The organism is Undibacterium sp. Ji22W (assembly GCF_049340305.1).
Taxonomy (GTDB): Bacteria; Pseudomonadota; Gammaproteobacteria; order Burkholderiales; family Burkholderiaceae_D; genus Undibacterium.
This window is the reverse complement of record NZ_JBMPOU010000001.1, coordinates 1-461,373: the sequence shown is the minus strand read 5'-3', so window position 1 is coordinate 461,373 and position 461,373 is coordinate 1. Positions and strand designations below refer to the sequence as shown.

At 46.0% G+C, this 461,373-nt stretch carries 363 protein-coding genes, 3 tRNA genes and 5 pseudogenes (1 of these 371 only partly in view); 150 read left to right on the top strand and 221 right to left on the bottom strand.

Annotation, left to right across the window (positions count from 1 at the left end; genetic code table 11):
- Nucleotides 1-1,115, bottom strand: the 5' portion of a protein-coding gene (locus ACO0KW_RS01855; protein WP_423050070.1) for a sensor histidine kinase. The gene continues 22 nt to the left of window position 1, outside the view; the window shows 1,115 of its 1,137 coding nt (coding positions 1-1,115); the start codon lies at nucleotides 1,113-1,115; the stop codon falls past the left edge of the window.
- Nucleotides 1,116-1,528: 413 nt separating this feature from the next.
- Here ACO0KW_RS01855 and waaA point away from each other — a divergent pair, with 413 nt between their 5' ends.
- The 3 genes from waaA (at nucleotide 1,529) to ACO0KW_RS01840 (ending at nucleotide 6,075) form a co-directional block, all read left to right on the top strand.
- On the top strand, nucleotides 1,529-2,830 hold the full coding sequence (gene waaA, locus ACO0KW_RS01850) for a lipid IV(A) 3-deoxy-D-manno-octulosonic acid transferase (RefSeq protein WP_423050068.1): 1,302 nt from the start codon (nucleotides 1,529-1,531) through the stop codon (nucleotides 2,828-2,830).
- Between the two features lie 54 nt (nucleotides 2,831-2,884).
- The gene (locus ACO0KW_RS01845) at nucleotides 2,885-3,781 is read left to right on the top strand and encodes a DUF2785 domain-containing protein (RefSeq protein ID WP_423050066.1); all 897 of its coding nucleotides are present in this window, start codon (nucleotides 2,885-2,887) and stop codon (nucleotides 3,779-3,781) included.
- 98 nt (nucleotides 3,782-3,879) lie between these two features.
- Entirely contained in the window at nucleotides 3,880-6,075 is a 2,196-nt protein-coding gene (locus ACO0KW_RS01840; RefSeq protein ID WP_423050064.1) for a DPP IV N-terminal domain-containing protein, read from the top strand.
- 133 nt (nucleotides 6,076-6,208) lie between these two features.
- On the opposite strand, the gene ACO0KW_RS01835 is transcribed toward ACO0KW_RS01840, so the two are convergent.
- The 4 genes from ACO0KW_RS01835 to ACO0KW_RS01820 all read right to left on the bottom strand — a co-directional run bounded on the left by ACO0KW_RS01835 (nucleotide 6,209) and on the right by ACO0KW_RS01820 (nucleotide 11,792).
- Nucleotides 6,209-7,942: an MFS transporter gene (locus ACO0KW_RS01835; RefSeq protein WP_423050062.1), complete on the bottom strand. Its 1,734-nt coding sequence runs from the start codon at nucleotides 7,940-7,942 to the stop codon at nucleotides 6,209-6,211.
- 673 nt (nucleotides 7,943-8,615) lie between these two features.
- Nucleotides 8,616-9,557, bottom strand: a complete 942-nt coding sequence (locus ACO0KW_RS01830; RefSeq protein ID WP_423050061.1) for an ornithine cyclodeaminase family protein — start codon at nucleotides 9,555-9,557, stop codon at nucleotides 8,616-8,618.
- Between the two features lie 7 nt (nucleotides 9,558-9,564).
- Complete coding sequence (locus tag ACO0KW_RS01825) at nucleotides 9,565-10,746, bottom strand: M24 family metallopeptidase (RefSeq protein ID WP_423050059.1); 1,182 nt, start codon at nucleotides 10,744-10,746, stop codon at nucleotides 9,565-9,567.
- Nucleotides 10,743-11,792: a proline racemase family protein gene (locus ACO0KW_RS01820; protein WP_423050057.1), complete on the bottom strand. Its 1,050-nt coding sequence runs from the start codon at nucleotides 11,790-11,792 to the stop codon at nucleotides 10,743-10,745. Before ACO0KW_RS01820 ends, ACO0KW_RS01825 begins: the two co-directional genes overlap by 4 nt.
- A gap of 301 nt (nucleotides 11,793-12,093) precedes the next feature.
- Here ACO0KW_RS01820 and ACO0KW_RS01815 point away from each other — a divergent pair, with 301 nt between their 5' ends.
- Nucleotides 12,094-12,990, top strand: coding sequence for a collagenase (locus tag ACO0KW_RS01815; RefSeq protein ID WP_423050055.1), 897 nt, complete (start codon nucleotides 12,094-12,096; stop codon nucleotides 12,988-12,990).
- Between the two features lie 107 nt (nucleotides 12,991-13,097).
- Here the strand turns inward: ACO0KW_RS01815 and ACO0KW_RS01810 are convergent, their stop codons facing one another.
- The 7 genes from ACO0KW_RS01810 to ACO0KW_RS01780 all read right to left on the bottom strand — a co-directional run bounded on the left by ACO0KW_RS01810 (nucleotide 13,098) and on the right by ACO0KW_RS01780 (nucleotide 18,019).
- Nucleotides 13,098-13,451, bottom strand: coding sequence for a YggL family protein (locus tag ACO0KW_RS01810; RefSeq protein ID WP_423050053.1), 354 nt, complete (start codon nucleotides 13,449-13,451; stop codon nucleotides 13,098-13,100).
- Between the two features lie 129 nt (nucleotides 13,452-13,580).
- Nucleotides 13,581-14,543: a prolyl aminopeptidase gene (gene pip / locus ACO0KW_RS01805; protein WP_423050051.1), complete on the bottom strand. Its 963-nt coding sequence runs from the start codon at nucleotides 14,541-14,543 to the stop codon at nucleotides 13,581-13,583.
- Nucleotides 14,544-14,577: 34 nt separating this feature from the next.
- On the bottom strand, nucleotides 14,578-14,964 hold the full coding sequence (gene crcB / locus ACO0KW_RS01800) for a fluoride efflux transporter CrcB (RefSeq protein WP_423050049.1): 387 nt from the start codon (nucleotides 14,962-14,964) through the stop codon (nucleotides 14,578-14,580).
- 6 nt (nucleotides 14,965-14,970) lie between these two features.
- Nucleotides 14,971-15,462 (bottom strand): molybdopterin synthase catalytic subunit MoaE, encoded by a 492-nt coding sequence (moaE, locus tag ACO0KW_RS01795; protein ID WP_423050047.1) that lies wholly within the window; start codon nucleotides 15,460-15,462, stop codon nucleotides 14,971-14,973.
- 8 nt (nucleotides 15,463-15,470) lie between these two features.
- A complete protein-coding gene (gene moaD, locus ACO0KW_RS01790; protein WP_423050045.1) occupies nucleotides 15,471-15,728 on the bottom strand; it encodes a molybdopterin converting factor subunit 1 in 258 nt (85 codons plus the stop codon).
- A 58-nt stretch (nucleotides 15,729-15,786) separates the two neighbouring features.
- A complete protein-coding gene (gene glp / locus ACO0KW_RS01785; protein WP_423050043.1) occupies nucleotides 15,787-17,052 on the bottom strand; it encodes a gephyrin-like molybdotransferase Glp in 1,266 nt (421 codons plus the stop codon).
- Nucleotides 17,053-17,134: 82 nt separating this feature from the next.
- Nucleotides 17,135-18,019, bottom strand: a complete 885-nt coding sequence (locus ACO0KW_RS01780) for a PhzF family phenazine biosynthesis protein (protein ID WP_423051937.1) — start codon at nucleotides 18,017-18,019, stop codon at nucleotides 17,135-17,137.
- Between the two features lie 98 nt (nucleotides 18,020-18,117).
- Here ACO0KW_RS01780 and ACO0KW_RS01775 point away from each other — a divergent pair, with 98 nt between their 5' ends.
- Nucleotides 18,118-18,324 (top strand): hypothetical protein, encoded by a 207-nt coding sequence (locus ACO0KW_RS01775; RefSeq protein ID WP_423050041.1) that lies wholly within the window; start codon nucleotides 18,118-18,120, stop codon nucleotides 18,322-18,324.
- A gap of 90 nt (nucleotides 18,325-18,414) precedes the next feature.
- A complete protein-coding gene (locus ACO0KW_RS01770; RefSeq protein ID WP_423050039.1) occupies nucleotides 18,415-19,767 on the top strand; it encodes a M24 family metallopeptidase in 1,353 nt (450 codons plus the stop codon).
- 116 nt (nucleotides 19,768-19,883) lie between these two features.
- Here the strand turns inward: ACO0KW_RS01770 and ACO0KW_RS01765 are convergent, their stop codons facing one another.
- Nucleotides 19,884-20,237, bottom strand: a complete 354-nt coding sequence (locus ACO0KW_RS01765) for a hypothetical protein (protein ID WP_423050037.1) — start codon at nucleotides 20,235-20,237, stop codon at nucleotides 19,884-19,886.
- A gap of 441 nt (nucleotides 20,238-20,678) precedes the next feature.
- Here ACO0KW_RS01765 and ACO0KW_RS01760 point away from each other — a divergent pair, with 441 nt between their 5' ends.
- The gene (locus ACO0KW_RS01760) at nucleotides 20,679-20,981 is read left to right on the top strand and encodes a hypothetical protein (protein WP_423050035.1); all 303 of its coding nucleotides are present in this window, start codon (nucleotides 20,679-20,681) and stop codon (nucleotides 20,979-20,981) included.
- 94 nt (nucleotides 20,982-21,075) lie between these two features.
- Here the strand turns inward: ACO0KW_RS01760 and ACO0KW_RS01755 are convergent, their stop codons facing one another.
- Complete coding sequence (locus tag ACO0KW_RS01755) at nucleotides 21,076-21,522, bottom strand: Lrp/AsnC family transcriptional regulator (protein WP_423050033.1); 447 nt, start codon at nucleotides 21,520-21,522, stop codon at nucleotides 21,076-21,078.
- Between the two features lie 164 nt (nucleotides 21,523-21,686).
- Between ACO0KW_RS01755 and ACO0KW_RS01750 the strand changes: the two genes are divergently transcribed.
- Together ACO0KW_RS01750 and ACO0KW_RS01745 are read left to right on the top strand one after the other, a co-directional pair.
- Complete coding sequence (locus tag ACO0KW_RS01750; protein WP_423050031.1) at nucleotides 21,687-22,778, top strand: saccharopine dehydrogenase family protein; 1,092 nt, start codon at nucleotides 21,687-21,689, stop codon at nucleotides 22,776-22,778.
- Nucleotides 22,779-23,075: 297 nt separating this feature from the next.
- The gene (locus ACO0KW_RS01745; protein WP_423050029.1) at nucleotides 23,076-23,954 is read left to right on the top strand and encodes a hypothetical protein; all 879 of its coding nucleotides are present in this window, start codon (nucleotides 23,076-23,078) and stop codon (nucleotides 23,952-23,954) included.
- 83 nt (nucleotides 23,955-24,037) lie between these two features.
- Here ACO0KW_RS01745 and ACO0KW_RS01740 read toward each other — a convergent pair whose 3' ends face one another.
- Nucleotides 24,038-25,096, bottom strand: a complete 1,059-nt coding sequence (locus ACO0KW_RS01740; RefSeq protein WP_423050027.1) for a phosphatidylserine decarboxylase — start codon at nucleotides 25,094-25,096, stop codon at nucleotides 24,038-24,040.
- A gap of 468 nt (nucleotides 25,097-25,564) precedes the next feature.
- On the opposite strand from ACO0KW_RS01740, the gene ACO0KW_RS01735 reads away from it, so the two are divergent.
- Complete coding sequence (locus ACO0KW_RS01735) at nucleotides 25,565-29,506, top strand: PAS domain S-box protein (RefSeq protein ID WP_423050025.1); 3,942 nt, start codon at nucleotides 25,565-25,567, stop codon at nucleotides 29,504-29,506.
- Nucleotides 29,507-29,585: 79 nt separating this feature from the next.
- Nucleotides 29,586-30,722, top strand: coding sequence for a magnesium transporter (locus ACO0KW_RS01730; RefSeq protein WP_423050023.1), 1,137 nt, complete (start codon nucleotides 29,586-29,588; stop codon nucleotides 30,720-30,722).
- Nucleotides 30,723-31,525: 803 nt separating this feature from the next.
- Here the strand turns inward: ACO0KW_RS01730 and ACO0KW_RS01725 are convergent.
- From ACO0KW_RS01725 to ACO0KW_RS01715, 3 genes are all read right to left on the bottom strand, one after another.
- Nucleotides 31,526-32,824 (bottom strand): replication-associated recombination protein A, encoded by a 1,299-nt coding sequence (locus ACO0KW_RS01725; RefSeq protein WP_423050021.1) that lies wholly within the window; start codon nucleotides 32,822-32,824, stop codon nucleotides 31,526-31,528.
- On the bottom strand, nucleotides 32,821-33,465 hold the full coding sequence (gene lolA, locus ACO0KW_RS01720; protein ID WP_423050019.1) for an outer membrane lipoprotein chaperone LolA: 645 nt from the start codon (nucleotides 33,463-33,465) through the stop codon (nucleotides 32,821-32,823). The genes ACO0KW_RS01725 and lolA overlap by 4 nt, the downstream gene beginning before the upstream one ends.
- 135 nt (nucleotides 33,466-33,600) lie before the next feature.
- Nucleotides 33,601-35,922: a DNA translocase FtsK gene (locus ACO0KW_RS01715; protein WP_423050017.1), complete on the bottom strand. Its 2,322-nt coding sequence runs from the start codon at nucleotides 35,920-35,922 to the stop codon at nucleotides 33,601-33,603.
- A gap of 462 nt (nucleotides 35,923-36,384) precedes the next feature.
- Between ACO0KW_RS01715 and ACO0KW_RS01710 the strand changes: the two genes are divergently transcribed.
- From ACO0KW_RS01710 to ACO0KW_RS01695, 4 genes are all read left to right on the top strand, one after another.
- Nucleotides 36,385-38,163, top strand: coding sequence for a pre-peptidase C-terminal domain-containing protein (locus ACO0KW_RS01710; protein WP_423050015.1), 1,779 nt, complete (start codon nucleotides 36,385-36,387; stop codon nucleotides 38,161-38,163).
- A gap of 244 nt (nucleotides 38,164-38,407) precedes the next feature.
- The gene (locus ACO0KW_RS01705) at nucleotides 38,408-40,075 is read left to right on the top strand and encodes an alpha-amylase family glycosyl hydrolase (protein ID WP_423050013.1); all 1,668 of its coding nucleotides are present in this window, start codon (nucleotides 38,408-38,410) and stop codon (nucleotides 40,073-40,075) included.
- 252 nt (nucleotides 40,076-40,327) lie between these two features.
- Nucleotides 40,328-41,281 carry a thioredoxin-disulfide reductase gene (gene trxB / locus ACO0KW_RS01700; RefSeq protein WP_423050011.1) on the top strand — a complete coding sequence of 318 codons (954 nt, stop codon included), beginning with the start codon at nucleotides 40,328-40,330 and terminating at the stop codon, nucleotides 41,279-41,281.
- A gap of 111 nt (nucleotides 41,282-41,392) precedes the next feature.
- Nucleotides 41,393-42,034, top strand: coding sequence for a Smr/MutS family protein (locus tag ACO0KW_RS01695; RefSeq protein WP_423050009.1), 642 nt, complete (start codon nucleotides 41,393-41,395; stop codon nucleotides 42,032-42,034).
- 86 nt (nucleotides 42,035-42,120) lie between these two features.
- Here the strand turns inward: ACO0KW_RS01695 and ACO0KW_RS01690 are convergent, their stop codons facing one another.
- Entirely contained in the window at nucleotides 42,121-42,459 is a 339-nt protein-coding gene (locus ACO0KW_RS01690; protein ID WP_186942768.1) for a P-II family nitrogen regulator, read from the bottom strand.
- A gap of 37 nt (nucleotides 42,460-42,496) precedes the next feature.
- A complete protein-coding gene (locus ACO0KW_RS01685) occupies nucleotides 42,497-44,110 on the bottom strand; it encodes an NAD+ synthase (RefSeq protein ID WP_423050007.1) in 1,614 nt (537 codons plus the stop codon).
- Nucleotides 44,111-44,128: 18 nt separating this feature from the next.
- On the opposite strand from ACO0KW_RS01685, the gene ACO0KW_RS01680 reads away from it, so the two are divergent.
- A complete protein-coding gene (locus ACO0KW_RS01680) occupies nucleotides 44,129-45,286 on the top strand; it encodes a GNAT family N-acetyltransferase (RefSeq protein WP_423050005.1) in 1,158 nt (385 codons plus the stop codon).
- 208 nt (nucleotides 45,287-45,494) lie between these two features.
- Nucleotides 45,495-46,535: a serine/threonine protein kinase gene (locus tag ACO0KW_RS01675; protein WP_423050002.1), complete on the top strand. Its 1,041-nt coding sequence runs from the start codon at nucleotides 45,495-45,497 to the stop codon at nucleotides 46,533-46,535.
- 91 nt (nucleotides 46,536-46,626) lie between these two features.
- On the opposite strand, the gene ppa is transcribed toward ACO0KW_RS01675, so the two are convergent.
- From ppa to hemC, 5 genes are all read right to left on the bottom strand, one after another.
- Complete coding sequence (gene ppa, locus ACO0KW_RS01670; protein WP_423050000.1) at nucleotides 46,627-47,163, bottom strand: inorganic diphosphatase; 537 nt, start codon at nucleotides 47,161-47,163, stop codon at nucleotides 46,627-46,629.
- A 129-nt stretch (nucleotides 47,164-47,292) separates the two neighbouring features.
- The gene (locus ACO0KW_RS01665; RefSeq protein ID WP_423049998.1) at nucleotides 47,293-48,489 is read right to left on the bottom strand and encodes a heme biosynthesis protein HemY; all 1,197 of its coding nucleotides are present in this window, start codon (nucleotides 48,487-48,489) and stop codon (nucleotides 47,293-47,295) included.
- A gap of 15 nt (nucleotides 48,490-48,504) precedes the next feature.
- Nucleotides 48,505-49,704, bottom strand: coding sequence for a uroporphyrinogen-III C-methyltransferase (locus ACO0KW_RS01660; RefSeq protein WP_423049997.1), 1,200 nt, complete (start codon nucleotides 49,702-49,704; stop codon nucleotides 48,505-48,507).
- Nucleotides 49,701-50,495: a uroporphyrinogen-III synthase gene (locus tag ACO0KW_RS01655; protein ID WP_423049995.1), complete on the bottom strand. Its 795-nt coding sequence runs from the start codon at nucleotides 50,493-50,495 to the stop codon at nucleotides 49,701-49,703. Before ACO0KW_RS01655 ends, ACO0KW_RS01660 begins: the two co-directional genes overlap by 4 nt.
- Nucleotides 50,496-50,586: 91 nt before the next feature.
- Nucleotides 50,587-51,477, bottom strand: a complete 891-nt coding sequence (hemC, locus tag ACO0KW_RS01650; protein WP_423051935.1) for a hydroxymethylbilane synthase — start codon at nucleotides 51,475-51,477, stop codon at nucleotides 50,587-50,589.
- A 360-nt stretch (nucleotides 51,478-51,837) separates the two neighbouring features.
- Here hemC and trpS point away from each other — a divergent pair, with 360 nt between their 5' ends.
- Both trpS and ACO0KW_RS01640 read left to right on the top strand, forming a co-directional pair.
- The gene (trpS, locus tag ACO0KW_RS01645; protein ID WP_423049993.1) at nucleotides 51,838-52,908 is read left to right on the top strand and encodes a tryptophan--tRNA ligase; all 1,071 of its coding nucleotides are present in this window, start codon (nucleotides 51,838-51,840) and stop codon (nucleotides 52,906-52,908) included.
- An 18-nt stretch (nucleotides 52,909-52,926) separates the two neighbouring features.
- Entirely contained in the window at nucleotides 52,927-54,141 is a 1,215-nt protein-coding gene (locus ACO0KW_RS01640; RefSeq protein WP_423049991.1) for a winged helix-turn-helix domain-containing protein, read from the top strand.
- A 91-nt stretch (nucleotides 54,142-54,232) separates the two neighbouring features.
- On the opposite strand, the gene ispH is transcribed toward ACO0KW_RS01640, so the two are convergent.
- Together ispH and ACO0KW_RS01630 are read right to left on the bottom strand one after the other, a co-directional pair.
- Nucleotides 54,233-55,207 (bottom strand): 4-hydroxy-3-methylbut-2-enyl diphosphate reductase, encoded by a 975-nt coding sequence (gene ispH, locus ACO0KW_RS01635; protein WP_423049989.1) that lies wholly within the window; start codon nucleotides 55,205-55,207, stop codon nucleotides 54,233-54,235.
- A 39-nt stretch (nucleotides 55,208-55,246) separates the two neighbouring features.
- Nucleotides 55,247-55,702, bottom strand: coding sequence for an FKBP-type peptidyl-prolyl cis-trans isomerase (locus tag ACO0KW_RS01630; RefSeq protein ID WP_423049987.1), 456 nt, complete (start codon nucleotides 55,700-55,702; stop codon nucleotides 55,247-55,249).
- A gap of 98 nt (nucleotides 55,703-55,800) precedes the next feature.
- On the opposite strand from ACO0KW_RS01630, the gene radC reads away from it, so the two are divergent.
- From radC to rpmG, 3 genes are all read left to right on the top strand, one after another.
- On the top strand, nucleotides 55,801-56,475 hold the full coding sequence (gene radC, locus ACO0KW_RS01625) for a RadC family protein (protein ID WP_423051933.1): 675 nt from the start codon (nucleotides 55,801-55,803) through the stop codon (nucleotides 56,473-56,475).
- 152 nt (nucleotides 56,476-56,627) lie between these two features.
- The gene (rpmB, locus tag ACO0KW_RS01620; RefSeq protein ID WP_186890252.1) at nucleotides 56,628-56,864 is read left to right on the top strand and encodes a 50S ribosomal protein L28; all 237 of its coding nucleotides are present in this window, start codon (nucleotides 56,628-56,630) and stop codon (nucleotides 56,862-56,864) included.
- Between the two features lie 26 nt (nucleotides 56,865-56,890).
- Complete coding sequence (gene rpmG, locus ACO0KW_RS01615) at nucleotides 56,891-57,058, top strand: 50S ribosomal protein L33 (RefSeq protein WP_110257750.1); 168 nt, start codon at nucleotides 56,891-56,893, stop codon at nucleotides 57,056-57,058.
- A gap of 253 nt (nucleotides 57,059-57,311) precedes the next feature.
- Here rpmG and ACO0KW_RS01610 read toward each other — a convergent pair whose 3' ends face one another.
- The 15 genes and pseudogenes from ACO0KW_RS01610 to ACO0KW_RS01540 all read right to left on the bottom strand — a co-directional run bounded on the left by ACO0KW_RS01610 (nucleotide 57,312) and on the right by ACO0KW_RS01540 (nucleotide 71,773).
- A complete protein-coding gene (locus ACO0KW_RS01610; RefSeq protein WP_423049985.1) occupies nucleotides 57,312-58,514 on the bottom strand; it encodes a DesA family fatty acid desaturase in 1,203 nt (400 codons plus the stop codon).
- An 85-nt stretch (nucleotides 58,515-58,599) separates the two neighbouring features.
- Complete coding sequence (locus tag ACO0KW_RS01605; RefSeq protein WP_423049983.1) at nucleotides 58,600-59,901, bottom strand: mechanosensitive ion channel family protein; 1,302 nt, start codon at nucleotides 59,899-59,901, stop codon at nucleotides 58,600-58,602.
- Between the two features lie 98 nt (nucleotides 59,902-59,999).
- Nucleotides 60,000-61,316 carry an RsmB/NOP family class I SAM-dependent RNA methyltransferase gene (locus ACO0KW_RS01600; RefSeq protein ID WP_423049981.1) on the bottom strand — a complete coding sequence of 439 codons (1,317 nt, stop codon included), beginning with the start codon at nucleotides 61,314-61,316 and terminating at the stop codon, nucleotides 60,000-60,002.
- Between the two features lie 21 nt (nucleotides 61,317-61,337).
- Nucleotides 61,338-61,967 (bottom strand): phosphoribosylglycinamide formyltransferase, encoded by a 630-nt coding sequence (purN, locus tag ACO0KW_RS01595; protein ID WP_423049979.1) that lies wholly within the window; start codon nucleotides 61,965-61,967, stop codon nucleotides 61,338-61,340.
- An 88-nt stretch (nucleotides 61,968-62,055) separates the two neighbouring features.
- A pseudogene (locus tag ACO0KW_RS01590) lies at nucleotides 62,056-62,463 on the bottom strand (barstar family protein); the annotation flags it as partial.
- 47 nt (nucleotides 62,464-62,510) lie between these two features.
- Nucleotides 62,511-62,876 (bottom strand): ribonuclease domain-containing protein, encoded by a 366-nt coding sequence (locus tag ACO0KW_RS01585; RefSeq protein WP_423049977.1) that lies wholly within the window; start codon nucleotides 62,874-62,876, stop codon nucleotides 62,511-62,513.
- Between the two features lie 72 nt (nucleotides 62,877-62,948).
- Entirely contained in the window at nucleotides 62,949-64,166 is a 1,218-nt protein-coding gene (locus tag ACO0KW_RS01580; RefSeq protein ID WP_423049975.1) for a patatin-like phospholipase family protein, read from the bottom strand.
- 113 nt (nucleotides 64,167-64,279) lie between these two features.
- On the bottom strand, nucleotides 64,280-65,035 hold the full coding sequence (locus tag ACO0KW_RS01575) for a 3-hydroxyacyl-CoA dehydrogenase (RefSeq protein ID WP_423049973.1): 756 nt from the start codon (nucleotides 65,033-65,035) through the stop codon (nucleotides 64,280-64,282).
- Nucleotides 65,036-65,269: 234 nt separating this feature from the next.
- The gene (locus ACO0KW_RS01570) at nucleotides 65,270-67,444 is read right to left on the bottom strand and encodes a sodium-translocating pyrophosphatase (protein WP_423049971.1); all 2,175 of its coding nucleotides are present in this window, start codon (nucleotides 67,442-67,444) and stop codon (nucleotides 65,270-65,272) included.
- 295 nt (nucleotides 67,445-67,739) lie between these two features.
- Nucleotides 67,740-68,396, bottom strand: a complete 657-nt coding sequence (gene adk, locus ACO0KW_RS01565) for an adenylate kinase (protein ID WP_423049970.1) — start codon at nucleotides 68,394-68,396, stop codon at nucleotides 67,740-67,742.
- A 206-nt stretch (nucleotides 68,397-68,602) separates the two neighbouring features.
- Complete coding sequence (kdsB, locus tag ACO0KW_RS01560) at nucleotides 68,603-69,349, bottom strand: 3-deoxy-manno-octulosonate cytidylyltransferase (RefSeq protein ID WP_423049968.1); 747 nt, start codon at nucleotides 69,347-69,349, stop codon at nucleotides 68,603-68,605.
- Nucleotides 69,350-69,372: 23 nt separating this feature from the next.
- On the bottom strand, nucleotides 69,373-69,549 hold the full coding sequence (locus ACO0KW_RS01555) for a Trm112 family protein (RefSeq protein WP_423049966.1): 177 nt from the start codon (nucleotides 69,547-69,549) through the stop codon (nucleotides 69,373-69,375).
- Nucleotides 69,530-70,573, bottom strand: coding sequence for a tetraacyldisaccharide 4'-kinase (lpxK, locus tag ACO0KW_RS01550; RefSeq protein WP_423049964.1), 1,044 nt, complete (start codon nucleotides 70,571-70,573; stop codon nucleotides 69,530-69,532). Before lpxK ends, ACO0KW_RS01555 begins: the two co-directional genes overlap by 20 nt.
- A gap of 143 nt (nucleotides 70,574-70,716) precedes the next feature.
- Nucleotides 70,717-71,163: an ExbD/TolR family protein gene (locus tag ACO0KW_RS01545; RefSeq protein WP_423049962.1), complete on the bottom strand. Its 447-nt coding sequence runs from the start codon at nucleotides 71,161-71,163 to the stop codon at nucleotides 70,717-70,719.
- 4 nt (nucleotides 71,164-71,167) lie between these two features.
- Nucleotides 71,168-71,773, bottom strand: coding sequence for a MotA/TolQ/ExbB proton channel family protein (locus tag ACO0KW_RS01540; protein ID WP_423049960.1), 606 nt, complete (start codon nucleotides 71,771-71,773; stop codon nucleotides 71,168-71,170).
- Nucleotides 71,774-72,707: 934 nt separating this feature from the next.
- Here ACO0KW_RS01540 and xseA point away from each other — a divergent pair.
- From xseA to ACO0KW_RS01525, 3 genes are all read left to right on the top strand, one after another.
- Entirely contained in the window at nucleotides 72,708-74,066 is a 1,359-nt protein-coding gene (gene xseA, locus ACO0KW_RS01535; RefSeq protein ID WP_423049958.1) for an exodeoxyribonuclease VII large subunit, read from the top strand.
- Nucleotides 74,067-74,250: 184 nt separating this feature from the next.
- Nucleotides 74,251-74,829, top strand: a complete 579-nt coding sequence (sodB, locus tag ACO0KW_RS01530) for a superoxide dismutase [Fe] (protein WP_423049956.1) — start codon at nucleotides 74,251-74,253, stop codon at nucleotides 74,827-74,829.
- 273 nt (nucleotides 74,830-75,102) lie between these two features.
- The gene (locus ACO0KW_RS01525; protein ID WP_423049954.1) at nucleotides 75,103-76,020 is read left to right on the top strand and encodes a M28 family peptidase; all 918 of its coding nucleotides are present in this window, start codon (nucleotides 75,103-75,105) and stop codon (nucleotides 76,018-76,020) included.
- Between the two features lie 79 nt (nucleotides 76,021-76,099).
- Here ACO0KW_RS01525 and ACO0KW_RS01520 read toward each other — a convergent pair whose 3' ends face one another.
- The 3 genes from ACO0KW_RS01520 to ACO0KW_RS01510 form a co-directional block, all read right to left on the bottom strand.
- Nucleotides 76,100-77,272 carry an ABC transporter permease gene (locus tag ACO0KW_RS01520; RefSeq protein WP_423049952.1) on the bottom strand — a complete coding sequence of 391 codons (1,173 nt, stop codon included), beginning with the start codon at nucleotides 77,270-77,272 and terminating at the stop codon, nucleotides 76,100-76,102.
- Complete coding sequence (locus tag ACO0KW_RS01515) at nucleotides 77,269-78,267, bottom strand: ABC transporter ATP-binding protein (protein ID WP_423049950.1); 999 nt, start codon at nucleotides 78,265-78,267, stop codon at nucleotides 77,269-77,271. The genes ACO0KW_RS01520 and ACO0KW_RS01515 overlap by 4 nt, the downstream gene beginning before the upstream one ends.
- 275 nt (nucleotides 78,268-78,542) lie before the next feature.
- The gene (locus ACO0KW_RS01510; RefSeq protein WP_423049948.1) at nucleotides 78,543-79,487 is read right to left on the bottom strand and encodes a DUF808 domain-containing protein; all 945 of its coding nucleotides are present in this window, start codon (nucleotides 79,485-79,487) and stop codon (nucleotides 78,543-78,545) included.
- A 268-nt stretch (nucleotides 79,488-79,755) separates the two neighbouring features.
- On the opposite strand from ACO0KW_RS01510, the gene ACO0KW_RS01505 reads away from it, so the two are divergent.
- Together ACO0KW_RS01505 and ACO0KW_RS01500 are read left to right on the top strand one after the other, a co-directional pair.
- The gene (locus ACO0KW_RS01505) at nucleotides 79,756-82,473 is read left to right on the top strand and encodes a prolyl oligopeptidase family serine peptidase (RefSeq protein ID WP_423049946.1); all 2,718 of its coding nucleotides are present in this window, start codon (nucleotides 79,756-79,758) and stop codon (nucleotides 82,471-82,473) included.
- 308 nt (nucleotides 82,474-82,781) lie between these two features.
- Nucleotides 82,782-84,611, top strand: a complete 1,830-nt coding sequence (locus ACO0KW_RS01500; RefSeq protein ID WP_423049944.1) for an ABC transporter transmembrane domain-containing protein — start codon at nucleotides 82,782-82,784, stop codon at nucleotides 84,609-84,611.
- Nucleotides 84,612-84,887: 276 nt separating this feature from the next.
- On the opposite strand, the gene ACO0KW_RS01495 is transcribed toward ACO0KW_RS01500, so the two are convergent.
- Entirely contained in the window at nucleotides 84,888-86,570 is a 1,683-nt protein-coding gene (locus ACO0KW_RS01495) for an amidohydrolase (protein ID WP_423049942.1), read from the bottom strand.
- A 305-nt stretch (nucleotides 86,571-86,875) separates the two neighbouring features.
- Here ACO0KW_RS01495 and ACO0KW_RS01490 point away from each other — a divergent pair, with 305 nt between their 5' ends.
- The 5 genes from ACO0KW_RS01490 (at nucleotide 86,876) to ACO0KW_RS01470 (ending at nucleotide 95,110) form a co-directional block, all read left to right on the top strand.
- Nucleotides 86,876-88,426 carry a transglycosylase SLT domain-containing protein gene (locus ACO0KW_RS01490; RefSeq protein ID WP_423049940.1) on the top strand — a complete coding sequence of 517 codons (1,551 nt, stop codon included), beginning with the start codon at nucleotides 86,876-86,878 and terminating at the stop codon, nucleotides 88,424-88,426.
- A gap of 285 nt (nucleotides 88,427-88,711) precedes the next feature.
- Nucleotides 88,712-89,515: a translesion DNA synthesis-associated protein ImuA gene (gene imuA, locus ACO0KW_RS01485; RefSeq protein WP_423049938.1), complete on the top strand. Its 804-nt coding sequence runs from the start codon at nucleotides 88,712-88,714 to the stop codon at nucleotides 89,513-89,515.
- Nucleotides 89,430-91,055, top strand: coding sequence for a Y-family DNA polymerase (locus ACO0KW_RS01480; RefSeq protein WP_423049936.1), 1,626 nt, complete (start codon nucleotides 89,430-89,432; stop codon nucleotides 91,053-91,055). Before imuA ends, ACO0KW_RS01480 begins: the two co-directional genes overlap by 86 nt.
- Nucleotides 91,056-91,222: 167 nt before the next feature.
- Nucleotides 91,223-94,381 carry an error-prone DNA polymerase gene (locus ACO0KW_RS01475; RefSeq protein WP_423049934.1) on the top strand — a complete coding sequence of 1,053 codons (3,159 nt, stop codon included), beginning with the start codon at nucleotides 91,223-91,225 and terminating at the stop codon, nucleotides 94,379-94,381.
- A 213-nt stretch (nucleotides 94,382-94,594) separates the two neighbouring features.
- On the top strand, nucleotides 94,595-95,110 hold the full coding sequence (locus ACO0KW_RS01470) for a hypothetical protein (RefSeq protein ID WP_423049932.1): 516 nt from the start codon (nucleotides 94,595-94,597) through the stop codon (nucleotides 95,108-95,110).
- Nucleotides 95,111-95,881: 771 nt separating this feature from the next.
- Here the strand turns inward: ACO0KW_RS01470 and ACO0KW_RS01465 are convergent.
- Together ACO0KW_RS01465 and ACO0KW_RS01460 are read right to left on the bottom strand one after the other, a co-directional pair.
- A complete protein-coding gene (locus tag ACO0KW_RS01465) occupies nucleotides 95,882-97,894 on the bottom strand; it encodes a hypothetical protein (RefSeq protein ID WP_423049930.1) in 2,013 nt (670 codons plus the stop codon).
- 41 nt (nucleotides 97,895-97,935) lie between these two features.
- Nucleotides 97,936-99,663: an alpha-keto acid decarboxylase family protein gene (locus tag ACO0KW_RS01460; protein ID WP_423049928.1), complete on the bottom strand. Its 1,728-nt coding sequence runs from the start codon at nucleotides 99,661-99,663 to the stop codon at nucleotides 97,936-97,938.
- Between the two features lie 452 nt (nucleotides 99,664-100,115).
- Between ACO0KW_RS01460 and ACO0KW_RS01455 the strand changes: the two genes are divergently transcribed.
- Nucleotides 100,116-101,084, top strand: a complete 969-nt coding sequence (locus tag ACO0KW_RS01455; RefSeq protein ID WP_423049926.1) for a hypothetical protein — start codon at nucleotides 100,116-100,118, stop codon at nucleotides 101,082-101,084.
- A gap of 131 nt (nucleotides 101,085-101,215) precedes the next feature.
- A complete protein-coding gene (locus ACO0KW_RS01450; RefSeq protein WP_423049924.1) occupies nucleotides 101,216-102,658 on the top strand; it encodes a M28 family metallopeptidase in 1,443 nt (480 codons plus the stop codon).
- Nucleotides 102,659-102,856: 198 nt separating this feature from the next.
- On the opposite strand, the gene ACO0KW_RS01445 is transcribed toward ACO0KW_RS01450, so the two are convergent.
- The 4 genes from ACO0KW_RS01445 to ACO0KW_RS01430 all read right to left on the bottom strand — a co-directional run bounded on the left by ACO0KW_RS01445 (nucleotide 102,857) and on the right by ACO0KW_RS01430 (nucleotide 109,480).
- Nucleotides 102,857-104,416 (bottom strand): response regulator, encoded by a 1,560-nt coding sequence (locus ACO0KW_RS01445; protein ID WP_423049922.1) that lies wholly within the window; start codon nucleotides 104,414-104,416, stop codon nucleotides 102,857-102,859.
- Between the two features lie 44 nt (nucleotides 104,417-104,460).
- Entirely contained in the window at nucleotides 104,461-105,624 is a 1,164-nt protein-coding gene (locus ACO0KW_RS01440; protein WP_423049920.1) for a response regulator, read from the bottom strand.
- Between the two features lie 11 nt (nucleotides 105,625-105,635).
- Complete coding sequence (locus ACO0KW_RS01435; RefSeq protein WP_423049918.1) at nucleotides 105,636-108,674, bottom strand: response regulator; 3,039 nt, start codon at nucleotides 108,672-108,674, stop codon at nucleotides 105,636-105,638.
- Nucleotides 108,675-108,832: 158 nt separating this feature from the next.
- Nucleotides 108,833-109,480, bottom strand: coding sequence for a hypothetical protein (locus ACO0KW_RS01430; RefSeq protein ID WP_423049916.1), 648 nt, complete (start codon nucleotides 109,478-109,480; stop codon nucleotides 108,833-108,835).
- Nucleotides 109,481-109,598: 118 nt separating this feature from the next.
- Here ACO0KW_RS01430 and ACO0KW_RS01425 point away from each other — a divergent pair, with 118 nt between their 5' ends.
- Together ACO0KW_RS01425 and ACO0KW_RS01420 are read left to right on the top strand one after the other, a co-directional pair.
- Nucleotides 109,599-109,865 (top strand): hypothetical protein, encoded by a 267-nt coding sequence (locus ACO0KW_RS01425; RefSeq protein WP_423049914.1) that lies wholly within the window; start codon nucleotides 109,599-109,601, stop codon nucleotides 109,863-109,865.
- Between the two features lie 39 nt (nucleotides 109,866-109,904).
- On the top strand, nucleotides 109,905-110,129 hold the full coding sequence (locus tag ACO0KW_RS01420; RefSeq protein ID WP_423049912.1) for a hypothetical protein: 225 nt from the start codon (nucleotides 109,905-109,907) through the stop codon (nucleotides 110,127-110,129).
- A gap of 291 nt (nucleotides 110,130-110,420) precedes the next feature.
- Here the strand turns inward: ACO0KW_RS01420 and ACO0KW_RS01415 are convergent, their stop codons facing one another.
- From ACO0KW_RS01415 to pepN, 3 genes are all read right to left on the bottom strand, one after another.
- Complete coding sequence (locus tag ACO0KW_RS01415; RefSeq protein ID WP_423051931.1) at nucleotides 110,421-111,335, bottom strand: glutaminase; 915 nt, start codon at nucleotides 111,333-111,335, stop codon at nucleotides 110,421-110,423.
- A 157-nt stretch (nucleotides 111,336-111,492) separates the two neighbouring features.
- Entirely contained in the window at nucleotides 111,493-112,506 is a 1,014-nt protein-coding gene (locus ACO0KW_RS01410; RefSeq protein ID WP_423049910.1) for a class 1 fructose-bisphosphatase, read from the bottom strand.
- A gap of 50 nt (nucleotides 112,507-112,556) precedes the next feature.
- A complete protein-coding gene (pepN, locus tag ACO0KW_RS01405; RefSeq protein ID WP_423051929.1) occupies nucleotides 112,557-115,226 on the bottom strand; it encodes an aminopeptidase N in 2,670 nt (889 codons plus the stop codon).
- Nucleotides 115,227-115,587: 361 nt separating this feature from the next.
- Here pepN and ACO0KW_RS01400 point away from each other — a divergent pair, with 361 nt between their 5' ends.
- Nucleotides 115,588-116,307 carry a DUF4136 domain-containing protein gene (locus ACO0KW_RS01400; RefSeq protein ID WP_423049908.1) on the top strand — a complete coding sequence of 240 codons (720 nt, stop codon included), beginning with the start codon at nucleotides 115,588-115,590 and terminating at the stop codon, nucleotides 116,305-116,307.
- Between the two features lie 133 nt (nucleotides 116,308-116,440).
- On the opposite strand, the gene ACO0KW_RS01395 is transcribed toward ACO0KW_RS01400, so the two are convergent.
- The 4 genes from ACO0KW_RS01395 to ACO0KW_RS01380 form a co-directional block, all read right to left on the bottom strand.
- Nucleotides 116,441-118,666, bottom strand: a complete 2,226-nt coding sequence (locus ACO0KW_RS01395; RefSeq protein WP_423049906.1) for a DUF1631 family protein — start codon at nucleotides 118,664-118,666, stop codon at nucleotides 116,441-116,443.
- A 56-nt stretch (nucleotides 118,667-118,722) separates the two neighbouring features.
- On the bottom strand, nucleotides 118,723-118,872 hold the full coding sequence (locus ACO0KW_RS01390) for a hypothetical protein (protein ID WP_423049904.1): 150 nt from the start codon (nucleotides 118,870-118,872) through the stop codon (nucleotides 118,723-118,725).
- Nucleotides 118,873-119,063: 191 nt separating this feature from the next.
- Entirely contained in the window at nucleotides 119,064-119,954 is an 891-nt protein-coding gene (locus ACO0KW_RS01385) for a DMT family transporter (RefSeq protein WP_423049902.1), read from the bottom strand.
- 178 nt (nucleotides 119,955-120,132) lie between these two features.
- Nucleotides 120,133-121,470: an ATP-binding protein gene (locus ACO0KW_RS01380; RefSeq protein ID WP_423049900.1), complete on the bottom strand. Its 1,338-nt coding sequence runs from the start codon at nucleotides 121,468-121,470 to the stop codon at nucleotides 120,133-120,135.
- 297 nt (nucleotides 121,471-121,767) lie between these two features.
- Between ACO0KW_RS01380 and ACO0KW_RS01375 the strand changes: the two genes are divergently transcribed.
- From ACO0KW_RS01375 to ACO0KW_RS01365, 3 genes are all read left to right on the top strand, one after another.
- A complete protein-coding gene (locus ACO0KW_RS01375; protein WP_423049898.1) occupies nucleotides 121,768-123,012 on the top strand; it encodes a hypothetical protein in 1,245 nt (414 codons plus the stop codon).
- A 221-nt stretch (nucleotides 123,013-123,233) separates the two neighbouring features.
- Nucleotides 123,234-124,097, top strand: a complete 864-nt coding sequence (locus tag ACO0KW_RS01370) for a MipA/OmpV family protein (protein WP_423049896.1) — start codon at nucleotides 123,234-123,236, stop codon at nucleotides 124,095-124,097.
- A gap of 64 nt (nucleotides 124,098-124,161) precedes the next feature.
- On the top strand, nucleotides 124,162-124,917 hold the full coding sequence (locus ACO0KW_RS01365) for a hypothetical protein (protein WP_423049894.1): 756 nt from the start codon (nucleotides 124,162-124,164) through the stop codon (nucleotides 124,915-124,917).
- A 101-nt stretch (nucleotides 124,918-125,018) separates the two neighbouring features.
- Here ACO0KW_RS01365 and ACO0KW_RS01360 read toward each other — a convergent pair whose 3' ends face one another.
- The 8 genes from ACO0KW_RS01360 to pstS form a co-directional block, all read right to left on the bottom strand.
- Nucleotides 125,019-125,717, bottom strand: coding sequence for a response regulator (locus tag ACO0KW_RS01360; RefSeq protein WP_423049892.1), 699 nt, complete (start codon nucleotides 125,715-125,717; stop codon nucleotides 125,019-125,021).
- A 166-nt stretch (nucleotides 125,718-125,883) separates the two neighbouring features.
- Nucleotides 125,884-127,182, bottom strand: coding sequence for a phosphate regulon sensor histidine kinase PhoR (gene phoR / locus ACO0KW_RS01355; protein WP_423049890.1), 1,299 nt, complete (start codon nucleotides 127,180-127,182; stop codon nucleotides 125,884-125,886).
- A gap of 209 nt (nucleotides 127,183-127,391) precedes the next feature.
- Nucleotides 127,392-128,081, bottom strand: a complete 690-nt coding sequence (gene phoB / locus ACO0KW_RS01350; protein WP_423049888.1) for a phosphate regulon transcriptional regulator PhoB — start codon at nucleotides 128,079-128,081, stop codon at nucleotides 127,392-127,394.
- Between the two features lie 75 nt (nucleotides 128,082-128,156).
- Complete coding sequence (gene phoU, locus ACO0KW_RS01345) at nucleotides 128,157-128,876, bottom strand: phosphate signaling complex protein PhoU (RefSeq protein ID WP_423049886.1); 720 nt, start codon at nucleotides 128,874-128,876, stop codon at nucleotides 128,157-128,159.
- A gap of 82 nt (nucleotides 128,877-128,958) precedes the next feature.
- Complete coding sequence (gene pstB, locus ACO0KW_RS01340) at nucleotides 128,959-129,744, bottom strand: phosphate ABC transporter ATP-binding protein PstB (RefSeq protein WP_423051927.1); 786 nt, start codon at nucleotides 129,742-129,744, stop codon at nucleotides 128,959-128,961.
- Nucleotides 129,745-129,760: 16 nt separating this feature from the next.
- Nucleotides 129,761-130,639, bottom strand: coding sequence for a phosphate ABC transporter permease PstA (gene pstA, locus ACO0KW_RS01335; protein WP_423049884.1), 879 nt, complete (start codon nucleotides 130,637-130,639; stop codon nucleotides 129,761-129,763).
- Nucleotides 130,636-131,613, bottom strand: coding sequence for a phosphate ABC transporter permease subunit PstC (gene pstC / locus ACO0KW_RS01330; RefSeq protein ID WP_423049882.1), 978 nt, complete (start codon nucleotides 131,611-131,613; stop codon nucleotides 130,636-130,638). Before pstC ends, pstA begins: the two co-directional genes overlap by 4 nt.
- A 171-nt stretch (nucleotides 131,614-131,784) precedes the next feature.
- A complete protein-coding gene (pstS, locus tag ACO0KW_RS01325) occupies nucleotides 131,785-132,828 on the bottom strand; it encodes a phosphate ABC transporter substrate-binding protein PstS (protein WP_423049880.1) in 1,044 nt (347 codons plus the stop codon).
- Between the two features lie 409 nt (nucleotides 132,829-133,237).
- Here pstS and ppk1 point away from each other — a divergent pair, with 409 nt between their 5' ends.
- Both ppk1 and ACO0KW_RS01315 read left to right on the top strand, forming a co-directional pair.
- Complete coding sequence (gene ppk1, locus ACO0KW_RS01320) at nucleotides 133,238-135,319, top strand: polyphosphate kinase 1 (RefSeq protein ID WP_423051925.1); 2,082 nt, start codon at nucleotides 133,238-133,240, stop codon at nucleotides 135,317-135,319.
- A 17-nt stretch (nucleotides 135,320-135,336) separates the two neighbouring features.
- Complete coding sequence (locus ACO0KW_RS01315) at nucleotides 135,337-135,816, top strand: SixA phosphatase family protein (protein WP_423049878.1); 480 nt, start codon at nucleotides 135,337-135,339, stop codon at nucleotides 135,814-135,816.
- Between the two features lie 39 nt (nucleotides 135,817-135,855).
- On the opposite strand, the gene ACO0KW_RS01310 is transcribed toward ACO0KW_RS01315, so the two are convergent.
- Together ACO0KW_RS01310 and ACO0KW_RS01305 are read right to left on the bottom strand one after the other, a co-directional pair.
- Nucleotides 135,856-136,686 carry a UDP-2,3-diacylglucosamine diphosphatase gene (locus ACO0KW_RS01310; RefSeq protein WP_423051923.1) on the bottom strand — a complete coding sequence of 277 codons (831 nt, stop codon included), beginning with the start codon at nucleotides 136,684-136,686 and terminating at the stop codon, nucleotides 135,856-135,858.
- Nucleotides 136,687-136,715: 29 nt separating this feature from the next.
- Nucleotides 136,716-137,483 carry a GNAT family N-acetyltransferase gene (locus ACO0KW_RS01305; protein ID WP_423049876.1) on the bottom strand — a complete coding sequence of 256 codons (768 nt, stop codon included), beginning with the start codon at nucleotides 137,481-137,483 and terminating at the stop codon, nucleotides 136,716-136,718.
- A gap of 261 nt (nucleotides 137,484-137,744) precedes the next feature.
- On the opposite strand from ACO0KW_RS01305, the gene ACO0KW_RS01300 reads away from it, so the two are divergent.
- Nucleotides 137,745-138,425, top strand: coding sequence for a MarC family protein (locus ACO0KW_RS01300; RefSeq protein WP_423049874.1), 681 nt, complete (start codon nucleotides 137,745-137,747; stop codon nucleotides 138,423-138,425).
- Nucleotides 138,426-138,599: 174 nt separating this feature from the next.
- Here ACO0KW_RS01300 and ACO0KW_RS01295 read toward each other — a convergent pair whose 3' ends face one another.
- Complete coding sequence (locus ACO0KW_RS01295; protein WP_423049872.1) at nucleotides 138,600-138,914, bottom strand: hypothetical protein; 315 nt, start codon at nucleotides 138,912-138,914, stop codon at nucleotides 138,600-138,602.
- Nucleotides 138,915-139,153: 239 nt separating this feature from the next.
- Here ACO0KW_RS01295 and ACO0KW_RS01290 point away from each other — a divergent pair, with 239 nt between their 5' ends.
- Complete coding sequence (locus tag ACO0KW_RS01290) at nucleotides 139,154-141,274, top strand: EAL domain-containing protein (RefSeq protein WP_423049870.1); 2,121 nt, start codon at nucleotides 139,154-139,156, stop codon at nucleotides 141,272-141,274.
- Nucleotides 141,275-141,402: 128 nt separating this feature from the next.
- A complete protein-coding gene (gene tsaD, locus ACO0KW_RS01285; RefSeq protein ID WP_423049868.1) occupies nucleotides 141,403-142,440 on the top strand; it encodes a tRNA (adenosine(37)-N6)-threonylcarbamoyltransferase complex transferase subunit TsaD in 1,038 nt (345 codons plus the stop codon).
- Between the two features lie 157 nt (nucleotides 142,441-142,597).
- Here tsaD and plsY read toward each other — a convergent pair whose 3' ends face one another.
- From plsY to ACO0KW_RS01250, 7 genes are all read right to left on the bottom strand, one after another.
- A complete protein-coding gene (plsY, locus tag ACO0KW_RS01280; RefSeq protein ID WP_423049866.1) occupies nucleotides 142,598-143,203 on the bottom strand; it encodes a glycerol-3-phosphate 1-O-acyltransferase PlsY in 606 nt (201 codons plus the stop codon).
- Nucleotides 143,204-143,359: 156 nt separating this feature from the next.
- Nucleotides 143,360-143,848, bottom strand: a complete 489-nt coding sequence (locus tag ACO0KW_RS01275; RefSeq protein ID WP_423051921.1) for an aminoacyl-tRNA deacylase — start codon at nucleotides 143,846-143,848, stop codon at nucleotides 143,360-143,362.
- 89 nt (nucleotides 143,849-143,937) lie between these two features.
- Complete coding sequence (gene xerD / locus ACO0KW_RS01270) at nucleotides 143,938-144,897, bottom strand: site-specific tyrosine recombinase XerD (protein ID WP_423049864.1); 960 nt, start codon at nucleotides 144,895-144,897, stop codon at nucleotides 143,938-143,940.
- On the bottom strand, nucleotides 144,891-145,436 hold the full coding sequence (locus tag ACO0KW_RS01265; protein ID WP_423049862.1) for a methylated-DNA--[protein]-cysteine S-methyltransferase: 546 nt from the start codon (nucleotides 145,434-145,436) through the stop codon (nucleotides 144,891-144,893). The genes xerD and ACO0KW_RS01265 overlap by 7 nt, the downstream gene beginning before the upstream one ends.
- A 600-nt stretch (nucleotides 145,437-146,036) precedes the next feature.
- Complete coding sequence (locus tag ACO0KW_RS01260; RefSeq protein WP_423049860.1) at nucleotides 146,037-147,317, bottom strand: TRAP transporter large permease; 1,281 nt, start codon at nucleotides 147,315-147,317, stop codon at nucleotides 146,037-146,039.
- Nucleotides 147,314-147,865, bottom strand: coding sequence for a TRAP transporter small permease (locus ACO0KW_RS01255; protein WP_423049858.1), 552 nt, complete (start codon nucleotides 147,863-147,865; stop codon nucleotides 147,314-147,316). Before ACO0KW_RS01255 ends, ACO0KW_RS01260 begins: the two co-directional genes overlap by 4 nt.
- Nucleotides 147,866-147,978: 113 nt before the next feature.
- Nucleotides 147,979-149,034: a TRAP transporter substrate-binding protein gene (locus ACO0KW_RS01250; RefSeq protein WP_423049856.1), complete on the bottom strand. Its 1,056-nt coding sequence runs from the start codon at nucleotides 149,032-149,034 to the stop codon at nucleotides 147,979-147,981.
- Nucleotides 149,035-149,205: 171 nt separating this feature from the next.
- On the opposite strand from ACO0KW_RS01250, the gene ACO0KW_RS01245 reads away from it, so the two are divergent.
- Nucleotides 149,206-151,203, top strand: a complete 1,998-nt coding sequence (locus ACO0KW_RS01245) for a two-component system sensor histidine kinase NtrB (protein ID WP_423049854.1) — start codon at nucleotides 149,206-149,208, stop codon at nucleotides 151,201-151,203.
- Between the two features lie 30 nt (nucleotides 151,204-151,233).
- Nucleotides 151,234-151,824 carry a response regulator transcription factor gene (locus ACO0KW_RS01240; RefSeq protein ID WP_423049852.1) on the top strand — a complete coding sequence of 197 codons (591 nt, stop codon included), beginning with the start codon at nucleotides 151,234-151,236 and terminating at the stop codon, nucleotides 151,822-151,824.
- 5 nt (nucleotides 151,825-151,829) lie between these two features.
- Here ACO0KW_RS01240 and queG read toward each other — a convergent pair whose 3' ends face one another.
- Nucleotides 151,830-152,900, bottom strand: coding sequence for a tRNA epoxyqueuosine(34) reductase QueG (queG, locus tag ACO0KW_RS01235; protein WP_423049850.1), 1,071 nt, complete (start codon nucleotides 152,898-152,900; stop codon nucleotides 151,830-151,832).
- 55 nt (nucleotides 152,901-152,955) lie between these two features.
- Here queG and tsaE point away from each other — a divergent pair, with 55 nt between their 5' ends.
- Nucleotides 152,956-153,441: a tRNA (adenosine(37)-N6)-threonylcarbamoyltransferase complex ATPase subunit type 1 TsaE gene (gene tsaE, locus ACO0KW_RS01230; RefSeq protein ID WP_423049849.1), complete on the top strand. Its 486-nt coding sequence runs from the start codon at nucleotides 152,956-152,958 to the stop codon at nucleotides 153,439-153,441.
- A 16-nt stretch (nucleotides 153,442-153,457) separates the two neighbouring features.
- Entirely contained in the window at nucleotides 153,458-154,789 is a 1,332-nt protein-coding gene (locus ACO0KW_RS01225) for an N-acetylmuramoyl-L-alanine amidase (RefSeq protein WP_423051919.1), read from the top strand.
- Between the two features lie 97 nt (nucleotides 154,790-154,886).
- On the opposite strand, the gene ACO0KW_RS01220 is transcribed toward ACO0KW_RS01225, so the two are convergent.
- From ACO0KW_RS01220 to ACO0KW_RS01200, 5 genes are all read right to left on the bottom strand, one after another.
- On the bottom strand, nucleotides 154,887-155,708 hold the full coding sequence (locus ACO0KW_RS01220) for a MetQ/NlpA family ABC transporter substrate-binding protein (RefSeq protein ID WP_423049848.1): 822 nt from the start codon (nucleotides 155,706-155,708) through the stop codon (nucleotides 154,887-154,889).
- A gap of 22 nt (nucleotides 155,709-155,730) precedes the next feature.
- Nucleotides 155,731-156,390: a methionine ABC transporter permease gene (locus ACO0KW_RS01215; protein WP_423049846.1), complete on the bottom strand. Its 660-nt coding sequence runs from the start codon at nucleotides 156,388-156,390 to the stop codon at nucleotides 155,731-155,733.
- 1 nt (nucleotide 156,391) lies between these two features.
- Nucleotides 156,392-157,471, bottom strand: coding sequence for a methionine ABC transporter ATP-binding protein (locus ACO0KW_RS01210; protein WP_423049844.1), 1,080 nt, complete (start codon nucleotides 157,469-157,471; stop codon nucleotides 156,392-156,394).
- Nucleotides 157,472-157,639: 168 nt separating this feature from the next.
- Nucleotides 157,640-157,987 carry a hypothetical protein gene (locus tag ACO0KW_RS01205; protein WP_423049842.1) on the bottom strand — a complete coding sequence of 116 codons (348 nt, stop codon included), beginning with the start codon at nucleotides 157,985-157,987 and terminating at the stop codon, nucleotides 157,640-157,642.
- A gap of 21 nt (nucleotides 157,988-158,008) precedes the next feature.
- Entirely contained in the window at nucleotides 158,009-158,659 is a 651-nt protein-coding gene (locus ACO0KW_RS01200) for a VTT domain-containing protein (RefSeq protein WP_423049840.1), read from the bottom strand.
- Between the two features lie 193 nt (nucleotides 158,660-158,852).
- Here ACO0KW_RS01200 and mutL point away from each other — a divergent pair, with 193 nt between their 5' ends.
- The 8 genes and pseudogenes from mutL to ACO0KW_RS01160 form a co-directional block, all read left to right on the top strand.
- Nucleotides 158,853-160,757, top strand: a complete 1,905-nt coding sequence (gene mutL / locus ACO0KW_RS01195; protein ID WP_423049838.1) for a DNA mismatch repair endonuclease MutL — start codon at nucleotides 158,853-158,855, stop codon at nucleotides 160,755-160,757.
- Nucleotides 160,758-160,903: 146 nt separating this feature from the next.
- A complete protein-coding gene (gene miaA, locus ACO0KW_RS01190) occupies nucleotides 160,904-161,836 on the top strand; it encodes a tRNA (adenosine(37)-N6)-dimethylallyltransferase MiaA (RefSeq protein ID WP_423049836.1) in 933 nt (310 codons plus the stop codon).
- A gap of 107 nt (nucleotides 161,837-161,943) precedes the next feature.
- Nucleotides 161,944-162,020: transfer RNA gene (locus ACO0KW_RS01185), tRNA-Met, on the top strand.
- A 310-nt stretch (nucleotides 162,021-162,330) separates the two neighbouring features.
- The gene (locus tag ACO0KW_RS01180) at nucleotides 162,331-163,590 is read left to right on the top strand and encodes a tyrosine-type recombinase/integrase (protein ID WP_423049834.1); all 1,260 of its coding nucleotides are present in this window, start codon (nucleotides 162,331-162,333) and stop codon (nucleotides 163,588-163,590) included.
- Between the two features lie 369 nt (nucleotides 163,591-163,959).
- Nucleotides 163,960-164,775, top strand: a complete 816-nt coding sequence (locus ACO0KW_RS01175) for a dsDNA nuclease domain-containing protein (RefSeq protein ID WP_423049832.1) — start codon at nucleotides 163,960-163,962, stop codon at nucleotides 164,773-164,775.
- A pseudogene (locus ACO0KW_RS01170) lies at nucleotides 164,733-165,473 on the top strand (DUF932 domain-containing protein); the annotation flags it as partial. The gene ACO0KW_RS01175 and the pseudogene ACO0KW_RS01170, both read left to right, overlap by 43 nt.
- Nucleotides 165,474-165,614: 141 nt before the next feature.
- Nucleotides 165,615-166,625 (top strand): YqaJ viral recombinase family protein, encoded by a 1,011-nt coding sequence (locus ACO0KW_RS01165; protein WP_423049830.1) that lies wholly within the window; start codon nucleotides 165,615-165,617, stop codon nucleotides 166,623-166,625.
- Between the two features lie 88 nt (nucleotides 166,626-166,713).
- Nucleotides 166,714-166,803 (top strand): annotated as a pseudogene (locus ACO0KW_RS01160) (hydrolase or metal-binding protein); the annotation flags it as partial.
- On the opposite strand, the pseudogene ACO0KW_RS01155 reads toward ACO0KW_RS01160, so the two are convergent.
- From ACO0KW_RS01155 to ACO0KW_RS01090, 14 genes and pseudogenes are all read right to left on the bottom strand, one after another.
- A pseudogene (locus tag ACO0KW_RS01155) lies at nucleotides 166,796-167,332 on the bottom strand (hydrolase or metal-binding protein); the annotation flags it as partial. The pseudogenes ACO0KW_RS01160 and ACO0KW_RS01155 sit on opposite strands and share 8 nt — an antisense overlap.
- A 107-nt stretch (nucleotides 167,333-167,439) precedes the next feature.
- Nucleotides 167,440-167,752 (bottom strand): annotated as a pseudogene (locus tag ACO0KW_RS01150) (GspE/PulE family protein); the annotation flags it as partial.
- Entirely contained in the window at nucleotides 167,733-168,212 is a 480-nt protein-coding gene (locus tag ACO0KW_RS01145; protein WP_423049828.1) for a hypothetical protein, read from the bottom strand. The pseudogene ACO0KW_RS01150 and the gene ACO0KW_RS01145, both read right to left, overlap by 20 nt.
- Entirely contained in the window at nucleotides 168,212-168,592 is a 381-nt protein-coding gene (pilO, locus tag ACO0KW_RS01140) for a type 4a pilus biogenesis protein PilO (RefSeq protein WP_423049826.1), read from the bottom strand. The genes ACO0KW_RS01145 and pilO overlap by 1 nt, the downstream gene beginning before the upstream one ends.
- A 412-nt stretch (nucleotides 168,593-169,004) precedes the next feature.
- The gene (locus tag ACO0KW_RS01135; protein WP_423049824.1) at nucleotides 169,005-169,613 is read right to left on the bottom strand and encodes a hypothetical protein; all 609 of its coding nucleotides are present in this window, start codon (nucleotides 169,611-169,613) and stop codon (nucleotides 169,005-169,007) included.
- 20 nt (nucleotides 169,614-169,633) lie between these two features.
- Nucleotides 169,634-172,903 (bottom strand): RHS repeat domain-containing protein, encoded by a 3,270-nt coding sequence (locus ACO0KW_RS01130; RefSeq protein WP_423049822.1) that lies wholly within the window; start codon nucleotides 172,901-172,903, stop codon nucleotides 169,634-169,636.
- A gap of 145 nt (nucleotides 172,904-173,048) precedes the next feature.
- The gene (locus ACO0KW_RS01125; RefSeq protein ID WP_423049820.1) at nucleotides 173,049-175,814 is read right to left on the bottom strand and encodes an FG-GAP-like repeat-containing protein; all 2,766 of its coding nucleotides are present in this window, start codon (nucleotides 175,812-175,814) and stop codon (nucleotides 173,049-173,051) included.
- 857 nt (nucleotides 175,815-176,671) lie between these two features.
- Complete coding sequence (locus ACO0KW_RS01120; RefSeq protein WP_423049818.1) at nucleotides 176,672-177,328, bottom strand: inovirus Gp2 family protein; 657 nt, start codon at nucleotides 177,326-177,328, stop codon at nucleotides 176,672-176,674.
- Between the two features lie 637 nt (nucleotides 177,329-177,965).
- Complete coding sequence (locus ACO0KW_RS01115; RefSeq protein WP_423049816.1) at nucleotides 177,966-178,253, bottom strand: hypothetical protein; 288 nt, start codon at nucleotides 178,251-178,253, stop codon at nucleotides 177,966-177,968.
- 73 nt (nucleotides 178,254-178,326) lie between these two features.
- On the bottom strand, nucleotides 178,327-179,331 hold the full coding sequence (locus tag ACO0KW_RS01110; protein WP_423049814.1) for a hypothetical protein: 1,005 nt from the start codon (nucleotides 179,329-179,331) through the stop codon (nucleotides 178,327-178,329).
- A gap of 120 nt (nucleotides 179,332-179,451) precedes the next feature.
- Nucleotides 179,452-180,603 carry a hypothetical protein gene (locus tag ACO0KW_RS01105; protein WP_423049812.1) on the bottom strand — a complete coding sequence of 384 codons (1,152 nt, stop codon included), beginning with the start codon at nucleotides 180,601-180,603 and terminating at the stop codon, nucleotides 179,452-179,454.
- Between the two features lie 218 nt (nucleotides 180,604-180,821).
- Nucleotides 180,822-182,093, bottom strand: a complete 1,272-nt coding sequence (locus ACO0KW_RS01100; protein WP_423049810.1) for a DUF3987 domain-containing protein — start codon at nucleotides 182,091-182,093, stop codon at nucleotides 180,822-180,824.
- Nucleotides 182,093-182,335, bottom strand: coding sequence for a helix-turn-helix transcriptional regulator (locus tag ACO0KW_RS01095; RefSeq protein ID WP_423049808.1), 243 nt, complete (start codon nucleotides 182,333-182,335; stop codon nucleotides 182,093-182,095). Before ACO0KW_RS01095 ends, ACO0KW_RS01100 begins: the two co-directional genes overlap by 1 nt.
- Nucleotides 182,336-182,478: 143 nt before the next feature.
- Nucleotides 182,479-183,327 (bottom strand): hypothetical protein, encoded by an 849-nt coding sequence (locus ACO0KW_RS01090; protein WP_423049806.1) that lies wholly within the window; start codon nucleotides 183,325-183,327, stop codon nucleotides 182,479-182,481.
- Between the two features lie 1,107 nt (nucleotides 183,328-184,434).
- On the opposite strand from ACO0KW_RS01090, the gene ACO0KW_RS01085 reads away from it, so the two are divergent.
- From ACO0KW_RS01085 to ACO0KW_RS01075, 3 genes are all read left to right on the top strand, one after another.
- Entirely contained in the window at nucleotides 184,435-186,108 is a 1,674-nt protein-coding gene (locus ACO0KW_RS01085; RefSeq protein ID WP_423049804.1) for a ShlB/FhaC/HecB family hemolysin secretion/activation protein, read from the top strand.
- A 128-nt stretch (nucleotides 186,109-186,236) separates the two neighbouring features.
- Nucleotides 186,237-193,502: an MBG domain-containing protein gene (locus ACO0KW_RS01080; protein ID WP_423049802.1), complete on the top strand. Its 7,266-nt coding sequence runs from the start codon at nucleotides 186,237-186,239 to the stop codon at nucleotides 193,500-193,502.
- A gap of 183 nt (nucleotides 193,503-193,685) precedes the next feature.
- A complete protein-coding gene (locus ACO0KW_RS01075) occupies nucleotides 193,686-194,366 on the top strand; it encodes a L,D-transpeptidase family protein (RefSeq protein ID WP_423049800.1) in 681 nt (226 codons plus the stop codon).
- Between the two features lie 119 nt (nucleotides 194,367-194,485).
- On the opposite strand, the gene ACO0KW_RS01070 is transcribed toward ACO0KW_RS01075, so the two are convergent.
- Together ACO0KW_RS01070 and ACO0KW_RS01065 are read right to left on the bottom strand one after the other, a co-directional pair.
- Complete coding sequence (locus ACO0KW_RS01070; protein WP_423049798.1) at nucleotides 194,486-194,797, bottom strand: BON domain-containing protein; 312 nt, start codon at nucleotides 194,795-194,797, stop codon at nucleotides 194,486-194,488.
- Between the two features lie 146 nt (nucleotides 194,798-194,943).
- Nucleotides 194,944-195,492 carry a hypothetical protein gene (locus tag ACO0KW_RS01065; RefSeq protein WP_423049796.1) on the bottom strand — a complete coding sequence of 183 codons (549 nt, stop codon included), beginning with the start codon at nucleotides 195,490-195,492 and terminating at the stop codon, nucleotides 194,944-194,946.
- 226 nt (nucleotides 195,493-195,718) lie between these two features.
- Here ACO0KW_RS01065 and ACO0KW_RS01060 point away from each other — a divergent pair, with 226 nt between their 5' ends.
- The 5 genes from ACO0KW_RS01060 to ACO0KW_RS01040 all read left to right on the top strand — a co-directional run bounded on the left by ACO0KW_RS01060 (nucleotide 195,719) and on the right by ACO0KW_RS01040 (nucleotide 197,239).
- On the top strand, nucleotides 195,719-196,159 hold the full coding sequence (locus ACO0KW_RS01060; protein ID WP_423049794.1) for a glycine zipper 2TM domain-containing protein: 441 nt from the start codon (nucleotides 195,719-195,721) through the stop codon (nucleotides 196,157-196,159).
- 84 nt (nucleotides 196,160-196,243) lie between these two features.
- Entirely contained in the window at nucleotides 196,244-196,393 is a 150-nt protein-coding gene (locus ACO0KW_RS01055; RefSeq protein ID WP_423049793.1) for a lmo0937 family membrane protein, read from the top strand.
- Nucleotides 196,394-196,504: 111 nt separating this feature from the next.
- Nucleotides 196,505-196,789, top strand: coding sequence for a hypothetical protein (locus tag ACO0KW_RS01050; RefSeq protein WP_423049791.1), 285 nt, complete (start codon nucleotides 196,505-196,507; stop codon nucleotides 196,787-196,789).
- Nucleotides 196,790-196,812: 23 nt separating this feature from the next.
- On the top strand, nucleotides 196,813-196,965 hold the full coding sequence (locus ACO0KW_RS01045; protein ID WP_423049789.1) for a DUF3309 domain-containing protein: 153 nt from the start codon (nucleotides 196,813-196,815) through the stop codon (nucleotides 196,963-196,965).
- Between the two features lie 70 nt (nucleotides 196,966-197,035).
- Complete coding sequence (locus ACO0KW_RS01040; RefSeq protein ID WP_423049787.1) at nucleotides 197,036-197,239, top strand: CsbD family protein; 204 nt, start codon at nucleotides 197,036-197,038, stop codon at nucleotides 197,237-197,239.
- Between the two features lie 230 nt (nucleotides 197,240-197,469).
- Here the strand turns inward: ACO0KW_RS01040 and ACO0KW_RS01035 are convergent, their stop codons facing one another.
- Both ACO0KW_RS01035 and ACO0KW_RS01030 read right to left on the bottom strand, forming a co-directional pair.
- Nucleotides 197,470-197,871, bottom strand: coding sequence for a PRC-barrel domain-containing protein (locus ACO0KW_RS01035; protein WP_423049785.1), 402 nt, complete (start codon nucleotides 197,869-197,871; stop codon nucleotides 197,470-197,472).
- Between the two features lie 114 nt (nucleotides 197,872-197,985).
- A complete protein-coding gene (locus tag ACO0KW_RS01030; protein WP_423049783.1) occupies nucleotides 197,986-199,068 on the bottom strand; it encodes a UTP--glucose-1-phosphate uridylyltransferase in 1,083 nt (360 codons plus the stop codon).
- 511 nt (nucleotides 199,069-199,579) lie between these two features.
- On the opposite strand from ACO0KW_RS01030, the gene ACO0KW_RS01025 reads away from it, so the two are divergent.
- The 3 genes from ACO0KW_RS01025 (at nucleotide 199,580) to cls (ending at nucleotide 203,372) form a co-directional block, all read left to right on the top strand.
- Nucleotides 199,580-200,734 carry a glycine zipper 2TM domain-containing protein gene (locus ACO0KW_RS01025; RefSeq protein WP_423049781.1) on the top strand — a complete coding sequence of 385 codons (1,155 nt, stop codon included), beginning with the start codon at nucleotides 199,580-199,582 and terminating at the stop codon, nucleotides 200,732-200,734.
- 96 nt (nucleotides 200,735-200,830) lie between these two features.
- A complete protein-coding gene (locus tag ACO0KW_RS01020) occupies nucleotides 200,831-201,682 on the top strand; it encodes a Crp/Fnr family transcriptional regulator (protein WP_423049779.1) in 852 nt (283 codons plus the stop codon).
- Between the two features lie 73 nt (nucleotides 201,683-201,755).
- The gene (gene cls / locus ACO0KW_RS01015; protein WP_423049777.1) at nucleotides 201,756-203,372 is read left to right on the top strand and encodes a cardiolipin synthase; all 1,617 of its coding nucleotides are present in this window, start codon (nucleotides 201,756-201,758) and stop codon (nucleotides 203,370-203,372) included.
- Nucleotides 203,373-203,637: 265 nt separating this feature from the next.
- Here the strand turns inward: cls and ACO0KW_RS01010 are convergent, their stop codons facing one another.
- The 11 genes from ACO0KW_RS01010 to ACO0KW_RS00960 all read right to left on the bottom strand — a co-directional run bounded on the left by ACO0KW_RS01010 (nucleotide 203,638) and on the right by ACO0KW_RS00960 (nucleotide 224,039).
- Nucleotides 203,638-204,246 carry a BON domain-containing protein gene (locus ACO0KW_RS01010; RefSeq protein WP_423049775.1) on the bottom strand — a complete coding sequence of 203 codons (609 nt, stop codon included), beginning with the start codon at nucleotides 204,244-204,246 and terminating at the stop codon, nucleotides 203,638-203,640.
- A gap of 65 nt (nucleotides 204,247-204,311) precedes the next feature.
- Nucleotides 204,312-204,629 carry a DUF883 family protein gene (locus tag ACO0KW_RS01005; RefSeq protein ID WP_423049773.1) on the bottom strand — a complete coding sequence of 106 codons (318 nt, stop codon included), beginning with the start codon at nucleotides 204,627-204,629 and terminating at the stop codon, nucleotides 204,312-204,314.
- Between the two features lie 41 nt (nucleotides 204,630-204,670).
- Nucleotides 204,671-205,612 carry an OmpA family protein gene (locus tag ACO0KW_RS01000; protein WP_423049771.1) on the bottom strand — a complete coding sequence of 314 codons (942 nt, stop codon included), beginning with the start codon at nucleotides 205,610-205,612 and terminating at the stop codon, nucleotides 204,671-204,673.
- A gap of 72 nt (nucleotides 205,613-205,684) precedes the next feature.
- Nucleotides 205,685-206,071, bottom strand: a complete 387-nt coding sequence (locus ACO0KW_RS00995; RefSeq protein ID WP_423049769.1) for a DUF4398 domain-containing protein — start codon at nucleotides 206,069-206,071, stop codon at nucleotides 205,685-205,687.
- A 129-nt stretch (nucleotides 206,072-206,200) separates the two neighbouring features.
- A complete protein-coding gene (locus ACO0KW_RS00990) occupies nucleotides 206,201-215,491 on the bottom strand; it encodes a GH36-type glycosyl hydrolase domain-containing protein (RefSeq protein WP_423049767.1) in 9,291 nt (3,096 codons plus the stop codon).
- A 238-nt stretch (nucleotides 215,492-215,729) separates the two neighbouring features.
- Nucleotides 215,730-217,205, bottom strand: coding sequence for an RAD55 family ATPase (locus tag ACO0KW_RS00985; protein ID WP_423049765.1), 1,476 nt, complete (start codon nucleotides 217,203-217,205; stop codon nucleotides 215,730-215,732).
- Nucleotides 217,206-217,291: 86 nt separating this feature from the next.
- Nucleotides 217,292-217,771 carry a hypothetical protein gene (locus ACO0KW_RS00980; RefSeq protein ID WP_423049763.1) on the bottom strand — a complete coding sequence of 160 codons (480 nt, stop codon included), beginning with the start codon at nucleotides 217,769-217,771 and terminating at the stop codon, nucleotides 217,292-217,294.
- 21 nt (nucleotides 217,772-217,792) lie between these two features.
- Nucleotides 217,793-219,265, bottom strand: coding sequence for a hybrid sensor histidine kinase/response regulator (locus ACO0KW_RS00975; RefSeq protein WP_423049761.1), 1,473 nt, complete (start codon nucleotides 219,263-219,265; stop codon nucleotides 217,793-217,795).
- A 4-nt stretch (nucleotides 219,266-219,269) separates the two neighbouring features.
- Nucleotides 219,270-220,535, bottom strand: a complete 1,266-nt coding sequence (locus ACO0KW_RS00970; protein ID WP_423049759.1) for a response regulator — start codon at nucleotides 220,533-220,535, stop codon at nucleotides 219,270-219,272.
- 9 nt (nucleotides 220,536-220,544) lie between these two features.
- Complete coding sequence (locus ACO0KW_RS00965; protein WP_423049757.1) at nucleotides 220,545-223,280, bottom strand: PAS domain S-box protein; 2,736 nt, start codon at nucleotides 223,278-223,280, stop codon at nucleotides 220,545-220,547.
- Between the two features lie 42 nt (nucleotides 223,281-223,322).
- Nucleotides 223,323-224,039: a Crp/Fnr family transcriptional regulator gene (locus ACO0KW_RS00960; protein ID WP_423051917.1), complete on the bottom strand. Its 717-nt coding sequence runs from the start codon at nucleotides 224,037-224,039 to the stop codon at nucleotides 223,323-223,325.
- 637 nt (nucleotides 224,040-224,676) lie between these two features.
- Between ACO0KW_RS00960 and ACO0KW_RS00955 the strand changes: the two genes are divergently transcribed.
- The 5 genes from ACO0KW_RS00955 (at nucleotide 224,677) to ACO0KW_RS00935 (ending at nucleotide 233,952) form a co-directional block, all read left to right on the top strand.
- Nucleotides 224,677-227,034 carry an Ig-like domain-containing protein gene (locus ACO0KW_RS00955; protein ID WP_423049755.1) on the top strand — a complete coding sequence of 786 codons (2,358 nt, stop codon included), beginning with the start codon at nucleotides 224,677-224,679 and terminating at the stop codon, nucleotides 227,032-227,034.
- An 86-nt stretch (nucleotides 227,035-227,120) separates the two neighbouring features.
- Nucleotides 227,121-228,290 carry an OmpA family protein gene (locus ACO0KW_RS00950; protein WP_423049753.1) on the top strand — a complete coding sequence of 390 codons (1,170 nt, stop codon included), beginning with the start codon at nucleotides 227,121-227,123 and terminating at the stop codon, nucleotides 228,288-228,290.
- Nucleotides 228,291-228,365: 75 nt separating this feature from the next.
- The gene (locus ACO0KW_RS00945; RefSeq protein WP_423049751.1) at nucleotides 228,366-228,755 is read left to right on the top strand and encodes a YXWGXW repeat-containing protein; all 390 of its coding nucleotides are present in this window, start codon (nucleotides 228,366-228,368) and stop codon (nucleotides 228,753-228,755) included.
- 582 nt (nucleotides 228,756-229,337) lie between these two features.
- Nucleotides 229,338-232,457 carry an EAL domain-containing protein gene (locus tag ACO0KW_RS00940; protein ID WP_423049749.1) on the top strand — a complete coding sequence of 1,040 codons (3,120 nt, stop codon included), beginning with the start codon at nucleotides 229,338-229,340 and terminating at the stop codon, nucleotides 232,455-232,457.
- Between the two features lie 187 nt (nucleotides 232,458-232,644).
- Nucleotides 232,645-233,952 (top strand): NAD(P)/FAD-dependent oxidoreductase, encoded by a 1,308-nt coding sequence (locus ACO0KW_RS00935; protein WP_423049747.1) that lies wholly within the window; start codon nucleotides 232,645-232,647, stop codon nucleotides 233,950-233,952.
- 144 nt (nucleotides 233,953-234,096) lie between these two features.
- Here the strand turns inward: ACO0KW_RS00935 and ACO0KW_RS00930 are convergent, their stop codons facing one another.
- Nucleotides 234,097-234,369 (bottom strand): hypothetical protein, encoded by a 273-nt coding sequence (locus ACO0KW_RS00930; protein ID WP_423049745.1) that lies wholly within the window; start codon nucleotides 234,367-234,369, stop codon nucleotides 234,097-234,099.
- Nucleotides 234,370-234,730: 361 nt separating this feature from the next.
- On the opposite strand from ACO0KW_RS00930, the gene ACO0KW_RS00925 reads away from it, so the two are divergent.
- On the top strand, nucleotides 234,731-236,482 hold the full coding sequence (locus ACO0KW_RS00925) for a GspE/PulE family protein (protein ID WP_423049743.1): 1,752 nt from the start codon (nucleotides 234,731-234,733) through the stop codon (nucleotides 236,480-236,482).
- A 65-nt stretch (nucleotides 236,483-236,547) separates the two neighbouring features.
- Here the strand turns inward: ACO0KW_RS00925 and ACO0KW_RS00920 are convergent, their stop codons facing one another.
- Nucleotides 236,548-236,820: a hypothetical protein gene (locus ACO0KW_RS00920; RefSeq protein WP_423049741.1), complete on the bottom strand. Its 273-nt coding sequence runs from the start codon at nucleotides 236,818-236,820 to the stop codon at nucleotides 236,548-236,550.
- 413 nt (nucleotides 236,821-237,233) lie between these two features.
- Between ACO0KW_RS00920 and ACO0KW_RS00915 the strand changes: the two genes are divergently transcribed.
- Nucleotides 237,234-238,124, top strand: coding sequence for a hypothetical protein (locus tag ACO0KW_RS00915; protein WP_423049739.1), 891 nt, complete (start codon nucleotides 237,234-237,236; stop codon nucleotides 238,122-238,124).
- A 250-nt stretch (nucleotides 238,125-238,374) separates the two neighbouring features.
- On the opposite strand, the gene ACO0KW_RS00910 is transcribed toward ACO0KW_RS00915, so the two are convergent.
- The 3 genes from ACO0KW_RS00910 to ACO0KW_RS00900 form a co-directional block, all read right to left on the bottom strand.
- Nucleotides 238,375-238,638 carry a hypothetical protein gene (locus ACO0KW_RS00910; RefSeq protein ID WP_186943473.1) on the bottom strand — a complete coding sequence of 88 codons (264 nt, stop codon included), beginning with the start codon at nucleotides 238,636-238,638 and terminating at the stop codon, nucleotides 238,375-238,377.
- A 326-nt stretch (nucleotides 238,639-238,964) separates the two neighbouring features.
- Nucleotides 238,965-239,669, bottom strand: a complete 705-nt coding sequence (locus ACO0KW_RS00905; RefSeq protein ID WP_423051915.1) for a response regulator — start codon at nucleotides 239,667-239,669, stop codon at nucleotides 238,965-238,967.
- Nucleotides 239,669-241,213, bottom strand: coding sequence for an ATP-binding protein (locus ACO0KW_RS00900; RefSeq protein WP_423049736.1), 1,545 nt, complete (start codon nucleotides 241,211-241,213; stop codon nucleotides 239,669-239,671). The genes ACO0KW_RS00905 and ACO0KW_RS00900 overlap by 1 nt, the downstream gene beginning before the upstream one ends.
- Before the next feature lie 315 nt (nucleotides 241,214-241,528).
- On the opposite strand from ACO0KW_RS00900, the gene ACO0KW_RS00895 reads away from it, so the two are divergent.
- A complete protein-coding gene (locus ACO0KW_RS00895) occupies nucleotides 241,529-242,890 on the top strand; it encodes a cytochrome-c peroxidase (RefSeq protein ID WP_423049734.1) in 1,362 nt (453 codons plus the stop codon).
- Nucleotides 242,891-243,022: 132 nt separating this feature from the next.
- Here the strand turns inward: ACO0KW_RS00895 and ACO0KW_RS00890 are convergent, their stop codons facing one another.
- Nucleotides 243,023-244,969: a glucokinase gene (locus tag ACO0KW_RS00890; RefSeq protein WP_423049732.1), complete on the bottom strand. Its 1,947-nt coding sequence runs from the start codon at nucleotides 244,967-244,969 to the stop codon at nucleotides 243,023-243,025.
- A 609-nt stretch (nucleotides 244,970-245,578) separates the two neighbouring features.
- On the opposite strand from ACO0KW_RS00890, the gene glk reads away from it, so the two are divergent.
- The 4 genes from glk to ACO0KW_RS00870 all read left to right on the top strand — a co-directional run bounded on the left by glk (nucleotide 245,579) and on the right by ACO0KW_RS00870 (nucleotide 250,917).
- A complete protein-coding gene (glk, locus tag ACO0KW_RS00885) occupies nucleotides 245,579-246,655 on the top strand; it encodes a glucokinase (RefSeq protein ID WP_423049730.1) in 1,077 nt (358 codons plus the stop codon).
- 62 nt (nucleotides 246,656-246,717) lie between these two features.
- On the top strand, nucleotides 246,718-248,595 hold the full coding sequence (locus ACO0KW_RS00880) for a glycoside hydrolase family 13 protein (RefSeq protein WP_423049728.1): 1,878 nt from the start codon (nucleotides 246,718-246,720) through the stop codon (nucleotides 248,593-248,595).
- Nucleotides 248,596-248,636: 41 nt separating this feature from the next.
- Nucleotides 248,637-249,983 (top strand): alpha-amylase family glycosyl hydrolase, encoded by a 1,347-nt coding sequence (locus ACO0KW_RS00875; RefSeq protein WP_423049726.1) that lies wholly within the window; start codon nucleotides 248,637-248,639, stop codon nucleotides 249,981-249,983.
- A 322-nt stretch (nucleotides 249,984-250,305) separates the two neighbouring features.
- The gene (locus tag ACO0KW_RS00870) at nucleotides 250,306-250,917 is read left to right on the top strand and encodes an OmpW/AlkL family protein (RefSeq protein WP_423049724.1); all 612 of its coding nucleotides are present in this window, start codon (nucleotides 250,306-250,308) and stop codon (nucleotides 250,915-250,917) included.
- Between the two features lie 156 nt (nucleotides 250,918-251,073).
- Here ACO0KW_RS00870 and glcF read toward each other — a convergent pair whose 3' ends face one another.
- The 9 genes from glcF to rplM all read right to left on the bottom strand — a co-directional run bounded on the left by glcF (nucleotide 251,074) and on the right by rplM (nucleotide 259,295).
- Entirely contained in the window at nucleotides 251,074-252,618 is a 1,545-nt protein-coding gene (glcF, locus tag ACO0KW_RS00865; RefSeq protein ID WP_423049722.1) for a glycolate oxidase subunit GlcF, read from the bottom strand.
- A gap of 44 nt (nucleotides 252,619-252,662) precedes the next feature.
- Entirely contained in the window at nucleotides 252,663-253,727 is a 1,065-nt protein-coding gene (glcE, locus tag ACO0KW_RS00860; protein ID WP_423049720.1) for a glycolate oxidase subunit GlcE, read from the bottom strand.
- 10 nt (nucleotides 253,728-253,737) lie between these two features.
- Nucleotides 253,738-255,192: an FAD-linked oxidase C-terminal domain-containing protein gene (locus ACO0KW_RS00855; RefSeq protein ID WP_423049718.1), complete on the bottom strand. Its 1,455-nt coding sequence runs from the start codon at nucleotides 255,190-255,192 to the stop codon at nucleotides 253,738-253,740.
- 207 nt (nucleotides 255,193-255,399) lie between these two features.
- Entirely contained in the window at nucleotides 255,400-255,750 is a 351-nt protein-coding gene (erpA, locus tag ACO0KW_RS00850; RefSeq protein WP_423049716.1) for an iron-sulfur cluster insertion protein ErpA, read from the bottom strand.
- A 68-nt stretch (nucleotides 255,751-255,818) separates the two neighbouring features.
- The gene (locus ACO0KW_RS00845) at nucleotides 255,819-256,205 is read right to left on the bottom strand and encodes a bactofilin family protein (RefSeq protein WP_423049714.1); all 387 of its coding nucleotides are present in this window, start codon (nucleotides 256,203-256,205) and stop codon (nucleotides 255,819-255,821) included.
- A 99-nt stretch (nucleotides 256,206-256,304) separates the two neighbouring features.
- Nucleotides 256,305-257,030, bottom strand: coding sequence for a DUF6776 family protein (locus ACO0KW_RS00840; protein WP_423049712.1), 726 nt, complete (start codon nucleotides 257,028-257,030; stop codon nucleotides 256,305-256,307).
- A gap of 18 nt (nucleotides 257,031-257,048) precedes the next feature.
- Nucleotides 257,049-258,086, bottom strand: a complete 1,038-nt coding sequence (gene argC / locus ACO0KW_RS00835; RefSeq protein ID WP_423049710.1) for an N-acetyl-gamma-glutamyl-phosphate reductase — start codon at nucleotides 258,084-258,086, stop codon at nucleotides 257,049-257,051.
- A gap of 378 nt (nucleotides 258,087-258,464) precedes the next feature.
- Complete coding sequence (rpsI, locus tag ACO0KW_RS00830; RefSeq protein ID WP_186890750.1) at nucleotides 258,465-258,857, bottom strand: 30S ribosomal protein S9; 393 nt, start codon at nucleotides 258,855-258,857, stop codon at nucleotides 258,465-258,467.
- 9 nt (nucleotides 258,858-258,866) lie between these two features.
- Entirely contained in the window at nucleotides 258,867-259,295 is a 429-nt protein-coding gene (gene rplM / locus ACO0KW_RS00825) for a 50S ribosomal protein L13 (RefSeq protein WP_186890749.1), read from the bottom strand.
- A 641-nt stretch (nucleotides 259,296-259,936) separates the two neighbouring features.
- On the opposite strand from rplM, the gene ACO0KW_RS00820 reads away from it, so the two are divergent.
- Nucleotides 259,937-260,401: an OsmC family protein gene (locus ACO0KW_RS00820; protein WP_423049708.1), complete on the top strand. Its 465-nt coding sequence runs from the start codon at nucleotides 259,937-259,939 to the stop codon at nucleotides 260,399-260,401.
- Nucleotides 260,402-260,477: 76 nt separating this feature from the next.
- Here ACO0KW_RS00820 and ACO0KW_RS00815 read toward each other — a convergent pair whose 3' ends face one another.
- The 4 genes from ACO0KW_RS00815 to ACO0KW_RS00800 all read right to left on the bottom strand — a co-directional run bounded on the left by ACO0KW_RS00815 (nucleotide 260,478) and on the right by ACO0KW_RS00800 (nucleotide 263,656).
- Nucleotides 260,478-261,221: a BPSS1780 family membrane protein gene (locus ACO0KW_RS00815; protein ID WP_423049706.1), complete on the bottom strand. Its 744-nt coding sequence runs from the start codon at nucleotides 261,219-261,221 to the stop codon at nucleotides 260,478-260,480.
- A gap of 4 nt (nucleotides 261,222-261,225) precedes the next feature.
- Nucleotides 261,226-262,194 carry a homoserine kinase gene (locus ACO0KW_RS00810; RefSeq protein WP_423049704.1) on the bottom strand — a complete coding sequence of 323 codons (969 nt, stop codon included), beginning with the start codon at nucleotides 262,192-262,194 and terminating at the stop codon, nucleotides 261,226-261,228.
- Between the two features lie 24 nt (nucleotides 262,195-262,218).
- Nucleotides 262,219-262,731, bottom strand: coding sequence for a hypothetical protein (locus ACO0KW_RS00805; protein WP_423049702.1), 513 nt, complete (start codon nucleotides 262,729-262,731; stop codon nucleotides 262,219-262,221).
- A 187-nt stretch (nucleotides 262,732-262,918) separates the two neighbouring features.
- Nucleotides 262,919-263,656, bottom strand: coding sequence for a TIGR00730 family Rossman fold protein (locus ACO0KW_RS00800; RefSeq protein WP_423049700.1), 738 nt, complete (start codon nucleotides 263,654-263,656; stop codon nucleotides 262,919-262,921).
- A 13-nt stretch (nucleotides 263,657-263,669) separates the two neighbouring features.
- Between ACO0KW_RS00800 and polA the strand changes: the two genes are divergently transcribed.
- The 3 genes from polA (at nucleotide 263,670) to ACO0KW_RS00785 (ending at nucleotide 268,336) form a co-directional block, all read left to right on the top strand.
- Nucleotides 263,670-266,480 carry a DNA polymerase I gene (gene polA, locus ACO0KW_RS00795; RefSeq protein WP_423049698.1) on the top strand — a complete coding sequence of 937 codons (2,811 nt, stop codon included), beginning with the start codon at nucleotides 263,670-263,672 and terminating at the stop codon, nucleotides 266,478-266,480.
- A 43-nt stretch (nucleotides 266,481-266,523) separates the two neighbouring features.
- Complete coding sequence (locus ACO0KW_RS00790) at nucleotides 266,524-267,081, top strand: hypothetical protein (RefSeq protein WP_423049696.1); 558 nt, start codon at nucleotides 266,524-266,526, stop codon at nucleotides 267,079-267,081.
- 187 nt (nucleotides 267,082-267,268) lie between these two features.
- Nucleotides 267,269-268,336, top strand: coding sequence for a hypothetical protein (locus tag ACO0KW_RS00785; protein WP_423049694.1), 1,068 nt, complete (start codon nucleotides 267,269-267,271; stop codon nucleotides 268,334-268,336).
- Nucleotides 268,337-268,528: 192 nt separating this feature from the next.
- Here the strand turns inward: ACO0KW_RS00785 and ACO0KW_RS00780 are convergent, their stop codons facing one another.
- Nucleotides 268,529-270,334: a S10 family peptidase gene (locus ACO0KW_RS00780; RefSeq protein WP_423049692.1), complete on the bottom strand. Its 1,806-nt coding sequence runs from the start codon at nucleotides 270,332-270,334 to the stop codon at nucleotides 268,529-268,531.
- Nucleotides 270,335-270,591: 257 nt separating this feature from the next.
- On the opposite strand from ACO0KW_RS00780, the gene bla reads away from it, so the two are divergent.
- On the top strand, nucleotides 270,592-271,527 hold the full coding sequence (gene bla, locus ACO0KW_RS00775; protein WP_423049690.1) for a subclass B3 metallo-beta-lactamase: 936 nt from the start codon (nucleotides 270,592-270,594) through the stop codon (nucleotides 271,525-271,527).
- Nucleotides 271,528-271,714: 187 nt separating this feature from the next.
- On the opposite strand, the gene ACO0KW_RS00770 is transcribed toward bla, so the two are convergent.
- On the bottom strand, nucleotides 271,715-272,143 hold the full coding sequence (locus ACO0KW_RS00770; protein ID WP_423049688.1) for a hypothetical protein: 429 nt from the start codon (nucleotides 272,141-272,143) through the stop codon (nucleotides 271,715-271,717).
- Between the two features lie 693 nt (nucleotides 272,144-272,836).
- Between ACO0KW_RS00770 and ACO0KW_RS00765 the strand changes: the two genes are divergently transcribed.
- The 3 genes from ACO0KW_RS00765 to ACO0KW_RS00755 all read left to right on the top strand — a co-directional run bounded on the left by ACO0KW_RS00765 (nucleotide 272,837) and on the right by ACO0KW_RS00755 (nucleotide 274,774).
- Complete coding sequence (locus ACO0KW_RS00765) at nucleotides 272,837-273,421, top strand: HD domain-containing protein (protein ID WP_423049686.1); 585 nt, start codon at nucleotides 272,837-272,839, stop codon at nucleotides 273,419-273,421.
- A gap of 234 nt (nucleotides 273,422-273,655) precedes the next feature.
- Nucleotides 273,656-274,168, top strand: a complete 513-nt coding sequence (locus tag ACO0KW_RS00760) for a hypothetical protein (protein WP_423049684.1) — start codon at nucleotides 273,656-273,658, stop codon at nucleotides 274,166-274,168.
- Between the two features lie 120 nt (nucleotides 274,169-274,288).
- Entirely contained in the window at nucleotides 274,289-274,774 is a 486-nt protein-coding gene (locus tag ACO0KW_RS00755) for a hypothetical protein (RefSeq protein WP_423049682.1), read from the top strand.
- 169 nt (nucleotides 274,775-274,943) lie between these two features.
- Here ACO0KW_RS00755 and ACO0KW_RS00750 read toward each other — a convergent pair whose 3' ends face one another.
- On the bottom strand, nucleotides 274,944-275,300 hold the full coding sequence (locus tag ACO0KW_RS00750) for a hypothetical protein (protein ID WP_423049680.1): 357 nt from the start codon (nucleotides 275,298-275,300) through the stop codon (nucleotides 274,944-274,946).
- A 384-nt stretch (nucleotides 275,301-275,684) separates the two neighbouring features.
- On the opposite strand from ACO0KW_RS00750, the gene ACO0KW_RS00745 reads away from it, so the two are divergent.
- The 5 genes from ACO0KW_RS00745 (at nucleotide 275,685) to ACO0KW_RS00725 (ending at nucleotide 281,821) form a co-directional block, all read left to right on the top strand.
- Nucleotides 275,685-277,457, top strand: a complete 1,773-nt coding sequence (locus tag ACO0KW_RS00745; RefSeq protein ID WP_423049678.1) for a M28 family peptidase — start codon at nucleotides 275,685-275,687, stop codon at nucleotides 277,455-277,457.
- Between the two features lie 179 nt (nucleotides 277,458-277,636).
- Entirely contained in the window at nucleotides 277,637-278,197 is a 561-nt protein-coding gene (locus ACO0KW_RS00740; protein WP_423049676.1) for a hypothetical protein, read from the top strand.
- 206 nt (nucleotides 278,198-278,403) lie between these two features.
- Nucleotides 278,404-279,735 (top strand): M28 family peptidase, encoded by a 1,332-nt coding sequence (locus ACO0KW_RS00735; protein ID WP_423049674.1) that lies wholly within the window; start codon nucleotides 278,404-278,406, stop codon nucleotides 279,733-279,735.
- Nucleotides 279,736-279,974: 239 nt separating this feature from the next.
- A complete protein-coding gene (locus ACO0KW_RS00730; protein WP_423049672.1) occupies nucleotides 279,975-280,391 on the top strand; it encodes a hypothetical protein in 417 nt (138 codons plus the stop codon).
- Between the two features lie 122 nt (nucleotides 280,392-280,513).
- On the top strand, nucleotides 280,514-281,821 hold the full coding sequence (locus tag ACO0KW_RS00725; RefSeq protein WP_423049670.1) for a hemolysin family protein: 1,308 nt from the start codon (nucleotides 280,514-280,516) through the stop codon (nucleotides 281,819-281,821).
- 160 nt (nucleotides 281,822-281,981) lie between these two features.
- Here ACO0KW_RS00725 and ACO0KW_RS00720 read toward each other — a convergent pair whose 3' ends face one another.
- Nucleotides 281,982-283,697, bottom strand: coding sequence for a serine hydrolase (locus ACO0KW_RS00720; RefSeq protein ID WP_423049668.1), 1,716 nt, complete (start codon nucleotides 283,695-283,697; stop codon nucleotides 281,982-281,984).
- Between the two features lie 353 nt (nucleotides 283,698-284,050).
- On the opposite strand from ACO0KW_RS00720, the gene ACO0KW_RS00715 reads away from it, so the two are divergent.
- Nucleotides 284,051-284,581: a DUF3455 domain-containing protein gene (locus ACO0KW_RS00715; protein ID WP_423049666.1), complete on the top strand. Its 531-nt coding sequence runs from the start codon at nucleotides 284,051-284,053 to the stop codon at nucleotides 284,579-284,581.
- A 200-nt stretch (nucleotides 284,582-284,781) separates the two neighbouring features.
- A complete protein-coding gene (locus ACO0KW_RS00710; protein ID WP_423049664.1) occupies nucleotides 284,782-285,444 on the top strand; it encodes a glutathione S-transferase family protein in 663 nt (220 codons plus the stop codon).
- Nucleotides 285,445-285,502: 58 nt separating this feature from the next.
- On the opposite strand, the gene ACO0KW_RS00705 is transcribed toward ACO0KW_RS00710, so the two are convergent.
- On the bottom strand, nucleotides 285,503-286,948 hold the full coding sequence (locus tag ACO0KW_RS00705) for a M20/M25/M40 family metallo-hydrolase (RefSeq protein ID WP_423049662.1): 1,446 nt from the start codon (nucleotides 286,946-286,948) through the stop codon (nucleotides 285,503-285,505).
- 506 nt (nucleotides 286,949-287,454) lie between these two features.
- Here ACO0KW_RS00705 and ACO0KW_RS00700 point away from each other — a divergent pair.
- Nucleotides 287,455-288,342, top strand: a complete 888-nt coding sequence (locus ACO0KW_RS00700) for a hypothetical protein (RefSeq protein ID WP_423049660.1) — start codon at nucleotides 287,455-287,457, stop codon at nucleotides 288,340-288,342.
- Between the two features lie 116 nt (nucleotides 288,343-288,458).
- Nucleotides 288,459-289,709 carry a choice-of-anchor X domain-containing protein gene (locus ACO0KW_RS00695; protein WP_423049658.1) on the top strand — a complete coding sequence of 417 codons (1,251 nt, stop codon included), beginning with the start codon at nucleotides 288,459-288,461 and terminating at the stop codon, nucleotides 289,707-289,709.
- Between the two features lie 115 nt (nucleotides 289,710-289,824).
- Here ACO0KW_RS00695 and ACO0KW_RS00690 read toward each other — a convergent pair whose 3' ends face one another.
- The 11 genes from ACO0KW_RS00690 to ACO0KW_RS00640 form a co-directional block, all read right to left on the bottom strand.
- The gene (locus ACO0KW_RS00690; protein WP_423049656.1) at nucleotides 289,825-290,763 is read right to left on the bottom strand and encodes an exopolyphosphatase; all 939 of its coding nucleotides are present in this window, start codon (nucleotides 290,761-290,763) and stop codon (nucleotides 289,825-289,827) included.
- 266 nt (nucleotides 290,764-291,029) lie between these two features.
- Nucleotides 291,030-292,484 (bottom strand): DUF4139 domain-containing protein, encoded by a 1,455-nt coding sequence (locus ACO0KW_RS00685; RefSeq protein WP_423049654.1) that lies wholly within the window; start codon nucleotides 292,482-292,484, stop codon nucleotides 291,030-291,032.
- A gap of 53 nt (nucleotides 292,485-292,537) precedes the next feature.
- The gene (locus tag ACO0KW_RS00680; protein WP_423049652.1) at nucleotides 292,538-293,092 is read right to left on the bottom strand and encodes a YggT family protein; all 555 of its coding nucleotides are present in this window, start codon (nucleotides 293,090-293,092) and stop codon (nucleotides 292,538-292,540) included.
- Between the two features lie 88 nt (nucleotides 293,093-293,180).
- Entirely contained in the window at nucleotides 293,181-294,086 is a 906-nt protein-coding gene (locus ACO0KW_RS00675) for a transcriptional regulator (protein WP_423049650.1), read from the bottom strand.
- 538 nt (nucleotides 294,087-294,624) lie between these two features.
- Nucleotides 294,625-295,833, bottom strand: a complete 1,209-nt coding sequence (locus ACO0KW_RS00670) for a ribonucleotide-diphosphate reductase subunit beta (RefSeq protein ID WP_423051913.1) — start codon at nucleotides 295,831-295,833, stop codon at nucleotides 294,625-294,627.
- Between the two features lie 160 nt (nucleotides 295,834-295,993).
- Nucleotides 295,994-298,918, bottom strand: a complete 2,925-nt coding sequence (locus tag ACO0KW_RS00665; RefSeq protein WP_423049648.1) for a ribonucleoside-diphosphate reductase subunit alpha — start codon at nucleotides 298,916-298,918, stop codon at nucleotides 295,994-295,996.
- Nucleotides 298,919-299,570: 652 nt separating this feature from the next.
- The gene (ampD, locus tag ACO0KW_RS00660) at nucleotides 299,571-300,128 is read right to left on the bottom strand and encodes a 1,6-anhydro-N-acetylmuramyl-L-alanine amidase AmpD (RefSeq protein ID WP_423051911.1); all 558 of its coding nucleotides are present in this window, start codon (nucleotides 300,126-300,128) and stop codon (nucleotides 299,571-299,573) included.
- 40 nt (nucleotides 300,129-300,168) lie between these two features.
- Nucleotides 300,169-301,725, bottom strand: a complete 1,557-nt coding sequence (locus ACO0KW_RS00655) for a sigma-54-dependent transcriptional regulator (RefSeq protein ID WP_423049646.1) — start codon at nucleotides 301,723-301,725, stop codon at nucleotides 300,169-300,171.
- A complete protein-coding gene (locus ACO0KW_RS00650; protein ID WP_423049644.1) occupies nucleotides 301,722-303,461 on the bottom strand; it encodes a two-component system sensor histidine kinase NtrB in 1,740 nt (579 codons plus the stop codon). Before ACO0KW_RS00650 ends, ACO0KW_RS00655 begins: the two co-directional genes overlap by 4 nt.
- A gap of 15 nt (nucleotides 303,462-303,476) precedes the next feature.
- Nucleotides 303,477-303,752 (bottom strand): PP0621 family protein, encoded by a 276-nt coding sequence (locus ACO0KW_RS00645; protein ID WP_423049642.1) that lies wholly within the window; start codon nucleotides 303,750-303,752, stop codon nucleotides 303,477-303,479.
- On the bottom strand, nucleotides 303,749-304,558 hold the full coding sequence (locus tag ACO0KW_RS00640; RefSeq protein ID WP_423049640.1) for a cytochrome C assembly family protein: 810 nt from the start codon (nucleotides 304,556-304,558) through the stop codon (nucleotides 303,749-303,751). Before ACO0KW_RS00640 ends, ACO0KW_RS00645 begins: the two co-directional genes overlap by 4 nt.
- Before the next feature lie 324 nt (nucleotides 304,559-304,882).
- Between ACO0KW_RS00640 and ACO0KW_RS00635 the strand changes: the two genes are divergently transcribed.
- From ACO0KW_RS00635 to rlmF, 5 genes are all read left to right on the top strand, one after another.
- Nucleotides 304,883-307,045 carry a S46 family peptidase gene (locus ACO0KW_RS00635; RefSeq protein WP_423049638.1) on the top strand — a complete coding sequence of 721 codons (2,163 nt, stop codon included), beginning with the start codon at nucleotides 304,883-304,885 and terminating at the stop codon, nucleotides 307,043-307,045.
- A gap of 367 nt (nucleotides 307,046-307,412) precedes the next feature.
- Nucleotides 307,413-308,162, top strand: a complete 750-nt coding sequence (locus tag ACO0KW_RS00630; RefSeq protein WP_423049636.1) for a hypothetical protein — start codon at nucleotides 307,413-307,415, stop codon at nucleotides 308,160-308,162.
- A gap of 346 nt (nucleotides 308,163-308,508) precedes the next feature.
- Entirely contained in the window at nucleotides 308,509-309,867 is a 1,359-nt protein-coding gene (gene ffh, locus ACO0KW_RS00625; RefSeq protein ID WP_423049634.1) for a signal recognition particle protein, read from the top strand.
- Nucleotides 309,868-310,420: 553 nt separating this feature from the next.
- Nucleotides 310,421-310,849 carry an SWIB/MDM2 domain-containing protein gene (locus ACO0KW_RS00620; RefSeq protein WP_423049632.1) on the top strand — a complete coding sequence of 143 codons (429 nt, stop codon included), beginning with the start codon at nucleotides 310,421-310,423 and terminating at the stop codon, nucleotides 310,847-310,849.
- Nucleotides 310,850-311,036: 187 nt separating this feature from the next.
- On the top strand, nucleotides 311,037-312,023 hold the full coding sequence (gene rlmF / locus ACO0KW_RS00615; protein ID WP_423049630.1) for a 23S rRNA (adenine(1618)-N(6))-methyltransferase RlmF: 987 nt from the start codon (nucleotides 311,037-311,039) through the stop codon (nucleotides 312,021-312,023).
- Between the two features lie 115 nt (nucleotides 312,024-312,138).
- Here rlmF and ACO0KW_RS00610 read toward each other — a convergent pair whose 3' ends face one another.
- Both ACO0KW_RS00610 and ACO0KW_RS00605 read right to left on the bottom strand, forming a co-directional pair.
- The gene (locus ACO0KW_RS00610) at nucleotides 312,139-313,122 is read right to left on the bottom strand and encodes a hypothetical protein (protein WP_423049628.1); all 984 of its coding nucleotides are present in this window, start codon (nucleotides 313,120-313,122) and stop codon (nucleotides 312,139-312,141) included.
- A 5-nt stretch (nucleotides 313,123-313,127) separates the two neighbouring features.
- The gene (locus ACO0KW_RS00605) at nucleotides 313,128-313,667 is read right to left on the bottom strand and encodes a hypothetical protein (protein ID WP_423049626.1); all 540 of its coding nucleotides are present in this window, start codon (nucleotides 313,665-313,667) and stop codon (nucleotides 313,128-313,130) included.
- A gap of 655 nt (nucleotides 313,668-314,322) precedes the next feature.
- On the opposite strand from ACO0KW_RS00605, the gene ACO0KW_RS00600 reads away from it, so the two are divergent.
- The 9 genes from ACO0KW_RS00600 (at nucleotide 314,323) to ACO0KW_RS00560 (ending at nucleotide 323,653) form a co-directional block, all read left to right on the top strand.
- Nucleotides 314,323-314,748, top strand: coding sequence for a c-type cytochrome (locus ACO0KW_RS00600; protein ID WP_423049624.1), 426 nt, complete (start codon nucleotides 314,323-314,325; stop codon nucleotides 314,746-314,748).
- A 36-nt stretch (nucleotides 314,749-314,784) separates the two neighbouring features.
- Nucleotides 314,785-316,173: a cbb3-type cytochrome c oxidase subunit I gene (locus tag ACO0KW_RS00595; protein WP_423049622.1), complete on the top strand. Its 1,389-nt coding sequence runs from the start codon at nucleotides 314,785-314,787 to the stop codon at nucleotides 316,171-316,173.
- 79 nt (nucleotides 316,174-316,252) lie between these two features.
- A complete protein-coding gene (locus ACO0KW_RS00590; RefSeq protein ID WP_423049620.1) occupies nucleotides 316,253-317,116 on the top strand; it encodes a CbbQ/NirQ/NorQ/GpvN family protein in 864 nt (287 codons plus the stop codon).
- Nucleotides 317,113-317,511, top strand: a complete 399-nt coding sequence (locus tag ACO0KW_RS00585) for a hypothetical protein (protein WP_423049618.1) — start codon at nucleotides 317,113-317,115, stop codon at nucleotides 317,509-317,511. The genes ACO0KW_RS00590 and ACO0KW_RS00585 overlap by 4 nt, the downstream gene beginning before the upstream one ends.
- 12 nt (nucleotides 317,512-317,523) lie before the next feature.
- Entirely contained in the window at nucleotides 317,524-318,564 is a 1,041-nt protein-coding gene (locus tag ACO0KW_RS00580) for a 4Fe-4S binding protein (RefSeq protein ID WP_423049616.1), read from the top strand.
- Between the two features lie 140 nt (nucleotides 318,565-318,704).
- Nucleotides 318,705-320,579: a nitric oxide reductase activation protein NorD gene (locus tag ACO0KW_RS00575; RefSeq protein WP_423049614.1), complete on the top strand. Its 1,875-nt coding sequence runs from the start codon at nucleotides 318,705-318,707 to the stop codon at nucleotides 320,577-320,579.
- A 398-nt stretch (nucleotides 320,580-320,977) separates the two neighbouring features.
- Nucleotides 320,978-322,549, top strand: coding sequence for a cytochrome D1 domain-containing protein (locus ACO0KW_RS00570; RefSeq protein ID WP_423051909.1), 1,572 nt, complete (start codon nucleotides 320,978-320,980; stop codon nucleotides 322,547-322,549).
- Nucleotides 322,550-322,616: 67 nt separating this feature from the next.
- Entirely contained in the window at nucleotides 322,617-322,886 is a 270-nt protein-coding gene (locus tag ACO0KW_RS00565) for a c-type cytochrome (protein WP_423051907.1), read from the top strand.
- A gap of 83 nt (nucleotides 322,887-322,969) precedes the next feature.
- A complete protein-coding gene (locus ACO0KW_RS00560) occupies nucleotides 322,970-323,653 on the top strand; it encodes a hypothetical protein (protein WP_423049612.1) in 684 nt (227 codons plus the stop codon).
- Between the two features lie 186 nt (nucleotides 323,654-323,839).
- Here the strand turns inward: ACO0KW_RS00560 and ACO0KW_RS00555 are convergent, their stop codons facing one another.
- From ACO0KW_RS00555 to ACO0KW_RS00535, 5 genes are all read right to left on the bottom strand, one after another.
- Nucleotides 323,840-326,179, bottom strand: a complete 2,340-nt coding sequence (locus ACO0KW_RS00555; RefSeq protein WP_423049610.1) for a TonB-dependent hemoglobin/transferrin/lactoferrin family receptor — start codon at nucleotides 326,177-326,179, stop codon at nucleotides 323,840-323,842.
- A gap of 271 nt (nucleotides 326,180-326,450) precedes the next feature.
- Nucleotides 326,451-326,795 (bottom strand): cupin domain-containing protein, encoded by a 345-nt coding sequence (locus ACO0KW_RS00550; protein WP_423049608.1) that lies wholly within the window; start codon nucleotides 326,793-326,795, stop codon nucleotides 326,451-326,453.
- 219 nt (nucleotides 326,796-327,014) lie between these two features.
- Nucleotides 327,015-327,761: a hypothetical protein gene (locus ACO0KW_RS00545; protein WP_423049606.1), complete on the bottom strand. Its 747-nt coding sequence runs from the start codon at nucleotides 327,759-327,761 to the stop codon at nucleotides 327,015-327,017.
- Nucleotides 327,762-327,859: 98 nt separating this feature from the next.
- Nucleotides 327,860-328,435, bottom strand: coding sequence for a lytic transglycosylase domain-containing protein (locus tag ACO0KW_RS00540; protein WP_423051905.1), 576 nt, complete (start codon nucleotides 328,433-328,435; stop codon nucleotides 327,860-327,862).
- 89 nt (nucleotides 328,436-328,524) lie between these two features.
- Complete coding sequence (locus tag ACO0KW_RS00535) at nucleotides 328,525-330,261, bottom strand: proline--tRNA ligase (protein ID WP_423049604.1); 1,737 nt, start codon at nucleotides 330,259-330,261, stop codon at nucleotides 328,525-328,527.
- 507 nt (nucleotides 330,262-330,768) lie between these two features.
- On the opposite strand from ACO0KW_RS00535, the gene ACO0KW_RS00530 reads away from it, so the two are divergent.
- Together ACO0KW_RS00530 and ACO0KW_RS00525 are read left to right on the top strand one after the other, a co-directional pair.
- Nucleotides 330,769-331,464, top strand: a complete 696-nt coding sequence (locus tag ACO0KW_RS00530) for an RNA pyrophosphohydrolase (RefSeq protein WP_423049602.1) — start codon at nucleotides 330,769-330,771, stop codon at nucleotides 331,462-331,464.
- Between the two features lie 2 nt (nucleotides 331,465-331,466).
- Nucleotides 331,467-332,018, top strand: coding sequence for a CNP1-like family protein (locus tag ACO0KW_RS00525; RefSeq protein WP_423049600.1), 552 nt, complete (start codon nucleotides 331,467-331,469; stop codon nucleotides 332,016-332,018).
- A 152-nt stretch (nucleotides 332,019-332,170) separates the two neighbouring features.
- Here ACO0KW_RS00525 and ACO0KW_RS00520 read toward each other — a convergent pair whose 3' ends face one another.
- A complete protein-coding gene (locus ACO0KW_RS00520) occupies nucleotides 332,171-334,996 on the bottom strand; it encodes a TonB-dependent receptor plug domain-containing protein (RefSeq protein WP_423049598.1) in 2,826 nt (941 codons plus the stop codon).
- A 469-nt stretch (nucleotides 334,997-335,465) separates the two neighbouring features.
- Between ACO0KW_RS00520 and ACO0KW_RS00515 the strand changes: the two genes are divergently transcribed.
- The gene (locus ACO0KW_RS00515) at nucleotides 335,466-335,882 is read left to right on the top strand and encodes an SRPBCC family protein (RefSeq protein ID WP_423049596.1); all 417 of its coding nucleotides are present in this window, start codon (nucleotides 335,466-335,468) and stop codon (nucleotides 335,880-335,882) included.
- A gap of 115 nt (nucleotides 335,883-335,997) precedes the next feature.
- Nucleotides 335,998-336,519, top strand: coding sequence for an NADPH-dependent FMN reductase (locus ACO0KW_RS00510; protein WP_423049594.1), 522 nt, complete (start codon nucleotides 335,998-336,000; stop codon nucleotides 336,517-336,519).
- A 4-nt stretch (nucleotides 336,520-336,523) separates the two neighbouring features.
- Here ACO0KW_RS00510 and ACO0KW_RS00505 read toward each other — a convergent pair whose 3' ends face one another.
- Nucleotides 336,524-337,123: a YceI family protein gene (locus ACO0KW_RS00505; protein WP_423049592.1), complete on the bottom strand. Its 600-nt coding sequence runs from the start codon at nucleotides 337,121-337,123 to the stop codon at nucleotides 336,524-336,526.
- A 250-nt stretch (nucleotides 337,124-337,373) separates the two neighbouring features.
- Here ACO0KW_RS00505 and ACO0KW_RS00500 point away from each other — a divergent pair, with 250 nt between their 5' ends.
- From ACO0KW_RS00500 to ACO0KW_RS00460, 9 genes are all read left to right on the top strand, one after another.
- On the top strand, nucleotides 337,374-337,766 hold the full coding sequence (locus tag ACO0KW_RS00500) for a hypothetical protein (RefSeq protein ID WP_423049590.1): 393 nt from the start codon (nucleotides 337,374-337,376) through the stop codon (nucleotides 337,764-337,766).
- 76 nt (nucleotides 337,767-337,842) lie between these two features.
- On the top strand, nucleotides 337,843-338,214 hold the full coding sequence (locus ACO0KW_RS00495) for a DUF5329 family protein (RefSeq protein ID WP_423049588.1): 372 nt from the start codon (nucleotides 337,843-337,845) through the stop codon (nucleotides 338,212-338,214).
- 149 nt (nucleotides 338,215-338,363) lie between these two features.
- Nucleotides 338,364-339,176, top strand: coding sequence for an alpha/beta hydrolase (locus ACO0KW_RS00490; RefSeq protein WP_423049586.1), 813 nt, complete (start codon nucleotides 338,364-338,366; stop codon nucleotides 339,174-339,176).
- Between the two features lie 354 nt (nucleotides 339,177-339,530).
- Nucleotides 339,531-339,938 carry a hypothetical protein gene (locus ACO0KW_RS00485; protein WP_423049584.1) on the top strand — a complete coding sequence of 136 codons (408 nt, stop codon included), beginning with the start codon at nucleotides 339,531-339,533 and terminating at the stop codon, nucleotides 339,936-339,938.
- A gap of 158 nt (nucleotides 339,939-340,096) precedes the next feature.
- The gene (locus ACO0KW_RS00480) at nucleotides 340,097-340,834 is read left to right on the top strand and encodes a DUF4386 domain-containing protein (RefSeq protein ID WP_423049582.1); all 738 of its coding nucleotides are present in this window, start codon (nucleotides 340,097-340,099) and stop codon (nucleotides 340,832-340,834) included.
- A 15-nt stretch (nucleotides 340,835-340,849) separates the two neighbouring features.
- Nucleotides 340,850-341,866, top strand: a complete 1,017-nt coding sequence (locus tag ACO0KW_RS00475) for an alpha/beta hydrolase family esterase (RefSeq protein ID WP_423049580.1) — start codon at nucleotides 340,850-340,852, stop codon at nucleotides 341,864-341,866.
- 153 nt (nucleotides 341,867-342,019) lie between these two features.
- On the top strand, nucleotides 342,020-343,033 hold the full coding sequence (locus tag ACO0KW_RS00470) for a sensor histidine kinase (RefSeq protein WP_423049578.1): 1,014 nt from the start codon (nucleotides 342,020-342,022) through the stop codon (nucleotides 343,031-343,033).
- A gap of 16 nt (nucleotides 343,034-343,049) precedes the next feature.
- Complete coding sequence (locus ACO0KW_RS00465) at nucleotides 343,050-343,832, top strand: LytR/AlgR family response regulator transcription factor (RefSeq protein WP_423049576.1); 783 nt, start codon at nucleotides 343,050-343,052, stop codon at nucleotides 343,830-343,832.
- A 451-nt stretch (nucleotides 343,833-344,283) separates the two neighbouring features.
- Entirely contained in the window at nucleotides 344,284-344,607 is a 324-nt protein-coding gene (locus ACO0KW_RS00460; RefSeq protein WP_423049574.1) for a low molecular weight protein tyrosine phosphatase family protein, read from the top strand.
- A gap of 1,172 nt (nucleotides 344,608-345,779) precedes the next feature.
- On the opposite strand, the gene ACO0KW_RS00455 is transcribed toward ACO0KW_RS00460, so the two are convergent.
- The 4 genes from ACO0KW_RS00455 to ACO0KW_RS00440 form a co-directional block, all read right to left on the bottom strand.
- Entirely contained in the window at nucleotides 345,780-347,225 is a 1,446-nt protein-coding gene (locus ACO0KW_RS00455) for an NAD(P)(+) transhydrogenase (Re/Si-specific) subunit beta (RefSeq protein WP_423049572.1), read from the bottom strand.
- Nucleotides 347,225-347,560 (bottom strand): NAD(P) transhydrogenase subunit alpha, encoded by a 336-nt coding sequence (locus ACO0KW_RS00450; RefSeq protein ID WP_423049570.1) that lies wholly within the window; start codon nucleotides 347,558-347,560, stop codon nucleotides 347,225-347,227. The genes ACO0KW_RS00455 and ACO0KW_RS00450 overlap by 1 nt, the downstream gene beginning before the upstream one ends.
- 68 nt (nucleotides 347,561-347,628) lie before the next feature.
- Complete coding sequence (gene panD, locus ACO0KW_RS00445) at nucleotides 347,629-347,991, bottom strand: aspartate 1-decarboxylase (RefSeq protein ID WP_423049568.1); 363 nt, start codon at nucleotides 347,989-347,991, stop codon at nucleotides 347,629-347,631.
- 99 nt (nucleotides 347,992-348,090) lie between these two features.
- Nucleotides 348,091-349,206 carry a Re/Si-specific NAD(P)(+) transhydrogenase subunit alpha gene (locus tag ACO0KW_RS00440; protein WP_423049566.1) on the bottom strand — a complete coding sequence of 372 codons (1,116 nt, stop codon included), beginning with the start codon at nucleotides 349,204-349,206 and terminating at the stop codon, nucleotides 348,091-348,093.
- Nucleotides 349,207-349,761: 555 nt separating this feature from the next.
- Here ACO0KW_RS00440 and ACO0KW_RS00435 point away from each other — a divergent pair.
- A complete protein-coding gene (locus ACO0KW_RS00435) occupies nucleotides 349,762-350,250 on the top strand; it encodes an NUDIX hydrolase (protein WP_423051903.1) in 489 nt (162 codons plus the stop codon).
- 81 nt (nucleotides 350,251-350,331) lie between these two features.
- Entirely contained in the window at nucleotides 350,332-351,429 is a 1,098-nt protein-coding gene (gene mnmA / locus ACO0KW_RS00430) for a tRNA 2-thiouridine(34) synthase MnmA (RefSeq protein WP_423049564.1), read from the top strand.
- A 67-nt stretch (nucleotides 351,430-351,496) separates the two neighbouring features.
- Here mnmA and ACO0KW_RS00425 read toward each other — a convergent pair whose 3' ends face one another.
- From ACO0KW_RS00425 to ACO0KW_RS00395, 7 genes are all read right to left on the bottom strand, one after another.
- Nucleotides 351,497-354,100 (bottom strand): M14 metallopeptidase family protein, encoded by a 2,604-nt coding sequence (locus tag ACO0KW_RS00425; RefSeq protein ID WP_423049562.1) that lies wholly within the window; start codon nucleotides 354,098-354,100, stop codon nucleotides 351,497-351,499.
- Nucleotides 354,101-354,451: 351 nt separating this feature from the next.
- Nucleotides 354,452-354,964 (bottom strand): DUF1269 domain-containing protein, encoded by a 513-nt coding sequence (locus ACO0KW_RS00420; protein ID WP_423049560.1) that lies wholly within the window; start codon nucleotides 354,962-354,964, stop codon nucleotides 354,452-354,454.
- A gap of 263 nt (nucleotides 354,965-355,227) precedes the next feature.
- A complete protein-coding gene (locus ACO0KW_RS00415) occupies nucleotides 355,228-356,502 on the bottom strand; it encodes an NAD(P)/FAD-dependent oxidoreductase (RefSeq protein WP_423049558.1) in 1,275 nt (424 codons plus the stop codon).
- A 64-nt stretch (nucleotides 356,503-356,566) separates the two neighbouring features.
- Entirely contained in the window at nucleotides 356,567-356,986 is a 420-nt protein-coding gene (trxC, locus tag ACO0KW_RS00410; RefSeq protein WP_423049556.1) for a thioredoxin TrxC, read from the bottom strand.
- A 133-nt stretch (nucleotides 356,987-357,119) separates the two neighbouring features.
- Nucleotides 357,120-357,329 (bottom strand): YgaP family membrane protein, encoded by a 210-nt coding sequence (locus ACO0KW_RS00405; RefSeq protein ID WP_423049554.1) that lies wholly within the window; start codon nucleotides 357,327-357,329, stop codon nucleotides 357,120-357,122.
- A 57-nt stretch (nucleotides 357,330-357,386) separates the two neighbouring features.
- On the bottom strand, nucleotides 357,387-360,596 hold the full coding sequence (locus ACO0KW_RS00400; protein WP_423049552.1) for an efflux RND transporter permease subunit: 3,210 nt from the start codon (nucleotides 360,594-360,596) through the stop codon (nucleotides 357,387-357,389).
- Nucleotides 360,597-360,605: 9 nt separating this feature from the next.
- Entirely contained in the window at nucleotides 360,606-361,775 is a 1,170-nt protein-coding gene (locus tag ACO0KW_RS00395) for an efflux RND transporter periplasmic adaptor subunit (protein ID WP_423049550.1), read from the bottom strand.
- A 198-nt stretch (nucleotides 361,776-361,973) separates the two neighbouring features.
- Between ACO0KW_RS00395 and ACO0KW_RS00390 the strand changes: the two genes are divergently transcribed.
- A complete protein-coding gene (locus tag ACO0KW_RS00390) occupies nucleotides 361,974-362,315 on the top strand; it encodes an ArsR/SmtB family transcription factor (protein ID WP_423049548.1) in 342 nt (113 codons plus the stop codon).
- Nucleotides 362,316-362,366: 51 nt separating this feature from the next.
- Here ACO0KW_RS00390 and ACO0KW_RS00385 read toward each other — a convergent pair whose 3' ends face one another.
- From ACO0KW_RS00385 to ACO0KW_RS00365, 5 genes are all read right to left on the bottom strand, one after another.
- Nucleotides 362,367-363,503 carry a hypothetical protein gene (locus ACO0KW_RS00385; RefSeq protein ID WP_423049546.1) on the bottom strand — a complete coding sequence of 379 codons (1,137 nt, stop codon included), beginning with the start codon at nucleotides 363,501-363,503 and terminating at the stop codon, nucleotides 362,367-362,369.
- Nucleotides 363,504-363,628: 125 nt separating this feature from the next.
- Nucleotides 363,629-364,138: a YybH family protein gene (locus ACO0KW_RS00380; protein ID WP_423049544.1), complete on the bottom strand. Its 510-nt coding sequence runs from the start codon at nucleotides 364,136-364,138 to the stop codon at nucleotides 363,629-363,631.
- 74 nt (nucleotides 364,139-364,212) lie between these two features.
- A complete protein-coding gene (locus ACO0KW_RS00375) occupies nucleotides 364,213-366,783 on the bottom strand; it encodes a putative bifunctional diguanylate cyclase/phosphodiesterase (RefSeq protein ID WP_423049542.1) in 2,571 nt (856 codons plus the stop codon).
- A gap of 99 nt (nucleotides 366,784-366,882) precedes the next feature.
- Nucleotides 366,883-367,782, bottom strand: coding sequence for a hypothetical protein (locus ACO0KW_RS00370; RefSeq protein ID WP_423049540.1), 900 nt, complete (start codon nucleotides 367,780-367,782; stop codon nucleotides 366,883-366,885).
- A 57-nt stretch (nucleotides 367,783-367,839) separates the two neighbouring features.
- Entirely contained in the window at nucleotides 367,840-368,649 is an 810-nt protein-coding gene (locus ACO0KW_RS00365) for a sulfite exporter TauE/SafE family protein (RefSeq protein WP_423049538.1), read from the bottom strand.
- Nucleotides 368,650-368,823: 174 nt separating this feature from the next.
- Here ACO0KW_RS00365 and ACO0KW_RS00360 point away from each other — a divergent pair, with 174 nt between their 5' ends.
- The 3 genes from ACO0KW_RS00360 (at nucleotide 368,824) to ACO0KW_RS00350 (ending at nucleotide 371,199) form a co-directional block, all read left to right on the top strand.
- Nucleotides 368,824-369,684, top strand: a complete 861-nt coding sequence (locus tag ACO0KW_RS00360) for an MBL fold metallo-hydrolase (RefSeq protein WP_423049536.1) — start codon at nucleotides 368,824-368,826, stop codon at nucleotides 369,682-369,684.
- 154 nt (nucleotides 369,685-369,838) lie between these two features.
- Nucleotides 369,839-370,027 carry a YgaP family membrane protein gene (locus ACO0KW_RS00355; protein ID WP_423049534.1) on the top strand — a complete coding sequence of 63 codons (189 nt, stop codon included), beginning with the start codon at nucleotides 369,839-369,841 and terminating at the stop codon, nucleotides 370,025-370,027.
- 23 nt (nucleotides 370,028-370,050) lie between these two features.
- Complete coding sequence (locus ACO0KW_RS00350) at nucleotides 370,051-371,199, top strand: 6-phosphofructokinase (protein ID WP_423049532.1); 1,149 nt, start codon at nucleotides 370,051-370,053, stop codon at nucleotides 371,197-371,199.
- Nucleotides 371,200-371,232: 33 nt separating this feature from the next.
- Here ACO0KW_RS00350 and ACO0KW_RS00345 read toward each other — a convergent pair whose 3' ends face one another.
- Nucleotides 371,233-374,877: a sensor domain-containing phosphodiesterase gene (locus ACO0KW_RS00345; protein ID WP_423049530.1), complete on the bottom strand. Its 3,645-nt coding sequence runs from the start codon at nucleotides 374,875-374,877 to the stop codon at nucleotides 371,233-371,235.
- Nucleotides 374,878-375,182: 305 nt separating this feature from the next.
- On the bottom strand, nucleotides 375,183-376,502 hold the full coding sequence (locus ACO0KW_RS00340) for a hemolysin family protein (protein WP_423049528.1): 1,320 nt from the start codon (nucleotides 376,500-376,502) through the stop codon (nucleotides 375,183-375,185).
- A 379-nt stretch (nucleotides 376,503-376,881) separates the two neighbouring features.
- Here ACO0KW_RS00340 and ACO0KW_RS00335 point away from each other — a divergent pair, with 379 nt between their 5' ends.
- The 3 genes from ACO0KW_RS00335 to ACO0KW_RS00325 all read left to right on the top strand — a co-directional run bounded on the left by ACO0KW_RS00335 (nucleotide 376,882) and on the right by ACO0KW_RS00325 (nucleotide 380,017).
- Nucleotides 376,882-377,868 carry a tetratricopeptide repeat protein gene (locus tag ACO0KW_RS00335; protein WP_423049526.1) on the top strand — a complete coding sequence of 329 codons (987 nt, stop codon included), beginning with the start codon at nucleotides 376,882-376,884 and terminating at the stop codon, nucleotides 377,866-377,868.
- Between the two features lie 228 nt (nucleotides 377,869-378,096).
- Entirely contained in the window at nucleotides 378,097-378,717 is a 621-nt protein-coding gene (locus tag ACO0KW_RS00330) for a YitT family protein (protein WP_423049524.1), read from the top strand.
- Between the two features lie 175 nt (nucleotides 378,718-378,892).
- Nucleotides 378,893-380,017 (top strand): beta-ketoacyl-ACP synthase III, encoded by a 1,125-nt coding sequence (locus ACO0KW_RS00325; RefSeq protein ID WP_423049522.1) that lies wholly within the window; start codon nucleotides 378,893-378,895, stop codon nucleotides 380,015-380,017.
- 97 nt (nucleotides 380,018-380,114) lie between these two features.
- Here ACO0KW_RS00325 and ACO0KW_RS00320 read toward each other — a convergent pair whose 3' ends face one another.
- From ACO0KW_RS00320 to pgmB, 4 genes are all read right to left on the bottom strand, one after another.
- Nucleotides 380,115-380,858 (bottom strand): thiol:disulfide interchange protein DsbA/DsbL, encoded by a 744-nt coding sequence (locus ACO0KW_RS00320; RefSeq protein ID WP_423049520.1) that lies wholly within the window; start codon nucleotides 380,856-380,858, stop codon nucleotides 380,115-380,117.
- An 88-nt stretch (nucleotides 380,859-380,946) separates the two neighbouring features.
- Nucleotides 380,947-382,581, bottom strand: coding sequence for an alpha-amylase family glycosyl hydrolase (locus ACO0KW_RS00315; RefSeq protein WP_423049518.1), 1,635 nt, complete (start codon nucleotides 382,579-382,581; stop codon nucleotides 380,947-380,949).
- A 363-nt stretch (nucleotides 382,582-382,944) separates the two neighbouring features.
- Nucleotides 382,945-385,257 carry a family 65 glycosyl hydrolase domain-containing protein gene (locus ACO0KW_RS00310; RefSeq protein WP_423049516.1) on the bottom strand — a complete coding sequence of 771 codons (2,313 nt, stop codon included), beginning with the start codon at nucleotides 385,255-385,257 and terminating at the stop codon, nucleotides 382,945-382,947.
- 80 nt (nucleotides 385,258-385,337) lie between these two features.
- Nucleotides 385,338-385,988: a beta-phosphoglucomutase gene (gene pgmB / locus ACO0KW_RS00305; RefSeq protein ID WP_423049514.1), complete on the bottom strand. Its 651-nt coding sequence runs from the start codon at nucleotides 385,986-385,988 to the stop codon at nucleotides 385,338-385,340.
- 589 nt (nucleotides 385,989-386,577) lie between these two features.
- On the opposite strand from pgmB, the gene ACO0KW_RS00300 reads away from it, so the two are divergent.
- The 3 genes from ACO0KW_RS00300 to ACO0KW_RS00290 all read left to right on the top strand — a co-directional run bounded on the left by ACO0KW_RS00300 (nucleotide 386,578) and on the right by ACO0KW_RS00290 (nucleotide 388,561).
- Entirely contained in the window at nucleotides 386,578-387,201 is a 624-nt protein-coding gene (locus ACO0KW_RS00300) for a DUF3885 domain-containing protein (RefSeq protein WP_423049512.1), read from the top strand.
- Nucleotides 387,202-387,340: 139 nt separating this feature from the next.
- On the top strand, nucleotides 387,341-387,595 hold the full coding sequence (locus tag ACO0KW_RS00295) for a hypothetical protein (protein WP_423049510.1): 255 nt from the start codon (nucleotides 387,341-387,343) through the stop codon (nucleotides 387,593-387,595).
- Between the two features lie 240 nt (nucleotides 387,596-387,835).
- Nucleotides 387,836-388,561, top strand: coding sequence for a dienelactone hydrolase family protein (locus tag ACO0KW_RS00290; protein WP_423049508.1), 726 nt, complete (start codon nucleotides 387,836-387,838; stop codon nucleotides 388,559-388,561).
- Nucleotides 388,562-388,628: 67 nt separating this feature from the next.
- Here the strand turns inward: ACO0KW_RS00290 and ACO0KW_RS00285 are convergent, their stop codons facing one another.
- Together ACO0KW_RS00285 and ACO0KW_RS00280 are read right to left on the bottom strand one after the other, a co-directional pair.
- A complete protein-coding gene (locus tag ACO0KW_RS00285) occupies nucleotides 388,629-388,994 on the bottom strand; it encodes a four-helix bundle copper-binding protein (protein WP_423049506.1) in 366 nt (121 codons plus the stop codon).
- 313 nt (nucleotides 388,995-389,307) lie between these two features.
- A complete protein-coding gene (locus tag ACO0KW_RS00280) occupies nucleotides 389,308-390,129 on the bottom strand; it encodes an alpha/beta fold hydrolase (protein WP_423049504.1) in 822 nt (273 codons plus the stop codon).
- Between the two features lie 258 nt (nucleotides 390,130-390,387).
- Here ACO0KW_RS00280 and ACO0KW_RS00275 point away from each other — a divergent pair, with 258 nt between their 5' ends.
- A complete protein-coding gene (locus ACO0KW_RS00275; protein ID WP_423049502.1) occupies nucleotides 390,388-390,705 on the top strand; it encodes a single-stranded DNA-binding protein in 318 nt (105 codons plus the stop codon).
- 148 nt (nucleotides 390,706-390,853) lie between these two features.
- Here ACO0KW_RS00275 and ACO0KW_RS00270 read toward each other — a convergent pair whose 3' ends face one another.
- Nucleotides 390,854-391,525 (bottom strand): glycine zipper 2TM domain-containing protein, encoded by a 672-nt coding sequence (locus ACO0KW_RS00270; protein WP_423049500.1) that lies wholly within the window; start codon nucleotides 391,523-391,525, stop codon nucleotides 390,854-390,856.
- A 406-nt stretch (nucleotides 391,526-391,931) separates the two neighbouring features.
- Between ACO0KW_RS00270 and ACO0KW_RS00265 the strand changes: the two genes are divergently transcribed.
- The 8 genes from ACO0KW_RS00265 (at nucleotide 391,932) to ACO0KW_RS00230 (ending at nucleotide 403,400) form a co-directional block, all read left to right on the top strand.
- Nucleotides 391,932-392,591, top strand: coding sequence for a substrate-binding periplasmic protein (locus ACO0KW_RS00265; protein ID WP_423049498.1), 660 nt, complete (start codon nucleotides 391,932-391,934; stop codon nucleotides 392,589-392,591).
- A gap of 155 nt (nucleotides 392,592-392,746) precedes the next feature.
- Nucleotides 392,747-394,690: a methyl-accepting chemotaxis protein gene (locus ACO0KW_RS00260; protein WP_423049496.1), complete on the top strand. Its 1,944-nt coding sequence runs from the start codon at nucleotides 392,747-392,749 to the stop codon at nucleotides 394,688-394,690.
- Between the two features lie 58 nt (nucleotides 394,691-394,748).
- A complete protein-coding gene (locus ACO0KW_RS00255; protein ID WP_423049494.1) occupies nucleotides 394,749-395,618 on the top strand; it encodes an outer envelope protein in 870 nt (289 codons plus the stop codon).
- Nucleotides 395,619-395,742: 124 nt separating this feature from the next.
- Nucleotides 395,743-397,926 (top strand): S9 family peptidase, encoded by a 2,184-nt coding sequence (locus ACO0KW_RS00250; protein ID WP_423049492.1) that lies wholly within the window; start codon nucleotides 395,743-395,745, stop codon nucleotides 397,924-397,926.
- A gap of 262 nt (nucleotides 397,927-398,188) precedes the next feature.
- Entirely contained in the window at nucleotides 398,189-399,418 is a 1,230-nt protein-coding gene (locus tag ACO0KW_RS00245) for a cytochrome P450 (RefSeq protein WP_423049490.1), read from the top strand.
- Between the two features lie 208 nt (nucleotides 399,419-399,626).
- On the top strand, nucleotides 399,627-401,243 hold the full coding sequence (locus tag ACO0KW_RS00240; protein ID WP_423049488.1) for a patatin-like phospholipase family protein: 1,617 nt from the start codon (nucleotides 399,627-399,629) through the stop codon (nucleotides 401,241-401,243).
- Between the two features lie 8 nt (nucleotides 401,244-401,251).
- Nucleotides 401,252-401,971 (top strand): hypothetical protein, encoded by a 720-nt coding sequence (locus ACO0KW_RS00235; RefSeq protein ID WP_423049486.1) that lies wholly within the window; start codon nucleotides 401,252-401,254, stop codon nucleotides 401,969-401,971.
- A 76-nt stretch (nucleotides 401,972-402,047) separates the two neighbouring features.
- The gene (locus ACO0KW_RS00230; RefSeq protein ID WP_423049484.1) at nucleotides 402,048-403,400 is read left to right on the top strand and encodes an OmpP1/FadL family transporter; all 1,353 of its coding nucleotides are present in this window, start codon (nucleotides 402,048-402,050) and stop codon (nucleotides 403,398-403,400) included.
- 117 nt (nucleotides 403,401-403,517) lie between these two features.
- Here ACO0KW_RS00230 and ACO0KW_RS00225 read toward each other — a convergent pair whose 3' ends face one another.
- The gene (locus tag ACO0KW_RS00225; RefSeq protein WP_423051901.1) at nucleotides 403,518-403,871 is read right to left on the bottom strand and encodes a zf-TFIIB domain-containing protein; all 354 of its coding nucleotides are present in this window, start codon (nucleotides 403,869-403,871) and stop codon (nucleotides 403,518-403,520) included.
- 355 nt (nucleotides 403,872-404,226) lie between these two features.
- Here ACO0KW_RS00225 and ACO0KW_RS00220 point away from each other — a divergent pair, with 355 nt between their 5' ends.
- Nucleotides 404,227-405,078 carry a hypothetical protein gene (locus ACO0KW_RS00220; protein WP_423049482.1) on the top strand — a complete coding sequence of 284 codons (852 nt, stop codon included), beginning with the start codon at nucleotides 404,227-404,229 and terminating at the stop codon, nucleotides 405,076-405,078.
- A 30-nt stretch (nucleotides 405,079-405,108) separates the two neighbouring features.
- Here ACO0KW_RS00220 and ACO0KW_RS00215 read toward each other — a convergent pair whose 3' ends face one another.
- Both ACO0KW_RS00215 and ACO0KW_RS00210 read right to left on the bottom strand, forming a co-directional pair.
- Nucleotides 405,109-405,561: a YiaA/YiaB family inner membrane protein gene (locus tag ACO0KW_RS00215; RefSeq protein WP_423049480.1), complete on the bottom strand. Its 453-nt coding sequence runs from the start codon at nucleotides 405,559-405,561 to the stop codon at nucleotides 405,109-405,111.
- Nucleotides 405,562-405,653: 92 nt separating this feature from the next.
- A complete protein-coding gene (locus tag ACO0KW_RS00210) occupies nucleotides 405,654-406,889 on the bottom strand; it encodes a toxic anion resistance protein (protein ID WP_423049478.1) in 1,236 nt (411 codons plus the stop codon).
- A gap of 270 nt (nucleotides 406,890-407,159) precedes the next feature.
- Between ACO0KW_RS00210 and ACO0KW_RS00205 the strand changes: the two genes are divergently transcribed.
- Both ACO0KW_RS00205 and ACO0KW_RS00200 read left to right on the top strand, forming a co-directional pair.
- Nucleotides 407,160-408,776 (top strand): phospholipase D family protein, encoded by a 1,617-nt coding sequence (locus ACO0KW_RS00205; RefSeq protein WP_423049476.1) that lies wholly within the window; start codon nucleotides 407,160-407,162, stop codon nucleotides 408,774-408,776.
- Nucleotides 408,777-409,150: 374 nt separating this feature from the next.
- On the top strand, nucleotides 409,151-409,393 hold the full coding sequence (locus ACO0KW_RS00200; protein ID WP_423049474.1) for a hypothetical protein: 243 nt from the start codon (nucleotides 409,151-409,153) through the stop codon (nucleotides 409,391-409,393).
- 138 nt (nucleotides 409,394-409,531) lie between these two features.
- Here ACO0KW_RS00200 and ACO0KW_RS00195 read toward each other — a convergent pair whose 3' ends face one another.
- The 30 genes from ACO0KW_RS00195 to ACO0KW_RS00050 form a co-directional block, all read right to left on the bottom strand.
- Nucleotides 409,532-411,046, bottom strand: a complete 1,515-nt coding sequence (locus ACO0KW_RS00195) for a hypothetical protein (RefSeq protein WP_423049472.1) — start codon at nucleotides 411,044-411,046, stop codon at nucleotides 409,532-409,534.
- A 64-nt stretch (nucleotides 411,047-411,110) separates the two neighbouring features.
- On the bottom strand, nucleotides 411,111-411,467 hold the full coding sequence (locus ACO0KW_RS00190) for a glyoxalase superfamily protein (protein ID WP_423049470.1): 357 nt from the start codon (nucleotides 411,465-411,467) through the stop codon (nucleotides 411,111-411,113).
- Nucleotides 411,468-411,497: 30 nt separating this feature from the next.
- Nucleotides 411,498-411,863: a DUF1801 domain-containing protein gene (locus tag ACO0KW_RS00185; RefSeq protein WP_423049468.1), complete on the bottom strand. Its 366-nt coding sequence runs from the start codon at nucleotides 411,861-411,863 to the stop codon at nucleotides 411,498-411,500.
- Nucleotides 411,860-412,294 (bottom strand): hypothetical protein, encoded by a 435-nt coding sequence (locus tag ACO0KW_RS00180; protein ID WP_423049467.1) that lies wholly within the window; start codon nucleotides 412,292-412,294, stop codon nucleotides 411,860-411,862. The genes ACO0KW_RS00185 and ACO0KW_RS00180 overlap by 4 nt, the downstream gene beginning before the upstream one ends.
- 545 nt (nucleotides 412,295-412,839) lie before the next feature.
- The gene (locus ACO0KW_RS00175; RefSeq protein WP_423049465.1) at nucleotides 412,840-413,850 is read right to left on the bottom strand and encodes a substrate-binding domain-containing protein; all 1,011 of its coding nucleotides are present in this window, start codon (nucleotides 413,848-413,850) and stop codon (nucleotides 412,840-412,842) included.
- Between the two features lie 163 nt (nucleotides 413,851-414,013).
- Complete coding sequence (locus ACO0KW_RS00170; protein WP_423049463.1) at nucleotides 414,014-416,482, bottom strand: TIM-barrel domain-containing protein; 2,469 nt, start codon at nucleotides 416,480-416,482, stop codon at nucleotides 414,014-414,016.
- Complete coding sequence (locus ACO0KW_RS00165; protein WP_423049461.1) at nucleotides 416,479-418,185, bottom strand: alpha-amylase family glycosyl hydrolase; 1,707 nt, start codon at nucleotides 418,183-418,185, stop codon at nucleotides 416,479-416,481. Before ACO0KW_RS00165 ends, ACO0KW_RS00170 begins: the two co-directional genes overlap by 4 nt.
- Nucleotides 418,186-418,296: 111 nt before the next feature.
- Nucleotides 418,297-419,631, bottom strand: a complete 1,335-nt coding sequence (locus ACO0KW_RS00160; RefSeq protein WP_423049459.1) for an MFS transporter — start codon at nucleotides 419,629-419,631, stop codon at nucleotides 418,297-418,299.
- A gap of 139 nt (nucleotides 419,632-419,770) precedes the next feature.
- Nucleotides 419,771-421,294 (bottom strand): tryptophan halogenase family protein, encoded by a 1,524-nt coding sequence (locus ACO0KW_RS00155; protein ID WP_423049457.1) that lies wholly within the window; start codon nucleotides 421,292-421,294, stop codon nucleotides 419,771-419,773.
- 211 nt (nucleotides 421,295-421,505) lie between these two features.
- The gene (locus ACO0KW_RS00150) at nucleotides 421,506-424,340 is read right to left on the bottom strand and encodes a TonB-dependent receptor (RefSeq protein ID WP_423049455.1); all 2,835 of its coding nucleotides are present in this window, start codon (nucleotides 424,338-424,340) and stop codon (nucleotides 421,506-421,508) included.
- Between the two features lie 738 nt (nucleotides 424,341-425,078).
- Complete coding sequence (locus ACO0KW_RS00145; protein ID WP_423049453.1) at nucleotides 425,079-425,660, bottom strand: hypothetical protein; 582 nt, start codon at nucleotides 425,658-425,660, stop codon at nucleotides 425,079-425,081.
- Between the two features lie 194 nt (nucleotides 425,661-425,854).
- Nucleotides 425,855-427,312, bottom strand: coding sequence for a Ppx/GppA family phosphatase (locus ACO0KW_RS00140; RefSeq protein ID WP_423049451.1), 1,458 nt, complete (start codon nucleotides 427,310-427,312; stop codon nucleotides 425,855-425,857).
- A gap of 312 nt (nucleotides 427,313-427,624) precedes the next feature.
- Nucleotides 427,625-428,509: a class I SAM-dependent methyltransferase gene (locus ACO0KW_RS00135; RefSeq protein ID WP_423049449.1), complete on the bottom strand. Its 885-nt coding sequence runs from the start codon at nucleotides 428,507-428,509 to the stop codon at nucleotides 427,625-427,627.
- 137 nt (nucleotides 428,510-428,646) lie between these two features.
- The gene (locus ACO0KW_RS00130) at nucleotides 428,647-429,975 is read right to left on the bottom strand and encodes an MFS transporter (RefSeq protein WP_423049447.1); all 1,329 of its coding nucleotides are present in this window, start codon (nucleotides 429,973-429,975) and stop codon (nucleotides 428,647-428,649) included.
- Between the two features lie 57 nt (nucleotides 429,976-430,032).
- On the bottom strand, nucleotides 430,033-431,085 hold the full coding sequence (locus ACO0KW_RS00125; RefSeq protein ID WP_423049445.1) for a PfkB family carbohydrate kinase: 1,053 nt from the start codon (nucleotides 431,083-431,085) through the stop codon (nucleotides 430,033-430,035).
- A gap of 84 nt (nucleotides 431,086-431,169) precedes the next feature.
- Entirely contained in the window at nucleotides 431,170-433,113 is a 1,944-nt protein-coding gene (locus tag ACO0KW_RS00120) for an alpha-amylase family glycosyl hydrolase (RefSeq protein WP_423049443.1), read from the bottom strand.
- 162 nt (nucleotides 433,114-433,275) lie between these two features.
- The gene (locus ACO0KW_RS00115) at nucleotides 433,276-435,627 is read right to left on the bottom strand and encodes a TonB-dependent receptor domain-containing protein (protein WP_423049441.1); all 2,352 of its coding nucleotides are present in this window, start codon (nucleotides 435,625-435,627) and stop codon (nucleotides 433,276-433,278) included.
- Nucleotides 435,628-436,255: 628 nt separating this feature from the next.
- The gene (locus tag ACO0KW_RS00110) at nucleotides 436,256-437,311 is read right to left on the bottom strand and encodes a LacI family DNA-binding transcriptional regulator (protein WP_423049439.1); all 1,056 of its coding nucleotides are present in this window, start codon (nucleotides 437,309-437,311) and stop codon (nucleotides 436,256-436,258) included.
- 213 nt (nucleotides 437,312-437,524) lie between these two features.
- Nucleotides 437,525-437,600 (bottom strand) — tRNA-Lys (locus ACO0KW_RS00105).
- A gap of 101 nt (nucleotides 437,601-437,701) precedes the next feature.
- Nucleotides 437,702-437,777 (bottom strand) — tRNA-Lys (locus tag ACO0KW_RS00100).
- Between the two features lie 53 nt (nucleotides 437,778-437,830).
- Nucleotides 437,831-438,616, bottom strand: coding sequence for a tol-pal system protein YbgF (gene ybgF / locus ACO0KW_RS00095; RefSeq protein ID WP_423049437.1), 786 nt, complete (start codon nucleotides 438,614-438,616; stop codon nucleotides 437,831-437,833).
- Between the two features lie 102 nt (nucleotides 438,617-438,718).
- Nucleotides 438,719-439,246, bottom strand: a complete 528-nt coding sequence (gene pal, locus ACO0KW_RS00090) for a peptidoglycan-associated lipoprotein Pal (protein ID WP_423049435.1) — start codon at nucleotides 439,244-439,246, stop codon at nucleotides 438,719-438,721.
- A 76-nt stretch (nucleotides 439,247-439,322) separates the two neighbouring features.
- On the bottom strand, nucleotides 439,323-440,627 hold the full coding sequence (gene tolB, locus ACO0KW_RS00085) for a Tol-Pal system beta propeller repeat protein TolB (RefSeq protein ID WP_423049433.1): 1,305 nt from the start codon (nucleotides 440,625-440,627) through the stop codon (nucleotides 439,323-439,325).
- A gap of 6 nt (nucleotides 440,628-440,633) precedes the next feature.
- Nucleotides 440,634-441,452 (bottom strand): energy transducer TonB, encoded by an 819-nt coding sequence (locus ACO0KW_RS00080; RefSeq protein ID WP_423049431.1) that lies wholly within the window; start codon nucleotides 441,450-441,452, stop codon nucleotides 440,634-440,636.
- Nucleotides 441,453-441,638: 186 nt separating this feature from the next.
- Complete coding sequence (locus tag ACO0KW_RS00075) at nucleotides 441,639-446,087, bottom strand: translocation/assembly module TamB domain-containing protein (RefSeq protein ID WP_423049429.1); 4,449 nt, start codon at nucleotides 446,085-446,087, stop codon at nucleotides 441,639-441,641.
- A 39-nt stretch (nucleotides 446,088-446,126) separates the two neighbouring features.
- Nucleotides 446,127-447,989, bottom strand: a complete 1,863-nt coding sequence (locus ACO0KW_RS00070; RefSeq protein ID WP_423049428.1) for an autotransporter assembly complex protein TamA — start codon at nucleotides 447,987-447,989, stop codon at nucleotides 446,127-446,129.
- A gap of 9 nt (nucleotides 447,990-447,998) precedes the next feature.
- Complete coding sequence (locus tag ACO0KW_RS00065) at nucleotides 447,999-448,442, bottom strand: ExbD/TolR family protein (protein WP_423049426.1); 444 nt, start codon at nucleotides 448,440-448,442, stop codon at nucleotides 447,999-448,001.
- A gap of 28 nt (nucleotides 448,443-448,470) precedes the next feature.
- Nucleotides 448,471-449,166: a protein TolQ gene (gene tolQ / locus ACO0KW_RS00060; protein ID WP_423049424.1), complete on the bottom strand. Its 696-nt coding sequence runs from the start codon at nucleotides 449,164-449,166 to the stop codon at nucleotides 448,471-448,473.
- A 173-nt stretch (nucleotides 449,167-449,339) separates the two neighbouring features.
- Nucleotides 449,340-449,762 (bottom strand): tol-pal system-associated acyl-CoA thioesterase, encoded by a 423-nt coding sequence (gene ybgC / locus ACO0KW_RS00055; RefSeq protein ID WP_423049422.1) that lies wholly within the window; start codon nucleotides 449,760-449,762, stop codon nucleotides 449,340-449,342.
- 73 nt (nucleotides 449,763-449,835) lie between these two features.
- On the bottom strand, nucleotides 449,836-450,582 hold the full coding sequence (locus ACO0KW_RS00050; protein WP_423049420.1) for an SDR family oxidoreductase: 747 nt from the start codon (nucleotides 450,580-450,582) through the stop codon (nucleotides 449,836-449,838).
- 633 nt (nucleotides 450,583-451,215) lie between these two features.
- On the opposite strand from ACO0KW_RS00050, the gene glyA reads away from it, so the two are divergent.
- Together glyA and nrdR are read left to right on the top strand one after the other, a co-directional pair.
- On the top strand, nucleotides 451,216-452,463 hold the full coding sequence (gene glyA, locus ACO0KW_RS00045; RefSeq protein ID WP_423049418.1) for a serine hydroxymethyltransferase: 1,248 nt from the start codon (nucleotides 451,216-451,218) through the stop codon (nucleotides 452,461-452,463).
- A gap of 203 nt (nucleotides 452,464-452,666) precedes the next feature.
- Nucleotides 452,667-453,119 carry a transcriptional regulator NrdR gene (gene nrdR / locus ACO0KW_RS00040; protein WP_423049416.1) on the top strand — a complete coding sequence of 151 codons (453 nt, stop codon included), beginning with the start codon at nucleotides 452,667-452,669 and terminating at the stop codon, nucleotides 453,117-453,119.
- 121 nt (nucleotides 453,120-453,240) lie between these two features.
- On the opposite strand, the gene ACO0KW_RS00035 is transcribed toward nrdR, so the two are convergent.
- The 7 genes from ACO0KW_RS00035 to ACO0KW_RS00005 all read right to left on the bottom strand — a co-directional run bounded on the left by ACO0KW_RS00035 (nucleotide 453,241) and on the right by ACO0KW_RS00005 (nucleotide 460,770).
- The gene (locus ACO0KW_RS00035; protein WP_423049414.1) at nucleotides 453,241-453,711 is read right to left on the bottom strand and encodes a type IV pilin protein; all 471 of its coding nucleotides are present in this window, start codon (nucleotides 453,709-453,711) and stop codon (nucleotides 453,241-453,243) included.
- Between the two features lie 36 nt (nucleotides 453,712-453,747).
- Nucleotides 453,748-457,323, bottom strand: a complete 3,576-nt coding sequence (locus ACO0KW_RS00030) for a pilus assembly protein (protein WP_423049412.1) — start codon at nucleotides 457,321-457,323, stop codon at nucleotides 453,748-453,750.
- A 33-nt stretch (nucleotides 457,324-457,356) separates the two neighbouring features.
- Nucleotides 457,357-457,905 carry a pilus assembly PilX family protein gene (locus ACO0KW_RS00025; RefSeq protein WP_423049410.1) on the bottom strand — a complete coding sequence of 183 codons (549 nt, stop codon included), beginning with the start codon at nucleotides 457,903-457,905 and terminating at the stop codon, nucleotides 457,357-457,359.
- Nucleotides 457,902-458,855 carry a PilW family protein gene (locus ACO0KW_RS00020; RefSeq protein ID WP_423049408.1) on the bottom strand — a complete coding sequence of 318 codons (954 nt, stop codon included), beginning with the start codon at nucleotides 458,853-458,855 and terminating at the stop codon, nucleotides 457,902-457,904. The genes ACO0KW_RS00025 and ACO0KW_RS00020 overlap by 4 nt, the downstream gene beginning before the upstream one ends.
- A 35-nt stretch (nucleotides 458,856-458,890) precedes the next feature.
- Nucleotides 458,891-459,448 carry a type IV pilus modification protein PilV gene (gene pilV, locus ACO0KW_RS00015; RefSeq protein WP_423049406.1) on the bottom strand — a complete coding sequence of 186 codons (558 nt, stop codon included), beginning with the start codon at nucleotides 459,446-459,448 and terminating at the stop codon, nucleotides 458,891-458,893.
- Nucleotides 459,449-459,461: 13 nt separating this feature from the next.
- Entirely contained in the window at nucleotides 459,462-460,040 is a 579-nt protein-coding gene (locus tag ACO0KW_RS00010) for a GspH/FimT family pseudopilin (protein WP_423049404.1), read from the bottom strand.
- A gap of 145 nt (nucleotides 460,041-460,185) precedes the next feature.
- Nucleotides 460,186-460,770, bottom strand: a complete 585-nt coding sequence (locus ACO0KW_RS00005) for a GspH/FimT family pseudopilin (RefSeq protein WP_423049402.1) — start codon at nucleotides 460,768-460,770, stop codon at nucleotides 460,186-460,188.
- Nucleotides 460,771-461,373 lie beyond the last annotated feature (603 nt).

Genomic DNA, 461,373 nt, shown 5'->3' with positions numbered 1-461,373 from the left:
CATAAATGTGCAATCACCCCTTGGGGTAAATTGGCGCTCAAAGTAAAGGATGCCTGGTCACCATATAAAGCCAACAAGCGTTCTCGTACATTCGCATTTCCAACGTGACTTTGATGATGTTCTGCCCGATGATTTTCTTCGTAATCGTGTGGCAAACCCAAACCTGTATCGATAACTTTCAAATGCAAATAGCCAGTCTGAATTTGCGCTGAAACCTGAATATGCCCGCCGTCGACTTTAGGCTCAAGCCCGTGTTTGATTGCGTTTTCTACCAAAGGTTGCAACAACATCGGCGGCAATAAAAATCCTTCTAATTCTGCAGGAAGTTCAGTTTGATAAGTGAGACGTTTACCCATCCGAATTGAGAGTAATTCCAAATAAGCAGCTAATAAATCGAATTCATGTTTAAGTGTCGTTTTCTCATTGCGCGAGGAATTTAAACTAGCACGCAAATAGCGAATCAATTGCTCCAACATGTATTGCGCACGTGCAGGGTCAATCGCTATTAAGCCCTGTAAGTTTGCGAGCGTATTAAATAACATGTGCGGTTCTATCTGTGCCTGCAAAAGTTGCAACTGGGCTTGCATGGCTTGGCGTTCGATTGCGGCACTGCGGGCTTTTTCTTTTTCTTGCTCTGCTTCCAGCTCAGCCAATTTTGATTGATTCCAGAAAAAAACGCCGCCAAATAAACTGATAAACATACTCATAATGACGAGGATGCCTTCACCATTTTTGAGCACACTGAGAAAGCTCGGTGCTTTTAAACCATAGATCAGCAACCCTATATTGCCACCAATCAGATAACCGATCGGCGCGGCCGCCATGCACACGACGAAGAAGGCAATTCGATGTGGTTTCTGCTGACGCCAGATTATCCAACGCATCGCGGCAATCACCAAATTAATGCTACAGCCGATCAACATCGAGAATACCCAATTGACCATGAAGCTTTGCCGAGTTTGCATCACGATGGTAATGAACAACGCTACTAGCGTATTAAAAATTGTCAGCCATACTAAAGACTTGCCACCTCGCCATGCCGCGTCAAACAAAAACCGAGGATGCATCGTCGTTTGATTGGCATTTTCCTTTTGTGCTGCCGGAGTATTTTTCATCTTATTCTATTGAGAAGTCTTGGATCTGAGATTGAGGATTAACTTTTCATGTTGCCTAAATTAAAACATCTCAATTAAGCAATGAAATCGACGAAACAAAGATTAACGCAAACCACATTCACCTAGTACATTTAGCGACAAGCGTGAAAGTTTTGAGCGCCAGCCTAGCGAAATCCAGCGCGAACAGCGCTCTATTTTTCGTATCGAGGATCAGGTTCTGGTAGCATTTTGGCACACGCGAGCATCGGTCACCATATAAAACGTCGCCTGATTTATCTGAAAATTCACTTCAACCATCTAAAATTGTCGTCGAACAATCGCTCAAAACGACCATAAACACCAGGCTTTTGAGGTATATTCAGCACCTGTTTCATAACTCAGCGGAAGCATGTAACTTCTGCATAAAGTCCTTAATGCGTCTTCTTTACTCTCTGGCCTGGTCCCTCGCGTTGCCTTTTGTTATTTTACGTCTATGGCTACGCGGCAAACAAGAACCCGGCTATCGCCAGCATATTGCTGAACGCTTAGGTTGGTATCCACTATCTCGAGCTCAAACCAAAGCACAAGCAACAATCTGGGTTCATGCAGTATCGGCTGGTGAAACGCGTGCCGCCGAACCTATCGTGCGCGCCCTGCTCAAAGCGTATCCCGAGCACCGTATTTTATTGACACACATGACACCAACCGGCCGCAGCACAGGCCAAAGTCTGTTTGCCAACGTCGCCGATCGCGTCACACAAGCGTTTTTGCCTTACGACATCAATTGGATGATACGGCGATTTTTGCGCCATTTTTCACCAACCATTTGCATCTTGATTGAGACCGAAGTCTGGCCAAATTTAATCGCTCAATGTAATGCCGCAAACATTCCGGTAACACTAGTCAATGCTCGTTTATCTGAACGTTCTTTACGCAAAGCGCAACGTTTATCTGCATTGATGTTACCCGCAGCGCAGGCGATCGATTATGTGGCAGCACAATCCGGACCAGACGCCGAGCGCCTTCTTGCGCTTGGTGTACGCAATCTGTGTATCACGGGAAATATGAAGTTTGATGTTTCACCACCGCCTTTGATGGCCGAACGCGGTGCAAAATTGCGTGCTTATTTTGGCGAGCGTCCGGTCTTTATTTGTGCCAGCACCCGCGAAGGCGAAGAACCTTTAATTTTGGAGGCATTTACACAGCTCAAGCTACCTCGCGCATTGCTGATCATCACACCGCGCCATCCACAACGTTTTGATCAAGTCGCCGCGATGCTAGATCAATTGCAGTTGCGTTTTGTGCGTCGCTCGACGCTGGATCTGGATCAGGATGAATTGCCAATTCCAGCTGACACCCAAGTGTTTTTAGGTGACAGCATGGGTGAAATGTATATGTATTACGCTGCCAGCGACTTGGCTTTTGTTGGTGGCAGCCTGGTCAGTTTAGGCGGTCACAATCTGATTGAAGCCTTTGCCATGCGTCGTCCAGTGTTAACTGGTCCACACACTTTTAATTTTTCTGAAATTACCGAGCAAGCAATCGCCGCGCACTGTGCACAACGTGCCAGCGACGCCCACGATGTCATGCAACGTGCTCAAATTTTACTCGATGATGTCGCTACCAGAAATCAAATGGGCGCGCAGGCGCATGCGTTTTTCTTACAACACCAAGGTGCGACAGATAGAACCATGCAGGCAATAGCGCCCTTCATATCATCGCAACATCAAGATTAAAATCGCGGTCCAGCATGCTGTGGATCACGCGGAACATCTGCCGACGGGGGAAATATGCACAAATTATTCTATTCATGTATCGCCGCTGTACTAATCGGCGTCGGATCTCCCGCGCTTGCGGCTTGTCCACCAACTGCTTATTCGATCGCAGGTTTACATGCGCTCAAAACAAGTCAATGGCAAATCGCGGACCCACAACAGCGACAGCAAATGGCATTAGCACTCATTGACTGTCTGGCAGACGCGAACCCTGTACTACGCGATGACATTGCATTTGAAGCCTTGTCGTTCTGGATGCGTGGAGAGCAACTTACTACTGCAACGATACAGACAATGCGTCAGCAATTACTGAATCAAATCCGCATGCCCGTTCCTAGCAAGGATCCGGGTTTTGCGACCCCATTCGCGGCCTTAGTACTTGCCGAAATTGCCCGGATTGACCGCCGTAAAGCTTTTATGAGCGACGAACAACGCGCAGATATGGTGAATGCGGCCGCTGAATACTTGTCTGCTGTGCGCGATTTTCGTGGCTTTGATGAACATGCAGGTTGGCGTCATGGAGTCGCACATGGTGCCGACTGGATGCTGCAGCTATCGCTCAACCCTGCATTAAATCAACAACAGCACCTGCAAATTCTGAATGCTTTAGCACCACAAATACGCAATGACCAACACTTCTATCATTATGGCGAGAGCGAACGATTGATGGCTCCAGTGTTTTATCTCGGCCTACGTTCTGGTTTATCATCAGAGGAATGGGAGACCTGGTTTAACAGCCTCTTCACCACTTCACTCGACCTCAAAATAACCACGCAAGCAAGTTTGGCGCGCAAACACAATCTGACTGCATTTTTATATGCTCTCTATGTCAATTTACAAGAAAGTTCAGCAACGGCGGTCAAGGAAAAACTCTTGCTGCAGGTGATTAAGTCTTTGAAAAAATTGAACTAATTACGGACAATAGCGTCTTAAATCGTCAGTATTTTGACCGATAAAAATTTTATTTTGCATTATCCAACTATCAAGAAAAATCATTTGGAGGATCATCCATGAAACGCACTATTCCCTTGAATGCCATCTCACTCGCCCTAGTAGCAGGATTCGCGACCAGCAGTGCAGCTTACGCTGGCGATGGCAAATTGACTTTAGAAATGCTGTATCACCCAGAACAACGTGTGAATTTTAACGCGGCACCGATGACGCGTTTATCTTGGGATAATCAAAATCGTCTAATCGAATCCAAAGTCAACAAAGGCGCAGCAGAACTCTTCGTGGTGAACCCTGCGTCGTGGGACAAAACGGCCTTACCAGCTGACGGCAATGTCCTGAACATTTTGAAAACCGCCAAAATCGATGACAAAGAAGTTGGCAAGCTTGCTGACCAATTGAGCGCAAGAATTAAACCAGAAACTAAGAGCTACATTTTTACCTACAAGAACGATATCTGGCTATTGGATTTAAACGCAGGCAAAGCCCGCGCTTTGACCAATACGCCGAATGAGAAAGAAGATGAAGCGCTGTTATCACCGGATGCGAAAACCGTTGCCTACTTAAAGGGCAATGACATGTACGCGACTGATGTCGCGACCGCTAAAGAAAAACGCTTGACGACTGGCGGTAGTGAAACGATTTTCAATGGTCGCCTCGACTGGGTGTATCAAGAAGAAGTCTATGGACGTGGCGATTTCCGAGCGTTCCGCTGGGCGCCAGATTCTAAAAAATTGGCGTTCTTAAGTTTTGATGAAACCAAAGTACCGGTCTACACTTTGAGCGGCGAACATGCGCAGCCAGTCAAAACAGACCGCACACGCTATCCTAAAGCTGGTGACTTCAACCCAATTACCAAACTCGGTGTAGTCGATTTAAACGGCAAAATCAGTTGGACGCAAGATCCTTACGCGGGCAAAGAAACATTGATCGTACAAGTAGACTGGACTCCTGATGGCAAGTTGATGGCGGCTTGGCAAGATCGCGTACAAACTTGGTTAGACCTGCGTATTTACGATGCCAAACTCAACAGCAAAGCGGTCGTTAAGGAAACTAGCCCAGCCTGGACCGAGCGTTTACCTCTGCCACACTTCTTGAAAGATGGCAGCTTTATTTGGGAATCAAGCCGTACCGGTCATCATCATTTATATCTTTACGATAAAAATTTCCAGTTAGTGAAAGCGGTCACACAAGGCGACTGGGATGTGCGAACTGTACACGGGGTCGATGAAACCAAAGGTCGCGTATTATTTGCAGCCAACGAACGCAATCCAATCGGCAACGATGAATATAGTGTGAATCTCGACGGCAGCAATTTCAAGCGTCTGACCGAAGACAAAGGTAGCCACATGGTGCGTTGGAATAAGACCTTCACGCACTACGTCGACACCTGGAGCAGCATGACGCAAACGCCGAAGCAAGCCTTATTTACCGATGCGGGCGTGTTAGTAAAACTGGTCGATGACGCAGGCGTTCCAGCCAAAGTGCAAGAGCTGCAATTGGCCACCATGAAGCATCAACAGGTCAAATCACGCAATGGCTTTTTGATGGAAAGCGTGATGTTCCTGCCCCCAAATTTTGATGCGACCAAGAAATACCCTGTCTACCAACATCTGTATGCTGGCCCTATGGCACCACAAGTACGCGATGCATGGAATGCTAATCTGTACTACCACTTCCTCGCGCAGCAAGGTTATATCGTGTGGATCATGGATAACCAAAGCGCGAGTAATAAGGGCGTTTCCAGCGCTTGGCCTATTCATAAAAAACTCGGACAGTTAGAACTGCAAGATCAGTTGGATGGTTTAGATTGGTTGCGTCAACAAGGCTTTGCAGACATGGATAGAATTTCTTTGAATGGTTGGAGCTATGGCGGCTACTTCACGTCGTACGCAATGACGCACAGCAAAGCCTGGAAGATCGGTTTCGTCGGTGCACCAGTGACCGATTGGCGTTTCTATGACAGCATCTACACCGAACGCTACATGGGCTTGCCTCAGGAGAATGCCGAAGGCTACGATAAAGGTTCTAGCCTGAAAGCAGCAAAAGATTTAAGCGGCAAGATCTTGATCATGCACGGCACGATGGACGACAATGTACATCCACAAAATACTGTGATGTTCATCGACGCTTTGGCAAAAGGCAACAAGGAATACAGCTTGCAACTATATCCGGGTCAAGGTCATGGCGTTGCGGATGCATGGCAAAACTGGTCATTGCAAAAAGCCAAATGGAAATTCCTGCAGGAAAATTTGTAAGCCTCACTGAGGCAATATTTACTAGAGTCTACGATGGTGTGCTTTAGCTAAAACAAAAAAACCGACAAGCAGAACTTGTCGGTTTTTTTATGTACTTAGGTAGGCAAATGCAATCGTCAATATTTTCCAAATTTTATGTATTTCCACTTGCAGGTTCTTGCTTTCGATGACGTTGCAACCAACGATCAAATACCAACAATGCGATGGCGGTCGTGATTCCAATCAGTGTAAATAGATACCACATCCAAACCGGGCGATTCATCTCTTTCGCGATCGCCGTATACGCCCAGCCCGACAAGAGTCCGGCAAACAAATTTCCCAAGGCCATCGAAACAAAATAGTAGCCCATATACATTGCGGTCTTACTCTTAGGTGCAATCGCTGCGACATACTCCTGACTTTTAGGCGAAGCAATCATTTCCCCCAATGAAAATACCACGACGCCGATGATTACCGTACTGCCACCAAGTGCAATTCCGGCGCCCCACCCGCACAGGGCAATCCCGCTGCTAAGGACCAACGTCCCGAACACCAGGATCGGCAACGCACGCCAGCGTTGAATATACGCACTGATCACAATCTGACAAACAACAATCAATCCAAAGCCGATATTCACGATGTACTCAGGATTCACTTGGCGATATTGGGCAGCCCATTGTTCTGCTAAAGTCTGTGGCATTGCTGCGCCCTGTTGCAGCGCAAGCAAACCTGTCGCGAGAGCATCATCAGGCACCATCACTTTGTAGTTCACCAACTCAAACGATAATTTCTTTAACGCAGTCGCGTCCATCCCCGCATGGTATTTTTGCGCCAGTGCTGGCAGTGCACCACTCAATTGTTCGAGATTCACCCCCGCTAAAAATTCCACAAAAGACGGCGTGTACGTTTGCATCGCATGCACCACATCTTTGGTATCAACAAAATCACGAATGAACACCGGTAGTGTGGTAAATAATTGGAAGTACACAACCCAAAAACCAGTCAAGATCAAGAGGTATAAAACGAAGGGAACATTCCCTACTTTCACTGCTTGCAAATACCAGCTTACGGTCTGCGTATGCGATGCCGATGATTTTTTGATCAACACACTCCAGCCCCAATTCAGCACTAACCAAGCAGCAACGCCGAGCAAATAATAGGAGAACGCAATTCCCATGCGCGTTGTCACCATTAGGGCGATAATCGCTGGTATAACGATCAATGCCAAGCGTCCATTTCCCAATACTTCTTGCGCCTCTAACAGGACCAACTTCAGACTACGTTGATCTTTACTTGCATCATGCGTGGGCTCTTTGTAGAAGAACAATGCGGGAATAAAATTCAATGCGATCCAAAATGCCGACATCACAAATACCAAATCCCAACTGATCGCACGCACATAGCCCGCAACGAAAGGACCGATAAATCCGCCCACATTCACCATCGTATAAAACACGCCAAAGCCTAAACCGCGATTAGTATCATCAGTAGAGCGTCCTATCGTGCCAACGACGACCGGCTTAAAACATGCAGCACCAACTGCGACTGCAAAAAAGACGATAAAAAATGTCCAAAACTGATGCACTTGTCCAAGCAAATAATACGAGGGACACATAATGGCAAAGGCGATCAGAAACATACGACGATATCCAAATCGATCGGCAAGTGCGCCAGTGATCACCGGCAGCAGGTAAAGCAAGAAGGGGATCATGCCTTGCAGGAATCCACGTTCTTTGTCGGTGAAGCCTAATCCGCCTTGCGCAGTTGGACTGGTGATGTAGAGAGAGGACAGAGTGAAAAAGCCGTACCAGGCGAGACGTTCGAAGATCTCCATGGTATTGGCGACGTAGAAGGCGCGGTGGAAGGGATTGCGTTTTATTTCATTCATTTGTGTCTCTTGGTTTTTAGTGTTTTTTTGGTGCTTATTTGTTGGTGCTTATTTGCTTATACGGAAAATTTTACGTTCTCCGGTCGGGTGTGGCCCGACAGCCAAGCACCTTTTTTGCCTCGCTAAAAAAGGTCCTCCAAAAAAGGCGACCGTAGACTCGCCCCTTCGGGGTGCTTACGCTACGCTTCAGCATAATTTGTGCATCACAAAAAATGGGAAAGTGTTGAAACTCGCCTTCGGCTCAAACAGCAACACTTTCTTATCCATTTTCTGTGACGCACAAATTACATCGTCTCAAACGGGGGTAGGTCAAAAGCAAAATCAACGACCTACAACTGATATAAGAAAAATGCATGTCCATCGGTATTGATTGTGTTGCTGTTGCTGTTGCCGTTGTTGGCTCTGAGGCTGTTCCACTTCTGACACTGCCAATTGTGCACGACAGAAAATGTATAAAGAAAGCCTTGCTGTTTGAGCCGTAGGCGAGTTTCAAGGCTTTCCCATTTTTTGTCTTGCACAATTGGGAAGCCGAAGGCCAGTGGCAGCGTGGTCGCCTTTTTTGGGTTACCTTTTTTGGCGAAGCAAAAAAGCTAACTGGCTGTCGGCCCCCCCCCCCGACCTACAGACCCCAAATCAAAAAAACAGACTATTTCAATGCACAACACAATCCAAACTAAACAACACTATCCAACACCAATTTAGCACAAATCAAATCACTCAAAGCGGTCCCCACAGATTTAAACAAAGTAATCTCCTCAGCATCACGACGAGAAGATCTTCCTACCCGACACAACTCCGCCAAATCCCCTTTCACATCACCAGGCGCAAACCTACGCTCACTGATCGGGATCAACAACTCCCCTGCTTCCCTCAATACATTCTGACGGTAATCAACATAGACAGATGATTTACAAACTAATTCCGTATCACATTCACGTCTGTCCTGACTATGATTCCCGAGCAAATCGACATAACATCCAGCTGCCACGTCTTTGCCAAATAATAGGGGTTCAGCAGCTCCGGTCGCGCTGACGATAATATCGACCTGGCCAGCAGTTGCGCCGACATCACTAGTCGTACTAAAACCGATATGCGGATACATATTACGCAGTGTTTGCAATAAGGACTGAACTTTATCTGAACGACGCCCCCATACAACCACATGAGAAATTGCATGTTCGGATATATGCGCTTTGATGATGGGTAGTGCGAGATTACCAGTTCCCAGTAATAGCATACGCATAGATTCCGGGCGTGCCAGATAACGACTTGCCAGCGCCGACACCGCTGCGGTACGCCAATAGGTAACACTAGTACCATCGATCATCGCTAAGGGTGTTCCATCTTTACGACTAAATAGCAAAATTTTTGAAAATAAGGTCGGCAAAGATTGCTGACCATTATCGGGAAAATAAGTGAAGGCTTTCACACCAACCACATCTTCATTCCAGGCGGGAAGCACCGCAAACCCATCGTGATTAGAAGGATCTTCCGAGAGCGAAAAAACCTGCCGTTGCGGCATACCGAAGTCTTGTCGAAAACCAGCATCTAAGGCATTGATCAGTGCCGGAAAATCTAAGGCCTGATTGACTTGGGTAGCATCGATAATTTTCATATTAACTCTATATTTCTAGTTCAAAATGCTTAGGGGCATGGGTGATGAATTCAAACCCCTGCTCGGTAATCAAAACGTCGTCTTCAATCCGCACGCCGCCATAATTCGGAATATAAATCCCAGGCTCAATTGTCACCACATAATTTTCCTGCAGATATTCTTGACACACGGCACTAATAAAAGGCTGTTCGTGTAATTTAATACCAAGTCCATGCCCCAAGCCCGGTCCAGCATATTGCGCAAACGGTGAGGCATTTAAGACTGCCGCTGCAGCAGCGTTGGCACTGACTGCAGCAACTCCGGCACGCAGGCGTTCAAACGCTGCTTGCTGCGCCGCTGTGACGGTATCAAATAGGGCTTTTTGCAAAGGACTGGATTTGCCCGCGATAAAACTTCTGGTCATATCCGAACGATAACCGTTCACCACAGCACCAAAGTCCAGCACCACCAGATCACCCGCTTGCAATCTTTTTCGGGACGGGATGCAATGCGGTAAAGCGGAGCGTGCGCCGAAACCTAATATCGTCGCGAATGAAACACCCGCGGAACCGCCTTTTTGCATTTGATAATCTAGCTCAAGGGCCAGTTCGGCTTCACTCACGCCCACACGTAGTTGCGGCATGATGGCTGCAAGGGCTTCGTCAGCGATATGTGCAGCAGCTTTGATCTGCGCGATTTCCCATAGATCTTTGGTTTTTCTCTGTTGTTCTAGGCTCGCGACACTAGGCGTAAACCAGCAATCGGGATTCTCAACGGCGATCGCATTCCACACCGCTACGGCGATATGTTCCGCTTCAAACCATACCTTGGATGCTCTTTCGATTTGCAATATTTCAGCGACCGCCTGCCCTAAATTTTGGCGATCACGATCACGGCAAATGACTGTCGTAGGAATTTTTTCACTAACACATTCTTCCTGTGCCTGCTCAATGAAACGATAGTCGGTGATCAAATACATCGCGCCTTGCGTCACTAATCCATATGCTGCTTCACCACTGTAATTCATCAAATAACGCAGGTTATCCAATGAGAAAATTAAGGCCGCATCCTGTCCTGCATGTTCCATGCTTCGGCGCAGGTCCTGTAGCCGCTGTGTGAAATTGGCTTCTAGCGTTGTATGCTTCGTTATTTGGTTCATGGTTTCAGCGTTCATTGTTGCCTTCACTTTTACTTTTGTATCGATATTCATCGCAAAATAAATCCTTGTTGCAAAGGATCAGTTGGGTCGATATAGAAAGTATTTTTGCCGGTAATATGCGCGGTACCCTGTACTCGGGGAATCACTGCGGTATAGGGTCCATATTGCAAAGTCTGTTGAACTGAGACTTGAAATTGCGATCCCAAAATGCTTTCTATCGTGATTTCTTCGGCTATGCCGAGCTCGCCGCGTGCATGCAAAATTGCGACTTGACCGGAGACACCACTCCCGGTCGGACTGCGATCTAATTCGCCTTCCGCAAAGATACAAACATTCCGACTATGCACGCCCACCTCGTTCGTGGGTGCTGAAAAAATCGTGCCATACAAAAAGCTCAAATCATCTTCAAAGGGATGTAATACGGCGACATTTTCCATCACAGCTTGTTTGACACGGCGACCAAAATCAATGATCTGACGATGATTGTCTGCGGCCAGAGATAGGCCAATCGAGGGCGCATCGACATAGGCATAGAATGCTCCACCGTAGGCCAAGGTATAAGTCACTGTCCCTATCCCTTCCACCTCAATTTGCTGGTCGAGCTGAGCAACAAAAGACGGTACATTATCAAAATAAATTTTCTGTATTCCCGTTTGGTCGACATCAGCATAAGCCAAAATCTGACCACATGGCGCATCGATCTTGAGCTTAGTCTGTGGCAGGATTTTTGTAACCACGCCCGCTTCGATCGCCGTCTTAGTCAAGGCGATGATTGCATGCCCACACATGCTGCTATAACCTTCATTATGTAAAAATAAAGCGCCAAAGTCGCTGTCAGCACGTTCAGGCTCGGTGATCAAGGCTCCATACATATCGGCATGTCCGCGCGGCTCGAACATCAACGCGGTGCGTAAGTAGTCATAATTGTTCAGGCAATCACGCCGTTTTTCCAGAATGCTATGGCCCGCCAACGCTGGAAATCCCGAAGTAATGATCCGCAATGGTTCGCCGCCCGTATGGCAATCTAAGGTCGTAATGGTTTGCCAGTCAGCAGCTGGCCGCCATTTGGCAAACCTGTTTGCTATGCTACTTATCATCTTATTTGTGCTCCTCAAATCATTGATGCAAAATGCATCGCCAAGCGAACTCCCTAATCACGCCAGTCAAGCCAATCATGCGCATCAACTTTCATGCTCAGTTTTACTAACAATATACAATAAAACTCTTAAAATACATACGTAATATATGTAAAATATATTTATAATGTTGATGTATTTATTAATTTCTTTAACACGAGGCAACATAATTTTGAGGATTCCATTTGTGTCTAAGCATCAACCAACAAGATATTTTCCATCGGGTTTTATTCTAAGCATCGCTTGGATTTGCAGCGGTTTGATGCCTACTCTCGCGAACTCACAGCCCGCTCCACAAAGCCCAGTCACCGCTCCAATTTCGCTCAAAGGTGTGGATCTGATCCTAAGTCGTCAGCACACTTGCAGTGCGACCCTGAGACTGCACTCCGAGGCGCTTACGCCAGAACAAGAACAAGCGGCATGCCAGCAACTTGGTGAACTAGAGAAAGAATTTCATGAATTATTTTCGGGTGGCAAAGGCATAAGCTTGCCCCCTGTAAGGCATGACAACAATGGCTCACTGCGCGCCAATGTTTATCGTGATCAAGCCAGCTTTGCGCAGTACGCAGGCAAACATTTCAATATGCCAGTGAATAATGGCGGTATGTATCTGGAAGGTTTGCCAGCGCAAACAGAAAATCACGCTGAATTTGTTGCCTATCAACGCGAACAAGGTAAAGTCCACAATTTAGGACATGAATACATCCATTATCTGGATGGCCGTTTCAATTTGTATGGCGATTTTTGTGCGAACTTACATGACTCGCACGCCGCGCCAGAAAACTGCCCGAAGCCTGCACCACAAACGCCCTATTTAGTCTGGTGGGGAGAAGGTATCGCAGAATATCTGGCACATGGGAAGAACAACCCTAGCGCCATTGCACAGGCAAAAAAGAAAACTTATCGCTTAAGCGAACTGTTCGATACGGGCTATGAGAAAAATAATGATAGTACACGCATCTATAGCTGGGGCTATCTGGCAGTACGTTTTATGTTAGAACGTCATCGCGAGCAGATTGAACAAATGCTGGTGTTTACACGAGCTGGCGATTATCCGCGCTATCAAGCCTTGATCCGTCTATGGGGAACGAGTTTGGATGAAGAGTTTGTTGCGTGGATAGCCACAATCAGCACGGAAAGTGCAGAAAATACGAAATAAAATTGAAGCATAAAAAAAAGCGGATTCAAAGTGAATCCGCTTTTTTAACAACTACCTTTGACTACAGGTTTAGCCCGCAATCTTAATCAACAAATTAATCAACACAATTACTCAGCAAACTCGGTATCCATCGGTGAATACCAAGCATCTTTCAAAGCTCCAACTTGTACATCCTTGAATTCAGGGCGCGCCGTCAACCATGCTTTCAAAGCTTCACGATCCGCGTCTGTGGTCGAACCCGGACCGAATTTACAAATAAAGCCTGACGTCAACCAGCCACTCAAAGCCAGATCGCGAACTTCGATCAATTCTTCCAACAAGGCATGAATCAGATTCGCTTCTTCGTCTGAATTCAATTCTTTTGTTAGCTCAGCTTTGTATTCAAAACCAAATTCTTGGAATTCACCTACATGCAATTTTTTACGTTGACGGGCATTACGGGATTTATTTGATGGAGTCATGATTTCTCTTTGTGTAATTAGCATTCATTTCGGTATGAAAAGAATCAACAGCTGCGCATTGTAATGAGTATGCGGCATTAGCACAAATTCGGTGCAAATTCCGCGGCAGCATTCTCCTATCAATAAAGCCTATATAAACTTACCATACAGCTTAAATTGCTCAGTGGCGCGTACGAGTTCTTTGGCGATTCCTGGTTCCATCGCTGCATGCCCTGCGTCGCCAACGAAATGCAATTTAGTACTTGGCCAAGCCTGATGTAATCGATAAGCGGAAACTGGTGGACAAATCACATCGTAACGACCTTGCACAATGACTGCTGGTAAATGGCGAATTTTATGAACGTTCTTGATCAATTGATCTTCATCCATGAACGCACCGTTCAGCATATAGTGCGCTTCCAAGCGACCGATTCCCAGACTTACTTCATCCGATTCAAAATCTTCAATCGCCTGAGCCTGCGGCTCTAGAAACAAACAAGAACCTTCGTAACGACTCCAGTTACGTGCCGCCTCTTTATAGATCACTGGCTCATCACAAAATAAGCGTTTCACATACGCTTGCAGTAAATTCCCTCGCTCTGAATGCGGAACCGCTTCTGCAAAGCGTTGATGCACTTCAGGATAAAAATGATTCATCCCATTCACGAACCAATCGACTTCCGTTTTGGTACACAAGAAAATGCCACGCAACACAAAACCGAGACAACGTACAGGATGTTCTTCACCATACGCCAACGCCAAAGTTGACCCCCATGAGCCACCAAACACCAGCCATTGCTCGATGTTAAGCATCTCACGGATTCTTTCTATGTCTTCGATCAACAAAGCCGTCGTATTGTTTCTGTATTCGCCTAAGGGTGTGGACTTGCCCGCACCACGTTGATCGAACAAGACGATACGATAATGGGCAGGATCAAAAAAACGTCGATGCGTAGGTGAGGTGCCTCCACCTGGACCACCATGCAAAAACAAGACAGCTTGACCGTCTGGATTACCGCTCTCTTCCCAATACAAGGTGTGCAAAGCATCGACTTCTAGCATACCTTGGCGATATGGTTCAATCGGAGGAAACATCAAAGTATTTTCTGACATATTATTTTTATGGTGAAGGTGAATAATAAAGAAATCAAAGTGATTGCAGAAAACGCCAACTTGCATAGCCAGCAAAACAACAGAGTATAGAGCCGAACAAGTGCAATGCGCTATGGCCAAGCGCCCAAGCCCAATCGCCTTTTTGCAGCAAATTCATCGCTTCGGCGGAAAAAGTCGAGAAAGTGGTTAAACCACCCAAGAAACCAGTAACGACAAACAGGCGCCATTCCGGCGATAGTTGTGGATGAGCAGAAAAAAATCCGACGCAGATGCCAATCGTATATGCGCCTCCCAAATTCGCCAACAAAGTTCCTAGTGGTAAGCTAAGGTGAACAGCATTCAACCAGATTCCCAACAACCACCGTAGCCAGGCCCCACATGCTGCGCCCAAACCGACTGCTAATGCTGAATAAGCATTCATCGCGGCTTACTCCTGAGCGACGGGAGTGACCGCTGCAACGCTCAGCAGACTTCCCCATTTACTTACTGCTTGACTATCAGATTCTCGTGCATCAACCCAACGCTCGCCCTCTGCGGTACTTTCTTTTTTCCAAAACGGTGCTTCGGTCTTGAGATAATCCATCATGAATTCACAAGCCGCAAATGCTTCCCCACGATGGGCGCTAGCGGCGGCCACCATGACGATCTGATCGAGCGGCTGCAACAAACCGACGCGATGAATAATCATGGCATCGATCAGATTCCAGCGTTGAGACGCTTGCTCTGCAATCATCTGCAATGACTTTTCCGTCATACCCGGATAGTGTTCTAATTCCATTGTGTGTATATCCTGACCATCGTTACGGTCACGTACCAGTCCAACAAAATTAACCACTGCGCCAATCGCCGGATTCGCTGCGCGCATTTGTGCCAACTCAGTACTGACATCAAAATCTTGGTTCTGCACAGATATTTTCATACAGTGTCCTAACCACCGGTTACTGGTGGAAAAAATGCCAGCTCGCCGCCATCTTGCAATTGCACTTCACCAATCACCATTTGTTGGTTATAGGCCATGCGCAGTGCGCGTGTTGGTGCAAGGACCTCAGCCCAAACTTCGCCGCGCGCCATCAATAATTCACGCACTTGTTGCGCAGTTTGCGTATTGTCGTCCAACTCCAAGAGCTCACCTGAGCTGCCCAGTTTTTCACGCACACTGGCAAAAAATTTTATCTGTATTTTCATTTTCGCTTTCGTCTTCATTGCCGTTCTTAGAATTTTTTAACTGATCGACCTACACGGTTTAATAAAGCAATTCACTAAAGGGAATAAATTTCACCAAATCACCTTCAACTATGGTTTTTCCTGCTGGCAAATCAATGAGTCCATCTCCCCATACCGTTGATGTAAGCACACCCGAACTCTGATTCGGAAAAACATCCAAGCCACCTTGTCCATTAATCTTCGCACGCAAAAATTCATTACGTCTATCTGCCTTACCTAACGCAAAATCTGCCCGCATCTGATAGCTAGTTGGCGTGACATCTTGCACGCCTTGCATACGCAAAATAAAAGGCCGCACAAACAATAAGAAAGTAACAAAACTCGACACTGGATTGCCGGGTAAGCCAAGAAAGAATGCACTGTTGTGTGTCGCACCATCTTGTACATCAAGGTTTGCTGCACGCCGCACTTCGCCAAACGCCAAAGGCTTACCTGGCTTAACCGCAATTTGCCACATATTGAGTTGACCTTCGGCTTCCACCGCTGGACGGATATGATCTTCTTCGCCAACCGAAACGCCACCCGAAGTAATAATCAAATCATGCTTCTGCGATGCTTCACGCAAGGTGGCTCGGGTTGCTGCCAGATTGTCTGGAATGATGCCGTAATCAGAAACCTGGCATCCGAGGTTTTCTAACAGACCTGTGAGGAGAAATCGATTCGAGTTATAGATTGCACCCGGTTTTAAATCTTCACCAGGCATCGTTAATTCGTCACCTGTAAAAAACACCGCAACGCGCAAAGGTTTCAGCACAGGCAAAATTGCCAATCCAACCGAAGCGGCCAAACCCAATTCCTGTGCGCGCAAGCGTGTACCAGCAGGCAGTATCTGTGCACCGGCCTGTATATCTTCGCCTTGACGGCGTATCCATTCGCCGCTCTGTGGTGTATGTTGTATGGTGACAAAAGTCTGACCGTCTATGGTTTCGGTCACACATTGCTCTTGCATTACCACGGCATCAGCACCGCCGGGAATAAAAGCACCGGTGAAAATTCGCGCTGCGCTTCCCGCGGCTAAAGTCGTACCAACCACACCGGCTGGGATCCGCTGCAACACCGGCAAACGCGACGAGCCACTAGTGCAATCAGCAGCCCGCACCGCATAACCATCCATTTGCGTGTTATCCATGGGTGGCACGTGTAACTGTGATATCTGTGCTTGAGCCAGTACGCGGCCATTGGCTGCAATGGTCCGGACTTCTTCAATTTCTTGCAAAGGACGCACGGCCTGCAACAAAGTTTGCAATGCCTGATCAACCGACAACATAGGTTTTTTTTCTGTCATGACTTGAAATCTTGTTTTTTTGATTTAAAGGACTATTAACGATATTAGGCGTATTGGAAAGACCAAAATATGGCATATAAAATTATCCCAAGTTTAACACTCCATGCCCAAGTTCTAGTACCCGCCCGCCGACTTGTATGTGCCCTGCTTGATTCACATCTAACAATAGTCGGCTCGCTCTTTGTACTTGCTCGCCCTGAGTCACCTCAATACTGACTGGCAATTGACGCTGCTGTGCGATCCACCAGCCACCCAAATTGGCGCAGGCCGAACCGGTACCAGGATCTTCGGCAACACCGCCACCTTGCTTCGTAAAGAAGTAACGCGCACTCACTTTTAGGCGCTGCGTCGGCGTTTGAGCTACATTTTCTTCTTGATCCCACGCAAACAAATAAGCGGTCTTTCTGCCCAAGCTGCTTTGCGGCCACTCGGCTAAACGTGCGCTATCAGGCTGTGCTCGCTGTAACGCTTCTACAGTGCGTAAAGGCACTAAGAGTTGATCAGTACCCGTATTCACCCACAGTGGTTCAGACAATAAATCGCTGGGCCGTAATCCCAACATCGCAGCCAACTCAGAGGCTGCAAGTGCGCAAGGCAAAATGGACGGAGCGCCTTGGGTCGGCGCGGTCAGCGTCCAGACATTCCCTTGTGCCTCGACATTCACGATACCGGCTTTGCATTCCAAGCTCAAGGCATCACCCGTCTTGAGTAAACTACGAACCACATGCGCAGTTCCCAAAGTTGGATGACCAGCAAAAGGCATTTCGTAGCCCGTGGTAAAAATACGCATTCTTGCAGTCGCTGTTTCTGATGGCAAAATAAATACCGTTTCGGATAAATTAAATTGCAGTGCAATCGCTTGCATGTGCGCATCGCTAATACCACGCGCATCTTCAAAAACGCACAGAGGATTACCACCGAAAGTTGATTCGGCAAATACATTCAAGAGCCGGTAAGAAAAATTCATGGATTTATACACGCCAGTCGGTAAATAAGGAATAATCAGAATAATAACCGCTTCCTCTACATCCGCTATCAATCCCACCAACAACCAAGGAAAAAATCATGGCTAAGAAAAATGAAGAACTCGATGAAGAAACTATGGCAGTCATCAACTGGTGCATAGAAGTTGAAGGATACTTAGTAAAAGGCGGCGCAACGCAAGCCCAAGCACAAGAATTTATCGAGGAAGAAATCGAATTCTTAACCGACCAATTCTATGATGGTTTGACACCGGAAGAAGCCTCCAAAATCGCACTCAGTGACGCTTGAAAATGACTAGTTTGAATTCAAACAGAGTAAAGAACGAACTTCTGCACTCTGTACTTGTCCAAGCTCCTCAACATTGAAAGCGGAGACAGTATGAAAAAAACACTAATAGCACTGAGTCTGGCAAGCTTTTTTGCGTATATGCATGCAACGCCCGCGCAAGCGCAAATTTTGTCGGTACGTGAACAAGCCCGTGTCATCGATGAAAATCTGGCAGATCGCTTTACTAATTTACTACCCGGCATGATGGAACAAACCGGCATTGACATGTGGATCGTGATCTCTCGCGAATACAATGAAGATCCCGTATTAAAAACCATGTTACCTGCAGAATGGCTAAATGCCCGCCGTCGCACCATTTTAGTGTTTTACCGCAATCCACAAACAAAGACAGTTGAACGTCTGGCAGTTGCGCGCTATGACTTCGGCAGCAATATCAAGGCCGCATGGGATACGCAGAAATTTCCAGAACAATGGGATGCATTAGTTGACATCGTTAAGCAAAGAAATCCGCAAAAGATTGGCGTCAATACCTCGCAACATTTCGCCCATGCGGACGGGCTAGATCACACCGAATATCAGGAATTATTGCAGAAGTTACCAGCCAATTTCACCTCTCGCGTGGTATCGGCAGAGCCACTGGCCATTCGCTGGTTAGAAACCCGCACGGCACGAGAAATGCAGTTTTATCCACAACTCATCAATGCCACACATAAAATCATCGAGGAAGGCTTTTCGGAGCAGGTCATTACACCTGGCATCACAACGAGTGAAGATGTGGTGTGGTGGTTCAGACAAAAAATTCGTGATCTAGGGTATGACACCTGGTTCCACCCTACCGTAGACATTCAACGAGTCGACCCTAAAACTGAGGGCAGTGAACGTAGCTTCGCGATCAAACCTAAGGCCGACGTGATACAGCCGGGTGATTTGATTCACGTCGATATAGGAATTACTTACCTTCGTTTAAATACCGATATTCAACAACACGCCTATATTTTAAAACCTGGCGAAACCAGCGTCCCTGCTGCGATCCAGCAAGCATTTGTGAAAGCAAATCGCCTCCAAGATATTTTAACGATGCAATTCAAAGAGGGTAAAACTGGAAATCAAATCTTAGCCGGTGCACTAGCACAAGCTAAGACGGAAAATATACTAGCCAGCATTTATTCACATCCGATTGGCTACCACGGACATGCAGCCGGTCCGGCGATTGGCATGTGGGATAACCAAGCTTCGGTGCTTGGCACAGGTGATCAGACACTGCGAAAGAACACCGCTTACTCGATAGAGCTCAATGCCAGCAGCATGATCCCAGAGTGGAAGAAAAGCATACGCATCATGCTAGAAGAAGATGCGTTTTTTGACGGTGAAACTGTGCGTTACATTGATGGCCGACAAAAGCTCATTTATCCGATTCCTCGGCCATCTAACTACAATCAATAGCAAACGATAGAAACTAATTCAGACTAATCCCAACATTATTGTCGATACAAAAACGCCGCAATTTTTTCGCGGCGTTTTTTTTGCTTATTTAGTTTCATCAAAAATAAATCTGGTGACTAGCGTTCGTCACGGCGATATGTAATTTGTTCTACGCGAACGTATTGCGCATCTTCCGCTTCTTTGTGTGACCATTGCTGTTGTTTAAACGATTGTTCCGCATTCTGATTTCGCTGAGCCCGCCCCCCCATCATTACCATCAGCAAAAATAATTTCACCAGCATAAAGATCACAAACAAACTGATCGCTAAAGGTATCAGCGTAATCACTAAGGCTAAGCCTATACACAACATCAGTACTCGTGGCAAAGGCGTGCGCATTAATTTTTTTCCAAGCTTCTCGCCGATCGCACGAAACTCTTGCCAAGCCTGACGCACGACAGAGTAAAAGTATTGTTTAGTCGAATCTTTCATTTTGTATCCTCAAATTAGTACGGTAGAAACACGCTCAATGTATATCAGGCTAGCGTAAGCTGTTTCCAGTTTCCGACAAAATTACATTTTCACGGCTTGAATTGCCACGTGTCTGGCATGAATGGATTATCGAGCGCTTAACGTAATATGCCTACGGTAAAAAGATGAGAAAATCGCCACGGAAATGACGCAACTTTGCATAAATGCCTTCTAATTTATCTTTTTGATCATTCATGCACCAAATTTAGCGTTTCATCGCATGTGGCTGGCAGTCAGAATGAATTAGCGTTACATTTACTTCGTCACACAGAAATGCATTGCAATTATTTACATAAAAAATCGAATACGTTGATACAAATCTATTACAAATAGTTTGACGCATCAGCCACAATTTGATTTACACTTCTCGCTTCGTCGCCATTCATTTGGAGTTTGCTTATCATGAATACGAAACAATTTTCACTCGGTATTGGATTGCTCGCCTTCGCTGGCTTCGCCTATAGCCAAGAATTTGTCGTAGTACCGACACAAACGAATACGCCACCAACTTGCCAGGAAAATTGCCCGCCAGAGAATCAAGGTAGTCAAAATTCCTTACAAATTGATCGCAGCGGCATGGATAAAGCCTCTGTTCATTTGCAAATTCTGCAGCAAACTTCACAGAAATTTACTGAACCGACTACGTCCAAGAAAAACAATAACGACGACAAGAAAACACCGAATAAGTCGCAAGACAACGCTTAAGTCGGGGCATACCCCATTCATGGGAGACATGCTGATTCCTATGCAAAAAAAACCTGCTCTCAGCAGGTTTTTTTTCGCCTACTCAGTCGAACTATCAAATTGATGATCGATCTATCCGCTTACTGAGAATAATAGACGTCGACGTTTGTCTGACCCCCTCCAAACTACCAATCTGATCCAATAATTTGTCTAAAACTTCAGTGCTGGCGCAACGTAAAGTCAGCATATAGTCGATAGCACCACTCACTGCACACAAACTTTCCACCTCCGGCAGTTGCTGCAAAACCTTGATCAGGTGGCTGACTGATCGAGCCTCAATTGACAAGCCCACATAAGCTCTGACAGCAGGTTGATACATGGTGTGGTTCAATTTCAAACCATATCCTGCTATCACTTTACGTTTTTCTAAGGCGTTAATTCTGGCAATAACGGTAGTTCGCGCTATTCCGACCGACTTCGCAATAGTGGTCACCGGCATCCTTGCGTTATCCATTAATAGGGCCAGAATTTTATTGTCAATTTCATCAAGAATGGGTTTCATACACTCACTTTACTCGGAATTTTCGTCAATATGTATTACCTATGATCAATATGACGATAGATTAGCCTCTATTATCTGACATTTTTTGCATCTATACTGTCGTTATTGAAACACAAGATTTGAAATATTCAATTATTTCTTACTATTTTTTAAGGGGACTGATCATGACGACGAAACTCATACTGTTGGGCGCTGGAAAAATTGGCGATGCGATTTTAAATTTACTTTCCCATACAGGAGACTATGAAATTACGGTCGCTGACCGTGATGCTGAGCGTTTGCTATATGTCGCGCAAGAGAATTTCCCGAATGTCAAAACCGTGCATGCAGATCTCAGTAATCTCGAAGCGGTGAGCGCGTTAATTCAAGGCCATCAGGTGACTTTATCCGCCTGCCCTTACTTTCTAACGCCAGTTATCGCCAGTGCCGCGAAAGCGGCGAACTCCCACTACTTTGATTTAACCGAAGATGTTGAAAGTACCAAGATCGTTAAACAATTGGCACAAAATGCACAAACGGCATTCGTTCCACAATGCGGACTAGCACCGGGCTTTATTTCTATCGTTGCAAATGATGTCGCGAAAAAATTCGATTCATTACGCGATGTGAACATGCGTGTTGGTGCACTGCCGACCTTTCCTAACAACGCCTTGAAATACAATCTGACTTGGAGCACCGACGGTTTGATCAATGAATATTGCAATCCTTGCGAAGCAATTGTCGATGGCCACTTACGCGAAACATCTGCGTTGGAAGAAATCGAACATTTTTCATTAGATGGTATTGATTACGAAGCCTTCAATACTTCCGGGGGCCTCGGCACGCTGTGTGAATCTTTACTCGGCAAAGTACAAAACCTGAACTACAAAACGGTACGTTATCCTGGGCATCGCGACATCGTCAAAATGTTGATCCGTGATTTAGAACTTGGAAAACTTGAGCGCCGCCCTATACTCAAGGATGTCTTAGAGACCTCCATTCCGATGACAAAGCAAGATGTGGTGTTGGTCTTTGTCAGCGTGATTGGGATGCGGGCTGGGCGCCTGGAGCAAGAATCCTATGCGAAGAAAATTTATGCGCAAGAGGTGAATGGTCAATTGCTTTCAGCGATTCAATTAACGACAGCAGCCGGAATTTGTGCCATGGTTGACATGCTCATGCACGGAAAATTGCCACGTTCAGGTCTGGTAAGACAGGAACAAGCGAATTTAAGTGATTTTTTGGATAATCGTTTTGGTCGTTTTTATGCGCACTAAATGCAACTAAATTCTAGATCCGTATTGTTTTTTAATTGGCAACACAGATCCATGTCCCTACATGGATCTGCCATCAACCCCACAAAAATCGGCTGATCTTGCTCAAGCTAATCTGTTGCTATGAAATGCTGTATTTCAACAGCATTGTGAATCTGCAATAAGTTCCGCGACACGCACTAAGACACTTTCCAGGACACATTCTTTCAAGAATTCTGCGCTTTAGATTACCTAATAAAGTCTATACTCATCCTCAAAATCAAAGAATTTGATGCTATTAAATGGCACAAGGAGGAGAACATGTATCACTGGAATCGGCTGAGATTATTTCTTGGCATAAGCATCGTTTTGACTTTATCCACTGGATTTTCTATCCATGCCGAAGAATCGCTACAAATTGTGATTCCTCGCCTCGATTTGAAAGTGGATCCCAACGAACGTTATGTTCGCGAGCTACTTCGACAAATCATTGCGCATGCGCCACGTTCCTACGAAATTGTCGACAGCAAGGGGCGCATGTTGCAGGGTCGCTCAATTTATGAGATGACGAAACCTGATGGGAGTATCGATATCATGTGGAGCATGACGACCGATGCCCGTGAAAAACAATTGATCCCCATTCGCATCCCATTAGACAAAGGATTGATTGGCTGGCGTATCAATTTAATCACTGAAAAAAACAGAAAAAAATTTTCTGAGATTAAAAAGGCTGAAGATCTAAAACCCTATACCGCAGGCCAAGGAATTGATTGGCCTGATATAGAAATTTTAAAATCCAATCAATTACCGGTATTGACTTCAAATGCCTACGATCCCTTATTTTCTATGCTTGCTGGGGGACGCTTTGATTATTTTCCACGCTCGGTATTCGAAATTTGGAGTGATGTGGAGAATCACAGCGAACACAAAATAGAAGTCGAACAAAGTTTTATCCTCCACTACCAAACCGCATGCTATTTCTTCGTGACACCCAAAAGGCCAAAATTGGCGGAAGATATTCAAAAAGGATTTGAAAAAATCGTCGCCAACGGGATTTTTGAACGTTTGTTCCTCAAGCACAATAAGGCATCGATTGAGCGGGCGAATTTTAAACAGCGAACTGTCATCAAATTAAGAAATCCACTACTCAACCCCAATTCTATGCCGCTCAGCCGACCTGAACTTTGGTTTTACCCTTAAGCAGAGAGAGCAAGTTGTGACCTAAGGAGGAACCGAAACCAAATTGCATTGCAGCACCGGATCTCCCTCAGCTTGATTTGTATCTAAGCAAGTTCAATAAGATCATCACGATACGTTTTTTTTACATGACCAATCTGCTGTCCCTGCTTATAGTGACGTCCGATGGTGGCCGTTAGCTCCACCCTATCGGCTTCAAACAAGGTGATAATGTCTGAGCCACCAAACGAAAAATACCCAAATTCTTCACCCTTGATCAGGCACTCTCCCAAGTCCGGAGTCAAGTTCACGGAAGAGACCTGCGCCATTCCTATCGGCAGAACAGCAACCATGCCAATGCCAGTTTCAATCACGATCAAGCCGCGATCCTGCGTGAATTGATAGCCGACGCCATCAACAATGCCGAGCGACCCATCAGCTTGCCGTATCACATCCATCATTGCGTGGCCGGGTATCTTGCGAATCTCTTTCACCACGCCACCAATTGGCAAATGAAACCGATGATAATCATTCACGTCCAAAAAACTATGCGTAAACAATCCACCTCGAAACCGGTCTTGAAATGAACTTCCCGCAAGTAGCTGAGAGATCGACAAAGACAAGTCTTTAATGATGATGGTCGATTTTTCTTCGATAGGCCAAGCTCCCTGAAATACACTATCGGCAGGAGAAACAATCGACTCGTGATCACACAGTCCTTCAATCGGACGTTTGCCGGGTTTAATTTGTCTGGCAAAAAATTGATTAAAACTAAGCCAACCACTAGGCCCTGGAATATAGTCACTCATGTGGTAACTTGGGTCTGAATAGAAACTATGCAAATTGGCTGCAGACTCTTTTGTGTCGAGAAATTTCCCCCAGTCACGCGCGAATTTTCTGACCCACTCCTGAAATCCCTCATCTACCCTCAAAGTATCGTCTAGTGACTTATCTACCAAAAAATAAAATTTGCTCACGACGGGATTCAAATTACGCGCCGAAGGAATCAAAGTAACGACCATATCGAGAAAATCGAAGTAGTGCTCTAAGGATTCAATATCGCTAAAGTTGGCATTCGTAATTGAAGACTGCAATGCTCTTTTCGTGACTGGCTGCGATTGCAAAAGTTCCATTAACTCTACAGTGATTGCTTGACGTGTATTCATGACTTGTGCTCCGGGTGAAGATGATTTGTGGTGAATCGAACAGATACGCAAAACGTAAGCAATACATAGGCCATACGTCGGCCATACGTCGGCAATACGTGGGCAATACCTAAGCCATACATCAACGTACTACCATTCAATTTCTCTTTGTGGACTGTTTCACGTTTTTCTAACACCACAAAATAGCGTGTTAATACATCGTTTTCAGTTCGTTACAACACACACCAATCTGATCACACGTCCTCACTTCTGTGTGTTGAAACGCACAGATTAAGTCCACAAACATAGTATAGATTTACCAAAGTAAGAATTTGGCCTGTGAGATGTGCGACGCACATTCACGAAAATTTTCAAAGTACTTCTGCCCCTGGTTAGTCATTGGAACCAAATTATCACGGCCGTTTCAGCATTCGGGCGCGAGTAAGAATGACGACATATCGGTCCCCCAAAAAAACCCAAGGAGAAGAGATGAAAAAACAGCTGCTGATATGGCTCCTCATACCCATGATTTTGGTATCGACTGGAATTGGCCTATCTCTAAGCACCTTTCACCATATTGAAGCACTGAATATTTCGCGTGAACGGACTACCAATACTATTAATTCTGCAGAAGATTTGTTATCGCAATTGCGTGATGCAGAGACCGGGCAACGAGGCTTTCTCCTGACTGGCGACGAAAAATTCTTAGAACCCTATAACGCTGTACTTCCGGTCGTCATCACCTCCTTTCAAATTTTGCGCAAGAATAACCTGAGCAAATCAGGCAACGTCAGTCTGAATAATTTAGAGCCTTTGATCACAGAAAAAATGGCCGAACTGGATCGATTGATCACTTTACGCAGAAATGGCAACACTGCATCAGCAATCTTGGGAGTGAGTGTCGGTCGCGGCAAACGCTTGATGGACAGAATACGCATAGAAATTGCGAATTTCGTAAAAGGTCAGAATGAGGTATTGAGACAAGAAGAGTTTTCCTTTCAGACTGCAATGCGAAGACTGTTTACGATCATCCTTGGTGCTAGTGGATTCGTCGCGTGCTTCGTCATGCTATTTACCTACATCGCCTACAAAGAGTGGAAGCAACGCGAACAAAATAGATTTCACCTTGAAACACTACGCATGCTCGAACAACAACGCTTAAACAACCAGGCGTTAAGCGAAAGTAATTTCAACCTGCGAATCAGCGAAGAGAAACTAAGTATCACACTTAATTCGATTGGCGATGCTGTGATCGCGACTGACGATCAGACTTGCATTACTCTCCTCAATCCGGTCGCCGAAAAACTCACCGGCTGGAACTTCTTAGAAGCAAAAGGTCGCCCGATAGCGGAAGTATTTCACATCATCAATCAAACCACGCGAGAACCAGCCGATATTCCCGTGCGTGAAACTCTCGATGCTGGCACCGTGCAAGGTCTGGCAAACCATACCGTATTAATTGCACGAGATGGAACTGAATATGCCATCGCGGATAGTTGCGCACCTATCCGCAGCAAAGAGAATGATGTCGTTGGCGCGGTATTGGTCTTTCGAGATGTCACACAAGAGTACGCAGCACACCAAAAAAATCTTGACGACACTATGCTCATGCAAACCATTTTAAACACGGTCGCGGATGGCATTGTGACTGTGCGGCTGGCAGATGGAAAAATACATACGGTCAATCCAGCGATGTTGAAATTATTTGATCGAAGCGAGGCAGATTTAAATCAACTATCGATAGGCGAGATTGTGCCGGGATTTCCTACTTTTACACAGATTAACGCCCTGGGTTACGACCTGCCGAGCATAGAAAAAACCTATCAAGCACACCGTCGCGATGGCAGCGAGTTTCCGATTGAAATTGAAATCAACGAGATGTCATTAGGCGGTGAACGTTTCTTCACTGGCATCATACGCAACATATCTGTCCGTACTCGGCTTGAAGAAGAACAGCGTGTGCTCGATCAACACTTGAAAGATCTACAGTTTTATACACGCTCTCTGATCGAAACCAACATTGACGCGATGATTACGACGAATATCCAAGGTCAGATTACCGACGTAAATCATCAAATGGAATTGCTGACGGGGTATGAAAAACAAGAACTTATTGGTTCCTCGTTTAAAAATTATTTTACTGATCCCTTGCGCGCCGAAGTCGGCATTCAAAAAGTACTAATAGAAAAAGTAGTAAAGAATTTTGAGTTAACAGCACATGCAAAAAATGATGTCGAGACGGTGGTTTCCTACAATGCCAGCACTTACTACGATGTTGATGGAAAACTGAAAGGCGTGGTTGCAGTAGCACGTGATGTGACGGAAGGAAAACGTCTAGCAGCGGTACTACAAGAGAAAAATGTCGAACTAGAAAAGGCGCGGAATATCGCTGACAGAGCGAATTTTTCAAAATCCGAATTTCTGGCAACGATGAGCCATGAAATTCGTACGCCGATGAACGGTGTGATTGGCATGATTGATGTACTTCAGCAAAGCAATCTAAATCAGGCACAATTAGAGATGACCAATATCATTCATGAGTCAGCCTATGCCCTGTTGGCTGTCATCAATGACATTCTAGATTTTTCAAAAATCGAAGCCAATAAATTAGAGGTTGAAGCGATCCCTTTGTCGATTGTCGACGTCATTGAAAGTGTCTGCGAGAACATGGGACATCTTGCGTTCAAGAAAAACGTCGAACTCACTTTATACATTGACCCGCTCATACCCGCCTTTGTCATCGGCGACCCTGGACGCTTGCGCCAGATCATCATCAATTTAGCCAACAATGCGATCAAGTTTTCTGCCGACTTACCTCGTATAGGCAAAGTCTCAGTACGCGCATTATTAGCGGAGAGTGCCGCAGACAAGGTCAATATTTCCTTTCAAATCAGTGACAATGGCATCGGCATTGATAGCAAAACCAAAGACAAATTATTTAGTGCTTTTATTCAAGCAGATACCTCCACGACCAGACGATTTGGTGGTACAGGATTAGGTCTGGCAATCACCAGTCAATTAGTTGAATTAATGCATGGCGCAATCGCCGTCGACAGTAAAATCGATCTTGGTTCCAAATTTTCAGTACTCATCCCCTTTACCCTAGCGGAGAGATTAGACGACTCAAGTCTCACACGTTTGAAGACCAGCAATGAATGGCATCACCTACTAGCAAATTTGGAAAATCTTGAATGCCTGATGCTGAGCGATCTTGATCGTTTTGCAGATGATTTGAGCGACTATTTACGCTTTTATAAAGTCATTGTTCAACGCGAAAAAACGATCGCGGCTGCGCGCGATTGGATTGCGAATTCCTCATCGAATTTAAAAGTGATCGTAATCGATATGGCAGATCTAGATGAGTCAGACAATACCAAATCTGACAATACGGTAAATGGGTACAACGAGCTTCAGCAACTACGCCTATTCGCCAGCAACTACCCGCAACTACCTGTCCACTTTCTTCTCATAGGACGGGGAAGACGCCGCCGCCCAAGGCCTGAAAACCATGATTTAGTCATCGTGGATGCCAATATTCTGACCGCGAAAGTGTTCCTCAATGCGGTAGCAATTGCAGCCAATCGAGGTTCCTGCGATGTGCGTGAGTCTGCTTTTCAACAAATGCAGGCAGCGCCAAAACAATTGAGTCGCGAAGAGGCTCGTCTAAAAGGTAGTTTGATCTTGGTGGCAGAAGACAATGAAATCAACCAAAAAGTGATCTTGCAACAGCTAATGCTACTAGGCCAAACCGCAGATATTTCCTCTAACGGTGAAGACGCACTACAACGTTGGCGTAGCGGTGACTACGGCATAATTTTTGCGGATTTACATATGCCCAAGATGGATGGCTATGAACTCACTTTAGCAATACGTGCAGAAGAATCTGGAACAGTCCATATTCCCATCATTGCATTTACTGCCAACGCATTGAAAGGTGAATCTGAGCGATGTATGGCGATCGGGATGGATGACTTCTTAAGTAAACCTGTGCAGTTGCAAAACCTAAAAGCCATGCTCGAGAAATGGCGTCCCGTCATTATTTCCGCACCAATTACTCTCGACTTGCACGACAAGGAGTACAAGATTCAGCCTAGACACGGCGTTATCAATGTTGACGTTCTAAGAAACCTGATTGGAAACGATGAAGCTGTAATTCTTGAATTCTTGCAAGACTTCCGGTTTAGTGCAGACACGCTAGGGTCTGAGCTGTATAGCAAAGCCCAGAAAGAATTTGGCAAAGATACAGCTGCTGTGGCACATAAACTGAAATCATCGTCACGTTCTATAGGAGCACTTGAACTCGGAGATATTTGTGAGGCGATTGAAAACGGTGCGAAATCCAAATCAACAACAGTCCAGGAACAAGAAGTCCTACTACTTTCGCTAAAAAAAGAACTCGCCAAAGTGGAGATTTTTTTACGGGATTATTAAATTACCTCATTGCACATAGTCAAACGTCAATCTCGATCAAAAATTGAAATCAAGCGCCGCGTGGCCAAGAAAGACTGAAATGAACAACAATATGAAGATTCTGCAAGCAAAGATATTAATTGTGGATGACTTAAAATTAAATGTACAAGTCTTACAACGTATTTTGACGAACGCAAATTACACATCGATTATGTCCACCACTGATCCATGCGAAGTATTTGCACTACATAGCTTGCATCAGTTTGATTTGATTTTATTAGACATCGAGATGGAACCTATGGACGGTTTCGCGGTAATGCAACAATTAGAGGTATTCTCAATTGATGACTATCTGCCGGTTATTGTGATTACCTCTCAGCCTGACTACAAATTAAGGTCATTACAGGTCGGTGCCAAAGACTTTATCAGTACCCCCTTTGATAAAGCTGAGGTATTGGCGCGCGTTCATAATTTAATTGAAGTTAGACTCTTACATCGCGAATCTAAATTGCATGAGCAAGTACTACAACATAAAGTGTTAGAGCTTGAAACGAGTCGTGATTTACTACAGGTGCAAGGAATGGAACTCCAGCTCCTGTTTGACACGGTAGTCGCTGAACAAAAGCGCTCAATTGAATTGAGTCTACAGCCAGGGACGATGGTCGGTGTGGAGCGAGAGGAACGCCTAAATACGAGCTTACTACGCAGTCTGAAATTGCGTCACCCATGGCTACAAATAAATCTATTCACAGCCTTTGCGGCCGGTGCAGTCGTCGGCCTTTTTCAACATACCATCGATCACTTACTGATACTCACCATATTTTTGCCAATCTTAGCTGGCCAATCAGGGAATACCGGCAGCCAGGCTTTAGCGATTACTTTACGCGGTATGACTCTCGGTGATCTCGGAGACGGACATCAAATGATCTTGTTACGAAAGGAAGCAATTCTTGGATTACTCAATGGCGCCTTAGTTGGCTTACTCGCAGGGCTCGGTATGTATATCTTGGCACGCCTGCAAAATCTATCGACAGCATTTTCGCTTGCTGCAGTGGTATTCCTCGCGATGATGGGCAGTTGTCTGGTCAGTGGTGTTTGTGGTGCGGCCGTTCCTATGATGTTAAAGCGTTTGGGTGCAGATCCCGTCACAGCCTCCACGATCTTTTTAACGACCGCAACGGATATGGTGAGCATGGGTATGCTATTAGGCCTAGCAGCTGCAATCATTCCATTCTGATGAACCTGCATTGGAAAAATTCAGTGACGACAGCATAGCAACGGAGAAATAGCGTGGTTGATAAACATGCGATCAGAATTCTGGCCCCTCGATGATGATGCACTTATGTTAAAAATCATTCGCTATCTGCCTTCCGAGCTCGGGTTTATGCATATCAAACTTTGTGAAAACAGTTCAACTGCATTGGAATTTTAAGTATCGAACGCAAGCGAGCAAAATTGCTTTTACTAGGCATCAATATGCCGAACATGAATGACATTGAAGTTGTACAGTCTCTGGTGGATCGGCAATCTTCCGGGGCTATTATTTTTATGAAAAGCGAAAATTTTCGGGTCTTGCATCCTATTCAAACTCTACTAACTGTGCATCACCTCAATGCATAGGCATGCTCATCAAGCCCATCAACTGGGACGATTTGGAGAAGTTTATTGGCATCTAGTCGGCGCAGGCGCGAAAGCTTTGTCATGCGTCAAATGCGGCACGATGTGCGGCATTTAATGAAAGTCTTGGTGTGGCGAAGCGATACAGACGAGGACTATCGCCGAAAGCATGGAGGACTTAACTGGCTGGATTTTTCTTCAAAATAAAACTACGCTGCTGCATTGGACTATTTTATTCCAAGACCTTTGCCCGTGTTCATGATTCCAGATTGGTTAGCGAGTTGGGAGTTCTATCGTACCAACCTGGTACTAAATACTAAGCTTACGCGCCAATCATAGCGTCCCACCATTTTTTTTAGATCGCCAGCGACAATTTTTTTCTCGTGACACAGGAATTCAGGGGCTCAGGGGCACAATGCAAGGTCATTCCGTATCGGCATCTAGCCGACGCAAATACGCGAGTTTCTCTGCAATCTTGATTTCCATACCGCGCGGCACGGGTTCATACCAACGTATATTTTCCAAGCCTTCTGGCATATAGGTTTCACCTGCAGCATAGGCGTTTGGTTCGTCATGAGCGTAACGATACAATTTCCCGTACCCAAGTTCTTTCATCAACTTCGTTGGCGCATTACGCAAATGCTCAGGTACGACGCGTGATTTGTCTTTTGCCACAAAAGCACGCGCTTGTTTGTACGCCATATAAATCGCATTCGATTTGGCGGCGCAGGCCAGATAAACAACCGCCTCAGCCAAGGCCAGTTCACCTTCAGGAGAACCAAGTCGCTCATAGGTTTCGGCAGCATCCAGACAAATGCGTAAAGCGCGCGGGTCCGCCAGACCGATGTCTTCACTCGCCATGCGAATAATACGACGTGCCAGATAGCGAGGATCCGTACCACCATCTAACATACGCACTAGCCAGTACAAAGAAGCATCGGGGTTCGAGCCCCGAACCGATTTATGCAATGCAGAAATCTGATCATAAAATGCATCGCCGCCTTTATCAAAGCGACGTAACGCATCTCCTAAGCATTCGGCGATCAACGCGCTATCGACTTCCTTTAAGCCTTTAACCTGTGCTGCGCGTGCAGTGATGTCCAGATTATTCAGCAATTTTCTACCGTCGCCATCTGCACTTGCCACCAAACTCTGTTTTGCTTCTGCAGTCAATTGCAGACCGCCCAATTCCTGTGCGCAGGCTTTATCCAACATTAAAGTCAAATCATCATCGGTCAACGACTTCAGCACATATACGGCAGCACGCGACAGCAAAGCACTATTGACCTCGAACGAAGGATTTTCTGTGGTAGCACCGATGAAGGTGAATAAACCACTTTCTACATGCGGTAAGAAGGCGTCTTGCTGACTCTTATTGAAACGATGAACTTCATCGACAAAAAGTATGGTGCGACGTTGAGAAGTAGCACGTACATATTCTGCGCGTTCGACGGCATCGCGAATATCTTTTACCCCCGACAAAACCGCAGACAATGCGATAAATTCAGCCTTGAAAGCCAAGGCCATCAAACGCGCTAAGGTCGTTTTACCAACTCCAGGTGGTCCCCATAACAACATAGAATGCGGCTCACCCGATTCAAAGGCGACACGTAAGGGCTTACCTTCACCTAACAAGTGTTGTTGACCAATAACCTCAGCCAGGCTTTGAGGACGTAAACGCTCTGCCAGCGGTTGATGCAATGCAGCTTGTGTCGACATCATGGGCGCAACACATCGGCACCTTGAGGAACCACAAACTTAAATTGATCAACAGCGAAAGTGGGATTTTTCTCGAAATTTTTAAGCGTCACCAAAGACAATTGTCCAAAGCTATCGCGCAGCTCCATCCCGACAGGCACACCGTCTTTCATGCCTATGCCTATCGTATCGAACTGGCTGTCCTTGGTTTTCGGAATCGCTTCTAACCACTCAACGCCTTGCTTGACTCCGACGTCTTTCATGATGAAATTTTTATCCAGATCAACGCTACCGAATAAGATCGCGGCAGGGCTAGAGGCGATGGCATTTCCTAAAGTCTTGATCGTGACTTGATTTAAGTCTTTATCATACAAGTACAGCTTATCGCCATCAGCTTGCAAGACTTGGTCATAAGGTTTGATATAAGTCCAGATGAATTTTCCGGGGCGCGCAAACTTGAACGTGCCTGATGAAGACTTACCAGCTTTCGCAGTGCCATTCACCATTTTCATTTGCACCTGCAAAAATTCGCCTTTGGCAGTTTTGGTATTGACGACAAAATTCTTAAATTGTTCGATGGCAGAAGCCTGTGCTGTACTTGAAAATGCCAGTAATGCACTAAGTACGACAACACTAAGACTAGCTTGTTTTTGTAAGGTTTTCAAAATAGTTCCAATTCGATGGTGCAATATGAAGTCAGGCGACGTCCGCGCATTTCATTCACTTTGCATTTAGTTTGCGTTCAGTTTATTAACGCGAGGTGGCTCGCTTATGCTATAACGCGGCAGCAAAAAAAACGTCTACTCTGCGTTTCCAGCAGGCACCAAAATCTCACGATTGCCATTCGATTGCATAGTTGACACCACACCACTGGTTTCCATTTGTTCCAGTAATCGCGCTGCCCGGTTGTAACCAATCCGCAGATGTCGCTGTACCAGCGAAATTGAAGCGCGGCGATTCTTCAAAACGATCGCTACGGCCTGATCATACAAGGCATCGGCTTCTCCACCACCTTCACCCGGCGCCAGTACATCGCCGCCCTCTTCCAGCACACCGCCTTCTAAGATGCCTTCAATGTAATTTGGTTCGCCCTGCTCTTTCAAATGTTTCACCACGCGATGGACTTCTTCATCCGATACAAAAGCACCATGTACACGTACTGGCAAACCTGTTCCCGGCGGCATGTATAACATGTCACCCATACCAAGCAAAGATTCTGCGCCCATCTGATCTAAAATTGTCCGTGAATCGATTTTGCTACTGACTTGAAACGCTATGCGAGTAGGAATATTCGCTTTGATCAAACCAGTGATGACATCAACCGATGGACGCTGCGTCGCCAGAATCAAGTGTAAACCCGCCGCCCGCGCTTTCTGTGCAATACGGGCGATCAATTCCTCGACTTTCTTACCGACTACCATCATCAGATCTGCCAACTCATCAATGATGATGACGATGGTGGGGAGTTTCTCTAAAGGTTCGGGTGCATCGGGCGTCAAGCTAAATGGATTCGGAATATGTTCTTCACGCTTTGCAGCTTCCGCGATTTTGACGTTGTATCCTGCGAGATTACGTACGCCCAATTTCGACATCAATTTATAGCGACGTTCCATCTCGTTCACCGCCCAATTGAGCGCATGTCCTGCTTGTCGCATGTCAGTCACTACCGGTGCTAACAAATGCGGAATGCCTTCATACACCGACATCTCCAACATTTTAGGATCAATCAAAATCATCCTGACGTCATTCGGATCGGACTTGTACAGCAGAGATAATATGGTCGCATTAATGCCCACAGATTTACCCGAACCGGTAGTACCCGCTACCAGCAAATGCGGCATTTTTGCCAAATCAGCGACGACTGGATGACCAGCAATGTCTTTGCCCAGCGCAATCGTTAAGTTAGAAGAACTATCGTTGTACACTTTGGAACTTAAGATTTCAGTCAAACGCACAATCTGGCGCTTGGGATTTGGCAACTCCAAACCCATATAATTTTTGCCGGGAATAGTTTCGACCACACGTATCGAGGTCAAGGCGAAAGAACGAGCGAGATCACGCGCTAGTCCAACAATTTGGCTACCTTTAACACCCGTGGCTGGTTCAATTTCATACCGCGTAATCACCGGACCAGGATAAGCCGCAATCACCTTCGCATCGACACCGAAGTCAGACAGTTTTTTCTCGATCAGACGACTGGTGAACTCCAAGGTTTCTATGCTGACCGTTTCCTGCGTCAACGGTGCTTCGTCGAGCAGTGATAATGGCGGTAAATTTGTATCCGGCATATCGTTAAACAAAGAAACTTGACGTTCTTTTTCAATGCGCTCAGATTTTTGTACGGCGACGACTTGCGGCTCAATTCGTATTGGTGGTGCTTCGACGATTTTGGCGCGTTCTTGAACTACGGTAGTTTCCCGTTTTACGGCTGCCGTTTCGCCGAGTTTGCGGTCTTCATGGTCAGTGTACTTTTTACGAATAAATTCAAAACTTGATTCAATTATGGTGCCTGTATTTTCAGCGATCTGCCACCATGACAAATGAAAGTACAAACTCAAACCGACTGCAATCACTAATAACAGTAGCAACGTCGCACCAGTAAATCCAAACGCCGCAGCACTCAGATTGCCGATCAATTCGCCCAATACACCGCCATGCACACTCGGCAATGCGACTTTTAGAGAATACAAGCGTAGGGATTCTAATCCCATACTACCGATCAGAATAAAAACAAAACCAAAAATTTGCGTCAGCTTGTCGACAAAGTGTGGCTCCTCATGCTCAGTCTGCATGTCTCGATTGAGCCGTCGATAGCTACGCCAAACTAAACGTAATAAAGCAAACCCAAACCACCAGGCTGAGAAGCCAAAAATAAATAAAGCCAGGTCAGCGATTCGTGCTCCGACAAATCCCCCGAGATTATGATAGCGATCAACCAAAATAGATCGCGACCACCCAGGATCCAAAGGGGAATAGGTGGAAAGCACGAGAATGAAATAAACAGTCAGTGCGGCAAACACAATCCAACGCACTTCACCCAACAAAATCACCATACGATTTGGCATCGGTGTTGAAGGTGCGGCCTGGCGACTGCGTTGGTAAACTTCGTTGGTATTTGGCATAAATTTCAAAGAGAAAAATCAAGCATGATTGTAGGGCAAAAGCCCGGGGTTTAGCTACTTAGTCGTTTATTCTTCTGCAAATATTGAACAAGCCTGAAATCCATTACCGACCTCCACCACGCGCGCCGACTTTGCCGCAATTCGTTAGTGCTTTCTTTTAAACTTTTTGTAGCTATCTCTCGATTTTCCTCGTTTCACGTAACATTTTTTTAATTTGGTGTTGCAACAACAATGTTCAACAAAAATGATTTGTTTTTCTTAAAGATCAGGTTATATTGCATGTAAATCGGTTTACATTAAAAATAAAAATGTAAATATTAGGACATTTAAGACCTGTGATTGGCACTTTTCCAGAGAGCCAAAAAAACTTAGCCAAATAAAAAATCCGATACAAGAAAACAGTAGCGCTCACGCGTTGTACGGGCGTCGAAAAAAACTGTCCAACATACTTGGAGACACAAAGTGCATACTTCCTTTTTCAAATCGATTGTGGTGACCCTAGCCATAACTCTTAGCCAAATTGCTTCTGCGGGTACTTGCCTTACCGCGGAAATAGAATCAAATAATGCCGATACTACCGCCAATAGCGGAGTTTGTTCGGGCACCAGTATCAGCGGAACGATTAGCTCTAGTACAGACTACGATTGGTTCAAAATTGAGGTTGCGGCAGCCGGCACCATCACCATCAACTTGTCACATGCGAGCGGCGCCGACTTAGACTGGTTTCTGTATCCAGCCAGTGGCTCCTACGTGGCCTACAAGTCCAGCAGCAGCAATCCAGAGACTGGCACCTATAATGCCCCGGCAGCGGGAACCTATTACATCAGAATCAAAAGCTATTCCGGGACGGGCACCTACAGTCTGAATGTCACGTTTCCAAATAATGGCAGCACACCGGATGTTCCACCGGTTACTCCACCGATTACCGCCGTAGTCACTGGTAAAGTTTGGCTTAACGGCGGTGCGATATCACAAGAGAACACCAGCATCTTTGTCACCGGTTTACGCCAGGCAACCGGCAAGAACACCAACATACCGAATATCAACAGCACCAGCAATTGCAGTACCGATTGGAACACCACACCTTGCCCGCGAGTTGCCGTAATTACGGCCTCAGCCGTAAATCAAGCCGATGGAGTCGATAAATTTAATAACGACACCACAACTGGCGCGTGGTCTTACTACAATTTATTTCAACGTCATGGCTTTTCACCAAAACATATTTTGAGTCACCACGATACTTACCTCGCGAATTCCGGCAACACCAGCACGCAAGGACTCGCCAACATTGCCATCATTAATCAGGCGGATCTGGTGTATGTGATTGGCGGCGATCAGTCACGTCTGTCTCGTACTTTTTTGAAAGATGATGGCAGTGATACTCCACTATTGGCGGCGATGCGTACACGTTACAACAACGGTAATTTAATCTATGCTGGTGATTCTGCTGGAACGGCTATTGCCCCCAGTACCTCGTATGGCGAGGGCGTCAGCATTGGCTACTTAAATCAAAATACCTTACGCAGCATTTCTCCCAGTAATTGCCCTTACGTCGCACCAGCGTCCGATGGTACGCCAGCACCTAGCTGTTTAAGTCACCCAACGAATGTGGATTTTGGCACAAAAATCAAAGGATTTGGCTTTGTCCCGAATGCAAATGTCGATACGCATTTCGACAATCGCGCGAGTCGTTCCGGGCGTCTGGGGCGTTTCATTGCAGCTTTAAAAAATATCGGTCCGAACGTGTCATATGGCATCGATCAAAATACTGCCCTATTCATTAATGCCGATGTTGCAACGGTGTATGGCAGCGGTGGCGTGTTTGTCGCCGAAGCAACTTCAAGTAATTTTGGTACCGGTAGTAAATTCAGCGCGACAGGCGTTCGTCTATCGTATCTGACAGCCGGTGACAGTTTCAAATTCAGTAATCGCACGATTACCACGAGCAAAACAAGCCTGATCGGCACTGGCGGCGTGGCTTATCAGTTCAGTAGTGCACTTAACTCCACCAATATCTTTGCGGTCGACGCAAATGGAATCGGAAGTTCCAGCGCCACATTCAAACACATGATCGATCAAACTCCGACGTCCAGCACTGGTAGCGCACCATCCGATTCGTACAACCCATTGTCTTTTACGCTGACATTTAAACGTGACAGCCAAACTCAGGGTTATAAAAATGCATCGGGTAGCTACAGCGGACCTTACACCATCAAGAAGGCCCTGCTCAACATAAATTAAACATCGACCAAGTGCCAACTGTTGCTCATCAAGGCATGACCCATAGTTGGTGCGAATTCAGCCAAGCTTAAAAGACCTGTTCAAACCAGAAATCTTAAAAGTGATCTCAGCATCACTTTTAAGATTTAACAAATTCAATGTGTAGTTTTACTACAAATAGTAAACAATATTTGGGTAATTCGTCATATTATGTGTTTTTTCCAACGTTAACTAAGACAAACATAACGTAGTTTTAATACATAAAATGAATAAAACACACTCTCTATTGAATCCATCAGCTTTGCTTTTCAGCCTTTGCAGTCTACTTAGCGCCTGTGGCGGCGGTGGAAGTTCAGCTCCAGTGAGCTTTAGTACACCAACCACACCCACTATTGAAACTCCCAGCACCAACCTGCCGACATTTGAAAACAGCAGCATCACCAAGAATGATCCAGGCAGTAGTCTTGGCGACAATTGGCGTCAAGGCCCGTTTATGGAAATCTATGTACGTGGCTACCAAGATAGCAATGGTGATGGGACCGGTGATTTACGTGGCGTCATTCAACGGCTCGATTATTTACAAGAACTAGGAGTACAGGGGATCTGGCTGATGCCCATCAGCCAAAGTGAAGATAAGGACCACGGTTACGCCGTCAAAGACTATCGCAGCATAGAAACACAATATGGGAATCTCGCCGATTTTGATGAATTATTGAAGCAAGCGCACGCACGTGGCATCGGCGTCATAATCGACTATGTGATGAACCATAGCGCGAACACACATCCGGCCTTCATCAACTCTGGTGACACCAGCACAAATAGCTATCGCAACTGGTACGTATGGAAAGACAGTGCGCCTACCGGTTGGAATATTTTCGGCAATAACCCATGGTATAACACCAAAAATGGCGCCTACTTCGCTGCCTTCTACTCAGGTATGCCGGACTTCAATTTACGCAATCCAGCGGTAGTCGAATTTCATCAAAATAATTTACGTTTTTGGCTCAATCGCGGGGTTGATGGTTTCCGTTTTGACGCCGTTGGAAATCTGATTGAAAACGATGCGGGCAACTGGGAAAGTCAACCAGAAAGCATCGCTTTAATGGGTAAAGTACAAGAGAATATTACGCAATACAGTAAGCGCTTTATCGTGTGCGAAGCTCCAGGCAATCCGCTTGCCTTTGCGGCTAGTAATTCTTGCGGCAATGCATTTGCATTCAAACATAATTACGACATCGTGAATGCCGCCAAAGGGCAAAGTAGTGCGATTCAAGCAGTTGCAGATTATTTCAATACCGCACCGCTCACCATCGCCACCATGATTTCCAATCACGACGAATTTGCTGGTGCGCGTCTATGGGATCAGCTTGGCGGCAACTTAACGCAATATCAACTCGCTACGGCAACTTACTTGCTGCAGCCCGGTACGCCTTTTATTTACTACGGTGAAGAAATAGGTATGGCAGGAGCTGGTAGCCTCAGTGGCGACGCAAAATTACGCACGCCCATGAGTTGGAGCAGTAATAGCGTCAATGCAGGCTTCACGAGCGCCACGCCATTTCGCGCCTTATCTGCGAATGTCAGCACCCAAAACGTCACCACGCAAGGACAAGACTCGCATTCCCTTCTACAGTTTTACAAGAGCTTGATTCAATTACGCAAACAACGCCTATCGCTCAATCAAGGTAACTATACTAATGCCACGGTTACTGCCAAGGTACTCAGTTTTCAACGGCAGGCAGGCAATGAAATTTCATGGGTTATTATCAATTATGGGAGCGAGAACACCGCACTCAGTCTCAAAAACTTAGCAGCAAATGCAAAGCTCGCTAGTGTCTATCCCAATAATCAATTGCAGCTCTCTGCAGATAGCGGTGGAATTGCGATTCTTAATGTTCCAGCTTTCTCCATTTGGGTTTTGACGAATAATTGAGTTAGTAAATAGACTCGAAATTGACGACCAAACTAATTGACGTAATGATCACTCTACAGCCTTATCGGTTAAGTTAAAAGATAAGGCTGCAGCCCCCTCCTCCCTCCTTAGCTCCACAGCGAATCCACCAATCCTTGACTTGAATAAAGTCAAGTTGCCCCAAATCTGGGATAATCCAACATTTCGCAAATCAAAGCAGCGATTTTCGCCGTTCGATAACATTTATTCACGACCTTTTTCATCGGAACCACTATGTCTACACCTAAATCAACTAAGCACGCACATGTTTTGATTCTCGGCTCTGGCCCAGCTGGTTATTCCGCAGCCGTGTATGCAGCACGCGCCAATCTGAAACCTGTTTTAATCACAGGTGTCGAACAAGGTGGTCAATTAATGACAACGACTGACGTTGAAAATTGGCCAGCCGATCCTAACGGCGTCCAAGGTCCAGAATTGATGCAACGTTTTTTAGAGCACGCAGAACGCTTCAACACAGAAATTATTTTTGATTATATCCACACCGCGAAGTTGACCGAAAAGCCTATCCGACTGATCGGCGATCAAGGTGAATACACTTGCGACTCCTTAATCATTTCAACTGGTGCATCGGCGCAATACTTAGGCTTGCCATCAGAAGAAGCTTTCATGGGTAAAGGTGTTTCCGCTTGCGCCACTTGCGATGGATTCTTTTATCGCGGCAAAGAAGTCGCCGTGGTCGGTGGTGGTAACACTGCTGTGGAAGAGGCTTTGTATTTGTCGAATATTGCCAGCAAAGTGACCGTTATTCATCGTCGTGACAAATTCCGCGCCGAAGCGATTTTGATCGACCGCTTAATGGCCAAAGTCGCCGAAGGTAAAGTGGAAGTGAAATGGAATCACACTTTAGATGAGGTCACTGGCGATGCATCTGGCGTGACAGGTATTAATATCAAATCTGCGGATGGTGTTGTCAGCGCTGTGCCTTTACATGGCGTCTTCATCGCCATCGGTCATAAGCCAAATACCAGCATTTTTGAAGGTCAACTGGAAATGAAAAACGGTTATATCATTACCAAAATGGGCAATGAAGGCATGGCGACGGCCACTAATATTCCTGGTGTGTTTGCAGCGGGTGACGTGCAAGATCACATCTATCGTCAAGCGATTACGAGTGCAGGTACTGGCTGTATGGCAGCACTCGACGCACAGCGTTTCTTAGAAGAATAAAATTGGACCGCAGAGGCGCAGAGGACGCAAAGAAGCATTTGAAAACTCTGCGCCTTCTGCGCCTCTGCGGCAAGGTCTTTTCACCTCTCTACTTCATCAGCAAACATCATCATGGGCTCATCAATGAAATCTTTTGCTGACCTTCAACAAGTTGGCAAACAGCTCAAAGAACAACAAGCACAACGCGAAAAAGCTGAGGCGGAACGGATAGCGCGCGAAAAGCAGGCAGCTATCGAAGCGAATATTTTTCGCAGTAGCATCGGCGAAGTTCAAGTATTAAAGCAACCAGAAAAATTCCACTCATTACCTAAGAAACCGCAGCCACTTCCCTTCAAACATATTGAAGATGAACAAAAGGCTTTGCAGGAATCTTTATCTGATGAATTTGACGCAGGAACTTTACTTGAATCAGACGAGAATCTTAGCTACACCCGCGTCGGAGTAGGCATCGATGTCGCAAAAAAATTGCGCCAAGGTGCTTGGGTCATACAAGCCCAGTTAGACTTACATGGTATGCGGCGTGATCAGGCACGTGATAATCTCGGCGAATTTTTACGCAAATGCCTACGCAGTGGGTATCGCTGCGTGCGGATTATTCATGGTAAGGGCTTGGGCTCAATCAACAAAGAACCTGTATTGAAAAACAAGGTGCGTAATTGGCTGATACAGAAGGATGAAGTCATAGCCTTTAGTCAGGCGACCGCGGCAGATGGCGGTTCTGGCGCTTTGATCGTTTTGCTACGAGCTTCCTAAATAAAAATAGATTAAAAAAACAGGCGCGAATCACACTTAAGATTCGCGCCTGTTTTTACGTTTGTTTTCATGCAGCTTCTGGAAATTTAGACGGCTTCTGATCCTGTCTCACCAGTACGAATACGTATCACTTGCTCGACATTCTGCACAAAGATTTTGCCATCGCCGATCTTACCGGTATGCGCCGCTTTGATGATCGCATCGACTACGTGATCACAAACCTTATCATCGACCACCACTTCGACTTTAATTTTCGGTAGAAAATCAACGACATACTCAGCTCCGCGATATAACTCAGTGTGCCCTTTTTGACGACCAAAACCTTTAACTTCAGTCACCGTCAAACCGGTAACGCCGACTTCAGCCAAGCCTTCGCGGACCTCGTCCAATTTAAATGGTTTGATGATTGCGGTAATTTGTTTCATGTTTTCCTCACTGAGTGTCTATTATGTGTCTACTATATTAGTCGCGAAATTTCGATGTAATCGGATAACGCCAATCACGCCCGAAAGCGCGGTGCGTAATACGGATTCCAACCGGTGCCTGACGTCGCTTATATTCATTAATTTTAATCAAGCGCGTGATACGTTCCACATCGGCTTCGCTGTAACCCGCCGCAATAATTTCAGCTCGTGACTGATTTTCTTCCATGTAGAGCTGCATAATGCCATCGAGAATATCATATGGCGGCAACGAGTCTTGATCCTTTTGATCTGGTCGCAATTCCGCAGAAGGTGGTCGCGTAATAATGCGTTCAGGGATCACATCACCAATCGAGTTTCTATACGTGCAAAGGCGATACACCATGGTTTTCGCAACGTCTTTAATCACCGCAAAACCACCCGCCATGTCGCCGTACAAAGTGCAATAACCGACCGCCATCTCGCTCTTATTGCCGGTGGTCAGAACAATCGATCCATACTTATTCGACATCGCCATCAATATCGTACCGCGAATGCGTGCCTGAATATTTTCTTCTGTCGTGTCTTCTTTTAAGCCGGCAAATTCCTGACTCAAAGTATTTTTGAATGCACTAAAACATTCATTGATAGAAATCTCGTCGTAGCGCACGCCAATACGCTTGACCATTTCTCGTGAATCTAACCAGGAAATATCAGCGGTATACGGCGAAGGCATCATCACTGCACGGACCTTGTCCGCACCCAAAGCATCGACCGCAATCGCCAAAGTCAAAGCAGAATCGACACCACCTGAAAAACCGATCAAGACACTAGGAAAGCCATTCTTTGTCACATAGTCACGTACACCCAACACCAAGGCACGATAGATCTGTGCTTCTACTGGTAAAGTCTGTGTAACGGTGCTGAGTTGCGGCACACCATCGATAAAATCAATGACCTGCAAATCGGCTTCACAATGTCTTAGCTGTGCGCAAACTTGTCCTTCACAATCGAGTACAAAAGAATTGCCGTCAAAAATTAATTCATCCTGACCGCCCAACAAGTTCGCATACACCAGACTCATACCTAGTTTGCTGATGTTTTGACGCATGACTTCAATCCGGAAATCACTTTTATTCATGTGAAACGGCGAAGCATTCGGCGCCAACAAAACTTGTGCTCCGGCAGCGCGCGCTAATTGCGGCGCGTCGCCATTCCAAACATCTTCACAAATATTGAGGCCGAATTTCGTACCCTTCACTTCGAACACAACAGCATCATCTCCCGTGGAGAAATAACGCTTCTCATCAAACACCGCATCATTCGGCAAAGCGTGTTTCAAGTAGGTATGCGTAATGTTGCCATTCAACAAAACTGAAATCGCGTTATAGTGATGCCCATGCTGCTCCAATGGATGTCCAACCAAAACATGCACATCTGAAAATGGCTGCAAGTCACGCGCTAGTTTTTGGAGTGCAAGCGCCGTTTGCTGATAAAACGCGCTACGCAGTAACAGGTCCTCGGGGGGATAGCCGACCAGCGATAGTTCAGGTGTGACAACGATGTCGGCAGCTTGTGCCGCGGCACGGGTCACGTAATCAAGAATTTGCTGAGCATTGCCTGTGAGATCACCGACGATGCTGTTCATTTGAGCGATAGCAACTTTTACAGTCATAAGGTTTTGCAATAAGCTATGAATTCTGAAGTCTCACATTATCGCATGTGCTTGGTTGATTCTCTATCGGAGATTGGACAAACAAATTGGGATGGCTTACTGCAGTTGCAAGCACAAGCGAATCCTTTTTTATCATTTGCTTTCTTAGACGCGCTACATGAATCGGGTTCTGCTTCGGTCCAAACTGGCTGGGTTCCTCGTTTTATCTGTGTTTGGGAACAAGTCGAGGGACAAGAAACCCTCGTTGCCGCCATGCCCTTGTATGAAAAATTGCATTCCTATGGGGAATATGTGTTTGACTGGGCATGGGCAAATGCTTATCAACAGCATGGCATGGCGTATTACCCTAAATTATTATCTGCGATTCCTTTCACGCCTGTACAAGGAAGTCGCCTACTCAGTATTAACACTGAAGCACGGCAAGCTTTACTGAAATATTTGCAAAATCTAATGCAATCGCCGCGTTACTCTTCTTGCCATATCTTATTCCCTACGCCTGAAGAAGCGAGTATCTTGCAGAGCTCCCATTTCATGCTGAGACAAGGCGTGCAATTTCACTGGATCAATCATGGATATCATGATTTTGAAGATTTCTTGGCCAGCTTTGAACACAAGAAGCGCAAGAACATCAGAGCGGAACGGCGCAAAGTGCGAGATGCTGGAATACAGTTTCAACATCTGCGCGGAAAAGAAATTATCGAATCCGATTGGTGTTTCTTTAAGCAATGCTATGACCACACTTACGCCGAACATCAATCCAGCCCTTACCTCAATCTGGATTTTTTTCTGCGCATCGGCAAGAACATGCCAGACAATATTTATTTGGTTATCGCCAGCCTTGAAGAAGAAAAAGTCGCAGCTGCTCTCTTCATCCACGATCAGCACACACTCTATGGTCGCTATTGGGGCTGTTTGAAACATGTACCATGCTTGCATTTTGAAACGGCGTATTATCAAGCCTTAGAATTTTGTATACAGGAAAAAATCCAAGTCTTTGAAGGCGGTGCGCAAGGCGAGCATAAAATGGCGAGAGGATTTCTACCTCAAAAGACCTTCTCCGCACATTATCTACAAGAACCCGCATTCGCCGATGCGGTCGCGCACTTTCTACAACGTGAACATGGTGGCATTGATGATTACCTAGATGAACTGAGAGAACGAAATCCTTTTAGATAGTCGCCTGACTCGCCACTGAGTTGAGAGTTTATTGACAAAGGTAACTAGTATTATCAATATGAGAATACTTAGACTAAATACGCAACATAATTATCAGAAACCTGCATGGTTTTACATGTAAAGCAGGCAAATCCATTAGAATGTGCAGATGCAAAAAACCCATCATTATCAGATGGTTAGATATATTTAATTCAAGGTTTTCTTCCGTATGATGCAAAATGCCAATGTAAACAATCCAGCTGGGGCGAGCAAAACACCGATGCGCAGAATCGGTCGCTTTACTGTGACCGACAAGTTAGGCAGTGGCTCAAATGGTAGTGTCATGCTTGGTCACGATCCAATTATTGATCGTGCTGTCGCCATCAAAATCTTGAATAATCCGGTTGGTGCCACAGACAAAAAACAACGGGAACAACAGTTTATCAACGAGGCACGTGCTGCAGGCAGGCTCTCGCATCCAAATATCGTCACGATTTATGATGCGTCAACAGAAGGCGCCACAACCTTCATTGCAATGGAGTTCTTACAAGGCAAAGATTTGCGTGAATTGATGGCAGCAGGTAAACGTTTTGATGTGATTGAAGCTGCTGGAATTGCCTATAAAATCGCGAATGCCTTATCCTTTGCGCATAATCAAGGTGTGATTCATCGCGACATCAAACCAGCAAATATTTTCATCGTCGAAAATAATCAACCCAAAGTCGTCGACTTTGGAATTGCCCGTGTACCGAATCGTGTTCTCGACGAAAGTGGTCAGCCCCAGACCCTCTTCAAGGGCAATATCATGGGTACGCCAAACTACATGTCGCCCGAGCAAGCTTCTAGCCAACCAGTAACTGCGCTCACTGACGTGTATTCTTTAGGCGCAGTTTTGTATGAAATGCTGACTGGACAAAAGCCGTTCTCGGCGTCTGATTTTGACAAGCTGCTCTACAACATTACGCACAAAACACCAAAATCACCGGACTTGGTAAATCCTGAAGTACCAGAAAAATTGGCACACATAGTCATGAAAGCGATGCAAAAGAAACCGCATCGTCGTTACAAAAGCGCGGCAGAAATGGCACTCGCATTAAACAAATTCTTAGCCAGGGAAAAAAGGGCTAGACGCCAATCATCCTCGGGTGCCACCACCAAACCTGGTAACTCTTCAAATATGTTTGCTAATAAAAGCAATCTATTTTGGTTGGGCTGGGGTAGTTTTATTATCGGCGCAATCCTCGCGGTCTTAGCATTCAAGGCAAGATAATGAATTCGAGACGAAGAAATTTCGATAGGGAATTGAAAGCAAAGAAAAAGGCAGCCAAAGCTGCCTTTTTTTATAAATCTAACGGAGCAAATTACGCCAAAGATTTTTTGTAATTCTCTACGCCATTCAAGATCTCTGCACGAGCATCATCTGTACCGCCCCAGCCATCGATCTTGACCCATTTACCTGGTTCTAAATCTTTATAATGTTCAAAGAAATGCTGGATTTGATTTAAACGCAAAATGTTCAAATCTTCTGGCTTCTGCCAATGTTGGTAGATCGGCAGAATTTTGTCGATAGGGACCGCCAAGACTTTGCCATCCGCACCCGCCTCATCATGCATATTCAAGATGCCGATAGGACGGCAACGCACAACTACGCCTGGGATCAATGGAAATGGTGTAATCACCAATACATCCACTGGATCGCCATCGCCCGAAATCGTATTTGGCACGTAGCCGTAGTTACATGGGTAATGCATCGCTGTACCCATAAAACGATCCACAAAAATCGCGCCGCTTTCTTTGTCTACTTCGTACTTAATCGGATCCGCATTCATAGGGATTTCGATAATCACGTTAAAATCGTTAGGTAAATCACGGCCAGCTGACACTTTATTTAAACTCATAAGACGCTTTCAAAGTAAATCAAACACAATCGCCAGATTATAACGATTTTTAAGTACATTTGGTGCAATGCAGCAGCAATTCTATTAATTCCTCATCTACCCTACCTAGAGAAGTGCTTTTCGGCTTGACTACTGACTAGTCGCCAAAGCACATTGACGATAATGCTTCGTCGCCTCAGTCGTTTGTCCAAGTTTTTCATGTAATTGTGCCAAACTCAAGTTTGCTTCACGGACTATGCGGGCTTCCTCAGTATGATTTAATGCATCTTCCATATGCACTTGTGCTTTGCCCCACAGCTTTTGATGGAAGCATAGGACACCTAAGGTGAGCTCTAACTCTGCGTTCTTTGGGTGATTTTTCAACCAATCTTCGCAATGTTCAATTTGTGATCGTAATGCGGCAGAACCTTCGGATCCAGCTGCTTCGCGATAACTACGCAGCAGACGGTTATCCCATTCTTCAGCCAAAGATTTCTCGACGACAGCACGTGCTTCATCAAGCACCTGACATTTGGTGAATGCGGCGGCAGCACTCACAGCGATATAACGATTTTTACGTTCTGCAGAAGGTACTTCACTCCAGACCCGGCGCAAGGACTCTGCGTCATGTCGATGTTCTTTTAGCAATGCCTCATAAGATATTTCCCGCAAACGCCCGGCCAAAGCCGGATGAATCGCATGATTTTTTTCTAAAGTGCGAACAAGTTTGACAACTTCAGCCCAATTTTTTGCTTGTTGATTCGCCTTTAAGGCCCAGCGCAACACCTGGATATGGCGCTTACCGCGTGCATTCAATTCTTTGACTGCCTCTAAAGCTAGTTCGGCTTTATGCTCATCAACATATAACTCCGTCATCGTGACCAAACGTGCCGTCTTATATGCATTATCGTCTTCTATTCCAGCAAACCAAACGTTGCGGCGCTCAAATTGACTCATATGATGTGCAGCTCTGGCACCAATTAAACTTGCCAGTGCTTTGTTTTCTGGCAAATCTAAAGCCTTCGCCGCCGATTTTTCTGCATGACCAAAACGTCCCTCGAACAGCGCTTTCAGAGCATCCCGTAATGCGCGATTGCTTTCGCGTTCACGTTTACTTTGTCGATACTCAGCTACTTTTTTCGGCATCTCTGTCGTCGCAATGATGGTACGCACTACGAAATAAGTGACAAAAAACAAGAGCGCTAAAATCAGCAAGAAGAAATTTAAGGACAAATCAATTCTGGTTGGTGGATAGAACAACACCACATTACCAGCATTAAAGCGACCACCGATGGCAATGCCAGCGGCAAGTGCAAATAGAATAAGGATACGAATAAAGATGCGCATGTGTATGGGTTGAAATTAAGGTTTTACCTTGAAATTACGAACGGAATTGAGACTCTCATTCAGCGCTGGCATTTCTATCGATAAATTATTACTTTGAATTTGCTTTAACAATGACTGTGCCGTCTGCGCTTGCTTGGTGCGTACATCAAAATACTTCGAGATCAAATCTTGTGCAGAAATCATATCGCTACGGAACGCACCTTCGTTACGTGACAACAAAGCGAGGCGTGCATTGAGCAAACGCAATTTCAAATTTTCTTTAGCAAAATACGCTTGTGCAGGCGACAGCAACAAGGCATCTGGCGACTCCACATTTCGCACCCGAATCAACTGTTTCAGTTCAGTCCACATCTCGCTAGAGAAACTCTGCCAACGATCTTGTAACTGTGCGGAGAAAGTGCTGTCTGTCGCAACTTCTGCTTTATCACTCTTGGCTTTCGCAGCACGCGGCAAAACACGCAACGGTGCTTTCGGTGGTGTCGCGACTACTGGTGTTTTCTCATCTGACCACAAAGGAATGCTATCCACCTGTGCAATGACACTATCCAAGCGCAATACCAAACCGGTCAAATCCAGTTGCGGCAATGCCTTGAGCATTTCTATATCTTTGGCAATGGCGCGACGTACGGCGATAAATTGTGCTTTGTCAGATTTTGCCAAACGCGCGTCTGAATTTTGTAAAGCGATCAACGCGCCTTGTACATTTCCTGCCAATTGCAACTGCTGACTGGCAGTTGCTAACACTTGCTCAATTTCCGTCAATGCCCATTCATCACGACTCTTCGATAAATCCTGATACAGTTGCTCTAGAGCGACCTGCTGCCCTTGCGCCTCGGTTTGCTTCGCTTCCAAGACGCTGACTTTGGACTGCATATCTTTGGAAGTTTCTTGCACACTTTTCGCAATGCCTTTAATTTCACTATTATTGATATCTGCGGTCTGTAAGCGGCGCGCCACCTCTTCACGCAGAGAAGTGATTTGATTTTGCGATGAATACCAATGCGCTGCCAATAACATCGCCAAAACACCAGACAAAATATATGGTGCATTCACGGAACTGGTCAGGGACGGTGAGTTTACGTTTGTAGCCGCAGAAGCGGCTGCCGCAGCTTGTGCATTGTCTGTAGGCGTAACAACCGTAGCTGCTACGTTACTGGTATCGGTCGGATTATTCGTCGTCGACATAGTGTCTGTAGAGGGAGTTTGTTCATTCATAATGGTGATTGTAACGCGAGTAATAGCTTTTCGTCGCCAGAAGCACTCAAGCTTATATGTTTAAATCCTAATTCTCTTGCCACCTCAGCGATACGAAAATGAGGGACATACAAATGTTGCTGTTGCATTTTGGCGACTGCATTGTCCTGATCTAACTGAACACACCATCCTAACAAAGTCTTTAAAACGGCAGAACTAGTAATCACCCACGCACACGCTGCATTCAAATAAGTCTCTAATTCTTGTTTTTTTGACTCATCGAAAACGGGAGTGACGCGCCGATAAGCAGTGATCGACTGTACATGAATCTGCGCATTGCTTAAGGCGTCCGCAAAAAAATCACGCCCCGAATCAGCACGCACAATCAGCACTTTTTGTCCGCGTAAAGCCACCAAATCCAGTTCCTCCAGCAAGGTTTCCGAATCGGTTCTTTCTGTATTCGTCGGGCTAATAATTCGCACCGCAGCTTCGTCAATTCCATGTTTGAGCAAAGCCTGTCGACTTGCAGCACCCACGACAGCAATTGCGGTAGTTGAGGGCCAGCACCAGCTCGTATCAGTTATACGATTTAACAAGGCATCCACCGCGTTTGGGCTCACAAACATCAGTAAGGCATAGTTTTTTAAGTCGCACAAAGCCTGATCTAGTTCAGGATTTTCGAGAATAGTCTCAATCTCAAACATCGGAAACACCACAGACGGGCGCCCAACTTGCTGAAGTAAATCCACTAAATGCTGCGCCTGATGCAAAGGCCGGGTAATAACTACCGTTGAATCCACAGCTGCATTCATAGCGACACTCATAACAACATTCACAGTTAAGTCAACATAGCAGGCGCTTGCCTACAGCCTATCCAAATTTATCAGCGATTCTCTATTCAGACTAGGCTTGTTCAGTCTCACGGCACACTGCCAAAATCGCATCCGCATTTTGCATACGTAAAGCCGCGACGACTTGCATTCCCAAATCTACATAATTCTCTGCATTGCCGCTCACTTCCGCTTTCGTCGATTGCGTTCCATCAGGTGTCGCGACCATCGCGCGCAAATGCATATTGCCATTCTCAATTTCAGCAAAAGCCGCCAAAGGAATTTGACAACTGCCACCAAAGGCCCTGGAAACTGTACGCTCAGCTAACACTGCCTGCGATGTCGGCAAATGATTTAAAGGTGCCAATGCTTGTACCAAATCCTGACGCGAGGACAAAATTTCTATCGCCATTGCACCTTGACCGGCGGCGGGCAAACTTTCCGTAGGCTCTAAGAATCCCTTGATGCGCTCAGGCAGCCCCAAACGTTTCAGTCCCGCTGCCGCCAAAATAATGGCAGCGTATTCGCCTTCGTCCAACTTGCGCAACCGTGTATCGAGATTGCCGCGCAAAGGCTTGATGACTAAATGCGGAAAGCGCGCAGAAATCAAAGCTTGCCGGCGCAAACTACTAGTACCAACAACTGCGCCTGCGGGCAGTTCTGCTAAAGAAGCAAATTGATTCGAAACAAAAGCGTCGCGCGGATCCTCACGTTCCAATATCGCTGCTAAAGAAAAACCTTCTGGCAACTCCATAGGGACGTCTTTTAACGAGTGCACCGCCAAATCAGCACGCGCTTCTTCCATCGCCACTTCCAACTCTTTCACGAACAAACCTTTACCCCCGACTTTTGACAGGGCTCTATCCAAAATCTGATCGCCACGCGTGGTCATACCTAGGATCTGCACATCGCATGTTGGATACAAAGCCTGCAAACGGGCACGAACATGTTCTGCCTGCCACATGGCAAGGCGGCTTTCGCGCGAGGCGATGATAAGTTTGGATGGCACAGAATTCACTTCAAAAACTTTCTAAGATGGAATCTAAATTTGATAGCGAGCGTGAGTTTATGAAGTCTCAGCTTAACGCATGATTTTACCATGCTGATGTCGACATTTCTTGACAAAAAACAGTGAAAAACGGCATTATGCCTGCATGAAACACACTTTCAACATCACTAATAGCCATTGGCGGAGCACCTTCGACTAAGGGTGGCTCCCAGGTTCAATACGACAAACACAAAATTACTGATGCCGCCCTTATCTGTAAGCGCGGCATTTTAATTTTTCAGATACCTATTTACTTCTAATATTTTCGGATCACTCATGAGCGAGCACGCAGCAAACATTACAGAAGTCGGCACCGCATCCAAAGCATCAGCCCAGCCATCTGCCAACAAACAACACTTAATTCTGACTGGGGATCGTCCAACCGGTCCATTGCATCTGGGACATTTTGTTGGCAGCCTGCGTAATCGCGTGACTTATCAAGATCAATACAAGCAGTACATTATGATCGCTGATGCGCAAGCGCTGACCGACAATATGGATGACCCTGCAAAAGTACATAACAATGTGATCGAAGTCGCACTTGATTATCTGGCAGTGGGAATTGACCCGAGCAAATCGACCATTTTCATTCAATCACAAATCCCGGAACTGACCGAACTCACCTTCTACTACATGAATCTGGTAACGATTTCACGCCTAGAACGTAACCCAACGATTAAACAGGAAATCATCTTACGCAACTTTGAGCGCGACATTCCAGCGGGTTTCTTCACCTACCCTGTGAGTCAGGCCGCTGACATTACAGCATTTAAGGCGACTCTAGTGCCCGTTGGTGATGATCAGATTCCGATGATTGAACAAACGAATGAGATCGTGCGCCGCTTTAATCGCTTGGCAAAAAAAGATATTTTGGTCGAGTGCGAAGCACTAGTACCAGAAATTGGTCGCCTGCCTGGCATCGATGGCAAAGCAAAAATGAGCAAATCTCTGGGTAATGCGATTAATCTCGGCGCTACCGAAGCAGAAATTAAACAAGCTGTACGAAATGTCTATACCGATCCTCAGCATCTCAAAGTGGAAGATCCCGGCCACCTAGAAGGCAACGTCGCATTTACTTATCTCGATGCTTTTGATCCCGACAAAGAAGCGCTGCAAGCAATGAAAGATCATTACGTCCGTGGCGGACTTGGGGATAGCAAAGTCAAAGCGCGTCTGGAAGGGGTTTTGCAGGACATGCTCCGTCCCATTCGTGAGCGTCGTCAGGAATACGAGAAAGATCGTGGTCATGTTTTGCAATTGCTCAAAGAAGGCACTTATCGCGCGCGTGAAATCGCCGCAAAAACGAACGATGAAGTGAAAGCAGCAATTGGCTTAAAACACTTCTAAACTTAGATCTGAAATACGATGACAATAAGCCTGACCGCAGCCAGAAACATCCATCTTGCCGCTCAAGGCTTATTGTCTGCACCTAAACAAACTGCCGACAAACAAGCGGTTTTGGCGACCATCCAAAATATGGGCGTGCTGCAAATTGATACCATTCATGTTGTCGCACGGAGCCCCTATTTGGTGCTATGGAGTCGTCTCGGTGACTATCAGCAAGAATGGCTGGAACAGCACTTGGATGAAGGCAGGCTATTCGAATACTGGTCACACGAAGCATGTTTCCTTCCGATAGAAAGTTTTGGCCGCTATCGCCATCAAATGCTCAATCCGGAAGGCATGGGTTGGAAATACAATCAAACCTGGCTGCAAGAGAACGCCAGTCACGTTAAGCAAGTTTTAATGCACATCAAGAATTTCGGTGCTTGTCGCTCTGTGGATTTTGAACGCACTGATGGCAAGGCTGGCGGTTGGTGGGAATGGAAACCTGAAAAACGTTCGCTAGAAGTTTTGTTCACCACAGGCAAAGTCATGGTAGCGCGACGTCAGAAATTTCAACGCGTGTATGACTTAGTTGAACGTGTCCATCCCAACTGGAATGATAAACGTGATCTGGGTAAATTAATCGACGATCAATGCGATCAAGTCTTAGATTCAGTCAACGCTTTGGGCATTTGTAAAGCAAGCTGGATTGCAGACTATTTTCGAATGAAAAAGCTCACCCCTTCTATCCAAGCTGAAAGTCTGTACCAGCGAGGATTACTACAAAAAATTAGCGTGGAGGGTTGGACTGAGCCCGCCTACTATCATCCACAACGTACACCACTCATCGAGCAGGCCAAGGCGGGACAATTACGCGCTACCCATACCTGTTTGTTATCGCCGTTTGATCCTGTGGTGTGGGATAGAAAACGCGCCTTAGAGTTTTTCGATTTTGACTATCGCCTTGAATGTTATACCCCCGAAGCAAAGCGTCAGTACGGCTACTTTACTTTACCAATCTTACGCCGTGGAAAACTGATTGGACGCGTGGACGCCAAAGCGCATAGAAAAGAAAAAATAATGGAAATCAAGGCTTTACATCTGGAAACCAATATCAAGTTTAGCGAAGCACTGACTAAAGATTTGGCAAAAACTTTGCGAGCATTCGCGGACTGGCATAAAACACCCAAGGTGCATATTAGCCGTTGTGATCATCAGGAATTGAAAGCGGCACTGACACTTTGTTTCAATTAAACTGACTTTGAATCAGTGGGCATGATTCGAACAAGCATTGTTCCAGCGAAATCAGGAGCACACTAAAGCGCTCCTGCATTCTTTGCCACGCTCAGACTTTAGTCGGATTATGTAAGCCTTTAGGTAAAGGAAAGGTCACATTTTCCTCCTCGCCATCCAAAGCGCGCACACTTTTCACACCAAATTTTTTAAGTTGATCAATCACTTGATTTACCAAAATTTCCGGCGCAGATGCTCCAGCTGTGACGCCTACCCGCACACAATTTTCCAACCACGCGGGATCGATATCATCTGCTTTATCAACCATATATGCTGTCGTTCCCATTTTTTGTGCTACTTCTCGCAGGCGATTTGAGTTCGAACTATTTTTGCTTCCCACAACGATTACTAAATCAACTTGCGGAGCCATAAATTTAACGGCTGCCTGACGATTCGTCGTTGCATAACAAATATCGCCTTTCTTTGGTTCGGCAATCAATGGGAATTTATTTTTAAGGGCAGCGATAATATCAGCGGTATCATCAACCGATAAAGTCGTTTGTGACACATAGGCGAGCAAAGTGGAATCAACAACATGCAAGTTGGCGACATCTTCAACAGTCTCTACCAGATACATACCACCGTCACTCTGCCCCATCGTGCCTTCGACTTCTGGGTGTCCTTGATGACCAATCATGATGATCTCGCGACCTTCTTTTCGCATTTTTGAGACTTCAATATGCACTTTGGTCACCAATGGGCAAGTCGCGTCAAAGATTTTCAAACCACGCTTATCAGCATCTTCACGTATCGCTTGCGAAACACCATGCGCGGAAAAAATCAGCGTATTACCAGCAGGAACATCATCTAGTTCCTCAATAAAAATCGCGCCTTTTTGACGCAGATCATTCACGACGTAGGCGTTATGCACAATCTCATGTCGCACATAAATCGGTGCACCAAATTGCGCTAAGGCTAACTCTACAATATCGATAGCGCGATCCACGCCGGCACAAAAACCGCGCGGTTGAGCTAGTAGAATTTCTTGCTGCTTTTCTTGGATTGCTGGACTAATAAATGAATTCACTGGCTCGCTCATAAATGCTAAATTGACTGAATAGATGACTTACAGAATGCCTATAATTTTAACTTCAAACAACATGCGTTGCCCCGCCAATGGATGGTTAAAATCGAACAAAGCTGAATCCTCATCCAATTCCTGAATCACACCAGCGAATTTACCGCCGGACGGCGCGGAAAAGTCAATCAAATCGCCGACTTTGAATTGCTCGCCGAACGCAGAATTTTCGCGCAGAGTCTTCAAGGATACACGTTGAATCAGATCAGGATTACGCACACCGAATGCCTGTTCGGGCGTCAACTCCTGCGTAGTATGTGTCCCCTCTTCCAGACCGAGCAGTGCCTGCTCAAGATTAGGTGCAAGTTGACCTTGGCCCAATAGCAAAGTGGCAGGACTTTCATGAAAAGTCGAAATAATATCCTCTCCATCCAGTGTTGCAAGACGGTAATGCAAAGTTAAATATGCACCATTGTTAACGACAAGTATAGACTTTTCAGACATAATTTAATTTCAACTTTTTTAAAAACTAGCAAACCGCTATTGTAAGTCAGGCGAGACAGAAAAGCTTTGTCATGCAAAACGAAAGGTACATAAAGACGATGGGAATCAATCATTGGCCAGAAGAACAACGTCCGCGAGAGCGACTAATCAAGCTTGGAGCGACTGCATTGTCGGATGCCGAATTACTCTCCGTTTTTCTGAGGGTTGGCGTAAAAGGGAAAAGCGCCGTTGATCTTGGGCGAGATATGTTGATGCAATTTGGTTCTTTGCGAGCCCTATTTGGCGCCAATTTGACTGATTTTGCCAAAGTACATGGATTAGGCAGCGCCAAGTATGCTCAGCTTCAGGCAGTTTTGGAATTAGCCAAACGCTCAATCTCAGAAGAGTTACAAGCCAGTTCATCACTCTCTTCACCACAAGCGGTACGCCAATACCTACAGCTAGAAATTGGCAATAAGCATTATGAATCTTTTACGGTCTTGTTCTTGGACGTCAAGAATCGCCTCATCATCGTGCAAGAACTGTTTCGTGGTAGCCTGAGTCATGCTAGCGTCTACCCGCGAGAAGTCGTTAAAAGCGCACTTAGCCATAACGCTGCCAGCGTGATACTGGCACACAATCATCCATCAGGCTCCCCGGATCCTAGCTCAGCAGATTTAACTTTGACTCAGACCTTGAAATCAGCGCTCGCTCTAGTAGATATACGCGTACTTGATCACTTTATAGTCGCTAACAACAAGGTCTACTCTTTTGCTGAAAATGGGCAGATATGAGTCTAAGTCATGGTTTACAATGGAGAAATTCAAATTGTTAAATTTAATCATCCAAAAAAGACACAATTGTTTTTCACAAGTCGTTGATATTTCAAAGTTTTTTGGCTATACTCTCATTTTTTCCAATTTCGGAAATCATTAAGGAGCTAAACATGGCGCGTGTATGCCAAGTTACTGGGAAGGGGCCAATGGTTGGCAACAACGTTTCCCATGCGAACAACAAAACTAAACGTCGCTTTTTGCCTAACCTGCAAAATCGGCGCTTTTTCGTAGAATCAGAAAATCGCTGGGTTTCCCTGCGTTTATCTAACGCAGGTTTGCGTGTAGTTGACAAAATCGGTATCGATGCCGTTTTGGTTGACATGCGTGCTCGCGGCGAAAAAGTTTAAGCAGAAACTATTTTTAGGAAAATATCATGGCTAAATCTGGTCGCGACAAAATCAAATTAGAATCGACTGCTGGTACAGGTCACTTCTACACGACATCAAAAAACAAACGTACGATGCCTGAAAAAATGGAGATCATGAAGTTTGATCCAAAGGCACGTAAGCACGTTATCTACAAAGAAACAAAGATTAAGTAATTATTGCTTAATTTTAGCTTCAGTAGAATGTCAAAAAAAACCTGCAAATTTGCAGGTTTTTTTTCGCCTTTTAGTTTAATAGCGAAGGACCTCTGCCCCAACTTAATAGATTGCACAAAGTCCGATAACCCAAGCCAGCGCGGTAAATCAAGCTGCAAAAAGATCTATCAAAATTCCTGCTTCGAACGATCGAATCCACCACAAATAAAAAATGGCGCTATCAGCGCCATTTTTTTACATCTCAATTGAAGCATCAGGCATAACTACGCAGACGCAAAGAAAACTCTTGCAGGGTATTAATTCCGGAAGCCTCGGCACGCTGGCACCAATCCTGCAACTGAGCGACTAACTGCTCACGAGTCGCGCTTGAACGCTCCCAAATCGCATTCAACTCAAGGCGCATATCATGCATGGTTTTCAAAGCTGCGCTGTGCGCGAAGAGCTCAACCAATTGTTGCTGCTGTGGCGCTTCCAACTTTGCGGGCTCGCGTTGCAAATTCTTCTTCACGGCCTTCAAAAATCCTTTTTCCAATTGCGCATTGTCACGCAACTGCTGCAACTCAGCACGCCAAGTTTTCTTCAAAGACTTCGCATACTTTGCCATCACATCGTAACGATTGGTAATCACAGCTTGCAAAGTTTCGACATCCACCACCATCTTAGAGGCATCAAATTTAGGTTGCGGTGCGACTTTCTTGACTTTCGCCAAACCGACGATTTCTAATGTGCGGATGTAACCCCAACCTATATCAAACTCATACCATTTGGAGGATAACTTAGCCGAAGTACCGAATGTATGGTGATTATTATGCAGCTCTTCACCACCAATCAAAATACCCCAAGGCACAATATTGGTTGCGGCATCGGCGCATTCATAGTTGCGATAACCCCAATAGTGACCAATACCATTGATGATACCAGCAGCAGTAACCGGAATCCACAACATCTGTACAGCCCACACTGTTACGCCGATCACGCCAAACAACATTAAATCGATAATCAACATCAGCGCCACGCCTTGCCAGCTAAAACGCGTATACAGGTTACGCTCCATCCAATCATCCGGTGTACCGTGACCGTACTTACTGATGGTCTCTAAGTTCTTGGATTCGGTACGATATAACTCTGCGCCTTCCAGCAATACTTTCTTAATGCCCCGCGTCACTGGACTGTGCGGATCTTCTTCAGTTTCGCATTTTGCGTGATGCTTACGGTGTACAGCAGCCCATTCTTTCGTCACTTGGCCGGTCGTTAACCACAGCCAAAAACGGAAAAAATGACTAGGAATCGCGTGCAACTCCAACGCACGATGTGCCTGACAGCGGTGCAAGAATATCGTCACACTAGCGATGGTGACATGCGTGACCACCATAGTAAAAATAAATACCTGCCAGCCCGAAGCACGGGTAAAGCCGTTGCTCAAGAAGTCAACAACCAGATCAATAAAGTTACTCAAAATATAACCACTCCTAATACACTATTCTATGCAGGCTGAAATCGGCATGCAAAATTTCTCAAAAACATCTTTATTTTACGCTGATTCAAGCCTTGGGTTTCGATTGCGCCTGAAATACTGTAATTTCGCGTTGCGGGTAAGGTAATTCTACTCCGCGCTCTTTCAACAAAGCCCAAATTCCCCGGTTCACGCCAGAAATTACATTGGTTCGGCCATTTTCTGGGTCTTCGATCCAAAAGCCAACACGTAATTCAAAACCATCAGCCCCAAAACGCAATAAATAGGCTGATGGCTCGATGCTCTTAGAAACTCGCGGTACAGCAGCGGCGACTTCCATCAGTGCCGGCAGCAAACTATCGAGATTCGTGTCGTAGGCAACCGTAAAATCCGTTGTCAGCACGACAGCGCGATCCGTCAAGGAAAGATTTTGCACGGGATTGGAGACCAGCATTTCATTCGGAATAATCGACTCAACGCCATCCAAGCCCTTTAATACGGTATATCGGGTGTTAATCTGCGTCACGCAACCACTGAATTTATCGACTGTAATCATGTCACCGATCGACAAACTACGATCAAACAGAATAATAAATCCCGATACATAGCTACTGGTAATTCTTTGCAAACCAAGGCCTAAACCAACACCAAGTGCCCCGCCAAAAACAGACAGTACAGTCAAATCAATACCGACCAAAGACAAACTAATCAGTATTGCCATCAGAATAAAAATGGCACGTCCTAAGCGCGACAACACTACCTTTAATGAGGAATGCATACTTGGGATCAGCATCAGACGCGCTTCCAGCATAGCGCTGACCCATAATGCCAGGATCACGGTCAAGGCAACTGAAGCAATACCCTGCACAATTGCCAGCAAGGAGACCTTACTCTTTCCAAGTGGAAGAACTACCTCTTCGAGAGCGAGGAAAATTTCTTCCCACATACCAGTGAAATGCAAAACCAAACCTAGCCAAACCAGCGCGGCAAAAATTTTTTCAAAGACGAGTAAAGTGTTACCGACCGCACCATCACGCACAAAGGCGCGGCGAAATACATAGAAGCTAAAGCGTATCAGGGCAAACGAACCCAAGATGGGGAAAAACAGTTTCAACAAACCTGTATGTTGATACCTGCCGATAATTAATTTTGCCAAGAACAAAAAAATCAGCGCTAACAGCGGCCATAGAACACGTGAAAAGCTCTCAACGCCAATCTTAATCACGCCGGAAGTGTGATCAACCTTCGCGAAAAAACGTTGAATACTGCGTGACAAAAACCAAGCAAACACAAAACACGTCGACAACGCGAGCAGCTGAAATAAGAGACCAACCGTGCCCAGGTCTGTCGATATTTCAGTGATTAATCGTGTCAAAGATTGTGTTTCCATAATTCCCATGGACGAGACATGCGCGATTGTTTTAAACAAAACTGCAACCTAAGGTGAGACTATTTTTGAAAACCGATTTTAAATACTGAATTTAAAAACTATTCTGCTTCGGCGTCGACTTCGGCCTCTGTATCTACTACCGCTTCTAATTTTGGCGCAACTTTATTCCGCTGAAATACCGCGGCAAAGAAACCATCAGTATTATGCACATGCGGATAAAGTTTCAAATAATCGCCCATCTCCAATTGGATTTTTTGTTCTTCCAATACTTGTGAAACAGGCAGCAAAGTGAAATCTGGATGCGTCGCTAAGAATTGTTCAACGATGCCTTCATTTTCTTCATCGAGAATACTGCAAGTTGCATACACCAAGCGACCGCCACCTTTTACAAGACGTGCTGCGCTATCCAAAATCGATGCTTGTTTGACGTTAAGTTCCGCGACGCCAACTTGCGTCTGACGCCACTTCACATCAGGATTGCGACGCAAAGTTCCCAAACCACTACACGGAGCATCGACTAAGACGCGATCCAATTTGCCTGCTAAGCGTTTGATCTTGGCATCGCGTTCATGCGCGATCACCACCGGATGCACATTCGACAAACCACTACGCGCCAAACGTGGCTTCAGTTTCGCTAGACGTTTTTCGGAAATGTCGAATGCATACAAGCGACCAGTATTGCGCATCGCTGCACCCAATGCCAAGGTTTTACCACCCGCACCGGCGCAGAAATCTGCGACCATTTCACCGCGTTTTGCGCCGACTAACTGCGCCAGGACTTGGCTGCCCTCATCCTGCACTTCTATTGTGCCATCTTTGAACAATGGCAAATTTTGTATCGATGGCTTTTTAAGTATACGCAAACCCAGGGCTGAATATGGTGTGGCTTCAGCCAGAATCGGCGCCTGCGCTAACGATGCGATCACGTCTTCACGGCTAGATTTCAAAGCGTTCACGCGCAAATCCAACGAAGCTGGCGTATTCAATGCAGTCGCCAATTTCATTGCTTCTTCGTCGCCAAATTTAGTCGACAGTTTTTGCCATAACCATTCAGGCAAATTCGATTTCAATGAATGCGGTAAATGGCTACGGTCAATTTCCATCACGCGACGCAACCAAATGTCTTCTTCTTCACTCAGACCGCCTAGGGCATCAATACCAACCGCATCCGCCAAGCCAAGCAATGTGATACGACGCATCGCTGAGCCAGTCCCGGACTCAGAGAAACTGGTATACACACTTTTATTCCGCAGCAAACCATAAATCGCTTCAGCTATCACACCGCGCTCACGGCCGCCAAGACGCGGGTTCTCTCTGAAATAACGCGATAAAGTTCCGTCGGCAGGGCCCGTAAAGCGCAAAACTTCACGTAAGACGGCTTCAGTATGGCCGATCATGGCTGGTGGTAATCTCATGTTTTTCCTCTGTAAATACGATTAGATCGCGCAGCTATCTGCTTCGGATCCATTAACAATCACGCGATTGCCTTCAACCACTAGTTTGCCTTCAACGAATAAACGCACGGCGCGTGGGTAAATTTGGTGTTCTTTGACGAGTAATTTCTGCGCCAACGACTCTTCGGTGTCTGCATGTTCGATGCGCACACAAGCCTGATCAATGATAGGGCCGTGATCCAACTCCGCCGTCACGAAATGGACGGTCGCACCATGAAATTTCACGCCTGCATCCAAAGCTTGCTGATGCGTATGCAAGCCAACAAAACTCGGCAGCAAGGACGGATGAATATTCATAATACGATTTTCGTAATGCTGTACGAATTGCGGCGTCAAAATACGCATAAATCCAGCTAGCACGACCAAATCCGCTTGAAAACTATCAATGGCTTGCTGTAAAGCGGTATCAAAACTCTCTCGATTTTGGAAAGCTTTGCTTTCCACCACCATCGTAGGAATACCCTGACTAGCGGCATAAGCCAAGCCAGCTGCATCAGGCTTATTGCTGATTACCGCTGCGATTTGTGCTGGCCATTGTTGGGATTGTGAGGCTTGGACGATGGCTTGCATATTGCTACCGCGTCCAGAAATAAGGATGACGATTTTTTTCATTGCGGCATTGTACCTCCGTCCCGGTTTAAGCCCAAGTAAAAAGCCTGAATTTGACTAAATTCAGGCTTTTTCAATGCATTTAAGCTAATTATTCGAAGGAATAGAAGACTCTGAACGGAATTTTCTTTTTAGCCCAATAATCAGCTGCATCACGAAACACATCTAACAAAGTTTCTCGCATTTCCTTATCAAAATAATCAGTATTCGGCAAATGCTCTATGACGACTACAAAGCCATTTTGTTGTCCAGCCATATGCACAAAATCCGTCAAACAATCATATAAAGCATCAAAATTGTGTCCAAAGTGGCTAGGAAAACCAAAAGAATCAGCGATCATCCTGAGCACTCCTTGCTTGTCCTGTGCTTGATCACAGTGCACATAGAGAAAATGTTGCCCCATCGCTGTCGCTTCTATCTGCAAATCGAGACTTCTAAAAGCGCGAATCGATTGCACTGCATTTGGGCTGACTGTACTTAACAAACTCATTTCATCCTCATTTTTCATTGATCAATGATGACATTCTTGACCGACCTGAACGGTATTTACTCTTTAATCCGTTTAAAACTGGCGTAGTGATCCGCAGTGTAATAAAACTCATAATAAGGTGGACGTGCGCCGCCAGCAATAATTCGTCTGGCACCCCGATTCCTTGCATACGGCGTCTTCACCGTATATTCATGATAATAGCCACGGGCACGCTTGGGAAGTTGACGCTCATAGTTACCAAATACTGATCCATCTTTATCATATGGAAACGGACCACCCTGCTGAATCAATAGCAAAGTCTGCTGTGCTTCTCGCGGTAGATCTTGAATGTTGACCGAACCTACATCCTGCGCAAAAACGTTTGACGTCAAACTCAAGCCAAAGATCAAGACCGCTAGAAACTGTCGTAATTGAGATTTCATTATTATAGAAAAATGGAAATTCAAATTAAATAACATAATTGATTACACACTGTTTAGCAATGAATTGTATATTTAAGCAGGAACAGCTTCCATCGCTGGAACAGGATACTTTTTCACAGATTGTGGCTGAAAAAAAAGAATGACTTCTTCTTTCATCGCCAAAGTATCCTTGATTCCCAAGGCGATCAATTCTTGAGTGTAGCTTGCTTCAAATAACAAATAAGACGCCAACGCAGCGCCACGTACGTCAGTCGCGCCGATGCCACCCAGCATAGTTCTGACTGGCAAAGGCAGACTTTGTGTGTGGCGGCTTGCAATTTCATCTAATCGCTCGGACGGGGCAATTACCAACAGATCAACTGGCTTCAAAGGGGTTTTCTCCAATAAATCGGGAGGTAACATCGAAAGAGTTTTGTTGATTCGCGTTAGGCGTTCAATATCGACCGCCAAACTATCCAAGAAGATACTCGACATCGCATGACCGGCAATCTGTGCCAAACTCGGGTAAGTCGCCAATTCAAAATTTTGCCGTGGCGGCTCGGATAATCGCCCGGCACCAACGATTAAAACCTTATTAGCGCCTAAATGAATCGCGGGAGAAATCGGCGCCAATTGACGCATAGAACCATCGCCACAATACTCGAGATGGCCTCCCCAATTCAAAGGAATAGAAGGAAAAATAAAAGGGATAGCAGACGACGCCAATAAATGTTGCACACCAATGAAATCACGCTGGGCCAACCGCTGACTGCGCACCCAAGGTTCGATATCTTTTAAAGTCTGATAAAAAGTTAAATGATGACCGGTCGTATAGGAAGATGCTGTCACCGCCAATGCTTGCAGATCATCCGTCGCGAAAGCCTGATCGAGACGCTCCATATCTAGCATCCGATGCAATAAACCGGCTAATGGCGAATTATCTAATAACGAAGTCGGTGGCGACTTGCGCCATTTGTTTAACAACCAACCGAACGACATGATCGATAACCACCGCGCACCAGAGCGGATGACACCAAGGGAATCTGCACGATACACTTGCGCAGCTTCAAAATGGCTCCAGACATGCAAAATATTATTGACTGACTCTTGAAAGTGATCGGCACGAGAAGCCAGTGCCGTGGCGTTGATCGCCCCCGCAGAGGTTCCGCAAATAATCCCAAATGGATTTTTTTTAGGATCCCAACCTTGTTCTAACAAGATATCAGAGATCGCCTTGAGAACTCCGACCTGGTAGGCGGCGCGTGCACCGCCTCCAGTCAAAATCAAGCCTGTCGTGGCATTACTATTCATTCCTATTCGGCTCCAAAAAGCAAACTTTTCTTATGTATCTAGTGTATTCGCGTACAAGATAAATGTCTGCAAGAAAGCAAGAAAGTGTGATTTTTGGAACGAAAATTGGGAACTTATTTTGGTTGCATGCGAATCGCGCCATCCAAACGGATCGTTTCACCATTCAACATCATGTTTTCGATGATGGATTTTGCCAATTGTGCATATTCATTTGGTTTACCCAAACGGGATGGGAACGGTACCATTTTACCCAAAGCATCTTGCACTTCTTGCGGCATACCTAACAACATCGGTGTTTCAAAAATGCCTGGGGCAATTGTCATCACGCGAATACCATTGCGCGATAAATCACGTGCCATAGGTAAGGTCAATCCAACCACCGCAGCTTTAGAAGAAGCATAGGCTGCCTGCCCCATTTGGCCATCAAAGGCAGCAACAGATGCGGTGTTAATAATGATGCCGCGCTCTTCTTGTATCGCTTCAGTTTTGCTCATCGCTTCTGCTGCTAAGCGTGCCATGTTGAATGTGCCGACCAAATTAATATTCACTACGCGCTGGAATAATTCCAATGGGTGCGCGCCCTCTTTGCCGACTGTTTTGACAGCGGGCGCAACACCTGCGCAATTGATCAAGCCGCGCAGAGTACCTGCTGCAGTTGCCGCAGCGACGACTGCCTGACCATCAGCTTCTTGTGTTACATCGCATTTAACGAAAGTCGCATTCAATTCTACTGCCAATTTTTGCCCAGCTTCTACCTGCACGTCAGCAATCACCACTTTACCGCCATTTGCAGTAATCATGCGGGCAGTTGCTTCACCTAAACCAGATGCGCCGCCAGTGATAATGAATACATTGTCTTGAATTTGCATACTTCCCTCTGCTCTAAAATAAATTTAATAAGTTGAATAAGAATTTCATCAAACGCTGGGCGCTGATTTCGGCACCATGACGTTAACGTAAACGTCAATTATCCCGCTTTTCGCTATTTGTAGAAAGTAAAAAATACACGGACAAGAAAAAAGCAGTGATTGCGTCACAATCACTGCTTTTTTGATCAACACTTACTTCAAATTTTATTGCAAGCTACGCAACATCATTAGACATTATTTCGATGCCGCTTCGCTGGCTGAAGCCGCTTTTACCTTAACCACATCTAAACCAACTGGCGCTTCTATCTGTGGCAGCACATCTGCTTTATGTGAAATGATTGGTGCGGCTTGCACTGGCGCTTTCAACCAAGGTACCAGAGGGAAAAGAGGCACCAATAACAAAGCGACGATATTGATAATTTTAATCAAAGGATTCACCGCAGGACCTGCTGTATCTTTGTAAGGATCGCCTACGGTGTCGCCGGTCACTGCGGCTTTATGCGCCTCAGAACCCTTGCCACCGAAATGTCCGTCTTCGATATATTTCTTTGCATTATCCCAGGCACCACCACCGGTGGTCATGGAAATCGCCACGAACAAGCCAGTGATAATTGTCCCCATCAACATCCCACCCAAGGCAGCTGGACCTAAGGTCAAACCCACCAGAATTGGCACGGCGACTGGCAACAAAGAAGGCAAAATCATTTCTTTAATCGCAGAGGCTGTCAACATATCAACTGCTTTATCGTACTCTGGCTTGCCGCTACCATCCATGATGCCTTTAATATCACGGAATTGACGACGTACTTCGACCACCACAGCACCCGCAGCACGTCCTACAGCTTCCATCGCCATCGCGCCGAACAAGTATGGAATCAATCCACCGATAAACAATCCAACGATGACTTGTGGATCCGATAAATCAAATTTCACTTCCAGTCCGACAGAACTTAATGCATGAGTGTAATCCGCAAATAAAACCAGCGCAGCCAAACCTGCCGAGCCAATCGCATAACCCTTAGTCACAGCTTTCGTCGTATTACCCACGGCGTCAAGAGGATCAGTAATTGCACGCACTGATTCATCCATACCCGACATTTCAGCAATACCGCCGGCATTATCTGTAATCGGACCATAGGCATCGAGGGCAACAATAATACCTGCCATTGACAACATGGAAGTCGCTGCAACCGCGATTCCATACAAGCCGCCGCCAAATTTATACGACACCAAAATCGCCACGCAGACTGCCAGTACTGGATATGCAGTAGATTTCATAGACACACCGAGGCCAGCGATGATGTTTGTGCCGTGGCCAGTTGTAGAAGCTTCTGCAATATGGCGTACTGGTTTGAAATCGGTGCCCGTGTAGTACTCAGTGATGTAGACCATCAAGCCAGTCAAGACGATCCCAACCACAGCCGAAATCAGCATTTGCTGACGCATCACATCATCTTTGAACAACATGAAAGTGACGACCGCAAATCCGATCAAAGACAATCCTGCCGCCCACCACAGACCTTTGTATAAGGCTGACATAATTTTTTGACCTGGTGTGTGTTTGACCAGTGAGCAACCGACAATCGACGCCGGAATCGATACTGCACCCAGCATCAGCGGATATACAATTGCTTCGGTCACTGCGTTCGTCACCATCAGTGCGCCAAGCAACATGGTCGCAATTAAGGTGACGACATAGGTCTCAAACAAATCGGCGGCCATACCAGCGCAATCACCGACGTTGTCACCAACGTTATCGGCAATCACCGCTGGATTGCGGGGGTCGTCTTCAGGAATGCCAGCTTCAACTTTACCAACCAGATCAGCGCCGACGTCAGCGCCTTTGGTAAAGATACCACCACCGAGACGGGCAAAAATAGAAATTAAAGATGCGCCGAAAGCCAGGCCAATTAACGGCTTGATCAAATCATGCTGAGACATTCCTGTGGCGGAGCCACTGGTCAGATACATGTAGAACAAAGCGACACCGAGCAAGCCTAAACCAGCGACTAACATCCCAGTGATCGCACCGCCCTTAAACGCCACATCCAAAGCTTGGTTCATACCTTTGGTCGCTGCTTGTGCAGTACGTACATTGGCACGTACTGAAACATTCATGCCAATAAAACCGCAGGCGCCAGATAACACTGCGCCAATCAGAAACCCAACTGCGGTGATGGGGCCGAGACCCGGCAAGATCGCAATCGCAATGAATAAGACCACACCCACCATCGCGATGGTTTTGTATTGGCGAGCCAGATAAGCGGCTGCACCTTCTTGAATCGCTGTCGCAATTTCCTGCATACGGGCATTCCCCGCATCCTGTTTCAAAATCCAACTTCTTGTAATTAAACCGTAAAGTACCGCTAGTACTCCACACGCTACAACAATCCACAGACTTAATACCATGTTGACGCCTCCAATTTTTGTTGGTGTTGATTGCGCTTAGCTTTTGACTTTACACGCATCACACCGTTTATAGAAATAAGCGAAATAGAACAACTGACATTTTTGTTTTTAAAACTGAATCTGGTATTGGGACACAAAAACTACACAGAAATTTACTGACATTAACGAATCAAGGACCTCCATTAAAAATAAAAATAAAAATCAAATCCAACCGCCGAGTAGAATTCAAAAGCAAAACACTCGCAAAAAGTAAACTGCGTGGACGAAAAAAAAGCGGACACAAAGTCCGCTTCCTTTATTCTGACAGTGCCGCGAATGCCGCGTCACGTATGGCATCAACCGCCCCGACGCCTGCAATCTTGCGGTATTTAGGTGCACCTGATTTACCAGATTTTGCCCAATCACCATAGTAACCAACCAAGACCTCAGTTTGACTATGATAAACCGCTAAACGTTTTTGCACGGTTTCTTCTTTATCATCATCACGCTGCACTAAATCTTCACCGGTGTCGTCGTCTTTACCTTCAACTTTAGGTGGATTAAATTTCACATGATAAGTACGACCGGAACCTGGATGTACACGGCGACCACTCATACGTTCGATGATCGCGCTATCAGGCACATCAATTTCTAAAACATAATCAATCGAAACGCCAGCATCTTTCATGGCATCTGCTTGTGGCGTAGTTCTTGGAAAACCATCAAACAAATAACCGTTTGCACAGTCGTCTTGTTTCAAACGTTCTTTGACCAAGCCAATAATGATGTCATCGGATACTAAACCACCAGCATCCATCACTTTTTTCGCTTCCACGCCTAGCGGCGTTCCTGCTTTCACCGCTGCACGCAACATGTCTCCAGTAGAGATTTGTGGAATACCAAATTTTTCCTTAATGTAATTGGCTTGCGTGCCCTTGCCAGCTCCGGGTGCTCCCAACAAAATAAGACGCATTTTTATTTCCTAGACGAGTTTAATATTCTGTAAGCCTTGTAAATAAAGATTTGCAAGACTGTGTAATTCTTGAGGTAGATCCGATTATTTTTTTGTGATGGTGACGCAAAGTCACCGTCATTTATTTTGTTCTTTACGAAATTTACCACAGTTTTTTCCGCTTGAAACGCTTTCCACGGGCAAGCTCATGGATTTTTGCCACAAGTTCAAAAAAATGTTCTGACACGTTGCAAATCGTCTAGCGTATCAACCCCAGCAGCTGGACTTTGGTCGGTCACATGCACCGCAATGGAGATCCCATTCCACAACACACGTAATTGCTCAAGCGCCTCAATTTGTTCAAGGGGAGAAATAGGCAGCGCCGGATAGGCTTGCAAAAATTGATTTTGATATGCATACAAACCAATGTGACGCAAAGCTTTATACCCACTCGGCATGGCTTGCTGATCTTGCGCGAAAGCATCGCGTGCCCATGGCATAGGCGCGCGTGAAAAATACAAAGCACGACTCATTTTGTCTAAAACCACTTTGACCACATTAGGGTTGAACAACTCTTGCGTCGTATGAATTTCGTGCGCTGCGGTGGCCATCGGTGTTTGCGGATTAACCAAAGCTGCGGTAGCTGCAATTAAGGCCGGATCGATCAAAGGTTCATCGCCTTGTACGTTCACCACCACAGCATCTGCAGACAAGCCCATCGCTGCCGCAACTTCGGCAATTCTGTCAGTACCTGAAGGGTGATCAGAACGGGTCATCTGCACCTCAATACCATGGTCACGACAAGCGGCAAAAATGTCTGCATGATCAGTGGCGACCACGACTTGAGCCGCGCCCGATAACATGGCACGTTCGGCAGTGCGTACGACCATAGGTTTACCACCGATATCTGCTAAAGGCTTATTTGGCAAACGAGTTGAGGCCAGACGCGCTGGCACAATCGCGATAAAACTCATGATGTACTTACTTGGTTAATTAATTAGGGATGATCTACGGGGATAGTACGCGCCTGGTCTTCCCACATAATTGGAATGCCATCACGAATCGGAAATGCTAAACGGTCGGCTTTACAGATCAATTCTTGCGCAACTTTATCGTAAACCAAAGACCCTTTGCATAAAGGGCAGACCAGAACGTCAAGCAGACGTGCATCCATGTTTTTTCTCCGAAGTTAATTCGAGCAACTTGAGTAGCTGGTTCTTAAATTCTGCATCGAGTTCAGCAGCAACCGGCACCAGCCAGATACGCGGATCGTCACGCAATCCCGCAATTTGCCTACATTTTACTGCATCCTTCTCCGTGATAAGGATGATTTCAGCGTCTTCATGTTGAAATAATTCAGTGAAAAAAGCAAAATGGTCGGGCAGAGGCATCGCTTTAAAGACCAGTTCTTGCGCACTTAGCATAGAAAAAAAACGTTGCGGATTCCCGATTCCAGCAGCGGCGAGTATTTTCTTACCGCGCATGGCAGACAAAGACTGCCGCAATGTTGACTGGCTTAAATTAATCAACTCAGCCATTTGCAAATGCATAGAAAAAACTTCATCACCTATATCATCGACCTGATCGGGTTTAGCGGAATTTAAAATCGTGAAATCCCGACGACGACTTGCTGGCTCGCGTAGTGGGCCAGCTGGCAACAACCAGCCATTGCCGATGCCACGTTGATCGAACATGAGGATTTCTATGTCGCGCCCTAATGCATAATGCTGTAGACCATCATCTGAAATAATGACATCAACTGTTGGATGCGAACTTAACAATTGTTGGGCACTAGCGACGCGATTACGTCCTACAGTCATAGGACAGCCAGTGCGCTGCACGATCAACAAGGGCTCATCCCCAACTTCACTTGCCAGCGAATTTTCACTGACTTCTTGTATTCGCTCGACATGGGCGCCATAACCACGTGAAATAACACCGGGATTCCAGCCAGCCTGACGTAAAGTCTCTACCAACCAGATCACCAAAGGCGTCTTTCCGGTACCGCCGATATAAATATTTCCAACGATGATCACTGGCACCTTGACCTGCGTTTGTCGACGATATCCAAGCACCAACAAGCCGAAACGAAAGTTCAGCAGCAATCCAAATAACTTGGACATAGGCCACAATAACAAAGCGATCATCCCGCGCTTTGACCATGCTTGAATGAAAAATGATTCGAGACTAGCGCGCAACAAATACTCCAGACAAGGTTAGAACGACGACAAACTGAACAAATTAAAGATCAATCAACAGATCAACTTAGAGATCGTTCACAAGAAAAAAGAGAGTGCTGCCACTCTCTTTTTTAAATGCGTAACTGAAAATTAGAAAATAACTATTTCGCGTTAGAGGTCGCCTGCGCCGCAAACGTCACTTTCGCTAAACCGGCAATACGTGCCGCTTCTAGTACGTCAATCACAGACTGATGACTAGTAGCCCGATCCGCATTGATAATCACAACTGGATCAGCGGCGCCAGCTTTACCTGCGCTCAGACTTTCTGCCGCTTTCTTCAAATCGTTTGCGAGCGTTGCTGCATCGAGAAAACTGACTGCCTCACTATTAATTTTGTAGCGTCCTTGCGCATCAATACCGATTTCAATTTGACTTGGTTTTTCTTGGGCTTTTTCTGCATCCGCCGTTGGCAAAGTAATTTGCAATTCGGTGAATCGGCTATATGTCGTTGTCACCATCAAAAAAATCAAGATCACCAGTAACACGTCAATAAAGGGAATCAAATTGATTTCTGGATCTTCTTTGCCCCGTCCTTTACGAAAATTCATACGACTACTTTCTCGTGCTGTGAACAATGTCGACAAACTTGACCGCTTGCTGTTCCATTTCGACCACAAAGCTATCGGCCAAGGCACGGAAATGACGATAGAAAATCATCGCAGGCATTGCAATTAACAGCCCGAAACCGGTGTTATACAAAGCCACAGAAATACCATGTGCCAATTGTGCAGGATTCGCACCAGATGCATTTTGCGAGCCGAAAATTTCGATCATACCGACGACCGTACCAAACAAACCCATCAATGGTGCCAGAGATGCGATGGTACCTAAAGTCGTCAGGAATTTTTCTAATTCGTGAGCAACCGCACTGCCCGCTTCTTCGATCGATTCTTTCATCACTTCACGCGGTGCATTCACGTTGCGTAGGCCTGCCGCTAATACGCGTCCGAGCGGAGAATTAATCGCTAACTGATCAATCACTTCCTGTTTGATTTTGCCACTTTGATAGACCCGAATTACCTCATCCAACAAAGTCTTAGGCAAAATTCTTTGTCTCCTCAAAGACAAAGTTCGCTCAATAATTAAGGCCAAAGCGACAATGGATGCCACCAACAAAAAATAAATCGGCCAACCAGCGGCCTGAATAATTGCGAACAAATGACACTCCTTGCCAGAAAGATCTAAATAAATCGTCGCAGCTACGAATAACTACGAATAAACACTCAGCCCGCAATGTATCGTGTTGTTCGGCACTGGGCAAGTACATGCACAGGATTATTTTTTGTGAAATCGATCCGAATAAATCAAGATAAAATAAAAACTAATCAAAAATACATTTACAAAGTTGTGCACAGAAACTGTGTGCAAGATTGTGGATATCCTTGGGGCTAAATTCTAAGTCCTTGATTTTAAATGCATTGATTTGGGAGCACTTAAATTGAGCAACATCACAAATCATAATAAAAAAGCATTTATTCTAGGTTTTCCACAGTCAATACAGTAAGTTGAAATATGTCCCTAAGTTTTGCACACAAACTGTGGAGAACTTTGTGCACAAGCGCTTCACATCAATCTAAGTAATTGATTTACATCATAAAATTATCCCTGCGTGAAATTTAAGCAAAACTACTGCAAGTCAACATTAAGCGGATTTATTGTGTAATTAAGCTAGAAAATTTGATTAAATTAGGCAGTAGCGTTGAATAAGTCCAAAGTTCTGCACATAAAATGTGGATATCTTTGTGAACAAGCTAGTGACATGCCACTAAGTACATGATTTCATTGAGATTTGTAGTACTGCTACAAAAACTGGCAGTTAAACGTTTAATTTCCCCAAAGAACTTCTTCCAATTTCGGCATCATTTCCTGTGGATAACTTTGTGCATAAGCACAAAATATTTACACGTAAAATTCTGATTTTTTTACACGCTTTACAGTTTTTAACATTTATGCCTTTAAGTTAAAGTAATTTAATCATTTAAAATCAAAGACTTATACAATTCATCTCAAATATTTTTGACAGAAAAATTTGTGCATGACATGCTTGTACCTTCTCTGCATAACTGTGGACAGCTTTTCTTCGCTAAGTCTTATGGCATCAAATTATTCACCACAAAACCCGCAAAAAACCGAGGGAGTTATCCCTGTTTCGGCGTTAAACCGCGCTGTTGCGCAACTACTAGAACGAAACTTCCCATTGACGTGGGTTTCCGGCGAAATTTCTAATTTTACCCGCGCCACTTCGGGCCATTGGTACTTCACCCTCAAAGACAGTGCTGCTCAGGTGCGTGCGGTCATGTTTCGCGGCAGGGCACAATATGCGAACTTTATGCCGCGCGAAGGCGACAAAGTTGAAGTACGTGCGCTTGTCAGCCTGTACGAACCCAGAGGCGATTTTCAAATCAATGTCGAAGCCATAAGGCGTGCCGGCGTTGGCAACTTATACGAGGCTTTTTTACAACTAAAATCCAAGTTGGCGGATGAAGGGCTGTTTGATCCTCAGCGTAAAAAATCGATTCCCAGGTTTGTCCGACGCATAGGTGTGGTCACCAGTCCAAATGCAGCGGCGTTGCGCGATGTGCTCACGGCTCTGCAAAGACGTACACCGCATATCGAAGTCATCATCTACCCCTGCCCTGTGCAAGGTGAAGAAGCAGCTGCCAAAATCGCGCAAATGGTCGCGCTAGCCGAAGCAGAAGCACGCTGTGATTTACTGATCGTATGTCGCGGCGGAGGCAGCATAGAAGATTTATGGGCATTCAACGATGAAATGTTAGCCCGAACAATTGCCCATTGCGCCTTGCCCGTCATTAGCGGTGTCGGGCATGAAACTGATTTTACGATCACTGACTTCGTCGCCGACTTACGGGCGCCGACCCCAACCGCAGCAGCAGAGATGGCGGCAACACCGACTGCTGACTGGATTGCCACACTCGCTCACTGGCAACAATTAATGCAGCGACAAATCCGTCGTCAAGTGGATGGACAAGCGCAAAATTTAGACTGGCTCAGCCATCGCTTACAAAGTCCGCGTAGCGCGTTGCAAACGAAACGCCAACAAATCATTCATTCAGCGCAAAGCCTACGTTTCGCAATGACGCAATCATTAAGTGCCGCGCAAACGCGTTTTTTGCAGTTGCAGTCCAAGTTGGCGCATCAGAAGCCGAACAGCGCCAACTCACAAGCAAAACTCAAACAATTGAGCTTACAATTCAGAGTTAATCAGCAACATCAGTTACGCCAACAAAGAGCCTTGCTTACTAGCTTGCAAGAAAAAATGGAAATGCTAAATCCTCAGCGAACGCTAGAGCGTGGCTACGTGATTTTGCAGCAAGCTGATGGGAAATTAATCCGGAGTGCCGCGCAAATCAAATCAGGTGACATTCTAAAATTACGCACGGCGTCGGATACGAGCGAACTACAAATTGCGGGTATCGACAAACCGAATTGAATGCATTAGCTGCAAGCCTTTCGACAAAAGCTTACAATATTGGTTTTAGCACGGCCTGGTTTCAGTTTTACAAATCAGTTTGTACTTGTTTTGACGTATTTCTGCGGTTTTTGCGCATTTTTATGATTAACAATGCAAATTGATCTCTCAAATTAATCCCTCATTCATTACTAAAGGATCTGCCATGGAACATACTTTGCCAGCATTGCCATACGCCATCGACGCTTTGGCTCCACATATTTCTCAAGAAACTTTGGAATACCACTACGGTAAGCATCATCAGACGTATGTCACTAACCTGAATAATCTGATCAAGGGCACAGAATTTGAAAATGCTACTTTGGAAGAAATCGTCAAAAAATCTTCCGCTGGTATTTTCAATAACGCAGCGCAAATCTGGAATCACACTTTCTACTGGAATGGTTTGAAACCAAACGGTGGCGGCGCTCCAACCGGTGTTTTAGCCGATGCGATCAATGCAAAATGGGGTTCTTTTGATGCATTCAAAGATGCTTTCACAAAATCTTGCGTAGGCAACTTCGGTTCCAGCTGGACTTGGTTGGTGAAAAAGGCAGACGGCACTTTGGATATCGTGAACACATCCAACGCCGCAACGCCATTGACAACAACAGACACACCATTGATCACTTGTGATTTGTGGGAACACGCTTATTACATCGACTATCGCAATGCACGTCCAAAATATTTGGAAGCATTCTGGGCCTTGGTTAACTGGGAATTTGCTGCTGCAAATCTGGCATAATCCTGAAGTGAATGCTAAGTATCTAAGTTAAAACCTGAGTTAGAACCTAAGTTAAAACCTGAGTTATAACTTACTTTGAACCTAACTTAGCGCGTAAGAATCAGCCTGCGAAGCATTCGCAGGCTTTTTTATTAGCCCAAAAGTAGCACTTAAAGCCGTCGCATAATGTGCTCTGTTGTATACCGTCAGCTTATGCATTATTGAGCAAAAAATGAACACCGTCGGCCACCAATCTCGCAATCCGATTAACACTTAATAACAGTAAGAACTACCATGCGTTCACAAATCCGCCGAATTTCTATCCTGATCAGCATCTCGCTATGCTGGATGACGTCAACTTGCTTGGCACAAAATTCAATGTCGCAGGCAATGCAGGATCTGCAGGTGCTTTCCGGCGAACAAATGCAAGGACGCGAAATCGGCAGCCCTGGTAGTGCGTTGGCGCGTAATTACATTCTTAAGCGGATTGCAGAACTTGGGTTAAAGCCTTGCACGACAGCCTACATTCAGGAATTCAAAGCAAGCAGACCGAGTCCTTCGCCCGAAGGAAAAAACATTATCGCTTGCCAATTTGCAGACGATAAGGCTGCGAAGTATCTGGTAATCTCCGCGCATTACGACCATCTGGGAATGAACTATAACAAGATTTATTTCGGTGCCGACGATAACGCATCCGGTGTAGCCGGCGTGCTAGCCATTGCACAAAATTTGAAAGATAAGGCGATTAAACACCATATGGTGTATGCATTTTTTGATGGAGAAGAGCAAGGATTGCAAGGTGCGCATGCATTTGTCAAACAATCTTGGATTCCGCGCAAAGACATTAGCGCCAATCTCAATTTCGACATGATTGCACGCGGCGACAAAAATGAATTATTTGTCAGTGGTACCTACCATAATCCTGAACTCAAAACTATCCTGCAAGACCTGAATGGCACGCAAGGTATTCGCGTTTTATTTGATCACGACAAACCAGATCAGGGCAACGACGACTGGACCCCGCAGTCCGATCATTATGCATTTTTCCAAGCAGGCATACCGCATCTCTATTTTGGCGTTGAAGATCATGCCGACTATCATAAAGCGACCGACAAATTCGAAAAAGTGAATCCGCAATTCTTTGATGGTGCGATTACGATTCTGCAAAAAGCAGTGCAGCTTGTCGATCAACAATTTGTTCGAAAGAATTAGAACAGACTGGTAACTTGTGAGTGAAAAAAAGGACGCATCCCGGCGTCCTTTTTTTTCGTCAAACTATCAGTTCATGCAACTATTGATGCTTTACCGGAAACAGGAAAGTTTCCAACAACTGCTTCCAACCAGGCTCCTTACCATACATGCGAATACCCATCGCGAATACACGCGTTGCCGCCGATTTAAACCACCACAGGCAAGCGAGCAAGAGGCTGAGCGACAGCAACCATTGCCACCACGGCACATCGACATAAGCCATCCGCAGAGGCATCGCGGCAAAAGATGTGAGTGGAAATACACTCAATACTTGCATCATCAAACCTTCTGCATTATCGATTCCGCTGTAGGCAAGCCCGACGGGAATGGCTGGCAAGAACATCATGATGCTGCGGCTAGAGTGATTTGGATCATCAATGGTCGCAGCAAATGCTGCCATAAAACTATTGACGAGTAACAATCCTAAAATCACAAACAATAAAGTACTGAAGATTTGAAATCCGGTGACCGGAATACCAATTTCTGGTTTATCCGAAATCACTGCGGCACCTTGAATAAAAGCGAAAAAAATCAAGCCATAAGTGAGCATTGTTTTCAAACAAAACAATGAGATACCTAGTATTTTTCCCTGTATCCACTGCGATGGCGAGATCAAGGTCAACAATTGTTCCGTGACCCGGTTTTGCTTCTCACTGGTGATGCCGGTGAACAGATAACCAAAGCCTGAGAAAATCCCCATGATCAGCAAAAACAAAATGGCGCCGCTGAATAAACTGCGTCCCTTCTCGTCCTTATCATCCTTTTCTGGTTTTAGCAGAACCATCTTAATTTCTGGTAGCTCTGTAATTTGCTGACGCTGTTGAGGGGTTAAAGGTAATTGAGCAATTTGCTGTTCTTGCTGCCAGTTTTGTAAACTCAGTTTGAGTTTAGCTTGCCAGCTCGCCTTTTCTTTGAGCGTCAACTGCACTTGCCCACTCTCGATCTGAATAATGGCGTGCCAGCTATCACCGAGATTTTTCAGCACCTCTGCTTTTGTGTTGGGACTCACTTCGCTGAATTGGAATCCCTCCAATTTAGGTAAATGACTGATACCAATCACTGCGACTTGATAATCCTTGTTCAATGCACCTTTCACGTAAGGCCACACGATAGAAAAACCCATACCGCAGAGCATTAAAGCAATCGAGATAATTTCTTGTTTCCATTTGAAATAGCGCTTAAATTCAAACGCGGCGATTGTCCAGGTATTCATGCGGTCTCTCCTTGCATCGCTTGTGACTGTGCGGTTGGTAGTGAATTCTGTTGCACGTTTTGTTGCGCGTTCTGTTGCGCATTGTGGTTCTGTACCGCTGTCAAATACAGATCATGCAAGGCAGGCTGTATTCGGCCAAAATCACAAAGCTCACCCAGTGCCATCACTTGCTGCAACAATTGATTGACACTCGCACCTTCCTGTATGCGCAACACAAATTGCGTTGCGGAATTCTGTTCAAGTGACAACACAGTGCTACAAGCTGATAAGGCATCGCTGGAAATGGATTGCGTAAAAGTGAGTTGATACGATTTCTCTGGGCTTAATTGTTCTACTACTTCAGCCAAGCTACCGAGCGCAACTTGCTGCCCCTTATTCAATAACAACATCGCATCTGCTAATCGCTCAACCAAGGCCATTTGATGCGCGCTCAATAAGATAGTCGTGCCACTCTGCTTTAACTCATTCAGTATGCTTAATACATGCTCTTGATTGACGGGGTCGAGGCCAGAAAACGGTTCATCTAAAATCAATAACTGAGGGCGATGAATCAGGCAACTGATCAATTGCACTTTTTGCTGGTTGCCTTTCGACAGTTTGCTCAACTTATCTTTAGCTTTTTCTTCCAGATCAAAACGCGGCAACCAGATAGCGAGCTGTTCCTGAATTTGTATTTTATTTAATCCACGTAATTTGCCGATATACGTCAGATTTTCCACGACAGATTTATCGGGATACAGACCACGATCTTCAGGCAAATAAGCAAAACTAGTTTCGGGAATCTTAGTGATACGCTGACCATTCTGAAAAATACGGATCTCGCCTGCATCGGGCATCGTCAAACCAACAAGCATGCGGATCAAGGAAGACTTGCCTGCCCCATTCGGTCCTAGCAAAGCAAAAATACTGCCAGGTGCCACACGAAAACTCAAGGACTGCACTGCCTTTACTTTGCTATAGGTTTTCTCTAAATGTTCAACTTCTATACCTATCATGGCTTACCTCAATCAAAATACGAATTAAATAAAAAATAACAATTGAAATTTCTAAGTGTTCAATATAAACATGCATTTTCAATCGAAGTGTAGCGTGCGATGAAATACGAAAGCATTGCTTCAAAATACGTATTTCCGACAATAAAAAAGCGAAAGGCTGAACTTCCTTTCGCTTTTTTCACATTTGCGCGATTGCTCTCTCAATTGCTTTGTTGATTGTTCGATCGATTGAGCGACTTCACTATGCAATAATTTGTGCAAACGCACTTACACGATTAATGACGTTTGAATATTTTTTGGAATCCAGTGACACCAACTAACACCAGGCCGCCAGCCAAGACGCCAAACACTGCATCAATCAAACTAGGAACAAGAATTTCTAATATCGGACCTATCCACATCACAGATCCAGCCAGATGGGCGATTTGGTGAGACCACACACTAATAGCGGGGATGCCATGCGATAAGATGCCACCACCAACCAAAAACATCGCAGCAGTACCAATCACAGTCAAGGCTTTCATCAGGCGCGGTGCGAACGCGACGAAGCCGTCACCTAAACGACGTTGTATTCGACGCAACCAAGATTGCTCCTGATTTCTTTGCAAATAAAAGCCAATATCGTCCAACTTAACGATCAGAGCAACAAAACCATACACACCGATCGTCATGATCAGACTCACCCCCGCCAATACCGATAAACGGGTGGAAAAAGCGGCATCCGCGACAGTACCCAGAGTAATGATGATAATCTCGCCACTTAGGACAAAGTCGGTAGTGATAGCGCCCTTGATTTTGTCTTTTTCAAATTGAACGATGTCAATGCTTTCATCGTCCAACGCATGTACCAGCTCGACATGATGCGCCTCATCTTCAGCCTCACTATGCAAAAACTTATGCGCGAGTTTTTCAAATCCTTCAAAGCACAAATACGCACCACCGACCATCAACAACGGCATGATCGCCCAAGGTGCGATTGCACTCAATAAAAGGGCGATAGGCACCAATATCATCTTATTGACTAAAGAACCCTTCGCGACCGCCCAGACCACGGGCAACTCCCGCTCAGCGCGCACTCCAGAGACCTGTTCTGCATTCAAAGCCAAATCATCACCAAGCACACCTGCAGTTTTCTTGGCTGCAACTTTGGTCATCAGGGCGACATCGTCTAGCACGGTTGCAATATCGTCGAATAAAGTTAAAAGGCTGGCACCAGGCATAGCGGCTTTCTGAAATAAGTAATTGGAAATAAGAAAACAAAATTCTACTGTACAAACTCACTTGCTTGTCAATTTTACCTCTGGTGAAATTCTCTGATTATCACCATTGAGACACTCCTTGCGCATTATTGGAACTTTCACTTCCAAAGTAAGTCTATCGCTGTCGGAGCAAGAACTTGACGAGTGCTCTTCAAATGAAGAACGCATTAAACCACAAGCAATCTTCAAGCAAATACACAAATTTATAAGACAAAAAAGCGGAGGAAGTATGAAGAAAAAGCTAATCGCTCTCAGTATTAGCCTGATGTGTAGCGGACTGGTTAGTTTAAACGCACCCTTGGCCTATGCAGATGCCAAGGCAGAAGCAGCGATCGCTAAGCTCAAACCCAACGAACTTAGCTTAGAACAACTGTATCGTAGTAAATCCTATATGGGTAAAGCTGCGTCGCAACTTCGCTTTAGCTACGATGGGCGTTATTTGGCTTATGCCTGGAATCCGTTTGGCGAGGAAGGCAATGATCTCTATCTACATGATAGCGAGACTGGCAAAACAAGTCGTATCACCTCCCCCGCGCTGATGAAAACTTATGATGCACCGGAAGACTGGGATCGCTTCGAGAAAAAACTTCAGCAAAAAGAAAAAGAATTAAACGAGCGCCAAGCGAAGGCTGAAGCGCAAGCTGCCTATTTGCGTGGCGAGAAAGTCGACTTACTGCAATGGGAACGCGCAGCGATTGCCGAACTCAAACAAGAACTCACCGCAAAGAAAGCGCGTGATGCGGCCAGCAAAGCCGAGAAAGATGCCGAAGCGGCGAAAGAAAAAGCGGCCGTTGCTGCCATGAAGTCGAGTAAAAATGTAAACACAGACAGTAATAAAGAAAAAACGACCGAAACTAAGACAGAAACCAAAACAGAAAATACGACAGACAATAAGCAAGCCAGCAAACTCGATGATGCCAAGAAAAATGAAGTCGATAAAGAGCTGTGGGAATTGCGCGACGAGTTAAAGAAGAAACTCGTCAAAGAGAAGTTGAAAAATACCGATTTATATCCTGGCATCGAAAACCTAGTATGGGCCAAAAAATCACAGGAACTCATTTTTCAGTATCGCGGTGACCTATTCCGCCTTCAAGCAAGTACTGGACAAATAGAGCGCTTAAGCAAAACTGACAAAGTCGAACGTATTATTTCTTACAATGCCGACGATAGCGGCTATCTGTACATGGACGACAAACGCATTTACGCGGTCGGTTTTAACGATAGCAAATTACGCCAATTGAATCCTGAATTAATTCATGCTGACGATGCGGAAAAAAAATACAGTTTGAACTCCACCGTCCTGAGCGAGGATAAGCAATGGATGGCGATCAGTGCCTCAGTTCCGACAGATCCGGCCAAAGCTGGTTCGGCTCGTCAGGTCGAAATCATGAACTACAACGATCGATTTGCGACAGCAAAAAAGGTCGCCCGGGAAGTGTCGGATGACAAACGCACTGTCTCTGCTAGCGCACTGTATATCCGTCGTGTCAGCGATGAGTCCATGCGTCAACCTGTACCAATGTTTGCCCAGGATGGCGGCGATGTCTGGTTTGAAATGAGTCGAGTCTCGTTCTCAAAAGATGCGAGCCAATACACGTTTTCAACTTGGGAACGTGAAAAAGAATTACTGCGTATTTATGTGGGCAAAACCGCCGACAATCAAAAGCCAACAATCGTGTTTGAAAAACGTGGAGATGTAGGTCATGAAGTAGTCGATGTCGTTGCGCCGCAATTCACACCTGATGGCCAACAATTGATCGCTGTATTAGACGAGCACGGTTATCGCCAACCATATCGCATCAACACTTCCAATGGTACAGCGACTGCGCTGCTACAAGGGAATTTTGAAGCGCACCAAATCTTGGGATTTACACCTGACAGTAAGACAATGATGGTGCTAGCGAATCGCGATGACTTTGCGGCGATGAATATTTTCAGTGTACAGTTGGCCAACGGCGACATGACGCCTCTTGGCAAGGCGAGTGATTTCCATCGCGCTACTATCGTTGCCGAAAACGGCCAAAAAATGGCCAGTGTCGCCGGCCAATGGTCTAGCCGCCCTGAACTTAAACTCATTCAGCTTCAGGCGAATAGAGCGCAATCAAGCACCCTCACTGATAGTCATGATCCACAATGGAATGCCGTACATCTGATTCAACCCGAGCGCTTTAGTTTCACCAATCGCCACGGCGATAAGATTGAGGCCTACATGTTTAAGCCCCAACAGTGGAGCAGCAGCGATAAGCGTCCAGCGATCGTCTACACCTACGGTGGGCCTTTAGGTGACCGTCACATTATTGAGACAGATAGCTTTCAAGCGACTGCCTATTTGTTCGGTATGTATATGGCAGCCAAACATGGTTATGTGACCGTCGCGGTTGATCCTCGCGGGCATTCCAACTATGGCCGCAAATTCAGTGATGCGAACTGGGAACAAGTCGGCAAACCGCAAACTGAAGATTTAGAAGATCTCGCTAAATACATGCAAAAGTCCTTAGGTGTCGATGGCAAGCGTATAGGATTAACTGGCTGGAGCTTTGGTGGTTTTCAAACGCAGTACACGATGTACACCAGTCCTGATGTGTTTGCGGCGGGGATTGCTGGTGCGGGGCCTACTGAATGGGAGAACTACAATAGCTGGTATAGCGGACGCACTATCGGTAAAGTGGATAGAAGCAAACCGAACTTGCGACGCTACTCCTTACTACCTCTCACGGTTGGATTAAAAAAACCTTTAATGCTGGTGCACGGCATGCAAGATCCGAACGTGTTGTATCAAGATACGGTCAATGTCTATCGCGCACTGTTGGAGAATGGTAAAGAGAGTCTGGTCGATCTGTTTCTGGATCCAGATGGAGAGCATGGCTTAGGTGGCGCGATCAAACCCAAAGCCTGGCATAAGAAATACGAAAGCTTTTTCTTGCAACATTTGGGTAAAGCAAAATAATTTCGGCGAATTTTCACTGATCTTGTTGAGCACAACCGCGCTTTACCAGTAGTCGTTTTCAGTTACCGAAAACGGTATGTCAATTTCAATGGCATACCGTTTTTTTTATTGGCCGCAAACTTGCCTATTGCATGAGGAAGACCCTAACAGCAGATTGAACAGATGCCCAACCAATAGTCATCGCTTAGTCTGTCGCTTAGTCAAATCACTGTGCCAGATCAGTGAACTACATCGCTTAGGTGCACGAACAAGGCAAAAGCTGCCACAATAGCCGTCATTTCCATTGAAGAGCATCCCTATATACTTATATGAGCCAGTCAACCTCCGCCCACGCAGAACAGTCAGACCACAGCAACGGTGACACAGCAAGTCGCAGCAGCATTGCGACACTGATAGGCTTACTCCCTTTCTTACGTCCCTATCGCCGTCAATTCATATTGGCTGGTATCGCCTTGCTGATCGCCGCCTGCGCGACATTGACGATACCGTATGCCTTCCGGCAAATGATCGATATGGGGTTTAGTAAGATAGGTGATGGTGGAACGCATGGAATTGATCACGTGAATCTGACCTTTCTGGCTTTATTTGGTGTCGCGGTGATTTTAGGCATCGCGACCGCAGCCCGGTTTTATATGGTGTCCTGGATAGGTGAACGGGTCACTGCGGATATCCGCAATGCAGTCTATGCTCATGTCGTGACCCAGAGCCCGGAGTTTTTTGAAACCACACAAACCGGTGAAGTATTGTCTCGTCTGACTACCGATACTACTTTAATTCAAGCAGTAGTCGGCACCAGTATCAGCCTGGCATTGCGCAATCTGCTGTTATTTGCTGGGGGGTTGGTGATGTTGTTTATCACGAGCCCTATGCTCTCGTCGATCATTATCGTGATGTTGGTGCTGGTGATTCTGCCTATCATTTTATTTGGCCGGCGCGTGCGTAAATTGTCGCGTGATTCGCAAGATAGAATTGCCGATGCGTCGGCCATGGCTGGTGAAATCCTGAATGCCATGCCAATAGTTCAAGCCTACACGCATGAAAAAATCGAAGCTGAACGCTTCGCCAATTCCGTCGAACACGCTTTTAATACCGCCATGCGGCGCATCCGCGCCCGTTCTTTATTGACGATGATCGCCATATTATTGATCTTCGGCGCGATCGTTTTCGTCTTATGGCTGGGCGCACAAGCCGTCATGCAAGGAGACATGAGTGGCGGCAAACTCGGTCAATTTATTCTCTATGCCTCGATAGTCGCTGGTGCGATTGGTGCGTTATCTGAAGTCATGGGCGAAGCGCAACGCGCTGCGGGTGCAACCGAGCGCTTACTCGAACTGATGTCGGTACAATCACCAATCACCTCACCTGCGACGCCACAATCATTGCCGCCAATAGATGCACATGGTGCCGCGATTCAACTGAGTAATGTGGTCTTTCATTATCCATCCCGCCCTGACACAGCAGCATTAGCGGAGATTATTTTATCAATCAAAGCGGGCGAAACAATTGCACTAGTCGGTGCCTCTGGCGCTGGTAAGACCACGCTATTTCAACTGCTCTTACGTTTTTATGATCCGCAGCAAGGTCTGATTAGTATTGATGGTGTCAACATTCGTGATCTTGACTTGCATACTTTGCGCGACACCATAGGGATCGTACCGCAAGACACGGTCATCTTTGCCGCCAGTGCGATGGAAAATATTCGCTATGGTAAGGTCGGTGCCAGCGATGAAGAGGTTATCCAAGCGGCTAAATTAGCTGCCGCGCATGAATTCATTGAACGCTTACCCGAAGGCTATCATTCCTTTTTGGGGGAACGTGGGGTACGTTTATCTGGCGGTCAAAAACAAAGGATAGCGATTGCCCGTGCAATCTTAAAAAATCCCCGCTTAATGTTGCTTGATGAAGCGACTAGCGCGCTCGATGCGGAATCTGAACGCTTAGTGCAGCAGGCTTTAGAAACTGCGATGCAAGGACGTACGACAATCATCATTGCGCACCGCTTATCAACTGTACAGCGTGCCGACAGAATCATCGTCTTAGAACAAGGTCGTATTGTGGAAACTGGCAATCACGCCGAATTGATTGCACAAGGCGGTGTGTATGCGCATCTGGCTTCTTTACAGTTTCATCTGCATTAAATTTCAGAAAATCAAAACCGCTAGCGATGAATGATTAACACATCGCTAGCAAATGCCATTCCGTTATGCCAAAAGTCGTGGCGTCATCCCTGCGAAGGCAGGGATCCAGTGTCTTTAAGCTTTTACGTCGCTGGATTCCCGCCTTCGCGGGAATGACGAGAAATAAGATATAAGCTTAACTGAACAGTATTACGCATCGCTAGCGGTTTTAATTGACTAAATACGTGATCAAGACCTAAGTCTATTAACATAAGCAAGGCCTGATCAAATCCAACTTTATTTTGCGTACACTTGTTTGCCCGCCTGCCAAGTTTGTAAGACAGAGGTCTTATAAATATCCTTCGCGGGAATCTTAAAAATATCCTGATCAATCACGATAAAGTCACCCCACTTACCCTTCTCTAAGCTCCCGAGTATTTTCTCCTGATGACCGGCATACGCAGCGTCTAGCGTAAAGCAACGGAATGCTTCCTGCACTGTCATTGCTTGCTCTGGATACCAGCCATTCACCGGCATTTGCTGGTGATCCTGACGCGTGACAGCAGAATAAATACCCCAGAATGGATTGGGGTTTTCAATCGGAAAATCAGAGCCACAAGGGATTCTCGATCCTTGCTTTAAAAAACTACGCCAAGCGTAAGCACCTTTGATGCGCTCTTTACCCACGCGATCTTCAGCCATATTCATATCTGAAGTCGCATGCGTAGGTTGCATGGATGGGATGACATGTAACTTGGCAACGCGTGGAATATCACTCAGTTCTAGCACTTGCGCATGCTCAATTCTGTGTCGTAAAACCTGTGCGTCTTGCGCCTTAGGAATCATCGCTAAAGCATCAATCACCTGACGATTGCCAGCATCACCAATCGCATGCACATTCACTTGATAGCCTTTGGCAGCGGCTTTTTGTACCATGCTGCGCATATCTTTATCAGGCGAAAATAATAAACCTTTGGTATGCGGCGCATCGCTATACGGAGCTAACAAAGCGGCACCACGACTACCTAAAGCGCCATCAGAATACAACTTCACTGCACGTAAAGCGTAACGGTCATCTGCAAAACTCTTGAGTGGTCCAGCCGCAGAGACTTGGTCAAAAAATTGATCGACGCCGCCTATCATGCCGTAGACACGGGTGGTGAGTTTGCCGTCTTTGGCGTATTCACGAAATAACTTATCTGCATGCGCATCGACGCCAGCATCATGCACCGTGGTCAAGCCTACACTACGTAATTGCGCGAGTGCGGCATCTAAGGCGCTGCGCAGTTCAGCATCGTTTTGTGGTGGAATCACTTTTTCCATGATGTCCATCGCTGCATCCACCAATATCCCAGTGGCTTCGCCGTTTGCATCGCGCTCTATCTTGCCACCAGCCGGATCAGGCGTCGCTTTAGTGATGCCAGCCAATTGCATGGCTTTAGAATTAGCCCAGCCTGCATGTCCATCTACACGGCGGAACCAGGCTGGACGATTATTCACCGCGCTATCAAGTTCGGCTGCGGTTGGAAAACGTCCGAGTTTCCAAATGGCCTGATTCCATTCACCACCCAAGATCCATTGACGTTGCGTCGATGCCTGCGCATATTTTGTAATTGCCGCCAAGGCCTCTGCCAGATTATTCGTCGCCCGCAAGCTAAGTTGACTCTCATTCGTGCCTAAGCCAAACACATGTCCATGCGCATCAATCAAACCTGGCAACACTGTTTTACCGCCCAGATCAAGCAGCGTGGCCTTAGGATATTTTTTTTGTAATTGGGCCTGTGTACCCGTTGCGACGACCTTACCCGCATCGCTGATCAACATCGCATCAAATTTCTGCAGTTGTTGTTTTGCATTCAAGGTATAGGCATTCGCATGCACAAACAGTGTATCGGCGATACTAGTCTGACTATAAGCGCCAAAGGCACTTAACAGTGCCACATGCAATATTCTCGTTCGTACCCGATTTATTTTTCTCATGTCTCTCTCCAGTGGTTAATCCATATTGATGTACGTTGTGATACTTGATTTTATGAACAGCTTTAACGACAGCTAGGACAACAAGAATCCCATAAAGTGCAATAACTTATCTCAATTTTGTTTTGTTCAACACTACCAGCGAAATTCGTACAACAAAAGTTTTCAAAATAAAATTACTTTCCCTCAGAAAACTTTAGCGCAATTCCCTCTAACGGCTGCTATTTCACTTGACCTTGAAAGACGGCTTTGCGTACACTTCGCTGTTGTCCATCTCACAGTCGATTGTATCGATTCTCTTCCTGATCATGAAACGATTTATTTACTGTCTTGCTTGTTCCGGCCTATTACTATCGGGTCTGACGACGACCTCACTCAAAGCGCAGACAGTCGACTCATTAAAACTCAGTAAAAAACTCAGCAGCGCACGTTTTGAATCCCCGGTAGAAGCCACTACCAATGAGACCGATATTGTTGATCGCGAAGAGCCTTTAATTTTTACAGAATCCGATTTATGGAACCGGATTCGCCATGGTTATGCGATTCCTAATTTGGAGAATCAACTAGTCAACTACCAAACCAGTTGGTACAGCTCACGGATGGACTATCTGTTGCGCATAGTTCAACGCGGTTCGCGTTACTTATACCATGTGGTGGATGCCTTAGATAAACGCGGTATGCCGACAGATCTGGCCTTGCTGCCCTTCATCGAATCGGCCTTCAATCCACAAGCGATTTCAAGTGCAAAAGCTTCCGGCATGTGGCAATTTATGCCTGCGACCGGGCGCGACTTTAATCTCAAACAAAGTATTTTCAAAGACGATCGCCGCGGAGTCTTAGACTCTACTGAAGCAGCGCTCGACTATTTGCAGCGTCTCTACAATATCTTCGGTGACTGGCAACTTGCGCTGGCAGCCTATAACTGGGGCGAAGGCTCGGTACAACGTGCGATCAAGAAACAACAAGCAATGGGCTTACCGATTGATTTCGATAGTTTGTCCGCCTTGATGCCGCACGAAACCAGAAATTATGTGCCGAAACTACAAGCCGTCAAAAATATTATCGGCCATCCAGAACATTTCAATATCGTATTACCGAGACTTGATAATGAGCCCTACTTCACCACGGTCAAAAGTCAGAAAGACATTGATGTTCAATTAGCGGCAAAGTTAGCGGAATTACCTTTGAATGAATTCAAAGCCTTAAATCCGCAATTTAACCGCCCAGTCATCACTGGCGGCAACAACATCAATATCTTATTACCGATAGAAAAAGCATCGATCTTCGAGAATAATTTCCTGAGCTGGAAAGGTCCGTATTCATCCTGGACTACCTTGAGCGTGAATAAGTCTGAGCGTGTTGAAACGCTAGCGAATCGCTTTGGCTATAAAGCGGATCAGTTACGCGAAGTGAATGCAATTCCAGCCAAAATGATTGTAAAAGCTGGATCAACCATACTGGTGCCGAAATCGGCTAAATCCTCAGAGGAAAATATTCCCCTACAGATCGCCGAATTGGCGCAATTGACCATAGAGAAACCGAGTGCTGGCACCCGTAAGATACAGATTAAAGTCGGTAGAAAAGACAATTTGGCTAGCCTGGCAAAACGCTATAAGCTCAGTGTCGCGGATATTAAATCTTGGAACAATTTACGCAAAGATCAAGTTGCAGTTGGTCAGAAATTAGTCTTGCACATTCCTAAAGTACATGCTGATTCCAATCACAAAACCGCTAGCCGAAACAGCAAAGCCAAGCCACAGCTTGCAAAAGCGCATCACAAAGCCAGCAACAAACAAGCATCCAACCGTACAAAAAAAACATTGGCTAGTGCTGGAAAAAAATCAAAGCGACATAGTTAGCATTCTCAAATTTGGCCTTATCGCCAACCAGCAATTCAGCGGGCTTTAACAAGCTAACAATCTCTACGTTATCGTTCTAAAGCCTGCTGATATCTCGTCCTGCCTCTACTTCGACTTCTAATTTAGCCAGTACCACAATCAAGTCTTTAGTTTTATGAAACTAAGTATTTCTATTTTTCATAGACTAAAAAACATCAATTTATTACTCTGCACCGGTTTCAACAAATCTTTGAAATTTCCTAAAACAAGGCATATACTGTACATCCATACAGTATATGCCTTGTTATGTTTTCCACTACATCACCCCATCCGAACACAAATTTAGAGAATCTGCATCCGTCTTTATGGCGCGCATCGCAGTTGGGGCGTGGCTTTGGCGAATATCTCGATTGCGGTCATCCGTCTCTGGCAAACGAACTACCGGGAGCGGGTTGGCCTTTAGCAAATTTAACGGAATTACTGGTACAACAAGCTGGCAGTGCTGAATTGCAATTACTTAGCCCTGCGCTGGCACAACTGCGAGAAGGTCAGATTATTTTATTGAATACGCCTTATCAGCCGCAGATTCTGGCGCTTTCTGCTTTGCGGCTGGATTTATCGCGCGTGTTATGGCTACCGTGTAATAAACCGCAAGATGCTTTATGGGCGGCTGAACAAATCGTCAAAAATCAGGCTTGCAGTGCTTTATTGTTGTGGCAGCCAGCGCGTCAGAATTTTAAAAGCGATGCTTTACGTCGCCTGCATTTAGCTGCACAAACGGGGCGTAGTTTGTTTTGCTTGATACGCCCGTGGGAAAGTCAGCTTAGCCCTTCGCCAGCGCCGCTACGGCTAAAACTGGCGCTCGACAACACTGGTCTGCAAATCGAGGTTTTTAAACGACGAGGGGCACAGCAGGCAAAACCCATCGTTTTGCCATTGAAAGATTTAGTGCCGCAATTTTCATTACCCGCCAGTCATTATCAGCTTTATAGCCAGCTTTATAGCCAGCTTCATACCCAACATCATGCCAATCTCGATTCCTCCTTTGTGGATAGCCATTTACCTGCCGCAGCTCGCGCTGGAGGTATTTCATCCGCATTGGTGGAGTGATAGCTTACATAATTGCTTCAATAATGGTTTAAGCGATGGTTTAAGTGAAGGCCAAAGTGATTACCTGCATCAGCAGGCAAATCATCATCTGGTGGTTTGTGAACAGCAACGTATCTATGCTTTAAGCGACAGTCTCAGAGCCTGTGGTCTTTTGCCCGGCATGCGGCAAAACAGCATAGCCTTATTGTGCGAACAAGCCGAGGTCAAACAACGTGATCCGGAATTAGAGCGAACATTACGTCAGCAAGTGGCGGTGAGTCTCTTACAGTATTCGCCGCAAGTGCGTTTTTGTGAAGATCATGCAGACATTATTTTGATCGAGGTCGCTGCCAGCTTGCGACTATTTGGTGGCATACGACAACTGTATCGCCGCATCCGGCAAGACTTACACCACTTGGGTGTCAGTGCGACAATTGGAATCGCTCGCAACGCCAGTGCTGCTAGCTTATTGGCGCAAAAAATCGCACAAAAACCAGCCACAAAAATAGTAAGCAAACAGCGACGTCCGCGTCAGCTACAACTATGCTTAAGCAATAAACGCTTAGCGCAACATTTAGATGTTCTACCTTGTTATTTGCTTCCAGCCACGCATCGCTATCTTGATTGGCTGCAAGGAATCGCTTGTACCGACTTAAGCGCATTACGCCATTTGCCGCGCGCTGGTTTACAAAGGCGCTGTGGTAAAGCACTACTTAATGCATTAGATATCGCGTATGGAGAACAAGTCGCCTTACATCAATGGATCACCGTGCCCGATAGTTTTCATGCGCGTTGTGAATTGCCAGATCGTATCGACAAAACTGACACCATTTTTCATTTTACACGCGGGTTGGTATTGCAATTATGTGGCTGGCTCAATCAACAACAAAAAGCCATTAAGCAATTAACGCTAATACTCGAACATGAGCGCGGTCGCCAAGCGGTTGCACCGAGTCTATTACAGATTCCATTTGCGAAAGCCTGCTGGCAAGAAGAACATATCACGCGTTTACTAAAAGAAAAACTCGCCCAATGGCAATTGAGCAGCGCGGCAATTGCGGTACGTTTGGAAGTGAACGAAATGGAAGCACGGCAAGCCTTCAGCACTTCCTTATTTCCCGATCAAGGTAGCCAAAGCGAAAGTGAAAGTCGTTTGCTAGAACTCCTCATCGCCCGCTTAGGTGCAGAGCAAGTGCTGCAAGCTGCACCGCATGCCGATCATCGGCCTGAAGTTGCCAATCGCTGGATTTCCGTGCTGGAAAAATCACCAAAAAAACAGCACGCATTCGCGTTCAATAATCCACGACCGAGCTGGTTATTAAAAGCGCCCTTAGCACTTAGCGTGAGGCAACACAGCCCGTATTACGGCTCGCGCCTGAAACTATTGTCGCCAGCAGAACGCATAGAAGCAGGATGGTGGAACGGCCAACTCGTCACTCGCGATTACTTCATTGCCGAATGCAGCAAATACTATCGCTATTGGATTTATCGCGAACGCATAGGACAAGAAAGGCTAATGCAAGAAGATGAGGCATGGTTTTTACATGGGGTATTTGGATGAGAGCATTTTTTTATGAATTTATAAGTCGCCACCATGCATCATTATTGTTGTTGTTGTTGTTGTTGGGCTTCACTTTGTTCAGCACCAACCTACAACAATCATCGTCATCGTCGACTGGGGCAGTCACAAACCGTAGGCTAGGCTAACAAGCCTATTATCAAACCAAAATGCTCCCTCACTACGCCGAACTTTACTGTCAAACCAACTTCAGCTTCTTACATGGTGCCTCCCATGCAGAAGAGCTAATTGCACGCGCAGTGAAACTCAATTATCAAGCACTCGCCATCACCGATGAGTGTTCGCTCGCTGGCGTAGTGAGAGCGCATGAAGAAGCGCAAAAGCACGCATTCCCCTTGATTATCGGCAGCGTATTTCAACTAGAAACCAGTTTGCGCCATCCACAATTAGACAAGATGCGCATCATCGCCATCGCGCAAAATCGGCATGGTTACGGCAACCTCTGTGAATTAATCAGCCTAGCCAGAATGCGGACGAATACAGTGAAAGGCAGTTACCTCATCACGCCCGACGATTTCAGCCATCCTCCCGGCGATCTGCAACACATCACCGGTCTGCCTGACTGCTTACTTATTTTAGTTCCTGACTACCCGCTCGCACCAGACATAGTCAGAGTACAAGCGGCTTGGATGGCAAGTCTTTTTCCACAGCGTGCCTGGCTAGGTTTGCATCTCTTAACCCAGCCGATGGACGACTGGCAGCAACAACATCTGCACGACATTGCTAACGAATTTAACTTGCCCGTGGTGGCTATCGGCAATGTCTGCATGCATGTACGCTCACGCAAACCATTGCAAGATACTTTGACCGCAATACGCCTCGGCAAAGCGATTGCCGATTGTGGTTACGATCTCGCGCCGAATGCGGAACAGCATCTACGCTCACGTCTGCGCCTAGGTAATATTTACCCAGCACAAGCCATACAAGAAACTTTACGCATCGCCAGTTTATGCCATTTCTCATTGAGCGAATTACGCTATGAATATCCAGACGAACTGGTGCCACCAGGGCAAACGCCCGCTTCGTTTCTAAGACAAGAAGTTTATGCAGGTGCGCAGCTACGCTATCCCCACGGACTCATGCAAGAGGTCATTGATAAAATTGAACATGAACTACATCTGATCAACGATCTCGCTTACGAGCCCTACTTTTTAACCGTCTACGACATCGTGCGCTTCGCCCGCTCGCAAGATATTTTATGTCAAGGGCGCGGCTCTGCCGCCAATTCCGTGGTCTGTTATTGCCTGCATATCACCGAAGTCAGTCCAGAAAAAGGCATCTTATTGTTTGAACGGTTTTTGTCGAAAGAGCGCGGTGAACCACCCGATATCGACGTCGATTTTGAACATCAAAGACGAGAAGAAGTCATCCAATATCTGTATAGCAAATATGGCCGACATCGCACCGCACTGGCGGCTGCCGTACACACGTATAGACCGCGTGGTGCTTTGCGCGAAGTCGGTAAGGCGCTCGGTGTCGATGCACATCTAATCGACAAATTGGCGAAGTCACAGCATTGGTTTGATAGCAAAGAGGCCTTACTCGAACGATTCAGTGAAAGCGGTTTAGATCCGCAATCGATGGTCGCGCAACAGTGGGCGGGTTTAGTCAATCAACTCTTAAAATTTCCACGTCACTTATCCCAGCACAGTGGCGGCTTTGTGATCGCACGCGACAAATTAACACGCTTGGTCCCTATCGAAAAAGCCAGCATGGAAGGCCGCAGTATTATTCAATGGGATAAAGATGATTTGGAGGCATTGGGTTTACTCAAAGTCGACGTACTGGCATTAGGCATGCTCTCAGCCTTGCAAAGAGCTTTTAAATTGATGCAGAAAATTCCCGGTTGTCCACAACGCATGCAAGATGTTCCCGTTGAGGATGCTGTCACTTACGACATGATTTGCAAGGCCGATACCGTCGGTGTTTTTCAAATCGAATCGCGGGCGCAAATGGGTATGTTGCCGCGCCTACGTCCGCGTTGTTTTTACGACTTGGTGGTGCAGGTCGCGATCGTACGCCCGGGGCCGATACAAGGCGGCATGGTACATCCTTATCTCAAACGCAGGCAGGGGTTAGAACCTGTGGTTTATCCTAAACCTGCGATTGAAAAAGTCTTATCGCGCACTTTAGGCGTACCAATTTTTCAAGAACAAGTGATGCAAATCGCGATGGTTGCTGCCGATTTTACGCCAGGTGAGGCAGATGAATTACGGCGCGCCATGGCAGCTTGGAAACGGAAGGGCGGGCTCGCGCATTATCAAAGCCGTATCGTCGACACCATGATCAAGAATGGCTATGAAGAAGAATTTGCGCAAGCGGTATTTAATCAGATGTTAGGTTTTGGCGAATACGGTTTCCCCGAAAGTCATGCCGCCAGTTTTGCCTTATTGACGTATGCGAGTTGTTGGATTAAGTGTCACCAACCCGCGGTGTTTTTATGTGCGCTGCTCAATTCTCAACCGATGGGATTTTATTCGCCATCACAGTTAGTGCAAGATGCTAAACGCCACAAGATTGTGATACGACCAGTTGATGTGATGCATAGCGATTGGGATGCCAAACTAGAAGATCTGCCTTTGCACAGTAACACAGGACAACAGCCCGCAGTGCGTTTAGGTATGTCTTTATTGCGCGGCATGTCGCAAGCAGCGGCAGAACGTATTAGTCAAGCTCGTCAGCAAGCAATCTTTAGCGACATTCAAGATTTAGCTCGTCGGGCACTATTGAATCGCACCGACCTCGAAGCCTTAGCCGATGGCAATGCCTTAGCCGCCCTCACTGGCAATCGTCATCAAGCGCTATGGCAAGCCGTAGCAGCCGTTCCTGACAAAGATTTATTGCGCCCTACAACTCTGGCAGAATCGCCAGCACAACTGAGCACACCTAGCGAAGCACAAGAAATTCTGCGCGACTATCACAGCACAGGTTTAACTTTGCAGCGACATCCAATTGCTTTGCTTAGACCGCGACTTTTAAAGCAGCGCTTTCTCCCATCGGATGTACTGCATACGTTTCAGAACAAACAATTCGCACGCGGCTGTGGCTTAGTCACCGTCAGACAAAGACCAGGCACGGCCAAGGGTGTTTTGTTTATCACGATAGAAGATGAAACTGGCCCCGTAAATGTCATCGTCTGGCCAGCCTTAGTCGATCAATTTCGGCATGAAGTGTTGAATGCTAAATTACTGGGTGTCTATGGTATCTGGCAAACCGACGGCAAAGTGCATCATCTGGTTGCCAAACGTTTGGTGGATATGAGTCACTTGCTGGGGGATTTTGTTGCTGTTAGTCGGGATTTTTGTTGATTGGATTTATTACTTGACCAAACCAATGGGCAGATACTTCGGATATTTTTTCGATGCAAAACAGATTACTGATTTCGTGCAATTTAATTTCACATTTTGGTAGTTTCAACATTCGTAGATCGGATGTAACCAACCGCCCCATCCCAGCAGTTATTATTACATTGTTTTTATTGATCTGTTAATTTGAGGCTACCAATACCAATGAAATTCCAAATGAATAAACGTCTGCCATCCATTTCGCCTGATCTAAGTAAAGCTATTTTTGAACAATTTCCAGAGTTGAAAAAAGTTAAGGAGGTCGATCCTCATTCAATGGGTAAAGTAGCAATTTCTGTTTTTGATCATTGGCTTCGAGATGAAAGTGAGTGGCATCTACTCGATTGTTTTTCTGGTCCTGAGAGACAAGCGCGGGATGAAAAATTTCTCGCACATTGGTCTGCCATATTTGACAAAACTAAAGTCTATACTGTTCGATATCGCGGACGATGGCCGACAAAATCAAAGTTGATATTAAAACGTTTTGTGAAAAGAGCGTTTTATATACAAAAATCGCGAATACAAATGCATAGGTCACCAAATCAATTCATAGTGCTACCAGAGTTTGACTGCATTTATGTAGCCTCGTGGGATGATACAAATGTTCTTTTCTTTAACGACAAGGCTAAGGCAGAGCCAATATTGCAGCTTGCAGAAAATGTTGGTCTGCATATTCTAGAATTTGATAACTAATTTTAGGTAGCTTAATGAAAGCCCAGATTTAGCGTTTGTACATTCACATCGTTCACAGGTCGGGTGTGGCCCGACAACCACTCCCTTTCTTTGCTTCGCCAAAGAAAGGAAGCAAAGAAAGGCGACCACGCTGCCACTGCCCTTCGGGTTCCCAATTGTGCAGGACAAAAAATGGGAAAGCCTTGAAACTCGCTACGCTCAGACAGCAAGGCTTTCTTTATCCATTTTCTGTCCTGCACAATTGGCAGTGTCAGAAGTGGAACGGCGTCAAAGTCAAAAGCAACGGCAACACCAAAACAATCGATACCGACGGTCGTCCATTTTTCCAATAGCAGTTGAAGGTTGCCTTTGAATTTGCTTTTGACCTACCCCCGTTTGAGACGATGTAATTTATGCTTCACAGAAAATGGACAAGAAAGTGTTGTTGTCTGAGCGTAGCGAGTTTCAACACTTTCCCATTTTTTGTGAAGCACAAATTATGCTGAAGCGAAGCGTAAGCACCCCGAAGGGGCGAGCCTACGGTCGCCTTTTTTGGAGGACCTTTTTTGGCGAAGCAAAAAAGGTGCTTGGCTGTCGGGCCACACCCGACCTGCGAACGATGAAATTAGCTGAGAAAATACTAGATTTCTCAATTAAGTACGAGTCCAGCCACATCCATTCATCGACGAACGCCACTGGACTCCTGCCTTCGCAGGAGTGACAAGATGGATGTTAATTTGAAAACCCATTCCGTTAAAAGCTAGGACCGAAATCAAATTCAAAAACCATACCCTACTTCGCCGAACAAATAAACGGATACTCACAATTATCAATAATCGGCTCTACTCCAAAGAAATCATTCAACACCGACTCCGCCGTACAATAAGCCCCTTCCACCCAAGCCTGATCATTCGAATACGCTTCCCCGACAATAAAAATATCTACATCCGTCTTCTCCATCAACTGAGAAGGCTTACGGATCTTCTGCTGCACATCGCCGATATTAAAATGTGAAGACCAGGCGTGATAGCCCGCATTGAATGGTGGCAGTGACCAATCCATATAAGCAGCTTCAACTGGTGCAGGCACCATGGTGTAATCCGAGTTAGGGCCGAAATGAATTTCTGCCAGCTGCTTGCGCAACATTTTGACCATACGATCTGGGACTTTTTTCGGCCCTATCAGCGTCTGGACGTTTTCATTATTTGGAATATGTTGTTCCTGATTTGGTTCTAATTCCAATTCTTTCCAAAACGTCGTATAAATTTCATCGTCATAGCTGGCAAGTAAACCATACACAGGTTTGGCTTTCGGGTCGGTCGCATTATTACCAAAATAGACGACCTGACGAATCGGCGTATCTGTCACGCTGGGGCCAATAGTGCTATTGAAGGTCACTTCCAATAAGGCGTTTTCATGTTTGAGACTTAAACGTTCTTCGGTGATTGCTTCCACTGCACTGATCAAATCGGTGGAACTGGCATACGGCGTGCCGACTAAACTACTCAATGCTTTCAAAGTCGCTTTTGACAAGCCCAAGGCTTTTAATTGAACCACCGCACGCTGCGTCACTTCATAGCCCGTTAATTGCGGAATGTAGGTTGGCGGATTTTCAGCATTGGCTGTCCACCATGGCGTAGAGAAAAACATCCCCACCTTGTACGAAGGCTGCATGATTGCCGCCTCTAAATACAATTGCACCTTGCGATGATTGAGCACATCCGTGACTCCGGCCTCTAAGTCAAATCGAGATCCTTGTGCCACCTGTTCAATCGCATGGCGCGGCATAGCTAACCAAGCTGCATCGGTCGTCTTTGTATCCGCTTTCTTCCATGGATTTTCACGTGTGGCATAGCTGTAGTGGATGGTTTTACCTTTTGCGATGATGGATTGCAAACGGGTATTGGGTTGGTAGTTAAAAATCACACCTTGCGCTTTCGCCAGTTTGACGATCTGTTCAAATAAGGCATTAAACATTCCTGAGTAACCAATATTAATCGTCTTGTATTGGTTGCCCGGTGTGAATTCATTATTCGCCTGAAACGCATAGGCCGAGTTCCAGTTGATCACATTCGAGCTATACCCATTCCCATCTGCGGCGTAATTAAAGCCCTCACTGCCGAGTTGGTCGTACATCAAATTCCAGTAACCAATATCTTTGAGTTTGTCACCTTTTTGATAAACCGAACCATCGCCAGTATTCACCTTAATCTCGCCATCGCGATAAAAAGTATCCCATTGACGACGGGTCATATTTTTAGTCACAGACAGCTTTTCTAAGATCGAGAAACCATTATCTGGCGTACCTGCTGCGCCGTAATGATCAACGTGATAAGGCGCTGGAATTTGAGACGTAATTTGATTTAAGAAAAAGTTCTTGCTGCGCAAATAATAGAGCGGATTAGTCGATTCATTAAATGGCACTGAATACTTATCCAAGCCTAATTGCTTAATCACAGTAGTAACGACGCGATGCCCAGGTGCCGTGCCATTGTTCGCGTCTTTCGCATTCATATCCCAATCCGAATAACGCATGCCACCCAGTTCTAAGTAAGCCTGAGTTTTATCGTTCTTGTAATGCCAGGTACAGATACGGGCGCCAGCCGCGCGCGTGCCAGGATGCGCTTTGGAAAAATCATAACGCCCCCAATCATAGAGTTCTAGCGTATCGCCTTTCGCTAGTTTTTTACTTTTGTCTTTGCTGTTTTTCACTTCGCCATTTAATAAGCGCCATGCGGTGTATAAACCCGCAGCACCCGCACCGAAAATGGAATAAGTCTTTGTCGTTTGATTTGGCTTTGCCATAAAAGTCTCCTGAAGGATTATCTTTGATCGATAAGATGAAATTACACTGGCAAAGTCTCATTTCCCAAGCGCGCCATTTGTTGCGGCAAATCTTTTTCGGGAATACAAACTTCGACCAATACCGGTTGTGACTTAATTTTTTTGATGAGAGGTAAAGCACGTTTGAGTTCATCTACCGTTTCGACTCTAAAACCTTTCGCCCCAAAAGCCTGCGCGAGTGCCATGTAGTCCCATTTAGGCAAGATATCAAAGCTATCAAATTTGTGTTGCGGACCTGCCTCGAAAGCCGTGATGTCGACATACACCTGTTCGATCGCATACACGCCATTACTCATGACGAAGATCACGGAATTCAAATTGTTACGCGCCAAGGTGGAGAGTGATTGGCAAACCATCATGAAGCCGCCATCACCCGCTATGGTCAAGGCACGCTTACCACTGCCTAATTGGGCACCCGATGTGGCACCGGTTTCAAAACCTATGCATTGCCAGGCGGCAGAACTGATGTAACTACCCTGCTTCATTCCCATCGCATTACTCGCAACATACATGGCACTGCTGACGCCATACACCATGACGATGTCGTCCATCATTTTTTGATCCTGCAAGAACTTCATGGTGTGCTGGAAAAACCGGTTGTAGGTGATGACTTCGGGCTTGTCATTCCAGCGCGCATCTGAATTCGAAATCCAGGGTTCTGGATAAACCGGTTTCGCTGGTGCTTTAACTTTAAGAGGATAAGCTTTGGCCTTCTGAAAGCGCTTCAATAAGGCTTCCATAAAATCTTGCATCATCACGCCTTCGTATTGGAAGTAACCAACCCGCATCTGCCCTATTGAGCTTTGTATCATTTGCGGATATTTGTTTTCCATCAGCCACAGGTAATCGTCCGTCAGTATGGTGCCGAGCGAAATGATGCAGTCGGCGTCTTCCACTGTAGTGATGACGTTGGCGATCGAAGCCTGATCGGCGTAGGTCCCAATAAATTGTTCACCCACTTCATCGACGACAGTTTTCCCCAAAGTTGTGGTGGTATACAGCATGCCGCTGGCATCAATGATTTTTTGCAGCAGTTTACTCAGGCCAAAGCGCAATACTTCAACCCCTGCAAAAATTAAAGGCTTTTTCGCCGCAGTGATCTGGGACCACGCCAACTCTACTGCGTTTTCCAAAGCTAACGTTTCACTGTGGATGCGTTGAGCTTTTAATGGTGTTGCGGCCGGACGTGGGCAGGCCTCGCCCCACACTTCTTTGTAGCAGGCGATATACACCGGGCGTTGGTGTGTCAGCGCTGCAATCAACAAGGCATCGATTTTCTCTGCGGCACCGACCGAGGTACTCAAGGTCTCTGACGCCACCGTCACATTCTTAAACACATTCTGATCCGCATCCAGATTGCCGGTGGAATGGTGAAAAATCATGCCGTACATATTGGTTTGATTGCGCATATCAGCGCCTGGACAAGCACTGATCACGACGATAGGACTGCGCTCAACATAGGCACCTGCCACCGCATTTAAGGCACTAAAGGTACTGACACCGTATTGAAGAGAAACCGCCGCCAGACCTCGAGTGCGGGCATAGGCATCCGCGGCGTAACTCGCATCGAGCTCATTGACCGCACCGATAGTGTTGATGCCATCGAAATTTTCCAAAGCTTGCGTGAAGTGTTTGACGTAATCACCGGGAATTTGAAACACATCGGTCACTTTTAATTGCAATAGACGGGTTAGCAGGTAATCGGCTACGGTAAAGGTTTGACGGCTCATCGTATTTTCCTTGGCTTATTAACTAAAGGTGCTAGGCATCATGGGCAATGCATTTGAATATTTCGTATTTAGCAATTTGCATGCCAATCAATGTTCATTCTCATAAAACCACTCAGCATCTAACGCAAAAGCGATTTAGGTAGAAATGACGCTGTACTCTGCTCATGCCTGTCACTCACTCTGGCGACGCGTGTTTCCAAATTTAACGCGTCAAACCCTTATTTACACGTAAGGGGGGCTCAAATGCCCACGGCTCCGCTGCTGCGTTTTATTCACTCAATAGCAAAGAATGGACGGGTTTTACGAATTGCCCCGTTTATCGACCTTAATGCCCACTTAACCCTCGAATTCGGGCTTTGATCTGAATTTGCTGGTTAGTCGATGGCATCTCCGTAGAATCTGTCGCGATTCACACCCCCTTCCCACATTCACCTTTCGGTCAAGAGCGCGCCATGTCTATCCTAAAAATGCACTACAAAATAATCACCAACGTGCTATTTCTCACTGGTGTCGGTTTGTTCAACTTCGCCTATGCGCAAGCCATTACCACCACGCCACTTATTGGTCTATGGAATTTTCAAACCGTGATAGGCACAGAAAATGAAAAAGACGTGGTCGGATATGGTGTGATGAAGATCTCGCCTAACAATCAAGCTAAGTCAAAACAATTGACCGCGCATATCGTTTGGCTAGACGACAAGGGCATAGGACGCAGCACACGAGAAATGCAAGGTGAACTAAAAGATGCGCAGGCCGTATTCACGCATAGCGGTATACGCACACATACCAGTGGCAAAGGCAAAGCAGTCGATACCGAAGTCAAAGTCACTTGGACAATCAGCGCGGAAACCAATACCTTAGTTGGAAACCGTCAGATACGCCGAACCGATGGCGTAGCAGATGACGATGACATGAGCAAGCCAGTCGCCGGTACGCGCTCAAATGCTAGCAGCCTACCCGCGGTCATCCCCGTCGTCGCACCACAAGAACGTGGCCCATCTACCGTCGAAGAACGGGCACGTGCCGTCAAAATTGCACTCGATGCTGAGAACAATTTGCAGCAAGTATTTGAACAAAACAATGTCTGGCTAGATCAATGGATTACCGACATTCCCGATCTCACGTTCAGAACGGGTGCGGTTTCAGACTGGTTAAAAAGAGCATCACCGGCCGATCTTCGTGCGCAACTGTATTTCCAATTTTGCGCTAGCGCGATTGCCTTTCAAATTAATAATCCGACCCTAGCTGAAAAAACAGCGGCCTATTCCCTCGGTGGTTTAGAAGGTGCATTACGTACATATGAAAAATTAGTGAGTGCGAACCCTAATCTGCGTTCAGCCAAATTGACACAGGCTATTACAGCGCGGAACAAGGGCGAATTAGCGGCATTTATTCAAACACTGTCTGGTCGGGATCAGTGACTTTCAAGTTAATAATTCGAAATTGTAGGGCGGGTGCAACCCGCGCCGCCATGCCATCGAGCACCTGAGCAGCGCGGGTTGCACCCGCCCTACAAAATCGCCTAAATAGTGAACAACCACCGAATACAGCCATGACAAAACTCCTACTTTCAATCTTCATCACCTTCAACCTATGCAGTGCCTCGAGCATGGCGCAAGACGCCACTGCCCAGCGCATTATCGCTATCGGCAAAGCTGATCCACAAGTAATGCAGCATTTAGATATTTTATCGAATCGCTTCGGCGGGCGCACCACTGGCAGTGATGCCTACACCCACGCCGCTTCGTGGGCAAAAAATCAATTGAATCAATGGGGCAAACAAGTTGGCATGAATGCAGAATTAGAAATCGCAGGGCAAATGCCGCTCGGTTTTAATCGCGGTCCCTGGTTTGGCCGCATTCTGGATGCGTCACCGCAAACCCTAAATTTCGCAACGCCGTCCTATTCGTCTGGAACCAAAGGCGTACAAACTGGAATCGCCATGATCGCGCCGACTAACATTGCTGACATCGAAAAGCGTGCAAACGAATTCAAAGGTGCATGGGTATTGATATCCGGCGAAAACGCGGGTGGACGCGATGGAGAATTAATTTACAAAGCGAAAACCCTGACACAAAAATTGATCGAGATCGGTGCTTTGGGCACGATACAGTCTGCCGAAGAACCCATTCACATTTCGACCAGTGCCCCGACTAGCTGGGAAAATTTGCCGGCGCTACCCGATATAAAACTCGCCACTAGTCATTATCTGGCGATTCAAAAACGCATTCAACAGGGCGAAAAAGTCATCTTAGAATTTGATATCCGCAATTGGTTTTATCCCGGCCCTGTAAACTATCATAATGTTATTGCCACTCTCCCCGGCTCTGACAAAGCAGATGAAATCATCGTACTCGGTGCACATCTCGATAGCTTTGATGGTGGCACAGGCGCGGCAGATAATGGCGCGGGCTTTGCCACCGTCATGGAAGCGATGCGTTTGTTAGCACAAGCCGGCGTCAAACCCCGTCGCAGCATCGTCATGATTGGCTTTGCAGGCGAGGAGCTAGGTTTGAAAGGTGCTTATGCCTACGTTGAATCGCATGCCAAAGATCTGCCTAAGATTTTAATGATGCTCAATCGCGACAGCGCGCCGGGGGCTATCACGGGCATCACCATCCCGAGTATGTGGAAAAACAGCTTTGAACGCGTGAGCCTGGATCTGCAAGGCGTACACCCTATCTTTGAATTCGAAGCGGTCATCAACGACAACGCACGTGACAGCAATGCAGCTTTTCGCGGCAATAGTGGTAGTGACGATGCAGCTTTTACGAAAAAAAGTGTGCCAACACCACGCCTCATCACCAGCACCGATTTTGATTACACTCAAGTGCATCACACCGTGCTCGACACCTATGAAAAAGTGCTGCCATTTCGCACCGCGCAACAATACTCAGCCATCGTGATGGCCTTGATTGCGTATGAAATTGCGAATGCACCTGAGGTTCTAAATACTGAGGGTTATTATTTGCCAGTTACGGATAAGCAACGCTAAAAAACTTATGCCTATTTAGCACCTGGACCAAGGGTGTAGATCCCAGAGATTGTCGTCATACCGGACTCGATATCAGTATTCATGGGTGTAGTGCAGCAACAAGCGCAGCAACAAGCGCAGCAACAAGCGCAGCTACAAATGCATCACCGTCCCCGCCCGATCTCGGAGTATCCACTTAGTAGCGCTCAGAACTCGACTTTATTTCATTCCAACTTCATATCGCGGCAAGGTCACCGCGATACTAGTGATATTTTTTTGGTCGGACACCGTCATCGAAATGTCGCCGTTTTGCGCCTTTGCTAGAAGTTTTGCTGAATACGCACCAAGGCCGCTTGCGTCGTGTTTACCGCTGGTGACGAACTTACTAAAGAATCGGTCACGTATCTCTACTGGGACTACTCCATCATTTTCAATCACGATGTATAAGGCAGTTCTATCAATAAGCGTTACGGTGACTCGTCCTTTTTCTGATGCAGCCTCGCAGGCATTTTTGATCAGGTTCTGAAATAGCGAATAGCACAGCATGGAATCGCCCCATGCCTGGGATACCTCGCTCTCACCGTCCGCGTCAAAATGCAAAAGAATATCCAATTGTTTGTGGGCGAAGCTAGCGCGCGCAAGTTCAACGATGCGCTGAAGTACATACGCAATATTAACGGGCTGTGCATCAAGCTTGAAGCGATCCGTTTCCATCTTGAATAACTCTGAGGATAGATTAATCATATCTAGCACGCGCAAGGCAGTCTCTTCCACCGTGCGTAGTTGCTCGATCTGCTGGCGATTCATCTGACCATCTTCTGCCAAAGCCTGCACTAAGCCAATCACTCCGGCAAGCGGCGCTTTCATATCGTGGCGAGTAATATGCTCGACGTCTTCACGCAAGCGAGTTAGTTCCAGCATGCTGTCGTAATTGGCTTGCAGCTGCTTGTGCAACTCAACGTGACGCATGAAATTGCGTACACGAGGTTTGAGCAATGTGGGATCAATCGGCTTGATGACGAAATCTACCGCGCCTAACTCTATTCCCTGCAAGCGCGCGGCTTCTTCATGATTCGCGGTAATAAAAATAACTGGAATCGTGCCAGAGGTAGGATGTTCACGCATGCGCCTTGCCACTTCGAAGCCATCCATCCCGGGCATCATGATGTCGAGCATCACCAAATCTGGTGGGTCGTTCGATTGGCACATCTCTAGCGCTTTGCTACCGCTGCCAGCTACGCGTACTCGATATTCATCCTCAAACAGACGCGACAGTAGCAATAAATTATCAGGAACGTCATCAACCACGAGTATGGTTGGCGGCGAGCTCATGTGCGCGTCCACAACTGAGTTGTGCTCTCTTTCATGAACTGCCAAATCCTTGGCGTTCATTTTATGATGCGACAACAAAACTTTTTCGACTCGACTCGCAAGTTGCGCCGCTGTATACGGCTTTATCAACAAGTCATTGACCCCACTTTCAATCGCTTCTTTAATGCGTTTGTGCTCGACTTCAGCGGTAATGATAATGAAAGGCAGGCTAGCTAGTTGAGCCGTAGCACGCACCTGCAAGAGCAACTCTAGTCCACTCATGACCGGCATATTCCAGTCGGACAAAATCACATCAACTCTTTGCCCGCGAAGTAAGCGCAACGCTTCCGCTCCGTTATTTGCCGTCAAGATAAACTTGGCCCCCATCGCACGTAACTGGCCAGAAGTGATTTTTCTCATAGGCTCAAAATCGTCCACAACGAGAAACACGGATTCTTCAATATTCATAGTTGTTTCACTGTTCAAGAGCCGACCTGTTTAGTCTGATTAGCCTAGTTGGCCTGATTAACTTGGGTAACTTGGGATAGGTAATCTCTTTTCTTGTCGAGATCGGCATCGGTATCAGTAAAGCGCCAAGCTATATCGCGGAATTCTTCCTGAATATCCAAAAATGCATCTATCATGTCCGCGTCGAAATGGCTGCCTCTGCCACCGATCATAATCTCGACCGCTTTTTCATGCGACATACCTTCTTTATATACTCGACGGCTAATTAAAGCATCATACACATCCGCAACCGCCATCAAACGCGCCGGAATCGGAATCTCGTCGCCCGCCAATCCTTCGGGATAACCGCTGCCATCCCATTTCTCTTGATGCGAGAGCGCAATTGACTTGGCAAATGAAAGAAAATCTACCTTGACACCCAAGGCTTTCTCAGCGTGCTCAATCGCATCGCGCCCCAGTGTCGTGTGGGTCTTCATAATTTCAAACTCATGCGATTCAAAACGTCCTGGCTTTAACAGAATACAGTCGGGTATACCAACCTTACCGATGTCATGTAAAGGTGCGGATTTATACAGCATTTTGATATTTACATCGGTCAAAAACCACGAAAATCTAGGGTGATTTTTCAGCTTTTCGGCAAGTGCTTTGACATAGTATTGTGTGCGACGAATATGATTACCCGTTTCGCAATCACGCGTTTCTGCCAGGGACGCCATTGCCAGTATCGTCACATCCTGTATCGCATTGACTTCCTGAGTACGTTTGCTGACCTCATGCTCAAGAAAATCGTTTTGATCACGTAAAAAAGCAGCCATGGCATTTAACGCCAGATGCGTTTTTACTCTGGCCATTAAGATCGGTGGACTAACCGGCTTGGTAATGTAGTCGACCGCACCCATCTCCAAACCTCTTCTTTCGTCTTCCACTTCCGATCTTGACGTAAGAAAAATTACCGGTATATGCATCGTCACAGGATCGCGTTTAAGCTGCTGACATACTTGATACCCATCCATCCCCGCCATCACAATATCAAGCAATATCAGATCTGGTTGCTTCGCCAAACGGGCTATTTCCAATGCCTTTTCACCGTTAAATGCAACCTGTACTCGATACGCACCCTGCAGCAGATTCGTCATAAAGACTAGGTTATCGGGCGTATCGTCAACCACCAATATAGTCTGTCGATGTGCGAAATCTTGTATGTTCATAAAAGTTCCTTTTATTCCGAAAAAGGTTCGATAGTTGGTTGCGATGCGGCAGTGGCAGTGGCTGCTGGTGTTGCTGTAGCATTGGTAGCGGCAGCTAGACTCGCCAACGCCGCTGTGAAATCGAATTGACGTATGGCGTTCTCAATCTCACGATAATGCTGAGGAAACGCGGTATTTAGAAGGTCGGCATTTGCATCGAATAATGCACACACGGCTGAATCGCTGCCGCTTAACAAGTGTTTGAGTTTTTCGCATACCCGATGGAGTTTTTTCTGATCCACGCAAACGATGGTATGTTCAGTTTTTTTCGGCAACCTCTGCTCCAGCTGCACAATCAAATTGTCGAGCTGATTTTTCAGCGCGTCGAGCGGCGCTTCCAATGCTAGACGTGGTTCACGGTGACGGATATCAGATTCAAGTTTTGCTGCCAGCTGTTGCACATTACTTGCGCCGACCGTACCAGACACCCCACGTAAAGTATGCGCCAAACCTGCGGCTGCATCCCAGTCATTGTTATCGAGCGCGTTAAGAATATCCTTAGTGACACCTGTCTGGCCATCGACGAACATCCCCAACATTGTCAAGTACAGCGTTTCTTGCCCCATCATGCGGCGCAATGCTACTGCCGCGTCTAAACCATCGATATCATTCAGCAGTGCACCCGCTTGTTTGGTCTGTACTGGTGTCTGTGCTGGTGCCTGTGCTGGTGTCTGTGCTGGTGTCTGTGCTGGTGCCGACGAACCGGAGTCGGGCGCGACTAATTCGGTCATCGCTTGTCTAGGCTTGATCCATTTCAGCAGAGATAACCACAAGTCTTCTGGTTCAATCGGTTTTGGGACGTGGTCATTCATACCAGCGGCGATGCAAAAGTCGCGATCCCCCTGCATCGCGTTGGCGGTCATCGCCACGATCGGTAGCTCTTTAAAGCGCGAGTCCTTGCGTATCATACGGGTGGTAGTGACACCGTCCATCACGGGCATCTGCATATCCATTAAAACGATATCGTAACTATTAGTGTTGATCTTATTTATGGCGATCTGACCGTTTTCTGCCACATCGACAATGAAACCTGCGTCCTGCAATAATTCGTATGCGACTTCCTGATTGAGCGCATTATCTTCCACCAATAAGACCTTGGCGCCTTTGATCGTAATGAGCTGCTTCTCGGTGTTGGTTGGTGGATCAATTGCCTTACAGGTGGTATCGACCACGTCCCCCAACATGCGCACCATACAATCAAACAGAACTGAAGCGCTAACAGGCTTGATTAGGATGTCATCGATACCAACACGTTCTGCACCCTGAATTATTTCCTCTCGACCATACGCGGTGACCATGACCATGCGCGATTTACTTTGTAGCGGTAATGCGCCAAGTAGTCTTGCAGTTTCAATTCCATCCATCTCTGGCATATGCCAGTCAAGAAAAACGATTTCATAAGCGTCTTCCAATGCATCGGCGTGACCCACGGCGGCAATTGCCGCTCTGCCCGAATTAACCTGATCGACCTTGAACCCCATCGCGCTTAGCAGCGTACTTAACACTAATCTCGCATTCTCGTTATCGTCGACCACCAACACCCGTTTTCCATGCAGATCACTCGACAATATAAGCTTGCGTTGTTGGCCGGCACTCTTATCTAGCCGTGCAGTAAACCAAAAATTACTGCCTTTGCCCAACTCACTCTCTACGCCTACTTCACCCTGCATCAACTCTGCCAGTTTTTTTGAAATAACCAACCCTAGGCCAGAACCACCAAATTCCCGAGTAATTGAGGCGTCCGCCTGCGAAAAACGCTGGAACAGCCGGCCTATTTGGTCTGCACCTAAACCAATGCCAGTATCAAGCACAGCGCAGTAAAGTAAAACATCAAGGTCGGTCTGTTCCTTGATACGGATGATGATATCAATCTCTCCACGCTCGGTAAATTTGATGGCATTGTTGGTGTAATTAATGAGAATTTGACCTAGCCGCAAAGGGTCACCTACTAAGCGCAATGGGACATCTTTTTCTATATCAAAAACCAACTCTAAACCCTTAGCGCTGGCTTTATCGGCGACCAAGGCGAGCACATTGTCCAGCACCTTTTCTAGTTCGAAATCGGTTTTCTCTAATGTGAGTTGACCCACTTCAATTTTGGAAAAATCAAGGATGTCGTTAATAATGCCGAGCAAGTGTCGGCTAGAAAGCTGTATTTTCTTAATATAATCACGCTGGCGTGCCGACAGTTCTGTTTTAAGGGCTAAGTGAGCCATACCGATAATGGCATTCATAGGCGTGCGAATTTCATGACTCATATTTGAAAGAAAGTCGGATTTCGCATGATTCGCTTGTTCTGCCAAGCCAGTGGCTTGAATCAACTGGTTATTTTTTTCCTGTAAAATCTCAAGCAAGCGCGCGGTCTCACGATGCACTACATCTCGTAGACCTTGTTGCGACTGACGATAAACCATCATCGAAAATAGGATAGCAACCGTTAAGGCAAGCAGGCTAGCAACAACTAACACGCCAAACAAAATTCGCATGTTTAGTTGAAATTCTGCATCATGCTGCGTCAGAAAATTTCCTTCTACCTGCTTTATCGATTGAACCTCGACGCGTATCATATCCATGAGTAGCTTGCCTTGACCGCTCCGAATTTCTGCAAGGTTAGCCTCAATATCATGCTGACGACGTAAGGCGACGACACGTGCAATATGCGCCATCTTGGCATCAACCAATGGCGTCAAAAGTTGTATACGCTTTTTTACAGTATCATTTTTGGTCAATTGACTGAGTTTTTTCAAGTCGCTACTGATTTGATCGCGTACTTTTAAATACGGTTGCAGATATAGCTCGTCGCCGGTAAGCGAGTAACCACGTTGACCGGTCTCTGCGTCGGTCAATCCACTGAGTAAATCATCCACACTGCCGATCACATCAGCGACATGGGTGCGCGCAACGGAAGTTCGTTCCAGCTCTTTGAACGCCCAGAACGACAAGGAAACAATTACTATAACCAGTAACGCAGCACCAACGAGTAGCGCCGCAATTTTCTGCTGATGTTTCAAAATAGTTGATCCTTCATGCATTCCGTTATAGGTTAGAAAGGGCTGACAAGGTCGAACGAGGGCTAGCTTTCCCAATCTGGCTTAAGCGTGCTTTGCTTTGCTTTGATTTGCTGCATGTCATGTCCTTTTCATACAATCTACGTCAACACATGGATTACTTATTTACTCAATATGGATGAACCAATTCCCTGCAGCGGCCCCAGAGGATGATGACTTTGTTCCACTTCATGAATATTTCTTTTGCCGCTCCACGTTTTGTAGACCACCAGCTCGTTACTGATAATAATAAGCGCGTCAAACTGCCAACCTGTGATGTCCGTGATCCGTTTAAAATTAAGTATGTCCAGCCAGAAATTACCTACTCGATTGCGTTTCAATAAGGTTTGTTGAAGATGATAGGCATAGCATTTTTGTCGAGCCGCGACGCATAGCTTAATTGCTGGGTCAAGTGCCGCGCCTTCAAAGGCCGCAACGGCTTCGAGTCGGCGTAGCAAATCGGTATGACTAAGTAAGGCTATGTTAGGTGTCGAGACAGGGTCAAAACCGATCGCCTTGAGCTGCTTTAAGGTAGTTTCGTTAGGCTGTATGCGAGCGAACTCAAGTTCGGCCTGCTCATAAGTACTCCAACCAGTTTGTGTCGATTTACTCTCATTCGGAAGAAGGCTAGAACAGCCGAACAAGGGCATCAATAGGCCAGCGCATAAAAATCGAGTCACCAGCTCTATCCATCGGCATTGTTGGTGCTGCACTTGCATACATTCTCCGCGTTCAATTTCCTCATTCTGATCAACGCTATTCTTGGTCATTTGGAGTCTGCCATCTGTGCGCTAGGGTACTCATATCGTTATATTTCAGCTCTGAGCATTTGGGTATTTGATAGCCCTAATGCGGGCGTTATTCTTCTGAAGCACTGAACTCGTCAACATGGCGACGTACCTGCGAGAGCTATACATAGGTGACGCTCTGATTATTAAGGTTTCGCCAGATCGTGAGACACTGATTTGCGCCTTAAACACCGCACCAGCAGACACCAACACTTTGGATTTTCATCAGCGTAAGCCCTACCGAATGAAAGGTGATGTACTACATTTACCGATGCATGGCGGTAAAACCCGTGCGGTGCATACAGTCTCGAAAAATGAGATTTTATTGGCACTGCTTCAGCATGGCAGATTGACCACAATGAGCTGAGTAGCCCGCTCAATACACGCACTATGCGACAATATCGCAATGCGTCAAAATGTCGTGGCATGGACAGAAAATTTATCCTGGGGTTGGCATAACGGTGAACGGGCATTCTGGAATACACAGCATTGGGATTCCGGCTCGCCACTTAGCCGCGTGAATGTTGATCATGCTTTGCTCGATACTTTTCTCGATACTTTTCTCGCTCAAGACAAATACAGTATCGGTGACTATACCGCATCCAAAATTATCTACACGCATTCGTACTAGCCTACTATGCTCGGGTCAAAAAAACCCGACGAAAGCGGGCTTGGTACGCCGCCTTCTGCATGATGAACAGCCTTTGGTCGGCGTGGAGCCAGCGGGAATGTGGGATTTCGAACACGACTTTGACGAGGCCACACGTGATATACCAGAAAAATCTTAAATATAAAACGCGACGTTGCTAAGTATAATTTTGTTCCTGGTCAAAGGGTTTGCTTATGAGTGTACAGGGATATTACTTGCCATTTGCAGACAAGAAACCATCGCGAATTTGAGCTAGCTTGAAGTCAATTTGAATCAAAAAATTGAACGTGCCGTCATCGTCGTAAACAACTCTAGCGCCATCACACCAGCCAAAGAATTACCGGCTGTATCAAGTCCGGGCGACCAAACACAGACTGCCAACTCGCCCGGCACTAAAGCCAAGATACCCCCGCCCACGCCACTCTTAGCAGGCAAGCCAACACGAAAAGCGAAGTCGCCTGCGACATCGTAAGTACCGCAAGTGAGCATCAAGGCATTGAGTCGTTTCGCAGAACTTGAATCTAAAATCTTGGTGCCATTCCAAGGGATAGTGCCGTGATTAGCTAAGAAACTACCCGCCTTTGCAAGTTCCAAACAAGTCATGGTGATCGAGCATTGTCGGCAATAGCTAGCGATCACTGAATCGACCGGATTGTGGAGATTACCGAAGTCTTTCATCAAATGCGCAATCGCACTATTCCTATGCGCATGCTTCTCTTCGGAGATCGCTACTTCACGATCGAAATCAATTTTGACCTCATCCGACAACATTCGCATAAACTGCAAAACCGCTATGTCAGCCTGCACAAAGCGTTGCGCCAAGATATCGTTAATCACCAATGCACCTGCATTGATGAAAGGATTGCGCGGAATGCCACGCTCGTATTCTAGTTGCGACAAAGAGTTAAATGGATTACCCGATGGCTCACGCCCTACTCGCTTCCAAATTGCATTACCTTCACGTTCAAAGGCTAAGGATAAAGCAAACAATTTGGTGATACTTTGCGTTGAGAATTTTTGCTGTGCATCACCTACCGTGTAACTACGACCGTCAAGGCAATAAACTGCCATACCAAAATGTTGCGGTGAGACTTTGGACAGTTCAGGAATATAGGTCGCAACCTTGCCTTGGGCTAGTAAGGGTTGGATTTCTTGATGAATGTCGTCGAGGATTTGTTGGTAGTTGATGGTCATGGGATAAAAATCATGCGGCTTAAAGCGATTAGTTCGACGTCATCGCAGTCTTCTCGAACTTATTTGAATGACGATACCGATACCAGGTTTCCCATGTGTGCGATTAATCGTCAGTTCACATGACGATTAATCGCACCTACCAATATTTCGATTACGTTTCAGAATGTTCTGAATGATAACGCGTAACGAGTTCCACTTCATTCTTAGAACCCAAGTACACCGCTACCCGCTGATGCAAGGAAGTAGGTTGAACATCTAGCATACGTTGTTTACCGTCGGTCGATGCACCACCCGCTTGTTCCACGATCATCGACATAGGATTGGCTTCGTACATCAAGCGTAATTTGCCAGCTTTGTCCGGTTCACGCTTATCAGCTGGATACATGAAAATACCACCGCGATGCAGAATGCGATGCACATCAGCGACCATCGATGCGATCCAACGCATATTGTAGTTTTTGTTGAGCGGACCTGTTTTACCAGCCAGCATTTCATCGACATAACGGGTGACAGGTGGATACCAGTGACGCACATTCGACATGTTGATCGCGAATTCCTGCGTGTCTACCGGAATTTGGATATTGCGCTCAGTCAGTACCCATGATCCCATTTCACGATCTAAGGTAAAGCAATTGACGCCATTCCCCGTCGTGAAGATCAACATCGTTTGTGGGCCGTAAATCGCATAACCCGCAGCGACTTGTTGACTACCCTTTTGCAAGAAATCTTGCTCAGTCGGCGCGCCCATACCTTCTGGCGCTTTCAAGACGGAGAAGATGGTACCGATCGATACATTGACGTCGATATTGCTAGATCCATCGAGTGGATCAAACAAGAGCATGTATTCGCCCTGTGGATAACGATTGGGAATTGGGTGGATCGTTTCCATTTCTTCCGATGCCATCGCCGCTAAGTGACCGCCCCATTCGTTCGCTTCCAATAATATTTCGTTCGACAGAATGTCGAGTTTCTTTTGCACTTCGCCTTGCACGTTTTCCGTGTGCGCAGTCCCTAAAACCTCTCCCAACGCGCCCTTACCAACCGCATGACTAATCGTTTTACACGCGCGGGCAACCACTTCAATTAAGAGGCGTAACTCAGCAGGGATATTATTATTGAGCCTTTGCTCTTCGACCAGAAAACGGGTCAGACTAATGCGTTTCATATTTTTCCTTCTTTAAATTAGATCTTATAAAATTCTTCTCTTGCTAGTTTTTATGCAGCTAAAGCCTTCGTTACCACTTCCAACACATCCTTCGACAAATTCTTCGTTGCCGCTACTTTTTGCAATGCGGCTTTCATTAATTCTTGATTGGCTTTTGGATATTTGGTCCATCTATCCATGCTTCTCGACAAGCGCGCTGCGACTTGCGGATTGAGTTTATTCAAAGCGATCACGCAGTCGGCCCACAATGCATAGCCGCTACCATCAGCGGCATGAAAACGCGCTGGATTCGCATTGCAGAAGGCGAAGATCAGACTACGTGCGCGGTTAGGGTTACTCATGCTAAACGCTTTGTGTAGCATCAAGGCGCGTACCTGTTCAACATCCGTTGTTGGCGCTGTCGCCTGCAGTGTGAACCATTTATCGATGACCAGCGCTTCATTTTCAAACTCTTTATAGAAATGCGCCAATACTTGTTTGCGTGTCTTGCTGTGAGCTTTATCGAGAGCCGAAGAACAATGCAGCATTGCACTCAAGGCTGCGATGCGATCTGTCATGTTTTCTGATTCTTGATACTGCGTGTATGCCAAGGCATAAGTCGCCGTATCTGGCCATTCCACCAAATAAGCTAAGGCACAATTTTTCAATGCACGCTTACCTGCAGCTTGCGCATCGGGGCTGTATTTACCTGGCGTCAAATTATCTTGATAGGCTTGCAGTAAATCCGCCTTTAAATGCTGCGCCAAAGTGGCGCGCACAAATTGGCGTGCGGTATGGATGCTGTGCGGATCAGCCATTATCATTTCTTCGGCTATCATGACTTCCGAAGGCAAAGTCAATACTAACTCACGGAACGCAGGATCAAGATCTTGATCGTTCAATGTCTTACGCAGCGCATTAATGAACAAATCATCCAGGCTTAATGCTTCAGCTTGTTGAACCGCACTGACCAACTTCAATAAACGACGCATCGCCAAGCGTTGTCCAGCTTCCCAGCGGCAAAATGGATCGCTATCGTGTGCCAGCAAATGCGCGAGCTGTTCATCGCTATAATCGCATTCCAACATCACTGGCGCAGAAAAATTGCGCAAGATCGACGGTGTGACTTCATTAGAGACATTAGTAAAAACGAAGCTTTGCTGTGCTTCTTTCAGTTCTAAAATCTTAGTCGTACTGATTGTAGATTCATTCTGCAATTGCAAAGCGATATCTTTACCCTCTGCATCAATCAAGCCAACCGCGACCGGAATATGAAAAGGTAATTTCTTCGCCTGCCCTGCCGTCTTAGGGCAAGATTGGCTCAAGGTCAAAGTATAAGTTTGGGCATCTGCGTTATAACTTGCTTCTGCTCTGACACGCGGCGTACCGGCCTGACTATACCAGCGCTCAAATTGCTTTAAATCACGTCCATTTGCATCAGCCATCGCAGCACGGAAATCATCACAGGTAACCGCTTGTCCATCATGCCGTTGGAAATACAAATCCATGCCTTTGCGGAAGCCATCATGACCCAGCAGCGTGTAATACATACGCACGACTTCCGAACCTTTTTCGTACACGGTCACGGTGTAAAAATTATTGATCTCGACAAAAGAGTCAGGACGCACCGGATGTGCCATCGGGCCTGCATCCTCCGAGAATTGCAATTGACGCAGCACGCGTACATCTTCTATCCGCTTCACTGCGCGACCCGTCTCGTTACCGACTAAATCACCAGAAAACTCTTGGTCACGGAAAACTGTCAATCCTTCTTTCAAAGACAATTGAAACCAATCACGACAAGTGACGCGATTGCCGGTCCAGTTGTGGAAATATTCGTGACCAACGACGGATTCAATGCCCGCGTAATCAGTATCCGTGGCGACGCGAGAATTTGCTAACACGTACTTGGTATTGAAAATATTCAAACCTTTGTTTTCCATCGCACCCATGTTGAAATCGCTAGTAGCAACAATCATGAAACGATCGAGATCGAGTTCCAAACCGAAACGTTCTTCATCCCAGCGTATGCTGTTCTTGAGAGAATCCATCGCGTGCTGGGTTTTGTCTAGATTGCCCTGCTCTACCCACACTTGCAGTAGCACTTTACGACCCGACTTGAGTTTGTATTTTTCTTCCTGACAGACCAATTTACCAGCGACTAAGGCAAATAGATAAGAAGGCTTTTTGAACGGGTCTTCCCATTTGGCATAGTGACGACCATCGCCGAGGTCACCTTGTTCTATCAAATTGCCGTTTGATAGCAACACGGGATACAATTTTTTATCGCCACGCAGCATCACGGTGTAACTCGCCATCACATCAGGGCGATCTGGGAAGTAAGTGATCTTGCGGAAACCTTCGGCTTCGCATTGCGTGAAGAAATTGCCGTTGGAGACATACAGACCCGACATCGTGGTATTTTTGTCTGCCGCAATCGCCGTTTCGATTTCCAGCGTGACCTGATCGGGTGCATTGCTGATGACTAAACGCTCTTTGGTCAAGGCGTACGCTGACTTTTTCAGGTTCACGCCATTCATGCGCAATTGCAAAAGCTTGATATCTTCACCAAACAAGACCAAGTCTTTTTCTGCGCTGTCGTGGTTACGGCGCATTGTGATACGGGTCGCAACATGGGTACGTAACGGATGCAAATCAAAGCCCATTTCGACGGTATCGACCCAGAAGCCGGGAGCAATATAATCTTTACGGTAAATCGTGACGGGTGCCGCGACAGGCATGTCTTGCGCTGGTTTTCGCATAAATTGAACTCACATCAAAAATGAAGCCACAGAAACTGGTGTGGTCTGCGGGGTAAGAAACAAAGCCTGTATTTTACCAAGCACAGACGTAGCTGGGCTGTTAAAGACGAAACTAGGGAAGTAAATCTGCACAAATTTCAGACCAAATAGATCGAATTACAGAGATTTACAGTGTTCATCATCAAGTGAACACAAGTGGTATGCAAACTCAGTCAAAAATATTCGCTATAGTTACAAAATCTCACAGACTTTTCGGCGAATTAAGATCATGATAGAGTCACAACATTAAGCGCTTTAACGCCAGACCAAGTATCATCGGGAAACACCGGAGACCGACATCATGAAATCCCTTAGCAAACGCCTGCTCTTAGTAAGTCTGATTTTATGTGCTACCGCACTCACTGGATGTGCCAGCACTTTCTCCAGCAAAATCAATACCGTCAATCAATTACCCGGCACATTCACCGATAAAAGTTACGCTTTAGCTGAACATCCGGAACAAGGAAAAGAACCCGAATATCAACATGCCAGCGAAGATTTAAAAGCGCGCTTGCAAGAGCTTGGTTTTAACGAAACGGAACTCAACAAAGCCACTCTTAAAGTCAGTTTGCAATTGATTTCGATACCCGGCAATACCCATGTATCATCACCATTTGGCTCAACCAGCTATATCGTCACACCTTCAGGAATGGTGATTCCCATCGGAGGATTTGAGCCATATCGCTTTTACCCAGGCGCAATTCGCTCACCTTATCGTTTTTACCCTCGATCAGTATTTTATCCGCGCTACTACGGCCCGCTCTATTCCCCATTTGGATTTGGACGACGCCTTGGTCCTTTTTATGGATCGGAACTCGATGTACGCCAATACTTTGATCATGGAGTGGAAATCACGATAACAGAAGTGGCGACTGGCAAATTACTATATTCGGTCACGGCCAAGACCACCCAAAATGACGTAGAAATTGATGCCTATCTTGGGCTATTGATAGAAAGCGCTTTACGTGAGTTTCCAAATAAGACTGGAGAAAGTCATGTTGAAATTCATTTGGAAAAATAAGGCGCATTAATTAATCGACTGACGTCTCAGATTGTTCGATGATTTGCGCTATTCCGCGATCGCCCAATAACGCCAACGCCGAATAAAAAATGCCCAATCCTGACGGGCTTGGGCATTTTTTTACAAAGGCTAATTAAATCGCCAAATCTTTCAATGCGTAAGTGAGCGCTCTATCGACCAAGGAATTTGCTTGAATCGTATTCACAGTGCCGCTGCGGTACTTTGTCTCTAAATCGGCCACGGAAATTGAAAAAGCCTGATCGCCCTGCCGGTTTGCAAATATAAAACTACTGCGTTTCGGACTTACCCAAGCAAGTTTATAACGCGTAATCTGCTCATCTTCCTCACTAAAGTCCAACCACATTCCACGCTCTAAGGTCGCCACTTGTTTAGTTGCATCATCATCCGCCTGCGCGACTTTTCCTTGCACAAAACGATCTAAGCGGCGATTACTGGCACGTTGTGCGATGTTCACAGCGATCTCTAATTGCCGGCGCGGCGATAGTTCTAATGGCGCCCGCGCCATAGCGGCGTGGCGTTCTGCTAGTTTAGAAAAGAATAGGACACGATCAGGTTCATCCCAACGTATCGCATTCAACCAAGCATTAAGCAAAGTGAGCATCGCAGGTAATTTAGCGATCAATTCTTTACGCTCTTCGGGACTGTTTTTCGGCTTCAGACTCCAGATCAAATCATCCATCGTCTTTAAGGCATTTTCTAAGGCATGCGGTTTTTCGTCTTTAACGCTATGCGCAATCGTCAGAATACGTATCCATTGCTCTTCCAAAAATACTTCTAGAAACCCCGCTACCTCACCAGTTTCAACCCGAATAGCCACGTCATGTTCGGCAAATTCCCTGGCCACTCGCATTTTCTCTTCACTCAGCGCGGTTTGTACCGGCTGGCTAATGGCAGCCTGCGCTTTGAGTTCTTCTTCCTTCAAGTAGGATTCGAGGTCTGACACCACATCCGAAAACAAATCAATATGCTGATCAAACTCTGACTGTACACGCTCGATCACGTCGCCAATCACACCTAACAGTGGGTCGACTGAAGCTGATTCCGCATCTAACAAAATACCCGAACTCCCCAAAATATCGAGCAAGGTTCGTGCTGGATGTGACTCACGGAAAAAGAAATCTCGATCAGACAAGGCAACTCGCACAATAGGAATCTGCAATTGTGCCATCATGCTTTTAATATCGTTACCTAAACTGGGATCGGCAAAAACATAATCAAAAATGCGTGCCAATAACTCGATTGTATTGCGCTCAACTATACTCAATTTTTGTGCGGAAGGCGCATGTAAAACCTTATGTAAGCGAGACTCAAAATGCGTGCTTGCACTGTCTTCCTGTGAATAATGCGTTTGCATATTGCGCAGATCTTCGAAGAATTGCTGATCAATCGTCGCTTTGTCTGGATGTTCGTCGTTCGCATCCAAATCATCCAGTTGATTCGTTAATGTATCGCTCACCATCGCCAGGCCACTCAACTCATAAAGTGGATCGGTATAAGCCAATTCAATTTGCCCTGAAAAAACACGTTTCAATTTATCTTGCAAATAAGGATCTAGACTAAACGATTTTTGCACTGGCAAATAAGCAGAAACGCCCGCAGACGAATCAAATGAATCATCGCTGTCGGGTCGAATTCCACGCGCCATCAACTCTTGATTAATGTCATCTAAAATTGGACTAAGCTGCAAAAATACTGCCGGCTGCAATAAGCGCAAAACCAATAAATGCGATGCAGGATTAGGATCCAACTCCATCCATGCCTGATGCACAGCTTTCACAAAAATTTCCGGCCGGAAGGGATTTTGCGTGACATCGATAGGCATGCGATTCAGAATACGGCCGATTAAAGTATTCAGCATCACCAAAGATTCTGCATTCAAGACTTCAAGCGCATGGCTCGCATTGCGCAATAAAATCTTCCCCTCCATTTCCTCATAGGTCTGGGCAGTATTGTCTAAGTATTGATCCTCTTTTTTTGCCCTTTTTCGGGTATTAAATACGCTCACTTCTTTCGTCAATGCGGTATTGATTTGACTAGCTACCAGGCGATAAAAAGCCGTACTATTGCGCTTCACTAACTGATGCGCTTCGTAGCTCACTTTGGCCTCTTCTGGTCGCACTGCCTGATCTGATAATTTAAATAATTGATCGGCCAATCGTGTAGAAAACGCTTCCAATTGCGAAGACACCAGATTCGTCGCCAGAGGTACCATATTTTGCAAAATCAACAATCGAGCAGCGCTGGTCGACTCCGCTTTCTTACCTTCGGGAGTCGTCACAGCGGAAGCATTTCTCTTCACTGAATTTGGAATGGCTGGAATAAGTGGAGTGGTGTCCATGGATCAATTCAAAAAAATAAACAATTAGCCTATACCACCTAAGCTCGGTGAAATACTTACACGCCGTAATAGGCTTCAGTCGCAAAAGTAATCACAACGATTAAGGCAACTGCAAACAACAATACCAATAATAATCGACCAAATTTAGGCGTGCCGTCATCGGTCGATGGCGATTTCTTATCGCTGACCTGATCTTCTTTTGTCATAAAATTTCTGTGCTTTCACATTTCAATGCGTGCTTGCATTGACTACCCTTGAGTATATGTTGTTTTCCATCAATTCGACTAGTAGCCGCGCGACAATTCTGTATGCAAGACCCTCACTGGCACAACAGATCTAAATATATTGAATAAAAAAATTTGGCCCGCAATTCCATAACCAACTAATCTTTTTACCATCATTTACGACTTAATAAGTACATACCCACGATCACCAAACTAGCACCGGCGAGCTGCCATGCTGTGATTGCTTCTTGCAAAAACACGGCGCCAAGTACCAACGTTGATACTGGACCTATCATGCCAGCTTGTGAGGCCTTGGGCGCACCAATTTTTTGGACTGCGAACATAGTCAAAAATACAGGAAAAACGGTGCATACTATCGCATTCACTAGCGATAAAGATAACACTGGCCAACTTTGATTCAACGAGCTAATTGGACGCAGAGCAATAAACTGGCCAATGCAGGCAAAACTAGACACACACATGGCGTACGACACTAAGCGCAAAGCACCGATTCTCTGCACCATCTCGCCAGATTGAATCAAATAAGTCGCGTAAGCAATCGCCGAACCCAACACCAAGGCGGCGCCAAGTATTACCTGTTGCCCATTGAAAGACAAATCATGCATAAAAACGAAAATTATGCCGGAATAGGCTATCCCTAAAGAGAGATATTCAATCGGACGGATTTGGCGTTTAAACCATAAGACATGAATCAATAAAACGAACGACGGCGTCAGAAATAAGATCAGGCGTTCCAAACCTGCGGAAATATATTGCAACCCGAGAAAATCTAAAAAACTCGACAAGTAATAACCGACCAAACCCAAACCAAGTAGACGCCAACGATCCGAGGTAACCAATGGCACATGCTTCCAACCCTGCCAAATAGCAATTACGGCAAAAATCGGCAAGGAGAACAACATCCGAAACGCGATTACTGTCACCGCATCTAATTGATAAGCGTAGAGAAGTTTAGCAACGATGGCTTTAGCAGAAAATAGAATTGCTCCCGTAATCGCCAAACCCAAGCCAATGAGTTGTTGACGTCTATGCGCTTGCGACAAAATAAAACTCCTGAGAAAAGTCTTGAATACTCGGACTATTGAATTATCAACTCCGTGCTCAATCCAGTGATTAAACCAGTAACTAAATCACTAATTAAGCACATCGCGAGTTAAATGGTGTATCGATGCCGTGATGCTGCGCGACAAGTCGCCTATTTAATTAACGCACGCCGCATGCTCATGCAGTTTGATCAGGTATATTAATTTCAAAACGTGCACCACCTATACTTGCTTGCGAAATGCGTATGCTACCGCGATGGAGAGTCACAATTTGCTTAACGATTGCCAATCCCAAACCAAAACCACCGGTACTACGATCGCGGCTACGATCAAGTCGGTAGAAAGGTTCAAAGATCTTGTCACGATCTGCTTCGGGAATGCCGGCGCCATCATCTTCCACAATCACGATATACGCATTCGCCTGCTGCTTGAGCGTGAACACGATATTTTTTTCCGCATATTTCAATGCATTCTTTAATAGGTTTTGTATGGCTCGCTCTAATAAACGTCTATCGCCGACAAGCGGCAGTCTCCGAGCTTCTGACAATTCCAACACTTGTCGTAGTTGAATATGCCCAGGAACAGGCGGCAAATGTTGTATACAGGTTTGCATCAAATCGTGCGCATCAATTGCTTCGACCATAATCTGACCCTGCGCATCGAGCTTTGCCATATTGAGCAGTTCAGACACCAAGCTATTTAGCTCACTCAAATCTGCCTGCATTGCTTGTATTCTCAGTCTGTTCTTGTCCGAAGGCTGTATTCCCAGCGGACTATCTTGTAGGATTTCTAGGGCAAATTCCAAACGTGCAATCGGTGTACGCAATTCATGCGATACCGAATGTAAGAGGTTTTTCTGCGAATTGATAAGCTGCTCGATGCGTCCACCCATTTGATTAATTTGCTGCGCTAAGGGATAAATAGCGGCGGTACTGGCAACACCAGCACGTGCGGCAAGGTTGCCATCACCTATTTCCTCAGTTACATGAGAAAGCGCCTGTATGTCACGCCAATGGGCGCGTGACCAAAAGGCGATAGGAATCAACAAGACCAGTGCGACTATCACAAACCGGACAATTTCAAGCTGAATATTGAACCAGTAATCAATCGGAAGATTTTGAACTTGCAAGACATCTTCGTCACTGCCTATGTATTTTTCACCGTCAAGATCAACCCGACGATAAAGGGCACGATTTGCAGCATCGACCACGATTCTGCCTTGACGCAATTTTGCTCTTTGCGCTCGATCAAGTTTCTCCATTGCTTGTGGTAGCGGAAGCAATTCGAACGGTACTTGCGAGACCTCTCGAACCTTGTTTAGACGCGCTAGCCATTCGTCCGTTGCAGCTTTATCGATGTACTGTTCGATCAAAAATATTTGCGGTGCAGCTTGACGTTCAGCATTTTTTTCTATGGGGTCACCAAAGATACCAATAATTACCGCATACACCAGCATGGTCGCGAAGGCGATTGACAGTAACACCGGCAGCAAAAATCTCAGGAACAGGCGATTCACTGCCTACCTCGACAGGCGATACGTACAACACAAACATCAATCCAATCAAACCGCATGTAATTTCTCCTAGCGGGCTATTTTATAAGAATGTTCCGATCAGACGCGCAGTTTTTATAAAAAACCCTCAGTTTTCTCAAGAATTCCAAGCTTTATACAAATTGAGGACAAATTCCCCTTACTTTGCGGATGAATCAGTTCTCAATCAATCATAAGATGGGAGCATCATGATCGTATGCCATGCACCGACTAGAATATTCATTTACCGCATCTACTTTATTAAGGGCAAAGGAACTCACCATGTCAGCTTTGATTTCGCGTTTCCGCGCTCTCACACTGATTTCTAGCTTAAGTGTCAGTCTTGCTGTCAGTCTCTGTCTCAGCCTGAGCGGCTGTGGCGGCGCTGGAAGCATTGGTCACGCTGAGCTTGGTAGAGTTCCTGCGCCAGTCGCCACGAGCGAATTCCTGAGCCTGGTCAAGGATGCAAACTGTGCCGAATTTAAGAATCGCCTGCTAGTGATCGATCAGCAATATGTGCTGTGGGATAAATCCGGCAATTGTGCTGATGCCTCTTACGCACAAAATTTATATGGCACCAGCCCATCGACATTGCTGTGTTCACATGCAGATTCGATCGCAGGACCGCGCACGACTTGCAACGATGCAGGCGCGGAGAGCTTGTTTAAAACAATGATCCTGAACCTCGACAAAGCAGATTTAGGTCTAGGAAGTTCTCATCAAGTGCAAAGTATTGCTATTCCAGGCGCCAACAATAATTCGATTAACTTCACGGTATTGCCAGTGTCATTCTATCACGGTTCTGCACCGGATTTTAGTCTCATCAAAGATAAGCAGGCCTGGGATGCTTTTTGGAACGTTTCTGGCAGCAAGCCCGCTTCCAACATAGTGGCCCCAGATTTTAATGCCGAGATGATACTAGCAAAATTCTATAAGACAGTGAATGATTGCAGCATTATACGCTTCTTGAAAGTGAGCTCAGACGGCCAAAAATTGCATGCCAGTTTCATTGACGAAGAGCGCGTTTCCGTTACTCGCTGCGACCTCGAAAACACGGGCATTAGCACGCCAATGCAGATGATTGAGATGGCCAAGGTCGACTTAACAATAGAGTTACACCACGTAAATTCCGCACTGATTTCACATCGATCGGTCGCCAGTGGGGTGAATTCAGGAATTCGCACTGCTCGCGGCGTCGTAATCCGTGATCAGGCAAATTGGCAACAACTCTGGCAAGAACATCAGTCTGGCGATGGAAGTGGCAGCAGTAGCTCCCTACCAGTCGTAGATTTTTCCAAGAAAATGTTGATCGCGGTTTTTCTCGGAACGCAAGCTTCAGGTTGTTCCGGGATTCAAGATCTCCATATCTGGCGTGATGCAGGCAAAATAGTAACGACACATTATGATGTGGTGGCTGGTCCAACCAGAATTTGTACCGCGAATATCACAACGCCTTTTTATATCGCTGAAGTGAATCTCAGTTCGGAAAATGTAGAATTTATTAGCGTACAGGCGCTCATCCCATAAATGAATCTAAAAGAAGGCAAAATTTATCGTATCTGAGCTTACTACAGACAACATGTTTAACATCTTTATCCTTGATCAATTTTCATAGTTGTTTTAATGAAGTATTGAAAATCAAATTCTGAATTTTTAAGTGTTTTTTCTAAGGTTTCAAACCCGAATTTATATCTCAATTGTAAAATGACACATCAGTTATGACTGTTTTACAATTTTGAGAATCAACAATGAATAAAACTTACCTCTTACTCATCGCGACATTTGGCATAAGCAGTTGTGCTTACGCTCAAAGTCCAGCGCAGAATCTGATGCCCGATGGTAGTCATGATATGTATCTGGGACTCGGTGTTTTGTCACGTCCCTTGTATGAAGGTGCCAATCGCACCAAAAGGCGAATGGTACCTGTGATGCAAATGCAGTGGAGTAATGGTGTTTTTGTTGCAGGTATGAGTGCAGGCTGGCACCTTTCACAAACATTTGATCAGGAATTTGGCCCCATTATCAGCCTAGAACCTAGCAGAACAGCAAGCGGCACCTCGGGTAGCATACAAGTGTCAGGTGATTCGCGTAACGATGTTTTCTTTCCAGAATCCGGCGTGCGATATAGCAGTGCTCAGCAAAACAGATTACTCGGTTTAGATGATATTCATACCCGCCTGTTAGTTGGTGGCTTCTATAATTATCAGCTCAACAGCAATCTAAGACAAACCAATACGCTCGTATTTGGTGCGGGTAATGATCAGCGTGGCATACGACTTAGCAGCGATCTGCGTTATCACTTAAAAGATGCACTACCTCATCACCAATTTACCTTTGGCGTTGGCTTTACGCTGATCAACCACGCTTATGCGAATTCCTATTTCGGCGTAAGTAAACTTGAAGCTGATCGCAGCGTCAATTCAAGCTATTCGGCACACGCTGGAATCAAGGATGTGCATACCGACATTTTTTGGAACTGGAATTTAAATTCATCTTGGATGATCACCTCCAAATTAAACGTCAACCGTTTAGTCGGTGAAAACAGGAATAGCCCTTTAATTGAACGTAAAGCGAATGTTTCGGTCTCGAGTGCAATCGCCTATCGCTTTTAAGATACCACCAACTAATTTTTTCACCCACTTTTTTATTAATTCAGTTTATCTATTGAAAACCATCGTGAATCTTCGTAACACATTCTTTGCTATCTTCCTTCTCACTGGCGCCCCCTTTGCGCTAGCGCAGTCGGCTGACGACAATAAGCGTCCACAAGATGCTGAATGGATGAGTTATCGCGATGCCTACCGCACCATGCTGTGGTTTGAAAAATATGGCAAGGCAAAAAATTTAATTCAACTACAACTGCAAGTGGTACCAAAAGATAATGCGAGTTCGATAGACAGTCTACGCCTGCATATCGTCGGTAAGAAAACACACCTTGATCTAGCACTCGATACTTTGGGACGCACTTCACTCCCGCTGCTCAAAGCGGCTTATGATGAAAACGCTGAGTTGGTGATTAATCAAAAAGCTGGCCAGGCGGGTTTCCGGTTTAGAACTAGCATCGCGATCCGTTCCGATGGCATCTATGAATTAGCCGACCTGCGTGCTGCCTGTGAACAAGCGCTTGCCTATCAAAGCTATGTCGACTACACCGCGTATCGTGGCAAAAGATGCGTCGGCGTACGTTTTGCATTTGGGAAAAAAGATAGCGTGGCGATGGTGGAATTCAAATATTTAAATCAAAGCAATAGCTTGCCTCTGGTCGACAATTCGTCAATTTGGCCTGATAGTCCTGCCAACTTCAAGATAAGCAATGTGATTTTCGGCGCACCTAGCAATGTAGCCAACAATGTTCAGACAACTCTGCAAACAGAAAAAGGGCAGATACATACACGTACCAGCCCTTTAACGATTATTGCCTTAATTGAGTGAACAGTATTAATGAAGCTTTTCTTAAATATTCGGCTTCAAATATTCCGCTTCAAATAAGATGTATTAAATAAATTATTTATATAATAATTTTTAATAGAGAATTACTCCCACGCTGAAGGTGAAAATAAATAGCCCTCACCCCACACCGTTTTAATTTTCTCAGAGTTCTGATCGTCAAAGCGACGGCGCAAGCGAGAAATTAAATTATCGATACTGCGATCTAGTCCATCAAATTCTATCCCGCGCATTTTCTTCAAAATATCATCTCGCGACAAAACTTTTCCAGGTGATTCTGCCAAAACCATCAACAATTTAAATTCAGTATTCGATAACTCTATTGCATCCTGACGCCAATGCACAAGACGATCACTACGCGAGATGTGCAAAGCGCCGAATTGCAACTGATCGACATCGCTAGCGTTTTGACTAAGCACAGGATTCGCGATCCTGCGCACCAAGGCACGCAAGCGCGCTAACAAAATACGTGGTTGCACCGGTTTACTGACGAAGTCATCGGCACCTTGCTCTAAGGCAGAAACTTCGTCGTAGGAGTCTTCGCGGGCAGTAAGAATTAAGATAGGTACACGACTAATTTCACGGATCTGGCGGCAGACCACCATACCATCCAAGCCTGGCAACATGAGATCGAGCACTACTAGATCAGGTGAACTAGTCTGAAAATGAGCCAACGCCAGATCCCCACGCGGCACAAGATCCACTGCAAATTCATAGGATTGCAAATACTCAATAATCAAACTGGCGAGGCGTTCATCATCCTCGACTAACATCACACGAAACATAGGCTTTCTCCTTAGCCGCATTGTATAAGGGCGGCTCTCTGACGGCAATCAAATCAGAGAGAGAAAAACGCAGAAAGTTCCAGGTTTTCAGGATTAGAATCAGAATAATCGCCGCAAGTACCGTGGATATTACAAGAATAGGCAGATTACGCCCAAGTAAAACAAGCTAAGCCGCTGCCACAAGCGTACGGGCAGGAAATTGCACACAGAATTTGCTACCAACATTCACCGTCGATTCGATCAACAATTGGGCTCCATGGCGAATCAATACGTGTTTGACAATCGCCAGCCCCAATCCTGTCCCTTGCGTTTCACGCGAACGGCTTTTATCGACCCGATAAAATCGCTCAGTCAGGCGTGACAGATGTTCCTGACTAATCCCAATTCCATTGTCCTGCACTACACATTGCGGCCCCTGAAGAGTATTCCGCCAAATCACTTTGATTTCACCATGCTCAGGCGTATATCGAACTGCATTCGTCACCAGATTGCTGATAGCACTACGAATTTCATCGGTACTCCCCATAATATCTGGGCCGTCAAATTCCAATTGAATGCGATGTTTACCTGCCGACAAAGCCTGCGCCTCCTGGCAGATGTGTTTTAACATCATTTGCATATCGATTACTTCATTCCGCACTTTAAATTCTGTCGATTCTAGACGACTCAAGGTCAGCATATCTTCCACAAGGCGTTGCATACGCTCGCCCTGCTCCACCATCAACTTCAGATGTGAGGAACGTATAGAGACTTCCATATCGGGCTGCATGGAAGCGATTTCTAGAAAACCATTGATAACAGTAAGCGGCGTGCGCAACTCATGCGAAGCGTTCGCAATAAAATCACGTCGCATCATATCAATTCTTTCAGATTCGGTAATGTCGTGGGTCACTAAAATCTGGCGCCGGTTTTCAAACGGAATCACGTGCACAATCAACTTTCGGTCACGTAGCGACAAGGTCAACGGTGTGTCATAACGGCCAAGAATAATGTAATCGATGAATTCAGGCGTGCGTACAAGATTCGTCACTCGCATGCCTTTATCGCGGGTCAAATCAAGCCCTAAATGCCGTTCTGCAATCGGGTTACACCACTCCAAAAACATCACGTCATCCATAATCACCAAACCGTCTGGCAACAAGGTCATCGCTTGTCTAAAGCGCGCCAACCATTCAGCCAATTCTGTTTGATTTTTTTCATCACCTCGACGTAATTTGTACAAGCGGGAAAAAATTTCTGTCCATGCGCCCCAACCATCTGGCAAACGTGCACTATTCGGATTATCCAACCAGTCTGACAAGTTCAACAGATACTGCAACTGCACCACTATCAACACAATCATGCCGCACAGCGCCAGCGCCAAGCCTGTGATCACGCCCCAGAAGTAAGCACCCGCAGCCGCAGCCGCAAGTATGATCGCCACACGTACGGTGGCGGAAATCCAAAAGATGAGATGAGGATGCATTAGTGCTTAAGTGAGTTGAAAAAAAGAGGGGATACTGGATATAGTGTCTGAAGCTCAGTGCAATTGCAGCATATATATAGCGAAAAAAATTAATTGGCCGTCTATTTTAGCCATGAATGAAGGGCTAGTGTTGCTTGAGATGCAGAGCACAGTGGGCGATGACCAATGTACGAAGTTATTCATCCGTATCTTGCCCCCCTTTTCCAAGCTTACTTTTCGGAAAGCATATATCCAACGCTACGAATTGTCTTAATTAATCCCTCTGCACTTTTTAAGACTTTACGCAAACGCAAAACGTGGACATCGACCGTACGTTCTTCGATCACGACGTGATCACCCCACACTTTATCAAGCAGCTGACTGCGCGAGAAGACACGCTCCGGATGCGCCATAAAAAATTTCAACAACTTGTATTCGGCATGGCCGATGTCAATTTTCTGATCGTCAATCTTCACCGTACAACTAACCGGATCAAGATGTACATTGGCAATATCCAGACTAGTTTGTGCGTGTTCAGGGCTCTTACGACGCAACATCGCCTTGATCCTTGCCGTCAATTCGCGCGGGGAAAATGGTTTGGTGATGTAATCATCTGCGCCATGATCCAGACCAGAAATTTTATCCTCTTCCATGCTCTTGGCGGTCAGCATGATCACGGGCATTTCATTAAAATTTCTATCAGAACGGATCCGTGACAAGAGTCGCAAACCACTTTGATCTGGCAACATCCAATCCAGCAAAATTAACTGCGGTGTGCGATGCTGCAGAAACTCCCAAGCTTCTGCAGTATTACCAACCGCCACCGTCGTCCAGCCTGCGGCACGTAGGGTAAAACTAATTAACTCGCTAATGGCTGGTTCATCTTCAACAATCAAAATCGTGGTTTTATCAACTGACATAGGGTTTTTATTCTTTTCTATTTGGATGCGAACTGGTTTGCAAATTTCTAGTCGCTAAATTCTAATCACAAATTTCTATTGTGGTTGCGAATTTTTTTCCTGTTTACTGGCAACATAATCCGAATGACGGATATCACGCCCTTCAACAATGTAAATCGTATGTTCCGCAATATTTTTTGCGTGATCACCGATACGCTCTATCGCCTTGGCGACCCATAAAGCATCTAATGCAAATGAAATCGTACTCGGATCTTCCATCATAAAAGTAATCAGGTTGCGCATGATAGAGCGGAAATCACTATCAATGATTTCATCAAAGGCAATCAATTCAACTGCTTTTTTATCGTCGTGGCGTGCAAATGCATCTAAAGACTGATGTAACATTTGGCTAACGCTGCTCGCCAATACGCGTACAGTTTCATAGCCGCTGAACATCGCGCTACTGCGATTCTTACTCATCATTTCTTGAGCAATACGGGCAATCTTTGTGGATTCATCACCAATCCGTTCGAGGTCGGTAATCACTTTCCCAGTGGCCATCACCGTACGCAAATCATTCGCCGCTGGTTGACGCTTAACGATCAAATGGCTACACATGTCATCTAACAATACTTCTAAGCGATTGACTTCTTCATCGGACTTAACAACTGCCGCCGCTTGTTCGCTGTTGCCAGTGCGATAGCATGTCATCGCGTCTTGGAAATGGTTTTCTACCAGACCGCCCATTAATAATACTTGAGAACGGATTGCTTCTAAATCGTGGTTATACTGAGATGATGAATGTTCGCCTGTCATATCGACTCCTGAATTCTGAATTTTCGTATCTAAATTTTCGTACACTGCTGTGCTAAAGAATAGTGTGACTAAACGTTAAGCCTTAACCGAAGCGACCAGTAATATAGTCTTGCGTTTCTTTACGTACAGGGTTCATAAAAATATTATCGGTCTCACCGAATTCGACCAACTCGCCCAAATACATATACGCTGTATAGTCGGAGCAACGCGCTGCCTGTTGCATATTGTGAGTAACGATGGCAATCGTGTAATCCTCTTTCAATTCATTGATCAATTCTTCGATCTTGACCGTCGAAATCGGATCGAGTGCAGACGTCGGCTCATCTAATAATAAAACTTCAGGTTTAACGGCCACACCGCGCGCAATACATAAACGTTGTTGTTGGCCGCCAGATAAGCTTAAACCGCTGCTATTGAGCTTATCTTTGACTTCATTCCATAAGGCTGCTTTTTTCAAAGACCACTCTACGCGTTCATCCATTTCGCCTTTTGACAGGTTTTCATACAAGCGCACACCGAATGCAATGTTGTCATAGACCGACATAGGGAAAGGTGTAGGCTTTTGAAACACCATACCAACCTTAGCGCGCAAGAGATTAATGTCCTGCCCTGGCGATAAAATGTTTTGGCCATTGTAGATAATCTCACCCTCTGCTTTTTGACCTGGATACAAGTCATACATGCGATTAAATGTCCGCAACAAAGTTGATTTACCACAACCAGAAGGACCAATAAAGGCTGTCACTTTTTTATCGAAGACCTTCAAATTGACATCATGCAAGCTGCGATTGCTGCCATAGTAAAAATTCAAATTCTTGGTTTCTATGCAGGCTTTTTGCTCTACTACAGGTTTAGTATTTGGAATCATCATAGTCAACTCTAAATTATTTATGCACTTTTTGTGCGAATACAGTACGGGACAGAATATTCAGTGCCAACACACTGAACGTCACTAATAATGCGCCTGTCCAAGCTAGGCCGCGCCAGTTATCATACGGGCTCATTGCAAACTGATAAATCACCACCGGTAAATTAGCCATCGGCTTATTCATATCGGTATTCGTAAATTGATTGTTCAAAGCAGTAAATAGCAAAGGGGCTGTTTCGCCGGAAATACGCGCGACCGCCAATAAAACACCCGTCAAAATTCCGGCTTTCACGGCCTTCACACGAATAAAGAGGGCAACTTTCCAGCGTGGCGCTCCGAGTGCAAACGCGGCTTCACGCAAACTAGTAGGAACCAGCGCTAGCATATTGTCGGTCGTGCGAACTACGACTGGTATAGCAATCAATGAAATCGCCAATGTTCCCGCCCATCCCGAAAAATGCTTGATGTGCGCGACATAGATTGCGTACACAAACAATCCTATGACGACCGACGGCGCAGACAACATAATGTCGGTCACAAAACGGGTCAGGTCGCTAAACCAGTTTTTCTCGCCGTACTCGGCTAGATAAATACCTGCCAGAATACCGATCGGTGTGCTGATCAAAGTCGCAAACCCCACCATCATCAAACTACCAATCAAGGCATTCGCCAAGCCACCACCTTCTTCGCCAGGCGCTGGCGTTGGTGCAGTGATCGCCTCCCAGCTTAAAGAGCCCATACCTTTAATCAGCAGAGTAAATAAAATCCACATCAAGAAAAATACGCCCAATGCCATTGCAGCTGTCGAGAAGAAAATACCTATTCTATGTTTGCGCAAACGCGACTTATAGACTGAATTCACTGGAGTCATCGCTTTATCTTGGCTTTGTGTCATTTCACACCTTCTTTTCTTTTCATGCCCAGCAATAGAAATTTTGCAGAAGCTAATACGATGAATGTAATCACAAACAAGATGAGTCCGAGTAAGAACAATGACGCAACATGGAGCTCCGATTCTGCCTCAGCAAATTCATTCGCCAAACTAGAAGCGATACTATTACCGCCAGCGAACAGCGACCAATGCAATTTGTGCGCATTGCCGATCACAAAGGTAATCGCCATAGTTTCACCCAAGGCGCGCCCCAAGCCCAACATCACGCCACCGATCACACCCGCTTTGGTATACGGCAGGACAATTTTGCGCACTACTTCCCAACGCGTGCAGCCAAGACCATAAGCCGATTCTTTTAACACAGGTGGCACAATTTCAAATACATCGCGCATGACAGAAGCGATAAATGGAATGATCATAATGCCGAGAATAATACCGGCAGTCAGCACACCAATGCCTATCATGGAGCCAGAAAACAATACACCAATCACAGGTAATTTACCCAAAGTATTGGCGAGTAATGGCTGACCGTAAGTACTGAAGAACGGTGCAAAAATAAACAGACCCCACATACCGTAGATGATACTAGGGACACCAGCCAACAATTCGACCGCGGTTCCTAAAGGACGTTTGAGCCATGTCGGGCAGATTTCAGTCAAGAATAAGGCAATTCCAAAACTGATAGGAAAGGCGATCAGTAAGGCGATGCCCGATGTAACAAGGGTGCCGACGATCGCAATCATACCGCCGTATTTGTCATTGATGGGATCCCACTCTATCGTCGTGATAAAGGCAAATCCGAATTCCTTCATGGCTGGCATGGCACCGTAAAATAAAGAAACGACGATACCAACCAAGACCAGCAAAACCATCAAGGCAAAACTAAAAGTGAGTTTATGGAACAGAAAATCTTGCAATTTCTGTTTGCGCATAGTCGAACTATGCTGAGTGTTGGGAGTTGTTTGAGAACTTGTCATCGCTGGACTATCTTCCTGTTTAGCATCCCGATTCAGAAATTAGGGACACAAGGTTCTTCGCTGTGGCAGTTTTATTTTATTTATTTGTATTCACTTGATGCACAAACATCCCAACTAAATCGTTGGGATGTTTGTGGCGTTCAAGTTTGTCTAATCAGGCTACTTCTAGGATTAATACAAAGCTTTTCCGGAAGCATCTTTCAAATTTGCTTTCCAGCTAGCGTGAATCAGTTTAGTGACATCAGCTGGCAATGGTACATATTCCAATTCCGTTGCCATCGCTGCACCATTTGCAAATGCCCAGTCAAAGAATTTCACAACTTCTTGGGTATTCGCTGGGTTTGCAGGAACTTTATGCAACAAGATGAAAGTCGCACCGCTGATAGGCCAGCTATCTTTGCCAGTTTGATTTGTCAACACGACACCCATGCCTGGAGTTTTCGCCCAATCAGCGCCTGATGCCGCTGCTTTGAAATTCACGTCATCTGGCTGTACAAATTGGCCGTCACGGTTCTTCAATTGTGTATGAATCATTTTATTACGCTTTACATAAGCATATTCTACATAACCAATCGAACCTTTGATACGCTGAACGTTCGCTGCAACGCCTTCATTACCCTTGCCACCCAAACCGACAGGCCATTTCACGGCAGTACCTGAACTGACAGTCGTTTTAAATTCAGGGCTGACTTTAGACAAATAATCTGTCCAAATAAATGTTGTACCAGAACCATCTGAACGATGAACCACAGTGATATCTTCTGCTGGCAATTTCACGTTTGGATTGAGTGCAGTAATTTCTGCAGCATTCCATTTAGTGATCGTACCCATGTAAATTTTTGCCAAAACTTCACCAGTCATCTTCAATTGACCGGGTGTCACACCATCTAAATTCACAACAGGAACCACACCACCGATCACTGCAGGAAATTGCATCATGCCATCAGCTTCTAATTCTTCTGCTTTCAAAGGCATATCAGATGCACCGAAATCCACCGTCTTTGCTTTAATTTGTTTGATACCGCCGCCAGAACCAATAGATTGGTAATTAATAGTGTTTCCCGTTGCCTTTTTGTAAGCATCAGCCCATTTTGCGTAAATTGGGTAAGGGAAAGTCGCGCCAGCGCCAGTCACTTCAGCGGCATGCACAGACGAAAAAGCCATAGCAGCACCAGCTGCAACAACTAAGGACTTAACAATACGATTAAATTGCATATTTACCTCGATTAAATGGGGAAAACAAAGCTGTATGTCATTTGATTTCTTTTCTTTACAGCACGCAGGCCGCACAGTTCAACTAACACGAGCCGAACTTTACAAGTTGAATATGACAAGAATATGACAGAGCTCAGCAAATGATGAAATATTTGCCGTATTGAAATTATTTTTGTCATAAACTTGTCACAATCGACATTTACACTCTTAGCAAGACAAATGCTCCACGCAGCGCCTATACTCACTTAATCGAAAAATCATGATGAATCCTGATGTCATAAATGGTAAAAATGATGGTACGAATGACACACCAATCAGTCTGGAAGCCGCTAACGCTCCCACCTTACCCACAGGCGGTAATATGAGTCATACTAGCCCTAAAGCCAGCAGCGATAGCGAATCCGCCTTGATGGCAACCTGGGGCTTGCCACGATCAGGAATTTATCTCGACCGGGAACGCTCACAGATCGCCTTCAACTGGCGTGTACTGGCACAAGCCGAAGATGGAAGTATTCCATTGTTAGAACGTCTAAAATATTTGTGTATCGTCGGCAGTAATCTGGATGAATTTTTTGAAGTGCGGGTCGCCAGCTTGTTGGCACAAAACACGATCGACGGACAATTGGCACAGCATGCTAGCTTCACGGGCATGATGGAAAGAATCGCGAAAGACTGTCATGCCCTAGAAATACGCCAGTATGAAGTTCTCAATCAGGATATTTTGCCAGCGCTCTCGCGCAAAGGCATCCATCTGTTGCGCCATACCGAAAGAACCGAAGCGCAGCGCGCTTGGGTTAAAGCGTATTTTGATCGTGAAGTACGTCCTCTGTTGACACCAATAGGCTTGGATCCTGCCCATCCATTTCCGCAAGTCGTGAATAAGAGTCTGAATTTTATTGTCTCGCTTGCAGGTAAAGATGCGTTCGGTCGCGGCACGGCGATTGCGATTGTGAAGGCTCCACGCGTGCTGCCGCGTGTCATCAAGATTCCAGATGAATTAACTGTAAGCGGTCAAGCTTTTTGCCTACTATCCTCAGTCATCCACGCCCACATCGGCGATTTATTTAATGACAGAGAAGTACTTGCCTACTCACAATTTCGAGTAACCCGCGACAGCGACTTATGGGTTGACGAAGATGAGGTTAAAAATTTACGCCAAGCTTTACAGGGTGAATTGCAAGGCCGCCAGTTTGGTATGGCTGTTCGCTTAGAAGTCGCTAAAAATTGCCCCGAAGCCTTATCCCAATTCTTGCTGGAGCAGTTCGGACTGAGTAAAGATCGTTTGTATGCGGTCGATGGTCCGGTGAACATGGTCAGATTATCCGAATTGATTGATCATGTGAATCAAGCGAATTTACGCTTTCCAGCCTTTACTGCGAAACCCGATCCTAAATTAGCGCAGAAGAATATTTTTGAAGTTTTAAACAAACAAGACATATTGTTGCATCACCCGTTTCAACCATTTCAAACGGTGATCGATTTTATCCGCACTGCCTCACTCGATCCGAATGTGCTCGCCATCAAGCAAACGATTTATCGTACCGGTATGAATTCGGACTTAATGGAATCCTTAATCACCGCTGCCCGCATGGGAAAAGAAGTAACGGTGATTGTGGAAATCATGGCGCGCTTTGACGAAGAAGCGAATATCAATTGGGCAGATCGTCTACAAAGAGCAGGCGCGCAAGTGGTCTATGGCGTAGTCGGTTTAAAGACCCATGCCAAACTTGCACTCGTAATCCGGCGCGAAGAAGGTGGAAGACTACGGCATTATGCGCACTTAGGCACGGGCAATTACCATCCTTCGACGACACGTTTTTATACCGATTTTGGTTTATTAACTGCGCATCCTAAAAAAGCCGCGGAAGTGAATGAGGTATTTATTCATCTCACTGGCTTAACGAAACCGAAAAAGATGGAGTACCTGTGGCTGGCGCCATTTTTCTTGCAGCCCAAAATTATCAAAGCGATTCGCAATGAAGCCCGAATTGCGCGCGAAGGTCGCCCCGGTCGCATCATTGCCAAGATGAATGCGCTGGTAGATGAATCAGTAATTCGTGCGCTGTATGCAGCTTCTGCTGATGGAGTCAAAATTGATTTGATTGTACGTGGCGCTTGCACTCTGCGTCCCGGCGTTCCTGGTCTCTCGGAAAATATTAAAGTACGTTCAATTATCGGCCGCTTCCTCGAACATTCTCGCATCTATTACTTCCGCAATGATTTGGAACATGACGTCTATCTCGCCAGTGCAGATTGGATGAGTCGCAATCTGTTCCGCCGCATTGAAGTCGCTTTTCCTGTTCTAGAAAAACATTTAAAAAAACGTATTATCAGCGAAGGTTTAGAACCGTATTTGAAAGACAATCAAAACGCATGGGTCTTGAATGCCGATGGTAGTTATGAGCGCAAGAAAATCCGTGGCAAACAAAAGCCATTCAGTGCACAGCAATATTTGATGAACACCTTGGGTTCTCCTGAGACAGATAACTAGGGTATTTCGGACACAACATGGATTTGATTTTATGGCGTCATGCGGACGCGGAACTTGGTCATGAAGAGCTGGCTGATCATCTACGTCGTCTGACGCCTAAGGGGCAAAAACAAGCACAAAAAATGGCCTATTGGTTAGATAGCGTATTGCCCCACAATTGCAGGATACTCGTTAGCCCCGCGGTCCGTACGCGTGAAACCGTGGCCGCACTAGCGAAACTTAACCGTCAATTTAAGATTGTCGAAGAACTTAATACCGAGGCAAGTGCAGAAGATTTATTGCGTGTTGCGCATTGGCCGGATGCGCGCGAAACTGTACTCTTGGTCGGACATCAACCCGCTCTCGGCGAAGTCGCTACGCGCCTGATTACCCCGATACAAAATAGCTGCGCAGTGCGCAAAGGAAACGTCTGGTGGATTACGCAAAAAGAACGTGACGGCGAAGGTTTACGCACTTATTTGAAAGCCATAATGACGCCTGATTTGGTGATCAAATAATCTGTATAAAGCTCGGCAGCAAAGCATAACTACGAAGCACTACACTAAGGCAACTTGCTTTATATCTTCACGTTGTGGTTGCAACATCACGTCATGCCAAGTAATCAGGCGTAACTCACCATCAGCCTCTTCAATTAGTGCTGACAGACTTTCCACCCAGTCGCCATCATTGCAATAGGTGATGCCGTTGATTTCGCGAATTTCTGGCTTATGAATATGCCCGCAAATCACACCATCCAATCCACGCTTACGCGCCTCATCGGCTAAAGCGTCTTCAAATTTGGTGATATAGCTCACCGCGTTTTTGACTTTCAATTTAAGGTATTGCGACAAGGACCAATAGGGCAGTCCCGCCCGCGCTCGCCAATGATTGAAAATTTGATTGACTCGTAAGATGACGCTATACAAGCTATCACCCAGATAGGCCAACCACTTAGCACAGGCGATCACGCCATCAAAGCGATCGCCGTGCAGTACCAACATGCGCTTACCATCCGCCGTGGTGTGCACCAATTCGTCACGAACTTGTATGCCGCCGAAATCGAGTGCAATGAATTGGCGCGCTGCCTCATCGTGGTTGCCTGGTACGAAGATCACATTCGTCCCTTTCTTGGCTTTTTTCAATACGGTTTGCACGATATTATTATGCGTCTGGTCCCAAAACCAGCGTCGCTTCAATTGCCAGCCATCGATAATGTCCCCCACCAAATACAGGGTTTCGGACTCAGTGGCTTTTAGAAATTCCAGCAGCCGCTTGGACTGGCAACCGGGCGTTCCTAAATGCAGATCAGATATCCATATCGTACGAAAATGCTTTATATCTTTTTTGGCATGCTTTGTGTGTTTGGTGTGCTGAAGATGTTTTTGCATAGTCTTATCGAGGAACTGATCTGCTGGCATCATTTGGCGATATCCTCCGTACCGTAATGTTTGGCATAGCGATTATCAAGGTTCGCTAAAGGCAACATCACGAATAAATCAGCACTATGAAAATCTGGATCCCATGCTGGTTCGCCACAAACCCAGGCACCAGCACGAATGTAGCCTCTCAGCAAAGGCGGAATACGTGCCTCACATCCTTCATCCATATTCTCTAAGGGGAAAGGCAAATGTGGTGTCACACGATATTCGAGCGGAGAAAATTCCTGTTCGGTGAACTGGCGATAAATCGCTGCAGCATTATGTCCGCCATCCGCCAGACTGATGCTGGCGCAACCGATCAAATACTCGCAACGTTCACGTCGCATGTAGGCAGCTAAACCCGCCCACAACAACATGATCACCGCACCACTACGATAGTCGGGATGAATACAAGCGCGCCCTGCTTCGGCAATACTGCCGCGGATGTTTTGCAAACGCGACAAATCAAACTCGCCTTCTGAATAATAACGTCCAATCTCGCGTGCCGCATTCGGGCCGAGAATTCTATATGTACCAACCACTTTCAAAGTCTTGGTATCGCGCACGATCAAATGATCGCAATGTTCATCAAATTCATCTTTATCCAGACAGTCTTCATTCGCCAATGCAGACAAGCCCATCGCTTCGATGAAGACTTTATAGCGCAGACGTTGCACTTCTTTAACTTCCTTTTTAGTACTCGCAAGGCTCAGACTTAATTTAGAAAAACTGGGATTCGCATCTCCCGGTATGGTCAACACTCTCATGCACGGTTCTCCTTTAACCAATGAAACTGACAGTGCAGAATAGAGAATGAATACTTCAAGACGATGACAATTTCATGTCTGTTTTATGACATTGCAACATGATATAAAAACATGTCATAAAATCAGCATTCAAGCACAGAAAATCAACAAGTGACATCAATACAGAAGCCGTGGCAAACATACCCGCTTGTTGCAATGGATTTCCCCCAAGTCGAAGAAATATTGCATAATCACAATTATTATAAAATTTAAGGAGGCAAGATGAGCATTGCACTTTCCGTCTTTGTTAAAGCTCTCATCGTCGTGCCGGTCACTCTTTTGCCGATACTTAATCCAATTGCGGTTGCGCCTATCTTTTTATCGATGACAGGGCCGATGGATCAAGTGATGGCAAATCGCTTGGCTAAGCGAATTGCGTTTAATTGTTTCTTCTTACTGATGGGCGCGGTGTTTGTTGGCTCTTATGTACTGGATTTTTTTGGCATTTCTTTACCCATAGTCAGAGTCGCTGGCGGTATCGTCGTAGGGATGGCGGGCTGGAAACTACTCAATGATCAGGGTCAAGACAAATTACGCAACTCAGTAGCCGCATCAGCTGGTAACTGGACCAAGGAAGAATTACGCCGTCACAGTTTTTTTCCGTTCAGCTTTCCACTCACTGTTGGGCCAGGAGCGATTGCGACCTCGATTACCTTGGGTGCACAACTTCCGAACAAACCAGTTGATTGGTTAATCACCGGTTTAGCCGCAACAATAGGCGTGTTCTTGACCACGTTTGCGATTTATTTATCGTATCGTTTTGCACGTAATCTAGAGAATTTCTTAGGTGACGTCGGTGCCACAGTTTTAATGCGTTTATCAGCTTTTATCTTACTGTGTATCGGCATTGAAATCGGTTGGACGGGTGTCGCAGAATTATTAGAAGATTTAAAAATACGCTAAGCTCCCACGGCATATTTCTACTCAACTATGTTGAAGCGACATGTAAAAATGGCTTGTATGCACTGAAAATGCCTACAAGCCATTTCTTATTTGAGAGCCGATCGAGAGTCCAATGGACTAAATTGCTTATGATTACTTATGATTGCTTATGGCAACCACTTACCACGAAAAAATTTATTCACTCGCTTCATCTGCCGTCGCGGGATCTTGCAACATCAACGCATGTTCCACTTGAGTTGATTCATCGCCAATTTTACTCTTCCAAGCTTTCATAAAGTAGAGGCGTTCGAATTCTGTTGGTGCTTCATGCCAGATAACCATCAAAGTCCCTTTATGGTCGTGCAATTTGGCGAGCTTGGTAATGCAGTCGACATTGCCATCGGCATCGGCTAACGCTACGGCATAGCCATAGACACGATTTAAACGTTCGATACGATCTGGTTCGGTTTCGCTATGTGTAGCTGAGATTTTCGCGTGGTCTAAAAACATAGGGCAACTCCCAAAATCGATAGAATAATAAGAATTTCATTTTAGCTGATCCAAACTCAGTCGGGGGTGCTTTCTAGATGATTATCCAAGCGATCCGACCGAATCCGAACCTTCTAACAACGCTTCTTGCTCAGCCTTCGACCCAGAGCGAAAGTTTCACTTTCCAGTTAGCATAGAATTTGTTTAAATAGTCGAATACTAGTTTCAGTCAGAATAAGGCTACTCAGCTCCGCGGATTTATGAAAAATGCCTACCTTTATTTTATTGACCGCTTTCTGCCACGCAGAATCAGCTATCGCCTTGCACTCAGCTATTTATTAATTCTTTGCTTATTTATCATTGTCGTCGTTCGCAGTGTAACTCAGGTACAAGACATCTCACGACGAAGTCAGGAATTTGCCCGCAACGACTTACAAAAACTATTACAAGTCCAGAATTTAGCGCTTGATATTGAAGGTTCAACCAGCGCCTTAGTGTTGATCTTCAATGCGACTCAGGACAAGCGAAAACCGGCGTATGACGCGATCGATGCGAAGAAAAAACATATCGATCAATTAATACAAAAGCTGGGTGCAGAATCAGAAGATGAAGTCCAAACCGTGTGCTTGCAACGGTTGAACGTGACTCACCAAGAATTTCGCCAGTCGTATCTGAATTTATTTGATGAAATTGAATTGGATAATCCAGATGGCGCGAAACGTGTATTTGAAACACAAGTAGCCCCGGCTCGTCAGGCCTTCCTGACCGAAAGCGGTATCTTGCTGGACCTGGCAAAAAGGCGCATACAAGAACGTCAGGATGAAGAGCAAAGTGATCTGGCCCGACTGAAATTGCAAGTGATTGCAGTGTCGATTTTTGCGGTCTTGTGTGGCATAGGATTAGCTTTTATCACGCAAAGCAGCGTCGTTCAACCACTGACGATGTTGGAAAAAAGTGCATTACAAATTGCCGCTGGCAATTACACCAGCAAAGTCCCGCCAACCAGAACGACCGAAGTTGCCCAAGTTGGACGTGCTTTAAATACGATGGCAGATGCCATCGCTCTGCGCGAAGCAGAAATTGAACAGCTTGCTTATTACGATCCGCTGAGCAATTTACCGAATCGCATCCTGCTCTTAAAAACATTTGAACAACATAGTCTACACGACCATGCGATGTTATTGATGGACATTGCGCGGCTAAAAATTGTGAATGAAACTTTGGGTTTTGGTACTGGCGATACCTTGATCGTTGAGGTTAGTCAAAGGTTAAGAATCGCGACTGAAGATCTTGCGCAAAATCACCAAGCCTTTCTGACGAAATTTTCTGGCGGCCAATTTGCCCTGTTATGTGCAGCCCCAGAAGGTCGACTTATTACCGATGTCGTCACCGATTTACTCAACAATATAAATCAACGGTTAAGTACACCGGTCCAATGTGGCAGTCACAGTGTCGATGCTAATTTGGTATTTGGGATCGCACTCGCAAACAATGAAACCAAGGATTTAACCGCACTGATTCGTAATGCGGAAGTTGCGCTTTATGCAGCCAAAGAAAATACATTGATGTCTGCTTGGTACTCAGATGCGCAAGAAGCCTCGCGTTTAGGGCACCTGAGTTTGCTGTCTGATTTGCGTTCTGCAGTACAAAATAATGAATTGCAAATGTGGTTACAGCCCAAAATTCATCTCGCCGATCTATCGTGCTATGGCTTTGAAGCACTGGTGCGGTGGCAACATCCACAACGCGGTTTCATCTCACCGATAGAATTCGTTCCTTTCGCGGAACGTACTGGCTATATCAATCGCGTGACCGACTGGATGCTACAGCAAGCGGTACAGACTTTGGCGAGCTGGCGCAATAGTCATCCGGATTTAAGCATTGCAGTCAATGTCAGCACCAATGACTTACGCGATCAGCACTTTCCTGAACGTGTCAGACAACTAATAGCACAATATCAAGTCAAACCGGCGAATCTGCAATTAGAATTGACTGAAAGCGGGATTATGGAAAACCCGGGGAATGCCATTCCCTTACTGCAAGCTTTGCGCTCGATCGGCATAGGGCTGTCGATTGATGACTTCGGCACTGGTCATTCGTCGCTTGCTTACCTACAAAAATTACCCGTCTCTGAATTAAAAATCGACCGTAGTTTTGTGATTAATATCGATCAGCATCCGTCTACCCAAAAGTTAGTCAAAACCATCGTGGAAATGGGACATGGACTGGATTTGCATGTGATTGCTGAAGGCATAGAAACGCTTGCCGAACGCGAAGCTTTAATTGCACTCGGCTGCGATTCCATGCAAGGTTATTACGCCAGCAAACCGCTACATGGTGATGCCTTGCAAAACTGGTTGCGCGCCTTGCCAAGCGCATAAATTTGAGTCCGCAGACTGCGAGTCAATCGCAGAGCAGTCAGGATACTCTGTGAAGATGCTTTTTTGTGATGCTTTATAATAGCGTCTGCCACACCCATCTATTCCACATTTTCCATAGAAATTAAAACATGATAGTTCTTGGTATCGAGTCTTCTTGCGACGAAACTGGCATTGCTTTGTACGACACTGAGCGCGGCTTGCTGTCACATGCCTTGCATTCGCAAATCGCCATGCACCAGGAATACGGTGGCGTGGTACCAGAACTCGCCTCACGGGATCATGTCAAACGCGCCCTTCCCCTGTTGCGCGAAGCATTACAAAAAGCGCAGCTCCAGCAAAATCAAATTGACGCGATTGCCTACACACAAGGCCCTGGCTTGGCGGGAGCATTACTAGTGGGTGCCTCTGTCGCCTGCGGCTTAGGCATGGCGTTGGATAAACCTTTAATCGGCATACATCATCTAGAAGGCCATTTATTGTCGCCATTGTTGGCCAGCCAACCACCAGAATTTCCGTTTATTGCTTTGCTAGTATCAGGCGGCCACACCCAATTAATGCGCGTCGATGGCGTTGGTCAATATGCCTTGTTGGGTGAAACGCTAGATGATGCGGCCGGTGAAGCCTTTGATAAATCGGCAAAACTACTTGGACTTGATTATCCGGGTGGACCTGCGATCTCGAAATTAGCGACCTCAGGTGACCCGATGATTCATCAATTTCCACGTCCTATGTTGCATTCTAAAGATTTGAATTTCAGCTTTTCTGGCTTAAAGACGGCGGTGCTCACGGCAGTTAAGAAATACCCTGATGCTTTAAGCGATACCGATAAAGCAAATGTTGCACGTGGGTTTGTCGATGCGATTATTGATGTTCTCGTCGCCAAGTGCCTCTCAGCACTCAAACACACTGGTCTCAAGCGTTTAGTCATCGCGGGTGGTGTCGGTGCCAATCAGCAATTACGCGCTGCATTAAATGCTGCGGCGAATTCTTCAAATCCCAAAAAACGCTTCCAGGTCTATTACCCAGAACTAGAATTTTGTACCGATAACGGCGCCATGATTGCGTTTGCAGGTTCAATGCGATTACAAGTGCATCCAGAACAAGCAACGAAAACTTATAGCTTCAATGTGCGACCACGCTGGCCACTGCATGAATTAATGCGATGAAATAATGCGATGAATTGAGGCGATGAATTGAGGCGATGAATTGAGGCGATGAATTGAGGCCAGGAATTAGTTGAATGACGACACCGTCCTTTTCGCCGATAAAAAAATCCCTCATCGAAATTCATGAGGGATTTTTTTACGGTTGAAATGATGAGACTTACTTCTTTTTGCTCCCAATCCGACTTTCTTTACCTTGCATCAAATTACCGATATTCGCACCATGACGGTAAATCAATAAACCACTCATAATTGCCACCGCTAACAAAGTCAAATCGGCACCAAACAATAAACCATAATAAAACGGCGCAAACAAAGCCGCGATCAAAGCGGCTAAAGATGAATAACGAAAAGCATAGGCCACCACCAACCAAGTGACGAAAGTCGCCAAGCCTAGCCAGACATTTACCGCTAGCAAAACACCTAATGCTGTCGCCACACCCTTACCACCAACAAACTTGAAAAATACTGGCCACAAGTGGCCAATAAATACCGCCAGCCCCACTGCCGCAATCGTATCGCTTGTCAACTCAAACTTCTGTTGAAAATACATGGCCAGCCACACCGCCAGCCAGCCTTTAAAACCATCCCCTAACAAAGTCAAGGCCGCTGCCGCTTTATTTCCTGAGCGCAGCACATTGGTAGCGCCCGGATTCTTAGAGCCATAAGTGCGTGGATCTGACAATCCAAATAAACGACTCACTACCACAGCAAAAGAAATCGAACCGATCAGGTAAGCCGCAATAATCGCGATCACTGCATTCATCTGTTATTCCATCCTATTATTTTAAATTTGTAATTAATTATTTTTTCACCATGAACGCTGAAAGTGCCAACTTATGTGCACGCAAACAAACTCCAGGCAAGCGGCACATTTTTGCACATCGCTCTATGAAACTCTAGTTATTTACGCTGAGAAAACTTACAAAGCGCAATTCACTGCCTTTGCTGACAAAATATCCAACAATAATGCTGGTGCAATACCGATCAGATAACCACGCCGCCCCCCATTCAGATAGATTTTTTCCAAGTCCAAAATCGAAGCCTCCACATACACTGGCATTGCCTTCTTAGTTCCAAATGGTGAAGTCCCCCCTATCATGTATCCAGAATGACGCTGCGCAACTTCAGGCTTGCAAGGCTCCACTGACTTACAGGCAATCTGCCGCGCTAGATTTTTGGTCGACACCGTTTTATCGCCATGCATCAATACCACCATAGGCTTGGCGTGTTCATCTTGCATAATCAAAGTCTTCACAACTTCATGCTCTTCAACACCTAATTCGCGGGAAGAAACCGACGTTCCGCCATGTTCTTCATACGCATAAGGATGTTCACTGAAAACCGCCCCTTTCTTACGCAACAACTGCGTTGCCGGGGTTTCTGATACGTGTTCTTTTTTGGACAAGATTACACTCGCTCGAAAATATAAAAATAAGACCGCGTTAAGAATACTGGTTAATGATACGACCTGTTGTACATTATATCGCTCCCAAGTTCTCACCCACGCGGATGATGTTGCGCATGCAGTTGCTTCAAGCGTTCGCGTGCGACGTGAGTATAGATTTGTGTGGTCGAAATATCTGCATGCCCTAGCAACAATTGCACTACACGTAAATCAGCGCCGTGATTTAATAAATGGGTCGCAAAAGCGTGGCGTAGCGTATGTGGTGATAAAGGCGAAGTGATACCGGCGAGCGCAGCGCATTTTTTGATCACAACCCAAAACATTTGTCTGGTCATCGATCCGCCACGGGCTGTGACGAATAAGGCGTCGTCAATTTGTCCGTTTAGAATAGCTGGGCGACCTTCGCTCAAATAGCGTTGCAGCCACATCCTCGCAACCTCACCAAACGGCACCAGACGCGTTTTATTGCCCTTACCGGTCACGCGCAGTACTCCATCATTCAAGCTCACCTCAAATGATTTGAGTGAGACCAATTCGGTCACACGTAAGCCGCAAGCGTAAAGAAGCTCCAGCATGGTGCGATCACGCAGGCCTAATGGGGTTTGATCATCAGGCGCTTGCAACAAGGCTTCTACTTGTTTTTCACTGAGCGTCTTAGGCAAGCGATCGGCCTGTTTGGCGGATTTCAGTTTAGTACAAGGATTAACGGCAATTTGGTTTTGTCGGAACGCTTGTTGGTAATAGCGTTTGAGTACAGTCATGCGACGATTCGCCGACGTGGCTTTTGAACTGCTATGTTTGGCCGCGACATAAGAAAAAATATCGATCTCTGTCACTTGCAACAAATGTTTCTGCGTTGTTGCATACAACCATTCCGCGAACAGGCGGAGATCACGTCGGTAAGCTTCCAACGAATTTTTCGCCAGACCATCTTCCAACCAAAGCGTGTCGCAGAATTCGTCGATCTGTGCCTGTATTTGCGATGGTAATTCTACCGCCTCAGCGGTCTTAGTCTTCGCGCTGGGATGGGCAATCTCTGCCTTCTTTACCACATGCTCTCCTGCTGTTGAGTGGATTCGAGCTTACTATACTCTGGTACCTGTTCTAAGCGTAGTAAATAGCGCTTAATGCCAAGATGAAATCCCGTTTCATCATCATGATGGGCAAAGCCACCGAGCCCGCCTGAGGCCGTAACACGATGACAGGGAATCACTAAGGGATACCAATTCGCGCCGCAAGCTTGTCCCACTGCACGTGGTGCCGATTGAATATGTTTAGCGATTTGACCGTAAGTGCGCACCTCGCCACGCGGAATACTGGCAATGGCTTTCCATACCTTTTGTTGGAATTCTGAGCCAATAGGTTTTAAAGGTAAGCTAAAAGGAAAATCTGGATCCACAAAATAACGCGCAATTTGTTGTGCCGCTAATTCTGCGATTGCATCTGCCGGAGATTTTTCCTGAAAGCGCTGCGGCAAATAGACCAGCTCACTGATCTGTTGATGTTCAGTACGCACACCAACGTAGCCAAATGGCGCTGGCACAATCGCAGCGAAGATTGCTGCTTCTATATTTGATTCGGGAGTTGCCATCACTATGCCATTTTCTATTCAAAAGGTTTACGTGATTGTCCTACAGAAACGCACAAGAAAAAAGGCGCATCCATTGGATGCGCCTTCTAAAATTTTTCACGTTCGGGCTGTTTAGTCTCTTTGAACAGGACTCAGCTTATCTTGAAACGCGAATCTCCCCCCCTTTTTGACTGCACCCTACAGGGCACTATTATTGCACTACCGTATTCTGCCTTAAGCTAAGTTCCACAAGATTTCTGCGTGAAGCTCTGTTTGAAATTGCGATAATTAAATCGAGCGAATTTCTAAGGTGTGCGAAATATAGCACGCCTTCTCAATAAAACTATCGCTAGATTTAAACAAAAAAACGCTTTGTTGCATTTGTGCTTCTGCAGCAGAGAAAGATCGCAAACTTCAAAAAAAATGTGCTAAATCAATTCCGAATTATTAAACTTCCCATAGGGAAATATAAGCAATTCCTGATGGAAATTTTTGAACGCACTCATCCAGCAAAAACGAAAAAAATGCCGCAAACTTGTTGCGGCATTTTTTATTACGCGGTTACTTTTTTAGCGACTTAGTTTCGACTTAGTTTCGACTTAGTTTCGACTTAATTTCGACTTAGTTATAAATTAAATTCGGTAACCAAGTAGAAATCACAGGTACATACGTCACCAATAATAAGAAGCCCAACATCGTAAACAACCAAGGTAAAACGGCTACCGTCAATTCCGTAATCCCCATTTTTGTAATACCTGAAGCGACATACAAATTCAATCCAACCGGTGGATGGCACATACCGACTTCCATATTTACTACCATGATAATTCCGAAGTGTACCGGGTCGATTCCCAGCTTCATCGCAACTGGAAACAAGATTGGCGCCATGATCAATACGATAGAAGATGGCTCCATCACATTGCCCGCTAACAGCAGTAAAATATTCACGACGAATAGGAAACTGATCATACCGAAACCGCTATCGAGAATCCAACCAGCCATCGCCTGTGGAATATTTTCACTCGTCATTAAGAAGGAAAATAAAACCGCATTCGTGATGATGTAGAGCAGCATGGCCGACATCGCTGCAGAATCGATCAAAACCTTCGGCACCATTTTCAGGCTCATGTCTTTATACACAAACACTGCGATAAAAAACGCATAGACCGCCGCCACCGCAGCTGCTTCGGTTGGCGTAAACATGCCGGAATAAATACCGCCCATCACAATCACAATTAAAGACAAACCCCAAGCGCTCTTTCTAAATGCCACAAAGCGTTCACCCCAAGTCGCTTTTGGCATACGTGGATAATCGTGTTTGCGCGCCAGAAACCAAGTCGTCAAGCCCAAAAAGAACGCCAATAACAAACCTGGTATTACCCCTGCCATAAATAATTTGCCTACCGACGTATTAGTGGACACTGAATACATCACCATCACGATCGACGGCGGAATCAAAATACCTAATGCACCCGAGGTCGTCACGACACCGGCGCCAAAGCCTTTGGGATACCCCTGCTTCACCATCGCTGGCAAAATAATAGAACCAATCGCCACTACCGTTGCTGGCGAAGAACCAGAAACTGCCGCAAACAAGGCACATGCCAACACACCGGCCAATGCCAGACCACCATGCCAATGACCAACCATTGAGGCTGCGAACTTAATCATGCGCCGCGCCACACCGCCATGGGTTAAGAAATTTCCGGCGAGAATAAAGAAAGGAATCGCCATGATTTCAAACTTCTCAATACCGGTAAATAATTTCAGTGCAACAGACTCGATAGGTACTGAAGTCATGGTGAACAAAAACGTCAATACCGTTAAGCCAAGGGCAATTGAAATCGGCATGCCGGTCAGCATTAACAACATCAGTAAACCAAAAATAATCAGCGCGCTCATACTTTCACCTCTTCATCCAAGCCTTCAACATGGGCATGATCATGTTTAGGTAATTCACCCGTCTTTATAAAGTTCCAGGCTACTTGCAAAAAGCGAAAAGACATCAAATACGAACCCAGCGGAATCGCCAGATAGACCCACCACATCGGTATTTCCATATCCGCTGAGGTTTGATCGGTCTGCGCCATACCGTACACAAAATTCGCACCTAGTGTGCCGACGATGCCTGTGAAAAGTGCACCTGCTCCCAAACTAATCAATACAAATATCTTCCGGTTTTTTTCGTTCAAACGATTAACTAGGACATCCACCCCAACGTGAATGCCGGAACGCACTCCATAGGCTGCACCAAACTTAGCCATCCAGACGAATAAATAAATAGTCAGCTCCTGCGCCCAACTAGTGTTGAGTTTAATCAGTGCATCCTGAACGACGGGAATATCAAATCCCGATAAGTAACGATGTAATACCGCGACGAAGGTAATGATGGTCGCCGTTGCCATCAGCAAGGCGATCAAATACTCTTCCAAGTGATCAAGCAATTTCATGCCAGCTCCTTGTGAGAAAAAATTAAATTGGAAAAATTAGTCCAGATACGACCTAAGTGATCTGGACTGTCAGAAGATTCAAGTGCTTATGAAGTACCTGAGGATAGTGAGACTTATTTGAGGCCTAAGGCTGCTGCTTCTTTATGCACGCTTTGGATCAAGTCTTTGCCGATACGACTTTCCATCTCACGCTGCACTGGCATCAATACTTTCAACCATTCTGCGCGCTCTTTATCATTCAACGCATAGACCGTAGTTTTGCCAGACTTTTTAACTGCCTCCAAGGCATTGTCGTTTTCGATCTGCGCAATCGCATTGGCATATTGCGTCGCCGACTTCATCGCTTGATTCAATTCAGTGCGAATATCTGCTGGCAAACCATCCCAGAATTTTTTGTTGACGATCACGGCATAACCAAGATAACCATGATTGGTCAAGGTGACGTGTTTTTGTACCTCATGCATTTTTTGTGTATACAAATTAGATGGTGGATTTTCTGTACCATCAACCACACCCGTTTGCAGCGCTTGATAGACTTCAGAGAAAGCCATGACCTGTGGATTAGCACCTAAGGCACGCATCTGCGCATCCAGCACTTTGGAAGATTGTATACGCAATTTCTTGCCCTTCAAATCGCTAGGCACATGCATAGGCACATTGGAAGACATGACTTTAAAACCATTGTCCCAGAAGCCTAAACCAGTAATCCCCTTTGGCTCCAGTTTTGCCAGCAAGCCAGCACCTACCGGACCTTCGGTCACACGATGTAAAACATCACGATTTTGAAAAATATAGGGCAGATCAAACACTTCGAATTCTTTGACACCTAATGGGCCAAATTTTGCCAGCGACGGTGCCAGCATTTGCACGGCGCCCAATTGCAGAGCTTCCAGTTCTTCTTTGTCTTTATATAAAGTACTATTCGGATACAGTTCAACTTTGACCCGACCTTTAGTCGCTTTTTCGGCGAGTTCTTTGAAGCGCTCAGCCGCTTTACCTTTTGGCGTGTCATTGGCGACCACATGACTGAACTTAATCACGATGGGATTCTGTGCGTAAGCACCAGCACTGAAAGATAAGCCGGCGACAGTCAACGCGGTCGAACCAATTACCGCTAACAAAGCACCTATGGTGTTGCGTCTTTGAGTTTGTATATCCTGATGTTTCATAAATGTCTCCTAGTTTATTTGTTGTGCAATCATTATTAGCTGTAGAGCCGCAAATGCACAATTGTGGTTTACCACAATGTCGTCAGGATTAGACAATTCGGATATCGTTGCCGCATAGCGCAAGGATTGGGCTACACTTTTGCTATGGAAATCAAGCCCTTAATTCAGTCTATGAGCAAGCCAATAAGCAAGCCCATAAGCACCAAACGCTTCCGTACATCGCTGCCTTGGATGTTGCCAATTGTGCTCGTCTTGCTATTTTTGGCGGTGCTAATCTGGCTACCATGGCAAGCACAGCGCATGGAGACCAATGAGCGGCAAGAACAATTAATTGCCGATACGCTGTGGGTAGAACAAGCCTTGCAGTTCCAACTCAAACGCAATGAAGAAAGCTTATTGAATTTGGCCGAGGATTTTGTCGATCACAAAATTACGGCCTCAACCACAGCCGATCGCTTGCGCTTATACGCAACAAATAATCACGAAATTCAAGATGCACTACTATGGGACGCCCAACACCGCCTTGTAGCCAGCAACAGCGACACTAGCGATGACAGCCATGCACTCAAGCAGGCGCTGATTGCCAGCGATAGTTTCACCCAAAAAATACAAAAGTCCTCTTGTGCCAAAATCGCAGAAAAATCTGGTAGTCTAGTCTGCCGTTATCCCCTATTCCGCGACAAACTTTATCTCGCGAGCATTACCGTGAGCTACCGCTTGCAGACTCTCTTGGATGAAACCGTGCCTTGGTGGTTTGCGCAAGAGAATGATATTACCTTGCTCGATAGCGAAGACAAATTACTTGCGAGACGCGCCGCCGGTGGTAGCGGAAAAAATGTCTACACGCATAACCGTACGATAGACTTTCCACAGTTAAGTATCACGCTTCGCACGAATAGTACGAAAAGCGAACCCAAGTTACTATCCAATCTTTTGGTCTTGTCCGTCGTTTTATTATCCTTGGGTTTGGTCTGGAGTTTAATCGCATTGTGGCGCGACATTAACCGCCGCCTGCAAGCTGAGGGTGCGCTGCGCAAAGAGGCCGCATTCCGTGCTGCCATGGAAAATTCTTTGATTACTGGCTTACGAGCGCGCGATATGCAGGGTAGACTGACTTATGTGAATCCCTCGTTTTGCAAGATGCTCGGCTTTCCCGCTGAAGAACTAGTCGGTAAACTTCCTCCTATGCCTTATTGGGCACCGGAAGAAATCACCGAATATGAAAATCGTTTTGCGCAAATTTTGACCGGGACTGTGCAGCCAGAGGGGTTTGAAACGATTTATCAACGTGCAAATGGCGAACGCTTTCCGGTCTTAATTTATGAATCGCCGCTAGTTGATGACCATGGCCAACAAACTGGTTGGATGAGTTCTATTCTGGATGTATCGGAGCTAAAACGCGCGCAGGAATTAAGTCGCCAGCAAGAAGAAAAACTCCATCAAAACGCGCGCTTGGCGACGATGGGGGAAATGGCTTCGATGTTAGCGCATGAATTAAATCAGCCATTGGCAGCGATCTCAAGCTACACGACAGGTGCCTTAAATATCTTAAAACAAGAGCAGCCACCTACCGATCTCAGTTTATTGGCTGAAGCCTTAGAAAAAGCGACACAACAGGCACAACGCGCCGCACAAGTCATCCGCAGCGTGCATGAATTCGTGAAGAAACGAGAGGCCAGCCGCGCTTGGTTTGACATCAATACCTTACTACAAAGCGTGATGCCCTTGATTGCATTGCAAGCACAAAGTGCGCACATTCATGTGCATTATCAGATTGACCCCGATTTGCCTGAAGTTTTTGCGGATAAAGTTTTGATCGAACAAGTCTTGCTGAATCTAACCCGCAATGCGATTGAAGCCATGCATGATGTCGCTTATCCACAAAGGCAAATGCAAATTCATGCGCATCTATTTTCCAAAGAGTCCGCTGATCGCCAGCATTCTCCGGCGCTATTACTAATTCAAGTCATAGATCAAGGACATGGCATTTCCGTGGAAGTCGCTGAAAAGTTATTCTCGCCTTTTTTTTCGACCAAAGCCGCTGGCATGGGCATGGGTTTGAATATTTGCCGAACTGCGATAGAGTTTCATGGCGGCAGCCTAAAGTACCGCCCAAATCCACTTGGCGGCACCGTTTTTGAATTTACGATTCCCTGCAGAGGCAAGTAAAATGCAAAAAAACATAACAAAGGATGCGTGATGCTCCATATTGTTGATGATGAAGAAGTCTTACGCGATGCCTTACTATGGTTGGCACGTTCACGCAATATCGCCGCACAAAGTTATGCGGATGGCGAGGCTTTTCTGGCTAAGCTCGATCAGGGTTTACAGTTCTCTGAGGTAGGCGATTGTCTTTTACTCGATGTCAGGATGGCAGAATTGAGTGGCACCGCCCTTTTCGACATCCTCAGCGCACGTCAGTTGACACAAAGACTGCCAGTGATTTTCTTAACTGGCCACGGCGATGTTCCGATGGCAGTCGATAGTCTAAAACGTGGTGCCTTCGATTTTTTTGAAAAGCCTTTCAACGACAATGCGCTAATGGACAGAGTGGAACAAGCTTTGCAAGTCTCCATCAAGGCGGGTGATGCCCATCAGATACAAGTCCGCTTACAAAGCCTGTCACAGCGCGAACGTGAAGTCTTAGAGTTGATTTTGCAAGGCAAGATGAATAAAAACATCGCCGATGAATTGGGGATCAGTATGCGCACAGTGGAAGTCCATCGCGCGCACATCTTTGACAAGATGCAGATTAAATCGGCAGTGGAATTGGCAGGTTTATTGAAATAAGAAATTTAAGTTTGATGCTGAGCCAGGGCCCATTCTATATGCTCACGCACTAATTCCGATGCATTGTCCAAACGATTCTGCAAAGCCTGCACGATATCGGCACGACCTTTAACATGTTGCGCCGTATTACCCAAACCCACCGCCAAATTTCTCAGCCATTTTTCATAGCCGATGCGACGTATCGGGCTCCCTTCCATGCGGCGTAAAAAATCTGCTTCGGTCCAGGCAAACAGTTCGAGCATACTGCGCTGATCCAAACCATGTCGCACATCGAAATCATCGACCGTCGCTTTTTGCGCAAATTTATTCCAGGGACAATACAACTGACAATCATCACATCCGTACACTCGATTGCCAATTAAAGGGCGCAGTTCAACTGGGATTGCACCATGCAACTCGATGGTCAAATACGAAATACAGCGACGCGCATCGAGCTGATACGGCGCAATAATCGCCTGTGTCGGGCAGACATCGATGCAAGAACGACATTGCCCACAATGGTTACTGGTTGGCGGATCAACAGGCAATGGAATATCGACCAAGATCTCGCCAAGAAAAAACAGGGAGCCCGCTTCCCGCGTTAACAATAAAGTGTGCTTACCACGCCAGCCTAAACCCGCTTTCTCGGCAAGGGCCACTTCCATCACTGGTGCAGAATCGGTAAATACCCGATAGCCAAATTCACCAACACGGGCAGCGATCGCGTCGGCCAGTTGTTGTAAGCGTTGTCGCAACACCTTGTGATAATCACGACCACGCGCATAAATCGAGATCACCGCCGCGTCTGGCGCATGCGACTGTTCACGCTCACGCCAGTCGCTTGGCGTATCAGTTGGTAGGTAATCGACCCTGACTGTAATCACGCGTACCGTACCCGGGACCAACTCATCCGGGCGATAGCGCTTGCTGCCATGGCTTTCCATATAGCCCATTTCGCCATGATAACCAGCGGCAATCCAGGCGTGATAGCGTTCCACTGCATGCGAAAGATCAACATCGCTAATACGAACGTCCGCAAACCCCGCTTGCCGACCGAGTTGTTTGATTTCTGTAGCAAGTTGAACGTAGTCAGTCATGTTTCATATATTTTGTGGTATGTTTTGAGCCTTCTATGGCAGCAAAGATTTCAGAATGCAACATTATAAGTTAAGCCTAGCAGATGAAGCGGCTACACAAGCCTTAGGTAAGAGTTTGGCACATTGCTTACAAAGCGGCATCGTGATTTATTTACACGGCGACCTTGGCGCGGGTAAAACCGCCCTAACCCGCGCCATCTTACACGCAGCAGGTCACGAAGGTACTGTAAAAAGCCCGACTTACACCTTAGCAGAGCCCTACGAGATTTGGGTTCAAGGCGCAGTCACCAAATTCATGCACTTTGACCTGTACCGCATGCGCAGCCCGGATGAATTCATTGAGGCAGGCTTTCGCGATGAAATGAACGAACGCACTATCTGCGTGATCGAATGGCCTGAAAAAGCCGCAGGCATTTTGCCAACACCTGATATTGAAATACAAATTGATATTCTGGAAGCTGGGCGCAAGGTAGAATTGCGCGCTTTGTCAGAAAAAGGAAATGCTTGCTTGGCGCAACTCCATTTCGCGCCGAATTTATAAGTATTCCATCACGATTATGCTCAAAAATCTACCAGCTCACCGCCGCACCTTCCTGAAAGCAGGAGCGACATTGCTATTGTCGGTGCTGGTTCCCAAAGCAGCAAATGCAATGCAAATTCTGGCGGTGCGCGTATGGCCTGCGGCGGACTATACGCGTGTGACTTTAGAAAATGACGCTGAACTCAAAGCGACGCATTTCTTAGTCAAAGATCCGAATCGCATGGTCGTGGAAATCGAAGGCTTAACGCTCAATTCCACACTAAAGGAATTGGTCGCTAAGATTCAAACGAATGATCCCTATATCAAGCAAGTACGGGTAGGCCAAAACCGCCCGAATGTCGTGCGCATGGTATTTGATTTGAAAGAAGAAATTAATCCTCAAGTATTTACGTTGAAGCCCATCGGCAATTATCAACATCGCTTGGTGTTCGATCTTTATCCCGCCAATCCGGTTGACCCTATCACAGCGTTGATAGAAAAAGGCGAGTGGCACAAGGATGATGCGTTGAATGCCGCAATGACCGGTGGTAGTAAGAACGACAATACCAACACCAAAGTTGAAAACAAAAGTAGCGACAAGACCACGAATAACACAGACAAAGTCATTGCAGACGACAAGCGCCCTGGCAACTCACAAATACGCATGATTACGATTGCCTTGGATCCTGGTCACGGCGGTGAAGATCCGGGTGCTATCGGGCGCGGCGGTAGTCGCGAAAAAGATGTCGTACTGGCGATCGCCAAACGCCTCAAACATCAGTTAGAACAAGAAGACAATATACGGGTAATGCTGACCCGCGATGGTGATTACTTCGTGCCTTTACAAACCAGAGTGACCAAGGCACGCGGCGTACAAGCTGACTTATTCGTCTCTATCCATGCGGATGCCTTTGTGGAGACCACTGCACGCGGCTCCTCCGTCTTTGTCCTTTCCGAAAAAGGCGCGAGCTCAACCGCTGCGCGTTGGCTCGCGAAGAAAGAAAATGATGCCGACTTAATCGGTGGTATCAATATCAAAAATCAAGACAAACAACTCGCAGGCGTCTTGCTCGATTTATCAACGACGGCGCAAATCAATGACAGTATGAAGCTGGGCAAAGTCGTCTTAAAAGAAATTTCGTACGTGAATCGCTTGCACAAAGCGGCCGTTGAACAAGCTGGCTTCGCCGTCTTGAAAGCACCGGATATACCGAGTATTTTGATCGAATCTGCTTTTATCTCAAATCCTGAAGAAGAAGCGCGTCTCACGGATGAGGCCTATCAAGCAGAATTAGCCGATGCGATCGTCAAAGGAATTAAAAAATACTTTGCGAAAAACCCGCCTTTGAATCGCGGGAAAATTGCCTAAGTTCGCTTATTTGGCTGAACTTGTAGGTTTCCCCGCATCCCGATCCGCAGCTACAAAACTCAAAGAGAAGCTTGATCGCAGCACGACAAACCGCCAACTAAAACGCTGGCACTACCGCACCTTTATAACGTTCCTGTATAAATTTCTTCACCTCGGGCGAATTTAAGGCTGCCGCCAGTTTTTTAAATGCTGGGCTATTTTTATTATCTTCACGCGCCACCAGCAAATTGGCATAGGGTGAATTTGCATCTTCAATAAACAGAGAATCTTTTAAAGGATTGAGCTTCGCTTCAATCGCGTAATTCGTATTAATCAAAGCCAAATCAACTTGCCCCAAAATACGTGGCAAAGTCGCCGCTTCTAACTCTTTAAACTTCAAGTTTTTGGGATTATCGATGATGTCTTTTTTGGTCGCAGAAATATTGTTGATATCTTTTAATTTCAATATACCCTGCTTCGCTAGCAAGATCAAAGCGCGCCCCGAATTGGCTGGATCGTTGGGAATCGCAATCGTCGCGCCATTTGGCAAATCACTGAGTTTTTTGTACTTGGTTGAATAACCAGCAAATGGTTCTACATGCACTTTCACCAGCGGCACTTGTAAATCGTTCTTGTGACTCTTTTTGAATTCATTGAGGTAAGGCTGCGTCAAATAATAATTACCATCCAAATGTTTCTCATTCACTTGCACCGCCGGCTGTATGTAATCCGTAAATACTTTGATCTTCAAGATCACGCCTTGCTTAGCTAATTGTGGTTTCACAAATTCCAAGATTTCTGCATGTGGTACGGGATTGGCCGCAATCGTCAGCGTATCTTGCGCCTGCGCGCTGCCAGCCAGAGACAAACCAATGAACGCCAGTGCAGACAAAGAATGACGAAATTTTTTTTGAATTTTCTTTTGAATAGGAGAAAACATAGAGGTAGACGTTTTTCTGAAATTATTTGCGAGTAAAACGAGCGACTAAGACATCGCCCAACCATTGAATTAATTGTACCAAGATCACCAAAATCGCGACCGTCACGATCATGACTTCAGTTTGAAAACGTTGATAGCCGAACCGTAGTGCGAGATCTCCCAAACCACCACCACCAATCACACCCGACATTGCAGAATACGATACCAATGCTATCGTGGTCACGGTTGCGGCCGCCAGTAATCCTGGCAAAGCCTCAGGTAATAAAGCCTGCAAAATAATTTGATGCGTTTTCGCGCCCATCGCCTGACAAGCTTCAATAATCCCTTTGTCCACATCGCGTAAAACATTTTCTACCAAGCGGGCAAAAAACGGCGTCGTGCCTATCACCAAAGGTGGAATTGTTCCTGCGACACCTAACGAGGTTCCGACTAAGAATAAAGTCAATGGAATTAAGACAATCAATAAAATAATGAAGGGTACAGAACGCAGCAAATTGACCAGAAATGATAGCAACGCGTAGATACCACGTTGCTCTAACAATTGCTTTTTACTGGTCAAAAATAGTAAAACCCCCAACGGCAAACCCAACAAGATGGTCAACAGCAATGAGACACCCGTCATCGTCAATGTGTCGAAACTTGCCTGCAGAATATCTTCCCAATCAATCACTGAAAAATCCATCTCAATTCTCCCGCGCTTGATTAGTTTGATTAATTTGATTAGTTTGATTTAGCAAATCATTCAGCACATCCACCCGAATATCCGCCTGTCCGAATAATTTAAGCACGCCGTCCAACTCAGCTTCCTCGCCAGAAACTTCGACAATTAACTGTCCGTAAGGTGTATTTTTGATTCTCGCAATCACGCCTTGCAAAATGGTGATATCGGCCTTAGTCTGCGCGGTGATCCGACTCAGAATCGGCTCATGTGTGGCAGAGCCAACATAGGTCAAACGCAGCAAATAACTGTGCGCAGCTGTTTTCCCCCTTTGTGCCAGTTCTTGTAACAAACTCAAATCCAAAGCTTGATTTTCTGCGACTAAGCTTTGCGTCACCGCGTGACGCGGATGTAAGAACACTTCAACCACATGTCCCGTTTCGACGATTTCGCCACGATCTATCACCGCAACTCGATCACAAATACTGCGTATCACTTGCATCTCATGGGTAATCAAAACGATCGTCAATCCCAGTTTTTGATTGATATCGAGCAGTAAGCGCAAAATCGACTGTGTGGTTTCAGGATCTAAAGCGGAGGTGGCTTCGTCGCATAAAAGCAAGTGTGGATAATTCGCCAAAGCACGGGCAATTCCCACACGCTGTTTTTGTCCACCCGAAAGCTGTGCCGGGTATTTATCAGCATGCTCGTTCAAACCGACCAAATCCAATAATTCTGCAACCCGTACAGTACGTTGTGCAGCAGTATATTGGCCAGTCAATTTCAATGGAAAAGCGACATTTTCCGCCACCGTTTTTGCACTCAGCAGATTGAAATGCTGAAACACCATACCGGTACGTTGACGCAAAGCTTGTAACTGGTTAGCGTTGAATTGCGTGATATCCTCGCCTTCGATTCGCACTACACCACGGCTAGGTCTTTCCAATAAATTTAGTGCGCGCAACAAGGTACTTTTGCCAGCACCAGAGCGACCAATAATGCCAAATATCTCACCTTGTGCAACGTGCAAATTGACGTTTCGTAGCGCTGATACTGTCTGCCCCTGCACTTGGTAATCTTTTTCTAGCTGCACAATTTCGATCACAACGACTTCCTTGTAGGTAGGTGATGATGAACTTCATCAAGTTAGATCACTGATAATGATCAAGACATTCTATCGAAGTCGATGCTGACTATCCAATCTTTTAAATGCAGATGCTTATTCCGATAGCGTCTGTAGTTCACCAAAGAATGTGGTCGATGTGCAGAGTGGTCACTGGTATTCTTGGTCTGACACAATCTCAGCATCGGAATCACATGCAATGCCTGCCGCGATCCAGCGCTTTACCAAGCTGCGAGTCAGTGGTTCTAAGAATGGGGGTAACCAAAGCAGATGTTCGCTAGGACTCACTACCATGCCGCAACGGTAGTGACCTTCGACTGACGACCATATTAAAGCACGACAAGCGCCGCGCCACTGCCACAGAAAAATTCGTGCAACGGGACAAGGATCCGCCAAACAACAAACTCCGCAACCATTGCAGGCTTGACCCGCTATTGGCTTTAGCGGCGCTTCTGGGTGTAACCAAATAATTTGATTTTCAGTGCCAGAAGTTCGCATAAGCCAACAAAAGAAATAGAGTTAAGAAGTTTTCTTTTTAAAGAATTGACGTCCAAATTTCCACACTAATCCGAGGATGATAGGCACGATTGCAGCGCCCACGCCGACCATCACAATGATAGACAGATTATTTTTAATTAAAGGAATATGTCCAAAATAAAACCCTGCCAAGATCAAAGAACCTATCCACAGCACTGCACCTAGCACGTTATAAATCTGAAAGTTTTTATGCGTCATTTCAGAAAATCCCGCGACAAAGGGGGCAAAAGTGCGAACGATCGGTGTAAAGCGTGCCAGAACGATGGTCTTACCACCGTGCTTTTCATAAAAAGCATGCGTTTTTTCCAAGGCACTTTTATCTATCCAGCGCGAATTACTCGCCATCACTTTATGGCCTATGGTACTGCCTATCCAATAATTAATTGTATTGCCAGCAATCGATGCAAATAAGAGCAAGGCGATCAAAAACCAAGGATTCATCGCACCAGCAGCGCAGAAAGTTCCGGCAATAAAGAGTAAGGAGTCACCCGGCAAAAAAGGGAAAATAACAAAGGCAGTTTCACAAAATATGATGGCAAATAACACGACGTAAATTAAAGTTCCGTATTGTTCGATCAATTGACCCATTTTATCGGCATGTAATACCATTTCCAAAAACTGCATCAATTCCATAACGCTCAACTTTCTATGAAGGCAACACTGATGTGCCTTATCTTCACTGGTTTATACAGAAACTAATATCGCACTTAAACTGCAATCCATACCGACACGGATACGAAAGACTTCGCTGACTAATTTATCGACAAGTAGTAAGCCACGCCTGCGGCGACATCATACACCAAGCGAACACAGTTATAATGACAGCATGACGACATCTCTTTCTCTCCGCCCGATTCAGGCGCTACCCGATCATTTAATTTCTCAAATCGCTGCAGGCGAAGTGGTTGAACGACCGTCCGCCGTAGTAAAAGAATTACTCGAAAATGCATTAGATGCTGGCGCGAGCAATATTACAGTGCGACTGGAAGAAGGCGGCGTGAAACGCATTGCCATCATCGATAATGGTCGCGGCATTCCAGCCGATCAATTGCCGCTCGCTGTGCAACGCCATGCAACGTCCAAGATTAGCTCGCTGGAAGAGCTCGAAAACGTTGCCACATTAGGTTTTCGGGGGGAAGCCTTGGCTTCCATATCGTCGGTGGCGATTCTGACACTCACAACCCGTACCGCCGAAGCGCCACATGCGTGGCAGATCGAAAGTGGCAAAATTACGCCTGCCTCTGGCGCACAAGGTACCACCGTCGATGTGCAAGACTTGTATTACAACACCCCAGCACGCCGTAAGTTTTTAAAATCAGAACAAACTGAATTTGGACATTGCGCCGAAGTCGTGCGCCGCATTGCATTAGCACGCCCAGATGTTGCGTTTTCTTTATCGCATAACGGTAAAACCGTCGATCATTGGAACGTCAGTGCAATCGACAAACGCAGCGCCACTATCTTAGGCGACAATTTTGCCAGTGCCCGTTTACCGATTGATGAAAGCGCCGGCCCCTTGCGTCTGCATGGCTTCATCGGTTTACCGACCGCTTCCAAAGGCCGCGCTGATGCACAGTATTTCTATGTGAATGGACGATTTGTCCGTGACAAATTGTTGACCCATGCGGTGCGTGCTGCGTATCAAGATGTGCTGCATGGCGATCGTTATCCATCTTATGTAATTGCCTTAGATCTCGATCCCGCTTTAGTCGATGTGAATGTGCATCCCTCCAAGATCGAAGTACGTTTTCGCGATAGCCGCGCCGTGCATCAATTTGTCTTTCATGCCGTCAATCGCGCCTTAGCGCAAACTTCGGCGACAGCGTTTGGCACAGTGCCTGGACCAGCGACCGCAGGCTTGGGCGAGACGCAGAGTAATAACGGACGACTGCCATGGGTAGGCGGCGAGCAAACCAGTTTCTCTGCGCAATTTGCATCCCCTGCTTTTGCCATCAATGACAGCAATCTGAATCAAAGCGGTCACGGCAGCTATGGTGGCAATGGCAATGGCAATGGCAATGGCTACGATTACAGCTTTATGCAGCAACGTGCACAGGGGGCGGGCATCGCACAATCCGCAGAAACTTATGGCGCATTTTTTGGTGGCAAAGCCGCACACGCATCCGAATCCAATTTACCGAACGACGATCATCCGCTGGGCTTCGCCCTCGCCCAATTGCACGGCATTTATGTGTTGGCACAAAACAGCAAGGGCTTAGTCTTAGTCGATATGCACGCAGCACACGAACGCATTTTGTACGAGCAATTGAAAAATGCACTGGATGAAAACGCCATGCCAGTACAGGCTTTACTCATCCCCATGACCTTTCATGCCGATGGTATCGAGGTCGCGACCGCCGAAGAAAATCAAGACATCTTAAAATCACTGGGTTTTGATATTGCGGCGATTTCACCAACCACTTTGGCTGTACGTGCTGTACCCGCTTTATTGAAAAACGCCGACGCTCAATCTTTAGCTCGCGATGTCTTGCGCGAGGTCAGAGAATTTGGCGGTTCCCGCGTATTGATTGATAGGCGTAACGAACTACTCGGCACACTCGCCTGCCACACCGCCGTGCGTGCCAACCGCAGTTTGACGATAGTCGAGATGAACGCTCTACTGCGCCAGATGGAACAAACTGAACGCGCCGATCAATGCAATCATGGCCGGCCAACTTGGGTGCAGTTGGGGCTGAATGACCTAGATAGAATGTTTATGCGTGGCCAATAGTGATGCCAGCAAACGCCTTATCCGGGCGCATCGCGTGGTTGCCCTTACTCGCAATACCAGCGTATTGCTCCGTCGTGCCCCTCGCGCTGCATCCAGACTGGGACGTTTTCTGACATCACTCGATCTCCAATATCTTTTCTAAAACTATGCAACAACAAAAAATCATCGCCATCATGGGTCCTACTGCTTCCGGCAAAACCGCAGCAGCGCTGGCGATTGCGCGTGAAGTGCCTGCCGAAATTATTTCTGTCGATTCTGCCCTCGTGTATCGCGATATGAATATTGGCACGGCGAAACCAAATGCAGAAGAGTTGGCCGCAGCACCGCATCACCTGATAGACATTATCGATCCTAGCGCATCCTATTCCGTCGCGCAATTTTTGAGCGACAGCGCACGTTTAGTGAAAGAGATACGCGCACGTGGCAAGCTACCGATTTTAGTTGGCGGCACCATGATGTATTACAAAGCCTTAATGAATGGCATTGATGATCTACCGCCTGCCGATGCGGCAATCAGACTTCAACTAGACGCCGACATGGCGGTAATCGGCGCAACCGGTCTGCATGCACGCTTAGCGCAAGTTGATCCGGTCACCGCAGCGCGCTTACAGCCCAATGACAGCCAACGCATACAACGCGCGTTGGAAATCTACCAGCTCACAGGGCAAGCGATGTCCACACTAATCGCCCAACAAACACGCGCCGCAGCCCCCTTTGAATTACTTTCGATTTCACTAGAACCCAGCGACCGCAGCTTTTTACACGAACGCATCGCCAAACGCTTCGACCTTATGCTGGAACAAGGCTTTATTGAAGAAGTACGCCAACTCAAACGCAGACCCGAACTCAACGCTGATTTGCCATCAATACGCTGTGTGGGCTACCGCCAGGCATGGGATTATTTGGACGGCAGCATCAACTACCAAGAAATGCGTGAACGCGGCATCATCGCCACTCGCCAACTCGCCAAACGCCAGCTCACCTGGTGTCGCTCTATCCCCGAACGCATCGTTATAGATTGCATCAAAGACAATATTAACGAGCAAGTAGTACACCATGCACGCGCCTCATTCGGATAAACTTAGTAGAATTTAAGCGATGTTAAGGAATTTTCCTGACCCCACATAAGCAATTCAGATTATTTCTTGACGCACTGCACATCCACTGGCATAATCTTGGGCTTCTTGGTGATATAGCTCAGTTGGTTAGAGCACAGCACTCATAATGCTGGGGTCGGTGGTTCAAATCCACCTATCACCACCAGAATTTCGTCTAAGGTCATCCAAAGACGTACACGAAACCCGCTACTAGCTTAGGCTACAGCGGGTTTTTTGTTTTATGCGTTATTATTCAATCTAATGGAATCCAATTTGTTTGCGGGTATCTATACGGTTCATTTTTTAAAGTCTAAATTAAGTACCCGTAAAATGGCAAAAACCCTTACCAGAATTAGCTTTGCACTCCTTTGACTGTAACAAAACAAGGCTTCAATCGCACAATTAGAAGCAACTTAGTTGAATTTGAGAGTCATCTATTCACCAAAAATCTTTGCCCACGATGAAAAGTTAATATCATGCCAAAACTTGCGACGCCGCTCACAGATATTCAGCCAAGGACAGCAAAGCCAAAAACAAAACCATACAAGCTAACCGATGGCGGGGGTCTACATTTGCTTATAAACCCAGATGGGGCAAAGTATTGGCGTATGGGATATCGTTTCGATGGCGTCGAGAAAACATTAGCATTTGGCAAATACCCCGATGTCTCTTTGGCTGAGGCAAGAAAACATCGCGCCCTAGCAAGAGAAAAAATTAGCTCTGGTGTAGATCCTTCACAAGCAAAGCGAATCGAAAAAATAACAAGAACTATCGCAAACGCCAATACCTTTGAAGCTGTCGCACGGGAATGGCATACAAACAAGCTGGACTCTTGGCAAGAACGAACGGCAAAGAATGTATTGGAACGCCTTGAAAAAGATATTTTTCCATTAATCGGTAAATATCCGATCACAGAAATCAAAGCCCCCATCATGCTCGACGCATTACGTCAGATAGAAAAACGCGGCGCGGTTGATATGGCAAAACGCCAAGGCCAAGTTTGTGGACAAATATTCCGATATGCAATTGCTTGTGGAAAAGCTGAAGTCGATCCAATCCCGAGCCTACGCGGAGCACTAAAGCCAGTAGCCAAAGGGCACCATGCTGCAATCACAGCAGATGACCTACCTGAGTTCTTAAGAGCTTTCAATAAGATCGAAGGTCGAATGTATATCCCAACAAAAGTAATGTTTCGCCTGATGATGATGACCTTCGTACGAACGAGCGAATTGACTACTACGGAATGGTCCGAGATAGACTTGGAAAACGAAGAATGGGTGATTCCATGGCAGCGCATGAAAATGGGAAAGAAAAAGCTGAACCCTAGAAAAGTTGATCATCATGTTTTCTTACCAAAGCAGGGCTGGCATCTTTTACGTGAGCTCCATGCGATTACAGGTAATAACAGGTACCTTTTTCCCAATTTACGTGATCACGAACAGCCAGCAACAAATTGGGGAGTTCTAGCTGCGTTAAAACGAATGGGGTATAGCGGGAAAATGACGGGACATGGTTTTCGATCTCTAGCCATGGGTGTTATCAAAGAACGCCTAGGCTATCGTCACGAAGTAGTAGATCGCCAGTTGTCACATGCGTCAGGAGATACGTATGGCGAGGCGTATGATCGAGCAATGTTCTTAGACGAACGAAGATTGATGATGCAAGAGTATGCGAATTATTTAGACAGGGCAGCCGTAGGAAATGTCATATCAGGAAAATTTGGAACATACAAGTGAACTTATTTTTGCAACTATTCCTCTCGCAAAAATCCTTGCCTGGAAAAATATCAATATTAAGGACTGAATCGATCGACATATCTTGTTCGGGCTAATGTCGTTTTTACAAGCGATTAATATCAGTTCAGGATTCAACTTTAGACGTGGCTCAATTAGCTATAAAATCTATGACTACTCCATTTAATCCGATTGAGCACTTTTATTTACTTTTATTGTCTTCAACAGTCGACGAATTCACACCTTAAAGCGAACCCAGTATCACGAAGTATTGCCATGGATCGATTAAAAAACTAATCATTATAATACTTTTCCTTGACAGTACTTTAGTTGCAAGTTATACCTGTGCGAAAATCTTGGTAAGCAGACAAAATGAATACTATTGTAACCTTAGGACAAGTAACGCCACGAGAACAAGATGGAAGGGATGCATTTGCACGATTTCGCGCACAAGTACGTGCAGCAGCGATTGCCTCATTAGCCATTCTGGAATCTAAAGAGGTCGATCGAATTTATTGTGATTTGCACGATGACTACGTCATTAGGTCGTCCTTCGAAGGTGGAAGAGTTAGCTACGAGTTTGTACAGGTAAAGACAAAAGCGAAACAAAACGAAAATTGGACAATAGGAGAGCTCTTAGGAATTGACGGTAGAGTTAAAGATCTATCCAAGCATTCGGCGGCACAGATTAAAGATAGTTTTGTTGGGAAACTTTTATTGCATACAGCCATTTTCGGAGAAGCATGCGAAAAGGTTAGATTTCAAACAAACAATAATTTAGACACAAAAGCCAGCGCATTTAGCGATGGCCTTCAAAGTAATCCCTTCACTGATGAGTACGTCAAACTTGTTTTAAAGCATTTCAATGAATGCTACACCGAAAAACTAGATGCACCACTTTCTGAAGAAGATATTGAAAAATTCATTAGAAAACTTTTTTTCGAAACAGATGTTTCTCATTTAAAACTTAAGAACATTGAATTCGACAGTACTGTTCGAAAAAAAATACATGAGTATAGTGAGATTGAGCTTAGCTTCGTCGAATTGAGTCAAATTTTGATGAAGCTAGTCGAATTGGTTTCAGAAAAATCTTCTGGAGTGATCGACGATTTTAATGAGAAGAATATTGAAAAGTTTGCGTCGGTACCAAAGCAGCCTTGTCAGTGGTATCGAATAAATATCAAGTAGTTCAACCACGCGAAATTTTAGAGTTCTACCGCGATCTCACTGAAGTTTCGGGATTTGAACTGGAGACCGCTGGCGTGCTCAAAGCAGGACGTAAAGTGTGGGCATTAGCTAAGACAAATCAGAGCGCGACACTCAAAGGTAATGACGTAGTTAATGCATATCTTTTACTAGCCACGGCATGCGATGGCAGTTTAGCGACGACTGCACAATTTACAAGCATTCGGGTCGTTTGTAACAACACACTGGCTGTGGCACTCACCAATAGCAGCAACGCGGTTAAGGTGCCGCACAACACCAGCTTTGATGCGCAAGCAGTCAAGCGTCAGCTCGGCATTTCCGTCGCTTCTTGGGACGCTTTCATGTATCGCATGAAGACTTTGACTGAACGCAAGGTGAAATCCCATGAAGCCATGAACTACTTTTTACGTGTATTTACCGATCCAAGTACAACTGCCACCGGACTGTCAAACGAACGTGCCATGAAAAAAGTACAGGAGTTATATGACGGTCGAGGCAAAGGTGCTGAACTCGCTTCATCGAAAGATACTGCATTTGGTTTGCTCAACTCAGTGACCGAATATGTTGATCATGAAAAACGTGCACGAACAGTTGATCATCGCTTGGAATCTGCATGGTTTGGTCAAGGTGCATCGCTTAAGCAAAAAGCCTTAGACCAAGCCTTATTGATGATTGCGTAAACACTGCATCGGTCTATCTGTCGTTCTATAACAATTCGTGTCTTTCGGCATTATGGGCACAAGAAACTGAAAATGCCATTTACCTGCCCGGTCGAGTTTGCGCTCACCGGGCTTTTTATTTCTTCCTCAAAGGTGACGCAAATGCATATCGCTCAAAAAGTAGAGGCACCAAAATCAACTCGTCCTGCATTACGACTAGTTAAAACTAAAGAATTGAGTCGCGATGAATGGCTCGAAGTTCGTAAGCGTGGAATTGGTAGTAGTGATGCAGGCACTGCCGTTGGACTTAACCCATATCAATCGCAATTGGAGTTATGGCTAATTAAGACTGGTCGAGATGGCAATTTACCCAAAGTCGATCCAAATGATGAGACAAGTCCCATGTACTGGGGTAGTTTATTAGAACCAATCGTGGCCGCGCATTACACACGAAGAACAGGAAATCGCGTTCGTAAAATCAATTCAGTATTGCAGCATCCTGACGCTGATAAATCATGGATGCTGGCAAACATTGACCGTGAAGTGACTGGTGCACATGACGTTCAAATTCTTGAGTGCAAGACCGCTGGTGAGTTTGGTGCACGACTATGGCGTGATGGTGTACCTGAATACATCGTCTGTCAAGTTCAACACCAACTAGCAGTAACAGGAAAGGCAGCGGCAGATGTCTGCGTTCTAATTTGTGGGCAGGAGATACGGATTTATCGTATTGAACGCGACAATGCGTTGATTGCGCGCCTAATTGAATTAGAACGGCAATTTTGGCACTACGTCGAAACGGATACACCGCCGCCTGTCGATGGCTCGGAATCAGCTGAGCTAGCACTACGTTGTTTGTATCCACAAGACAGCGGCAACACGCTGAATTTGGTCGATGACACGGAGATGTCCGCTACCTTCGCAGATCTGGTCAACCTACGTGCAGACATTGCCAATCGTACTGAGTTGGAATCCTTACTCAAGCAACAGATACAGCAGCGCATGAAAAATGCCACTACAGCGCTATTTAAAACTGGCAAAGTGAGTTGGAAACGCGCTAAGGATAGTCATGCAATCGACATGACAACACTGCTCTGCGATCAACCTGATCTGGCTGAACGCTACCCACTCATCAAGCATGGAAGCCGACGGTTTCTAATTACATCCAATTGAATGCCGCAAATCAGTCTTCATTGGATTCATCTGTTAAACATTGGCCGTCTTCATTTTTGAGGGTGGCTTTCTTTTCTTGGAGCACAACATGATTAAAGGACTTGCGATCACACCGCCAATCTTAGGACGCATATCGATTGGCAGCATCGTAGAAAAAAATGGTAAGCGCCTAAGTCAACATAGTAAATTGCCGAACGATGGCTCATGGTCGTGCTTTTTCCGCGCAAGCGTAACTCCAATGGTAAGCACGCCAATAAATTATTCGAAATAGCTTGGTAGTAAGAAAGCCTTGCTACCAGACTGCGAATTGAGTTAAAGCCAGTCGTTCTAAAGATAAAAGTCCCCAGTTCATCCGCATCCCCAATTTGTACATTGAGTCGTCCAAAGGGTTTGCAAGCACCTCCCTTGGCCAGTTCGCATAAATCTGGTGATGGGCAGGGTAGACTTTGTACGCCGGCTTCCGTATATCGGCGACAGGTTTCGCCATTGCCCACACACAAAGGCCGTCCAGTTTGCCGATCAAACATGCTGTATTCGGTGCGCAGATTTAAGTCCGGTTCGTTAAATAATAGACGAACGGGAATTGAACGCAATTTGTCTGTACCCGAAGCTTTTTTCAATTCCTCATAGACGGGGTGCGTAATCCAGCCATCTCTTCCTTGTACTTGAGAAGTAATCGTAAAAAAGTCTTCTTTGACAGGTACCCGCCCTTTATAGCCAGAACCTCGGCACACACCACAGCCACAAGCTTTTACCAAATTTATTAATTCTGGTGACGATTCAGGTATTCCACTCTCTTCGAGTTCAGTTAATGTTGGGACATATGACGCAGCACATTCTCTACATACTAAACGAATCAATCTTTGCGCCATAATGCCATTTAGTGCAGAAACAAAACTATAGGTATCGATTCCCATATGTAAAAAACGACCGAGTACATCGAATACATTATTTGCATGAACACTGGTCAAAACCAAATGTCCTGTTAAAGCGGATTGAATTGCAATTTGCGCTGTTTCACTGTCGCGAATTTCGCCAACCAAAATCTTATCGGGATCATGTCGCAGAATCGATCGAAGACCTTTAGCAAAGGTAAGTCCCTTTTTTTCATTCACAGGTACCTTCAAAGCGATAGTTGTTATCGAAGATATCGCCTTTAGCGACGCTAAAAAATTGTTCACCTTTAGAAAGGTAGATTAACCATAGGCCTGTTGCCTGTTCCAATTTACCCATATAGACATAATTAAAATTCGGGGCAGTGGGGGCCGGTGGAGGGATGTAAGCAGGTGTTGTGTTAACGGGCGGTGGTGCAGGCTGCCAATTGCTTGCAGCAAAGGGATTACTAGCTAGGTTCTGATCAAAATGACGTGGTTCTAGCGAAGAAGTTGTATCAGTGATGCCATTATTGCTAAGCGGTGATTTATTCGCTTCGGCATGATGTTTTTTCGCCGCTCGTGCCTTTGTGCTCACCAATAAATCCGCTTCAACTTCAGTAGATTGCAGATACGTCCAACCGCTTGCAGCCAGCGTTGCAATTAACGCAGCTATCAAAACGAGCGGTCTTATTTTCTGCTTCACTCTTTGCATTACTTTGCACTCCAGTACAAGCGATAACGTAACTGCGCATTCAGCTCTGTTTCGTTGATCGAATTTCTATTCAGCGAAATTTTACTGATCGCTAATGTAGGCGTATCTGATAGTGCATCTGAAAAAAACTGTCTGAGTTTGGGGTAATCGCCCTTGAGTGTCAGGGCAACTTCAGTGCTTTGCACGCTGGATTTATTATCCGATGAGACCAGATACTCCGCTGTATCAGTCTTCAAGCCTTGCTTAATTGCCGTATTGGTGATGCGTGCTAAAAGAGGAGAAACGGCTGTTTGTTCAGGAAAAGAAATCGTCGCGATTGGATCTTCCGGCGGAATAGGTGTTACTGCGCTGGTTGAATTCTGTTGGGGGTTTTTAGTCAATACCAATTCTAGGTTTGCGATTCGTGCTTTTTGGGTTTGTACCAGCACTAGAATTGTCGCCAAAATGACTAACAGAAAAAAATGGATGCAATAAATCCAGATTCGTGATTTTCTATGCGGCAAATAGTTCACCTTATGCAGCCCATGTAAAAATAAATTCAAGTAACAATTTTAAAAACAATCAAGCTCCAGCAAAGCAGGAGCTTGATTGTTGAAACGCCTTTGTTGACACAGTGAGCAAATTCAAGACTAGTACCACAATATCATTTGCTTGTGCCTTTTATCAATTTTCTCCAAATGGAAACCTAAGTGTAATGTTGTAGCTGACCTCTTTTCTGCGCAAATGGAAATTTGAGATTAATGTTGGAATGTTAAAACCCGGTATTTGCTATTCAATATATGCGTAACATCTTTAATGCGAGTGTAAACATATAGCCCCGCCATTAAACCAAGGAGGCTCCTTTGTCGGTGAAATTTTTGCCAATTCTGATTTCGCCAGTTTGTCAGGTTTTAACTCATAAAAAAACGAAAACGATTTTGCTTTAGGCTCTCCAGATTCATTTATCAAGACAACATTACGGATCTTTAGAATTATACGCATGCCACGAACTAAGAAGGTACGAACACTCCCCCAATCACTATAGGCCCCACAGGCTCCCAAAACATCGTTCAGTAGAAATCTTGCCCTTCCGTCCCAATCAGATGTTGCAGTTCTTCCTTCAAACAAAAGAGAATGACTATCTGATTTTGATGCTCCAACAATTGATAGCCGGCAATGAAAAAGGCCCGAGTAATTGAAATCTTCATCATCATCCATATCGCCATTTTTACAGGTTAATTCATAGAGTGCTCGACCATCTTCATCCAAAATAGTCTTTGAAAATTTTGCAAAAGCTGGCTCCTTGAATATCTCCTTACCAGTAACAGAAGCAATTTTCGGCCACTCAGCTAAACAGCTATTATTTATAAATCCAAGTGCAACCATAACAAGTACTTTAAATATGAACGCATAGAATTTCATAATCGTGAATCTCCATTAAGTCATTTAGTTGGTGTTGTCCCTTTTGGGCAGGGCATCCAATCTGGTGTAGTCACAACTACATCCATGAATCCCTGATCTTTTTGAGCACCAGGTAATTCAATATAAAGCAAGTCAGGATAAGTAGCCAGAAACCAATCTCTCGCATTGCTATAACCGGATACAGGGGAATTGCCTCCAGCAACATCACGTGCATTATCAAAAAGCAATTCACCCGTTGTTGCATTTCGTCCGGAAACGTCTTTATAAGCGGCACGCAGATCTCGCTTTCCACCCCATTGTGATGGAATAAGTGCTGCGGACGTACTATTAATTACACCTGGAGTACCAAGCCCACCTGCTTTTCCGATGTGTTTTTTGTTACCTTTAAGTACTCGAGCTCTGCCTTTGCATTCATCATTTGAACTATCACCACCAATAAGATTCGGTTGTGGCCATACGCTGTATTTCTCGGCGTCCGCAATGAACTGCAAAAACATTCTATAGAAGTCCTCGTCATTATTAACAGGTTTCTTAGGCCTAACCACGACTTGTTGAATGGCCTCTAGCTCACCGCCACTACCACCACCCAGATCACCACCCGGATCACCACCACCAAAACAATATTCTGATCTATTTCCGTCCTCATCCTCAATCGTTTGGCAACTAGTGCTCATATCAACAAACCCACTAGGATCAATCATCATCATAGGGTTATTACGGGTATAACTCAATCGATTATACGACTGAATATTCGATGCATAAGGCACATTTGGATCTGCCGAAATGAAGCGGCCTATTGCAGGATCATAAATACGGCCATTCATGTGAATCAAGCCTACTGCATCTAGATGCTCATGATTGGTATAGCCGCGATTTGTGCTGTTGCCCTTGACCGTATTATTGGTATCCAAAGCGCCTGCCACGGTACGACGTTTGCCGAAAGGTTCGTAAGCCAGATTTTCTACGATGCTTGATCCATTCGATACCGCAGTGACAGAGCCAAGCGGATCACGATGGAAGTACAAGGTATTGTAGTTTGTATCACCGTTCATATCTAGTTGTGCTTTGATGACACCAATCACATTACTACCTACTGTAACAAAATAACGGTGCTCGACAGTACCATCACTGCGCGTCTCTTTTTCGTAGCCCAAACCACCCGCATTATCAGGATGCACGTAAATGGTAGTACCGCTTGGCGAGACCTGTTTGGTTCGTTGACGTTCCGTACCATAACTAAAGTTCAGAGTAGCATTCGGCACGGACAAACTGCTGGGCATATTCGCGCTGGTATACGATTCTGTACGACCTTGTGCAGCAATCGTATTGCCCAGGTTATCTACTTGGACTTCCTGTACCAAATTACCGTTGGCATCGTAGTTATAGAGACGCTTACCACCACTCGCCAGGGCGATTTCCGTGACGCCATGCGGGCGTGAATTAGTTGTCCCGTAAGTATAGCTACCAACATCAGAACGGTTGGTGATATTACCTATGCTGTTATAGGCATAAGTCTGATTATAAATACCAGCGCCAGAGGCATTGACCGTGTTACTGGTTAGGCGATTTAAGGAATCGTATAAGAAAGATTCGGTCAGATTTTGGTTGACATCGGTGCGAGATAAGACATTGCCGCGGGCATCATAGGTGTAGCTGAGGTTTTGTACCTCTGTTCCATCGGTATAGACCGGGGTACCCGAAGTCGAGGTCAAAATTGGTAAGCCAGCCTTAATGCTCAACACGCGTCCTGTCGCAGGATCATACGAGGTATTTGAACGGATTTGATTATATCGTTGTTTGGTGATACGACCCTCTGCGTCCATTGCATCGGCAAACCAGATAGGGGTTTGACTACTACTAGTACTGTTGCTACTGCTGATACTTTGCAAGTAACCTATGTTGGAATAGTTATAGGTTAAACCTACTTCGCCAGTGCTTTTCGAGAGGATTTGCCCCGAACCATTATAATTAAAGTTAGTCATATATCGCGCATCGATGGTATTGACGATGGTGCTAACGCGGCCAGAACTGTCATACGTGGTTTCACGTGCGTAACCGTTATCGGCACTGACTTTACAAATGCGGCCTTTACCATTCGTACAGCTATCATACTCCCAGGTGCTCACCATATCCGGTTCACTACGCGTTACGATTCGCCCCATGACGTCATAACTATTGGTCGTGACGTTTCCTTTGGCATCTGTTTGCTGCACGACTTCGCCTAGTGCATCATAGGAATACGTCCAGTTGCCCATATCTGGGTCATTCGTGGCGACTTTTCTGCCTAGGGCATCATAGCTTGCACTGGACACGTTGCCTTGTGGGTCAGTTGAGCTCAATAAATTACCATCGACATCATACGTAAAATTGATTTGATTACTCTGAAAATCAATCACTTGTACGACTTGGCCTAAGGCATTTTTGACGATGGTTTGTGTTTGATTGAGTGCATTGGTAACAATGGTCGTTAGGCCGTTATAGCTGGTTTTGGTCTGACTGCCGTCTGGAGCTGTGACGATGATAATACGGCCTAATGCATCATAGGTATTGGTAGTCCAATATATGGTGGGTGAAGGATAAGCTGTCCCCTTGTAATAAGGCCGACTCGTACGTGCTACCCGACTAAAGCTATCGTACTCAGTATCCTGAGTAATCACTGCAGCTGGATCAGAGCCCTGGGTTTGACGACGTATTTCTCTTTGTGCGCCGTCTAAACATTGTACAACCCAAGGACGGACATTATAAGGTGCCTGCTGTGTTATGACCACTTTGGTCGCTGCAGGGCAGCTGGCACCACTTGTGTCAGTAGACACCGTGGTGCCATAGGTATAGTTTGTCACAACACCTGCGCGATACTCTTTCGTCTTACGCTGGAATTCATCGTATTCGTAATTGGTACGTATACCATTTAGATCATCGATGTAGACAGGCATGTTCGCCAAGTCCATTAATCCTGCAACCTTTTGTCCCAAGGCATTGGTACTGGAAATAGGACTAATGCCACTGCTATCGTATGCCACGGTTTGGGTGACGCGGCTAGGAATTGCTGCTGTGCCGGTTGCAGTGGATGAGACCGTAGTCGTTATGCGATTGCCACGCCAATCATAAGTATATGCGGTCTTTAAGTTGAGCTGGGGATCGTTCGGCTCACGAATTGCTTCAGTTAGCAAACCTTTTACATCGTACGTAAAGCTCATTGCTTTAACTCTGGTGTCTGCCTGCGCTTGATTCACAAAAATCGCAGCGATACTTAGTGCCAATACATTTAAGCGTAACTTTTGTGACTTCATAGACTGCTCATTTCGGAAAGGTAAATGACGCATAAAATTTCCATTCATTATTCAATTGGGTTAGTAGCGCACCAAGCGCTGCGCAGCGTGCGCGCACTCAAGCCTGGTGCCTCTTTAGTGATGAATTATTCGGACTTTTGGTGACTTATTGTGAATTAGTGACCGTGGTCGTCAATGGTTGACCGTCACTCCGGTAAGTAGTAACTGTAGTGGAGGTGTAGCTTCCGACGGTCACTATGGATTGCGTTAAATTACCATTAACATCGTATTGATAGGTCGTGTTAGAGCTGGAAATTGGCGCACCCGTTAAGTCCCATGACGACGAAACTGACTGCTTCGCATAGGGGAAATAGCGACGATTAGTTGCAGTGACGCAGCTCGTTGCATTCACGAAATCATTACAGGTGTACGTGTTGGTAGTTTGCTCCAATATGCCATTGTTTCCTGAACCAGCCAAAGACTTCGTGCCAACACTCGTCAAGCCTGTATAGGGAAAAGTTTGTAAAAACTCCGTACGATTGACTATGCTAGTTTGCTGATTGGTGGACTGCACCCAGCGGAAGCCCAGGCGCTGCCATCTCGCCATATCGGTTTTTAAACCGCCGTAGTTATAACTAGTAGTAACACCTGCATCGACACCGTTGGATTGCGCCACAGACGCAACCAATAATCTTGGTTTCACTTGAGAGCGCACTGGTAATAAACTATCAGTTTGTGGGTAAACTGCATCGGCATCAGCGGTGTATACAGTTGCATCCGAAAACGGCTTGTAAGTGACCTGTGTGGTTGCACCTAAACCGTTAGTAACACTTTGAACGCGACCAAAATAGGTAAACTGAGATGGCGCCACAGAGGCTGTATTGCTATTTTTGTCGACAATTATCCAATCTGCTTTTCCGTCACCATTCAAATCAACAAAGTAATGATTAAAGTTGCTCGCAGGACTATTTGAAGGCAAAGTGAATTGAATATTAATCGGTGAAGTACAAGCGATACAGTATGTCGACGAGATGCCGATATTCACAAAACCTGTACTATTAGCACCGAGCGAAATTCTAGAAGTTAAACCATCACCACTAATATCTGCAAAATAATCAGAACCTAATGAAGCACCAAAATTACCTAATTTTGCGCTACTCGTCTCCCCACCTGTTAGAACATAGTCAAGGCCGGTTTTACCTGATGGCGCATTCACAGGATACATGATCGCAAAATCTGTCAAGCCATCACCATTAGCATCTGCAATATCGATTCGCGTCCCTGCATCATATACCGTACTCGTCGCTACGACATTGGTGTATGTGCCATTCGCGGTCGCATAATAAGTCGCAAAATACGGCAAAGTCTTATTGATAGCCATAACATCCGCACGACCATCGCCGTTCATATCAGCAAATCGCAAGTCCCATATGGCGGGATCAAAATCCGGTACGCGAGCCGTGGCAAATTGAAAATCACCGCCGCCAGTAGCGTAACCAGTTTGTGTTTTTTTGGTGCTTAAATTAATTTGTATCCAGTCACTACGACCATCACCATTCACATCGGCAAAGTAATGCGCCGTGCTTGCTGCTGAGCCGATCGTCGTCATATGCTTAGTCCAAAAGTTGAACGCTCCATCGCCTGCGCCAAGTGCTACCCAAGCTTCATTGGTAGTACGACTAACGCGGATCCAATCGGCTTTTCCATCACCATTAACGTCCGCAAAATAGTGTTCGTAAGACCCTGTATTACCAACACCTGGAACAGATGTCCAATTGGCAGCAGTAGTGAAGCTGGCGTCTGCATTTGCTTTCCCTAGCCAAGCATCATTGAGCGTGTTACCAATTTTTATCCAGGACTTTTTACCATGACCATTCAAATCAACAAAGTAGTTACTATAGTTACCGTTTTGATCTGGAAACCCTGTCATGGTTTTTGCAGTTGCGAATAGGGATGCTGTATTCGCACCAGTAACACTACGCCAATCATTTGCATCCCATGCAAAGTTTGCTGCCGGCAAACATTTTAAAATCGTACCTGCACATTGCTCAATTTTAGTGACACGAGCCGGTGCATAATTACTAGCAAGCGTTTCATACTTGATGCGATACATGGGGAAACTAGGACTATCTTTTAGGGAAATAGATTGCAAGGTAGTCACTGGTCGCTCTATTATTTTGCCCCCTTGGAATTGAGGGATGGGATTGTAAGCGACTGGCGATAACCATTTAAATTCGATTACTTTCCCTGCGTAAACAATACTACTGATAAAGTTACTACCATGCGCAGTCATCCCCATTGATAGTTCCGTATCATCCACGCCACCAGCGGAATAGTAAAAATTCATCACATTGCCGAATCGATCAGCCACTTTCGTAATTGAATAACCTGTATAAGTGTAAGTGCCATAGGTCCAAACTTGCCCAGACTTAGTAGTAACAACAAAGCTGGTTGGGCCAGTCCCCATTGATGTCGCTCCATTTGAAACAATACTCGCAAATGTCTCACGCTCCGTACGATACTGCGTCCCATTCGCACCGCTCACACCAGAAATTGGCACCAGACGCTCGCCATCCAGGCAATATGCATCATTACTTACTGTCATAATTGCGCTACGAGCGCCATCCTGCGCCTCAGTCTTTGGGCATCGCGTAATTTTTGAAATTCCAGAAAGAGTCCAACCTACACCGAGTGCACCATAACCAGACTCGCTGTTATAAACCAATGACAAATTTGGTTGCAAACCATTTATGCCAGGAGACACTTGAATCGGCACGACAATTTGCAGTGCACCGCTAGACGTTATCGACGTTTGGGCGACAGTAGCGTTTGCACCAGGTGCTACTATTCGTTGAGCATGCACTGTCATTGGAAGCGCAGCCAGTGCAACAATGAGTGACAAATACTTGAATCGGGAGAGCGTTCGAATCATTACTTTTCCTTAGAAAGAAAGATGTAAATTTCTTGAATACTACAAAGACAAACTGTCAAATTCTCTTGCTAGATCATTTTTGGCGGATTAACTGAGCCAATTTATTGATGCCAATTTATTTACTTTGGAATAATTAAAATTGGCAAAATAATAAATTATAATTAAACAATAATCAAATTTTTTTCAAAATGAGATAACTCATCAGCGATGACTTTTCTTGCTAGAGTTTATTGAGAAACCATTGCACGACCAATAGAAGTACAAAGTATTCACCGCAAATTCGACGATGATATCGACACAATTCACTAAGAAATATCGACTATTGCTTTTTTTTTGGGGGGGGGAAAAATCAAGCAACATAGTCTGGGTGAGGATTCAATCGTGGAGTGCAAGCGCTTACCGAAGTCAATCATGTGCATGCTCAGCTCAACAAAAGGACTCTGGAGACGCAATTAAATAGTATTCACAGCAAAACCAGAGGCAAGAAAGTCTTGCGGCAGTTAATGATGTTCAAGCCTCTGTTAATGCAGTTGTAGTACGCTCTCTATAACTCGCGACTAGAGAAGCAACTGACGCGGGACTTTTATTTCGCCGAGTTATGTGAACCGATTGAGAATAATGTGCATCGCCTACAACATGAAAAAATGTTTGGCGATTGAACGAGATTTACAAAACAGTAAGGCAATGATGGCCTTAAAAAAATGATAGGTAGAATTTCACCCTCCCTTTAATGAAAATAATTAAAAATTTCTGTCGAGAACAAAGTTACTAAAACACAACCATTTAACTTTTCAAAAATTCAGTCTTTGCTGAAACAGTTCTAATTCAGGCTACCATGCGAAGCGTCCTATCAATAGTCAAATTCTACTCGAACCAAATCCATGACATCCATTTCCATATTTCTTTGTAGCGGACTTACAAAGATAGCTGGAGCGATAAAAGAAGTCTGCAACGCTTGAACCATCATCAAGATGTAAATGGTAACAAGCGTTATCTGGGATATGTACGAGTCCTTTAACATCATCTCGGGTTCTTCCCAGTGCACTCGCCCAAGCTTCTCGCAGCCTATTAACCATCGTATCTCGCCCATCTTCAAATGAACCAAGTACGAAGAATGCATCGCAATTTAAGAGGATTGCAACGTGAAAATGAGGGCGATCTTGTTGAGGGACTTCTCGCGTCCAAACATAACGCACGACGGTATCATGAGCATACTTATTGTCACGCTGCGCCATTTGACGGTTATGTCTGATCTTCGCTTTAAACGATTCGATAAAGCGTTCAATCACTTGATTATCAAAATTAAAGTTGCATTCATTCAAATCGCAAGGAAAGCGAAGGTCAAATCTGAAAGCAAATACCCGACTGTATTGACCTAATGCACAAGACATCGTTTGGTGAAGTCGATCAAGGTATTCCCCTATAAGGGGTCCTTTGTCAATCTGTACAGGTAAGCCTAGGTATTGATCTTCGGAATGCAGAGTGAGGTTTGAATTGAATTGATGACGAATCATTGTAGTACTCCCGTAATGTTGTTCATACCATGCATTACTTTGAGTATTTTTTTACCGGAGTGCATCTCATTGCAGGGGCATACAAGCAATCAAAGGCAACACTGAATTGCATGGCGACTGGCTTGCTGACTAGGTTGCAGAGCGAGTAGGCGTTTGCAGTTACCTACGATAATAAGTCAGATTGCCTGCTCGGATTAACCTGACTTACGTGTGCCAGTACATGAATTATTTACAGTCGCATGTCATTACTATGCTGATAACAATCCAATCAACTCTACCTTAGAGTGACGTAACGGATGACTGAACTCACACGCGAACTAATGGTGTTACTTTCAGTGACTTAGGGATACCTAATTTCTCTACCACCTGTGTTACTGAATGCTTACAGAACACAAATTGTTATTTTAAAGTATAGGTATAAATAAGGTGTTACATAAAACATTAATTAGTTATATAAAACATATTACTTATACCGAGAATTGAAAGCTACAGAAACTTAGTCTAGGACTATCAAACGATGGTTGGATGTGAGCAAATTCCAGCAAAAACTGAATAGCGCTTACTCTGGTAAATTATTACGAGTAAGCGTTACTTGAATCTGACAAAAAAATGCACCATAAATAGCGAGGGTGGTCAGCTATCGGGCGCTCAAATTTGCTTTGCACTGGTTGAAATGCCAGCGGTGCATGGCACCAACGCCACCTTGTTTTGAACAGTGCGGGCATACCACAAGTTTTACCGCACGTCCCTTCAATGCGGCGCTAATTGCGGCTTTAGTTTGCGGAGAATGACGCAAACCCATGTGAGCGCATGATCGGTTGTAGCGTACCGTATCACGATGGATACGAGCATCATCTTCTGGCGTCCAGTTATCATTGATATGTTTTATAATCTCATTCAGCTTTTTAATCGTCAAGTTTTTCATTTGGTTTCCTTTAATGGTTTCTAAAATTTATGTTTTGTGGCTCGGTTTGTACGCAGACTAGATTACTTATGAACTAGCACAGTTGACTTTTGTTCTCTAGCTCGATTAAAACTAGTTTCCGTAAAGCCGATGCTTGCTTCTGAGAGCAACGGCAGTATTTTTGCAATGCTCTAACAGTTGCATCAACGCGCCCAGCCTTAACATCCTTTACCAACATTTCGACCTGACATTCCAACGGAGTGATCGGTTGTGTGACTTCGACATTGAGAACTTTAGTAACATCAGAATCCGCTGTGACTGTTGGTGTGACTATTCGTGTGACCACTGATGTGACTGCCGACGTGACTGAGGAGTCACGACTCTGAAGAAAAATGTACCAACATATGCACGCCGCCCCCTCAAGAATGACTGCAAACAAAAAGCTCCTCATCAATCCAATCTGTATGGCAGTTACGCCAGACAACGTAGCAAGTGGCATCGTCACGGGATCATCACGCAAAGCTTCTTTAAGGTCATTCTGACGATCTTGAAGCAGTCGCAAGCGTTTGAACTCACCTGCCTCCGCATAAAGCACTTCTAGTTTCGCCTTCAGGGTATTCAACTTCACTTTCAACGAGTCGCAACCTCGTTCACAACGGATTCGAGATTTAGCATCCAATTCCGTTTTGATTTTTTCTTGATCAGACAAAATTTCAATTAGGTTACGTTCTCGCACCAATCTCGCTGACGGCTGGTCGAACAACGCAATACGATGCATCCCAGCTTGCTGATGTGACGACAAAAGAAAATTTGCATGATTAATCATCACATAAACCATGCAGAACAACCAAAGCACCATGGATGCCAATTTTATTTTGAGAGAAGCTGGTCGACACAAAGTCAACAGCAGATGTGCACCACCCACTGCAAGTGCTCCGAATGCTGCCAACAAGATCTTCTCTTTCATTGATTCACCTAATTGCCATCCTGCGATTACCAAAATTGACAAAGAAATCCCAGTGGCAAGTAATGCGAGCGCCAAGCAAAAAAACAATGCAAGGCGACTAAAAACAAATTTTTCTTTAACTTCATCACGCATTTAACGCTCCTAAAATGAGTTGCAAAATCGTCCTTGAGTCCAAACAACCAAGACAAGATTCGATTTCGCGTAATTACCTAAGTCTTTGAATTAAAATAGAAAGGACAATTTTGGATATAGCTACGTACCGAATCCACCTTGGTCATTTGACGAAAATTCTGTTTTGGGTCGCGCAAAAACTCTCCGCGAATTGTTGGACAGGCGAAAAAATCCACTCCCAAAAAGATGACAGCCAACATAGGGAACATCTTGCACAATCAGGTTTGCTTTACAAAAAAATTGCATGGAAAGTAGTAGACGCTTTCGCTTTTGATTGTCGAAACGGTTAACCTCACCAATCACCCATTCTTCACCAACATGTGAATTTTCATCATTACAGCACTCAAAGTAGCCGCGACCGTTCGTAATCGTTTCTACCCAATAATCACCAATTTCCTGTCCAATGTATTGGCAGTCTTTGACTTGCGATCCATCAAAAAAATACATGACATGTAAGCGATAGCCTGCGGATTTCGCACTTTCTATGTGCCATATATATCCGACACTATGTTCGAACAAGCTTGGTTTGCCCTTCATATTTGTAAAAAGCCGTACACGATCTTTCTGCACCTCATCAAGACTAATGCGTCCTTGGTTTGGTTTCCGATCAGTCAATGGATTTCCCTCGATAAGAAAAAATTGATCACTTATTTCTTGCATGTGTTCTCGCACCATTATTTGATGGATTTCCTCACGCTTAAAGACCGCTGCGTGATAATGGAAATCCAGCCTCACAACCATCAAACTCGAATTCCGACCAAATAGCTCAGCCTCAAATTGTTGAAGATGTTTCTCATTTTTCTTGGTCTTGCTCACCCAATCATTAACACGTTTCTTCAATTTAGTTGCTGCAGCATTTCTGCGCATCGTCGTCACAAAATCATTAAATAGTTCAATGCTAGCAATATCGCGACCAATATTCGATGAAGGAAAATTTTTGATCGCATGCTTACAATACTCATCGAAAAAAAACTCAATTAATGGCGAGAACCTATAGTCAGTTGAAAAACAGGATGCAAATTTGTGCAAACTTTTCGCATCGCTTCCCAGCGATGAAACTTTTTTGCACTCTTTACCAAGCTTGGTTTTATATGAAGTTAAGTACAACTCATTTTGGTAAATTACCCGGGTCATAAAAAGCAAAAGCAATCGAATTCCTTCGAGTACTGTCGCAATAATGTATTTTTTTTCATCACCACATTTAATAATGTGGCGGTCAATATCTACTGTCATTTTTAAATCCTTAATCTATCAGCGTGACATTCCTACAAAGGACTTGTCACGAAAATGGTTACTTTCAATTCTCGAGATAAAGCCAATGCAATTAACAAACATAGCGTGTCCTTCCGGCGTGAAAGAACACTGCAAGACTCGCGAGAAGTTGAACCAAAAATTTTTAGGTCATAGAATCCATGGCATGCACCGTGATGCAGCCATGGGTGAGGTTTGAATTAATAAAGGCGAGGAGAATAGTAATTTTGGAAAATCACCCACGGCGTATTACGTTCTACGATGACCTTGATCTTTCCTTGTCCACCGAGAACAGCAAGTGCACGATTAAATCGGGCCGGCGTAAGCCCTAAATTAGCTGCACAGGCGCGTAGGACAGATTGGCGATACCTTGAGACACCCGTCTGATGCACAACCGTAAGAATTGCATTTTCTAAAGTGGTAACATCCAAATCTGCTTGAGTCACTTTGGGTGGCACATACATCATGCGAGCGAATTCCTCGATATACCAGGCTCCCAACGCTTCCGCACGATGAATGGTGTCCAAAGAAATTTCACCTTCGACGCCGTATTCAAAAACGTGTAACGCGCCTGCGAGGCGAAGTACACGCTCAGGATGGCGCGAAGCGTATTCAGGGTTCGAAATTGATAATTTATCCTGGAGACAATTTCGACTAGCGTCGCCACTCAGATTAATCAAGAATTGAGACGCTTGAGAACTGAGGCGTAATACCGGTCGTTCTAGATCGTGCTTTTCAACTTGGGCAAACGTAAGATAAAGGAGTGTATTTGTTCTTCGTTCCCATGCTTCCTCTAGGAAATTAGGCAGAGACACGGAATGAATTGATACATTAGGCGTTAAGCGGTTACAAGATGCAAAAAATAATCGATTACCAAGGCCGATACTACCTTTTGCTAGCAGCAAGTTCCTAATCGCGTCAAACACATCCGGTTGCGCCATCAGCAACATAAGCAGGCGCGGATTAATTATTGTCTTACGTCCGGTACTCACACGTGAGTTTCGGATTGTAGAACCATCAATGGGCTTCACCAAAGTTGCTGCGTGTTTGAACAAGTGAACGATCTGCCCAACTTCGTCAGTCACCAAGCCAGCAACAGGAAGACGAGCTAGACTCTCCAAAATTGCCTCGCGCGTTACATCCTCAATCAAAAAATCTGAGCACTTTTCGTTAGTTTGACAAAGACGACGCAAACATCTTTCGAGCGCGTTCTTGAAAAAATTTAAAGTTATCGTCTTACCAAATCCAGAGCGAGCTTCTAAACAAATACTGTTACCAATAGGCGCTTTTTGACCATTTGGCCAAAACACGTCGGCCACGCCTTGAGTCAATAATGAGATCATGGCGATCAAGACCGTGCCGACCATTTCAGGTGGAAATCCGCCATTTGTTAGATAGCATATAAGTTGCGCAGCAAGACCTTGAAATGCATTTGTAGGGTATGGACGTACATAATCTGGAAAGGGGCGCATTATGCTTTCTCCTCTTGTTCCGTGCCTACTACGCGAGGACGTGACTCTAGCCATGCTTGAATCTCATGTTCAAACCAACCTACCGCCGCCGCGCCTAAACGAACTTGACGTGGAAAGGTAGCGTCGTAGCTAATTGACTTCGGATCAAGTTTTGCGTACAAAAGTGCAGGTGAAAAGCCAGTGCGTTTACAAACCATTGGTTTGCGTATAATGAAGTGAGCAGCTTGTACAGGTTTATTCATTCTTGGAACTCCTTATAAATGGTTAGAACGAAACACATCATAAAAAGTCGCCTAAGAACTTCAAATACGGCTGCTAAAAGAAAATTTTGGACATAAAAAAACCCCTCATGAGAGGGGCAATAATCAGTGACAAGTTAAACGTATCAAGCCTTAGATGTAATGGAACAATGAAATTTCTCGGGTTCACTCTTCATCCACTCTTTAATTGTTCTCGGAAGATTTTCTGTTTTCAGCTTGCAAGATTCGACTAGATCCGAATGGTTATCATTCAATTCATACGCTACCATCCTAATGGCATCAGTAGTAGATGCCCAACCATAAACCGGCGCTAGACTTTTAAGGAGTTCTGATACCTTAATTTTTATTGGTTCGCGTAAAAACTTCTTTGCAATTCCACCTGTGATGGCCCGATCGGTGAGCCATTTATTAGGGTTAGAAATCAACATTTCAGCACCTGAAAAATACTGACCTCTTTGCACACAGTGTGACGTATAACTTAAATCATTTTTTGCAAGCGCTTGGGTTCCCTCATTGACATAGGCGATCGCCATTATAGGTGCGCAAAAAAGTGCTTCGTAACCGTAGGCAGTGACAGCAATCATAGGCAGCGCAGCTCGGTTTCCCCATTCAACAAGAGAATACCCAGATTCTCGTATTTCATTCATTGCTTCCGTCAATTCTTTCCAATCTTCGACAAGCGCATTTTGCAAGATGTATTCACTCACTTGTCCTTCAATAATCTCCAGACTTTCTTCCAGGGCTTCACGAGATGACAGCACATCTTGATTCTGATTGATTAGACGCCTTGTACTCCAACCACCATCAGAAGCCCGTTCGCCTTCGATAAAAATTGATATGGGTTCAGTCTGCTCGTGAAACTCTACTTCAACTGATATTTTGAAACGCACAGCTTCCTTGGAGCCCAGAGCGTCCTTAATGAATTTAAAATTCTTTCCGGCTTCAATTAAGAATTTTGGCTTTGTTAACTTCATTTTTTCAATAAAAATTTAGTCGAACTACTCATGAATTTAAGCATAAATTGAAAATTCAACGGAAACATTGAATTTCTAAATGCCATAAAAATACAGCAAAATATTATACAAATATTCGCCACAATAACTAACGAAAAAAAATGATAAATCAAAGACCTAAAGAAAAGAACCCTCTAAAAATCTACATTTCATATTGAGTATAAGGATCATTCACGCCTTATATTTTTCAAACAGATGACTATGCGACAGAACAGAAATTTTTCTTGAAGCCCCTTAGCGAAGCAAAAAAGTACCTATTAAATTCTTCATTATCCTTTACGACCTAGCTCAATGCGAGCAGTTTCGCGTGGATCTTCAACGGAGTGGACTGTTGCCAAAAACAACACCAAGCAGAAATACCAAATTCTTCACGTAAACTCGAAAACCCTGTATACAAACATTAGGCGACGTAATTTTCAGCTTCGAGATCGTTCAACGTTGTGACTTAGCCTGCTAAATGCAAAGCTATTCGTGTTTGATTATTTCGATGAATTAGGTAAATTATCATCTACTTGCACAAGGCAACGCTATCGGACTCAGACGAAAATAGCTATCACTTCCAATCTACACAGATGTAATGAAGTAGAAATTTACTGGGCATCTTTTTGAGGGTATCAGTGAGGGTATTTCTAAAATTTAAATAGCATCAATCCTTTATTTAAAACGATCTTAATGGCTTATTCAATTCCACCTATCACCAGAACACAAAGCCCTGTTAGCAATAACAGGGCTTTTTTGTTTTTTCAAGCCGTCTGCGCAATTCCTCGTTTTACCCATCCACTTTAGACAGACTTGATAACATCGATACAAGCCTGAGATTTTCTGTCTCATACATCACAAGTCTATTGAAAACCAATCACTAACTAATCCCGTGCGATAAAACCGCAGCATTTACGGGCTTGCAGTTCACAACATTCCCCGCTTTTCCTACCCGCTCCACAAACAACACTTGCGCAACTCACAAACAACTTGTGCGCTAACGTACAGACCTATTTCGGCACGACGAAGATCATCCCACTTGTCTGGCAATGTTTTGTTGCTATTTGAGATCCGTCACCGAAAGTCTTTATGTTAAAAATAAGAGTTCTACCGCTTGCTCTGCTTGTCATTGGAAATCACGTTTGTGCCCAGCAAGTGCCGGTCGCCAATGGTCAGATGCAACAAATACCCCTCGCTCCCAAGATCCAAACTACACCGGCTAAAGTGGTGGTCAATCAGCAATCGACTGCACAAGCGCAAGGCGGCGATCAGAGCACAATGCTCGTCAACAATCTCAACATCACCGGTGCGCTCGCCTACTCGGAGGCTGAGCTGATTCGTGTTACCGGCTTTCAAGCAAATAGCACGCTCAATCTTGATCAGTTGCGCGCAATGGCGGCGAAGATCAGTTCCTTTTATCACGAACACGGTTACTTTGTTGCGCAGGCCTATTTGCCCGCACAGGATATTCGCAATGGCGTTTTGACGATCACAGTGCTAGAAGGCCATTACGGAAAAATCGCGCTCAATAATCAAAGCAATGTATCGAATGGATTACTCAATGGCTATCTGGACGGCCTGCAACAACACGATGTAATCACCGCGCCTGCGCTTGAAAACCGATTGTTATTGCTGTCAGATCTGCCAGGGATCAGAGTCAATTCAGTCTTAGCGCCTGGTAGCAAACTTGGTGAGTCAGACTTGACCATCGATGTCACGCAAGGCGCGCGAATCTCTGGCAGCGTCGATGTCGACAATGCCGGCAACCGCTACACGGGTGAATATCGTCTAGGCTTAAGTGTGAACTTCAATGAACCCTTGGGACAAGGTGATGTTGCCTCGCTACGAGCACTCACTTCAGGTGCAGGATTGCGCTATCTGCGCGGCGCTTACCAAATGCAATTCGGTAAATTAAAAGCGGGTGTTGCTTACAGTGCTTTGGAATATAAACTGGGTGAAGAATTTGAAGCGCTTGGTGCGCACGGTAATACCAAGGTAGCTAGTGCTTTTATTGGCTATCCATTGATCCGCAGCCGAAGCAAAAATTTGTATGGCCAGCTAGGCTACGACGCCAAAACTTTTAAAGATTATGTCGATGCGTTTGGCACGGTAGCCGACAAACAATCCAAACTCGTGATCGCCAGTCTGTATGGCGATTTTCGTGATTCTGTGGATTTTCAGTCGTCTGGTGCGCAGACCAATTACTCTTTGAGTTTCACCGCTGGCGAGCTTGATCTTCAGTCGCCAGTCATGCGTTCTTTTGATGCGATCACCGCACAGCAAAACGGTCACTTCAACAAAGTTAATTTTAGCCTGAGCCGTCTGCAGAACCTCAGTGATTCGGTGACGCTGTTTGGATCAATTAGCGGTCAGATGGCCTCAAAAAATCTAGACGTCTCAGAAAAAATGGAACTCGGTGGGATGTACGCAGTACGCGCTTACCCTGAGGGTGAAGCTTTTGCCGATCAAGGCGTGTTAGCGAATCTTGAATTGCGCTGGCAACTACCGATGTCAAACGCATCTTCCAGTCAATGGCAGTTAATAGGTTTTGTCGATGCGGGTCGCGTCGATACGAATAAAAATCCTTGGACCAATGCGCGCAATCATCGCTCGTTGTCTGGCGCTGGTCTGGGTCTGACCTGGTCGGACTACAACAATTTTGTGGTGAAAGCCTACTACGCTAAAAAATTAGGAAACGAATCTGCGACTTCAGCACCAGATAAGTCAGGACGTTTTTGGATACAAGCGGTGAAATATTTTTAATGTCGACAACAGAGATAAGTGAGAACAATCCATCAAATGTTCCTCACCCGCTTTGCAAACATTTTTAAAAAATATTTCTTCGTCAAGCAATGACATTGACCGCATTAAAACATTAATGGAGTTACAAAATGAATAGTATCTATCGATCCGTATGGAGCGAAAGCTCAGGCACTTTTATCGCGGTCTCTGAAAACTCAAAAGGCGCAGGCAAAAAGAAATCTGCAGGCATCTCAGGCGGAAGTGGTGGCTTTAATCCACTTAGCGATTCAGGATTTTTTTCAGGGTTCTTTTCAGGTTTTTCTTTAAAAGTACTCGCATTGTCTTGCCTCTTAATAGGCGTGGAAGCGCAAGCACAAACAACTGGTGGCGTCGTCGTTTCGGGCAATGCGAACATTAGTCAAACTGGCGTTAACACAACGATCACGCAATCGACGCCTAAGTTAATTCTCAATTGGGACAGCTTTAATATCGCCAAGGGCGAAACAGTACAATTTAATCAGCCAGGTACCAGTTCTGTCGCGCTCAACCGTGTAGTGGGATCGGATTCCAGTCAGATTTTTGGGAATCTTTTTTCTAATGGCAAAGTGTTTCTCGTCAACCCGAACGGTATCTTGTTTGGCAAAGGCGCAAGCGTGAATGTGGGCGGCTTTGTCGCTTCAACAGCCGACATCAGCAATCGTGATTTCAACGATGGCAACATGACATTCACAAAATCATCTTCTCGCTTTGACAATGCCAGCGTCATCAATCAAGGCACGATCAGCACCAATGCTGACGGCGCTTATGTCGCCTTGCTAGGAGCCCATGTTCAAAACGAAGGCATTATCTCTGCCAAATTGGGTTCCGTCGCGCTCGCTTCAGGTAATCAATTTACTTTAGATTTAGCAGGAGATGGCTTGCTGCAGATTCATGTCGATCAGGCTGCATTATCTGCACTGGTTGAAAATCAAGGAATATTACAAGCTGATGGCGGACAAGTGATTTTGAGTGCTCGTTCTGCATCGACTATTTTACAAAACGTGGTGAATAATACCGGCCTGATTCAGGCGCGTAGTATCGATAATAAAAATGGTTTGATTCGCCTGCTTGGCAATAACGGTGATCTCAATACAGGTATCGTCACGGTCGCAGGAACCTTGGACGCGTCGGGCGAACTGCCGCGACAAACCGGTGGGCAAATTGATATTCTCGCCAGTCACATCGATTTATCCGGTACGCGCATACAAGTCAATGGTGACGCAGGCGGTGGTAAGGTGCAGGTCGGCAGAAACTTCAGCGACATCGGTAGCACACTAAATTCATTAACTACGGTTCTTAGCGACAGCACGATCATTAACGCCGATGCGATGCATACTGGCAATGGCGGCGATGTGAGGATTTGGTCGGACGCCAACACAACGGTGGCGGGGACGCTCTCGGCACGTGGTGGCGCGATCAGTGGCGATGGCGGTTTCATCGAAACTTCGGGTAAGAATGTAAAGCTTACTGACTCAACAAACATCAATACCTTAGCCGCTTCTGGCAAAACAGGTGTGTGGTTGCTTGATCCTGTGAATTGGGTGATTGCAGGTGCAGGCGGTGACGAAACCCCTGCCAGCGTTATTGCCAGTTTGGCAGGCACAGATCGGATTATTGATGCCACCAATGACATAACCGTCGCAAGTGCAGTGACCTGGCTCACCGGCCAGAAATTACAATTAGATGCGGGACATGATGTACTCATCAATGCCGCGATGACAGCAAGTACTGATGGCTCAGCCATCGTGCTCAATGCTGGTAATGATGTCAAAGTCACAGCGGCCATGACGGCCAGTGCGATCAATTCAAAGATCACAATGACTGCGGGTAACGATATTCTGGTCACTGCGGCGCTCACTACCAGTGCGGCAAATGCCAAAATCGATTTGAATGCACAACATAATGTGAGTATCGTCACTGCGACTGCGGATGGCGGCGGCTCTATCTTGGTGCGTGCCAATAATGATGTAACGATCGCGGGCACCGTGTCGGTAGATACCGGTTCGGTTACCTTGTATGCCGATAATGATGGAACTGGGCCGGGCTTAGCTGGTGGCACGGTGAACTTTGTCGGTCCGAGCACAATCAGTGCAGTCAATACGATCATCCGCTTTAATCCTGCGAATTACGCAGACACCACGACCGATATCGCCAACTATCTCACGCGAGTTGTAGCTGGTGCTATGGATGCTAAAGCTTGGGTCTTTGTACAAGGCGGTAACAAAGTTTACGATGGAAATAACATTGCTACACTTGCTTTCAAGGGTACGCCAACTGATGGTGGCATTGTCAGTCTGGTTCCAGGAACAGCCACTTACAATAACAAAAATGTCGCGAATGGCAAGGTCATTACCTATAACGGCTATTCCGTCGCGGGAGCAGATGCTGGTAAGTTTTCATTATTCGCTCCGTTTGGTGGTGTCACCGGTGTTGGTACAACAACTGGCAATATCACGCCGCGGGGCTTAGTGGTTGCTGCTGCAGGTACGAACAGAATCTACAACGGTTTAACGCCTGATACTGTCAGTTTGAGTGACAACCGGATTGCAGGCGACGTGCTTGCGACCAGTTATGCCAGTGCGAACTTTATTGACCCCAATGTTGGTGTCGCCAAAGTGGTCAATGTCGCTGGAATTAATGTCAGTGGGCTTGACGCAGGAAATTATTCCTTCAATACCACCGCCGTGACAGCCGCCAATATCACGGTTGCGCCTTTAAGCATTACCGCTAACGATGCGACTAAAAATTATGGCGAAACGCCGACTCTGTCGACGGCAGCATTTAGTTCTGCCGGTTTAGTCAATGGTGAGACAATACTCAGCGTGACTGAAACTAGCGCAGCAACTCTCGCGTCAGCGGGTGTCATAGGTAGCCCGTATGCTATTACGCCAAGTGCTGCGACTGGTGGTACCTTTACACCATCAAATTACGCCATCAGTTATAACAACGGTAGCTTCACAGTAGCACCCGCATCATTGGTCATTACTGCGAATAATGCCAGCAAAAATTATGGTCAGGCCGTCGGATTTTCTTTGACTGCCTTTACAAGTAGCGGCTTGGTCAATGGCGAAACTGTCGTCAGCGTCAATGAAAGTAGTGCAGGTGCTGCGGCTACCGCGAACGTCAATGGAAGCCCATACGCAATTACACCCAGTGGTGCGAGCGGAAGCTTTACCCCATCGAATTACGCCCTGAGTTATGTCGACGGTGCCTTGAGTGTACTGCCGATTCCTCTCACGGTGACAGCCGATAACGCGAGTAAAAATTATGGTCAGACGATGGTGCTTCCGACCACAGCATTTACTACCAGTGGTCTAGTTAATGGCGATACCGTCGTCAATGTGAACGAGGTTAGCGCAGGTACTATTGCCACTGCTAATGTCGTCGGTAGCCCTTATACCATCACGCCGAGCGGTGCTACTGGTACCTTTATTCCATCCAATTACACACTCAGTTACGTCAACGGTGCATTGGCAGTCTTGCCTATCCCTTTGGTGGTAACAGCGAACGACGCAACGAAAAATTATGGACAGGCGATCACACTGCCACTCACCGCATTTACCAGCAGTGGTTTGGTGAATGGCGATACGGTTGTCAGCGTAAATGAAGCCAGCGCTGGCACTGCAGCCACAGCCAACGTGAGCGGCAGTCCCTACGCCATCACGCCGAGTGGCGCGACTGGTACTTTTACACCGTCTAATTACACTCTCAGTTACGTCAACGGTGCATTGGCAGTCACAGCTATTCCTTTGGTGGTAACAGCCAATGACGCGACAAAAAATTATGGCCAGGCCATCACACTGCCTCTCACCGCTTTTACCAGCACTGGTTTAGTCAATGGCGACACAGTAGTTAGCGTGACTGAAACGAGTCCCGGTACAGCTGCATCTGCAAGTATTGCAGGCAACCCGTATGCCATCACTCCAAGTAGCGCCAGCGGATCGTTTACACCCTCTAACTACAGTATTACCTATGTGAATGGTGCTTTAACGATTCAATCAATTCCCTTGGTTGTGACCGCGAATGACCTGACCAAAAATTACGGACAAGCAGTTACCTTACCCCTCACCGCATTTACGACTAGTGGCTTGGTGAATGGTGACACCATCGTCAGTGTGAATGAAAGTAGTGCCGGCACTGCCGCCACTGCAAACGTAATAGGTAGCCCGTATGCCATCGTACCAAGTGGCGCCAGCGGATCTTTCACGCCGTCAAATTACACACTGAGTTATGTCAATGGGGCACTTACAGTGCTGCCGATTCCTTTGACCGTGACCGCGAATAACGCCAGTAAAAATTATGGGCAGACGATGACGCTGCCGACGACCGCATTTACTACCAGCGGTTTAGTCAATAGCGATACAGTCGTCAGCGTCAATGAAGTAAGCGCAGGTACTGTTGCCACCGCAAATGTCATCGGCAGTCCGTATGCCATAACGCCGAGTGGTGCCAGTGGAACTTTCATCGCCTCCAATTACACAGTTAATTACGTCAATGGCGCATTAACCGTTCTGCCTATACCTTTGGTGGTGACCGCGAACGACGCAACAAAAAGTTATGGCCAAGCGATCACACTGCCACTCACTGCCTTTACCAGCAGCGGCTTAGTCAATGGCGACACCGTGGTTAGCGTGACTGAAACGAGTCCCGGTACCCTTGCCACGGCAAGTGTGGCAGGCAATCCGTATGCCATTACGCCAAGTAGTGCTAGTGGATCGTTTACACCCTCTAACTACAGCATTACGTATGTGAATGGTGCTTTAACGATCCAATCAATTCCTTTGATTGTGACCGCGAATGACCTGACCAAAAATTACGGACAAGCAGTTACCTTACCCCTCACTGCATTTACGTCTAGTGGCTTGGTGAATGGCGATACCATCGTTAGCGTGATTGAAAGTAGTGCCGGCACTGCCGCCACTGCAAACGTAATAGGTAGCCCGTATGCCATCGTACCAAGTGGCGCTAGTGGATCTTTTACGCCGTCAAACTACAGCTTAAGTTATGTTAATGGGGCACTCACCGTTCTGCCGATTCCTTTGACCGTGACCGCGAATAACGCCAGTAAAAATTATGGCCAGACAATGACCCTGCCGACGACCGCGTTCACTACCAGCGGTTTAGTCAATAGCGATACGGTGGTCAGTGTCAATGAAGTGAGCCCGGGTACTGTTGCCACCGCAAATGTCATCGGTAGTCCCTATGCGATTACCCCTAGCGGCGCCAGCGGCACCTTCATCGCCTCCAATTACACAGTCAATTACGTCAATGGTGCATTGACCGTTCTGCCTGTGCCTCTGGTGGTGACAGCAAACGATGCGACGAAAAATTATGGTCAGTCAATCACACTTCCTCTGACAGCTTTTACCAGCACTGGTTTAGTCAATGGTGATACCGTGGTTAGCGTAACTGAAACGAGCCCAGGAACTATCGCTACCGCGAGTGTTATAGGCAGTCCTTATTCGATCACACCGAGTGGCGCCACCGGGACTTTCACACCATCGAATTACACACTCAGTTACGTCAATGGGGCATTAACAGTGTTACCGATTCCCTTGGTCGTTACCGCCAATAATGCAGCGAAGAATTATGGCCAGACGATCACACTGCCACTGACTGCATTTACTAGCAGCGGCTTGGTGAATGGCGACACGATCGTCAGTGTCAACGAATCTAGTCCCGGTACAGTTGCCACTGCAAGTGTTATCGGCAGTCCCTATGCGATTACACCAAGTGGCGCGAGTGGGTCATTTACACCATCGAATTACACACTGAGTTATGTCAATGGTGCATTGACTGTCTTGCCGATTCCTTTGGTGGTGAAGGCAAATGACGCGACGAAAAATTATGGTCAGACTATTACATTACCACTCACCGCATTTACCAGCAGCGGATTGGTTAATGGCGATACGGTCACCAGCGTCAATGAAAGTAGCGCCGGAACTGTCGCTACCGCAAACGTAAATGGTAGTCCGTACACCATCGTACCAAGCGGCGCCAGTGGCTCATTTACTCCATCAAATTACACCTTGAGTTATATCAATGGTGCATTGACCGTTCTGCCGATTCCTTTAACCGTGACCGCGAATAACGCCAGTAAAAATTATGGTCAGACGATCGTTCTGCCGACCACCGCATTTACCACCACTGGTTTAGTCAATAGCGATACCGTAGTGAGTGTGAATGAGCTTAGCCCAGGCACCGTTGCCACTGCAAGTGTCGTCGGTAGCCCGTATGTCATCACGCCAAGTGGTGCGACTGGTAGTTTCATCCCCTCCAATTACATCGTCAATTACATCAACGGCGCTTTAACCGTCTTACCTGTTCCATTAGTCGTCACAGCAAATGATGCGACGAAAAATTATGGTCAGACAATTACATTGCCATTAACAGCATTTACCAGCAGCGGCTTAGTGAATGGTGATACCGTCGTCAGCGTGAATGAGACTAGTCCTGGGACTGTCGCTACCGCGAGTGTCACAGGTAGTCCGTATGCCATTACACCTAGCGCTGCCACTGGAACTTTTACACCATCGAATTACATTCTCAGCTACGTCAATGGTGCTTTAACAGTCTTACCTATTCCTTTGACAGTAAAAGCGAACAACGCCAGCAAGAATTATGGGCAAACAATCACATTGCCGCTCACAGCATTTACAGCAAGCGGTTTGGTGAATGGTGACACGGTCGTCAGTGTTAACGAGTCCAGCCCGGGCACGGTGGCGACTGCAAGCGTAATAGGCAGCCCGTATGCCATCACGCCAAGTGGCGCTACAGGATCATTTACGCCATCGAATTACACAGTCGTGTACGTAAATGGTGAATTAAAAGTGATCCCAACCGCTCTCAATATCACCGCTAGCGATGTCACTAAACCTTATGGCACGGCCATCGAGCTGACTGAGTACAAACAGACTGGTTTGGTCAATGGCGAAACAATCGGCAATGTTAATTTGACGAGCCCTGGCACGCCTGCTGCAGCTAGCGTGATTGATAGTCCCTATGTCATCACGGCAAGTAATGCGAGCGGAGGCACCTTTACGCCAACGAATTACAACATCACTTATACGCCAGGCGAGCTGACCGTGACTCCACCAGTAACAGTGATTCCTCCGGTCGTGATCACTCCCAATATCCCGCTGGTTCCACTCAATCCTGATACGGTGCCTTTAGAAATTATCACCCCAGAAGTGCCCACAGGACTGAACTCCTTGTTAGTCCCGGAAGAACCTAAGCCAGTATTGGAACCAAAAACACCCGTTGTCGTAGTTCCTGTTGAAAAACCTGTGAAACCGATTTTAACGCCAGTCGTTGAAAAACCAGTGCCACGATCTAAAAAAGCGCCAGAACGCCCACGCAAACAAGATCGCCACTAGTTCTTCGTAGACTAACAATTTAACTTTATCACAATCCTACATTCGCCAATCACTTTGAAAATATCAAAGCTATTGGCGAATTTTCCTTGAACATTGCAAAACGTTTTCCCTATGTGTCGCTTCCCTCGAAATATGTCGGTTCTTGGCTTTATTCTGTTCGTCGCTTATTGCAATGAAATCGCAGTGGCACAAACATTACAGGCTGGAATTATGCGTCAAGACAGCACAGCCCTATCTGTTAAGGCGCACTTAAACACAGCACCAATGCTAGAAAATCACTCTGCAATAGTAAAAATCGAGTCCTTGGAATTCGACAACTTTGTCTATTTCAATCAGACTCCCGCATCCGCTGATCTCAAAAAATTGATTGCCTGGATCAGGGAAACTGGTGACAACCAAGAGTTTCCCTACCTGATTATTGATAAAGTCAATGCGCAACTATTGATATTTAATAGCAATGGTGAATTGGCCGGAACCACGCCAGTGCTATTAGGGATGACACACGGTGACCATTCAACACCTGGGGTTAATCATCGTAAACTAATGGAAATTTCACCCGGGGAAAGAATAACTCCAGCGGGTCGCTTTATTTTGGAATTTGGACATGATCTGCATGGCCAAGACATTTTTTGGGTAGATTATGATGCCGCGATTTCTATACATCGTATCTTCACCAATAATCTGAAAGAACGTAGAAAAGAGCGCTTACAAACATCAACGCATTTGGATAATCGGATCAGCTATGGTTGTATCAATGTCGAGAAAGAATTTTATGAAAATACGATACGCAAAGTATTTCAACATACTGCTGGTTACGCTTACATCATGCCAGAAGAAATTCCTTTAGAGCTGCCGTTCAAATAGAGTTAGCGACCAACAAAAATCCGCAAAACCAATCAATATTGAATAACCAAAACAAAAAAACCTTACCAAAGTTTAAGCTTTGGTAAGGAATTCTTGTACTTCAGTACTACCTGTTCAAATTACTTCAAACGCATATCATTTTTTACCGCTGTGACGCCTTTCACATTGCGCGCCAAAGAAACTGCTTTGTCGATATTTGCAGCGTTACTGACGAAGCCGCTTAATTGAACCGTTCCCTTAAATGTTTCCACATTGATTTCCATGGATTTTAAAGTCGGTTCATTCAAGATTTCTGATTTCACTTTGGTAGTGATCCATGAGTCATCGATATATTCGCCGGTGCTTTCTTGTTTCTTTGTCGCGGCACAACCTGCTAAAGCAACTAATGAACAGGCGAAAATGACCGCAGCGATTTTTTGAATTGTTTTCATATATTCTTTCTATTGAATTGAGTATTAACTGAGTTTAACTGAGCAATTAAAGCGTATTTAAAGCGTAGCTAAAGCATGGAACCATTGCACTGGTATCTTCTCGCTAATTTCGCAGCGCGAAACTAGCAGGAGTCCAGTGAAAAAAATTACTTACCGTACTTCTTTTTAGCACTCGCAACACATGCATCTTTTGCGTTGCCAGCTAATGCATCGCATTTTTCCAAGGCGACTTTGTATTCTGCATCTAGTTTGTCAGCCGCTTCATCTTTGCGAACTTCAATCACTTTCTTGTCTGCCTTAGCAGTGGCAATCGCCGCTACTTTGACGGATTTGGCTTTTTTTATGCAGACATCCTTGTCATTGCCAACCATGGATTTGCACTTCGCTTCATCCACTTCATAATCGGCTTCTGCGATTTTTTTGATCGCTGTAGTACGTGCGCTTAAGGTGTTATGAAAAACTGCGTAAGCGTTCTCTTCTAGATGCACGCGCGCAGCTGTTGCTTCTGCCTGGCAGATATCTTTTGGATTATCAGCCAATGCTTTACATTTCCCCGCAGCTATTTTGTAATCCGCATCCGCTTTCATTTTCGCGTTTTTGAAAACGGTGGCAGCATCGGGTTCTGCGGCAATGGCGTTAACGCTGAGGCCGAAAACACTAGCGCAGACCATTGATATCAGTAGAGTTTTTTTCATTTTTTCTTTCGTTATCAGAACAGTGAATCAAAGGAGTAGGCTTATTCGCCTGCACGGCTTAATACGTCAGCGCCAAATATAAATGCATCGACCTTGTCTTTATACCGACTTACAAAGACGTCCTCTGTTCGTTAGCTAACATAGTATTTATTACTGTCTGGGTGCGCTGCCGAACAGAAATCGCCACGGTATTTTTCTATTATCAGGAACCTAACCAGGAGTGATCATGAAAAAAACTACCTTACCTATTATGCTAATTTGTGTTGCCAGCCTCGCTGCTTGCGCCAGCAATGCACCCTATCAGACTTCACGCCCGTATGAAAATGGGCAAACGCAGTACGGCGCCCACGGCACCATTGAATCGATTAACTGGGTTGGTAACGATCGTCCCAGCAGCGGTGCAGGTGCGGTAGTCGGCGGTATCGTGGGCGCTATAGTCGGCAATCAAGTAGGTGGCGGAACCGGACGCGCCGTGGCGACAGTCGCTGGCGGTATTGGCGGTGCGGTCATTGGCAACAATTTAGAAAAAAATCGTAGTGACAACTATTATCAAATCCAAATTTGTATGGATGATGGCGGTCGTCACGTTGTACATCAAGACGATATTGGCAATCTTCGCGTTGGTGACAGAATACGTATCACTAATGGCCGGGCGTATTTACAGTAATTCCATCCAAAAATTTCGTGCATTATCACTTGCGCTAAGACTTGCATCAGAAGTTTTTCACCTTCAAGAACATAAAGGAAACCTATGTTATATAGCCTCGCCATTATTCTGATTGTCCTCTGGTTATTAGGACTTGTCAGTGCTTACACTCTCGGTGGATTTATCCACATTCTGTTGGTCGTTGCAGTAATCGTCCTGCTGGTTGGATTTATTACGGGTCGACGTCGTTTGTAGCCTAAGTCAAAATTGTCTTTCCCATTTTCACGAGTCAGCGGCGATTTGAATGCCATACCGGTCCTCACTATAACCCCCTAACTATTTCCCTCTAACTACTGCGGATATTATATGCAATCTCGAAGCGAATATATTGAACTCATGCGGCAGGAACTCGATGCCTTGGACATGCAATTACATAGGCTAGAACTTTCGGCTGCGAACCTCCAAGAAGATGCCCGAATTCGTTACAACTTGGAAGTCGACAAAGTAAAAATACAGTCTGCCCTCGCAAAAGAGAAATTTGCAAACTTATTGGATAGTAGCGAGGCTTCATGGAACAACATGGTCACTGAGACTGAAAAAATTCGCGATGCGTTTGTGAATTCCTTTCATTACTTCAAGTCTCAAATTTAATATTTTTTTCTAGAGATATCACCATGTCGCTCATCATTTTATTGATTTTAGTGTTGCTGTTGGTCGGAAGTTTTCCGGCCTGGCCGCATAGTAGAAATTGGGGTTATCGTCCAAGTGGCGCTCTGGGCATCATTGCTCTGGTGCTGATCGTATTGCTGCTCACGGGCCGCATGTAATTGACTGGCCAGAGAAGCAAATTCATATAACGACGATACGATACTATCGTCACCAACTAGAAAGTATTTCATGAACAAAGATCAAGCAAACGGCGCCCTCAAAAATATCGGTGGCAAAGTTCAACAAGAAATCGGCAAAGTCACTGGAAATAAGCAACAACAAGTGGCTGGCTTAAAAAATCAAATCGCAGGCAAAGCCCAAGTTGTTGTGGGCGATGCCAAAGCCGCGATTAAAGATGTGCAAAAATCGGCAAGTAAAAGTATGAAAAAGTAAGCGGATCTTTGACGAATATTAAGCTGTAAAGAAGAAAATTTAATGCAGCAGATTTAAAAGGGCAGCCATGTTTGGCTGCCCTTTTTCTTTATTCCGATTGCAGCATTTAATGAAACAAAAAATGAAACAAAAAATGAACCAAAAAAATGAACCAAAAAAACACCGCAATAAAAATATTGCGGTGGCTTGCAAAGATTGCAAAGGGAGATTTATTGAATGACGAGAAGATTTTACATTTCAACAGGATGGTAGTAGGTGTGTAAATTAGTCACCCAAACTTCATCCGCCATATTCGGCCAATGATCTGAGCTAAAGCCCGGCGCATTCTCAAAACGTGCCTTCGCCATGTCCATCGTAAAGCGTTTGTTTTTTGGATCTAAGGTGAGTGCACTCCAAGGCACTGCGAACAATTTTTCACCGAGCGTAAACACGCCACCCATCGACATCACCGCATAAGCGATTTTACCATTTGGTACATCCAGCATAATTTCTTTGATGTCGCCCAAATGTTCTTCTTGCAGATTATAGACATTGTCACCGATCAAGGTGTTGGCACCCATTAGGCGCGGACCAGGGCCGTATTCTTGACTATTTTTGTAAATACCTAACATGTCACGATTTTCATAATTCATCTTGTAACCTCATTGTGTTTAAGCGAAAGTGCTGATTCAGTTTCCACTAGATTGCACCATGTCTCGGTGCGCTTACGTACATAATTAAAAATAGATCAGAAAATATCACTAGTGCTACGCTGTCAGTGCTAATTTTTGTTGCAGCGGAAAAATCGTCGAAACACCTTGCGGCACTTCAAATTGTTGCTGCTTAACGAGACGATTCGTTTGCTGCAAATAATCTTGAAATTCTTTCGCAACTTCTGGATGTTTGAGGCCAAAAGCCACACTCGCTTTCAAATAACCTAGTTTTGAACCACAGTCATAACGTGTCGCTGCAGTCGTGTAAGCGAGCACTGGAAAATCCTTCAACATGGCCGCAATCGCATCTGTTAATTGGATCTCGCCACCTGCACCCTTGCCTATGTGCTCAAGATAGTCAAAAATCTCAGGTGAAAAAATGTAGCGCCCAACGACACCCAAGTTCGATGGTGCGCAATGCGGCTGAGGTTTCTCGACAATGCCAGAGATACGATGCAAATGCGGATCGGCGAAGTGGGAAACTATACGGCTGCTTTGTTCACTATTTTCACCCCTGTTTTCTCCTCTGCTTTCTCCTCCGCTTATTCGACTATTGAGGTTCGTATGTGAATTGCCAAAAATTTCTGGGCTAAACTGATCAGCGATACTCACAATCCCATATTGTTGTACGAGGTGATGTTCCACTTCTTGCACCGCCACCACGCTGGAGCGATGGGCATAATATTGCTGTGCCATTTGCGCAATTGCTGACGGATAGCCAGGCTCGGCGTCCATCAAATCATCGGCTAACAAAACTGCAAACGGATGGTTCCCAATGACTGGGCGTGCACACAATACTGCGTGCCCTAAGCCTAATGCGGCAGCTTGTCGGATATAAATACAGTGGACGTTCTTAGGGATCACGTTTTGTACCAAGTCGAGCAAGGCCTGTTTACCAGCCGCTTCCAGCTCCGCTTCGAGCTCATATGCGGTATCAAAATGATCTTCAATAGCGCGCTTATTGCGGCCAGTCACAAAAATCATTTCTGTGATCCCCGCCTCCACCGCTTCTTCTACCGCGTATTGAATTAAGGGCTTGTCAACGACAGTTAACATTTCTTTGGGTTGCGCCTTGGTCGCCGGTAGAAACCTACTACCTAGGCCCGCTACTGGAAACACCGCTTTTTTGATCTGCATTTTTTACTCCTGGTTGACGAACTTCCACGATTAGATCGATTCGCATCGTGTGTCGTTGGATAGTCGGTAGCTCGCCTGAGCAAGCTCGTTGCGACTCAATTTGACTGTGTCTAAATTGGTGCTGGTATGTTTCCCGACCGCCAGCCCCGGTAGTTTGATAGCTGCAGAGCTTATTCAATTGGCGTTGCAATTTCGGTGCGCTATCCCACACACGGTTTTTCTGTTAGTTCGCACTATTACTTCGCTCTATTACTTCGCACTATTACTTCGCACTATTACTTCGCACTATTACTTCGCACTATTACTTCGCACTATTACTTCGCACTATTACTTCGCCCAAGCAAACGATTGGGCAATGTGCGTTAGCGCACTGTCTCTAAAGAAAAACATCAGTAGCCTGACTCTATGGTCACCGATTTGTTTTCCGAATTATTGATAAGACCTGCTGATTCGGATTTATCTATCCGTTTTCAAATCGCATTCAAACCTCCATTCAGAATTGAGAAAAATCATGTATATACTCACCGAACGTCGCCGTCATCATCTGCAATCAAAACATGGTATGCAGGCGCTTTCTTTACTGGTGTCGAGTCTGTTTCTACTAAGTGCAAGTAACTTTGCCGTAGCGCAGAGTCCATCCGACAATTACCAGGATAGAAACGAAAGAAACGAAAGAAACGAAAGAAACGCAGCGCCACGGATCCAGACGTTTTATGTGGACGAAGTAAGACGACTGGCGGCTGGTGTTGATCTCAATTTCAGTATGTACGGCACACCAGGTGGTCAAGCTAGCCTGCGCATTGCTGGTGCTAGCCGCAATCTCAATTTAACCGAAGTCGGGGTAGGCGAATACGAAGGTACCTACACCATCAGCGCACGCGACAGAATTGCTGCACGCAGTCAAGTTACTGCTAACCTGCGGGTGGGCAATTTAGTCAGCAGTGAAGTCTTAAATGAATCCTTGCAAATCGGCGTTGGTTACCATCCAAAAAATGATGTATCTGGTAACTTGGTCATAAAAAACTTCCGCTTTGATGCTTCTGAAGATCTTGATCCGGGTAGCAATTTATCCTTCTATCTCAGTGGTAATCCCGGTGCACGAGTCGAGTTGGCGATCGGCGGTGTGCGTGGAAAAATATTAATGTCTGAATCTGGTAGCGGTGAATATGCAGCGAATTACATCATCCGCAGTCGCGATCAAATAACACCACGCAGTGACGTGATCGCCTATTTGAGCTTGCGTGATCGCACTGTCAGCCAGCACTTAGCACAAGGCTTAAGCGGCAATATGTCGCAAGCAAAATTAAATGCGCCGGCCAAGAAAAATACTTGCTATAACTGCGGACGAATAGAAGCGATTAATATTATCGAAACCCGCGGTGAAGGCGGCTATTTGGGAACAATCGGCGGCGGCCTTGCAGGCGCTTTAATTGGTAGCCAAGTTGGTGGTGGCAATGGTCGCACCGCTGCACAAATTGCAGGCGCGATTGGCGGTGCCTATGCGGGACGGGCGATTGAAGGCAATAGCCGAAAAACTAGCCATTTTGAAGTCGTTGTGAGACTACAAACTGGCGCGACGCAAACCTTAAGTTTTGCGAATGACCCGGGCTTACATGTCAACGATCAGGTCAAAATTGATAATGGTCGATTAATACGCAATCCTTGATTTTTTGCACGGGCGCACCGCGCACCGCACATTGCGCCCGTACAGCAACTTTTTGACATTCCCTTATTCACATCAACAGCCATCAGAAAGCCTACTATGTTGCCTGCCATCGCTCAAACTATTCGACCTGCATTTCGTCACAATGACCATCGGTCAAAAGAGCTTTGGTCTAGCGTTCAGGAAGTATGCGATCTATTGCACATCAGCCGACCACAAGATCTAGACGAAGACAACTGTCGCTTTCAACACGTACGATTTAAGGCTGGACAGACTGTACATCTGAATAATGATCCTTTAGAAAATCTCTTTCTAGTCAATTGTGGTTTCCTAAAATCTTCGATGACCGATGACCTTGATAAGGAGCTGGTATTAAGTTTTCCGATGAAGGGAGATCTTATTGGCGTAGACAGCATTCATCGGCAACATCATCAATCACAAACGATGACTCTATCCGATTGCGACATCATCTTGTTGCCCTACTCTTCACTGCAGGAATTGTGTCAAAAATCAGAACAATTTGGGCATGCTATATTGCAGATCATGAGCCGGGAGATTGTGCGCGAACGCTACATGTTAGGAGTACAGCGCAGTCTGAGCGCGGAAGCGAAAGTCGGCCGTTTTTTATGCATGATGGGAGAGCGGTATGCGCAACTTGGGTATTCTTCGCGCCGTTTCAATTTAAGAATGTCACGTAATGAGATCGCTAATTATCTCGGTGTTGCGATCGAAACTGTCAGCCGTATACTTTCCGAATTTCATCGTCTTGGTGTGATCACCGTCAATCAACGTGAGATTGTGATTATTGATCCGGTTTTTTTGAGTGATCTGTTAAAGTTTTCCTCAACCAAAGAGCGTGCCGGTGATAAGAACGTGCAAAAAGGTCAGCCCAGAACAACTAGCAAATTCGTCGGAACTGCGCATCAACAACCGGTGATGGCACTCGCTTAGTACCAGTGCCTGCTCCTCCTAGCATCCCAACACGGGTAAGGCAATATCAACCATACGTGATCAGGCAGGCGCTGTGTATCAATCGAAAAAGCAACTTAAGCCACAACGTCGTTCTCTCTGCATGAGTATTGAAAACATACTTACTGCAGAGGCGCTCGACAAGAATGCTCACGCCAAACCTAAGCCCTTAAGGAAATTCGGTGTTTATTGTGCCTTCGCCAGCTGTTGCTCTTGCAGCACATTGGCGCCCCACGCGGAAGTACATTGGCAAGAACGATCGCAATTAACAACACAGACACCAGCGCCAGAGTCCCCACCACCGACAATGATCAATAATCATGCCGACAATAGCGCCAAACTTTCTGCATCAAAAGCAGTCAATCATAGTTCGCCTGGCAGCCCAAAGACTGAACTGATTGTCAAAGACGCGCAGGGACAATTGACGAAAAAAGCCAGCACCACATTGTTAAAGAAACGTTGGCAGGGGTCGTATCAAGATCTGCGCACACTGGCTATCTTGGAACAAACAGTCACTGGAAATCCTTTAATCGACGGCAATCAAATTACCTTGTTGCATGATGGACCGCAAACGATGGCGGCGATGATTACAGCAATTAAGGCGGCAAAGAAACACATTCATTTAGAAACCTATATATTCGACCAAGATCCACTGGGGAAGGCGTTTGCAAAACTATTGATGGAACGTCAGGCAGCCGGTGTGCAAGTAAGAATCATTTACGACAGCGTTGGCACACTCGGCACACCTCAGGCATTTTTTGATGAGCTCAGTGCAGCCGGTATAGAGTTACTCGCCTTCCATCCTTTCAATCCTGTCGTCGCACTCAGCGAAGCAGTGCCTTGGTCACCGAACCAACGCGATCATAGGAAATTATTAGTGGTAGATGGGCAAATCGCATTTACCGGAGGAATAAATATCAGTAATAGTTATGCGACTAGTTCCCTATTCAGGTCAAGTCATCGCACCAATCCTTCTGTGGGCTGGCGTGATACTCACATACAAATAATCGGACCGGCAGTCGCGGCGGTGCAGTGGGTGTTTTTAGATACATGGTTAGAGGAAAAAAACCTGAGATTTTCAGAGTTACCAGTCGCCGACTTTTTTCCGACTTTACAACAAAGCGGAACCCATCTCGTACGGGTTTTAGCAAGTGGACCACAGGATAACCAAGATATTTATCAAGCCTATTTATTAGCGCTGAATCAAGCCCAACATCGCATTCACATTACCTGCGCCTATTTTGTGCCAGATAAAGCGATTCTGGCGGCCTTAGGCGCGGCAGTAAAGCGCGGGGTCGAAGTGAAATTGATACTGCCTGGCGTGAATGACAACGACTTAGTTTCGCAAGCTTCAAAGTCGTATTTCACCGAGATGCTGGAACAAGGTGTGCAATTATTTCAACTGAAAGTAGCGGTGCTACACGCGAAAACGGCGGTGATTGATGGTCAATGGTCTACTGTTGGTTCGACTAACATTGATACTCGGAGTTTTTTACATAATCGCGAGATTAATGTTGTGGTCTACAGCACCGCCTTCGGACAAGAAATGGAAAGCGCATTTTCGGAAGACTTGCGATCGTCTACACCAATCAGCGAAGAATCGTGGTCGCAGCGTCCCGTACTTGACCGCGTTAAACAATGGTTTGCGCGGCGTCTGGCGTATTGGCTTTAGTAATGGTTTTAGTGTCGTCTATAAAGCGTAGCCATTCAGTCACGAAGAGGCGACCATCTCTTAGCATCTCTGAGAAGAACCAAAACGCATACACGTCATACCAGATCAAATTCGGCTTGGCTTGGCTTGGCTTGGCCACCAATGTTGTTTGTATTAAATTTGCCTTTGGCTGAACAATTACCTCGATAATAATTGCATTCAATCTCATGCATAAAAAAACGGCGCTCAATCGATGTATTGAGCGCCGTTCAGTTGTAAGGCCTATTTACTTCTTAACGGTCATGTGATTCACAACAGTGACCACACCATCCACGGTTTTCGCAACATCTGTCGCATGGGAAATTTGCGTTTCGCTGTCGACATAACCACTGAGTTGTACTTCACCTTTGACGGTCACAACCGACACTTCACGGCTTTTCATAATCGGATCAGCCAGCATCGCTGCCTTGACGCTAGTAGTAATCACTGTGTCGTCAATTTTGTTGCCCACAGATTGAGTACCATCTTTCAAGCTCAATTTATTATTCACATTACGCACACCCATCACGGCTTTCGCGACTTCGACGCTTCGGTCCATTTGTGCCTGCGTATCGACAAAACCACTCAGCATGACATCGGCTTTAAAAGTTTCGACTTTTATATCCAAGCTTTTAACATATTCGTCAGCCATCAATGCAGATTTTACTTTGGTGGTTAACACCGCGTCATCCACCTCTGTGCCGATTGTGACAGACGCCGCAGGCGCGACTGGTTCTGTGGATCGGTTGCATGCAGCCAAACTGCCGAGCGTTAAGCTGACAGCCACGATGCCAAACAGTAAGTTACTGTTTGCAGTTTGTTTGATGTTCTTTTTTTGTGTAGGGAGTGCAGTCATGATAAATCCTAATATTGATATGAAGTGGAATGAATAAAATAGAGACCTGATGGATCGTGTCGAACTTATCGACGGCGACCGATAATCACGCCTATCACTAAGCCGACACCGACCGCTGTGCCGATCGCACGCCACGGATTTTCTTTGACATAGACTTCGGTACAATCACTTGCTTCTTTTGCCGAATTGATGACGCTGTTCTGTGCTTCATAGAGCTTTTTACTTGCAACTTCTAAAAGTTCCATCCCGCGCTTGATCGCTTCGTTTGCTTTTTCACCGGTAAGTGTTGTTGCTTCTTCAAATAACATTTGTGCATCCTTAACTAGTTCGTTGAAGTCCTGAGTAACAGCTTGGTAGCTGCTATTAAATTTATTCTTAGCCATTTTGTGCTTTCTGAGTTTTTACGTTTCTGCAATTGTGAGGATTAACGCGGTGCGATCTTGCCGCTGTCATCTGACAAAATAATTTCTACGCGGCGATTCAAGCGACGTTCATCGGCAGTCTGGTTGCCCGCAACCGGAAACGATTCTCCATAACCACGACTACTGACACGATCGCGACTGACACCCATACCTTGCAAAGCATTTCGCACGGCTTCACTACGACGCTCGGATAAGGCTTGATTGTGGGCATTCGTTCCAACGCTATCGGTAAAACCTTCAGCCAGCGCCATGCGCTGCGGGTTTTGCTGTAAGACATCGGCTAATTTTTGGGCAATTCGCATGCCTTCTGGTGACAAACGCGATTGGTTGGTATCGAATAAAACATCACCAAAGGTAATCACAATCCCACGTTCCGTTTTTTTCGCTGCTAACTCAGCCAACTGCGCTTCAAGTTTGGCTGTCTTCGCTTGCGCTTCTTGCGCTAAGCGTTGCGCTTCCATGGTTTCGTTTTGCGCAACTTTCGTTGCCTGCTTGGATTGTTCCGCATTCAATTTCGCCTGATCCGCCGCCAGCTTGGCTTGGTCTGCCGCTATCTTTGATTGGTTAGCTTCTTGCGTACGCTGATCTAATCGCAATTGATCGCGTTGCTTGTTACTATTTTGTACGTCAGCTTCTGCCGACTTTTGCTTGGCAACTTCCTGTGTGGTAGCGATTTTTTGCTTTGCCAGATACGCGAGTGAATCGATTTTTTGTTCGCTGTCTTTGTTCAGAGCAGATTCATTCGCAACCGCTAACGCTTCGCTAGCTTGCTTCATTTCTAATGGTGCGTAAGTACCGACGGCAGGATTATTTTGTGCCATCATAAAATCACTGCGGGTTTGATCAAGTAATGCAGTTGTTTTAGGGGTCGTGCTGCAAGCGCCTAAGAGCACACTGATAGCAATGGCGATGGGTGTCATGACGCGGGTTAACGATGTTTTCATAAAAATTCCTTATTATTTTTGGATAATTTGTTAAACGAATTCGATGGATGCAAATCAGGTGAACTAGTCAGCCTATTTGCGCAAGGCGTTTGCACGATTGAATTCTTCACGCATGATACGAATATCTTCTTGCAGCGCATCGGCCGCAACTTGTGCTTTTGCGGAACTCGCTTTGCTTTGTGCCAGTTTGGCATCGACTTGGGCCTGGTTCGCCAACTCTATCGCCAATGGGTAATCTTTGGCCGCCATTGCCGCATTCGCTAGGCGCATTTTTTCACGGGCTGCATTCATTTCTATCGGCGCAAATTCTGCACCGCCAGCGCCGACTGCGTTATCAACCGCCGCTTTTGATACCGCGACATCAGCGGTCGCCGGGGTTTTCATGCTGCTGCAACCAGCCATCACGACCAACAATAAGATAGTGAGCGGGCTGAACAATTTTTTTAGATCTTGGTTCATCGTGTTTCTCCAGATAGACGGTAAGTACAATAAGCAAAGTGCTGTACCGTTATAAGCGAGAATGCGCGACAGTTCTGTTCGCTGGCGAACTTAGCTTTCAGTGGAAGATAATTAATTCCACACCTGTCGCTAATGATCCCTATTTAGCAAAAGTAAGACGACATGTGTCCTGCCATCGTTCAGCATTGTGACGCTGTCGCCAGTCTGATGATGACCATCTAGACTCAGTCCTGTCTCACCGAAGCCCATTTGTTTTACCGTAATGTCGTAGCGACTCGATTGATAGTGAACTGACATAGTAAAACCATCCCAAGTATCAGGTATGCAAGGCCGCAAGCGCAATTGGTCTGCCCGGATATCCAATCCCAGCAAAGATTCCCACATCAACCTGAGCATCCACCCAGCAGAACCGGTGTACCAAGTCCACCCCCCACGCCCAGTATGCGGTGCAACCGCGTACACATCAGCTGCGACCACATACGGTTCAACTTTGTAGCGCGCGATAGCGACCGCAGAATTACCGTGATGAATCGGATTAATCATGCGCATCAATTCCCATGCTTGTTCATTGCGCCCCAACTTCGCTAAAGCCATCACCGCCCAGATTGCAGCATGTGTATACTGCCCACCGTTTTCGCGCACGCCGGGAACATAGCCACGGATATAGCCAGGATTCGGCCCGTCGCGATCGAATGGCGGTGCGAGAAGTTGTACCAAACCCGCTTCCTTTTGCATCAATCTGTCTAGCATCGATTGCATCGCTATCACCTGATGATCTTGATTTCCCGCGCCGGACAGCACTGACCAACTTTGTGCGATAGAATCAATCTGGCATGCCGCATTTTGGGCTGATCCGAGTGCGGTTCCATCGTCAAAATACGCGCGTCGATACCATTCACCATCCCATCCCGATTGTTCGATCGCATCCTGCAACGCAGTAGCCCTTGACTGCCACGCGACGACCAAATGCTGATCACCACGTGCTTGTGCCAACTCCGAAAAATCTTGCAAGCATTGATAGGCGAAGAAACTTAACCAGACGCTCTCACCTTTGCCTTGCACACCAACCCGATCAAAACCATCATTCCAATCACCTGAACCGATCAGACACAGTCCATGCGCACCCAGCCGATCAGCATGCGCCAAAGCACGGATACAGTGCTCGTAGAGCGAAGCCGATTCTGCTGACACTAAGGCTAAATCGTAATAGGAATCTTCTTCATGATGTAGTGCTCTACCTTCAAGAAAAAACACCTTCTCATCTAAAATGTCATGATCGCCTGTGATCGTGACATACCTAAAAACTGCCGCAGCCAACCACAGGAAATCATCGGAACAACGGGTACGAACACCACGATTAACAGGCGGATGCCACCAATGCTGCGCATCACCTTCAACAAATTGTCTGGACGCTGCTAGCAAGATATGCTGACGCACTAGTTGTGGTTGGCTATGCACGAGCGCCATAGCGTCTTGTAATTGATCGCGGAATCCAAAGGCACCGCCAGACTGATAAAAGCCACTACGCGCCCACATTCGTGCAGACAGCGTTTGATATAGCAGCCAGCCATTCGCCAACAAATCAAAACTCGGTTCTGGAGTCGTGACTTGAATATTGCCCAACGTCTTTTGCCAGTATTCCTGAACCCGCGCTAACTCCTCATGCGCCCTACTGACACTGTCAAAATTCGCTAACAGTTCGGGGACAGAAGTCGCACCCAATACCCGATTGTCTTTGTTAGTAAGGTCAAGTGCTCCAAGCAGGAACACAAACTCACGCGACTCATTTGGTTCGAGTGTAATCACATATTGAAATGCAGCGCATGGATCAAGGCCAGCTCCCAGCTTGCCCGACAAACCGCGCTTCTCCATCGCTTGTGGATTATCCAACGATCGATTACGACCAATAAACTCTTTACGGTCAGCGCTGTAACTAAGTGCGCTTGGTGCTGCACGCCTTTCATTACTACCAACTGTTTGATAGAAGGCCGTGAATTCCGAAAATTCAGCGTGATACGGATTGCGCGCCAAAATCGTTTGTGCTCCCGTATTGCCACTTGTTTCCAACCACGTATGAATATGCATTTGCGTCTTTGCCCTGACATCGCCGAGCACCCATTCTACGTAAGCGCTAACGGATAATTCCTGTTTTTCATTGCCGAGATTTTCGAGACGCAAAATCGTATATTTAATCGGTGCATCAACGCACACGAAGACAGTCAATCGACTAGAAATGTTTTCCTGTTCATGTTCGAATTCGCTATAACCAAAACCATGATGACAGAGGTATTCACCTTCGCCAGCTCGCGGTAGCGGCGACCAAAAATTACCAGTCGTCTCATTTCGTATATAGAATACCTCTGCACCAGCATCACTGACCGCATCATTACTCCATGGCGTCAATCGGAATTCATGCGCATTCGCTGCCCAGGAATACGATTGTCCGCTCTCTGAAATCACCGTACCCAAGTGCGCATTCGCGATCACATTTACCCATGGCGCAGGTGTTTTCAGGTGTGTATTACTGCGGATGACATAGGTTTTTCCATTGCGAGAGAAGCCGCCATAGCCGTTATTCTCCAGTAAATCACGACTAGCGGGCACCGATTTATCAGATGAGAGTGCTCGTCTAGATCCGGATCTTTCTCGATTTGTTTGTGCAAAAGTTCCTATCGTTTGCTTGACACCTTTGCCGAACAAATTGGTCAAATACATCGCATTCTGATTGAGTGTTTCTAAGGCTGGCAAGATACGTTCGGCGGCCGGCCTACGGTTCATTTGTTCTTGCAGGCTACCTTGCAAATCACTTAGACAAATTCTGGCAACATTTAAAAACAAGTGCCTGTCTTCCAAAGAAATTTGATCTAAGGCGCGCACGAATATGCCTCCTTGCTTTGCTTGATGTTCTGACTTATTTTGATGCAGCAATGGCAAAGCAGAAATCAGACCCATGATCTGCTCTTGTAGAGCTTGACGATAGCCATTGTGCTCTTCATTCCAGATCACCAGATCAACTTCTAATCCTTTTGATCGCCAATACACGTGTGCTGAAATCAATTGTTGAATCAAATTTAAATTAGCCTGATCCTTGATTTGCACCAAAACGATCGGTAAATCGCCTGAGATTGCGTAACTCCACAGCGCCGATTGTTGCCGACGGTTGAGTTGTAATAGCTGTGGCGTGGCACGCAAATTCGGGTTGACATAAATAATCGAGCTAGCCAACTTGGCGTAAGTCTGTGCTTCGCTTTCGCTAATATTGAGCTGGCGAAGCGTGACCTGACTATGTGTCCAAGACAGCTCTATCACGCGATCAGCCAAGTGACGATCACGATACTTATCGATCAAATTCACAGCGTGATCACGGTCATGTCCGATACCGGTGACAAAATCGATGCTGATACTCTGTTCAGGTGCCAAATGTAATAGAACTCGGATTGCTACGATAGGATCAAGCACAGACCCCTCAGTCTGACTTAGCGCACCAAACTCTTGCATCGCTTGTGGGTGACGGAGATCACGCGTACGTCCTATAAACTGGGCTCTATCAGTTTCGTAGCTGATGGCTTCAATTTCAACCCCATGTACCGCAACCAGATGAAACAAACACGGATGGTACTCATTCTCTGAACGCGGACGGCGTTGGCATATGATTGCTTGGCGTTCATGCTCAATCTCAGTCTGTATAAACAAATTACTAAATGCGGGATGCATCGTATCCGCCGCCGCGCTGTTGAGCACAACTTCGCTATAACTGGTCAATTCCAAGATACGTGGCCGCCGTGATCGATTGGTTATATGCGTGCGCCGTAACTCAATGTCGTCTTCAGGTGACAAAATAATCTCAGTATGTTGCAAGAATTGATGATCTACACGACGAAACTCTGCACGGCCTTCTGAAAATATCACTTCCATCTGTTCGGGCTGCACCAGTGTTGGCTGAAACGTGCAGGACCAAAAATCTTGTATTAGCTTTGCATTGCTATCGAATTCCCGTAGGTAACAGAAACTTCCCCAGTGATCGCGTGTACTGTCTTCGCGCCAACGATTAATGGCGATGTCATTCCATCGACTTGCGCTACCTCCCGCACTGCTGATCATCAGGTGATAGCGTCCATTTGATAAAAGTTGCACTTCTGGCGTGTTGTGATCGGCACGATGTAACACACGCACTGCCATCTCTTGTAGATTTGAACTGTTACGTATATCCGCTAACTCACTTGTATTGACGTACGTCGTATGACATTTCGGCACACGTTCATGCAAAAGCGGTAGTGCGGCCTGCAAAATAGGTTCAGCCACAAATCGTTTTTGTAGTGGCTTATCTAATAGCAAATACGCCAAAGCTAACAGACTCATTCCTTGGTGATGACTCATGAAAGAACGAATCACAACCTGAGTCTGTCCATGTGCTAGACGCGCCGGTGTGTAATCAATGGCTTCATAAAAGCCATAACTACCTTCAAAGCCGAGGTCAGACATACGTTGCAAATTTTCGCATGCCTCCTTCGGCATGACCATCAATGCCATCACGCTCGCATAAGGTGCAATCACTAAGTCATCGCCCAAGCCACGTTTAAAGCCCAAGCCTGGTACGCCAAAGGCGCGATATTGATAATTGAGATGGGGATCCACATGGTTATAGCCCGACTCTGAAATTCCCCATGGCACTTCTCTCTCGGTGCCATACGAAATTTGTCGCTCCACTGCACTACGATAGCTTTGATTTAATAGTGTATGCGCATAATCGGGCATCACCAAAAGCGGCATCAGATATTCAAACATCGAGCCACTCCAAGACATCAAAATCGGCTCACCATTGGCAAGGGTAAGCTGGCGTCCAAGTGCAAACCAGCTTTCTTGCGGCAGTCTGTTCTGTGCGATACCGACAAAGCTCGCTAAGCGTGCCTCAGACGCCAGCAAATCATAGGCGCTGGTATCTAAGCGACTATCACTATGGTTGTACCCAATCGCAAGCAAGCGACTATGCGGATTGTATAAAAATCCCAGATCCATTTGATTAATATCATCAAGCTGCGCGCATAGTGTTTGAACCTCCAACAAATTCGTAGAGGCGCGAATACTCGCCAACAAGGTTTGCTGCAGAAGTTCCGCCGTCAATTGTTGATAATCAGCTTGCTCTTGCCCTTGAAAATTGTGAATACTCGCTAAAAAGTCTTCATGTAATTGCACCAGATGCCGATGGCTAGAAATTCGGCTTAACTGATTGAAGTGAAGAAGCTGATCTGCATTCAGACGATCACTCATCACCACCCAAGGACAGCGGAATACAAGGTCGTCGAGACTATCGCGGCATTGTTCAGTCAACGCATCACACCAGAGCTGTAGCGATACTTGTTTTGGCAAATCTAATGGTGAAGCAAATTGCGTCTGCAGACTCGCAGATAATTGATCGCATAATATTTGTATCTTACTTAAATGGCGATAAGCTCCGAATAAATTTCTGCCGTCCTTGCCCCCAGTGATCTGGGTGTTAATGCTGGCCTCATTATCCCAATCATTACTCCGTTCAATCTCCTTATCAGCTTCACTGTCGGCTTCACCGTCAGCTTTACCGCAAGCATCATCCAGCGCAAGGCGTAAGTGCAACACCTGTGGATTGGTCGGTTCATTCAGAAACGTAAAAAGGATGCTCAATGTATCTTTGAGACTGTCAAAATTCGTCCAACGAAAAACCGGCTCTATTGGAATGCCCAATAATCCAGAACGTAACACTAACAAGTGTCCCGCAAGATTTCCGCTATCCACGGTTGAAATATACTTAGGTAAGAGCGGGCTGAGAGTTTCGGTATCGTACCAATTATAGAAATGCCCCTGAAAGCGGGCTAACTTTTCCATCGTTGCAATACATAATTGGGTACGCTTGAGCAATCGACCTACAGAGATAAAGGCAAAGTCATACGCGCTCAAATTGGCTAGTAGCGAGAGACCAATATTGGTTGGCGAAGTACGGCGCGCCACCACCGCGATAGGAAATTCCTGCACGTTATCAGGCGGCAGCCAATGGTTTTCTGCATTCACATAGCGCTCAAAGAACAACCAAGTTTTACGTGCCAATAAACGTAAATATTCGCCTTCCTTGGCATCAATCTGGCTTATCGGGCGCGCCGGCGCACGACTAATCCACGCGGCGCTGAGCGGTGCGCCAAACCACATCAATAAAATACCAATCGCAGCAGGAAGTGCTGAAGGACGCCAGATCACTAGTCCCGCAAAAATTAAACTACTCCACAGTGGTGAAATCCACATGCTACGGTAAGTTGCCCGCCATGAGTTACCCGGATGTCGATTCGTTTGGCTGGAGGGATTCCAGTTAAGCAATTGCCGCCCGGAGATCCGAATACGCCACTGCGTACGTGCAATCGCATCGAGATTGCTGTAAGCCTCATACGGTAAGAAACTGATGGCAAGAAACACCTGTGTCAGTTGTTGTTGTGCGTGAAAGAACAAATCCTTCGCAATCACCCTCCAAGCCAGTTGCTGGTTCGGTTTAAAAACACCCATCAATGAGCGAAATAAATTCAGCAAATAGGGTGTGCATAGGCTAATCAACGCAACGGCCAAACCAAAATAGGGAGACGCTAAGAAAAACCAAGAGACCACGATTAATGCACTTACAGCAATCGGCACTACGCTACGACGCAAATTATCGAAGAGTTTCCAACGTGATAGTGGCGTCAAAGGATTGTGGCAAACCATTTTTTCCGATTCGCTTGCTGTACGATACGCCGGTACCTGGCGCAACAACCAAGCCGCAATTTGCCAATCGCCGCGTATCCAACGGTGGCGGCGCATAGCGTCGGCCTGATAACTGGCAGGCTGTTGTTCATGTAATTCGACATCGCTCAATAGTCCAGCGCGAGCATAACAACCTTCCAATAAATCATGGCTGAGAATACGGTTTTCTGGTAGCCGATCTTTTAAAGCGAGTTCAAAACTATCAATTTCATAAATCCCTTTACCGATAAACGAGCCTTCACCAAAAATATCTTGATAGACATCAGATACCGAGCGCGTGTAGGGATCAATCCCCACTTCACCAGCGCATAATAATTCATAGCGAGTCGCGGTTTCGGCCGGTAAGCTGACGGCAATCCGAGGCTGCAAAATTCCATAGCCCGCCACCACACGCTGCAATTGCACGTCATAGCGCGCCCGATTCAATGGATGCGCCATGGTTGCAATAAACTTACGCGCAGCATCGCGCGGCAAACCCGTGTCGGCATCCAAAGTAATGATATATCGCATAGCCGGCAGACAATCGGGCGCACCGATAATAGCGCTAAAAGCATGAGAACCATGACCCCGTAAATAAGCATTTAAGGCAGCCAACTTGCCACGTTTGCGCTCGTAACCCATCCAGCAACGCTCCTGCGGATTCCACAATCGTGGGCGATGAAAGAGCAAGAAAAAATCGATCGCCTGAGCATCAAAACCAGTCGTGGCCCCATCAACTTGAGAGCCTGCATGTGACTCAGCACGTTTGGCCGTATGTTGGTCCGCAGTGCGTTGGTCGATGAATGCGTCAACGCGGGAGCCCGCACCCAAGGCGCTCGACGCATAACGATATTTTTGATTTAGTAGGGAGATACATTTTTCTGCATACAGTAACAAGCCAGCATCGTCAGGCATTTCGGCACTGGGTGCATCAGCAAAGTCACTCAACAGGCAAAATCGTAAATGCGGATCGCGGTTTCCCAAGAAGCGCAACTCGAGCGCATCGACTAACTCATCTATACTGTTCTGGGTGGTAATCATGCAGGGGACCGCGATCAGACAGGCCGACTCGACTGGAATTCCCAGGCTAAAATCCATGCGCGGCAAGGGTTTGGGGGTAGTCATCACCGTCACGAACCAATTCACGGAATTCACACCGAATTGACTGATGGCAACCAAACCTAATACCGCCGTCAACAAGATTACATAAACTGATTCATGTTCCAAATCCATAGCGCGTGACAACAGAAAAAGTGCGCCTAAACTCAGTACTAAAATCCCGCTTAAATAAAGACTCAGGGGAAATCGCATCACCTGTCGACGCCATTTTTTATAGAGCGAAAGTTCGTAATCGAGCAGGTCCTCCAGCATCAATTTACCGTCACCAATCAGGTAATAGCCTGGATGCATCAATCTGGGATCGGCGCTTGGTTCCAAATTACCCTCTACATTGGCACTACCAACTACGCCGGAATCTACGTCCTTATTTAAGCGACTACTATCGGTTTCCTTCTGAATCGAACGAAACGACAAGTCGAGCACCAGTTTTGCCACTTCTAATTCACTAATAGCACTATGGCGCGCTAATTCTTCCACCGCATGGCGATACAGATCACGGGTAGAAAAATCCATCGCTTGATAGGTCCGACTGGGATCTAAACGCAAGCATTGTTCGACATGGCTAAGATGCTCAACAAAGACGCGCCAATCGATCGTTGATAATAAACGCAGGCTGGCAATACTATTGCTGACTGAAACTTGATCCGCGGCTTGATGTTGTGCATCCGCCTGCAACATGGATTCAATGTTCTGATTTGATTCGGCCAAGCTTTGTGACAACCAGCTCAGTGGTAATAACAGGCTGGGATTTTGTGCCTGTATTCTGCGCACAAATTCGGCGACAAAAGCACTTTGCAGTGGCGGTTTTGAATGCGCCATTTCTGCTACCAATAAAATCAACTCATTCGGATTTTCCTCCGCACAGGTCATTAGACGCTGCGCCCACTCACAGGCAAGATTACGATGGAGACGAGATTGTTTGATGTAGAGTGCGACGCGACGCAAATTTTCAATCAGCGCCAACCTGAGCATAATCGGAATTGCCCATAGTTCACCTAACATTAAACTTTGTGTTTCCTGATAGGCGCTAATAAAGCCGTTCAAGCTATCCGGATCAATCCGTCCGTCACCATGGGCAATCGCTTCTAACGCAAGATCATAAACACGTGGCAAACCGCGTGATTCACCATTCAATAAACGCGGCAACTGCTGGCTGTAATCTTTCGGGAAGTGACGCTGGGCAGTGTGTATCTGTTCTTCGATCACATAGAAATTGTCCAGCAGCCACTCGGCCGCAGGCGTAACCTGATATCCCGACTGCGTAGCAGCGATCAGATGCGCACAAGCATCAATAATGCGCTCTTCATTGTCCGCCAATCTACGCAATAATTGATTGCGTCCAGAATGCGGTGCCAATTGGTGCTGGCGCGCTAGATAGCGACCATGCTGCTCCATCTGCAATGCGCTAAACAGTTCTGCCCGAAGGGGATTTACATTCTCCAGCGGCGTCTTTTCTGTATAGAACCACTGCTGCCAAACCGACACGATCTTGGTCTTGAAGGCAATATGAAAATCGTTTTTGATGAAGTCAAATAGGGATGAGTTACCATTCTTGGTTTTCAAAGCGTGCGTCCCATCTCTGCCATTGGCGTAGTTTCAAAAGCTGAAGCCTGACCGCGCTTCAGCCTGAATCCAGCTTAAAGGAAACAGAAATTTTTCTAAGTGCGTTGCCACACATAGGTTGGAACTAAACAAATACTAACCAAGACCAAACCACGACCAAACTAAGACCAAAATCGAGACGTCAGCGTTGCTTCCGCCTACTCAATAGTGACCTCACATGGTCGACGATCGATAGCCACTAAGCCTGTCGAATTTTTTCAGGCAATCCAGAGAGTATGCCGACATAATTGGTTAAAGGTTCACCAATACAAATTTCATCTTCTGCTATCGTATAAAAGCAAATGTCTTTGCTATGCGTGCTCGACCTGACCTTGACCACCGCAATGACACGGCGCAATTGACCACTGACTTCGACATATCGTTGCATAATAATCGCATCGGCTAAGAAAGCGTTGCCCGAACTACTGAACTTCAAAGTCGTGTATTGATCTTCGAGTTCAGCCGTCATAAGCACTGTGACGCCCATCGCGGTCAAGCTCGCCACCATGCGATACAGAGCCTCCCGAAAATCTTCACGGAATGCCGCCGATAAAGCTAATTCAAAGCCAGATAGCGAATCGATCACCAAGCGCTTAGCGTTCAAACGTCGCACATTTTCCAGCATATCGTGAAAAATTTCGTCTAGCGACAAATCTAAAGTTTGCGTTTTAATCACGCCCACATCACCATTCTTAATCATGTGTTTGAGTTTATGACTGATCAATTGATGCGGACTCTTTTCAAACGCAGCGATCACGCCTTTTTCACCTAAGCGCACACCTTCCGCCAAAAACTGCGTAGCAAGGATCGTTTTACCAGAACCAGAGGGGCCCACCACTAAGACAGAATACGCTTGCGGCAATCCACCACCCATCATTTGGTCTAGCACCGGATTACCCATAGGCATCCTGACCGAGGTATGCTCAGAGGGATTCACGCTAGGCACGTTTTCCAAACTAGCTACTACTCTTGGAAAGACTTCGATACCTTGGTTGTTGATTTTAAACGTATGCAAGCCCGGACTCTGCGCCTGACCACGCATCTTTACGACCTGAATTTTACGTATCATAGAATCGCGATACGCCATTTGTGACATCCAGATGATGCCATCGGCCACCGTAAATATCGGACTCGACTCGGCTTCCTGTACCAGATACTCACCAATCAAAAAAGTAGTCGCTTGCCAGCTACTCATTTGCATTCCTAATTGTTGCACCAGATGCTGTAAACCTGAGATGCCAGGATCATCCGAATGTCCGCTTTGTACGATTGATCGAAACGAATCGACGAACACTAATCCAGGAGAAAAAGCCTGAACCTCTTCGATGATGCGTGACAAAACCCGATCAAAATTACCATCTAAAAGATCGGATGCAAGATTCACAAATTTAATTGAGCTATTCACTTTATCTAAATCAAAGAAAGGAAATTGCTGCTGGTACCGAAGCATTTTCAGTGGTGATTCGCCAAGCACAGTAAAAAAGATCGCACGACGCTCTGGATTTGCCAATGCAAACATCATTTGATGCGCTAAGGTCGTCTTTCCACTGCCAGGCGTACCGGCTAATAAATTGAATGAAAATTCCGGTAAGCCGCCACCGAGCAGCGCATCCAAGCCGGGCACACCCGTCTGCAATTTTTGGATACGCACAGGCTGATTGTCGATCTTACTCATGGTGTAACTCCGGGTTATACAATTTTGATGATGAAATTCGATATGACGTAGTATTTTTATGATGTGAGGTAAAAAACATGGCTAGGCTAAGGTTCAATGCTGGGGGAATCATTCTGAAGTTTTCTGTCATCGGTTTCTGATCCGGTGTTTTCTTGATTAGGTTCAGGCAAAATCCTGTCCCATGCGACCTGTAAAATATTCTGTGTTAAGCCTACGCCTATCAATCCGCTCAAAAGGCGCATAAAGGTATCGAGTAAAGCGCGGCTAGCACGTTCTGCCAAGGCGAATTCTTGTTGATCCAATTGGGTTTTTAGCGCATCAAAACGAGTGCCAATCGGCGCGGAGGGCGGATGCAATTGCAACCACGGATATTCGTCGCGCAACAAAAACACACAGCGCGAATAAAGTGACTCAAAGCCCGCTTCGCCGATAATGCTCATCAGTTCGCGCGCGAGGTGTTCCCATAATCGCAGGTTGGCGGCACCAATTGCATCTGGCTGTTGGTCAAAAGCACGCTGCAACCATTTACGATGATGCGTAAACTCTTCTGGTCTAGGTAGCGTCATAATTAAAAATAGAAAAGTGTTTCAAGTAGACATCCAGCCTGCAATTAAATTCAGCAAGACATCTGTAGCCACCGGTTTGACTAAGAAATGATCAAAACCCGCGTCTTTCGCGTGCTCCCGGTCTGCCGCTTGATTATAGCCTGTGTAAGCGATCAGGCAGACTGGTCGCTTATTAACGTTCTTATTTGTGCTGTTATTTGTGTTTTTGTCTGCACTATCAGCTTCCCGTTTATTCGCCTTCCCCGCCGATTCTGTGCGGAGAATTGCACGGATGTTTCGCGCAATTTCAAAACCATCGTGGTTCGGCAAACCCAAATCGCAAAAGATCAAATCAAATTGTTCATCCGCGGCATCATGTATCAATTGAATGCCTTGATGTCCATTAAGTGCCGTACAAACGTGATGCCCTTCATTGATGAGCACCTCTGCCAACACCGCCAAGGTATCAGGATTATCCTCGATGATCAGAATTTTAAGATGTGGTGTCTGACGTGGCTGTAACTGCTCAGGTGGCTCTTGCGCTTCATTTGTTACAGGTACTTTTGCGAGCGGAAGTTCAACGATGAATTCACTTCCTAAACCCAAACCATCGCTCCTCACGCGCACGGTGCCTTCATGCATATCGACAATGCTACGGACCAATGCCAAACCTATCCCCAGCCCCCCTTGCGCACGATCGACGGTTTGATATCCTTGTGAAAACAACTCAAAAATTTGTTGTTGGATATCAGTCGAAATGCCAATACCGTGATCTTTGATACTGATCAAAATCTTCTCATGGTGCTTTCTGACGTGAATTGAAATCGTCTCGTATTCGGGTGAAAATTTGGATGCATTAATCAATAAGTTGCTAAAAACCTGCGATAGCCGCAGAAAATCTGCAACCACATTGAGAACGATCGCAGGCAAATCACATTCCAATCGCTGGTGTCGGAGAGCAATTATTGGACTGCTAATTTCAATCGCATTATCAATGATCGACTTCAGCGTAAATTCTTGTTTATACAAACTAATTCGGCCACTACTGATCCGGGACGCATCCAACAAATCATCGACTAGATGACTTAGTTGCCCAACTTGCCGCGCTAAAATTCCATGCAGTTTAGGCAGATTTTCATGACTAGCAGTGAGCTTTGCAATTAATTCTGTTGCCATCACAATCGGTGCTAGGGGGTTGCGCAACTCATGCGCCAACATCGCCAAGAACTGTTCTTGCTTGAGTTTTGCTTGCTCCGCTGATTCTTGCAAACTTTGTGCATTCATCGAAGCAATCACCAGATGTTGATTAGCCTCCCGTAACTGAATCACCAACTGCTCTAAAATATTTTTATCGCTGATCACATCAAATTGATTTTCCAAGCGTGACAACAATTCTGTTATGGTCGTGCGTAATTGAGCGGTTTCTTGGCTATGTTGATTAGCTTGTTTAAGGTGAGTAAGTTCAAGTAAAGTGATCAGATTACTCTCACCATTATTGTTGCGGTTGGAGGCCATAGAATCAATCTAAACCGTCAAAGACGGTAATTGATTCGATTTCCGACATGGCTGCCACAATCACCCATTTTTCTGGTGCAATACTCTTTTCAACGTCGCAGGAAAACGCGCGCCATTGAATACATATCGGACCATGCTCGCCTGATCGAATTCGTAGTTGTGCATTCTCTCGTAGCAAACCGTTCGTGTCGATCAAATGAGAAAACTCTTCGCTGCGGGCATGTAAGTTGGATAATCCAAAATGCTGTAAATCAAAATTATCAATATCTTGATGTGCGATCGCAAATAGATCACATGCAGCATGATTGGCGTCAAGTAGTGTTTTAGATTCGCCATCAAAAACGAGTATCGCTTGTTCGACACTATTGAGCGCCATGCGCAAATAAGCGGATTCAGTATGCGCGCGGCGCCGGTCATTGAGTTCCATGCCGATACCACGATACCCAGTGAACCGACCGTTTTCATCGAAGATGGGTTCGCCACTCACTTGTAAGAACTGCTGACTACCGTTATTCAGAATTCGTCGGTAGACATAATTAAGAAAGGGGGTGCGGCTCTCAATTTTGTCGTGTAGTTGTGCATATTCGGCTTGATTCCACGCATCGTCATTCAAGTCATCGCTGGCATCATCAGGTCTTTGTTCGAGATCTCCCGCGGCCTTGATGCTCACCCCATCATCGCTCACATGATGGATACCCAACATCTCAAATACAGGTCCCTCTGCGCTAACAAAATTACCATTCGCATCTTGCTCCCAATACCAGTCTGAGGATAATTTCGTAAAACTCTTAAAACGCGCTTCACTCTGTTGCAATTGTAAGGTGCGTTCCACCACGGTCTGTTCTAAGATCACATTGTAATCGGCGAGACGTTTATACAGCAGCCTCACCTCTAGCATATTCGCGATACGGGTTTGTAACTCTACCAATTCAAATGGTTTGCTGACGAAATCTTTCGCGCCAGCCTGCAAGGCGCGTAACTTCTCTCCAGGCTGTGCGGTAATTACCAATACTGGTGTGTACGATTCAGGCTCAACTTCTTTGAGCGCTTGCATTACTTCAAAACCGTCCATCACAGGCATCTGCAAATCTAGCAGAATCAAATCAAAATGATGCTCCTGATGCAGCGCACAGACGGTCGTTGGATCAAGTGTCGAAGTCACCTGTTGATAACCAATATTCGCGAGAATTTTTTCCAGCAAGGTGACGTTCGCAATTTGATCATCGACAACGAGAATTTTCGCGTGGTGTATCTCAGGTTTCGCTACCATGATTTTCTTTCAATGTGTCTTATCGCTGCTGCTGGCTAATATGTTTGATGAACTATTCGTGGCATGTTCCAAAGCTTGATTCAACGCATCCATAAATTCATCAACTTTGATCGGTTTGGTGAGATAGCGATAAAAACCCGCCTGCTGACCGTTTTCGATGTCACGTGGCATCGCGTTGGCAGATAATGCCATCACCGGAATATGTTTAGTTGATGCATCGCTCTGTAAGATTTTTAAGGCGCCGAACCCACTAATTCCTGGGAGATTAATGTCCATCAAGATGACATCTGGTTTATACGCCCGCGCCATTTGTATGCCGAGATGACCATCGATGGCGGAGATTAAGCGCAAATGCGGACAACGTGCGACTAGCTGCTCAACTAAAGCCAGATTCGCAGGATTATCTTCCACATATAATAAGGTGCGCTTTCCTAAATCTGGCAGACCTGGTTTCTTATTGTCTTCGTAAACCACTGGCAGGGTAGATTCAAAATTCGGCAACTTAGGCATCGCTGAAGCATTGAGCTCTATCCAAAAAACACTCCCCACGCCCACTTGGCTCTCGACCCCAATTTCGCCGCCCATCAATTCAACCAACTGTTTCGTCACCACCAAGCCGATTCCGGTACCTTCTTCACTACTACTTTCCTGTCCTAGCCGATTAAATGGCTGAAACAATTGTTGTAGCTGTTTGGAATTAAGGCCAACGCCTGTGTCTGTCACATTCACACGAATTTTGGATTTTCCAGAAAGATGGCATTCAATAAAGACTCTACCATTATCATGGTTGTACTTAATCGCATTCGACAACAAATTGATCATCACTTGTTTGACCCGCATACGATCTGCATGTACATAAAATAATTGATCTAGTTTTGGGAACTGCATGCTGATATTACGTTTCTGTGCTTGCGGCTCTATCATGGCCTGCAAATCTTGTAATACCTCGGACAATGACATCGCTTCTTGCGAAATGGTGACCCGACCCGACTCAATCATCGCTAGATCCAGAATTTCATTGATTAGCTTGAGAAGGTACCAACCAGCTTGCAAGATTTGATCTATCGATTGCTTTTGTGCGTTACTTGGCGCCGGTTTTTCAGAAGCCATTAATTGTGCGAAACCCAAAATCGCATTAAGTGGGGTGCGTAATTCGTGGCTCATACTCGACAGAAACTCCGACTTTGCTAGATTAGCTTTTTCTGCGGTGGCAATCGCCAGATTCAATTCGACATTAGTGATCTGTAAAGCCAGCTCAGATTGTTTGCGTTCAGTGACATCGCGCGCGGCTGCGAACACGCCCTGCAGATTACGTTCACGATCATAAAATGTGGTCGCATTGTAGGAGACTAGAGTTTTCTTACCATCTTTCGCTTGCACGGTGAGTTCAAAATTAGTGACTTTGCCCTCTTGCATGACGCGAGTAATCGCGGTTTCGGCACGTTCAGGTTCGGTAAAATAATTCTTGCAAGGTGAACCAATCAATTCTTCACGCGTACTACCAGTCAACCTTTCCATCTGCTGATTCACATCGCTAATCAAGCCATTCGGATCTGTGGTCATCAAGGCGTCGATATTCGATTCAATCAGTGAACGTGTGTAGAATTGCAAGTCACGTAGACGCTGATCCGTAATCGCCTGCGTTGCTTCCACCTGTTTGCGGGCGCTATTATCGATACCGATTAATAAATAACCGATGATCTTTCTCTCAGCATCGCGCAAGGCAGTCACCGAGACATTCGCGGGAAAGCGGCTACCATCTTTACGTACATAAGTCAGGTCATAAATATCTTCAATGCCGCGTGACGCTTTGTAAACTAAGGTTTCAAAACCCGGCGTAATATTGACGCCCATTTCAGCACTGAGTTTTGCGGCACGTAAAATCACCTCTTGCGCATCAGAAATATCGGCCGGACTAATCTTATCGAGCACATCCAGCGCGGTGTAACCTAACATACGTTCAGCGCCGACATTAAAAATTTGTATCACGCCTTGCGCATCCGTCGCGATACTGGAGAAGTTAGTACTATTGAAAATAGCGTCTTGCAATGCACCCTTTTTCAGCAAGGGCAACTGCTGTTCATGCAATGAATATTCTTCGACTAAGCGTTTGTGAATGCTTCTCTGTATCCACGCCGACACCAAAGCTATCAGCGTGAGCAGAGAAATAATGACGAAGGCAATTTGTGTTAATCGTGCGAGTTCATCGCTTTGCTGCTTATGCAAATCATCTTGAATTTGACGCTCTAGTCCCAATACGAGCCGGCGAATATCGGCTGCCAATTCAAGCCCCTTATTAAACTTTGGCCCTGCCGCTGCAAACCCTAAGGTACTGAAAGTTTTTTCGCTATCAATTAAGGTATTGGTCCGTTGCTCTACGATACTGTCAATATTCTCAATGTCGGCACGCAGGGCAACTTTATTTTTGGTGAGCGTCTGCAAACTTGTTCGGCTTTGCGCGATCTCTAGCAAAATCGCATCTCTTTGTTGTAATAAGGAAGGCTCTCGTGTCAGGAAAAATGCCCATTGGCGATTTTCCGCTTTATCTAAATTGGAGCGTAATTTTTCCAGCGCACGGGTCAATTGCTGCGTTTGTTCATTTTCCTGCAAGGACACGGTAGATAGGCGCGCATTGTTCCAAGCAATAATTCCAGACAATAGCAACAGCACCATACAGATTTCAAACGCAAGCAAGGTTTTGCGCTTAAAGTTGGTGCTTAAGTTCATGTTGAGCATTTCGGTCATGCGTTTTACCTGGGTAATGGGTACAAAATTTATTGAGTAAATCTAGCGTTGATGAACATCAGACAATAAGCGTTTTACTTCTTTTCTGACGACCGCATAGCATTCGCATACTTGTTGTTCTAAACCGTCTCGACGCAATACAGTGATGTGCCCACGCCGGTAACTAATGATGCCTTGGATTTGTAATCTGCCTGCAGCTTCAGTCACGCCTTCACGGCGCACCCCTAACATCCCGGCGATCAATTCTTGGGTCATCGTGAGTTCATTTCCACTTGAGCGGTCTAAGGTCAGCAGCAACCAACGACACAATTGTTGTTCAACGCTATGGTGGCGATTGCACACTGCGGTCTGTGACATCTGGGTAATCAACGCTTGCGTGTAGCGCAATAGCAGGCGCATCACAGCGCCTCCCATTTGAAATTCTTCTAGCAAGGCATTTGCTTTAATTCGATACGCCATGCCGGCCGTTTGTATTACCGCACGACTCGGAGTGGTATCGCCTCCCATCAATAAATTGACACCCAACACGCCTTCATTTCCAATGCCGGCAATTTCCGACGAGCCACCATTCTCCAGCAAGTAGTGCAAAGAGATGATCGCCGTGGTCGGAAAGTAGGCATGACTTAGTTTGCCTCCAGATTCGTGCAATACATCCCCCAAGCGCATTTGAACTAATTCTAATTGCGGCAATAGACGGTTAAATTCGAGCTCTGGAAGTGCTGCTAATAAGTGATTCTGACTTGGCATCGCTGCCGTCATCGACTTGCTTATAAATGTACCTGTGGCGATGGAGTGAGGAAGCGGACGCGTGTTGTTGACGATTAAACTGGACATAGGTGCTTCACTTTTCCAGTCAAATTAGGGTGGCGACATCGCCAAATATAGATCTACATGAGATCAACACAAACTCAAGCTAAGCTCAACTTAGATTAAATTTAGGCTAAAAAAACTTTTAGCTAGTTTAATTTCTGCTAACGAGACTTGCAGAAAACCAAGCGTTGAAGGTAACACACTCTATCCCTTCCAGCTCAATTTAATTGATCTGCAACATTTTGTATGTGGGCTAACGCACACAGCGAAATCAACTTTAGATATGCACAGAGTGAAATGCCCTCTGTGCCCGATCACAGTACGCAACTCATTGTGCGTTTCAGAGTGTATTCCATTGTGCACTTTCTTATGTCTGCCAGCGCACAGACCTTGACACACTGCTCAACCAAGATGGCGTCTGGATTTTAGATTGCTATGAAATCCTTGCGTCTTATGCCCGCTTCTTTCATGGGAATAAGCCTGTTCATTAGCTTCACCACATGATTTTCCCGATATTCATCAAAGACGACATAACCGCATTGATAACGAATCTCACTTACGCAAGACAATTAAAAGAGGACAACAAATGACTATTCAATCGTACTTTTCCACGCCATCCGCGTGGCTCCCTTCGTGGCTAACGTCGTGGCTATCATCGCGACTAACGAAACGGAACACAACATGGCTACCAATCCTGTTAGTGGCGGCATTCAGCACTGCCTGTGGCGGTGGTGGTGATCAGGGGCGTGAGCCAATATTAGGCATCCCTGCAGCCAATTTGGTCGCACTCAATATCTCGCCTTTAAGCAGCTCTATACAAATCAGTGGTATGCAACAATATGTCGCCACCGCCTCTTTTGCCGATGGCAGTTCTCGAGTCGTAAGCAGCGATAGTAGCTGGACTTCCAGTACTGCTGCCAATGCCAGCATTACCAATGCAGGCCTGGCGCAAGGTCTAGTCGCTGGCAATACAACGATCACGGCCAAGTATGGCGACAAGTCAGCAACGGCAAGCTTAACAGTGCTTCCTGCTACTTTGTTGTCGATTGCGGTGACGCCACCAAACCCAAGTATCCCACTGGGGAATCAACAAGTATTCAAAGCGATAGGTACTTATTCTAACGGTGCCAGTACTGACATTTCAGCGATCGCGGTCTTCAGTACAACTAATCCTGCCATTGCCAGTATTTCAGCGTCAGGGACAGCGAAAGGTTTAAGCGTAGGTGTAACGCCTGTTGTTGCCAGCTCTGGCGGATTGAGTGGCACCACAAATCTCACGGTAAGCCCAGCGGCTTTAGTGCAATTAGCAATAACACCTGTCAACCCTAGCTTGCAAGTTGGCGCGACACAAGCCTTGATTGTCACTGCAAGTTATACCGATGGCAGTACAGTCAATGTCAGCACCAGCAGTACATATACTTCCGTGACACCTGCCATTGCAAAAGTTATTGCCAACACGGGTGTAGTGACTGGCGTGAGCACAGGTACCAGCGCAGTCAGCGCGACTTTTAATGGCATGACGATCAGTACGACGGTGACAGTAACCCCTGCACTATTAGTCTCGATCGCAGTCACGCCAGCAAGTGCGAATATCAATATCGCTGGAACGCAAAATTTTGTAGCAACCGGAACCTACAGCGATGGCTCAGTGACAAATATCAGTAGCTCCGTCGTGTGGACTTCTAGCGATATCACTAAAGCGACGATTTTATCAGGTGGTACCGCGACAGGATTGGCAATCGGCTCTAGCACCATGACCGCGACGTTTCAAACGAAGTCTGGTAGCGCATTGCTGAATGTCGTACCAACGCCGACCATCACAAGCATCACAGTTACGCCGGCGACGAATACAGTAGCAGTCGGTGGCACCAAAAGTTTTGTTGCAACCGCATTGTATTCAGACAGCAGCACCTTAAATATTACAAGTACTGCGATTTGGAGTTCAAATCAACCGCTGATCGCGACGGTCAATTCTGTCGGCGTGACAACGGGTGTTAGCTCTGGACTAGCCACGATGAGCGCTAGCTTGGGTGGACGTACAGGTACGGCAGATTTGACAGTGACGCCAGCCTTAGTGATGACGTCAATTACCGTCACACCATTAACACCGAGCGCAGCTGTGGGAGCAACTCTGCAATTTGTTGCCACTGCGGTTTACAATGATTTGAGCACACAAAATATCAGCAACACGGTGGTTTGGAGTTCTTCCAATGCGATAGTCGCGACGATTAGTAATTCAGCACCTAAAGGATTGGCATCGGCACTCGCTGTCGGAAACACGACCATCACCGCAACTCAGGGCACACTCAATGCCAATACAAATTTCACCGTCACAGCGCCGCTCGTTGCGGGTATTAATTTGCGAACCGCTGCGACTTTCGGCGTCTTAGCAGGCAATTCCATTACAAATAATTCCGGTGGTTTAACGCTGATCACCGGCGACATCGGATCACCATCACAAACGGTGGACCCTGTGCAAACTGCTGGTTATACCAACTACAAATCGGGAGCTATTCTCGCTGGCGCTTTAGCCGACGTACAAGTCGCGATTGCTGATGCGAATTCACGTCCATGTGACGTGAATTCAGCTTCTGGCATCAACCTCGGCGGCCTGACTTTACCACCAGGCGTATACTGCTATGCAGGCTCAATCACGATTACCGGCACCTTCAATATGAGTGGACCAGGCTTGTATATCTTTCGCACCAGTTCAACTTTAAATAGTTCAGCTAATTCCATCGTTGCCTTAATCGGTGGCGCATCGGCGGCGAATGTTTTTTGGGTACCAACAGCCCCAACTACTTTAGGCGCAAACAGTGCGTTTGTCGGCACCATCATGACGACCTCAGCTGCCATCACCATGGGTGATATGGCGACTTTACAGAATGGTCGGGTCCTGTCAGCAAGCGCGGTCACACTCAGAAACAATGTGATCACGCTCTAATATTCACTGCTTACCCTTGTTCAAATTAAATTAATAGTCAGTAAAAGCCACGATATGCGTGGTTTTTGCTGCAACCGGAGAATTACATGAAACAGAATAAAAAAATCCGCCTGATCGGCCTTGTAGCTTGTGCTTTACTTTTCAACGCACACGCGCAAGCTCAATCCTTCAGCCAAGATAGTCAAACCAAAGAATGGGCAAAATCCGCTTGGTACATCGGTGCCGGCTTGGGTCAGTCACGTTCTTCCATCGACGATCAACGCCTGATCAGCAGTTTGATGAACAATGGTGCTACTTCAGTCAACTTCACCAAAGATGAGCGAGATCTTGGTTACAAGTTATTCATCGGCAAACAATTGAATGAAAATTTCGCCTTGGAAGGTGGTTACTTCAATTTAGGTAAATCAAGTTTTTCAGCACTCGGCAATCCGGGAACGCTCAACGGCGAAGTGGGTTTTCAAGGTGTAAATTTAGACTTACTTGGACGCGTCAATTTCACTGAGCGCTTCTCTTTTATCGCCAATATCGGGATGCATTACACCGAAGCAAAAGCCCATTTCAACGGTAATCGTCTTTACGCCGTTACTAACCCGAATCCAACCGAAAGCAAACTCAATGGCAAGTATGGTTTGGGCTTGGAATATCAAATGACACAAGCTCTTGCCGTGCGCGCTCAGGTTGAACGTCATCGCGTCAATGATGGCGTTCAAAATCGCGGCGACGTCGATCTTTATTCCATCAGTCTGGTCTACAAAATGGGACAGCCAGCGCCACAACGCATCATTCCTTACGTGGCACCTGAGCCGATGCCTGCACCAGTCTCTGCGCCATTAGTAATTACCGAAACCATGCCAGCACAGGTAGTCGCTAAGCCAGCGCCAGTGCCAGTGCCAGTGCCAGTGTCAGAAAAAATCAACTTCTCCGCTGAAGCTTTATTTGATTTCGATAAATCCGTGGTTAAACCACAAGGGAAAGTCGCCCTCGATCAAATGCTTGATTCTCTCAAGAATATGAATACCGAGGTGATGGTGACAGTCGGTCATACGGATTCTATCGGTAGTGACGAATACAATCAGTCTTTGTCGATTCGCCGTGCAGAAGCCGTCAAAGCTTATTTGGTATCCCGTGGCGTCGGAGCAGATCGTGTCTACACTGAAGGCCAGGGCGAACGCCAAGCAATTGCTGATAACGCTACTAGCGAAGGCCGCGCAAAAAATCGTCGGGTGATTGTAGAAGTAGTTGGTTCACGCCGCTAATTGTATGGGCTAAATCGCAAGATAAAGTAGTGTCAACCGACACTACTTTCTTCGCCCAAAAAAAGGAAATACACCATGTACACCCAAATCCTCATACGCACTTGTTGCACACTCATCGTTGGCAGCATTTTCAGCTTCTCTAGCCCTGCGGTTTCTGCACAAGATCTAGGAGTCTCAATACGTTTTGGACCTCCCGCACCTAGAATGGAATATATGCCCAAGGCGCGCCAAGGATACACTTGGACCGAAGGTCATTGGGAATGGCGCGGACGTCGGCATAGCTGGGTCAAAGGACATTGGCTCCGAAATCAACGCGGCTATCAATATCAACAGCCGTATTGGGAACAACAGGGCAATCAATGGACGATGCATCGCGGCAAGTGGAGACAGGGTCAATCTGATCATGATCGCCAAGACAGAAGAAACCGCAATGACAGGTATCCGAATGATCCGAATCATCATTAAATCCATACCCAAATAAAAATCCGGCGTTTCCCGCCGGATTGAATCCACGCTGATCGCCCCGACTCGTCTCTATTGGGCTCGTCTCACATCTGTTACACCCAATTCTTACAAGCTCTCTTCGTGCTCTGCAAAAATTTTCAACATTGCTGCATGTCCCTGCACCGAGCTCGTAGGTTTCTAGGCACTCTCCGTCTTCTTATCCGACACCGAGATGATTTGAGCGCGACAAGCTAAATACGCAAGAAAGCACTTCTGCGGCATTTTCATCGTCAAGGTCATCGACGCAATCCGAGCTGGGCCCCATCTCACGATTTTCACTCTCTCGCAATGCAAGATCCTATTTGAACCGCACCTGTGCCATTGTGGCTGGCCGCATGGTGATTTTTTCAGAAGAACCTGATAAATTCTTTTCTTGTCTAAAATATGAAAATTGTCGCTTAATTTACTGGAGGAAACAAATTAAGCTGGATAATTTCCCTAATATCGCTGAAGATTGAGCGGAAAATTTGATTCACATTCCTCAATGCATCTTTAACGCCTGTTCAGATTGCGCAGTCAATCATTACCAATCATTCAATCAAAATGAGCATAACTAACAGTTTTGGCCAACTGACTATCGGTAATAAACGCGCACTGTTATATGGTGGCGTTTGCTTTGTCATTCTATTTTTCATCACCAGTGCTTCCCTGACTCTACTTTACTTAAGGCAAGAAGCTCAAAAACAAGTTCAACTCTCCTCTGAAAATCTCGCCAGTTCTTTGGTGCAAACTTTCGATGGCATGATCGATACCATTGATATTGCGCTGCAATCGGTAGTGGATGAAGTGAGCAGACAGCAAGCCGCCGATGCTATAGATGCAGACAATATCAACAAGCTTTTACTACGGCAGGCAAAACGTGTTCCTCATCTTGCTTTTATCCGTATCACCGACGAAAAAGGCAATATAGTTTACGGCGTAGAAAATAGAGATAAACCGACCAACCTCAATGACCGCACTTTTTTTCAGCTTTTAGTCAACGACCCTCAAGCTCAACTGATAGTCAGTCAGCCAGTATTTGCAAAAGTGGCGCAAAAATGGGTTTGGCCTTTTGCTCGCCGTATCAACCGTGGTGATGGCACATTCGCTGGCATCGTTTATGCCTCGGTTTATGCTGAAGAAATCGAAGATATTTTTAGAAAAATTCATATAGGAGAAGGTAGTTCAATCGCTCTGCGAGATCAAAATTTGACTCTGATTGCACGTACAACATTTGATCGCAACAACACCATTCCCATTGGCAGCACTTCAATTTCAAATCCATTCAAAAACACGCTGAAATTAAATCCAAATCGCGGCACTTATACCAGCGATGCTACGAGCTCTGATGCCATCACGCGTATCTATTCTTATCAACGTAGTGATAAGTATAACTATATCGCCAATATTGGCTTGGCCACTGATGTCGCACTCAAAGCTTGGGAAAAGCATGTCGGGGTTGTTAGCCTGATCCTTGTCGTATTCGCTATCACACTTTTATATTTAACACGGAAAATTGACTTAGCGTGGCGACAATATGATGACGCGATTCTTACATTGAAAGACAGCGCTGAACAACTTTCACATAAACATCAGCTACTCAAAGACTCCGACAAAAAACACCGGTCTATTTTAGAAAGATTACACACTGCGATCGTCGTGCATGCACCAGATACGAGTATTATTTTTAGCAACTCGCGTGCTTCTGAATTACTTGGTTTATCTGAAGATCAACTCATCGGAAAAGTGGCAATCGACCCAAATTGGTGTTTTGTCGATGAAAGTGGGAAAAGGATGCATCCGGATCAATATCCGGTTCAGCGAGCACTAACTACAAAAAAATCCTTCTCAGAAATGGTGCTGGGAATTCGCCATCCTGACACACATGAAATACTCTGGGCACAGGTGAGTGCGTTTTTGGAGCATGATGAACAGCATCAGTTGCACCAAATTATCGTCAACTTTAATGATATTACTGAGCGCAAAGAAGCCGAAATGCGCTGGCAATTTGCATTGGAAGGTGCTGGCGATGGTGTATGGGACATCAATCTCATCACGAAGAAAGGACAGTTTTCAAAAACCTATTTGAGCATGTTGGGCTACCCCGAACATAGTTTCGAAGAAAACTATAATGAGCTTTTCTCTCTCATTCACCCTGAAGATCGCTCTCATTTATTGGCTGAAATAGAAAATTATAGAAATGGGCAATCTAGCCAATTTTCGGCGGAATATAGGATGCGCTGTGCGGATGGTAAATATAAGTGGATTTTTGGACGGGGAATGGTGGTTAGTGTCAATGAAGCTGGTCAATCTCTGAGAATGGTGGGCACCCATACCGATATTTCTGCGATGAAAAATGCGGAAGAAAAAATTTGGACTGAAGCAAATTACGACTCCTTAACCAAACTTCCCAATCGCCGCTTGTTTTATGACCGCGTTGAAGAGAATATCAAGAAAGCACAGCGTGAGCACGAAACAGTCGCCCTTCTCTTTATTGATCTAGACAGATTTAAAGAGGTCAATGACACCCTCGGGCACCACGTCGGTGATCAGCTACTAATTCAGGCAGCGACACGCATCAAGTCTTCGGTAAGGGTCTATGACACCGTGGCACGGATTGGTGGTGATGAATTCACTGTCATACTGACTGATGTACATGACACGGTCGACGTTGGTAAACTCGCGGAAAAAATTATTGCTCAATTATCTCAACCTTTTACTATTTCAGGGGTTGAGTCTTACGTCTCCGCCAGCATCGGCATCGCCCTGTACCCGAATGATGCACAGAGCGTTATTGAACTCACCCAGCAAGCGGATCAGGCGATGTATTCGGCCAAAGATAATGGTCGTCAATGCTTTCGCTTCTTCACCAAAACCATGCAAGAAGATGCTACGCACCGAATGCGTTTGGCAAACGACTTGCGCCACGCCTTAAGACAAAATCAATTCCTGGTTTACTACCAACCGATTATCGATCTTAGCAATGGTCAGACCTACAAAGCTGAGGCATTAATACGCTGGCAACATCCCGAGCTAGGGTTTATTTCACCAGCGAGTTTTATTCCTATCGCAGAAGATACTGGCACGATACATCAGATCGGCAATTGGGTATTTTCGCAAGCCATAGAGCAGGTAAAAATTTGTCAGTCACTTTCAAAAAGAAAATTTCAAATTAGCGTGAATAAGTCCCCAGTACAGTTTTTAGTTGAACGCGGGGATCAACAGCAATGGCTGGATCAAATCCTTGATTCCGGTATTGATGGTGACAATATTGTCATTGAAATTACTGAGGGAATTTTGATTAACAATGATATCCGCGTCACTCAGAGTCTATTGCAATATCGGGACGCAAAAATTCAGGTGGCTATTGACGATTTTGGGACTGGCTATTCTTCACTGTCCTATTTGAAAAAATTCGATGTTGATTATTTAAAAATTGATCAATCATTTACCCAGAATCTCTCTTTGCATTCGTCTGAATATGCGCTGTGTGAAGCTATCATCGTGATGGCGCACAAGTTAGGTATTCAAGTGATTGCTGAAGGTGTAGAAACTGAGGAGCAACACCAACTACTGAAAAAAATGGGATGCGATTTTGCTCAAGGTTACCTATTTTCCAGGCCAGTACCAGCCGCTCAACTAATCGAGTTCATCACCGCAACTTCGGCAATCGACGCACATTAAAAACCGGCGTAAGAACTTGATGGTTTCACACATGCATGCAGGTCCACCTTGGTTCTCAAAATGCGAACTTGAAAACTTAGGTAAACAACGAATAAATCGCGTTAATAAATTAGGTTTTCAGTATGGAAAAATTTCAGAGTAAAACTCATTTCCTTCGCCTCTTTTGCCATTTTCCGTTTAGCTCTCTATGTCAAAACCTATCCTCACTAACAACATATCTAGCACATATAGCACATACTATCAGGCGACTGCGGTCACAAACCACTACCCAACACTAAACCAAAATGTCGATTGTGAAGTCTGCATTATTGGCGCTGGCTTTGCTGGCTTGGCAACTGCGCGAGGTTTGGTCGAACGTGGCATCCACAACATCGTCGTATTAGAGGCAGAGGATATCGGACACGGCGCATCTGGACGAAATGGCGGATTTGTCTTTGGTGGCTATAGTTTAGATAATCGCGATTTACTGCAGCAAGTTGGGTCGACATCTGCCCGGCAACTGTATCAACTCAGTCTCGATGCAGTCGATTTAATCCGTCGGCGTATCGATCAATATGCCATTGACTGTGATATCAACACCCACGGCGTGTTGCTGGCGAACTGGTTCAACGACCCGACTATCTTACAAAAACAACGCGATTTGATGATGTGCGAATTCGATGTCGAATGGGATGCCTGGTCGGTAACAAAAACTCGCGAGCATTTGCGTACTCAACGCTACTTTGGAGCACTGCATGAAAAGAATGCTTTTCATTTTCACCCACTCAAATATGCCCATGGAAAAGCGCGTGTGTTAGTGCAACAAGGCGTACAAATTTTCACTAAAACTCGCGTGACATCGATTGAAACAGACACCGCAGAAAAAATAATTCGTACGCAACAAGCCACAGTCCGCGCAAAAAAAGTCGTCGTTTGCTGTGGCGGTTACATCGAAAAATTCTATCCGCAATTGGCGCGCGCAGTGTTGCCTATTGCCACTTATGTAATGACAACTGAAGCGCTGGGTGACCGCTTACAAAACGTATTTTCTACCGGTTGTGAAAGCCCTGCCGTCTACGATACGCGCTTTGCGTTTGACTATTATCGCCCTCTCGCCGACACCCGTCTTTTATGGGGCGGACGCATCTCGATTCGAGATCGCCAAGCGCATGAAGTAGCAAAACTGTTGGCCGCTGACATGCGCAAAGTTTATCCGCAATTAGCAAAGACGAAAGTCGAGTTCGCCTGGAGCGGTCTCATGAGTTATGCGCAACACAAAATGCCACAGATCGGCTGTTTGCCGAATGGCGTATGGTATGCAATGGGATTTGGTGGTCATGGTGTAGCGCCGACCACCGTGGCGGGTGAACTTGTCGCGACTGCTATCTGCAACAATCAAGTTCTGCCCGCTGGCTTAGAACACTATGGTTTGCCACCGACCTTTGGCTCGCTAGGTCTGCTGGCTGCGCAATGCGCCTATTGGTACTACGAACTTCGTGACTGGATGCGTGAATGAGCAATTCAACAGTCTCAGGTGCGTCAAACAATTTACGCCATTAATTTAAATCGGCGTTGAATCGGTGTTGATTCAATTTAGAATCTTTTTCTCAAGCGCTGTCATTCGCTTATTAGTTCTCAACTGTCAGACATCGATAGCCGATTATTCCGCAACCATTGCCGCTTTTTCCGCTGCGCTTAAACGCTTGGCATGGATCTCAATCACTTGTGTCACGACCATTTGTGCCATCTCTAAGTCGTAAGCCAATTTATCTTCATCGCTCATACGTTTTGCACTGATGGTGACAGTTTGCACAGGTGCCACAGCAGCCCCAACATCAGTTGTTGTGGCGACGTTTACAACGCCGACGAATATCAAGGAAGTGAGGCAAGCAGACACGGCAGAAACGATGGCTGTCGCAGTTAATGTTTTCATGATAATTCTCCTAAAGAGTGAGTGGATTTTTCTTGCAAATTTGGTCGAACTGCAAACTCTTTAATGTTTCGTCTTGCCTTTCGATGTGTGTACTTTATCGGAGCCTCTAGTCAATAGCGAACGCTATGCGATGAAACGCCTGAACTCAGGGACTAACTGATGAAAAGGCGGAACTAATGAATGTTTCCAGTTTATTTTAGTTCGTTGCTATGTTGGCCTAGACAGCCGATACTGACACCGCAGTCTCAATACCCGAACCAAGCTTGATCTGAAACAAAAAACGTCTGAATCGTAGTGCTAGAATAAATTTCATGAACTCTCTGAAAACGATCATCCTCTTCATCGACGCGAAGTGAACACTATGAATAACAAACATACCCATCATCAGCCCGTTGCTCACCACGCGTTAGAATTAGAGCAATTATTGGAGGTACCTCCCGATGCCGAGCATCCACTCATAGGCCAATTTTTACTTAACGAAGAGGTTATCAGCCCGGATGTATTGCGCAAAGCGCTCCATCTGGCACGTTCTGCCGACGGTAAAAAATTAGGCGAGATCTTGGTTGAACTCGGAGCCATTAACCAGCAGGATTTAGAGACTGCATTACTAGCGCAATTGGAAGTTCCTCTTGTCAATCTGTCCGTCTTTAATGTCGACCCACAAACTTTAGTATTGCTGCCAGACGATGTGGCCAGGCGCTATCAAGTCATCCCATTAATGCTACATGATGATGGCTTGGTCATTGCCTCAGGAAAATTGCTCAGTCCTGAAGTGATAGAAATATTACGATTCATCACACAAAAGACCATCATTAACGTCATTGCCGCCCCCAAAGACATCGTTCAGGCGATCAATGATAACTATCTTCAGCAAAATGATAGCGAGGAATTAAATCAATTTGAACGGTCCATCGAGTCACAAGAGCAAGACAGCCAGGAACTCAAAGACGCCGAATTTATGGCGAAGCAACAACCTATTGTCAAGTTGGTCGATGCCATTCTGAAAACAGCGATTCAAAGAAATGCCTCAGACATCCACATACGACCAGAGGGGAAACATTTTGATTTACTCTACCGAATTGATGGTTCGATGATCAAAATTCGAGAATACCCAAAGACGGTGTTACCAGCTGTCGTTGGTCGTATCAAAATCTTATCTCGTCTGAATATTGCTGAACGCCGTTTACCACAGGATGGTCGTATCACTTTTCGGCAAGATCAAAACAAAATCGATCTCAGGATATCCATCATTCCAGTGCAATATGGCGAAAGTATCGTGATCAGGATTTTGAATAAAAATCAGGGACTCAGAACAATTTCACAAATTGGCTTTGAGAGCATAGACGAAGCGCGCTTTCAAGATTTACTGAATCGTTCACATGGAATCGTGCTGGTCACTGGGCCTACGGGCTCAGGCAAAACGACGACACTCTATGCTGCACTACAAGAGATCGTTAAACAAAATCTAAATATCGTCACGGTTGAGGACCCAATTGAATATGATTTGCCGACGACGCGACAAATCCAATTAATTCCAACGATAAATTTCAGTTTCCCACAGGCGCTCCGACATATCTTGCGGCACGATCCTGACGTCATCATGATCGGTGAGATGCGTGATAGTGAGACTTGCAAAATTGCGGTAGAAAGCGCACTGACAGGGCATCTGGTATTCAGCACCTTGCATACGAATGACGCTGTCAGCAGTATCGTACGCTTAATGGAAATTGGCGTGGAATCGTACATGATACGATCCGCAGTAATCGGTATTTTGGCTCAACGTTTGGTCAGAAAAAACTGTCCGTATTGTCTTGCGGAAGAAGAGATATCGCCGATGATGCGTAAAAATTTGAATTTAAAAGCGGACGAAGTTTTCTATCAAGGCAAAGGCTGCGATGAATGTCATGGCACCGGTTTTGCGGGGCGACTGGCGGTCTATGAATTACTTCTGATCAATGAAGAGATACGGGACTTGATTCAACCGGGCATGTCATCTGATCAGGTCAGTAAGTTAGCGATCGCCAATGGTATGACGCCTTTATCCGTGAACGGCATCAATCAGGCCAGACTCAAACTTACTTCGATAGCAGAGGTCTATCGCGCTTGTATGTAATAGGAGCCGGAATTTTTCAATAAGTATTGTTGCTCAAGCGAGGTAAGCATCGTTAACTTAGTGAATTATTCCGTTGCCATTTTCGCTTTTTCTGCGGCAGTCAACCTTTTTCCGTGCACTTCAACCACTTGTGTCACGACCATTTGTGCCATCTCTAAATCGTAGGCTAATTTATCTTCATCGCTCATGCGTTTAGCAGTGACAGTGATCGATTGAACTGGTGTGACTGTTGCACCGACTTCAGCAGTTGTTGCGACGTTGACGATGCCAACAAAAATCAAAGAAGTTAAGCATGCGGAAGCTGCAGAAACGATGGCAGTTGCAGTAATTGTTTTCATGGTTTTTCTCCTAGAATTTGTTCATTTTAATGAGTATTTTTTCGCACTATCTGGCAATTGAGATTCAATCTAAAACCTGTTTTGCCTTTCGATGTGTGTACTTTATCGAAGCGCTTAGTCAAGTGCGAGCACCATGCGACGAAATGCACAATGGTGGGAATCAAGTACAAAAAAATGAGATGGAGCGATTTAAAAACACGTTTGCTTACAGCCCCTGGCTACGACAATAAACATTCATCCAAAACTTCCTCCCGAGAATTTTATTTGGCAAAGGTCTTATTAGGCGGGACTTTAAGCTAGCCATGTGCGACCTTTATTTAAAAACATAAAGACTCACATCGTTATCAACAATAATTCTGCACTCAGAGCTAACCTACGCTCGTAGGTCTATTCCAACCGAAAAAATTTTCATTATGCGTTTAAAAAACATTGTCATTTTTTTTGCCATCTGTCTTGGTGGCTGTCAGTCGGTGCAAAATCAATCCATTCCCCTACATAAAGACTTTCTCAACACTGCAGAGCGACTAGAAATCAAACGTCCAAACTGGCGCCTTAGTGATTCTGTTTATCAGCAACATTTGCAAGGCTACGAAATTCATAGCACTGAAACGGCTTGGGCGAAGACCGACAAAACCGAACTTTGGTTTTCCGAGTCTGGTGGCCTGCTCGATGGATTTGAAATCAAGGATAAATTTTTACGTCTGCTATTTCTTGACCTACTTGATATGCGACGACAAACACGTCATCGCTACCTATTCCATAGCGAGCAAGACTTTGGATTCGTCATCAATTCCGACAAACAGGCAGAAATGCGAGTGCGCTGTCGCCGCGTGGCACTAGCAGATCATTTAGATGTCGTTCGATTTTCAGGCAATCAACGCTCAAGTACGACCGAATTTCGACAACGCTTAAATAGCTATCTGGCCTGTGAACTTCAACAAAATAATAGGCAGTGGCGCCTAACGGTTAATACTGCGAGCAATGCGGATGGAGCGACGCCACAAATTCAATTGCAAGAGCAGGATCTGCAGACATCCAACGACATACGATTTGAATTAGTCAAGGAAAGCAGTTATTTGGTGAATGGTGAATGGAGAACAATGACTTTCGGCCCTCAACAATTTTCTGGATTGCAGGTACAGCAAAGAAATCAAACCATTGCAGCCACGTCATTTGATGGCGCGACACCCAAAATATGGTTAAACGGAGATTTACCTGCGACGCAAAAAACACTGATGTTAGGGATCAACTACAGTTTGATGATGTACGATTGGCTAGATAGTGGTTGGCGTAAGAACCATTAGCACACTGCTTAGGGAGAATGAAGTAACGACGGATACAAAGAAGAAATGAGTGCCTGAAGAGATTTTACTTTGCTAATTTCTCGTCATTGCCACGCTAGAAATAGCGTAGGCGGATTTATCTAACTGCTTTTTACTTCTTCAAGAGTCGGCACTCGAACTCTTTTTTTTATTCAACTTAGCATGCAACTTGCCGCATGAGCAGTATGAACAAAGTGACTAGGAACCAATGGTCAATGATTTCTCTCGGTTCTTATTCATCTGCCATTGCTGCTTTTTGCGCTGGTGTTAATCGTTTAGCGCTGATCACGACCGTTTGCATCATCGATGTTTCTTGGTCATAAGCGAGCTTTTCTGCCTCGGTCATGCGGGCATGGCGGACTGTCACTGTTTGTACTGGCACCGGTGAAGCTTCAACTTGTGTTGTCGTAGCGACGTTGACGATACCAACAAAAATCAACGATGTAACACATGCAGAAACTGCAGAAACGATGGCTGTGGCGGTAATTGTTTTCATGATGTTCTCCTAAAAAGTGTTTTAAATGACGAGTGATTAAGTACTGCGTTTTGTTTGTTTTCTTTATCGAATTGTGATTCGATGGCTGTACTGTAATCGAGCCCTAAGTCAAGTGCTATGGGCATGCGACGAAACGCGAAAAGTGCGGGATTAAGCTGCAAAAAGCGCGTTTAAGCTGCAGCGCTAAGCTGAACGAATATTGGCTATAGTGAGAAAACGCGATGAAGGCAGCGCTTATTCTGGAGGCTTTTAGTGCGTATTTAGTGCGGACTTAGTGCACATTAAGTCCGTGACTAGCACGGGATTAATAGCTGACTAATAGCTGACTAATAGCTGACTGGCAGCTCGAAACGATAGCCAACGCCATAAACCGATTGCAGGCAATCGGCAAACGCGATAGTTCCTGTCGATTTAATACTACCGATTTTCTTGCGGATATTTTTGATGTGGGCGTCGATAGTACGATCGCCACTATCGCGGTAGTCTTCGCTGGCGACATTCAACAACTGCTGGCGGCTATAGACGCGACTCGGGTGTTTGATTAATTCGGCTAGCAACCTATATTCAACCGGGGTCAATGCCAATACTTGTCCTTGTAGAGTGATGCTCATATTGCCCACATTGATGTCGAACAAGGGCGAACTAGTTTCTGGATAAGCTGACAATACACTGCGTCGTAATTGTGCCTTGACTCTGGCCATCACCTCGCGCGGACTAAACGGCTTGCAAACGTAATCATCAGCGCCCGCTTCCAGACCATCAAGTTTATCGTCTTCTTCTATCATGGCGGTCAGCATAATCACAGGCATCGTAGAGAATTGACGCAAGGCGACGCATAGTGCCACACCATCCATCCCTGGCAACATGCGATCCAATAGCAGCAAATCAAACGCTTCGCTGCGCAATCGCTGCAGAGCCAGGGTGCCGTCGTCGCAATGTGCCGTCTGATATCCACTTGCCTGTAAATAGTCGATTAACACCTGCGCAATTTTGTGATCATCTTCGACCACTAAAATCGAGGCTGTCGGCATCATGATGAGCTCTCCGGTTTTGTTTCGCTCGAAGGTAGCAAGATCGTGACTTTCACGCCACCTAATGCAGAAGCACTTGCTTGTATTTCACCACGATGAGCGAGTATCAGACTACGACAGATCGCGAGCCCTAAGCCACTGCCGCCTTTGACTCGAGACCGTGCCTGATCTTCCCGATAAAGCCTGTCAAACATTTTATGATGCATGCCTTCGGCTAATCCTGGTGCGCTGTCTTCGATACAAATTCTGACGATCCCTGGCTCCACGCTTAAACGTAGCAAAACCCGGCCACCGGCGTCGGTATATCGCAAACTATTTTCCAGCAAATTTTCTATCACTTGCGTTAGCCTGCTGCTGTCTGCGTGCAATTGCACTGGCAGATCTGGTGCATCGACATGCAAACTCAATTGAGCTTGCAACATACGCGCTTGGAAGCGTGATCCTAGTTGTTGTAGCAAGTCTCTCACATCAATTAGTTCAAAGTGAAAACGCAGATCGCCAGCATCGGCCAATGCGAGTTGGTGCAGGTCATCGACCAGTTTGTTTAAATGTCGGATTTCAGTCTCTAAGGATCGCACCGATTCAATATTTAAGGCCCGCACGCCGTCAATCATGGCCTCGACTTCGGCGCGCATCACCGTCAAAGGTGTACGTAATTCGTGCGACAGATCCGCCATGATTTTTTTGCGTTTTAACTCATTCTGTTCGAGATGCTTCGCCATCGCATTGATATGCTGTGCCAGATCGCCGATTTCATCTTGATTAACAATTTCAGCCCGTGCATGCAAATGCCCACTTGCAATCTGTTGCGTCGTCTTGCGCAAGCTGGCGATCGGCCGCACGAGATGTTTGCCTAACCAGATACTGACAAATGCTGCGATGAGGATAAGTGCCAAGGCCAGTATGACGATGTGACTCATCTGATTGCGAATAAACTCCAGCGTGGTTTTTTCAAAGCCAAACTCGGGCACTGGCGCCAGCACAATTCCCACAGTTTTCCCATCCTCAATAACAGCTTGCTGCAACGTTGCCTGGCCTTGACGCAAAGGGCCAAATACCGCTTCGCCATTCTCATCAATCAGCGATAAGCGCGGCCCCAGATCTAAGATTCCTGCTCGAGGACGTGCTTCTCCCGCGCGCTCTGGTGGTGGACTTCTTACTGTACCAGGCGGTGGCGGCCGGAGTGCCGGTCGTCGCTCTTGATTTTGGCGAAGAGAATTTAAGGCCGGCGGAGCTTCATCATCAGGCTCAGGTTCTGCCCGCGAATCACGCTGGAGGGGATCGGGCACGCGTCCGAGTGCGCCATCAATCAAAGGTCGTACTACGCGTGGATTGTGGCGTAAATTGCTGAAATCACCATGCTCGCTGTAATAACGCGCCAACACGAGTGCTACTTTATTGAGATCAATGAGTTGTTTTTCTTTCAGATAAGTATTGAAACCCGCTTGCAAACTCCGGCTAGTTAACCATGCCATCGTCGCAATACTCAGTACTAATACGAGTATCAGCGACAGGGATATTTTTTTAGAAATACTTAGACGCATGAGCTTGGTCGTCGTGAGGGAAACACATCAATACAAAGATCATAACCTGCAATTGTGAAGAAATTGTGATTTTGTATTAAGCGCATTACTTGATACTTAGACGCCTTGATGCCTTGATGCCTTGATGCCTTGATGCCTTGATGCTGAAATTGTTTCCCAAATTCATTCTTCCTTCACATTTGGCTTCTAAGATTTTTATCAGGGTAAGCATCAATGCGATTCTTAAAGTCGGATACTGAAGTGAAAGCTAAAGTAAAAGCCCAATGACGCATGATGCTTATGAAGGAATTTCCAAAAAACTCTATCGGAGGAATCATGCACACCAGATCAGCCGGCGCTCACATTAAATCACCAGTGTTGAAATTTATCTTCACATTGCTATTGCTGTGCCAATGTAGCTTACCCAGTTTTGCTCAAGCTCCGCGGCCTCAGCCTCAGCCTCAGCCTCAGCCTCAGCCTCAGCCTCAGCCTCAGCCACAACCACAACCAACTTTAACGCGCTTAGAAAGTTTAGGGCAACGCCTGTTTTTCGATAGAAATCTTTCAGAACCAGCAGGTACGGCATGTGCTAGTTGTCATGCAGCGAACACCGGATTTGCAAGCAATCATGGCTCACGCATCGGTGTTGCACTTGGAAGCAAACCGACCTCATTGGGCTTACGCAATTCTATGAGCAATGCTTACAATCGCTTTATTCCGCCGTTTTCTTTCATCAATACAGCGGGTGTTATTGAAGCCAAAGGCGGACACTTTTGGGATGGTCGCGCAGATACTTTAGCCTTACAAGCGTTAGGACCGTTTCTAGCCAGTGCAGAAATGAATAATCCAAACGCGACGGCTGTCGTGAGGAAAGTGGCTGTGTCAGCGTATGCAAATGAGATGCGGGCAGAATTTGGGGCAACTATTTTGAATAATCCTGAATTGGCGTTTCAAAAAATTGGCGTCGCGATTGCTGCTTTTGAGAGCACTTCTAGCTTGCAGGCTTTTAGCTCTAAATACGATGCGATGATACAAGGCAAAGCCGCATTTACACCAAACGAAAGCCGCGGCATGGCCTTGTTTATGAATCCGAACAAAGGCAATTGCGCAGCATGTCATGCAATGAATCCTGCTTCCAATAATCCACAAGACAATCTGTTTTCGGATTTCACCTACTATGCGCTAGGTGTACCAAGGAATACTGCGATTCCACAAAATGCGAATCCCAGCTTTTTTGATATAGGCTTATGTGGACCGGCACGTACCCGCCCTGCACTCAGTGCAAATGTGCCAATCACGGTCTCGATAGAACAATTTTGTGGTCGCTTCCGGATGCCAAGTTTACGCAACGTCGCCCAGCGCGAAGCCTTTATGCATAACGGCTTCTTCAAAGATCTGCGTGAGGTCTTAGCGTTCTATGCCACCCGCAATGTCGATCCACGCCGTTGGTATGGCGTGGCTGCGGTTCCCAATGATTTGCCGCTGGCGTACCAGAAAAATATCATCAACGATAAGCGCCCATTCAATCTACCACGTAATGCCGCACCCGCTTTTAGCGCGAATGAAGCGGATGACATGATCGCGTTCTTACGTACTTTAAGCGATGGTTTTTTCACCCCTCAAGCAGCTCCCGCTGTACAGGGTTTGAGTGCGTTCGGAGACAGCAAGATCAGTGTCGCAAATCCTTTTGGGGAATAGTCGCTAATTTGGCTATGGCTTGGCTGTGACTTGGCAAGACCTTCAAACAAGTTATAGTCGAGTAGAGTCGAGTAGAGTCGAGTCGAGTCAAGTCAAATCACAGGCATGTAAAATACTGATAGAAATAGATTCTTAGCGGCTATGCGAAGTTAGCTTCGCTAGCGGCGATGCGAGGCTAACACCAGGCGCTTGGTTGCGTGCCGCTGGTTTGTTAACGACGGGTTTGGTTTCATCTAGGCGCTCGTCAGCCTCGCCTGCCACCAAGCTCGCCGCACCGGGGTTACGCCCCATTGCGACACCAACAGCAAGCATATCGATCACCAACAGATGCAAGATTCTGCTAACCATAGGCAAATGGGTGCTCACATCTTCCACATGATCCACGATCAAAGCAACATCGGCTTTTCGGATCAAAGGTGAATGACTGGCCGCGATAGCGATAATTTTAGCGCCACGTTCACGGGCTTTCTCGGCGACTTCGATTAATTCAGGCAAACGGCCACTGCTACTGCTGATCACGACCACATCTTTATCACCCAAGACACTGGCCGACAATAGCTGCAAACGCGAATCGGTGTGCGCAATACTCGGTATGCCTAACCTTAAAAACTTAAACTGCGCATCTTGCGCGACGACACCATAGTGACCAATCGCATAAAATTCCAGCTTATTCGCGCCACTGATTAATTGAATTGCGCGCTCTATCATGTCGCGATTGAGTTGACTACGAACCTGCAAAATTGAGGAGGCTGTATTTCCCAATACCTTCGCGCCCAGCTCGAGTGCAGAATCATCATCCGTCACTTGAATATGCGTGACAGGCACGGTACCGGTCAAGCCAGATGCTAAACGTAACTTAAAGTCAGACAATCCTTCGCAGCCCAATGAGCGGCAAAACCGGATCACCGTCGGTTGGCTCACATCAGCAGCCCGTGCAATTTCGGCGATCGGATCATTCACTACAGCCCTGGCATGCGCCAACACGTGTTCAGCGACGCGTAATTCTGCAGGCGAGAGATCAGCGCGTATTCGTCGAATCTGTCCAAGTATGGCGGAGCCAGGTTCAGTTTGTAAGGTCCGTAATTGCGCATCCAAAATGGCGGCTGCACCGATGAAGGTCGCATGTTCTGCGGTAATGACAAAGGTTGGAATCGCAGCAACATAACGACTAAAGCGCCCTTTTTCTTCAAAGCGCGTGCGGAAACTTGAGGCGGCAAAATATTCACCCAGGCGCGGTACGATACCGCCACCGATATAGATTCCCCCCATCGCTCCCAAAGTCACCGCTAGGTTCGCTGCGGCCGTCCCTAATAAAGCGCAAAACACTTCCAAAGCTTCTATACATTGCGCATCGCTAGCATCAAGAGCGTGTTGGGTAATTTCTGGCGCGGTCAATTCTTTCGCCGTGACCTGAGCCCGTTCCGCCAGCGCACGGTAAATCAATTCGAGCCCAGGGCCGGACACCAGACGCTCAAAAGAAACGTGATCAAAGTGTTTCCAGACGTAGCGCAAAATCGCGATTTCACGCTCATCACGTGGTCCAAAGCTGGTATGTCCGCCTTCTGACCCCAAGGAAATCCAGCCATCACCAGCAGGAATCAAGCCCGACGTCCCCAGACCGCTACCCGGTCCCAACAAGCCGATAACGCTTTGCTTACGCGCTTCACCACCGCCGATTTGTTGCACATCGTTTGCACCCAGGCGTGGCAAGGCCATTGCCAGCGCGGTAAAGTCATTCACAATCAGTAAGGTATCAAAACCCAGTTTTTGCCGCATTTCTTCAATTGAGAATTGCCAATGGTAGTTAGTCATGCTGACTTGATCACCATCCACTGGATTCGCGATCGCTACCGCCGCATGTTCAATCTGCAACTCTGGCAAAGTTTGCAGATAAGCTTTCACCGCCGCATAAAAATCAGGATAGTCAGCACACAACAAGGACCGTGTATGTTGGAAATCTCCTTTACTCATTTCCAAGGTGAAGCGTGCATAGGTACCCCCAATATCCGCCAACAAGTGTGGCGTTGGGTGCTGTGCGGACTGTACAGTTTGAATTCGTGCGACGTGATTTGCTTGCATAGGATTCCAGAAAATAGTGCTCTGCTAGTTTTGTACTATTTGTACTCAGTGAGTGGTTTTGATTTCCCTTGTCAGCGGACACATTCTGCCATCAATGTCAGCCAACAAATTGGTTTGATTACATTGTAGTCTGACTAGACCGCGTATGGATATATCTGATTACGCTTAATTTCTGAACAAGATTTTCCTTCTTTATTGCCAATATTTTGTAACTAGACTACAAATTTTTACCTAAATTTATGTATGCAAGCCTTATTTATCATTGATTGATGGCTATTCCAATCGTCCTTTGGCGTTCCTAAAGATGCGACAAAATGATTATAAAATCAAACAGTTACAGATATTTCTCGGACATAAGCATAGGAAGTCAGGTCTCCTACAGATTTACACATATTTATTTGCAAAGTTTATTCAGTGGAAAACCACACTTTCTTCAAAATTCTGAAACTACACAACAAAAACATTGCGACAATTCTGTAGTTTTGCTACATTCATTGAAAATATATTCCAACAATACCAATTTACTTTGATCGACTTACGGACAGCCTTCGACGTATGTTTATTTCTGGTCATAGTTAGATATCTGCGATATCTGACAACAAGAAATAAGTGCCCGCAATTGAGCGTGATGTCCGTATTCGACTTGCACAGCAGGAATTGCCAGCAATGACTACAGCGAACTCCGCCATCAGCACTTTGACGAATACGACGGCCCCCTACCCCTGGCTGATAGCCGATATTGGTGGCAGCAATGCCCGCTTCGGCTGGGTGGCGGCTTCTGGTGCAGGAATTACCCATGTGCAGACCTTAGCGGTTTCTGATTTCGCCACCCCAATTGCCGCTAGCGAGGCTTATCTTCAACGTTTGCAACAGCAAACTGGCACGACCTATCAAGCGCCACGCTGTGCCGCATTTGCGGTCGCCACTGCGGTGGGACAGGATCAAATTAGCTTCACGAATAGCCATTGGAGTTTTTCTCAAGCGACGGTCAAGGCAGCTTTACAATTAGACCGCTTTATCGTTTTAAATGACTTTGAAGCGCTGGCCTTATCCTTGCCTTGCCTGAATGCTGCACAAGTACGCGCGCACGATGCCCTACCGCAACATACAGGCACCTTAGCAGTCGTTGGCCCCGGCACGGGCCTTGGCGTAGGATCTGTGATTGAAACCCGCCATGGCTGGATTGCTATCCCTGGAGAAGGTGGTCATGCGACACTCGCCGCCAGTGATGATTTTGAGGCTAGCGTATTGGCACACGCGCGCGCTGAATTTAGCCATGTTTCGGCAGAACGATTGTTATCTGGCATAGGCATGCCCGTACTGTATCGCGCCGTCGCCCGTACTTTGTATGAAACACCGCAAGAACTCAGCACTGAACAAATTGTTGAGCGCGGCCTAAGTGGGCAAGATACTGTTTGCGCTAAAACCTTGGACTGTTTTTGTGCCTTACTCGGCAGCTTCTGCGGCAGCATCGCTTTAACTGTAGGTGCCCGCAGCGGGTTATATATTGGCGGCGGTATCGTTCCTCGCTTAGGCGACTATTTTTTCCAGTCGCGCTTTCGCACGCAATTTGAAGCCAAAGGCCGACTACACCCTTATTTGCAACAAATTCCTACTGCTCTAATTATCGATACGTTGGCAGCACTCAGTGGTGCAGCCTTCGCGATCGAACAAAGTGAAGTTTAAGTCGTATGCAGCGCCGCACATTTCCTCCAAATGTTATTCCTCGCGTCTTGCTGAGCCGATACATGTCCCCACTCATGTCATCACTCAATAGGATGTTAAGCGGCGCTGTATTTTTTTTCTTTCTGTTTAATTTGGCTCAGGCACAAACTAGCACCTATCAAATACAGCACCTGGAGCCAGCGTCCTGGTGGATAGGAATGAAGCATCCGGAAGTACAACTCATGGTGCATGGGAACAAGATCGCCGAGCTGACGCCTGTCATTGATTACCCCGGTGTCGTGATTCAAAAAGTCCAGCACAGTGACAACCCTAACTATTTATTCATTGATTTACACATCGCAGACAACAGTACCGCTGGCAATGTTGAGATCAAATTTCAAAAAGCCGATCAATTAGTCGTGCGCCACAATTTTGTATTGCAGACCCGCCGTAGCGCTTCGGCACAAAGGCAAGGATACACGCCACGTGATGCGATTTATCTCTTAATGCCAGATCGTTTTGCAAATGGTGACCGCAGCAATGACAGCGTCCCCGGTTACAGCGATAAATTGGCGCGCCAAATTCCCGGGGCACGTCATGGCGGCGATATTCAAGGGATACGCCAGCACCTAGACTATATTGTTGGAATGGGTTTCACAATGCTGTGGCCAACACCGCTGATGGAAAATGCCCAAGCAATTAACTCCTATCACGGTTATGCAGCGACAGATTTCTACAAAATCGATCCAAGCTTTGGTAGCAATCTCAGTTATCAGCAATTGGTGCAAGACGCCAAGCAAAAAGGCTTGGGCGTGATTCAAGATATCGTCCTCAACCACATAGGCTCGAACCATTGGTGGATGAAAGATTTACCGGCAAAAGACTGGCTCAACTATCCGGGTAACTATACCGAGACTAACCATATTCGCAGCACCATACAAGATACCCACGCATCACAGAGTGACAAGCGTCGTTTCGCGGATGGCTGGTTTGTCAAAACTATGCCCGATATGAATCAACGCAATCCCTTCTTGGCAAATTACTTGATACAAAATAGCCTGTGGTGGATTGAGTATGCAGATTTGTCGGGCTTACGCACTGACACCTATTCGTATTCGGATCGAGATTTCCTAGCGCGATGGTCGCACAGGATCATGGACGAATATCCACGCTTAAATATCGTCGGTGAAGAATGGAGTATGAATCCCAACATCATCGCTTACTGGCAGCGCGACAAAAACAATCACGATAATTATCGCTCATCCATGCCCAGCATGATGGACTTCCCCGTATATCAGGCGCTGCATACGAGTTTGGTGGGCAACGCGGGCAAGCCTGCCGATATGATGACAATGTATGAAGCGATTGCGAACGATTTCATTTATCCGCATCCTGATCAATTAACCATCTTTGAAGGCAATCACGACACACCGCGCATCTTTTCCGCGCTCAATGAAGACATCGCCCTCAATAAATTGGCGTTTGTCATGTTGGCGACATTGCGTGGGATTCCGCAAATGTTTTATGGCGCAGAAATTTTGATGACCAGTCCCAAACAACGCGATGACGGCAAGGTGCGTGGGGATTTTCCGGGCGGCTGGGACGGCGATCAAGTAAATACTTTCAGCGGCAAAAATTTAAGCGCGGCACAACAAGACATGCAAATTTTTGTGCGTCGCCTTTTTAACTGGCGTCAACAACAACCGGCTATTCATGAAGGAAAATTGATTCACTTTCTGCCTGAAAACAATTGTTATGTGTATTTCCGCATTGCTGGTACACACACAGTCATGGTGGTGATCAATCGCAACGAGAAAAGCACTGAACTTGATTTAACACGATTTTCCGAAATCTTGCGTCCAGCCCAAAAAGCCCATGAAGTAATCACCGGGCAAGATCTTGTTTTAGAACACAAACTCGCGCTCAAACCAAAGAGTTCATTGATTCTTGAATTGAAGTAAATTCTGCTCGCAAACTACACAAACCCACACGAGGTAAAACCATGAAGCACTTAGTTTTCTCTTTACTACTTAGCATAGGTGCGATATCAGCCCTTCCAGTTCACGCGCAAACCAAGTCTGAAGTCGTGCATCCAGCATGGACGAAGAATGCCACCATTTACGAGGCGAATATCCGCCAACACTCAAAGGAAGGTAGCTTTCAAAAATTCGAAGCGTATTTGCCTGAATTAAAAAAAATGGGTGTCAAAGTAATTTGGATTATGCCAATTAATCCTATTGGTAAAGTCAACCGCAAAGGCGAATTAGGTAGCTATTATGCAGTGCGAGACTATAAGGGCGTGAATCCAGAATTTGGAACGCCAGCTGATTTCAAAAAGCTGGTGAAATCGATTCATGCGCAAGGCATGTATGTCATTATTGATTGGGTTGCCAATCACACCGCTTGGGATCATCCATGGGCGACTGAGCATCCTGAATTCTACAAAAAAGATAAAGACGGAAAATTTGTACCACCAGTACCAGACTGGGCCGATGTGATCGCACTCGATTACAGCAATCCACAAGTGCGCAAAGCAATGCTCGAAGATATGCGTTTTTGGTTAACCGAATATAACATCGACGGTTTCCGTTGTGACGTAGCGGCGATGGTGCCGACAGATTTCTGGAACGACGCACGCAAAGAATTAGATAAGACAAAAAAGGTTTTCATGCTGGCAGAAGCGCACGAATTTGAGTTGCAAGAAAAAGCCTTTGATATGACCTATGGCTGGCAATACAAAGATTTGTTCAATGAAATTGCCCAAGGCAAAAAATCTGTTAAGGATCTCGATGCGTATTTGAACGGCGAGGAAAAGCACTATCATCCGAATTCATATCGCATGTTACATATCACCAATCATGATTTGAATAGTTGGGAAGGTACGGAGTTTGTGCGTCTCGGTGATGCAGTAGAAACCTTCCTGGTCTTGTCCAATATCATGAAAGGTATGCCACTGATGTATAGCGGACAAGAAGCTGGCAATAACAAGGCTTTAAATTTCTTTGATCGTGATCCTATCGAATGGAAAGCCCATCCATTTAAGCAGTTATACACAAAACTATTTCAGTTAAAGAAAACAAACAAGGCTTTATGGAATGGCGTAGAGGGCGGTGAAATGCAACGTCTACATACCGGCAACGATGAACATATATTCGCCTTCACACGCGAAAAAGGCGGCAATAAGATTGTTGCGATTTTCAATTTATCGAAGAATCCGCAAACTGCTGAAGTCAAAAGTGCTTTAGCAAAAGGGAACTTAAAAGACATCATCAGTGGCAGCAAAGCACCGCAAGGCGCGTCGGTCAAATTTGACCTTAAACCATGGGAATATAAAGTGTTTGCGCAGTAAGTAGTTAGGTAAGTTGTTGTACAGTAAAGCAGCGAAGTAGCACCAAGAAAAACCAAAAATAAGAAAAAACGCCAGCAACATGATGTCAGATCACTGATCCCATCATGACTGGCGTTTTTTTACGCCTTGAAAATCCTCGCAATTTCAATTCCAAGATCATACATACAGAAAATTTGATCTAGCTCAAGACGCATGCTGCAGTGCGGAACTACACTACTTTCATTAAATTTCAACGCGCCAATCGATTGGCAGTTGACGCGGACTAGTTCTGTGAACTTCAATTTATTGCGATTTATCAATATTAATCACCAAGGAAATAAAAATGAAAAAGCTCGTTCTCGCACTCTCTTTAGCAGCAGTTGGTTTAGTCAGCACACAGGCAATGGCGCAAGAAAGCCCATGGATGGTACGTGCTCGTGCAGTCAATATCAGCCCAGCAAATAATTCTGATCAAGTCGGCGGCGTAGGCGCAGAAGACCGCATCACCGTCAGCAAAAAGACAATTCCTGAAATCGATATCACCTACTTCTTTTCACCAAACGTCTCTGCTGAATTGATTTTGACTTATCCACAAAAACACGATGTGTATTTGGATGGCAGCAATATCGGCACATTCAAACACTTGCCACCAACGCTGTCTGCACAATATCACTTCACACCAAACGCTGATGTGAACCCTTACGTCGGACTGGGCGTGAACTACACGAATATTTCTAAAGTAAATTTATTGGGTGGCAAAGGCGGACTCGAAAGCAGTAGCTTTGGTTTCTCTTTACAAGCTGGCGTGGATTTCAAGATCGATAAAAATTGGTCTTTGAATCTGGACGTGAAGAAAGTGCAAATCCGCAGCGACGTGAATATCGCTGGTGCGAAAGCAAGTGCCGTCAAAGTTGATCCATTGTTGGTCGGCGTCGGTGTTGGCTATCGCTTCTAAAGTTTCGTGATACAGGGCCTCGCTACACAGCAAGGTCCCACTTACCACACACACAGAGTCCTTGTGCCGCCAAGCACAAGGACTTTCTCATTTATGGGGTATAGTTCGACTAGTTCGACTAATGCGTCCGGCCGACATCGGTCTGATTGAGGCGGCTTAATGCTTCTTCGGTTTTCCCGCCTTAGTTTGACTCTGCATTTTTTTACGACTCGTCGTCTTGCCATTCTTTTTCTTTGCTGCAGTCGCTACGATATCTTGTTGCAGCTTCTGTGCAATTTCAGCAACTTCAGGAATCTCAACAGCGTCGGGCTTAGCTATATGCTGAGAATCTTCCTCGAGTTCTCGCGACATAGACATAGAATTTGTAGCATCTGGCGCCAAGACATTTGCCATATCAGCCATATCAGCCATTTCACCAACAGCATCATGCTTATCAACAAACGGTGGCCGATTTGCAAGTGCCAGATCGAGTAACTCTATCCAATGCAATACAGGCATCTTCGTCCCTGTTTGCAGATGCTGTTGACACGCCATATTTGCACTGATTATCACATTGGCCCCGGTCGCTTCGAGTGCGCGTATTTTATTGTCTCGTAACTGCCTGGACAAATCACCTTGTAAGATCGAATAAGTGCCAGCAGAACCACAACAAAGGTGACTGTCCGCACAAGTTTGTACTGCGACACCCAGGCTCTGCAATATTCCTTCGACCTTACCGCGTACTTGTTGTCCGTGTTGCAAACTGCAAGGCGCGTGCCAGACTAACTTTTCTGTGATTTCACCGCCCACCAGTGCGATCAATTCGGGGATGCAATCTGCCAACAGTTCGCTCAAGTCACAAGTCACAGCACTGATTATTTTTGCTTTCTCTGCGTACACGCTATCGTGTGCCAACAGATGCTCATACTCTTTGACCGTGACACCACAACCTGAAGCAGTCATCACAATACGTTCACTATGTTTCTCTGAATCGATAGCATCGATATTGTCACTAATTAAGGGCCACCATGCATCAATATTATTTTTGGCGGCTGCAATTGCCCCATTCTGATCACTCAAATGCAAGCGTACCGCACCACAGCAGCCAGCCTGAGGCGGCCGGACTGTCTGGATTTGCAAACGATCTAAGACGCGGCTCGTTGCGGCGTTAATATTTGGCGCTAGACTGGGTTGCACACAGCCTTCGAGCAGAATCACTTTGCGCGCATGCTGGGATTGCGGAATCTTTCCAGGCACCGGCGCTGTAGGTATTTTTTCTTGCAACTGACGTGGCAATACGGGTTTGATTTTGCGCCCCCACTGCAAAGCATGTTGAAACAGACGTGGATTACTTAAGCCATTTTTCAAAACACCGCGCAGTATCTTTTGCGTAATCGAGCGCCCAACTTTTTTCTCAACAATATCACGGCCGATTTCTAACAATCGGGCATACTGCACACCAGATGGACAAGTCGTCTCGCAACTGCGACATGTCAGACAACGGTCTAAATGAGTTTGTGTTTTTTGGGTTGGCTGCTGGCCTTCTAACACCTGCTTGATCAGATAAATCCTTCCCCGGGGGCCATCTAATTCATCACCCAATAATTGATAGGTCGGGCAAGTCGCATTGCACATGCCACAGTGCACGCACTGGCGCAAAATCTGTTCGGCTTCTTGCCCTTCTGCGCTAGCACTAAACTCTTCACTGATCTTAGTTTGCATACGATGAGATCGCTATGTTGATGAGACAATTAAAATTAATCAAGTTATGCACTCGCAAACAAACAACCGCGATTAAAAATACCCGCAGGATCAAACGCTCTTTTCAATTCCTGATGTATCTTCAGTTGGACTGGATTGAGAGGAGTAAAGACAGGCTGGATCTGGTCGGCATAACGAAATTGCGTTACGTGGCCGCCCATCTTTTGTACCGTCTCCCGCACAATGCTAAGAGGTTCATGTGTCCAAATCCAACGCTGCGCACCGCCCCACTCGACCAAATTCTTACTACGTATCTTTAACTCCGGCGCGCTAGGCGGCAAAGATAAACGCAGGAGCGCTAGACCTTCTTCCGGCGTAAAAAAATGATGCTCTTGTTCGCGCAGACTAGTCCAGAACGCTTGCAGGTCACCGAGTTCTTGCCCGCCCAATTTAGCGCGTGCTAAGCGCAAGGCCGATTCTGAACCGGACAAGCGCACAGTGAGGCGTCCCGCATGATAGGCACTTGCTGAAATTGGTAAGGCCTGCCCCGCCCAGAGATTCAATGCATGCAAAGCATCGACCTCGGACATTGCAAATGCCAGGCTAGTTTCATGCATAGGCCTAGGCATCACTTTCAGCGAAATATCGAGCAGTAAGCCCAATTCTCCAAGCGAACCTGCCATCAATCGGGAAACATCATAGCCCGCGACGTTTTTCATCACTTGCCCACCGAATTGCAAAAATTCGCCCCGGCCATTCATTGATGATACGCCCAACACAAAGTCTCTGAGCGCCCCACTAGTCGCACGCCGTGGACCGGATAAGCCTGCCGCCACCATCCCACCGACGGTAGCAGCCACACCAAAATGTGGTGGTTCAAATGCCAGCATTTGCCCATATTCTGCGAGCAGACTGTCGATTTCCTTGAGTGAGGTACCCGCACGAGCAGTGATATAAAGCTCAGTCGGCTCGTACGCGATCACGCCCGTATAGCCACACGTGTGTAGAATTTCACCCTCACAAAGCTGGCCGTACCAAGATTTGGTAGCACCACCTTGTATGCGAATCGCAGTGCCGGCTGCACTTGCGGTCAAAATTTGTTCGCGAAATTCTTGCAATACCGTTTCCAATTCAACTCCCTCAAAAACGTGGTAAGTCAGGGAAGCCTATCCGACCATTGTTGACATGCATACGACCGAACTCAGCACAACGATTCAGACTAGGAATACCTTTGGTGGGGTTAAGTAAATTTTGAGGATCAAACGCGTGTTTGACCGCCATAAAACTCGTTAATTCTTCAGGGCGAAATTGCACGCACATAGAATTGAGTTTTTCGATACCGACGCCATGTTCGCCAGTGATCGTGCCGCCTAGTTTTACACAAAGTTCAAGAATCTCCGCGCCAAAAGCTTCCGCTTTTTCAAACGCTCCAGCGTGATTTGCATCAAATAAAATTAAAGGATGCAAATTACCATCACCGGCATGAAAGACATTCGCGCAGATCATTTGATAGCGAGCTTCCATCCCATTGATCGCGCGCAAGACTTGCGCCAGATGCTTGCGTGGAATCGTACCATCAACACAGTAATAGTCTGGCGAAATTCGACCTGCCGCAGGAAAAGCATTCTTACGTCCCGACCACAATTTCAAACGTTCTGCTTCACTAAAAGAAACAGTCAGATTAGTCGCCCCCGCCGCATTCAGGACAGCGCTCATGCGTATGATTTCTTCGGCGACCTCTTCAGAATTGCCATCAGCTTCGCATAATAAAATCGCAGCAGCATTCATGTCATATCCCGCATGGACGAAAGGTTCCACCATCTTGATCGAAGTTTGATCCATCATTTCTAAACCTGCTGGAATAATACCCTCTGCAATCACCTGCGCCACAGCATGACCGGCTTGTTCGACCTCACTAAATGATGCCATGATCACCTGCGCAGTCTGCGCTTTAGGAATCAACTTCACCGTCACTTCTGTCACGATGCCGAGCATGCCTTCAGAACCAATAAAAACGGCGAGTAAATCTAAACCGGGCGCATCGAGCGCCTCACTCCCGAGTTCTAACATATCCCCTTCGATAGTCGCAATGCGTACGCGTAAAACATTGTGTACGGTCAAACCGTATTTCAAACAATGTACACCGCCGGCATTTTCCGCGATATTACCCCCGATCGTGCAGGCTAATTGCGATGATGGATCAGGTGCATAGTACAAACCACTACTCGCAGCGGCGTCGGATATAGCCAGATTCCGCACGCCGGGTTGAACCTTTGCGGTACGTGCGTAAGGATTGATTTCAAGAATTTTATTCAATCTGGCGGTTGATAGAACTAAGCCGTTTTCTATCGGAGTCGCACCACCCGATAATCCCGTACCAGCACCACGTGGCACGATAGGAACTTGTAATTCGTGGCACACTTTAAGTATTGCCACTATTTGCGCTTCGTTCTCAGGCAGCGTGACGACCAGTGGTAGTTGCTTATAAGTGCTTAATGAATCACATTCATACGGACGCGTATCTTCAGCATCTGCCAGAATGCAGTGGGCAGGTATTACTTGACGTAGGGCTTTTACGATAGCCGTTCGTAACATTGAACTCTCCATCTTTCTACCTCATGTAGTGGGAAGGTATTTTTCATGATGTCGTCATGTATTCGTCATGAAATCTCGTCTGCATGCAGCACTTGCCAAGCTTCATGATGAGTGTAGCCTGTACGAAAGAGTTTGTGAGTGGGAAATAATTTTACCTACAAAAAAAGACGCCGTAGCGTCTTTTTTTGTAGGTAAATTGAAGCGAACTTATGCAGAGAATGAAGATCCACAACCACAAGTCGATTGCGCATTTGGATTCTTGATCACAAACTGCGCACCTTCTAAATCATCTTTATAATCGATCTCTGCACCAACCAGATATTGGTAGCTCATTGCATCAACCAATAATTGGACACCATTTTTATCCATCACTGTGTCATCTTCATTAGTGACTTCATCAAAGGTGAAACCATACTGAAAACCTGAGCATCCGCCACCCTGCACGAACACACGTAATTTCAAATCTGGATTGCCTTCTTCTTCAATCAGTTGTGCAACTTTAGAAGCAGCACTATCGGTGAAGATAATCGGGGATGGCATATCGGTAACAGCGTTCATAATCGACTCCTGCGTATTTGCTCAAATTAATTCAAATCAGACTGCTATTATAGACCGTATTCACAATCCTAGTTGGATGCGGCCAACTTCAAAACAGGTTCCACATTTTGATCATGCGCAAGCTTTCCTGAAACTAAGGCGCCGTTCATCATTTCTAGTGCTTTATACACCACATCACCAGATATCCTGGCCTTGCTTTGCAACTCGATCAACTCTGTCGAAAACACTGGGCCATTAATCACACCATTCACGACCACGTGTCCAGCACGCACCTCACCATCAATCACAGCTTGTTCAGAGATCACTAAAATACTAGTGGTTCCTGATTCGGCGATGACATTCCCTTTGACATGACCATCAATCCGTAATCCACCTTTAAAGTGAATGTTGCCTTCGATACTCGTACTGGATCCGATCAAGCTATCAATGGTGCTTTTATTTTTACGATTAAACATGCAAACTCCTCTATCTTTTTTTTGAATATTGACAGTGTTTAATGAAAAACTATCTTACTTCGCGATATTCACTATAGGTCAAAAATAAGACGATTGCGTTCATAGGGTAAGCGCTTGCTTTGCCCGTAATTCGCCCTTTTCGAGTACTGTCATTTGTGCTGATTTTACTGTCACCCCTTCAGGTAACGTAATTTGCCCTTCAAGTCTCTGATACTGCTTGAACGAAAGCTTTAACTTCGCTGCTTCGCCTGCTTTAGGATCAGGAAATTCCATCATAACAGGTTTTCCTGCCTGAACTAATGTCAAGCTGATATGCATTTCACCAGAAAATTCACGCATTGCCTTACCGCCTTGCATCACTAAAGTCCGGTAACGCAGTTGATTCGGACCAGCCATTTCGATCTTGGATTTCTGCAAAGTAATGCCTTGCGGACGAGCAGCTGAAGGCATCAAACTTTCAAAAAAAGCCAGGTCTTCTTTGATACGGTTGTTTTCCACAGTCAGGCTATTGATCTGATCCGTCAATTGTTTTTGAATTGATTTCTCAATATTTTGCTGGCTTTCTATGGTCGCCGCAGCCGCTTGTAACTTATCGCGTTCTGCGGTCAAAATGACAACTTTATCTTGCAAAGCTGTCATCTGTTCCGGCGAAAATTTAGGACCGAAGGCAAAACTACGCCCCATATCGTAAGTCCACATCGCAATCGCGCCACCAACGCCAATCACTACGGCTATCAAGGCAAACTTAATTGGCCAAGGCAAATGTTGGTTGATCGTCATCTTAGACGCGGTAATGCGCCGACGAAAGAATTTAGAAATTGGCATGGTCTGGATGCGCGGCGATTATGGATTCACTGGCACGTGCTGCAAGCCTGTGCCCTCATCCAAACCAAACATAATGTTCATGCACTGCACCGCTTGGCCAGAAGCGCCTTTGACTAAATTGTCCTGCACCACCAAAATGACGACATGCTTGCCATTATTTGGACGATGTAACGCGAGCCGCAGCATATTCGACGCGCGAGTGGAACGCGTTTCTGGATGCGAACCAAATGGCATTACATCAACAAACTGCTCACCTTTGTAAGCATCTTCAAACAAAGCTTGTAGTGCTTCGTTACTGATGTCTTGTGTCAATTGCGCATACAAAGTGGAATGCATGCCACGTATCATAGGCACCAGATGGGGTGTAAACAAAAGTTCGACTTTATCTTGTGTCAAACCTTGCAATTGCTCGATAGTCTCAGGAGTATGGCGATGACCAGCCACACCGTATGCTTTGAAACTGTCACTCGTTTCCGAAAACAAAATTCCAATTTCTGCCTTACGGCCCGCACCCGAAACACCAGACTTACAATCCGCGATCAAATTACCAGCGTCAATCATGCCAGCCTTTAATAAAGGGGCGAAACCAAGTTGCATGGTGGTTGGATAGCAACCAGGATTGCCGATCAAACGTGCGCTCTTAATTTTGTCGCGATTTAGTTCTGGCAAGCCGTACACAGCTTCTGACAAAAGATCTTTGCAGCTATGTTCCATGCCATACCATTTTTCAAACTGCGCGACATCTTGCATACGGAAGTCTGCCGCGAGATCAATCACTTTCACCCCATTTGCCAAGAGTTCCGGTGCCTGTGCCATCGCCACACCGTGTGGTGTCGCAAAGAAGACCACATCGCACTCATTCAAATTAGCTTTGTCAGGTGAAGAAAACGCCAGATCAACACGGCCACGTAAGGAAGGATACATTTGTGCCACTGGCACGCCATCTTCTTGACGTGACGTAATGGCGGTCAATTTTGCTTGCGGATGCGTTGCGAGAATTCTCAACAACTCTACGCCTGTATAACCCGTCCCACCTACGATACCGATTTTGATCATTTTGACTGTCCTAAATTAAAGCTGGTGCCATTAAGAAATTATGCGTGCATTCTAGCAGTCGAAACTAGATTCCCCAATAGACGATTGTTTCTGTTTGAATCCTCGAAAAGCTTTTAAGGATTTTTGCTTGAGAGGCGCAGAGAACGCCGAGTTCGTCGCTATGCGTTTAATTGAGTTTTACAGTAGCACCACTAAAATTGGCTGTGAACTACTGTGCATCGAACAAGCTCAGGTACGCCAAACCGAAATTAGAAAATCTCTGCGCTGTCAGCGCCTCTGCGTCCGAAAAATCTTTGCTATTCAACATTTGCTCAAGACGAAAAAAAACCGCCAAAATTTGGCGGTTTTTTGTTCCAGCAAAAATCTGCAAAAAGCAAATTAACGCTTGGAGAATTGCTTTGCGCGACGTGCTTTGCGCAAACCAACTTTTTTACGTTCAACTTCACGAGCATCACGAGTAACGAAGCCAGCTTTGGACAATTCAGATTTCAAAGTTGCATCGTAGTCGATCAAAGCACGTGTGATACCGTGACGAACCGCGCCGTATTGGCCGGATTCACCACCACCGTGTACATTGATCATGATGTCGAATGTTTCGAGGTGATTAGTCAACTCGAGTGGTTGACGGATAACCATCAAGCCAGTTTTACGAGAGAAATATTCGTCAGCTGGTTTGCCGTTGACAACAATCTTGCCGCTACCTGTTTTCAGGAATACGCGAGCAACTGCGCTCTTGCGACGGCCAGTTCCGTAGTTGTAATTACCGATCATGGCTATTCCTTAGATGTCGAGTACTTGTGGTTGCTGAGCTGCATGCGGATGCGTTGCATCTGCGTACACTTTCAACTTCTTGATCATTGCGTAACCGAGTGGGCCTTTAGGCAACATGCCTTTAACAGCCTTCTCTAACGCACGGCCTGGGAAGCGAGCTTGCATTTTTTGGAAGTTCGTTTCGTAGATACCACCTGGGTATCCAGTATGACGATAGTAAATCTTGTTCAGAGCTTTAGTACCAGTCACGCGCAGTTTAGCTGCATTAACTACGACGATGAAATCGCCCGTGTCGACGTGTGGAGTAAATTCTGGTTTATGCTTGCCGCGTAAACGGAGTGCCACTTCGCTGGCAACACGTCCGAGAACTTTGTCTGTCGCGTCAATCACGAACCAGTCGCGCTGAACCTCATGGCCCTTAGCGGAAAAGGTTTTCATGTTGAATCCTAAATAAAAAATGAGTTTAATTTCATACAAACACCCTGATTTCGGTGGTTCTGCAGTTGGCCCGACGAATCGTTCCTAGCAGACGCTCCCTTGTTAAATTCTCCCCTGGGCGAACAGAGAGTCGGAAATTATAGTATTTTCAAAGACTTAGTGCAAGTACTGTTTAAGTTTTAAGCAGACTTAGGAGAAGCCGCCTTGGATTTCATCGTCATTTCACATCTAAATTTGCTAAAAACAAACATTAGGAGCAAAAAAAACCCGAAGTCTCGGCTTCGGGAAGAAGTCACTTGGAGTGACGGAGGAGATGCGTGAAGAGATGAAAAACAAGCTCACACGAAATCTGAATATCCATAGTAGGTGAATCAATGGTCTTATGCTAGGGAAACTTAATGCTATCTAGAAAGTATTAAAATTCGCTCCAAGAAGTAGCGTTATTTGAACTTTTTTCCATGATTTTTAAGCTTTTTTATAAAATTGGCACAGCGAGTAGTGCATCTTAAGATACCTGTTCGATACGCGAACCATTTCTTGCCCTGACGAATACACCCGTTTATTAGTGCTTACGTACAACATAATTACAATCAGCTACAATAGACGATTTGATAGCAAGTACAAACGCAGGAGAAAATAAGATGGAAGCAAAGGTAAGTTGGACCGGTACTTCGGGCATGAGTTTTTTAGCAGAAACCGGCTCAGGCCACGCTGTTTTGATGGATGGTGCACCGGAAGGTGGCGGTCATAATTTGGCACCACGTCCGATGGAAATGGTATTACTGGGCACGGGTGGTTGCTCTGCTTATGACGTGGTACTTATTCTACGCAAAGGCAAACAAGACGTACGTGGATGCGAAGTCAAACTATCAGCCGAACGCGCCAGCACCGAGCCTAAGGTTTTTACCAAAATCCATTTTCACTTCGTCGTCACCGGCCGCAATCTCAAGCCGAATCTCGTAGAACGTGCGATTGCTTTGTCGCATGAAAAGTACTGTTCAGCGTCGATTATGTTAGCAAAAACCGCTGAAATGTCACACAGTTATGAGATTATTGAAGACTTAACGCTACCTTCAGAACACGAAAAAAGCAGTGATCCAGAATAAACGCATGAACTTGGATTATGGCTTCAAATAAAAATGCCGGAGAATCTTCCGGCATTTTTATTCACTGAAACTTCGCTCAAACCATCTGATCCCGACTAAAAATTTCTTTGTAAGTGAAATAGAAAGTACAGTACATCACCAGCGAAATCGTTAGCATTAAGGGCAATAACAGTATATTCAGGACGCCACCGCCGATGCCTATGATCAAAGCAACAAAACTCATAATGCCGCACCAGGCGATCAGATACATTAAAAATGCTTTACGAGCACGCCATACCGCAAAAAAGCTGTAGAACATTGCCTTCACTACACTCATGCCGTGCCACATCACCAAAGGTGCGCCGTACCAAAACGCCATTGCTGCCGGTGTATATACCGCAAAGAATGTCAGCATTCCCCAGCCTATATTCGACTTAATAATCGCTTTCTGATCTGCCTTAGAAGGATCAGTTAAGTAATTCCATAAAGCACCGTCGTCGGCGGGGATAGAACTAGCCAATGCAGCCACTAATGCAGCAGTGTACAAAACACCCAGCATCAACAAGGGCTTGAGCGCAGGAGATCGAAACGCGATAAGTAAGGAGCCGCGCGCGAAAGGTTTACCTTCATCAATATCGCGGCAGGCATGCATAATGCCCATCCCCAACACAGGCCCAAAAATAAATGGCAAGAAACTACCCACCATTGGAATCAAGCTCAAAGTCAGATTAAAAAAAATCACACCAAAAAACATGAACAATAATTCAAACGGTCGCTTTTTAAACGTTTGAAATCCTTGTTGTATCCAGATGATGCCAGCCTTGGCGACAGGAGTGTTCATTGTTCTAATTCGTCTGTGAAGGTAATGCTGGTGCGGGCTTAGTTACTCGCAAACGCAAAATGCGCTCAAAATGGGTAGGATCATGCGGGGTCAGCATTTCGGCATCGCGTGGCTGATAGAAATCAAATACACGAGACAGCCAGAAACGGAAAGCCGCGGCGCGCAACATTGTCTGCCAAGCCAGAGATTCTTCTGGCGTGAATGGTCGCACTGCATGATAAGCGTTAAGCATGGCGTTGGCGCGTGCCAAGTCTAATTCTCCTGTTGCAAGATCGATGCACCAGTCATTGATCGTCACTGCAACGTCAAACAACCAGCTATCACAACCAGCGAAATAGAAGTCAAAAAAGCCGGTCAATTTCTCGCCATCGAACATCACATTATTCCGAAACAAATCCGCATGCACCGGACCTTGGGTCAAAGCGCGATACGTTGGTGTCTGCGAAAAGGCCGATTGATACGCGATCTCGTCCTGCATTAATTGACGGTTCTCTTCACTTAAGAACGCCAAAACTTTAGGCACGGTCTGCTGCCACCATTCCAACGAGCGTAAATTTGGTTGATAGATAGTGAAATCCTGTGCGGCGAGATGCATGCGCGCCAGCATCGTTCCTACTTCAGCACAATGCACAGGCTGGGGTTCCATTTGCGAACTACCGCGCAATTTACTAACGATCGCAGCTGGCTTACCGTGCAATGCGACACATAAGTCACCATTGGTATTGGCAATCGGTGCTGGCACCAGAACACCACGATCCGCCAAATGCCGCATCAACTTTAAATAAAACGGCAATTGCTCGAAATTTAGATTCTCGAAGATGGTGAGAACAAACTCACCCTGCTCAGTATCAATAAAAAAATTACTATTTTCTATTCCTGAAGCAATGCCCCGAATTGCTAAAGCTCTCCCGAGTGGGAATTGCGTCATCCAGGGAGCGAGATCTTCTAGTGTTACCGATGTAAATACAGCCATGTCTATATCAATGAAGTAGGTAAATTATTTTTTCTCAACCGGCATGGATGCCGATGTTGCGCTGGCTGCCGTGGAAGATGCAGATGATGCCGCTGGTACTACTTTGCTCGCAGGCGCAGCTGCCGCTTTACTTGTGCCAGTTTTCGATGTCGAATATGGGCCGGGCGCTAAAACTGGCAAGGATTCTACTTCCTTGGTTTCTTTTTTGCCGCCAAACTCCATCACCTTCCATTGTGCTGCGCGATTTGCATCGCCTTCTGGTGTTCCTTTTGGCGCATTGTTTGGTTTCACGGTGTAAGTACTCTTACCAGAACGCACCTGCACTTCGGTGACTTTGCCATTTTCTTTGCGCTCGACTGTTTTCAGCTTCGTGCCTTCTGGCTTAATCAACTTCACATCACTATCAGGGCCCTCTTCCAGTTTTTCCAATTTTGGTGGAGGTGGTGCAGTCTTTTCTTGTGCAGCGGCTAGGGTGGATGCAGAGATCGCGAAACAAGCGGCGACTAAGCTGGCGATGACGGTCAAGGCGTTTTTCATGATATTCACTTTAGATACGATCGATATGCAATGCGGATAAATTCGGATCCCAGCATTTACTCAGGCAGGTCAAGGCGGATCGAGACAAGTCAAAAATGCAGAGGACAGGCTGACATTGTAGCAAAGCCAGCGCATCTCACGGGGAAAATGCACTGGGCTACGCTGAAAACCACACAAACGACAATGCTTACAAATACAGCATACGCTGGCGTTCTTCCTCCGATGGTTCTATGTCATGCGCTTCATAAAATGCAAATATAGCATCAACCACATTCGATGGCTCGTCGATCACTTGCACCAGATTGAGATCTCGATCTTCAATTAAACCCTTATCCGCCATCTGCGTCTTAATCCAATCCAAAAAACCCTGCCAAAAACTGGTACCAACCAAAATCACCGGAATGCGCTTTGTTTTGCCCGTTTGCATCAGGGTCAATACCTCCATTAATTCATCCATGGTGCCAAAGCCACCAGGAAAAATCACATAAGCATCAGCATATTTAACGAAGGAAACCTTGCGTGCAAAAAAATGGCGGAAATTTAACGAAATGTTTTGCCAAGGATTGGTCGTTTGTTCATGGGGCAATTCGATATTTAATCCAACCGAAGCTGACTCGCCGTCAAAAGCACCGCGATTTGCCGCTTCCATAATGCCAGGGCCGCCACCAGAGATTACGGCAAATCCCTCATCGGACAAGCGTTTAGCCACATCCACGCAATCTTGATAGTAGGGATTATCGTAGTTAATTCGCGCCGAACCAAAGATCGTGACCGCTGGTCCCAATGCTGACAGACGTTCGGTAGATTCGATAAACTCTGCCATAATCGTGAACATATGCCACGATTCGCGCGCTTTTAAGGTAGTCGCCTTATCATTGTCCGCAATCTGGCGCAATTTTAAAATTCTTTTTCTGCTGTCTATCATTCCCCAAATCCTTATGCAAAAAACTCTGTTATTAGTCGACGGCTCCAGCTATTTATACCGCGCTTTCCACGCCCTGCCCGACCTGCGCAATATGCGTGGTGAACCGACTGGCGCGATACATGGCATGGTTAACATGATGCGCCGCTTGCGCCAAGATTATCCCGCAGCTTACATGGCTTGTGTGTTTGATGCCAAGGGTAAAACCTTCCGCGACGATCTCTATCCGGAATATAAAGCACAGCGCGCGCCTATGCCAGACGATTTACGCTTACAAATCGAGCCTATTCATCAGGCTGTTGCTGCAATGGGTTGGCCTATCCTGATGGTTGAAGGTGTCGAAGCCGATGACGTGATCGGTACGCTGGCAGTCGAAGCCACTGCGCGGGGCATGAATACCATCGTCTCCACTGGCGATAAAGATCTGGCGCAATTGGTCAATGCCAACGTCATGTTGATCAACACCATGAACAATGAGAAGCTAGATGAAGCGGGTGTGTTGACCAAGTTTGGCGTGCCACCGAATCGCATCATCGACTATTTGACCCTAATTGGTGACACCGTCGATAACGTCCCTGGTGTGAGCAAGTGCGGCCCCAAAACAGCGGTTAAATGGTTGACCGAATACGATAGCTTAGATGGCGTGATCGCCAATGCCGACAAGATCAAAGGTGTAGTCGGTGACAATCTACGCGCGGCTTTGGATTGGTTGCCACAAGGTCGTGTCCTCATCACGGTAAAGACCGATTGCGATTTGGCTGGTCATCATATTTCTATCGACGAATCGCTAAAAGCCAAAGAAGAAAATCGCGAAGAAATGATCGCCTTCTTACAGCATCAAGGTTTCAAGAGTTTATTGCGTGAGTTTGGTGTTGATCCCGTGGCAGGTTCTGCGCCAACCAAGGCAGCGCCAGCGCAAGGTGGATTATTTGGTGATGATGCAGCGAACAGTGCGGGTAACAGTTCAAGTAACAGCGCAATCTCCAACTACGTGCCAGCAGCAATCCCAGCTGCCCCCGCCATCACGCATTACGAAATGATTCTGACTGAATCCCAGCTCGATGTGTGGCTAGATAAAATTAATCAAGCCCCCCTCACCTCGGTCGATACGGAAACCACATCGCTGGAGCCAATGAACGCGCAAATGGTCGGTATTTCCTTGTGTTGCGAAGCGGGCATAGCAGCTTATATTCCATTGGCACACAATTACCCTGGCGCACCAGAACAACTGAGTCGTGAATTTGTACTCAGTAAAATGAAGTCGTGGTTAGAAGACCCAAGCAAAGCCAAGGTCGGGCAGAACCTCAAATACGACACCCATATTTTCGTTAATCACGGTATCCATCTGCGCGGCATTTTGCACGACACCTTGCTGCAATCTTATGTGTTCGAATCGCACAAATCGCACGACATGGATAGCTTAGCGATGCGCCATTTAGAGCGTAAGACCATCAGCTTTGAAGAAGTCTGCGGCAAAGGTGCTTCACAAATTTGTTTCGACCAAGTCGATCTGGAACGCGCGACAGCGTATGCTGCAGAAGACGCTGACATCACATTGCAATTGCATCAGGCGATGTGGCCGCAAGTGGAACCGTACGACAAACTGCGCTTCATTTACGACAAAGTCGAATTGCCAACTTCCGTCGTTTTACAAAAAATAGAACGCAACGGTGTACTGATTAACCGCGATTTATTGGCGACGCAATCCAAGGAAATTGGAACGCGTCTTTTGGAGCTGGAACAAAAAGCCTACGAGTTGGCTGAACAGCCATTCAACCTGAATTCACCAAAGCAATTAGGCGAAATTTTCTTTGGCAAACTCGGCCTGCCCGTCGTCAAAAAAACACCATCCGGCGCACCATCTACCGATGAAGAAGTTTTACAAAAACTGGCAGAAGATTATCCGCTGCCGAAAGTCCTACTGGAATATCGCGGCCTAGCCAAACTCAAATCGACTTACACCGACAAACTACCAAAGATGGTCAACAACGTTACCGGTCGAGTCCACACCAACTACGCGCAAGCCGTTGCGGTCACGGGTCGCTTGGCATCTAATGATCCCAACTTGCAAAACATCCCAGTGCGCACCGCCGAAGGTCGCCGCATCCGCGAAGCTTTCGTCGCTGCACCGGGCAATAGCATCGTCTCCGCTGACTACTCCCAAATCGAATTACGCATCATGGCGCACATCTCGGGCGACGCGAGTTTATTAAAAGCCTTTGCCGACGGCGAAGACGTACACCGCGCCACAGCGTCCGAAATTTTCGGTGTCGAATTACCAGAAGTCACCAGCGAACAACGACGTTACGCCAAGGTGATTAACTTTGGGTTGATCTATGGCATGAGCGCATTTGGCTTAGCGGGCAACTTAGGGATAGAGCGCAGCGCCGCACAAAGTTATATCGACAAATATTTCCAACGCTATCCAGGTGTCGCCCAATACATGGCTGACACAAGATTGCAAGCCAAAGCGCACGGCTACGTAGAAACAGTCTTCGGCCGCCGCCTCTGGCTCCCAGAAATCAACAGCCCCAACGGCCCACGCCGCCAAGGCGCAGAACGCGCAGCGATCAATGCGCCTATGCAGGGTACGGCAGCAGATTTGATTAAGCTCGCGATGATTGCGGTGCAGAATTGGTTAGAGACCGATCAGTTGAAATCCAAAATGATTATGCAAGTGCATGATGAATTGGTGTTGGAAGTCGTGGCTGAGGAATTGGAATTGGTGAAGCGTAAGTTACCTGAGTTGATGGCTGGGGTGGCTGAGTTGAAGGTCCCGCTTTTGGCTGAGGTGGGTGTTGGGTTGAATTGGGAAGAGGCGCATTAGTATGCGAAAATTCTCGATGCTTCTTGTTCTATGCATTTTCTCGATGGTTTTATCCATTGCGGCACCTGTATCTGCACAAATTAGATCTGATGAAACAAAAGTGTATGCTGTTTTAATCAATGAACTATCAAAAGAAAACTTACCAAACTCAACTACAGTCATGTTGACAAAAACAAGACCTTTATCACAATGCTTGTTGACATCAAAGGCAGATGAAATAAGTAGACTCATACCAACCGCCACGAAGTCTGTAATCTCAGATTTTTTGAATGTTGGTGAGAAAGAGATGCATTTCGACATTCCAAAACCAAGTTCATCATCTGGCAATAGCCTCATATCACTTTCAGAAAATGATTTCGTCACGCTATTCAAAAGATCAATTAAGTTAAATGAAGCTTGGAAAGATTTTTTCCGCCAATTTCCGAAATCTCATAGCCTAATTACGTTTTCACGTGTTGGCTTAGATAGCGAAAGTAAACAAGCTCTGGTACTGCGTTCAACTACATCAGGTGGACAATTTGAGTCAGGTGATCTTTTTCTAATGTTCAAGAAAAAAGGGCGTTGGAAAATTTCTGAGCGGGTAAATATTTGGATTACTTAATTCGTAAGCCTTGTAGGGTGGGCACGATGATGCCGTGCCCACCCTACGATTCTGGATTGAAGGTGCCTTTGTTGGCTGAGGTTGGGGTTGGGTTGAATTGGGACGAGGCGCATTAAATTGTATGCTGGCTATTTTTTAGTTTTTTAACCGTCTAAACTCTGCTTTTGTAAGTATTTGGATACCAAAAATGAAAATCACGTTATTTAGCAAGCTCTTCGTTTTAATCATGACGTTGATATTTTCAAATTCAGTTAAATCAAACGACAACATATTTTCCGAGCATCTACGAAATTGCGACTTAACTAGCGGCAAAAATCAATGCTGGAAGCGTGCAGAAGAATATTTGCAAGCATTACCTACCCCAACTAACGAGAAAGACTTTTCGGACAAATTCGAAAATTACTACATTCTCGCAAAAACTGCTCATTTCGTAGGTGATTTTTCCGACGCAAATCGCTTTTTTCATATCGTCGAAGAGTTCAATCGAACACGCTCAAAATATGAGAAATTGAAAGACATGGATCTAACGCCCATGATCAAATACGATCATGCAATGCTATATTTAAGTGCTCATTCTTATCAAATGGCGTTAAACATGTTCGAAAGTGCTGAAGACGCTGCCTCGCGTATGGTAGGGTACACAGGGTATCAAGGGTTTAAGTTCGAACTTTCAATCGGCAAAGCCGCCGCGCTAATAGGTCTTTCGCGCTGGCGTGATGTGGAAGAGATTTTAGAAGAACTCACCGATTCACTCAATTTCAAAGAAGTCGCTCCTTGGGAAGCTTGGCCCTTTGGGCCGCAGTTGATCGGCCCTTACTCTACAGGTCGAAGAATCGTTGCAGCCTACGTTCGCCTGAAGCAATATGATCGCGCTTTGGCATTAATCGATAAAATTGAATTTGAAAGAGCTCAAGTCATGGCAGAGTTTTCCGCCACCAATCATCAAGCTCTTCAATTGAAACCTTGGGCCGCACTTTGTAATAGAAATGATCTGTTGAACGACAAGAGCGAAATTCTCATTCAGCAAGGTCGATTGAAGCAAGCGGAAGAAATCTTAAAATCTCTTTCGCAGGCTGATCCAAAAACACAATCATATATTAAAAAACGAACGTTGCTAAAGTATGCAGAAATTGAAGCAAGACGAGGACACAAAAAATTGCAACAAAAGTTCTTAGTTGAAGCGAGCAAATTCGATTTCAAAGATAGAGAAAAACTGTTGGATCCTCTTTTTAAAACCTTTGGTTATCTTCAATAGCCTTGTAGGGTGGGCACGCTTTTTGTGCCCACGCGGGTTGATTGATTTGCCGATGAACACCTTTGCCCCTGTCCTCTATTCTTTTAACCTTTTCGACTGTAACGCGAGGACACGATGAGGCTGTACCCAGCCTACGATTTTGCTACCGAATTACGGTTTTATTGGTCGAATATGGGTAAGCATCTTCCCCTCTTACTTGCCAATTCGATCCCGCATCTCACGCTTCCTCGCTTCGATCTCTCGTTGTAATATCAATCCCTGACTAGGCGGTGGCGGTGGCGCTGCAGGTCGTTGTGCTAGCGGCACCCAAGGGTCGCGCAGCGGTGTTTGTAACGCCTCGAGTGAAGGTTGAATGTTAATACTAGTAGCCGCAAAGCTCGGCGGTGCGGCTAGTGTGTTCATCGTTGGCGTGCTTCCCTGCACTCCTGCTAAAGTGCCTCGATAGAAAGCTTGGAGATCAACCTTACTCGCCACACGAGCGGCGTCGTCTAGATAGGTCATGTGCCCACCGGCATAATTACGTACCAGCACGCGACCGGACAGATTCAGGCGTGCCAGATCTTGTTCGGTTTGGTAAAAAGGCGTCGCCAAATCGTGATAGCCGTTCAGTGTCAGCACACGCAATTGCGGGTTCAGTTGCATGGCCGCACCGAGGTCAGGAATCGTATCTGGTAGACTCTTGCCCGCATGACGGAAATCCCAGTTTTCGATAGCGGTGCCTGATAATACATAAGTCGACGCATTGCGGTAACGTAGTGTATCGCGCAGATAGCTGGTGATGGCGCTGGAAAACGAAGCGCTGATGACAGTGCTAGAAGGATCACCCTCACTGGCCAATGCGCTACCCACCGGTGCTGACACGCGCGCATCATAACGGCCAAGCAAAGTGTTAGGTATCAACTGATTACGGAATAATCCAGCTGGCATATTGAAACTACTATTCCAATGCGCGAGCGCCAAACCAGTGTAGTCACTGAGCAGTGGCGGCAGCTCAGCAGAGACGGTGCCGCCAGCGAGTAGCGCGTTCACCGCTGGCGTATAACGACGCGAGCTAAAATCTCGCATCTGTATCATGTAGGAACTCAAATCGTCTATCAGCGGCCGGGTCAAACGGTAATACTGGCCTGTAGCCGCATAACTAGGTAGGTAAGCGCCGCAACTTATAGTCGCCTGACCAACAACACCGCAATTGCTGTTGTAGTCCATCGCCGGCGACTGCAGCACCAAGCCAGTCAGTTTTACACTTGCACTTTCAAGTAGCGCTGCCAACACCGCTGTACGTGGCCCGCCATACGATTCACCAAACAAATATTTAGGTGAAGCTTGCCGTGCGTTGACGGTGATGTAACGCTGCACAAAATCACGAAACAGCGCCGCATCGGCATCGACACTCCAAAAACTACGATTACTAAAAGGCGCAATTGCCTGCGACAGGCCTGTACCAACGGCATCGACAAAAACCAGATCGCTGGTATCTAACAGGCTTTCGGCGTTATCAACCAAAGCAAATGGACGCGGCACAGCGGTAGAAGGGATGCCCGTCGCCAAACGTTTCGGGCCATAGGAACCCAAATGTAACCAGGCACTTGCCGAGCCGGGGCCGCCGTTGTAAAAGAAGGTGATGGGTCGCGTAGACGCCGGTTGATTATCAGCGGTGTAAGCAACATAGAAAAACGAAGCCTGATCTTGAGCTGTCCCGATCGACTTTGCCGTCAAGTGACCCGCCCTGGCTGTGTAGGGAATGGCTATGCCGTTCAAAGTGATATTGTGCGTCGTGTTGGCAGTAGCCTCGACTGCTGAGGTTAACGATGCGTTGGCGGTTGAGGAATAGCTGAGCGTATCGACCAAGGTACCTGGCAATTCCGTCACTGGATCGCTGCTACCACTACTACCGACGGAACTGCCGCCACTACTACTGCCACCACCGCAGGCAGTCAGCCCCAATAACAGGGTGAGCATGCCACCCCTTAGCCAGTGATGTACTGATGTATTCATCATCCACCTCCCTGCACAGTTATAATTTCAAGTTACTCGCCTTCAGTATTTCATAACAAGTCGAATATCACAATCACCGTTTGAATGCTCACTATACTTTGCCGGGCGGACACGTTTTTCGTGATGATTTAGGCTTATTATCTGACCGACGGATTTTTCACTTTCGCTCGATTCTTTTCACTCTTTTCGACTGTGATCCGTGAGCAGGCTAATACCGCGCTCGCCTTGCGAAACTTATCTACACATAGGTAGCTTTTAAAATGATCTCACAAAAAAATTCATTCTTCACCAAGCATCGTTGCATTACATTCATCGCCAACATCGTATTCCTTAGCCTCACACAAACCGCAACCGCCACTAACAAGTCAATTAACATGCCAAGCGCGCCAACGCCTACATCGACACCAGCCGCTTGCAAATCTCTCGATGATTGGAATGAACCTACTCTTGCGCGGCACATTTTTGGCAATACTTGGTATGTCGGAACTTGCGGGATTAGCGTGGTGCTAATCGCGACGCCGCAAGGGCATGTGTTGATTGATAGCGCACCGGAAAAAGCCTCCGCTGCCGTGCGTCAAAATATTCAATCTTTGGGCGTCGAGCTCAGTCACATCAAAACAATTTTACTGACGCACGAGCATCACGATCACATGGGTGGTATGGCGAGCATGCAAAAAGCTACGGGTGCTCAAGTTTTGAGTCGTAGCAATGTGATCGACGTACTCAAGTCCGGCAAGAACGACAGACGCGATCCCCAGTTCAAAGAGTTAGGCGGCTTCGCTCCTATCGCCAATGTCCACGCATTCGACGATAGCAGTACGATCAAAATCGGTGCTACCCAGATTCAACATATTCCGATGGCAGGTCATGCACCCGGCGGTTCGGGTTGGACTTGGCAAGAGTGCGAAAAAAGTGTCTGCAAAAATCTCGTGTTTGCAGATAGTCTAGGGTCAATCTCGGACGACACTTACCTTTACTCCGCGCCAGATTCATTAGCGAATGCACTCAAGGAAAGTAGTGAACGTCTTGCAAAAACACCCTGTGACATTCTGATTACCGGCCACGGAACAGCCAGCGATCTCTTGTCGCGCTTAGATGGCGAGAAACCATTAATGGACGAAAATGCCTGCGTAAACTACGCTAAAGTCGGTGCGCTTCGATTGCAAGATCGATTGAAAAAAGAAGCAGAAAAATAACAGGGAAGGAGCATTTTTTTGGCTTTATACTGAAACCACAGTCGGCCACTCAATTGTGGTGACCGATCATTTTTTCTGAGTAGTTTAATTTGCAAATGGAAAAATTATGGGTGTCGATCAACAATCGATCAGGTCGCCCTTAAACGATTCTCCATTTGAACTCCGAGCAGTCAGTCGACAAGGGAAATCAGCTTCGATTGCGAATGAAAGCACCCGCCGTAGTTTGGTAAAAATCGAAAGCTTGAATCAACTTGGTTTTGTCGCCAATTACTTTGACATAACTAACGTGGATTGCGGTCACATCGGAAAACTGGTGATCAGACTTGATTGCGCGTTCCAAGATGAGTGCAATCGTGGTTGCATCTTGTAGTCGCAATTTTTTGCTGATTTCATTCGAACGCGAATTAACTATATTTAAACTAATCTGATGTAAGCCAATTTCAAGATTAATTTCACTATCTTGGTAGTGGGTCTGGCTCACTATTAGTTTGCGCAAATCGACTTTGTCTTCGTTGGCAGGCATCGCTCCAGACATCGGACTAGTGAGCGATGCCAAGGGATAAGATAGGACGGGAGTCTGAAATAAGGGATTTTCTGCATTCGCATTTGCACTCATACTATGGGCGCAAATGCCGCACACAATGGCTCCTGCGAGAAAGTTCAATGCTAGACTCGTAGTGCTATACGAAATCATTTTATGCTTAGTGAGGCCATATTCCATATTATTTCTCTCGGGGATCAGTCATGCGTCAAAGTGGAATTACAGTTTACGCGCTGATCCACCAAGCTGAATGTACGTTAGCCAACACATTCGCTATATGACTATGACCCCCCTCACCATCCGTAATCTCAAACGTAGTCTTATATTTAAAAAGCGATCGCTCCCGACCTAGTCTGGTATCAGTTATGAAGTACGGTAGTTTTTGTCCAAATTTGGCAGCGATTGCTAGCAAGCTTCAACTTGATCAATTGGTCTGCTATCTTTTTTCGTCGCGTTTCACACCAAAAAATGAATGCGTCAATTACCAAACAATGAAGTTTTTGCGAAGCTTATTTACATTACAATCTGCAGGAAGATGGCATGCCAATGAATATCTCTCTATCCGTTCACTTTTTCGGCTCACACCAAGGTCAGGCGAGCATACCGTACCAAAGAAAATTTGATGTAGACCTCGTATGTAAAAAGAACAAACTACTTCTTTAAAGCGCCCATATTTATGATCGCGAGCAATTGATTTATTCAGCTAGGCTAGGCTGTTCATCTCACAGAATCAACGCAGTAAAGCACAAACTCATCAAACGATCCCTTATGCACACTAATCCACTTCTCCAAAAACTCACTTTCTTACACGAGATCGATCGCCTGAAATCGGTCATTCGACAATCACCCTTACTTGATCGCAGTCGTAAAGAAAACAGTGCGGAGCATTCTTGGCATTTGGCGATGTATGCCTTGCTGCTACAGGACTATGCGGTCGGCGTGGTAGATGCAAACCGCGTCATTAAGATGTTGCTTCTACACGATATCGTTGAAGTCGATGTGGGTGACACTCCACTTCATAGTTCCGCTTCGCCCAACGATCAATACCGCGCCGAGATGCAAGCTGCTTCGCGTTTGTTTGGTCTCTTGCCAGCACCAGAAAGCAGTGAACTTCTGGCGCTGTGGCAAGAATTTGAAGAAGCAAAATCTGAGGATGCGAAGTTTGCGAAAGCTCTGGATCGCGTTCAGCCATTACTTGTCAACGTGATGACCGGAGGCGGAACCTGGAACGACCATGGCGTGTCGCTCGAGTTTGTTCTGCAGCGGTATGGCCCAACGATACAACGTGGCTCCCCCGTCTTATGGGAACTATGTGAGCAGTTGGTTCAGCAGCATTTCGACGCAAGCCAGTAAGTCACATTTTTAAAAAGTGCGCTGCACACAATTGCATTACGTCAGTGATCGGGTAGGAGCGCACCATCGTTTAAGGTGATGCTCCTACCGCTAACATTAAGGCTTATCTGGCACCAGATAATCAATTCAGCCCGTCATAGGATGTTGATCAATATTCTCTAAATATTATTTTTAATATTGCAATTTATTACACATTGACAGATCATTACGATTTATTTTGATGCTGGCAAACCGATGCAAGCAACGACAAATCCGCAGCAAAAGAATAGGCCCATAAGATACAAATATAAGCCAAAATTTCTACCGCTTATATTTGCAATTCTTGTCTTCGCGCTTCTCAGCTATCTCACGATAAACGATGCCATACATAATGATCGTGGCTTAATCATTAATCACATTTTCCGTTTCTCACGCCGTGGCGCGACGGTTCTTTATTCAATTATTGGTCTCTTCTTCTCTCTGACTTTATTCATATTTATCGCACTTTTCTACACAAATATCGCAACAAAAAAAGAGATTTTTGTTTTCGATTCTCAAATTAATTTACCTAAGAGCGTTTTTAGCCGTGACATGATTGCGGTCAAATATAAACATATCCTTAGCCTAAAGTTAAGGACGATAAAAAATCAAAGATCAATACTGATAGAGCATAGAAGCGGTACCACAGTCATTAGCGAAGGGATGCTAGAAAATAAGGCAGCGTTCGAAAGCTTGATGCAACACTTGGCTTTCTATAACAGCATATAAAACGAGTCAGAACCTCAACCATGTTCACGATGAAGTTGACGCATCAAGGCTTCGATAATATGGTAGCCAAGTTCAAATTTTATCAGCATGCACAAACACGCAATACAGGAACTCTACAGAATGAGCAGATCAATTTACTTCATACTAGTTGGCGCGGGAATCTTGGTGATGTTTCTAAACCAGAATTACGATACTCGCGCCTTTGCAAAGCGAGGTAAACAGTCTGAAGCGCAGGTTGCGGGAGATACCTACACGGAAGTCACTGTGCGTAAAGGTGGGCGTACAGGTCCTGTCAGTCGTCAGTACGTCGAGGTCAATCTACAATTTATGACAGAATCCGGAGAATTGATTGTCGTAAAAAAAGAACTGACAGAAGAAATGCTGACGAGCCTGTTGAGAAAGAAGTCCATACCGATCACATATTTGTCCAACAAACCAACGAAAACACGATTGAGTAATGAATCGAACGATGACGGGATGGGCGGCATCCTTTTCGGATCGGCGATATTATTATTTGGGCTCATTTGGCGTTGGATCGTTTCTGCTTGGGAGAATAGAACTCCGACACCACGCAAGCAGGTACGAAAGCAAAGAACACGAAGTTAGAACTTAATAGATTATGCGGTGCGATGTCCACTCATGCTTCGCATCATCTACGCACAAAAAGAAACAGAAACTAGAGGCAAAAAAGTGCATGCGCGTAGATGTCTTTTAAATCTTCAAAAACAGATGGTCGTGATGCATCCCATTGATATCGAGCCTACTATATAAAAACTTACCATTCCACCACACGCTGCTGTGTCTTGTTTTGCTTTTTCCATGAATGACAAATCGCATAGCCGATTACCATGGGAATCAATACAAATCCTGTTTTGGAATACCAACGCATATACCATTGCGCATCACTGATCTCGAAGCCAAATAATGATCTGGTAATTTTTTCCGCCGACCAGTGATCCAGGGCCGGGAAGAATGCCCATGCGAAGCCGCCCAGCAAAATCGGGAAGAGATAACTAAACGGCAGAAATTGCAGGATCAACAGCACGAAACAAATAATAAATATCAAGGCAGCGCGAAACAGGATTGAAAAACCCGTCTCGGCGGGTACTTCAACCGCACTTGAAAATTTCATCACGACTGCAATAAAACACATCAAAATTAAATATATATAGAATCGACGAAAGAAGCTCGCTAAATATTTCATTGATCAAAAACCTTTAGTCAAATTGTATTACTTATAAAGTGTTAAATTTTACAAGGCTGCATATAGTGACGCAATACCTTTTTAAATCAGCAATAATCATCTCTATTACACAGATAGACGAGGCCAACATCTTGCCTTCGTTAGCTAAAGTCCAAATTCAAAGAACGCCTCCAAGCAGCATGGCGATGGCTGTTAATCGAATCAAATTCCCTGTACACCTTGATTTAGTCAGAAAAAACACCGATGATCAGAACGGCATTTTTCTCTATTTATAATTGCAAGTCACATCCCGAACTGATACATAAACCTTCTATGATCCTAAATTTCAAAAATACTGCTCGCATCACCATGATTGTTTGCGCTTCGCTGTTATTTACTGCGCCAGTCACCGCGCAAAATCCCCAAGGAAATGCCACGATCAATCAATATTACCAATTATTGCGGACCAATTTTGTACCCGACAATCCTTATCAAACGGTGGCCTTCGTCGAGCAACGCTGGCGTATCGCTGGCAATACCGGATTTAACGAAAGTATCTGGCAAGTAGAAAAAATCTTGCAGCAAGCGGGTTATCAAAAAGAAGTGTCGGGCGAAGCTGACGCGCCATTAACCTACAGAATAGAATCAAGAAAAATGAAGCAGCCGACTTGGGAGCCAATTGATGGCAGCTTGAGCTTGGCAGGTGAAGCAGAACCACTACTTCAATTTAGTAGCAATCGAAATATGCTGGCGATCAATTCGGCCAGCACGATAGCAGGTGGCGTGACTGCAGAAGTCGTTGATGTAGGACGTGGGCGAGCGCAAGATTTTGCGGACAAAGATCTCAAAGGAAAAATCGTCTTCGCTGAAGGAGGCATCGCTGGTCTTTATACAAAAGCTATAAGAGCGGGCGCGATTGGTGTCTTGTCGTATGCAATGCCAGCTTATACCCAGCCTGAAAAACATCGTAATTCAATTCAGTTTCAAGGCATCCCTTTCTTAAATCCTGATCAACTGGAAACGCAAAAATGGGGCGTTGTTTTATCTTATCGTGCCAAAGAGAAATTGAAAGCACGTCTAGCACAGGGTCAGACGCTAGCGACAGTCCATATTAAAACCTCGATTTATCAAGCGGAAGAATTGACCTTGATCGCGAATGCGCGCGGCACTTCCAAACCGGATGAGCGTTTCGTATTCAGTGCGCATGTGCAAGAACCGGGCGCGAATGATAATGCCAGTGGCGTTGGCACTTTGGCCGAGATGGCCCGCGTTACGGCACGTTTAGTACGAGATAAAAAATTTGCTCCGCAACGTACGATCACTTTTTTATGGGGCGATGAAATACGTTCGACAGATCGGTATATACGTGAAAACCCTCAGCGTGCCCAAGGCATTAAATGGGGTCTCAGTTTAGATATGGTGGGCGAAGACACCGCAAAAACTGGCGGTAGTTTTTTGATCGAAAAGATGCCTGACCCATCGGCAATATGGACTCGTGGCAATGACAAACATAGCGAATGGGGTGGCACTGTGCTGAAAGAATCGGATATGGTTCCGAATTATTTCACCGACTTTCTAATTAATCGTTGCCGTCAGCAAGGCCAAGACAATGGCTGGGTAGTGAACGCCAATCCTTATGAAGGTGGCAGTGACCACACGCCTTTTTTAAATGCAAAAATCCCTGGACTGTTGATGTGGCATTTCACTGATGTGTTTTATCACACTGATGCGGATAGGCTAGCCATGGTTTCAAAAACATCGATGCAAAATGTCGGCATCAGCGCCTTAGCCGCAGCATTTACTTTAAGTAGTGCTGACGAACATAGCAGCATTTATCTGGTGCAGGAGTTGCTGGAAAATGCGACGTCGCGCCTGGAAACAGAATTTAGTTTAAGTAAGAAAGCGATTGCTGCTGGTGCCAAGGAAAAAGATGAACAGCATATTATCGAGGTCTGGGCTGATTGGTATCAAAAGGCTTTTGACAAAATGCAGGATATTCCCGTTCTTGGCACAACGGAAAAATTGAAAGCTCAGATTGACGCAGCAAAAATCCACCTGCAGCAACAAAATAGTCGAATGCAGTCAAGTCTGAAAAATGCTGCATGATTTTCGATCTAATTCGCCAAACGTTGGGTTGCTTTTTGTTGCGTGTAGATTACGCCTGAACATATTCAAAGTGAATTCCGTAACGGCTTAGCGTATATTGCTCAGACGCTGGCGACAGCTTAATGACGACGAAACAAACATATATATAGCAACCCTGTACAACATTCAGAGGAGACAACATGACCCTACTTCAATTATGGCTGCCTATTCTAGTCACAGCGATCGGCGTATTTTTTGCCAGCAGCCTGATTCACATGGTTTTTAAATGGCATAACTCGGAATACCTTCCGTTACCGAATGAAGATGAGGTACGTAATGCCTTGGGTAGCGTCAAGCTCAACCCTGGTTTATATTCAACGCCGCATTGTACCGATATGAAAGAAATACAAACCGATGCCATGCAGCAAAAGTTTATTCAAGGCCCCGTCGCACTGATCACAATTCGCGCACCCGGCGCACCAGCGATGGGTAAGTATTTATTGCAATGGTTTATCTTAAATATCGTCATCGCTAGCTTAGGTGGATTATTAGCTTTACAAACGATGGGAATTCAAGCCAACCCACACTACGCGGGACATTTTATTGGGCTGTTTTCAATGATTGTGTATGCTTGCGGAAGTGTACAAGAGTCGATCTGGATGGGAAGACCCTGGTCCGCGACATTGAAAAACATTCTCGATTCTTTGATCTACGGCGCGGTTAGCGCTGTGGTTTTCTGGCAGCTCTGGCCGTCACTCTAAATGCCATCCTATCGCTTGCATCGCTAAGCCGTACCGTAAGACGTAATGCCACTGGTATTGCGTCTTTTTTTTTGAGCAATCAGATACGAGTGAGAATCACGGGCTCGAACGTAACGCTTTATCTACAGTTAATTCCATTGATCATTTTCTGGATTCACCGCTACACTGCCAGATCCTATTTTTCCCAAATAATACCGGAGATGCACATGAATTTTCCGCAGCAATTCAAGCGATCTGTCCTTACCACTAGCGTTGCATTATGCACGCTGAGCCTAATCTCCAACAGCCAAGCACAGTCTCTGGATATCTTACAAGGCGGTGCGCTCAAGCAAGATGACTTGGTCGTCAATATGGTGCGGCAATTAGACTTGGAAAAATATAAGGCGACGATTAAATCTCTGACTGAATTTGGAGATCGTCGTCAGGGAACTGAACGTAATCGCCGTGCGCTCGATTGGATAGAAGCGCAACTGAAATCCTATGGTTGTACGAATACTGAGCGCCTACAGTTTGACTACACGCAAGCACCACCACCTGCACCAGGCGCAGCGCCTGCACCACGCCGCAATGTCATTCCGAGTGGTGGCTTAGGCGGCGGTGCTGGTCAGGGTGGAAGCACCCTATTTGGAAAACGTGCCAAAACGGGTGTGAATACCGATCCGCAGTTGCAAGCGAATGAAAAGTTACGTGCATTAAATGCAGAACAAACACCGGTGGGCACTTCGCAACGTGAAAATGTATATTGCACCAAAATTGGCAAAAAGAATCCCGACGAAATGTATATCATTGGCGCACATTTTGACGGTATCGGTTTTGGCGAAGCAGCAAATGACAATGGTTCGGGCACAGCCTTGGTGATGGAGTTGGCGCGTATCTTCAGTTCACCAGAAATTGAAACCGATAAATCAATACGCTTTGTTTTGTGGAACAACGAAGAAACCGGCTTGAATGGGGCGTATGCCTACGTCGCCCAACGCAAAGATCTACAAGGCATAGAATCACCAAAGGGTTCTGGCAAATACCCAGAGCCAAAATGGCTGGGCATGATACAGCACGATATGATGCTGTGGGATCATGGGATGCCAGTGCCACAGTTGGACGCGCACGGCAAGCCAGTCATGGATGCCGATGGCAAGCCAGTCTATGTCTCGCCGAAAGAGCAACGCGCCGAAGCCGATGTGAATATCGAATTTCAATCAACCTCTAAACACGCAGAGGGCGCAGCCAAGTTGGCATGGTTTTTCCGTGCGGCGAATGACAAATATGCGACAACTTATCCTGCCGCCGTTGGCTTTCACATGACGAATACCGATTCAGTCCCATTTATGGATGTGGTACCGGCGATTTCTTTGCGCGAAAACGAGCGCGGCATGCATATCGGCGCGGGTTGGAATCCCAACTGGCACCAGCCTAGTGATGTGTTTAGCACGTATTCTGATAAAGACTTCATGTTGGGATTGAATGCGGCACAGACGACCCTATCGGCAGTCGCTGTTTTGTCCGGTGCAAAGCAAACACCCGCTGCTATAAAGAAATAAGCTAACACCGCCCTCACTAATCCTCCCTCCACGAATTTGTAGAGGGGGAGTGACACCATTCCGGTTCGTGAAAAATACTTGGAACGGTTCAGACCAAATAAGTTGACCCGCAATGCAAAGAAAATATTTAACGATATTTTGCTTTTTGCTTTGAACTGGACCTTGGTATTACATCTATAATAACTCCTTACGTTTAATATATTTAAATCTAACGTCGCAACTACACGACTGGAATTGGTATGAATGCGATCTTCCGCCCGCATGGCAGGTTCAAAATTTGGATAGAAGGTCAGTTTTTACTTACCGAAGTCACAGGTCCATGGAACCGAGAACTCATAGAATATTGGGCTGCCCATGCACTACAACTGGCGCAAGAATTTACAGCAGCACGCCCCTATATTGCTATCACCACCGTCTACGAGTCGATCTTGTGCCCAAACGATGCGATCGACAGGATAGCTAAGGCAGCAGAATACAGTCAAACGCAATTACCTTGTCTGTACAATCTGATTGTTGCGGCGGACGATGTAGAAGGTCGGGATTTGGTGCAATCCACCTATCGCCGCATAGGCTTGCATCATTTTTTTTCGGATTTTTCCAGTGCCAAAATCTGGGCAGAGCAAGCGCTCAAGAATCACCAATTGCCAAAGCCCTAGGTTTTTATCAAATCTACCGCATCGCTTTCGATCGGGAGATATCGCCTCAATCGCGGAACAATTTCCAGTTTCACCCCAAGCTCAGCTATGATGCTCTATAGGAAAAACAAGTTGGAGGCATCATGGCACTCTTCGATCATCTTTTTGTCATTCTGATTTTAGTTGCAATCAGTGGTTTTTTTTCAATGTCAGAAATCGCCTTAGCTGCGGCGCGCAAGGTGAAATTGCAAATTCTGGAAGCGGACGGAAACGGCCGTGCCAGCAGGGTGCTGGCTTTGCAACAAGAACCCGGGCATTTCTTCACAGTCGTACAAATCGCCTTAAACGCAATTGCCATTCTCGGCGGTATTTTGGGTGAACAATCATTGACGCCCTACTTCGCGCAAGTATTCCACTCGCTGCTTGGTAATGCGAGTTGGATAGACACCCTGAGTTTTATGAGCTCATTTATTTTCGTCACCTCAGTCTTTATTCTTTTTGCCGATTTGATGCCAAAAAAACTCGCGATGGTTGCGCCGGAAAGCGTAGCGATGTTTGTCGTCGCACCAATGATGTTGTGCGTGAAATTATTCAAACCTTTGGTATGGATATTCAACGGCTTATCAAATCTCATCTTCACGACTTTCAATTTACCAACCGAGCGCGATGACCAAATCACATCAGATGAAATATATGCAGTCGTGAACGCTGGTGCCGAAGCGGGCATTCTGCAAACCCGTGAACACGGCATGATAGGGAATGTGTTTGAACTCGAAAGCCGCACGGTGCCATCGGCGATGTCGCAGCGTGACAGCATCGTCTATTTAAGCTTACAAGATAATGAAGAAAGCATACGGCAGAAAATCGCCGAACATCCGCACACCAAATTTTTGGTGTGCGATGGACAGATTGATAAAGTAGTTGGTTATGTCGAATCCAAAGATATTCTCAAACGCATCCTAACTAATCAAGCATTTTCTAAAGTACAGGAATTGTCTTTGCGCACAGCCTTAGTAGTACCGGATTCGCTAACTTTATCGGAAATGTTGGAGCAATTTAAGGCAACTCGTGAAGACTTTGCAGTGATTTTGAATGAATACGCACTGGTCGTTGGCATCATCACTTTGAACGATGTATTAAGCACTTTAATGGATGGCATGGTGCATCCATATCTCGAAGATCAGATCGTCCGACGCGATGAAAATTCTTGGTTAATCGACGGTGCGACCACCATAGAAGATGTGTGTCGTGCATTAGATATAGATGATTTACCTGAGAGCGGCAGTTACGAAACCATCGCTGGTTTCATGATGACGATGTTGAGAAAAATCCCTAAGCGCACCGATTTCGTGATGGTAGGTGATTATAAATTTGAAGTCGTAGATATTGATCAGTTTCGTATTGATCAGTTGTTAGTCGTGAAGAAAAATGCCATGGATGCCAAGACGTAGTGAGATGCCAGATAAGATAATCACCTAAATTAGCATGTTTTTCTTTCAAGCTTGTAGGGTTCACGCGACTTTTCTCTGATTATTTACTTGACGGCGCTAGAGGCAAGGAAAAAGCGTCAGGAGTAATTTACCGACGCTTTTTCCTATTACATCGAGGTGATTACTTCACTTTCTTCGCCGGCATATTTTGCCCGCCTTGCGTCAAAATCAATTGCGTTATTTTACCATCTGGGGCCTTTTCAAATTTCAATTGCGCTCCAACCTCAGGTGCACTGAATGTATCTGCACTGATAGGAAGGATGCTAACTATGCCTTGACCCGTCGCTTGCGTAATGAATTTATTCCCTTCACGACGGACATTCAAAATGAAATTTGGGTTGAGTTCGTAATCACCTGCGAACACATCAAATTGTTCCGGAGTCATGGCGAAAGCTTTAGGCGCTTCAGGTAAAGCTTCGTTTAATTTAGGATGCGAAACTGAGGTACCTTGTTGATGTACGACCGCCTCAGTCACTTCACCTTTCGCATTTTTGTTAAATTCGACTCGCAATAAAGAACTATTGTCTTTGAAAAAACCATTTTGCGAATACGCTTGCATGACAGTGCGCGGACCATTGGTGCGCGTCATCACTAACTTATCGCCTTCACGCACCACGATGCGACGATTTTTTTCGTCTATACGATAGACACCGACATATTGATCTAAAGTTTTTTCTTCAAGAGTCACTGCTTTGAATTCAGGAATAGGTTTACCTATCGCACTGGCGGCTAAACGCATTGCCACCATCTCAGGTTGCGCTAAGCCACCATCCGCATTGGTTAACACTGCGACGTAGACTTTATCTTTAGGCAGACTCAAAGCAAAAGTCGAAAAGCCTGGAATGCCGCCACCGTGGGAAATCATAGTTTGAGATTCAAATTGACCTATGCCCCAGCCGTAGCCGTAATTGGTGTCCTGACCGTTCTTTAATTTGTACGATGTGAATGCACGTTTCCAATGCTCTGCTTTCAATAATTTTCCCGCATTAACGGCGGCATCCCATTTCGCCAGATCGTCCACGGTTGAAGTCAGTGACCCCGCCGCGTACGGTTGCGTCATGCTAATTTTCATACTCGGTTCAAACTCACCAGCGCGCTGAGAGTAGCCAGCAGCGCGTGCTTGTTTGCTGCGCTCATAACCTTCGTAGGCTGTATTTTTCATGCCTAGTGGTGTGAACAAACGTTTTTCTACAAACTTGGCATAAGCCTCGCCACTCACTTTTTCTATAATGGCACCGAGCAAGAAATAGCCAGAATTATTGTACTTAAAGGCTGTACCCGGTTCAAACTCCAACGCGTCGTTTTTAAAACTATCAACCATTTGCTGCACGCTGATATCTTTACCAGCGCCGGCAACGAAATCGGGCTTACCGGTATAACTTGGAATGCCTGAAGTATGCGTCAACAAATGTTCAACCGTAATGCTCTTACCGCTTGCGGGATAATCAGGAAAAAATTTTGTGACCGGATCATTCAGCGCGATTTTGCCTTCTTCTACCAATTGCAAAATAGCGACCGAGGTAAATTGCTTAGTAATCGACCCTAAACGCATCACGTGGTCCGCTTGCAGTTTTTCTGCCTTCGCGAGGTTAGCAATGCCATAGCCTTTGCGCAACAGTGTCTTTCCATCTTTGATCACAATCACAGTCGCGCCGGGTTGATCGTTTTGATAGTAACTACTGACCAGCTTATCGAGTTGTTGGGTAATAGGAGCGTTGGCCACCTGCTGATTGCTTGCCGGATTTATACCTGATTGCGTCCGCGCCAACGCAGGCTGCGCCAACAACAATACCGCTAGGGCAATAGGGCTAAGTGTTTTAATCATCATTGTTGACATACTGAAATTCCTTACGTAAGTGGTCAAATAAAAAGTACACGGGCTAAGCTATTCGTTGAGCGGTTTGCGAGGTGGCAAACTACTCATATTAGTAACGACTAGTTATCCTAATAGCACGGCAAAATTATTACCCGACATTTGCGATAGAACGTGAAAATCATGTGTTGAAGCCATCTAGATCAAAGCTAAATGAAACTCCATAAGTTCGTTAACGACGTTTTCTTTACCCCCATTGTCGTATCAATATTCTTCATTTGAATCCGAATTAACACCTGCAACGTATATGAAGATGACAGGTAGTGACGATCACATCGACCTGACATCCAACAATTTCAACTTTCAAGGAGATGTAAATGAACCATTTGAAACGCCTGCTCGCTATGACCACCACCGGTTTCACGCTAATTGCTTGTGGCTCAACCATGACGATCCCAGAAATGCCTGTAGCGGTCAAGGTGCCTGCTGGTCATGCATTGAGCATGCTTGCGGTGGGAACAGGAGAGTTAAGTTACGAGTGCCGCGTCAAGGCGAATACAACCGTCACCTACGAATGGCTATTTACCGGTCCCAAAGCAGTATTGACCGAGAGAAACGGCAAAGTCATCGGAAAATATTACGGCGGCCCAACTTGGGAATCGGATGATGGAAGTAAGGTAACAGGCAAACAAGTCGCTACCGCGCCAGGCACAGCGACCGCGATTCCGTTGCAATTGGTGAAAACCAATCCTTCGATTGGTCAAGGTAGTATGGCCGACATCAGCTATATCCAACGCCTCAATACCGTTGGCGGACTCGCCCCTGCCGAGAGCTGCAATGCAGACAACATAGGCGCGGTCAAAACAGTGAAATACCAGGCCGACTACCTTTTCTATAAAGCGGTTTAAGTTGTTGCGAGTCGAGCTTGTGAGGCCAGATATTTTTTGATAAAGATTCTTCGATAGGATCTCGTCGAAAACAACTCATTGAAAGTAACCACAGCCAGATTTAGGCTGTGGCATACTTGGTTTCTGTCACACTTTGTCGTGTTTCCAGCCCAGTGTAGCTCTCAGTCTATCCTTACATGCCTAAGAAAGATTCGCACAATATGATCCAACTCTTTTACTCACCCGGCACCGCTTGCCTCGCGCCACATTTTCTTTTAGAAGAACTTGGGCTCGCCTATGAATTAGTGTTAGTAGACACTAGCAAACAGCAACACCAGACAGAGGCTTATCTCAAACTGAATCCCAAAGGAAAAATTCCTCTTCTGATTGATAAAAATAACGCCGAGTTAACGCTGACAGAAAGTGCGGCAATTTGCCTTTATCTAGCGGAGAAATATGCAACGCAAGCGACGAACGCACACTTTAATCCCGCACCAGGCAGTTTGCAACGAGCGCAGTTGTATCAATGGATGATGTATTTATCAAATACTTTACAGGCGGAGTTACTGAGCTATTTTTACCCTGAACGTATGAGCGACGATACAAGCGGCGCGGCGCAAGTGAAGGCACATGCCGAAGAACGCGTGGCACAGATGTTGACATATATAGAAACACAACTCAGTACTTCTGATGGTGAATTCTTGCTTGGTGTAGACATTTCCATTGCAGATCTGTTCTTATTTATGCTGTGTCGCTGGACGCGTGGCATGCAAAAACCCGCACGCGCCTATCCACAATTAGCTGGCTATTTGGAGCGCCTTTTTAATCGCCCTTCAATACAAAATAGTTTTGCACAAGAAGGCATCAGTGCGCCCTATTACTAATCGTTTTTGATCACTAAGCGAAGTGACGACGGCCCTATTTCAATAGGGCCGTCGTCGTTTAAGGCAACTTAGCAATACTCTTCATGAGACGATACACAAATTCAATTTCCTCATTAAACCCTTTCACGCTGATTCTTTCGTCGCGACCATGCGCTCTCGAATCATCCAAATCATCAAACATCGCATCCACGCCATAAGTCACCAAGCCTGCGTTGCGGGTAAAAACACTATCGCTGGCACCTGCAGACATATTCGGCAAAATAATTACTTCTGGCCACATGGATTTTGTCACTTGCTCGACGGCTTTAAAAATTGCAGGAGAAGGTGGTGATTCTGGCGTTGGTTTCGCCGCGGTCATGACCGATATTTTGATGCTTTCGTCCTTCAACACGCGACGCAGTGTCGCTTCGATCTGGGCTTGGGTTTCACCAGGAATCACACGACATTGAAGAGTTGCTTTGGCACGCTGCGGCAAAGCGTTTTCGGCATGACCGCCACTAATTTCAGTCGCGGTACAAGTGGTGCGCAACATGATATTGGTTTCTACCTCTTGCGATAAACGACGCACGACAGCCGCTGGTGGATTCGCTTTGCTGATCGCCAGCATATCGGCTTTTTTCTGCCCACTTTCTAATTGTGAACGTCCAGCAAAATAGAGCTTTACTGTATCCGTCAGGTGCAGCGGAAAACTAAAATCCGACAAGCGCTGTAATCCCTTAGATAAACGATAAATTGGATTTTGATCGGTAGGTCGCGAACTATGCCCCCCTTTATCGGTCACTTCTACTCCAAAGCTGAGGAAAATCTTTTCACTGGTTTGTGTAGTCAAATAAATCTTTTTGCCATTCTTAATGGCGGCTTCCCCTGCATCTGGGTTAATCACCAGACCGGCATCGATCAGCGAGCGATGCTCTTTCAGTAACCACTCTACACCATTCGCATCGCCTTCGGCCTCTTCATCGGCGGTGAAGGCAACGATGATGTCACGCTCAGGAACATAATTTTCTCGCTTTAGGCGCAGCATACTTGCCAGCATCGCACTATCCTGTCCCAGCATATCTATCGTGCCACGACCATACAGCCAGCCATCTTTTTCCGTCAAACTAAACGGGTCGAAATTCCAATCTTCGCGTTTCGCATCAACCACATCTAAATGGCCGATGTATAGCACCGGTTTTGCTTTCCCACTGCCACGCAGACGCACCACGACATTGGCTTTGCTTGGATGTTTTGCTGGCGCCAAAACATGTACATCAGACTGGCTATAACCGGCAGCCAACAAGCGAGCCGCAATTTTCTGTGCCAGCGCAGTTGATCCATTGGCATGTATCGACTTCGAGGCAATCATTTCACTAAGTATTTCACGCGCCTCTGCAGCGATTTGTGCTGGTGCTTGTATTGATGCAGATGTGGACTGCTGAGCACTAACGCTCCAAGCTGCACAAGTTAAAATCGCACTACTTAATACAGTTCTGGTGAAACGGGAATTCAATACTGTCGGCATATATGTCCTGAGGTGGAATTGGAATTTTAGGCTGTGTTTTCAGCGATGAAAGTTACCAGCCAACTCACGTTGAAGCAATCATTGTAGCGTCTAAATGCATGCCGCCAATTGTGATCTGCGCGAATAACGACATCCGGTAATTTGTTTTTGTTTTGCTACACTTTCTCAGCACAAAAGATGATTAGAACGAATTCTCTAATTTGCAAAAATGCTTGTCTACTCATAGATAAATACCCACGTACTGACTTTTTTTGAGCGTGCTTTTTTGTTGCATTGCAAATTGACCATACGTGACGCGATTTTATTAATCCATGCAGACCAGTTTCACCAAGACAAGCGACATGCAAAAGAAAGTGGTCATCGTAACGCCGCGACATAGGCTACTTGAAATTAAATTGAAAAGTTCAAGCCCGACAGCACGGCGATCTCGTTTTTTCACTCACGCGGCAATCTGCAAATAGCAGCAAAAAAATATGTAGCCGCACTCAATGGGAGTCAGGAGTCAAATGATGAAATTTAAAACCAGTCTTTTTGCTGTACTGCTATTGGCACTAACAGCCTTTTCAAATATCGCTAGTGCTGAAAATTACACCTTATGGGTAAATGGTCGAGGTGGTGGTGGCGCCATCGGCAATTACAGTAGTTTTACCTATTGGGGTCCCTCATCCACGGCAGCAGGTGTGAATAAAAAAGCCGTGAACTGGGATGGCTACAATAGTATCTCTTCGCAAAATAGCAAAATCCGCGATGCCCTCGATTGTTTTTGCACTGGCAATAACTGGTGCTACATCGCGACCCACAGTGCTGGTGATTTGATGATGGGCTACACCTTAGCGAACTACGGTAGTTCCTCACGCTTGAAGAAAAATGCCGTCGCGAATTCCTCTGGACAATGCGGCAACAGCGATGGTACTGCACAAGTTGGCTGGAATATTAAATGGATACGCGCGGCGTCGGGCGCTGGTGGTGGCTCTGAATTATCGGATGCGGGTTCATGGGCGCTGACAGAACCACTCGTCAAAGATCTGAAAACTACCACTGCGCGTGCCATGTACAACCACAATAACACCGCAAACGTCTGGTTCTATATGTATGCCGGAGCCAAAGGCACGGTGTACTCGGGCATCTTACCGGGGCAGGATGATGAGGCAGTTGCGTATCACAGCAGTGGCGGCGTCGCGGGCTCCTCCGGCAGTTCTTTATGCAATCCCAGTGACTGGTTGTGCAATGATTTGACCATGGGAACTGCCAACAATGAAGGTGGATCGAGTAAATGGGCTTACCATTCTGTCACCTTCCGCGATGACAAAGAAGCCTACAATCACTACGCCAGTGGAAATTGGTTAGGGATTATTTCTGTCGTGCGAACGGCGATGGTCAATAGCGCACTTTAAGTTCTTCACCAAGCATGTCAAATAAGAAGCATCGTCCCCACTCTGGACTTCGCGCCGCACAGGTCGAAGTCCAGGCTTCTGGGAAGACATCTCACCGGTTAAAAATCGGAATGGCGGTGGCGAGTCTTGTTATCCTTGGGCTAGGTGGTTTTGTCTGGCACAACGGAACGCAATCTGATGAATATCCAGTCTTAACAGTTCCTGTTTCTTCAACTCATCACGCGGTCAACAACACGACCAACTTAGTCAATCCCAGCCTGGCAATCGCTGATCGTGCAGAATTAAAGAAAAAACTGATCAGCCAATTGGAAGAAGTCGACCAAACCTTGTGCAGTTACCGAGAGGCGACCAAGTACCCGCTAAGTTCTCGCCCTATCAGTGAAAATTCGGATCAGATTTATCCCAATCAGGCGGTGACTGAAACACATCCGATGCGTCTTGCCAATGGGCGCACTGATGCGAAGATTCAGATTAATACGAGTCAATCACGTGTTTATATGGCGGCGAATGAAAATGTACATTTTATTTTGCAAGCGAGAGACGCAAATAATCAGACCCTGCCCCTCTCCGTCACGCGTAGCGTTGCCAGTGGCTTAAGCTTTGGCAATACGCGCACAGCTGCGCAAGTCGCAGTAGCTTTAGCGGACAATGGTCAAGATGGTGATGCCCGCGCGAACGATGGGATCGCCAGTGGCACGTTCTCTCCGGCAGAAACTGGACTAGTGAACTTTCACGGGACCATACGGATAGAAGTGAATTACCACGTAAATGGACAAGCCGGCGCTGTGTTTTTTGACGTCATCTATTCCCCAGAATTACCGGCCAATTGGGCGGGGAAAATTCGAGAAGCGAACGAAAATGGCGCATTGGTTTTCTATTTACCTATCGAAGTGCGGCAAGCCGGGCGCTACATCGTAAATGCACGCTTAGATGATGCTAAAGGTCAACCCTTTGCGCTGTTGAGTTTTAATGAGCCGCTCACACAAGGACGGCAAGAAATACGTCTGATCGCAGCCGGAAATCTACTACGTGACCAGCAAGCCAGTTTCCCGCTGAGCTTACGAGACATTGATGGCTACTTGCTCAAAGAAGATCAAGATCCAGATCGCTTACTACTTCCGCGTATAGAATCTAGCGCCTACAAAACCAAAACCTATACGCTGAAAAGTTTCTCGGATACCGAACCAGATACCGAAGAAAGACAACGCCATCTGAAAGAATTCAGCAAAGATGTCGCACTAGCCAAGGCAGCATTGGTTGCTTTCGATCCAGAACAGGCAAGAAAACCATTTCCACAAAGCGCCTGCAGTTTGAAAAATGCGCAGTCGAATAGGTATCCAGCTATTTCAATCCCGATGACTAATTAACTTCACATCGGTCGGTGCGACTACCGAGTCGCCAGTACTGATGTTGTACTTAGGCGCACGCAAAAAAAAAAGACTGCTCTCAATGGCAGTCTTTTTTATAGATATAAAGAAATAATTATCCGTCCGCATTGATCCGGCTAATTAACTGTGCCAAAACTTGCTCGGCTTGTCCATTATCAACCTGACAGGTCCCTGCATTTTCATGTCCACCACCGCCGTATTCCAGCATCAAAGCGCCGATATTGGTTTTAGAACTTCGGTTAAGAATTGATTTGCCCGTCGCGAAGACGGTATTTTGTTGCTTGAGTCCCCACAAAATATGAATAGAAATATTCACATCCGGGTACATCGCATAGATCACGAAACGATTTCCTGCAAAGATGATTTCTTCATTACGCAAATCCAAGACGATCAGATTGCCATGGACGGTCGAACAGCGTTGAATTTGATCTTTACATTTAACAGCATGTTCTTGATAAATTTCTACCCGTTCTTTCACATCGGGTAACTCCATAATCTCTTCAATACGATGATTACGACAGTAATCAATCAAATCCATCATCAGATTGTAATTGGAAATACGGAATTCACGGAAACGCCCCAAACCAGTACGAGCATCCATCAGAAAATTTAATAAATCCCATTTTTCCGGATTTAAAACTTCTTCGCGATTAAATTGTGCGGAGTCACCTTTATCAACTGCAGCCATCATATCGTCCCATTCGGCCGGGAACGCAGTTCGACCACCATAATGGTCGTAGACCACGCGTGCGGCTGAAGGTGCCTCGGGATGAATCACGTGATTCGTCCGCTCACCGGGATTTCGCAGAGTTTCGGATAGGTGATGATCAAAAGCCAAATGCACGCCAGGCACAAAAGGCAAATTAGTGGTGATATCGCGATTGTTCACGTCAACCTTACCGTCTTGCATATCCTTAGGATGGACGAACTTAATATCATCAATCAAGTTCAGATGCTTAAGCAAGACAGCGCAAACTAAGCCATCAAAATCACTGCGCGTAATCAAACGGAACTTTAGAGAATCTGCAGACATGTGCCACCTCTTGGTAAAAAGGAAGTTCTAGTCTACCCCAAAGCATGCCTATTTTCGAGAAATATTGCGTAGAAACCGACAAGCTAGACGATTAATTTTGGGGTTTTCTATGAAGATCAAACAGAAACGTGCGAGCGGCAAATTATTTTGCAAATAAGCTCCATGAAAGTCATGGAGCTTATTTATGGCTTGCGCCTCACTATCATAGCAAGAGAACAAAATAGCTACACAAAGTAGCGCTAGAATTCAGCTAGCGATTATTTATTTTAATAACGCACTTGGGCACGATAGACCAAAGAGCTACTTCCCTCCGCGGGTACGGTAATTTTCCATACTGCGGCTTTACTACTGGCTTTAACGTGTGGATGGCTGCTGCTCAGAATCTGCCAATCACCCGGCATAGGTTCTTGCACTGTCACCGTCACAGCCTCTTTCTTGGCGTTTTTCAAAGTAATTTCGTACGCACTTTCCAAAATGTAGTTGTACTTTGAAGTCCCGGCGATCTTTTTGAAATCGGTTTGCTTTTTGTCAGCAGTCACGTCGAACGCATCACCCAATTTCAGGCGCACTTTTTCATTCTTCGGTGTGTGGTCGACATTGTCTTCACCGATAAACTGCGCATTGCCGTTACTGTCTTTTTTGTAGACGCGGATCACGCCTTTCGGTAAAGGCATACCAAGTTGGGCGCTTTCCTTATTGTCAAATTCAATAAAGACGCCGACTTTCATTTTCTGCCCTAAGTCTCCATAGGCACCTTGGTAATAATAGTCACTGCCGCGTAACAGAAACTCCTTACGCACAGGAACACCAGAAGCTGACAGTAACGCTACCTGCTTGGTTTGATTCTCTGCAATCGTGGTGGGACGGTTCAAGGTATAGAGGTGATATTCAAATAGGGATTCTTCTTGCATATCCGCCGCTTTTGCAACCGGAGCTGCAGCCATTGCCAATACTCTGCTACCTGTGACCGTAACTCTCTCTCTCACTTGATTCACATCACCAGCCACCAATTGCAGCTTGGCATTTCTGTAGCTAGCACCGCTGGTATTGGTTAGCGTCACCCACCCAGACATATCTAACTTCTCTTCAGTCGCATTCAACTCCACGACGTAATCTGCCTTCCACGCCAAGCCGCCGGTGAGGTAACTCAATTCCACGTCTTGCGCGGCGCTGCTGGTGTTATTTAAAGACATCACTAAAGTAGGACGGTCACGCAAATTGGCAGGTACATCGTTATAGACGATACGCCCTGGCAGGCCAGTCTCGATGCGATTGCCCATCTTTAAAACCACACCGTCATTCGCCGCCAACACTTCCGCGACTTCACTACTTTCTGCACCGGTTGTTGGATGTGTACGCACGACGTTAACCGTTTTCCCTACATATTTTTCTAGTAATTTTTGCGGTGTGAGTAAATCGAAATCGAAGTTTTGTTCTATCACATTCAAACTACCCGGCGCAGACACGCTTCTCAGTAAAGCTGTTTCCGGACGCATCCTGGCACTCACATCTCTAAACGCTAAACTGACAGCGCCACGCTTGAGATTGATCTTACGCACATCTTTTACTAAGGCCAGATTTTCGTTATAGATCGTCACAGCGACTTCTCGCTGATCATTTAAGGTGCTACGTTGCTCCTGCTCTTGTGCAGAGACATTTGCAGTGATGCCGATAGAACTTGCCAGCAACACGGAGATACAACTTAGGGGATAGCGCATCATTATTCCTTCCATCAAGATCAAACAAAACACACTATGTGTAGTTCGAGTAATTTCTAGGCTAGATAAAAATATAAAGCCGGAAGCGCAGACATTAACATGCGGCTTACTATCTGCAAAATAATTAATGCAATCAAAGGAGAAAAATCAATCCCGCCCAATGCTGGCAAGATACGGCGGATAGGTGCGAGCAATGGTTGATTCAGAGCGCGTATCACAGGCGCCAAGGGCGCATAAGGATTGACGAAACTAAGAATTGCTTCAAGGACTATCAAAGCCATCAGGCCATAAAGTATCCATTGCAGCATACGCAAAAGTGCAGCAAACACCAACAGACCGGGATGGAATTGTCCGGTGAACAGCGATTCTAATAAGATGGATGCGAGAGCCACCAAAAAAGCGCCGATCAGGCTAGCCCAATCCAGTCCACCAAACCCAGGCACTATGCGCCGGATCGGCTTCACCAACCAATCCGTCAGTTGAAATATTGCCTGCCCTAAAGAACTTGGCGGGCGTAATCTTAAAGCTTGCATCCAAAATCGCAACAATAAAAAACCGGCGAATATACCTGCGACGATGTCCACCACAAAACTAAACATTTCGTAAAACATGGATGCTTCCTCAAAAAAAAAACCCACTGGGTGATTAACACACAGTGGGTATTGTGCCTGAATAAAACCAGGCGTCCAAGTAAGAAAATTACGCTGGACGAGTACCAGTTGGGAAAGGCCAAGCTGCCGTTGGGCTGACAACTGTCTTTGCTTCTGCTGGTGCTGCCGCTACTGCGGCTGGCTTAGCAGCTGCTGGTTTAGCTGCTTTCTTTGCTGCTGGTTTAGCTGCGGCCTTTTTTGCGGCTGGCTTAGCCGCCGCTTTTTTTGGTGCTGGCTTCGCTGCTGCTGGTTTAGCCGCTGGTTTAGCTGCTGCTTTTTTTGCTGCAGGTTTAGCTGCTGGCTTAGCTGCTGCTTTTTTTGTTGCAGGTTTAGCCGCTGGCTTAGCTGCTGCTTTTTTTGCTGCAGGTTTAGCTGCTGGCTTAGCTGCTGCTTTTTTTGCTGCAGGTTTAGCTGCTGGCTTAGCTGCTGCTTTTTTTGCTGCTGGCTTAGCTGCTGGCTTAGCTGCTGCTTTTTTTGCTGCAGGTTTAGCTGCTGGCTTAGCTGCTGCTTTTTTCGCTGCTGGCTTAGCTGCTGGCTTAGCTGCTGGTTTAGCTGCTGCTTTTTTCGCTGCTGGCTTTGCCGCTGGTTTAGCTGCTGCTTTTTTCGCTGCTGGCTTTGCCGCTGGTTTAGCTGCTGCTTTTTTCGCTGCTGGCTTTGCCGCTGGTTTAGCTGCTGCTTTTTTCGCTGCTGGTTTAGCTGCTGGCTTAGCTGCTGCTTTTTTCGCTGCTGGTTTAGCCGCTGGCTTAGCTGCTGCTTTTGCCGCTGGCTTAGCTGCTGCTTTTGCCGCTGGCTTAGCTGCTGCTTTTGCTGCTGGCTTAGCTGCTGGCTTAGCTGCTGCTTTTGCTGCTGGTTTAGCCGCTACTTTTTTCGCCGCAGGTTTAGCTGCCGCTTTCTTTGCCGCCGGTTTTGCCGCAGGCTTAGCTGCTGCTTTCTTGGCTTCTGGTGCTGTTGCCATTTTGTTTCTCCTTCACGTTAGTCGGAAAAAAATCAGATTAAAGTTAAAATCCGCTCGCTTTCTGGTAAGCGGATTATTCATCGGCACAAACACGACTTCTGGTTGCGCTAATGAATTCGGCACCGACCTCTTATTACGCATTTGGCGCATAAGAAGGTCATCTGGCTTTGTCGTTTGCCCTTATTTTTATTCTTAACTACAGGCAGACCTTAACGATTTATGACAACAGCCAAAACACTGCATGTCTTAGTTAGTGATACTTCATCGACCTCTAACGACAACAAGCAACGTCGGAATTCTCTTAAAAACGGTACTTCAACACTTGTTTAGAAAAGCAAATTTCCAAACACAAAAGCGCAACACCCAGCCTCGCTGGGGTCGCGCTATTAACACAAATACTCTCGAATGAGTCTAAACAGTTCATTCAGTTTTGCGAAGCCTTTCTTGTTCAATCACTTTAATTCGCATTCGAGCTACTTAAACTTAGCTACTTGGTCGCTTTGCGAATTTTGTCTTGAACATCTTCGACACCAAAAATTTACTCCCAATTGAGTGCACCACCTGTTTGATATTCGATGACACGGGTCTCAAAGAAGTTACGCTCTTTTTTCAGATCGATCATTTCGCTCATCCACGGGAAAGGATTTTCTTCTTGTGGGAACAAAACATCGAGACCGATTTGTTGCGCGCGACGATTTGCGATGAATCGTAAATAGCCTTTAAACATTGGCGCATTCAAGCCGAGTACTCCTCGCGGCATTGTATCCTCTGCGTAACGATATTCCAACTCTACCGCACGTAAAAACAACGATTTAATTTCGTCGCGAAATGCAGCGGTCCACAAATGTGGGTTTTCCATTTTAATTGTGTTGATCAAATCGATTCCGAAATTGCAGTGCATCGATTCATCACGCAAGATGTACTGGTATTGTTCCGCAGCACCCATCATTTTATTCTGACGACCGAGCGCAAGAATTTGTGTGAAGCCGACGTAGAAGAAAAGACCTTCCATCAAACACGCAAAAACGATCAGTGAGCGCAATAGCGTTTGATCCGCTTCGGTAGTACCCGTCTTGAATTCCGGGTTAGTCAGGACGTCAATAAAGGGAATCAGGAACTGATCTTTATCGCGAATAGATTCGACTTCGTTATACGCATTAAAAATTTCCGCTTCATCCAAACCAAGTGACTCAACGATGTACTGGTATGCATGCGTGTGGATCGCTTCTTCAAACGCTTGACGCAATAAATATTGACGGCATTCAGGTGCAGTGATGTGACGATAGGTGCCGAGCACAATGTTATTTGCAGCCAAAGAATCTGCCGTTACAAAAAATCCGAGATTACGTTTTACCAAACGACGCTCATCTTCCGTTAAGCCATTTGGATTTTTCCACAGCTCGATATCGCGCTGCATATTGATTTCTTGCGGCATCCAGTGATTCGCGCAACCTGCCAGATATTTGTCCCAAGCCCATTTATATTTAAATGGTACGAGTTGATTTACATCGGTCTGGCCATTGATGATACGTTTGTCCGCTGCATTCACGCGACGACCAATATCTTCAGCACTGACCACGCTTGGCTTGGTCACCAGCGCAGGGTTCAATGCGACGTCTTGCGTTTGCAAACGCGTTTGGTACTGGTCAAATGCCGATTGCGCGGCTGGCGTGATTGGCGTTGCTGGCTGTACGGCCGGACGTGGCGCTGGTGCCGCTGTAGCGGCGTCGTCATCCCATGAAAGCATGTGATATTCCTTACTATTTTGATGGATGAGCTGACGCTGTAGCGCCACCTCATTTGTTAAACTCACTTAATAAGCTCTGCGAAGTTTTACTTAACTTTGCAAAACGATGGATTTAAATCACCACAACAAATTGCCGCGGTGACCTTTCGCTTTTAGGAATTTATTGGCAAGCTTCACATTCTTCGAAACCTTGGTCACCTGGACGTAGGTAACATGCCGCGCCGTCTGCCTCGATGGATGATGCTGTCGCCACTTCTGCGCTGGCAGAATAACCACTATTCCCACCATCGACCGCCACCGCATTCAATGCGCCTGTTTTACTTGTCGATTTCTCGGTATGCGTTGCACCGATAGTACGCAGGTAGTAAGTCGTTTTCAAACCACGCAACCAAGCCAGTTTGTATGTCTCATCCAATTTCTTACCGGATGCGCCAGCCATATAAATGTTCAAAGACTGTGCCTGATCGATCCATTTTTGACGACGGGAAGCTGCCTCCACCAACCAAGTCGGGCTGATTTCAAATGCCGTGGCATACAGTTCGCGCAAATCTTCTGGTATGCGATCTATCTTCGCCAAGCTGCCATCGAAGTATTTCAGGTCAGAGATCATCACATCATCCCACAGGCCACGTTCTTTCAAATCGCGCACCAAGTGCTCATTGATTTCGGTGAATTCGCCCGACAGATTCGATTTCACATACAAGTTCTGATAAGTTGGTTCGATACAAGCGGCAACACCAATAATATTGGAGATAGTCGCAGTCGGTGCGATCGCTACGCAATTGGAATTACGCATACCGTACTGTTTGATACGATTGCGAACGATAGTCCAGTCCATGGTTTCAGAGCTGTCGACTTCAAGGTAACCGCCGCGCTCGTCGGCCAATAACTTCACAGAATCTTGCGGCAGGATACCGCGATCCCATAAAGAACCTGTGTAAGAACTATAACGACCACGTTCCTGCGCCAATTCGGTTGAGGCCAGATAAGCGTAGTAGCACACCGCTTCCATCGAGGTATCGGCGAACTGCACCGCATCCATCGAAGCGTAAGGAATGCGCATCATGTGCAAGCAATCTTGGAAACCCATAATGCCTAAACCAACAGGACGGTGACGCAAGTTAGAGTCACGTGCTTTTTTCACTGCATAGTAATTGATGTCGATAACGTTATCGAGCATACGCATAGCCGTTGTAATCGTGCGCTTGAGTTTTTCATGATCCAGCTTGCCATCTTTCATGTGGGCTGGCATGTTCACGGAACCCAAATTACATACGGCGATTTCACTATCATTCGTGTTCAACGTAATTTCGGTACACAAGTTAGAGCTATGCACGACACCGACATGTTGTTGTGGTGAACGAATATTGCAAGGGTCCTTAAATGTGATCCAAGGATGACCTGTTTCAAATAGCATAGACAACATCTTGCGCCACAAATCTAAGGCGGCGATCTTTTTGGATAGTTTGATTTCACCATTTGCTGCTTTTGCTTCGTAAGCTGTGTACGCCTCTTCAAAAGATTTGCCGAATTTATCATGCAGATCAGGCACATCCGATGGTGAGAACAGAGTCCAGTCGCCCTTCTCCATCACGCGCTTCATGAACAAATCTGGAATCCAATTAGACGTATTCATATCGTGCGTACGACGACGATCATCGCCCGTGTTCTTACGCAACTCCAAGAATTCTTCTACGTCCATGTGCCAAGTTTCGAGGTAAGCACACACAGCGCCTTTCCGCTTACCACCTTGATTCACCGCAACCGCTGTGTCATTGACCACCTTCAAGAATGGCACAACACCTTGAGATTTACCATTTGTACCTTTGATATGCGCACCCAAAGAGCGTACTGGCGTCCAGTCATTACCTAAGCCGCCTGCATATTTCGCCAACAAAGCGTTTTCTTTAATCGCTTCATAAATACCATCAAGATCATCCGCCACTGTCGTCAAGTAGCAAGAGGATAACTGGGAACGTTGCGTACCACTATTAAATAGAGTGGGCGTTGAGCTCATGAAATCGAAGCTGGATAACAAATTGTAGAATTCAATCGCGCGCGCTTCGCGGTCGATTTCATTCAACGCCAAGCCCATCGCCACACGCATGTAAAAAGCCTGAGGCATTTCGATACGGATATCGCGAATGTGTAAGAAATAGCGATCATACAAAGTTTGCAAACCGATGTAACCAAATTGCAAATCGCGGTCAGCCACCAAGGCATTTGACATTTTCTTCAAATCGAATTGCGCCAATTTGGCATCGAGCAAACCAGCTTCGATACCTTTTTTGATAAATTTCGGGAAGTATTCGACGTATTCATCGGCAGCATCTTTTTGTGCAACTTCCTTGTTAAATACTTCTTTACGGACTGTATGCAGTAACAGACGCGCAGTCACCTGGCTATAAGCAGGTTCTTTTTCCATCATGGCACGGGCGGCCAAAATAGCTGACTTGTGCAATTCTTCGACTGGCACACCGTCATACAAATTCTTTAGGGTTTCGATGAGGATTGCTTCTGCATCTACCAATTTCTCCAGACCAACGCAGGCTGCAGAAATCAGCGCGCGTACTTGAGCGACTTCCAACACCTGTGGTCTACCATCAACAATCACATGAATTTGCGGAACTTCAGCATCTGGCTTACCAGCAGCTTGCGCTTCTAATTGGGCACGACGTTCGTCCATGCGCTTAGCGCGATACAAGACATAAGCACGTGCAACATCATGCTCGCCGGAACGCATCAGTGCCAATTCAACTTGATCCTGAATATCTTCGATATGAAAAGTACCGCCATTTGGCTGGCGACGCATTAAAGCAGTCACCACGTTATGCGTGAGACGCTCAACTAATTCACGAATTCTTGCAGACGCTGCACCCTGACCACCATTGACTGCCAAAAATGCTTTTGTAACGGCAATCGAAATCTTCGACGGCTCAAATCCAACCACAGCGCCATTGCGGCGAATAATGCGATAGTCGCTAAAACTCGCCGTTGGAGTTCCGTGGGTTTGTGCAGATAAGCTAGCTTGTGCTGCAGCAGGATCATATGCTTGGATTGATGATATTTCTAATGAAGAGTGCATTTCGCCTCCAGGTTCAGGGTCTTATTAAATTAAGGTGAATATTGCGTTCGTACTGCGAGTTTTACCAAAATGCTGTACTGCAAGAGTTTGAAAGATCATCAAACTCGACTTCAACTTCTGTGAATTTGTGCTCTCTATGTCGCCGCCAAAAATGTCGTCATACTTTGACTTTGGTGCATGACCGAAAGCGAGCATTTGCGAGATTTTTTAGCACATTGAGAAGAGGAACACGTGAAAAAAATAATTTTGGGAAACATTCCAAAAAACACTAGATCTAGTGTGTTTATTTTTATTTGCACTAATTCTAGTGTCTCAACTCAAAGAGCGCAACCGCTTTTTTCAACTGGAGACCGATATATTTCGATCAAAAGCGGTGCGAGCATTTGACATTGGTCAAGCCACAAAACAACGGGGATTACAACGTAAGTGACCACTAACATCAAGTGCTGAAAACTTGTGCAAGCAGAGAAAATGAATTGATGAAATTGCGTTCAACAGCATCAAAAATTTAATTTGATCGTGATAAAAATAAACCACAGATGACTACTATCTATAGCATCTTTTGTACGTTTATTTGTATTCAGGACATATGTTGCAAGAATTTTCAGCAGCAGACAAAATCGCTCGATGAATTCATGACGATCAATAAAATCTAATCGGTGGCGTCCATGACCATCCAACCTGGCAGACTTTGTTGAAAACGTTGCCAATCGAAATACGGCCCTGGATCGGTCTTGCGTCCAGGCGCAATATCCTCGTGTCCAACGATGTGTTGTACCGGAAAGTGTCGCAGGAGACAAACACTCAAACGCGTCAGACTCAGATATTGTGCATCTGTAAAAGCACAGGTGTCACACCCTTCCAATTCAATCCCGATAGAAAAATCATTACAAGCTTGGCGTCCTTGGAATTGCGAGAGACCTGCGTGCCAAGCGCGCGCTGACCCAGCAACAAACTGGAAAAGTTGGCCGTCACGTCGGATAAGAAAATGGCTAGAAACTTGCACCCCACGCAAACTCGCAAAACTAGGATGCGCATCGCAATCAAGCCGGTTCTGAAATAAATCCAGAATATAGTCACCACCAAATTCAGCCAAAGGCAAACTGATGTTATGAATCACTAATAAGTCGACCGCCATACCAGCGGGACGGGCACCGAAATTCGGCGAAACCACGACCTGTGCCTTTGTACACCAAGCATGTGCGTCCATTTCCCAATCGTCGGTAGCGGCGGCGGGCAAGCTAAATGGCTCAATCCGTTTCAACATCATTAATCTTCAATTTTTGTATCGAGTAACGCAATTGACGAAAACTGACGCCGAGTAATTCTGCCGCTTGGGTACGGTTATTACGGGTTTTGGCCAAGGCACTACGAATTACCTCACGCTCAATTCTTTCCAAGTAGTCAGGTAATATACAAGGCAAATCGGGTGCTGCAAACACCATTTCCGAACCAACTGACTGATCCGACAGAAATGAAGCGGTATCCAACGAGCCATCGACGATTAAGGGCACGAATACCTTATCGGGACCACTTTTCGGCTCGCCGATTGACTCACTTATTGATCTAGTGAAGTGATCATGCCGTGACGCAGATCCTTCCAGCGCAGTCGGTGCGCGCAGGCTTGACCCAGAACGTAAGCCTAAGTCAATTACATCAATACAGCCGTCGTTGGCAAAAGCAGCGGCGCGTTCCAAGATGTTTTCCAATTCACGGACATTGCCGGGAAAGTCATAGGCTTGCAGTGCGGCCAAAGCAGCTTGGTTTAGACTAATAGGATAGCCAGGTGTCGCTAATTTTAAGAGTATACAAGTTGCCAATTCGTGAACATCACTTAGTCGCTGACGCAAAGGCGGCAACAATAACTCAATCACATTCAAACGATAATAAAGATCTTGACGGAATTTTCCGGCACTCACACAAGCTTCTAAATTTTGATGCGTCGCACTAAGAATTCGCACATCGACTGCTTCTTCAACCGTCGCACCAACCTTGCGTACGCGTCGTTCCTGAATTGCTCGCAACAACTTCACTTGCATCGCCAACGGCAAATCAGCGACTTCATCTAACATGAGAGTACCGCCATTGGCCGCTTGAAAAAAACCATCTCTATCGTCATTGGCGCCAGTAAAAGCGCCTTTGCGATAACCAAAAAATTCCGCCTCCATCAATGCTTCGGGAATAGCACCGCAGTTCACGGCAATAAAAGGCTTATCAACTCGTGCACTATTTCTATGGATTTCACGCGCAGCCAATTCTTTGCCGCTACCCGATTCGCCCGTAATGATCACTGGTGCCATGCTGCGCGCCAGCCTGCTTATTTGTGACCTGACATGTTGGATTTCAGTTGATTGCCCAATTAAGAAGGACGGACTAGAAGGCTTGGCCGAGACGATCGCAACCTGCTCCAAAGGTTTGACATTCTGCATTTGCAATGCCGACCGCACCAACTTGCGTAGTTGATCTAACGCAACGGGCTTAGAGACGTAGTCAAACGCCCCCGCCTTTAACGCGACCACAGCATTATCTGCACTTCCAAACGCAGTAATGACAGCAATTGGTGTCGCTTTAAAATTAGCACTGACTTCCTCCACCATCTCTAAGCCAGAGCCGTCAGGTAGACGCATATCGGTCAGCACCAAGGAATAAGTGTGCTTGGACAAAAAACGACGCGCGACTTCCAAGGATTCGGCGGTGTCGACTTCCAAGCCCATTTTAATGAGGGTGATTTCCAATAGCTCGCGAAGATGGGCTTCGTCATCAATCACCAGAATACGCGCAGAATGGCTCAATTCATTTGGACTCATGATTTTTCATTCGAAGAAAAATTAATAACGAAGCGGCCACCCGGATCCATACCATATGTCGACGTCTCATCATTCCTGTACTCATAGTCAAGCACCGCATGGTTATTCAAGCATAATTCACGCGCCATGTACAAACCTAAACCAGTGCCCTTGCTCGACGTTGTATAAAACGGTTCAAACAAATGCGCACGAACCAGAGCGGAAATTCCCGGACCATCATCCTGAATATGCAATTCACGTCGGGTTCCGGAAGATATTTTGATATTCAATCGTATGCAGCCTGGTTTACCACTGGCATAACGCACTGCATTCGAAAGTAAATTGGTAATCACTTCATGCAAATGCCCAGGATCAAACACCACATAAAAACGGGCACTATCACTCAAATGAATCAATTGCTCTGAAATTCCGCGCGTCTCAACAAATTCCTGCACAATATTTCTAAGTTCATCCATCAACAAGATAGGCTGCAGATTCATCTGCGCCTTACGCGACAACTTCAAAATATCTTCAATTAATTGATTCAGCCGAGTCACATTATCTTCAACAATTTTGAGCAAGCGTCGCGCCTGAACTTCATTGTGCACATCTTCCCCTAACAAAGAAGTGGCATACGAAATCGAAGACAATGGGTTACGAACTTCATGTGCAATGCTGGCGGTCAGACGCCCCATTGATGCCAACTTGAGTTGCTGCGCCTGATTTTCCAACTCAGACACGTTTTGCATAAATATAATGGTACAGGGCGTTAAATGTAAATCTACGTGATCAAAATCGCTTTCATCGATTCTGACAAAACGCAATTTCAAATGCGTCGCCGCTTCATGTGGCGCCTCTGTGGCAGAATAACTAGCATTGAGATTGTGCTCCTCCACGTAATGCCTGATCACTGCAAAAGACGCCCCCTCGTTACGTAACCAGCTCGTGGTATCTGGCTGTTGCCTTTGAGTCCACTCGTCCAAAGCTTTTGCGATAGGCTCAAGACTAGGGATTTGGTTCAAACGTAATTTTTGTTGTGTGGGACGTGTCAGTTTAGCGTTTCCCAGCATGCGCTCCGCCGCGGGATTCGATTCAAACAAATAACCTTCTTGGTCAATTACCAAGATGCCGTCATTCATATCGGCGATCACTGTTCTGTTAATCGCTTGTTGCAGAGCCAATTCAAAACCACGTTGATTGGCTAACTCTTCTTGTCCGATCAGATTTTTTGCTAAGCGGTTGAGAACATAGACCACTGCAAAATAGGCCGCACCGTATAAGCCCGCCTGCGAAATAATGTTGCTGTCTTCATTTTGCAAGACCTGATAAGCGTTAACCATCAACAAAAACAAGGAGACAGCTGACACAAAAAATAGTGCCAACAACATCGGACCCAAAATACCCAAGCCGGCTAGCGGGAACAGATAAAGAATGATTAAGCCACTTTTACTACCGCCAGCACCCACATACAACAATGAAATAACGACAATATCGAGCGTAATCTGCGTCACCAGTTGCAACAAAAATCGCTGCTGCCAACGTACTTTGATCGCAATAAATGTCACTGCGATTAATAAATAGCTCGCCGCTAATGCACGTAAAAATGCGGGCTCAACTAGCCAATAATCATTAAATGACTTAAAACTGAGAGAGAGTAGTAAGGCAAGTGCAACAATGACACGCGAAAAATTAAGCGTCTGCAATGAACGCCATAAAGTCGCACTTATTTCCGTATGCCGAACATCATGGGTGATCATTGCGTGCCATTTTGCTTAATGTGACTTAGTCGCAGCTTCGGCATGCTCTGCACAACAAAATTGTTGAGAGTCACGCAAAACTGCCTCCGATGAAGGAAAATAAACTTGGCAATAAGCACAATTTAACATCGCTTCAACACGTTTAGAGCCGGACGATTGTGGGAAAGTATTGTCGCCCCAAGCGGTTTCTTCGGTTTGTGCTTGATTAGACGGGGGTTGATTCGCGCGAAAACTTTTACGGACAGCGAAGTAAACTAATACCGCCAAGCCTAACCACATCAACAATCTCATAACACACTCCTGTGCAACAACACTTCCATCACAAAGCGGCTACCGACATAGGCCAGCAAGAGGCTCAAAAAACCAAACAAAGTGATCCGTAGTACAGCTTTTCCACGCCAGCCACGCCATTGACGACCAGCTAGCAAGACGGCAAACAACAACCAGGACAACAAAGACAATACCGTTTTGTGATCCCACTTAAACGCGATGCCAAGAAATTGCTCAGAAAAAATAACACCTGATAAGACCGTCAGGCTTAAGAAAATAAAACCTAAGGTGACTAATAAGAACAAGATATGTTCCATCTTTAAAAGTGCTGGCAGACGATCTAAGGCTTTCTCTAACCAAGACTGTACAGGCTTGCCGCGCATTCGATGCAATTGTCTATCTTGCACGTACATGACGAGTGCATGAAATGCGGCAATTGTCAGCGTACTATAGGCAAGTAAGGCGATTCCTACGTGCCATGGAAACATCGCTGGTTTATCCGTTAAGTGAACCAAGCTTCCTGGAAAAGCAAGTGGCAACAGTGCGGTAACCGCAGCTTGTGGCAAAATCAAAATTCGTAATCCATCTAAGGAAAAATTCCGGTTCTCAACCAAATAGACTAATACCGACACCCAGATGGCCGCGGACCACATGACCGCAAAACCTATGCGCAGCGCATCAATGGCATAAACACTCAAAGCCAGTGCTAGGCCATGCGCAGTCCAGCCAAGCGCCGTCAGCACCAGCCCCAGCATGCGTCGACTATCAGGTATAAATGGACAGATCACATATAAAAGCGCTGCCACCAAAGATAAATAAATTAGCATGGTGCAAGTTTACACTATGTTCGAACTATTTTTTTCTCTTTGTTTGGGAATTGAGCGAGTACCTGAAGGCGATCTGCTCCAGCGCAAGACATTCCGGAACCTGAACACGAAACACTTAAAAGTCCTCTGCGGAAACTTTATAAGTCCTAATTACAACAAGCCTAAATATATGTACAAAAAGCTTGAGCAATTCGCTTGACTAAGAATGGTCGCTTCTAGATACTCGCATGCACTCCAGAATGGGAAATAGGATAATTGATCGCCTGAAAATTATCCCCAATGGCTGGACTAATAAAAATCAATCGTCTTTTTGCAGGAATTAAAATGAAAAAATCACTTTTCGCTTTAGCCGCACTCACACTCACCGGCGGTTTCGCACAAGCCGACGAAGGTATGTGGATGCCACAACAGTTACCACAAGTAGCTAAACAACTCAAAGCCGCAGGTCTAAAATTAGACCCGAAATCATTGACGCAGTTGACAGAATTTCCAATGGGCGCCATCGTCAGTCTGGGCGGTTGCTCAGCCTCTTTTGTCTCGTCTATGGGCCTTGTCGCGACCAATCACCACTGCGTGTATGACAGCGTGGCGCGCAACTCCACACCAGAACGCAATCTGTTAGCGAATGGATTCCTGGCAAAAACTTTGGCAGAAGAATTGCCCGCTGGCCCTGGTTCTCGCATTTTCGTCACGACCGAAGTGACGAATGTCAGCGATAAAGTAATCAGTGCTGATGTCGCCAAGTTAACTGGAAAAGCACGGGGCGATGCGATCGAAAAAAATCAAAAAGCCATGATCGCCGCTTGCGAAAAAGAAGCTGGTTTCCGTTGCAGCATTCCTTCTTTCTACGGTGGGTTGGAATTCTATTTGATCAAACAAATGGAAATCAAAGACGTCCGTTTAGTACATGCTCCTGCTGAAGGTGTCGGCAAATTCGGCGGCGACACGGATAACTGGATGTGGCCACGCCATACAGGTGACTACGGTTTCTACCGCGCCTACGTGAGCAAGGACGGCAAGCCAGCAGAATTTAGCAAAGACAATGTCCCTTACGTGCCTAAGCATGTATTGAAATTGGCCAAAGATGGTTTGAAAGAAGGCGACTTCGTGATGGTCCTCGGCTACCCAGGTCGTACAAATCGTCATCGCTTGCCATCTGAGATTTCATATACCTTTGACTTTGAGTACCCTAATTTCGTCAAAGGCTCTGCAGAAACATTGGCAATTATCGCCAACGAAACCAAAGACAATAAAGACGCAAACTTAAAATACGCGAGCATGGTTGCTGGTATCAATAACTATTACAAAAACCGTCAAGGTATGTTGGATAGCTATGCGGGCAGCGACATTTTGGAGCGCAAATCCAAAGAACATGCCGACTTGAAGACATGGGTCAACTCCAATCCTAAGACGAAAGCGGAATACGCCGCAGATATCGACAAGATTGAAGCCATCTACGCAAAACGTGATGCTACAGCGAAAAAAGAATCTTTTTTAGCCTCGTCTTATCCACGTTTCCTGAGCACCGCACGCACTTTGTATCGCCTTGCGAACGAAAAAGCCAAGCCTGATGCAGAGCGTCGTGCTGGCTTCCAAAATCGTGATTTGTCACGTTTCAAATCAAGTATCGTCGCGATAGAACGCAGCTACGACGAAAAAGTTGATAAAGCCTTGGTCTTAAATAGTTTAGTGAAATACGCTGCGGCACCTGCGACAGAACGCAATGCCAACTTCGATAATGCCATGGGCATTAAAGACGGTATGACAAAGGACCAGTTGAAAGCCTTATTAGATCAAATGTATGCAGGCAGCCAATTTGGTGATCAGGCGTTTCGCGCTACTTGGCTAGAAAAATCCGTCGATGACTTCAAAGCTAGTAATGATAGTTTTATCAAAGCAGCAGTTGGCATGTATGAAGAAGGCATGAAACGCGAAGTTGCTGATCAAGAATCTGCAGGAGATATGCAAAAAGCTTATGCCAGCTACATGAAAGCAAAAATTGCCTACATGAAGAGCAAAGGCCAGGCAGTTTATCCTGATGCAAACAGTACTTTGCGCGTAACTTTCGGTAAAGTCGCCAGCCGTCCATTCGGTGCAGACGGTACAACTTGGACCGCGTTCACTACAGTGAAAGGCGTCGTTGCGAAAGCAACTGGCACAGGTGAATTTAATGCGCCAGCCAATCAATTGGCGGCAATTAAAGCCAAAGACTTTGGTAAGTATGTAGACCCAATCTTGAAAACCGTACCGGTCAATTACTTAGCAACTTTGGATATCACTGGCGGCAATTCTGGTTCAGCTGCGTTGAATGCTAAAGGCGAATTTATCGGTCTGGCATTTGATGGCACCTTAGATTCCATCATCGCTGACTGGGATTACAACAAAGCTTCCAGCCGTTCTATCCAAGTCGATTTGCGTTACATGCTGTGGCAAATGAAACATGTCGACAAGGCGGATAATCTGTTGAAAGAAATGGGCGCGGAGTAAGCGACAGGTCTAATCTGATTGCTGCCTTCACCGTCAGCAGGCTAGACTAGATTAACTAGATTACGGGGTGGGTTGAGAAATCAGCCCACCCCGTTTTCCTTCAGTTAGATCGAAACGTCTGAATCTTCTCATCAGAATTTCTCTTGCGAAAAAAACGCCCTCAACATCGACAAAGCAAGAGTGAATCTTCCCTCTTTATATAGAAGTATTTTTACGACATTTTCTAAATTCTCTCCGAATATTTATTACAATTTAGATCCAATCCAACACAGATACACCGATCGCAATGTCAAATACGAACTCGATGCCAACAACACCCCAAAAGTCTCGTACTCATAAAATACTCGACGCCTTTCCTAAGCGCCCGATGAGCATAATACATTCGCGCTTAACCAATACTTGGCTTAGTTTGGCGATCTTGGTTGTCTCTGCCATATTTCTCTTCTTTTTGCCAATAATCGAAGCTCCTGACCTTATTGACGACTATCGCATTTCAAAGAAACCTGTGAAAGATACGCAGGCCCAAGTAGAAGGTAGTTGTCGTGTGATGCGGCATATTTTGATTAGCTGCAACGCCAGCATTAGCTATCAACCGGATCCGACCGAGCCACAGAAAGTGCAGGTACGTCGAGAATTTTCTTATCTAGGATTTCAAGCCGCCGATTCGATAGCTGCAGTGCGTTCAGAAAAAGACATGCGATTGATTACAACCGATTTGGAAATAAAGCATCTAAAAAATCGAATAACAGTCCTTGTCGTCTGGTGCCTATTATTCTTTTTTATTTGTTTTTACACTGCGCTGTCTATTCTCGAAGATCTACGATTTAGAAAAATGTTGCGTTCAAAAGTACTATTGAAACCTGTCATCGCCGAAGTGACTGAAATTTCAGAAACAAACAGCGTACGTTTTAGCACTTCAATCAAAGGCAAAAAGCGTATTTGGAACAATGCATTCAGAGAAAATGAAGCGCCGTTATTCATATCGACAGAAGCAAATTTAGCACTCGCTGTTACTCTGCTCAACGCTCCTTTTATATTGCTATTGGATGAAGATTTCAGCTGCCTCGACTTTACGGAAGAAGAGGAGGACCGCTTGCGTCAGGCAATCAACGCCTAACCCCGCAGATTCGCTTGCCTCTGAAGCATCGGCAGCTCGAAAACCGTTCAAACGGGCTCTTCAGTAAATAGAAGATGCGATTCCCCATGCCTGAAATGCAGGTCCTTCGCCCCCATTTCAGGTAAAATATGAAGCTTATGTCCATCTCATTGCGTATTCATCGCGCATTAATTACCTATAAATTACGTACAAATATCGTAATCAGTTGTGTGATTGGTTGTGTGATTTTTGCAGGGTGAATCAACTATTGATGTCGTTTTACTTGATATTAATAGATTGAAATAATCAAAATTTCAGGCAATGCCCCTGCAGATGGCCGCGTTAAGATTTTATATAGAGGTTTACTATGCTCGACAATCTAACCCAGCGCCTCGCCAAAGTCGTCAAGACCATGCGCGGCGAAGCGCGTTTAACTGAATCGAATACCGCGGAGATGCTGCGCGAAGTCCGTATGGCTTTATTAGAGGCCGACGTTGCTTTACCAGCCGTGCGTGAATTGATCGCCCGTGTCAAAGAAAAAGCAATGGGTGAAGATGTCATCGGCTCCCTGACCCCAGGTCAAGCTTTGGTTGGCGTAGTACAGAAAGAATTAGCGTCACTGATCGGTGCCGACTTAGGTGACAACGCTTCCGAATTGAACTTCGCCACACAACCTCCTGCGATCATTTTGATGGCGGGTCTGCAAGGGGCGGGTAAGACCACTACCGTAGGTAAGCTAGCTTTATATCTGCGGGAAAAGAAAAAGAAAAAAGTGTTAACAGTCTCCGCCGACGTATACCGTCCAGCGGCGATTGGACAATTAGAAACCGTCACCGCACAAGCAGGTGCTGATTTTTTTCCAAGTACAATCAATGATAAGCCTGTCGACATCGCCTTAGCCGCGCTCGATTGGGCGAAGAAGCATCATCATGAAGTATTGATTATCGATACCGCGGGTCGCCTCGGTATTGATGAAGCGATGATGCAAGAAATCGCCGCCGTGCATGCGGCAGTCAAACCTATTGAAACTCTCTTCGTAGTCGACGCGATGCTTGGGCAAGATGCCGTCAACACTGCTAAAGCCTTTAACGATGCCCTACCATTAACTGGTGTGGTACTTACCAAGCTTGACGGTGACTCACGCGGCGGTGCAGCTTTATCGGTACGCCATGTCACAGGCAAACCCATTAAGTTTGCAGGTGTTTCTGAAAAACTTGACGGGCTCGAAGCCTTCGATGCGACCCGCATGGCAAATCGCATTCTCGGCATGGGTGATATTCTCGCCTTAGTCGAATCAGCACAAAAAGGCATGGATGTCGAAGCAGCGAAAGGCCTTGCAGAAAAAATCAAGGTCGGCGGCAAGTTCGATATGAATGACTTCAAAATGCAGTTAAGTCAAATGAAGAATATGGGAAGCTTATCGAGTTTGATGGATAAATTACCCGCGCAATTCCAGCAGGCTGCCAGCGGTGCGAACATGGATAACGCTGAAAAACAAATGCGTCGCATGGAAGGCATTATCAATTCCATGACCCCATTAGAACGCGCGAAGCCTGACTTGATCAAAGCCTCACGCAAACGTCGCATTGCTACCGGTGCGGGCGTGCAAATCCAAGAAGTCAATCGTATGCTGGCACAATTTGATCAGATGCAAAGTATGATGAAAAAACTCAAAGGCGGCGGCATGATGAAAATGATGCGCGGCCTCAAGGGCATGATGCGATAGGCGTCAACGAAATCCAATTATTGGGTGCAGCGGCGTTGCGCCTCCTCGCAATACCTCAGTATTGCTGCGAGAAACGACTCGCACTGCATCCCTATAATTGAATTTCCGCAGGCAAATCGATTTGCGTTTTTTTGAATGAAACAAAGCCGTTTCGCTACGTTTTCAAAAATCGTAGGTTGGTGCTGAACGAAGTGATCCCCAACATTGCTTGACTAATTTAGGTACTTCAATCCCTACAATCGGCGCCAAAACGCTACTTCCTTCCCACTTAAAACACCCTCCTGTTTTCTCTCTACATCTACATGTCTCCATGTTGAGAATTCTTGTTTTTACGTTTTTTAAAAATCATTTTCATCGAGCACAATCCCATCATTTCAGCCACTCTGCAGAGGAAAAACGACATTTTCCCCTCTGAAAACCACGTCTGTCATGATTTCTCACACATTTTTCGCAAAAAGCAAAAAAAAACACTTGCATCACTCTGTAATCGGCACCACTATAAGCACTGCGTGAAATGGCGCATTTTCCAAGACAATTGTGAAGGAGCCTCAATATGGCAACAGCACCAAAAAAAGCAGCAGCAAAACCAGCAGCTAAGCCTGCCGCAAAAGCAGCAGCGAAACCTGCAGCAGCAAAAAAACCAGTCGTAAAAGCAGCAGCTAAACCTGCAGCGAAGGCAGCGGCAAAACCAGCAGCTAAGCCTGCGAAAGTAGCGAAGCCTGCAGCAGCACGTAAGCCAAATGCAGCTTTCATGAAGCCGATGACTTTGTCTCCAGTATTGGCAGCCGTAATCGGCGCAGCACCAATGCCTCGTACTGAAGTAACAAAGAAAATCTGGGAATACATCAAAAAGCACAAGCTGCAAGATGAAGCAAACAAACGCAATATCAATGCGGATGACAAATTGAAAGCCGTTTTCGGTGGCAAGAAACAAGTCTCCATGTTTGAAATGACAAAACTCATTTCTGGTCATCTGTCCTAATCGGATCTGATTTCCATATTGCTTTGGGCAATGCTTGGGTCGTAAATTTTACTACCCAAATCCCAAACAAAAACGCCCGCAACGCGCGGGCGTTTTTGTTTGTTAAATATCAAAATCATTCAAGATTGACTGATTCATTTACACACTTTACTACTTAATTACCGCCTCACATCTTGCAAATCCACTTATGTCTAGCCCTCGCTACAAATCACAAAAAACACCTAAGCAAACAAGATTCCATCCACGCAATCGGCATCAAGGGCAATACGACTTCGCGGCACTAATCGATGCGGACAGGAATGCTGGTAATGTGGCACTCGGTCATTTTGTCAGCGCCAATCCTTACGGTGATCTGAGCATAGACTTCGCTGACGCCAAAGCGGTGAAAGCTCTTAACCGGGCTTTACTCAAGCATCATTACGGCATCAGCGCTTGGGATATTCCCGATGATTATTTGTGTCCACCCGTACCTGGGCGCGCGGATTATATTCATGGCTTAGCAGACTTATTAATTGCGGCGAATAGAGGCAAACCGCCAAAGAAAAATAGTGTCCATGTGTTAGACATAGGAACTGGAGCAAATGGAATTTATCCGCTCATAGGCAGTCACGAATACGCTTGGAATTTTGTCGCGGCAGACATTAATCCTGATGCGCTAGCGAATCTCCAAAACATCTTGCAAGCGAACCCACAATTGGACAAAAAGATAGAACTACGACTGCAGAAAAATCGCAATCATATTTTTCACAATATCCTGCAACAGGACGAATGGTTTGATCTCACTATGTGCAATCCACCATTTCACACTTCAGCCACCGAAGCGCAAAGTGGCACCGATAGAAAATGGCAGAATCTGGGGAAACCGGCGTTGTCAGTTGATGCCAAGCTCAATTTTGGTGGTCAGGCAGCAGAGTTATGGTGCGATGGAGGTGAACTCGCTTTCATTCAAAAAATGATTCAAGAAAGTCAGACATTTTCTACTCGCTGCTTTTGGTTCACTACATTGGTGTCTAAAGCCGCCAATTTACCAGCCATTAATGCGGCTTTGAAGCAAGCGCAAGTCCTACAAAGCAAAACGATCTATATGCAGCATGGGCAAAAACAAAGCCGTTTTATTGCATGGACTTTTCTTAATCCAGTACAACAAACGGCTTGGGCGAAAATGCGCTGGTGAAGCACCATCACATTTTTTTTTAAATCGTCTCTGACAAATTAGTCTAAAAATAGACGACTGAATTTCAACTCAGCATTTTTGGAGTAATTAAGCTCTTTTTGAATCAACCAACACATCATGGTCGCATAAACGCATCGACATCACCGCGTTCTATCGCCGCAACCAGGCGTTGATGCATGGCTAGCAAACTCTGATACATTTTTTCTGCAGCCTCAGGATATTTCGCAAACGTTCTCGCCATGGTCACGTTTCGGATGTAAGTAAAGCGATCCGGGTAGCAGCCTCCCCCTGCCAAACAAGCATCAACAACATAAGTGTCATATTGATCACATATATTACCAAACGAGCAGGACAGTAAATCGAGTGCAAAATAGTAAAATTGCTCTTCAGCATCGAGGCGCACCTTTCCGTCGAACCACATACCCGTCTCATGCGTCCCTCTATCTTGATAGAATGCAGCCTCTGATCGGGCAATTGAATAAAGCGCGTGTCCCATAATTAAAGGTGGCTTCATGGCAAGCAATTGTTGAAGTGCGGCTCTTACTTCCACTCGATTTTTATTCGCGATAGCTTTGTCGATTCGCTCTGACAACTGTGCCAAAGCATCATTATTTTTCAACGCTTCCTTATGCAGATCGACTGTAGCAAGAACATTCGCTTCGCTATCTAATAAACCTTGACAACGCTGATACCAAAATTGCGCTACCTGACTCCGTTTGGCGAAATCAGCTTGACTCTCCTTGGGTAGGTAACGCAGTTCGCGATAGCGATTTATTCCGATAACATCGCATTCAGCGAGAATTTGTCCAGCAAAAGTGTAACCACCTAAATCAGGTCTAAGCTTTGCATTCGCGACGAATGAACGCGCATTTCTCGATGTCGAATAATCTTGCCCCATTTTCGCTAGCGAAGACAAGGTGGACGCAGGTTGTAAGGTAGTTGTAGCGTCAACAGCCGCCTTATTAACTTCAGAAGACGCTACTTGATTTACCATTACTTGAGGCGATGGCTGAAGGTCATCGTCTTTGCCCCCAAAAAAGATAAACAAAGACCCAATGCAAAGTGCCAATCCTGCTAAAGTGGTCTTAATTTTTGTCATAATTTTTAAGCGCAAGGCGTGGATCTAGGTTTGGCCTGTCCATTACCAGGATTTGATCGTAAGACATCTAAAACTTCAAAACTTGGAAGGAAAGCAGACTCTTTAATTCCCCAATAATCAATTCCGCCGTCGGCATAAATAACCATTAAGGCAGTTTTTCCCTCAACTGTCGTCCATCCCTGTCCCACATCAAATTTAGCCATAATAAGCTTAGCAACTTTTCGTCTTTCAGTCTCTGGGGCTTGTGATGTAACTTTTTTTAGCGTGTCATTATTTAAACAGCGCGCATCATTACTGCCTTCTTTTGCAAAAACACCTCCAGAGTTAGGATCAAATTCAACAGGAAACGGCGTATAACAATTGCCTCCTACCGTCCCTCGATCGGTGTGAGGAAAAGTGCGCGATTTTATCGCCCCTTGACATCCGCCTCCACCACCGCCCCTGCCACCACTGGAACCGTCTTCAACGATTCGCGCACCCGTAATTACGATCCTCTGTTGTGCCTGTGCAGCTGGAATCAAAGCCAGACCGACTAGCAACACCAAGAAAATTTTTCCGACGTATTGCTTTATTTTCTTAAAGTTAAGAATAGAGAGAGGGAGAGAGGGAGAGAGGGAGAGAGAGAGAGAGAGAGAGAGAGAGAGAGAGAGAGAGACATAAATTCCTTTTCTTCATTTAAATATAAAAAACACATCCTACCATGAAGTTAAATATTATATTCATAAAATCATGTTTTTAAGACACTTAATTCACTCTGCAGTATTGAAAGAATATGAAATTAAGCCGAAGTTACCGATAAGCGCGGAAAGAATAAATTCAGCAAACCTAGCTAACAGTCGACCGTCAGAAGAAACCAAACGCAGGCACACTTATAGCATCGAGCACCTACTACATAAATTCATTAAATTTTTCATCGGCCTGATTCGATCATTCGACAGCAATTGCAAAACGATCGTCAAAAACAAACAAAGTCGAGAACAAACTTTGATGCGCATCAAAGCATGCTTGAATACACGACAGTCCCACATCTCCATTCATTGTCATCTTTCCAAAATTGACCACAGTCAAGGAAAGCTAAACCATAGCCACTTACACTCAGTGACGTGGGGAAATAACATCCACAACATCAATTAGCACTGACAAATCACATCGATAAGTCTGTACTTTTTATGATTTACATTCACTAGGGGTTAACTCGACATGAGCTCAACGTTCACCAAGTCAACCGCCAGAAATATTTTTTATGGCGGCTCTGTATTTTTCTTCCTGTTATTTTTAGCACTGACATTCGACACGATGAGTGCGCTGCCTAAGCGAGATAACAGCGCTAACCTGACCGAATCTGCCATCCGTGGTAAGAAGATTTGGGAGACCCGCAACTGTATCGGCTGTCACACGCTTCTCGGTGAAGGTGCGTATTTTGCGCCTGAGCTCGGCAATGTTTATAAGCGTCGTGGCCCTGATTTTATTCGTGCATGGATGGCTGCTCAACCGACCGGAGCGCCAGGTCGTCGCCAAATGCCTCAGTTCAATTTGAATGAAAAAGAAATGAACGATTTAGTCGAATTTCTGAAATACAGCTCAGAGATTAACACCAATAACTGGCCGCCGAATATCGAAGGTTAATAACGCAAACTTTTAAACTTAAAAGCGGAGAACTTCATGCAATATAAATCACAGGCCGTCGCGAAGCCCTACTTTATCGCGGCAATTGCCCTGTTTGTTGGTCAGATTTTATTTGGTCTGATCATGGGCTTGCAATACATCATAGGCGACTTCTTGTTTCCTCTGATTCCATTTAATGTGGCAAGGATGGTGCACACCAACTTGCTAATCGTCTGGCTGCTGTTTGGTTTTATGGGCGCAGCGTATTATTTGATCCCCGAAGAATCAGAACGTGAATTGCATAGTCCGAAGTTGGCGATGCTGATGTTCTGGGTATTTTTGGTAGCAGGTGCTTTAACCGTCGTTGGTTATCTGGCGGTGCCTTACGCATCGCTGGCAAAGATGACCGGGAATGACCTGCTCGAAACCATGGGACGAGAATTCCTCGAGCAACCTTTGCCAACCAAAATTGGTATCGTGATTGTGGCGCTGGTGTTCTTATTCAATATCTCGATGACTGTCTTACGCGGTCGCAAAACCAGTATCAGTTTGGTGATGTTGGCAGGTCTGTGGGGCTTAGCGATTTTCTTCCTGTTTTCTTTTGTTAACCCACACAATTTAGTCAAAGATAAATTCTACTGGTGGTGGGTCGTGCATTTGTGGGTGGAAGGCGTGTGGGAGTTGATCCTTGGCGCGATGCTGGCTTTTGTCTTAATTAAGGTCACTGGTGTTGATCGTGAAGTGATCGAAAAATGGTTGTACTCCATTATCGCAATGTCCTTAATCACCGGTATTATCGGTACTGGTCACCACTATTTCTGGATCGGTGCGCCTGAATACTGGCAATGGTGGGGTAGCGTATTCTCCGCTTTAGAACCGATTCCTTTTTTCATGATGACTGTATTTGCGTTCAACATGGTCAATCGTCGCCGTCGTGACCATCCGAATCGTGCCGCGGTATTGTGGGCCTTGGGTACGGGTGTGATGGCGTTCTTAGGTGCAGGTGTATGGGGCTTCTTGCATACTTTATCACCAGTGAATTACTACACGCATGGCACTCAAATTACGGCCGCCCATGGACACATGGCATTCTATGGTGCGTATGCGATGGTGGTAATGACGATGATCAGCTACACCATGCCGCTCATGCGTGGTCGTCAAGCGAATAGCAATAAATCTCAAGTCGTCGAAATGTGGTCGTTCTGGTTGATGACAGTGTCGATGGTCTTCATTACCTTGTTCCTGACCGCTGCGGGTATTTTGCAGGTCTGGTTACAACGCATGGCGACATCACCATTGAGTTTCATGGCAACGCAAGATCAACTGATGATCTTTTATTGGTTACGTCTTGCCTCTGGTGTGGTTTTCCTGATTGGATTGGGCTTGTATATCTTTAGCTTCTTTGTTGGTGGAGACCAAGCCGAGAATCCATCTCAGGCTTCATAAGCAAGGCAACGCCCGACAAAACATCGTCGGGCGTTTTTGATTTGGAAAGTTGTTTGAAATCGATTTACGAAAGTTGTTCATGAATGATTTAAGCCATCAAGAGTTTCTCTCTTCCGCTGCGGTGCAAACTTCTACAAAACTTGAGATTCCTTACTATCAACCAGTTGCGAATGAATGTGCCCTGTTTGAACTTGCCTATCAGCGTCAGTTACCCTTACTCATTAAGGGGCCAACTGGTTGTGGTAAAACGCGGTTCGTCGCGCATATGGCAGCGAAACTGGCTCGTCCATTAATAACGGTTGCTTGCCATGACGACTTAACTGCGGCGGACCTGGTCGGCCGTCACTTGATTGGCGACGGTGAAACCTTATGGTCAGATGGCCCGCTGACCCGCGCCGTGCGTCAGGGCGGCATTTGCTATTTGGATGAAATCGTGGAAGCGCGTAAAGATACCACCGTGGTATTGCATCCGCTCACTGACGACCGACGCATCTTGCCTATCGAACGTACCGGCGAGGAATTGGCTGCACCAAAAGAATTCATGCTGGTGGTGTCGTATAACCCTGGCTATCAAAATCTGCTTAAGAATCTCAAGCCATCGACACGACAACGCTTCTTGGCGATACAGTTTGATTATCCCAATGCAGAATTAGAACAAAGTATTTTGATGCAAGAAGCAGGCATCGATCTAGCGTTGGCAACACGTTTGGTCGATATCGCACAACGCTTTCGTCAGCTCAAACAACATGATTTAGATGAAGCAGCCTCGACCCGCTTACTGGTCTATGCCGCGAATCTAATCGCCGCTGGATGCCCAGTGATTGAAGCATGCGCCGCTGCATTGGTTGAACCTTTAACTGACGATCTTGACACCATCACTGCGTTAATGGAGGTCGTCAAACTTCATTTTGGCAGTGGTAAGTCATCAGGTAAAACGCCATGAAAATCCTGGAACCAACTGCACAGGAAATTCAAATAGCAAGTACTGCGGCAACCCTGTATTTGTTAAACATTTTACTGCTGCCATTTGCCGCGTTCGTGTTACTGCTATTGCTTTATCAACGTCAGCGTCACAATGTGTCGACGTTGGTGCAATGCCATTTAATTCAGGCTCTGCGTGCCAGCATCTGTGCTGGCTTTATGTTGATCTTGGTCAGCGCGGGTATTTTATTATTTGGCGATTTACGTCAGGTAAGCACTTGGATCGTTTTAATCTTGTACGTCTTGTGCGTGCATTCAGTCTTCATCCTGTTTGGGGTCTTTGCACTGACCAAGGCATTGTCCGGAAAACTGTATTTCTATCCGCTGATCGGCAAAGCTGTTGGTCGACGCGGATAAACGAGCCTCACCATGTCAGTTAAAACACATCAAGGATTATGGGGTGTTCCCGTCCAACAATGGCGGCGTTTGACGCAGGTCGGCTTCTTTTTGCTGTTCGTCTTCGCTCCTATCTTTGACATCTTTCGGCTAGATTTAAATCTCAAACACTTCATCATTTTCGGCATGGATTGGACTTTAGGCTTAAACGATTTTGTGGCCGGAAAAGACACTGCAGGACAGGCCGCTAAGGCAATTTTCCTACATGCGATCTTGCCCTTGATTCTCGTCGTGGCTGCCGTGATTTATGTTGCATGGAAATGGGGGCGAATCTATTGCGGGTGGCTGTGCCCACACTTCTCTATCGTGGAAACCATCAATCAAACGCTGCGACGTGCCATAGGTAAGCAAAGTTTATGGGACAAAGACACACTGCCAACGCGCAATCCTGACGGCAGCGACGCCAAACCAGACGCGATCTGGTGGTTCGGCGTCATCCCGCTCGTCATTATTTGTGCGATCACTTGGGCGACAGTGTTACTGACGTATTTACTGCCGCCAGCAGAAATCTACGGCAATCTCTGGCATGGCACGTTGACGCGCAATCAAAGCGTCTTCCTGATCGCTGGCAGTATTGCCTTCTTCGTTGAATTTATGTTTGCACGTCATCTGTTTTGCCGCTACGCATGCGCCCTAGGCTTGTTCCAAAGTCTGGCTTGGATGGCAAACGACAAGGCGATGGTGATTGGGTTCAAACGAGAAAGAGCGAAAGACTGTTCAACCTGTTACTCGGCCTGTGACCACGTTTGCCCTATGCGTCTAAATCCGCGCAATGTCAAACGTCTGATGTTCGCTTGTGTGCAATGTGGTCAATGTACCGACGCCTGCACACAAACGCAGAGCGACAATCCGCAAGGCAATTTACTCGAATGGGTGAATCAAGCCCATGCAGAATCGGAAGCGGCATTAAATGGTAGTACCGCGCGGATTATTCAAATTAAGCTGGAGAAGAATAATTCGATTCCAATCAATAATGCGAAGAATAATGGTAATCGAGACATACAAAATCCTTGAGCGTAGAGAAGACGTCTAACTTGTAGGGCGGGTGCAACCCGCGCCGCCAAACCGTAGTCCACCCAAGACCGGCCTATGTACCGCGCGGCTTGCACCCGCCCTACAAAAGATGTATGCACCTTAACCATGAAAGCACACGAATGGAAGAATATATAGGCGGGCTGTGGGATAAATTGATTACCCGTGTCGCGTACCAAGGCTATCCAGAAGCCCGGGTTGAATTGGCACAGATGAAAAACATCGCCGCAACCTTCTTTCGTGCCCTCGGTGGTGATCCTGGAATTAATTTGCAATCCGGTTCCGCCAGCACACATGGCGCGCGTCGTGGCTGGCTCGAACGCATTGCCGGTATTGGCGAGAAAGCTGAACTAACGTGGTCTGATGAAACGACTTTGCACTTACCTGCCAGTATTGATTATTTTCCAGAACGTGAACTCAATCGTGAATTGTATTTATGGTTGCTAGCTTTAGTTGCGCATGATGTCACCCCGGAAGCGTCCCATTTACGACGCAATCAATCCGCAACCAAATCGCTGTTGAACGCTTTCCCCTCATTGCAGGAGCGCTATGCACGATTGGTGCATGCCACGCTCGCACGGCGGCCTGATCCGACAAAATTAAAAAAGCAAGAAGCCGAAAATGAATTACTAATCCGTCAGGCATTGTTAGAACCCGGAAGTGTGCTGTCTGATTTGAAAAAAGTAGGACGCAAAGACTTCAATGTTGTTCCCGTGATTCTATGGTTACACTCCCCCTCCAACAGCAATGCTAAAAGCGGCAGGCCGGCCAGCAAACTCACGCCAGAACAAGCCCAAGGCAGTGCAGCCCAAACCGATAGCGAACAGCGCAAACGTATGGCTGAGCGCACTGACATGCCCGATAACCCTAGTCCTTTCATGCTGCTATTTCGCGCCGAGAGTTTATTCTCCTGGGCAGAATATGTGAAAGTGAATCGACCTCTCGATGAAGACGACAATCCCGATGCGCAAAGAGCGGCGAATGATTTTGACGTCCTCAGCGTCGCGAACGATGGCAAGAGTACCGCTAGTCGTATACGTTTCGATCTCGATTTGCCAGCCGAAGCCGACGATGATTTGCTACTCGCCGACGGTATCTTGTATCCCGAGTGGCATTACAAAAAACAAAAACTCTTGGAAAAACACGCCTGCGTACAAATGCTATTAGCACGTGATGCTGAAGCACGAACTCTACCTGCGCATTTACGCAGCACTGCCAAACGATTACGCCAGCAATTTCAAAGCTTAACGCCAGAACGCCAACGCCTGCGCGGACAACTGAGTGGCGACGATATTGATATCGATGCCTGCGTCCGTTTCAGCGCAGAACGCCGAGGTGTTAGCAGTGGTGCGAATCGTCATGGAATTGCAGTGGCGAGCCCCGGCTTGTACTTGGACAATCGCCAGCAAAGCCGCGATCTGGCTTGCCTCTTGCTCGCTGACTTATCCATGTCTACCGATACGTGGGTGAACAATCAGGCGCGTGTGATTGATGTAATACGAGATAGTTTGTATTTACTTTGTGAGGCTTTAGCTGCAACACGTGATCGCTTCGCTTTGTATGGATTCTCGTCAGTGCGGCGCGACAACGTGCGCTTCCACTTGCTCAAGGGTTTCGATGAAAAGTATAACGACCAAATCCGCGGCCGTCTGGCACACATCAAACCGGGGTTTTACACCCGTATGGGCGCAGCGATCCGCCATGCCTCTGCGATTTTGCAGCAGCAAAAAAACTCCCGACGATTACTCTTGATCCTTACCGATGGTAAGCCCAACGATCTCGATCAATATGAGGGACGTTATGGTATCGAAGACACACGTGTCGCAATTCATGCAGCGCGTCAGTTAGGGCTGATTCCCTTTTGCGTCACGATTGATGAAAAAGCCGAAGATTACTTGCCGCATCTGTTTGGCGCGAAAGGCTATATCGTCGTCAAAAATGCAGCGGAATTGCCACAACTTTTACCTCGTCTGTATGCACAACTAACCCAAGAATGAAACTTGATGTTGTTTTTACCCAGAAAAAATCGCTTTTTTTCTACTATCTCTCTCCCAGAGTTTAAACATAGTTTGATCTATCTCAGACTTTCCTCGATTCAAAATTGTTCTTGATTGCGGTCAATGATTTACAAAAACTAAGGGCGTAGCCTGACACCATTCGCACTGAGTTTTCATCGTAATTTCAACAAAAAAGAGGATCTAAAATGAAGTCAACTAGCTTATCTAACTCTTTACGCAAACACAGAATGCCCATGCTGCGCCCCTTGGTCGCAGCCATCACCTGCTTGCCGCTCACTTTCGGCTTCGCTTACGCGCAAGAAAAGAAAGATGAAAAAACCCATGCGGCGGCAGAACTCAAATATCAGGCAGGTGGTTCGCCATTAGCAAGCGAAGCTATGCATCAAAACATCAATCCCAAAGCACCGGCGATGACACTAGCCGAGTTTGAAGCCGGCAAGCAAATCTATTTCCAACGCTGCGCGGGCTGCCATGGTGTCTTACGTAAAGGTGCAACAGGTAAAGCTTTGACGCCGGATATCACTTTGGAAAAAGGTACGGAGTACCTGAAAGTTTTTGTCGCTTACGGCTCACCGGCCGGGATGCCAAACTGGGGTACCTCAGGCGATTTGAGCGAAAAAGAAGTCGATTTGATGGCGCGCTATATTCAGCAAGAGCCACCAACTCCACCAGAATTCGGTATGAAAGAAATGCTGGCGACTTGGAAGGACATTATTCCACCGAATAAACGTCCAACTAAAAAGATGAACAAATACAACATTGCGAATATCTTCTCGACCACCTTACGTGACTCTGGCGAAGTGGCTCTGATCGATGGCGATACGAAGAAGATCATCAATATCGTTAAGACTGGTTATGCCGTACATATTTCCCGCATCTCTGCATCTGGTCGTTATCTGTATGTGATCGGTCGCGATGCGCGCTTGAATCTGATCGATTTGTGGATGGAGAAACCAGATAACGTCGCGGAAATTAAAGTCGGCCTAGAAGCACGCTCTGTCGAAACATCGAAATTCAAAGGCTATGAAGATAAATTCGCCGTGGCGGGTTCTTACTGGCCGCCACAATATGTAATGATGGAAGGCGAGACGCTCAAGCCCCTGAAGATTGTTTCAACTCGCGGTATGACCGTCGATAACGAATATCATCCAGAACCACGCGTAGCGTCAATTGTCGCGTCACATTATCATCCAGAGTTCGTGATCAACGCTAAAGAAACCGGTAAGATCATGATGGTCAATTATTCGGATCTGAACAATCTGAAAGTTACCACCTTGGATGCAGCAAAATTTTTGCATGATGGTGGTTTTGATTCAACTGGTCGTTACTTCTTAGTGGCAGCGAATGCCTCAAATAAGATCGCCGTGGTCGATACCAAAGAAGATAAGATGGCAGCGATTGTCGATGTGGGCAAAACACCGCATCCAGGTCGTGGTGCGAACTTCGTTCATCCTAAGTTTGGCCCGGTGTGGGCAACTAGCCATCTGGGTGACGAAAGCATCTCTATGATAGGTACTGATCCGATTAAGCACAAAGGTCAGGCATGGAAAGTCGTTGACACAATCAAAGGTCAAGGCGGTGGTTCTTTATTCATCAAGACGCATCCAAAATCCAAAAATCTGTGGATAGATACACCTTTAAATCCTGATGCAAAAATCAGTCAATCTGTTGCCGTATTTGATATCAACAATTTCGGCAAAGGCTTTGAAGTATTGCCTATCGGAGAATGGTCAGGCTTAGGCGATGGTGCAAAACGCATCGTACAACCTGAATATAATCAAGCCGGTGATGAAGTCTGGTTCTCAGTTTGGAGTGCCAAGGACAAAGAATCCGCCATTGTCATCGTTGACGACAAAACGCGTAAATTGAAAAAAGTCATCCGTGATCCAAAATTGATTACGCCAACGGGTAAATTCAACGTCAACAATACGCAACATGATGTGTATTAAGGAGCTATGTATGAAACTGACACTCTCAACTCTCTTGGCTAGTTGCACTCTGCTTGTCTTGCCAGCCATGTCGGCAACGGCGGCGGACTCAGGCGTTGATCTGACCAAGAAAAATAACTGTATGAACTGCCACGGCGTCGATAAAAAAATCGTGGGCCCAGCCTTTAAAGATGTCGCCAAAAAGTACAAGGGCAATGCCGATGCTGTTGCTTTACTCTCTAAGAAAGTAAAAGATGGCGGCAGCGGTGTATGGGGACCGATTCCTATGTCACCTAACAAGGCAGTCAGCGATGCGGACATTAAAGTAATGGTGGAATATGTGTTAGCCCTCAACTAACATTATCAGCAATTCCTGTAATTGAAACAAACTAGCGTGCAGACTACCAATCTGCACGCTTTTTTTTTGGTCTACTTCACACTATGCAAGTATTCTTCAGACATCTGAGTTTCTTACTACTGTCGCTAGCGCCAGTCGCAATGCTAGCGCAAACGAGTATCCCACAAAAAATTGCCTCTGAGGATGGTAGGTACGCGCTCAACATCGATCAAAGCCATCATCGTTTACAGGCAATTGATCTAAATTCGAATACCATCGTCCGCGAACTAAGACTTCAAAACAAGGATGAAAAGTTATCGTCTGTCAGCGCATTCTATTCCAATCCTCAGCGCCAGAGTTTTATCCTCGTCCTCAATGATATCGCTGAATTATGGGAGCTTAGTTATAACCCCAAAGCCGAACCAGTCTATCAAGGCTGGGTGCATGATTATCAAATGGGGGAAGGCATCGCCGATACCCAGTTATTTGCACCGCGTAAAACACCATTGGAACTCGCCATGGATTGTTTCATGTTCGATGCTAGTGGCAATTATGCGGCAGGTGCCGATCAATACGGGAAACTGCAAATCATTAATTTAGATATACGTCGCAAGATCGTAGAACACCAATTTGCGCATCCGGTCTATCCATGTGAAAGCGCAATAGAAAACACAAATACGACTTCTATTCTGCATTTGAAAATGAAGATTTCAGGGCAGACGAACACCAAGTCTGCAATGCAAATCATCTTGATCGATATGAAAACAGGTCAGCGTGTGAATCGCTGACCTGCGCTTTTACCGACTTTATGTCGACGTATCTGATTGCTGAACTACACATTGGTTTGTGCGATTTTGTAGGGTGGGTGAAACCGCGCTGCTCAGGTGCTTGACTTGCTGGCGGCGCGGGTTTCACCCGCCCTACAATTTTCACCTTCATTCGCAATATGCGTCATCCACAATCAAAGCAGCGATCTAAAATCCCATCACTAAAGAAGCATGGTAGTAACGCCCCGGCTGCGTGTAAGCGTCGACCACGACAGATGTCGCAGCTAAACCTTGTACATCACTCCAGTTCCAGTATTTTTTATTAGTGATATTGTCGACACCTAAATTAACCCGCCAGTTTTTCTGTACTGTCCACTGCACTTGTGTATCTACAGTGGTGACACCTGACACCAAGAATTGGCGCACACGTGGTGGTACAGCAGGTTTTGGCAAATACGGGCTACTCAAATCAGCTTCTTCTTTACCTGCTTGGTGACGTGCATTCAATTGCCAATCCCAACTGTCATTGGTGTAACGTAAGCCCGCATACAACTTGCTAGGATTGATAGAGCTCAGCGGCGTGTGCGCGACCTCATCAGTTCCTCGGGTTCTACCGTAAGAAAATGGTGAACTTAATTTACCGCCTGCGATTTCTGTCCATTGAACTTGTCCACGAATTTCGAAACCATCGATTTTGGCCTTGTCGACATTCACAGTTTGGAAAATCGCCGGATCACCTGCAATACCTTTGCCACCTAAGGGCTTTTTATCGTAGATCAAATTTTTGTAATTGCCGCTAAATACCGCGACATCGAGAGTGAATTTTTCAAACAAAGCGCGTACGCCGATTTCGATGTTTTGACTCTTCTCTGGTTTTAAGTCGGGATTGGCTAATAAGACTGCCGGCACCGTCGAGCTATCGAATACGCCATTGATCTGTTGCGCATTCGGTGCACGGAAACCACCTGCAAGACTGGCATAGGCATTCCAATCCCCACTCAATTTGTAAAGCACACCCAGTTTAGGAACGACTGCTGAACCCGATAAAGATTTCGCTGGTGTCTTGGCTGGTGGCGAAAATCCATCCTGTGTTTTAACATCTAAATCAAAATGGTCGTAACGCAAGCCCGGCGTGATGATCCACGCACCGGCGAAAATTTCATCTTGCAAGAAAACAGCACGACTAGAATCACGTGTATCAGGGAAGTATTTGCGTGGCGTGAAATCCACATTTCCCGGATCAACGCCATCAAAGAAATTACTGACGTCAATTCTCGAATAATCAAATCCATAGCTCAAGCGCTGAGCAAAATTTGGCGACGATTTGAATAACTTATCGGCTAACAAACTAAACTGCCAAGCCTGCTCGGCATACGATACTTTGCGAACACGATCAGCCAAGGTATTGCGATGCGTCACACCGTCATCTTGTGCGCTGCTATCTTGGTAACTGAGATTGCTTTGTATATGGTCGATCCAGTCATTTTTGATGTCGTAACGATCGACTAAGGTGAGGCGATCACGTGTCGACTCTTTATGGACAGTCTCGCCTCTGACCGCGGACGCCGACGTCATTGGCAATTTAGCGCGACTGGATAACAATTCAAAATCAGAAGTCTTATCGACATGCTCTATGCTCAAACTGTGTTTTTGATTGGCGCTAGCTTGATAAACGAATTTTGCTAATACCGATTGGGTTTGATCCTCTTGCGGATTGGGCGTTGTTCTGTCGATATTAGGGAAATCATTTGTCCCCATATTTTCTAAGCCTTTGGCCTTGCTGCTACTTCCGCTGATTAGCCAACTCCACTGAGGATTCAAGCGACCTGCTAAGCTTGCACCGAAACTGCGACTGTGATCGTCACCACTCCAGTTGGCAAATAATTTTCCGCCGAAATCCTTCACCACTACATTCTTCTCTTGCAGAAAATCTTGTGGTTCTAAAGTCATAAAATTGACTAGGCCTGCGAGGCCATCCGAACCATACAAAACAGATGCAGGGCCGCGCACGATCTCGACCTGACGGATCAAATTCATCGCGATCGAATCTCGTCCAAAAGCATTGCTACCATTGATGTAACTACGCGGCAGCCGCATACCATCTATCAACATCAGAACACGGTTACCATCCTGACCACGGATAGAAAATCCAGCATTACCATCACGTCCTGTCGAGTTACCGACACCTGTAACAGTAAACCGAGCTGGAGCGCGTTTGACTTCGACGTTAGCAAGATTTTTTGCCAGATCACGTATGTCGGTAATACCTAAACGTTCGATTTCCTTTTGGTCGATAACGTCAATCGCCATTGGCAAGTTTTCGACAAACTGTTCATAGCGGGTACCGCTGACGACCACGATTTGCGCAGGTTTAACAGGAGAAGATGCTACAGAATTTGGAAGTTCACCAAGCGTCCCGGTTGTCTGCATTTGGGCTTGTGCAATACATGAAAACGTTGCACAACAACACGCCAAACCAACTGCGAGTGTCATCCGATTTAAGGGTATTGTCGCTGGTATTGTTATTGAAAATAGTGAAGTCATCATGCTAGTCCCATAGAAAAGTATTGGGCTTAGTCTAGACAACTGATCAAAGCGGTCAATCCGCTAGTTGCGTTTGGATATAGGCTGAACGAACTAGTTTATATGGTCACCCCCGCAAAAGCCTAAGCTGGGCATAGCTTACAAGGCAGGTGGCTATTTCTGAAAGGTGGTAGCTCTTGCGAATGAATGCAGTCAATTTGATCTAGATCAAATCATTTTCCGCCCCAAAATCACATCAAGATTGCATCCCGATGTGAGCGAATGGTTCAAGTAATCAAACTTTAGAGACTGTCGGTATCAACACTATAGTCACTAACAAAGCACTATCTTGAAACGCCTTTAACTGATGTACGACACCGCCGGTGAAATACTGCAAATCTCCAGCGAACAAACGGTGCTCTTGTGCATCAGCGGTCACGAGAACTTCACCAGCGAGACATTGAATGGTAATTGGTCCATTTACACTATGTGGTGGAATGATCTTGGCGGCGGGCAATACCATTCTTATGACTTCCAGATGCGCATCTTTGAAAATGGCGATGGATTGCAAGGTATCAGGTGGTGCAGACAGTGGCAATATAGAGCGAACCTGCCCCGACGCGAGATGTGCTATAGCCATGTTAGTTCTCCCACAGACTCAACAGCGAAAATGAATCACTCTGCAACAAATCAGAGTGTTGCTACCAGCTTAGAAGATACTGCCCTAAATTCCCAGATTTTATTGAAATGATTTACGTATCTTACTTATTCATTTATCGAGCGATTTACTGAGCGATTTACTGAGCGATTTACTGAGCGATTTACTTCACTACTCTATGCGCTCTAGATTTGAGCAACGTTATTGCGTGCTATTTGCTGCAAATAACGAAGGCATCCACATAGCATTCTGCGACTTAATCCACGCCACGTCAGCGTCAGAGTTCAATCTAGCGTAACAAAAAAAATAGACAATCTTACCCTTAACCATGGTCGTGCCTAGGCCCATGACCATAGGGATTTCCTTAAGTTCTCCATTCACGTTAGCGCCTACCAGTGTTTTAGTAATCAGGGTGACGAATTTTTCATCCTCCATCACTTCAATCACTTTTAACTCGCCCAGCTTCATCGATACATTTTTCGGTTGGCTACTTTCTTTACTCAAACGCTCTACCGCCTGATCCACTTCAGATTGCATGCGCTCCTTACTATCCGCGATAAATTGCTTGTACTGATTCTTAAGTTGATTTCTGACTTCCTTGAAATCTTGTGCTCCCATGCTTGAATCTTCCGCCGCTCTAAGCGTCTGCACCATCATGTATCGCTGCAATGTCGGCGCTGTTTGCGACAACAAGGCCTTCACGTCATCATCACTAATGAAAAATGCCAACAGACGATTGGCGGAAGCAGTCATGGTTTCTCCAAGCTGCAACACCTTGGGAAACATCAGGGACGAGTCCACGTAAGCTTGTGGGACTGGAATCGCAATGGATACATTGCCAATTTTGGCATCGATATTTTTATCAAGTTTTGTATCTGCTGCGAATGCACTACCAAGCGTCAGTGCTAAAGTGAGCGCAACAGACAAGCGGCGAAAAAAAATATTCATACAATATTCATTCTAAAAAGGTTTGGCCGATTACAAATATGAGCGCGCATATTTTCATGGGCTGGGTTGACAACATTGCAGCGCCATTCAGCTTTAACTCAGCTCTTAAATTCCCAATTCTTCCAGTTAGCCAACACCGCATTCGGATATTCCGCACGTCCACGACTCCCGTTGTAACGACCGAGCGCAAGGAAGAGATTGCCGCCTTCCATATCGATGTACATTCGCAGAATTGAACAGCCATAGCGCAAATTGGTTTGCATCTGGAACAATTTTTTCGGATCACCATCGCCGACCACACGCGACCAAAATGGCATCACTTGCATGAAACCACGCGCGCCGACTATTGATACCGCGTATTTCTTAAAACCTGACTCGACTTGCATTAGACCAAGCACCATGCCGGTGTCTAAACCTGCACGCTTGGCTTCGTACCAAACTGTTTCCAAAAATTCGAGACGAGTTTGTTTATCGGGAATGCGACGTTTTAAACGGTCGGACATTTCACCCAGCCAGTGTAAATATTTGATGCGCTCTTCTATTTTATCGAAAGTCGGCTTCGGTGGGCGCGGATCGGCCACTAACTTTGAGAGTGCCAGCCTGACCGAGTCCGCAATCGCCTCTTCCTTTTGGTTGCCAGCATTTGCCCAAGGAGATATTCCCAACAGACCAATAAAAAAACAAGCGAAAAGACAAACGCGAGTTTGCTTTTTCAAGAAACAAACTCGCGTCAAACCATGCATGATCAAAGTCACTTTTAAGATTATTTCGCCTGCAATTTCGCAGTCAGGAAATCAAACATTTCGGCAACTGGGACATTGCTCGCCTCTGCATCACGGCGGCCTTTGTATTCCAGATTGCCTTCTTTCAAGCCACGATCACCGATCACAACGCGATGTGGCACGCCAATCAATTCCCAATCAGCAAACATCGAACCCGGACGCAAATCGCGGTCATCGAGCAAAACATCGACACCAGCAGACAATAATTCGGCGTACAGTTTTTCTGCCTGCTCTTTCACTGCTGGACTCTTCTCCATACCCATAGGGCAAATCACGACTTCAAACGGTGCAATCGCCGTCGGCCAAATGATGCCTTTATCATCGAAATTTTGTTCAATGGCGGCACCTAAAATACGCGTGACACCGATGCCATAACAGCCCATTTGCAATAACTGCGGCTTACCGTTCTCATCAAGAAAAGTCGCTTTCATGGATTCGGAATAGCTCGTACCGAGTTGGAACACGTGACCCACTTCGATGCCACGTTGAATTGCGAGCATGCCTTTACCATCCGGTGATGGATCGCCAGCGACCACGTTGCGCAAATCAGCAACCAGTGGTTCCGCTACATCACGCCCCCAATTTGCACCAGTGAAGTGAAAATCTTCTTCATTCGCGCCGCATACAAAATCAGCCATCATCGCCACGGTGCGATCTGCCACGACTTTAACTGGCAACTTCGTATTCACTGGACCGAGGTAACCTGGCTTAGTGCCAAAGTGTTCGACGATTTCATCTTCTGTTGCGAAGCGGTAATTTGCTAAACCTGGCACCTTGCTGGCTTTAATTTCGTTCAATTCATGATCGCCGCGTATCAACAATAACCAGACTTGTTTGGTGACTTTATCTTTTTCTTCGGTTTCAACTGTCAGCACGATAGACTTGACCGTGTTTTGCAAAGGAATATTCAAGAGCTCGGCCACCTCTTCGCACTTGGCTTTGCCGGGCGTTGCCGTCTTCGTCAATGCTTGTGTTGCTGCTTTGCGTGCATCAAATAAAGACAAAGCTTCCGCTGCTTCCATGTTGGCGGCGTAATCAGAAGTTGGACAATATACCAAAGCATCTTCACCGGTTTCGGCGATCACATGGAATTCATGTGATCCAGTACCACCGATGGCGCCGTTGTCCGCTGCCACCGCGCGGAACTGCAAACCAAAGCGGTTGAAAATGCGCACATAGGCGTCATACATGTTTTGGTAAGACTTTTTCAAACCATCGAGATCACGGTCAAAAGAGTAAGCATCTTTCATCGTGAATTCACGGCCACGCATCAAACCAAACCGTGGGCGACGCTCGTCGCGGAATTTCGTTTGAATATGATAAAAATTCAGCGGCAACTGGCGATAGGATTTGATTTCTTGACGCGCAACGTCAGTAATCGCTTCCTCGGAAGTCGGTTGAATAATGAAATCACGACCATGACGGTCTTTCACGCGCATCAATTCTGCACCGTATTTTTGCCAGCGACCCGTTTCTTGCCATAACTCAGCAGGTTGCACCACGGGCATTAACATTTCGATCGCGCCAGAACGGTCCATCTCCTCACGTACAATTTTTTCAACTTTACGAATAACGCGCAAACCCATAGGCATGTAATTATAAATACCAGAGCCAAGGCGTTTGATCATCCCGGCGCGCATCATTAATTTGTGGCTGACGATTTCAGCGTCAGCAGGAGCTTCTTTTAAAGTGGAAATGAAAAAACGTGTAGCGCGCATGACTTATTTCTTTTCAATAATGGAGGTTTGGAATGACATCAAAATGTTGCCAGCACTGTGCAGCAAAATTCCGGCTTAACTCAGACAATGGGCGCCATGATTTCTGAAACAACAATACTTGAACTTTTTTGTTGAAGTCCTAGGTTATAATCAACGCAATTTTAAAGGATATGCTGGCTCATGCGCTCACTCTTTGCATTTTTGATGATGGTTTCGACTGCTTAATTGCATTTTTTTGGCCTAAACTCGGATTTTGATCGGCATTTTCCGCAAATTTCCAAGTTTTCAGCGTCAAAAACTTCGCCCGTCAAAATAAAGAGTGTGCCCTGACCACGTTTGGGAATACTTAACAATTCGTTTAGGGACACATAAAATCTCGCCGATGTAGATCAGTGCGGGCTTTTTTTGCGGGCAAGAATTTAGCATTTAGTAAAGTGCCAAAGATCATAGACCCACTCCCCCTAAGCGAATGTTAGATAATTCCCAAGAAATAATTGGGGTTATACCATGTTGGATCGTGAAGGCTTCAGGCCTAACGTAGGCATTATCATGCTGAACGCCAATAATGAAGTCTGGTGGGGCAAGCGGGTGCGCGAGCATTCCTGGCAATTTCCACAAGGCGGCATTAAATACGGCGAATCGCCGGAGCAAGCGATGTTCCGCGAACTTGAAGAAGAGACTGGCTTGCTTCCAGAGCATGTCAAAATCTTGGGTCGCACCCGCGATTGGCTGCGCTATGAAGTGCCTGATCATTTTATTAAACGCGAAATTCGTGGTCATTACCGTGGACAAAAACAAATCTGGTTTTTGTTGCGTATGGTTGGACGCGATTGTGATGTGAATTTGCGCGCAAGTACGCATCCCGAATTTGACGCCTGGCGTTGGCATGATTATTGGGTGCCGCTCGACACAGTGATTGAATTTAAACGTGGTGTATATCAGATGGCTTTGCAAGAGTTGTCACGGTTTATTCATCGTCCAGATAGTGCGCGTAAACCTCACCATCAAAAACGTAAGCCGCAAGATAGCAAATCCGACCTGGGCAATGAAGCAAACAGCAAGGTTGAGGCTGGAATAATCGTCAACTTAAACACGACTATTACGACAGCGGTTGAAATTAGTGTCAGTATTCAGACTGAAGATGCCGATACTAATAATGCAGATACTAATGTTTCCACCGCAGTACAAAAAAAGGAAAGTTGATCATGTCTGTGTGCACCCCGACCACCCGCTTACATCGCGGACTATGCCGATCTCTCCGCCAGTGCCTGCTTTATGTCTGCTGGATGTTAGCGGCAACGCCAGCATTCGCACAAAGCGCTGACGAGAAAGTGGTGAAGGTCTGGGTCGATAGCCCTGTCGTGTTACCGGCAGCGCCATCGAAAGAAAATTTACTGCGCTTTTACAGTAATGAGAATCAAATTTTCTTCATCGACAGTAAGTCCATCAGCATTGCAGTGGATGGTAGTTTGCGTTACACCTTAGTTTCGACTAGCCAATCTGGCGCCAGAAATGTCAGCTATGAAGGCATGCGTTGCGATACGAACGAAAAACGTCTATTTGCTTTTGGTCGTGCCGATGGCACTTGGTCAAGTTCACGCCGCAATGTCTGGGACGAATTTACCAATAAAGCGGTCAACAAACAGCACAGTACGCTTGCTTGGGATTTTGTTTGTGAGGGCGGAAGTATTTCTGGTAGTGCGGAGAAAATCATTCAGCGTATTCGTCAAAACCAATCGTTGCGTCAATATCACTAAATTATTCGATCTTATTCAATAAAGAAAGCCCGCCAGAAGTCAATTCTGGCGGGCTCTTTCACTTCTCGTTTTTCACATCTCGTTTTTCACATGTCGTTTTTCACATGTCGTTCGATAATGAATTGAAACCAATCGCGTTCACGCTGATCGTCTTAAAACTTATATTCACCCCACAACTTCAAAGAAGCACCACGCAATGGCAATGGACCACCGGCACGGTTCTCCACCTGCGATTGACGATTCATTAAATTGAACAAGTTGAAGCCGACGCGCAAATCTTTAAAGCCTGAATACGAACCATACACATCCACAGTAAAATCCGCACCTAGCTTACAGCCAGCGGCACTGACTTTACGTTCGGCACATGCCTCTATCGTGTTGGAAGTATCTGCTGCGCCCCACGCCAACTTACGTTCGCTTTGGAAATAGCCGCGTGCACCGGCACTCCAGACGTTCTTTGACCAGTTTGCACTCACATTACTCACGACACGTGGATAGTAACGATAGCCAACATAATTTTCGCTAAATTTTTGTGTATCTGGATCAAACCAGCGCGTATCGATTTGTATCGTGGATTCCAAATTAGTACTCAGACGACCATACTCACCCAAATTCCAATTACTACGGATGCTCAGATCAGCACCCGCGACTTTGGTCTTGGTGACATTGGAATATTGATCACGCACGCCCTGCACTGGGCCGACTTTAAAGCCCAAAGGAACACCGGCAAGTTGACTAGCACGTTGTGCAAATTCAATATCTTGTGGAGACAAAGCGCCACGTACAACTAAGCCTGTCGTCGTATCTTCATGCGCCAATATGTAATCGGAACCACGCACCGCAATTTCATTGAAGCGTGACACATTCCAGTAATCCAAAGTGATTGCCGTGTCTTTAGTCGCTTGGGCTACGAAACCCAGACTGAAGATGCGTGAACGTTCTGGTTCAAGTTTTGCATTCGGGGTGACCGTGGATGGAAAGCCGGTTTGGCAACCAGAATAAAATGCGGTCAAGGCATTGGAACGATCGGTGGCATCGCCCAACATCAAGGCATCATAGATTTTATTTGCCATATCACAGCGTTTAGGATCATCGCCGCCAGTGAACCAGGAAGCACCACCATTCCCGGTTTCTGGCAAACTAGGCGCACGATAGCCGCGGGACACAGTGCCACGCAATTTGAAGTGGTCCGAAAGCAAATAGCTGGCATTTGCTTTCGGAATAATTTCCAAATCCGTCGGACCTGACTTATCGGCGCGCAATGCAAAATCCAATTCCAATTTCTTGGTCAAAGGTGCATTGAGTTCGGCAAACGCAGCACTGACATTGCGTGAACCGTCGATAGAAACACCACTGAATTGGACGATGCGTGCTTGCAGAATATTATCCATACTCTTGTGCAAGAAAGTCTCGTGACGAACGTCCGCTCCCAATACCAGGGTCATCGGCCCACCAGTAAGATTCATGATGTCACGGCTGGCTTTAAAATCTAACCAAGACTCAGTCGACTTACCGTCGGAACCCATGACTGGAAACATTTTGTCGAGCAAGGCACGAGAGTTTTGTTGACCGAATTTGTATTCGCCACTGGTGATCGCTTTGGTGTATTCATAACGATCACGATACAACTGCTGACGCTGATGCGCGCGCCCCCCCATAAAGCCGACCGCAGTATCCCATTCCCACCCAGCCGTCTTACCGATCAATCCCGCCACCGCACGATACTGTTGTGAGCCACCGATATTTTTAAACATATCAGGATAGTCGGCGAAGCGATAGTTCAATCCGATCGGAAATGAATAAGGATTGTTCGGGTGTCCGACTGGCAGCGATGGATCGACAAAATATTGCAACTCCCCTTTCAGTGAGTCATACCAAGACAAGCTAGAACCAGTGACATTACTACGTGGAATGGAGGTATTGTAAGTCGATTTGGTATCGGCTAATTGCAGCTCTGCCCATGCAGATAAATCATCAGAGATTTTTAAATTACCCATGGAATAGAAAGCAGCGCGTTCCGCGCCTGGCATTGCATCACTGTCTTTCCAATAGTTGTAGCGACACAGACCATCGATCAAATTTGTCGCCGCACAACCTGACATCGCTTTGCTAATACGCGTGCCTGCCAACTTAGGGTCAGCATAATTATTCGGATAACGTCCAGTGTAATTTCCCGGATAAGCGCCAGTGGATAAAGAGCCGACGCTGCTTGTGTCACGTGCAGGATTAAGTTTTAAATACCAATCGGGTAAACGACGATTCACAAAGTCATCGCTATAAGAACCGCGCTTATATAAATCTAGGCTAGCAAACAGGTTGTATCCATCTTTATCGACATTTCCCAAGCCTGCCGAAACATTCGCAAAGCTTTGATTGTTCAACTGGCGGTTATTCAGGGATTGCTGCTTACTTCCACTAAGCTGTACACCCGTAAAATCTTTACGCGTAATGATATTTATGACACCCGCGATCGCCGAAGAACCGTAAATTGCCGAAGCGCCATCACGTAAAATTTCTACGCGTTCGACCGCCGACGCCGGAATCGCATCCACATTCACAAAGGTATTTTGCAAACCATCGGCAAAACCAAAACTAGGCAAACGACGACCATTGATCAAAACTAAGGTTGCACTCACTCCCAGGTTACGCATAGACACGCCAGAGGCCCCGCTCGCCCAAGAATTGGCACCACTCAGATCGGAAATGGCAGTTTTGTCATTTGACGTCGACAACTCCAGAATATCTTTTACGGTCATCGCACCACTTTGCATAATTTCTGCTTTACTGATGATTTGCAATGGAGCCGCCGTCTCAGCATCAATGCGCTTGATGTTGGAACCGGTGACAACTACGCGCTGCGATTGTGATTTTTCTTCGGTACCAGCTTTCACCGCATCTTGTGCCCATACAACGGATTGTGCACCAAACGAAAGCGCCAACGCCACCACGATGGTCTTTACTTTAACTTGTTGTTTCACGATAACTCCTTGTTTTTATGTGATTTTCAGCTTCAAAAAAGCTGCCTCAATGCATGAAATGAGTCGCGCTGAATGGCATTTTCCAACTTCAAAATTGCCAAAAAGTAATATCAGTGGACCATCTTCATGTGCGCACATTTAAATATATTTATAAAATATTTAAAAGATATTTAAATTAGGTTTGGGCTAAAAACAACAAAAGAGTCATAAAATAATTCTATCTGTAACTAACTTACTGGTAATAGATATTCATGATCAATAAGTTAAACTTTGAATTAGTGTAAATTATTACAACTTTTTTGAGTTAAATAACAAATAGCTAATTTGATCATGCGCCATTTTGCTGATAAATTACTAAGCTTGAGTTGAGAACAGATGTGCGCACTAGGTCACTCTTTAAGTCACACCCTTATCGCACACTCCTTCCCAGCTAAGCCTTCTCACACCTATACAAGTTTGGAAAATAAAAATGAAAATCACCATCAATACAAGTATCAAAGCCGACTTGAAACTTTGCTGGAATGCGTGGACAACGCCCGCCGACATCATGCAGTGGAATGCTGCTAATGATGACTGGCATACAACGCGTAGTAGCAATGACCTGCGCATAGGTGGTACTTTCACCAGCCGAATGGAGGCCAAAGATGGCAGCATGGGTTTTGATTTTGAGGGAACGTATACCAACATCATCGAACATGAATTGATCGAATGCGTCTTGGGGGATCTGCGCACCGTGAGCGTGAGCTTCAAAGAAGTCGATGGTTCGGTACAAATTACGGAAACTTTTGATGCGGAAAATGAACACAGTGCAGAAATGCAGCGTGCTGGTTGGCAGGCGATTTTGGATAATTTTGCACGCTATGTTGAAAACATCTCTAAGATTTAAAGCGTATTCACGTTTTACCTCATTTATTGATTGCATTTGTCCGCGTGATCTGGACACATCTTTCGTTGGCTTTCCGCAGTCCTTACGATTTCTATAAAGTCTCGATGATAGTCTTATGAAAATACTTGCACTCTGCGGGAGCTTACGTAAACAATCCAGATCACTAGCCCTACTTCAAGCGACGGCACAATTGGCAGAGGATCAGATTGATTTTTCTATTTTTGATGGATTAGGCGATTTACCGCTTTTTAATCCTGATATTGGAGCATCGGCAGAAGTGCCGAATTCCGTCCATAGATTATGGGAAGCCGTCAGTTGGTCTGACGCCATGATTGTTGCCAGTCCAGAATATGCTCACGGTGTGACTGGTACGATCAAAAATGCACTCGATTGGCTGGTCGCGTATATCCCCTTTACCAATAAACCTGTCGCCGTCTTTAATCCCTCTCATCGTGCTTGGATAGCTGACGAGGCACTAAAGGAAATTTTAAACACGATGAACGCTCAGCTGATTGCGGAAGCATGTTTACGTATTCCCGTGACTAACTGTCAGCTCAGTGCTGATGAACTTGCTTCGTCCGATTTCCATTCAGAACAAATCCTGACTGCGTTGCGGGCAATTTTTCATCACACATAAATGCTCATTCCTTGATTGCCTCCACCGCAAAATACAAAGTTACTTCATCACTCACAAAAGGCGTATATCGCCCAACATCAAAATCACTCCGCAAAATTTTTGCATTGCCGTTAGCACCGCAAGCGCTTTTCAAATACAAAGGCATGAAACGGCACCGAAAATGCGTCAATGTAAACTTGACTTTTTTTGTGATGTTCTTAATGGTCAAATCACCTTCTAAGGCGACGACATTATTGTTCTCATCGAACAGCAAGCTACTGGAGAGGAAATTGATTGTGGGATAAATTTGCACATCAAAAAAACTGCTGGAGCGCAGTGCTGTATCAAATAGACTATTACCCGTACTCACGGAAGTCGCATCAATATTCAACTGCACGCTACCTGCCCGTTTGTCGCTATCAATGTCGATGAAGCCCGCATTTTTTTCGAACCGCCCTTGTTGCAAAGACAAACCCCAATGGGAATATTCAAAAATTGAATACGTGTGCTTAGAGTCAATGACATAGCGGTCGGCGGCATTCGTTGTGATAGAGATCGCCAACAACACCAGGCCCACAGCACAATATCGCAGGCGATTCGGTACAGACCAGATCTGTCGTGACATGCTTTACCTCCCATATTCGCGCTAACGCAGCGTAACAACTATTCTAAATTGAATTATGAACAGCGCGTTGAGAATGACCGATATGAACCGAATTCCCTATAAAAAATGGTAAAGTAACATCATTGGATAGAATTAAGTAGATACAGCTCAGAATCGAAGCTCCGTCTCCAAGCGCCGTCTCTAAGCTCAGTTTCAAAACACAGCGCTATTAATCGATGTTCGCCAACTCAGACTATATAAGGAATACGCGATGACCACTTTACCGTCTACATGCATGGTGCTTTTCGTTCGTGACGTACCGCGTATGACGTCCTTTTATTGCACCGTCGCTGCTATGGAACTCTTGCACCAAGAGTCGTCTTATGCGATCTTAAGAATTCAAGGTTTTGAACTAGTCATTCATGCTTTGTATGGCGAAGCTTCACTTCCATATTCCAATACAGAGACGGTGGCTGTACGGGAAGACTCTTATACTAAACTCTGTCTACCAGTGACCAGCATTGCGATCGCACGTGCGCACGCAAACGAACTTGGTGGTGCGATCAAATCCTTCTCGCACGAATGGGCCGCACGAGGATTTCGCGCCTGTGATGGTCATGACCCAGAAGGAAATGTTTTTCAAGTGCGCATGTTGGAAACTTAACGTCTGAATTCACATGCGTATTCCACACAACTTCATTGACCATTCTCTCTACCAACAAATTTGCATGAAACTCCACATGAATTTTAAAGCTATTTTTATCTCTCTAATGTTGGTTGCGATCACAAACAACAGCTCAGCAAGCCAAGCACCACCATCGACGCGTGCAGAAATTGACGCGTTATTTAAGAAGCTACAAGTTTCTGGTTGCCAGTTTAATCGCAATGGCACTTGGTATTCGGGGGCAGAAGCGCAGTCGCATTTGACCAAGAAATTAGAATACTTCGAGAATAAGAATATGATCAAAAGCACAGAGGACTTTATTACCCATGCAGCCTCAACCAGCAGTTCTAGTGGCAAAGCTTATCAAGTGAAATGTGGCAATAATCCGGCGTCAGAAAGTCGGCTTTGGCTACTCGATCAATTGAATTCTTTACGCACCGCAAAATAAGCATCTCGAAACAATCCTCGATGACCACTACATATCAATCGAACTACTCAATAGCGATGAAAAAGAGCAGCTTAAGAAACACAATTCGACGTCAATTATTTTTGTGCTTGATGGTTAGTCTATCCGTGTCCTTGAGCGGATGCTTTTCAATGAAAATCGTCGACAGCGATATGCTGCATCCAGATAAAAGCAGCGGTTATCAGCAGAAACAGAAATTTGATGCTAGCGTTTTGAAACAGGTGCTGCCTGAGTCTAATTTTTATGAAGACAGCATCGCAGTAGACGAAACACTGCGAGTAAATGGCTTTCGTATCGAACAAAAACATGCGGATGTTGTAGTCCTCTACCTTGGTGGTGCGGATTCACATATCGACAGTACCGCAAAATATCTGACGCAATCGATCGGTAGTTGCCCTATCACTTTGCAGATGTTTGACTATCGCGGCTATGGTCGCACTGCTGGCGAACCGACGATGGATAGGCTGAAACAAGATGCCTTAAAAATCTATGATGCGCTAAAATTAAAATCAAGCAAAAAGCTCGTCATACACGGTTACTCTATGGGTAGTTTTATTGCCGCCCATATCGCGCAACAACGTCAGGTCGATGGCATTATTTTAGAAGCGACTGCATCTACTTATATGGCACTACTTGAAGCCAAAATTCCCGTGCTTGCCCGACCTTTTTTCCGCTTCGAAGCAGCAGACAGCTTAAAAAGTATCGAAGTCGATCGGGATATGCACAGCTATCAGGGAAAAAGTCTGGTCATCGCAGGAGAAAAAGATGTGCAGACTCCTCCTCAGTTAGGCAAACTGGTATTTGACGCCATACCGGGAAATGATAAACAATTTATCCTTGTGCACGAGCTGGGGCATTCTGGCTTGCTGAGAAGTGCAGAAGCAAGAGACGCCTACTGCAAATTGATTATGGAGATCAATTCAAGCAAGATAGCAAGAAAGTAAATTGCTCCCACTAGTTTGCCAGTCACACCAGAAATCCCGCTTTCCGCATACGCCAGTTGAACCTATGATTTAGGAAAGGCGCCAACGCCGTAACTACCAAGCATGTCCAATTCTTCATACTAACTAACCTTGCTTCGGCAGAGGGACACGTTTTTTCACGAATAATGAATCAGGCGGGATAGCGCTGAAGGCTTGTATGGATTCAATTAGCCTGTATTCCATCTTTATCTACCGTGTCTCAGTACCATAAGTCCGCAAGTCATCGCAATCCCAGTAAATCGATTCATTTGTTTGCCTATTCTGACGTTGAATTTAGCAATTACCAACGGAAAGTTCCCTTTAGGAAGACATAAAATGAATGAAATCTCCCTGTTTCGCATCTATGTGTTGCGCGCCTTGTATCTATTGATCACTATAGGCCTAGGGATCAATATCTGGCCTACCATTATTCGCCACGCCACACCATGGGAATTTATGCATGGTGTGGAACTTTGTATGATGGCGTCTTTTTCTTTACTGTGCGCCCTTGGTATACGTTACCCCATACAGATGCTCCCTGTATTGATGTGGGAACTGGTCTGGAAGACAATGTGGTTAGCGATCGTCGCCTTTCCGTTATGGCAGTCAGGTCACCTAGAAGAAAAAATGTTGCCGGACGTTTTTGCCATTTCGCTCGTTGTTCTCGTGTATCTCGCCTTACCTTGGTCTTACGTCTATCGTCATTATGTAAAAAAACAAGGTGAGCGGTGGCGCAATGATTGAATCTTTCTCAAGAGAGCGCAAAGACCTTCTATGTATTGATCGCGTGGTTAATGGACGAGTAAGAATAAATATGAACCAGCATGAACGAGTAGTTGGGCGGAGCATTTGACACACGCTAGTGTTATCCACACAAAATATTGAACAAGAAAGAATGAGAAATGAAAATTAGTACTCGGGAGACTTCCCCACAACTATATGCGCGCATCGCTGGCGCCCTCTATTTAGCTGTAATTGCTCTCGGCATCTTTGCTGAAGCCTATGCGCTTAGTCATTTTCGCGCATCCGGTGATGTCACCATTCTAGCCCAGACTATCTTGGCAGAACCAATCCTGTGGAACCTGAGTGCATTCGCCAACTTGATGCTTGTCTTATGCGTGATTCCCTTATCATGGCTGCTTTATTTATTACTCAAGCCAGTCAACCAGAATCTCATCGTGCTGGCCATATTCTTCAATTTACTATCACTCGCTATCGAAATTATCAGCAAACTAATGCAGCTCTTGGTAAAACCCCTGTTGACCAGCACCAGCATGGCGAAGTCCTTTGAGCCTGCGCAATTACACGCTTTAGCCAATTTTGCGCTGAAGTCGCATGACATTGCTTTCAATATTGCGCTCATCTTATTTGGCGCGACCTGCATAATTTATGGGTATCTGATTTTTGCATCCCGCTATCTGCCAAAGCTGATCGGCATACTCATGCAAATTGCCGGGGTCAGTTATTTGGTAGCCTGCTTTTCTGCGCTATTTTTTCCTGCGTTCTCGAATATGATTAGCCCAGCCATTCTGTTTCCAGCTCTCGTTGGAGAAGCATCATTTTGCCTTTGGCTACTGGTGAAGGGTGTCAATCTCACTAAGTGGGATGAGTGGAATGATCAGCTAAACGCAAAATCCTGACTAATAGGCGACATCATGAAAAAAATGCTCCGTTTCCTACTTTTCTGCTTTTACAGCTTACTCGGCTTAGTCACTTTGTGTGCTGCACTGTTTGCCTACTTCATCTATTCGGCTGATCCTGAATTACCACAACTGTCTGGAACAGTGACGAAGACTTCCATAGAAGTAGACGGTCTAAATCGAATATATCGAACCTACCTCCCTAAAGGACTCGCCAAAGACGCTCCATTGGTCTTCGTGATGCACGGTTCGGGCCAAAATGGCGCGCAGATCCGTATCGAGACAGGGTATGGATTTGAACGCCTTGCTGATCAATTTGGCTTTGCGGTGGTCTATCCCAATTCAAGCTCTTCTGATTGGAATGATTGCAGTAAGGTGGGTGACTTCAGCGTCAATGGTCATGAGGTGGATGATGTAAAATTCCTCAACATTTTGGTCAACAAGTTGATTACCGATATTGGTGTGAACCAAGCACGCGTGTTTGCGACAGGTGTCTCATCTGGCGGTATGATGGCGATGCGACTAGCGATCGAGGCACCAGAAAAATTCCGCGCGGTAGCTGCTGTGTCTGCCAACGTGCCAACAGCGAATAATTTTAAATGTACACCCACAGGTCAAGGCACTTCAGTCTTGATCATGAACGGCACTAAAGATCCTCTGATACCGTTCGCCGGTGGCGAATCGAGTCTCTTCGGCTTGTTTTATAAAAGCGGTACGGTCCGATCTTCAAGCGATTCAGCACTGTACTTTGCTGAGCAAGGCAAGATCACAGGCCGACCAACAATCAACTCTTCACCAGTAGTCGGTGAACTTAATGTCGGACATGCAGTCTGGCGCGATAACAGTAAATTGGAAGTGGAGCTAGTCACCATTCACGGTGGCGGACACGGCCTGCCACAACCATTTTGGCGTCGTCCACGTTTGCTGGGACCATCACCTATGACACCAAATGGCGCGGCTATGATCTGGGATTTTTTCGAGCGCCAAAAATCGCAAGTTCCCGTGCGGCCCAAAGCTGTCCCCTTACCTTAGCCTCCATAAGCGATATAAACTCCATGTACCAACGGTCGCTGTGAACATATCCGAATTGGCAATTTTCTTGAAATATCGAATGGGCAAAATATGAACAATGTGGCCTCATCCCTCTTAGCGCCAGTCCCGCCAAAACTATATAGTTGGCGACGGATGAGCGTTGTTTTGTTTGTTAGCCTGTTTCTCAGCATACTCATGAAATTTACGTGGCCGACGTGGTGGATCACAATTTGGGCTCGTCTGCTCTTAATCGGTGTCATTCAACTGACCGCATTTGGCCTATTTGAGCGCTGGCCTTCGCGCCTACCACGCTGGGTTGCACGTTGGCTACTGCAAGTTGTGGCGGTCGCAATTGTAGTGCCATTCGCCGCGGCACTCGCCTACAGCTTGACCACGCTCGGCGACCCCGTCCCTTGGTACGAAAACAAAGAAAAATTATCTGGATGCGGTTCAATGATTGGTGCGGGTCTCTTGTTCTCACCTTGGATCGCCATGTCCGCGCTATATCGACAAATCAGTGGCCAAGCCCAAAGACAGGCATTGTCGTTTGAGCTTGAGCGCAGCGAATTCGCCCGCGATGCGCTAGATTCGCGTCTACGCTTATTGCAAGCGCAAGTTGAGCCACATTTCTTGTTCAATACCTTAGCGAATGTGCGGGAATTAGTCGATTCCGGATCATCACAAGCGTCTCAGGTGCTCAATAGCCTGATCGCCTATCTGCGTGCCGCAGTCCCTACTCTCAACGATGCTGCCAGCACACTAGGCCAGGAACTCAATTTGGTACGCGCCTATCTCGAATTGATGCACATGCGTATGCCAGACCGCTTGCAATTCACGATTGAAGTTGACGACGCAGCCTTGCACATCAAGTGCCCGCCCATGAGCGTACTTACCTTAGTGGAAAACGCCGTGCGCCATGGCATCGACCCTAGCGAAGAAGGCGGGCAAATTGATGTCACTGTGCGACTACATCATGGTCGTTGTATTGCCCGCGTTTCAGACACGGGCGTTGGACTGGGACAGGGCAGCGAAGGCCTAGGAACAGGTTTGGCCAACCTGCGCGAGCGTTTGCAGTTGATATTTTCGGGCGATGCACAACTGAGCTTAACATCCCTTAAACCACACGGTTTTGGCGCTGAACTTAATTTCCCTGCTAAATTTAACTGAGCATTAGGAGCACAACATGACAACAGCTCGACCTACCGCACTAATCGCCGACGACGAACCTTTGCTACGTAGTTCCTTGGCCCGTATGCTAGCCGAAATCTGGCCCGAGTTGGAGATCGTGGCACAAGTACGCAATGGGCGCGAGGCGGTTGAACAATACAAGGCGCTACATCCAACGGTGTGTTTTCTCGACGTGCATATGCCAGGGATTTCGGGTGTCGAAGCTGCGCGCCAAATCGGTCGCGGTGCGCATTTGGTATTTGTCACTGCATATAGCGACTATGCAGTGGAAGCCTTTGCGCAAGGCGCACTTGATTACTTAGTGAAACCGGTTGACCAAGCACGGTTAGCAGACACGGTCGAACGTGTACGGGCTCGACTCGGCGCAGCGCAACCAGCACCAGATATTGAGGTGTTGCTCGACAAACTCGAGGCACGTTTGCACAAGAAGGTTGAGCCAAAACCATTGCGTTGGATTAAGGCAATGGTCGGTCAATCACTACGTATGATTCCTGTTGATCAGATCGATTTCTTGCGGTCGGATGAAAAATATACGCTGATCGCCTGGCGAGATGATGGTAAGAACAGTGAAGCATTAATACGATCTTCACTCAAGGAACTTCTAGATCAACTCGACAGTACGCACTTTGTCCAAGTACATCGTTCAGTCGTTGTGAATATCAATATGGTCAGCCATGTCACGCGCGGCGAAAACGAAACGGCCACAGTGCACATGAAAGGAAGTACGGAAAAATTACCAGTAAGTCGCAGCTATTTGCATTACTTCAAGCAAACCTAAAGTCACTGGATTCGTCACTGGATTCGTCACTTCATTCTTCACTTTATTTCATGCTTATTTTGTGTTTGAAAGCGATAAGCCTGTTCACGATTTTTTGTCCATTTGAATCGATGAATGGGCATCGCTTCATCGATAAAATCTCCAATAAAATGTCCCTATCCTGTTTCAACATATTGAGGCAAAAGTTTAATTTTCGTCGCATCGCTTCATTGCATCATCGCATCATGCAAAGCGATTTACTAAAAAAATATCCCATGAACTTCTTTCTCAATCGTCAAACTATTATTGGGCGAACGACGGCTTGGGCTTGGTGTTTATCATGAGTGGAAATCAAGCAGTCGACTACCTTTCTTGCATACATCAAAACCGACTGTGAATTTATCACTCACTTGCTAGCATCAACGCTACAATTGACATCGCTCGATACAAAATAGAAACCCAAGCTATCCACATGAAACGCGCCCTCTTCATTTGCACCCAAAACCGACTCCGCAGCCCAACTGCAGAACAAATTTTTGCTGCATGGCCGGACGTCGAAACTGACTCCGCGGGCTTAGGCAACGATGCCACGACACCACTTTCCTCAGAACAAATCGCTTGGGCGACCATCATCTTCGTCATGGAGAAAGCGCATCGCAATAAGTTATCTAAAAAATTCAGGTCATATCTCAGTAATAAGCGGATTATTTGTTTGGATATTCCTGATGAATATGAGTTTATGGATCCGGTGTTGATTACTATTTTGAAGGCTAAGGTTGGAAAGTTTTTGATGTGAGTTGTTGCGTGTTTTTGATTGGACTTATTCGCCTTTTCAATACCATCTGAAGCAAGAAATTTGTTCTTTAGATTGTTGGGAAGATCTGGTAGTTAGTCTTAGCGGTGACGATAGACTTGTTGCATTTTCTCGTCTTTTCGCTTGCTTGACGTTCTGTTGGTCGGGTGTGGCCCGACAGCCAAGCACCTTTTTTGCTTCGCCAAAAAAGGTCCTCCAAAAAAGGCGACCGTAGACTCGCCCTGCGGGTGCTTACGCTACGCTCCAGCATAATTTGTGCATCACAAAAAATGGGAAAGTGTTGAAACTGTTCTTAGGAATGTTCGCTTGTAAGCGAACACCGTTTCGCAGGCGAGGCGCATGCGCCTCGAATTCCCTGCTACACCTCAGACAACAACACTTTCTTATCCATTTTCTGTGACGCACAAATTACATCGTCTCAAACGGGGGTAGGTCAAAGGCAAATTCAAAAGCAACGACCTACAACAGCTATTAGAAAATTGAATGTCCGTCGATACTGGTTGTTTTGTCGTTGCTGTTGCTGTTGCTTTTGACTTTAACGCCGTTCCACTTCTGACACAGCCAATTGTGCGGGACAGAAAATGGATAAAGAAAGTGTTGTTGTCTGAGCGAAGCGAGTTTCAACACTTTCCCATTTTTTGTCTTGCACAATTGGGAAGCCGAAGGCCAGTGGCAGCGTGGTCGCCTTTCTTTGCTTACTTTCTTTGGCGAAGCAAAGAAAGTGAGTGGTTGTCGGGCCACTCCCGACCTACGGACAATAAATCAACTAAAGTAGAAATAGTGGACAACACAAGTCCAATAATTTTTTACAAATTTCCCCCAACTCATCAAGTTATCACCTGCGACTGATAAACCTAAAAACACGCTCACCTAAAGCTAAAGCAATAAGAAAATAAATGCACCATAAAATCGGAAACGTCGATAGCGCATCACTGATCGTATTCAGTCTACTTTTAAAGAAAACGCATTGAGCAATAGAACCGAAAGTCCCAACGAAACAGAATACAAATAACCACGTCAATACCCTAGGGTTTTTCATAATCACTTTCGAGTAAAACTATTGATAGATTTACGAAATACCTATTTGTAAAAAGCCCGCAAATCCAAAGATCTACGGGCTTTTTTCACAAACAATCAAACCATAGAAAAACCGTCTATTCTACGGCTTTAACCATATCCTCAATCACCTTCTTAGCATCCCCAAATACCATCATGGTCTTATCCATGTAGAACAATTCATTGTCCAAACCAGCATAACCAGATGCCATAGAACGCTTATTCACGATAATCGTTTTCGCCTTATAAGCCTCAAGAATCGGCATACCAGCGATAGGCGATTTTGGATCTTTTGCGGCCGGATTCACAACGTCATTCGCACCGAGAACCAAGACCACATCCGCTTGACCGAATTCGCTATTGATATCTTCCATCTCAAACACTTGGTCATACGGCACCTCAGCTTCCGCCAACAAGACGTTCATATGACCAGGCATACGACCAGCCACTGGATGAATCGCATACTTGACCGTAATGCCTTTGTGCGTGAGTTTTTCGGTCAACTCTTTCAAAGCATGTTGAGCACGAGCTACCGCTAAGCCATAGCCTGGAACGATGATGACGGTTTCTGCATTCCCTAACAAGAAAGCCACATCATCTGGTGAACCAGATTTGACTGTGCGTTGCGCGCCACCCGCTGCTGCGGCTTCTGCAGGAGCGCCACCAAAGCCGCCGAGAATCACGTTGAAGAAAGAACGGTTCATTGCCTTACACATGATGTAAGAAAGAATCGCGCCAGAAGAACCGACCAAGGAACCAGCGATAATCAACATGGAGTTATTGAGTGAGAAGCCAATACCCGCAGCTGCCCAACCTGAATAACTGTTCAACATCGACACGACAACTGGCATATCCGCACCGCCGATAGGGATGATAATCAGTACGCCTAACACAAACGCGATTGCTGTCATCAAGATGAACGGAGTCCATGCTGGAGCAACGCCACCATCAAAGCAGAATACCAAGCCCAAACCGACCATCGCGATTGCCAAGGCCAGATTCAACATGTGTTGACCAGCAAAACTCACTGGTGCACCTTGAAACAAACGGAACTTGTATTTACCAGACAATTTACCGAAAGCGATCACTGAACCTGAGAACGTAATCGCACCGACGAAAGTACCAATAAATAACTCGATACGGTTACCAAATGGAATCGCTGCATCACGTGTCGTGATATTAAAAATCCAAGGCTCAGCAACCACCGCGACAGCGATACAAACCGCTGCCAAACCGATCAGGGAGTGCATCGCTGCCACCAGCTCTGGCATCTTAGTCATCTCTACGCGCTTCGCCAAAGTGGCACCGATACCGCCACCAACTACGATACCGAGTATCACTAAACCATATCCAAGGCTTGCACCACCCGCTTCGTTTTTCAACTTAACGATTAGCGCAACGGTAGTCAAAGCAGCAATTGCCATGCCGATCATGCCGAAGGTATTCCCCTTGCGTGCAGTCGATGGATGCGACAAACCTTTGAGCGCTTGAATAAAACAGACCGATGCAATCAGGTAGAGCATCGTCACGAGATTCATACTCATTATTTGGCCTCCTGAGTTGCAGATTTAGATTCAACTTTAGCTTTAGGCTCTTTTTTCTTAAACATCTCTAGCATCCTCTGCGTGACTAAAAAGCCACCAAAGACATTGACTGCTGCCAGTGCAACCGCCAGTGTGCCCATGACTTGCGCCAGGGCACCTTCGGTTAAACCCGCTGCCAACATTGCACCAACAATGATGATGGCAGAGATCGCATTGGTCACTGCCATCAAAGGCGTATGCAATGCGGGTGTTACGGTCCAGACCACGTGATAACCGACATAAATTGCCAGTACAAAAATGATCAGATTAGTGAGTGTATGACTTACTACATCCATGACGTTCTCTCTTTATATAGGTAAAAAAGGGACTTCAATCGTTCTTAAATAAATCCATCGGAAGCAAATCAATATTCTTTTAAGCTAGTGATTTTATTTTTCGCATCAACGAACACGACGTTTGGTTTGAAGTTAGCTGCGACTTCATCCTCCATCGGTGCATAGGTACAAATAATCATCAAATCGCCTAGCTGTACGCGTCGCGCTGCAGCACCATTCAGAGAGATCTCGCCACTACCGCGCTTGCCTTTAATCGCGTAAGTTGCAAAGCGCTCGCCATTATTGATGTTGTAGAGTTCAATCCGTTCATGTTCCTTAATGTCGGCGGCGTCGAGCAAATCCTCGTCGATACCGCATGAACCTTCATAGTTCAAATCACATTGGGTTACAGAGACGCGATGAATCTTGGCGCGTAACATATTTCTTTGCATAATATTTCCATCTAACTGATCTACAAACCGCTCAACATAGGTGGTCGAACTATTACCGACCAATATTGCGTGGTTTTAATTAAAAACGACGAACCAAATTTATTTCTTCAACACTTCGCCGCCAGAACACATCATCGTCGCGACAACGATTTCGTCTTCTTTGTTGATCGCGAGATTCGCATCTTTATCGATGATCAGTTTTAAGAAGTCGAGAATATTGCGCGAATATAGCGCTGATGCATCTGCCGCCACCAAGGTCGCCAGATTAGGTTCGCCGATGATGTGGACGCCATACTTAGTGACGGTCTTGTTCAGCTCAGACAGAGGACAATTGCCACCTTGCTCGACTGCCATATCGACAATCACCGAACCCGGCTTCATCGCTTTGACCGTTTCTTCAGAAATCAAAATCGGTGCTTTACGTCCAGGTATCAAAGCGGTCGTAATGATGATGTCGGCTTGTTTAGCACGTTCATGCACCAAAGCAGCCTGACGCGCCATCCACGCGGCTGGCATAGGACGCGCATAGCCGCCTACACCTTTGGCGATTTCACGCTCTTCATCGGTTTCATAAGGCACATCGATAAATTTCGCGCCCAAGGATTCGACTTGTTCTTTTACCGGTGGACGAACGTCAGATGCTTCAATAACTGCGCCCAGACGTTTTGCTGTTGCAATCGCTTGCAGACCCGCAACACCAACGCCCATGATCAGAACACGCGCAGCTTTGACTGTGCCAGCTGCCGTCATGAGCATAGGCATAAAGCGTTGGTAAGTATTCGCTGCCAGCATCACCGCTTTATAACCAGCGATGTTTGCTTGTGAAGACAAAACGTCGAGTGATTGCGCACGCGTAATCCGAGGTGCAGCCTCCAAAGAAAACGCCGTGATACCGTGCGTCGCCATCGCGGCAATATTCTCGGCGTCAAAAGGATTGAGCATGCCAACGATCACCGCACCAGATTTGATCAAACCGCGTTCTTCTGCGGATGGTGCGCGCACCTTTAAAATCAACTCTGCGGCAAACACATCTGCAGCGGAACCGATGCTCGCGCCAGCAGCTTGATAAGCTTCATCGGTAATTGACGAGGCAATACCAGCGCCCGCTTGCACGATGACTTCATGCTTGGCACTCACATATTTCTTAATTGTTTCTGGGGTCGCCGCAACGCGCGTCTCGCCCGACCGTGTTTCGGCGGGAATGCCGATTTTCATAAAGAACTCCTTTTTATTGTTGATACCGTTAGGTTCAATGGCAAAAGTGATGACTTCAGGTATTTCATGCTACGCAGAGATCCTGACTTTTGATAAAAGCCAAGAATAATTACTAGTATTTAAAACAGCTTTGCAAATTACTGCGGACATTCATACAGATTTGAACTGCAGGAGAATCGTACATTTAATATTCGACAACGATATTACACGAAAAACGCACCATACTGGCACAGGATAAGCACTCTAAACTACCGCTGTGTGAATGCAGCCGCACCAACATAAAGCGGGCTGAGGCACGCTTAGACTGCCACATGACATTGGCAAACCCCGATGGCATAAGGCTTAGCGAAGAAATTCATGTGCTTAAGCTGATCTTTCCACTCTTTCACTTTCATTTAATAAATAACAACAAGTTTGAGGGATTTTCTTATAGACAGAATCTTTATTAGTAAATTCGGATGCTGATTCAAGTGCAATCACAGGTGAAATAGGGACTGGCGAGGTAAAATGACGCCCTATTTCGTGTTTAAGCTTTCATTTATTACCACTCAACTTATGTCTGATACTTGGAAACCTTCGGTCACCGTCGCTGCTATCGTCCCCCGTCAAAACGGTGAACGCCTCGAATTTTTGATGATAGAAGAAACGACACCCGATGGCGTGCGTCTGAATCAAGCGGCTGGGCATCTCGATACGAATGAGAGTCTAGAACAAGCGGTGATCCGTGAAACCATGGAAGAAACGGCGCATGAGTTTGTGCCAGAGGCATTGGTCGGCACCTACATGTCGAAATTCATTTCACCGAATTCAGGCAAAGAAGTGACTTATCTGCGTTTTGCGTTTTGCGGAAAAGTTGTTGCCCAGCATGACAGACCTTTGGACCACGGCATCTTGCGAGCGCTTTGGATGACGTATGAGGAAATCTTGGCATGTCAGGATATGCATCGCAGTCCATTGATTTTGAAATGTTTACAAGACTATCTGGCCGGACAAAGAGCACCTTTGAATTTGATGTATACGCATCCTAGTGTGGTGGGTATTTAATTTAGCGACATGTTGTAGAACGCAGGTAGTCATCCAAGGCAATGCCCTTCAAGTACAGTACAAAAATTAGCAGGAATATTCATGAGTAAAAAACGCGTAGTCATCGGTATGTCCGGTGGTGTAGATTCTTCGGTCTCGGCTTGGCTCCTAAAGGAGCAAGGGTACGAGGTGATTGGCCTGTTTATGAAGAACTGGGAAGATGATGATAATTCTGAATATTGCTCGACTCGCGAAGATTTGATTGATGCCGTCAGCGTCGCCGATGTGGTTGGTGTCGATATCGAAACTGTGAATTTTGCGAGTGAATACAAAGATCGCGTGTTTGCTGAATTCTTGCGCGAATACCAGGCTGGTCGCACACCAAATCCGGATGTGCTGTGCAATGCCGAAATCAAATTCAAAGCATTTTTAGACCATGCGATGAAGCTCGGCGCAGATTATATTGCAACTGGTCACTATGCGCGCGTACGTGAAATGAACGGTGAATTTCAGTTGATGAAAGCACTCGATTCCAGCAAAGATCAGAGCTATTTTCTGCATAGATTGAATCAGGCGCAGCTGAAAAATACTTTATTTCCACTCGGTGAAATCAATAAAACTGAGGTACGTAAAATCGCTGAGCAGATCAATCTGCCGAATGCAAAAAAGAAAGACTCGACTGGCATTTGCTTTATCGGTGAACGCCCTTTCCGTGAATTCTTAAACCGCTATTTATCGTATGCACCGGGTGAAATCCGGACGCCGGAAGAAGAAATCATCGGCAAACACGTCGGCTTAAGCTTCTATACCTTGGGTCAGCGAAAAGGCATAGGTATAGGCGGCATCAAATCACATCAAAATGCCGATGGCAGCAGTGACGCCTGGTATGTTGCGCGTAAAGATGTCGCCAACAATCGGGTTTACGCAGTGCAAGGACATGACCATCCGTGGCTACTCTCGAATTCTTTAGAGGCAGCACAAGTGAGTTGGGTCGCGGGTCACGCGCCGGATATTGAAAAACTATCGGCAAAAACCCGTTATCGACAACCTGATATGGCCTGTCGATTTAGTGGTAACAACGAACTATTTCAATTGCATTTTGATGAGGCACAATGGGCGGTAACACCTGGTCAATCTGCGGTTTTGTATGATGGCGATGTTTGTTTGGGCGGTGGAATTATTAATTCGGCCTCGACCTAAGTTTAGTGTCAGACGAAACGCCTTCTCCCCGAGCGGGAGAAGGCTATATCGATAACAATCAAGCCAATTATTCTTCTTCGACCTCATCGCCATCGGCACGCGCTTTTTCAAAAGCTTTACCAAAGAATAAAGCGTTTTCTAGAACGCGACGGCTACCTACCCACCCACTGCGGAATCCCAATGCCGCACTAGCTAAAATCACGCTGCCATTGCCCACACGTTCCGCCGTAATCGCTGCGGAGCCGGCGATACGTTTTGCATTTTCTGGTGATACGTAACCGCTAATCACTGGTGCAGCGCTATAGGCTGCGACAGTGCCATAACGATCGCCTTCCAATTTAAACACATCCGCTTGGGCGCGGAATACAGGCAAAGTATCGCGTGGAATACCAGCTGCAATCGGATGACTTCGATCGATCTCAGTTTCAAAAATCACCCCAGCTACCAATTCCTTCGCGCTATTCGCATCCTGATCCTTATAAGCTAAACGTGTGTCCTTGGCTTTTTTCTCGTCCACTTTTTTATCATCCGCTTTATCAGCATCTGATTTTTTTGCAGCATCAGCCTTGACCAGTTTAGTGTGCAAATAGGTCTGGTTGCTTGCCCAATTCAATGCACCTTCAACCCCAATGATCACCCCGCCTTGCTTCACAAAACGTTCGATGCTTTTATTGGCTTCATCAGATAAACGATAACTCCCATCAGCCATCACGATGTGGGTGTAACGCTCTAATTGCGTTGCTGCCAAACGATCGGTACTCAACATCGTCGTTGGTAAATGCAAGTGCGTGTCTAACCAATGCCACAATTCGCCAACCGAGGTTGAATCTAAACCTGTTCCGGTCAATAAAGCGACGCGTGGGCGCTCAACTGACTTCAGGCTGGCACTACCCAAATCAGTGCCCGTACTCCCCGCGCCAGATGTCAACGCCATCACTTCCACACTATATTTAGCGGTCGCTTTGCGCACAATCTCAGCCACATTCCCAGCAGAAGTGCTTTGCATCGCAACCGGAATCACGATACTGCCTATACCCAAATCTCTCACGCCTTCGGTGGTTTGCATGCGCATAGGCTTAGTGATGGTGCGCAAGCGCAATCCTGTTTGACTCAATTCTGCTAGCAAAGGTGCTGCGTCATCGTTTTCCCAGGCAAAGGCATACGCAATATTCGATTCCGCTTTCAAACTGGCTTTCGGCAAATCCTGTACTGGTTCGCCAACAACATCGCCCGCACTTTTCGAACTGGCGAGATCATAGGCTTTGGTTACGCTCCATGCCGAGACATCGTAAAAGGTGTTGTCTTTAAACTGCGTACGCAATTCAGTAATCCCTTCGAGCAAACGATTCTGTCTTTGATTGAGCGGCACCGCAATGGCATTGCGCGCATCGTAGCGTTGTCCATTAACAGTCACGCTGCTTTTGACCTGATGCACCGCGATGCCATGCTGTTTCAGTAGAGTCGCAAAATCGCGCAAGCGTGCAGGATTGCCTTCGGCAGCAAACAACATGGCGCGATTGGCGTCCGCTTGCGCCATTTTTTTGGCTTCTTCAAAGAAGTTTTTTTGATGGGAGATTAACTGATCGCGCATCGCATCTGCGGCTTGCAAGGTACTCAGTGAAGTCGTGATTTGATTCGCAATCGTATGTTCAAACTTCAACAAGCCATTGCGTGAATCCTGTATATGTCCACGTGAACTCGCCTGTTCAAATAAAATCCCTACGCTGCCTTGCACGTCAGGATAAGTGGAACCTTTACCGTAATAGAAGTCATCAAAACCTTCACGGCTGAAATAAAATTCGCCCCGCGCGTCTAAGGCTTTCACATGAAACTTAGAAATTGCCTCAGTCAGACTTTGATTGCTTTGTGGCGTCAAAGGATGGGTACGGGAAGGAACCCCAGGCTGGAAGAAATAGGTCGCATCGGTGCCTTGCTCATGAAAATCACCAAACACATGCGGACGCCACGTTTGAAAGGTTGCAACGTGCGCGCGTGATTCGGGGTGTTGTAGCCACAGCCAATCGCGATTCAAATCAAACCAATAATGATTCCCACGACCACTAGGCCAGCCTTCGCGATGTTCTAAGGTATTCGGGTCGCTGACCAAAGTCTGGCCACGATTACTATTCGCCCAGTTTGCAAAGCGCGCCAGTCCGTCCGGATTGAGCATAGGATCGATCACGACCACAGTGCGCTCCAACATTTCATTGACCGATGTATCCGTCGAGCTGGCCAAATGCCATGCCACGGCGGGCGCCGCGTTCGCACCGCTCGGTTCATTTCCATGTACGCTGTAACCCAGATACACAACCAGAGGCGTATCGCTCTCACCGCGACCACGGGCTGCTTCTATGTCGGTCAGACGTTCATGATTTTTTGGGCTCGTAATAATCACATTCAAAATCGGCCGACGTTCATGCGTGTAGCCGACCACACGTACTTTGAGGCGTGGTGACTGTGTTGCTAACAGCTGGTAATAAGAAACCAGTTGTTCTGGACGCACATGCCATTCACCAAGCTCAAAACCGAACACAGAGGCTGGCGTACTAATTTTATCGGCACGAGCGTGGGCGGGGATAACGGAAGTTGGAGAAGCAGCAAAAACTTGTGCTGCGCTGAGCGTAAAACAAAAAGCCAGACTGACCGCCTGGGCGATTTTTTTTAGAGACATGGTTTCCTCAATTTAATTATTATTGAACTCACGAACAACTATTACTTTTTAAGCCTTGCTACATAGGCTAAGTGTTAATTTAGATGATTTTGAACAAGTTCAGCGCATTAAGTTCAAACTTAATAAATCCACTTTACCATTAGACAAGTAGATCAGGAGTCTACTTGACTGTATCGAAATAGCTTTACACCATCCTAGTTAAAGGTGATTCGCAAGTAATTCACAAGCAAAAAGCCAAGCATACATTGGGTTATAAAAAATCGTGCGGATAAAAAAATGCTCCAGCAATTGCTGGAGCTCAATTGAAATGGAACTTGCGTTTATGGTAAAGAAATAGCCGCGACTATTGCCTTACGAAATAATAGGTATATGTGGATCCACGCCACCAAAATCGACTTCAGGATGGCGTTTTTCTATCATATTTTCAAATTCTTCGACACGATGAAAAGGTACATCAACGATCATTAATACCTGACCTTGCTGTATACGCTCACGAAATGGTGCGAGGCTGGCATTCGGTATCGTGGATGCGTTCAGGCCAGATATCCACGACCCCAAAATTGCGCCCATCAATATCGAGACGATAAATCCCAATAAACGGGCTTCAATACTGTTCAAAGGAAAAAGTAAAAACAAAGACGCGGCAATCAAACCTGACACCGCACCGATCAAAATACCCACTTCTGCACCGTGCACCAAATCTGTCTTTTGCAAAGCATTGGCTTCTGGCATGTCGGGTAACAAGGTACCCTCTTTCGCGCAAAAATGGATGCGACGATATTCCACTCTGGCCAATAGCAATTCATCTAACATGGCTCTGGCGCTGCGCACGTTGGGCAACATGTAATATAACCTGCGTTTCATAGCATCCTCCTGTCAAAAACATGGCGACAAGATGTGTCCTGTCGTCTCGATATCGATGAAACGCCACAGGTTTTTGATAACAGAAGGAACACCGTCCACCCGCAAGCGGAACAACGATCATGTAAGCCTCTGCTTACACTTTCGTTATAGGCCGGAATTGAAGAAGTTCAAGTAGTCTACTTAGTAAAAAACCCCTAGTAAGTATTAGTTTGCGAGGGATTTTTAGATACAGACAATCATACGACAGAGATAAGTTGAAACGACTATTTATCCAGCCGTTCTATCCCCAACATTTTCAATACATATTTCTCATAGATGGGTTCAGAATTACCGGTTTTCATCTTACGGATAAAGTATTTTTCAAAGGCGATTTTCGCGTAATGTACCCATTTTCCTTTTTTAAACCAGTTCACATTGCGTGGCGGTATCTGTGGCAGAGCAACGAAAGCGGCGCCAGTATCGCCCATATCAGCCAGACAGATCGCGTTCCAGCTTCCTTTGGCGGTCGCAGGGGTTCCAGCTATATCCGCTGCGATATTGTGCACGATGGCCGTCACCATCGTTTCTATCATGTAACCCGTCTTTGGTGCACCTGTGGGGACAGGCGTGACTTCCACAGGAGGAATCGCAATACAGACCCCGGCGGAATAGATATTCTTATATTTTTTGCTGCGCTGGTGATCATCCACAAAGACAAAACCGCGCGGGTTGCACAGCCCTTCGACCGCGGCCACAGGATCAACACCACGAAACGCAGGCAACATCATGTTGTACTTGAATGGCAATTCATGCTCTTTCTTCAAATTTCCCATGTCGTCCATTTCACTCACAAACATCTTGCCATCTTCAATCCGAGTCGTCTTCGCATTGCATATCCACTTGATATCGTTATTCCGCAGTTCACTTTCCAACATGGATTTGGAATCCCCGACGCCACCCAAACCTAAGTGTCCGATGTAGGGTTCACTGGTCACATAAGTCATTGGTACTTTATTGCGAATTTTACGACGTCGCAAATCGGTATTAACGATAAAGGCAAATTCATACGCTGGACCGAAGCACGACGCGCCGGGCATAGCTCCAATAATGACCGGACCGGGATTTTCTAAAAATGTCTGATACGCCGAATGTGCATGCATCGCATGATCGATCGTGCAAATTGATTGCGTAAACCCATGTGCAGGGCCAGCGCCCGGCACTTCATCAAAAGCGAGTTTAGGGCCAGTCGTGATAACCAGAAAGTCGTATTGCACCTGACCGCCATCTGCTAAGGTCAGACTATTTAGTTCAGGTTGCAATGCAGTGACTGCCTGTGCAATGAATTTGATCCCCTTTTTTTCCAAATAAGGTCGAATCTCAAAGGTAATCGCTTCACGTTGTCGCCAACCGACCGCAGCCCAGGGATTCGATGGCACAAATTGAAAATAATCAACCGCATTGATCACGGTGATCTGATGACCACTGCCCAATTTTTCGCGCAATTCATAAGCTGCCGGCATTCCGCCGGTACCTGCGCCAAGAACAACGATATGTGCCATGTCCGCTCCTTATAAGTATTTGAATAAACAATTGTCCTTCAACCGAGACCACGTCAAAAACCAACTACAGATATTGTCTTGCCCATGCCAGAATTTGAGCTGCTGGCATAACACCCGATTGCCTTGCAATCTCTTTGCCATTTTTTACCAGTAACAAAGTGGGAATACTGCGAATACCAAATTGCTGGCTTGCCAGGGGTGCGGCATCACTATCAACTTTGACAAAGCGAATTTCCGGTGCCATCTGCGCCGCCTGTGCAAATTGCGGTGCCATCGCATGACATGGACCACACCATGCCGCCCAAAAATCTACCAATACCGGCAACTCAGTCTGCGTCAAAAATTTAGGGAGAGCCTGATCGCTAAGTGCCACCGGTTCAGCCGCCATTAGTGCCTGTCCACATTTTCCACAGACCGGTTGATCACGCCATCTTTCATCAGGAATACGATTGGTGGCGCTACATTTCGGACAAACTAAATGCATGGTTTAGCTCCTTTTCAATTCTTAAAACTGTCAAACTGAGACGATGTAAACTTAAACGCAAGTCACGACTTAATTGTTAGGCTAATTGTCAGCCTTAATTGTCAGCCTTAATTGTCAGCCTTAATTGTCAGCCTTAATTGCCAGCCTTAAATCCCAACTTACGCATGATCGTTTCCATCAAACACCATTTGGTAATTCCGCTCTGCAGAATATTGATACCAACGAACGCCGTAAATGCCAAGAACCATTGGTTCACAAAAAGCGGACTGCCAGGAATTCCAAGCGCCAAACTTAATAAAATAAATGCACCAGCTACTACGCGAACCATTTGCCATGAAGTCATGCTATTTCTCCTAAAAATTAAAACAAAATCCACAATAAAGTCGATACGGTCATCTTCTTACCCTGCCACTTCATACTTCTTTTGGTATGCCATGTAGTACAGCAACGGAATTACCACTAGGGTCAACAAGGTCGACACAAAAATACCAAAGATCAAAGAAATCGCCAGTCCGTTAAAGATAGGGTCATCGAGAATAAAGAAGGCCCCCATCATCGCCGCCAAACCTGTTAGCGCAATGGGCTGGGCACGGGTAATAGCAGAGTTCACGACCGCTTCTTTAAACGCCATTCCAGTGGCAATTTGCACGTGGATGAAATCGACTAACAATATCGAATTTCTGACGATGATGCCCGCCAAAGCAATCATGCCTATCATGCTGGTCGCGGTGTACTGTGCACCCAATAGTGCATGGCCGGGCATCACGCCGATGATGGTCAAAGGAATCGGTGCCATGATGATTAATGGCGTTAGATACGAGCCAAACTGCGCCACCACCAAGAGATAAATCAACACCAGACCAACGGCATAAGCCGCGCCCATATCACGGAAAGTTTCATACGTCACTTGCCATTCGCCATCCCATTTCAAACTAAAACCGCGATAAGGATCTTGTGGTGCGCTGATGAAAAATTCTTCCAGCTTGCCACCATCTGGCATCGTCAATTTCGCGATTTCACTACGCATACTAAACATGCCATATAAAGGACTATCAATCTTGCCCGCCATGTCGGCGACCACTAAATTTACGGGCAAACCATCTTTGTGATACAAAGGTTGTTCACGCAAAGTATCGGTAACAGTCACGAGTTCGCGGATAGGTACAATACCGCCTTGTGCGTTTTTGACGCCCAAGGACAATAGGGTATCGAGACTGCCTTGCTCACTCACCGGCAATTGCAAATTGGCTGCAACCGGATACTTACTTTCGTCATGTAAAAATGCCGCTGCATCGCCAGCCAGTCCTGCACGCAAAGTGGTGACGATGCTGGACTGCGTAATACCGAGTTGCGCGGCTTTCTTACGGTCGATAATCAAGATCTTACGCGGTGCGTGCAAGATACTGCTGTCATCCACATCGACGATTCCCTCTGACTTTTCAAATACCGCACGTACCAACTTCGCAGCTTGACGACGTTCGACATCACTTGGACCATAAATTTCTGCCACGATAGGCGCGAGCACTGGTGGGCCAGGTGGCACTTCAACAACCTTCACATTGGCTTCAGGATCGATCTTTTTCGCCAGCGCTTGCAATTGCGGACGTACACGGGTTGCGATGACATGACTCTTATCTGAACGATGGTGCTTATCGACCAGATTAACTTGAATATCACCAACCTCGCCGCCCGCACGCAAATAATACTGACGCACTAAACCATTAAAATTAATCGGTGCAGCCGTCCCTGCATACGCCTGATAATCACTAACCTCTGGTACCGTCTGCAAATAGCTGCCCAATTCGCGCAACACTGCTGCGGTCTTTTCTACTGGCGTGCCAGCTGGCATATCGACGATCACCTGGAATTCAGACTTATTATCAAATGGCAGCATCTTCAATTGCACCAAACCGATGACGGGAAGTGCTACTGACAGTGCGATCAACGCGGCGATACCGAGGCCGAGCTTCTTGCGATTCTTGCTGCCGGATTGCGTATCCAAAAATGGTTTAAATATCTTTTGAAATATCGGTGCTAATTTAGCCGCCAGACCATCCCCAGCGTGATGCCCTTCTTTCATCCAGATGCGCGCTAACCATGGCGTCACGATAAAAGCAATCACCAGGGACAACAGCATCCCCATACTGGCATTGATAGGAATTGGACTCATGTAAGGTCCCATCAAACCGCTGACAAAAGCCATAGGCAATAATGCCGCGATCACCGTCAATGTGGCCAAAATGGTTGGACTGCCGACCTCATCCACCGCACCAGGAATAATTTCCACCAAAGTTTTATGCGGGAAAAGGGCTTGATGCCGGTGGATGTTTTCGACCACCACAATCGCGTCATCGACCAAAATACCGATGGAGAAAATCAGCGCAAACAAAGACACCCGATTGAGCGTAAAGCCCCATGCCCACGACGCAAACAGAGTCACGGTTAAGGTCAAAATCACCGCACTACCAACGATGGCAGCTTCACGACGACCCAACGCGATAAAAACTAAGGCGACTACCGATAAGGTCGCGAACAAGAGTTTTTGTATCAGTTTTTTAGCTTTGTCATCAGCAGTCTGACCATAGTTACGGCTGACTGAAACTTCCACATCGGCCGGAATCACGGCATTCTTCAATACATCAACGCGTTGACTCACTGCATTCGCCACGTCAACCGCATTTTGCCCAGGCTTTTTAGTGACCGCGATGGTCATAGCGGGATATTCAGCCGCATCCTTACCCACAGTACCGTGCCAGACATAACGACTGGCTGGCAATGCACCGTCTTCTATCTTAGCGACATCTTGCAAGAACACCGGACGCTTGTTTTTCACTGCGACGACTAATTCGCCGACACTTTGTGCGTCACGTAAAAATGGCCCAGCTTCAATCGCGACGGCCTGATTACCTGAATTCATTTCGCCACTAGGCAAACCCAGATTGGCAGCACGCAAGGCGCCTTGCAGATCCATCACGGTCAATCCGTTTGCGGCTAACTTGGTTGGATCGAGTTCGATATTAATCGCACGGCCTGGCCCACCGATACTGACCACTTCGCGGGTACCAGCGACGCGTTTGAGATCCGCTTCTATGCTGTGTGCGACTGTCTCCAAAGCAGCGGAACCGGTATCGGGATTTTTACTCCACAGCGTTAAGGAAACGATAGGGACATCATCGATGCCTTTCGGTTTGACGAGAGGTTCTAACGTGCCGAGATTGGCAGGCAACCAGTCGCGATTGCTGTGGATCGTGTTGTACAAACGAACCAACGCTTCGGTGCGCGGCACACCGACTTGAAACTGTACGGTAACAATCGCCAGCCCTGGGCGCGAAACTGACATCACATGCTCGACATTCGCGATTTGGCTCAGTACCTGCTCTGCCGGAATGCTGACCATTTGCTCCACGTCTTTCACCGATGCACCTGGAAATGGAATCAGCACATTCGCCATCGTTACATTGATCTGCGGCTCTTCTTCTCGCGGTGTGACCAACACCGCAAACAAGCCAAGTAAGAAAGCCACGATCGCCAGCAAAGGCGTGATTTGCGCCGATTGAAAAAAGGCCGCAATGCGCCCAGATATACCCATCGTCTTATGAGAATTAGACATGTGGACTCCTTATTTCTGTACGTTGATTTTGCTAGCCTGTGCAGCTGCTAAAGGATCAATCGCCACTTTTTCACCCGCCGAGACACCACTTAAAATTTCTTGTTCATGCGCGAGCGTTGGACCGGGTTTTACTTGTCGTAGCACAGGCTTGCCTTGGGTGTTAATGACATACACCGCGTACAGTTCGGCACGCCGAAATACTGCCGTTGCTGGCACGTACAAACGATTTACTAGAGGACTTTTGCTGGTGACTGCATCGGCATCAGCGCCAACACCAAAGGCCAGATTGACGCGCGCAAATAAACCGGGATTAACCGATTGCACGTCCGCAGGTAAATCAAAGCGCACTTGTACGGTGTGGGTAGAAGCATCCGACAAAGGCAATATCGTCATAGCACGCGGTTTAACGAAGCGCTGCGTGGCGGATAAAGAGGGAAATTCAATCATCACATTCTGCCCGGCTTTCAAACTGGCAATGCGTGCTTGCGGCACTGTGACGATGACGCGTAAATCCTTAGGATCATACACCGTCATGATAGGCTTACCCGGCATCACCATCTCACCGACTGCAGATGGCATGTCAGAAACGATACCTGTATACGGTGCGTTAATCGTATAGAAGCCAGATTGCGTTTGGACAGCGCCAGCCTGCGCAATCTGTGCATTCGCTTGTGCACTAGCAGATTTAAATTGGGCTAACGCACGGTCGAGCTGTGCTTGGCTGATGTAATTTTTTTCGAACAATAATTTCTGACGCTCATAGTCTTTTTCTGCCACAGCCAGATTGGCTTTGGCAGCATCGACCTGTGCTTTACTCGCGGTAAATTCTTGCTGCGCAGCGCGCGCGTCCATACGAACCAGCAATTGACCTGCTTTCACAACATCGCCTGCCTTAACTGGCAATTGGACGATAGCGCCTGAAATTTGCGCAGAAATCACCGTATTTCTGACGGCTTCTACCACGCCATCAGCGCTCAAATAAGCATCCGCACTTGCTGCACGAACCGGGGCAAACTTCAACACTGAATGAGCAGCAGTAGCCGCAGTGTTGGTCGAAGGCGCTGTTGGCACTTGAGCCAAAGCACTATGTTGTGCGAACAACATAAAGGCGACAACAGCAGGCTTCATCAAATAGTCGCTCAAATGATTGTTCAAAATTGGGGATAAAAACAGATGCATGGTAGAGACTCCAGAGAATGTATCCTCAAAAAACCAAGGATAAAAAAACAATACATGGAATAAATTGATTTTCGATAAAATGCATAATATACTTATTTGCGTAAATACGCAAATAGTAAGTAAAATTTTTGCGCAAATAGACAAAAAATAATTATAGAGGGTATCATCATGCTTTCAACCACAAGGACATGCTCAAAAATGGAAGGTTTATCTGAACTTGCGCTAGATCATGTTGCACAGTATTTTTCTGCACTTTCTGAGCCAACACGTTTGAAAATCCTGAACAATTTACGTGAGGGAGAAATGAATGTAGGTGACTTAGCCACGGTGTGTGATTGTTCTCAAGCGAATATCTCGCGCCACCTCTCTACACTAGCAAAACATGGCATGGTGATACGTGAAGGACGCGGCACCGCAGTGTATTATCGCATCGCAGATGAATCTATCTATGCGCTTTGTGATCTGGTGTGCGGCAACGTGGCACGTCAACTTGAAGCACAAGCTTCTTTGCTTGGATCTTTAACGCCGAAGAAGAAATAACTCTACGCTAATTCAAGATTATTGACTTCTATCGCCCTTGGCCAATTTTAATTATTGCAGTTTCCAAATAATCGTTTTTTGATTACTGCCGGTCGCTAAATACTTGCTGTCTTTAGAAATTGCAATGCTCGTTACATTGTCGGAGATTTCTTGCAATAATTTGCTATGTTGCCCATCCCAAATCTTGCCCCATCCGTTTCGTCTGCTTCTACCGACTCCTTCGATCAAGTATTTGCCATTCGGGCTGAACTGCAACGACGCATTAACGCCATCGATACTTGGATCAATATTCACTAACACCTGACCAGATTGTGCATCGAATACTTGTAGTCCCGCATTGCCTGCATTCACAATAATTTTTCCGTCAGGGCTCCAACGCAACTTACTCCATCGATTCATGACCGCATTGCTTTGAAAAGTACGGACAATCTTTTTACTTTCCAAATCTACGATAGCGATCAATCGAGTGTCTGGTATAGGTGGATTTCCAAATTGTGGTACAGGAGTTTTATATGGCCAAGAACGTATATTTCTAACTTCACCACCCATCGCGGCAAAACGTCCATCAGGGCTTGTATCAAGAGTATGAGTGCGATAAATACTCGTAGGCATTCCCCAGACAGGCAACCAGGTTTCTGTAGAATAAACAACGAATGTATCCAAATCTAAGTCCGTTATTCTTTCTAAAATACGAATTAACGACTTACCATCTGGTGTAAAAGCAACAGCATTACATCCGGTTCCAGGATTAGGATCAATAATGTCATGGGCGATTGCCCAAGTATCTGTTTGCCAAACTCTCGCAACAACACCTCCATCTCCCTTATCGTGACAAGCGACCAACCATTTTCCATCTGGGCTGTACTTCAACTTCTCCGTTGTAAGGCCATCATTCGCACCCTTTACGATTTCAAGCTTCTGGGCAACACGCTTTTTTTGCCAATCCCAAATATTGATTTTTCGATTTGAAGATCTAACAGCGAGATATTTTTCATCTGGGCTAAAATCCAGACTACTTACAGGAATATCAAATTCTTCCGGCAATTCTGCAATTTTTGTCGCAACACGATCTACACTATTAGCTTTTGAATTAAATAGTTTACCCAACCAGCTTTCCTGATTTTGGCAGAAACCAACGCTTGGTACTTGCAGCAAAGCCAGGATGAAGACAATTTTAAGATTTTTCATAATTAAGAATTTATTTGCATGGCAAGCAACGTGAAGAAGGTACTTTATTTTCCTGCTCTGAATCAGAAACTTACAATTTGCATTCGCCGTTGCCTTTGCGCGCTTAAGGGTTCAACTATCCCCAGCTATTCTTTTTTACAATGACAAACATCCGTACCGCGATCGAACACGATGCGCCAAACCCCGGATGGTTCTAAGCGCCAGATCGAACTAAAGTTAGCGATGAGTTTGCCATTCAGGTCACGCACAGGACCAACACTGATCGCCAGATTACCACTTTCCAAGACTTCAACTTCACCCACTTCCCAGGAAAACGGTGCTTGCTCTGCGATGTAAAACCTGTGCCAAGCATCTGCCACTTCTTGCTTGCCACGTAAGACCTTGCTTCCCGAAAAAAATATCGCGTCCTCAGCCAAAAAACTGACGAAACTTGCATGATCACGTTGCGCCATACTCTTTGCAAAAGCGGTTTCTGCTTCGATCACTTGCTGCTTCAACTGATTTAATTGAGCCGCATTTGCCTCAGATGCCACTGAGACATTAGATACTACGCTCAACAAAATACCCAGACTCAGCAGAATCGTTTGATAACCAAGTTGATAGCCCAACTTCATCGTCGATAGAAAAACTTTCATGATTCCCCCCAGATTCTTCATGATATGAATCGCAATTGATAACCTGATTTGTCCAGCATGATTCTGCGCCCAAATTAAGTTAGCAAAATTGGTGCCGCCCGCCAGCGCAAGAATTCCTCGACTGGCATAGGTTTCGCCAGGTAGTAACCCTGTACATAATCGCAATGCAAATCTTTTAGCAAATTCCACTCAAGCGCGGTTTCTGCGCCTTCTGCAACCACCGATAATCCTAAACGATGCGCCATCATGATGGTCGATTCCAGTAACACAGCGGCATCACTGCCGGCCACCACATCACGGACAAATGAGCGGTCTATCTTCAACTCGGCAACCGGCATTTTTTGCAGATATGCCAAAGACGAATAGCCGGTACCAAAATCATCAATCGACAAACTAAACCCAGCATCGCGCAAGGCATGCATAATTTGCAGCGCGGCGTTAGGGTCGTGCATCGCTGCGCTTTCAGTGACTTCTATTCGTATATCGCGCGCTTGCGCGCCCGACTCTGCACATAAATTTTGTAAGTCAGCCACAAAGCAAGGTTTATTCAGGTCGACCGCAGAGACATTCACCGAAATTTGCAATGCTAATCCCTGGGCACGCAATTCCGCACTCAGACGCATTGCACTGGCAAATATCCATTGCGTGATCAAGACGATGCGCCCGGTTTGTTCGGCGAATGGTACAAACTCTATCGGCGCAACCAATCCACGCTGCGGATGCTGCCATCGCACAAGTGCTTCTGCGCTATCGACACCTCCACTGGAAAAATTAAATTTCGGCTGTAGATACATTCGTAATTCACCCTGTTCCACCGCGCGGTTTAGCTCTGACAACAAACCAAGATCAGCCCGTCTGACACGTTCAAAATCGGGGTGATAGAGCATCCATTGTTGATGTTGCTGGCGCCCGCTTTCCAAGGCTAGTTCGGCACGGCGCAATAGCTGCGCCATATCGATTTTGGCCTCTGTCTGCGCTTCTTCCGTACTGGCGATACCAACAGACAAACTAAGGTCGACCAATTGCCCATGCTCATCAATCGGTTGCGCAAAATCATTTTCTATTCTGTGCTTCAATTGCGCTATTGAATTGATATCTGGCCACAACAAGCAAAATTGATCCGCATGTAGGCGCCCGACTTGTGCCCCGGTGATTGCACCGGATAGCACACTTAGGCGATTGCCAGCAACCATCAATAATTGATCGCCAATTTGTGGTCCGAGCGTGGCGTTAATTGCCCGAAACCGGTCTATGTTCAAAACCAATACCGCCAGACCTTGACCATGCTTGAGCATGGATTCACCAAGGCGACGTATCATTTCGCGATTCGGCAAACCAGTCAAAGCATCGTAGGACATCAGGCGCACCGCAGCTTGTTTCAATTCCAGGGTTCTGAGTGCCAACGCGATACAAAACAACAAGGGTAAGAGTAAATCCGACGTCACACCGAATAAACTACTCAACGATTCGCTGACGATGAATTGAGAAAATAGTGGGAGCGGCCACAGGCCAAATAGTTGATATGGCGCCCAGAAAATGAACAGCATGCAGTTGCTTAACAGGAGTATGCCGGCGGAACGATTGCCACCGCGCCAAGCAATCCAGCATCCACCAAACAACACCGGATAAGTCAGAAATAATATGAGAGAAAAATTGATGCTCTGACCTACGGGTGCATCAATTAACCACAGCGGAATTTCTAGCAAAAATAGAATTGCAGTCCATTTGGCTAAGTGGTTTAGGCGCGGTGCGAAATGCGCAAAGTCGGCGATACGGGCATACGCCAACATCCACACTGCATTAATAATCGGATACATCAGCCGGGAGACTAAACGTGCTAAGTCAAACTGCGGCGTCAGTGAAAAAATCAAAGGCTCGAAGGGATTGAATACTCGGATCACCACGCTCAAAAAAAGATAGCCCGACATCCAGGCATACGCGCTATCTTTAAGCGCAATACCAAATGCCAGACAAAAAAAAGCGGTGAGCAATACTGCGACCGCCACCGCCAAGCTGATATTGCTTTGCCGACGGTTTTGCTCCGTCAATTGAGCAACTTCGACAGACTCGACCTGCACACCATCCGGAATAATCAAGCCGCCAGAGCGCGTGGCAATTCTGATATACAAAGGTAAGCGCCATGCCGGATCGATGGCGAAAATCATTTGGTTCAGACTCAATACGCCTACAGCAAAATGCCGCGATACCTGACTCGCCTCGTTGTGTAGATTAAGGTTAAGCGGATGTTCAAGGATGCGCTCGCCTTTGGCGATCAAGTGAAACTGCGCATCAAACAAATCCACATTAGCCCAGCCATTCGAGATCACTAATTGCTCAGGCGCGCGCGGGACTCGTTGCAGGCGAATCCAGCAATGGGCATGTTGTGGGTCTAGACGCATACGGCCATCCACCGCAGTTTGCCAAGTGTTCAATGGCAAACTGACGGGCGATGGATCGGATGAAGCCGCCTGAGTCGAAACCACGGCCGCTTCAGGCAATGCACCGCACCAATAGTCAATCGGCTGTACTGTCGCGTGACAAACATGGCTGATTAAAAATAGACAGAAAACCGCCAGGCATTGCCAAACCGCCTGCACATACTGACGCCAAAGTTTGCCACACTTGTTCATCCCACGTTTTAGCATAGATGATCACTCTCTGAGAGTTTAGAAGCGTATTGGGGCACTCATTTTGCCTTTAGAACAAAGTCAGTTTGCGGACAGCTTATTCACGCGTTGTACAAATCAAGTCCAAGTGTTTTCACCGTAAATGGCATCATAATCAGGAACAACAAAAGCTTCCACCCCCACCGCCTTTAAAAAATACAATTTACCGATATCTTGTTCATTTGCCGTGTGCACAAACCAAGCAGGTTGAAAGCGCGTGGGGAAATCTTTGTAATACTTCGCCCGCTCTATCAACAGCCAACGTAAAAAGACTTCATTCTCTGCTAGGCCAAGACCAATTATCAGCAAGGGACGATGAAATAAAATCTGCAACCAAGTCGCCGCGCCCTCCCAGTCATGTATATTGCCACCAGCTGACAAACGCCGACTACCTTTATGCAAACGCACCCGCGCCCGTTCTACTGACCCCATATAGTGGGTCAAGCCGAGACGTATGCTGCGGTGATATTTCTGCATGCCATTAATATGCCAAATACCAAAACCCGCGCAAGGATCGCTTAATTCCTCGGTCGAAAAATAGGCTTCCCAAGGATAAAAATCGGTAAAGCTGGTTCCCTTGCCCAAAAATGCCTTGCCACCTATGCCATCACTTAAACATTGTTCAAAGTTAGTCGTCAGTACCGGGCTTGCATGTTTTTGAGCCCATGCCATCACATAGGTGTGCTGCGGCATCGCACGCCAATCTGCCATCAAATCACAAAATTGTTGCTGCAAACCTGGCGTTTTTTTTGACGTACTTTGCCCACGCAATCCTAGATCCAGCACATCGTAAAATTCGGTCAGTGACATCCCAGACGGCAATTGCTTGCCGAATTCAGGTAAATGCTGTTGCGCTAATTGGCCCAGCAAAGCATCCCAGGAATTATTGCTAGCGCGGCTGTTATAGCGGTTAATCCCGTTGCCTATCAAAAGCGCCAGAGTTTGTTTATGGCGTGTTAGTAGTGTTTTTAATTGCATAAATAATTAATTAACTTCGCAAATGAAAAACGCAACTTTACATTAACAAGCAACAAATCAGGAAATTGCCTTCAGCAAGAAACTGATCGCCACACCACAGAGCAAAGCTGCAAAAATTAATTGCACTGTCGTCGAATCTAAACGATTCGCAATTTTTCGGCCACCGACAACACCCGTCACAGATGCAGCCGCAAACATGGCCGAAAACACGATGGGTAACTGTATGCCATGTGAGACTGCCGACGTGACCGCAACTGCGCCGACCAAGGTGATCACCATCAGGGACGTGGCGGCGGCGCTTTGCATGCTTAGATTGGTAAAGTGGCGCAACAAGGGTACGATGATAAAACCACCGCCGACCCCCAATAAACCCGTGGCAAATCCAGCACAGGCACCAATCAATCCAATAATCGCAGCCGTTGCCCAACTCCAGTCGAATTTACCGGTATGTTGATTGACCATCGCCATCGCGTCTGTCCTGACTGCAGCACTGGCACCAGCCCGTGCTTGTACGACCAATCGCACGACGACAATCACCAACACCGTGGCAAATGCCAGCATCAAAAATTGTTGCGAGAGTCGGCTGGCAACAAAAACACCGAGCGATGTCATGGGTGCGCCTGCCAATGCCATCAATAGTGCAGCTTTGTAACGTACCTGATGTCGGCGTAAACCATCGATTGCACCGATGAGCGCGCCTAGGCTGACCGCCAGCAAAGCCACCGGCATCGCCTCCTGCATACTCCAACCCTGGCTATACACCAATGCAGGAACCGCCAGCATGCCGCCGCCAGCGCCGGTTAAGCCCATGATCAAGCCAACCATAATCCCAATCATGACTACTACTAATATCGCCAATAAACTCATGCCATCGTATCCGTGTAATTAGCACGACAAAGAAAATCAAGGTGCCACATTATGTGCTAAATCAAATTAAAGCGGAACGATTGTGGTTTCGTCAGCAGATCAGAGAAATCTGCTTGCGTTCGAGTTCTGGTTTGCTATGATTGAGCATCGCTATTTTGTTGACACCGAAGACGCATGAAACCTCAGATACAAAGCTTTTTTGATCCTAGCACTTGCACCATCACTTATCTCATCTATGACGAAATCGGCGGGCATGCCGCGGTCATCGATCCGGTGCTCGATTATGATCACAAATCCGGTCGCACCAAGACCCATTCTGCAGATCAGGTACTGCAAGATCTGCAAGAAAAACAATTGCAACTGGACTGGATTTTAGAAACGCATGCGCACGCCGATCATTTTTCAGCAGCGCATTATCTACAAAGCCAAGCAGGTGGAAAAATCGCCATAGGCGCCCATATAGACCAAGTGCAAATTGTCTTCAAAAAATTATTTCACTTCGAAGCCGAGTTCGCGGTCGATGGTTCGCAGTTCAATCATCTGTTTGCCGCAGATGAAATTTTCACTATCGGGAAATTGCAGGCAAAAGCTTTATTCGTGCCAGGTCATACACCTGCCGATATGGCTTATCAGATCGCTGATGCCATCTTTGTCGGCGATACTATGTTCATGCCTGACGTTGGCACGGCACGCTGTGACTTTCCCGGTGGGGATGCCCGTATGTTGTATGACTCTATTCAAAAACTACTCGCATATCCAGCAACGACCCGCCTCTTCATGTGCCACGACTATCCGCCAAATGGGCGTACAGTCAGTTTTGAAACAACGGTCGCCGAGCAAAGACAAAAAAATATCCATGTACATGAAGGCATCAGTGCCGACGAGTTTGTCGCCATGCGTAGCAAACGCGATGCGACTTTAGAGATGCCTTTATTAATTTTGCCTGCGGTTCAAATTAATATCCGGGCAGGAAACCCACCGCCGCCAGAAGGGAATGGTATCAGTTATCTTAAAATTCCCTTGAACGGCCTTTAATTTGTATTGGCGGGGCATTCGACATTTAAACCTCGCTGCGTTTTTTGTCACCTTTTTGAATTTATTTCGTCTTCTTTTCACCGCGACATCAGACGTCGTATGGAAAATTTTGGTAGCACTAAGTAAGCGACATTCACAAAACTGGAGAGTAAAAATGAAAATCAACGTAGGCAGTACCGATCGCATTATTCGTATCGTCGTTGGTGTGGCACTGATCGCCGCTGCGGTGACTGGTTATATTGGTATGTGGGGATATATAGGCATCGTCCCTGTACTGACTGGCACGTTCCGTTTCTGCCCAGCTTACTTACCATTTGGTTTGTCAACTTGTAGCAAAGACTAAACCACATTCCGACTTTGCCCATCATGACTTCACCACTTTATCAAAGCACGCCTTCGCAGCCTATCCATCGGATCGCCATCAGCACCGGTGGTGGCGATGCACCTGGATTAAATGCCGTCATTCGCGCGGTTGTTCTATCCGCACTACAACGCGGCTGGGAATGCTTTGGTATTCGAGAAGGTTTTAATGGAATATTGCGACCGGATCGTTTTCCAGTTGATGGTATTTTCTCGATTGGGAAAGATCAGGTTCGCGGAATCAATCATCTCGGCGGCACCATATTGGGAACCACCAACCACGGCAACCCTATGCGTTTCGTAGTCACTAACCCGGACGGTAGTCAATCCGAGGTAGATCGCACTGGTGACATCATCCGTCATCTGCGGGCGATGCAGATCGATGCTTTGATTTGTATAGGTGGTGACGGTACGCTCACGATTGCTCACGCGCTACATCAACAAGGCTACGCACAAGGTCTGCGAGTAATCGGCGTGCCAAAAACCATCGACAATGATCTGGATAAGACTTATACCACTTTCGGCTTTGATACTGCCGTCGCATTCGCGACTGATTGCATAGATCGACTGCACAGCACAGCCGAAAGTCATCGGCGGATTATGGTGGTCGAAGTGATGGGTCGTTACGCCGGCTGGATTGCATTGCATGCTGGCATGGCAAGTACCGCGCACGCCATTTTGATTCCAGAGATTCCTTTCGACTTGGAGAAAGTTGCTCAAAAAATTCAAGCACGCACTCGCGCTGGTCGGCACTACAGTATTGTCGTAGTCGCGGAGGGCGCGCAGGAAAAAGATGGTCAGCGCTATTTGGAAGAACAAGCGCAATTGGGTGGTGTCGAACGCTTGGGCGGCATTGGTGAACAACTCGCACATCGACTCGAGGCCATCACGGGTAAAGAAGCACGCGCAGTCGTACTTGGTCACCTTTTACGCGGTGGCAGTCCAACTTCATTTGATCGATTGTCTGCGATGCGCTTTGGCGCTGCAGCAGTTCGCGCTTTAGAAGAAGGCTATTCTGGAATCATGGTGGCGCTGGCGTTTCCGAATGTGAACTATGTGAACCTAGATGAAGTTGCAGGACGTATGAAAGGTGTACCACTCGATGGCGACACTCTGCAAACTGGGCGTGATATTGGCATTTGCTTCGGTGATTAATACCTTGGGTCTGGCTTGAGTTTTAGCTCAGACTTACTTCCTAGCATTCAAATGCGCATGCATAAATTGTTCAAACTGATCCGCCGCCAATGGGCGCGCAAAGAAATATCCCTGCACTTCATCACAGCCTTGTTCATTCAAAAAGTTTAATTGCTCCTCCGTTTCCACGCCTTCAGCGATAGTTTGCAGGCCTAAGGTTTTCGCCATACTAATAACCGCACGGATGATTGCTTTGTCCTCAGGATCACTACCGATATCGCGAATAAAAGATTGATCAATTTTGAGCTTCGAAACTTTAAATTTTTTCAAATAACTCAGAGAAGAATATCCAGTTCCAAAATCATCGATTGCCATGCGCACACCACGTTGATGAAGATCGTTCATGATCGCTATTGCACTAGTAGGGTCGATCATGGCCACCCCCTCAGTTAATTCTAGCTCCAAGCAATTCGCTGGCAATCCTGATTCACTCAAAATCCGCGACACGGTCCCTGGCAAATCCGTATGCCGAAACTGAATCGCCGACAAGTTCACCGCAATACTTAATGCATTCCAGCCCAGGCTATGCCAATGCTGCGTTTGCATCGTCGCAGTTCGCAATACCCATTCACCAATAGGCATAATCATTCCCGTCTCTTCAGCGACGGGAATAAACTCTGCAGGAGAAATCGCTCCCATCTCGGGATGATGCCAGCGTAATAAGGCTTCAGCACCAATCACTCGACCACTTTGCAGGTCCATTTGCGGTTGATACACCACTTGTAGTTGTTGTCGTTCTAGGGCATAACGTAAGGCATTCACCAATTCTAGATGCCGACCGGATCGTGCCTGCATTTCTTGGGTAAAGAACCGGAAACTATTTCGTCCATCCTGCTTAGCGCGATACATCGCGGTATCTGCATTACGCAACAAAGTCTCAAGATTATCACCATCCTCTGGATAGACTGCGATGCCAATAGAAGCAGACACATTTAAATCATATTGCCCGATCAGGTAACTTTGGTTTACGGTATGAAGAAGTTTCTCTGCAACACGCTCAGCGCCAAGCTCATCGACCCCAGACAATAGCAAGATAAACTCATCGCCACCAAGTCGCGAAATGATATCGTCTTCCCGCAACACATCACGCAATCGGCGCGAAAGCTCAACTAATAGCGCATCACCAGTGCTGTGCCCTAATGAATCATTAATATTTTTAAAGTGATCCAAATCGAAAAAGATCAGACTGACAGGCGAATTTTTTCGCTTTGCGGAACTGAGAACGAATTGCGCACGTTCTTCCAACAACGCGCGATTTGGCAAACCCGTGAGTACATCGTAATGTGCTAAATATTGAATACGTTCTTCAGTCCGCTTTTTATCGGTGATATCTTCCTGCAGCGACAGAAAATGCGTCACAACACCGCTCCCATCCCGGACAGGAGAAATATGTGCCAGCTCGATGGTTTCTTTACCATCCTTATAACAATTAGTCAGCTCGCCTTGCCAGCTTTCGCCCTTACGCAAGTGTTCCCACATTTCTTCATAAGTGAACAAAGGTGTCTTACCCGACTGTAGAATATTTGGACGCTGTCCAATGACGTGCTCCAAACTTAATCCAGTCTTGTCAACAAAAGCCTGATTCACATATTCAATACGTGCTTGCGTGTCGGTAATGATAATAATATTGGGGCTTTGCTCTACTGCCTGCGACAACTTCCGCAACTTGCTTTCGGTTCTTTCTTTAGCAATGGCAATCGCTAAGAAATGCGCGGCCATTTCTAGTAAATTTAGATGCCATGCTTCCGGCTTAGTCGGAACGGAATGGTAAATCGCAAACGCACCAAAAATTTGCTTATTTGCCGAACGGATTGGTTCCGACCAACAGGCGGCCAAATTCGCGCTTTGTGCAAGTTCTCTAAAATTAAGCCAATATGGATGCGTATTAATGTCCTCAACGATCGTGCGCTCCCCGGTAAATATCGCGTGTCCGCAAGAGCCTACACCATCACCAATCGCCACCCCATCAATTCCCTGTACAAAAAAATCGGGAAAATCCGGCATCGCACCGGTCCGCAAATGCACACCATCTCGATCTAATAAAACAATCGAGCAAATACTACCTGGCATGACGGTCTCCAGATGTTTTACGACATCATGAAACAAATTTTCTAGCGATTTTTCGCTGTTAATTTGCTCCAGCATAAAACTACGCAGAACTTCCATTTGACGTGAACGTTTACGGCTGACCTCTAACTCGTAGCGGTTGAGGGCAAAACTTAAATCCATCGCCATTTCAACCAACAGCGTTTGGATTTCCTCATCAAATGCATAGCTATTGCCGGCATACAAATTGATGACGCCGTATACCGTGCCATTTTTAAATAAGGGAATCGCGGCCGAGGCAGCCCAGCCATATTGTTGTCCCAGCGCTCGCCATTCTGGATCTGACAGCTCGGTCATCCAGTCTTGCACCCAACTCGCCCGGGCCTGCTGTACGGTATCACTGAAACTCTGCAAATAGAGGCTGTGTCCAGATTGAATATGGACTGTTGGGGCGACGGGTGCTGCCAGATCAAAACTCCGGTGCTCCAATACTTCGACTCCCGTACCATAAGCAGCGAGAGGTAGTATCGTTTTCTGTTCGGTGTCGAGTAGACCTACCCATGCCATCCTGATACCTGCGTACTGCACCATATCGTTGCAGATTTGCTGTAATAATTCATATTCAGAATGACTGCGTACAATCGCTTGATTACATTGACTTAACACATTGTAAAACTGGGTCAGTCTTTGATTGCGTAGTTCAGTTTGTTGGCGTCGTTCTTCAATATTCGCCAATGCGTCATGTGCGACCGAGATCAGGCCAAGCACACTTCTTTCTGCTTCCTGAGGGACATTGATGGGTTCAGAAAAATCTGCACGCCCCATTTTGTCGAGATGCGCTCGGAGTTGTCCAACCGGTGCACCCAAAGTCCATTGAAAACTTTGATAGGCACGCCACAACAAAATCACCATCAAAACGCATATCACCATGACCAATATTCGCAATTGGTACGCGACCTGCTGGGTGCGTTTCACAGCCGCAATCTTACGCGTCTCCATCATCTGATGGTATTCCGAGATTGGCCACATAATACTGGCCTTCGTCGCCCGATAATCTTCGCTAGTCAGAATCGCTATCGGATCAATTGTCGACGTACTACTACCGTTTCGCAGCGCCTCTACCTGATCCATCGCCTGTCGCTCAAACACGCTGAGGCGATTAGAATTTTCTAACGCTAAGCTTAATTTTTGATATTCGGCTTCGCTGATCTTTGCCTGGCGAATCAGGTCTTGAAATGAAATTTTCTTGCCACTGGAAGGGCGCGGTCTCTGATTGTCTGATAACACCAGATCCCAATAGATCTCATGGTAATTTAGTGGGCGTTCAGCTAGACCATCACGAATCGCCAAAATTTCATCATAGTACCGCCGATAAATGGGGGAACCCGAAGTCGCATAAGCGCGAGCCATACGGGATAAGTCGTCAGAGGACTGACGCATTTCATTCCCTAAAGCATGCGCAGCGAACCGTTGTTCATTCGCAATATCCACATTTTTTTCTGCCCACACATAGATTGTGAATGCGACCGAAAACGCCATAATCATGGCCAAAGTCAGCCAAAAATTTCGGGTGAATTTTGTCAAACTATGCATTGCGATCATCAGTATTTATCGCCAAAATGGGTACGACGAAGCAGAGCCAACGTATCTGAACGTCGACAGGCCGGACCTGGTCCGGTTCATTATTTAAGCAAACAACTATCCTGTTTATAGCACGTCAAACTTCTACTACCTTGATCGAAAATAAGAAAACTGTCTAGATAAATATGTAAAACAACAGTGTTATTCGGCGAAAATAATACATAAAAATCAAGTAAAAAAAATGGATGCCTTAATCAGCATCCATGTTAATTTTGCACGAAGGAAGAAGTATCTTGCCATGCAATCAAAATCAGACTTTAATCTCGCATATCACTCGGCTCTTCAGACTTAGGATGTACGCGCACCAACACAATACGCGGTCCATTCATTTTCTTTACCACCACGTCAAATTGTGGGAACTCGATCTTTTGCCCTTCTTCTGGCAAGTCGCCGAGTACATGCATAATCAACCCACCGATAGATTCAACTTCTTCGCTATCGAGATCTATTCCCAAGGCGATCCCCAAGGTAAATAAAGGCAAGCTACCTTTACCAATCAAGGTGCCATCATCTAGCAAAGTCCAGTCGTTATCATTTTGACGGAATTCATCCCGAATTTGTCCGACTAAGGCACTCAATAGATTATCCAAAGTTAAGAATCCTACTGGCTTACTATCGCGATAACCAACCATAGCGAAGTGCGGCGCACCTTTACGGAAACGGCGAAATAGTTCCAAAGCGGGTGTGTTTGGCGGCACATACTCAACATGACGCAAGTGCTTGCTTAAATCATCGAGTGCCTTGCCACTCTGCTGTGCAAGAAACAAGTCCTTCAAATGCAACATCCCCAGTACGGTTTCACCATCACTATCGATATACGGATAACGACTAAAACGATTGCGGGCTGCAGTCGCCATATTCTCTTCTAAGCTGGCATCTTTATACATCGCCACCACTTCATTGATCGGGCGCATCAGATCGGAAATTTCGAGATCTCCGAAATCGAGCATCTGCGCCATGATGCTCCATTCATCTGGAGTGAGTTTTTTGCTAGCGTGACTGCCCCGCAAAATCATCTTTAATTCTTCGGGTGAGTAATGGGCATCGCTGCCATGGCTGGCATCCAAGCCCAGCCAGGACAATATGGTGTTAGAACTATTATTTAGCACCCAAATTGCCGGAAACATCGTCCAATAGAATACATATAGAGCAGGTGCAGTCCATAAAGACACGCGCTCAGGTGTGCGAATTGCCATGGACTTGGGTGCCAATTCACCAACCACGATATGCAAGAAAGAGATGACAAAAAACGCAAAGAATAAGGATATGCGGTGTATCCATTCGGCAGAATCTATGCCGACCATTGTGAGCAGAGGCTCTAAAATGCGCGCGAAAGCGGGTTCGCCGACCCAGCCTAAACCGAGAGATGCAAGGGTAATCCCGAGTTGACAAGCAGACAAATAAGCGTCGAGATTTTGATGTACCGCAACCAATAAGCGGCCACGAAATCCGCCCACTTTGGCCAAACTGCGCACCCGGGTTGCCCTCAGTTTGACCAAGCCAAATTCTGCCGCCACAAAAAAACCATTGAGCAACACCAGAAACAATGCTGCAACGATATACAAAATATTATCCAACGCCGGACTTTCAAAAATAGACCAGCCTCTACTTTACCCTAGAAATACGACAAGACTGTGGCAAAACCAGCTAGAAACAGTAACTAACTCGCCGAATACAAGGACTGCATCCACAGCAGCAAAATAGGAGCAGCAACTACGAATCAACTAAGTGACAACTCAACACTTTCAAAATTACTACCCCGCCATCCAAATTTCGGCACACTGCCTGGTAACCGCTCATGCCGTTTTTTCGGCAGTTCATCATTGTTAAATTCTGTGTCATCGCATTTTGATTGACAAACGTTAATACAAAATTGACACTGCACCTCGCTTCACGATTTGGACCAAGTTTTTGCACTTAAATATTGCCTTATGTCGCTTTAGATGGGATTGAACTATGCACACAAAATACCAACTCTCTGCTGTATTTCTACTCTTGAGCGTGAGCTCTCTGCAAATGAGCCAGGCTCACGAATATGAAGCTTTAATAAAGGCAAAAAAGTATGCCGAAGTTGAAAAATCGATCAGCAGCAAACTCAGCACAGAACCCAATAATCCCGATGCTTTAGTCGCGCGCACTGAACTGATTCTGATCGAAGGCAAAGAAAGCCGTCTCGATGAAGCCGTGAAACTCGCCGAGCAATGTATCGCCGCCAATCCTAAAAATTCGGAATGCCAAGAAGCATTGGGCAATACGCTCGGTACCAAAGCGATGCGCGGCGGGGTAATGTCAGCAATCAGCTATGTAGGCAAAATTCGCGATTCCTTCAAAAAGGCCATCGAGCTTGATCCCTCCAACTTCAGCGCGCGCAGCTCTTTGATGCAGTTCTATTTACAAGCACCCAGCTTCGTCGGTGGCGGCACGGGTAAAGCGAAAGACTTTATCGTAGAGACCATCAAATACAGTCCAGCCGCCGGCGCCTTGCTACAAGCCTCTCTCGACTTGCATGAAGAAAATATTGAACGAGCAACATCCGTAGCACTAGCGGTCAACACCTCCAATTCAGAAGCGCTGGCCAAGCACCAACGCAATGTGTTGTCGAGTATTGGTCACGCATTGATCAACGATAAGAAGATGACAGAGGCAGAAAAAATCTTCCGCGAATTATGTAATCGTTTCCCTGACTCTTCCTTAGGCTTTTATGGCTTAGGCAAGGCATTACAGGAGCAAGGCAAAGCAAAAGATGCACTGCCTTTCTTAGAAAAATCCGTGGTGATTGACGCCAGTGCCAATGCACTTTACCGAATAGGTAAGGCGTGGCAAACACTAGGTGACAAAGTCAAGGCAATTGCTGCGTATGAAAAAGCCTTAAGTTTTAAACCTGAGTTGTCCAAGAAGATCAAATCGGAAGTAGAAGACCATCTGAAAGCATTAAAATCATAAGTATGGTTTAGTCAATATCTTGGGGGCTCTCAATCGCTTTCCTCCCCCCAAGCCCACATACCCGCAATTCGCTTTGACAAGTATCAAGTAAACCCTGAATAGGCCGCCAATGCGGCCAGTTCAGGCGTCAGACACCGCTACAATATGGGCTGAGAATCCGCTCAAATACGTCGACCAAAAAATGACGATCAAGCCCTGCCAGCTAAGTTTGACTTTATGAAAACTGCGATGTCCACCCCGCCACGCCCTCCTGTTGCCGTGCCCCACAATCTTTTTGAAGATGTGCTGGCGATATTTACGGGCACTTTGTTGGTGTCACTGGGCGTCGCCTTATTTAATCAAGCAGGATTATTTACAGGCGGAACCGCTGGTTTAGCATTTCTAATCCATTATGCAACCGGTCTGTCTTTTGGGCCGGTTTTCTTTGTGCTGAATCTGCCTTTTTATTGGTTGGCATGGAAACGCATGGGCTGGCGCTTCACCCTCAAAACTTTTATTTCAGTCGCCTTAGTTTCTGTGATGTCGGGGCTGCATCCTAAGATGGTCCAATTGAGCGCATTAACCCCCTTCTATGTCGCGTTGATAGGCGGTTCCTTGATGGGTGTCGGCTTTATTGTGCTTTTCAGGCATCAGGCTAGTTTAGGCGGCATTAATATCTTGACGCTGTATTTGCAAGAAAAACATGGCATCCGCGCTGGAAAATTGCAAATGGGCATTGATTTGTGCATAGTTTGTGCTTCCTTCTTGCTGGTGTCTCCAATCGCGATGTTGGCGTCTGTGATTGGCGCGGTCGTTTTGAATTTGGCGATCATGCTCAATCATCGTCCAGGTCGCTATCTGGCCGTATGATGCTTATTACATAAATTTGCGAGTGGCGAAGGATTCGAGTAATCACTCTAAGATCCATGGCTAAAGCAGCGTTGATAAAATACTTGTGTAGAATTATTCGGCTAAGCACTAAGCACCGCCAACAGAAGCAGTGCTATCCTTCACTCCACCCGAGAAACTCAGCGAGGAAACCCAGATGAACCAAGTCGTCATCAGCGGCACCGGTCTATACACGCCCACCGAATCTATCTCTAACCAAGAACTCATCGCCAGCTTTAACGCTTACGTTGAGCAGTTCAATCAAAACAATGCGGCGGCAATTGCAGCCGGTGAGATCACGGCTTTAGAAACATCCAGTGAGGCCTTCATCGAAAAAGCGTCAGGCATCAAGTCACGCTATGTGGTCAATAAGGCTGGTGTACTGGATACCAATCGCATGGTGCCGCATATCGCTGAACGCAGTGATGATGAACCGTCGATCATGTGTGACATGGCGGTTGCCGCCGCCAAACAAGCTTTAGAGCGCGCAGGCAAGACAGCGGCGGATGTGGATGCGGTCATTTGCGCGGCAAGTAATATGCAACGCGCCTATCCGGCGATGGCGGTAGAAATCCAAAATGCCTTAGGCATTGATGGCTACGGTTTTGATATGAACGTAGCGTGTTCTTCCGCCACTTTCGGCATACAAGCAGCGATGAGCGCAATTCAAAGCGGACAAGCGCGCGCAGTCTTAGTCGTCAACCCAGAAATCACCAGTGGACATCTGAACTGGCGCGATCGTGACAGTCATTTCATTTTTGGCGATGCTTGCACAGCGATTCTTTTAGAGCGAGCAGATCTCGCCACATCAAAACATCAGTTTAGTATTTTGGGGATGAAACTGAAAACTGCATTTTCAAATAATATCCGCAATAACTTTGGCTTCTTGAACCGTGCCGATGAAAGCGGTATCGGCAAGTCTGATAAATTATTCCGCCAACAGGGTCGCAAGGTATTTAAAGAAGTCTGCCCTATGGCAGCAGAAACGATCACGACCACCGTGCAATCAGCCGGACTGGAAGTGAACCAAATCCAACGCTTCTGGCTACACCAGGCAAACTTGAATATGAATTTGCTGATCGCCCGTTTGATTTTAGGGCGCGACGCCAGCACTGAGGAATCGCCCACCATTTTAGATACCTACGCCAATACTTCGTCAGCGGGTTCGATCATCGCGTTTCATAAGCATCAAGATGATTTAACCAAAGACGCGATAGGCGTGATTTGTTCGTTTGGCGCGGGTTATTCCATTGGCTGCGTGGTAGTGAAGAAACTCAATTAAAATACCAATGTGCTAAACATAAAAAACGCCAGATTCGTCTGGCGTTTTTTATGTCCTACGAATCAAGTACACCTCAACTCGCACTCAATCGCTTGATTTATTTACTAGCAGCAGCTTTATCCTTTTGCGCCTTCGCAATCAACCAATCCAAGACCGGCAATAAAGCCTGATTCGCCTGCTCTTCAGAAGGTCTGCCATATTCTTTGCCCGCCATCGATGGAGAGGTGTGAAAGCGACCATCGACAATTAAGGTTGGCCAAGAATTAACTTCATAATCGGCCATCACGCGTTGCGAACGACCTTGTTTGGTCTTTACCGTGAATGAGTTATACGCGCTGAAAAAAGCGGCTTTATCGATGGTCGTTTTATTGATGAAATCACGCACCTGTTCGTCCGTCATCAATCGATTGCGTTGCACATGATAGGCATCAAAAATCTGGTTGTGCAATTCGTCCGCCTTGCCAATTGCATCCAATGCGAAGAATAATTTTTGTTGCGCTTCGACGCCGGGATTTAATACATGAATGCGCTTAAAATTAATTTTATCGCCCTGCTTTTTCACCCACTCTGCCAATGTCGGCTCTAAGCCATAACAAAAGTGGCAATAGTAGGCGAAAAATTCAATCACTTCGATTTTCGGGCTAGAACCGGTGCTTTGTGCTTGTGCCAGCACCGTGTATTCAATTCCAGCTTCTGGTTTAGCGATCGATGCCTGCGCATTCATTCCTAAATTAATATTCAGGCAACTCAATCCCGCTACTGCTATGAATTGTGAAAAACGACGACGTTTCAATTGTGCTTCCAAATTATCTTGCATAAATTCATCCCCAAATGATTCCATGAAATTCCTTGCACAGTATAAACGGAATCGCGCCCCTCTATCATCCCCCGTCTGTCCCCCTTCAATCTTCCTCTGTCTCGACTGTCTATCAGCCACGACGTTTCAATCCTATCCATGCGCCATAAGCTGGCAGATTTAAATTAGCACCGTCTTTCTGCCCAACCAAGCCATGCCCTGACAAAACGATCGCATCTTGTATCAAAGGCCAATCTATTTGTTGCGCTTGCGCGGACAAATTAAAAACCGCATAGACGCTAGGCGCACCTTCCAGATCACGACTCAAAGCTAATAAGGGTTCGGGCAGATCATAAAAATGGATGTCGCCCCGCAATAGCTGAGGAATGCTTTTACGCCAACGCATCACTTTTCGCACAAAGTGCAACACTGAATCTGGATTGTCCTCTTGCTGATTCACCGCCAAAGCGACATGCTGCGAAGGTACCGGCAGCCAAGGTGTCGCATCCGAAAACCCGGCATGATGCTGATCAGACGCCCAAGGTATGGGCGTGCGACAACCATCGCGCCCTTTTGATTCAGGCCAAAAGGTAATACCAACCGGATCTTGTAAATCTTCATAAGCCAGCTCTGCCTCGCTCAATCCCAATTCATCACCTTGATAAATACAGGGAGTTCCTTTTAACATCAATTGCATAGTCATAATCATCTTGGCGAAAGCAGATCCAGCTGACTTGCCGCCCCAGCGCGTGTGCACGCGTGCCACATCATGATTACCGACCGACCAGGAAGCCCCGCCATCTTTTACACGGGCTTCAAAGGCTTCCACTTGCGCCCGTATATGCGCGGCTGAGAATTCGGCAGTCAGCAAATTAAAGCTATAGGCCATGTGCAAACGCTTACCGCCTTCGGTGTATTGCGCCATGATTTCAAGCGCATCATCTGCACCAATTTCGCCAATTGAAATGGCCTGATATTCATCGAGTAAGATCCGCACACGCTCCAAAAACGCTAAATTCTCGGGACGTGAATTGTCGTAGATATGTGCTTGCATACCATACGGATTAGATGCTGCGACATTCACCGTATTTTGCTTTGCAGCGACAGGATTATTGCGCAATTGCTGATCATGAAAATGATAAATGCAAGCATCCATACGAAAGCCATCGATACCGCGCTCCAGCCAAAATCGCATATTCGCCAAATGCGCATCTTGCACCGCAGGATGATGAAAATTCATATCCGGCTGACTGGTCAAGAAATTATGCAGATAGTATTGGCAACGTCGTGTATCCCATTGCCATGCTGAGCCGCCGAAAATCGACAACCAATTATTTGGTGGTGTGCCATCGGCTTGAGGATAGGCCCATACATACCAATCAGCTTTTGGATTATTTCTGCTGCTACGGCTTTCTGCAAACCAAGGATGACTCTCTGCCGTATGCGATAAGACCTGGTCGATCATTATTTTCAAACCGAGGTCATGCGCGCGCGCAATCAGAATATCAAAATCTGCCAACGTGCCAAACAAGGGATCGACATCACAATAATCAGCAACGTCGTAGCCAAAGTCCTTCATCGGCGAAGTAAAGAAAGGGGAAATCCAAACAATATCTACGCCCAAGCTAGCGATGTAATCAAGCTTTTCTGTGATGCCAGGCAAGTCGCCAATACCATCACCATTACTATCTTTAAAGCTACGCGGATAGACCTGATAAATCACGGCTTCACGCCACCAGTCAGCTTTTTGTGCGATCCAATTTTTCATACTTAAGTTCGCATTCAAGAAAGATAAAAAAAGCCCCTCACTTGCTTACGCAAGGAGGGAGCCGAAACTCATCATCGAACTGATTACCCCAACGATGTGAGCAAGAAATTCTGTGCAAAAAAACGAAGCTCTCAAAAAAAGAGATGAATTACATCGCTTAAGCCCCTCTCTCGCAAGCGGGAGAGAGGTTGGGGTGAGGGAGATTGAGCTTGTTGAAAAATAAAATTAGACTGTCATCCTACTGTTTGAGCAAAATAATTTCTCCAAGAAATCCACTTTACGGATTGCTGAACTCCCCTCACCCCTGCCCCTCTCCCGTTCACGGGAGAGGGGTTCTCGCTAATACGCTTGTTTATCCAACACTCACCGCGCCACCGTCAAAATCTGACGTGCTGGCACTTGCTTTTCTGCACCTGCCAAACGTAAAGTTAAACCAGTATCCGATTCATTTTCTATCATGATGGAATTACTGGCAACTGTCACTTTCAATAAAGCACCGCGGAAGGTGATGCGGAAAGAATAGCCCTGCCACTGCTTCGGCAAACTCGGATTCAAATGCAAGACACCTTGCTGAACTCGCACGCCACCAAAGCCTTCCACTACCGACATCCAAGTACCAGCCATCGACGTAATGTGCAAGCCATCATCGGTGTCGTGGTTGTAGTCGTCAAGATCCAGACGCGCAGTACGTAGATAAAATTTATACGCCAAATCTTCATAGCCCAATGACGACGCCAAAATGGAATGAATACACGGCGACAATGAAGATTCATGCACGGTCAGCGGCTCATAGAAGTCGAAATTTTTCTTGAGTGTCTCTTTGTCGTAGTTCGCCTCAAAGGTATAAATCCCCTGTAAAACATCCGCTTGCTTAATATAGCAAGAGCGCAAAATGCGATCCCATGACCAGTTTTTATGAATAGGATATTCGCCTTTAGGAATCGCTGACATCGGCAACAATTCTTTATCCATAAAGCCATCATGCTGAATAAACACTCCCGTTGGCGCATCCACCGGCAAGACGATTTTCGCTGCGACATCGGCCCAGATCGTTTCTTCGTCTTCGTGTCCACCCAAGTGAGTTTTCGCAACGATCTCGGCGTAACGTGCAGGATCGTTCGCTTTAACTTGCGCTAGAGATTCACGTGTGTAATTCAGAGTCCATTGCGCCAGCAAGTTGGTGTACCAATTATTATTGACGTTATTTTCGTATTCATTCGGACCCGTCACGCCCAACATGATGTAGCCATTGCGACGATCTGACCATTGCACACGTTGACGCCAGAAACGAGAAATTGCGATCAGTACTTCTAAGCCATATTCCGCCAGATAGCCGACATCACCAGTGTGATTAATGTAGTTGTAGATCGCAAAACTCATCGCACCGTTACGATGGATTTCCTCAAAGGTAATTTCCCATTCGTTATGACATTCTTCGCCATTGATGGTGACCATAGGATACAAAGCCGCGCCATGTTTGAAGCCCAGCTTAGCCGCATTCTCGATAGCGCGTCCCAAGTGTTTATAGCGATATACGAGCAATTGACGCGCCACTTTAGGATCGGCCGTTTTCAAGTAAAACGGTAAGCAATACGCTTCTGTATCCCAGTAAGTCACGCCACCGTATTTTTCGCCAGTGAAACCTTTAGGGCCGATATTTAAGCGTTCGTCTTCACCGGTATAAGTCTGGTTCATCTGCAAAATATTGAAGCGGATCGCTTGCTGTGCAGCGACATCGCCTTCTATCGTAATATCGCACTCCGCCCATTTTTTCGCCCAAGCTGAGCGCTGTTCGCTCAGCAGCGTGGTGAAACCTTTGGCGTGCGCGGTAGCTGCACTAGCCTCTGCGCTCGCTTGAAGGTTTGCTTTGTCCGCATACAAGGATGAAATCACCGCGACATACTTGATCAGGCTAATTGTCTGGCTTTGCTCTATCGTGATCGCCACCGTATTCCCAACCAGCTTATCTTGGGAAAATGGCGCGATGGTGTATGAAGTATCTTCACCATCATGCTCTAACGCCAACTTAAACGCGCAAGCAACATGAAAAGCTGTCTTCTTCGTTTCACCTGTAATCGCTGCAGTACCTTGCGCAGCAGTGCGAGAAATCTCCACCCAAAACTGCTCGTCGTAATTGGAATCTTGATTCACCACATTCAAATCAAGTAAGGGTGTGAACGTGAGCTTGCCGCTGAAGTTCAAAGCTTTCACAGAATAGCGAATTACCGCATTGTCGGTATCGACGATACTGGTGAAGCGTGTGGACTGCACTTCAATTTGCTTACCGGATGCTAAGGTCGCCACAAAGCTGCGTTGCAAGATCCCTTCTTGCATGTTCAACACGCGTTTAAAATTCGCCACGCTCGCCGTTGCCAGATCCAGTTCTTCGCCGTCAACGTTGATGTTAATTCCTATCCAGTTCGTTGCATTGAGCACCTTGGCGAAATATTCTGGATAGCCATTTTTCCACCAGCCGACGCGCGTTTTATCTGGATAATACACACCCGCCACATAGCTACCGCGCAGACTACTACCACTGTATTTTTCTTCAAAATTTGCGCGTTGGCCCATCTTGCCATTGCCGATAGAAAAGATACTTTCGGAGATACGGTTCAAAGCAGGATCAAAGCCTTCTTCGATAATATTCCACGGGTCTTTTTTGATGTAATCTCTCATTGCTATTTCGTCCGTCTTTGGTTTATCTTGTGCACTACTTCGTCACTTTTTTTGCTATTTTTTGCGCTTTTTTTCGTCGATTACGCGAAGCGTGCCAACACATCCACGATGCTCAAGCCCGCAAAATTTGGTAACACAAAATGCGCCTGATCCAGTACCGCAGCACTGCCGATACCCACTACCTTCATGCCTGCATTTCGCGCTGCCTGCACACCCGCCACCGCATCTTCAAACACAATGCACGCACTAGCAGGTACCGCCAATTCTTCCGCTGCCTTCAAAAACACTTCGGGATCAGGTTTGGCTTTGCTGACTTTATTGCCATCAACTATCGCATCGAACTGATCGAGCAACTGTATGCGCTCTAAAATCAAGACCGCGTTTTTACTCGCCGATCCCAGCGCCACTTTCATCCCTTGCGCGCGCGCCGAACTCAAAAACTCCGCAGCACCAGGCAAAATTTCTTCTGGCCCGATTTGCTGTATGTATTCCAAATACCAGCCATTTTTACGCACCAAAGCCGCATCAAATTCCGCAGCATCGAGCTCTTTGCCACCTAAGCGCAAAATCAAATTCAAAGACTCAATCCGGCTTACACCTTTGAGCTGCTCATTGTCATGCTCAGTAAAATCAAAACCCAAACTATTCGCCAAGCGCTTCCATGCCAGATAGTGATACTTCGCGGTATCCACAATCACACCATCGAGGTCAAAAATGCAGGCTGGTTTCATAGACTTACTCATCATCAGAAAAATTTAAAAAGCGTAGATTGAATGATTTTTATAGCTTTTAGACATAAAAATTCAAAGCGCTTTGGATTGATTTGAAGTTTAATTCAAAGCGCTTTGAAAAGTAAAGCAAAAAACGTGTGGTTTTGTTGTTTTGTGGGATTGGCGGATGATCTTCGCCTGCGTCCATAGGCGATATCAATATATTATTGTAAGCATGACCTTAAGTTTAATAAGGCTTACCACCTATTTGAAACATCATCGTTATTATTTTTGCATTTATATGTTAACTTATGTTCCTTCCCCATTAAATCAAATTAGGTGTCTTCACATATGAAAAGCGACGAATTGAGTATGGATTGTGAGACCCACGGAAAAGTATTTACCGCCACAGTGTGCTGTCATTTGGTTAAAAACAATGGAGCGCCGCTTGGTTTTGTCGAGAACAGCTCTGAACCTCGCGATCTTCAAGCTTGGTGCTACGCATGTGAACATATGTTCTTGCTCGAAGAAGATATGACTGATCGATTTAGAAAATTTTGCGATTTCTCAGTTGTTTGTGAACAGTGCTATGCAAGCATTAAGGATCAGCATGAATCCAAAAATTAGTAGGTCAATCGAGGAAATGTTTGGGATTCAAGCGTGCGGGAATGCGCTGTTCTATGCGCACCCAGACGGCTTACGGTTTGAACTGTCGGAAGGTGGAGAACCGTTAGAGCAGGTGCTGACAGCTTTACGAAAAGCCTCGCTGATTTGTGAAGATTTGTTTGATGCAGTTGATTCAATAACAGTTTGTTTATGGAGATTCGCTGGGAATGATAAGTTCGCACTGCGCAAAGTTTTACGTGAACTAAAAAATGTGGGTATTGCAATTCCAGAAGAGCGTGAAATTTGGTTTGCCCCCGTTCCATTCGAAGACAGGTTTGATGAAAGCATTGAAGAGTGGAGGATAAGCGTTGCGTTTCAATTACCAATAACGAAACTACAGAGTTTATTTTGGTGCGCTTTTACAGTTGATTTCCCATCTTTGCATCCCAATCCCCGTTGTGACGTATACATTTTCAATTTTAAAGATCGTATATTAGTGCATCCTTATGATGATAGAGGTATGGATATAATTGGGCCAAATAAGGATTTTTTAAGAAAACTATACGTAAAGCACAATAGCCTACTGCTTGATTACGATAGAGCGAGGATGTCAAAATCCTTTGAATAGATTAACAAAACAAATGACAAAGAATCGCATTGACCATTTCATTTATATTTTTTACTGACGTGGTGATCTCGTCATTTTGGCTTCTTTTTGCGTTCGCATCGCACAATTCCCCCATACTTAAACTTAGGGCTCTAAAAATATGATTCACGAACTTTGGATAGAGTCGTCTGGGCAAACGTTCTGTCTAGCTGGCCCGAACGGTGATGCTGCGCGCGCCCTCCTTAAACCGGGCGGAAGTCGTGTTTGGACAGTCGATGCCGACAGCCACTTCGAGGCGATGACTAAATACTATCAATACATGGACTGGGGTGTTTACAAATCTGATTTCCCAGAAATCGACATGCTATCGTATTCACTGCGAGATGATGTTCTTCATCCCAATGACCAGCAGTAAGAGGTTCAACTCCAAGTTCGAGCCGACTCTCAACGGCTCGTCACTTCAGGCTCTCATTTCATCCCTGGACATTCGTCCTCAGCTGCTTTTCGCTGCTCAGCTTCAATGCTGTGCCTCACATCAAACAACCCCATCCAAACAATGAAAAAAACAAAAACACTCATTTTCCTTCTCTGCGCCGCCCTGACGAGTTGCGCAACCATCTCACCAAAGCAAGAACTAATAGACAACCCCACTCCCTTGTCACGAGAACTTTTCAACACGGTATCCGCCGACCAATTTGAGAGCGCCAACTTTATCTCATCACGCGGTGCACACTTACCCTATCGCCTGCTGCGCCCATCGAAGCTGAGTCCAGGAAGGATTTACCCTCTCGTAGTGCAACTGCATGGATCAGGAGAAATAGGAACTGACAATCTAAGCCAGTTAGATCGTCTGGCCAAGAGCTGGGCAATGCCGGATATTCGAGATCGATATCAGGCTTTTATTTTGATTCCACAGTTTTCAATCAGAAGTGCGAACTACGGTCCCGCTGCACCAGATCAACATGCTGTAGCTTCACCAATGTTGAATGACACGATAGAGCTCATCAATCAATTTAGCTCAGTGAATCCCATCGATAAATCACGGATTTATGCCTCGGGATTTTCGATGGGCGGCTCAGCAACATGGCTCCTGCCAACTATCGCACCTAACATGTTTGCTGGCATTGTTCCCATGTGTGGAATCGCGCCACCAGACTCGCAAGCAAGCAATTTTACGAATCTACCTATCATCGTGATTCACGGTGACGCCGACTCGGAAAACCCTATTACAGCTGATCGACGCTTCGTTCAAGCGATAGCTAGTCTCGGTACAGGGCAAGTAGCTTTGAGAGAGTACAAAGGACTGAAGCATCAACCACCGTCCGATATCTATCCAGGATACTGGTGGCGTGATTGGTTATTTGGTCAGCAGCGTAAATAAAGCCACTTTTGAAGGACTGCTGATTTACGACACCTGTATAACCAGCATTGTCCTGTACTGTCTAAATTCATCCAGCCTTGGCGCTCATCTTACGGCAACTCGCAGCACAATCATGACAAGCCTTGACGCAGGCGTCCATGCCTCCAACTGTTTCACAACTTTTTGCACAAGCCTCGCAAATGTCAGCGCAGATGGTGCAGAGCGCTTGATGAAACGATGAGCCAGATAATTGCATACTGGCCGATGTTTGACATATCGCAGCGCAATCCATCATCAGGCGAAAATGTGTCGCTTCCACATGCGCTCCACCCATTTCTAAGCAGTGCATCATGGCGGTATGCAAACAACTTGCATGACAATGGTTGCAGGCTTCAATGCAAGACTGCATATTTTTATTGTGGGCAGTGTGATCGCCCGCCATAGTTTGATTCATTTGAGATTCTCCTTAAATAATTTGATTAAAAAAGCCCAGATACACTGCAAAAATAATCGGCAGCCGAGCCCTTCACATCTGCGACAATAAGCGATCGTTGGGTATGGGTCTGTACGACAGCACACGATATTTTGACAATGAGAATTTTGGCGTTTTCATCCTCACCTGTGATTCATGTGGTCTTTTCGTTTGTGTTCGACTGGCACGAGTACAAGCCTTCATTCAGGTGCCATCACTACGTTCATTGCTTGCTCAGCTTATCTGACTTATTTAAGCACAAGCAATGAGCTTCAAACGAAATACGGGTCAGTCACTATTGACGGATAAACGTCAGTAAGTCTTGCGTGAATTTTTCTCTGTGGGTTGCAAACAGACCGTGGGGCGCACCTGGATATTCAATCAAGCGTGCACCCTGAATACCTTTTACCGCCAATCTGGCAGATGCTTCGATGGGTACGGTCTTATCTTCTGTACCGTGAATAATTAATGTCGGCACTTTAAAATGCGCCAAGTCACCACGAAAATCGGTACTGGAAAACGATTTTAAGCATTCCAGTGTTGACTTCAGACTTGCCTGCATCGCGATGTTACGCATGTTATCCAACAGCTCATCGCTGATCAAATTGCCTGGCGCATCCGCACCGAAAAATGTACGAAAAAAACCGGTGAAAAACTGGGCGCGATCTTTGTTGATCGTCAGTGCGGTTTCATCAAAGGCAGCTTGCTCAGTACCGGCTGGGTTGTCAGCCGTCTTTAAGCGGAAAGGAACAATGGAAGAAACCAGTGCTGCTTTCGCTACTGATCTACCGGCGTGGCGTGACATATAACGCGCGACTTCGCCGCCGCCCATCGAAAATCCAACGATGATAGCGTCTTGCGCTTTTGAATATTCAATCACAGCAGCGAGATCATCACTCAAAGTATCGTAATCGTAGCCACTCCAGGTTTGTGATGAACGTCCAAACCCACGACGATCATAGGCAATGGCGCGGTACCCTGCCTCGGCGATTGCCATCGCTTGCGCATCCCAACTATCGGATGACAATGGCCAACCGTGGATCAAGATGACGGGTTGCCCTGTCCCCCAATCTTTTAAGTAGAGTTTGATTTTATCTTTTGTTTCAATGTAATTCATGGTTGTCGCTCCTTAAGTGAGAAGGCACCATGACATGATGTGAGGATGCCAGCATTCTTCACTATATTGGGTAAGTATAGAAATGACCGTACGACAGCGCACCAAGATACCGAAGCAAAGAATGATGGAAGTTTGCAAACTCTCCTCAAGCTAAAAGGGACTGATGCAGTATCGCCTGATCTGAATGAGAAGCGGAGCGCACACCTCTATTTCAGGCCGTATAATGCGGCATCCTTCACCATTTCAGAATAAATAATCATGATAGACGCTCTCATCGCAGGACGCCTGTATGGCATCGCTGAACAAAGAACCGGGCACGCAGGGTCTAGCTATGTGACCTGCAAGGTCAAGGCAATGACCGATGATGGTGATAGCATTATGTGTAATGTGATCGCGTTCAATGAAACGATTCGTCAGACTTTATTGCGATTGGAAGATGGTGCGAGCGTGAGTTTATCAGGCGCTCTAACACCCAAAGTCTGGACCGACAAACAAGGAAATGCGCGCCCTGCTTTGGATTTAGTGGCGCATAGTTTATTGACAGCGCGGCAAACCGATTCGACTGACCAAGAATAATATCCACACTGTCAAATCTTTATCGAAATAGTGTGACGAAAAAAAATGACAGCGCAATTTCTCTGGCTGTCATTTTTATTTGTTAGTCCAACATCAACTCAGCGAACCGACACTCACGCTACGCAAGTTTTCGATGCGAGCAAGAGATTTACTCATTACTGACCAAACGACCATCAACCAATTTAACGCGGTCACCTTCGCGCCAATCTGGTTTCTGCTCTGGTTTAAAGGTGCGCATTTCACCATTTTCCATTTTGACTTTGACTTCATACACGGTGTGGGTATTGCGGCTTTTTTCGATTTCATTGCCTGCGTAACCACCGCCAACGGCACCGGCCACGGTCGCCAATTTTTTACCGTTGCCACCACCAACCTGATGTCCAAGCACGCCGCCTAATACAGCACCAGCGACTGCACCCACGCCACTACCTTTTTCTGCTTTTTGTTCGATGCTGTGCACCGATTCGATGATGCCGCATTGATTGCAAATAGATCTCGCTGGTTTTTCCGCTGAGACCACTTCATCGCGTGTTTTGTTTACTTGATTGTCCGCCTGTTTACTATTCACGGCGGAACTTGAACTTGTTTTGCTTGCGGTGTTTTTCGTTGCCGAAGATTGTGCTTCTGGACTAACTGCAGCAGGTGCAGCAGGTGCGAGTGTCGTCAAATTTGTGTCAGCGAACTCTGATTTCACTTCGCCTTTTGATCCCGGCAATAAGCCAGTCATGGCAGCGACACCAACAATACTCAAGACGATGACAGAAACTGCAGCGATCGCAACTAAGGGATGTAAAGATTTTTTTGCTTGGCTATCGCTCATAATAAACTTTCAATTGAAAAGGGTAAGCATAGTAACGGCAAAGTCGACCGGCAGGTTGACCAAGTGAGTGATATCCAGCAATGCCACCAGTGCCGCGCTGTCGGTTTCAACATCAAAGCATCGTATGGTGCTCAAAATCTTCAAGTCATTTCCATCACATTCAGTTGCCATTTGACAACAAGGATCGGCATTAAAGTAACAATTTTTTACAAACCACAAGGTTTCATTAACTCCACGCTATACAATTTATTCACAATTTCACTGATCACAATAAACACGTTAATCTCGGCTATCACCTCAAGAATCTATTCAGACCAATCACCGCGTCAGGACTGCCATGCAAGTTTCCAGGTTTTCCGTCTTGCTTGTACTTCTCTGGTTCACAAATAGTCTTCGCGCGAGCGAATTGACAATTCAAGTTATGCCTTTGCCCCCTTATGTAATGGAGGGAGCCAGACATGGCATCGCCTGCGATATTATCGAACGTGCGATGGCTAATCAGGGTATCAAAATCAAATTCAGCTACACCAATTACAAGCGCATGGAAATGGAGGTAGTTCAAGGGATTGCAGATGGAGCATTTGCGGGTATTCCTACCGACAATCAACAGGTTTATTTTTCGGAACCCGTCATCGAATTCAGGAATATTGCTGTCACCTTACGTGATCAACCATTTGCAATTGACAAGTTAGAGGATCTATCTAACAAACATGTCATCAGCTTTAGGCACGCTACTCGCATTTTAGGCAAGGATTTCGCACTGGCAGTCAAGAACGCGGCGTCGTATTTTGAAGTCGCCGATCAGCGTTCACAATTACCAATGTTAAATGCGCAACGCGGCAACGTCACTGTATTGGATTTCCGAGCTTTTGTCTTCTACGCAAACATTTTACATGGGAAAGAGCATTCACAAATCCTGTATAAGCAGTATGCCATTTTTAAACCAGTAATCGGTCAAATGGCCTTCAAGAAAATGGAAGTCCGGGATCAATTTAATCGTGGCTTAAAAAGTTTATTACAAAGTGGCGAATACGCCGCCATCATCAATAATTATTTGGATGATTAGATGCACTCTGGATAGTTCAGACATTGAATTGTCTAGTGAGTTTTACTATACGAATTTTCTTTGTTGTTATCAATTTCATCCACTTTCCTTCATATCGGTTAATTATCTGCTCGTCGACATCTGCAACAAACATATCGTCATCATTCGGAGATACTATGAACCTATTTCGTAACCTATCCATACGCAAAAAACTGTTGGCAAGTATGGCTGCATGTCTCGTGCTGTTTCTAATTATTTCTACCGCTTTGAGTTTTAGCATGATCGGCAATACGGTAAAAGAGCGTGCGGTCGAATTAGAATTGCCTGCGATCGTCGGCGAAATCCGCAATGATATTTTGCGGCAAATCGGGGCACCATTGGCAAGCTCACAAGCAATTGCCAACAATACTTTTTTGCATGCATGGGAAGCTGCCGGCGCTGGCGATGACGGATTAGAAGCCTGGAAAAAATATGCGCAGACGATACAGAATAAGACCCAGGCTGCCAGCGTATTTTGGGTATCCGGCGACAGCGGAAAATACTTTACACAAAAAGGCTTAGAACGTACCTTAAATAAAAACGATCCTTCAGATCAATGGTTCTACGGTCTGATGACGAGTAACAAAGCTTACACGCTGGACATCGACAAAGATAAAGGTGGCGACACCTATATGCTATTCATTAATGCCCGCTACGATGCAGGAAATGGCAAAGCTGGCTATGCAGGAATAGGCCTCTCGGTCAGCAAGTTAGCTGAAACCATTAAGAACTACAAGATCGGCAATTCTGGCTCTGTATATCTTGCACGTGCTAATGGTACTTTACTGATTCATAGAAATGCCGCATTGGTAGAGTCGCGTACGGATATCAGTAAATTGCCGGGGTTTTCAGAACAACTGGCAAAGAGTTTGTTAAACGGTAAGGCTTTCTATAACACCACTTATTCCTCGCCAGCAGGCAAGCAAATTGTGGTGTCGTCTTTTGTTCCGGAACTTGATCTTTATGTCATTGCCGAAGTACCAGAAAATGAAGTGATCGGTAAGGTGATGACGTCTGTCGGCTGGTCAGCACTGGTAGCAGGTATCGTTGGCGGCGGTGTCGGTCTGTTTGTGATCTTCTTGGTTAGCTCAGCGATTGCTGCACCAGTTGGCCGTGCTGCCAGCATGCTCGGAGAAATCGCCGACGGAAACGGAGATTTAAGTCGACGCATGCCGGTAGAAAGTGAAGATGAAATCGGTATGCTAGCAGATGCATTTAATCGTTTTGTGACCTCACTCAATCGCACTATTAGCGAAGTGCGCTCTAGCACGGAGACAATTGCGGCCGCCTCGAGTGAAATTGCGACGGGTAATATGGATTTATCCAATCGCACCGAAAATCAAGCGTCTAATCTGGAACAAACTGCCGCGGCAATGGAAGAACTCACTGCGACCGTGAAGCAAAATGCCAGCAATGCAAATGAAGCCAATCAACTCGTCGCCAACGCGTCGAATTACGCGGTGAAAGGCGGTGAAGTAGTTGGGCAGGTTGTCACCACGATGGGTTCTATTTCGCTGAGCTCACGCAAGATTGTCGATATCATTGGTGTCATTGATGGCATCGCGTTCCAGACCAATATTCTGGCATTGAATGCGGCAGTGGAAGCAGCACGTGCTGGTGAACAAGGTCGAGGCTTTGCGGTGGTCGCGTCGGAAGTGCGGAGCCTGGCCCAACGTTCTGCCAGTGCGGCAAAAGAAATTAAGAGTTTGATTGATGATTCGGTGAGCACGGTGGATGCCGGCAGTAAATTGGTCAACAGCGCTGGCGCTACCATGACTCAAATCGTTAATTCAGTGCAGCAAGTTGCTGAGCTGATGAGCCAGATCGCTGTCGCGAGTCATGAACAAGACGAGGGGATTACCAACGTGAATCAGGCGATCACCGAGATGGACGATGCAACCCAACAAAATGCGGCACTAGTTGAACAAGCCGCTGCCGCTGCGGGTTCACTGCAGGAACAAGCTGCCAAACTAGCCGGGGTGGTAAGTGCTTTCAAATTGGATGACAGTTTGCAGGAGCATGACAATAACGCTAACAACAATATTCGTTCAACAAGCATGCCGGTTCGACGATTGCGCTAGTACATTTTACAAAAGTTAAGCATTCATTCATAACAAACTCTCAGCATAAGGAATGACTATGAATCGTCCATTTTTTCAAGCAAGTTTGTTCGCCATTTTTGCGGTCGCTTGCGCTGCCACGACACAGGCCGATGCCGCCGATTGGAGTGATACATCAATCGGTTTTCGCAATGGGCAACAATTTCGAGAACCCTTCAACCCGCAAGCCATCAGCAAGAATATTTTTTCCTTGACGCATGCAAGTGGCTATCAATATGGCAGTAATTTTTTCAACGTAGATTTTCTGCAATCGGATAGCAAAGATCCCGCATCATTGACACAAAACAGTGGCGCACAAGAAGCATATGTTGTGTATCGGCATACCTTTGATCTTGGGAAGATTTCTGGCAGAGACATGCAATTCGGTGTGGTGCGCGGTTTCGGCATTACCGCGGGCTTTGATTGGAATACAAAAAATGATGTTGGCTACAATTCACGCAAGCGCATGTTGGTGCTGGGACCGACCTTGATGTGGGATGTGCCAGGCTTTTTGAATACTAGCCTAGTCTTGCTAGAAGAAAGTAATGCGCCTAGTGGTGCGTTTCCACCGATCTCAAATGTCAAATCACGCTATCACTACAAAACCCATCCTATGTTGACCATGAGTTGGGGCATACCTCTCGGTGAACGCATCTCTTTTGAAGGATACGCCAATTTTATCGCGAATAAAGGGGTGAATGAGGTCGGTCAGCAGACCGGTGCCGAGACGAATATCGACATGCAATTGATGTGGGATATTAGCCATTTGACCGGCAGCAAACCCAAGACCTTTAAACTCGGCATCGAGTATCAATGTTGGCGCAACAAATTTGGTAATACTGAAGCAATTACCCATGGCAATGGCTACCACGCCAAGTCGCCGATGGTGCGCGCCGAATATCACTTTTAATTCAAAACCGTCTTACAGCCCGCAGACCTGAGTTTGGTGAAACGCATTTGAAAAAATCTATATTGAAATTTATGCAAATCTCTCCTAAGATGCGTTTCTCACTGTTTTATTTACAAGGATTTTTATGTCCCTTAAGAATTGGTCTGCGCTCGGTGCCTCTGTGGTGCTGGCGATGAGTACTACGCAAGCAGCAAATGCACAAACGGCTGATGCGCCCGCAGTTACGATGGCACCTGCTGCACCTTTGATGGGCAGCAAAGCTGTTCCACCAATCGCTGCTAAAGCAGCATGGTCTGAAGTGCGTCATGGCGAAACTGTGACCGATGACTATCGCTGGTTACAGAAAAAAGAAGATCCGAAAGTCATCGAATATTTGAACGCAGAAAATGCCTACACCGAAGCGATGACCACCGGTGTTCAAGCCCTAGCAGACAAATTATTTGCCGAAACCAAAGGACGTATGAAAGAAACTGATTTATCAGTTCCTGTGCGTCGCGGCAAATATTACTACTATTCACGTACAGAAGCGGGCAAACAATACGGTATTAATTGCCGCCGCTTGGCTGATGCGCAAATGAATTACGATGACAAAGCTGCAGAAGAAATTTTGCTAGATCAAAACGAATTGGCGAAAGGCCAAAAATTCTTTATGGTCGCGGGTTCATTGATCAGCCCGGACGATCGCTACATGGCGTATTTGACGGATACTACAGGATATCGCCAATTCAAATTGCAGATCAAAGATTTGAAAACGGGTGAGCTGCTCAAAGATAGCGCAGAACGCGTCACCAGTATGGCGTGGGCAGCCGACAATAAGACAATGTTTTACGTACAGGAAGATCCGACAACAAAACGTTCTGATCGTCTGTTCCGCGTGGAACTCGGTGGTAAGCCGGTGGAAATTTATCACGAAAAAGTCGAGCAATTCGGTATCGGTGTCGGCACAACGCACGACAAAAAATTTATAGAATTGATGTCGTCTGCAACTGACACCAGCGAAACCTGGTTATTGGATGCCAACAAACCGCAAGACAAATTTAAATCCATCTTAGGGCGGACAAAAGGTCATCGTTATAACGTAGAACATCGCGATGGTACATTGTTTATCCGCACGAACAAGAACGCAAAAAATTTCCGCATCGTGACGGCACCTGTCGGCAAGTTAGCTGAGAAAAATTGGAAAGAAATCGTCAAGCATGACGATAAAGTCTTGATTGGTAATTACGAAGTATTCCGTGATTTCTTAGCGGTGACAGAAAAAACTCAAGCCTTGAACCGTACGCGTATCTATAACTTTAAATCGAAGAAGTGGACTAGTGTGCAATTCAAGGACGAAGTCTATCTGGCCAATAGTGCTGGCACACCAGAATTCACCGCGCAAAAACTGCGTATGTCTTACCAATCGCCAACCACCCCATCAATGGTGATGGACATTGATATGGCGACCGGTGAACGCACAATCCTGAAACAAACGGAAGTCGTTGGTGGTTTTGATGCAAGTAAATATGAAGCACGTCGCTTGTGGGCAACTGCAAAAGATGGCGTCAAAGTACCTTTGTGGGCCGTATATAAAAAAGGCGTGAAATTTGACGGCAGCGCACCGACCTTGCTGTACTCCTATGGCAGTTATGGTATCTCGACCGAAGCGACTTTCTCGTTAAGTCGTTTGAGCTTGCTCGACCGTGGTGTAATTTATGTGCAAGCACATATCCGTGGCGGCACCGATTTGGGCGAACGCTGGCATGAGGATGGCATGTTGATGAAGAAGAAGAACACCTTTACCGACTTCATCGCCGCTGCGGAATATTTGATCCAAGAAAAATGGACCAGCAAAGATAAGTTGATTATTCAAGGCGGCAGTGCTGGTGGTTTATTGATGGGTGCGGTCGTAAATATGCGCCCTGATTTATTCAAAGCGGTGCATGCCGCTGTGCCATTTGTCGATGTGATGAACACCATGATGGACGCCAGCTTGCCACTCACCACAGGCGAATATCTGGAATGGGGCAATCCTAACGAGAAAGCCGCCTACGACTATATGCGTAGCTACTCTCCTTACGATAACGTCGCGAAAAAAGCTTACCCAGCGATGCTGGTCACGACTGGCCTAAACGACAGCCAAGTCATGTATTGGGAACCAGCCAAGTACGTCGCAAAACTGCGCGCGCACAAAACGGATAGTAACCCCCTATTGCTGAAAACCAATATGGCAGCAGGTCACGGCGGCGCATCCGGTCGCTATGATGCGATTAAAGAAGGCTCATTCAATTTTGCCTGGATGTTATCACAATGGGGTATCACTGAATAAGTCACGGGGTCTGCGCTCCACTCCATCAAAGGAATCAGCCTTAGTCTGATACTTGCACTGCACACACTCTTCACATGCCAGCCCAGGCTTAGACCTGGACTGGCATTTTTTTTGCATAGCCCTTCCACAGGCAAACTGAAGTAACAAAACAACTATTCACAAATAAATATGTAAGAAAATAGACTTTTAAACACACTTACATTAACCTTCATTGCTCAATAAGTTTTACGAATAAAAATATATTTTATTAACCAAATGGGCTATGCATATGGACTTCGCGACACGCATTAAGACTTCGATCAGCACTTGGGCAACTAAGCACTTGCCCCTTATCTTTAGTCTCTTACGCACTTTCAAACCGAATCTGGTACTCAAAGAGTTCGCTTTAATTACCCGCTACAGCGACGTACAAGAAGCCTTATCGCGCTCCGATGCGCTAGGCGTTACCTATGCTGAAAAAATGGGAAAAATTACAGCAGGCAGCAATTTCTTCCTCGGTATGAATGACACGCCAACGTATACCCGTGACGTATCGAATATGCGCTTGGTAGCGCGCCGGGAAGACGTATCACAAATCATCGCCCCTATGGTGGAGACCTTCGCACAGCAACTGGTGGCGGAAGCCAAGGGAAAAATTGAAGTCGTGAGTGAACTGAGTAGCATAGTTCCATGTCAGTTTAGTGCCGCTTATTTGGGTGTAGCTGGCTCTACGCAACAAGAATTATTCGACTGGACTAGCAGTATGTTTGCCTATTTGTTCTATCCAAGTAACCCACCCGAAATCGATCAAGCGGCTTTAATCAATAGTGTGAAAACCTGTGCCTATCTTGACAAACTCATACAGCAACGCAAACAAGATGCGGCCCAAGGCAAAGAAAAAGACGACATCATCGGGCGTTGCCTTAAATTACAAACGAGTGGTACGCCCGGCATGAGTGATCTGGATATTCGCAACAATTTGATCGGCATCATCATCGGTCTAATGCCAACGACGTCCAAATGTGTAGTACTAGTGATTGATTATTTGCTGGATCATCCCGACCTGCTCGCCAGTGCACAACGCGCCGCTCTCTCTGACGACAATGAAACTCTGCGTAAAACCATGTTAGAGGCGATGCGCTTTAACAGCTTTGGTGCCGGCGTATTCCGCGTCGCGAACGAAGACTACGTGATCGCTAGTGGTAGTTTCCGCTCTAAGAAAATCCCGAAAGGAAGCAAGATTTTGGTCTCACTGCAGTCCGCGATGTTGGATGGGCGCGAACTCGATGATCCGAAATCTTTCCGTCTTGATCGCCCTGATTATCAATATATGCACTTTGGCTACGGTATGCATACCTGCTTCGGTCAATACATCAACATGGTGCAGATTCCGATGATCGTCAAAGCTTTGCTACGTCTCAAAAACCTGCGCCGTGCGCCGGGTGAGGCTGGCAAAGTTCAGTATCAACAAGCTTTCCCAGCAAGCCTCCAGTTGGAATTTGATCCGAACTAAGCAAACTAGTTTCAATGCTGAGTTTCTGGCTGAATTTCTAGCTGAGTTTCCGAAATAAGCGGTGCACATACAGCGCCCTGCCCTCTACACGATCTGAGCAAAGCTGGTGCGAGCAATCGCAGCAGCCTGGAAGGCGTAAAAGACAGGCATTTTATTAACAAGTAAATGCCGCGACCTCAACGCTCTTTACATGGAAAAGAGAAGTGCTATGAATACCAAACACCAATTACAACAAGAAGTCTTCAATGCGGAATTAGAAGATATCAATCAACGCACGATATTAAGCAAGGACGGGCAGCTTATCCATAGAAGAGATATCGAGCTAATTGATTTTGAGGCGATTCTAGTCGCCCCCGAAAAACGTTCGGAAGTCCTTAATCAAGTACTAGATGAAATCAGACAAAGCCAAGCAGGCTGGGATGCTGATACCAGCGTCGCGCATAAAGGATTAGTCGGATTAGCTTTTTCGGGCGGTGGCATTCGCTCCGCTACGGTCAATCTCGGCGTCCTACAAGGCTTACGCAAACTAGGATTGCTAAAGGCCGTCGATTATCTCTCCACCGTATCTGGTGGTGGCTATATTGGTTCTTGTTACAGCGCGGTAAATGCCGCGGCATCGAGTACGGAGGAATCGACAAGTGTTGCCACAACAAGAGATGAAACCAAACAAGCGCTCGCACACGATGCCTTGTTTCAGCATCAACCCGGTGTACCCGAGAATCCAATATTTCGACATTTGCGCAATAACGCCAATTACATGGCACCGAATGGTTTAATTGATGTGTTGCGTGTACCAGCGGTATTTTTACGCGGTATGGTCATCAATTTTTTTATCGTTTTTCCCTTTGTACTTTTGCTTGCGGCACTGAGTGCAGTATTGATTGCCGTGCCGATATCACCCAGCAAGTATCTGCATGATGCAACGGCCCAACTTGGCTTGGATCTGAGTGTTGATTTTATTTTTACCAAATGCCTGATTCTATTCACGATAGTCCTTCTGTTCCTGTCGCCTGCCATCAATCGCTTGTTGAACCGTTCTGAATCAACGAGGAACACGGCAACAAATACCGCCGACAGTACGACGGGGAATACAGCCGTTTCGGATGAAAATGCGTGCTGGCAAATGCGCAGTATGGCCACCCGTTTACTGGGTTGGTGTATCGCTGCAATCGGGGTGACGTTCTTCATCGAATTGCAAGGCATTACCATCGCACTCTACGGCAAACTACAGCAGAACCGCTGGAATTTTCAACAAATGGCTTTAGCTGGCAGCGCCGGCAGCTTCGCTCTCAATGGGCTAGCGAAGAAACTATTACCCACGCTAGCAAATACCTTCTCGCGGCTAGCCATTTACCTATTGGGGCTAATCGGATTTTTGGTGTTTTGGTTGTTTTACCTGCATCTTAGCAATGACTTATTGCGGGCCTCGAATTCAACTTCACTGCTTGATTTTCAATGGCAGAGCCCTCTGGGATTTGCCCTCATCGCCGCCGCATTTTTATTATTTTCATGGCTCACTGGTGACAGCAATTTCACCAGCATCAGCCGTTTCTATCGCGATCGTTTGAGCAAAGCATATATCTTTGGCTGCAATGCACAACACAAAATAGAACAAACCGACACCCTAAAATTATCTCACTTAGACTCACACTTTACGCCTTATCACTTGCTCAATAGCACGCTCAATCTGAGTCGTACTAGCCAGGCGTATAGCGATGACCGACGCGGTGATTTTTCTTTTTTAGCAAACGCTACATCGGCAACATCAGCACTGGCTATTGCAAAACGACCGCGATCGAAAAACAAAATCCTGAATTCAATCTAGCAACCGCAATGGCGATTTCCGCAGCTGCCGCTGCACCAAATCTGGGAAAAAATACCGTCAAGCCCTTGGTGTTTATTTTGGGAATGCTCAATATTCGCTATGACTTCTGGCTACAAAATCCTGCCTGGATTAATCAGAAAAAAAGCATAAGCCAACGTCCAGGACCTGCCTATTTTTTACGTGAACTCAGCAGCAACCTCAGTGCTGATACACCGTATGTCAATCTGTCTGATGGCGGGCATATAGAAAATTTGGGCATCTACGAATTAATACGGCGCGAATGCCGCTTGATCATCGCGGGTGATAGCGAAGAAGATCTAAACCTGACATTTTCCGGCTTAGCCGACCTGATTCGCCTCGTACAAATCGACTTCGGCGTGATTATTGTGATGGATGGTTTAGATGAAATTCGCGATGGTAAACAACACTATGCCATCGGTAATATTTACTACCGCAATGAAAAACTCGGGAAGTTAATTTACCTAAAAACTTCATTGACCGGTGATTTTAGTCTACGCGATAGCCTAGGTGAAATTGAGTACAGTAACTCACATTTGCGCGATGACAATTTTAGATTTGATAACAATCCTTATATCGCTCGCTACAAAACACAGGATCCCACTTTTCCACATCAATCATCTTCTAACCAGTTTTACGACGAGACTCAGTTTGAGTGTTATCGCGCCTTAGGCTTCCAGATGGTCAGCACTTCGCTGGGTCGGCGTTAATCAACCGCTTATTTTTTTGAATCCATTTTCAAACCTATTTTTGAATCCAATTTTCCATCTTACTCAGGAGCCTACAATGAAACTAAAACCGGAACTCAAAACCAAATGCCAAGCGTTCAGCATCATCACTCTGGGTGTGGCCAGCTTGTATCCGAATATCAGTGCAGCCAATGGATACCATTTCTTGCATCAAAGTGCGACTGGGATGAGCACCGCCTATGCAACCAATGGTACGGGTAGCCGTGACATCAGCGCGATGTTTTCCAATCCCGCTTCCTTAATTCGCTTCGATGGTACCCGCGCTTCAGCTGGCTTCGTATTAGATTTACCTAAATCGCGTTTATACAATGCGACTGCCACCGCGCCTTACACAGACGGTAAGGTAGCGGTCAGCGGAACGCCAGCAGAACCTAAGCAACCTATCGATACCGCTTACGGTGCAGCGACTTACTTAAGTCATCAAGTTGATCCAGACCTGGTGTTGGGAGTGGCGTTCGGTGCGCCTTACGCCTATGTTTCTGAATATCCAGAGACTGCCGTCTCACGTTATACCGCCACCAGAACAGCCTTGACGGCACTCAATCTCAGTCCTAGTGCCGCCTATCGCATCAGCCCAGAACTCGCGCTCGGTGCCAGTCTGAACTTCCAGTACTATACTGCGGGATTAGACACCATGGTCGCAACAACAACCACACCGACCGTCGCGACCGATGTCAAAAGTACGATCAAAGCGAAGGACCTATCTTTAGGATTCTCGCTGGGGATGGAATATCAAGCCACACCAGAAACACGCATCGGTGCTTCCTTCCGCTCGCCCATACATCACAGTTTCCGTGGCAATGCTGAATTGACTGGCACACCCGCTAATTACGCAGCCTTGGTCGCGACCGCCAAGCAATTAGGTGTGACTATCACCAATCCCAAATCGAGGGCAGACTTTGATATCAGTACACCTTATATGCTGCAAATCGGACTTGCGCACAAAGTGAACGAACAAATCGAACTGTATGCCAACGCAAATCGATTTGGCTGGAGTGCATTCAAAAACACCCACATTAAATACAGTAACGGATTAGCAGAAACCGTAGTTGATAACAACTGGCGCGATAGCTGGTCAACTTCCATTGGTTTCGGTTATCAACACAGTCCAGCACTGCAAATTCGCGCAGGCATGATGTATGACTGGACACCGACACCAGCACCCACGGTGAGTCCACGCGCACCAAATAATGATCGCTGGAATATTGGTACTGGCTTTAGCTACGATATCGACAAAGACTGGAAAGTCGATGTCGCGTATCAGTACATACAATTTACCAAAGTGACGATCGCACTCGAAGGGGGCAATAATATTCCTCGCGGAAATTTGCATGCGAATTTGGATTTACATGCGAATGTGTTGATGGCGCAGATTAATCGTCGGTTTTAATATAGATTTTTAATAATCTTCGTCGCCCGTTAAAAAAGATGCCGGATCAATTCGGCATCTCACAACTAATTAAGTTCAATTAATCAGACTCAATCAATTAACCTCAATCAGTGAAGCTCAATTAAAGATATTCAGCATGTCTACTGCAATTTCGACGACATCAAAGACATCTAAATTATCAGAACTTCCCCCTTTGTTTGCGCCGCTGTTTGCACTGCTGTGAACTTGTTGCTTTACCTCTCCAAGATTTGCGCCAATCTTGTCTAAAGCCTGCTTTCCAGGCAAACCATACTGCAAAATCATCTTTTCCAATTCACCACTGTCGAGCCAAATTCCCATGCAATCGGGGCATACTTCGATTTCTATCTCCCGGACAGTCAAAGTCATCATAGCACTGCATTTAGCTGGGCAAAATCGTTGGTATTTATTGACTGCTGTATTCTTTGGCTTAGCTTCGTGATGTGCGTGCATAGCTGCCTGTGCCATGACATCGCGAAATAACTTTCCCGGTAAAAATACGCCGTGACAGCTACCGCAACGATGAGTCAGAGCATCACTAAACGTTTTTTCATACAAATCGGAATGATCAATTGGGCAACGCATATGTTTAGCTCGTTGGTCTATGGACGGCGGTCAGCCGAGGCAGATACTTCCATCAGCAAGCCATAGCTTATCATTAGCAACTCAGTTTAAGTCTGAGTATTTTTAAGAACAATTTACCGTTCATTTCACGATTTACCCATCTACTTAAAAACGATACAAGCATTCTCGTCAGTACCTAACAATGCTATGATCTATTTGATTTCTGCTCTCACCCATATTGCCTATGCGGCCTTCTGATCCTAAATACGTTGCGTCGAATCGCCCGGTCAATAGTCGAACTTGGCCGAAAAAAGATGCTATTCAGCAGGCTAACGCCACTGCACAGAAAACGGAGCACAATAGGAAGCTCAGGAACAAATTCAATCAGCGTTTCGCTAAACTTCAAAACAAACAGCAATTCGGTTTGCCTTTAGTAGAAAAATTAAATGGCCCCTCACCCGCTTTACACCACCCAAAGACTGGAACCGGCATCGTGCTCAGTAGTTTGCTCTGCTCGGCTTCCTTCCTAGGCTTGTTGTTAGCAGCGATACAGAAATCTTTGAATTTGGGCATCGTGGCGGGAATTGCTTTGTTGGTTGGATTTGGCATGATCGCGTATCTGCGTTCTGTGCGACAGCTCCGCTCCAAGCCAATCGAGACTGACGCTTCCTTATTTGATATCGCGAGCTTGCAGGCTTTTGATCATGCTTTGAATTGCATAACGGAAGAACTCAGTAGTGAGCTTTGTGCGCAATTGATTGGCTTTAAAGATCAGGTCTGGCGTCTGTCTCGTCTAGCGCAGCAGTGTCGTGATGCGAACTGCTTTTCTTTAGAGGACCGTCACTATTTGAACCAAAGCTTGCAACGTTACCTACCAGACAGTCTGCAGAGTTTCTTACGTATTCCTAGCTCATTGCGCGGCACTCAAATCATTGATCAAGATTGCACAGCAGAACAATTATTGGCACAACAAATCCAATTATTACAAAATGAATTCGATAAATACGAACAACGACTAAATCAAAGCGCCGCTGAAGACTTAATTCAACAGCAGCGCTTTTTAGAATTAAAAAATAAAGAGCAAGATACCGCGTGATTGTGCTGTGCCATTTAACTTCAAGTTAAATTAGGAAGATATCTTCGTTTCTTCGTTCAAAAACTGCGAGCGCTCCATCAACTCGACTTCATGTGCATCGCGCACCGTTTTAGCCAAGGTAAAAGTAGCACTAATCAGAAACAACCAGCTGATCAGCATATAATTTTTTTCCCAGGGGGGAATCGCCATCCGCCACAAACCCCACGCTGTCAACAAAATCGCAGCAGCAAAAGCAGCCCATACAGTTAACACCCAGGAACCGGTATCGACTTGGCCATCTCGATTATCTCGTATCATTTTGGCCAAGGCGAAACAAACGAACAAGCTAAAGAAAAGACCCAGCGCGACGAAAGCGCGATCCAGTTCTTGCCCCGGCAATTGCAGTACACCAGCACCGCAGGCAAATACGGCGATACCAAACGCAAGCCATACCTGAATTCTCCAACCACTACTGTCACGTTGCATTACATATTGCGTTGCCATGTTGAATTTCCCCTTTAGTTGAATTTCAAATCGAATCAAAAAAAACAAAACTTAACTTTGTCTTCCTGCACACCCATGCGCAGAGTAATTATTTACAGTACTACCGGCCCACTAACTACAAGCTTGCTGGCCTCACGTGCCTGTTGCTGGCGATAACGATCCAGATAGTGTTCCGCCTTTTCTAGTTGCGCTTGCATGAGCTGGCGATTTTGTCCCATTACTTCTATCGCCTTACTGCGGAACTGATCCATACTGTCCATTGCTTTAAATGTTTGATCAAACATATCCTTCAATTTATCGATGCCTATCATAGGGCTTTGCGAAAACTGACCGACCCTATCCGCATGCTGGTTTAATTGACGTCCTGTTTCGCTAATCAAGTTTTCTATTGTGTGATTAATCCCTTCTAGCGTATCCAATACTTTGATTTGATAACCACTAGCACGCGCTACGGTCTGCGCGACTGCTAAAGCACTCATGCCAGTGGTAGCGACCCGACTACAGGCGTTCATCAATTCACGTCCGGTTTTTTTGAGTACGTCGAGTACCAAATAGCCATTGGTACAGACTGCTTGCTGGGTCAACATATCCTGCAAATTTTGGCGCACATAAAATAAAACCTCCTGCTCCAAAGCACTTGCACGCGCAGGATCAGTTGCTTTCAAACTGCACACTCTTTCAAACAAATACGCATCCAGCGTCTCGGCAAAATGAATGGCGCTTTTGAGTTTTTGCATCACCTCCCACAATTTAACGCGAGTCGCTTCAATATCCACCACATCACGTTGCAAATCATCGCGTGCCATATAGAGCTGCTGCATGGTGGTTTGCAATTGCGCAGAAGCCGCTTGATATTTACGAAAATAGCTTTGCAACTTATTTCCATAGGGGATCAAGCCAAACAATTTTTGCGGCTGAAATAGATCGCCTTGTTTGCCTGGATTCAATTGATCAAGTTGCCCGCGTAAATCTTGTATAGCCTTAAATGCCGCGCTGTCTTCCATGCCCACAAAATTCGATTGCAATAGGCGTCCCTGCATGAGATTAGACGCGATAGAAATCTCTTCACGGCCCAAAGCAAATGCGCTATCCAAGCGCGTTTTAAAAGCTTCGCTTTGCACATCTTCCGTCAATAGACCTTGCATGAATCGTTCGACTTGCTGTTCCACTGCAGTCTTCAACTCTGGCTTCAAATTCACAGCAGAATTCGCACTCTGTTCATTCAGCACCCGCACTACTTCTGGTGCTTGCAACACTACATGCTCTGATGTGGGCGGCAGCATATCGCTTGCAGAATTTTCCAAGTCTGTCGCTAATTGTTGGTTCATTTTTATCCTTTCTGATATCGAACAAACTGAGCGCAGCATGCCAAAACAGGGCAATAAAAACTACTTATTTGAAAAAAGTTGTAGATGAAATAAACTAAAGTATCTCCATACAATACCGACACAAAACTTTCGAGAGAATTTTGATGTGCAGCGCAGATCCAAGAGTATTTCGGCATCCCACTATTCACATTGTAAAATGGGCAAGCGCGGTCCACATCCAGCGGCTTGACCATCAAATACTAAACACCATAAAAACAGAAACATTACGCCATGACTCCAGCCAACAAACTCAAACTGAATCTGACCATTTTTTGCTTACTGTGTCTTTTTTGGTATCTTGATCGGCCATTTGCGAGCACGGCTGCAATTTATAACAGCGTGCCACTGGCAGCCTCCGCACAAGGCGATGCTACTAGCGTGCCGCAGTTTGCCCTCACACAAAGCAGCGAAGCTGGCAACTTGTCGTGGTCACTGCCCGACTACATCAAATCTGTCACCGCTGCACATCCGCAACAAACGGGTGCCTATATTTTAGAAAATGGTTTTGAAGCACTGCTAGCACGTGCCTGGCTGGCAGACCATGCAACCACTAGTATCGAAGTGCAATACTTCATCTGGAGTAACGACAACATCGGCACACTCGCTTCAGAAGCCCTAATTCGTGCAGCAGACCGTGGCGTTAAAGTGCGGGTAATCGTCGATGATTTATTAATTGAAGCAGAAGACGTGACCTTGTTGGCATTAGCCAAACATCCCAATGTGGAAATTCGCATCTACAATCCCAAGCATAGGGTCGGCAGCAATGCGGGTAAGCGCCTGTGGAATATCGTTACTGATTTCAAGGCAGCGAATCAACGCATGCATGACAAAACCTTTGTAGTCGACGGCGTCGTTGCGATTACTGGTGGTCGAAATATGGCCAGTGAATATTTTAACTTTCATCACGAGGCAAATTTCCGTGATCGTGATGCACTTATCTTAGGTAAGGCAGTCGGCGAAGTCAGAAATAATTTCGACAACTTTTGGCAACATCCCTTAAGTGTGCCAGTAGAAAAAATCTTCGCCGAACATCGCTTCATGCAACCGTCTGTGAATGTCAGCGATCAAGAAGTGTTGAATATTTATGCACAATTACATCAGTATGCAAATCAAGACACCAATTTTGATCCCCTCCTCAAGCAAGCGATCCGTGGCATTCCCGAGTCATTCGAACGCCTAGGCAAAGAAATGGTGTGGACTCATGTTGATTTCATTCACGACATTCCCGGCAAAAATCGTCAGGAAGGTTTGCAAGGCAGTGGCGATAGTTCGCGCGCCCTAGCCGCCTTAGTAAAGTCGGCGCAAAAAGAAATTGTCATTCAATCGCCCTACCTGGTTTTATCCGATAAAGCGAAAACCTTGATTAGAGAAACTTTGCAACGCGGGGTAAAAATTATCGTCAATACCAACTCACTGGCATCGACAGACAACTTACAGGCCTTTAGTGGCTATCGCAATCAGCGTGAAGAGTTACTCAAAATGGGCGTTGAAATTTTCGAATTTCGACCAGATGCGAAAAGTCGCGGTAAATTGCTAAATTCGCCTGTGATCGACAAGTACCAACCTGCGGTATTTGGCTTGCATGCGAAATCCATGGTGGTCGATGGCAAGGTCGCCTATATTGGCACGTTCAATTTTGATCCACGCTCAGAGAACTTGAACACAGAAGTCGGTGTCGTGATTCATAGCCCTCTGCTTGCTACTCAGTTAGCCAATGCCATTCGTCAAGACATGCAAGAAGGAAATAGCTGGAATGCAAAAAACGATGATCCCGATCAGTATGTCAGCAGAGGTAAACGTTACAAGGTTTGGCTGATGCAATTACTACCGTTGCGACCAATTCTTTGAATCGCTTGATTTGATGCTTTAATTCGTCTGATTCATCCAAACTACCAAAGTAAGGCTAGGCTAGTCTGGGCTAGGCGTCAAATTTACATGATTTTTTTTGTTTTCATGCAAAAAAAAACAGAGTAGTTATTAACGCCTCGTTATTCTCGACAAAACTCCGTCTACCAATCACCTTTGATTTATCTTTGCCCTGCGAGGAGGCTTGCTCTAAGGATATATAAGGCATACTTTGTGCCTGGATAAGATGCCAATCCTTACCGAAGTGCGGGCATGTCAGACATGACACTGTATAGTTGGGAGTTAAGTAGCACAGACGATAGTCGATTCCATTTGCTTTGAAAATACCGAAACCACATCGATTGCGAATTAAATGAATGCACGCGTCTATTCTGTGCTTGAAAGAAAAAGTTTGTCAATTTGCGCTGGAAGCTTTCGACAGCGGCATGTCTTTATCGGCCCATCTCAAGCATCTGCCTGTCGATTTTCTAAAAATTGATGCCTGCTGCGTGAAAGATAATATTGCTGACTCAGTCGATGTTGCGATGGTCTATGCGATCAATCACATCGGTCATGTGATTAATTTAAAACAATCGCCGAGCTCACTGAGAATCAATTGATCCTTGATCTGTTAAGCGCATTCGGTGTCGATTATGCACAAGGAAATGGCGTAGGATATACAAGGCGTTTATTACCGGGGTATCCCGATCAAATCTGACCAATCTCAACTACGTTCAATTACGCCCAATGACGCCAAACTACGCTAATAGCGCCGCCATTTTTTGAGGATTTCCAAGCAGGTCATTATCGTCAAGCGTATAGACCGGGGCAAAGCCACCTCCAGGCGTGCGGAAATTCGTGGTCTGCCCTTGATATAAGCGCGCGGCGGTCCATTGCACCACACCTTGATAAGTGTACTGCCGAATGTCGAATTTCATCTGTGCCGGCATCTCAGGTGAACCACTCACGCGCTCGCCCGGGCTGATGATTTCTTGCGCAATATATTCTCCGGCAAGAATCTCTTCCCACACGCGCTTGGTCAACTTATCGCCACGATAAGCAGCGCGTCCACCATAACCTGCATTCGGCTTAAAAAATAACTGGCGGCGATTTGCCCACAAGCGATCTGCATACTTCACTTGAACCACCTCGGTACGTGGAATATTCGCAAGCAGACAAGCCTGCGTTTCCGCATCAACGCCGAGTTGTTGTAGTTGCTGAGGATCAGACCAAATCACCAGATTGCGTTTATCCGCGTACAAGGCATGCAAGCAAGGATTTGGTGTCAAAACGACCGCCTGAGCCAGATAAGCTTGACGCAAAGCATCTACTTTCGGGCCTTCCAGATAGAAATCGGTCAGACGGTTATAGACCAAATCGATACATTCTTCCCCACACCATAATCCACCATCGCGCCAACTTAGTTGCTCAGGTGCGGCGATGATGCCTTTGATACCGTGACGTTGAAACAGTTGTTGAAATAAAAGGAACTCAGGATACAAATACTGCGCTTCAGGATGCTCATCAACAATCGCGATTGTTCGCAAATCGTGCGAGGAATGATCATTGTGCGCCGAGGCTTTTGCGTCTTGTGCTAAACGCCATTCGTGTTGGAACATCGCGACAATCGCTTGCTCAAATTCTTGCACTTTGGCTTGCGTATGGACGACATCATCCATCACTGCACAGCAGGCATGTTGAGCACGTGCCAACACCGCATTGAGCAGAGCACCACCAGCATTCGTATTCACTTCGATCAAGCCAATTTTCTCTTCATGCAAATGAAAGTCATAGCCAAAAAACACGCCATCTACGGCCAACGCAGCCGTTGTAGGATTCATATTCTGTGACATCATCTGCCTGACGATCTCGGGCGCCGCCGATACAAGCTTGGCGCGAAATGTGGGTAGTGCGACGACGCTTTCTATCGCTTGTATGACCGCCGCCATCCGCATTTGCTGAGTACGCGACACGAATACAGGCTGCGCAGAAAATAAGTGTGGGCATCGCTGCTCTATCAAATCAAATACTTCAGGCGCCGCCAACTCCAACTTTAATGCACGTTTCAAAGCACCCTCAGGCAAACTGATACAAAAACACTGACTGTTTAGTTTTTGTATACGTTCTGCAGCACCTTTTGCAAGACAGTTTGCATCCTCATTGCTACGACAGACGGTAGCGCCCTCCGTAGTCACCGTCTCACAAACCAGACAAGTCACTGTCGTCGGGATATCCGAATGATGATTGTCGTTTGGCTTATTTGATTCGTGCATAGTGTTTAATTTTCTGTTGATTTGTTTTCTAAGAATGCGGCCAAATTAAGAAGCGACCCTTGCCTTAGGTCTCAGTATAAAAAGTCAGTCTATTCCCGAAAGGATCATTGATCGTCATATCGGTGGTGCCCCAGTCCATTACTTGATAACCGGGGCGTGCGTGCCGATATTTCTTGGCATTTAAAGACGCACAAAATGTGATCACGTCATCGACTTTGATCCGCAAATGTACACCTGGTGCAGCGTCACCAAAATGCTCAGACAGATGCAACACACAAGCTGTCTGAGATAACTGCATATACAGTGGTGTGTTGGGTTCAAAACGATGTTCCCAGTCAAGACTAAATCCTAAAAAATCCACATAAAATGACTTTGCAGAAGCCTCATCGAAACTGCGTAAAATTGGAATCGGTGCTTGCATCTTCTCTCCTAAACGATAGCAAAGTGGAATCTAGGTTTGCTGTGACTTCTGGTGCTGATAAGCGAGCTTCAAATAATGTAAAAGATGCTTATTCTGAATCTCGTCCATTTGAAGGCATTTGATATGACGCCTGAATTTCCCCTTACCTTCCAGCACCGAATACTTATCACTTAACGTGGCACCCTCACTAAATTCTAGGGAGATATGGGTGGAATACGCAAACACGCCGCAGAAGGAATTGGTAGCAGAAAAAAGGATGCCGCCATATTTCACTTCTTCACTGACATCCGCCCCCAATCCGAGTACCATTTTTCTGACAGATTGCACCATCTCGTAATTGGCTGAATTGATTAGATTCAAATCCTGCAATAAGTTTTCCACTCTTGATTGATTCATTTTAATTGACTCCACACTTGCGCCAAACCGATCGCGTGTAGCGATGCGAACACGAAACACACACCAGAACTAATCCACCAAAACAAATCGCTATTCCCGAGAATTAATGGTTTTAAAACGGGAAAGCTCAAAGCCCGCACAAACAGTACCACTGTGACAGCAATCAAGACCAAGCGCTGGCATGGAAGGCTCATAATCAAACCGGCAGCAGAACTGGCATAGGCTGCGGATATTAACAAGGCAGTACCGACTGCTGCCGCGATCAACAGAGGTTGAGAATGTCCACGTTCCAGCATTTTCACTGCGACGTCACCAGCGCCCAACAAACGAAAAAGCGGTGCGCCAAATAACAAACAAGCAAAATGCAATAGTGCTGCGAGCACTGAAAACCCGGCCGCCAGAAGCAAATAGATATTCAACGTGGGTGTCATCAGAACCTCAAGGTAAGCAATTATCTTAATTTGGAGAAAGTGTGTATTGTCGAATCAAAAAGGCAAGCTAATGGATTATATTCCAGTGCCACTCAAGCTATGTAGGTATATGCCTGCATACTTTAACTCTGCAACTGCCGTTGAAATTCCTCAATACGACCGCTTATGCGCTTTTTCGTTAACATCTCACAAATTACAGCATTAATTCGGCGTGCTTCTTGTGCATTATAGGATATGAGTAACTTTGTACCAGTACGCCGCCCACATGCTCTGCTACCGCTTTAATTTGGGTCAATTGCGCTGACAGTTGGGTACTTGAAATCAACGCAACATCGAAGCGCTTAGTATCCAATTTGGCGTTTCAGTACCGTTCTCCGGAATCATCTTCACAATCTCCATCTGGGGAACACCGAGCGAACGTATGCAGCGCAAATAGTATGCGGCCAATTCACCGAAAACTACAATGGAATATGCGAATGATAAAAGAAATACGTTGGAAGAAATGATTCAAGTGGGATCAAATAAAAACGACAGCGAGGAACACCTTAGGCTCTCGCTTGATTCACAGTCTCACCAGCCAACAATACTGGTTGCCATAAGACTTGTAGTTCTGACGGCGGGGTACCGTTTTGCAAAGCTAACAGCATCTCGACCATTTTCTTGCCTGCGAGATCTGGATTTGGTTGCTCAATCGTCGTCACTTTATAACCTGCCAGTGAATCTTCCATCTTGCCCCAAACGATAATCGACATTTGCTGGCCAATCGCGATACCGGCATCCAACAGCGCCCGCATCGCACCGACACCCGCCATGTGATTGTCGACGATGACAGCGCTCGGTGGATTTGCGCTACCAATCAGTTGTTGCATAGCGGCATAGCCACCGCGTCTGTCATTGGAATTATCTTTGAGGTAATCGGGATTTGGTCGCAGACCTGCGTCTTGCATCACGCTTTGGAAACTATCATAGCGTTGTCGTGCAAAGTTCATATCGATCGGCGCGCTCATTAAAGCGATACGTTGATGCCCATGCGCCAGTAGATGCTCCACCGCGATCCGCATCCCACTCTCATTATCGTAATCAAACCAGGCATGTGGATCATTGACACGAGTACGTCCATGCGCCACAAACGGCAAACCCTGTTTGGCCAGATAGGCGACGCGCTCATCATAGAGTTTGGTGCGACCAACGATAAGGCCATCGACCCGACGCTCTTTCACCATGTGCTCGTACGAACGCAATTCATTCTCTGGTGATACCGGCGCCATGATCAAATCCATCTGACGGTCTTCTAAAGCTTCAACCATGCCGCCGATGATTTGCATGAACATAGGATCAGCTAAATCATTCGCCACCAATGCATGAATAATTCCAATCACATTGGTACGACCAGATGCCAGACTCCGCGCCATGGGATTTGGTCGATAACCATATTGCTCCGCTGCCTCCAAAACACGCTGTCGGGTCCGCGCACTGACCTCGGGATAGCCGTTCAATGCACGACTCACCGTGGTTTCAGATATACCGAGACTTTGTGCCAGACTTTTGAGGTTCATAGATGCGATTGTGCTTAATTAGTAACTTGATGACTTAGTAACTTGATCTTAATTCCAAAAGAAACGAAGTGTAATCGTATGCACCTGACTGGACAAGTAATTTTGCCCGTGGTGTGCCCCGTTTTGTAGCAGTTCTGTGGCGCACAAAATTAGGATCGCGAGATCACCAATTCACACGAATTAAATTCGATGATTTTGCGTTTCCACGAATCTGCACTTTGACGACCTTGGTCGTTGCATCCCAAGCGTAATCCACATTTTTTGCATCGTGCGTGATTTGCAGCGGTGCACGCAATACGTTATGCAGGTAAAAGGTGATTTGCTTATTTTGCGCAGCCAAATGTCTTCCATGCTGCTGCTTCAATTGAATGCGCAAACTTGCTTTGCCCGATGCTGAAGTGTCATAGGTACTGCTAAATTGGTGCAGACGATAAATACCTTTTGTATACGCTTGCGGTGTCTGTCCATCGTCCTCATACATTTTGCCGCTACTTCGGTGAACACTCTCATCGTGATAATAATGCAGATCCAGTAATTGCTCTTGATAGAACTGGGTGCTTTGCATAGGTGCTGCCATCGGTATGAAAGCGCCGGCGCGGACAAAAACCGGAATATGTTGCTCAGTCACCGCAACAGTGTGAGTAGCGCCACCTTGATAAACCTGCCCTGTGTAGAAATCTATCCACCGACCTTGCGGGAAAAGGACATCGACCTGCTGCGTCTTTGATTCCATAATCGGATGAACCAAGAAATCATTACCCCACAAATACGAAGCAGAGTGCGTCAACAATGTAGAATTCAGAGGTTCGGCAAAAAATAAAGGGCGCATCAGTGGCAAACCCTGCTCTTGATTTTCAAATCCTAAGGTGTAGTTATAAGGGAGTAAGCGATATCGCAACTCAATCGCAGCCTTCGCTAACTGCTTGGCCTTGTCCGCGCGAAAAATCGCTTCGGCTGGCACCTCTTCTTGCGCATGTGGTCGAAAAATCGGTTGAAATACACCGTATTGCAACCAACGGGCATACAGTTCATCATCCAGATTTGCACCAGCAAATCCACCTAAATCCGAATGCATATAGGCCAAACCTTGCATTCCCATTTGTAGGGCAATTTCAGGCTGAGAACGCAATCCACCCCACGTCCGGTTGACGTCACCTGACCATGGTATCAATCCAAATCTTTGTGAACCAGAATAGCCTGCCCGCATCAAAATAAACGGACGCTGATCAGGAAAATCTTTCTGATAGCCCTGCGCAACCAACTTCGCCCATTCATGTCCGTAAATATTATGCACTTGATCCGCACTCAGTTTGCCATCGGCATGTAACAACTCAGCGGGATGGACTTCTGGTTCTCCCAGATCACCCCACACGCCTGCCACGCCTTGCTGTGCTAGACCTTTGTAGATATTCCAAAACCAGGTACGTGCCTTGGGCTGAAATAAATCAATCAGACCCGTATTCCCAAAATAGAATTCGTAGGTGTACGGCTTTCCGCTACGATCTTTCGCCAGAATATCTTCACGTACCGCTTCTTGCCAGCGATTTGAAGTCGACAGTATGAAGGGTTCGGTGATCAACACCGTCTTTACACCTTGCTGATTAAAATCGGCAATCATACTCTGTGGATTCTTAAAGTTATCCGCATCAAATGCCAGATTGCCCATCGTGCCTTTGATGTTTTTACCGAACCAGTACAAATCAAAAATGATGGCATCAACCGGAATTTTCTCAGAACGATATTGCGCGATAACATTGCGCGCTTCCGCTTCAGAATGATAACCAAACCGACTGGCAAAATTACCAAATGCCCAGCGCGGCGGCAAAGGCTGGCGCCCGGTCAAACCCGTGTAATTTGCGACTAGCGTAGTCCAATCCTGACCAGCGATCACTTGATAAGTTTTACGCCCGCCTATCGTCTCATAGCTCAGCGTATTGGCGTGTTGGCTATCGAGGTCCAGTGTTCCAATGGCGGCGTTATCAAAATGAATGCCGTACATTTTTGAGGAGTAAATGAGCGGAATGCCAAAATTCATTTGGCTAGATCGCTCTTCATAGCCGTAATGTGCTTTGTTATATAACGGCAAGCGATGACCGCGTCGATTCATGCCGAGTGCACGTGCGCCCGCGCCATACAGAGCTTCAGTGGAATCAAGATTAAAACTGATACGCTCTTGATTTTTTTCAGGGGTCGATATTTTTTCGTAACCGGTTTTTTCAGACGTCAGCAATTTTCCGTGGTACCAATAAGAAATCTGAAACGGCGATTTCTGCACCCGAACTGCCAAGCCTGCGCTGGCATAGTCGATTTGATTCTTAGTTTCGGCAAAGTGTATTTTCAGCTTTCCAGACTGTGCAACGACCGCATGCGATTGTTGATCAAAGGCGCTAAGGCTTTCACCTTGTGGATAAAAACTGGTTTCGAAAACGTCGGCAGAGTAAGGTGTAATACGATAACGACCATCATTCGTCACAATCTCAAGGTACGTGGCCGTATGTTTCAACGTCACAATTTGACGCTGCGCATTTTGTGCAGATGCTTGATTATTTGCTAGCAGAGCAATCGCAGCCAGTAAGCCAAAGCCAACACGACGTGTGTTACCGACTAAAGAAGTACGACTAAATCTTTTCATGGCTTGCCTATTAAAATAATGGAATGCTGGCCGGGCAATTCAAATTTTCCGGCTTTGACGATGCCGGACTTTCCCGAGTAATAGTCATGGAGTTTTTCACCGTCGAGAAACACACCGCTCACATCGATCTGATGGACTTTAGCAACCGGCAAATCTAACGCCACGATCACCGTATCACTAACCCCATCGCGTTGATAGCTGCGTTTAAACACATAAGGCGTAGCGGATATTTGTTGATGCAAACCAGCCCCAACCGCCACATGTGCGCGCCGGAACTGCCCCAATTTTTGCCAATGCGATAGCAAGTCACGGGTGGTTTGCTTGGTCTGCGCGCTTTGCGTCGAGGCGATCGGCAGATTTTTTTGCAACGCAGTCCAATTCATCATGGAACGCAACTTCGCATCACCTTGCGCCTCATTCACATTCAATAGGCGGGCAGTTTCATCTCCATAATAAATCTGCGCGGAGCCGGGGCTCAGCATTAACTTCGTCGCTGCGACAAAGGGTTGCACACGCGCTGGGTCAAATGGAAAACCGTCATCATGTGAACTGATGTAATTCAACACCGAATAATTCTTTAGTTCACCGGACAAATAACTAGAATATTGACTGAACAAAGTCTCGTAAGGCAGATGGGCATCCGACTTAAAGCCAAAGTTAATCATGCTATCGAAACCGTTTGCGTAGTAATTGATGCGGCTACCGCCATCCATGCGGAATAACAAACCATCGCGAATAGGATAGTTATAGGCTTCAGCCGTCATGAAAAATGCATCATCACTGAGCCTGCTTTTGGGGTGGGCCTGCTTCCACTCTTCATAAGCGACACTTGCTTCGCTCTTTAATTCTTTCCAAACTGCTGCTTCTACGTGCTTGACAGTATCAACACGGAATCCATCGACACCATACTTGCGAATCCAATCAGTCTGCCACTTCATCAAATAGTAACGTGGTGCGCGGGGAAATCCTGTGCGTCCAAAAAACACTTCCAACTCTTTTACTTCTCGCTCGTAACGCCCTTCTTGCTTCCACTTTTGCGCTAAAAATGGGGGTAATTCAACTGCCTTATCGCTCTCCGTTAAGAAGTCTGGCAAATTTTTAACGAGTGTACATTTGATTGCGCCATCTGCAGATTGGTAATCGCAAGTTGGCTCTGTACGCGCCCAATCAGCGGGCCAGGCTGTATCGCTAACGGTGACTGGGCCCGTGTGATTCATCACAACATCAAGTAAGACGCGGATGCCATGTTGATGCGCGATATCCACCAAGTTTTTAAAATCTTTATCGGTACCAAGATTGGCATCCACCTTGGTAAAATCTCTCGCCCAATAGCCGTGAAAGCCATAGGATTTTCCGGTACCTTCATCGGTGCCTTCGTGGATTTGTTCAACCGGTGGTGTCATCCACAAAGCATTCACGCCAAGACGTTCAAAATAGCCATCTTTAATTTTTGCGATGATGCCTTTCAAATCACCACCCATAAACCCGCGCAAAGGAGCACCATCAGCTTGGCGCCCATAGGCCAGATCATTGCCTTTATCGGCGTTGTTAAATCGATCTGTAAGCAAAAAATAAACCGTCGCGTTATTCCACAGAAAAGTTTGTGGTTTGGCTTTTTTTTGCTCTGGCGTGCTACCCAGCGTGCCCATCGCACTCAAACTAACACTCAACAGCGACAGAACAATCAGAGACTTACGTAACATCGACATTCCCTTACATCAACATGAACACGCCTTCAACCACCACGCTCGAGAGTTGGTGATGTACGAAGCTTAGGCTAAAATTTCACTTCAATTCGACTTAACGACACGTACTTAAGCTGCTTTCACAATCACTTTTTCAGCATCATCCTGCACAACCAACGTCAACAAGCCAGCCAGCACCATACAGGCGCCGCCTAACATCAAAATTTTGACAGACTGATTTGCAAAGAAATTTTTCAAAATGGCACCCAACACCACACCAGCAACGATCTGTGGAATCACGACGAAGAAGTTAAACAAGCCCATGTAGTAACCCATTTTATTGGCGGGCAAAGCACCGGCCAAAATCGCGTAGGGCATAGTAAGTACGCTCGCCCAAGCGATACCGACTCCGACCATAGGCACTAACAACATTTCCTTGCTAGTGATCGCAAAAATACTGATCAGACTAAGGCCACCAATGACTAAACACAGTAAATGCACAAACTTGCGGCTAGTCAATTTAGCCAACATAGGCAATAGGAAAGCTGCAATCGCCGACACGCCGCCGTACATCGCAAACATGATGCCGACCCAGTTACCAGCCTCCTGGTAGCCTGCTGATTGCGCATCACTAGAGTGAAATACGCCCGCGGCAATCGATGGCGTGGTATAGACCCACATGGCGAATAAAGCGACCCACGTAAAAAATTGAACGATCGCCAGTTGCACCATCGTTTTTGGCATTTTCAAAAAGCCGCCCAAAATTTCCTTAACGGCATTACCCAAACCTTTACTAGCAGCACGTTCAGCCAAAAACGCATCCATATTTGCAGGTGCATCTTCTTTACTGAGCAACACCGTCCACAACACCGCGAGGAAATACACACTGCCGCCGACGTAAAAGGAGTAACGCACGGTATCCGGTATCGCGCCGTTCACTGGCACATTACTGACACCCAGATAATCCGTGAAAATCGTTGGTAGCAAAGAAGCGATCACGCCACCGCAGCCGATGAAAAATGTTTGCATCGCAAAACCACCGGTTTGCTGACTGGCGTCGAGTTTATCGCCGACAAAGGCACGGAACGGTTCCATGGAAATATTGATCGAGGCATCCATTAGCCACAAGACGAACACTGCCATCCACAACATACTGGAATTGGGCATTAAGAACATCGCAATCGATGCCAGCACAGAACCAACAAAGAAAAATGGGCGACGACGTCCCCATACTGGGTGCCAAGTGTTATCACTGAGGTAGCCAATCACGGGTTGCACTAGCAAACCAGTGATTGGTGCAGCCAACCACAGTATCGACAGATTATCGATATCCGCGCCGAGTGTGGCAAAGATGCGGCTGGTATTGGTATTTTGCAGAGCAAATCCAAATTGAATACCGAAGAAGCCGAAGCTCATATTCCATATCTGCCAAAATGACAGTTTAGGTTTTGCTAGTTGTTGCATAGTGTCCCCTCAAAATTTCTTAGTGATGCATTGTGCGATCGCCAGGACCTGCCATTGGATTTCGCGTTTTTGTTTGTACTTTGTATGTGCTTTGTTTGTGCGCAGTTTGTACTAATTTATTGCATAGTAAAATTCTCGACTACATCTTCGCCGCCGCACAATGCTGGGCAATATACGCAGCATGATCTGGCATGACCTTGACACATTTGGCAATCACCTCACGCACGCTTTCCAGGTATTCCAAGGTATCAGCTTCGGTCTGTAAATCAACCAAAGAGTGATAGCCTTGAACTGGCATGTTTTGCCCTTCCAAGACTTGCAACCAGCCGACCTCGGCAAACAATTCATCGTCGACGCGCAATAAACGTCCGCTGGCTTGATAGATCTCCATCTTGTGCTTGAGACTTTCTGGTATTGCCATTTCAGCGCAATTTTTCCAGAAGACGGAATCTTCACGCTGATTCAGTTTGTAATGCAAAATGACGAAGTCACGGATACGTTCGTATTCAAATTTACTTTGACGATTGTATTCGTTGATATCGACTTGATTGAAAGCCATAGTCGGAAAGAAATTGATTAGGCGCGCAATCGCAGTTTGAATTAAATGAATACTGGTCGATTCTAATGGCTCAAGAAATCCACTCGCCAAGCCTATCGCCACCACGTTCTTATTCCAGCATTGCTTACGCATACCGGTATTAAATTTGAGCAAGCGTGGGTCCGCCAAAGGCTTGCCATCGAGATTCGCCAACAGCGTTGCAGCAGCTTCATCTTCACTGGTAAATTGACTGCAGAATACGTGACCATTTCCGATCCTATGTTGCAGTGGAATCCGCCACTGCCAGCCAGCTTTGTGCGCAGTAGAGCGGGTGTACGGCGTCAATACGGATGCAGATTCGCAAGGTACAGCCAAAGCGCGATCACACGGCAAGAAATGGGTCCAATCTTCATAGCCGGTCTTTAACGTCTGTTCTATCAATAAGCCGCGGAAGCCTGAGCAATCGATGAACAGATCACCGCGAATCACGTCACCATTTTCCAGAACAACGGATTCAATGAAACCATCGCGATCACCTTGCCCATCGCATTGTTTGACCTGCGTGATCTTGCCTTCAGTACGTACAACGCCGAGTTTCTCTGCATATTTACGCAAAAATTTGGCGTACAGGCTGGCATCAAAATGATACGCATGGGCGATTTGATTCAAAGGGGAATTCTCGACTTCACGATTCGCAGGCATAAATTTGTTTGCCTTCGATGCCATACGCGTGATTGAATATTCTTCGAGTGGTGCGACCTTGCCTTGAGCGTGATATTTTTGCCAGTACTGATCAAAACGCACGGTGTAAGTGTCCTGCCCTATCGTGCCAAAACCATGCATGTATCGGTCACCGAGCTTGCCCCAATTGACAAACTCGATGCCCAGTTTGAAAGTCCCTTGGGTCTCGCGCAAGAACTCATTTTCGTCGATACCTAAGACATGATTGAAGCGCTGTATCATAGGAATTGTCGCCTCACCAACGCCGACAATACCAATTTCGTCCGATTCAATCACCCGAATTTTGTACTTACCTTGCAACGTTCTAGCGAGCGCGGCAGCCGTCATCCAACCTGAAGTACCGCCACCAACAATTACCACGTCTTTGATTAATGCATTATTCATCTTGAGTTCTCACACTGAAAAGAATGGATGGAAAATAGCACTTTGCTTCGTTGACTCTGAGCGAGCCTTTACAGTGTAGCTGACACTGAAAACGAAAGAATTATTTTCCACAAATTCTAAGATCTGACTCACTACGATGTGGTCAGACAAACGACAACAGATAAAAAAAAGACCCCTGCCATGCTGCGCAGGGGTCTGTTGTCAGCTCAGATTAGAACTTGTAGTTTGCACCGAACAAGTAAGTTCTACCGTAAGTCACTTTATTCGTGATCACGTTAGGATCTGTGTTGTATTCCTGGAATGGTGTGTTATTCCAGTTATTCGCTTGCACCAACAAGGACAAACCTTTCAACCAGCCAGTTTGGAACTCGTAGGAAGCTTGCAAATCAACCAGTGTTTCACCCTTTACCATCGTCAACTGCATGTTGTCTTGGTAATCGCTGACTTGACCTAAGAAATCAGAACGCTTACGAGCAGCCCAAGCCACTTGGAAGCCGTTTTTCTCATAGTACAAGCGCAAGTTGCTGACTTTCTTCGACAAACCTGGCAACGGAATATTCAAAGAGCTGATCGCTACGTTAGCAAAACCGAAGCCTGGCAAAGTAATTTGGCTGGACGTGTCAGAGTGATTGACCATCACACCGAAACCATCGAGGTAAGAACTAAACATATTGAACGGTACATTCAACGCCAATTCGAAACCAGAGATGCTGCCGCCTTCGCCGTTACGTGGGGATGTCAACAAACCAACCGTAGAACCTTTGTAAGCGCCCGTCAACGGCAATGGTGTCTTCGCGCTAACAAACGGAGCAAAATCAAATGTCGTTGGTGAACGGAAAATGTAAGTATCTAAAGATTTGTAGAATCCAGCAACACTGAAATAACCTTTATTGCCGAAATATTTTTCATACGACAAATCCAAAGATTTCGCCAAGAATGGTTTCAAGTTTGGATTACCACCACTACCCGTCAAGATAGGGTTGTTACCTTGTGTCGTGACACCGAATGCCTGACTTGCACGCATGTCGTCCATGTTGGCGCGAGACATAATCTTCGCAACACCAACGCGGAAGAATTGATCGTGACCTAAGTCATAAGATACGTTCAAGCTTGGCAGGATGTTGGAATACTTGGTACCGCCACCGACTACACTAGAAGGGCAAGTCGCAGCAGTGATACCTGTACAGTTCGCCAAATCAACTTGATTACCGGTAGAGGATTGATCTGTGTGAACGAGTTGTACACCGACATTACCACGGTAATTCAAGCCAAACATCTGACCATCCAAATCACCCATGGCATACGCCGTTGTGACTTTTTCGTGCACGGACCAATCTTTTGCCAATACTGATGCATCAACCCAACGTGCCAATTCATAGATAGAACCTAATGAACCTTCAGGATCGAAAGAGACGATAGGCAAGCCAGTGGTACCAGCGATACCAACCGCAGAACCTGGAACAGTTGCCGTTGCATAGCCATTGGTACCTTTAACGACCAGACGACCTTCTTGACCAGAGCGAACTTTTTCACGATCAGTACCTTGAACACCGAAACGCGCAGAAACGATAGGGCCGAATTCAACGTCACGGCTTGCCGTCAAACGGAAACTAGTCACTTTGTCGTCGACCGTAGGCAATGCAACATACCCAGCTTGTGGAGAATTCACGCCACCGCCCCAACCATCCACGTCCGTCAGTTTAGCAACGTTACGGTCACCAAAATTCAAACTAGTCGTGTACTTAACATCATTGAAATTGCCGCCATTAAAACCCGTGTAGCTGATCGATGACAGATTTTTTGCATCACCAGGTTGACCCGCAGTTGTTTCATAACGGGATGCATCTTTTTTTGCTTTGGAGTAAGCCAAATCTGCATTTAAAGTCCATGCATCTGCTTTCAAATCACTGTTCCAACCGATGGAAGTAAATTTATCTTTAGCAGACTCTTTGTGATTACGAACCACGCCTTTGTAGTTACTGAAAGTACCTGAAGTCGCTACACCATTCACGATAGTGGCGTTAGACAAAACGCCATCAGGATCATAGCCACCAGCTGAACCAGCAACTGCGCCTTCCAGACCAGTTTTCTTCAAGCTAGAGCTACCAGCTGAGTAGAACACGTCTACTGTGGATTTGAAGTTTTTGTTAGGCTTAAATTGCAAAGTCACCGATGCGCCATCACGGTCACTCTTGCTAGTTTCAGTATCCGCACCGAAACCACCAATTGTTTTAACTTTTGCGCCGTTGTAATCCACTTCTGGAGACCAACCACCCCAAGTATTAAAACGCTGCTGTGCACCGCCGTCTTCTTTAAACTTCGTAAAGCCTAAAGACAAACCGATCGTACGATCAGCAAATTGATCAACATACGAGAAAGAGACGCGGTCGCCACTACCTTCAGAGGCTGTCTGCACACCAGTACGCTGTTTGCGATATGCTGCAGAAATCACTTGCTTACCGAAATCGAGTGGCTTGAGTGTATTCAAATCGATCGTTGCCGCTAAGCCTTGACCAATCAATGAAGCATCTGGTGTTTTGTAGATCAATACAGAGCCCATCAATTCTGCTGGGAACAAATCAAATTCTGGCGCACGCGCATTACCAGTCGACGCTTGTTCACGGCCATTCAACAAGGAACCATTGAATGATGGAGACAAACCACGCACGCTGATGTCTGCAGCCTTACCTGAAGAACGGCTACGCTGTGCCGTCACACCTGGCAAACGGGCGATAGATTCTGCCACGCTAGAATCTGGCAACTTACCGATATCTTCAGCGGAAATTGCTTCGACAATAGAAGTGGAGTTTTTCTTCAAAGAGATCGCTGCTTCAATACCGCGACGAATACCGGTCACAACGACAGTTTCGGTAACAGCCTGGCCTTCAGCCTTCGCTGCCTCTTTTGCCGGCTCTGCTTGCTGAGCGTAAGCTGAACCTGCGCTCAAAGCCAACATCACTGCACATCCGGCAGCAATTGGGGTTAATTTGACCACGGCACGGTTCAGATTCGAACTCTGCTGGCGCTTAGTGAAATTCAATTCCATTTAAATCTCCAAATTTTTTTGTGACTGCAATCTAGGGGGGGAGGAACACGCACTACTTTTAAATCTTATTTTCTGCATCGAATTCGAATCGGCAAACTTTTGGTCTAAATTCAAATCTTGGATGAAGTTTGTACCAAAACTAAATTTGATGTCAACCAGAAAAAGCGAAGATTTTCGTAAGTTTTTCGTCTTACCTATGAGGATTTACACTACTACGTGGCACGAAAACCACAATCACATCAAAACAATTGATGTAGTCAAACTACATTTTATCGTTTTCATTATCAACATTTCACCAAAAAATTCAAAGCGCTTTGTATTTTTACGTGTTTTTTCCTCAAAGCGCTTTAATTTTTATCTGAAACTAAAAAACAAAACCGTATTCTTTACGATTAATATTTTCTTTTCGATAGTATTTACTTAAAACAACAGGAAAATATCTTGCATCGGCGTCAGCCATAAATCACCCGAGCGGCCACTGCAAGTAAAGCTAACCGACAATAAAAAACCAATAACTGCCAACCTTCGGCTAGTCGACTAGCTGACTAAGCCGCTAACCAGCGAACCAACGAATCAAGACTGCACCTATTTCAATATAGAAGCTGGTAGGCAATTTTCCATAAAAAAAACCGCGATGTTGGCATCGCGGTTTTTTTTAACACAGTAGTCCAAAGTGAGGCACTTACAACTTAGAGGACAATCGGGCTCAGCACCAACACAATTACTATTGAGCAGGCATTAATTCAACTTTGGGCGTCCAGCCTTCAGTGGCTGCAATTCTGCAATCATCGTCCCTAATGTACTCACTGGCGTTTCTTTCAACAATTGCAAACCAACTCGCAATAACTGGCTTTTCTTTACTTCAATGCCAGCTGCGATACATGCCCTTTTTACCTCACCCAATACGGCATACTCAGCTTCCGGCATAGTAAAGCTGTCACGGACTAGTTTCGGTTTTTTATGCTTCTCTTTTGCGACCGCCTCAACATTGACTGATTTGGTGACTGCCGCTGCTTTCTTCACAGGCACAGCTTTCTTTTCTGTTGCTATCTTTTTAGCGACAACAACTTTCGTCTCCGCTTTAGTCTGATTGACTTTCCCTACCTTCGTCTGAACCTTAGAGACAACTGGCACTTGCGATGCGGTCTTTACTACCGGCTTACGAGCTGGGGAGGTGGCGTTCTGGGTTGTGTCCTGGATTGCGGTAGTGACCGACCCCACTTGCACCTTGGCGGCTCTCGCTTTAGTTGCAATTGACTTCACGGGTACAACAGGTTTTTTTTGCGGTGACGCGGCTTTTTTCTTGATGGTGGTTACCATGTTTTACTCCTTAGAGATGAAGGCTGAATGAATAAGTGAATGTACTCGACTACGAAGCTCACTAATACTCTGAGCGTTAAGAATTTTCAAATAACTTAAATAATATAAACAATTTACATCATTAGCTTTATTTGCGCAAATGCTATACCAATTCAATCCTGTTGATGCCATCAAAAAACGCTCAGCACCCAGACTTACATACCAGCACGCACCTGAAACTCAACGCCAATTTCGCGCCAGCAGTCTATTTCTTTACGCAACCAGATGGCGACTGTCGGATGCAAACTCACCCAATCAGCCTTCAATTCCAGTTCTATCCTATTTTTCATCTTTAGACTGAAATCTTTATAGTCGAGCTCCACCCTTGAGTGCATAAAACTCACAGCCAAGCGCAATGCTAACACTGCTTTCGCAAAATCAGGGTCCACAAAACCTTCACCAACCTTGCGCAAATTACCTTTCTGGCTTAACACCAGACGACTCATCATTTTCTGTTCACGGGTAGTAAATCCAGGAATATCCGCATGTTCCACCAGATAACTGCCATGTTTGTGGTAGCTTGTATGGGAAATCACCATCCCGACTTCATGCAGCAAAGAACTCCAATAAACATAGTGATTTAACTTTTCATTCGCCGGCTTGAGTTGCAGGTACAGCGAACTAGCCATATCAGCAACCAGCTTGGCGCGTCCAAGATCAGTCCGAAACAGGTGAAGAAAATCATGCACAGCTTGTTCACGTCGGTCTCGCTTGGTAGAACGCAAATACAAATCCCACATAACACCGGTGCGCAAGCCCGCTTCGATCGGATGTAATATGTTGATATTCAACTCCTGAAACAAGCCGATCAAAATCGCCAAACCGCCTATCACCATCGCCACTCGTTCAGGCTTAATTCCCGACAAATTCAAATCATCGATCTGTCCTCTTTGTATGCAGTAATCGCGCAAGGCAATCAACTTTTCCAAAGATACTTCAGCATCACCAAAGCCGTTCTTGTACAAGGCATCGGAAATCGCTCGTACAGTACCAGACGAGCCATAGGCGTTGCGCCAAAATTCCGGTTGATAAGCTGGTGTCGCATCTTCCAATAAGGAACGTACCGTTAGGACTGCAGCCTCAAACCCGACTGCAGTAATTTTGCCATCTGGGAAAAAGTTGGCGCTATGCTTGACCGTACCGATTGGAAAAGATTCGACTTTCACAATCTCATGACCACGTCCCAAAATGATTTCGGTTGAACCGCCACCTATATCAATCACCAGACGGCGTTCAGCCGGAATTGCTAAGGCATTCGATACACCCATATAAATCAGGCGACCCTCTTCTTCACCGGAGATTACTTCGATTGGCAAACCGATAGCGGCTTCCGCAGCAGGTAAAAAATCGGCCGCATTTTTTGCAATCCGCACCGTATTAGTGGCTACCACGCGGACTGCAACAATGGGATATTCGGCCAAGATGTCTTTGAAACGCGCTAGGCAGGTGAGCGCGCGTTGCATGGCCTCAGGCGTTAAGTTGCCGCTGGGATCAAGCCCTGCAGCGAGACGAATCGGGTCGCGGGCGCTCTTGAGCACGCGTATAGTACTCCCTTCATAAGTTCCGATATGCATGCGAAAACTATTTGAACCCAGATCGACTGCAGCGAACATAAGTATTTTCCTTAAGGAGTGATTGCGCACGAACTCACATCGCGCATAGGACTACGCAAAATACATATCATCATATCTCAGGCGCGTTTGTTTTCATTCATCTGATACGACACTATCGTGTCATTTATCAAATCCTTAGATCTAAATAATATTAATCATTATTTGTGACGCAACTATGACAGTGGTGCTCAGGCCTGAAATGGAACTAATGAATATGAGATAAGCGCGTTGCGCCAAACACGAACATGCTTGGCGACAGGAAGAGTTCGATAATGAAAGAAGACATCTGAAGGTAACTCTATTCAGTTCAGATTAGCTAGGTTCAGGCAGAAAAAAACGTGGCTGCAAATTGGTCAATCCTGTCGAATTGAGGATATCCGTCAGGCGTTGTGCGGATTTGTTATTACGCCCACCTTTATACTCGGCCACGATTAATTCATTTTTCATAGAATGTTCCCAGCCTACTAGCTCAGTGACACGCACTTGATAGCCATGCGATTCCAACTGCAAGCAGCGCAATACATTGGTGATTTGACTACCAAATTCGCGCGTATGAATTGGATGGCGCCACATTTCTGAGAGTGGATTATTTTTTACTGCATCCCCTTTGGTTTTGCGCAATTCTGCAGCAACTTCAGCCTGACAACACGGCACCAAGACCATGAACTTAGCTTTCTTTTTTAAAGCAAAATCAATCGCGTCATCTGTCGCGGTATTACAAGCGTGTAGCGCGGTCACGATATCGATTTGCGCTGGCAATGCGGCAGAGCTGGTCGATTCAGCGACCGACAAATTCAAGAATTGCATCCCACTAAAACCCAAGCGTACCGCCAAGTCATGCGACTTCGTGACCAATTCATCGCGAGTTTCAATGCCGTAAATACATGAAGTATTGTCTTTACCCAGATCTTTAAAAAACAAATCGTACAAAATAAAACCTAAGTAAGATTTACCTGCACCATGATCCACCAGACTGACCGCACCTTTTTGTTCAAGCACCTGTTTGAGCAATGGCTCGATGAATTGATACAGGTGATAAACCTGTTTAAGTTTCCGACGGCTATCTTGATTAAGCTTGCCGTCACGCGTCAAAATGTGTAACTCTTTCAGCAACTCAATGGATTGCCCCGGACGAATTTCGTGCTTTTCTTGTTTTTCTGATGTTATGTGTTTCGATGGCACGGAGGCGGATTTCATGGCTGACCTTTGGGGGACTGAATCTAATTGAATCTTGCAGAATCTTACTCAAGCTCGCTATTTTACTTGATGCCCAAGCACAAAACAAAAAAGGCTCAGAATCGACTGAGCCTCTTATTAATATCATTTCCGAGGAATTAATTTGCTTGGCTTCCAGCACTCTGTAATTTCACAAATCCCACACTCATGGCCGCGCAAATCAATAACGCGCCTGCCAGACGAACGACGTTTTCAGGATTCGCCCCTAACAGACTACGATAAATTAAGGGTAAGGTAAAAATTTGTATGATCATAGGAATCACAATAAACATATTGAAAATACCCATGTAGACGCCAGTACGCTCTTTCGGGATGCTACCAGCCAACATGATGTAGGGGTTACCCATGATGCTCGCCCATGCCAGCCCAATTCCTAACATTGGCAATAGCAACAGTCTTTTGTCGTGTATTTCCGGCAGCACCAACATGCCAATTCCAGCCAGCGTCAGACAAGCTGCATGGACGATCTTGGGGCCAAGTTTTTTGGCAAAAGGGACGAGTGCAAATGCGGCGATAAAAGCAATGAAATTATAAAAGGCACCAAGCTGACCGTTGAGCAAACCCGCATCACGAAACCCCTCTGAACTTGCATCGGTGGTCGAGAAGATCGTTTTCGCAAGCGACAGCATGATGTACTGCCAATAACAAAACATGGCATACCATTGAAACAGCTTCATCCAAGCTAACTGTCTCATGGTATCAGGCATTTCTTTGATCGCAGTCCACACTTCCAATATGGTAAGTTTCACGCTGCTGGGTTGACTTTTGATCACGGCGATTTCTTCCGCACTCATCGGCAATTCTGGAGTCGTCTTCAACGACCACAACACAGACGCTAGTGAGAATACAGCGCCGATCATAAAAGCGGCAATGACGATATGAGGAATATGACTAGCATTCACCGCATTTTTATTCATGCCCGCAAATACCAATAATGAAGGCGTCAAGTAAGCCAGCGTCTGCCCCAATCCTGTGAATGCACTTTGGGTCAAAAATCCTATCGAATGTTGGTCCTTGTCGAGTCTGTCACTGACATAAGCACGATACGGCTCCATAGTGACATTATTCGCAGCATCGAGTATCCATAACAAGCTTGCCGCCATCCACAAGGTCGGGCTAAACGGCATCGCCAGCAACCCAAGACTACAGAGGATGGCACCGATCAGAAAATACGGTGTGCGACGTCCCCAGCGACTGGTAGTGCGATCACTCATCGCACCAATAATCGGTTGCACTAGCAAACCCGTGACTGGTCCGGCTAGCCATAGGTACGGCAAACTCGCTTCGTCCGCTCCGAGATAGCTGTAGATTGGGCTCATACTACTTTGTTGCAAGCCAAAGCTAAACTGGATACCAAAGAATCCAAAATTCATATTCACAATCTGCCAGAACGACAGATGCGGTTTCTTCAACTGCGGAATGTGCATGCTTGGATCTCCGATTTTTACTACGAATGGGTGCTGCAAAAATGCGCTACAAACAAACTAAACAGGCATCTGCTCAAACGCTTGTAACGCATCTTGATAAAAAGTTTTAGATTCTGCTACTGCACCACGGACACCGCAAATAGTAGTAGCGAAACGGTGTGCTGCAGTCAGCGTTTTTTCTATGGGCCAATTCGACTGCCAGCCATAAATGAAAACGGCGGCAAAAGCATCGCCCGCACCGACCGTGTCAACGATCTCAATTGCAGCAGGAGACTGATCGAGACTATGCAAACATATGCCATTCGCATCCAGGTAGAAATAACCTCTGGCGCCCAAAGTGACTATAATCGCTTGCATGTAATACTCTGCCATCACTGCTTCACAGGCTAGACGCAATCCTACTTCATCATCCTTGATTGCTGTGCCCGCCACCGCAGGGCAAGCATGCTGTATCACATAGGCCAGTTCATCCTCATTCAACTTCACCATATCGCAATAATTAAGTGAACTGATAATAGTCTCTAAACTGGCTTGGCCATCGCGCAAATTCAAGTCTAAAAACTTACTCGCGCCTTCTGTGATGTCCGCTTCTAGCAGCGCCATTAAACTAGCTTGAGATGTTTCGTTACGTTGAATTAGGGAACCAAAATAAATTAAATCGGGCGGAGCATCCTGGTAATACTTTTCCATCAAGGTTGTGACAAGTTGCGCATCGATGTAGTCATACGCCTGATCACCTAAGATATGAAAACGGTGCGTCGTCGTTGTGCCTTCGATGCCTTCGATGCCTTCAGTACCTTCACCACCTTCAATGCAGTCAGTATTGGAGGCGCTTGCTAATTCGACGACCACCCGCCCACTTGTGTGCTGCGCATCGATTTGTATGCCTTCCGCACTCAGTCCTGTGCGCGCACATTCTGCCAAAATTGCTGTTCCATTTTGATCTTGTCCTATGCGACTCACCATCAATGGTCGCGCACCAAACAAGGATAAAGTGCGGGCAACGTTGAAAGGTGCGCCACCAATGACGTTCTGTTGTGGGAACTCGTCGATTAAGGTTTCGCCATAAACCAAAATATTCGGATTTTTTATGTGCTGAGTGATAGTCATACGGGCTCGATTAAAGTGAATTCAAAAATTAACAGTAGCCTATCAAACAATATGCTCTGCTTAGAGTGCGTTAGTCTGCCATTATCAACCCTGCAAGCGCAACCAACGTTGCGAATAAGCGGACAATTCTATTGCCGCCCCTATGACTTCACCGCTTAAAACATCCACATAATGCGTGTTTGCCAGTTGATCTGAATGTTGCGTTATTTGCGTATGTGCTATTTGCGCAAAAATCTCTTCGCTGACAAGGCTCTGCGCCTCTGCACTAAAATTTCCTAAGTAAATACAATGTTCAGCACTTTGTGTGATGCCGCGAACAAAAGCTAAAATATGCTGATTTGTCGTATTGAGTAACATGCGTGGTTGATGCGCGGCGAAACAAGGCAGTTCACGCCGCTGTGCCAGCAATGCATTTAATTGATGAAACACCATGCTGGATGTACGTCTCATGTCTTGCAGATGATCTAATGCATCTTGATCAAAGTATGGGCGCTGCAACCACCGGCCATCATTTTTCCTAGCCGGGTCTGACTGGTAAGACCGATCATTCATTTGCGCAAATTCATCTCCCATATACAAGACGGGGATGCCGCCAAAACTCAGGGTCAATCCCATCATCAACATTAGACGACAAATACCGGCTTGCGCGAGCTCAGCTTCAGCGCTATGAATGCCGCATAAGGACGCTGCCATACCCACAGTGCCGTGCACAGCGTTCATATCACTCGCCTGAAAACTCAGACCATCAGCATAGCTATCCACCGCATCTGAAAAGAAACGTGAGGCATGGCGCAAGCGCAGTAACGCTAGCTGCGACCCTTCCGCACCAGCTAAGGATCCAGCAGCTTCTGCTCGCAATACATTCCAACCTATATCGTCATGACAGCGTATGTAATTCAGCCAACTAGCCTGTGCAGGTAAAGTTGGCGTGCCACGCATGACTGCTTGAATCAATTCCACATTTTGCTCTGCCAGCGCGACCCAGGAAGATGCCATCAAACTGCTGTGGTAAGCGATGTGACATTCTTTGACGCCACGCTGCTCATCACCGAGGTAGGCCGGTAAGTCTGCAGTTGCAACGATTGCCTCTGCCTTCAACAAAACGCCAGGCGCTGCGATTTCTATGATGTCACGCAAGGCTTGTAACAATAAATGTGCCTCTGCCTGATTCATACAATTGGTACCAAGTCGCTTCCACAAAAATGCCGTGGAATCGAGGCGGAAGGCTTCAATACCAAGATTCGCCATCCCCAATAGTGCCATCACAATCTCTGTGAACACCTGTGGATTACTGTAATTCAGATCCCATTGATATGGATAAAAAGTGGTCCAAACCCACGCTTGTAATTCCGGACTAAAGCTAAAATTTCCAGGTGCTGCTTGCGGAAAAATTTGACCCACTGTTTGTTCATATTGATCGGGAATTTGTCGATCAGGGAAAGTATGAAAAAAGGCCCTATACTGCGCATCACCCGCTTTAGCTGCTAGCGCCCAGGGATGATCGTCCGCAACATGATTTAGCACAAAGTCGGCGCACAGCGAGATTTTCTGCTCTCGTAATGCACTGGTTAACTCACGCAAGTCTTCGAGTGTCCCCAGCCGCCCCTCTATCTCTTCAAAACTGGCGACGGCAAAACCACCATCATTCTCACCTTCACGCGAACGAAAAAATGGCAGTAAATGTAGATACCGCACGCCTAATTTCACCAAGTGCGGAATCCGCTGCTTCACACCTTGCAGGTCGCCCGCAAAGCGATCAACGTAAGTGCAATACCCGAGCATGTCTTGCTGCAAAAACCAATCAGGATCTTGCAAACGTTGCTGATCAAGCGCCAATAAAACCGAGCTTCGCTGTTGTGCCACCTCGGAAATTTTCTCCAACAGTGTCTCCAGCCATGCATCAAACCCTTGATCACTACCATACACCGTCGCCAATTTCTGCCGTAAGCCGGGCGTATAGCGCGCCAATCGTTGCTGCAAGGGAGTTGGAGCTGTGGTTGAAGGTAATAAAGACGGGAAACCGTTCATAGCAGGATCAGACAATTAGGTATCACAAACAAAAGGATCTAAGAAAAAAATAGAACCCGAGGCAAACCAACAGACAACACAAACTCAAGAAAAATTGGCGACAGAATCAAACTTCACTTCCAATTCCGTCGCCTCCAAACTCACTCTAGCCGAACGAATAAATCAAAAAGAATAAGTCAAAGTCGCGCGAATGGAACGTCCGTTCACAGAACGCGCAGCGTGACCATCACCTTCAATCTCGGTGTAACCGATCGCATTGAATAAGTTATTCGCATTCAATGCAGCTTTCACACGATCGTTAATTTGATAATTGATGAAGGCATTCACCACATTAAAGCCGGGCATAGTAATCGTGTTGTTATCGTCGCCCCATGACTTTGAGGTACCAATGACACTCGCGCCGAACACTACGTCACCCGTAGTAAAAGTCGGAGTCAATTGATAAACCGTCTTTGCCTGTCGGCGCGGTGTTTTACCGATAATAGATTTATCGTTCGCATTGACGATCGTCGCGTTCGTGACGGTTGCGCCACCGCTCAGACGAAAAGCACCGAGACGATAGCTGACTTCGATTTCTGTGCCCTTTGCGTCATAGCTATTCGCCGTAAATTTTTGCGTAGTCGCTTCGAAATTAGACTCATCGGTCTTCGCTTGAAAGAAAGTCACAAAGCTATTGAAATCACCCCCCTTCCATTTAAAGCCAGCTTCGTTTTGCTTCACGATATTGGTGCTGATTGGTACGGACCCATCGAGTGGATTGCCAAACATCACACGGTCCGCATTAAATGCAATGCCTTCACTGGTACGCGCAAAAAATGCCAGATTTTTGTCCAGACTAAAGTTCACCCCAGCAGAATAAGAAGTGTGATTAACAGAATAATCTACCGTTTTCGAGTTGACCTGCTGATATACCTGCTTTACCGCCTGATTATATGTACCGGAAGCATCTTGTTGATCGTGGCGGATGCTAGCATCAAGATTCCATGCGCCACTTTCAAAACCGACTGTCGCATACGGTGCAGTCGTTTTATATTGCGCATCGATCGCACGATTGCAGCAACCACCCCACACGTCAGTACCCTGAGCTAACAAACCTGGTGAGCCTGCTACCGTCGCAGCGGAATTGAGTAAGGCAGGTTTGTCACCTGTGGCCTGCAACAAATAGTGGTTAAAATTCCAGGTCAAGGACACGTTTTGCAGAGACGTAAACAAACCGCCCGTGAACGCCAATTTACCATCACCGAAGGCAAAACTATTTGATAGACGCAGATCATTAACGGTGCTGCCTAAGTCATCTAAGGAAGTATTAAAAACAGCCGCAGTGATTGCCGTGCCAGTATAGGCTTTACCCGCATTTGGACCAGTGGCATACGTCATGGTCTTTTGTGAATTACCGTTATCAGCCGGGAAGATGGAAATAAACCGACCGCTATTGGTCGATTTGCGGAATTTCTCATCCAGCGTCCAACCACTACCGAGATTCAAAGAGGCTTCTGCGCCAAACGCATTATTTGTCACTTGCAAACCATTGTTGATGTTGGTGGCAATGCGTTGATTGTTTTTGTCGAGAACTATATCTTTCACCCAGTACGGCGAATAGAAGCTAGCAGTACGCGGATCGATTCCTGGCATTTCTGAAATCACACCATTGGTGGTCTTCACAGGAACAGGCATATTCATCGGCGTTTTGTCGTCGAGATGCTTGAAACTTAAGCGGACGTAGCCGTTGTCCAGCTCACGCGTGATATTCGCACGCAATTGACCTCCATCTTCCGCAGTCATACCGGCTGGACGGGTGCTATCGCCAACGCGGTAGTAGCCACCGATGAAGACCCTGGTTTTATCAGAGACGGCAGCACCATAATCAAAATCGTAGCGAGTTTGGTTAAAGTCCAGACCTTTGGTAATACCAATACTACCGCCCTTTTCTTTACCACTACGAGTGATGAAATTGATGATGCCACCTGGTGCATTGGTCGCTAAAGTGGACGCAGATCCACCACGAACGACCTCCAGATGACTCAATCCACCATCGGCGCGCAAATACATATCGGGCGTTGCAAAAGCGATATCACCAAATTGCAGGACAGGCAAACCATCCTCCTGAAACTGCACGTAGCGTGCACCGCCCGCCGACACTGGCACTCCACGTACGGTCAGATTTGCGTTGCCCTCCCCCCCGGAAGATTCAGCGCGTACACCTGGAATAGACCGTAAAATTTCTGCCGCATTGGTCGGCGACGACTGCATGATTTGTTCGGATTCAAGCGTACTGACAGACACACTGGCCTTCATCTTGGATTTGCCGATTGCCGTACCTGTGACGACCACGGTTTCGAGATTCAAACCATCTTTGTCCTTCGCTGGTACCGCGGATTGCGCTTGCGACTGCGCACTTGTCATCGCCATCACTGCGATGGCAAATGAAACGGCGCTGGTCATCTTGCTCGTTCTACGCGCTGCCGTTAATTGCGCCGTTGATTTTTCTTTGAATAATTTTGCTGATACCTGCATGGAAGTCTCCTTGGTGTTCAATTAAAACGCTACATGCCTATGCATGTCAGCCTTGTTCAATTCAGTAAGAACTCTTTTGCAGGCACTTTTGGCACCCGACCATCCTCGCGTTAATCCGCTGGTACGGCATCGTCGAATCAAGTAACTATTTCACTCAATGCACGATTACAGTTTTTCTTTACCGATGAAACGCATTATGGTTCACAAAAATAGTTTATGCAATCGATTGCATAAACTATTTATTGTGCGAAGCAACAATAAAATATGGATGGAGATGTATCAATAGGGCTATTAAAACTGAGGTTATGAAACGAATATAAATACGCTCAAATTACAATAACAAAACTTGTTAAATCAATGACTTATATGCTTAAAAATACGGTTTTAGTAGGACGTTGTCGACGAATTTGTGCGGCGCATTCTAGGGAGGCTGCGCAGTCTATATTTAGCGTAAGGATGCGAAGCTTCGGGAGACCAAAACTGCAACAGATTGCAAACGATTGCAACAACTTGAAAAGTATTGTGAATGGCTGGAAATTCTCATCTTCAGAGTAGCCACACCAGCACTAACCTGGCACCGTACATATTCTGTACGGTGGCAAGCAATTAAAAAAGAGGGAAAATTTAATCAAGCGCTCGACTGACGAACTACCAACTCAGTCGACAATAGTACGGGAGCTACTGTATGCGCTTCCGCCAACGCAAGTACCGATGAGACTAAGGCTTCTCCAGCTGCCATCAGAGGCTGGCGTATCGTGGTCAACGGCGGATGGAAATAGCGCGCCAATTCAATATCATCGTAACCAACCACCGCGACTTGATCTGGCACTACCCAACTCTGTTGGCGCAGTGAATTAATGGCAGTCATTGCCAACAAATCACTACAGGCGAATAGCGCATCGAATGCTACATCGCGCGCCAACAACTGCGCAACCGCCGCTCGCCCACCTTGCTCGGTAAACACAGCGGGCACCAGCAAACTTTCATCGACAGCGATATGATGCTGAGCCAATGCCTGTTGATAACCCCTAAATCGATCTGCTACTTCGGGCAATTGGGTATCACCAAAAAAAGCAATACGTTGTCGGCCTTTTTTCAATAAATGCTCGGTCGCCAAAAAGCCACCCGCCACATTGTCACTACCGACCGTAACATACATCTGCTGTGGAATCTGCGCACCCCAGACCACGATAGGAACGCGTCTGGCAGCCATCTGATTCAACTGGTCGTGATGTCGCCATTGCCCGATCAAGATCACGCCGATAGCCCGACCAGTATCAAATATCTGTGCAGCCGCATCTAGCTCATCCGCACTCACCCGCGTCAGCAGCATGTCGTAGCCCTTATCAGTCAAGGCATCGGCAATACTCCCAAGAATGCTCAGAAAAAAAGGATCCGACAAATGTTGGCGCGAAGCGCTGTCAAATGGCACCACTACCGCTACCGTACGATTCTGCCCAAGCCTTAAATTTTGTGCGCCGACATTAATCGAGTAATTCAAGGACTTGGCCAATTGTTCAATTCGCGTCCGAGTCTCCTCATTGATCAAAGGACTTTTATTCAAAGCGCGCGAAACAGTGGAGGTAGAAACACCCGCCAGGCGAGCGATGTCCGCCATTTGCAAACGTTTTTGTTCTGATACAGAGATGGGAGGTGTCGCAGATGTGACGGACTTCTTATTCATTGGCGAGATCGATGAGTGAGTACTTATCTAAGTATCCCACAAAACCTAGCATCTGCTTTCATGCAAATACAGAATTAGCGGAGGAATAAGCTGCAACGCAAATCGAGAAAAAGAACTAAATGCGAAATAGAGGGAGAATTGGAGGTAGAATGAGACTTCCTTTGGTGCAACAAACAAAAAAAAGACCCAGCCATCGCTGAGTCTTTTTTGTTTTGGTAGGCCGTGCGGGATTCGAACCTGCGACCAACGGATTAAAAGTCCGCTGCTCTACCAGCTGAGCTAACGACCCAAAACTTGCTGCAATTTACCAGACATTTTCAAAACTTTGACACGAAATATCCGGTAAATGAAAAGGACTTAGATTTACACCTAAGTCCTTTACTGTATTCGTGGTAGGCCGTGCGGGATTCGAACCTGCGACCAACGGATTAAAAGTCCGCTGCTCTACCAGCTGAGCTAACGACCCGAAAGAACGAGATTATAGGGCGATTCGCTTAAGCTGTCAATTGCACTGTCCGATTATTTTGTTGAAGGCAAGCGGTTCTTGGCGGCCTGAGCTGCTTCTGTCCCGGGAAACTTGGCAATCAGCGCCGATAAAGTCTTGCGACTTTCCTTTTTGTCTTTCAACTCTAACTGACAGGCAGCGATGTTGAGCATCGCATCTGGCTCTTTTGGGTTGTCGGGATAATTCTTTAAGAGCTTTTCCAACGCCATAATGGTATTTTTACAATCGCGCTGTGCGTAGTAAGAATTGCCCATCCAATACTGAGCCTGACTTGCAAAAATGGACTCAGGATAATTGATCGTAAACCCAGTGAAGGCGGAAGCCGCATTCGCATACTGGCCAGCTTTATACAGGCTCATCGCCGCATCGAAGCTGCGTTGCTCACTTTGTTCTATCGTCACTTCGCGTCCTTCGACCGTGAGCTTCTTGGGCTCCAAGGCGCGAATACGCTTGTCCAGATCGACATAAAAGTCTTGTTGACGTTTCTGCAGATTCGCAAGATCATTCAACAAAACTTCTATCTGACCACGCAGAGCGGAAATTTCTGCTTTCAATTGTTCGTTTTGATTATTCAGTTCCAAGACCGAGGTTTTATCGGCTTTGTCATCGAGCCGGGCCTCCATTTTAGCGGTCAGTGCCGTGATCTTGGCGCGCAAATCAAGAATCGCCTTGCGCGCTTCTTCGTCGTCAAATATGCCTGCAGACGCAATTGCCGGAATCAACATCAAAGCAAATGCCAGTGCTTTTACTTTTTTATGTAAACCTAATACGTTCATAACACTACCTCGATCGAAATTCATAGAATGCTACATCAAAAAAAAACGGACTTTGCAGTATGACACTGCAAAGTCCGCTTTTACTGACCGTTACGCAAAAATAATTACTAAATTATTTTTGATTGATTATTGATAAACGATATCAGAACGGCGATTCTCTGCCCAAGATGCTTCATCGCTACCAGTTGCTTTTGGTTTTTCTTCGCCCAAAGACACGGCTTCAACTTGTGCTTCGGACACACCTAACAGTGCCAATGCTTTACGCACTGCTTCTGCACGTTTTTGACCCAAAGCGATATTGTATTCACGACCACCGCGTTCATCGGTATTACCTTGAACCAAAATCTTACGGCCTTTATTTGCTACCAAATACTTAGCATGTGCTTCCACGATGCCTTTAAATTCTTCTTTAACAACATAGCTATCATAATCAAAATAGATGCTACGTTTTGCTAATGCACCTTGTGTCAAAGGATCAACTTCAGCTGCAACAACAGGCTTCACTTCACGTGTATCTGCTGGTTTTACCGGCTCTGGAGATTTTTCAACGATTTTCGCTGGCTCTTCCAATTTTACTGGTGTGCTGCAAGCACTGATTAAAGCGATACTTGCTAATAAGACCGCAATGGTCTTGGATGCTGATGTCAAACGCATGAAACTCTCCTGTTAGAAATTAAAACTCAAAACCAAAATTAACGCTAAATTGTACTCTAAAACTCGAGGATTTCCACTACTTCATGAAGGGACCCCAAGTCGGCTCGCGGATTTCGCCAGCTTGTATCGTCAGTTTTTGCTTCACTTTCGCGTCTGTTGATGCGATTCCTAAAGTGCCACGACGGCCGGTTTGGGTCGCATACAAAACATAGCGGCCATTTGGTGCAAAGCTCGGTGATTCATCACGATTGGTATCAGATAAACGTAATTCCTGAGCATTATTCAGCAAATCCATTGCGTACACCTGATCACCTCCGTCGCGTCGGGAAATATAAACCATGGTATTTCCGTCCGGTGAAATCCGAGGTGAGATGTTATAACTCCCTTTAAAGGTAATACGCTTGACCTCACTGCCATCGGCATTCATGCGATAAATTTGTGCGCCACCACTACGATCACTGACAAAGTAAATATAACGGCCATCAGGAGAGTATCGTCCCTCGGTGTCGATGCCACCGGAATTACTCAAGCGCTGCGCCTCCGACCCATCCGCATTAATTGAATAAATCTGGGCAATCGCACCTTTGGACAAAGTTACGAGCAACTTACTGCCATCGGGCGACCAGGATGGTGAAGAATTATTTCCTTTGAAGTTCGCGACGGTGGTGCGTTGACCCGTCATTAAATTTTGTACATACACGATAGGCTTCTTCAATTCCATCGACACATACGCGACTTTCATGCCGTCAGGTGACCAAATCGGCGAAATAATCGGCTCTTTTGAGCTAAGTGCAACTTGCACGCCCTCACCATCGGCATCCGAGATTTCCAAACGATATTCGCTACCAGCCTTCGTCACATAAGCAATGCGGGTCGAAAACACACCAGGAATTCCCGTTAACTTTTCATATATATCGTCGGCAATTTTATGTGCAGTCAAGCGGATTTTCGGGCTAGGCGTGTCCATAGAAAAGCCGGATAACATATCGCCTTTCAGCACATCAAAAAGTTTGTAACGCACATCAAAACGTCCCTCGCCGCGCTTTTGTACGCTACCCACCACCAAAGCCGTGGCGCCTTTACCTTTCCAGTTTTCGAAGTCCACTGTCGCAGTCTCCGAAATCGCGCTACCCACATCGATTAAACGAAAATAGCCACTACGATTAAGATCGTCGCGAATAATGCTCGAAACTAACTGCGGTGATATTTCTTCACTCGCAAATGCTGCCACCGCGATTGGAATCTGATTCGATCCTACGCCTGATATTTCAACACGCATCTGCGCTTGCGCTGAATTCACGATCAGTGCAGTCAAAGCAGTCAGCGCTGTCAACGCAAACCAGCCAGAGAACAATGATTTACCTATAGAAGACTTTTTCATGAAACTTTAATCTTTCATTCTATGAACTAAATTGAGACTACTCGGTACTTCACCCGATTTATCACGTGGAAACGGTTGTGATTTTTCAATCGCTTTTTCGACTGCTTCATCAAAAGCCGGTACACCTGAAGACTTGGTTTTCTTGATTGGCCCTTTTAACGAACCGTCAGGAAATAATTGAATCACAAACTCTACGGTAGGATTATTCGAGGAAGTGTCATTCACCACATAAATCGTGTTGGCTTTTATCTTCGCTGCGACCTTCGCATTGTAACTAGGGTCACCACGATTATTTCCAGTAGATTTTAACGCATCGCCCAAACCGCCAGAACCCGACTTCACGACTTGTCCGTTCAATCGACGCATATTCTCTTCGAATATCTTATCTTGCGCGGCTTTTTCTTTTGCCACACGTTTCTTCTCTTCCAACTCTTTTTTCTTAGCCAGATCGAGCTCGATTTTCTTGAGTTCCGCTTTTTTCAATTCTTCCTGTTTTTCTTTTTCTGCTTGCTTACGTTTTTTTTCTTGCGCAATCGCGATCTCGGGGTCTTCTATTTCTATCGGCTTTTCAACTTCTTTAGGTGGCTCAATTACTGGCTTGATCTCTTCTGGCACTTGTACGGGTTCCGGCAAAGGTGCGGCTTCGCGCGTAGTCATATCCCATACTTCTGCTTCAACCGCGGTCGTTTCGCTACTTTGCCACTGCACACCAATCACCAAAAACGCCAACAATAACAAATGCACGAGAGCGGCCAAGGCAATCGATTGCCATTGCAGCCCATCATCTTGCATTTTTACCGCAGCGTTATATGTAAATTCGTTCATTGTTTTTCAAAAACTATTCTTAAATTTTCTGGCAAGCCATTTCCAAGGCGATGCAATGGCAATTCTAGGTTCGGATTATAAACTGTTCAGCCTACCCTACCACCAATGTCGAAGTCACGACATGTCTATATTTTCTTGTTAGTCCAAACTCACGCAGTTTAGTAATTTGCTTTACCCTAATCCGATTTAATTAAAGGAAAAACTATATTTCACATCCATAGAATTATCCGTACCTGATCGTCCAATGAAACGTATGCGACGACTGAGTTGCCAACTCAACTTTAGGGCACCGCTCGCATCCGATACGCCGCGCTCAACTGACAGCACCAAGCCAGGTCTCAGCCGTTTTCCAATACTCACTACTTTATCGTTGGACGATGCGCCGACCGAGGTCGCGCCAGCAACAGTCTGGCTAGGCAATTTAGAAGATCCACCACTTTCTGCCGGGCCGATAGAGAATTCATCAAACCCTAATCCTTGTACTAACTCACGTGGAATATTACGGCTGCCATCACCACCAAAAATCGCTCCTGCCGCAGACAATAACAAGCCTGCATCCGCATTCCCAACCTGATCTGATTCGCGCCCTAAAACCAACCAAGAGATTTTTTCGCTATCTGGGACATTAGGTTCAGAAACCAATCGAACCTGAGGACTTGCAACCGTTCCGGTGACATCGACTCCAGCCTCAACCGGCAAGCCTTTACGCAAAGCGCGTATATTCAAAGCAGGATTGCTTGGCGCACCTTGAAAATTCAAAATGCCACGCTCAATCTCCAACTGTTGCCCATATCCTTCATATTGCCCGCCGTTAGTGACTATTGAACCGCTAGCATGGATCGGAGAACCGTCATTGCTACGCAAACGCAGAGTGCCTGTCAGCGCTGTATCTAGGCCACGCCCAACGAACACAAACTTTGGACCCATATCGATCTGTAAATCCAACTTCGTTTTTAGACCTTTTTTTCCCGCTTCAAGGTCAACGTCTTCGTCTACCAACTTGATACCCTTCGACACAATCACATCGCCAGATAAACTAGGTGGCGGCAATTTCGGCAATTTAAAATAGGCGGCATCTGCGCGCAATTTGCCGATCAAAGCCCATGTACGTTCGACTTGCGTAATATTTGCCTGACCACTGACAACTAACCAACGATCTTTTCTTTGCAATAAAGGGAAATCTTTCCAATTTGCTTGAATCGCACCCGACTGATTGCGCCAATTAACCTCACCTGCCGCGCTAAATTCGCCTTCTCGCCCGCTCCAGTCCAAGTCTTGAAATTGCTCCAATTTGGGGACAAACGCCACTTTATTAGTGAAGCGCAGACGTTCCAATTTCAAAATATCTTGATTCAAGCTTGCGCGCAGTTCGCCGTTCGGGAACAACAATCCTTCGGCTGCAAATGCCAACTCCAATCCATTTCCCACTAAATTTGCCTGATAGGTTGGATGTGAAAACTTACCACCAAATTCCGCATCTAATTTGAGCGCACCTTTGACTGCGATGTCAGCGCTGAACTGCCCAGCTAACCACTGCAATTCCGGCATATTTGCGTGGAGCTCACCTTTTAAGGGTGCTTCAGAGTTGAAGGTCCATTTATCATTCACGCGCTTAATTTGTGTATTCAGATTCGCTCGCCATTCGCCCATTCTGCTACCAAATCCAGACATCTGGATTTTGACCTGCTCGGCGTCGCTACCTGCAATCAAACCGCCAGCTTGCAGTTGCAATGTCGCCTCACTTAAGCCTAAAGCCATGGGATGTCCGGTACCATCCGCATCCTGCACCGACAAATCGCCACTTTGCCGAATGATATTCACTGCTCCGCGGACATTATCTTTTAGCTGCAAATCCCAATGCATACCAATACGTAAATCCCCTTGCATATTTTCTTGCGTTTTAATCAGTTTTAGTACATCCATCACAGGAAATTCATCCAGCTTGCCTTTGGTGATTAAGGATTGCGGTGTCCACTCAAGCTGTTCCAAAGCCAATTTACCGAATCCACCAGCGAAGCGTGCAGCACCGACGCTAACTTTTTGACCACTGAGATCAATCTGCAGTGGTGTCTGCAAGATCAGATCATCTTGTGGCATATGCGAGGCGACTTTGGCACCAATTCCGCGCAATTTCAATTGCTCTATACGTCCGCTCCAGCCATTCGTTTCGAGCGCCGCCACCGTTTTTTTCAATCCAGCCGGCACATTCTTAGCAATCGTCCATCCACCCTGAGCTAGCAAAGATAATTGTTGTGTCTTATCAATTTGCAGAGCTAAATCGATCTTATGACTACTACGCGTACCCTGTACCGACAACTGCAAATTCTCAAGTAAAGTTTTGCGTTTTTCGATCGGCAATTGTTGTCCTGACGGCGAATCCTTACCTGAATTGAAGCTCTTAGTTTGAGATGACGCATTCAACGCGATACTGGTTGACTTCAGTTGACTGGCACTGAGTTGCAGCAAAATCGGATCTTGCGGATTCATTCCCATCTGAAAATCCGCATCCAATTGCCCGATCGCCAAACCACGCGCAGAACGCAAATCGTCAGCATGGAATATCAACTTAGCGGAAGGCGCATCAAGTTTTCCGCTGAGTGTAAGGTTAGCATTCGCTTTACCTGCAAGAGGAAATCCTGTCAAAGCATCAAATGAAGTCAAGTCATCCGCTTGCAGATTCAGGAGCAACTGATTTGGCACTGCGCCTAGCGCACCGTTCGCTTGCAATTTGTTTGCACCCCATTGGAGTTCAAATTGATCAAGCTTCAATAGCGAGGCCGGCTGCCAATCAGCAGCGCCACTAGCGGAGATTTTCTGACCAGCCAATTCGCCAGTTAAGCTTGGCAATTGCATTTGAATACTGATCTGCGGCGTTAAGCTACCGGTCACATGGATTTCGCCATCTAGCTTTCCAGCTGGTGCTGCCCACCAATGAGCAGGATTAAATTGAACCAATTTTGCCTGCAATTTAAAAGGCCTGTTCCCCTCGAAATTCATTTCTCCAGCGCCGCTCAAACGTGCCTGATCAGCCTGTAACTCAAAACGTTTAAACTGCAACAATCCGCTATCACCACGCGCATTCAGCAAAAAACTGGCATCCGCGTTCAAACTCGCTCGCGGATCATTCAATTGCGCTTGAAAATCTAAACGGCTATCTCCCTTGGACTGCAATTGCACCGCCCCCCCAATTCGACTTTGACGCAAACGGCTATCAAATTGCGCTAGATCAAGATCTTTCAGCGTCAACTGCGAATCGATTAAAGGTAGCAACGCAGGGCGAAATTGCACAGTCGTATCGGCCTGAATACTTCCAGCCTTTAATTCGATCTTTGTTTTATTTAGACTTAGATGTTGACCCTGCCATTGAATTTTTGATTCAAGCAGTTTCAACGGCAATCCGTGCTGATCTATCGTTTGCACCACAGAATTTCGTAGCGTGATTTGCCCGATCAAACTCCAAGGGTCAATTGGATTGGTGGCGCTGCCATTTTTAGAGGGTGCCTTATTGTTAGTTTTTTTGTCAACCTTATTGTCAGCCTTATTGTCAGCCTTATTGTCAGCCTTATTGTCAGCCTTATTGTCAGCCTTATTGTCAGCCTTATTGTCAGCCTTATTGTCAGCCTTATTGTCAGCTTTTACCGATACCTTTTTATTTTCTGGCTTGACCTGTCCCGAGCTGCCTGGCAAATTCGGTTGAAGGTCGAGTGCAATGTCGAGCATCGCATTCGGCGCCGCGGGATTAATCCATTGTGGATTCAATTTCTGTATGCTCAGTTTTGCGGCTTGTAAGGGATGTAGTGCGAATGGTGCCAATTTCAGTTGCAAATCAGCGTTCACTTGTTGCTTCGGGTCGGCCAGTAAACCATTATCAGTTTTCTGTACTGATTTAGCTTGCAGTAATAAGTCTTGCAAACTTCCGTTCAATTTCCCTTGCAGTAAAACTTGGGGAAGATCGTGAGTGGGCTGACCGGAATACACAAAATCACCATCAATTACAAAAGGGCGGTCGGTTTGCGCTTTGCCTTGCAAATGCAAACCACCCCAATCCGAATTGAGCTGCAACGATATCTGATGCATATCAGAATTTGCCTTCGCCTTCGCAACGATGCCGGTCAATGTAAGTGGCGTAAGCTCCTGATGATCGGCAGCCAATTGGCTGAAAATCAATCTTCCGAGAGCCAGATGCTGTACATTGATCGCGAGCGGCAAATGCAGACTTGCGGGCAATACAGGCGCCGTGTCGCTAGGGACGCTAGCGATACGCACGGTGCTTGCTGACAAGCTGATGATCTCCAGCCTCCCGCTCCACAAAGCCCACGGCTCCCAACTCAACTGCAAACCACTGATCACTAACTTATGTTGAGTGTCACGATAGGCCACTTCATCAATACTCAGTTGATCCGCCAATCGACCATCCACCTGACTAAACTGCAACCGGCCACTACTTAAATTTTGTACAGTTTGAAATAGAAACCGGCTTCCTGAATTGCTTTGAAATATCCACGTCACACCCAACAAAATCACAAATACGATCCCCAACACGACCCACAGCACGGTTCGTCCGAACTTAGCGGCAGGCTTGGAAGCAGGCAACTGCGAATCTACGTGTTGCGATGATTGGTTTTGATCGGACATCCTGGGCATCAGAGAATCAGAGATAAATAGTTCGTTGGATTAAAATGCAATAGCAATTGAAAAGTCTAACCGAAACCTTTTAACTTGCTTGCCATAGGCTAAATCCAGGGCTATCGGACCTGCTGGTGTTTTGATCCGGGCGCCAATACCTAAGCCTTGTTTGACTTTAAATTCGCCCCAGTTGCGCGCTGCGTCACCGGCATCAACGAACGCTGCGACACCTAGGGTATCAGTACGCCAATGCACATATTCAAGACTGGAGGCAGCCATGATGCGTCCGCCAGTGGTTGCTTGTCCATTAGCCACGCCTAGACTTTGATAGGCATAACCACGCACCGATGTGCTTCCTCCAGTACGAAATAAATAATCTTCAGGAATACCGTCGACGCTAGTGCTAAATACCTTACCAAATTCGGTGCGAAACAGAAGACCATCGCGTGCCGCAACGGGTAACCAATACTGATACTTGCCCACCATACGCACAAAGCGCTGATCAGAAATCAGCGCCTTATCAGACACGGCAAAATCTAACTGCGCACGTTGACCACGACGCGGAGAAAACACATCATCGACATCACGCCATGTCCAACCTACGCTAGCAACTAGCGCCCGACTATGGCGCTCTGTTTCGCTAGAAGTATTTTCATTTTGCACGACTTTTTCCTGGGTATAATTTAATCCCAGACGCTGCTCCACCATGCCATTAGTAATACTGCGCTTCACACCCAAGGCCGAGCGCGTTTTTAGTAGGCCGGCTAGGTTGGAACGATCAAATAAAACGCCAAAAGAATCTAGTCGATTGTTATCATTAGGTGGCAGATATACATCCGCGTAGGAGAGTTGACGCTTTTGTTCTAGTCGCACAGCGGAACGCAAATCCCAGACCCGATCCAAAAAATTCCTATCACGATAGCTGACTTCGGTACGCAAACCGGTACTGGAACTGACACCCGTACCAAAGCCTAAATCGCGAGTTTGCCGCTCGACCAGCGACACTTCGATTGGCAATGCGTCTGCTTTCGTACTATCAGTATCGATATTAAAAGCGACGGTTGAAAAGTACGCAGAGTTTTGCAAAGCGCGCTGAAATTCCACTAAGCGTGTGCTAGAGTAAGGCTCACCTTTTTTGGGGGGATGAAAGCGATCAATCAACCACAAGGGATAACGTTCTAAACCGGTCACCAACAAATCACCGATCACAAAGGCGGCTCCGCTATCGACATCAATTTCCAAAGTCGCGGCGTGGCTATCGGCATCAATATTGGCGCGACTATCTACCAAAGTGGCGCCCGCATAACGATACGCCCGGAGCTTTTCCATCAACATGGTTTTAGCATGGCTCCAATCATCCTGGCGAAAAGCCTGAGCTTGCTCCAGGCTCCATTCCTTCATCAAACTATCTCGCCGTTTAATCGCTTCGGTATCGCCGCCCTCGGCCGCAGTTTGCAGCTCACCGGTAAAATTAATACTCACTGATTTGATCGTTGTACGCGCGCTGGGATCAACTTTTATATCAATGCGGGTACCGTCACTACTTTTATCAAATTCAACTTGCGCAGAAAAATACCCTTCGGTAGCTAAAATTTCGGCAATGTCTCGCTGGAGTTTACGTAACAAGCCGGGAGTTGGAATCTGTGCTTCCGCACTGGATGATAATACTGGCACATGTTCATTGAGCAAATTAGCAAGTGGCTTACTCAATTCGCCCAAGTAAAATCTGGCGAAAATACCATCTGCTTGCTGTGCAGGCATCACTGCCGGGGGGCTTAAGAGCGCTGGGGTCGCAGGTTCCGCAGAGTTAATCTGCTGTGCCTGCACCTCTCGCATTCCATAAGCAGCCAGCAATAATGCCGCTGCGCTGAAGGCTAAGGACGTAGCTGCTCGCGATATATATTGACCCATGCTAATACACTACTTAGTAGCGAGCCCCACACGTTGAATTCCTAATTTCTTAGCTTCAGAAATCACTTGAATGACTTCATCATATTTGATGTCTTTATCACCGGAAACCAGCACAGATAATTCTGGCTTGGCCTCATGATATTCCTTCAATTTGCGCAGCAATTGTTTGCGATCAAGTGCGCTCTCTTTGCCCTCTTGCTTGCTATTACCATTGGTACTGCCACGCGTGGTGATGCTAATCGTCGCAGAAGTATCTGGGCTTAAAGTGATCTCGATAAAATCGGATGGCGGTTTCGTCGACTGTCCAGCAGTTGGCAAATTGATGACATTAGGATTTGTCATCGGTGCTACCACCATAAAAATCACCAGCAATACCAACATCACATCGATGTAGGGAACCACATTGATTTCAGCCTTAAATTTGCGTTTACGTTCGCCACGAAGAGAACTCATGTTTGCGCTATCAGCTTATTCTTGTAGTTCAACGTGATTGTCTTTGCAGAATATTCGAAAATTCTTCGATAAAAGTTTCGAAGCGAATCGCCAGGCGATCGATATCGTGCGAGTAACGATTGTAGGCTAAGACCGCTGGAATCGCCGCAAACAAACCAATCGCCGTCGCAATCAGAGCCTCGGCGATCCCCGGCGCAACCGCACTCAAAGTTGCTTGTTGCACATTCGCCAGACCGCGGAAGGAATTCATAATTCCCCATACTGTTCCCAATAAACCAATGTAAGGAGAAACAGAGCCTACCGATGCCAGAAAAGACAAGTGCGACTCTAAGTGATCCATTTCTCGTTGGTAGGAGGCGCGCATCGCACGCCTTGCTCCATCAAGCATCGCGGAAGCATCAAGGTTTGCCTTATTGGCCGCTTTCACTTTGTGATATTCGTTCATACCGGCTTCAAAGATACGTTCCAAAGCGCCTGTTTTATCACGGCTGCCGCGGTGATTAGCGGTGGCTTGTTGATAAAGCTCAACCAGATTGCCACCACCCCAAAATTGTCTTTCGAATTGTTCAGTCTGTGTCCGTGCTTTTTTGATAGCGAACATTTTACTGAAAATATAGTTCCAGCTCGTCAGCGAAACCAGCAACAAAATCACCATCACAATTTGTACTAGTGGTGATGCATTCAAAATCAGTGCGGAGAAGGAAAGATCGTGAGTAACTGTCATGATTAATTGGATAGAAAACTAAAACTCAGAGAATGCAAAAAAGTCGGCACTCACGTCAAATACCATTGGCCGTTTTTTTGCTAATTTTTACTGCCTGTTCTTCAGCACGCATTTCCTGTACTCCATTGGCGAAATTATTCATACGGAGCACAAACATGCTTTGCACAAACAACTCAATTCATTGGAGTTAAAAATAATGCCGGGTTAATTAACTGCAATACCGGTCTCGGAATTGGCATCGAACGCCATTGCGTACGATCAACACTACAAATCGTCACCTTAGCACTGGTCAACAAGCGTTCTGCGCAGCGCACCTCTTGCGAAAAAACAATCGATGCGCGACCTGTTTTTTCGACCTGCACTGTCACGATAAGTTCATCATCCAGTCGTGCTGACGCATGATACTCGACCGCGGTCGATTTGACGACAAACACTGAATTAAATTCTTGTGCCATTTGGTTTTGATTCACGCCAATTGCACGTAACCACTCAGTACGCGCACGCTCAAAAAATTTCAGGTAGTTCGCATAAAATACGATGCCGCCTGCATCAGTGTCTTCATAATATACCCGCACCGGCCAACTAAAAATCTGCATTCTTACCTATCTCTCTTACTGTTCTGTATTGCTGGAAGTCAAATTTATTGGGACGCAATTATTGCAACTCGATTCAATTGCGCTGTATCGCCAAGGGCCCAAATCCCTGGCACATCGGCATCATCTCGATATAATTGATATTCACGTGCGCTGGCAAAGTGGCGATCCAGTAGGCAGTTTCTGCAATATCTTCCGCCGTCAACGGTTGCGTGCCCTGATAAACCTTCGCGGCGGCCGCATCATCGCCTTTCAGACGCACATTTGAGAATTCCGTACCGCCGCACAAACCAGGCGCAATATTCGTAGCGCGTACGCCTGTGCCGATCAAATCCGCACGTAAGTTCAAAGTGAACTGGTCAACAAAAGCTTTGGTCGCTCCATAGACATTGCCGCCCGGATATGCAGTTGAACCCGCGATTGAACCAATATTGAGAATGACACCATTTTGCCGGGCGATGAAATGCGGCAACAAAGCATGGGTCATGCGTACCAAGCCTTTATTATTGGTATCAATCATCGTTTCCCAATCATCCAAATTCGCACTCTGTGCTGGAGCAACTCCTAATGCCAAACCAGCATTGTTGACCAATACGTCAATATCGCGCCACTCGGAAGGCAGGCTCTCGATCATCGCAGCGATCGAGAGTTTGTCGGAAACGTCTAATACCACGGCATGTAAGGCACTTCCCAATTCCGATTGTAATTGTTGCAAGCGATCGATACGACGCGCAGCTGCAATCACACGATGTCCAGCTTGGACAAATTTACGCGCCATCGCTTCACCAAAACCTGAACTTGCTCCTGTGATAAGAACTAGCATTTTCCCCTGCCTTCAATATTTATTGATAAAAGCGGCATTTTAAAGGTTTTTAATAGGTGAGACTTTGAGATACACCGACAAAAGACAAATCCTCCCATCTAATTTGGCGGAAACCGCCCGTGCAGCCTAAATTTAATAATATTTTTATCACGTTTAATGTCACTTCAGTTTTAACCGTCTTCAGAATTTCTGCAAATTGAATGATCTCTTATGCGTCGCCTTATGCATAAAAATTCGGGCTTAGCCGGCTGACAGACCAGAATAAGCAATTTTTACAAACAAAAATCGAAAACTATTCATGCTGAGCCTCCCCCTATTTTCACTCGGTTCAAAAGCTGTGTTTACCTTTACATAACTTGCCGAAACACCCCTCTTGACGTAAAATTCGGGCACCATTTTGTCTCACGCAACTGGCGAAAATGCCGCAATTTTTTATCCAAAGATTGTCGGCAGAAGATGGAGTTCCATCGTGAAGCGTGAGATCTGCAGAGTCAAAGATGTCGATTCTGGCCGTACGCATGGGTATCCCGATGGTAAAAGTGATTGAGACTTGTATCCACAAGTTGGAGCATTTTTACAGATCAGTCCCAATTAAATTTTTTCATTTTTTACGCTTTTTTCTACAGGAAACCCATGTTCTCCAAGAATCATACTCTCGCTAATATCGATCCAGAATTGCTCGCCGCGATTCAAGCCGAAAATGTCCGTCAACAAGAACACATCGAGTTGATCGCCTCTGAAAACTATACTTCACCAGCAGTCATGGAAGCACAAGGCTCCCAATTGACTAACAAGTATGCTGAAGGCTATCCAGGCAAACGTTACTACGGTGGTTGCGAACACGTAGACGTGGTTGAACAGTTAGCGATCGACCGTTTGAAACACATTTTCGGCGCTGAAGCCGCAAACGTACAACCGAACTCAGGTTCACAAGCGAATCAGGGTGTGTTCTTCGCGGTATTAAAACCAGGCGATACCATCATGGGTATGTCATTGGCTGAAGGTGGTCACTTGACTCACGGTATGCCACTAAATATGTCCGGCAAATGGTTCAACGTAGTTTCTTATGGCTTGAACGAAAAAGAAGAAATCGACTACGAAGCAATGGAACGTCTGGCACGTGAAAGCAAACCAAAACTAATTATCGCTGGGGCTTCTGCTTACTCTTTGCGAATTGATTTCGAACGTTTCTCTAAAATTGCCAAAGAAGTTGGCGCTTATTTCATGGTCGACATGGCGCACTACGCTGGTTTGATAGCTGCTGGTGTTTATCCTAATCCCGTGCCTTTCGCTGACTTCGTGACTTCAACGACGCACAAATCATTGCGCGGTCCACGTGGCGGCATCATTTTGATGAAAGCAGAATACGAAAAAATCATTAATTCTGCGATTTTCCCAGGCTTGCAAGGTGGACCTTTGATGCACGTCATCGCTGGTAAAGCCGTCGCTTTCAAAGAAGCATTGAATCCAGAATTCAAAACTTACCAAGAACAAGTTGTAAAAAATGCTGACGCGCTCGCAAAAACATTAATCGAACGTGGTTTGCGTATTATCTCTGGGCGTACAGAGTCACATGTGATGCTGGTTGATTTGCGTTCTAAAAACATCACTGGCAAGGCAGCTGAAGCAGTGCTCGGTTCTGCCCACATCACATGTAACAAGAACTCTATTCCAAATGATCCTGAAAAACCGTTCGTCACTTCTGGTATCCGTTTAGGCAGTCCGGCATTGACTACACGTGGCTTCAAAGAAGCAGAAGCCATCAAGATTGGTCATTTGGTCGCAGATGTCTTAGATCACCCAAATGATCCAGCAACGATAGAACGCGTGAAAGCAGAAGTAAAGAAATTGACTGACGCCTTCCCTGTCTACGGTAACTAAAAACCTGAAAAGCCACTCCTTTGAGTGGCTTTTTTATGGGGCATTGGCACTAGCAGTAAGGAGAGCAAGACGCATTAACTCACCACCTCAGGCAGCGATTCAATATCTCAGTTGCTACTAACAAAAAAGAATCTCAAAGATCAAGAACATAAGACACCACTGATGCATACCAAGAAAAATCAGAAATTGGCAGGAGAACTTTCATGAAATGTCCATACTGTCATCATGGCGACACGCAAGTTATCGATACCAGAATTTCAGAAGAAGGCGATACGATACGCCGCCGGCGCCGTTGTGCAAGCTGTGACAAGCGCTTTACGACTTACGAGCGAATTGAATTAGCCATGCCTGTCATTGTCAAAAAGAATGGTAGTCGCTCCGAATACGAATCCTCCAAATTGCGAGCTAGCCTGATGCTAGCATTACGAAAGCGTCCAGTCTCTGCTGAGGCGGTTGATACTGCTATTCAACGCATCGAAGAAAAATTATTGGCGAGCGGCGAACGTGAAGTAGTGTCGGGACACTTAGGGGAACTTGTGATGCGCGAACTTAAACGCCTAGACAAAATCGCTTATATTCGATTCGCCTCTGTTTACAAAAGTTTTGAAGACGTGTCCGAGTTTGTCGAGGCGATTCAGGAGGTTAAAAAAAAATAGCGAGCAACTTAATAATTTGCTCGCTAATTGGTCGCCAAAATAATTACCCGCTACTTACTGCTTACTTCTTACTGCTTAGTTGCATTAATACGCCGAAAATTTAATGGCACACCTTGCAATTCTACTTAGACCAACAGGACTCAGTTGTCACTCCAGAACCTAAGGTACCAGAGGTGCCTTTTTGGCCCAGTTGATTGTAAGTGAAGGTCGCGCAAGCATCGGCAGCCATCTTATTCGCTGGAACTGCCTCGATAGAAAAAGTTGTTGCTGATCTTGCTGGCAAAGCACTAAATGCAATGTTGTAATTTATTTTTGATCCCGTAGCACCTCTCGGCGAAACTAAATTCGGCAAAACAGGTGCTGTCGGAGCCGCTCCTGAAGTTTGCAAGTACGAGTTATTTTCAGTAAAAAAACGCTCCATGAACTGCGCATTTTCCAATATCAATGCACGCACTTCTGCTCGACTACTTCTACGCACATTTTCACGGTAACTTGGATAGGCGACAGCACTAATGATCGCAACTATTACCAAAGATATCATCAACTCAATTAGCGTAAAACCACGCATATTAAATTCTTTACGTACTATCATATGTGACCTTTTCTATAAATTTATCGGTGGTTGAGATTATTGACGGCCAATCAGCTGTCGCCATAAGCGCACCGTCGGAATCCCATCAGACAAAGTCCTGTTTTCACCACCAGTTGGAACTGTTCCTGTTCTCGCGTCGGCTTGGAAAATTTTCACTTTACGATTGCCAAGACGAATGATGGTTGTACCGAAAGTCGCACTTGTTTGACGTCCACTCACCATCGTATCTGAACTATTAACTATCCCATCACCGTTTGTGTCAATGGACTTGTAACCCAAGGCTCCACCATTTACTGGGCTGATCTGCAAGGTCGTCGATAACGCGTCAATGACACACAAATCAGCACTATTACCTGGTACAAGGGTAGTGAAAATTACTTGATCCTCGAAGATAATAGGGTCATTCACAATTCGCTCCCCACTCTTTATTTTCAAAGTAATATACCAACCACGTTTTGAAGTCCAGTCTACGACATTTTTGGACACTGAATAGAAGTTAGCGCTTGCAGATAATGTCTGTTCAACCAATTGTGATTGCGTTACCTGGCTTGAGGTTGTTTTATCCCAGATACCATACAAAGTTTCTTTATCTGTTGTCGCAGCATCAGTATCCTCATAGATCTTGCCAGATCCAAATACAACCATATAGCCACCATCCGGATGTGGATACAACTGTGGTTGCGTTGTAATTGGTTGTTTTCTGCCGCTGTCAACTGCGGTAAATAGTGGTAACCCACTCAATGCCACTGCTGGTGTTGTCGTCAAAGATGGTACCGTACCCGTGGTAACAAAATCGAATTTCCACATGTTCCCTTGACGGTCTCCTGCATAGACTGCTTTGATCGTAGAGTCAGCATTCAATAACAACTTTGGAGTTGCCAACCCATTTGGGACAGAGACACTGCCGACTCCGGTATCGAGCTTTCTAATGACATTGCCAGTTTTCAAATCAACAATATATAAGACTGCTTTTTGGTTCGTGCTTTCAAATCCGTTTCCGAATATTGCGACCCAACGACCGTCACGCATAACCCCTATTTGGGCAACGCCAATTGTGTACCCCAAGTCATTGTCGGCACCGCGAGTCGTGGCACTGTATTCCCACATCACTTTTGTGTTATCAAAACTCGTTGGGTCAGTAACATCCATCGCAAAAACCGATCTACCGCCAGCACCAGTTGTACCGACCAAAATGCTACGCCAAGGTGTAGGATCGGCAGCGATCGCGGCATCCGCAATCATTGGTGTACCATCAACATAAAATCGATGGACGTAATTGGGTTTTGCCAATTCTGGAAGGCCTGGGATAATGGCATTTGGTATGTAGGCGAATCTTTCACTACCTCCGGTAGAAGTATCAGTCGCGTCAAACGCGTGCAACATACCATCATTGCTGCCAACATAAACTGTCGCTGCACGTGTTTTCTTAGTAGTCAAGAATTGATTGTAACTACCTTTCCCCCGAATATCGCTTGGCAAGAAAATATAACCACCATCTTTGCCTTCTTTCACATATTGTGGATCTGAGTTAACCAAATCTCCTAACAAAACTTTTCTTGCACGAAAAGGTTTAGATTCCAGAGTTTTGTCGCCCTTTAAATAGTCGAGAACTTTACTGCCGCTCACGGTAAATGCTGGCGCGTAAGCAGCTGCTGCTGTGTCAAAAATGCCTTGATCTGAAGACCTTAAATTTGAATAACTAAAATCGATACCACCGGTACCCGTCAAATTCGATGTCACAATTTTACGTGATGCAGGAACCGGAATTTTTGTGTCCGTATCCCAATCATTTGGCGTCTTGATATTTCCTGTGATCTCATCTACAGACTTTTGCTCCAGCCTTCCAGACCAGTCAGCGGTTTGATAGGTAGACGTATACAATTTCAAACCTATATCTAAGGTATTTTTGGACGTTGCAACCGCTGCAGCGTCACCAGAACGGGCAGCAATTTCATTCAATGCGCTATTTAATGCATCGGAAAATTCTTGCGGATTACCAGCGTTAAAATATTTTCCACGTGAATTCAAAGCTGCATGCCACAAATCATCAACTTGATAATCATTTGCAGTAGCTGCGGGCCAATTCTTGGTTCCAGCTTTCAAGGCGGGCAAATCAGCGACCGGATCCAAAGTGCCTGAAACCCCAAGCCCAACCGTATACTGAACGAGATGCTGCCAAAAAGCAGGGTCAGTCCCATCTCTCGATGGAGGAACGTTTTTCTTAGCCTGCCCCCAATCCGGACGTAAATCATTCACCCAGTAATACATAGCGATATCCGCTAAAGTGTCTGTTGTTGCATCCTTGTACGGCGGCGCCGCAGTATATTGATAAACAGCACCCTCTGAGCTTGTTTTCGATGTGCCATTTTTGGCATCCCAATCACCCGTTCTGCCAGAACCCGCGCCATTACCATTCCAATATCCATCGGTCATCAAGATATTATAATTTTGTCGACAACTTAACTGATCAGTGGTGAAGCCAAGGTTATATTTTGTTTGCCATGGGCCTGTAATCGTCGTATTCATAAAGTACTGCCCGATATCATCAACAGCTTGGCGTAAAGGTGTACCAGCCGCTGGCACTTTGCGTTGGTAAAGCGTGTTGAGGAAATTTTGCTTATTTGTGACCGCAAAATCATCCGAAACGTTGGTGACCTTTGTGCCTGTTGTATTAATGGTGCCAAAGCCAACCCTTAAGGTTGCAGCTTGATTAGCGAACGCACGTCCACTACCAGCTCTGGCACTCAAAATACGCGAACGGTAGTATTGAAACCAGTTTGCAAAATTGATGATTTCTTCCGCATAGGTACATGTACTTAATGCACAGTCTGACCGTGTTGACGCTTTCGCAGGAAATGCTGTCCCAAGTTTGATTTCGACCCTACTAAAACAACTCAATTGACTAGTTGTGCAAGTACCCAGATTGCTTGGATTGTATTGAAAATAAGTGGCAGGATAAAAAGTCGTCTTCGACGCACCATTTACGGTCCAAGTTGGCGTCGTTGTCACGTTATTTGCTGCATCAGTCAACCACGTATTTGAGTGTAAAGTCCGGCTTTGCTCTATTGTTAAATTCAAAGTTGCAGTACTCATACCCGATACGATCACGGGATTATATTTTGCCGCCGTTGGATCTGCATTAGGCAATTTACTGCCGTACGGGTTAGTGGTAGAAATCGAAGCAGGATCAACCCATGGATCATAGCGCACGTTTGGATCATAGTAGACTTTGTTCACGGCAGGCGAACGCCAGCGCGCAACAGTGATATTGTCTGAGAATCCAACGACTGCTTGGTTATTTGTTGAATAATTCCCAGCACCACTCACATTATAAACATCGGCTGGCGATGGAAAAACTCTGGTCACCCAACAGTTGCTACCACAATAGGTGAACATGTCAACGCGACTACCGTCGAGACTAGAATTTCCGGTTGGTGTTAGCTCTTCCGGCATAGCCTCAAACATCATCGAACCGGAATCATCCAAGGTATAAAATACATTGGGCGGAACATTAGCTTTTACCAAAGGTGGCAAATTTGAAATCGCCGCAATTGAAGTCAGAGGCAACAACACTTGTGCCAAAATCAGCGCGCGAACTACCATATTGGTCATGGGGGATTTTTTAGTAAGCATAATAAACCTCAATTAATTATTGCCACAACGAATGACTTCTTGCAGCCACACTTTTGCTGTATCCACACTTCCAACCCCACGTGCGGTAATAACATAAGGATAAAAATCCTTACCGCGATCATTTGGTATTTCCCAGCGTTCAATCATGCATCGCGGTTGTTCGACAACATTAGAAATCTGATTTACACCCGCCAGCTTAATGGCTGGAAATTCACCGCCATCGGTCCAATTCGCAGCTTTAGACCACTCATCAGGGAAATTTTTTGTCACATCAGTAATGTCCGATTCTTTCTTCGATGGGATTACCTGAACTGTAGCTCCCGTGCGTAATTGACACATCTGAAGTGACCCGACCGCCAACACTAAATTGCTCTCACAAAATCGCAGAGCTTTCTCCGCAGCCTGAAACGCTAGATCTTGAGCGCGTAGATTACCCGTCACTTTTTCATCTAAGGTAGCTTTTTTTATAGCGGTCACCGCGAGCATAGTCATAATAATCAAAAAGATCATACTCACAACAAGCACGAAGCCGTTTTGTCGATGCTTGAAAACACGTTTCATGTTGCCCCCACTGAGCGATTACGGATTGCTACCGTTGTTGAAAAAACGCCACGCAAGCGCTTATCTGTAGCAACAACCTGATTATCATTGCAGTCACGATATGACTGCTTTGCCGTAGCAATATTATCGTTTGCAGAGCGTACAACGATACAAATTCGCACCGAGACTACATTTTCCCAATCACCTGCCGTCACCATATCCGCGGTTAGAAACCGATTAACATTCTGCACAGTAGCGCTTCCCACTGTTGACAATCCATAAGTAATTTTCATGGTTTCAACATTTTCAGCAATAGGTTGTGCTGCATTCACAAGATTGGTACCGGGCGGAGTCGTACCATTACCCCGACAATACAATTCTGGATTTCCTGTGGCCGCATTATTTTGGACATAAAACCGATTTTCAATCAAATAGTAGGCAGCCGCACCTGGGCGCCCTTTCTCTTCGGGGATAGCCGGGGATAGGATAATGGTAGCGCCTAGGCAGTCTGTAGGAACTGCACCACCTGTTGCAACTATGTTTTGATCCACCACATATCTGACGAGAAAAGCATCGGACGAGGTTCCTGCCGCACAAGCCAATGCAGATACATCTGCTGCCGTATTTGAGAAACCACCTGCACATCCACGAATTGCATTGACCGATGATCCAGTACGTCGATCCGAATAGCTAGTGTATGTTGCCGGGTAATTTTTATTGAAATTTGCCGGATTGGGATCATTGTCGGCAGTGTATTTCTCGTTCGAGGTTAAAATTGTCCCATAACCAGCCATGCGCACATGAAAAGCCATCAGACTCAACGCTAACCGACCTTCTTCATCCAAGCGAGTTTTATCATCATTGGCTCGAAATGTTTGGCGATTCCCTACAAACAAGGACGATATCGCGATCAAGATCACCATTCCTATCGTCAACGCAATCATAATCTCAACCAGGGAGCGTCCCTGCATCCGCAATATTGCTTGCGATATTTTTCGGTTTTGCTTCATATCGAAAATCTCAGATTAAAACAACGAACACCAGCAGGAGCTTTTGCTACCGCCGGGCAATTGGCATCCAATGTCGAAAAACTTGGTTCTTTCCACATTACCGTCACGTCAAAAGTTGAACCAACCCCGCCTGCTACTGGCACTATTACACCCGCTCCACCAATCAATCGACGCTGCAACGAGCGCAACCACTCCTGAAGGTCGTTGGCAGCAACCTGATTGGTGTCACAAATCGACGAATTGCAGTTATTTGGAGGAGCATGAGTCGCCGCCGAACTTGTTGCATATTCATCATTAAATGTATATTTAAGTTCATTCGCTGTCCTATCAGCCGCGATATTGGTGGGCACATTACTGATGACCCAATTACTTCGCATGCGTTCACCAAGATCATAAGCAGCTTGTGTTGCTTCTGAACGTTGACTTGCAGTTTTTTGAAATTTCATCGCGTTGATTTGGAGACTTGCTAATCCAAGCAAGCCAATCGCCATAACTAAAATAGAAACCATGATCTCTATCAAGGTAGCCCCTTTTTCACGCTTTAGAAGCAACATAAATTTCTCCTCACTATGCACAACTTGGTGCATTACCTACCCGAGCACGCCCACCAATCGCGATACAAACGGCGCGATCCAAAGTAGAAAATCCGGTAGGCGCACTAATTTGATAATTCACAGCAGTAAAAGTTTGACCAGTCACACCAAAGCTAATGAACTCAATCGCATTACTTGGGACAATGGAACCTTCTTTGAAATTAGCCAACATTCGACCTTGTACACGAATTAAGGTATCTCCAGCATCAAATAAACCGTTGGCATTTACATCTGCGAACATCAACCAACCACTTCCCCAACCTACCGTGCTACCGGCAACGCTAGGAGATGGGTCGCAAGTTGCTACTGCAGAATCGGCGTTAGCGCTTTTGCATACAGAAACGGTGATTCCTCTCTTTAATGCTTCAGATCTAGCGAGCATCAAGTTACTGTGCAAATCTGAAGCCATACTAGAAATTCGGTTTGACATAATCAAATTCCGATACGAAGGTATTGCGATTCCCGCTAGAACTCCCGCAATCGCAATAACGACCATTAGCTCCACTAAAGTGACACCGCTTTGCCAACCGTTTTGTTGATTCATTCTGTACATTTTCCACTCCTAGTATGCCTGTGAGTATAACGTCGAGATGCTCATATGCAACTCATTTCTGACGGGCGGCGAAGATGTGTGGATATGAGGTTTGATCACCTCAAATATGTATTATTGAAAACAAGAAATTAAAAAAATCAACACGTTATTTGGGACTGCAAGCAATTTTATCAACACGAGCTCGTCCTCCCGAGGCTATACAAATAAAGCGTCCTAGGTCCGGGTCCTTCAATTCTGGTGAATTAGCAATAGCAAACTGAATGTAATTCCCATACACCTGGCCAAAACTGTTGAATTTAATTTGTTTGCGATTAGGTGTTGGGACAATCGAGCCATCTTTGCTCGACGAAAAGAGCTTTTCTTGAACCCTAAGAATAGTATCAGTTTCAGATAGTTTTCCGTCACCATCTCCATCATGAAAAATAATCCACCCATCCCCCCAACTAGAATTACTAGATGGATCAGTGCCACCAGAGTCACACATTGGATGTGTAGTAGACGCTGAAATGCTACGGCAAACAATGATGTTTCCACCGCGCTTCAATGCCTCGGACCTAGCATAAAGCAAGGCAGCATGTAATTCACTGGTCGCCACCGTAATCCGCGCATCAAAAATCAAACGAGAATATGAAACGGTTGCAAATTTAAGAAGAATTCCCATGATTAGAAGTCCAATCAAGAGCTCTATTAAGGTAGTACCAGCAAATTTGGTTCTTCTTTCATACAACATTATCTACTCCAAATAGTTCGATTCAATAAAATACTAAAATACTAAAAAAACAATATATATTATCATCCATATTGAACTCATTGATATTTCAAAATTGTATTGCAAATAAAATGTCGCAAAATATTAACAATTTACTGATACGTCTAGATTTAACAGTTGATTTTTTAAATGAAGGAAGTAAGAAGCAATTTTCGCATTCGAAATGAAATGAAAATCAACCTTCGAAATAAGATGTGCAGGTAAAGCGGAGAACAGGATCAGGGGAGGTTGATGGGAGAAGTATTTGGGAAATTTAGGATGAACTGAAGGAATTATTCTTCAGAAATAGGCGAGGATGTTATTAGCCGAATTGGGACGTATTGGGCCTTTGAATTTTAGGGCTTTTGAATGATTATTTGGGCGTCGAATTTCAGAAATGCTGTACCAGGTATGCCTAGCCCCGAGGGAAGACATTGAGGGGATTATGGTAGGACTGTAAAAGCAAAAGCCCCTGATTCACTGGGAATCAGGGGCTATGCGGAATAAAAGCCTGACGATGACCTACTTTCACACTGGTTGCAGCACTATCATCGGCGCAAAGTCGTTTCACGGTCCTGTTCGGGA

Excerpts from the sequence above, each read along its gene's own strand:
- ACO0KW_RS00480 (WP_423049582.1), top strand. The coding sequence starts at position 340,097 with ATGAAAATTAGTACTCGGGAGACTTCCCCACAACTATATGCGCGCATC.
- ACO0KW_RS01245 (WP_423049854.1), top strand. The coding sequence starts at position 149,206 with ATGAGCAAGCCAATAAGCAAGCCCATAAGCACCAAACGCTTCCGTACA.
- tolQ (WP_423049424.1), bottom strand. The coding sequence starts at position 449,166 with ATGACAGTTACTCACGATCTTTCCTTCTCCGCACTGATTTTGAATGCA.
- rplM (WP_186890749.1), bottom strand. The coding sequence starts at position 259,295 with ATGAAAACCTTTTCCGCTAAGGGCCATGAGGTTCAGCGCGACTGGTTC.
- ACO0KW_RS00985 (WP_423049765.1), bottom strand. The coding sequence starts at position 217,205 with ATGAGTAAGATCGACAATCAGCCTGTGCGTATCCAAAAATTGCAGACG.
- argC (WP_423049710.1), bottom strand. The coding sequence starts at position 258,086 with ATGATCAAAATCGGTATCGTAGGTGGGACGGGTTATACAGGCGTAGAG.
- ACO0KW_RS00970 (WP_423049759.1), bottom strand. The coding sequence starts at position 220,535 with ATGGTAGCGAAACCTGAGATACACCACGCGAAAATTCTCGTTGTCGAT.
- ACO0KW_RS00435 (WP_423051903.1), top strand. The coding sequence starts at position 349,762 with ATGTCTGATACTTGGAAACCTTCGGTCACCGTCGCTGCTATCGTCCCC.
- tsaE (WP_423049849.1), top strand. The coding sequence starts at position 152,956 with ATGCAACATTATAAGTTAAGCCTAGCAGATGAAGCGGCTACACAAGCC.
- ACO0KW_RS01130 (WP_423049822.1), bottom strand. The coding sequence starts at position 172,903 with ATGAAGTCACAAAAGTTACGCTTAAATGTATTGGCACTAAGTATCGCT.
- ACO0KW_RS00465 (WP_423049576.1), top strand. The coding sequence starts at position 343,050 with ATGACAACAGCTCGACCTACCGCACTAATCGCCGACGACGAACCTTTG.
- ACO0KW_RS00760 (WP_423049684.1), top strand. The coding sequence starts at position 273,656 with ATGCAAGCAACGACAAATCCGCAGCAAAAGAATAGGCCCATAAGATAC.
- ACO0KW_RS01500 (WP_423049944.1), top strand. The coding sequence starts at position 82,782 with ATGAGCCAGTCAACCTCCGCCCACGCAGAACAGTCAGACCACAGCAAC.
- ACO0KW_RS00535 (WP_423049604.1), bottom strand. The coding sequence starts at position 330,261 with ATGCGCGCTACACGTTTTTTCATTTCCACTTTAAAAGAAGCTCCTGCT.
- trxB (WP_423050011.1), top strand. The coding sequence starts at position 40,328 with ATGTCTACACCTAAATCAACTAAGCACGCACATGTTTTGATTCTCGGC.
- ACO0KW_RS00485 (WP_423049584.1), top strand. The coding sequence starts at position 339,531 with ATGAATGAAATCTCCCTGTTTCGCATCTATGTGTTGCGCGCCTTGTAT.
- ACO0KW_RS00965 (WP_423049757.1), bottom strand. The coding sequence starts at position 223,280 with ATGACCGAAATGCTCAACATGAACTTAAGCACCAACTTTAAGCGCAAA.
- ACO0KW_RS01305 (WP_423049876.1), bottom strand. The coding sequence starts at position 137,483 with ATGAGAGTGTTGACCATACCGGGAGATGCGAATCCCAGTTTTTCTAAA.
- ACO0KW_RS00950 (WP_423049753.1), top strand. The coding sequence starts at position 227,121 with ATGAAACAGAATAAAAAAATCCGCCTGATCGGCCTTGTAGCTTGTGCT.
- ACO0KW_RS01640 (WP_423049991.1), top strand. The coding sequence starts at position 52,927 with ATGACAATAAGCCTGACCGCAGCCAGAAACATCCATCTTGCCGCTCAA.
- ACO0KW_RS01775 (WP_423050041.1), top strand. The coding sequence starts at position 18,118 with ATGGCTAAGAAAAATGAAGAACTCGATGAAGAAACTATGGCAGTCATC.
- ACO0KW_RS01055 (WP_423049793.1), top strand. The coding sequence starts at position 196,244 with ATGTTATATAGCCTCGCCATTATTCTGATTGTCCTCTGGTTATTAGGA.
- ACO0KW_RS00310 (WP_423049516.1), bottom strand. The coding sequence starts at position 385,257 with ATGAGAGATTACATCAAAAAAGACCCGTGGAATATTATCGAAGAAGGC.
- ACO0KW_RS01000 (WP_423049771.1), bottom strand. The coding sequence starts at position 205,612 with ATGAAAACATCGTTAACCCGCGTCATGACACCCATCGCCATTGCTATC.
- ACO0KW_RS00380 (WP_423049544.1), bottom strand. The coding sequence starts at position 364,138 with ATGAAAGTTTTTCTATCGACGATGAAGTTGGGCTATCAACTTGGTTAT.
- xseA (WP_423049958.1), top strand. The coding sequence starts at position 72,708 with ATGGCATCAAATTATTCACCACAAAACCCGCAAAAAACCGAGGGAGTT.
- ACO0KW_RS00575 (WP_423049614.1), top strand. The coding sequence starts at position 318,705 with ATGGAAGAATATATAGGCGGGCTGTGGGATAAATTGATTACCCGTGTC.
- ACO0KW_RS01820 (WP_423050057.1), bottom strand. The coding sequence starts at position 11,792 with ATGATAAGTAGCATAGCAAACAGGTTTGCCAAATGGCGGCCAGCTGCT.
- ACO0KW_RS00260 (WP_423049496.1), top strand. The coding sequence starts at position 392,747 with ATGAACCTATTTCGTAACCTATCCATACGCAAAAAACTGTTGGCAAGT.
- ACO0KW_RS00810 (WP_423049704.1), bottom strand. The coding sequence starts at position 262,194 with ATGGCTGTATTTACATCGGTAACACTAGAAGATCTCGCTCCCTGGATG.
- ACO0KW_RS01705 (WP_423050013.1), top strand. The coding sequence starts at position 38,408 with ATGAATAAAACACACTCTCTATTGAATCCATCAGCTTTGCTTTTCAGC.
- ACO0KW_RS01110 (WP_423049814.1), bottom strand. The coding sequence starts at position 179,331 with ATGCGTGATGAAGTTAAAGAAAAATTTGTTTTTAGTCGCCTTGCATTG.
- ACO0KW_RS00815 (WP_423049706.1), bottom strand. The coding sequence starts at position 261,221 with ATGAACACTCCTGTCGCCAAGGCTGGCATCATCTGGATACAACAAGGA.
- ACO0KW_RS01225 (WP_423051919.1), top strand. The coding sequence starts at position 153,458 with ATGCTCAAAAATCTACCAGCTCACCGCCGCACCTTCCTGAAAGCAGGA.
- ACO0KW_RS00125 (WP_423049445.1), bottom strand. The coding sequence starts at position 431,085 with ATGACTATCACTCAGCACATAAAAAATCCGAATATTTTGGTTTATGGC.
- ACO0KW_RS01100 (WP_423049810.1), bottom strand. The coding sequence starts at position 182,093 with ATGCGCCCCTTTCCAGATTATGTACGTCCATACCCTACAAATGCATTT.
- ACO0KW_RS00460 (WP_423049574.1), top strand. The coding sequence starts at position 344,284 with ATGAAACGCGCCCTCTTCATTTGCACCCAAAACCGACTCCGCAGCCCA.
- ppa (WP_423050000.1), bottom strand. The coding sequence starts at position 47,163 with ATGAGTTTAAATAAAGTGTCAGCTGGCCGTGATTTACCTAACGATTTT.
- ACO0KW_RS01050 (WP_423049791.1), top strand. The coding sequence starts at position 196,505 with ATGCAATCTCGAAGCGAATATATTGAACTCATGCGGCAGGAACTCGAT.
- ACO0KW_RS01215 (WP_423049846.1), bottom strand. The coding sequence starts at position 156,390 with ATGGATTTTTCAGTGATTGATTGGGAAGATATTCTGCAGGCAAGTTTC.
- ACO0KW_RS00845 (WP_423049714.1), bottom strand. The coding sequence starts at position 256,205 with ATGTTTAATCGTAAAAATAAAAGCACCATTGATAGCTTGATCGGATCC.
- ACO0KW_RS00640 (WP_423049640.1), bottom strand. The coding sequence starts at position 304,558 with ATGCTAATTTATTTATCTTTGGTGGCAGCGCTTTTATATGTGATCTGT.
- ACO0KW_RS00780 (WP_423049692.1), bottom strand. The coding sequence starts at position 270,334 with ATGATGAATACATCAGTACATCACTGGCTAAGGGGTGGCATGCTCACC.
- ACO0KW_RS01660 (WP_423049997.1), bottom strand. The coding sequence starts at position 49,704 with ATGAATGAACAAACTCCCTCTACAGACACTATGTCGACGACGAATAAT.
- ACO0KW_RS01085 (WP_423049804.1), top strand. The coding sequence starts at position 184,435 with ATGTTAAAAATAAGAGTTCTACCGCTTGCTCTGCTTGTCATTGGAAAT.
- ACO0KW_RS00425 (WP_423049562.1), bottom strand. The coding sequence starts at position 354,100 with ATGTCTCTAAAAAAAATCGCCCAGGCGGTCAGTCTGGCTTTTTGTTTT.
- mutL (WP_423049838.1), top strand. The coding sequence starts at position 158,853 with ATGACGACATCTCTTTCTCTCCGCCCGATTCAGGCGCTACCCGATCAT.
- ACO0KW_RS00900 (WP_423049736.1), bottom strand. The coding sequence starts at position 241,213 with ATGCGTCTAAGTATTTCTAAAAAAATATCCCTGTCGCTGATACTCGTA.
- ACO0KW_RS01395 (WP_423049906.1), bottom strand. The coding sequence starts at position 118,666 with ATGGACACCACTCCACTTATTCCAGCCATTCCAAATTCAGTGAAGAGA.
- bla (WP_423049690.1), top strand. The coding sequence starts at position 270,592 with ATGATCTCACAAAAAAATTCATTCTTCACCAAGCATCGTTGCATTACA.
- ACO0KW_RS01180 (WP_423049834.1), top strand. The coding sequence starts at position 162,331 with ATGCCAAAACTTGCGACGCCGCTCACAGATATTCAGCCAAGGACAGCA.
- ACO0KW_RS01520 (WP_423049952.1), bottom strand. The coding sequence starts at position 77,272 with ATGAATACCTGGACAATCGCCGCGTTTGAATTTAAGCGCTATTTCAAA.
- adk (WP_423049970.1), bottom strand. The coding sequence starts at position 68,396 with ATGCGTCTTATTTTGTTGGGAGCACCCGGAGCTGGCAAGGGCACGCAA.
- ACO0KW_RS01470 (WP_423049932.1), top strand. The coding sequence starts at position 94,595 with ATGAATAAACGTCTGCCATCCATTTCGCCTGATCTAAGTAAAGCTATT.
- ACO0KW_RS01390 (WP_423049904.1), bottom strand. The coding sequence starts at position 118,872 with ATGACAAAAGAAGATCAGGTCAGCGATAAGAAATCGCCATCGACCGAT.
- ACO0KW_RS00685 (WP_423049654.1), bottom strand. The coding sequence starts at position 292,484 with ATGATGCGCTATCCCCTAAGTTGTATCTCCGTGTTGCTGGCAAGTTCT.
- ACO0KW_RS00840 (WP_423049712.1), bottom strand. The coding sequence starts at position 257,030 with ATGCCAATTTCTAAATTCTTTCGTCGGCGCATTACCGCGTCTAAGATG.
- ACO0KW_RS00350 (WP_423049532.1), top strand. The coding sequence starts at position 370,051 with ATGACTTCACCACTTTATCAAAGCACGCCTTCGCAGCCTATCCATCGG.
- ACO0KW_RS00400 (WP_423049552.1), bottom strand. The coding sequence starts at position 360,596 with ATGTCTAATTCTCATAAGACGATGGGTATATCTGGGCGCATTGCGGCC.
- ACO0KW_RS01115 (WP_423049816.1), bottom strand. The coding sequence starts at position 178,253 with ATGAAAAACTTGACGATTAAAAAGCTGAATGAGATTATAAAACATATC.
- ACO0KW_RS00230 (WP_423049484.1), top strand. The coding sequence starts at position 402,048 with ATGAAACTAAAACCGGAACTCAAAACCAAATGCCAAGCGTTCAGCATC.
- ACO0KW_RS00190 (WP_423049470.1), bottom strand. The coding sequence starts at position 411,467 with ATGCAAGCACCGATTCCAATTTTACGCAGTTTCGATGAGGCTTCTGCA.
- ACO0KW_RS01135 (WP_423049824.1), bottom strand. The coding sequence starts at position 169,613 with ATGAAATTCTATGCGTTCATATTTAAAGTACTTGTTATGGTTGCACTT.
- ACO0KW_RS01505 (WP_423049946.1), top strand. The coding sequence starts at position 79,756 with ATGAAGAAAAAGCTAATCGCTCTCAGTATTAGCCTGATGTGTAGCGGA.
- ACO0KW_RS00585 (WP_423049618.1), top strand. The coding sequence starts at position 317,113 with ATGAAAATCCTGGAACCAACTGCACAGGAAATTCAAATAGCAAGTACT.
- ACO0KW_RS01375 (WP_423049898.1), top strand. The coding sequence starts at position 121,768 with ATGTCAGCTTTGATTTCGCGTTTCCGCGCTCTCACACTGATTTCTAGC.
- ACO0KW_RS00115 (WP_423049441.1), bottom strand. The coding sequence starts at position 435,627 with ATGCAGGTATCAGCAAAATTATTCAAAGAAAAATCAACGGCGCAATTA.
- ACO0KW_RS01545 (WP_423049962.1), bottom strand. The coding sequence starts at position 71,163 with ATGAATTTTCGTAAAGGACGGGGCAAAGAAGATCCAGAAATCAATTTG.
- ACO0KW_RS00065 (WP_423049426.1), bottom strand. The coding sequence starts at position 448,442 with ATGAGTTCTCTTCGTGGCGAACGTAAACGCAAATTTAAGGCTGAAATC.
- ACO0KW_RS01105 (WP_423049812.1), bottom strand. The coding sequence starts at position 180,603 with ATGACAGTAGATATTGACCGCCACATTATTAAATGTGGTGATGAAAAA.
- ACO0KW_RS00500 (WP_423049590.1), top strand. The coding sequence starts at position 337,374 with ATGACCACTTTACCGTCTACATGCATGGTGCTTTTCGTTCGTGACGTA.
- ACO0KW_RS01845 (WP_423050066.1), top strand. The coding sequence starts at position 2,885 with ATGCACAAATTATTCTATTCATGTATCGCCGCTGTACTAATCGGCGTC.
- ACO0KW_RS00155 (WP_423049457.1), bottom strand. The coding sequence starts at position 421,294 with ATGAATAATGCATTAATCAAAGACGTGGTAATTGTTGGTGGCGGTACT.
- ACO0KW_RS00220 (WP_423049482.1), top strand. The coding sequence starts at position 404,227 with ATGCGGCCTTCTGATCCTAAATACGTTGCGTCGAATCGCCCGGTCAAT.
- ybgF (WP_423049437.1), bottom strand. The coding sequence starts at position 438,616 with ATGAATTTCGATCGAGGTAGTGTTATGAACGTATTAGGTTTACATAAA.
- ACO0KW_RS00670 (WP_423051913.1), bottom strand. The coding sequence starts at position 295,833 with ATGCTTTCATGGGATGACGACGCCGCTACAGCGGCACCAGCGCCACGT.
- glyA (WP_423049418.1), top strand. The coding sequence starts at position 451,216 with ATGTTCTCCAAGAATCATACTCTCGCTAATATCGATCCAGAATTGCTC.
- ACO0KW_RS00285 (WP_423049506.1), bottom strand. The coding sequence starts at position 388,994 with ATGAATCAAACTATGGCGGGCGATCACACTGCCCACAATAAAAATATG.
- glcF (WP_423049722.1), bottom strand. The coding sequence starts at position 252,618 with ATGCAAACTAAGATCAGTGAAGAGTTTAGTGCTAGCGCAGAAGGGCAA.
- ACO0KW_RS00580 (WP_423049616.1), top strand. The coding sequence starts at position 317,524 with ATGTCAGTTAAAACACATCAAGGATTATGGGGTGTTCCCGTCCAACAA.
- panD (WP_423049568.1), bottom strand. The coding sequence starts at position 347,991 with ATGCAAAGAAATATGTTACGCGCCAAGATTCATCGCGTCTCTGTAACC.
- sodB (WP_423049956.1), top strand. The coding sequence starts at position 74,251 with ATGGAACATACTTTGCCAGCATTGCCATACGCCATCGACGCTTTGGCT.
- ACO0KW_RS01630 (WP_423049987.1), bottom strand. The coding sequence starts at position 55,702 with ATGTCTGAAAAGTCTATACTTGTCGTTAACAATGGTGCATATTTAACT.
- ACO0KW_RS00215 (WP_423049480.1), bottom strand. The coding sequence starts at position 405,561 with ATGGCAACGCAATATGTAATGCAACGTGACAGTAGTGGTTGGAGAATT.
- ACO0KW_RS00720 (WP_423049668.1), bottom strand. The coding sequence starts at position 283,697 with ATGTCAACAATGATGATTAAAACACTTAGCCCTATTGCCCTAGCGGTA.
- ACO0KW_RS01715 (WP_423050017.1), bottom strand. The coding sequence starts at position 35,922 with ATGCCAAATACCAACGAAGTTTACCAACGCAGTCGCCAGGCCGCACCT.
- ACO0KW_RS00255 (WP_423049494.1), top strand. The coding sequence starts at position 394,749 with ATGAATCGTCCATTTTTTCAAGCAAGTTTGTTCGCCATTTTTGCGGTC.
- ACO0KW_RS00755 (WP_423049682.1), top strand. The coding sequence starts at position 274,289 with ATGAGCAGATCAATTTACTTCATACTAGTTGGCGCGGGAATCTTGGTG.
- ACO0KW_RS01695 (WP_423050009.1), top strand. The coding sequence starts at position 41,393 with ATGGGCTCATCAATGAAATCTTTTGCTGACCTTCAACAAGTTGGCAAA.
- ACO0KW_RS00080 (WP_423049431.1), bottom strand. The coding sequence starts at position 441,452 with ATGAACGAATTTACATATAACGCTGCGGTAAAAATGCAAGATGATGGG.
- ACO0KW_RS01755 (WP_423050033.1), bottom strand. The coding sequence starts at position 21,522 with ATGAAACCCATTCTTGATGAAATTGACAATAAAATTCTGGCCCTATTA.
- ACO0KW_RS00870 (WP_423049724.1), top strand. The coding sequence starts at position 250,306 with ATGAAAAAGCTCGTTCTCGCACTCTCTTTAGCAGCAGTTGGTTTAGTC.
- moaD (WP_423050045.1), bottom strand. The coding sequence starts at position 15,728 with ATGAAAATACAGATAAAATTTTTTGCCAGTGTGCGTGAAAAACTGGGC.
- ACO0KW_RS01835 (WP_423050062.1), bottom strand. The coding sequence starts at position 7,942 with ATGAATGAAATAAAACGCAATCCCTTCCACCGCGCCTTCTACGTCGCC.
- ACO0KW_RS00740 (WP_423049676.1), top strand. The coding sequence starts at position 277,637 with ATGACCCTACTTCAATTATGGCTGCCTATTCTAGTCACAGCGATCGGC.
- ACO0KW_RS00440 (WP_423049566.1), bottom strand. The coding sequence starts at position 349,206 with ATGAAAATCGGCATTCCCGCCGAAACACGGTCGGGCGAGACGCGCGTT.
- ACO0KW_RS00915 (WP_423049739.1), top strand. The coding sequence starts at position 237,234 with ATGCGTTTAAAAAACATTGTCATTTTTTTTGCCATCTGTCTTGGTGGC.
- ACO0KW_RS01265 (WP_423049862.1), bottom strand. The coding sequence starts at position 145,436 with ATGGCAACTCCCGAATCAAATATAGAAGCAGCAATCTTCGCTGCGATT.
- ACO0KW_RS01570 (WP_423049971.1), bottom strand. The coding sequence starts at position 67,444 with ATGGTATTAAGTCTGTGGATTGTTGTAGCGTGTGGAGTACTAGCGGTA.
- ACO0KW_RS01555 (WP_423049966.1), bottom strand. The coding sequence starts at position 69,549 with ATGGATGCACGTCTGCTTGACGTTCTGGTCTGCCCTTTATGCAAAGGG.
- ACO0KW_RS01450 (WP_423049924.1), top strand. The coding sequence starts at position 101,216 with ATGACAAAACTCCTACTTTCAATCTTCATCACCTTCAACCTATGCAGT.
- ACO0KW_RS00550 (WP_423049608.1), bottom strand. The coding sequence starts at position 326,795 with ATGGCTATAGCACATCTCGCGTCGGGGCAGGTTCGCTCTATATTGCCA.
- ACO0KW_RS00880 (WP_423049728.1), top strand. The coding sequence starts at position 246,718 with ATGTCCCCACTCATGTCATCACTCAATAGGATGTTAAGCGGCGCTGTA.
- ACO0KW_RS01675 (WP_423050002.1), top strand. The coding sequence starts at position 45,495 with ATGATGCAAAATGCCAATGTAAACAATCCAGCTGGGGCGAGCAAAACA.
- ACO0KW_RS00545 (WP_423049606.1), bottom strand. The coding sequence starts at position 327,761 with ATGAATATTTTTTTTCGCCGCTTGTCTGTTGCGCTCACTTTAGCACTG.
- ACO0KW_RS00455 (WP_423049572.1), bottom strand. The coding sequence starts at position 347,225 with ATGAGTATGAATCTCGTGACGATGCTCTACCTGATTGCATCGGTCTGT.
- ACO0KW_RS00280 (WP_423049504.1), bottom strand. The coding sequence starts at position 390,129 with ATGAATTACATTGAAACAAAAGATAAAATCAAACTCTACTTAAAAGAT.
- ACO0KW_RS01440 (WP_423049920.1), bottom strand. The coding sequence starts at position 105,624 with ATGAACATACAAGATTTCGCACATCGACAGACTATATTGGTGGTTGAC.
- rpmB (WP_186890252.1), top strand. The coding sequence starts at position 56,628 with ATGGCGCGTGTATGCCAAGTTACTGGGAAGGGGCCAATGGTTGGCAAC.
- ACO0KW_RS00355 (WP_423049534.1), top strand. The coding sequence starts at position 369,839 with ATGAAAATCAACGTAGGCAGTACCGATCGCATTATTCGTATCGTCGTT.
- ACO0KW_RS01295 (WP_423049872.1), bottom strand. The coding sequence starts at position 138,914 with ATGTTTTTAGACCACGCGAAAATCTCAGCTACACATAGCGAAACCGAA.
- ACO0KW_RS00980 (WP_423049763.1), bottom strand. The coding sequence starts at position 217,771 with ATGACGCTACCTAGACCAGAAGAGTTTACGCATCATCGTAAATGGTTG.
- ACO0KW_RS01480 (WP_423049936.1), top strand. The coding sequence starts at position 89,430 with ATGCCAATCTCGATTCCTCCTTTGTGGATAGCCATTTACCTGCCGCAG.
- ACO0KW_RS00450 (WP_423049570.1), bottom strand. The coding sequence starts at position 347,560 with ATGGATGTAGTAAGTCATACACTCACTAATCTGATCATTTTTGTACTG.
- ACO0KW_RS01780 (WP_423051937.1), bottom strand. The coding sequence starts at position 18,019 with ATGAATTTTTCTTACCGGCTCTTGAATGTATTTGCCGAATCAACTTTC.
- ACO0KW_RS00680 (WP_423049652.1), bottom strand. The coding sequence starts at position 293,092 with ATGTTTTACGAAATGTTTAGTTTTGTGGTGGACATCGTCGCAGGTATA.
- ACO0KW_RS01410 (WP_423049910.1), bottom strand. The coding sequence starts at position 112,506 with ATGAAACGCATTAGTCTGACCCGTTTTCTGGTCGAAGAGCAAAGGCTC.
- ACO0KW_RS00235 (WP_423049486.1), top strand. The coding sequence starts at position 401,252 with ATGGCGATTTCCGCAGCTGCCGCTGCACCAAATCTGGGAAAAAATACC.
- ACO0KW_RS00975 (WP_423049761.1), bottom strand. The coding sequence starts at position 219,265 with ATGGCCTCCAACCGCAACAATAATGGTGAGAGTAATCTGATCACTTTA.
- ACO0KW_RS00855 (WP_423049718.1), bottom strand. The coding sequence starts at position 255,192 with ATGTTACGAACGGCTATCGTAAAAGCCCTACGTCAAGTAATACCTGCC.
- ACO0KW_RS00655 (WP_423049646.1), bottom strand. The coding sequence starts at position 301,725 with ATGAGTCCAAATGAATTGAGCCATTCTGCGCGTATTCTGGTGATTGAT.
- ACO0KW_RS01740 (WP_423050027.1), bottom strand. The coding sequence starts at position 25,096 with ATGAATACACGTCAAGCAATCACTGTAGAGTTAATGGAACTTTTGCAA.
- plsY (WP_423049866.1), bottom strand. The coding sequence starts at position 143,203 with ATGAATGCAGTGATCGCGATTATTGCGGCTTACCTGATCGGTTCGATT.
- ACO0KW_RS01250 (WP_423049856.1), bottom strand. The coding sequence starts at position 149,034 with ATGAAACATCAGGATATACAAACTCAAAGACGCAACACCATAGGTGCT.
- ACO0KW_RS00905 (WP_423051915.1), bottom strand. The coding sequence starts at position 239,669 with ATGCCGACAGCCTCGATTTTAGTGGTCGAAGATGATCACAAAATTGCG.
- ACO0KW_RS00475 (WP_423049580.1), top strand. The coding sequence starts at position 340,850 with ATGAAAAAAATGCTCCGTTTCCTACTTTTCTGCTTTTACAGCTTACTC.
- ACO0KW_RS00070 (WP_423049428.1), bottom strand. The coding sequence starts at position 447,989 with ATGGGTCAATATATATCGCGAGCAGCTACGTCCTTAGCCTTCAGCGCA.
- queG (WP_423049850.1), bottom strand. The coding sequence starts at position 152,900 with ATGACTGACTACGTTCAACTTGCTACAGAAATCAAACAACTCGGTCGG.
- ACO0KW_RS00490 (WP_423049586.1), top strand. The coding sequence starts at position 338,364 with ATGAAAATCGTCGACAGCGATATGCTGCATCCAGATAAAAGCAGCGGT.
- ACO0KW_RS00010 (WP_423049404.1), bottom strand. The coding sequence starts at position 460,040 with ATGTACAGAATGAATCAACAAAACGGTTGGCAAAGCGGTGTCACTTTA.
- ACO0KW_RS01425 (WP_423049914.1), top strand. The coding sequence starts at position 109,599 with ATGGCGACGTACCTGCGAGAGCTATACATAGGTGACGCTCTGATTATT.
- ACO0KW_RS01300 (WP_423049874.1), top strand. The coding sequence starts at position 137,745 with ATGAGCATTGCACTTTCCGTCTTTGTTAAAGCTCTCATCGTCGTGCCG.
- ACO0KW_RS00330 (WP_423049524.1), top strand. The coding sequence starts at position 378,097 with ATGTCCACCCCGCCACGCCCTCCTGTTGCCGTGCCCCACAATCTTTTT.
- ACO0KW_RS01825 (WP_423050059.1), bottom strand. The coding sequence starts at position 10,746 with ATGAATATCGATACAAAAGTAAAAGTGAAGGCAACAATGAACGCTGAA.
- ACO0KW_RS00895 (WP_423049734.1), top strand. The coding sequence starts at position 241,529 with ATGCACACCAGATCAGCCGGCGCTCACATTAAATCACCAGTGTTGAAA.
- ACO0KW_RS00175 (WP_423049465.1), bottom strand. The coding sequence starts at position 413,850 with ATGAACCTCAAAAGTCTGGCACAAAGTCTCGGTATATCTGAAACCACG.
- ACO0KW_RS01525 (WP_423049954.1), top strand. The coding sequence starts at position 75,103 with ATGCGTTCACAAATCCGCCGAATTTCTATCCTGATCAGCATCTCGCTA.
- ACO0KW_RS00940 (WP_423049749.1), top strand. The coding sequence starts at position 229,338 with ATGAGCATAACTAACAGTTTTGGCCAACTGACTATCGGTAATAAACGC.
- ACO0KW_RS01445 (WP_423049922.1), bottom strand. The coding sequence starts at position 104,416 with ATGAATATTGAAGAATCCGTGTTTCTCGTTGTGGACGATTTTGAGCCT.
- ACO0KW_RS01120 (WP_423049818.1), bottom strand. The coding sequence starts at position 177,328 with ATGATTCGTCATCAATTCAATTCAAACCTCACTCTGCATTCCGAAGAT.
- ACO0KW_RS00925 (WP_423049743.1), top strand. The coding sequence starts at position 234,731 with ATGAATAACAAACATACCCATCATCAGCCCGTTGCTCACCACGCGTTA.
- ACO0KW_RS00715 (WP_423049666.1), top strand. The coding sequence starts at position 284,051 with ATGAACCATTTGAAACGCCTGCTCGCTATGACCACCACCGGTTTCACG.
- ACO0KW_RS01315 (WP_423049878.1), top strand. The coding sequence starts at position 135,337 with ATGGATTTGATTTTATGGCGTCATGCGGACGCGGAACTTGGTCATGAA.
- purN (WP_423049979.1), bottom strand. The coding sequence starts at position 61,967 with ATGAAAAAAATCGTCATCCTTATTTCTGGACGCGGTAGCAATATGCAA.
- ACO0KW_RS00140 (WP_423049451.1), bottom strand. The coding sequence starts at position 427,312 with ATGTTCGCTGCAGTCGATCTGGGTTCAAATAGTTTTCGCATGCATATC.
- ACO0KW_RS00405 (WP_423049554.1), bottom strand. The coding sequence starts at position 357,329 with ATGACTTCATGGCAAATGGTTCGCGTAGTAGCTGGTGCATTTATTTTA.
- ACO0KW_RS00300 (WP_423049512.1), top strand. The coding sequence starts at position 386,578 with ATGAATCCAAAAATTAGTAGGTCAATCGAGGAAATGTTTGGGATTCAA.
- ACO0KW_RS01090 (WP_423049806.1), bottom strand. The coding sequence starts at position 183,327 with ATGAAGTTAACAAAGCCAAAATTCTTAATTGAAGCCGGAAAGAATTTT.
- ACO0KW_RS00955 (WP_423049755.1), top strand. The coding sequence starts at position 224,677 with ATGACTATTCAATCGTACTTTTCCACGCCATCCGCGTGGCTCCCTTCG.
- ACO0KW_RS00890 (WP_423049732.1), bottom strand. The coding sequence starts at position 244,969 with ATGCAAGCAAATCACGTCGCACGAATTCAAACTGTACAGTCCGCACAG.
- ACO0KW_RS00335 (WP_423049526.1), top strand. The coding sequence starts at position 376,882 with ATGCACACAAAATACCAACTCTCTGCTGTATTTCTACTCTTGAGCGTG.
- imuA (WP_423049938.1), top strand. The coding sequence starts at position 88,712 with ATGTTTTCCACTACATCACCCCATCCGAACACAAATTTAGAGAATCTG.
- ACO0KW_RS00145 (WP_423049453.1), bottom strand. The coding sequence starts at position 425,660 with ATGGTAACCACCATCAAGAAAAAAGCCGCGTCACCGCAAAAAAAACCT.
- phoU (WP_423049886.1), bottom strand. The coding sequence starts at position 128,876 with ATGACAGGCGAACATTCATCATCTCAGTATAACCACGATTTAGAAGCA.
- ACO0KW_RS00270 (WP_423049500.1), bottom strand. The coding sequence starts at position 391,525 with ATGAGCGATAGCCAAGCAAAAAAATCTTTACATCCCTTAGTTGCGATC.
- ACO0KW_RS00595 (WP_423049622.1), top strand. The coding sequence starts at position 314,785 with ATGCAATATAAATCACAGGCCGTCGCGAAGCCCTACTTTATCGCGGCA.
- ACO0KW_RS01020 (WP_423049779.1), top strand. The coding sequence starts at position 200,831 with ATGTTGCCTGCCATCGCTCAAACTATTCGACCTGCATTTCGTCACAAT.
- ACO0KW_RS00200 (WP_423049474.1), top strand. The coding sequence starts at position 409,151 with ATGCACGCGTCTATTCTGTGCTTGAAAGAAAAAGTTTGTCAATTTGCG.
- pgmB (WP_423049514.1), bottom strand. The coding sequence starts at position 385,988 with ATGAAACCAGCCTGCATTTTTGACCTCGATGGTGTGATTGTGGATACC.
- ACO0KW_RS01400 (WP_423049908.1), top strand. The coding sequence starts at position 115,588 with ATGAAATCCCTTAGCAAACGCCTGCTCTTAGTAAGTCTGATTTTATGT.
- ACO0KW_RS00750 (WP_423049680.1), bottom strand. The coding sequence starts at position 275,300 with ATGAAATTTTCAAGTGCGGTTGAAGTACCCGCCGAGACGGGTTTTTCA.
- mnmA (WP_423049564.1), top strand. The coding sequence starts at position 350,332 with ATGAGTAAAAAACGCGTAGTCATCGGTATGTCCGGTGGTGTAGATTCT.
- ACO0KW_RS00075 (WP_423049429.1), bottom strand. The coding sequence starts at position 446,087 with ATGTCCGATCAAAACCAATCATCGCAACACGTAGATTCGCAGTTGCCT.
- ACO0KW_RS01360 (WP_423049892.1), bottom strand. The coding sequence starts at position 125,717 with ATGTTTCGTGTGATGTTAGTCGAGGATGATGAACGCCTCGCCAGTTTG.
- kdsB (WP_423049968.1), bottom strand. The coding sequence starts at position 69,349 with ATGAGTTTTATCGCGATTGTGCCAGCGCGTCTGGCCTCAACTCGTTTG.
- ACO0KW_RS00570 (WP_423051909.1), top strand. The coding sequence starts at position 320,978 with ATGCATCAAAACATCAATCCCAAAGCACCGGCGATGACACTAGCCGAG.
- ACO0KW_RS00135 (WP_423049449.1), bottom strand. The coding sequence starts at position 428,509 with ATGAAATCCGCCTCCGTGCCATCGAAACACATAACATCAGAAAAACAA.
- ACO0KW_RS01175 (WP_423049832.1), top strand. The coding sequence starts at position 163,960 with ATGAATACTATTGTAACCTTAGGACAAGTAACGCCACGAGAACAAGAT.
- ACO0KW_RS00665 (WP_423049648.1), bottom strand. The coding sequence starts at position 298,918 with ATGCACTCTTCATTAGAAATATCATCAATCCAAGCATATGATCCTGCT.
- pepN (WP_423051929.1), bottom strand. The coding sequence starts at position 115,226 with ATGCCTGTCGCGGCACCCGTCACGATTTACCGTAAAGATTATATTGCT.
- tsaD (WP_423049868.1), top strand. The coding sequence starts at position 141,403 with ATGATAGTTCTTGGTATCGAGTCTTCTTGCGACGAAACTGGCATTGCT.
- erpA (WP_423049716.1), bottom strand. The coding sequence starts at position 255,750 with ATGAACGCTGTTACCGATATGCCATCCCCGATTATCTTCACCGATAGT.
- ACO0KW_RS01810 (WP_423050053.1), bottom strand. The coding sequence starts at position 13,451 with ATGACTCCATCAAATAAATCCCGTAATGCCCGTCAACGTAAAAAATTG.
- moaE (WP_423050047.1), bottom strand. The coding sequence starts at position 15,462 with ATGAAAATATCTGTGCAGAACCAAGATTTTGATGTCAGTACTGAGTTG.
- pilV (WP_423049406.1), bottom strand. The coding sequence starts at position 459,448 with ATGTTGCTTCTAAAGCGTGAAAAAGGGGCTACCTTGATAGAGATCATG.
- ACO0KW_RS00735 (WP_423049674.1), top strand. The coding sequence starts at position 278,404 with ATGAATTTTCCGCAGCAATTCAAGCGATCTGTCCTTACCACTAGCGTT.
- ACO0KW_RS00560 (WP_423049612.1), top strand. The coding sequence starts at position 322,970 with ATGCAAGTATTCTTCAGACATCTGAGTTTCTTACTACTGTCGCTAGCG.
- ACO0KW_RS01605 (WP_423049983.1), bottom strand. The coding sequence starts at position 59,901 with ATGGAAACACAATCTTTGACACGATTAATCACTGAAATATCGACAGAC.
- ACO0KW_RS01830 (WP_423050061.1), bottom strand. The coding sequence starts at position 9,557 with ATGAAAATTATCGATGCTACCCAAGTCAATCAGGCCTTAGATTTTCCG.
- radC (WP_423051933.1), top strand. The coding sequence starts at position 55,801 with ATGGGAATCAATCATTGGCCAGAAGAACAACGTCCGCGAGAGCGACTA.
- pstB (WP_423051927.1), bottom strand. The coding sequence starts at position 129,744 with ATGATTCCAAATACTAAACCTGTAGTAGAGCAAAAAGCCTGCATAGAA.
- pstS (WP_423049880.1), bottom strand. The coding sequence starts at position 132,828 with ATGCAATTTAATCGTATTGTTAAGTCCTTAGTTGTTGCAGCTGGTGCT.
- phoB (WP_423049888.1), bottom strand. The coding sequence starts at position 128,081 with ATGTCAGTTGATAAAACCACGATTTTGATTGTTGAAGATGAACCAGCC.
- ACO0KW_RS00530 (WP_423049602.1), top strand. The coding sequence starts at position 330,769 with ATGTTGGATCGTGAAGGCTTCAGGCCTAACGTAGGCATTATCATGCTG.
- ACO0KW_RS00650 (WP_423049644.1), bottom strand. The coding sequence starts at position 303,461 with ATGATCACCCATGATGTTCGGCATACGGAAATAAGTGCGACTTTATGG.
- ACO0KW_RS00110 (WP_423049439.1), bottom strand. The coding sequence starts at position 437,311 with ATGAATAAGAAGTCCGTCACATCTGCGACACCTCCCATCTCTGTATCA.
- ACO0KW_RS00385 (WP_423049546.1), bottom strand. The coding sequence starts at position 363,503 with ATGAAAAATCTTAAAATTGTCTTCATCCTGGCTTTGCTGCAAGTACCA.
- ACO0KW_RS00820 (WP_423049708.1), top strand. The coding sequence starts at position 259,937 with ATGGAAGCAAAGGTAAGTTGGACCGGTACTTCGGGCATGAGTTTTTTA.
- ACO0KW_RS00525 (WP_423049600.1), top strand. The coding sequence starts at position 331,467 with ATGTCTGTGTGCACCCCGACCACCCGCTTACATCGCGGACTATGCCGA.
- ACO0KW_RS00345 (WP_423049530.1), bottom strand. The coding sequence starts at position 374,877 with ATGCATAGTTTGACAAAATTCACCCGAAATTTTTGGCTGACTTTGGCC.
- ACO0KW_RS01745 (WP_423050029.1), top strand. The coding sequence starts at position 23,076 with ATGTATCACTGGAATCGGCTGAGATTATTTCTTGGCATAAGCATCGTT.
- ACO0KW_RS01510 (WP_423049948.1), bottom strand. The coding sequence starts at position 79,487 with ATGCCTGGTGCCAGCCTTTTAACTTTATTCGACGATATTGCAACCGTG.
- ACO0KW_RS00705 (WP_423049662.1), bottom strand. The coding sequence starts at position 286,948 with ATGCCGACAGTATTGAATTCCCGTTTCACCAGAACTGTATTAAGTAGT.
- ACO0KW_RS01145 (WP_423049828.1), bottom strand. The coding sequence starts at position 168,212 with ATGCAAAGAGTGAAGCAGAAAATAAGACCGCTCGTTTTGATAGCTGCG.
- rpmG (WP_110257750.1), top strand. The coding sequence starts at position 56,891 with ATGGCTAAATCTGGTCGCGACAAAATCAAATTAGAATCGACTGCTGGT.
- ACO0KW_RS00370 (WP_423049540.1), bottom strand. The coding sequence starts at position 367,782 with ATGCAATTAAAAACACTACTAACACGCCATAAACAAACTCTGGCGCTT.
- ACO0KW_RS00675 (WP_423049650.1), bottom strand. The coding sequence starts at position 294,086 with ATGGCAACAGCACCAGAAGCCAAGAAAGCAGCAGCTAAGCCTGCGGCA.
- ACO0KW_RS00960 (WP_423051917.1), bottom strand. The coding sequence starts at position 224,039 with ATGACGGCAGCGATGCCAAGTCAGAATCACTTATTAGCAGCACTTCCA.
- ACO0KW_RS01005 (WP_423049773.1), bottom strand. The coding sequence starts at position 204,629 with ATGGCTAAGAATAAATTTAATAGCAGCTACCAAGCTGTTACTCAGGAC.
- ACO0KW_RS01760 (WP_423050035.1), top strand. The coding sequence starts at position 20,679 with ATGAATACGAAACAATTTTCACTCGGTATTGGATTGCTCGCCTTCGCT.
- ACO0KW_RS01080 (WP_423049802.1), top strand. The coding sequence starts at position 186,237 with ATGAATAGTATCTATCGATCCGTATGGAGCGAAAGCTCAGGCACTTTT.
- ACO0KW_RS01680 (WP_423050005.1), top strand. The coding sequence starts at position 44,129 with ATGAATTCTGAAGTCTCACATTATCGCATGTGCTTGGTTGATTCTCTA.
- ACO0KW_RS00995 (WP_423049769.1), bottom strand. The coding sequence starts at position 206,071 with ATGAACCAAGATCTAAAAAAATTGTTCAGCCCGCTCACTATCTTATTG.
- ACO0KW_RS00805 (WP_423049702.1), bottom strand. The coding sequence starts at position 262,731 with ATGAAAAACGCCTTGACCGTCATCGCCAGCTTAGTCGCCGCTTGTTTC.
- rpsI (WP_186890750.1), bottom strand. The coding sequence starts at position 258,857 with ATGATCGGTAATTACAACTACGGAACTGGCCGTCGCAAGAGCGCAGTT.
- ACO0KW_RS00725 (WP_423049670.1), top strand. The coding sequence starts at position 280,514 with ATGGCACTCTTCGATCATCTTTTTGTCATTCTGATTTTAGTTGCAATC.
- ACO0KW_RS00160 (WP_423049459.1), bottom strand. The coding sequence starts at position 419,631 with ATGCAACAACTAGCAAAACCTAAACTGTCATTTTGGCAGATATGGAAT.
- ACO0KW_RS00170 (WP_423049463.1), bottom strand. The coding sequence starts at position 416,482 with ATGAAAAGATTTAGTCGTACTTCTTTAGTCGGTAACACACGTCGTGTT.
- ACO0KW_RS01750 (WP_423050031.1), top strand. The coding sequence starts at position 21,687 with ATGACGACGAAACTCATACTGTTGGGCGCTGGAAAAATTGGCGATGCG.
- ACO0KW_RS01255 (WP_423049858.1), bottom strand. The coding sequence starts at position 147,865 with ATGAAATTGCTTGATCACTTGGAAGAGTATTTGATCGCCTTGCTGATG.
- ACO0KW_RS00390 (WP_423049548.1), top strand. The coding sequence starts at position 361,974 with ATGGAAGGTTTATCTGAACTTGCGCTAGATCATGTTGCACAGTATTTT.
- ffh (WP_423049634.1), top strand. The coding sequence starts at position 308,509 with ATGCTCGACAATCTAACCCAGCGCCTCGCCAAAGTCGTCAAGACCATG.
- ACO0KW_RS00130 (WP_423049447.1), bottom strand. The coding sequence starts at position 429,975 with ATGCACATTCCGCAGTTGAAGAAACCGCATCTGTCGTTCTGGCAGATT.
- ACO0KW_RS00645 (WP_423049642.1), bottom strand. The coding sequence starts at position 303,752 with ATGAGATTGTTGATGTGGTTAGGCTTGGCGGTATTAGTTTACTTCGCT.
- ACO0KW_RS00565 (WP_423051907.1), top strand. The coding sequence starts at position 322,617 with ATGTCGGCAACGGCGGCGGACTCAGGCGTTGATCTGACCAAGAAAAAT.
- ACO0KW_RS00770 (WP_423049688.1), bottom strand. The coding sequence starts at position 272,143 with ATGAGTGCAAATGCGAATGCAGAAAATCCCTTATTTCAGACTCCCGTC.
- ACO0KW_RS00395 (WP_423049550.1), bottom strand. The coding sequence starts at position 361,775 with ATGCATCTGTTTTTATCCCCAATTTTGAACAATCATTTGAGCGACTAT.
- ACO0KW_RS01240 (WP_423049852.1), top strand. The coding sequence starts at position 151,234 with ATGCTCCATATTGTTGATGATGAAGAAGTCTTACGCGATGCCTTACTA.
- ACO0KW_RS01070 (WP_423049798.1), bottom strand. The coding sequence starts at position 194,797 with ATGAAAACAATTCAAAAAATCGCTGCGGTCATTTTCGCCTGTTCATTA.
- ACO0KW_RS01475 (WP_423049934.1), top strand. The coding sequence starts at position 91,223 with ATGCTCCCTCACTACGCCGAACTTTACTGTCAAACCAACTTCAGCTTC.
- ACO0KW_RS00790 (WP_423049696.1), top strand. The coding sequence starts at position 266,524 with ATGGTTTTATCCATTGCGGCACCTGTATCTGCACAAATTAGATCTGAT.
- ACO0KW_RS01060 (WP_423049794.1), top strand. The coding sequence starts at position 195,719 with ATGAAAAAAACTACCTTACCTATTATGCTAATTTGTGTTGCCAGCCTC.
- ACO0KW_RS00020 (WP_423049408.1), bottom strand. The coding sequence starts at position 458,855 with ATGCAGGGACGCTCCCTGGTTGAGATTATGATTGCGTTGACGATAGGA.
- ACO0KW_RS01165 (WP_423049830.1), top strand. The coding sequence starts at position 165,615 with ATGCATATCGCTCAAAAAGTAGAGGCACCAAAATCAACTCGTCCTGCA.
- ACO0KW_RS00250 (WP_423049492.1), top strand. The coding sequence starts at position 395,743 with ATGTCCCTTAAGAATTGGTCTGCGCTCGGTGCCTCTGTGGTGCTGGCG.
- ACO0KW_RS01460 (WP_423049928.1), bottom strand. The coding sequence starts at position 99,663 with ATGAGCCGTCAAACCTTTACCGTAGCCGATTACCTGCTAACCCGTCTA.
- hemC (WP_423051935.1), bottom strand. The coding sequence starts at position 51,477 with ATGTGGCAGGCAGAACATGTTCGTGCCCGTTTGCAGGCTTTGTATCCA.
- ACO0KW_RS00315 (WP_423049518.1), bottom strand. The coding sequence starts at position 382,581 with ATGAAAAATTGGATCGCACAAAAAGCTGACTGGTGGCGTGAAGCCGTG.
- pstA (WP_423049884.1), bottom strand. The coding sequence starts at position 130,639 with ATGACACAAAGCCAAGATAAAGCGATGACTCCAGTGAATTCAGTCTAT.
- ACO0KW_RS01655 (WP_423049995.1), bottom strand. The coding sequence starts at position 50,495 with ATGAATGCAGCTGTGGATTCAACGGTAGTTATTACCCGGCCTTTGCAT.
- ACO0KW_RS00610 (WP_423049628.1), bottom strand. The coding sequence starts at position 313,122 with ATGACAAAAATTAAGACCACTTTAGCAGGATTGGCACTTTGCATTGGG.
- ACO0KW_RS00050 (WP_423049420.1), bottom strand. The coding sequence starts at position 450,582 with ATGCTAGTTCTTATCACAGGAGCAAGTTCAGGTTTTGGTGAAGCGATG.
- ACO0KW_RS00630 (WP_423049636.1), top strand. The coding sequence starts at position 307,413 with ATGAGCATAATACATTCGCGCTTAACCAATACTTGGCTTAGTTTGGCG.
- ACO0KW_RS01125 (WP_423049820.1), bottom strand. The coding sequence starts at position 175,814 with ATGATTCGAACGCTCTCCCGATTCAAGTATTTGTCACTCATTGTTGCA.
- ACO0KW_RS00185 (WP_423049468.1), bottom strand. The coding sequence starts at position 411,863 with ATGAATCAATCAAGAGTGGAAAACTTATTGCAGGATTTGAATCTAATC.
- trpS (WP_423049993.1), top strand. The coding sequence starts at position 51,838 with ATGAGCGAGCACGCAGCAAACATTACAGAAGTCGGCACCGCATCCAAA.
- ACO0KW_RS01665 (WP_423049998.1), bottom strand. The coding sequence starts at position 48,489 with ATGCGCATCTTTATTCGTATCCTTATTCTATTTGCACTTGCCGCTGGC.
- ACO0KW_RS00225 (WP_423051901.1), bottom strand. The coding sequence starts at position 403,871 with ATGCACGCACATCACGAAGCTAAGCCAAAGAATACAGCAGTCAATAAA.
- waaA (WP_423050068.1), top strand. The coding sequence starts at position 1,529 with ATGCGTCTTCTTTACTCTCTGGCCTGGTCCCTCGCGTTGCCTTTTGTT.
- pip (WP_423050051.1), bottom strand. The coding sequence starts at position 14,543 with ATGTCAGAAAATACTTTGATGTTTCCTCCGATTGAACCATATCGCCAA.
- ACO0KW_RS00030 (WP_423049412.1), bottom strand. The coding sequence starts at position 457,323 with ATGACCAATATGGTAGTTCGCGCGCTGATTTTGGCACAAGTGTTGTTG.
- ACO0KW_RS01025 (WP_423049781.1), top strand. The coding sequence starts at position 199,580 with ATGTATATACTCACCGAACGTCGCCGTCATCATCTGCAATCAAAACAT.
- ACO0KW_RS01260 (WP_423049860.1), bottom strand. The coding sequence starts at position 147,317 with ATGAGCGCGCTGATTATTTTTGGTTTACTGATGTTGTTAATGCTGACC.
- ACO0KW_RS01420 (WP_423049912.1), top strand. The coding sequence starts at position 109,905 with ATGCGTCAAAATGTCGTGGCATGGACAGAAAATTTATCCTGGGGTTGG.
- ACO0KW_RS01515 (WP_423049950.1), bottom strand. The coding sequence starts at position 78,267 with ATGATAGGTATAGAAGTTGAACATTTAGAGAAAACCTATAGCAAAGTA.
- ACO0KW_RS01065 (WP_423049796.1), bottom strand. The coding sequence starts at position 195,492 with ATGAAAAAAACTCTACTGATATCAATGGTCTGCGCTAGTGTTTTCGGC.
- ACO0KW_RS00710 (WP_423049664.1), top strand. The coding sequence starts at position 284,782 with ATGATCCAACTCTTTTACTCACCCGGCACCGCTTGCCTCGCGCCACAT.
- ACO0KW_RS01010 (WP_423049775.1), bottom strand. The coding sequence starts at position 204,246 with ATGACTGCACTCCCTACACAAAAAAAGAACATCAAACAAACTGCAAAC.
- ACO0KW_RS01200 (WP_423049840.1), bottom strand. The coding sequence starts at position 158,659 with ATGGAATTGATGCAGTTTTTGGAAATGGTATTACATGCCGATAAAATG.
- ACO0KW_RS00700 (WP_423049660.1), top strand. The coding sequence starts at position 287,455 with ATGATGAAATTTAAAACCAGTCTTTTTGCTGTACTGCTATTGGCACTA.
- ACO0KW_RS00025 (WP_423049410.1), bottom strand. The coding sequence starts at position 457,905 with ATGAAACGTGTTTTCAAGCATCGACAAAACGGCTTCGTGCTTGTTGTG.
- ampD (WP_423051911.1), bottom strand. The coding sequence starts at position 300,128 with ATGGACGCACATGCTTGGTGTACAAAGGCACAGGTCGTGGTTTCGCCG.
- ACO0KW_RS00180 (WP_423049467.1), bottom strand. The coding sequence starts at position 412,294 with ATGACACCCACGTTGAATATCTATTTGCTTCTGGCGGCCGGGTTTTCA.
- ACO0KW_RS00120 (WP_423049443.1), bottom strand. The coding sequence starts at position 433,113 with ATGAACGGTTTCCCGTCTTTATTACCTTCAACCACAGCTCCAACTCCC.
- ACO0KW_RS01735 (WP_423050025.1), top strand. The coding sequence starts at position 25,565 with ATGAAAAAACAGCTGCTGATATGGCTCCTCATACCCATGATTTTGGTA.
- ACO0KW_RS00360 (WP_423049536.1), top strand. The coding sequence starts at position 368,824 with ATGAAACCTCAGATACAAAGCTTTTTTGATCCTAGCACTTGCACCATC.
- ACO0KW_RS01575 (WP_423049973.1), bottom strand. The coding sequence starts at position 65,035 with ATGCAAATTCAAGACAATGTATTCATTATCACTGGCGGCGCATCTGGT.
- nrdR (WP_423049416.1), top strand. The coding sequence starts at position 452,667 with ATGAAATGTCCATACTGTCATCATGGCGACACGCAAGTTATCGATACC.
- ACO0KW_RS00785 (WP_423049694.1), top strand. The coding sequence starts at position 267,269 with ATGAAAATCACGTTATTTAGCAAGCTCTTCGTTTTAATCATGACGTTG.
- ACO0KW_RS00035 (WP_423049414.1), bottom strand. The coding sequence starts at position 453,711 with ATGATAGTACGTAAAGAATTTAATATGCGTGGTTTTACGCTAATTGAG.
- ACO0KW_RS01455 (WP_423049926.1), top strand. The coding sequence starts at position 100,116 with ATGTCTATCCTAAAAATGCACTACAAAATAATCACCAACGTGCTATTT.
- ACO0KW_RS00240 (WP_423049488.1), top strand. The coding sequence starts at position 399,627 with ATGAATACCAAACACCAATTACAACAAGAAGTCTTCAATGCGGAATTA.
- trxC (WP_423049556.1), bottom strand. The coding sequence starts at position 356,986 with ATGCATTTAGTTTGTCCGAAATGTAGCGCCACCAATCGTATTCCTGAT.
- ACO0KW_RS00690 (WP_423049656.1), bottom strand. The coding sequence starts at position 290,763 with ATGTCTGCAGATTCTCTAAAGTTCCGTTTGATTACGCGCAGTGATTTT.
- ACO0KW_RS00555 (WP_423049610.1), bottom strand. The coding sequence starts at position 326,179 with ATGATGACTTCACTATTTTCAATAACAATACCAGCGACAATACCCTTA.
- ppk1 (WP_423051925.1), top strand. The coding sequence starts at position 133,238 with ATGGCAACCTGGGGCTTGCCACGATCAGGAATTTATCTCGACCGGGAA.
- ACO0KW_RS00245 (WP_423049490.1), top strand. The coding sequence starts at position 398,189 with ATGCATATGGACTTCGCGACACGCATTAAGACTTCGATCAGCACTTGG.
- ACO0KW_RS00910 (WP_186943473.1), bottom strand. The coding sequence starts at position 238,638 with ATGAAAACAATTACCGCCACAGCCATCGTTTCTGCAGTTTCTGCATGT.
- phoR (WP_423049890.1), bottom strand. The coding sequence starts at position 127,182 with ATGCATCCTCATCTCATCTTTTGGATTTCCGCCACCGTACGTGTGGCG.
- ACO0KW_RS00730 (WP_423049672.1), top strand. The coding sequence starts at position 279,975 with ATGAATGCGATCTTCCGCCCGCATGGCAGGTTCAAAATTTGGATAGAA.
- ACO0KW_RS01580 (WP_423049975.1), bottom strand. The coding sequence starts at position 64,166 with ATGAATAGTAATGCCACGACAGGCTTGATTTTGACTGGAGGCGGTGCA.
- ACO0KW_RS00365 (WP_423049538.1), bottom strand. The coding sequence starts at position 368,649 with ATGAGTTTATTGGCGATATTAGTAGTAGTCATGATTGGGATTATGGTT.
- ACO0KW_RS00765 (WP_423049686.1), top strand. The coding sequence starts at position 272,837 with ATGCACACTAATCCACTTCTCCAAAAACTCACTTTCTTACACGAGATC.
- ACO0KW_RS00920 (WP_423049741.1), bottom strand. The coding sequence starts at position 236,820 with ATGAAAACAATTACTGCAACTGCCATCGTTTCTGCAGCTTCCGCATGC.
- ACO0KW_RS01040 (WP_423049787.1), top strand. The coding sequence starts at position 197,036 with ATGAACAAAGATCAAGCAAACGGCGCCCTCAAAAATATCGGTGGCAAA.
- ACO0KW_RS01290 (WP_423049870.1), top strand. The coding sequence starts at position 139,154 with ATGAAAAATGCCTACCTTTATTTTATTGACCGCTTTCTGCCACGCAGA.
- miaA (WP_423049836.1), top strand. The coding sequence starts at position 160,904 with ATGCAACAACAAAAAATCATCGCCATCATGGGTCCTACTGCTTCCGGC.
- ACO0KW_RS00415 (WP_423049558.1), bottom strand. The coding sequence starts at position 356,502 with ATGGCACATATCGTTGTTCTTGGCGCAGGTACCGGCGGAATGCCGGCA.
- ACO0KW_RS01035 (WP_423049785.1), bottom strand. The coding sequence starts at position 197,871 with ATGAATTATGAAAATCGTGACATGTTAGGTATTTACAAAAATAGTCAA.
- ACO0KW_RS00195 (WP_423049472.1), bottom strand. The coding sequence starts at position 411,046 with ATGCACGAATCAAATAAGCCAAACGACAATCATCATTCGGATATCCCG.
- ACO0KW_RS00005 (WP_423049402.1), bottom strand. The coding sequence starts at position 460,770 with ATGTTGTATGAAAGAAGAACCAAATTTGCTGGTACTACCTTAATAGAG.
- ACO0KW_RS01685 (WP_423050007.1), bottom strand. The coding sequence starts at position 44,110 with ATGACTGTAAAAGTTGCTATCGCTCAAATGAACAGCATCGTCGGTGAT.
- ACO0KW_RS01430 (WP_423049916.1), bottom strand. The coding sequence starts at position 109,480 with ATGACCAAGAATAGCGTTGATCAGAATGAGGAAATTGAACGCGGAGAA.
- ACO0KW_RS00590 (WP_423049620.1), top strand. The coding sequence starts at position 316,253 with ATGAATGATTTAAGCCATCAAGAGTTTCTCTCTTCCGCTGCGGTGCAA.
- ACO0KW_RS00620 (WP_423049632.1), top strand. The coding sequence starts at position 310,421 with ATGGCAACAGCACCAAAAAAAGCAGCAGCAAAACCAGCAGCTAAGCCT.
- ACO0KW_RS01490 (WP_423049940.1), top strand. The coding sequence starts at position 86,876 with ATGAAACGATTTATTTACTGTCTTGCTTGTTCCGGCCTATTACTATCG.
- ACO0KW_RS00275 (WP_423049502.1), top strand. The coding sequence starts at position 390,388 with ATGATAGACGCTCTCATCGCAGGACGCCTGTATGGCATCGCTGAACAA.
- ACO0KW_RS00510 (WP_423049594.1), top strand. The coding sequence starts at position 335,998 with ATGAAAATACTTGCACTCTGCGGGAGCTTACGTAAACAATCCAGATCA.
- ACO0KW_RS00325 (WP_423049522.1), top strand. The coding sequence starts at position 378,893 with ATGAACCAAGTCGTCATCAGCGGCACCGGTCTATACACGCCCACCGAA.
- ACO0KW_RS01045 (WP_423049789.1), top strand. The coding sequence starts at position 196,813 with ATGTCGCTCATCATTTTATTGATTTTAGTGTTGCTGTTGGTCGGAAGT.
- ACO0KW_RS01770 (WP_423050039.1), top strand. The coding sequence starts at position 18,415 with ATGAAAAAAACACTAATAGCACTGAGTCTGGCAAGCTTTTTTGCGTAT.
- ACO0KW_RS01725 (WP_423050021.1), bottom strand. The coding sequence starts at position 32,824 with ATGATGTCGACACAAGCTGCATTGCATCAACCGCTGGCAGAGCGTTTA.
- ACO0KW_RS01220 (WP_423049848.1), bottom strand. The coding sequence starts at position 155,708 with ATGTTTTCTCCTATTCAAAAGAAAATTCAAAAAAAATTTCGTCATTCT.
- ACO0KW_RS00295 (WP_423049510.1), top strand. The coding sequence starts at position 387,341 with ATGATTCACGAACTTTGGATAGAGTCGTCTGGGCAAACGTTCTGTCTA.
- ACO0KW_RS00320 (WP_423049520.1), bottom strand. The coding sequence starts at position 380,858 with ATGGAATCATTTGGGGATGAATTTATGCAAGATAATTTGGAAGCACAA.
- ACO0KW_RS00875 (WP_423049726.1), top strand. The coding sequence starts at position 248,637 with ATGAAGCACTTAGTTTTCTCTTTACTACTTAGCATAGGTGCGATATCA.
- pstC (WP_423049882.1), bottom strand. The coding sequence starts at position 131,613 with ATGACAAGTTCTCAAACAACTCCCAACACTCAGCATAGTTCGACTATG.
- ACO0KW_RS00635 (WP_423049638.1), top strand. The coding sequence starts at position 304,883 with ATGAAAAAATCACTTTTCGCTTTAGCCGCACTCACACTCACCGGCGGT.
- ACO0KW_RS01690 (WP_186942768.1), bottom strand. The coding sequence starts at position 42,459 with ATGAAACAAATTACCGCAATCATCAAACCATTTAAATTGGACGAGGTC.
- rlmF (WP_423049630.1), top strand. The coding sequence starts at position 311,037 with ATGTCTAGCCCTCGCTACAAATCACAAAAAACACCTAAGCAAACAAGA.
- pal (WP_423049435.1), bottom strand. The coding sequence starts at position 439,246 with ATGCGTTTGACATCAGCATCCAAGACCATTGCGGTCTTATTAGCAAGT.
- ACO0KW_RS00800 (WP_423049700.1), bottom strand. The coding sequence starts at position 263,656 with ATGATAGACAGCAGAAAAAGAATTTTAAAATTGCGCCAGATTGCGGAC.
- ACO0KW_RS00165 (WP_423049461.1), bottom strand. The coding sequence starts at position 418,185 with ATGTTACGTAAGTCTCTGATTGTTCTGTCGCTGTTGAGTGTTAGTTTG.
- ACO0KW_RS01765 (WP_423050037.1), bottom strand. The coding sequence starts at position 20,237 with ATGAAAGATTCGACTAAACAATACTTTTACTCTGTCGTGCGTCAGGCT.
- ACO0KW_RS01495 (WP_423049942.1), bottom strand. The coding sequence starts at position 86,570 with ATGAGAAAAATAAATCGGGTACGAACGAGAATATTGCATGTGGCACTG.
- ACO0KW_RS01585 (WP_423049977.1), bottom strand. The coding sequence starts at position 62,876 with ATGAAATCTCAATTACGACAGTTTCTAGCGGTCTTGATCTTTGGCTTG.
- ACO0KW_RS00600 (WP_423049624.1), top strand. The coding sequence starts at position 314,323 with ATGAGCTCAACGTTCACCAAGTCAACCGCCAGAAATATTTTTTATGGC.
- ACO0KW_RS00930 (WP_423049745.1), bottom strand. The coding sequence starts at position 234,369 with ATGAAAACATTAACTGCGACAGCCATCGTTTCTGCCGTGTCTGCTTGC.
- tolB (WP_423049433.1), bottom strand. The coding sequence starts at position 440,627 with ATGAAAAAGTCTTCTATAGGTAAATCATTGTTCTCTGGCTGGTTTGCG.
- ACO0KW_RS00205 (WP_423049476.1), top strand. The coding sequence starts at position 407,160 with ATGACTCCAGCCAACAAACTCAAACTGAATCTGACCATTTTTTGCTTA.
- ACO0KW_RS01095 (WP_423049808.1), bottom strand. The coding sequence starts at position 182,335 with ATGAATAAACCTGTACAAGCTGCTCACTTCATTATACGCAAACCAATG.
- ACO0KW_RS00470 (WP_423049578.1), top strand. The coding sequence starts at position 342,020 with ATGAGCGTTGTTTTGTTTGTTAGCCTGTTTCTCAGCATACTCATGAAA.
- ACO0KW_RS00375 (WP_423049542.1), bottom strand. The coding sequence starts at position 366,783 with ATGCTAAAACGTGGGATGAACAAGTGTGGCAAACTTTGGCGTCAGTAT.
- ACO0KW_RS01600 (WP_423049981.1), bottom strand. The coding sequence starts at position 61,316 with ATGAGATTACCACCAGCCATGATCGGCCATACTGAAGCCGTCTTACGT.
- ACO0KW_RS01465 (WP_423049930.1), bottom strand. The coding sequence starts at position 97,894 with ATGGCAAAGCCAAATCAAACGACAAAGACTTATTCCATTTTCGGTGCG.
- polA (WP_423049698.1), top strand. The coding sequence starts at position 263,670 with ATGCAAAAAACTCTGTTATTAGTCGACGGCTCCAGCTATTTATACCGC.
- ACO0KW_RS00495 (WP_423049588.1), top strand. The coding sequence starts at position 337,843 with ATGAATTTTAAAGCTATTTTTATCTCTCTAATGTTGGTTGCGATCACA.
- ybgC (WP_423049422.1), bottom strand. The coding sequence starts at position 449,762 with ATGCAGATTTTTAGTTGGCCGGTGCGGGTATATTATGAAGACACTGAT.
- ACO0KW_RS01815 (WP_423050055.1), top strand. The coding sequence starts at position 12,094 with ATGCCTACTCTCGCGAACTCACAGCCCGCTCCACAAAGCCCAGTCACC.
- ACO0KW_RS00505 (WP_423049592.1), bottom strand. The coding sequence starts at position 337,123 with ATGTCACGACAGATCTGGTCTGTACCGAATCGCCTGCGATATTGTGCT.
- ACO0KW_RS00745 (WP_423049678.1), top strand. The coding sequence starts at position 275,685 with ATGATCCTAAATTTCAAAAATACTGCTCGCATCACCATGATTGTTTGC.
- ACO0KW_RS00515 (WP_423049596.1), top strand. The coding sequence starts at position 335,466 with ATGAAAATCACCATCAATACAAGTATCAAAGCCGACTTGAAACTTTGC.
- ACO0KW_RS01205 (WP_423049842.1), bottom strand. The coding sequence starts at position 157,987 with ATGCGAACTTCTGGCACTGAAAATCAAATTATTTGGTTACACCCAGAA.
- ACO0KW_RS01730 (WP_423050023.1), top strand. The coding sequence starts at position 29,586 with ATGAACAACAATATGAAGATTCTGCAAGCAAAGATATTAATTGTGGAT.
- ACO0KW_RS00935 (WP_423049747.1), top strand. The coding sequence starts at position 232,645 with ATGTCAAAACCTATCCTCACTAACAACATATCTAGCACATATAGCACA.
- ACO0KW_RS00210 (WP_423049478.1), bottom strand. The coding sequence starts at position 406,889 with ATGAACCAACAATTAGCGACAGACTTGGAAAATTCTGCAAGCGATATG.
- ACO0KW_RS01310 (WP_423051923.1), bottom strand. The coding sequence starts at position 136,686 with ATGCAAAAACATCTTCAGCACACCAAACACACAAAGCATGCCAAAAAA.
- ACO0KW_RS01370 (WP_423049896.1), top strand. The coding sequence starts at position 123,234 with ATGAATAAAACTTACCTCTTACTCATCGCGACATTTGGCATAAGCAGT.
- ACO0KW_RS01840 (WP_423050064.1), top strand. The coding sequence starts at position 3,880 with ATGAAACGCACTATTCCCTTGAATGCCATCTCACTCGCCCTAGTAGCA.
- ACO0KW_RS01030 (WP_423049783.1), bottom strand. The coding sequence starts at position 199,068 with ATGCAGATCAAAAAAGCGGTGTTTCCAGTAGCGGGCCTAGGTAGTAGG.
- ACO0KW_RS00420 (WP_423049560.1), bottom strand. The coding sequence starts at position 354,964 with ATGAAACGCAGGTTATATTACATGTTGCCCAACGTGCGCAGCGCCAGA.
- glp (WP_423050043.1), bottom strand. The coding sequence starts at position 17,052 with ATGACAGAAAAAAAACCTATGTTGTCGGTTGATCAGGCATTGCAAACT.
- ACO0KW_RS00150 (WP_423049455.1), bottom strand. The coding sequence starts at position 424,340 with ATGGAATTGAATTTCACTAAGCGCCAGCAGAGTTCGAATCTGAACCGT.
- ACO0KW_RS00945 (WP_423049751.1), top strand. The coding sequence starts at position 228,366 with ATGTACACCCAAATCCTCATACGCACTTGTTGCACACTCATCGTTGGC.
- crcB (WP_423050049.1), bottom strand. The coding sequence starts at position 14,964 with ATGAATGCTTATTCAGCATTAGCAGTCGGTTTGGGCGCAGCATGTGGG.